The organism is Pleurocapsa sp. PCC 7319 (assembly GCF_000332195.1).
GTDB lineage: Bacteria > Cyanobacteriota > Cyanobacteriia > Cyanobacteriales > Xenococcaceae > Waterburya.
This window is the reverse complement of sequence record NZ_KB235922.1, coordinates 288,357-749,729: the sequence shown is the minus strand read 5'-3', so window position 1 is coordinate 749,729 and position 461,373 is coordinate 288,357. Positions and strand designations below refer to the sequence as shown.

The following is a 461,373-nucleotide window of genomic DNA, read 5'->3' as shown; positions in this document are numbered from 1 at the left end:
GAAGTCTCTGCTTCTATATCTATAGAAGTCTCTGCTTCTGTTTCCTCTTCAGTTATTTGTTTGGCTTCTGTTTCGGCTTGAGCAGCCCATTTCTTCATCTCTGCTTCTTCATCGTACTTATCAATATCTTTAATATCGATTTTCCAACCAGTCAAACGAGCTGCCAGACGTACATTTTGCCCTTCTTTACCAATGGCCAAACTTAGTTGATCTTCTGCCACCAAAACCAATGACTGTTTTTCTTCAGTGTTAGCTAATACTACTTGGTCTACTCTGGCAGGACTTAGAGAATTAGCGATATAAGTTGCTGGGTCGGGAGACCAACGAATAACATCTATTTTTTCCCCTCTTAGTTCATTGACTACGGCTTGAATTCGTGATCCCCTGGCCCCAATACAGGCTCCAACAGGGTCAACATCTCTTTCTAAAGTATCCACTGCAATCTTGGTACGTACCCCGACATAACGAGAAGGAGGATGGGCTTCTCTGGCTACGGCTACAATACGGACAATTTCTTCTTCTATTTCGGGAACTTCATTACTAAATAGTTCAACAACCAATCCGGCCGTAGCTCGTGAAACCATTAGCTGAGGACCTCTATGGGGAGTGTCCCTAACTTTTTTCAAATAAACTTTAAAAGTACTGTTTGAGCGATAAGTATCATTGGGCAACTGTTCTCGCTTCGGTAACTCGGCCTCTACTTCTGGTTGTCCCAAACCACTGCTAACGGCAACAATTGCCGATTGTCGTTCAAAACGCACAACCCTTGCCTGAAGAACAGTATCCTCTAAGTCTTTAAATTCTTCCTGGATTAGTTTTCTTTGTTGATCCCTTAGCTTTTGTAACAGTACCTGTTTAGTTTGAATCGCTGCCATTCGTCCAAAATCTTTTTGCTCAGGCGTAACGTCAACTAAAACCGAATCCCCTACCTGAATTTCTGAGTCGTCTACTTGCTCTTGTACCTCGCTGAGGGCAATTTGATGGTCGTGATCTTCAATTTGCTCTTTGCTAATGTCAACAATTACTTTGGTAGTTAAAATCTGAAATCCTTCTTCTTCTGTGTCTAATTGAACATTAAAATTTTCAAAATATTCTTCGCTAAATTCTTCATGACGAACTTTAGAACGGCGAAATTTTTCATAACCTTTGATTAGAGCTTCCCTAAGAGCTTCTTCAACTGCGCTACCTGGTAAATTGTATCTCTGGCTGATTTCGTCGATTGTTGCCCTCAGACCAGGCAAACTGACTAAGGTCATATGGTACTCCTAATAATACGATTTTGGTTTGGGGAATTGCTGCAATAATATGGGAGAAATTATCGGTATGAATCGCTTTATCGCTTTATCGCTTTTTTCGTTCTCAGCTATCGTCGTCCAGTTGTACTTTAGCAATTAATTCTCGCGGAATGGCGATCGCTTTACCTTTTTGATTAAGATGAACTGCTGTTTGGTCCCGTTGTTGTAATCTACCTGACCATTGTTTTTTGCCTTTATAGGGAGCAAAAGTTTTTACAGTCACAGCAAATCCTTTAAAAGCGACAAATTCGCGCTCGGTGGTTAAATTGCGAGAAATCCCAGGACTAGAGATTTCTAGAACATAAGCTCCCGGAATAATTTCCGCTAAATCTAGCTTTTCCTCTACAATTCGACTCATCTGTTCACAGTTTTCTAGACTAGTTTCTGTTTGCAGATTCCGCACATCTATCCTCAAAATTGGTGGTGTTTTATTAGTTTGAAAAACCACATCAACCAATTCCAGATTAAGGTTGGCGGCTAAAGGAGATGCCAGTTCAATAATTTGAGGGACGACAGGATGAGTCATGTTGGGCGGAAGTTAATATAAGCTAGGTTATGGCTGGATTAGCAAACTTTTGGTTGAGGTTTTCTGTTCATAGACAACAAAAAAAGCGGGCTCCCCCCACTTCCTTTCAGTTTAATATCTTTGAAGGTAGAAAGGTATAGCTTAAACTACTAATCCTTCCTTCAACATAATAATACCAACAAATTATTAATTTCGACAACACAATTAGTTCGTACTAGGGAAATTAAACTAATAACGAGACGCAATTGATCATTACTAGGGTGAGTATCAACTCAACTCCAGTAACGAGCGATCGCGTCTCGCCAACTAACTAAATTTCAACTTCTTTTACATATTCTCAAATTTAGAATAAGCCTAGAGTTAAAGATTTATCGATGGGGAATGTGGCACCAATTCCCAACCAGATAGTTACTAAAGTACCAAACAAGAATACTGTAGTAGCTACGGGACGGCGGAAGGGATTTTGGAACTTGTTAACGCTTTCAATGAAAGGAATCAACATCAAACCCAAAGGTACAGCCGTTTGAGCTGCAATTCCTAGCAGTTTACTAGGAACGACACGTAAGATTTGAAATACTGGATAGAGATACCATTCAGGCAAGATTTCCAGAGGAGTAGCGAAAGGATTAGCAGGTTCACCCATGATCGCAGGATCTAACACCGCTAAACATACTACCAAACCAATAGTTCCCAAGATAACTACAGGGAAAATGTATAACAAATCATTGGGCCAAGCGGGTTCACCATAATAGTTATGACCCATACCTTGAGCCAACTTAGCGCGTAAAGCAGGATCGCTAAGATCTGGCTTTTTTAAAGTGGACATAGTTCTTTCTCCTAAAATTTACAGGGATTCAGCTATTTTAATAAGCTGGATAATTGCTATATGTACTGTCGAAGTTAATCAAATGGTGTGACTCTTACTCCATCATAAAGACTACAGAGTAATTGTTCTATTGAGAAAATTAAACCTTTATTCTTCAACTAAAATGCGTCTTTGTGAGTATTTAGTGCTAACCAGTGAATGACTTATACGCCTGACATTTTAGCTATATTATTCTAGGCAACAATTTATCAGGGCAAATAATACCTGACAAAGTTATGCTGTAGAGTTTACAAGGGACCGGAAATACCTTGCTTGCGAATCATTAAGAAGTGCAACAGCATGAATACTGCAATTAACCATGGTAAGACGAAAGTATGCAAGCTGTAGAAGCGAGTTAAAGTAGCTTGACCCACACTCGCACCACCTCTTAATAGTTCTACCATTTGGTCGCCGACGACAGGGATTGCTGCTGGTACACCAGAAACAATTTTTACCGCCCAATAGCCTACTTGATCCCAGGGAAGAGAGTATCCAGTAACGCCAAAGCTAACGGTGATTACTGCCATGGTTACCCCAGTAATCCAAGTTAACTCACGGGGCTTTTTGAAACCACCAGTGAGATAAACACGGAAAACATGAAGAATCATCATCAAGACCATCATGCTAGCTGACCAGCGATGGATAGAACGAATCAACCAACCGAAGCTGACTTCATTCATGATGTATTCAACAGACGTAAATGCTTCCGCTACACTGGGTTTGTAGTAAAAAGTCATGCAGAATCCAGTAGCAAACTGAATGAGGAAGCAGACGAGAGTGATCCCGCCCAAACAGTAGAAAATATTGACATGGGGGGGTACGTATTTGCTGGTGATGTCATCAGAAATTGCTTGAACTTCTAGACGCTCATCAAACCATTGAAAAACTTTTGAATCAGTTACTTGTTTAGAAAACATGAAGCCTATAGATTAGCTAACAAAAAAATTATGGATAGTTTACCGAACTAACTTGTCAGAGTCCTAACGATAACTAAGAAGTTCAAGATTTTTTAGCCTTAAATTCACTAGATATCTGAGGCTACTGTCAAAGTTTGAGGTAGCAGGTGCGTACTTGGTTCAAGTTTGTCTGCATCGTCACAGACCGCACTAAATGTGTATATTGCTATTTAAGTCCGTAGTAGGGTGAACCCTTAAAAGAGTTTTGCCCTCTTTAAAAAATGTAACATAGCTTTAAGCTATGGTGGCTTTATTTAATGTCGTATTATAAGACATATTTAAGTCAGGGTGGCTATTGTATCGTCAAAAATATATAGGTATTGTTTCTTAATTATCGAAGATGATCGCTGTTTTTGCGTAACAGTTAATTAAGAATCGCTAAATTAGAATAATTAAGTAACGTAGGATATATCCCTAATCATTTTTCTCATGCTCAAAAAAGTTTTCTCAATCGCTTTATTGGTATTTTTCTGGGTTGCGTCTTCCTTTTGGTATTTCATTCCCGAAGCCCAAGCTTTTACCGAAGAACAAAAATTACTTTTGCAATCTTGGCGTATTGTCAATCAGTCTTATTTAGACGAGACTTTTAATCATCAAAATTGGTGGAAGGTTCGAGAACAGTTTATCAAAAACCCATTGCGCGATCGCGAAGAAACTTATGCTGTGATCGAAGAAATGTTGGCAGGGTTGGACGATCCTTTCACGAGGCTCCTGAGACCAGAGCAATATCATAGTTTACAGGTCAACACTTCTGGCGAACTTTCTGGTGTCGGCTTACAGATTAATGTTAATCCAGAAACCAAGCTAATTGAAGTAATCTCTCCTCTTGCTGGTTCTCCAGCAGAGGCAGCAGGAATTGAACCCAAAGATAGCATTTTAGAAATTGATGGAGTCGACACCCAAACCCTGACTTTGGATGAAGCTGCCGCTAGGATGCGTGGCACTGTGGGGACAAAAGTTTCTCTCCGGGTGCAATCTGGTCGAGATGAGAATGCTCAACCCCGTACAGTAAGCTTAATTCGCGATCGCATTTCTCTGAATCCTGTAGTTACCGCTTTAGATACCACTACCAATAATAAAGTTGGTTATATTCGTCTGAATCAGTTTAGTGCCAATGCGGCGGATGAGATTGCCCAAGGAGTTAATCGTCTTGAGCAACAAGGAGCAGAAGCTTATATTTTAGATTTACGCAATAATCCTGGGGGATTGTTACAGGCTGGAGTAGAAATCGCCAGAATGTGGCTTGATAGTAGCACCATTGTCTATACAGTGAATCGTCAGGGAGCTTTGGGTAGTTTTGATTCTACTGACGATATACTGACAGACGATCCCCTAATCGTGTTGGTGAACCAGGGGACTGCCAGTGCTAGCGAAATTTTGGCAGGAGCATTACAAGATAATCATCGTGCTTTATTGGTAGGAGAAAAAACTTTTGGCAAAGGCTTAATTCAGTCTTTGTTTGAATTGCCAGACGGTTCAGGATTAGCGGTGACAGTAGCTAAATACGAAACGCCCAGCCACAAAGATATTAATAAACTTGGTATCATGCCAGATAACGTGGTGGCTCAACAGGCAATTACCTATTCTCAAATTGCTACAGAAGCAGACCAGCAATACCAGACCGCACTGAAACTGTTAACTTCCCAAGAAAACGTGGTGGCAAATGCAGCGTAAAGGGCTTCGCCCTAGCTATCAGCTATCAGCTGTAGAAGTTTTATTACTTCATACTTCCGCGCAGCGGCAATAGTTGCTATATGAGATAATCCTAATTAGATTAAAATTCAGTTTTAAGAAGAAGTTCAAAATGTTCAATTTTACAGGGGAAAGACCGAGCAATTTGGGAGTTAAAGATGGCAAATTAGCGGCTTGCCCTGATAGTCCTAATTGTGTCAATAGTCAAAGCGACGATGCTCAATCTAAGATTGAACCTTTATCTGCTGTATCTATTGCTGAAATCAAGAAAGTGGTAGAGGGCATGGAAAGAACTACGATCATTGAAGAGACAGATAATTATCTCTACGCAGAATTTAAAAGTAAGTTAATGGGTTACGTAGATGATGTCGAATTTTATTTCGACCCACAAGCTAATGTAGTTCACGTACGTTCTGCGTCACGTTTAGGAAAATCAGACTTAGGAGTTAATCGGAAGCGAGTCGAAGAAATCAGATCTAAGCTTAAATAAAGTAAAAATTTTAGTTGTTTTTCTCTTGTGTCAAGCTTCTTAAATTAGCAGCAGTTTGCTCTGGTTTGCCAGAAAGGGGGAAAATTAAAACACTTTTGATAGCATTATCGTCGATGATTTCGGGAAGGCGATGAAATTGTTGGTCTGTAAGCGCAATACCATCATACTGCTTAACATAGTCTAGTTCTGCTTGGAAGTTTTTCTCGTTGTAATTTTGAATAAATATGCGGTCGACGTCCCATTTTTTCCAGTCAGCCGCAAAATACCGTTTTGCCCAATAGGGATTGTGGTGACAGATATCAAAACTAACTTTGGGGTTAGCTTGTTTCATTGCCTCGATCATTTTTTGGACAAACTTAGTTAAACTTTCCGTGCGATCGACATTGCCCGGTAATTCTGCATGATAACCAAGATAATCGTCCCATTGAACAGCATCTATTTCGGGATATTTCTGGACAAACTCGGTGAGGATGTCGCGAAAAAAGTCAGCAACTTCAGGATTTTCTACGTCTAGCAGATAGTGTTCCACTCCACTATAAGTACGATCAATTCCTGGAATAATCCATTTCTGAGCGATCGCTCTATCAAATACAGGACTATTTTGGTCGATTTTAATGCCTTTTTCAAAATAGGCGTGAACTTCTATACCCTGTTGGTGTGCTTCATCAATCAGCCAGTCTAGCCAGCGATCGCGAAATTTATTGGGACAACTTTTATAGCCGAGCTTTTGTTCCATAACCTGACTGTTGTACATTGTACAAGCATTGCCCCAAACTCCATGAATGATAGTATTTATTCCTTGAGCGCGGTAAAACTTTACGCGATCGCGAATCACTTGTTCGCTGGCATTATTAGTAATTTGATAACGGCTTAAATAAATTCCTCTAATGACTTTTTGATCCCAGTTGTTTATGGTTGGGGAAATTTTTGATTCAGGTTTTTGATTCTGTGATTTTACTTGCTCTAGCTGCTGATTAGATTTTTTAGTAGTGTTCTGGGAAGGTTTCGGCTGTGGTGAGTTGACAATTGGTGAAGAAGGAAGATTGGGCGACGAATTGAGCGAGGAATTAGGAATACTGGGAGATGAAACAATTGGTGAAGAGGGTAAAGTCGGGGTTGGCTGAGGGGGGACGGGAGGAGGAACTGGTTCAGAAATAGGGATTGAAATCTCAATTCCAGGAATTTTCGCCAGAAAACTATTGAGCCGATTGAGATCAAAATCTGGCAGACCATTTTTACTAAACCACCAGTACCCCCCTCCTAATAAGAGAAGAATTACCGAAAAAGGGATATTGGCACAGCCACAGCCACAACCCTTGGGCTTATTATCTTGAGAAGACATCAGAATTATAAGTAATTAATAAAATCACACTTAGAGTTCCCTCTTAGTTGAAATTTTAATCAAAGACATTAGGAAAAATGCCTCTAATCGCCAATAGTGAATATTCCCCAACAAAATTGTCATACTTGCCTAATAAAAAGCAAAAAGCCGCGAATACTGCATACAGCTCTACCGCGACTTCAAGATAATTATTGATAATGATTTTAGTTGTTTAATTCAGCGACCAAAATTATACCTTAGCTGTTTCTGCCATTGTAGTCATCAGCTTATCGTAAGTTTCACGCATTTTTAGACCAACTAATACCTGGAATAAACCAGTTCCATTATTAGAACCAGGATAATCTTTATGCTTAAGCAATAGTTCAGTCATTTCACCATAGTGACCTGTACCTGTGTTACTCAAGTGGCTCTCGATATAGATCATTTCTTCGAGATTATCGAACTGACCATCTACTTCTAAGATCGAGACTTCGTTATTATAGAAGGCATCGGGACCGTAGTACATCTTGATACCGGGATAAGCGCAAGTAAGCTTACGTCCGCAGGGACGCCAGTGTATAGTTGAGCCTTCATCAAAGAGGTAAACTGTGTCGAAGTTTTCTACTCCTTCTTTCTGGATCAAGCGAACTCGAAGTAGATCAGTTTCTTTATCGTCTACTAGCTGAGTAGGTAATACTTGGATTACGACATCAGCAAATTCTCTTTGGACTTCGATGTAGGCTTTGAAATCGGGTTCACGAGCTTTAATGGAGGCCAAAATATCCTCGTAAGTATGGCCTCTTTCGGACATATCACGTTGAATTTTCCACTGAATTTTGACTTCGTCACTAATATCGAGGTAAACGCCAAAGTCTACCAGTTCACGAACTCTCTGATCGTAAAGAGGATGCAAACCCTCAATTACAACGACTTTATTTGGTTCAATTCTCTCAGGAGGGTCAAGTTCACCAGTTTCATGATTATAAATTGGCTTATCGATCGCTTTACCTTCCTTAAGAGCCTTAATTTGCTCATACATCAGGTCGAAGTTATTGGCTTTAGGATTTAAAGCTGTAACCCCTGCTGCTTTTCTACCTTTGCGATCAAGACTATGATAGTCATCAAGACAAATTACAGTCATAAATTCTTCGCCAAACAGATCAGTTAAACGACGAAGAAAAGTTGATTTACCACATCCGGAGTCTCCTGCTACTCCGATAAGCACCACTCGGTCTAAATCGGCGGTCATAAAAATCCTCTTCTACAAAACTAATATTTAACCCATAATTATTAAGCTAGCTCAAGGAGCAAAATACAGACAAATATATCTGTAAATTTAGACTCCTTAGGAAAAATCAAGCCGTAAATCTCTGACTTGGCAAAGAACACCAAATCTATAGTTTAAATGAAATTTCTCCCTACATTTTGCCAAAAAAATGGCAAAACTTCTTTGAGAAAGCTTGATTCTTTGCTAGTTAATTAAGTACTAAATGCTAACTACTAACATTGATGAATCTTACCAGAAGCTAACCACCTCTACAAGAGAAAACAGTAGAAAATCACTTGGTTACAACAGAGTTAAGTTAGTCTCATATTTTTAGTCAGACAGTTTCTTAAAAAAATGAAAATGAATTAAAAACTACAGATTCAAATTCACGTAGAAAGGTAGCCTAAGTCTGATGGCTAATTTCTGATGCTACTTCCATCCAAAATTTTCCTAAATCATGAATAAATCATAGTCTCTCAATGATAGTCTATTAATACAATACAAACACTATAAGCTACTGTTCTTATTTTCGTACTCAGCAAATAATGGGTATGAAGAGGAAGTCAGTTATGTAAAGTATTTAATAGTCTAAAATTTAAATTGGGGGAGAAAAGATAGCGAAATGTATAACTCTAGTTCAGCGTTTTCTAGTAGCAATAGTCAGTACAAAAATCGTCTATTTGTTTACGAGGTTGAGGGTCTATCTCAAAATGGCAACAATGGTAGTCTTAAAGCCCCTGTTCGTAACAGCGGTTCTGTGTTGATCACTGTTCCCTACAACCGGATGAATCAAGAGATGCGCCGCATCAACAGTTTGGGTGGAAAAGTAGTTAGTATTAAGCCTGTTGGTCATGACACACCAGTGCCAGTAAGCCAACCTACACCCCAGCAGCAAGTAGCATCTAACAATAAATCTATGTCTCAAGCAAAATCCAAACAAGCTAAGAAAAAAGTTCCAGTTAATATCTATCGCCCTAAAAATCCGTACATTGGTAAATGTACAGAAATCTATGATTTAGTTGGAGAAGGCGGTATTGGAACTTGTCGCCACATGACATTTGACCTTTCTGGTGGAGATTTACACTACGTGGAAGGTCAAAGTATTGGTATTGTTCCTCCTGGTGAAGATGAACAAGGCAAACCGCATAAATTAAGACTATATTCTATCGCTTCTACTCGTCACGGAGATAATTTAGAAGATAAAACTGTTTCATTGTGTGTACGTAAATTAGAATACAAAGATCCCGAAACTGGAGAAGACGTTGAAGGGGTATGCTCTAGCTTCTTGTGTAACCTCAACCCAGGTGATGATGTATCTATTACTGGCCCTGTGGGTAAAGAGATGCTATTGCCAGAAGATGAAGATGCTAACGTTATTATGATTGCCACAGGAACTGGTATTGCCCCATTCCGTGCTTATCTATGGCGTATGTTCTTTGAGGGAGACAAAAACCCAGACTATAACTTTAAAGGTTTAGCTTGGTTATTCTTTGGTATTGCCAAAACTCCTAATATCCTCTATAAGGATCAGCTCGATGAATTGGCCGAGAAATATCCTGATAACTTCCGTTTAGACTATGCCATCAGCCGTGAGCAGAAGAACTCCGAAGGCGGCAAAATGTACATTCAACACCGAATCGCCGAACACGCTGATAAGCTTTGGGAATTGATGCAGAATCCTAAAACCCATACTTATATTTGTGGTCTGAAAGGTATGGAAGGCGGTATTGACGAAGCATTAAGTGCGGCAGCAGATAAGCATGGCGTTAACTGGGATGATTATCGTAAAGCGATGAAAAAAGAACACCGCTGGCACGTTGAAACCTACTAGAATTTCTTAACTCAGCAGCCGATTAATTTAATCCTTAAAGCTCTAAATAACAAGGTTAGATTAAATTGGCAAACAAGATCATGATCGTCATCGCGTCTACTAAGCTAATACTGTAGGCGCGTTTATTTTATATATTTTGTCGCGACAATCTTCAGTTTTTTTGAAAATTAGAACCCACTGCGAAGCGTCAAGAATAGCATGGACTCAATCCAGAATCTCACTAATGCAAGTTGCAAGATTGTCAACTTGCACCGAAAATGAGAATTACGTTAAATTTAGTTAAGCAAGAGGTAATATAAAGAAATAAAACTTGGCAGATAAAGTGTTTTTACGGCTTGAAGTATTTAAGTAAGGTAAACTAAACAGTCAAATGCGATATTGATCTACATATGTCAACATCTGCGGTGACGGGATTTTGTCAAGTAAGTGCCCTAAAGTTCTTAACAGAACCAACCAAAAAATAATCTTAAAATTATTCAATTTAGAACAACACCATATCCTATGAAGAATTTTTCCTGGAGAATCGTATTACTTTGGACATTACCTTTGCTGGTAGTGGGCTTTTTCCTCTGGCAAGGAACTTTTACTACTCCCAACGCTAGCAGTAGTTTAAATGGCAATTCGGCTAGTACCCGTATGACCTATGGTCGCTTCTTAGACTATCTCAACTCAGGACGAGTTTCTTCTGTAGAACTATATGAAAATGGTAGAACTGCCATAGTACAAGCAATTGATCCAGAATTAGACAACCGAATCCAAAAGCTCAGAGTTGACTTACCTGCCAATTCACCTGAATTAATTACTAAATTACGAGATGCTGATGTTAACTTCGATTATCATCCTGCTAGTAATGAAGGTGCAGTTTGGGGACTATTAGGTAATCTCATTTTTCCCATCATCCTCATTGGAGCATTATTCTTCTTGTTCCGTCGTTCCAACAATATGCCTGGTGGTCCAGGACAAGCAATGAGCTTTGGTAAATCTAAAGCCAAGTTCCAAATGGAAGCAAAAACAGGCATCATGTTTGATGATGTTGCCGGTATTGACGAGGCCAAAGAGGAACTCCAAGAAGTTGTTACCTTTTTGAAACAGCCTGAAAGATTCACTGCAGTTGGAGCGAAAATTCCTAAAGGAGTATTATTAGTTGGCCCTCCTGGAACTGGTAAAACTCTTCTCGCCAAAGCGATCGCTGGTGAAGCAGGCGTTCCGTTCTTCAGTATCTCTGGTTCGGAATTTGTGGAAATGTTTGTCGGCGTGGGTGCGTCTCGTGTCCGTGACTTGTTTAAAAAAGCGAAGGAAAACGCCCCCTGTTTGATCTTTATTGATGAGATTGATGCCGTAGGTCGTCAGCGTGGTGCTGGTATCGGTGGTGGTAACGACGAAAGAGAGCAAACTCTTAACCAATTACTAACCGAGATGGATGGTTTTGAGGGCAACACAGGTATCATTATCATTGCTGCTACTAACCGTGCTGATGTTCTAGATTCTGCCTTAATGCGTCCTGGTCGTTTTGACCGTCAGGTAATGGTAGATAACCCCGATATTAAGGGTCGTCTCGAAATCCTTGAAGTTCACGCTCGCAATAAGAAAATTGCTCCTGAAGTTTCTTTGGATGCGATCGCTCGCCGTACTCCTGGCTTCTCTGGTGCAGATTTAGCAAACTTGCTCAATGAGGCAGCAATTTTAACTGCCAGAAGACGTAAAGAAGCTGTCACCATGCTCGAAATCGATGATGCGGTAGATCGGGTTGTAGCTGGGATGGAAGGTACTCCGCTCACAGATGGTAAGAGTAAGCGATTGATCGCCTATCACGAAATTGGTCACGCGATCGTAGGAACTCTGGTTAAAGACCATGACCCAGTACAAAAAGTAACTTTGATTCCTCGGGGACAAGCTCAAGGCTTAACTTGGTTTACACCGAATGAAGACCAAGGTCTAATCAGCCGTTCTCAGTTAATGGCTAGAATTGCTGGAGCAATGGGTGGTCGTGCCGCCGAAGAAGAAATTTTTGGTAACGACGAAGTCACTACTGGAGCTGGTGGTGACTTACAACAGGTAACTGAAATGGCAAGACAGATGGTTACTATCTACGGCATGAGTGATCTTGGTCCCGTTGCTTTAGGTGGACAAGGAGGCGAAGTATTCCTCGGTGCAGGTCTAACCTCCCGTGCTGAATATTCCGAAGAAGTAGCCTCTCGCATTGACGATCAAGTCCGTCAAATCGCAGAACATGGTCACGAATTAGCTCGCAAAATTGTTCGCGAAAACCGTGAAGTAATTGATCGCTTAGTTGACTTGTTAATTGAAAAAGAAACTATTGATGGCGAAGAATTAAAACAAATTGTTTCTGAATATACTGCTGTACCGGATAAAGAAAGATTTGTACCTCAAATCTAATCTTGATTGATCGAATTTAATGTTAATTGGGATAGTCTTTAGGCTATCCTTTTTTTATTGTTGAATCTAGTATTTTTTAGATGGTATCTAAATCCGATCTGATTTTGGTTGCTGGTATTACTGGTGGTGTGGGTCAGCTAGTTGCGGCTAAACTATTAGCCAAAAACTTGAATGTTCGTGGCTTAACCAGAAATAAAGCTCAAGCTGAATCAATGTTTGATCGCCAAGTTGAACTCTTGGAAGGAGATCTTCGTGAGCCAAATACTCTCGTTAGCGCTACCAAGGGAGTAGACTATATAATCTGCTGTACTGGGACAACGGCTTTCCCGTCAGCGCGTTGGGATTTTATTAATTTTGTTCAACCTTCTAATGATCCTCAAGCTGTAGATAGCGAAGGGGTAAAAAACCTGGTTGCTAATGCACCCCATGATTTAAAACGGTTTGTCTTTGTCTCTTCCTGTGGTGTATTGCGTAAAGAGCAGTTTCCTTTTAAGCTTCTCAATCTCTTTGGAGTTCTAGATGCCAAACTTGAGGCGGAAAAAGCAATAATTGCTTCCGGTTTTCCTTACACTATTATTCGTCCTGGGCGTTTGATTGATGGTCCTTATACTTCCTATGATTTAAATACTTTAATTCGAGCCAAAACCGATGGCAAAAAAGCCGTAGTTCTTGAGAACGGAGATCGGTTAAACGGGGAAACTAGTCGTGTTGATGTAGCTAATGTTTGTGTAGAATCACTATTTTATGAGCTGGCAGTTAATCGAGATTTTGCCATAATTAATTCTGGAGAACGTCCTCAGAATACTAATTGGGAACAGCTTTTTTCGCATTTATAAGGAGTTTACGTTTATTATATATGTCTCAAACAAAGACGCTAGAATAACCTAATATTAAGAATTATCTTAGTTTTTTGACTGTTCTGATCGACAAATTCTAGACATTAATTGAAACCCGTGTTAGAAAAATTTTATTATTCTTGATTTTGTTCAAACCCATGCTATCTATATCGATAGATTGAGACAGGAATAGCTTAAACTGTTGGAGAAATAATTTAAGCCAAAAATATTACTGGAGGTAATTAATTACTGTGAATTTTCTGGAAATTATCGAAAAGGGTGGTATCTCGATGTATCCACTGCTTCTGCTTTCAGTATTGTCTATCTCAACAATTTTAGAGCGACTTTGGTTTTGGTCAAGAGTACTTTTCAAAGAGAAAAAAATATTTAACCGCATTATGGAAGCGGCCGAACGTAACTGGGATTTAGTCGGTAAAATTGCCCAGGAACACATTCATCACCCTCTAGGTAATTTTGTTTATTCTCCCTTTCGATTGTCTAATCCTGATCCTGATATCTTTCATATTGCCTTGGAATCGGCAGCCGAAGAACAATTAGCGAGAATGCGCAAAGGAGACAAAATTTTGGAGGCGATTATTGCCCTTTCTCCCCTATTAGGTTTGTTTGGTACAGTCTGGGGGTTAATTCAAGCCTTAAGCTCAATCAAAATCAGTGATTTGGGTACAGCAGATTCCTCTGGAGTAACTTTAGGTATTGGGGAATCTTTAATCTCAACAGCAGTTGGTCTATTGGTAGCGATAATTAGTCTCAGTTTTTATCGTCTGTTTCAGGCTTTTTGGTCAAATCAAGTTAGAGTGTTACGACGTACTGGTAGTCGCTTGGAAGTTATGTATCGCGATCGCTGGATGAAATCAGAAGATGAAGGAGTAGTAGTTGCAGATGAGGATTATTCTTTTGTCAATATTAAACCACCAGGATTTAAGGAATAACAGACAATAAATGATTACATCCGTGATTAATCCCGCAAATTTTAACTGTCAACCCAGAAATCACCTTTTATTTCTTCAATCTTATACTTATTGATATTCCATGACCTCCAAAAAAAAATATCAGCCGCGACCGATCAAGCCAATGAAGCTTTGGCAAGATGAAGGGGAATCAAGTGGAGCAAATATTGAAATTCTGCCCCTGATTGATGTTATTTTTTGTATTTTGACCTTTTTTATCTTGGCAGCGGTTAATTTTTCCCGTCAGCAAGCAATTAGCTTGGACTTGCCCCAAGCAAAAACAGGCGCTCCTCAAATGCAGAATATTTTAATTGTGACTATTGATGATATTGGTCAGCTTTATGTCGATCAAAATTTAGTGAGCCGTAGTGATTTAGCCTGGGAAATCAAAAAATATCGTCAGTCCAATCCTGATGGCTTAATGACCTTGTATGCTGCGAAAAATTCCACTTATAGAGAGGTAGTAGAAGTATTAGATATTCTACGGGAGGTCGGAGGAAATCGCGTGGCATTAGCAACACTTCCCGAAGGCTCCGCACCGCCAACAATCCAACCTACTCCAGGAGTAAATCCAGCTTTGCCAGGATTACCCAATAGCATCGATCCTTTCCCTAATCCACCTGCTCCACCTACTCCTTAGAACTTTTATCCTGGAGGCCACTTCATGGGGCGATCGCCTAAAATATGCAAATGTAGATGATCCACACTTTGTCCGGCATCGACACCATTATTGATCACTACTCGATAACCGTTGTGGAGATTTGCTTGCTCGGCAACTTTCTTAACTGTCATCAATAGATGACCCATAAGCGAACTATCTACTTGACTGGACTCTGACAAACGGGGAATTGGTTTTTTGGGAATAACTAAAATGTGAGTTGGTGCTTGGGGATTAACATCTTTAAACGCCAAGGCTAAATCATCTTCATAGACAATATCGGCAGGAATTTCGCGGCGAATAATCTTGCCAAAAATAGTATCTGTCATAAGTTATTGGATATTATTACAGTCGATTTCTTTAATATCCATATTGTAATAATATATTTACGTTTCTTTTCATAATTCGCGCCATCCAGAATCCGCATTATATCAATTTGGATAATATTTGAGACACGTAATCTTGTGGTAAGGGCGAACTGCGGTTCGCCCCTACAAATAATCTGTCTTACCCAAAAACTGAAATGATATTACTCTAAATATAAAATTAAACTAAAAATAGACAATAGAGGTAACTAGTTAAAGAACTCAATCTATTGTCTATGGAAATAGTTTTATATTATCTTGATAACGGTCAAGCCTTATTGGGCGGTAACTTGATATTTTTTGCTAACCCGAGCCAAGATAAAGTTTGAATCATAATCCAAGTTAAGTCAATTTCCCACCACTTTAAGCCATGGCGAGCAGAGTATTGAAAAGCATGGTGATTATTGTGCCAACCTTCTCCAAACGTCAGCAATGCTACCCACCAACAGTTGAGAGAAGTATCATTAGATTCATAACTTTTATAGCCAAATTTATGAGTCGCGCTATTCACAAACCAAGTGCAATGAAATACGATTACTAGACGAACAAAAATCCCCCAGACAACAAATGGCAGACCTCCCCAATAATAGAGAATTAATGCTAAGACAACCTGAAAAGGTATCATGCCATGTTGACAAACTTGATAAAAGCGATCGCCGGAAATATCTTTGGTATAGCGAGGAATTTTTTCATTGGCAGGATTCTGGCATAACATCCAGCCTAAATGACTCCAGTAAAAACCTTTAAGAGAATTATGAGGATCAAATTCAGTATCAGAATATTGATGATGGATACGATGAAGTCCGATCCAGTCTAGGGGACCTCCTTGACCTGCAAGCGTACCACAAAAAATTAAAAAATATTCGACTATTTTGGGAACCTCATAACTACGATGGGATACGAGACGATGAAATCCCAAGGTAATTCCTACTCCTGCTGTAATAAAGTAAAGTATGAAAGCTACCCCAAGAGCTTGCCAACTAAAATTGCTGGGAAAAAGAGCAAATAGAGCTACAAAGTGGATTACAGCCATGTATATAATCGTCCCCCAGGCTGGAGGGATTTTTTCTGATGTCGCAACTGTCATTTAATAACCTTAATTTCAACTCCATGCAATATTTTTGTATTGTGTATTCAATACATTAATAAAGAAGAAGACAATAGCAAAAATACTAATTTTTCACACCTTGTCATCTCAAAATATTATTCAATGGATTTGTCTGGGATTGGTCTTCAAGACATACCAGTATTGACATGAACAACGAAAAAGTTTTTTGGTAAGTGACCGAAAACAAAACCAAGCTCTCCATCAAAAATATGAAAATCAACAATCTGCTCCTAGAAGCAGAAAATGCACTAATACCGATTTTTTCTGGTATTGACACCCAGGTCAAGGAAAATCTAAAAAAAGTTTTATTCGCTTTTCGCCATCATCGTGTTGGTGTGCAACATTTTGCTAGCGTGAGTGGCTACGGACACGATGATTTAGGACGAGAAACTCTAGACCAAGTGTTTGCCAAAATTATGAATGCCGAGGCTGCTGCGGTGAGAGTACAGTTTGTTTCTGGGACTCATGCGATCGCCAGCGCCTTGTATGGAGTCCTACGCCCAGGGGACGAAATGTTAGCGGTGGCAGGTGCACCCTACGACACCCTAGAGGAAGTAATTGGTTTACGAGGTAAGAATCAGGGTTCACTTAAGGATTTTCAGATTGATTATCGTCAGCTAGAATTGACTGAGGCAGAAACTATTGACTGGGAAGCTCTCAGCACCGCCGTTACCAATAAAACTCGTTTAGTCTTAATCCAACGTTCTTGTGGTTATTCTTGGCGACCTAGCCTATCGATTGAAGATATTGGCAGAATTGTCGAGTTGGTCAAAAAGCAAAATTCCCATACTGTCTGTTTTGTCGATAATTGTTATGGCGAATTTGTTACCGATCGGGAGCCAACAGCAGTAGGAGCAGATCTGATCGCAGGCTCTTTAATTAAAAACCCAGGGGGAACGATTGTTACTGCAGGAGGCTATATAGCGGGGAAAAAGGAATTAGTAGAGGCGGCGGCTTGTCGCTTAACTGCACCAGGTATTGGCAGTAGTGGCGGAGCGACTTTATCTCAAAATCGACTTATGTTCCAGGGATTATTTCTAGCATCGCAAATGGTAGGAGAAGCAATCAAAGGCAGCCATTTAATTGCCTACGTTTTTGAACGCTTGGGATATCCTGTGAATCCAGTGCCTTTAGTTCCCCGTCGAGATATTATTCAAGCAATTCAATTGGGTTCTCCAGAAAAGCTCATTGCCTTTTGTAAAGCGATACAACAGCATTCTCCTGTAGATTCCTTTTTGGAACCCGTTCCTGATGCAATGCCTGGATACGAGAGTAAATTGGTGATGGCTGGAGGAACATTTGTCGATGGTAGTACTTCTGAGTTTTCGGCTGATGGTCCTTTGCGTGAGCCTTATATCGCCTTTTGTCAAGGAGGAACCCACTGGACTCATATTGCGATCGCCCTAGAAGCAGCAATTGAAGCTATTATTTAGACAACTATCTAGACAACAAGAGTATTAACTAATAGCTTTTGTTAAAACTATAAAACAAAAACTCGTCGCGGAAAGAGTGTTCATCGGTGACGTGAAAAATGATACCTCGTTCCATTAAAATCTGACCGAATTCAAGTGCTTCTTCCCTAGTAAAATGTTGTTTCCGTACTAACCAATCAACAGCTTCCGAGCCGATAAAACAAGCTCGATAAAAATTCAGTCGATAACGGCGATCGCGAATATTTAAACCATCACTTGAGCGCATCTGAGCCACTATTTGATGTATCTCCTCATTAGAAAGTCTCTCTTCTAAAGAACCGATTAATTCTTCAGGGTCTACTTGTTTTGCCGAGGGAGACTGAAGCACAATATCTTTTTTAGATAACTTTCCTTGAGGAGGATTAAAACCTTGGGCTATCAACCAAGACCTAAATAGCTCTTCTAAATAAGGCGATTGTAAATGTAAATCTCTTTGAGGAAAGGGGATTTCAATACCATAACGACGTAAATTAGAATCAATCAAGTAATTTAAATCGCTTTTAAGACGAAACTGCTTACGGGGATCTTTGATCCACACCAAAAGCTCAAATTTCAGAGAACTATCGCCAAATTCCTGAAACCAAACTTGAGGACGAGGAGTTCTAAGTACATCAGAGTGTTTTTTAGCTGCATTGAGTAGTGCCGCTTTGACTTTCCTCAGATCAGAACCATAAGCAACCCCCACAGACAAGCGCAAACGTGAAATCGGATCGTTATGGTTCCAATTAACAACTCGATTTTCTAATAACTGAGAATTAGGAACTACAATTGATACTCGATCCAAAGTTACTACTTCCGTACTTCGTGCGCCAATCCTGTGAACTGTACCGACCAAATCCCCAACATCGATCAAGTCCCCAACTTTTATCGGTCTTTCCAAATTAAGAATCAAACCACTAATAAAATTATTAGTTATGTTTTGCAAGCCAAAACCAATCCCCACACTGAGAACACTAGCGATAATTGCCAGAGCACTGATATCGAACCCCCATATTTGCCATAAAACAATTACACCCAGAAAAGTCAAAATATATTGGGTTAAGATCGCTACAACTTCCTGTAATCCTCGATCTGCTATGGTGTAGCTTAAAATATAAGATTTGATTACTTTAGTTAGGTTTTTGACAGCAAACCACAAGCCCAAGGTCAAAGCCAGCAACAATAGTACACCTAAAGCCGAGTAGCTACTATTTCCTAAAGTAATGATGGGAGAAGAGAGGATTGAGAATATTCGGGAACGATATCCGCGAGCTTGGGGGAAAAGATTAGTGACTACAAAAAATACCCCACTCCAGAGCAATAAAGGTAAGGTTATAAATACTAATCGTAAGAACTGAGATATCAATTCTTCCCAACCATCAAGCAGTGAATTATGGTGAAAAACTCGGTCTAGCTGACGCAAACTCAAGGGACGTAGTATTTGTAGACTAACCTGAATTATAATTGCCCCCAAAACTAAACCAACAGCAATGAGGGCAGCTTTCAATAAATTTTGAGGACTACGTTCCGATCTACCTCTTTTTATGGCATTTTCAAGCTTTTCTACCCATATTTTAGCTTGTGATGAATTATTCATCGCTGAAATTACATCAGCTTCGGTTACTGTCAAAATATGACGCTCTGATTGCAATTCTCCATTAGGTAAAGGGTCAGTAGCACTGTTACGAATCGCTACTTGATTTTTGTCTTCAATTACTTCCAAATCGATCACGTCTTTAGTATCAACTAAATCAAGAAGTACACCATTGATTTGGTCGGCTCGTTCTCTGGCAGTGAAAATACCAAAATTTCCTACTTCAAATAAAGTCCGACCATCTAATTCTACTGGTGCTTTATCTGGAGTATTCTTGTTGTCTGTTTGAGCTAAACTCAAACTCGGCAACGCTATCAACCATAAAGTCAAAACACATAACAAGATGACTGCCTTAATCCGCTGCAATCCACACCCCATAAACTTAACTCTTAGTCGTTAACTGATGACCAATACTTCTCGGCTAAAAATTAAGCAGTATTGATAACTATTACTAATCTTATTCTTTTGGAGTCAGTTAAAATTCAATAGTAAAATTTTGCTCAATTTCAATCCCAGAAATCTTGGCTTGGTTGACACTGGCGAGAAAATCCAGGTCAATTACCCCATCATTGACTTGAACAGTAAAGGTTCGATCTAAGGCGATATTTTTGCCTCCTGCTTCGGCAACTAAATCAAAATCATCGAGAATCAGTTGGTCTTCCAAGACGACATCAAATACTCGTTTTCCTGCTTGATTAAAGTAAATTTCGGCAAACTTGAGGGTGATATCGTAGTTGCCATTTTCTACTGCCTGAGTGTAGGAGAAGTTTTGACCAAAATATTCCGATTGATAAAGAGTATCATCTTCCGTATTGGCGATCGCCTGGGAGCTAGTAAAAGTTTTTACCGGACTAAAACCTTCACCCTGGAGCCATTGCTGTCCACTAAGATCGGTATATGAATTTCCTCCCGCGTTAATGTGAGTTACTGGAGAAGCCGGTTGAATTTCAATCCCAGAAATCTTGGCTTGATTGACACTGGCGAGAAAATCCAGGTCAATTACCCCATCGTTGACTTGAACAGTAAAAGTTCGATCCAGAGCCCTATTTTTGCCTCCTGCTTCGGCAACTAAATCGAAATCATCGAGAATCAGTTGGTCTTCCAAGGCGACATCAAATACTCGTTTTCCTTCTTGATTAAAGTAAATTTCGGCAAACTTGAGGGTGACATCATAGTTGCCATTTTCTACTGCCTGAGTGTAGGAGAATTTTTGACCAAAATATTCCGATTGATAAAGAGCATCATCCTCTGTATTGGAGATCGCCTGGGAGCTAGTAAAAGTTTTTACGGAACTAAAGCCCTCTCCCTGGAGCCATTGCCGTCCGTTGCTATCAACAAAATCATGCGCCCCCGCATTAACATATATCTCTGTAGTGTTTTTGAGAGTATTCGGGGGATGATCTACTTCAGTATCTAAAGTAAAGTACTCGCCATCTTTAAAGTTAATACCGGTAAATGTTAAGGTACTGTCCTCAAGCTGACGTCCATGGATAAAAGATATAGCATCGCTAAATGTCTGCTCACTGGCTATCTGTAAAGCGTAATTTTCTATGGGCAACTGTTGTCCTAGTTCAGTCAAGTCAAAAGACACAGAAACTGTTCCTACATCTCCTTGTTTTTCCTGTACTTGCCAAATACGTTTAGATAAATCAATTGCTTCTATCGGCTCAATGCTGGCGCCATTATGAAATGTACCGTGATTACCGTTATTAGTAATATCATTAGCATCGCTTTCTAAAGGTAGGTAGGCAACTAAACCATCACTGTTGGGGTCGACGTAATCTTGACTAGTTTGAATTTCTGCTGCTGTCCGCGCTACACTCCAGATGCGGAAATCTTTGAGATTACCGTTAAAGAATTCGTTGTTACCACCACGAGAACCTAAATATAGGGGAGAGGTGTTGGTAGTTATCCCTGTAGTGGTGTCGGTAGCGGTACTTTCTAACTTTCCATCAATATAAAGTTGGAGTTGATCGCCCGATTTAACAAAGGCAATATGATGAAATTCTCCATCATTAATTTTGGTAGAAGAAGTAAGATGAGGACTGTTTGAACGATCAAAACGAGCAGCGATTATCGTACCATTGCTCTTATAGCGAATGATGAAAGGATAACCGCCACTTTGTCCCCATTTTTCTACAATCGCATCATTAGCTGTCGAACCATCAGTTTTAACTTGTACTTCAATGGTAAAATCCTGGTCTTTACTAAAGTCGATAGCATCGCTATCGGGAATTTTAAGATAATCATTAGTGCCATCTAGTTTTAAGGTATTTTTACTGACAGTTCGATCTTTATTACCCCAAACTAATGCTTCTCCATCTTCCAGACCATTGACTGTATCTTCGGCTTTGATGGTGATGATAGAATTGGCATTGCTACTACGAGATTTAACTTGTGCCAGACCCGAATTATGATCTTTGGCAATACCTGCAACGTCGTTTTTGTATTCGGTCGCCTGAATTGCATCCCACCAAACTAGTCCATCAGAGTTGATGTAATTAGTAGCAACAGTTTGATCGAGAGTTAAGCCATACTTGATACCTAGATAAGAATCTACCGCCAAGCGATCGCTTTTGCCTAAAGCTTGGTTATAAACAATAACTTCAGCTATTTCGCCGTCATATTGACGACCCAGTTGAAACTTACGATTTTTGGTAATGGGATTTTGAGTATTACTATCGGACGCTACCGATAAACCATTGTGGAAAATATTCTGTCCGACATCAGTTTCACTACTAAAATGCCAAGTGCTAAATTCTGTGGCGCCAGAGTTACTGTAGGGAATACTGAGTCGCCCATCGCCGGTACCACCCGCATCAAAATGAATGTTGTTTCCCCAAGGCATATGAGCCAGAAAACGACCCCATCCAGTATTATCGAGGGTAAAGAGAAAATTATTACTATTGGAATTGGATTTAGTAACTACAAACACCGAAGAATTTTGAACAAAATCTTCTGGTAAAGTATCAGCAGTTTCTAGTAAATCATCACCATCAAAACTTAAAACGGGATTGTAGTTTAGTAGCTCAGTGTCTATATTGGGTCTACTTTCTGCTGTATCTTGACCAACATTAAGTTGTACCTGGCTATTATCTTCCCAGCTAACAATTTGACCATTGTTAGAAGTTATTCCGGCATCTCCTTTCAACCATAGCTGGAGACCTTCATGTATTCCTCCTGGATTTTCTGTGAGAAGAGGATCATCATTCAGGATAATTGCTTGTCCTTGTTCATCATCAACAAAAACATATTTGGGTTGGCTTAAGTTCAGGAAGAAAGTTTCATTGTCTTCAGTCAAATTATTATTAATTAAAGGCACACTAACAGTCCCATTAGCTTCTCCCGCTTTAATAAATAATCTGCCGCTAGTTTTGATGTAATCTGCCCCCGCTTTAGCTGTACCGTCTTCGGTATCGTAAGTAACAAAAACACCATGAACACTGGGTTGATCCAAACTGACGGTAAATATTGCTGCTGTACCATCTTCACTGACTTCTAAATCGCTAACAGAAAGCGATCGCGTTTCTTCAATTGTCCCTACCGCTTGGTTATCAGCAATAGTGGCATTGATGGGGTTGGTTAAATTCAGATAAAGATGTTCGTCGTCTTCGCTGATCTCATCTAAAGTCACTCCAACAAATACTTGTTTCTCGGTTTCTCCAGGTTGGAAAGTTAAAGTTTTATCTTTGGCATCGTAATCTGATTCGGCGATCGCTGTACCATCGGCAGTAGCATAATCGACTCTTACAGTCTGATTACTGGGTGCGTCTAAGCTAATCTTAAATAAGAGTCCTGTACTATTTATAATTTTGCCGTCAGCATCTTTGATCGGAATACTAGACAATACTCCAGCATCCCCAACCCTAATACTCGGTAGGGCACCATTATTCGAGATCACCATCTCCCCTGGAGTATTGCCCAAGGTGTCATCAGTCGCATTTTCTAGATTGAGATCAAAACTGCAGCAGAGTTGGCAATGATAATATCGTCGCTGCTAGAATTAATCAGATTTTCAATGACAACATCGATCGCAATGGATGTACCATAGGTGGGAACATAATAGGTAGTGCCGTCGCGATTGTAGGAAGAACCTTGATAACCGTCTTGGGTAGTTTGATATTTACTCTGATTTAAATCAAAACGATAACCAGAATCATCAAATTCCAAGCCAGAAAAGTCAAAGGTATCTATGCCGCCACTATCCCAAATAGTCTGCTTCAAATGTCGAGTTGTATCAATGGCTATTTCTCCATCAATTACATAGTTGTCTACCGTTAGAAACTCATATACTGTATCTTCTGGACGATATTCCGCTGCACCATATCTTTCCTGTAATGACTTAATGTCATAAGCCATAAATGTAGCAGGGCTATTACCTGGATAGGTATAAGACATCACGGTATTGGAGGCATTTTCCTCAGGATCGAAGACAGAGGTACTTTTCCCAAAAGAGTGAGGCATACCGATGGCATGACCTAGTTCATGCATTAACGCTGAATATGCGTAGACCCCTTGACCTGATTCCCAGCCATTGCCTCCTGCATCGGAAGCTGCTGCCCAACCTGCGAGGTGAATATGTCCCCCTGCATAGGCATAATTGGGACCATCGGAGACTACAATCCGAATATCTCCAATAGTGGATTCAGATTCTTCTACCTCTACAAAAGTTCGATCTACAAAGGTATTGAGATGGTCAAATATTTGACGATAGTTTGCTTTAACTATTTCACTGGGTTCTCTGGCATTACTTTCTCTCTTACTCCCGTCATAGCCGCCTTGTCCGAAAACATCTTCATCAAAGAAACTAAAGGTAACAACTTCTTGATTGCGCGATCCACCTCTAATTCCGGCATAGGCTGGCAGGATAGTACCCTCACCCTGGGAATCTTCTAGATTGGCATTAGTTGCATTAGAAAGATTTAGTGCAAAACTTTCGTCTATATCTAAATAGGAAGTTCCAGTAGTATTAACAGTAACGGTTTTATTAATTTCTCCAGGATTAAAAGTAATAGTCCCCTCTACAGGAAGATAATCTTCTCCTGCAACTGCTGTAATATCTGCGGTTGCGTAATCTACAGTGACAATCTCACTACCAACCGCATCTAAAACAATTGCAAAAGTTAATTCTCTACCGACGCTACTATCTGTGGTTTGGATATTATTAATCGAAATATTGGGCAGAACATTTGATTCAGCAGCAACGAAGTTTAAAGGTTCAATTGTTGTCTCAGAATCAACTAAATCAATATTATTAGCCATATTTTCTGAGCGATCATCAACTAACTCTGGTACGATCGCCTCTGGCGGTGGGCAGAGCCCAATCGCCCTATCTTCAGTAGCTGTGCCAATCCCCTGTGGTAGTATACTTTGCTCAACTGTATTTTCTATTAAAGGCTCACCATTAAGTAAATAGTGAGTAAATGCATCGTGGTTACAATATATGCACATATTAATTCAAATTAATTATATTTAAATAAATGTAAGAATTCAGGTACTAAATTGAGGGATTAAAGATTTACAACTATTTAAATCTTGACTTATATTATAAGATTCAAAATATACTTGGTAATCAGTATTCTCACCTTGTTTAATTTACTTTTTTGATAAACTAAGCTCAAAAAATAAGTCTTTATAGGCACGAAAAATAAACAGTAGATATTACTTATTTATCCTGAAAAGTACGTGATTTCGATCACTGTAAGTAATTTATTTTATACTTTTATCTAAAAGACTGTTTACCAAAATAAATCAGGATTTCTCCCAAAACTATTAACAATTAACACAAGCTAAATCAGGGATTACCTTGATGGCGACGGGAGAATAATCTATCAGTTCACCATCTATTACTAAAATGCCTTTGTTTGTTAAAGGCTCAAGGCGAAAAGCTCGAACTTTGTAATATTCCATATGCGGCAACGAAAGATGTTGACCCTTACCACAGCGCATAAGTGCTTTCAGTAGTTCAATTCGAGATGTTCCTCGCCGCATAATTAAGACATCCATCGCTCCATCATTTAACTGAGCGTGAGGCGTTACGTTCATATCATGGGCAGCCCAAGAAGTATTCATCGCCCAGAGAAAAATAAATTCATCTTCGATTATGTGCCATTTTCCTTGTTGTGTAATTCCAAGTTGATGGGCAAGTTGACAATCTGGATGAGGAATAAAAGAAAACCTACCTTTATATGTCCGCAAGAGACAAATCAACATCAAACTATACAGATCGAAACGTAAAGAGCCTAAAAACTTGAGTTTTTCTGACTCGATATCAACATCGCTAATCAAACCCCAGGCTAAAGAAAGAAAACTATAGTATTCACTCCCATTTTGGTTAACAGAAGCAAGATCGAAAGCTTGTTGCTTACCCTTGGCAATTAAAAAAGCGGCATTGAGGGGATCATAAGCTTCTCCCGATAATTCCAGCAAAGTTTTACATAAACCATTTCCCGTACCTCCAGGGATGACACCAATCGGAATTTTAATTGCCGTTTCTCGATCTGGACGACTCATTAAACCAGCGATCGCATCATGGATTGTACCATCCCCCCCGACAACTACTAAACCATTTGTGGTCACAAGATCGAGATGATTAACAAAATTCTTGGTATCTGAAGAGCTAGAAGTTTCTTTAATGGAGTACTCAAGATTACTACGGTCAAACAGAGGGCGAACTTGTTCTAATATTTGAGCTGCTTTTTGTTTACCACTGGCAGGATTAACAATAATCTGTAAATGACGGGGTTTAATAATCTCGTCAATAGGTTGACCTAATAAGGTATTGTTTATTGCTTGTTGCCATTGCGATCGCACTTCCCGATTCGGACAGGTAAAACAGTATTCCTTGAGTACCCTTTGAGACTTTTTGCTTAGATGTAAGTAATTAGTCTCAATTACAGGATAACTATGTACTACTAAACAGGGGATTTGTTCCTCTCCAAGGTTAACCAAAGAAACACCTACCACATCATCCAAAACAAGCTGCTGTTGATTCCCATTAAGCGACCAAGTTAAAGTTTCAGTCGTCAAAAAACCCAGTGTTTCAGGTTTATGGGGAAAGAGAGCTAGCTGCTGTTCAAAAATGACCTGGTTTTCCATTTAAGTTGACTTTAGATAAAAAGGAATTTAATTTCTCATAAACTAAAGATTAACAAAAAAACCTAGATTCCCCTCCCAGAATAAACGTTAGCTATAGCAATACGTCTTTAATTTAGGACATAAAATTTGGATTCAAAGGCAACAGACAACAGAAAATGTCCTAACCTAATTTAGTACGGCTATAAATATAGAAAAAAACTATAGTAACCTTTGAAAAACATCACCATCATAGTTGCACCAGAAAAATTATAATGATCGGACAAGATTTAACGATTCTGGAGAAATTCTTATGGCGCGGATGTATTACGATGAGGATGCCAATCTAGACTTATTGAAAGATAAGACAGTAGCAATTATCGGTTACGGCTCTCAAGGACACGCTCATGCACTTAACCTCAAAGATAGTGGTGTTAACGTGATTGTTGGCTTGTATCCTGGTAGTAGATCAAAAGCCAAGGCAGAAGCAGATGGATTAACAGTTCACCCCGTGGCAGATGCCGCCAAAGCAGCAGATGTAATTATGATTCTGCTACCAGATGAAGTTCAAAAACGAGTATATACTGACCAGATTGCTCCACACTTAACTGATGGTAAAGTATTAGCATTTGCTCACGGATTCAACATTCACTTTGGTCAAATCATTCCTCCTAAGTCGGTAGACGTAATGATGGTGGCACCTAAAGGACCTGGACATTTAGTCAGACGCACCTATACTCAAGGACAGGGCGTACCTTGCTTGTTTGCAGTATTTCAAGATGCCACTGGACAGGCACGCGATCGCGCCATGGCATATGCCAGAGGCATCGGTGGTACGAGAGCAGGTATCTTAGAGACTTCCTTTAGAGAAGAAACTGAAACCGATTTATTTGGTGAACAAGCAGTGCTTTGTGGTGGTCTCACAGCCTTAATTAAAACAGGTTTTGAAACTTTAGTTGAAGCTGGCTATCAACCAGAATTAGCTTATTTTGAATGTTTACACGAAGTAAAACTAATCGTCGATCTCATTGTCGAAGGTGGTTTAGCCAAGATGCGTGATAGCATTTCCACTACTGCCGAATATGGTGACTATACTCGCGGTCCGAGAATAGTTAACGAAAGTACTCGGGCGGAAATGCGTAAAATTCTGCGAGAAATTCAAACAGGAGATTTTGCCAGAGACTTCATCCTCGAAAATCAGTCTGGTAAACCAGGATTTACTGCTATGCGCCGTCTGGAAGCCGAACACCCCATTGAAGAAGTGGGTCAAGATGTTCGCGCTCACTTTAGTTGGCTAAAAAATGAATAGTAATTGTTAGTTTGAGGAGAGAAAACACTTTTTTTATTAATGAAGGGGAGTTTACTCTCCTTTTTTGATTTTTAACCTCTAACATCAATATTTCACGTTTTACTACAGGGTAAAATTATAAATGGCAATCGCGAGGTAGTAAAAATGATTGCGCCACAAATCAAACCTATAAGTTTTGAGGAATTTCTGGACTGGTATCCCGAAGATAGTAAACGTTACGAATTAATTGAAGGTGTAATTGTTGAAATACTACCCACAGGTTCTCATGAAGATATTAGTGGTTTTTTGGTCGCTGAGTTGAACTTGGAAATACGTAAGCAAAATCTAAATTATTCCATTCCTAAAAACTGTTTACTTAAACCTCTTGCTCCTCGCTCTGGATATCTACCTGATGTAGCGGTTATCAATCGAGAATACATTCAAGATGAACCCCTTTGGAACAAGTCATCAGTTATTCAGAATGGTCTGACTGTTCCTCTCGTAAAGCGGCAGAGCCGCAGCTATAAGCTGTAAGCTGTAAGCTGTAAGCCAATTAGAAGAGGCTTTAACCTCTCCTAATTGTAGACCACCAAACTTCGTTTGCTGGGGGCATTAAACCCGATAGCTATAAGCCCTTCGGGTACTCTTCGAGAAGGCTCCGCCAACGACAGTTTCTTTAAGCGGGGTTCCCCCGCCAACGAACTGTCTCACTGTTAGCCGTTTACCAAGCGTAAACTTTAGAGCTTAAAGCTTAAGGCTTAGAGCTTAAAGCTTTTTAAGGTAATTGAAGTTGTTAGTACCAACTGGCGAGATGATTACGGACATAAATTTGTCGAGTACGAAGCAATGGGAATCTCCGAATATTGGATTGTCGAGGGGCTGTCGGGTGAATCGAATTCACCCGCTTGTAAGCCCCGTGATTATCGAGCATTAGGCGCAGTACGCTACATTGGAAAACCTAAGCAGCCTACTATTACTATCTGCAAGTTAATTGAAGGAGAGTATCAAATGGAAAAATTTGTTAAGGGCGATCGCTTGAAATCTGCTGTTTTTCCTGAACTTGAGTTGACTACTGATTTGGTTTTCCAATCAGCAGACTTTTAATTATCTTCAACATTAATAACCACTTCAACACATTGGTATTGGAAATAAGATTGGAGCAATTTTTCGATTCTTTATTTCTCTCCAAAATACCGACTACAATATCATCGATAATCAAAACTGGTTAAGGAGTAGTAAGTGATCGCCAAAAGTTTTCTTTCTAGGTTCTGTCTATCTCTGGGTTTAACCATTGCCATTACCGCTTGTAGCAATCCCACGGGAACATCTGGTAATCAACAGAATAGCAGCACTCTCAAATTACTCTATTGGCAAGCTCCCACAATTCTCAATCCTCATCTCTCCACAGGATTCAAAGATGCAGAAGCTAGTCGCATTACTCTTGAGCCTTTAGCTAGTTTTGATAATGAGGGCAATTTAATTCCTTTTTTAGCAGCGGAAATACCTAGCCCAGAAAATGGTGGTGTAGCTGCCGATGGTAGATCGGTGACTTGGAAACTGAAACAAGATGTTAAATGGTCTGATGGTCAACCCTTCACAGCACAAGACGTAGTTTTTACCTATCAATTTTTGAGTAATCCTCAGGTAGGTTCAACTTCTGCGGGTACTTATGAAGTGGTAGAAAGTGTCGAAGCAATTGACGACTACACTGTAAAAGTTAACTTTAAAGAAGTTAATCCTGCTTGGTCGCTGGTTTTTGTTGGTGGAGAGGGGATGATCTTACCTAAACATATTTATGAAAACTTTAACGGAGCAAATGCTAGAGAAGCACCAGCTAACCTCCAACCCATCGGTACAGGGGCTTATCGGGTAGTACAGTTTCGACCAGGAGATATGGTGGTTTATGAACCTAACCCTGAGTTTCGTCAGGTAAATCAATTGGGTTTTACCAAAGTTGAACTCAAGGGAGGAGGCGATGCAACTTCCGCTGCCAGAGCGGTCTTACAAACGGGAGATGCAGATTTTGCCTATAATCTTCAGGTAGAAGCTCCAGTATTGAAAGAATTAGAAGCCGCAGGACAAGGTTCAGTCGTCTCCAACTACGGTGCGCTGATGGAACGCCTGATCATTAACCACAGCGATCCTAATAAAGTAGCTCCTTCAGGAGAACGTTCTAGTGTCGACTTTCCCCACCCCTTTTTGAGAGATCGCAATGTTCGTCAAGCCTTAGCCATAGCAGTAGACAGAGATACTATTGCCCAGCAACTATATGGCATCACAGGTAAAGCTACGCCTAACTTTTTGGTTGCACCAGCAGAATATGTTTCCCCAAATACGAGCTATGAACACAACCCCGAAAAAGCCAAACAATTATTAGACCAGGCAGGCTGGAAAGATACCAATGGCAATGGCATCCGCGACAAAAACGGTACTGAGATGCAAATGGTATTTCAAACTTCGGTTAATCCCTTACGTCAAAAAACTCAAGCTGTAATTAAACAGGGATTACAATCTGTTGGCATGGGAGTAGAACTCAAAAGTATTGACCCCAGTGTCTATTTTTCTAGCGATTCTAGCAATAATGATACGGTGGAACATTTTTATGCCGATTTGCAGATGTACACCACGGGTAACACTAGCCCCGATCCTGGAGCTTATATGAATTTTCAGACTTGCAACCAAATCCCCCAAAAAGCTAATAATTGGTCTGGAGATAACAATTCTCGCTACTGCAACCCAGAATACGATCGCCTCTGGCAAGAAGCGAGTCAAGAGCTAGATCCTGAGAAACGCAAACAGCTATTTATTACTATGAATGATATGTTAATTGAGGATGCAGTAGTTATCCCTTTGGTTCATCGGGCTGATGTCGCGGCATTTAGCAATAGTCTGACAGGCTATGAATTAACTGCCTGGGATATGCGCACCTGGGACATCATGAACTGGAAGCGCAAAGAACAGTAATCAGTAATCAGTAATCAATGAACCGTTATTTTAAAGTATTGCGTTTATTTTGGTCTACGGCGATCGCTGTAGAATTAGAATATCGTCTCAATTTCTTGATTGCCACGATTACGAGTATTGCCAACCTAGTAGGAAGTCTGTTTGGTCTATTTTTGTTTTATCGCACTGGCTATACTTTTCAGGGGTGGAGTTGGCAAGAAGCAACTATTGTTTTAGGTTTGTTTACACTACTGCAAGGATTCTCAGCAACTTTTTTGGTTCCTAATCTCAATAGTATTGTTAGACAGGTAGAACTGGGAACATTAGATTTTGTCTTGCTCAAACCGATTAGTAGTCAGTTTTGGCTTTCAATGAAGACCATCTCTCCTTGGGGTCTGCCCGATCTATTTTTTGGCATAGTTTTAATAGTCTATGCAGGAACTAATTTAGGTTTAGCTTGGCACAATTATCTAGCTAGTTTAATTCCCCTCTGTTTTGGCATTGTCATTCTCTACAGTCTCTGGTTTATCTTAGGCGCAACCAGTATTTGGTTTGTCAAAGTCTATAACGTCACTGAAGTCTTACGGGGGTTGCTCGAAGCAGGGCGTTATCCGATGGTAGCCTATCCTGCTGTTTATCGTTTCTTTTTTACATTTATTGTTCCTGTAGCTTTCTTGACTACTGTTCCTGCGCAGGCAATGCTGAACCGTAGTGAGTTAACTTGGATTTTTGGAGCAGCTATCTTAGCTGTCATTTTGTTTGGTTTTTCAATATTTTTCTGGCAGTTCGCTCTCCGTTTTTATACCAGTGCTTCCAGTTAAATCAGCTCAAACCGCTTTAAAAAACCCCCTTAATTAGGTAATTTAACTGAGGATTAGGTACTCATATTTATCTATAATCTGAGCAATTTAAGATTATTTAGTTAAGTATGATTAATACGTTCTCTTTTTCTCTGGAACAGGATTTTGCTTTAAGAGTTTTATCCGATCAAATTAAAAAAATTACTGATGTGGTCAAGTTACAAGATGATTTAATTGAGTTGTTTAAGCAAAGCTTGCTCAGGCAGCAGGAGATGAGAGATTATCTGTATTTTCAAGCTATTGGGGTAGTTGAAGTTTCAATAACTCATCAGAAACTTTCTTCAGAATTAGAAGCGCGATTATCTTCGTATATTAGTTTAATTAGATTAAATACAAATATAGAAGATTTACAAGAATTATTGATTCAAGCAAACCAGATGCTGATGATTCATGAGTATTATCTGGAGGTTCTTTGGGAAAATATGTTGGAGTCTCCTTTTTTAGATTAATGAGTATAAATTTGTATTAGCTCTGCTATTTTTTGTAGTAATTCTTGTTCATTATAGGGTTTAGAAAAATAAGCTGATGCGCCAAGATTCATAGCTAACTTTCGGTGTTTCTCATTACTACGGGAAGTCAACATGACGATGGGAAGCTCACGAAATTCAGTTTTATCTCTCAATTCTTCAAGAACCCCATATCCATCAAGCCGAGGCATTTCGATATCACAGACAACTCCTTGTACTGAAAGTCCGTCAATCAGCTTATCTACTGCTTCTTGCCCATCTTTAGCTTGCTGAACTTTGTATCCTGCTTTTTCTAAAGTTACACTTAGATAGCGGCGGACATTAATTGAATCATCAACGACCAGAATAGTTTGGCGATCAGTTGCTAACGCTGATGGTTGACTATCTTGTTCGAGAAGTGTAGTTCCCAGGGACTCTTCTGCGGAACTACGTTTCAAGCAATCTTCTATTAGCAGCGAAGGATCTATTAAGGGAATAACCCGACCATCGCCAAAAACCATCGAACTAACAACTCCAGGGGGAAGAGGTATAGGACTTTCAATAGGTCGGATTGTAGCTTCTTGCTCACCCCAAAATCGACTAATCTCTAGTCCAGCAAATTTTTCCTTGTCCCCAACTAGAATAGCCATGGGGCGATCTATCATGGGATTGTCAGTTAAATTAAAAGTGTTATGGGAGCGTCTCAAAACTAACGCTTTCTCGATTTGAACTAGAGGAACTTGTTCATCTTTCCAGGTAATATGTTTGATATTTTCTGAGGTTGTTACTGCTTCGGGGTTTAATGGTAATAGCTCTTGAATAGTATTTGCCGGAATGGCAAAGATAATGCCAGATTTTTCGACGATCGCCACCCTTAAGATAGATAGTGAAAAAGGGATTTTAAGAGTGAAAGTCGTCCCTAAACCTGGCTTAGTTGCTACACTCACATTGCCTCGAATATCTTGTAGGTTAGTCCTCACTACATCCATACCAACTCCACGACCTGAGAGTTCGGTCACTTGTTTAGCGGTACTAAATCCAGGCTCAAAGATAAAGTCAAGGATTTCAGTTTCCGGCATTTGCTGGATATGTTCCCGGGGAAGACCCATCGCTTGAATGCGATCGCGAATTTTATCCAGAGGAATACCTCCTCCATCATCAGAGAGGGTAATAACTGTCTGAGTCCCCTGGTTATTTGCTTGTAATGTAATTGTTCCTTCAGAAAGTTTTCCCGCAGCAGTTCTAGTAGCTGCATCTTCTATGCCATGGTCAAAAGCATTGCGTAATAAATGCAGTAACGGATCGTTAAGAGATTCTAAAACTGAGCGATCAATCAGAGTATTTTCGCCCTCAATTTTGAGATTAACTTTTTTGCCAAACTGGAGGTTAAGGTCGCGAATTACTCGCGGAAAGCGTTTGACTACTTCGGCAAAAGGTAACATTTGTGTGCGAATTACGTTACTTTGCAAAAACTTGGTAACGTGGTTGAGGTCGCGAACTGCTAGGTTAATGTCTTGTAATCCCAACTCTACATCAGTAGCTACCTCTTGAAGTTGAACAATAGTTTCAATTTGTTCTTGGCAAATGAGATGTACATCCGTGTAACGATCCATCTCCAGAGCATCAAAACCTGCTGTAGTTTTTTTAGCTGAGATGACTGAAGTTGCAACAGCTTGTTCTGTGGTTAAAAACCCTTCAACCGAGGCTCGATCATACCATTGTTTTAAATTGGTATTAGATCGCTCTATTTGTTCTATTCTTCTGCGCATTAATGCAGCAATAGATTGAAGTTGTTTGAAACGGAGGTTAAGATTATTACGCTCTAAAACTAACTGTTCAAAAAGGTTATTAAATTGTCTAAGTTGTGATGCTGGAACTCTAACCATTTTGTCCATAGCAGGAGATTTCTGCTGAGAGGCAGGTTGAGAGTTTGTCACCTCGGCATTATTCTCAGGGATAATTGAACGCTCGCTACTCTCTGATTCAACAGAGACTTCATTCATTGCTACATCAAATGCAGACCTTAATTCGGTGATATTTTCTAATTTCACCGAATCATCGAAAATTACATCAAAAGCTCCATCTGTTTCTGAAGAGTATTCTTCTTCTAAGTTTTCAGCAGTGAATTCTTCTATTTCGGAAGTCAATGAGCGATCGCCCGCGTCTGATTCAATAGATACTTCTGAAATTTCGGTCTCAAATGCCGACTGTAATTCTGAAAGGGCTTCTGATTCTGGAAACTCTTCGATAAATGGATCTAAATCAGCTTCTGCTTCTGCTATTTCGTCAACGGCAAATTCTTCTATTTCGGAAGTCAACAAGCGATCGCTAGTGTCTAAATCAACTGGAACTTCCGGTATTTCCGTCTCAAATGCTGACTGTAATTCATCAAGAGCTTCGGATGCTGCAAAATCTTCGAGGAATGGATCGAAATCTCCTGCTGATAAATCTAGAGCTTCTAATGTTGAAGAAATATCATCTTTGATTTGTGAATCAGGATTTTCTCTAGGGGAAGTAGGACTAATCTGCCGATCTGATACACCCACCATTTCTAACTGAGATGGTAGTTTTTCTAGTCGACCCCTAAGTACCAGAGCATGAGATCTTCTCCAAGTATTTAGAGAGTTTTGGGCTAAGGATTCAATTTGCTCTGGAGATAATTCTTGTGCTTGTTGCTGAATAGACTGACAAAGCTCAATAAAAGGTTCAAGATTTGCCATTTGTCCAAAAGCACTTAGTTCTTTGGCAGTAGTAGATAATTCTTGAGCTAGTTGGGCAAGATTTAAGTTACTTAATTGTTCCTCAAATCGATCCAAAACAGCGTCAACGCCTTCTTCAAAGATGAGAACAGCAGGATCGATATCTTCATCTTGAGCTGTCAATAAGGCATTTTCATCACCCTCTTCCAAATCACCCAAATGCTGATGTAGCTGCTCAAAAATTGGTTGCGATCGCGCTGCTACATCAGACTCCGTCACCGCTACTCCTCGACGACTAAGCTCACAAATGTGGCGTAGACAATCAACACTTTGTAGGAATAGGGTTTCTACTTCCGTCGTAATTTGACTAGAAGCATAGCGAACCCGCAAAATTTTTAAAAAATCTTCTAAACGATGGGCAACTCGACTCAGAACATCATAGTTCATCATTGCTGCTCCACCTTTAATCGAGTGGGCAGACCGTAAGACTAAATCTACTTTTTGAGGATCAATGACGTTATTAGCTAATCCTATAAGACTAGACTCCATACGATCAAAATATTCTTCAGCCTCATCGAGAAAATTAAGGCGGATTTGTTGTTCTATATCCATGTTGATAATTAATAATTAATAACTAGTAATTAATAATTGATTTAATTTGTTACTTTGAACTGAGCTACGGCAGATTCTAACTTTTGAGCTACTTGAGCTGTTTCCACAATTGATTGTGCTACTTCTTTAGATGATTTAGATGTGTTTTCCGACAATTGAGCAATTTTTTGCATCAAGTTGGTCACACTTTGAGAAGTAGTTGCCTGAGATACTGTGGTTTGAGAAATAGAACCCATTAGTTGGTTAATTTCTTGGGATTTTTCTAATACCTGTCCTAAACTTTGCTTGGTGGATTGTACTAGGTGTGTGGTTTTTACTACTTGGGAGTTTCCTGATTCCATAGCTTGGCTTACTTCCTTAGTTTCCGCCTGAATAGTTGCCACAATATTCTCAATTTCTTTGGTTGCTGCTGCCGATTGTTCAGCTAATGCACCCACTTGTTCGGCAATGATCGTAAAACCTTGTCCATATTCTCCAGCACGCTCAGCTTCAGCACTCGTGTTAATAGCTAAAACATTGGTTTTCAGCGCAATTTCTTCGATGAAAGAGACTGCTTGAGCGATTTTCTGCGAAGATTCTCCTAAACGCTTCATTTTTTTAGCAGTTTCACCTACAGCACTTCGCAGTTCCAAAATACTATCGACTGTTAAGTCCATATTGTCAGTACTTTTGAGAACAGTACTGTAAGTATCATCAGCAATCTTTTCGACTTGGTTGGCTTTTTCAGCTACTGCCTGAATTGATTGGGACATTTGCTCAACAGAAGTCAATGTCTTGCGAGTTTCTTGCGCTTCAGAAACAGCTTGCTCTGAGAGGAAACGAATAGCTGCTTCGTTTTGTTTTAAAGAGGAACCCACCTTGCTAGTTGACTGTTTCGCTTCAACGGCAATTTCTTGCAAGTTATCAATAATGGCGTTAAATAAATCGGCAACAGTACTCAGTTCTAAAGAATCTAAATTAGCTCTTACAGTTAAATCCCCCTCTGTTGCATCAGAAACTTCATCGATTAGGGTATAAATTGCTTCTTCTAACTTTTCCTTTTCTTGGCGTTGTTTATCAGCTACACTTGTTTGCTGTTGGAGTAGTTCTTTTACCTGATAAATCAGCTTGTTAAAGTTATCGGCTAAAGTTCTGGTTTCTAAAGTTCCCTCAATATTAGCTGTTACATCAAGATTTCCTTCTGCTACCTGTTGAGTTTTTTGAGATAGATTAGTTAGAGGTCGAGATAATTGCTGCGCGAGAAAAATAATTAAACCTAAAGCAAAAGTACCCAGAATGATACCCGTTAAACCAAATACCGATAGTAAATTTCGTCCTGCACTAGCTACCACATCATAATCGATAACGCCAATTGATACGAGGTTAGTATTGGGAACTGTGGACAAGCCATAAATCTGGTCTTGATATCTTAATGTAGCGACTATGCTAGCTTCAGAGTCGTTGTTGAATTCTTGGCGAAGACTGATATCAGACATGTCAGATATCTGGGCGATTGACTGTTGTGCTTCCTCTACACTCAACGTATTTCCCATAACCTGCATCATAGTTTTAGCTACCTCTAAAATAGGCTGACCCCCAACCACTTCGACACCTTCTGTCTTCATAGCTTTCTGTCCTTTGTTTTCAGCCTCTCCCCGAACATCAGTTTCTGCACCACTGCGATCGCTAGCTGCAACATCAGTAAAATCGATATTACTAAATACAAAACTATTGTTAGGGTCAACAATTTGAAATTGAGCCGAGCGGTTCTGTTTTCCCTGTAGGAAAGTTATCAGGTCGGAAATCGATGTTGTTGCTGGAACACCGGCCTTAATTACCCCGAGAAATTCACCTGTCTGAGGGTCTTTTACCGCTCTAGAAAAAGCAATTACAATCGCGTTTGCTGAATCATCAAACTCTGGTTCATCGATATCTCGTCCTTCTTTTTGGCTATTTTGCCACCAACCTTCGTCCCGTTGCACAAAATCGGAAGTGGGATTACTAAATGCGACATTCAAACCATTGCGTTCGGTAAAAAAGATTTCCGCTACCTGACCAGATATAACTATCTGTTGGAGATAGTTATTCAGGTTCTCATCAGGGGCTAATAATTTGGTGGCAGCAAACTTTTTCTCCAATACATCAATCTGTTGTTGAGCTAATTGTTGTGACTGAGAAATCTTATTACCCTCTTTCATGGCTTGAATCACAATAGGATTAACAGCAACCAAATCGGTAAGTTTTAAGGAGTCTCGAATAAAAGTTGTAATTGTTTTACTTGCCAAAAGAGTATTAGCTTCCAGGTTATCTATCACTTCAGTTTTGGCTCGACGTTCAGTAATTGTATATCCGATCGCACTGGCGATCATCAGGGGCAGTAATACTGCTGGCAAAATTGAAATCAACAAGCGACGACGGAGAGTACCTGTTCCCTTAATGTTTTTGTCAGCTTCAGATTTATTAGAAGAATTGGCTGCTAATGGAAAGTTCTGGGATTCTTTTTCAGTAATCATAGAAATTCGGCAATAATAAGTTGACTTATAAGAATATTTGTCTGATCAAGGCTTTTGCCTCGGAGAAAATAGATGTTGCAATTAGTAGGTTATATGAAATCTATTCCTGAAGCTTGTTAAGATTGGCGCTCAATGCTTACGCAGATTCAGCTACTTTAAACTGAGCTACAGTAGACTCTAGTTTCCGAGCTACTTGAGCAGTTTCGACAATTGACTGCGCTACTTCTGTGGATGATTTGGATGTAGTTTCCGATAAGCGAGCAATTTTTTGCATCAAGTTGGTTACATTTTGGGAAGTATTGGCTTGAGATACAGTAGTTTTGGAAATAGACTCCATCAACTGGTTGATTTGTTGAGATTTTTCTAATACCAACTCCAAACTTTGTTTGGTGGTTTCTACTAGGCGTGTGGTTTCTACTACCTGTGATGTTCCTGTTTCCATTGCCTGGTTTACTTCCTGGGTTTCTGCTTGAATTGCATCCACAATGCTGGCAATTTCTTTGGTCGCGGCTGCGGATTGTTCTGCTAATGCACCTACTTGTTCAGCAACAATGGTGAAACCTTGACCTAATTCTCCTGCACGTCCAGCTTCAACACTGGCATTAATCGCCAGTACATTAGTTTTTAAGGCGATTTCTTGAACATAGGAAACTGCTTGAGCAATTTTTTGCGAAGATTCTCCTAAACGCTTCATTTTTTTAGCAGTCTCACCTACAGTCATCCGCAGATTGAGAATACTATCTACCGTTTTATCCATATCAGTGGTACTGTTCAATACCGTGTTATAAGTATCATCAGCAAACTTTTCTGCCTGGTTAGCGTTTTCGGCTACTGCCTGAATCGATTGGGACATTTGCTCAACGGACTTCAACGTATCGCGAGTTTCTTCAGCCTCTGCGATCGCCTGCTCTGCTAATAAACGAATTGCCTCTTCATTTTGTTTAAGAGAGGAACCTACTTGACTAGTTGATTGTTTGGCTTCAATGGCAATTTCTTGTAAGTTATCAATTATGGCGTTAAATAAATCGGCAACAGTACTCAGTTCTAATGAGTCTAAGTTGGCTCGAACAGTCAAATCTCCTTCTGTGGCATTGGCAACTTCATCGATTAGAGTATAAATTGCTGCTTCTAACTGTTCTTTTTCTTGACGTTGCTGCTCTGCTTTACTTTCATAACTGGCAATCGATTCCTTTAACTGTTTAGCCATCTGGTTAAAAGAATCACCTAAAATACCGATTTCATCTTCTTGCTCCAGTTCAACTGTTTGATCTAAATTGCCCTCTGCTAAGCTGGTGGATGCTGCGGTGATTTTACTAATCGGTTGTGTCAATCGGCTAGCCACTAACCAAGTTACAATGCCGATCGCTAACATAGCAACGCCGGCAATGATAGCTGCTAACTGCTGAAATTCTCGTTCCTCAAGAAAAGCTTCTGACTTCTCTTGTAAGATGAACACTCCCCAACCATTATCAAGACGAGTGCTATGAGAGATCCATGCCATCCCTTCTTGATCTTTAAATTCAAGATAACCTTCTTTATCAGCTAAAAAATTGGCTACGGGGGGATAGGTACTATAATCTACTAGTTCTTCCCCAGAAGTTAGATTTGTATCAGGATGACCTAAGATACGACCTTCTTTATTGACCACAAAACCATAACCAGTTTCACCAAACTGAACCGCACCAACTTCTTCTGTCAGAGTTTCCAGAGTCATGCAAATGTAATTGACACCCTGGATTATTGTCTTGTTTCTAATTGGTGCAGACAAACATAAAGAAGGTTTTAGACTAGTACGACCAATCAAAGTTTGATAGGTAATATCGTTACCCGCTCTTGCCCCTTGAAACCAAGGACGATCGGGATATTTTTTGGGTGCTTTATCGTCACTACGAGTTACATTAACTCCATTAAGATCTGTAGTACTAGCTGTATAGAGATGCTGATAGTTCTTTAATGTCTCCATAAGAACTGGCTTCTGTCGCGCTGGCTCCATGCTGACTATATCGGGCTGGTTGCTCAAGTTTTTTAAGGCGATAACGTTCATTTCTGTCCATCTAGAAATACTGTTATTTAACGCCCTAGCTTTCAGAGCTATATTTTCTTGAGTATCTTGACGAATAATATTACCCGCTCTAGAACTAGCAAAAGCGATCGCAATTATGGTGGTGGGGATAACACCCAATAAAACTAGAAAAGGTAAGCGGAATCGTAAACTTTTAAATAATGGTAGTTTCATTGATTTAATTAGATTAATTGCTATGGTTATGAGTTTTTATCAAGAGATAATGTATTCGCGATCGCATAGCCTACTGAAAGGGTTGTCGTGTAAAGCCAATCGCCAAAATTCAAGACTCCATAGATGAGATAGAGTTGATATCCCGCCTACGATACGTAGCTTAAAGCCTCTGAGATTCGATTGAACTCGAAAACAGGCATCATCTTTTCTTCTTTTAAAACTGCACCACATAAATAAGGAGTTATGTTGTCTGGAAAAGCAGTCAAAGAGGACTGAATTTGAGCTGTTGGTAAACGTACAATCCCTTGAAGACTAGTTACGGCTAAACCAAAATAAATTGATGGTTCAGAAGTGGTTTGCAAAACAATAATTTGATATTGACGAGGAGTAATTAATCCCGAAGGTAACTTTAAAAATCGAGCTAAATCGAAGACGCAGAACACGTGATTACGAGAACTAATAATGCCAATGACAGATTCTGGCATGCTAGGCAAGGGAGTTATTTGCTCAACCTCAACTATTAAAGACTCTTGCACCTGATCCATTGATAACAAAGCTGTCATTTCTGAAGTCAGTTGAAATCGGATATAAGCATCCCCTGGAGCTAAATTTGCCTGAAATAACTCCTTAATATTGGCTCGAACTCTCGCAGCTGCACTAGATGTTGACATTACTACCTATCCCATTACTCCTTGAAGTGCACTGACCAATTCTTCTTTAGTACAAGGTTTGGTTACGTAAGCTTTGACACCTTGTTTAATAGCCCACATCCGATCTACATCACGATTTTTGGCAGTACAAGCAATAATAGGAATTTCTGCTGTTTCAGGATTCTTTTTTAGCTTACGGCAAATATCTATGCCCCCCATTTTGGGCATCATCCAATCCGTTACGATGGCATCAGGTTTATTTTCCAATATTTTGGCGATCGCTTCTTCGCCATTGGTAGCCGTAATTATGGAGTAGCCCGATGTAGTCAAATATTGAGACATCAAGTCTAATTCGGATTTTAGGTCGTCTACGATGAGGATAGTTTTCATAGTTTTACTTGAGTAATGTGAATTTTGAATAATGTCTAGAGTTAAATTTATGAAAGATGTTTTTCAATGATTGCCATTAAACCTGCTTGAGTGAAAGGCTTCGTAAAATAATCTGTTGCCCCAGCTAATTTAGCCCTAGCTTTGTCAATCATGCCCGTATTGCCCGTGACCATAATGATTGGGGTTTGATCGAAAACATTGCTGCTACGTAATAAGCCACAAAGTTTATAGCCGTTAATTCTGGGCATAGTAATATCAAGCAAAATTAAATCAGGTTCCAGCCGAAAAATAATTGATGAAGCTTGAACAGGATCGTCTATTGCCGTGACTTCAAATTGCTCATTATTAAGAAAACGCTTAATTTCTTGCAGAATTGTCGGACTATCATCAATACAAACAACTTTGTGTTTTTTAACTGGTACACTTACTGCGCGATTCTGTTCTGATTTTTCACTTGGTGTTGGTTTGGGGATGGTAGGTAGTTGATCTAAAGGTGGCTGAGGATTGCGCAAATGAATCATTTTATGCTCAATATACGGCGATAAAATTTGCGCTACATGAAGTTCATCTTTATTGAGAAATATCGAAAGCTGACGAAAACTCAATCCTCGCCGCATAATTTGTGCCAATTCGTTCAGTGCCTTTGCCGACAACACTCCTGATTCAGGAGATTTATCAATATCTCTGTAATCCAAAAAGTAGGGACGTTGATATGGAGAATTTAGCTCTGAAGTACAACTATGCCATTGCTTTAATCTATGCTGTAAAAAACCAACTAGATCTAATACATCTAACGATAAAGAATTTCCAATTTGATCGTGAATCCAAGATGGCATTGGTTCTTGATCGTGCCAAACAGTAGTTCCATCTCTTAGCCACAGGCAGGATTGAAGAGAATCTTGAGTAATATCTTCAATCAATTGCATAAACTGAGAACTATCAAGATATTTCTCATTTAGCAACCAAAAAATCGCATATTCGTAATAATTAACAGGCAATGAGTCATTTGCTGTATTCACCTTGGTTTTAAGATAAGATTGCGGCATATCTTTTAATGCGGCGGCTGCATCTTTCCAACCTTGGCGCAGAAGATAATACTTTAACTGGTTGAGTAGTTGTATAGAACAATCAATATACGATAGTTTTCCTTCATGTAGATAAACTCTCCAAGAAACAGAGTTTTTAATAAATTCCCAACATCCTGTGCTGTTTGATTTTGATGATTTAACTAACAACTCAGCAGGATCAAACTTTTGAGTCATATTACATATAATTATTTCAATAAGATTAGGATTCCCGAAAAGAACAAATAAATTACAACTTCTAATATTTGTTAACCTGAAAATTGAGTCAAAATAGCTATATTTTTTGGTTAAATAAATTAACCTCAGTTCGGGTTATGGCAATTTAAGGGTGAGGTAAGCTCTAAGCTCTAAGCTCTAAGCTCTAAGCTTTTAGGGCTTGTTTCCCCGCCAACCTTGTTATGATTTAACAAAAAAAACACAGCGGCTTAGGTCACTGTGTTTTTTTGTTCTCAACTAAATAAAGTTAGCGATTCCAAAGATTTTCCCACCACTCTACTGGTTCAGCCTTGACAAACTTAATGCGATCGCGAATGGATTCAATATTCCAACCTGTAAGCTTAGCTAAGGTTTTTGCCTCACGCTCTTGTCTGTCTCTAACTGATTGTTGATATTCCTTGCCAGCATCACAGGTAATATCTCCCGTGTATGGATGACGTATCACGTATCTGCCCTGAAATAAATCGCGATCGCTGGTCTGTTGAAATTTCAAATCCTCAGGGAATCTATCACGACTATAGCGGACATGGAGACGGGTAATAAAAACATTGCTATTGCCAAAAAAACGAGGATTAGAAGGTGTAGAATCCAACCAAAATACCCCAGCTTCTTTGAGTTCTTCTCGATTTAAAGGTTCTGCCGAACAAGGATCGCAGCTTCCCATATCCCAAGCGTATTCCAAGAAAGCTACTTTTTTGTTTTCCCGAATGTAGGAATTTTGGAACATAGCAGTATAAAAGTCCTTAAACTCCTCTTTGACAAATTCCGGCACTTCGCTATCAGAAGGAACTTTCACCGTGCGGTAGTTGGATAGTTCGACCTGTCCTTTAGGAGATAGGAGATAGACAATCAAATCTTGGTCGCCATTTGCGTTCATCATCCCCAAGCGAATCGGTAACATAAACTTAGGCGACTCATAAGCCATGGAAATTGGTCTCAGCTTTTCAAAACCATTGCTGTCATATTCTTCTAGATTGACTTTCGCTACAAAGAATTTCAAATTTTGGCGAATATAAGGCTGGAGTAATTCTTTGGCACCTTCGGGGATTTGATAATCATTTTGCCTTAACCAAGTTTCTAATCCTCCAGATTCTTTGGCACTGAGAATGACAATGTCATATTCACCGACGCTAAACTGTTCTTCTACCGTTACTCCTAAATCAGCGTCTGCTTTCTTTTGCCTAAGTGATGGGGCAGCTTGGGGTGCAGAGTTAAATGCGATGCCATCTTCATAAGCTCTAATTTCACAAGGATCATCATCAAAATATTCTACTAATCTTGGGGCACTAAAATCGTCTAGCCTTTGCAAAATTTTTGCTTCCCCAACGTGAACCTGTTCCTCTTTGAGAATTACGGGCACAGGAACTACCATGGCAAAATCTTTAACTTCACCCTGATAATCATTAGACATAGTTAAAACGGTTCTATCCTCATCTCTAGCAATAATTACCTGAGAAGCTTGATTGTAAAGACTGGTATCAGCTTTAGCCACATAAAAACCACAGAAAGCCAATGCCGGTTTGACACCAAAGAATAGAATTACTCCTGTTAGCAAACAAGATAGTAAAACTCTGATAATTTTCATAATTGAATACTGATTAATGTCAGTTTGACAAGGCTAAAAACTTCGTAATTCATAATTTTTTAGCTTTTTGAATGCGATACTATTTTGTTGAAACATCAGAATTCCGAACTCCGAATTCCGAATTCCGAACTCAAATTGATAACTGAATTTAGTTCCAAATTTTGCGCCACCAAGGAACAGGTTGAGGTTCGACAAAAGTGATTTTGCTGCGAATATCCTGTATATCCCAGCCAGTCAAACGAGCTAAATTTTGGGCTTCTCGTTCTTGTCTGGCGATAATTGAATCCTGATATTCTGATGCAGTACGACAAGCCATTTCTCCCATGAATGGATGTCGCACTATATATCGTCCTTGAAAATTGCTGCGATCGCTTGTCTGTTGGAACTTTAAATCTTCAGGGAATTTATCTCTGGTGTAACGCACATGGAGGCGAGTGATAAACACATTATTGCCTCCCCAGGGATTTCTAGGATTCTGCTCTAACCAAAATACCCCCGCATCTTTTAATTCTGACTGATTCAATGGTTCTGCTGAACAAGGATCGCAACTTGCCATATCCCAGGCATATTCTAAGAAAGCTACTTGTTTGTTTTCCTGTTCATAAGACTTTTGGAACATTGCCTGATAAAAGTCTTTAAATTCTGTCTGCACAAATTCGGGAATTTCCGTATTGGAAGGAATTTTAACTGTGCGATAGTTAGTCAGTTCTACTTGACCCTTAGGAGATAGCAAATAAACAATTAAATCTTGGTCGCCGTTAGCATTCATCATCCCTAAGCGAATCGGCAACATAAACTTAGGCGATTCATAAGCCATAGAAATTGGTCTTAATTTCTCAAACCCATTACTGTCATATTCTTCCAAGTTGACTTTTGCCACAAAGAACTTCAAGTTTTGTCGAATGTAAGGTTGCAGAAGTTCCTTGGCACCTGAAGGAATTTTATAGTCATTTTGAATCAACCACGTTTCTAAACCATCAGATTCTTTGGCACTCAGGATTACAATATCGTATTCTCCAACGCTAAACTGTTCTTCTACTGTTACACCCAGCTTGGCTTCTCTTTGTAATCCTAATGTATTTTGGCTTTCCAAAATTGGTGCAGATTTAAACAATCGGCGATCGCGTTCTGGCTTTTGACAAGGATTGGGGTCGAAATACTCCACTAACCTGGGCGCACTAAATCCATCAAGCCTGGCTAAAATTTGGGAATCGCCAACATGAACCTGTTCCTCTTTGAGAATTACTGGCACAGGAACTACCATGGCAAAGTCTTTTACTTCACCCTGGTAATCATTAGACATAGTTAAAACAGTTCTTTCACCATCCCTAGCAATAATTACTTGGGAAGCCTGATTATAAAGACTACTATCGGCTTTCGCCACATAAAAACCACAAAAAGCCAATGCTGGTTTAATGCCAAAGATCAAAATTACTCCAGTTAATATGCAGGAAAATATAATTCGTAGTATTTTCATTACTGATTACTAATTACTGATAAGCGTTGCCAATTAAACCTTGGTGCAGACCAAACCATATCTAACAAAACTGTCAGGGGAGAAATAATAAATAATGACCAGAAAATCGCGGTAGACAGATAAAAATAATCTTGCAGAATAAAAGTAGTAATAGCGATCGCCAGACTCCAAACTAAACGACCAGTCTTGGAATTAGGAATAGAGCGCGGATCGGTCAACATAAATAAAGCAAATAGCAGCAAACTACCACTCATAAACTGATGTTGCCAGACATCCCAACTCCATCCGAGCCAAAGGTTACGCACAGCTTCTAAACCACCATAAGCAAACAGAAAAGCGATCGAAGTATCCCACCGACCTACTTGCTTCAAAACCACACCACCTAAACCAAGAAATAGCAGTAAATACCACCAATCTGTACCCCATTGACCAGGAGAAACCCAAGCGTCATTAGTCAAAATTAAAGCCGCGATAATCCCAAAGTTAGCAGGGTTAAAAAAGTGTTTATTGCGATGGCGAAAGAGAAACTTACTCGCGATCGCTAAACAACCGGCGATCGCCATTGTCTCGGGGCTATTACTTCGTAGCAGGAGACATAATCCTAAGGCAGTGATTAAGGCACTCCGAAGAGAAATTAACACTTTAGGACTAATCAGAATACTTAATTCACTGGAGATATTAGCCAGAGAAAATTCACTATTGCGTTTACTATATTCAACCAAAGCTGACAAAAACCACTGAGTAATTAAACAGCTAGTCACCACGACTAAAATCAAATTAGCTTGTAGTGTCCAATCCCTGGTACTGACACCTAAAAGTAAAAATAAAGCGAGAAAAATAATTTGAGTTACACGGGCATCTTTGAATAGCATTGCTCATTAATTTAATCACAATTAATCAACGCCTCTAGTATGTCTGTTGAAACCAGAAAATAGGGCAACGTTACTGTTTTTGTAACATAGTTATCAATTATCAGTTACCAGTAATCAGTAATCATTAAAGGGAACAGGGAACAGGGAACAGCCTTGGTCAACTTTTAAACATAATAGTTTTACGAATCCCATCGAAATTCATTTTGAGAGCATCGATAAATAACAAATAGGCAGCAGGAACAAGATATAGTGCTAACAAAGTTGCACCGATTACACCACCAGCGATCGCTATAGCTAAAGGAGGCCAAAATTCTCCACCACCCAGTAATAAAGGTACAAAACCGATAGCGGTAGTCAAGGTAGTGGCGACTACGTGGCGAGTTGAGTGCATAACTACCTGGCGAATTGCCTGCCGATCGCCCAATTTGGCGACAGGATGTTGTTGAATAGCTGCCATCACCACAATCGAGTCATTGATTGCGACCCCAATTAAACCGATAGTACCGATAATCGGATTAAAGCCAAAAGGATAGTCAAATATCCAGATGGAAAATAAGCCCAAGCCCACGGATGCGATCGCCACAATGCCAATAACCATTGCCAAACGAAAAGAGCCCAAAGACAGAACCAGAGTGGCAACCATCAATACTACTAGAACTCCCACCGTTGAGACTAAGCCGCTAATAGCATCGTCTTTTTCTGCTGCTTCCCCACCAAATTGATAACTATAGCCATTGGGGAGTTGAAAGTTTTCACTATCTAGTTTCTGTTTAAACTCCGTTAAGACCGTATCGGGCAAGACTCCAGCTCGCAAAAAACCTTGAACTGTATTTACTCGTTGCCCATTATAATGGGTGATTTTGGATAGTTCAGGAGCTAAAAATACTTTGCCCAAAGAGGATAAAGGAATAGTCTGGGCTGAATTATTATTTCTTTGACTATTGCCAGAGTTAGATACTAAATCTATGGAAACAAGACTACTGACGCTAGCGCGATCGCTTTGGGCTAATCTAACTCTAACAGGTAATTCTTCTGTAGATTCGAGAATTGTTCCTCCTGTACTTCCATCCAAACTGGCATCTAATTGCTGGGCGATCGCCTGGAGGTCTAAACCGGCTAAACGTACTTTTTCTTCGTCTGGCTCAAATTTAAGCTGAGGTCTGATTTCATTCAAACTAGCACGGGTATGTGTCACCTGTTCTTGTTCTATTAATAAGCTTCTGGCTTTTTCCCCTAGTTGTTGCAGAATGTCGATATCCGTACCAGAAATTCGCATTTCGATCGGCGCATTAAAAGGAGGTCCCTGTTCTAACTGTCTTACTAAAATTCGAGAACTAGGAAAAGTTCGATCTAAGTCTGTTTGTAGCTGCTGGACTAAAGAACTAGAAGCGATCTCCTTAAGTTGGACGATTGCCTGAGCATAATTAGATTCCCGTTCTCTAGCACCAGTTACATTGTAATAAAATCGGGGCGCGCTCCTGCCAATGAACCAATGAACGTCTGTAATAGCAGAATCAGCAATAATGCGATCGCGTATTTGTTGTGCTACAGCAGTAGTTTCGATGATTGAACTTGAAGCGGGTAACTCCACTTGAATATGCAATTGATCCCGATCGGCTGCCGGAAAAAACTGTTGGGCTAAATTCCCTGCCTGGATAAAACCGACCGCAGGCAAGAATAAAGCCAGGCAGATACCCAAAACAGGGCTGGCAGTAGTCCATTTTAAAGTTTTGCCATACCACCGTTTTAGTAGTGGAATCGATATACCAGTTTGCAGCCATGATAGATATTGAGGGGAAGAATTATTAGTTCGTCGTTGAAACTTAGCCGTTATTGTAGGTATTACAGTTAAGGAAAGAAACATAGAAGATCCAACAGCCAAAATAACGCTCAGACCAATCGTTCCCACAAATTCCCCTGTAGAACCTGGTAATAAAGCAATCGGCAAAAAAGCCAGGATAGTGGTAAAAGTAGAACTCAACAAAGGGACAGCTAAACAATTAATACTATTGACAATGGCATCTTTGCCTTTAAAACCACTACGGAGATGGTTATTAACCTCGTTGACCATTACAATTGCGTTATCAATTAAGATTCCCAATGCCACAATCAAGCCTGTAATCGACATTTGGTGCAAGGGAATACCCATCACGTTCATCCAACCAAAGACCATTAAAATTGACAGTGGCAAAGAAGTTCCAATAATTAATGCTGAACGCCATCCCATCATCAAAAGTGTAACTAGAAAAACTAATCCTCCCCCTAAAACTAGATTCAGGAGCAAACCGTTGAGCCGATTAGTAACATAGCTACTTTGATCGAATATCGTCGATAGAGCAATACCATGGGGTAAGTCTGACTCGAATTCTGCCAAAATCTCTTTAGCCTTGTCTGCCCAAAGATCGAGACGGCTTTTTGAATCAATATGTACTGCCACCGCCACTCCAGGGCGACCACTAATCAAAGTCTGTTCATTAGCTGGGAAACGCGCTCCTTTACTTACTTGAGCAATATCTTGCAAACGGATAAACTGACTATTATTACCAAAGTTGAGGGGAATATTTTTAACCCGATTTAGAGTATCTAGTTCTCCTGCTACTTCTAGAGATAAATCATTATTGTCATTACGCAAAGTTCCCGCAGCCTCTTTAGAATCACTCTGCTGAATTTGTCGAGCAATATCCGCGGCAGTCAAGCCATAACTAGCAAATACTTGAGGTTCAATTTCAACTAAAATTTCTTCATCGCGATCGCCATATAGTTCTAGTTCTTCTGTACCTGTAATGTTTTCCAGGCGCTCTTTCAAAACATCTGCCTGACGATTCAAAATAGCATAGTTAGGATTGTCATCCTGTTGCCAAGTTAAAGCAGTAATTAGGGCATATGCCTTAACTTTTCCCTTCTCTAATTCTGGTTCAGTAATTTCTGTGGGCAACTCGGGTCTGACTTCATCTATCTTATTTTGTACCCTTGTCCAGATTCCATCTACCTGTTCCTTAGTCACTGTATCCTGAAGTTCAATTACTATGATTGAACTGCCGGTACTGGAGGTAGAATCATACTCTTTAATTTCTTCGATTTCGATTAGCTCATCTTCAATTTTTTCGGTAATTAAAGCCTCAACTCGTTTGGCATCCGCCCCTTCCCAAAAAGTCCGCACAATAGCGAAACGAGATACTAGCTCAGGATCTTCTAATCTGGGTAAAGCAAAATAAGACGAGATACCCCAAACAAAAATTAAAATAATCGTCAAAACTAGTAAGCGAGCATTGCGATAAAACAAAGTAAACATGATAGTTTCAGCAACAGATCGGCCAGGTTCAATATGTCAATTAAAGAAAAATTTAGTTATCTAATATACAAAAAAGTGATATTCAACTTTTTGTGTATAAATACCATAGCATATTCAACAAATTGAGTAGCTAAATTTCTACTATTTTTAAGTTTGAGGTGAATTTTCAACAACATAAATCGGCTCAAAAGCTATTAACTATTTGCTAACAGCTTTGGATTAATTGTTTAAATTCGTTAAAATATAGATTGAAATTAATAAATATATAAATTTATATTGCGAAAATACTATGGCTTCAGGGCAGGATACGCTTTGGGAGAAGTTTTTACAGCCTATATTTGGTTTTTTGATCGATCAAGATGCTTTAAAAAAAATATCTGATAGTATCGATTGGGAAACAGAATGCGATCGCCTGAGTAATCCCAATTTAATTTATCCTGAATATTAACCGAAAATGTTTGGTGGACAAACCAACTAAGTACAGGAGTAAAATCGGTCAATAATTAAATTAATAATTAGTTTAATATTCTGATAATTAATCATATATGAGTCTAAAAGCAGTTTTTTTGGATTTCAGTGGCTCAATCATTGATGATGAGACAATCAATCAAGCATTAATCGCAGACATAATGCTAGGTGAGAATTTACTGGCAAATGATGCAGACTATGTTGAATACTGTCGAGGTAGAAGCGATCGCGCCTGCTTAAATGACATCTTAGTTAATCGTGGTCGAGTTCTCCCTGATGACTATCTTGATAAGTTAGTTGAGACCAAAGCTAAAGCCTATTTAGCACAGATGGAACAACTACCAAAATTGCCTCTTTCATCCCACATTGAAGAATTTTTAATTCAGCTAAAAGAGCAAAATATAGCTATTGGTTTAGTAACTGGTGCTAGCCGTTCCGTGGTCGAATATATTCTACAAAGAGCAAATCTTCGGGAAAAATTTGACTTAATTGTTACTGGTGAAGATACTATTTCCAGCAAACCCGAACCCGATCCTTATCTCTTAGCTATTCAAAACCTTAGTCTGCAACCCGATGAATGTCTGGCGATCGAAGATAATCCCATTGGTATAGAATCAGCTAAACAAGCCAAAATACAGGTTGTGGGAATTGCTAATATTTATCCCTTACATATGTTGCAAAGGATAGCAAATTGGACAGTCGATAACTTCCTGGAAATTGAGCTAGAGAGAATTGATCGAGTATTGTCTCAGCCTTAATACTATTAGTTCGGAGTTCGGAGTTCGGAGTTCGGAGTTCGGAGTTCGGAGTTCGGAATTCGGAGTTTAGAGTTCGGAGTTGTCACTTTTTCATTAATTTTAGTCTCAGAAAACTAAATCATATTACTAAACCCCGTCCACATTGAAAACTGGAGTTTTGTTGCTTAAATAGAGTTTGAGTTAGAAGAATCAAAAACAACTTGTTACTTGCTACTTGCTACTTGTTACTTTCTCGAACAGTTACATTAAAAATTACAGGTTTCAACAGCGTAGTTGGATATGCTGAACTAAATTCAGCATCCCCCACGCTCAAACTAGATGCGGTTTATTGGACTATAAATGCTTGTTTGCCAAAATCGCAGCTTGAGTGCGATCGCGCAGATTAAGTGAGCGCAAAATACTATTAACATGGTTTTTTACAGTACGCTCGGCTATATGTAGTTCCGCAGCAATTTCTCGATTACTATAGCCGATGGCAATCAATTGTAATACTTCTTTTTCCCTATTAGTCAATCCAGCTAATTCTGGTGGGATACTGGGTGTTTCTTGGGAATTAAAGCGATTCTGCTTCGTATTTTGAGGAGTAATTGCTTTAGAAAATAGTCCAGGACCTAGTTGAGTATAGCCTTGATTAACAGAGCGAATTGCCTGAGCTAATTCTGAGGAGGGAGTATCTTTAAGTAAATATCCGTGGGCACCATGAGCCATTGCTTGAGTAACGTATTGATCGTCATCAAAAGTAGTCAACACTAAAATTTTGATCTCCGGTGCTTGCTCAGCAAGTATCCGAATCGCTGCAATACCATCCATGATGGGCATTCGGATATCCATTAGAATTACGTCTGGTTTGAGGACAAGCGATCGCTCGACTGCTACTTTGCCATTTTCCGCCTCGCCCACAATTTCTAAATCGGCTTGAGTCTGTAATAAACTTGATAATCCTTCTCGGACAATACTCTGGTCGTCTACTAACAATACACGAATCATTTTTTTAAGGAACAATTGATAACAGATTAATGCTTCTATTTAGCAGTGATTTGCCAAAAAATGCTGAAGATCTGGAGGAAAAATTTAAGAAACAATGCTTTGAATGAAGAAATAAATATTTTATGCCGTCCATTCTGATACTAGCTGGAAAAATGCTAGAATTCACCGTATAGCTAGGGGTGCCTAAAGACGAAAGGCTGAGATATACCCTAAGAACCTGATACTGGTTAGCACCAGCGGAGGGAAGCTGTTTATTGAGGGAAAAAAATATGAGAACGGAATGGGTTGCCAAGCGACGAGGTCAAGGCAATGTATCTCAGATGCACTATGCGCGTCAGGGAATCATTACCGAAGAAATGCACTACGTCGCCACACGAGAGCGTTTACCTGTAGACTTAATTCGCGATGAAGTAGCTAGGGGTCGGATGATTATCCCTGCTAATATTAATCACACCAACTTAGAACCAATGTGTATTGGTATTGCTTCTAGCTGTAAAGTAAATGCCAATATTGGTGCTTCTCCTAATTCTTCTGATATCGATGAAGAAGTAGCCAAGCTAGACTTAGCAGTTAAATACGGTGCTGACACCCTAATGGATTTGTCTACTGGAGGCGGTAATTTAGACGAAATCCGTACCGCAATTATCAATGCCTCACCAATCCCCATTGGTACAGTACCCATTTATCAGGCACTAGAAAGTGTTCACGGTGACATGGATAAACTCTGTGCTGATGATTTTCTCCATATCATCGAAAAACACGCTCAACAGGGTGTGGACTACATGACTATTCATGCAGGTATCTTAATTGAACACCTGCCCTTAGTTAAAAACCGTCTGACAGGGATTGTATCTCGTGGAGGCGGAATTATTGCTCGTTGGATGCTACATCATCACAAGCAAAACCCCCTTTACACCCATTTTGATGACATCATTGAAATCTTTAAGCGATATGACGTTTCTTTTAGTTTAGGCGATTCTTTACGTCCTGGCTGTACTCACGATGCTTCCGATGAAGCACAATTAGCCGAACTTAAAACTCTTGGTCAACTGACTCGCCGTGCTTGGGAACACGATGTACAGGTAATGGTAGAAGGTCCTGGTCATGTACCTATGGATCAGATTGAATTTAATGTCAAAAAACAAATGGAAGAGTGCAGCGAAGCACCTTTCTATGTTCTTGGTCCTTTGGTGACAGATATTGCTCCTGGTTACGACCATATAACCTCGGCGATCGGTGCGGCAATGGCAGGTTGGTACGGTACAGCAATGCTATGTTATGTTACCCCCAAAGAACACTTGGGCTTACCCAATGCGGAAGATGTGCGTAACGGCTTAATTGCTTACAAAATAGCAGCTCATGCAGCAGATATCGCTCGTCATCGCCACGGAGCAAGAGATCGAGATGATGAGCTTTCTAGAGCCCGTTATAACTTTGATTGGGAGAAACAGTTTGAATTATCTCTCGATCCAGAAAGGGCTAAAGAATATCATGACGAAACTTTACCAGCAGACATTTATAAAACAGCAGAATTCTGCTCAATGTGTGGTCCTAAATTCTGTCCTATGCAAACCAAAGTTGATGCTGATGCGTTGACTGAATTGGAGAAATTCTTAGCCCAGGAAGAGGAGAAGAAAACTGTTAAGAGTTAATTGATGATGGACAATGAACAACTTTTAATGATCTGACTAGTGAGGAGTAAGAAATAATTAACTTGCTCCCTTTTTTTATTTAGATTATGCTCTTTAATTTATTAATTTTCCGATTGCAACCAGAGTTCTAGAGTATTACGGCTAATTTTCGTACTTCTGATACTAAATCTGATAAATGATCTTCCGTTACAAGTCAATGGATTATAAATTTCAAGTTTTAAAATTGATAATCTTGATAACGTAATTACGCGTCTGCTTACCCTTCGGAACGCCTGAGAAGCAGATGATTAAATTTTTAAAAATATTTCTAGAACCCAAAATAGCTTTGATTGCTCATGGCTTGTAAAATACTGTGATCTTGAGTATTTAATTTCTTAAATCAATAGGCGCTACAATCTAGGATGGAGTATGAGGTAATTATCATCTTCAAACTAGTAAGCGTGGCATAATATAAATTTAAATTGACATAAGAGGACTAATATGAGCGATATACAAGAACAAATACAAAAAGAAAGACAATCTGCTAGAGAGGTCTGTGATCTTGATGCAACTTCTGCAGAATGTGCTGCTGCTTGGGATGCAGTAGAAGAACTTTCCGCAGAAGCTGCACACCAAAAACAAAATGCTCCCCAAAAAAGCTCTTTAGAAAAGTATTGTGACGATAACCCCGATGCTTTAGAGTGTCGTGTTTATGAAGACTAATAGAAAACGCGTCTGAACAAATTTAGTGGACTTAAAGTCGACAGTTAAATAACTATTTAGTTACCTTAGGTGAGAATATGCTATGTTCTCATCTTTTTTTGACTTTACTCAATTATTGGTGCATTTTTGAGAGATAATCTGGAGTTATCTAAAGTCAAACACAACAGATAATATTTAGTCACAATTTCAACAGGACAAAAATGGATATTTGGTTTAGACCTCTAGTATGGATGGACTATCGTTTGGGTGTATTACTAACCCTAATACTGCCTATGGTGCTGTTGGTTTGGGCGTTGTTCCAGAGACAAGAAGCTATGCAAAAATTGCTGATTATTTACTGGCGGGTTGCCAGTCTTGTTATGATCACGCTTTATTTGCTAATCCCTGGTTGGAAGATAGGTTTTATTAGTGCTGTTGCAGCTCCTATCTTAATTGCGATCGCTCTCTGGTTTTGGGTTGATTTAAATGAAGAAATTCGAGATATATCCCAGAGTACTATCAAGCTGGTGTTTACTTCCTGGCGCTGGGCGATGACGGCCTATTGCGTTTTAGGAGCGATCGCTAAATCAATTTTTCTTCCCTGTGGTTTGTCTAATAGCACGGTGCAAACTACTTTTTGTCAGGTTTGGTTAGAAGCTCCCCAAGCATATCGTAATTTATTCCATGATAAACCTGGAAACGAAGGTTTCTTGGGCTTTATGGGAGCAGTAGGATTAATAATTTATCTCATTTATTTGGTATATTTTGTCTTGATTCGCCTCGGTAAACAAGGAAGATCTGCATTGGAACAGTAGTGGCGAAGCTAATCGTCCCTACGATCTAAAAATAATTTATTCGTCACTCACACACCAAGCCAAAAAAACCACAATTAACAAAGCTATTCCCCACCAGCTATAGGAAACCAAGCCACTAACTAAATTAAGGGGAATAAAGACTAAACTCTCTGAGAGTAACCAATTACCAATCAAAAGTACGATTAAAATGACGGTAAGGAACATAATATGCCTTGTATGAATTAGCTTGGTTCGAATTAGACCTATTTTGGAAAAGCTGTTAGCTATGGGCTAACAGCTAGTAGCTTTTTTTAAGATAGTCCTCGTAATTGCGTCGTAACAATATTTAATTTCAAAGTACGATCGCCTCGTAGAACGGTGAACTGGAGGCTTTTATTTAAGCCACTACCATCCACTATGGATTGTAATTGACCAGCATCATTAATTGCTTGACCATCAATCGCCACAATTACATCTCCCAGACGTAAACCTGAATTGGCAGCGGGAGTATCAGGTAATACTCGCACAATCAGTACTCCTTCAGTTTCCGGGATAAAGAAGGGAGAATTAGGATCTTGATTATTTCTTTGCGCTAATTCAGGAGTTAAAGTTCGCATTTGTACGCCGATATAGGGATGAGGAACCTTTTTACCTGTAGCTAGGGTATTAGTAATCGATTTCGCCTTATCAATGGGGATAGCAAAGCCAATACCATTGGCATCAGGTCGAATAGCAGTATTAATGCCAATCACTTCTCCCCGTTCATTTAATAATGGCCCTCCAGAATTACCAGGGTTAATCGCTGCATCTGTTTGTAAAAAGTCAATTCGTTTGTCAGGAATACCTACCTGGGCCGAAGAACGAGTTAGAGTACTGATAATACCTAAAGTAACGGTATTGTTTAAGCCGACAGGATTACCTACTGCGATCGCCCAATCTCCAACCTGCACATTACTAGAGTTACCTAGGGGAGCAATGGGAAGATCCACTCCCCGAGGGTCAATTTTGACTACAGCTAAGTCGGTAACTTCATCTGTCCCTTTCACGACTCCTTCAAATTCTCGTCCATCTTTGAGAGTAACCGTAACCCGATCTGCACCGCTAACTACATGAGCATTAGTTAAGACGATCCCGTTTTTCTGGGTGATAAATCCTGATCCCTGACCTCTCACCTGCCTTTCTCTGGGCATTGGATTACCAAAGCGATCGCCAAAAAATTCCCGAAAGAAAGGATCTTCAAAGATGGGGTCTACCCTACTGGCGATTGTCTTCTCGGTATCTATTCTGACTACTGCCGGTCCAGTTTTAGCGATCGCAGCAGTAACAAAACTAGTAGACGTATTGAGTGGAACTTGGGCTAATGTTTCTTCTTTTAGAACAATAGGATTATTTTTAAGATCAACTCCAGAGTTGTAATTTAATGTGTCCGCTTGGGAGGACGTTACTCTAATACTGCCAAAAGTCAAAATGACTCCTAAAAAAAGTGCTGTAGCGTGGCTAGCCACTTTACCTAGAAATCTGTGCTTTTTCATTCTTGTTTGCAAACTTTAATTATTTAATTAGTCATATCTTTTCATCATAACCTGACTGATTTAACAAATAGCTGACAGCTTTAGGCTGAAAAGCTGATCGGCTTAAATTATCTTTGATTAAATTGATAACTAACCGCCAAGCGGATTTAATATCTGAGGAGACAATCTTTTGCTGCGAATATTTACCAAAAGATACGTTGACACTCCCATCGCTCTCTAGCGAGGGATTCTTGTATCACCCCAAGTTAACTAGATGAGAACAACAATGTTGCAGACACATCCCCGTCAGAGCTTGATCCTCAAGCTTTTCGCTAGCGTTACAGCTAGCCCGTTCCTGGTTGCCCCCCAGTACGGCATCAGAAAATCTGATTTAACTTCGTGGTTTGAATATTTTACCTGCTCAAACACTCGTGAGCAGAACCTTATATATTCACTTTTCGAGGTACTGATTATAGACTTGGTTTTCGTCGACAAAACTATAGTACATCAGTTCAAACTCTTACTACATGAAGATACATGCGGCAAAAGAATGCCTTTGTGTATCAAAAGTGTTTGCCCAGCTTCGTGTTCTGGGTAAACCTCAGCTCTTCGTAAACCTCAGCTCTTCGTTGCCCCTGGAGGGGCTGTGGGCGTAATCGCATTGCGCTGCGGCAGTCGCTTCAAGCGGGACCAAGGGATTAGCCGCAGGTGCCCCGCCAACGCGCTGCCTTCTTTATAAGCCCCGTTTCGATTCATCCCTCACTGAAAGGGAGGGTCTTCTCTCACAGAATGATAAACTAATTTGCAATAAACATATTGATTGTTCACATCTAAACTTTTGGCAATGGTAAGTAATTCCAGTATCGCTACCTCCTATGCAATTGATTTTGGCACTAGTAATACGGCAATTGCTCGCTGGAATACTGCCACCGAAAAAGCGGAACTAGTTAAACTACCTGGTTTGTCCCAACAACTTAGCTCTCTCCCTCCTCTAATTCCCAGCCTAGTCTATATCGAAGATGCTCAGGCTGCTAAAATTATCGCAGGACAGGCAGTACGCGATCGTGGTCTGGATTTTGCCAATAATCCCCGTTATTTTCGTAGTTTTAAGCGGGGAATTGGTACCGAAATCCAAGGTTTTTTACCCGAATTAGATGGCAAAAACCTCTCTTTTGAACAGGTGGGCGAATGGTTTTTGCAGGAGTTAATTAGTAACCTGCGAGGGGAAACAGAGGAAAATCTCCAGTCTTTGGTTTTGACTGTTCCTGTTGATAGTTTTGAATCCTATCGTAACTGGCTAATGGGGGTTTGTCAGTCGCTGAAGGTAGAGCAGATTAGAATCTTAGATGAACCCACCGCAGCGGCTTTAGGCTATGGTGCAGCCGATCAAGAGTTGCTATTGGTGATCGATTTTGGCGGGGGGACAATTGATTTTTCCCTAGTACAGCTGTCACAAAAAACTGCCGAAACCCAAGGCTATATCCTCAAGTGGGGTAAAAAAATGTTGGGAGAAAGCACTACACAAAGGAAAAATCTGGCTCGGGTGATTGCCAAAGCAGGAGATAATTTGGGAGGGGCAGATATTGATAATTGGCTGGTTGATTATTTTCAAAGTACCCAAGAGTTGCCCAAATCTATTCTGACAACTCGTTTAGCCGAAAGATTGAAGATTAAGCTTACTTCCACAACTGAAGCCAATGAAGTTTATTTCAACGACGAAACTTTAGAAACCTATGAATTAGAACTTGATCGAGATCGCTTTGAAAATATCCTGAGACAACAACGGTTTTTTGAACGACTTGATGATTTAATGACTCAAGTTTTACAACAGGCACGACGTAATGGTGTCGAGACTCAGGATATAAACTCAGTCTTGTTAGTTGGTGGCTCGATACAAATACCTGCAGTACAAAACTGGGTCAAACAATATTTTGATGAAGCTAAGATAAAGAATGACCATAATTTTGAGGCGATCGCCACTGGAGCCCTACAAGTTTCTAGAACTGTTGAAGTTAAAGACTTTTTATACCATAGCTATGGTATTCGCTACTGGAATCGTAAAACCAATGCTCACAGTTGGCACCCGATCATTAAAACAGGACAGCCTTATCCAACAGAAAGCCCAGTAGAGCTTGTTTTAGGAGCATCTACTCCCAACCAAAGTAGTATTGAACTCATTATTGGCGAATTGGGTCAAGAAACCGCTACTACGGAAGTTTATTTTGATGGCGATCGCTTAGTGACTCGTTCTGGAACTTCTGTTAATACTAGTGTTCAGGCTTTAAATGATCGTGAAGGAGCGAGGACAATTGCCCAACTCAAACCATTGGGCAATCCAGGGAGCGATCGCCTTAAACTTTTATTCAGCGTTGATTCTAAAAGATATCTACGTATTACGGTAGAAGACTTATTAACCCAAGAAACTTTACAGAATAATTATATAGTAGTTCAACTAAATTAACGAAGCATACTGTAATATATACATAGGTAAAACCTATGAGGAGCAAAGCCCTCAGTTACGCTGTATTTTAACTCATATTGAGCTATTTTAAAAGATGGAAGCATGGTTTGAGAAAGATTAATCTATCTGACATTACCTATGCCTATATTTATCGCGAAGTATCTTATTTATTCAAATCTATAAAACGTTAATATTCTAGTTTTTTAGGTACATTATTCTTTTGCTCACAGTTGCTAAGTAATTATTGCTTAGCAGAGATTACTTGGTTATGTTGCTTGGTTAATAATGATTTAGTAGAAATTGCTTAGTAATTTTACTGATGTAATCATTACCTAGCTGCATTAAATTAAGAATTTAGACGTAGTAGCATCCCCAGCAAAATAGATATCCACCATAAAAAAAGAGATATTGAGAAAGTCGATGAAAGCAAAGCGAGTAAATATACTAGGTATTCAAATTGATAATATTGGTATGTATGAGCTTATAGATAAGCTTAGACTTAATGGTGGAGTGGTATTTACCCCTAATGTGGATCATCTGATAAAACTTCAAAAAAATCGAGAATTTTATCGGGTCTATCAAGAAGCAGATTATCGGGTGTGTGATAGCCAGTTAATCATGTTTGCTTCTCACTTTCTGGGACAACCGATCGGCGAAAAAGTTTCTGGTTCGGATTTATTTCCAGCTTATTACCGTCGCTGCGCTAATGACGAGAGCGTCAAAATCTTCTTGTTAGGTGGTTTAGAAGGAGTTGCTGAACAGGCGCGTATTAATATTAATGCCAAAGTTGGTCGTAATATGGTCGTAGACACCTATTGTCCTCCCTTTGGTTTTGAAAATGATCCTGTCGAGTGCCGCAAAATCACCCGGAGGATCAATAATTCTGGAGCAAATGTCTTGGCAATTGGGGTAGGGGCTCCAAAGCAAGAACAATGGATTAGTAAGTATAGGTCCAGATTAAAAGGAATTGAAATATTCTTGGCGATCGGTGCCACGATCAATTTTGAAGCCGGTAATGTGAAAAGAGCACCAGCATGGATGAGCTCAGCTGGTTTGGAATGGCTCTATCGATTAGCATTAGAACCAAGTAGATTGTGGAGACGATATTTAGTGGAAGATCTAGCATTTTTCGTGCTAGTTTTACGCCAAAAGTTTAATTTAAATCATAAAAGAAATTTTACTTGCGAAAAAAACTTGTTTGAATCTAGATAACTGATGTTACGCAGCTTAATGAGATTTCAGTAGTTTCAGTAATTATTTGAGGACGAAATATTATGGGTTTCAGTCCTAACGTGCGTAACATCAGCTAGATAAATGTTAATTTTCCAAGTTTAGCTAGTATAGCCAAAAAATTATTTAATTATTTACTTCATATATTTTATTCAAGTCTATTATGAAAGACTCTAATATTTTTGCTCTTATAAGATTGACTCTCATTTATGAAGTGTTTTTAAAGATTTTCGTAAAAGATGTAAATTTAAACACATTTGTATAGCTAATTGCTTCCTCATGAGACATACTTATAAGTAGGGAGAGGCTAAAGAGGATTTAATAATAATGCTAGAGAGAATTTTATTGGCGGTAAGCGTTACTTTTTGTATTTATTTGTTTTTAAATTTAGGTGAAAAGTCATCAAGAACACAACCTTTAGATACTAATATAGGTCTAATTCCCGATGTTATTCATCAAGTTGTATTTTTTGGATAGATAGTAAATTGCCGATAGGTGAATTAGCAACATATCTCGTTATTAGTTATATTCATCATTTAGTTAGCTGCTCAATATTAATTTTCAGTTAGAGACTTTGAAATTAATATTGGGCAACTTTTTTTTATTGCCATCCTTGCAATTGGTTAGCATAGGTTTGTAGTCGGTTAGTTAAATGTTCTCGTTGCTTTTCAAAACCAGCTGCTACTATAATTGTGCAGATTCCGGTTAATAGACCAACAATCCATTTCAAGAAGGAATAGGCTAAGACTAGAATTACTAGTTGATAGATAACAGTTATAATAAGCGTGATTGTACCTGCAAATAAGAAAGCTCTAATTTTTAGACCCAAACCAATAAAAATTAAACTAAAGCTAATTACACTAGGAATAACTCCTAAATCTTGATAGAAAAGTGCAGCGACACAAATAATACAGGTACCTACAAGACGTAAATAGTGGCGTTGTTGACGATGAGATTGAAAATGAGGGTCGAATTGAGCAATATATAAAATTGATAAGCCAATCATTCCCGCCAGCCAAATAAATTCAGTGTTGTATTGCCAAACTAGCCTAATAATTCCCCAGTTAATGAACCCTAAGCTAACATAACTCCAACGTAGATTTTTTTGATGATAGGCAATACGGAGATAAAAAATCGCAGTGATCGCTAAGCTGAGATAGGAAATATCCTCTGCTGTTACCAAAGCCATTAGAGCAGGAATAATCAAAGCGACACGTTGCCAAGGAGTAGCTCGCCAGCCTAAATTTTGCCAAGGTATTTGATAGATAATCAGAGCAACAGCGCAGGTAAAAATAACCCGCCAAGGATCGAATAAACTCAGTCTGCTAATAATGAGGCGACTATAAACTAATGTGGCAGCAATTTCGACTAATCCAACGTATACCCACCAGTCATTAGCTGGATTGGATCTGGTATTTTTTGGGTGATCTTTTCCTTGGATTAGAGCATAAGCACCAAGACAGAAACTAGTAGCAATACTAATAGTAGTTAAACGTGGAGTGGCACTTTCGATCGCCATACTGGCAGCAAAAATTTTGAAAATGCTACTAATTGCCCAATGAATATGAGCAATCAGAATAATCTGGACCAAACTAAGTCCAAAAATAGTGCTTTGATGTCTTTGACGATACCACCAAGCACTCAAGCGATAGGAAAAAGCGATCGCTGCTGCCACTAAAGCTAAGATAGTCAAACCGTCGGCAGCACTTCCCCCAGATGACTGTTGCATCTGATAAATAACTAGTTCATAGATACCCAAAGATATTCCAGCAAAGCCAAGATAGTTAGTGACTAGATTGAGCTGGTTATTATGCTGCCTACTGTTAATCAAGATCAAAGCAATCCCCAGGGTCAATAGTCCTGAGTAGGCATCATAGAAAGACAATCGCCACAACATTCCTAAAGTGCCATAGATCAAAGGAACATAAGATAGATTTAATTCTGCCCAAGGTGAAGCACCACGAACGATCCACGGCATAAATACCAAAGATAATAATCCTAAAATAATATTGGTAATTGCTAAAACTTCACTACGACCTCCAACAGCAATAATCAATCCTGCTATCAATAGTTCAATTAACCATACCAACCCATATAAAACTCGATGGTTCGGTTGTTGATAGTAACGCCAAATAATTGCCCCAGTTATCAGAATGATAGTCAGTAGATATTGAGCATATACTTGAAACTCCGTCAGATTGAGATAAATCACACTGAGTAGAGCTATATCAATTGCGATTAGAGCGATCGCCCAATAGTCTGTTGCCTGAATATATTTCTCAATCAATTTAAAGCTTCTTGCTTCTACTCCTACGCCCAAAATTCCGTGAGCATTACGTTGAGAAATATAAGAAAATTTAGGAGTATCTAAAGTCTGTTGTAGGTATTGACGGAAATAATATAAACCTAGAATCATCACCGCACCAACTACTAGCCAATTCCAAGAGCTAATGAAACTTTCAATTAAGCTAGCAACCAAACTCAAGCTAAAACCAAGATGAATTACCGTTACTATTGTGCGACGTAAATGAAAGGCATTCGCTAGCATTATGCCTACTGCGATCGCCAAACCAGTAAATCTGGTTTCGGGTTGTCCCAATACTAATAATTGAACACTAACTAAACCAATACAGCTGAGATAAGTTGCTAATCGACGCTGTTGTATCTTGCGGGTATATCTGGCAATAATAGTCAGCATCCCAGGAATCAAAAACCAGACTAATCCCCAACGAAAAGCACTCGGATTGAAATTTGTTCCAATTTGGGATAGAAAACAAATATAGCTAATTGTCCCCAATAATAAGCCAACATACCAACAGCTATGTTTCAAAATATTCAAAATAGATAAGCGATTGGAGTGCCAATTAACTCGAGGCTGCTTGGCTTGATGGAGATAAATAAACAACTCCACAATCGCCAGGACTGTGAATATACTTCCCCAAACCGCTGTGCTTAAATTGGGCAACATAACATCAATCGCATTAGTGATAGTCACTAACCCTAGTAAATGAGTAATGTAAATTAGATGGATTCTGAGTGGCTGGCGAATCCAGACAACATAACCGAGAGTAAGAGTAGAAAATAGTAAATTTAGCGATCGCCAAGTAGGATTAGAAAAGCTGAGACAAGTTAAGATGATACCCAAGAGTAAAGTAAGGTATTCTGCATATAAAGCCAATTGTAGTTTCTGTCGACGATACAACCAAGTTGCGACGAAAACAAATAAGAGCACATAGGGAAAAAGAGTAACCCCAAATACTGACTCGGGAAAATATTCGGTCTGACTAATTTTTGTCGACAAGTCCAGAGCATCGGTACGTAAATTTGGAGGAATTAATTCTTTGGAGATATATAGAGTTTGTAAGCCAATCAAAAAGATGGCTGTTAAATCTCGCTTGCGCCAATAAAGAGTTAGCCGTTGACCAAATAAATGAATAGTGACAATACTTATCCCCACAGTTTGCCAGAAAAATAAAGCGGATTGAAATGTTCCTGCTATTAGGGATAGTAACCAAGTCCCAGTTAAGATAAGAATGCTAATCGTTTGGCAAATATTACTCAAAAAAGTATTAGTAATAGTTGCTGCTTCAGTTTGTGCCTCTTCAGCAGGAATATTCTTCCCCTTTCTTACCGTAGTCAGCCAAATTGTTCCTAAAAGCCACCCACATAAAGCGATCGCTAAAAGATAATTAGAAATTAGAATTTCGTTGGTTAATAATTCTCGGAATAATAATAAGAGCCAAGCAGCAAACAAAAATAATAACCTGGTGGTCGGATATTTCTGTTGTGGAAGCATGAAAACATAGTGAATTAAACTAATAACAGTAATTCCACCATAGATAGCTATCGTCGGTAGGGCATTTAATTGCCAACCTAAATGCAAGAAACTCAAGAACAAGAAAAATGGCAGAAAATATTGATGTTTACTAGATTTCTGAGAACTAAATTGTAAATAACTAATACTAGATAAAGTAGTTAAGGCGATGGTGATCGTGATCCATTCCCAGATATTATTGCCGAGGCGAAACTGACTAATTGCCCAAAAATTGATCGGTACCAGTAAAGTGGCGATCGCTCGTAGTGTCTGAGAAGTCAACTTTAAGTTATCTTGCTGATTCGACCAAAAACCGACTCCCCAAAAGACCAAAGTATAAATTAAGAGAATAAAATATTGTCCAAATCTGGGAAAATTTTCCCACTGACTTGCTGCTAATACCCCAGAAGAAATAACAACTAAAAATATACCGAGAAATAATAACCAGCGAATACTTAACTCATCTAAAAATCCTTGCCATAGTTGAGTAATGATATTAGGTTTTGGTGTAACTTTGACTATAGTTTTGACTGTTATTTTTGGTCTACTTGGCTCAATATCTGGAACAGATTTTATTTCTTTTGTCTCAGGTAAAGCACAGATTAAATTTTGGCGACATATTTTCTTAACTTGTGCTTCGCTGATTAATTTCAGTTTAAGCCATCGATCCAACCCGTTTAATAATTCAAGCTGATTAGGTTTAACATATATCTCGAGCTTGATCCATGAATTATCCTGAGGAAAGTTCTGGCGATTGGCTTTGTCACCATTCGAGGATGAACCACCGCCCTGAGGGTACTCGCCATTTTGGGACATAAGAAAAATGCAAAATCAACTTAGACTTTATTTATATCCTAATTTATCCGAATTAAGTGGATTTTGGGATTATACCTTTACTTATTTGTAAAACACAAATTATATGAATAGTTGATAATGATTTATTACTTTTGTCTCTAAATATTTTTGTCTGATTCTCATATTAATTAATAAGATATAGACTGTAGCTCATAGCTATGAGAATCTCTTAGTAGCAATTCTAAATCATTTGTGAAATTAACTTCTGCCCTTATACGTTTGCGTTTCGGAGCAAGTCGTTAGACTCAACAAGTCCGTAGGACTCAGCGGTATCCTTCAGGGCTGCCTCCTGACTTCTACTTTTCTTTCTTTTCAATTTTTATGACTTAAATAGGATTGCCATATCACTAAAGATAGGTGTTTAGCTGATTGATTTTAGCTATCTTAAGATCAGAAAATAAGCGAGATAATAATATGAATAATATTTGGTACAAAGTAATTTTATCTGGTTTACTACTAATGCTGATTTTAGCTCCCTTTGCTGGATTAGCCCCTTTATTATTTCTGATCTTAGTTGCTAATGTTTATTGGCTTTTTAGCTCCATTACGAAAATTTTGATTTTTGGCGAGACTGATAAAAGTGATCTTACTCAACCAGAGGAATTACGCGATCACGATACTGCAAACAACTAAACAAATTTTTGGAGGATATATGGCGGTTCTCATTACAATTCTAAACCCTGGTTTTGCTAATGGCTAATAGCTAATTGAGGTGTACCTCATTAATTTGAGAAAGGCTATACATAATGTTTATTGTTGACCACTTACCAATTTGGTTTTCAAACTAAAGCTAATTTCACCATTCCTTTCTAAACAAGCTTTTTCTACGCGGTCAAGTCGATCTATCTGACATTGAAGACGTAGCGTAGATGCTAAATCTTCTCTGGTTATGTGACAAGCTTGCATGGCTTGGTAACACAATTGACCATCTCTAATTAAAATTCGCGATCGCCCTTTTATTTTACTTTCAAATCTGCTGAAATAAAATGCTATTGCCGAGAATAACCAATGCATTACTACTAAAATAAAGCTAGCAAAGATAGTTTCAAAAAAGGCTGAAGTTCCATTAATAGCACGACTCAGAGTAGAGCCAAAAATAATACTAAGAACTACATCAAAAGCAGCATACTTCCCAATAAAACGACGGTCTCCTACCATTCTAATCATGATTAAAGCAGCAATATAAATCGTAGCTGCCCTTAATCCCATTTGCCAAAGATTTAGCTGCGGGGAATCTAATCCAAAAGCCCAGTTTATTACATTTGCTGTTGAGGCAATCATTTAATAACCTGATTTTTTATTAGTTATCTGTCGTTAATATTGATTAAAGTGTATCAACATTCCGGAGACTACGGGCAGCTTAATTGCTGGAACACTCTAGAATTAAATATATTAGGTTTTCTATCAAAAGAATTATCCGAGCCATATATTTAAAACATATTATTATTAGAAATAATTGCTTGTTTACATTCAGTAGGGTTTTCTCTACATAACCGATCAACATAATTGAATATCATACAAAATTCAAAAGATTGTCACGAAAAAGACACATCTTCTAGCTAAATTCATAATATCAGTCGAAAGTAGAGACTAAAAATCAAAGGTATATATACTCTCTGAACTCTGATGATTATGACAAAACAACTATAAATAATACTTACCGATTAATCTAAACTACCAAAATATATATACAGATAAACAAATGAAACATTCTACTCTTTTGAAAAAAGCCACAACCTCCTTATCTCTGGTTCTTTTAGGGGGAGGTTTAGCCTTGGGTGGAAACCATTTAATCAACTCTCCCCAAAGTTTTGCCCAAGACTCGACAGATTCTGATGTGGCAGTGGAAACAGAAACTACGCCGCCACAAGAGACAGCGATCGCTGTTCCCCAAAACTACGTCAGTGCCGTAGTCAATAAAGTCGGAGATTCAGTAGTACGAATTGATGCTTCTCGTACTGTTTCGACTAACGCTCCTGCAATGTTCAAGGATCCTTTTTTTCGTCAATTCTTCGGTTCCCAGATTCCCAATATTCCCGATAAACAAGTTCAAAGAGGATTTGGCTCAGGATTTGTAGTTAGTTCTGATGGATTGATCCTGACCAATGCTCACGTTGTCGATGGTAGCGATCGAGTTACGATAACTCTCAAAGACGGACGTTCTTTTGAAGGAAAAGTAATGGGAACAGATAGCTTGACCGATGTGGCGGTAATAAAAATAGAAGCTGAAGACTTACCAGCAGTTACTTTTGCTGACTCGGAAAAGCTACAACCTGGAGAATGGGCGATCGCCATTGGTAATCCTTTAGGGTTAGATAATACTGTGACTACGGGAATCGTAAGTGCGACTGGTAGAAGTAGCTCTCAGGTAGGTGTAGCAGACAAGCGAGTTAGCTTTATTCAAACCGATGCCGCAATTAATCCTGGTAATTCTGGTGGACCTTTACTGAATGCTAAGGGTGAAGTTATTGGCATCAATACGGCAATTATTCAAAGAGCGCAAGGTCTTGGTTTTGCTATTCCCATCAATACTGCTCAAAATATCGCCGAGGATCTAATCGCTAATGGTAAAGTAGATCACTCCTTTTTGGGTATTCAAATGGCACAAATTACGCCGCAACTAAAAGAACAGCTAAAAAGTCAGACAAATTTCAGCTTAAACGCCGAAAAAGGAGTTTTAATTGTTGATGTTGTCCCTAACTCTCCGGCCGATAAAGCAGGATTAAAACCAGGTGATGTGATTCAAACTATTGCTGCGCAAAAAGTTACTGAAACTGACGAAGTACAACAAACGGTAGCTAAAACTAAAGTAGGCGAAAAACTCAACCTTGGTTTGCAACGTGATGATAAACAAGTAAATGTCGAGGTAAAAGTTGGGATACTGCCCACTTCTAACTAGCCAAGAAGCTAACTTTTTAATTACTTTCAAATTTTAGTATTCCTTACACAACTTAAGCGATAAGTCAGATTTTTCAGGCTTGTCGCAATTTCTTGGAGTTGAATTTTTGTCAATAACGTTTTTGGCAACGTCGAAAAGCAAAAAATTGAGTTGGTATCTGCTAACCTGGGGCAGAATTGGCAGTCTTTTTTAAAAGCAATAGGGAACAGCCTCGGTGAATAATCGTCTGCCTCAGCTAAAGTTATCCGCAGAAATTTTAGAAGTACTGCGTCAGGGAAAAATAGCCGACACTAAATCCAGAGCGATCGCCTAAATCAAAGACGAGCAACAGAGAAATAATTTAATTGATGAATCTGTTACCAAAAATCTTTCTCTGGTTCAAATTAAATATCATCTACGAGTGATTTGGCGATCGTCTCGAACTGATTTACGATTAGAGAGAAATGTCCTTCCTCTGGATAAGTCCTTATTCCACACCCACCCGAAGGGGGCAGTCAAAAGTAACCTCTATGAACAGGATTTAGTATGACTATATATCTTAATCATCGTTGATTAAAGAGCAATCGCCTGATACAGTATTTATTCAATATTTAGTGATTGTGGACTCAAACAAATACTCTTTGGTCAAAAGTAAATTTATAATCGTAGTTTGTATATTACAAAACACAGATATTGACCACAGTTAGAATCAATGAGTAACTTTTTGTCTGGAATCAGCATAACTTTATCTGCCATAGCTTTAGCTGTATCGGGATGGACGGCATATCAACTATCTCAACTTAATCTTTTGATAGACCAGCAGCAAAATACGATTACCGAACAACAAAATACTAATACTCAGCAACAGGATAAAATTACTCAGCTTACTCAGAAAATCGAGCAAAATAAAGCTTTAATATCTAGCGATACAACACAACAATTAAATTCCGTCTCTACAACTTCCAAGGCACAAAATAATGTAATTCAGCCAGGACAATTTGTGCGCCAAGGCTTTGACAACAAAATAAAAATTGAATTGCAATCAGTCAAAAGAATTCAAAATCCTGATAGTGAGGAAAAAAATGTAGTAGTCGTGCAAATGCGAATACGTCGTATTGTCCCTAAAGGAAAAGTAGATGCGATAAGCTTAAACCAATCGCGAGGAAGAAATCCCGAAACCAGCGAGGTTTACCGTACTATTCAGAATAAAAGTACCAGTTTTACTTACATTAATGATTTACCGCAAGATTCTTGGGGCAATGCTTATTTTTGGTTAAAAGTGCCTGAAGGAATAAATGTAATCGATATTGTGATACCCGAAACAGCAATCTTTGAAGCTGTTCCTATTAGTAGTTAGAACTACTATAAGATATTGCTTGAGTAATAGGGTGAACTTTTGAATAGCGATCGCCATATAATACTTTTTTAAACAATCTTAATTTAAATCGTCTACGATGTTGAAGAATTAACTGGTTGATAAATTCTGCCTAAACTGCGATCGCTTTTAATTTCAACTACTAAATCGGCGCTCTTAGTAAGGGGGTCTATAAACAATTCTGGATGAAGAGCTTTCCAGAAATATTCTACAAAGCGATCAATTTGCGCATCGCTCATACCAGTTTTTCCAGTAGCGATCATTTTATGCTCTGCTTCCTTGCGCCACTGTTTACTTAAACGATAATCTTCAGGGTATAAAACAATTAAACGGTCTAATTTATTCCATAGGGGTAGATACGCCTTCAAACGATCGTTATTATCTAAAGCGAATTGTTTATCTTCTGGAGTATGAATGGGATCGGGAGGATGATCAAAGTAATCTGCTGATATTGGTTTTACACCGACAAACCAACCTTCAAATAATAAAATATCTGGTTTGGGTATAGCTTCGGGTTCAGTGCGATCGCCATCGCCATGAAATACTGATTTATCAAAGCGGGGCATTAAAATCTGAGTTGCGGAATTTCCTGACAGACACTGTTCAATTACCTGCAAACCTAAGTCAACATCATGAGTTCCTGGAGGACCACGCCAAATTAAACGTGGATCTTGTTGCTTTAACTTTTGTCGCTCAGAATGAGTGAGATATAAATCATCTATAGAAAGATTAGCAGTAGAAAATCCTAAGTAATTAAGAATCAAATTAAGGATGATGCACAGGGTGCTTTTACCAGTGCCTTGACCTCCCAAAATCCCTTGGATTAAAGTTCTATCTAATGTTCGTCTAGCTTTAGCTAGCTTTAAAGCTACAGGGAGCCATAATCTTGCCAATTTAGTCGTAATAATGTCTTGTTCTTTAAACCCCAAGGTTTGACATTTTTCCTTCACCTGTAACGATAAGTCAGCAAAATACTGTGACTCAGTCCCCTGAGAAACTAATCCTTCCAATCTCTCCAGATAAACTTCCTCATCCTTCATCTTTTATCCCTCATCATTTATAGCTACGAACCCAATTTAAAGGCTTCTAAATACAAACTGTAGGTCAGACCAACTTTAAATAAATTCAACACCTCAAAAATAAGAGGACGTCTGCTGGGGGATGAGTCTAATTGCTGACGGTTACGACGACTATATATAAACCTACTCGTAATTTCGGTCACAGCAAATACAATAGCAGCAGCAGGAACATCCCAAACCGCGTCTTGTCCAACAGTTGTCACAATTGCTGAACCCATAAAAAATCCTAGGAGAATACTAATTACACTCAAAGCAGTGCGTCGCCAAGGATTGCTAAATACTAATTCTAAGCGTGCGCCTGTGAAATTAATCAGAGTGTTTAGGCGAGTACGTTGCACGGTTAATTCCTGATTACTGAATTACTTATCGATTTGACTGTAAATCCACAAAGAGCTGACTATTCCAATAAAATGTCCAGCAATAATATTAATGCAGGCTTGGATAATAAATACATCCAATGAATTCACAAATTCTGTATTAGTTTGACTGTTAAAAATTTTCCCAGGATCGAGAGATAAAGTTTTAGAAAGAACAATTCCCGCAATAGTTTCTGCTCCCAAGAGGGTTATTAAAGCACCTACCAGACTGGTGATAACAGCAATTTGAACTATCCTGATCGTGGTTGATTTCTTGGGAGGTGTAACCCCAGGAGTAGTAAACTTGGTTGCCATTTTGCCATAACGAAAAGAAATGCAAATTCCCATAATCAAACAAATCAGACCGCATACAGCGCAAAACAAGCTAAATCCAACACCAGGACTACTTCTCTCATTTTCATTAACTATTGCCAGAGCTAAGGTAACAGAAGAAACTACTCCTAAAACCACCTGAATCCAAAATCCAGCTAATCCCGCCCATTTGAGGGTTGTTCCTACCTTACGCAAGCGGGCAGATTTAGATGTAGGTGTGGAACGAGAGTCACTAAAATTTTCAGAATAGGGTGTGATGTCTGATTCTTTAGTCATGATTTTACTGATTGGTATTACTTGATTCTAGATAACAATTAAATTAGAGGTTTGAAAACTTCAAGTATATTGATATAGAAGTTAGGAATGAAAGCAAGAGCAAAAATATAAATAAAAATAAACTTATTGGTTAATAGTTAATTGTCGATGGATTTTTTCAATTGGGTTTAAAGCCCAGAGAAAACTAACTAAACCCGCACAATGGGCAGCCATAATACTAATAAAGGCTTGAATTATAAATAGATGATTTTATCTATTCACTGTGAATATGAAAAAGCTTAGAGCTTGAAGCTTAAAGCTACGAACATTATAACTATCACTTTGATCTATTAAATTAGCAGCATTACTTGAGGTTATCTATAAATCAATAATAAACTAGATAAATGAGAGAGTTAGCGAGGTAGTTGCAGATTTGTTCCTAGAGACAAATTTGAGGAAAGTCCGGACTCCCAAAAGACCAGACTTGCTGGATAATTCCCAGTGCGAGCGATCGCGAGGATAGTGCCACAGAAAAATACCGCCAATTCTTGAAGGATGAGAGCAGAAGGATAAGGGCGGAGGAATGAATCAATTCCTTACTCTTTATCCCTCATAACTCATTCCTTATATTGGTAAGGGTGCAAAGGTGCGGTAAGAGCGCACCAGCAGTATCGAGAGGTACTGGCTCGGTAAACCCCGGTAGGGAGCAAGGTCGGAGGGATTATGGTTGGTCTTTTCCCGATCTCGATTTTGGAGAACCGCAAGAGATGTTTGGTAACAAACATCCCAGATAGATAACTACCCTCGACTTGGGTATGTGGAATAAAATACACTGCTACAGTTGAGAACAGAATCCGGCTTACGTTCTAACTCTCTCCATTCATATTGTCCATATCTAAATGTTTGAAGATCCCAGACGAAAAAAACAACTTCAGAAATTTATTCAAAAATTGGGGTTATCTGAAACTGAATCAGTTAATTGGTCGTTGCTCAATTTAGCGTTAACTCATCCCAGTATTTCTAGTACTGATAACTATGAACAGCTAGAGTTTGTCGGTGATTCGGTTATCAGGTTAATATCTGCCGAATTACTCTTAGAAGTCTATCCCCAAGAGCCAGTGGGAGAATTTGCCGCTATTCGTTCCATTCTAGTCAGCGATCGCGTTTTAGCCGAGTTAGCAGAAAGCTATGGAATTGAACCATATTTACTTATTGGTTCTAATGCTACTGGTAATCCCATTGGCAGACAATCTTGGTTAGCAGATGCTTTTGAAGCTGTTTTGGGGGCACTGTACCTCAGTACCCATAATATGGATTTGATTCGTCCTTGGCTAGATTCAGTTTTAAAAACTAAAGCGGCAGAGGTTCGTAGTGATCCTGCTCGCCTCAATTATAAAGACGCTTTACAAGAATGGACACAAAAAAAGTACAAAATCTTGCCAAAATATCGGGTTAGAGAAAATAAGCAATTCAAGTCTTCCGCCCATCCCACTAACATATCAATTCATGAAGATCGATTTTTGGCTGAAGTATGGCTCAAAAATCGTTGCTTAGGCAAAGGTTATGGTCGTTCAAAAAAAGCTTCTGAACAAGCTGCCGCCAAGGAAGCTTTTATAGCGGTACGTGATGTTGGACATTAAACTTGTCCTGACTAAAAGGCGGGTTTTCCGACTTTGCCCTACTTAGATGAAATAGTAGTATGTGAGAACATAAAATAAGATTTTAATCACCTGCTAAGAATCAGATTATAAAAGAGTGACTAAAAGTGATGAAGAAAAATGATGAACTAAGTTTGATAGAAGCTGAACTAAGCAGTCCTCTAGATCAGATTGATTCGGCAGAGTCAGCATCAGAAATACCTCCTCCAGATCCAGATCGTATGCTGGGGTTATTGGAATCAGAAGAAGCTTCAGAAAGAACCATTGCAGCGCGGGCTTTCTGTGAATTAGAAGATAGACGCTCAATTCCACTCTTAATAAAATTACTTAATGATAGTTGTCCACTAGTTCGAGTTAGCACTACTTATGCCTTGGGGCGCAACACTGACCCATCTGCTGTCGAGCCATTAATTGAATTATTGGCTCGAGACTTTAATGGTTATGTACGCAAGGGGATAGTGTGGGCACTGGGCAATAGTAAAGATCGTCGCGCCCTTCAGCCTTTAATTCACGCAGTAAAAACTGATATTTCGGCGGTAAGACTTTGGGCCGCCAGTGGCTTAGCTCAAATCGCTACCTTAGATTATGAAGATATAATTGCAGCTATTCCTCCATTGATTCAGGGCTTAAGAAGAGACTCTACCGCAGCGGTTCGGAGTAACTGTGCCTGGGCAATTGGGCAATTATGTCGTGAACTACCGTCTAATGTAGTCTATGCAACGGCGATCGATGCTTTGATCGAATCTTTGGTAGAGGATGATGATTTTGGCGTTAAGGACGATGCTCGAAGTGCTATCCTCAAAGTCGGCGATCCTCGAGGTCTACAGATGATCGAAGAATTAGAATTTGAAGGATTAATTTGAACTGTCTAAATAAAAATATTACATGACCAAACCCCTAATTATCGGTGTCAGCGGTGCTTCGGGACTGATTTATGCCGTGCGTACTTTGAAATATTTACTGGCTGCTGACTATACTATCGAGCTAGTTGCTTCCCGTGCTAGCTATATGGTTTGGCAAGCTGAGGAAGACATTCGGATGCCAGCTGAACCAGCGCAACAAGAGTTATTTTGGCGAGAAAAAGCCGGGGTTAGCACAGGAGGAAAGCTCAATTGTCATCGTTGGAGTGATGTAGGAGATAACATTGCGAGTGGTTCTTTTCGTACTTTGGGAATGGTAATTATTCCCTGTAGTATGAGTACGGTAGCGAAGATCGCCTCTGGCTTAAGCTCGGATTTGCTGGAAAGGGCAGCAGATGTACAACTTAAGGAAGGTAAGCCTTTAGTAGTTGTTCCTCGAGAAACTCCTTTTAGTTTGATCCATTTACGCAACCTGACTGCTCTAGCCGAAGTCGGTGTTAAAGTTGTACCAGCAATTCCTGCTTGGTACCATCATCCCCAAACTATTGAAGATCTAGTAGATTTTGTAGTAGCTCGAACTCTTGATACTCTGGACATAGATTGTATTCCTTTGGAACGTTGGCAAGGAAATTGAAGTTGCTACAAAAATCATTAGTTATTTGTTGAGCAAAATTATTTGGTTTAATATCTGGAAAATCAAGAATAACAAAAACCGAGAGTGACCAAGTAGAATGGCAACATCATTGATTTTGAACTGAACATTCAAAATCTAAATTTTGATCAATCTACAAGTAACAATTATGAGTCGCTTGAAGTTATTTTTATTCCTGCTGATTATAGCTTTGCTGGGTATTATATTTTTTCAAAATCGAGAGCCTATAGTTCTTAAGCTGCTATGCCCCAATGATGCTCAATCCTGTCTCTATAAAACTCCTCAATTACCTCTTGCCATCTGGATTAGCTTGTCTATTTTAGCAGGAATAATTACTAGCTTATTTTGGCAAGCATTGAGTAGCTATAGTTACTCAAGCTCAGGAACGCAAAAGTATAATCGAGAAAATTCTGAACCTAGTCGAAGAAATTCGATAGATTTTGAGAACGGTGGTGATAGCTCTTCTTTCGCTCCAACCAACATTCAAGATAGTGCTGCTGATGAGCAAATTTACGATTCAACTAGCTATGAAGTACCGCAAGAACCCGAAAATGTTGAACGCTCTGGATCGAACTACTCTTATAAATATCGAACAGCTAGCGAACGTCCTCAAGACAAACGTAAAGCGGAGACTGAAAAGACTTCAATTGAATCTGAACTAAATCTTGATAATCAAGAACGAGATGATGAAGACTGGATTTAAATCAGTTTTAAGTAGCGTTTAAAAAAATATATTGGTTCTTTAATAAATCAACTAATAATACTCAAATTTTCCATAAAACTGCTTGTTCGTGGAGTCATATTAACTATTAGTAGAAGCAGATGCTAGACATCATATATTGACGAACTTCTATTGATGAAATTTACCAATTTCTATTCTACTAGGAGGGCTCTGCACACACTTACATAACAGACGATTACTAGAGTAACTTAATGTAGCTATTTAATTAGATTTAATTAAATAGCTAGGATTACTTTCTGGCAGCAGCAAATAACTCTCTAGATTCCTGTTTTACTAGACCAATCATAGCAGCCTGTTGTAAATTAATAAATGCTTCTAAATCTTCTAATTCATATTTACCACGCAACATCATCCTCAGCTTTTCTTCAGACTTGATAGACAAATATCCTGAATTCAAAGCTTGTTCAGCTATCTCACGAATCATTTTCATAATTTATTATTAACTCCGAATTTGAATATGCATTTAGAAAACAAAGTATTAAATTATTATTCGTAAAATTGATTAGATGTTTAAAAATTGATTGGTAAATATGATAAACAACGTATTTATCCATACTTCTATCTGACTTATATTAAATTCTAATTAAAAACGAGTATTTTTTCTGTGATTTAGATCACTCTACCTAAACCTACTACGTCATTAATGTAATGAATTAGTAAAGTAAGCAATTATTTAAATTAAAATTAAGCTAAATAGGTAAATTCTTATCTACTAGATTTTTTTGGGAGATTAATTGCTCATTAATTTTTGTTTAGCAGCTAATATTAACCTAAAATAACTTACATTAAGATATGTATAACTACTGATAATGACTTGCTAAATTAATCCTTGATCAATAGTTTTACTTATTATTATGCCTTCAATGATATCGAATAGATAAATTGATACCTAAATAACAGTAAAAAATGATCAATTATTGATCTCGTTAAACAAAAACTCCACGTAAACAAAAATGAGCAATTTATTACAGGGTTTAAACATATACTTAGTTGGCATGATGGGTTCGGGGAAAACAACTATTGGCAGACATTTAGCTCAAAAGCTACAGTATCGTTTTGCTGATACGGATCAAACCATCCAGGCGATCGCTAAAAAGTCAATTACAGAAATTTTCCAACAGGAAGGAGAAGTTTATTTTAGAGAATTAGAAACTAAAGTTTTGGCAGAATTATCTGTTTATACAAGATCTGTAATCTCTACTGGTGGAGGGATTATTCAACAACAATTAAACTGGAGTTACTTACGTCACGGTTTAATTGTCTGGTTAGACGTGGATTTAGAGATCTTAAAGAAAAGATTAGCAGGAGATCAAACCAGACCATTGGCTGACAAACTAGAATCACTACTCAAAACTCGTCGTCCGTTATATGCTCAAGCCGATATTTGCCTCTCGATTGAACAAGAACAAACTCCCCAAGCAATAACTAACCGGATTATTGAAACCATTCCCTCAGTGCTAAAATCTCAGGTCTAAAATTATACTGTTGCCTTGTTGCCTAAGGTTAATCATTATTTATAGTAAGTAGGAAGACAGTAAACCACTCAATCCGCAATACTCAAGTTTTATGGTCAACGAAAGCGAATATTTCAAAGAAGCGGCAGCTAACCGTGTCCGGGTACTTAGTGAAGCTCTTCCTTATATTCAGAAATTTACTAATCAAACTATCGTAATTAAATACGGTGGTGCAGCAATGAAAGATAGTAATCTCAAAGATAAAGTGATCAGAGATATCGTTTTTCTTGCCTGTGTTGGGGTGCGTCCTGTGGTAATCCATGGTGGAGGTCCGGAAATTAATACCTGGCTCCAAAAATTGAACATAGAGCCACTATTTAAAGACGGATTGCGAGTTACTGATGAGGTAACTATGGACATAGTGGAAATGGTTTTGGCTGGTAGGGTTAACAAAGGACTAGTTTCCCTAATTAGCCGTGCTGGAGCTTCCGCAGTTGGTCTATGTGGTAAAGATGGTAATTTGATTCAGGCGCGTCCTGTTGGCAAGGAAGGGGTCGGGTTTGTTGGGGAAGTGACTAATATCAATACTGGGGTAATTGAATCATTGGTTGATAGTGGTTATGTCCCGGTAATCTCTAGCGTTGCTGCTGATGAAAATGGGCAGGCATACAATATCAATGCTGACACCGTAGCAGGCGAAATCGCCGCCGCGCTTCAGGCAGAGAAGCTTATTTTGCTCACTGATACCCCTGGCATTTTATCTGACTATCACGATCCTTCAACTTTGATTAATAGATTAGATATCCAAAAAGCCAGAGAATTAATTGATCAAGGAGTTGTCTCAGGAGGAATGATTCCTAAAGTGAATTGTTGCGTGCGATCGCTTGCTCAAGGAGTTCGTGCTGCACATATTTTAGACGGTCGTTTACCTCACTCGCTGTTACTGGAAATTTTGACCGATGAGGGGATTGGCTCCATGATTGTGGCATCAGAACTAATGAATAATTAGATCTTTGATTCTCTCTGATACCAGTCTTTATTGACTGACTACCTTCTTATAACTCGAATATAGCTACTGTTGTGGTTATATCTATCATGGGTTGCTGGGTTGATAATAATTACCCTGGAACCCTTTTTATAACGTCTAGATCGATGAGAATGATGGCGATAACCATCGTAATAGGGCTGATGTCTATCGTAACGGCTAGAGCGTCTGTGATGAATATATTTCCGACGAGCTCTTCGATAAGGATGGTGATGGTATCCCCGATGATGATAGTTGCTTGCAGGAAGAGGAATATGGGTTCCAGGAGGAGGAGTTATATTTAGCGGAGTAGGACCATTGATACGGCTGCGAACTCCTACCTGAGCAAGTTGGAAATCAGCTTGAGAGTCGGTTGTCTGAGATGTTGCCTGGATCTTATTTTCTAATAAGGGGGGAGACTCCTTCGCAGTGATTTGGCTCATTGCTTCTACTGGAGAGCATAGCCCAACTGTTCCTAGTCCCAGAGCGAAAGCACTCAAAATTGGTTGCCAATTAAGTCGCCCATAAAATTTATGTCGATATTCTAAAATCATGATCTTGCATTACCATCTTTAAAGATCTTGAACAGTAATGTTAATTATTTAATAATAAACTATGTAATTACCACAGTATATTTAAAGTGACGGCAGACAACCGCGAAAAGTTTCATCTCAAATACCAAGCAGGAAAGGAAGCTCTAGAAAGAGGGCAATACCGCCTCAGTATCGAAAATTTGACAGCTGCCATAGATTTAATTGCTCCCAACTCTCGCCGGGGTGGAGAAGCCCAAATTTGGCTAGTTACTGCTTATCAAGCCGCTAACAAAATTCCTGAGGCGATCGCTTTATGCCAGGAGTTGACCACTCACCCAGACCCACAAACCCGCGAACAAGCTCAACGTATTTTGTATATCATTAATGCACCCAAACTAGAGCGACCTAGGGAATGGATGAGCGAAATTCCTGATCTGGCAAATAAAGACCCAGGACAATCTCGATATGTTGCTGCCAAAAAACCGACTCAACCTAGTTCTAATAAATTAGAAATTGAAGATATCGATCCATCACAAATTGAGACTAAAGACAATCAATTTATTTGGTTTGCCTTCATCCTAATTTTTTTGATTATGGGGAGTTTAGTCTGGTTTGGTCGTACTTAAAATTCTTAATTTTGAGTTCTAAATTTCAAATCATGCCTTAAGTATTGCCGAAAGAAACTTCTACTTGGTCAATTAACTGCTGCCAAACTCCTTTTGGTTGCCAAATCTGGTTCATAGGATATTGAGCCTGTTCTTCTGGTAATTGCAGCACATATTTTTGCCAAAAATAAATAAAGCAAGAAACTCGCATATTCTTAGCACAGTGAACCCAAACCTTCCGATTCAAAAGCGATCGCATGACATTAAAAAACTGCTCCACATCCTCTAACTTGGGATTTTCCCAAACTACGGGAAGGTGAATATAAATCATCCCTAAACCAGTCACAATAGTTCCTTCATCAACTAGAGTATTAGTTGAAGTAGGCATTGCCAAATTAATTACTGCTTGATATCCCTCATCAGCAATTAACTGAAATTGTTCTAGAGTAGGTTGTCCCGAAGTTGCCAAGCGATTATCTATTCGGTAGTAGTCTAAAATACTATTCATCACGACCATTCAACACGTTAAACCGTTAAATTACGATAAACTTGCAAATATTGATAACTAACTTATTTTAGAAATAAATAGGAGATAGTGGCTTGAATACTCAGTCCTCTAATAGCTGGCAACCCTTGCTGGGTGGTATTATTGCCGCCTTAGTAGTTTTGCTTAGTTTTAATTCATTTGTCATTCTTAATCCAGGTCAGGCTGGAGTTCTGAGCATTTTAGGTAAAGCACAAGATGGTGTTTTACTCGAAGGAATTCATCTCCGTCCACCTTTGGTTTCTAATGTGGATATTTACGATTTAACGGTACAAAAATTTGAAGTACCTGCCGAAAGTTCGACTAAAGATCTTCAAGATCTCAAAGCTAGCTTTGCAATTAACTTTCGCCTCGACCCTATTCAGGTTGTAGAAATTCGCAGAAAGCAGGGGACATTACAAAATATTGTCTCCAAAATTATTGCTCCCCAAACTCAAGAATCATTCAAGATAGCTGCGGCGAGAAGAACAGTTGAAGAAGCAATCACCAAGCGTAATGAATTAAAAGAGGATTTTGACAATGCTCTTAGTTATCGCCTAGATAAATACGGCATTATTGTTTTGGATACTAGTGTGGTCGATCTTAGCTTCTCTCCTGAGTTTGCTAGAGCAGTAGAAGAAAAACAAATCGCCGAGCAAAAATCCCAGAGAGCAGTATATGTTGCCAGAGAAGCTGAACAACAAGCTCAAGCAGATATTAACCGCGCCAAAGGTAAAGCCGAAGCCCAAAGACTACTGGCCGAAACTCTCAGAGCACAGGGTGGTGAACTAGTACTACAAAAAGAAGCGATCGAAGCTTGGCGAGAAGGTGGCGCACAAATGCCTAAAGTTCTAGTCACAAGTGGCGATTCTAAAGGTGGTGTTCCCTTCTTATTTAACTTGGGAGATGCCCAGTAGTTAAGTAAGGAGTAAGAAGTAAGGAGTAACGAGTAAGGAGTAACGAGTAACAAAGGACTTGCACTAAAGCACTCGCTTCGCATCGTCCGCATTTAATGTCAAACCCGAACTCCGAACTCCGAACTCCGAACTCCGAACTCCGAACTCCGAATTCCGAATTCCGAACTCACGTTGTTCCCTACTCCCAACCCAATAAACTTGCTAATAATGCCTGTTGAGCGTGCATTCTGTTTTCTGCCTGATCCCATACTCGCGATCGCTTACTTTCGATCGCCTCGGCAGTAATTTCTTCTCCTCGATGAGCGGGTAAACAGTGCAGAATAATTGCTTCAGGGTCGGCGTGATCGATCAGCTTTTGATTTACCTGATAGGGTTGGAAAATCGGAATTCTTTGATCGGCCGACTCTTCTTGTCCCATGCTTGCCCAAACGTCTGTATAGACTACCTGTGCTCCCTCTGCTGCTGCAACTGGATCTTGGGTGACGACAATTTCCGACTTTCCTGAAGCAATTGCCTCGGCACGTTGAACAATTTTAGGATCTGGTTCATATCCTTTGGGAGCAGCAATTCTTACATTTAAACCCGTTAGCGCACCTCCCAACAATAGAGAATGAGCCATGTTATTTCCATCTCCCAAATAAGTTAAAGTTTTGCCCGGCAACGAGCCAAAGCATTCTTGAACCGTCATTAAATCCGCCAAAATCTGACAAGGATGTTCGAGATCGGTTAAAGCATTAATAATCGGAATTTGGGCATAATTGGCAAATGTTTCGAGATCTGCCTGAGCATAGGTACGAATTGCTAAAATATCTAAGTAACGGTCTAAGACTCGAGCCGTATCTTCAATCGGTTCACCACGACCAACTTGAGTCACATTAGGATTAAGATCTATTACCTGACCTCCCAATCGATACATCGCGACAGTAAAGGATACCCTGGTACGAGTTGAGGCTTTATAAAATAACAATCCCAACACTTTTGAACACTGGATAACTAACTCCTTACTTTTCAGCTGACGGGCTAGTTCTAATAAACTTGTGATTTCTGGAGGGTTTAGGTCAGCAGTGCCCAGTAGATCTCTTCCTTGAAGCTGTTTCATATTACCAATATTTAATGGTGAAGATTTAAGCGGAGATAGAAAAAGTCAATTTTAGAACCAAAGGTAGATCTGAATCAACTAAATCAAGTAGAGAAAATGTTACAACAGTAGTAATTTAATGCTTTATTTGCCAATTTTAGAATGATGCTCTCTTCATTCGTTACCTTATTAAATAACCGACGTGGTATTGAAGCTAGTCGGACATTTCAGTCTCTGGGAAGAAACTCTAAGCCTTTTTGGTCACGTTTTACCGTTGGGGCTTTTCATCTAGTTTGTTGTGTTGGTTTTTTGGGATGCTTGACAAATAAAGTGGTGGGAGCAGAAGATATTATTTTAAACTATGGATTTCTAGAATTTTCCTTATCTGTAGACTCACTAGAAACTTATGCCACTGAAGGCAAAATAGAAGGAGAATTAAAGAGTTATGCAGGGTATCTTTCTCCAGAACAATTAAAGCAGTTTCAGGTCGGCTTGACCACTAGTGCCGATTTTAGTCATCTAGCGATCGCTCAATTTCTTTATTCTTATCAAGGAGAAAAAATTTTAGAGCGCTTTTCTCGGGTTATTGAAACGAAGGCTCGTCAACCAGGTTTTTATGCCATTCGTTCAGCTTTAATTCTGGCAGCAGCAGATCGAGAAAATGGAGGACTAACCCCCCTTAACGTTCTCAAAAAGTTCCCTACTAATGCTCTTAGGGTTGATTCTCGTCAAGGAATAAAAATTATCAAGGATTTAAGTCGGGTTGTTCAAAGAAATAGTCAGGCAATCTCTGCTGTCGAACAAGCAGCACTAAAGGAAAGACAACAGTATGCTGCGGGGACCTATGGGGTAAGAAACCTAGATCTGTTGAGGTCAGGAAAGTATCGCTATCGTAAGCAAGTTTTAACCATGGAGGATCGCAGTCGAAACCGTAACTTTCCGGTTGAACTTTATTTACCTCAAATCAAAAAAAAGCCAACCCTGCCCCTAATCATTATTTCCCATGGTTTGGGTAGCGATTTGACTAGTTTTGCTTACTTTGCCCAACACCTTGCTTCTCATGGTTTTGCCGTTGCTGTGCCAGAACATCCAGGAAGTAGTGCTAGTCAAATTGAAAAACTTTTAAGTGGTTTAGATAGTGATGTAACTCCGCCTGAAGAGTTAATTGATCGTCCTCTAGATATTAAGTTTTTGCTGGATGAATTAGCTAAGAACTATGGCAATAAAATTGATACTAATAATGTGGGGATGATCGGTCAGTCTTTTGGCGCGTATACTACTTTGGCGATCGCTGGGGCTGAATTGAATTTCACCACTTTAGCCCAAAACTGTCTTGACTCTGATGATTCCTGGAACTTATCTCTGCTGATCCAATGTCTAGCTTTACAGATCCCAGAAACAGAAACAGAAGTTAATCTCAAAGACCAGCGTATCACTTCGGCGATCGCCATAAATCCCCTTGTCAGTAGTGTGTTTGGTCAGAAAAGTCTCCGTCAGCTCGATATTCCTGTCATGCTGGTCTCAGGAAGTTCCGATCCCATCACTCCTGCTTTGTCAGAGCAAATAATTCCCTTTACTTGGCTAAAAACTCCAGAAAAATACTTGGTCTTACTCAAAGGTGGTACACATTTTTCGACACTCAACGAATCGGCAGGTAGTATACCTGTTCCTGCTAAGGCGATCGGACCCGATCCTAAAATAGCCCAAGACTACATGAAACAATTGGGCTTGGCTTTTTTTAGCACTTACGTTACCCAACAATCAATTTATGAAAATTATCTCAATTCAGAATATGGCTTGATCATTAGTAAAAGATTAATGCCTTTACGTCTAATAACATCTCTGGAAAGAAAATCTTTGCAGTTAAAATCTAGCAACATCAAATAGATAAATTTGAACCATCATTGCGATTTGAAGTAAAGCGGCAGAGCCGCAGCTATAAGCTGTAAGCTGTAAGCCAATTATAAGAGGCTTTAACCTCTCCTAATTGTAGACCACCAAACTTCGTTTGCTGGGGGCATTAAACCCGATAGCTATAAGCTGTTAGCCGTTTACCAAGCGTAAACTTTAGAGCTTAAAGCTTAAGGCTTAGAGCTTAAAGCTTTTTAAGGTAAAAGCTATTAGCTATTAGCTTCTCGATACAATCATTTTCAAGGTAACGAGAGAGCGTTTAGACCCACAAATTACCTCAGCAACGAGCCGCATTGCTTCTAGCTTTTCTTAAAGCTGATAGCTGATAGCTGATAGTGAGACAGTTCGTTGGCAAGCCAGTCCGTTGCGGAGGTTCCCTCCGTTGTAGGAACTGGCGCGGGGTTCCCCCGCTTAAAGAAACTGTCGAACCCGAAGGGCTGATAACCAACTAATATACGATCATTAAGAACGTAAATACTAGTTACTATTATAGGACTCCTGCATTACCTAAACCGAGAATAATTCCTGCGCCCAAAATATGACCTAAACTAGTAGTTGCCAATAATTCTGGAAGACCAAATTTATCCCATACTTCTGGTTTGGGTACTGGTAGACTAGGTCCTTGTCCCGAATTTTGAATTGCATAGCGACCAATACCAATGCAAAATAAATTTGACATAATCATTACTAATGCGACTGAAGGATTCCAATCTATCGTTGAAGGAGTGTACTGAACTGCCAAAACAAAAGTAGATACCATTATGATTTTTGACTCCCTTGCTCGTTAAATATTATTTTTGGGCTTATTTGTTTATAGGAATTATAAAAATCTCTCTGTACAAAACATCGTTTCTTCTAAATAATTAACAGTAGTTCAAACTTTTACTAAAAAAACACAACATTAATCAGTTCCAGAACAAATGCGAGTTAAAATCTGCGGCATCACTCAAATCAAGCAGGGTTTAGAGATTGCTGCATTAGGGGCAAATAGTTTAGGTTTTATCTGTGTAGAGCGATCGCCTCGCTATATTATCCCAGCCAAAATTAGAGCGATCGTCGAATGTTTACCCAGCCAGATCGATAAGGTGGGAGTATTTGCCGATCATTCTCTAAGAGAAATAGCAGAGGTGGTCAGCACTGCTAAACTAACAGCTGTTCAATTGCATGGCGCCGAATCCCCCGAATTTTGTGTTCAGTTACGCCAAGAAATGCCCAATGGCATTGAAATCATCAAAGCTTTTCGGATTAAAACCCCTGACTCCTTACAAGACACCACAGCTTACATAAATTATGTAAATACTTTATTGCTCGATGCATATCATCCTCAAATGCTTGGCGGTACAGGGCAAACAATTAATTGGCAAGATCTAGTAGAATTTCGACCCAGTTTACCCTGGATGCTAGCTGGAGGATTAACTCCAGATAATGTCGCTAAGGCTTTGTCTCGCTTAAAACCTGACGGGATTGATCTCTCTAGTGGAGTAGAGCGATCGCCTGGAGATAAAGATTTAACTAAAGTAGAACGACTTTTTCAAGCTCTCAAAGCTTAAATGATCAATTGCCAATGAACAACAAGCGATTATTTGGTGAGATAATTACATACTTGCAAAGTAGTTATCTTGTCTATGAAAGTATTAGTAGTTGGCAGCGGAGGCAGAGAACATGCTCTTGCCTGGACGTTATTACAATCTCCCAACGTAGGGTACGTTTTTTGTGCTCCTGGTAATGGTGGCACGGCAACAATGGCAAATTGTCAAAACTTGCCTCTAGCAGTAGAGGATTTTGCCGGAATTGCCAATGCAGTGACAGAAAATCAAGTTGCTTTAGTGGTAGTTGGTCCAGAAGTTCCTTTATCTCTGGGAATTGTAGATTATTTAAGAAAACAAAATATTGCTGTGTTTGGTCCTACCAAAGCGGGAGCACAAATAGAATCTAGTAAGTCTTGGGCCAAAGAGATCATGACCCAGGCGAATGTCCCTACTGCTAAATCAGCAACTTTTACCGATGCTACTGCAGCACAAGAATATATTCGTACGGTTGGTGCCCCCATAGTGATTAAAGCAGATGGTTTAGCAGCGGGAAAAGGGGTAATTGTGGCTACTACGGTCAATGAGGCGATCGCTGCTGTTACCAAGCTACTAGATGGTAACTCAGGAAAATTAGTAATTGAAGAGTTTCTCACTGGGTCAGAAGTCTCTGTATTAGCTGTGACCGACGGTAAAACGATTCGTCCTCTAGCTCCTGCCCAAGATCATAAACGCATAGGAGAAGGGGATACAGGCAATAATACTGGGGGAATGGGGGCATATTCTCCTGTGCCATCGGTAACAGACCAACTAATGACAAAAATTAAACAGGAGATACTTCAGCCTACACTCGAAGCCCTGAAACAGAAAAATATTGATTATCGCGGAGTACTATATGCCGGATTAATGATTACCCCTACCGGCGAACCGAAAGTGATTGAATTCAACTGTCGTTTTGGAGATCCAGAAACGCAGGTGGTTTTGCCTCTACTAGATACTCCACTGGATGAAATTTTACTTGCCTGTGTTGAACAAAGATTAGAGCAACTGCCCCCTATCAAATGGAAAGCCGGTAGCGCAGTATGTGTGGTGGCGGCTTCTGGAGGCTATCCTGATGTCTACGAAAAAGGAAAAGCGATCGCTGGTATTCAAGAAGCTATTGCCCAAGGAGCAATTGTCTTTCATGCCGGAACAAAACTAAGCCAAGAGCAGATCATAACTGATGGTGGTAGAGTACTAGGAATTACTGCGGTTGCTGATGATTTCAACCAGGCGATCGCCTCTGTTTATGATGCAGTAAAGTCAATCCAATTTGAGAAAATGTACTATCGTCGTGATATTGGTCATCGCTATAGCCAATAAAAATAAACATATTTAGCAAAGAATCCGCAGATTTGCACCAAATTTAAGATTGTAGTTGATACACTATAATTCAATCAACTTAACATTTATTATCAAAGTCGATTACATTGCTGACCTTCATTACCAAAATCAAAGAAATTATTGCCCTCTGGTGGTCAGAGTTTACCCTTCAGACAAAATTAATGGCTGCGGCAACCCTAGTGGTTTCCTTAATTATGAGTAGTCTGACTTTTTGGGCAGTAAATACTATTCAACTAGAGTCCAATATTAAAGACACTCGTTTTGGTAGTGATTTGAGCATCTTAATTGCTTCCAACGCTGCTCCTTTAGTTGCTGAAGATGACTTAACAGCCTTAGCTAATTTTTCCAATCGTTTTTACCGTAGTACCTCTAGTATTCGCTATCTGATTTATGCTGATCGCTCGGGCAGCATATTTTTTGGTATCCCCTATTCCCATGCCGAAATACAAAATTCTCTCACAATTAAACGTCGCATCAAATTACCTGACGATTACGCTCAAAACAGTGATTTACCCTTTGTTAGACAACACCAAACTCTCAACGGACAGGTAACAGATGTTTTTGTGCCTTTAAGACATAATGGAGAGTACTTAGGGGTGTTGGCAGTGGGAATAAATCCCAACCCAACTATTGTCGCCTCATCTAATCTAACCAGGGATGTAACCATTGCAGTATTTATAACTATTTGGGCAATGGTGATCTTAGGTAACGTGTTTAATGCCCTAATGATTACCAGACCAATTAAAGAACTCTTGGTAGGTGTCAGAAACATCGCTGCGAAAAATTTTCAGCAACGCATTGACCTGCCATTGAGGGGAGAATTAGGTGAGTTGATTGCTAGTTTTAATCTGATGGCAGAAAAACTAGAAAAATATGAAAAACAAAATATCGAAGAATTAACCTCCGAAAAAGCCAAGCTCGAAACTCTAGTTTCTACTATTGCTGATGGAGCCGTGCTAATCGATCCTGAAATGCAGATTATTTTGGTTAATCCTACGGCTAAAAATATCTTTGGTTGGGGAGAAGATACCATTGGAGACAACGTTCTACACCGCCTTCCTGCGGAGTTAACGGTTAAATTGACCAAACCTCTCTATCAGATGATTGATAGTAAAGTCGAGCTAGAAGGAACAGAAACAGCTAATGAAGAAGAGTCTCAATCATTTCCCTTATTAGACGTTGAGAAACATCATCTTCCTTCTAAAGATGAATTCCGTATTACTCTCCATCAACCAGTATCGAGAACTATCCGGGTGTTACTCAGCCGAGTTGTAGATGGCGGTAACGAGAATATTAAGGGGATTGCAATGACTGTTCAAGATATTACTCGTGAGGTTGAGCTTAATGAGGCCAAAAGCCAATTTATTAGCAATGTATCCCATGAATTACGAACACCTTTATTTAATATTAAATCTTTCATTGAAACTCTATCGGAGTATGGTGAAGACTTAACTGAAGTTCAGCGACGGGAGTTTTTGGATACTGCCAATCACGAAACCGATCGCTTGACTCGTTTAGTCAATGATGTTTTGGATTTATCTCGTTTAGAGTCTTCTCGTACGTATAATCTGAGCGAAGTTGATTTAAATCAACCAATTGAGCAAACTCTAAGAACTTGTCAGCTAAACGCTAAAGACAAAGGAATTGAATTAAACCAGGAATTACAGCCCAAATTACCTTCTGTCATCGGTAATTATGATTTGTTATTACAAGTATTAACTAATCTTGTTGGTAATAGTCTTAAATTTACCAATTCAGGAGGTAAAGTTACGGTTCGAGCCTATGAAACCCAGGCAGAATCTAATACAATAGGTCAGCCTGCTGTGAGAGTAGAAATAATTGATACAGGAATTGGGATCTCATCCGAGGATAAAGAAGCTATCTTTGAGCGCTTTTTTAGGGTGGAAAATCGGGTTCATACTCTTGAGGGTACTGGTTTAGGTCTTTCTATCGTGAGAAATATTATTGAGAAACACAATAGTAGAGTTTATATCGACAGTGAAGTTGGTGTGGGAACTACTTTTTGGTTTGAGTTACCAATTTATCAAGCAAAAGTTGAAGAACCAAATCAAACAATTGGCATTACTGATAGCCAGAATAATTAGAGAATAATTAGAGAATAATTAGATTATTCCCACAAATTCAACCAATAACCTTGGTTTACTATCGAGAACTGAGAACTAGAAAGACACTAAATAAAATCAACAAGGCGATCGCAACTAAACCACGATATCGATAAAACCAATTTTTAATTCCTGTCCAACCCTGTCGACTAGAGGGAGTAGCTATTTCTGGAATCAATGGGATCGAAAGATCGTGAAATAGAGTACAGCTTTGAGCATAGGGACGCTGCGGAAAATTGCAAGTATCATCTTGATGATAAATACAGCGATCGCATAACCAAGTGTTATCTTCTGATTGATATAAAGTTATACCGGGATGACCAAAAGCTTTAAGGGGATTATTACAGTGAGGGCAATTTACTGCTTGGGAATCTACAGGCTGTTTACATTTAGAGCAACTGGGCATTACTGGTTACTGGTTACTGATTACTGATTACTGATTACTGATTACTGATTACTGATTACTGATTACTGATTACTGATTACTGATTACTGATTACTGATTACTGATTACTGATTACTGGTTACTGATTACTGGTTAGAGGGAAACTTGCGGATTTGAAATTCTTTGCTTTCAGTCATTGTATAATTGATGTTCATTTTGCTCATAACTGTCGCAAATTTTTGTTCAATAGTAGTCAAGTCTTTTATGGGGATAGATTTCCACTGTTCACGAGTTTGCCAGCGGATCGTCAAAATTATTTGCTCTGGAGCACTGGGTTCAATCCAAACCTCTTTACCCAAAAAACCAGGATAAGTCGACAGAGAAGTCGTCCAAATTGCTTCATCTTGTTGGATAAACTGTTCTCGTGATTGAGAATCTACGGTAAATTTGAGCCATTCAATAACCATATAATTTAACAAAGAGATCAATAATATTTATGTTGAGCTATTCTACGATTTAATAACATAGTAAATATAATTTGAGGAAACTAGAAATGGATAAGAATGATTGGCTTAAGCAGTTACTAATGGTAGGTATCGGTACGACTTCTCTGGTGGCGGAAAAAATCAAAGAAGTTAGTGATGAGTGGGTTAGGGACGGCAAGATTAATCCTGAACAAGCAAAATCATTTGTTGATGATCTGATGTCCCAGCTAAACACTGAATCAGGAAGCGTTCAAAAACAAGCAGAACGACAAATGAAGAATATGTTACAAGATTTGGGAGTGCCTCGCCAAGCTGAAATGGATGAGTTACGAGGACGTATCGATCGCTTAGAACGTCAAGTAAGAGATTTAGAAAATAGAAATTGGCGTTAGCACTTATTTTCTGTTGATTAGGATCAGAAAATAACAGACACAATCGTTGCTATGGGCTAGTATTGAGATTGTAAATATAATTAATCCTAATGCTTCTCAAATTGCATTACAACAGATCCAAGACATCTTCGTGTCTATCAACCACAAGAATCTGTTTCTCTGGACTTTAGACCGTAAACTCTTCTTAAATGATGAATCTGTGATTACATTAACTCTATTACATCCTCTTCAATCGGTGGCAGTTCAAAGCTGGGCTTTTAATGATGAACCCAGTATTAAGATTGGTCGTGCGACCAATAATCAGGTTGTTCTTTATAGTGCTGTTGTATCTCGTCATCATGTTGAAATTAGAAAATCAGGGGACGAAGATTGGGAAATTGTGAACCTAGGCTCAAATGGTACTTATGTTGACGGGAAGCGTATTGAGCAGACTAAAGCAGTTGACGGGATGATAGTGCGCTTAGCTAGTTCTGGCCCCAAAATTCTCATTAAAATCGAATCTTTATCAGATCAAGAACAATCCCAATCCTCTGGTGAGCAATCCAGGACCAAGCGGCAACCCAAAGGTGCCAAAGACACTCTCATCAGCTAAGTTGTTTTTGTAATTATCTGTTTAATTTGGGTCAGATCTAAGGCAGGTAATTCTGAAGTATTAGTTTCTTTTAACCACAATAAATACTCTACATTACCTGCCGGCCCCGTAATGGGAGAAACAGTTAGCCCTTGATACTGCCACCCCAATGAATTTGCTGTTTGCCACACTTGCCAGATAGCCATCGCTCTAGCTTCAGGATCGCGCACTACACCTTTTTTACCGATATGTTCTTGTCCGACTTCAAACTGAGGTTTAACTAATAAGACTACTTCTCGGGGCAAGGTTAGTAATTTCCACAGAGTTCCTAATACCTTAGTTAACGAAATAAAAGATAAATCCATTACTCCCAGATCGGCTCTTGATTCATCCCCATACAGCTCATCAGCTGTTAAATATCTAATATTAGTTCTTTCTTTTAAGATAACGCGATCGCAGGTACGAATACTCCAGGCTACTTGTCCGTAACCGACATCTACCCCGTAAACTAATTTTGCCCCTGATTGCAATAAACAATCTGTAAATCCTCCTGTAGAAATCCCTCCGTCCAGACAGATTCTATCTTGCACCTCAATCTCAAAAGTCTGAAGAGCCTTAATTAATTTCTTGCCGCCACGAGATACATAAGGAGGTTGCTCTTTAACCTCAATCTCAGCAGTTATCTTGACCTCTGTTCCTGGTTTATCAATAATTTCTTGATTGACCTTAACTTTTCCTGCCCTAATTAAACGCTGTGCTAATGCACGAGAATTGCAGAATTTAAGACTCACTAAGAGTTTATCTAAACGCTGTTTTGCCAATATTTATTCAAAGTCAATAATTCATCTTCAGTTTACCTTACAAAGCAACAAAACTTCGATGCCAAGCATTACAGTTGGGTCGGTTATTTGGTCTAAATAATAAAACCAGGATCTGCATTCTATTCTCACAATGCAAACCCTGGAAATGTTCGAGAAGTATCTATTACTATGTTAAATATCTATGGGACTCTAAACATCAGTCATTTCACGTAACTAATGATTGAAACAAACTAGAAAACTCGGCAATATGACTTAGACTGAATACTGTTAAATTTTTTTGGGTGTATTTAGTGGTATAGAAATTCAACTTCAATGGTGCAATCTATTAATAACTAAAATTGAGAAATTAGATTGTAAATAATAACACCATAGATAATATACAATGCCTCAAAGCTTTAGCATATAAAAGTTGTGTCAAGAAAATGTATCGTATTTATAAACCTGATGGGAATCGAACCTTAATACTTGCTACTGTCTCTCCAGCAAAGGTGGATAAAGGAAGTAATTAGTAGTTAGTACATGCGGCGCTTGTCCTCGAATGGGGAAACCGAATCGCCTTTGTTAGTCGTTAGTCGTTTAAATATAGTCTTGAACTATACCTGAACGGAGACACTGCATGTGACAGTAGAGTCTTATACTCAATTTGTTTTTAGTACTTAATTTAAACTAAAAATTAAAGACTAATGACTAAAAACTTTGATAATTATCGTTGAGGGTGAAAGTTAGATCAGAATTGATCAAAAATAGATTTATGGTATCTCCGTGAAAAATAACCAAAAAAAGCTCACTTGATACCTCTAAAATTATTCAATAACAAAAAAAACTAAAAGCAAAATTATTCTATGTTTGATGCTCTAGCGGATAAGTTGGATGATGCGTGGAAAAAACTGCGTGGTCAGAATAAAATATCCAAAGCCAATATTCAAGATACCCTCAAGGAAGTACGACGAGCTCTTTTGTCGGCAGATGTAAATCTTCAGGTCGTGAAAGCCTTTATTGCCGATGTCGAAGAAAAAGCACTAGGAGAAGGCGTTATCTCAGGAGTCAATCCTGGACAACAATTCATCAAAATTGTTTACGATGAATTAGTCAAGGTAATGGGGGAAAGCAATGTCCCTTTAGCGCAAGCAGAGCAATCTCCCACTGTGATTTTAATGGCTGGGTTACAGGGAACAGGTAAAACTACTGCTACTGCTAAATTAGCCCTGTATTTACGTAAACAAGAGCGTTCTTGCCTGATGGTGGGAACTGATGTCTATCGTCCTGCGGCGATCGATCAGTTGCTGACTCTAGGGAACCAAATTGATGTTCCTGTGTTTGAGATGGGAACAGATGCTGACCCCGTAGAAATTGCTCGTCAAGGAATTGCTAAAGCCAAAGAGCTTGGTGTTGACACAGTAATCGTCGATACTGCTGGGCGACTTCAAATAGATGATGACATGATGGGAGAGCTATCCCACATTAAGAAGACCATCAAACCTGATGATATTCTGCTAGTGGTTGATGCCATGACAGGTCAGGAGGCAGCTAACCTAACCTATGCCTTTCATGAACAAATTGGCATCACAGGAGCAATTCTAACCAAACTAGACGGTGATAGTCGTGGTGGTGCGGCGTTATCGGTAAGACAAGTATCAGGACAACCAATTAAGTTCGTTGGGGTAGGAGAGAAAGTTGAAGCCCTAGAACCTTTTTATCCTGACCGCTTGGCATCCCGTATCCTTAATATGGGTGATGTCTTAACTCTTGTCGAAAAAGCTCAAGAAGAAATTGATTTGGCTGACGTCGAAAAGATGCAGTCCAAAATCATGGAGGCTAAGTTCGATTTCAACGACTTCATTAAGCAAATGCGCCTCCTCAAAAATATGGGTTCTTTGGGAGGAGTTCTCAAGCTAATTCCTGGGATGGGAAAAATTAGTGGTTCAGATTTAGCTAAGGGAGAAACCCAGCTCAAGCGTACTGAGTCCATGATTAACTCCATGACTAAGAACGAAAAAACTAATCCCGAATTATTAGCTCAGTCCCCAAGTCGTCGTCGTCGGGTAGCCAAAGGTTCTGGTTTTGAGGAAAAGGACGTAACTAAACTGGTCAAAGACTTTACTAAAATGCGTTCAATGATGCAGAATATGGGTCGCGGAATGCCTGGTATGGGAATGCCCGGCATGGGAATGGGAATGCCTGGTATGGGCGGTGGAATGCCTGGCATGGGAATGCCTGGTATGGATGGCTATCCCGGACAAGGCCGAAGGAAAAAGAAAAAGAAAAAGAAAAAAGGCTTCGGCTCATTGTAAACTAGTAGGTTGTCAAAGTTAACAGTAGAGAAAAATAGATAGCATAGACTACAATCGTAAAGGATAAATTTTGAATAACTTATGATTAAATTACGTTTGAAACGCTTCGGCAAAAAAAGAGAGGTTAGTTACCGTATTGTAGCTATAGAAAGCAAAACCCGTAGAGACGGACGTCCCATCGAAGAATTGGGTTTTTATAACCCCAGAACAGATGAGACTAGACTTAATGTTCCTGCCATTGTCAAAAGATTAGAACAAGGAGCACAGCCTAGCCAAACCGTCAGAAATATCCTCACTAAAGCTCAAGTTTTCGATCAAGTTCATGCCAAATAAGACCGAATTGTCTGGCGATCAGTTGGCGACTAGTCCAGATTATGAAAAACTAGTACGGTTTCTGATCGAACCATTTTTAGATGATCCCAAGTCCCTCTGTGTTAATTCTGAAGTAAATCAGCAGAAAAAAAAGATTTGGCTGAGAGTTGCTTTTGACAAAAGCGATCGCGGTAAGGTTTTTGGTCGTGGTGGTCGTAATATTCAAGCCATAAGAACTGCGATTAAGACCGCAGCAACAGCTCACAATGAGTCGGTCTTTTTAGATATTTATAGCGATGAACCTGCTAAATCCGATGATTTTGGTCGTGGTGGTAGATCGACTGGAAATTCTGGTAGGAGAAAAAGCCCAGCAAAACCTGCTCCCAAAATTGCGAAGAAATAAGTTAGAGCTAATAATTGCTCATTGTTTATTGTCCATTGTCCATTTATTAAGCCGTCGATTACTAATTTGAATTGCTAATTCAATTGCTGCTTTCATGCTGCTGGCATTAGCTATCCCCAGCCCAGCAATATCAAAAGCTGTACCGTGATCCGGTGAAGTACGAATAAAAGGCAGTCCAATAGTGGTATTGATAGCTTGCTCAAATGCCATTAGTTTAACTGGGATTAATCCCTGATCGTGGTACAAAGCTAGATAAGCGTCGGCAGTGTTGAGATCATCCTCAAAATTGCCGTACCAAGCTTGTCCTGGTTTTACCCACATTGTGTCAGGGGGAATCAGTCCCATTAATTTTGTTTGAGGATAATCAGTCTGAGCTTGTTTAAGCCAGTTTAAGAGCCAATCTTGCTCTTCTCTTCCTAGTTGTCCTGATTCCCCACTATGGGGATTTAATCCAGCGATCGCAATTTGAGGGTGATGAAGACCAAAATCTTGTTTAAGGCATTCAATTAATAAATTTAGTTTCCAAGTCATTAGCTCAGGTGTCAAAACCTGAGGAACATCCGCCAGAGGAATATGGGTAGTTGCCAACAAACTCCGCAGTTCCCAACCGGTATAGGGAGATTTGCCCACAAACATCATGCCAAATTTGTCTACTCCTGCTCTTTGGGCCAGGACTTCCGTTTGACCAGGATATTCATGTCCTGCGGCTTTCCAAAGAGATTTAGCAATGGGAGCGGTGACAATTCCCTGAAATTTACCCTCAAGAGTTAAGGCGATCGCTTTTTCTAGACAGGCAAAGCTAAATCCGCCACTAACAGCATCACCGTATCCTAAATTAACCGTTCCATTGCAGGGAAGATCTAAAACAGATAGAGTCTGGGGATCTACTAAATCCGTTTCGGTTAGCTGGCTCTTTTGTAACAGAAGTTCGTATGTAGTTTGTAATAACTGACGATTACCAATTACCATCAGCGAACACTTTTTTTTCAGGGAATCATCTGCCAGAGCCTTGAGAATAATTTCGGAACCAATCCCAGCGGGATCTCCCATCGTGACAGCTAAGGAAGGAATTGTAGACATTTACACTTTAAAGTAATTGATTATAGGAGATATGACTTAATGATTTACAATACTTTTTATTGATTGTGGCTGAAAATTAGAAATTAAAACTAATATCATCCTCTTAGTAAAGATCTAACAAAAAATAGGAGAAATAAAAATGAGCGCGGAAAGTATGTTGTTCAACGGAGCAATTTTATCTACTGTTTTAATTTTGGTTGGACTTAGTTTGGGCTTTCTAATCCTCAAAATCCAAGGTGGAGAACCAGAATAAGTTGAACTCTACCATTCTCCAGTTAATTATCAATAGACAATAAAGTAAAATTTTTACGATATTATCTCATTATGGCGATCGCTGCTCATTATGGCGATCGCTTTTTCGTCTTCAGAAGATAAAAATTCTGACTTGATAGTTGAATTTCCTAACCACCTAAAAAAAACTAAGACATTCTCCCCCGATCTTAATGAGTTAATGATAATTTGTACCAGAACTCTAGTATGTTGATTATAGAGGAGCAAAATTACCGCATTATTCGTGATACAAATGTCATCTGTTATTCCTTCAATTGAATTTTTTCAAGGTGTTGCTGAAGAATTAAGCGGAGTCAGTTTACGACGCAACAAAAAGACGGGCATTCGCAATGTTCTGATGATCTTTGAATCTTTGCACGCTCTAGAGAAATTTAACAGCTTTACTAGGGGATCAGCCGAAAAATTAAGTTTAATTGATTCAGAAGGAGAAATTTTAGTTACACCCAATTCTCTAAAAATGATTTTTGGGGGAGACGAAGGAGATGAACTCAAAAGAGTAGAATGCACCTTTGAGATTGAAGCAGATAGTCACTGGGAAAGATTCACTCGTTTTATGGATCGCTATGCAGAGGCAAACGGAATGGAATTCGGCAGAAGATAATGATGACATACTCTAGACAATATTAAATCTAGACAATATTAAATACAGAAATATTAACTAAAGAGATATATTATTATTCAACATGAAGATTGCAATTACAGGAGCAACAGGATTAGTCGGTAGTCGTTTGGTAGAAAAATTAAACCAAGAAGGACACCAAATATTAGTTTTTACGCGCAACCCCAATAAAGCCCAAAAAGTATTCCCTGCCTCAGCTTTTTCTAACTTAGAAATAGTTCAATATACACCTAAAGAGTCTGGAGAATGGCAGAAAAGCGTTTCTGGTTGCGATGCGGTAGTCAATCTAGCTGGCGAACCTATTGCCGAACGTTGGAATGACCAACAAAAACAAGCAATTATGGAAAGTCGCCAAATTGGAACTAGAAAACTAGTAGAAGCGATCGCGATGGCAGAGCAAAAGCCTCAGGTCTTAGTTAGTGGCTCGGCGGTCGGCTACTATGGCACGAGTGAAACTACTACTTTTGAAGAGAATAGTCCTTCAGGTAATGATTTTCTGGCTCAAGTCTGCCAAAATTGGGAAGCAGAAGCTCAGAAAGTTACAGAGTCAGGAGTGCGTTTAGTTATCGTCCGCATTGGTATTGTCTTAGCTAATGGTGGCGCATTGGGTAAAATGATTGGTCCGTTCAAAATGTTTGCTGGAGGTCCTATCGGCAGTGGTAAACAATGGTTTTCTTGGATTCACCGCGATGATTTAGTGAATTTAATCTATCAGGCTATAGAGCGTTCAGATATGTCTGGGGCATATAATGCTACTTCACCTAATCCTGTACGCATGGGTCAGCTATGTCAGACTCTGGGAGAAGTGATGAATCGTCCTTCTTGGCTGCCCGTTCCTGATTTCGTCTTAGAAATATTATTAGGAGACGGTGCAGTAGTTGTGTTGGAAGGACAACAGGTATTACCGCAAAAAACTCAAGCTACTGGCTTTAATTACCAGTATGCTGAACTTAAACCAGCATTATCCGAGATTGTTACTTAGAAAATAGTATCTAAAGCATAAGGTTTTCACTCCCTTATGAACTAGGAATAAAAGCTCTTATCTTGGCGCGAGTTAAAGCAGTATAAAGCATCTTCTGTAAGTCAGGACAGTTTTGCATATCTTCCGTATCCAAAAAAACATAATCAATACTCGAACCTTGAGCTTTATGTACGGTTAAACCATAAGCGTAGGTTACATCATCAAACATTCTCGATAAGTCAAAATACCGATTCCACTGCTTTTTGTCCACATAATATTTAGCTTGTTCATTTTTGAGTTGTTCGCTTTCTTCAGTCAAAATAGATAAATCAACTTCAAACCCACTATCAGTATTGACTGGTACTGACCAATATTGATATGCTTCGCGATCAAAAACAAGTTGTTTAATTGATGCTGTATCAATAACCGAGCATTCTTCCGAATTACTGATCAAAACTCCCCACTTATTCTTCCCTTTTTTACCAGGACGAGGACGAAACAGAGGTTTTTTAGCTATCAATCTATCTCCTGGTACATACAACGGAACATCTTTTCCCCACAAACGCGATCGCACAAATTTATTAGCCGCTAAAGCTGTCTTATTTCTCCATACCAACAATCTGACATGATCGGGATTGGATTTATAATTATCAGACTCAAAGTATTGAGTTACAGTTTCTAACCATTGCTTTCTCGGCTGACAAATAATAGTTTGGTCATCACTACTCTTGAAGGGATAAATCCGACGATTATATTGCTTATTACTGCGAATCTTCTCGGCAACAACAGCTATTTCACCTTCATAGCGTACAATTTCATCTAATGTTGCCATGCTGTCAATATATTCTGAAACAGCGACTATCGGCTTCTTTTCTTTAACTGGTGGTAGTTGCGCTTCATCTCCGACAAATACTACTTTAGTATCAATGGTTAAAGAAACTGCTTCAACTATTTCCTCAAAATTCCCTTGAGATATCATCGAAAATTCATCAATGATAACTACTTCGTAATCGTCAAATTTGGCTTCTCTAGTTGAAGTGAATTCTTCTAAACCTGTCTCTTGGTTAATCTCTGGCTGTTGACCCAGTAATTGCGCGATGGTTTTAACATCGATACTGATTCCTGTAGATAGGGCAACCTGTTGTAAGTTCTTTGCTGCTTTATTGGTTGGTGCTGCGGCTACAAACTGGAAATTTTCATCACTCAACCATTCCATTAAGTGACAAATTAAAAAGCTTTTTCCTGTGCCAGCATATCCACTTAGTCGAAATAACCTCTGATCGCTTTGAATAAATAATTTTAATTTAACTAGAGCCTGTTGTTGAGTAGTCGTTAACTTTTGTATAGCTACATTTTGAGGGTAAGATTTTGCCATCGCTTACTCAGCTAGATTCTCTTGCTAGAGATTTGCTTGATTTCCAGAACATTATTAACCCTGCCAAATCGACTTGACAATCATCATGGCAAACATTCGTTTTACGATCCTTTAGCAATTAATATTTTCTTGCGTTTCGCGAATAGAAAGTAACGCTAATGCTCCCAGTTCTAAAAGTAGTGCAGCAATGGCAGTTGATGTGAGTTTGAGTAACCAACCGTCTGCTGTACCAAATAACCCTGCTACTCCACTCAAATAGGCAGAAACAATATCTGTAAAATCAATGGCGATACAACCAACTAAAAGCATTTTCACAGTAGTTTTATCTGCCAATGCAACAAGTAGAGAAATTACAATATCTCGGATAGCCCAAGCACGAATAGCATAAGGCATTTGAGGATTAGAGGATAAAGAAATTCCTATTTCTTCCATAAACCAATTTGGAGCAGCATAGCCAAAAGCACTCAGACCAAAACGAATTAGACACATTAGTCCTATTAAAATAGCAATGTACCAAATTTGCCCTCTCATTTATACTCCTCAAGCAAGTATTCTATATCAACTTAGCTAAACATTAAATCTTATAGTTATTGAAGTAAAGTAGTTACTTTTTTGTAATCTGATAACCTATAAGAAACTCTTAGAAAGTATGACAGAGCTTGAATATAGTCCTCTCGAAAAACTGCTCAACCAAATTTCAGGGCGATGGACAATGTATATTTTGTGGATCTTGGACACGAAGGGAACATTACGTTTTGGAGAACTAAAACGTAATGTTGAGGGAATTTCAACTAAAGTTTTGACAGAAAGATTACGAATGTTGGAGAAGATCGGTATTATTCACCGTGACTATGAACCTACAATTCCGCCAAAAGTTACTTACAAATTGACCGAACGTGGTCGGGAGCTGTCTGAGCCGCTTTATCACCTCTGCGATCTTGCTTCTCGCTGGTATAGTGACGAAACAGTTGTATGAACTATTTGAGCTTTCTACAATGGTTAATGGTTCTATATACCAATAAGCTCATTGATAAGAAATTCCTGCTTGCTTAAAACGTTTGAGTACTTCTCCCAGGCGATCGCAATCGGCAATTAAACTAATTCTGACGTAGCCTTCTCCCGCCTCACCAAAGGCATTTCCAGGAGTAATTACCACCCCTGTTTGCCGCAAAACATCCAGTGCAAACTCTGTTGAACCTTGTCCCACAGGAGTTTCCACCCAGAGATACATAGTTGCTTTGGAAGGAGGTATTTGCCAGCCCAATTCTCCTAAGCCTTTAATCAAAAAATCTCTTCTAGAACTGTAGCGGTGTTGAACTTCTTTGATATATTTATCTGGCAATTGTAAAGCGGTTTCTGCTGCTTTTTGGATGACTGAAAAAATACCATAATCCAAGTTAGTTTTTAGAGTCCGTAAACCTTGAATAATATCGGAATTACCAACAACAAAGCCTATGCGCCAACCAGCCATGTTATAGGTTTTAGAAAGAGTATGAAACTCAACGCCGATTTCTTTTGCCCCAGGAATTTCTAACAATGATGTTGGCTGATAACCATCAAAAGCTAGTTCCGCATAACAAAGATCGTGAACTAATAATATTTGGTAGTGACGGGCAAATTTAACTACTTCCTCAAAAAATTCTCTTGGTGCAGTGGCTGTAGTCGGGTTATTAGGATAATTGAAATAAAGAATTTTGGCCTTTTGAGCTACATCTTCAGGAATAGTACTCAGATCGATTAACCAATTTTGCTCAGCTGAGAGATTTATCTGATGAATTTTTGCTCCTGCAATTAATGGTCCCCGAAAATGAGCTGGATAGGAAGGGCTGGGAACCAGAATAATATCTCCTGAATTGACATACGCCATCGCCAAATGACCTAAACCCTCTTTAGAACCAATTAGGGGCAGGGCTTCGCTATCTGGATTTAATTCAACTCCATAACAGCGTTGATACCAATTGGTAATTGCTTGTCGAAAACTAGCTGTACCTTCAAAAGGTGGATAGCCATGATTGAGTGGATCTTGTAAAGCAGCGATCGCCGCATCTATTACTGGCTTGGGTGCAGCACCATCAGGATTACCCATGCCTAAATCGATTAAGTCTAGTCCCTGTTCTCTGGCACGGGCTTTTAATTCGTCTAAACGAGCAAATACGTAGGGGGGTAAGGCACTTAAACGCTCGGCGCGGCTAATCCAATCTAAACTCATATTTACAGCTAACAGTTAACATAGCTTTTTATTCTCTCATTTCACTTAGCAATTGTGTCAATGATTACTCGTTTTTTGATTTGGGGATTGGGGATTAGAGATTTAACTCAACTATTTTTTCTAGTCGTTGTAAAGTGCGATCATTTTCTTCGGGAGTGCCAATGGTAATGCGTAATCCACTTCCTGTATGACGAATTAAGGTACCGCCTGCTTTGAGGTTTTTGGTTATATCTGCTAAAACATGCTCACGATTATCGGCAGTGGTATTTCTGGGACGCAGATACAAAAAGTTAGCTTGACTTTGCCATACTCGAAGCTGATTGTTTTCGGTCAAAATCGACCATACTCGTTCTCTTTCCTTGATGGTTTTCGCCACTAACGGTAACAGTAATTGGCGTTGTTGCAAAGCTATTTTGGCTGCTGCCTGAGAAAAACTAGGCAGATTATAGGGCAGACGGACTTTTTCTAGTACAGTGATTAAATCAGGATTAGCGATCGCATATCCCACACGATGAGCAGCTAACCGAAAGGCTTTAGAAAAAGTACGCAAAACAATCCAGTTATTTCGTTGGGCTAATTCAGCTACTACAGAAGTCTGACTAAATTCAAAATAGGCTTCGTCGATGACTACAAGAATATTTTCTGGCAAAGATCTTAGCCAATCTAGTTCTTCTGCTTTTAAGGTATTACCTGTAGGAGAATTGGGATGCACGACAAACACAACCCGAATTGGAGGATTATTGGTGTTATCAATAGCTTCCTGAGCAGCTTTGAGGTTTAAAGAAAAATCTGCTTCTTTTCTATCTATAGTGACAACAGGAATTCCTAAAGTTGTGGCTAAAATGCCATACATGGAAAAGGTGGGAACTGCTACTAAGATAGAGCCTTCACCACCCAAGCACGTCGCAATTAGCAGTGAGCGAATTAGTTCATCCGAACCATTGCCCACAGAAATATGATCGGTAGTTAAGTTGTCAGCTAAGCAAGCTGACTCCTGAATATATTCAGCGATCGCTTGTTTTAATTCGTAATGACTACCATTGGGATAACGATTCGCTTCTATTTCCTGTTGATACGTCCAAGTCAGCTTAGATTTGATTTCCACTGGCAAATCAAGGGGACTTTCATTGGTATCAAGGCGATCAACAATTACCTCACTTTCTCCCCCTGGGTGAGGCTTATAAGCAGCTAACTGGGCTAGATCGGAACGGATAAAAGAATTGTGATCGCTCATATCATTTGGGAGAGTCTGTGGCAAAGTAAATTATAAAATATCTTGTCAAAATTCAGTTATCCAGATTGCAATTAACCCAATTCTTACGTTAAAAACACTTTCCCAATTAGTTTATTTGTTTTTTTCTAGTAGTTTACCGACATTTTTTTCTCTTTATTACGAAATAGCTTCTGATAATAGTTCTCCTTAAACAAAGTATGCTTATGAAATTTGATCAACAGGTCTTTAGTCTCCTCATAAGACAAATTTTGAACTTTAGTGACAAATACTTCATGAAGAAATTCTTGTTCTAAAGACAACTGATTGGACTCTAAGTTCATTTTTAAACTCCTGATGGTGTGCGAAGTAACTGTGTGAGTAAGGCAAAAAAAACGGAAAACTAAACTGAAGAGTATTTAAGTAAGTAGAGTATTTAAGTAAGTGCAGATAAAAATAGTAATTGTCTAAAAATCATAGTAAATAGATACTGCTAAAGAGTGGCATATTATGGTAAGCTTTAACCTTTTACTTAAGTGCCTATTAAACCATGATTCCAGAAAACATTGAAGCTAACATTTTGATGTTCACTGCTTAATTCTCAATTTCATGACATTAATGTCCTGTGTATTATTGCAGTAAACTTAAAGATTGCACTCAGATTGACCGCATTTTTATCAGCTCAATATAGTTGATATTAGTAAAAAAATAAGAGAGAGAAATCAAATTTAATCCCCCAAAAAACTATTGTCAGTATTAGGTTTCATCTTGTTTGGTAATTGAATGTGTTTGAGGTGCTGTAAGCAAGATACAATACTGAGTCGGGATAGCTATTTAAATTAATTTAAAATCGACTTATGGAAACTTTAGATCAACAAAATGACAAAGCAATTGTTAAGGATTATTTCAATCAGACGGGATTTGATCGCTGGCGTAGAATCTACGGTGAAACAGAAGATGTTAATAAGGTACAAAAGAAAATCCGTATAGGACACCAGAAAACTATCGATACTGTAGTTGACTGGTTACAAGATGATGGCAACTTAGAAAATATCTCAATTTGTGATGCGGGATGTGGTGTAGGTAGTCTCAGTATTCCTTTGGCTCAAGCAGGTGCGACTGTTTTTGCTAGTGATATTTCCGAAAAAATGGTTGGAGAAGCTCAAGAAAAGGCAAAGTCAATATTAAAAGATACTAGTAAAGTTTCTTTTGCCGTCTCAGATTTAGAAGCTTTAACTGGGAAATACGACACAGTAATCTGTTTGGATGTTTTAATTCACTATCCGACAGAAGATGCAGCCAAGATGATTTCTCATTTGGCATCTTTAGCAGAATCTCGTTTGATTATTAGCTTTGCTCCTAAAACTTGTTTATTGTTTGTTTTAAAAAAAATTGGCGAATTTTTTCCTGGTCCATCTAAAACCACCAGGGCTTACCAACACAAAGAATCAGAAATTGTTGCCATTTTGGAAGATAATGGTTTTTCTATTAAGCGGACAGGAATGACCAGCGTTAGTTTTTATTATTCCCGGATTTTAGAAGCAGTTAGAAATTAATTTACTCCAAACTCCGAATTAACCTATAACCTATAACCTATAACCCCGTTGCATAGCTTCTCGCGGAGCGAGTACTCCGAACTCCGAACTCCGAACTCCGAACTCCGAACTCCGAACTCCAAACTCCGAACTCCGAATTCATTTGCTATGGGCAAATTCATTGAGACAGAAATTTTAGGAAATAAGGGAGAAGAGGGGGAAAAGTTAGTTTGGGATAGTGTTAAAAGAGCTTTTGAATTGTGTAATTGTCTAGGCTATTGGCGTTACCCTGTTTTTTCTCCAATAGGAAAATCTCGTAAAGAGCCAGATATCTTAATTGCTGACCAAAGCTTAGGTTTAACTGTGATTGAAGTTAAATCGATTAGGATTGAGCAGCTAATTAATATTCAAGGTCATCGCTGGGAATATCAGAATTTTTATACTTTATATGGCAATCCCTATCAACAGGCGGAAAATCAATTATTTGCCTTACTAGAGTATTGCGATCGCGAACCGTTATTAAAACACAAAGTTAGTGCTAGAGCGATCGTTGCCCTTCCATACATTACTCAAGCTCAATGGCAAGCTAAAGGTTTTGATAAGTTACCCAATTGTCCTCCAATACTGTTCCAAGATCATCTCGCTTCATCAAGACTAATTAGGGAATTCATTACTCAGACGCCGCCAGTTATTGCGGGAGAAGTAATAACCCCAACTCAATGGGAACTATTACTGGCTGTATTAGGTGGAACACCTTTATATACTCAACCCATCCAACGTATTTCTTGTTCTCCTCAAAGCCGTCGCCATATAATTCAACAAGTGCGATCGCGCTTAAATCAGTTAGATTTACAGCAAGAAAAAATTGCCAAACAAATTCCCACAGGAATGCAAAGAATCAGAGGAATTGCTGGTTCAGGTAAAACGGTTTTACTCTGTCAGAAAGCAGCTTTAATGTCTGTTAAATATCCAGAATGGCAGATTGCCTTGGTATTTTTCTCTCGCAGTTTATATGACCCTATTACTCGGCAAGTAGAGAAGTGGATTGGGCATTTTACCCAAGATCGAGAAAGCTATGATCCTCAAAAATCTAACTTGAAAATTCTCCACGCATGGGGAAGTAAGCAACAGCCAGGTTTTTACAGTACGATTTGCCAATCTACAGGTACTCTACCTCTTGCTGTTCCCTTTACGATTAGCAACAAACCTAATGAAGCTTTAGCAGAAGCCTGTTGTAAGCTATTAGAAACTAAAGCTATTCCCCAGATCTTTGATGCAGTTTTAATTGATGAAGGACAGGACTTAATTGCTAGCGATTGGAAATATCAAGATAAGCAAGCGTTTTATTGGTTAGTTTATCAATCTTTACGACCAGTCAGTTCAATTCATCCTCAACATAGACGGCTGATTTGGGCTTACGATGAACTACAGAGTTTAGATAGTTTGAAGATTCCCGAACCTGGTGAACTATTTGGCGAAGAATTTGCACATCTTGTTACTGGAAAATATGATCGGCAAATCAATAAAACCGAAATCATATCTCGTTGTTACCGCACACCCCATCAAATAATAATTGTTGCTCATGCGATCGCCATGGGTTTATTGAGAAGGCGAGGTATTCTCACGGGTTCCATTCATGCTGCAGAATGGCAAGCACTAGGATATAAAATAATTGGCAATTGGCAACCAGGATCTCAAATTACGCTAAAAAGAGAACAGCATAATTCACCTAATATTGTTAGTGAATTGTGGTCAGAAGATATGATTAGTTTTGACTGCTTTACTTCCCGTCAACAAGAATTAACTGTCTTAGCTGATAAAATCAAACAGAATTTAGCTCACGATCATTTACAGCCAGATCGAGAACTGTTAATTATTGTTTTAGGCTCATCTTTTGCTGCCAAAACTCTAGTTAAACAAACTGCAACCTTTTTAATCAATCAGGGAATTAATATCTATCTCCCTACTCAAAGTACTTACAATTGTTTAGAAACCTCTTCCGAACAACGTAATCCTAATCAGTTTTGGTATCCAGGGGCAATTACTATCTCTACGATTCATCGTGCCAAAGGACAGGAAGCCGACATGGTTTATCTGATTGGCTTAGATCAGATTGCTCAAGATGAGAATAATATATATCTGCGTAATCAATTATTCGTAGCACTCACCCGTACTAGAGCTTGGGTAAATATTAGTGGGATTGGCGACTATTCACTCTATCAAGAATTATCTAGGTTAATTGAGTGTAAAAATCAAATACAATTTACCGTCAAAGGACCTCCTCAAAGAGAATTAAGAATTAGCGATCGCGCCAGTCTACTACAAGGATATGCGCTAGGGAGAACTAATTTCCGTTATGCGAACTTACAAGGTGCTGATTTATCCGATTTAAATTTAAGTAATATTAATTTAATCGAAGCAGATTTATCAAATGCCAATTTACAGAGAACTAACCTAACCAATGCCAAGTTAATTGCGGCTAATTTAAACCAAGCTAATTTAGCTAATGCTAATCTCACCAATGCCAAACTAATTGGAGCTAATCTAACGAACGCTAATCTAGACAATACCAACTTAACCAATACTAACCTGACTAATACTCTCTTAGAGAAGATCTGAAAAGTATTGAATAATTTAACTTTTAGATAACTAATAACTGATAACTGATAGCTAAAAACTGGGAACTATATTTCTAGTTCATAGTTTCTAAAAAAATCATCATGGGGAAGCTGCAAAACATTACCTTAGCAACTGCTATCTCAATTTTAGGTTTAAGTACAATCAACCAAACTAATGCTGATGCTTCAGTTGTTAATCCCAATTCCAAGCTTTTGTCTTGGAAACAAAGTCAAATAATCGCAGCAGAATCCTCCCCAGTCAATCAATTGGAGTTAGCCCAGAAACCCGATACAGCTTCAACTGACGAAAAATCTTCTAAAAATGGAGATGAAATGCTTGATGCTTTACAAAAGAGACAGGAGAAAATTGAGAATCTAAAAGAACTTAAACAGATACAAGACAAAATCAATGCAGATAACTTAAATAGTAAGAAGCTTGATGCCTTGCAAAAGCTAAATCTGAATATTGAAAATCTAGAAGAACTTCAAGAGCTACAGAAAATAGTTAACAATGACAGCTTAGATGGTTATGAAATGCTCGATGCCTTAAAAGAAAAGCAGATAAATATTGAAAGTATCGAAGAGCTAAAAAAGATAAAAAGAATAGTTAACAATGGAAATCCAAATACTTCAGAATCTGTAAAATTATCAAAGCCTTTTGCCTTTAAATTGCTCACAGTTGGTTTGCCAGCTACTATTTTAGTGATACTTGTAGCCACACCTTTTACCAAAGGATTGATCAGTGTAGTTACCAGTAATTTTCAAGAAAGATTTGCAAAACCACCAATTCCTGAAAGATCTCTTTATCTACACAATGATGCATTCAATGAACTCTCAAATATTGGTAGAAAAGCTCAAAAAATTAATGATGATAAATTTACTAGTGAAGAATTTAAACTTCTAATACAAATAAAGGTTGATATAGCCAAAGGAATTGAAGGTTATAAAGAACTTAATTACAGAGTCGAATTGCTAAGAGCAGCACTCATTGCTCAAAAAAGTTTTCTCAAGTTAGAAGCTACTGAATTACGTTACCGTAGCCGTAAACAACAGGAGTTTTACCAATATATTTCTGATAATTTAGAAGATAACATTGACAAAGAAGCTTTTGTCAAAAAAATCAAAAAGAAACAAACAGAAATTTTACCTTTAATTAATACTGAAGAAGGTAGAGAGGCAATTAATTCTTATGCTCAAGAAATGAATATCATTAGTAAGCATGAATTAGGCTTAAAATTATTAGCATTATTTAAACAGTATGATTTAACGGATTTCTCAATTATCAAAGAAATTTCTGATGTAATAGAAAGTTTACAAGGACACGATTTATTAACTCCCAAACGTTTACTTACTTCTGTCAAAGAATACTATGATCTATTTGAAAAGATTGCTCCAATTTTAAGCATCTCCAAAGAAGAGAGTTCTCCTGCTACTTATGCCAGGATTTTACAAGTTGTGGGTTTAATTCATCGACATGGAGAAGCCTATCAACAATTTAAAGAGTTAATCAGACTTCTCCATAAATGGGAAAATCCATATGAAACAGTCACTATGGTACGTGAGCAATATAGCTCGCGGGATCACAAAATTCCTCCAGAATTTACGCAAGAAATACTCGGAATAACTATTTATCAGAAATACGCTAAATATTTACCTGATCTATAATTTGAGAAGTCATACTAAATCCTGTTTCTGAAGCTGTAAACAATGCTAATGGCGGGAACATAATTCTCGGATTTCTGCAAAAGCTAATTGTAGCAGTAGCGTTTCGCGAAATGCCTCGATCTAAATTATTTCCAATCAGTCAAAACACCATAAATTCCCCAAATTGCCATCGCTCTTAAATAGTGACTTGCACGAAAAGTACCCACCGCAGTAATTGCTTCAGGAGTGCGAAACTGTAAGCCATTTTCGTATACTTGCTTGACGACAGTTTCTGCAAGTTTAAAGGCTTCATCTTTCATACCCATTTGCAGCATGAAAGCAGCTAAACCAAAGTTAATTCCTGTCCATACCTCTAAAGGGTGGGTATCATCGGGATTGACAGGACTGCCATCGGGTAAAACGCCATTAGCTGCTCCATATTTACCATTATGAAACTTGAGGAAGCAAGCATCGTATATCTTATTCAAAGTAGATTTGGCATATTGTTCCTCCACTACATCAGGTAAACCTAACAAACGAGCATAAAACTGCCCGCAAAGTTGATCTGCCATCACTGCATTTGAACCACTTTCACTATCGAGGCGATAATATTCCCCATTCCAGAGAGTGTCGTGATAGAGCGATCGCCCTTGATGCAACCAACTTTGATAAGTATTAATAGTGGTTTCTATCCCTAGAGGAAAATCTTTAGGTTGTAGATTAGGATTCATTGGTGGATTGGCAATCAGTATTTTACCAATTTTGATTGCTGCTTCTAAAGCTGCGATCCATAAACCGCCGCAGTAAGCACTGATGCCTCTTAATCTCCAGTCGTCGAAAGTTTGATCTGGTGCGCCAGAGTTTTCAGGTATACCATCGCGATCGCGGTCAAATTTTTTGAGATATGCCAAGGTCAGAACAACACTGTCCCAACATTCCCAGAGAAAATTAGTGTCTTCACCTCCAGTCAATAGATAATCTCGATATACTTGCAAAACAAAATCACTAGACAGATCTTTCCACTGGTTGCAATCTTGATAGGAAGTATAGTTAGTCTCTACCCAAGGGTGTTCATTTGGTGCGCCAAGATCGTGGGGAGTTGCACCACCCTCTTTTCTGATTGCCTTGGAACCATCATAACCGACAATTCGAGGTGTATTATCATGATTGGGAATGGCTCTAGCAAAAGCTTCTAGCACAGATTTATCTAGCCTAGGCCACAGCATCATTAAGCCAAAGGAACCGTATAAACGTACGTCTAGACTTTCATACCAGCGATAGTCCATACATTCCAAGACCCCAAACTGCCCTACAGGGTCATCTTCTGAGGCTGCTGTCCAGAGAGTCCCTCCATCAGCGAGTAAGTATAACTCATTAAACAACGCCATTTTGAACCAGTCTGGGAGATCATCTCTTTGCAGAATTGGTTGCTGCCAAGCTAAGATTTTTTCACGCCACCAGTCACCGTGCTTGAGAGAAGTTCGCACAATACTCCAGGCATTGTTACCATTGCGACCAAAAAAGTCCGTATAGCGACGATAGTAGTTAATTCCCTGTTTAAATTCTGTAACTGGCAAATCCCAAGCTAATGTAAAGGGAATTTGCTTAGTTTTACCTGGTTTAATTGTCAAGCGAATCGCGATCGCACAAGCTATTTGTTCCCCAGGAGCAGCAGGGGTTTCATCCTGTCGATCAGGTAAAGAGCCATCCCCTGAAAAATAATCCCAGACTTCGGAACCATCTCCTTCTGGATTCCAGCGACCAAGGTAAAAAACTTCTACGCTGGGATTATAAACGGTCGCGATCGCAATTTGTCCTTCCCCTTCCTGTACTTCTTCATGGGGTTGCACTCGATTTAATAAGCAACCTACACGATAGTTATCTTGTATCCACTGATTATAGTTGCCAGTACTATCCCGCCACTTGGGTTGATATTCGTATTCAGGACTGCCATCATCCCGCACTTTAACCGTGGGCGATTTGATCGCATTGGTAAACCAACCTACGGTATTTTGCCAGGTCAGCATAATACTTAAAGTTATCGGCTTATCAGTAGGGTTATGTATCGTCCAGTCAAAGTTGACAACGGGATAGCTAGCTTCTTGATAGTTTTCTGCCCAAATTGGTGATAACTGCTCACAGATTATATTTGCCGCAAACACATCCTCATATTGATACCAACTACGAGGATACAACGCACTGTAAGTACCTTTGGCTGAGGGATACCAAGACCAGCGAGATAAAGTATCATCCTCTGGAGCTTCTGTAGACAAAGCGTAAGCCTGAGCAGTTGCCCCTTCCGTTTGCTCAAAAATACTGAACTGACAAGCGGGAAGAGACTTGAAAATATGCTCTCCTCCATCTAGATGCCAGAGGTTGAAATCTCCTTTTGTCGATCTCCCAATACACCCTGCACCCATACCTCCCAATGGCATTCCGTGCCAGGGACCATCATCTAAATTACTCGCATAGCGAACAGTGTAAGGGTGTTCCCATCTTTTTCCCAGGGAACGCTGCCAGGAACAATTCGGAATCTGAGGACTATTGGGGGTCATATACTTAAATTACTAAATTAAGCAAGATTTAGGATAACAGCAAAGTCTTTGATTATCCAGAATATATTTGAGAGATTTCAATGATAACCAATCAATGAATAATCATAACTTTTTGTTGCTAAAACAACCTTAATCTCTACTTTTTCCCGATTACTGCTTAATTTAGTGGCATCAAAAAACAGAGGTCAACGTATTGAATCAACAAAGGGATTTAAGTTTATTTCATCCTCTGGTTCAATCAACATAAAATACTCATGTCACACTCAAAATATAACCATACATCTTCTGATTCTGACGAATCTCTAAATCGAATGAAATTAAGCTTAGGGAGCTGTCAGGGCTACAATTGGGATGCAATAATGCTGCAAGAAGCTCTAGCTACTACAACTCAACCAAGAGAAAAACAAAAATCTCACTCTGATAAAATTATCGGCTTAGGAACAGCCTTAAGTTGGATTTTATTAGGACTTGTTTTACTCGTAGGGTTTAGTACACAAGCCGATATAGTAGATACCTCCACTGATACTCATCATGCCGCTCAGCGCCAAGATCGACTCTAATAACATCGATTTTCCGTTGACCATACTTGTTGCAGCGATTTCTCCCGGACTTATTGCGAAGGTTCGATCTTTTCTATGTTGCACTATTTTACATATATTTAGACTCTACCCCTTTGGGAGTGTACTATTAGCAAAACCATATATCTTCATTTCCCAGTTAGCTCCTGATCAGTTGAGAATAATCAAAGCTCTTATTTACGAACAATTACCTCGAATAATTCACCATTTTTGTTATGTTCATCAACAGTATCAGTTGCCACTTAAACCCAGATCGTGGAAATTTTAGGTATATTTATCTATTTCGACCACAATGAGCGACCCGTTTTCACAGGCAAATATTAATAGCAATCAGATAATTGAGGACTTTATTGCTAAAAGTAAAGAAATAGGCAAGATCGAGCTACCACATTTAATTGCTCAAGAAATCTTAAGCTGGACAGAGGGAAATTCTCTGCTGACCCAACGTCTCTGTCAGTTAATTCTCGATCGCCAAGATCAGGTTCTGGAAGGACAAGAAACGAAATACGTGAAGCGTATTGTCCAATCATTAGTCAAGTACTGGGAAAATGAAAAGGAACGGGGCTATCATCAGCATCTTCAAGCAATTCAAAATAATGTTCTACAACATGAACAAGTAACAACTGTACTGTTAAGACTACATGAAATCTTATTAAAAAAAGAAGTAGTAGCTACGGATAGTTTAGAAGATAAGATTCTCACAACATCGGGATTAGTAATTCGTCAAGAAAATAAGTTAAAAATTGTCAATCGTATTTACGCAGAGATATTTAATAGTGAATGGATCAAACAGCAGCTCGATCAAATTGGTCACAAGCTAATTGTCTCGCAAGCCTCTGCTTCTAAATTTAGCGATGTCGAGCAAAAACCAAGATCTATTAAACATTTAGGTATTCTTATCTTGACTATTTTAGGTAGTTTAGGAGGGATTTTTGGTCTCTATTTAGTTTGGATTAATTTTTCTGCTGCCAAACAATGTCGTCTTATGCCCTCGGATTTAGACTTGGCTGCTAAGGTCTTGACCGCTTGCGATCGCGTCTTAAAGAAGAAACCTAACGACACTGAAGCTTTAATTAATCGCGGTAAGGTTTCTTTCGTACTTTGGGACTCTAATCGTAACCAAGAAAGATTTGATAAAGCGATCGCCGATTTTACCCAGGCTAAAGAAATAGAACCTGATAATCCTCGTGCTTTGTTTTATCTAAGCTATCTTGAAGAATTTCAAGATCTGGTAATTCGTAAACAACCTCAATGTCTACCAGCTAGCGATCGGTACCAAGAAGTTATTCAGATTTATCAGCCCTTTGACAGCATTACAGAACAAGATATACCAATCCTGTTAGAGTTAGGTCATTTTTTAGTTAATCGCGAACAAAATTATCAGGCAGCGATGGCGATCTTTGATAGCATTATCAAATTTGATGAAAATATTTATCAAGCTTGGTCTGGTAAAGCTACGGCGCAATTTCTAGGTAAAGATTATTTTAATGCTCAAGAATCATTTGAGCGAGCTTTAGAGCTTAATCCCGATTCCTACAAGATTAAATATAATCTGGGTTCTTTGTGGGCAAGACTCGATAATTATGAGAAGGCCAGCGAACTTTATTATCAAGTACTGAAAGCAGAGCCGAATTTTACTTTTGCCTTAAGGGATCTAGGTTTATCCCTTTATTTACAGAACCGCTATCAAGAGGCAGCTTTAGCATTTACTCAAATCATCTATCGTCCTAATTCCAAGTCATTTCAAGTCAGTGCCAAAGATCGCGAGTTAATTTCTGATTTCTATCACCGAGTTGAAGATTGTTTAGAAGAAGCAGTCGAAGGCCTAGAAGTTTCTTGTTCTCAAGAAGATCGCGTACCGATGAAAATAAGGTTATACCACAATGGCATTTTTCATAATGTTATTGTTCACGGACAAAGCAGCGATCCCTTCTTTGAAGTAGAACATCATACTTTTTTTCAGTGTTTCAACCAGGGCTCTGAAGGTGGAAGCGATCATCATTTATCAAAAGTTGAGGAATTGAATTAGGAAGTGAATTGATGACACCTCTTAAGAAATTTTTGCGCCGACTGTATCTAAAGAGAGCGATCGCACTTCAGCCTCAACTCCAATATTTGTCCATGCATCAGACATAGATTTAGCTACTTGCTCTCTATTATTAGGGTTAGTTAACGCTAGCAAAGTAGGACCAGCACCACTAATCACCATACCGTAAGCACCTGCATCAATTGCTGCTTGTTTAACTTGGTCGTAACCAGTAATCAGTTTTTGTCGATAGGGTTGATGTAACTTATCTGCCAAAGCAGTTTTAAGCCATTCTCCGTTATTAGTTGCTAAACCTCTCAGCAACAAGCCCATTCGAGAAATGTTAAAAATCGCATCGCTACGGCTATATTCTGTCGGCAAGACCGAGCGCGCTTCTTCTGTAGATAGTTCAAAATGGGGAATAGCCACTACAGGAATAACATCTTGATGCCAGGGTATCGAGCTTATGTGCCATTCTTCTCCGTCTCTAACAGATAGTTGACAATTACCCAGTACAGCCGGCACAACATTATCGGGATGACCTTCGATAGCGATCGCCATATCCATAACTTCTGCTTGGCTAAGAGGATTACCCGCTAGATTATTGGCTCCCAATAAACCACCTACAATTGCTGTCGCTGAGCTACCTAAGCCCCGAGAAAAAGGTACACCTAGCTTGATAATAATTTCTACATTGGGTGGAGTTTGCTTAATTTGCTGATAAAGCTGGAGAAAAGACTGATAGACCAGATTACTATCATCAGTACTTACTTTCTCCGCTTCTTTTCCTTCTACTGTAATTTTGAGTTTTGTCTTGGTATCAACTTTAGTAAATTGAAACTCATTAGTCATAGTCAAGGCTGCACCAAGACAATCAAAACCGACTCCTAAATTAGCTGTAGTGGCAGGAACACTAACCGTAACTTGATTCATGAACTATTGATTAATTACTGATTACTGAATTATTGTTGCAGTAATTCTTGCCGTAAACGATAAATAATTGTATTTGGTTCTATCTGAGATAAAATTTCATTGATTAAAGTCGAAGCTCCCATTTCTCCCCAAGTGCAGCCTTTTTCCAAATATACCTGAGCAACTCGACCAATCACATAGGTTCCATACCCGGCGATCGCCCCTTGTAAACTAGCAGTACCTAGATAAACTGTAAAAGCTCCTGTACTTTCAAACCCACTAGTTAAGATTGCGCCGCTTTTGCCCACTCCTAGCACTAAACTACTGCCAATTTCCCCTAGCAATAAACCTCCAGAACTAGCCAAAATTCGTCGTAATAAATTTCCCGCCTCATAAGTAGTAATCGGCAGTCCATATAACTTTGATAAAGAGCGAATTAAAGCTAAATCTGCTATCAAACCACCTAGTAAATCTAAGACGATAATTGGGTTGATCGCTACAGCGATCGCTTTATAACGAGCATATTTACTAATAATTTGTTGTGCTTCTTCCTGACGTAATTCAATTGTCTTGTGAGCAATATTCGCTTCGGCATCTCTAGCTTGTACCAGAGCATTTAGAGCTAGTAAAGATTTACCCTCTTTTTGCAGAATTTGCTCTAAAGCCTTTTGTAATTCTTCGATTTGGGGTTCTGGAGTTTCCCAACTAGTGTTAACTGTGCCATCTATTGATTCGACTCTCACCAATATTTGTTGAGGTTTGGCAGCTACCATCACAATTTCGTTGGGAGAGATAATATCTTCTAAACTGCCCATACTGTGGGCGGAATTGAGTTGTTGCAATTGTCGATAAATTTTTTGACGGTCTTGCTCAGGATAAAGATCTACTTTGTTAAAGACCAGAATTAAAGGCTTTTGAGTACTTCTTAATTCATACAAAGCTTCGTATTCCGTCTTGGTGATATCCCCTGCCACCACAAATAAAATCAGATCCGACTTTTGCGCAATTTCTCGTGCCATTTCAGCTCTCGCTTCTCCTGCCACCTCATCTAAACCGGGAGTATCGATCAATTCAACGTTAAGCCCTTTATCTGGTAGAGGATTCCAACGCAAAATAGTTAAAGATTGAGTGACACCGTGAAGTGGTCCTGTTGCCACTACCTGTTCTTTCAAAAGAGCATTGATCAATGATGACTTGCCACAGCTAACTAGACCAAAGGTACTAATACGAATGGCATTGCGATCTAATTTATCTAATGCAGCTTGTAGAGACTGGAGATCTTTTCTGACAGAAGTTTGTAAGCGTTCATCTGGAGGAGAACTACCATGACGACGAAAGCCAGAATACCAAGAAATTGCTTGTTGTAAGCTTGCACGAGCTTGATTAAAATGAGCATCCTGTCTCGAAGTTTTCTTGACCACAGTGATATTGAGTTCCAACAGTATCTATTTTATTAAACCGATAACTTAAATCTAATTTCAGTGGTTAATTATTTAATGATTAATAACTTAAATTCTATTTTTTTGAGGGGTTGTTTCTAAAGCTCCTTTAGGATAGGTGATGCGCTTATGGTTAAACTGCTGCCATACTTCGATGAAAACCTCGGCAACAAACGGCAGTTCATCATAACTAAGACCACTATCCATTAATTGACCATCATGCCAACGAGATTTAAAAATCTTTTGCACAGTGGACAAAGCTTGTTTCGGAGTAGCTTCTTTTAGCGATCGCAAGGCAGCTTCACAGCCATCGGCTAACATCAATATCCCTGTTTCTCTGGACTGGGGAATTGGACCAATATAGCGAAAATCTGATTCTAGTACCTTCGTACCTTCTGACTCAGCTTGCTGTTTTGCCTGATAGTAAAAGTAGGCAATCAATAAAGTTCCCTGATGTTCAGGAATGAAATCACGAATTGCTTTTGGTAAACCATACTTACGGGCCATTACCAAACCTTCGCTGACATGTTTCTTGATAATTTCGGCACTAATCCAAGGATCATCTATTTCGTCGTGTTTATTGGGTCCTCCCATTTGATTTTCGATAAATCCTAGGGGATCGTGCATCTTCCCGATATCGTGGTAAAGAGTTCCTGCCCTAATTAACTCTACATTACAATTCAATTTCCTAGCAGCAGCTTCAGCCAAAGAAGAGACAAACATCGTATGTTGAAATGTTCCTGGGGCCTCTGTCGCTAATCGCTTGAGAAGAGGTAAATTTGGGTTAGATAATTCTGCAAGACGAATGGGAGTAATTAAGTCAAAAAATCTTTCTAAGTAAGGAGAGACACCAATAGCGACGATACTCCAGGCAATTCCAAACAGACCACAAATAATGGCATCGGGTAAAATCGCTGACCAAATAGTAGCAGGACTCGCACTACGAATTAAATTGGTAATTAAATAGATTCCAGCTTGGGACAATCCCACCATCAACCCTAATTTTGCCATCCCCTCCCGCGATCGTAACTTACCAGCAAAGATAGCGGCAATTATGCCACCTAAACATCCTGCCAGTAAAAATGGAGAACCAAATGACTGATTGCTAAACATTACCAATCCAGTGACTATGACGACCTCACTAATTGCTAAGCTAGGGGCATAGAAACTACTTACCAAGAGACCAATTGCAGGCAAACTAGTATAGGGAAAATGAAAAACACTTAGTAGAGGAGCGCTCAAACCTAATAAGCACAATAAAAGATAATCTCGATGTCTCAAGGAACCGTAAATTTTTCTTTGAATTAGCAAAAATATAGCTACCATGAAGCTAACAAAAATAGCCGATAACCTTAATCCCCCCCAGTTAATAGTTCTTTGACTAAGTTTAAAACCATCTAAAAGCACAAAATCAGCTTGACTAATTCTTTCTCCTTCCTCAACAATGGTTTCTCCCTGTTCAATCTCAACTACAACTGGGTTAATCGCTCTAGCTGCTTTTTCAGCAATATTTCTTGTAGCGTCTCTATCTTCTTCTAGATTAGGCTGAAGTTTTGCCAATAATAGGTTGCTAGCTAAACGCTCTGTTACTTCAGGTATATCTGGATTGAGTTGCGCAGCAACAGCTTTTTCCAGGAGGTTTGAGGGCATACCGTTAGGTATACCCTGAGTTAATATGCGCTCAGCAGCCAAAGCAATTGTGGTTGTGGTTGCTTTCCAATCTTTTTCAGTCAAATCAAGTAAGACAACCGTTTCCTTATCACTTAAACGCGCAATTTTTGTTTGAGCTAACTTTTTCCAAGCCTGAGAATATCGATAACGAGTTAGAGTAATTTGAGCAATTAAAGTATTAAATTCAGTTTCCGATGTTTCTTGTCGATATTTCTGTAGTTCTAAAGCCACCTTTTGTAATCTAACATTGAAATCCGGTCTAGTTTCTAGAGATAAGTTTTGTTCGGGGTTAACAGATTGTTGACTAAAATTTTCAGATACTGAAGCTAAAACTGCCTTGAATTCTGATTCTGGACAAAAGCGAATATATTGTTGACTCGGTAAAGATAAAATTTTAGTATCAAAAAATGGAAAAGGCTCAGTGAGTTTTCTTAGCTGCTCAACATTTTCTAAGTAGCTTGCGAGGGTATTTTTAATTTCTGTAGTTAAATTTCGATCTTGTTTCAGAATCGGAGTAATTCCTGTCTGGACTTCTTTCCGTCTTTCAAGAGTAGTTTTTGTATCTTCAAATTGTGCTGAATAGGGAGCTTCAATAGTTAAGGGGGAAATTTTACCTACAGTCAACTGTGGCTGATTGTAAAATCGATAGCCGACAACACTGGTTAGGGCAATTAGACCCAAAACTAGCATTAACAAAACATGCCTGAATCTTGTAATTGTCTTTTTCTGGCGGTAGTGGCTTAAGTGTGAACTACGAGAAAATCTACTTCGGTTTTTATTGCTCGTATTATTTTTCCACCAAAGGCTATTGTGGTGTTGATACTTTTGTCGCCATCCCTCAAATTGTTGAATTAACGAATGCCAGCTTTTAATCATAGGTGAAGACTCTTGGAAACTAAGCGCTCAAGTGAGCACTTAGTATAGTTATAATCGATAGACATGATGACTTCCGCCAAGAAAACTTCATTTGCCAAAGATGCTGAAATTTTTGATTAGACATTTTTGATTTCCATCATATTGCTAAACAGAACTTAATTTGCTCTTTGAGAAATTATGTTTAAGGATGCACGAGATTGAATTTGTTTCGGAGGAGCCACAATGTCAAGGGTAAAGTCGTATGAAAACTGCTTGTTCGCAGTTGGATATATTCCTAGCCAAGTTTCTAATAATTTCTGTGCGATTAATTCGTTCTGTCGATAAGTTGGGTTTTGGCTACCAAACTGATGCCACCTTAAGGGAATTCCTGTTAAACCATTATATGCTCCAGATAATACTCCCGTCAGTGCAGTTATAGGTAAAGACATATTGTTACTGAGCTTGGCGGCACGCTTAACTGAAAGCATAAAGTCTTTTGGTGTAGAAGCAAAACAATAAACACCTAAAGCGATCGACGTTTGCCTTAGATCACTTCGATTAGATAACTCTTGTTGCAATTTATTCAAGCTATTACCATGCTCCCAAGCTTGGGCTATGATCTCTAACTTTTCAGTTAAAGAAGTTTTTTTGACCTCTACACCAGCAAATACTTGCTTTACTATACTACTGACATTAGTTTCCTGAAAAGAAAATCTTTTATTTAAGGTTAAAGCTAGTAAATAATTCCAAATTAATACATCCTCTATTATATTATTTGTTCTTGACTTAAAGTTACATTGAGTAACAATTTTTGAAACCAAATCTGGGTTATCTACGTTAAAAATGATTAGTGGTAATAGTATTAATAAAATATAATCAGCCAATTTGCCAACTTCAAAGTTAGTTTGGCTAATGCTTTCTCCGAGAATAATCTGTTCCAATTGATTCGCAATCAAACTTGCTTCTAATCTGGGAGCAGTTATTAAAATTTCTGCCAATTTAGCTCGTGCCAACAGCCATTTCGGAGGTTGATACTGAACAATTTTAGCTCGCTCAGAGCGGCAACTGTGATCATCTAAAGCTGCACCAATTATGCTGCCCAGCCAAGCACCTTGAAAACGATCAAAGATACAGTAATTCATGTTATTGATGAAAATTGAAAAACTGATAAGATATCCATAGTTTAATATCATCAGTTAACAATCACCTCTTATTCCTCTGACATCAATGTTAGTAACCACAACCGATAGTATTCAAAATCAACCGATCCAAACTTACTTGGGAGTTGTCACCGCAGAAGTAGTTTATGGTACTAACGTTTTCAGAGACTTTTTAGCGGGAATCAAAGATACTATTGGTGGTCGTACTGGCAGCTATGAGAGAATTTTTGAAAAAGGGCAACAAAAAGCAATTGAAGAGCTTAAGCAGCGGGCAGGCAAGCTCAATGCCGATGCAGTAATTGGTATTGAAATAGATACAGGTACGATAAACGTAGACAACAAGGGAGTACTACTTTTGATTACCGCTACGGGAACTGCTGTCAAACTGGGCTAAATTAGAATATTTTTCCAGTAATTTTGAATCACCATCATGAAAAATATGTTGACTAAAGATAGTAACTTACATTCGCCTAAGACCTTCTCTATTCTTAGTCTTTATGTTCATCTACTCGATAATTACTTAGATTGGCTTGTAGATAGATTCAACCAAAGAGTCGGAACTCATGTTGTCACTTTAAATGCTGAAATGGCGATCATGGCGGAAGAAAATTTAGCTTTGACCCAAGCAATTCAAGTAGCAGATTTAGTTATTCCCGATGGTGCAGGAATTATTATGTATATGCGGATGCGAGGTCTCAAACACGAACGATGTCCTGGAATTGAATTGGCGGCATCTCTAATCGAAAAAGTTGGACAATCTTTCTCATCAGACTCCATTTGTTTTTTTGGCGGTACTCCTGAAACTGTTTCCCGAGCTGCTCAAGTTTGGCAAAATAAATATCCCAATTTATCGTTTTTAATTCAAAATGGCTATGTTACTGGAGATGAAGAAATTGCTTGGAAACAAACTTTACAGGTAAAACAACCCCAGATTATTTTCGTGGGCATAGGAGTTCCCCGCCAAGAGCTTTGGATTAGAGAAAATCGTGGTCTATGCCCTAATTCCATTTGGATTGGTGTTGGCGGTAGCTTTGATATTTGGGCGGGAACCAAATCTCGTGCCCCAGAATGGTTAAGAAATAATAATTTAGAGTGGTCTTATCGTCTTTATCAAGAACCTTGGCGTTGGCGAAGAATGTTATCTCTGCCCAAGTTTTTCTGGCGTTCTGTGTTAGCAATGGGTCAAAAGAATTTCAACAGTTAGCAGAAACCTCTAATAATTAGCACAGATGAAGGATGATGGGAAAATTGCTTCGGAAACAATATCTAATTATTGCTGTCTGGATTTTAGTTTTTTCAGTTACTTCTCTTGGATGTCAGAATACTGAGATTCACTCAGATGCTGCTAAACTTCAAAAAATCATGGCGATGTATAGCAACTATGCTCAAGAGTTTCCCTTAGTTGAAGGAATTACAGTTGAAGAATTACAACAGCTACAACAACAAGCAAAAAATATTGTTTTAGTCGATGTGCGATCGCTTGAAGAGCGAGCCGTTTCTCTGATTCCGGGTGCTATTACAGTAGATGAATTTGAGAGTAATCTTGAGCAATATAGAGACAACTCCATCGTTATTGCTTACTGTACCATTGGCTATCGCAGCGGTAAATACGCAGAAAAATGGCGACAGCAGGGAATAAAAATACTTAATCTTGAAGGAAGTCTTTTAGCCTGGAGTCATATTAGAGGCAAACTTATCGATGCCGATGGTATCACCAATAAAATTCATGTTTTTGGTCGTCAGTGGCAGCTTACAGCTAGAAATTATCAACCAGTTTGGTAATTGTTACAGTACAAAGCAACTATCTTATATTTCGTCTTATATTCCGTATCTTTTTGCCCTTACCTCGATTGAGTAGAATTTGTGGTTGTCTTTTGATCCTCGGCTCTGAAGGCGAATTAGAAAAAATTTGTGGTCTAGGTTTATTTTCTCTTTGATTTGCTGACTTAGTATAACTTGAACCAAAAATAGCTGACTGAGGTCTAGTTCTAGTTGGGGTTTTCGTCGGTAAAAAAAGCTGGGGAGTATCAGAAGAATCAACTGCTTTACTTGCTGGAATTACTGGTTTTGAGGGAACATTTACCTTGGCTTTTGACTGAGATTTACGATCCCCATCGATCTTTAATGTTGATTGTTGGACATCAAAATTGGTTGCTGGTTGATTGCGATCGCTCGCTTGCTGAGAAGAAGAAGATTCTAAGTTAACCGATTTTTTGGGGTCAGAGATTTGCTCAGTATTTTTAACTGATGGTGACTGAAACGACTGTGGAGGAAATGAAGACGAATCACCAGCGGTCGAGCTATCTTTGTCTGTAGTTTGTTTAGTTTGGAAGTTTGAATTAGAGGTCGAAGATGCAAATAATATTGCAGTTCCTAATCCCAAGATTGTCCCCACCAAAACAGCTATTTTACTGAGATTAGTAGCCCAATTAATTGGTGTTTTTAGTGTTTTTTTTCTGATACCCTGATTCAAACTTTTTGTAGTTATCGGCAGATTTAACAAGGAATTAGTGACTTGGAGTGACGTAGATGTCACAAGCGAGGATATTTCATTAGTATTGGAAGTTAACTTAGCCAGCCATTCAGAAAGGCTGCCAGGGCGACAGTCAGTTTCTAATGCCATGCCCCACATTACCGCCTCACTTACCGTATCGCTCAATTCAGGGCGTATTTTACGCGGAGAATCTAGGGTACAACCGTGAACCCTTGAAATTGCTGAGAGAGGAATCTTACCTGTCAAAAGAGTATAGAGAGTGGCAGCTAAACCATAAATATCAGTAGCAATAGTCCTGGGCGAGTCAACGATATATTGTTCTAGAGGCGCGTAGCCTTCAGAAAGCAAATTGCGTTGATTTTGAGCTTGATTTTGTAATTGTTGGGCAGAAAACTCCCTGGCAATGCCAAAGTCAATCAGTACTACTTGCTGGCTATCTCGAGACAAGATCAAATTCTTCGGCTTGACATCTTGATGTAGCAGGAATTGTTGATGAATTGCACTTAAGGCAGCTCCAGTTTGTTTGATATATTCAACTGCCTTAGCTTCGGGTAATGGATTCTTATTTCTAACTATTAGATCTAGAGTTTGCCCTCGAATGTATTCCATGACGATACAAGGGCGTTCCCCTTCACAAAAGAAATCAAGGACAGGAACTATATTTGGGTGAGAACACTTAGCTAATCTTCTGGCTTCATCTTGAAATTGAGCGACCCAATCATTCAGATTAGAGTCTTGTCTCAAATGGGAATCTAGCATTTTGATCGCCACATCTCTCTCTAAAGCAAGATTAGTAGCTTTATAGGTAATGCCAAAATTTCCTCTACCTAATTCACGTTCAATTAAATATTTACCATTTTGTAAGTTTTGACCAATAAGATTAATCATTACAGACTGAGCCGTTATAAGTTGAAGCTATGATGATCTGCTAATTAGTATTTGTTATAAGTTAACTAATTTGTTGTGAAGAACTTAGATAAGAATTCAGAATTAGATACGTATACTTATTTTAAGTTAAGTAATATACAAAATAATCTTGATTTTTATTTTCTTTGGAATACAGAATAATTAAGTTTCATTGATCACAAAAATCAAAAAAGCGATCGCTAGACAATGCGATCGCTTTTAAATTAGTTATTGTCGATAGTCAAAATTAACTAGCCACGGTAAAAGGAAGAATTTTATAAATTATGGAGTTAATAATACTCAGGGCAAAGGCTCCGATTAAAGCACTCCAAATTCCCCAGCGTAATCTAAATCCATGAACCAACAAGGCTGCGAGACCAAAAATAAATCCGTTAACGATTAGAGAAAATAAACCAAAAGTAAGAAAATTAATTGGTAGGGTCAGAAAAGATAAAATAGGATGTAATAATGCATTGAGAACCCCAAAAACAATGGCTGCTATGAAGCCCTTTTTAATGCTATCTACTTCCACCCCTGTGGGAAGCTTGGAAATAATCAATAAGCTTATGGTAGTAACTATTAAAGAAATAACTATTGCCAGAAAATTCATAATAAGTGAGTCCTAAATATAGTAATTATTAGTAATTTAAACCCAATCACTATATTTTTCTGTTTTCGCAATATAATCTTTATCTTTAGCTATAACCTTGTATTATGATATACGCAGAATTGATCCCCGCTATTTACTAAGACAGTGTAAATGTGATAAATCCACCATATAAATGATTTATCTGTCTTTTTCCCTTTTAACTGAGATCTCTTTGACAGATAAATTAAATATCGGCTTTTCTACTAGTTTTATTTAAGCCCCAGTACGAAATTCAATTACATCACCTTCTTGGACAACATAATCTTTTCCTTCTAGGCGCAGTAGCCCTTTTTCTCGAGCAGAATTTTTGGAACCAGTAGCTACTAAATCTTCATAGCTAATAGTTTCTGCCTTGATAAATTTCTTTTCAAAATCTGTATGAATTACTGCCGCAGCTTGGGGTGCTTTTGTTCCTGCAATAATAGTCCAAGCACGAGTTTCTGTTTCACCTGTGGTTAGATAAGTACGTAAACCTAATAGTTCATAGGTTGCCCTAATGAGCGATTTTAACCCACCCTCTTCTACTCCCAAAGCTGCCAGAAAGTCCTTGGTTTCCTCTGGTGATAATTCAATTAATTCCGACTCCACTTGAGCAGAAACTACTACTACCTTGGCATCTTCATCTGTGGCAAATTTTTGGACTTCTTCTACCCATTTGTTGCCGCTGGCTAAATCATCTTCAGACACATTAGTAGCATAAATTATGGGTTTATTTGATAATAATCCTAACTGTTTAATAATTAATAATTCTTCTTCTGATAAACCCATACTACGAACAGATTTACCATCATTTAAAACTGTACTAATTCTCTCTAGTAGTTCGACTTCTGCTTGTGCTTTTTTATCATTTTTTGCCTGTTTTCGTACTCGGGCAATACGCTTTTCTACCTGAGCCAAATCTGCCAAGATTAACTCCAAGTTGATTACCTCAATATCCCTCACTGGATCAACAGAGCCTGAAACATGAATAATATCATCATCGTCAAAACAACGTACCATGTGCACAATGGCATCAACCTCGCGGATATTAGCTAGAAACTGATTACCCAATCCCTCTCCTTTGCTAGCCCCCTTAACTAATCCTGCAATATCAACAAATTCGATTCGAGTTGGTACAATTTTTTGAGAATTAGACAGCTTAGAAAGAACGTCTAGGCGAGGATCGGGTACCGAGACCACTCCAACATTTGGCTCAATGGTACAAAAAGGAAAATTTGCAGCATCTGCCTTAGCGTTGGCAACCAAGGCATTAAACATAGTAGATTTACCTACATTAGGTAATCCGACAATTCCAGCTCTTAACATGACAGCTCGTATAGACTTTTTGGTTCAGTCTGCCAATTTTACTGTATTAGAACCAGATAACTCAAACATATAACCTCTACCCCAAATGGTTTTGATAAATTCTCCCTCAATATCGCCGATTTTCTTGCGAATACGACCAATATGAATATCTACTTTACGATCATCGCCATCATAATCATCTTTGTTCCATATTGCAGCAATTAGTTCTGACCTATCCCAAACACGATTAGGATTGCTGGCCAAGAAATACAATAAATCAAATTCCAACGCGGTTAGAGGAATACTGCGATTATTTAAAATGACTTCTCGACGATAGAAATTAATTTTGAGATTATCTAAAACTATAGAATTAGTAGTAGATTTAGAGGTACTATTATTACCACCTCTTCTAAATAAAGCTTCAATTCTAGCCTTTAAAATTTGTAAATCAAATGGTTTGGTAACATAATCATCTGCTCCTTTACTAAAGGCTTCTAAGATATAGTTATTATCAGTCATGGAGCTTAACATGACAATCATGACATTAGTCTTTCGTATTTCTTCACAAAGAGTTAATCCCGTATCATCAGGCAGATTAATATCTAAAATAACTAAATCTGGCTGAAAACTACGAAATTTTTGTCTAGCAGTTCTACAGTCTGAAGCAATTTCAGTAACATAGTTATTAAAGTTAAGAAATCGATCTATCAAATGCTGTAATGCAGAATCATCATCTACAATAAGAATTTTTTTTTTATCGCTCTCCATAGGATTATTGTAATAATTATTTATTAAATACACTCGAATATACCTGTTTGTTATTTAATTTATTTTTCCAAACAATATCAGAATAATTACTTACAAGGCGATCATTAAAGTTATCTTTTACTCAATCTTTAAGAAAAAAGCAGCGTGTATAAAGTTAAGATTAATCGTCTTTAAAACAATCGATTGCTTATAAAAAAATGGCTGAGTTACTTAATGGCTAGTATTTTGGTTGCTCACAACTCATTCTTTAATCTTCACCTTGTTATAGTTACTTAGACTTCTATGGTTACTAATTCTTCTGGGGAAAAAGCACCTATATTAAGTGCTCTGCAAAAGTTAGTTCAAAAACCTCATACCGCTTTCTATGCTCCTGGACATAAACAAGGACAAGAAATCAGCGATAGTATTAAATATTTGCTAGGCACAGCCGTTTTTGAAGCTGATTTACCCGAATTACCTGAACTAGATAACTTATTTGCTCCTGAAGGAGTAATTGAAGAAGCGCAACAACTGGCAGCAGCAACTTTTGGTGCAGCAAAAACCTGGTTTTTAGTTAATGGTTCAACCTCTGGGATTATGGCGGCGATTTTAGCTACTTGTAGTGCGGAGGATAAAGTAATTTTACCGAGAAATATTCATCAATCGGCGATCGCTGGTTTGATCCTTTCCGGGGCAAGACCAATCTTTGTTAATCCAGAATATGATGCTGCCGAGGGATTAGCTTATAACGTAACTCCAGAGGCAATACAACGGGCATTAGCAGAAAATCCTCATACTAAGGCGGTAATGATGCTTCACCCAACTTATCAAGGAGTTTGTAGCGATCTCCAGGCGATCGCCGAAATTACTCATCAATATGACATTCCCCTCCTGGTAGACGAGGCTCACGGCGCACATTTTGCTTTTCATCACGACTTCCCCCCCTCAGCGATGAGTGTGGGAGCAGATTTGACCGTACAATCGACTCACAAAGTATTGAGTGCTATGACTCAAGCATCCATGTTGCATATTCAGGGAAATCGAATATGCGATCGCCGAATCAGTAAAGCTCTACAACTAGTCCAATCTACTAGCCCAAGTTATCTGCTTCTTGCCTCTTTAGATGCCGCCAGACAACAAATGGCAACTAGAGGTCAAGAATTAATGAGTCAAACTATAGCACTAGCTACAGAAGCGAGAAATAGACTAGCAGCAATTCCTAACTTATCTGTACTCAACCCCAAAATAAGTCCAGGCTATCAATATCTCGACGCCACAAGATTAACCCTCAACGTATCCAGGTTAGGTATGACTGGCTTTGAAGCCGACGAAATACTCCACAACCAGCTAGGAGTTACCTGCGAACTTCCTCTACTGCAACACCTGACCTTTATTATCTCCCTCGGCAACACCGCAGCAGACATTCAACAACTTATTCAAGGTTGTCAAACTCTTTCTCAAAAATTCAATCCCCTTAGCCCCAATCCCCCTAGCCACTACTACTCCCCTAACTCTATAACTAGCACCCCGACCCTGACTCCTCGGCAAGCCTACTTCGCTGACACCGAAACTGTTCCTATTAGTCAAGCAAGCGATCGCCTTTGTGGCGAGTTAATCTGTCCCTATCCTCCTGGAATTCCCTTATTGATGCCTGGTGAGATAATTACTACAGAAGCAATTGAATACTTACTCCGAGTTTTAGCTGCGGGGGGAACTATTACGGGGTGTAACGATCCCACAATTAAGACGATACAAGTAGTTACATAGCTGAATAATCTTAATAGATTAATTGATTTAATACTCCAAACCCAAACTCCGAAACTAATCATGCTCTGGCCTTATAAAACCCCTGGTATTCCCGATAAACTATTTGAACGCCTACCTGGGATTCCTCTCAGCAAAAGAGAAGTACGTATTTTAATTATTTCCTCATTACGGATGAAACCTAACTCAGTCTTGTGGGATATTGGTGCAGGTACCGGAACAATTCCCGTGGAAATTGGCTTACTTTGCCCTCAAGGACAGATAATTGCCATTGAAAGGGATGATGAAGTTGCGGGGTTAATTAAACGCAATTGCGAGCGCTTTGAGGTTAATAACGTTAAAGTAGTACAAGGAAGTGCGCCAGAATGTCTACAAAATATAGAGCCCCAACCAGATTTAGTCTGTATTGAAGGGGGCAAGCCGATCAAAGATATACTCAAACAAACTTGGAAATATCTTCAGCCTGGAGGTAGTATTGTGGCAACAGTTAACAATTTAGAGAATTTATATATTATTTCTGAAGGTTTAGCAGAGCTTCAAGCTCGTAATATAGAAGTAGTTCAGTCCGCTGTCAATCGTCTAGAAACCAGGGGAATTCATCAGACGTTTGCGGCGGTAAATCCTATGTTTATTCTTAGTGGTGAAAAAATATAAAACGATAGAATCCAAATTTATGATTGCTTCTTACAAATAAATATTAGGACTTAATCCAGTAATTTGTTAACCTTTCATAAGGTCATCTTAAACTAATCTTTTTTCCTTAATCCAGCGTTTGTAGCAGCAACGCATTATGCCCTTGTCTCGTATAGTTAGCGCAGTAATAGCGATCACCTTAGCTTTGGGAATGATTATTCTCGGAGGATGGTATTTTACATTCGGTATTGGTATTTTAATTGTCTTAGCACAATTAGAGTATTTTCGCCTGGTTCGTGCCAAAGGAGTCGAACCAGCGGGAAAAACGACCCTAGTGGTTTCTCAACTTCTTCTAATCAGTTCTATGATTGCTCCTAATGTAACTGATGCCATGTTCTGCTTGGGGGGAACAATTATTTGTTTTTACCTCCTCTTTCAACCCAAAATGGCAACTATTGCCGATATTTCTAGCTCTATTTTAGGCTTATTTTATGCAGGTTATCTGCCTACTTTTTGGGTACGTTTACGAGTTAGTCTGCCCAATTCCAGTAATGCGAGTAATTTGCCACTAGATGGTTATTGGCCTGATTCTTGGCTCAATCCCAGTCAGTTCCCTACTGCCTTAACTTTGACATTTTTAGTAATGGCTTGTATTTGGGCGGCGGATATTGGCGCATATACGATGGGAAAAAGCTTTGGTCGGACTAGGCTTTCAGATATTAGTCCCAAAAAAACTGTGGAAGGAGCAGTTTTTGGTGTGCTTGGTAGTTTAATCGTCGCTGAAATAGGAGCTTGGTATTTTCATCTTCCTGCCTGGCAGATTAGCGGTGTCATGTTAGGCACTCTAATTGGTATTACTAGCTTGCTTGGAGACTTAACCGAATCAATGATGAAGCGAGATGCTGGAGTAAAAGATTCGGGGCAATTAATTCCTGGACATGGAGGTATTTTAGATCGAACCGATAGTTATGTGTTTACTGCTCCTTTAGTCTATTATTTCTTCACTTTATTGTTACCTTTATTTACAGCATAATAATCGCTAGAAATTTAATTTCCCAATTTATAGCAATACGGACTTACATTATATTACTTATTACTTACGAGCAATCAAATAAACTTGTCCCAATACAACTTTGTACGGCTATATATCCCGACTTGTTCTCGATCGCTACATAAATTAGAGAAACAAGTGAATTCAAAGGGATGCGAGAGTAAAGTATTAATGGTTGCATTAAAAGCTGCCGATGAGGGTCATACCAAGATTAAACAAGCTAGAAAATCGATGGGATGGTCGATCAATGATTTTCGGTGGCTAGATTCTGCTAGTGCTGCTTTAGGTGTATCTTGGGAGCAAGAAGGTTATTTAGCCGAAGGTATTTCCAAAGGAACTTGGAAACGTTTTTTATCAGGTAAATATCCCTCTTCTGTCACTATCCGAGATTAAAGAGTAGTAAAAGCGAAGTTTAGCCATCGGATAAATGAAAATAAAATTGATTCATAGTAGATATGAGTTGATGAAAACCCAGCAACAAAGAACGGTTAGGAAAGATGTCTAACCAAGGAATAATAGCCCAAAACAAAATAGCAGGTAGAATAATTAAACGAAAGTTATTCAAAGTGCTTTTCCACCCTTGTTTGTTCGACCATTGCGGATGAACAGTATAATCAGCAATAGAATTTTGAGGTTGAAGATTAGAATTAGATAAAGCTTGAGATGGATTTAAGTTATGGAAGATTTTAGAATGAGAACTGACCATCCAGTAAGCCGAGAAAATAATTTCCCACCATTTATTAATTTCTGGGAAATTGGTAAACCTATAATCAGTCCATCCTAGTTCTTGTTTACATTGTCTGAATCCATATTCTACCCACGTTCTTAATCCATATAAATTGCCTAATGTCTTCTTCATTTTGTGACGAGTAGTTTGAATATTAGTCATTACAAAAGAAGTAGAATTAGGTGGCATAGTTTCAGGGTCAGTAGTTATTTCCCAATAAGTTCTTCGGTTTCTTTTGCCATAAATTATTTCTCTGATATACCTGATTTCGGATTTTTGGTTGCTAAAAGTTCTCTTGAATTTACACCACTTGTTAGCTCTAACCTTTTGTTCAACGGATAGTCAGACACCATGATTATTCCTAATTGCTATATGCGAAGCGGTATCCTTTAGGACCACCCAAGGTAGTTGATATTTATCTAATGTTCTAATAAATGAACTAGCCTCGCCATACAAGCTATCTGCTAACACTAATTCAATTTTAAATCCAAATTCTATCAGTTCTGTAACAATTGATGATGCCAACTCAATTTTGGTTTTGTAAGTATCTGACTCTTTCAATGTTCCTCTTGGTTTGAAAACTTTAAACATTAGAGGAAAGGTTATATTTTGATAGACCCCATAAGCATTTACCGATACTATTCCATTGTCTATTTTACCGATACTACCCAAATATTGTCTGGCTACATAATCTGTTTTCTTCCCTTTCTTTCTATCCCCCGTTTCGTCAACCACTACTATTATTTTTTCTCCTTTTAATGCTTTTTTGGTTAAACTCAATCTTCTCTTTTTGAGTTCTTCTACCGACCAAGGTGAATTAGCTATGAAGTGGTGTAATGACTGAGGTGATGAAATTCCTACTACTTTGGCTATTTCTGGTAATGATTTTCTTTTAATTGGTGAGATGATTCCTTGATGTAAATATTTAAAACATTCATAATTTCTGACATCAAAAAACAAGTCATTATAAGAGTCACAATATCGATCTATTATGGAAACTGTAGGTGCCGGCGAGCGCTTTAAATGTTTAAGAATCTGTAGTTCTACATCCATTGCCCACTCTACCTCACAGCTTCTAAAAATTTCTTCTATTGTAATTCAAATTTCGGATAGTGACAGAAGAAGGGTGTTTTACTGCATATCTTCAGACCCTCAAAATATGACCCAAAGCAATTGGCTCTGCCACTGCGCGGAGCGCAATCGCGTTTCTTACAGATATCTAAACCCAACTGATTTTTACCTAAGTCCGACAATAAATTCACAAATCGGCGTAAACAAACTCAAGGAGTTCCTGTATTTTGGCAAAACTCCTTATAGTCTGGATATAGCCATCTTTCAGTGTTTAATGTTGAACTTTTTCTATCAACCGCAGTTAAGTTGGATTTTAGTCAGGCGATCGCCTGAGTTATTAGTCCGATAAGCAGTTAAGATTACTTCTCCAGAATCAGTAACTTTGATGCCTCTAGCTGGTTGTATTTTGCCTATACTAGTTTCTATGGGTTGGGGGATGGCAGATGTGCGATTAGTTTCACCATTAATTGAGACATTAAGAGAATTTAAGGGTAGTCCTGGTTCTGCTGGAATACCACCTTTACCATTGATGGTAAAACTGTTTTTTGCTGTTGCTTCTCTGTTAGCTTGACAAGCCTGAGCCACAGTTCGTTCTGGTTCGACTACATTGGTTGGTAATTCTGTTACTCCCTGAATCGGATTAATATCGGGTGTAGAGATAGAAATAGTGCCATCTAAACCATTAACCTGCGAACTAGCATTAATATCGTTAGTCAAGCTACTAGGAATACGTTCTTGAATACCAAATAATGACTCAGCATTGATAGTGATATTTCCCCCTTGTCCCTGTTCTGCACTAGCCAATATATCGTTACTACCGTCAGGAAAAGCGATGATAAATTCTGTATTAATATCTATATTACCTCCGCTAGCTTCACCAAAAGCTTCAGCAGAAATTAGACTATCTCTATTTAAAGTTATAGAATCGTCCACTACCAAACGGATATTTCCTCCAACTCCCGAAGTAGTAATAGCGGAAATTGTTCCTTCCTTGTCTAAATCAAGGGAACTAATATCAATATTTATAGTTCCTCCATTTCCTCCTTCTTCGCTACCAACAGAGACTGTAGCATTGTTGCCAATATCTAAACTTCCTTGCCCAAAAATTTGAATATTTCCTCCTCCATCTGTAGAACTCAAGCTGTTAGTCGCAAATAAACCCGTCGATTCTTGCAAATCGATTAATAATTGTTCATCAAGTTCAAAAATATTTTCAGAACGAGGAAGTGCATCCTCTCCGTTTATAGTAATGTCTCCTGTAAAATTGAGATTTACATTACCTGCGTTACCACCACGATTTACGGAAGTTACGACAACCCCTCCTGAAACGATTTCTAAATTATTGCCATTTAAGTTAATGCTGCCAGCGTCTACACCATTTTCAGTGGAAGCATCTAAAATTGCGCCTTCTCTAATTAAAATATTAGTTCCATCAAGATTTAAATTTCCTGCCCTACCAAAAGTATCTATCTGAGCGTTAGCAGAAACAAGAGAAAAATTTCTAATATCGATCATATTACTGGAAATGCTTATTTCTCCAGCATTTCCTGATGACTCATCCCTAACCTGACTTAAAATGAGGCTTGAGTCGACAGATATATTATTACTTGCATTTAAAATAATGCTTCCTCCATTGCCAGTAGCTTGTTCGTCAGTACCCGCCTGAACTGTAGTTCTTCCGATTGCTATGGAATCATCAGCAGTGATAGCAATATTTCCAGCATTTCCTGCTCCTATAGTACTGGATCTAATTCCAGATTCATTTAAGTTAATCTTGTTAGCATTTATAGTGATGTCCTCAACATTAATTGGCACATTAAAATTGACATCTGAGTTTACTTCTGTACCATTAAAGTTAATTTCATTTTCGACATCGATATCTATTTTCCCTGGACTTCCTACACCAAAAATTCTACTTTGAATAAATCCGTCTTGGTCAGAAAAATTACTAGCTTGAATGCTAATTTTTCCCGCATCTCCCTGATTACCTTCTTGAACTTCAGTTTGGATTAGATTTAGCCCACTAAAGTTAATTTGCTCGTTGGCATTAATATTAATGTTGCCAATGTCACTAAAGTTACGATTGCTAGTAATAATATATGAAGCATCTCCGTCAAATTGATTATTAGGAGAACCAATAATCGTTAAATTATTAGTTTCAAAATTAATATTTCCCGTACTTCCAGTTCCAGATAAAACCCGATTTAAAATTGATACTTCTTCTATTATTATGTCATTAGATAGTAAACTTGTATTGCCTGTTGTTCCTCTACCATAGGCTACGTTATATATAGAGCTACGCCCTCTCACTTCTAGCAAGCTTGTCTCGATATTGATTGCTCCACCATTGCCTATTGCAGTACTTTCAGATTTAGGATTTCTACCTAAATCGGGTAGATTCTCTAGACCATCAGGACGCAATCCTACTAAATTCCTAATTCCTGTATCATAATTATTTGTATCAAGGATGACTCCATTGATAAAAGCAGAAGTATCTTCTCCAACACCACCACTGCCAATGATTCTCACCGATTCTGTTGCATTAATATTAATATCACCTGCCTGAGATTCAGGGTTTCCCATATCTTCAGCAATACCTGCGTATAATTCACTTTGCTCTGTAAGTTCCAAATTTCTGGCATTAATATTAATGGAACCACCACCATCAGAAACTACTCGGACTCTTGCTTGCTGGGTTAAATTAACATCTCCTCTTTCTATTCCTTCTGGAAATATTAATCCTCCATCCTCACTAATTAGAAGTTCACCTGCTTCTAGTAATCCTCCAAGTTCTACATTGCCACCTGGCGCAGTTATACTACCAGCATCTTCTAGAAAAACATTCCCCCCTATCAAAGCAATATTTTCATTAGGATTAATTTCCAAACCTACAGCATCAAAGATAGTAAATTCACTACCTTCAAAAACGGGATTGATTTCACCATTGAGGACAGTAGTAGTTAAATTAAAATTAGAGCGATTGACTATATCCCCAGGATTATCCCGAAAACCTAAACCAATTGGAGCATTAACTGTTAATAAAGGAGGGTTTTCTAAATCTGCTGCACTAAATTCCCCATCATCAAACAAAATACTACTAGCAGTAGAACCATAAAACGAGCCACCGAGATCTAGTCTTGCGCCTTCACCAAAAATAATCCCAGCAGGGTTAATCAAAAATAAGCTGGCACTACCATTAGCCCGAATCAAACCATCAATGTTGGAGATCTTCCCACCTGTAACTCGACTAAAAATATTAGAGATACTATCCGCATTATTAAAAAACGCTTCATTTCCTATCTGTACAGAAAAGTCCTGAAAACTATGGAATAAATTACTCCCTCGCGTTCCCCCCCCTGTTATTTCTGCTACATTACCATTTTGATTTACTTGAGTATTAACTGTGCCATCAGACGTAACTTGAGCTAAAGATATGTCACTAGTGACGTAGAGACAGCCAAAGGTATAGAGTGAAAATTGACACCAATGAGAAAGAGCTTTTTGCACGGTAGTATTGTTGTTTACCTCAGAATCAAGATTTCAAAAATACTACCACATTAAATAGTTATTTCATCTTGCTTGTAAACAAATTCTAAGTGAAGCACCGATTCTTCCCTTAATTCAGCAACGCCCACGATTAAACTATAGGATTGTCAACGAGGTCAGCTACTTCAAACTCTAGTTGGTCACGAAAACTGGGTATTTTCCATCGCTTTTAGTGCTGATGGTCAAACTCTTGCTAGCGGTTCACCAGATGGCATGGTAAGACTCTGGGATGTACAAACCGGAAAATGTCTACATATCTGCATCGGACATAGCCATTTAGTTTCTTCAGTTGCATTTAGTCCTAATGGCAGTCATGTTGTCAGTGGTTCGCAAGACCAAACTATTAGATTATGGGATGTCCAAACGGGCGAATGTTTCGCAGTGCTTCAAGCAACCAGACTCTATGAAGGAATAAATATTACTGGAGTAAAAGGTTTAACAACTGCACAAAAATCTACATTAAAAGCTTTTGGTGCTGTGGAAAATGATGAAGGTATAGCATTAAGGACTAAAGTTAGGACATTTTTCTGAAATATCAATCAAAAAATTATTACTCGTTACTCATTACCCATTACTTCCGAACCTGTCACTTTTAATGTCCTAATATAATTATGTACGACTATAGTACCCAGCGAAGCCAGAAACTACAGCTTCATCGAAGCAAGTTGCGGTAGTTCATATCCAGTCATCATCATCATCGTTAGCCAATTTACTTTGCTCCGCTTGATTTTGACTATATACAGAACTACTAGAGGAATCTGTTGTCATTTTGGGATTTTCCTGATTCTCAACTAACTCTTCATCTTCAAAATTATCTTCAAGATCATCGGCAAAATCGTCACTCTCCTGCTGATAATCATCATTAGATACGGAGTTAAAATCGGGTTGGGGTAAAATATCGGCTGGCTTCTTGCCCTCTATTTCAATAACTATTAGATCATCAATATAAGCTAAAAAAATATTTCCTTGAACATCACAAACTGTTGCTGAGCAGGATACATCAGACTTCTCTGGAGAAAATAGTTCACTAATAAAACGAGATGGGTTGGCTTTGTCTCCTTCCCCATTAATGCCTAATAAAATATATGCATTTCCCGTTCTTCTATGTTTAACAATTGTAGTCATCTGTTACTGATTACTGATTACTGATTACTTCATTCTCTAGCCGAGATTTCCTAGATAAAAACTTACTTAACCGTTGCACCATGACTACGAGGGTCAGTATTGGCATTATCGGTAACGGTAACTTTTTTCTCAAACTGAGAAACTTGACCTCTGGTATTGGCATAGGGAATGGGGTTATTGGCTATGAGAGCATCCAAATCTTCCTGGAGAATGGAACGAGGTTGTTCTCCAATTGCCTCAGCTACCGCTTCTCCGGTAGAGTCCATAAACAAAAAATGAGGAATCCCGTCAACCCGATAACGTAACATTTCTGGCAACCATTTAGTATTATCGACATTGAGCATCACAAAGTTGACGCGATCGCCATAATTTTGTTTAATTGCCCCCAGATCAGCTGCCATTGCCTGACAACTGGTACACCAGTCCGCATAGAATTCCGTCAGGGTGGGTTTATTATTAGTTAATGCTACATTCAAGGGAGTGGAGCGTTTAACCTGAGATTCTAAAGATAAAGAACTAGTCTCAGTTTGTAAGCCCAAAAACAGAGCGATACTGAGGACAACTGCCGTAATCGCAATTACAATATTTCTCACAGAATTATTATTAGTATTAGAGTCTAGTTGTGGCTCAGTCATCAGTAAACTTATAGATAAATAATTAAAGTGCCATTTGTATCATTCTATCTATATTAATCGTCCGTCCTCAATTTATTACTCCCCATGAAAAAACGGGTCACAATAACTTTTCCCAAAACTGCGGTTCAAATTCCCATAACCTATCGTTTGGCAAAAGATTTTAATGTTGCAGCTAATATTATTCGGGCGCAGGTAGCTCCCAACCAGATGGGCAAACTAGTGGTCGAGTTGCAGGGAGATATCGATCAAATTGATGCTGCCATTGAATGGATGCGTATGCGAGATATTAATGTCTTCTCGGCTAGTGCTGAAATTGTAATCGATCAAGATAGCTGTGTAGATTGTGGTTTGTGTACGGGAGTCTGTCCGACTCAAGCTCTTATTTTAGATTCAGAGACTTTTAGATTAAACTTTCGGCGATCGCATTGCATAGTTTGTGAGCAATGTATACCCACTTGTCCTGTAGGTGCAATTTCGACTAATCTTTAAATTATCTGTCGATCTAGCTGGCAGTTGATGAGCCGACTCAGTGAATATGGATAATATAGTCGATACCGTGATCGTATCTGCCGAACAAATGCGGCAGATAGAAGAACAGATCTTTGCTGCGGGGATGCCTGTGGCAGCATTGATGGAAAAGGCAGCCAAGTTATGTAGCGATCGCCTTCAGATTTTGTATCCTCGTGAACAGATTACCTCGGTAGGTATTTTAGTCGGACCTGGTCATAATGGCGGAGATGCGCTGGTAATTGCTCGTGAATTGTATCTAGCAGGATATCAAGTTAAAGTTTATCGACCATTTTTTAAACTCAAGTCTTTAACTGCCCAACACGCCAGCTATATCAATAGTCTTGGTATTCCCTTCTTTGATGAAATACAACCTTTACAAGCATGTCAATTAATTATTGATGGTTTGTTTGGCTTTGGTTTAACTCGTGAGTTACCCGAAAATATTATCGAAGTAGTTAATCTGGTTAACAGTTGGTCTCAACCAGTAGTAAGTATCGATCTGCCTTCAGGAATAAATACCGATACAGGTGCCGTATTAGGTACTGCCATCAAAGCTACCCGCACATTATGTTTGGGTTTATGGAAACAGGCTTTTTTCCAAGATGTAGCCTTAGAATATATAGGTATCAGTGAAAGAATTGATTTTGGTCTGCTACGCCATCATATCTGGTCAGTATTACCCAAACCAGTACCAGTAAAAAGAATTTCTCCCGCGATCGCCTTAGAAAACTTACCTCTACCCCGTCCTGTAGTCACATATAAATATCGTCAAGGGCATTTACTACTTATTTGTGGCTCTCATCGTTATGCAGGAGCCGCTATTCTCACGGCTTTGGGTGCCAGAGCTAGTGGAGTAGGAATGTTATCTGTCGCTGTGCCAGAGTCTTTAAAAACTCTTTTAATTAGTCATTTACCAGAAGCTTTAATTATTGACTGTCCTGAGAATAAAGAAGGTGCGATCTCTTCTTTACCTTTTTCTGGGAACGATTTGAGTCGATTTGATGCTGTCGCTTGTGGTCCTGGTTTGACTGTAGATGCTAAATCGGTGGTGCAGAGAGTTTTACAGGCAGAATGCCCTTTAATTTTGGATGCCGATGGTCTCAATATTTTGGCAGAGCATGGAGCAACAGAGGTATTAAGTCAAAGAAATGTTCCCACTGTCCTGACACCTCATCCAGGAGAATTCAAGCGTTTATTCCCTGAAATTACCGAGCCAGAAAGTAATCGCATCGTAGCAGTACAAACTGCTGCGCAACAAAGCAAGGCGATTATTTTACTCAAAGGAGCAAGAACAGCGATCTCTAATGAACGAGGATTCACGTGGTTAATTTCCGCTAGTACTCCAGCCTTAGCAAGAGGAGGTAGCGGAGATGTCTTAACCGGATTAATCGGTGGTTTAGTGGCACAAGGAACAAAAGCGGAAAAAACCAACCTATTTAATACCGTGGCTAGTGCGGCTTGGTGGCACGCTCAAGCAGGAATTTTAGCCGCTAAAGAGCGAACAGAATTAGGAGTAGATGCTGTTACCCTTGCTCAGTATTTAACCAAAGCTGTTAACTATTAACTAGCAATCAACACCTCAACCAAATTCTATTTTTTTCTCTTAAAAGATTAGTTATTTGCTGAGTTTTTCTGTATATTTACTTATTTGAAATAGAAGTGTTTCCTCTCACAGAATTTACGCTTCATCAAAACTATATTTATTTAACTAAAACTTTGCAAAAAAACATCGAAAGTTTATAGTCGTTTTTGAAAAACATGATTATAGTTGAAAAGTAACATCAGTGTTATCACTTTAATCATGGCATCTGAGACAGATATTAAAACCAATAAAATTATTGCTTTACTATATACCTGGTTGGAAACACGGGCTGCGACTGAAAATTTAGCTTGGTTAACAAGAAAGCAAGCAGAAATTACGCAGAATTCTGCTGAAAAAACTCTATTTACTGCCTTTAGTAGTGTAGTTAGATACTTAGGGAAGCAAAAACTAGAATTATCAATTGAGGAATTACAAGCAGCAAATAAACTAGTAACTGGATGGAATCCGATTGATTGGACTTTAGATCAAGTTGGTCGCAGTTTACTGATTTTATCTTTTCCCCACGAAGATGAAGATAAATATGTAGCAACTTTAAATAAGATTTTTGCGGCAGCGGATGTAAGAGAAGCGATCGCTTTATATCAAAGTTTATCATTATTGCCTTATCCAGAAAAATTTCAATTACGTGCTGCTGAAGGAGTTCGTACAAACATGACTTCAGTATTTAATGCAGTAGCGTTAAATAACCCCTACCCAGCAAAATATTTAAATGATTTAGCTTGGAATCAAATGATTCTAAAAGCTTTATTTGTTGGTACTCCACTACATCCTATTTATGGATTAAAAAGCCGTAATAATCAACAGTTATCCCAGATGTTAATTGACTATGCCCGTGAAAGATTGGCAGCCAAAAGAACAGTTAATCCTGAACTATGGGAACTAGTTGCACCTTTTAATTCTCAAGCAGTTGCCGAACTTGAACCGGAATTTGAGGTGATTTGCGCTTAATTCCTACTTAAATTTCTTCAAACTTAATTATTCTAAAAAATCACTTATAAAACAATGCAAAACAACAACATGATGTTCCTCGATCCCCACATTCACATGACTGCCAGAACTACCGACGACTATCAAGCAATGGCTAAAGCTGGCATCGTGGCAATCATTGAACCAGCATTTTGGTTGGGGCAACCTCGTACTAGTGCTGATACCTATAGAGACTATTTAAGTTCTTTGGTTGGTTGGGAGAGATTTCGTGCCAGTCAGTTTGGCATCAAGCATTACTGTACTATTGGTTTAAATTCCAAAGAGGCTAATAATGAAGCCATAGCTGAAGCAGTGATGGAAATGTTACCCCTTTATGCTTGCAAGGAGGGCGTAGTAGCCATTGGCGAAATTGGTTATGATGACATGACTCCTGCGGAAGATAAGTATTTTCGTCTTCAGTTAGAACTAGCCAAAGAATTAGGTTTACCCGTCATGATTCATACACCCCATCGAGATAAAAAATCGGGTACATCTCGTAGTATGGATGTCTGTTTAGAACATGGGCTACAACCATCTCAGGTAATCGTCGACCATAATAACGAAGAAACCGCTAAAGAAGTTTTAGATCGGGGTTTTTGGGCAGGATTTACCATTTATCCCCATACCAAAATGGGTAATGAAAGAATGGTGGAAGTCGTACGTCACTATGGTTGCGATCGCATTATTGTCGATAGTAGTGCCGATTGGGGTGTCAGTGACCCATTAGCAGTTCCCAAAACTGCTCAACTCATGGCACAAAGAGGTATTCCTGAAGAGCATATTAAAGCCGTTTGCTATCAAAATGCCTTAACTGCTTATAGTCAAAGCGGTCAAATTAAAGAAAGTGATTGGCTCAATTCCTCTCCCATCGATCAACGCGAACTATATAGTGGTAATTCAGTATTGAGAGGGCAACAACCTCTAGTTGAATCCACTTCAGAAGCTAAATCTGTGGTCATTGTTTAGTAGGGGCGTTTCGCGAAACGCCCCCTACGGGAGCATCTCATTTCAGCAAATATATTTTTTCGATAGACGATAAATCAAAGGTTAGATTATCCAATACATCATGTTTCTTCCAAAATGGGATGCGCCTGCCCCTACAAACAATTTGTTACTTCTTACATAATTCATCATGTCTTCGATAACTATTAAATCGAACAAATTTCAATCTACCTGGGCTTATTTACAACTCATGCGTCCTGCCAATATTGTCACTGCTTGGGCAGATATTCTTTTAGGATATGCCGTGGCTGGAGCAGTTACCGTTGGCATCAGTAACCTAAATTTTATGACTTTGGGCTGGTTAATTTTAGCTACCACAGGACTTTATGGTGGGGGAGTTGTTTTTAACGATGTCTGTGATGCTCAGTTAGATGCCGTTGAACGTCCAGAACGTCCTATTCCCAGTGGAGAAGCAACTTTATCAGGTGCGATCGCCTTAGGTACGTTGTTGTTAGTTATGGCGATTATTGCCGCAGCCATAGTATCTCAACTGAGTGCGATTTTAGCCATCATTGTTGCCACCTGCGCTCTTACATACGATAAGTGGAGTAAACATCAGACAATTTTAGGACCTTTAAATATGGGTTTGTGTCGCGGTGGTAACTTGTTGTTGGGTGTTAGTGCGATTCCTTCAGCAGTTGGTAATCACTGGTATTTAGCATTAATTCCTATCATCTACATTGCTGCAATTACTGCTATTGCTCAAGGGGAAGTCCAAGGCGGCAAGAAAGTTACTGGCATGATAGCGATCGCTTTAATTGCCATAGTGATAGGTAGCATCCTTAGTTTAGGACTGTTACCAGAATATACCCTCTTAATAACTTTACCTTTTTTGGCTTTATTTACAGCTTTAGTTTTGCCGTCTTTTATTAAAGCTTCTATTAATCCTGAGCCTAAGTTAATTCAAATGGCAGTTAAGGCAGGAATCTTATCATTAATTGTTTTGGATGCAACTATTGCTACTGGCTTTAGCAATTGGATTTATGGCTTGTTATTACTGGCATTGTTGCCCTTATCTCGCTTTTTAGCGCGATTGTTTGCTGTTACTTAAAGGAGCGAAGCTCCTAGCTGCGGCAAAGCCGCTTTATTGGAAAACCGCTATATAGCGTTTCTCAAATAAGTGAGGTACAAATATAAACTTAGTCAAAAACCTTAAAACCCCTATTCCCTATTCCCTATTCCCTATTCCCTGACTCCACCAAGGTGTATCTCATTAATACGAGAAACGCTATATACGAATACTATTATCAATTTCATTCTAAAAATACCAATGCTTCTACAAAAAAATAACATTTCCCAAATCGAATCTTTACGTCAAGACATCGCAGTTAGATTTACTTATGACGTTCACTTTACTAAGGGGCTATTCAATACCAGTAATCCTCTGCTATCTCAAGTAATAGCTACAGAAAACAATAAAGCAAAATCTATCATGGTAGTGGTTGATTCGGGATTATTAGAGCATCATCCCCAGTTAATCAAACAAATTACCAACTACACCAACTATTTCAGCGAAAAAATCAAACTAGCTGCTGAACCAATCATCATTCCCGGAGGGGAAGCAGCCAAAAACGATCCCTCTTTGGTTGACAAAATTCAGCAAACTATTGAGCAAGCAGGAATATGTCGTCACTCCTACGTTCTAGCAATTGGTGGCGGTGCCGTAATCGATATGGTGGGTTATGCTGCTGCTACCGCCCATCGCGGTGTGCGATTAATTCGTATCCCGACAACTGTTCTCGCCCAAAATGATTCGGGGGTAGGAGTCAAAAACAGTATTAATGCTTTCGGCAAAAAAAACTTTTTAGGTACTTTTGCTCCACCTGTTGCAGTACTAAACGATTTCGATTTTCTCTCCACTTTAGAAGATCGAGACTGGCGATCGGGTATTGCTGAAGCAATTAAAGTAGCTTTGATAAAAGATCCAGAGTTCTTCCAACATATTAGCGATCGCGCTAAGAATTTAGCTCTAAGGGATACCGAAGCAATGGAACAGGTAATCTACCGTTGTGCCGAACTACACCTAAATCATATAGCTAATTATGGCGATCCTTTTGAAATGGGTTCTTCTCGCCCCCTAGATTTTGGTCACTGGGCAGCTCATAAACTAGAATACTTGACTAATTATCGCCTACGGCACGGAGAAGCTGTAGCTATTGGTATAGCTCTAGACTGTACCTATTCTTATTTGACAGGACTACTAAATCAAGAGGAATGGCAACAAATTATCAAAACTCTACAGAATCTTGGATTTGAGCTATTTGTTCCTGAGCTAGCTAGTAACTTAGACAATTCTGAAGCAGAAGATTCTATTTTTTGTGGGTTAGTAGAATTCCGCGAGCATCTAGGCGGTAATTTAGCGGTAATGCTATTGCCCAAAATTGGACAAGGACTAGAGGTAAATCAAGTCAATATCCCTATCTATAAACAAGCAATCTTGATGTTGCAAGAAATTGAAGTTACAACTGTTAGTTAGTTCAATTAAGTAAATCGGTGTAATTCATCGGAAACGGTTTATTTAAATCAATATAACCAATAATCACCGTGAAACTAGCAACCAATGACCAATTACATCTTACTTACTGTACCAATATCCATCCCGGAGAAACTTGGTCAGAAGTAGAACATAACGTCAAACAATATATAACTAAATTAAAAACTAGATTATCTCCAGATCAATCCTTTGGTATTGGCTTACGCCTAGCAGATATCGCTGCGAGAGAATTACTAAATGGAGATAATCTTGCCCAATTTCATAGCTGGTTACAAGAACAAGATTTATATGTCTTTACCCTCAATGGTTTTCCCTACGGTGGATTTCATCATCAAGTGGTCAAGGATCGAGTGTATGCTCCTGACTGGTCTAAAGTAGAACGTTTAGATTACACTCTAAAGCTAATTGAGATTTTAACTACTCTATTGCCAGAAAGTCTTGATGGTGGAATCTCTACATTACCCGTGTCCTATAAACCCTGGTGGCATAATTCTGAAGAGAAAAATCACGTTTTTCGGCAAAGTAGTATTCATTTAGCTCAGGCGATCGCAGTAATGGCAGAGGTGCATCAAAATACAGGAAAATTGCTGCATCTCGATCTCGAACCAGAACCCGATGGTCTATTGGAAAACACTACGGAAGTTATTGATTTCTTTCAAGATTGGTTATTGCCTATCGGGGGCAAATGGCTACAACAACAGCTAGGAATTACTCAGTCAGTAGCAGAATCTTGGATTACCGAGCATATAAGGGTATGCTACGATACCTGTCATTTTGCAGTAGAGTACGAAGAACCAGAGCAAATACTGCAATCTTTTCAGAATGCGGGCATTAAAATTGGCAAAATCCAACTCAGTTCGGCAATCAAAATTAATATCCCTTCAGAACCAGAGCAACGCCAGAAAATTAAAAATAAACTATCGCCTTTTGCTGAATCTACTTATCTACATCAAGTTATTGCTCGCCACCACAATCGGGCTGACTTTAAACATCATCGTGACTTATCTACAGCCTTACCCTTGCTTTTAGAAACCGAAGCCGAAGAATGGCGTACTCATTTTCACGTACCGATTTTTATTCGTAATTATCAATTATTTGAATCTACGCAAAAACATCTGGAAAAGCTACTAAAAATACTACCCCACTATGCTGTAGGTCATCATTTAGAGATTGAAACCTATACCTGGGAAGTATTACCTCCCGAAATGAAATTAGATATTTTGACCTCCATTGAACGGGAATACCAATGGGTTTTATCAGTAATCAGTAATCAGTAATCAGTAATCAGTAATCAGTAATCAGTAATCAGTAATCAGTAATCAGTAATCAGTAATCAATAACCAGTAATCAGTAATTAATTATGGATAAAACTGTAGTTCTGAACGTAGTCGGCTTAACTCCAGAATTAATTGGAGAATACACTCCTTTTCTCTCTGCTTGGCAGAAACGAGGTAAGACCACTTCAATTAAACCAGTTCTACCAGCTGTCACCTGCACCGCCCAAGCAACCTATTACACAGGAGTTAATCCCGATGAGCATGGTATTGTCGCTAATGGCTGGTATTTTCGAGATGAATGTGAAGTCAAATTATGGCGACAATCGAACCATCTAGTTCAAGCCCCTAAAATCTGGGATAAAGCGCGAGCGCTCGATCCTGATTTTACCTGTGCTAATCTTTTTGGTTGGTACAATATGTATTCTTCAGTTGACTATGCGGTGACACCACGTCCCATGTATCTCGCAGATGGTCGGAAACTTCCTGATATCTATACTGAACCGATGGAATTACGCCCTTGGTTAACTGACGAATTGGGAGAGTTTCCTTTATTTAATTTTTGGGGACCGAATACTTCTGTCAAATCTAGTCAGTGGATTGCTGATGCTAGTAAACAAGTTGAATTAAAATATAGTCCCACTCTAACTTTGGTATATCTTCCCCATTTGGATTATTGTTTGCAAAAGCTTGGCACAAATCCTCAAACTATTGCCCAGGATTTACAAGAAATAGATCGAGTCTGTCAGGATTTGATTGAATTTTACGAAGCTAGAGGTGCGAAAGTTATTGTTCTCTCTGAATATAGTATTACAGAAGTTTCTCAGCCTATACATCTTAACCGTCTGTTCAGACAGCAGGGTTTAATTACCGTGAGAGAAGAACTAGGCAAAGAAATTTTAATTCCTGGAGCAAGTAAAGCTTTTGCTGTTGCCGATCATCAAATTGCTCATGTTTACGTCAATGACCATGATTGTTTGGCTCAGGTAAGAAATATCTTAGAAAATACGACCGGAATCGATTTAGTCTTAGATGAAGCAGGAAAGCAAAAATATCACCTGAATCATTCTCGTTCAGGTGAACTTGTAGCGATCGCCAGTCCTGATGCTTGGTTTACCTACTACTATTGGTTAGATGACAGTCTCGCTCCCGATTTTGCCCGTACCGTTGATATCCACCGCAAACCTGGTTACGATCCAGTAGAACTTTTTGTCGATCCGCAGCTAAAATTTCCCCCAGGCAAAATAGCATTGACCTTACTTCAAAAGAAACTGGGTTTTCGTTATTTGATGGATGTAATTCCTTTAGATGCTAGTCTGGTCAAAGGTTCTCACGGACATCTGACAACTTCAATAGGGCGATCGCCGTTATTAATTTCTCAACAGCAAGATTTGTTGACGAATGAAATAATTAAAGCCACAGAAGTATTTCAGATCATACTAAATCATCTGAATTGAGCAAAAAATTAATTGGCAATTGGCTCTGCTACCGTATTTATATTTCTCATTAGATCCATAATTTCATCGGCTTGTTGGTGGAAATCTGCTTGACGTTTAATACGGTAATCGCGATCGCTTGGTAAGTCGATCTTAAATTCTTGTTTGACCGTACCAGGCTGCGCTGAGAGGACATAAATTCTTTGAGATAAAAATACTGCCTCTCTTACATCATGGGTAATCATCAGAATTGTGCAACCTGTTTTGCGCCATATTTCCAGCAGGAATTGCTGCATATTTTCTTTAGTTTGAATATCTAAGGCGCCAAAAGGTTCATCCATCAAGAGGATTTTGGGATTAGTAGCTAAAGCACGGGCGATCGCAACCCGTTGCTTCATACCTCCAGATAGTTCTTTAGGTAGAGATTTGGCAAAATTTGCCAAACCCACAATATCTAGATGTGAAGAGGCAATTTCTCGTCGTTTTTGAGCAGAAATCCCCAGTAATTTTAAACCAAACTCCACATTTTTTTGCACGGTCATCCAGGGATAAAGAGTATATTTTTGAAATACCATTCCCCGATCTGCTCCAGGTCCGGTTACTGGTTGATAATCTACTGTAATTTCACCAGAAGTGGGGAAGTCCAGACCAGCAACTAAGCGTAATAAAGTTGATTTTCCCGAGCCAGAAGCACCAACCGTACAGACAAATTCCCCGGTCTCGACATGCATGTTGATATCCTTGAGAGCAATGAGTGTTCCTTTCTTCGAGGGGAATTCTTTATAAAGATGAGATAGTTCTAGGTGCATTGTTCAATTTACCTCTACGCGGAAGTAATCAGTAATCAGTATTTATTGACTTCTTGCATTTTCTCCTTTTTCTCAATTGATTTCTTCAAAATGCCCATTTACAAGTAAATCTAACTAATAAACGAAAAAATAAATCGAGAGCAAAACCGATTAAACCCAAGATAATTAAACAGGCAAAAATTTCTTCTGTTCTAAGAAACTTTTGGGCTAATAAAATTCTTTTGCCTAAACCTTCAGAGGCCGCCAGTAGTTCAGCAACGACTACCAAATTCCAAGAAGCTGCCATATTTACGCGAAAAGTATCGATAATACGGGGAATGATAAAGGGAGTAATTACTTGAGATAATACCTGCCCACGTTTACCACCCAAAGTATAAGTTGTTTCAACTAATTCTTGGGGAACGAATTTTACACTATCCATGATCATTAGGATGTTAAAAAATACCGTACCAATAAATATCAGTGCAATCTTAGGAGCTTCATCAACACCAAGATAGATGATTAAGAGAGGAATAAAAGCGGGGGCGGGCATATAGCGAACAATGCCAATTATAGGTTCAAATAAAGCCCGAATACTAGCAAATGTTCCCATAAGAATTCCTAAGGGAACAGCAACAACTGCCGACAAGATAAATCCTAAACTTACCCTAGTAAAACTAGCTAATGTATCCTGGATTAAAAATCCTTTAGACCATAATTTCTGAAAAGCTTCGATCACATCGCTGGGAGATGGCAAAAAAATTGAGTCTATTTCAGTAGATCTAGTGACAACAAGCCAAATAGACAAAGGAATTATGAGGGATAAACTCATTAATATCCAAGATAAAGACTGAGGGATATCTTCGGTAATACGCCAAAAAGTAGTAGGTTTTAAATTAGATCTTGAAGCTTTCGCTAGATCGCTTTTGAGCATTTTTTATGATTTTTATATTTTTTAGGATTTTTATAGCTGTAAGTTATTAATGGTAAATTTTATAAATAAGCCAAGAAACATTTATTTAAAATCGAAATTTGAAGTACTCGCTAAGCGAGAAACTACCCTAAAGGACTAGCTGTCGCGTCGCGCAACGAAATTTGAAGTTCGACAACAGACAATTTTGCCTCTTCGAGTATCTGAGCAAGATTGACTAAAAAATCAGCTATTTTTTAGCAGTCTTGGCATAAGCTTGTACAAACTGATCATCTAAGACCTTAGTTAAATCTGGTGCTTCAGGAATAAAGCCAACATCTATCATAAACTCAGACATTTTTTGAGCAGCGAAGGGCATATGTTTCATATTGTCACCATCGCTAAACGCTCTCAAATTATCTTCAATAGTGAACATTTTTGTGCCTTCTTTGAATAGTTGTAACTCTTCAACCGTGACATCTGCTCTTTCGGCCATAATTTCATCTGCTTTTTCAGGATTCTGTTCTATAAAATTCATCACATCAAACCAAGTATTAACTAATGCTTGAGCTTTATCGGGCTGTTCATCAATTAGTTTTTGAGTGACTACTAATAAATCAGGAATTGCACCTGGGAATTCTTTAGAAGAAATTAATTCTTTAGAACCTTCCCGTTTGAGAGCAGTTAACCAAAAGGGGGGGAAAGCACCCACTGCGTCCACTTGTCCTGATGCAAAAGCGGCAGCAGCAGCACCAGTTTCGAGAGGCACAATTTTGACATCATCCCGTTTCATCCCTTTTGATTCTAGTGCCAAAGTCAGTAGAAAATCATCTACCACCCCTTCTTCCACGGCAACTTTCTTACCTCTCAAATCTTCAATCGTATTGATATCTTCGGTAACGATAATCTTGTCATTTCCTGCCGAGTTATCATTCACCAAAATCGCTACTTCGCCGTTAACCGCATCAGCAGCAAAAGAAATGGTGTCGTTAAGAGTTTGACAGTTGCCATCAAGCTGACCAGCAGCCAAAGCTTCCATAGACTCAAGGTAGCCATCAAACCATTTCATTTCGACATTCACATTATTTTTAGCGAACATACCTTCTTTCTCAGCGATCGCCCACGGCCACCAACCAGCCCAGTTACTATAGCCGATAACGATGGCTTGATCTTTGGCGGTATTGGAAGTACCTGAGTCCGATGATTGAGGAGTTTGAGAACAGCTAATAGTTAATATTAGACTGAGGCAAAATACACTAAGTAATGATAGTAATTTTCTTCTATTCATCTAAATTAACTGATTACAAAAAAGATAAACATCATTAGAATTACAAAATTCCTACAGCCTGAGATACAAATGAAAACTCGTAATTCAGATAGAAATTACTCTACCGTGATATGTTGTTTTTGGAAATTTTTGTGGTTTTCTTAGAAACATGAGCTTGTATATTTTCGGTGTTTCACTTGAGTAGACAACCAATAGAACCATAGATCTAAACCGACTTCTGTGGTGGCGGATACACTAAATATAGTTACATCAGGGTTGATCTGACGTACATTGCTAACAATACGCTCTAAGTCAATATTCAGATAAGGAACTAAATCTATTTTGGTAATCAATAAGCAATCGGCTTGCTGAAACATTACTGGATATTTCAAAGGTTTATCTTCACCTTCGGTAACACTTAACAAGGCAACTTTGGCGTGTTCCCCTACTTCAAATTCCGCGGGACAAACTAAATTACCGACATTTTCAACTAAAACCAAATCAATATTATTGGGATTATACTTTTGTTGCAAAGTGTGAATTCCCCCAGCCACCATTTTAGAGTCCAAATGACAAGAACGTCCCGTATTGATTGGAATTACAGGGACATTATATTGGCGCAAGCGATTGGCATCCAATTCTGTAGTCATGTCTCCTTCAATTACAGCTATACTTAACTTATCTTGTAAGGTTGCTAAAGTTTTTTCTAATAAAACAGTTTTGCCTGCCCCTGGGCTACTCATTATATTTAGACAAGTAATACCCCACTCATCAAAATGGGCACGATTATGATCTGCTCCTTCTTGGTTAGCGTGGAGCAGGTTTATTTCCATGGCGGCATTATATGTTTGATGCATAATTTTAAGGGATGAGGGATAAGGATTTTCTTCTGGAGGATTTAGCGATCGCTTTGCTAATTGCTAATTGCTAATTGCTACTTGTAACTTGTTCCTGAACAGTTGAATACTCAATATGATCTATCTTTAATTCTCGACCAGATCTGATGTCTTCCATTGGTGATTGACAATCGGGGCAGCTATATTGCAAGCCAATCTTTGGTTTGTATTCTTGCTGGCAACTATGACAAAAAGCGATCAAGGGAATATCTTTAATAATTAGTTCCACTCCTTCAAGAAAAGTGTTTCGTGTTTGAATTTCAAAAGCAAATTTAAGACTGACTGGTTCAACACAGGTGAACTGTCCGACAATTAAATGGACTTTTTCGATTTTCCGTTGTTCAGGCTGAGATACATACCAATCTTTCATGGTTAAGATCAACGCCTTGGTCATATCTGTTTCATGCATTTTTTAGTAATCAGTCCCGTCAAGCGGGATCGAGATAATCAGTAATCAGTAATCAAAATATGTCTTGGGTTAGCTTCAATGCGTTTGAACCAAGCCAAAATAGCATGATACTTAGTTAGGTCAAATCCTCCTTCTTCCGCTACATGGGTATAGGCATATTTGGTGAAACAATTATTCCGAACTCCGAACTCCGAACTCCGAACTCACATTATCGCCAAGGAGAATCTACCTGTTGTGACTCCTCATGGATATAGTCTGGTTTATTTTCTCGGGGTAATTGTCCAGATAAAACTAAATGTGCCATCGTGTCACAAATTACGCGAGTCGCCATCAATGAAGTAATATCGCTGATGTCGTAAGGAGGAGATACCTCGACAATTTCTAGTCCACAAACAGGAGCATTCTGAACAATTTTCTTCAGCAGATATAAAGCTTCTCGGGGCATAAGACCGCCTGGTTCTGGCCAACCTGTACCGGGGACAAAACCAGCATCGATACAGTCAATATCAAAGCTGATATATACGCAGTCTGTTCCGTCTAGAGCTTTTTCTAAAGCGAAATCGGCGGCAGCATCTAAGCCCATTTCAGTAATATCTGTCACGGTCAAGATATTGGTAGCTCTCTCCCGACATACTTTGACTCCTGGACGAGGTACTTGCCAACCACCAATACCTAATTGCACCAGATTTTTTGCAGGAGCATTAGCTATATTGGTGGCATGAAACCAAGGGCAAGTGTGCATCCTTTCGTCTAAGTCTGTTTCTTGAGTATCTACGTGGCGATCAAAGTGAATAATGCCAACTTTCTTGTTACCCAAATGTCTACATACTCCCCGAACTGTAGGAAAACCAATCGAATGATCTCCACCTAAGATTATGGGAAATGCCCCCGAACTAAAGATATGGGCGATACCTTTAGAAATTTGATCGAATGATTTTTCGTTATTGGCAGGAATGGTAAAAATATCTCCCACATCACAGAGGGTAATTTGTTCGCGCAAATCGACTCCTAACTCAAAGTTATAGGGGGTATAAAGTGCTGAAATCCGCCTAATTCCCTGAGGACCAAATCTTGTTCCTGGACGATAAGTTGTACCTGAGTCGTGGGGAACACCAACAATTGCTACGTCATATTGTCCGACATTGTTGACATTTTCCAGGTAGGGAGCTTTGAGAAAGGTGTTAATCCCTGCGTAGTGAGGTAATTCTCCCCGTGAAAAATTAGGAATAGAGCGATCGCGAATACTTTCGGCAGCTTCTAAACCGTATTCTAATCCTTGCTCAACTTCCTGTTGCCAGCCAGTAAGTGGCAGTCTAGTTTCTTTTTCTAATGCTCTTTGAGCTTCGGTGGAATCATTATTAGGGGCAGAAAACGATGGCTCACTCATATTGATTTTCCTCTTCCAGATTAGTCTATACAAAAAACAAAACCCAGGAGTCTCAACAACTAGCTAAAGTTGCCAATATCTCCCGGGCTTTTTTCCCGCCGTGTACTACCAGAGGTCAGGAGTCTTAGAAGACTAACCAAACTTGCTTAGGGTAGTTGGCTTCTCTCGGACCAGTCATTTAAATCTTGTTGCTTAAATCGGAACCCTAGAAGCCTGGTTATTCTGTTGTACGTTAATTAATATAATTAATACTAAGATTAAACATTCTTAAATGCAAGATCGCTTATTTTAAGACTTTTTTAGTATTTTATCACCATAAAATTTACTGTAACTAACAATTTTACTCTCCAATTATTGACATTAATTGATCATTAGACATACTGGAAGCAAATCAAATTATGTAAAACTTTATTGATAATAATTGTGCAGTGCGACATTAGATATAAACCAGCATTCGCAGCTATATTTATCACTCTCGAACCAGGGGATAGTATTACTGCCGAGGCTGGGGCAATGGTAAGCATGGATAGCCAATTAACCATGAAAACGGAATTTTCAGGTGGTTTTTTTTCGGCTTTGATGCGGAAGTTTTTTGGTGGAGAATCTCTATTTGTCAATGTTTTTACTAACCAAACTAGACAAAATTTAAGTCTTGTTTTAACTCAATCTAATCTGGGGGATATTGAATCACTCAATCTTCGGGGAAAGGCGATCTTTTTTCAAAAAGGGGCTTATATTGCCCATACCCCAGGTGTCAAAATGGGAGTGCGTTGGGCAGGTTTTAAGAGTGCTTTCGCCGGAGAAGGTTGGTTCAAACTGAAGCTTTCAGGTAGGGGACAAGTTTTTTTTGGTGGTTATGGAGGTATTACTAAAAAAACAGTTCGAGGAGAATTTATTGTTGATAATTCTCACCTCATTGCTTACGAACCGGTAATTAAGATGGGGATTGGACTTTCTGGGGGGTTGATTGGTTCACTGACTTCTGGGGAAGGTTTTGTAAATCGTTTATCGGGCAATGGCGATATTTATCTACAATCTCGCAGTATGAGTGGATTAATCGGGTTTTTAAGCCCAAAAATACTCAAACTTGGTCATAGAAATCGCCGTATGTCCCAATCCAGTAATTTAGCCGAGAGGTTTCTCCAAGATGGAAGTTGAATTATTACATCAACCGGATAGTGCGATCGCTCGTATCCAACTAGATGCAGGAGAAGAGATTATTGCCGAAGCGGGTTCAATGATCGCCATGAGTGATGCTCTACAAGTAAATACCACCATGCGCCAGGGAAGAAGAGGCGGTGGTATTATGGGTGGCTTAAAAAGAATGATTGCCGGGGAATCTCTATTTCTCAGTCAGTTTCGTTCCTACCAGGATGGTAACGAAATCTGGTTAGCCCCCAAGTTAATTGGTGATTTATTAGTTTATGACATGGAAGGACAGGATTTAATTGTCCAAGCCACGTCCTATTTAGCCTGTAGTTCTAAAGTAGATTTAGATTTGGGCTTTGAGGGCATTAAATCAGTTTTTTCTGGAGAGTCAATTTTCTGGCTCACCCTCTCTGGTTATGGCAAAGCAATTTTGACTTCCTTTGGTGGTATATATGCCATTCCTGTAGATGGAGAATATACCGTTGACACTGGGCATATTGTCGCTTTTGAGCGAACACTTGATTTTAACGTAACCAAAGCTAGTTCCAGTTGGATTGGTTCATTTTTGGGAGGAGAGGGTTTAGTCTGTCGCTTTCGGGGACAGGGGAAAGTATATTGCCAAACTCACAGTGTTAGTGCGTTTGGTTCAATTATTGGTTCTTTACTTCCCGCCAGATAAGAATTAAGAAAGATTAACTAATAACTAATTATGAATGACATTCCTTATCGCATTGAACATGCTCCAGCTTATGCGTCTTTGGTATTGGATATACCAGTAAATCAGACGGTGTTGGTGGAGGCATCAGCGATGGCAGCAATGGATACTTGCTTAAAAATGAAATCTAAAATTCAGGGGGGATTGAGCAAAGGCATTGGCAGAATGCTGGGAGGAGAATCTCTATTTGTCAACGAATTTACTGCCCAAGACAGAAACGGAGAATTATATATTTCTCCTAATATTCCTGGGGATATTCAACATTATTATTTGACTAGTAAATCTAACTTAATGGTTCAAGGCTCGGGTTTTGTTGCCTGTAGTCCTAATATTGAATTGGATAGTAAGTTCCAAGGCTTAAAAGGCTTTTTTAGTGGGGAATCTTTATTTTTGCTACGAGCATCGGGAACTGGTGATTTTTGGTTTAGTTCCTATGGGGGAATTATCGAAATTCCCGTGGCTGGTAATTATGTGGTGGATACCAGTTATATCGTCGCCTTTGAAGATACTCTTAACTATGATGTAGAAGTTATTGGCGGACTTTCATTTAGTAACTTGAGAACAGGAATATTTGGTGGCGAGGGTCTAGTTTGTCGCTTTAGTGGTGAAGGCAGATTATGGATTCAGTCGCGCAATCTCTATCCCTTGCTCAATTTTCTCAATGCTTTTCGTCCTACTAAGAATAATTAGAGTTTGAGCAGAATTATCTAGTTTCAGATCCCACTTTTTTTCTTAACAAGAAAATACAGATGGGAACTACGATTAAATCGATCGCCACATGAAAAATAGAAAACCCATTAGGTTGCAGAAAGAAAAACCGATACACTCCCAACACACCACCTATGGTTGGCAAAATTGCTCCTAACAATAAAGCCAGACGACTATACCGTAACAGCATCAAGCCAATAATAAAATAAGCTACACCAAAGGCAGCAGCCCCCCAAACATGACCCTCCCTAGCATAAACAAGCAACTGGAGATTATGGGTTACTCCAGAAATGATCATTAACATTCCCGCAAGTTTTCGGATACGCATTTCATATTTGTTTTAGCAGAATCAACTTCTAATCTAACCATTGAAATATGAGTCGATCCTTTGGGAGCTGAGGGATTTTTTTCCAAGTATAAATTTACAAACTGGGGAATAGAATTGTCGCGTTTATTTTCAGATACACTTTTGGTAAAAGACATCCAAATTGTTCGTATCCAATCAGCTAATCCCTCTTTTCGAGTCATATCTTGAGGTACCAGCTCTAAACGTTTAATTTCAAAGCCAGATTTTTGCAACCAGATCTGGTAATCTTGAAGTCCATACAAGAATTGAGGGTTATGAAATTTACTAAAATAGACATCACACGACTTAGAGTTAATCAATTCTAAGAAAATTTGTAAAATTCCTAAAGCATCTCCTTTTCCTCCACAGGAAATAATTGAAAGACTGGGACAACGATTATTTTGCTTATTTTTCTTGGCAGAGAAGCTCTTTGTGGAAGAGCTATCTAGATCAGCCACTTTACTTACTGGTAAAGTAGTGACTAAATCAGCAGTAATGTTGTCATCATCAAAACCAACATCTAGAATGAACTCCTCGTCATTTAAATCAAAATCTTCCCTTAATTCTTGTGGCAATATAAATTGAGCAGCTGAACTTTTAGCACAATCTTCTAGATCCCACATAAGACTTTAATTACTGAAATTAGGATTCCTATATAGAAATTGTAAGACTCATGAGATACAGGTGATTTATCTTTTATGTATCAAAATCTTTAAGTTTTCGTATAGTGACCTTTAAGATCGGGTTGACGACTCCACCAGTTAGCTCCCTATCGGTCGCTAGAACAGGTGGATTCTCACTTCCTTAGAATTTGCTCAGTCGTAGATTTTTCACGTCCACTCCCTAGTCTGACAATTCCTCCATGAGCAGTAGCCTTGCGCCCCAAGGCTAATAATCGTAGTGCTTCGTCTCTAATGTTCTGAGCTGCGTTAATGTCTATGTCTATGTGCTTTTCGCCACAGTTGGGACAATCCCAGAATCTAACATCGAGAGGAAGTTTGTCTATGTGATATAGACATTTATTATGTAGCTTGCTGCTGGGAAAAAACCTGTCTACTTGCATGTAGATTTTTCCTGACCATTCAGCCTTGTACTTGAGCATGGTATTGAGCATTCCCCAACCCACATTGCTGATCGCTAATGCTAACTTGGGATTTTTGACCATGCCTTTGACGTTAAGATTTTCCACCGCAATGACTTGGTTCTCGTCAACTATCCTACGTGATAGCTTGTGGAGAAAATCTAACCGACAATTACTTACTTTTTCATATACCTTTGCTGCTAGTTTTTTGGCTTTATATCTTCTATGAGAATCTTGTTGTTTACGAGCTAACTTTTGCTGTTTACGCTTCAGGTTTTGTTGATGCTTCTTGAACCAGCGAGGATTGTTATATTTAGAGCCATCGCTAGTTACACAGATATCAGATATACCCACATCTAGACCCACAACTTTACCTTGGTCACTGGCTTGAGGAATTTCAATTTCATGATCAACCAATATCGAGGCGTAGTATTTACCACTTGGCACTTGAGATATCGTCACCGTTTTGACTATGCCCTCGATTGGTTGAGATATCTTGGCTTCAACTAATTTGAGTTTAGGAAATTTGATGTATCCATCTAGCACTTTTACATTCTGAGGATAGCTGATAGATTGCTTATTCCCTTTGGCTTTGAACCGAGGAAATCTACCTCTGCCCTCAAAAAAATTGATAAAAGCATTAGATAAATTAAGTGCTACTACTTGAAGACACTGAGAATAGGGTTCACTTAGCCATTCAAACTCTTTTTTCAAGCCTGGTAAGAGCGACTGTATGGCACCACGACTCAAACCTTTTCCTGTCTCTTGATATGTTTCTTGAGTAAGAGCAAGACTATAGTTCCAATACCAACGAGCGCAACCAAAGCTTTGTGCTAAGTGCCGTTTCTGTTCGCTATTGGGATATAGTCTCACTTTTACTGCTTTAAGCATTATCAGAAGAAAATGAATCTGATAAAATTGTAACAGCTCACGCAGATGTGTCGCCAACTGTTGAACCCTTTAGGGTGTCCCAAAGGGCTACGTTGTACAGTTCGTTCTCATCCCCCAGTTACTACGTCGAACAGGGGGATTTCTCACTCACACGTTAAATTAGCGATTGGGCTCCGCCCACCAGCGAAGCTGATCGCTTGGCAAAAATATGAGCAACAATCTTTAGTCCTTAATCCCTAAAACCAATATATTCCGTATCACCACTTATCTGATAACCGCTATATAGCGTTTCTCGTATTAATGAAATACATCTTGGTAGAGTCAGGGAATAGGGAATAGGGAATAGGGAATAGGGGTTTTAAGGTTTTTAACTAAGTTTATATTTGTACCTCACTTATTTAAGAAACGCTATATATAGAACAATTAATACTAGTAAAGCTCCTAAGATATACAGAAATTGAGTGGTTCGATTACTTTTAGCCAAAATTTCTGAGTAAGATAGTTCGTGGTTCTGAATTAGCAAAAAGGAATGAGGACTAAATATAAAGGGAAATAAACGACTGAGCTGTAAACGTAGTAAAAAGTTAAGACCCCATAATCTTTTTTGCCAAAGATTTTGACCATATTGCCAAGGATAACTAATTTGTACTAAGCGAATTAGAGCTTTAATATCTGGTTGGCGTAAGTTTTGATAGCGAGGAAGAGCTAGAGCAAGATTATCTTCAACTTCGGCTAAAGTTTCGGAGAAAAGATAGACATCCTCTAATGCCGAATTAACACCTTGTCCAATATCGGGAGGAAAACAATGCGCCGCATCTCCGAATAGAATTATAGCTGTGCCATGATTATCATCAGGTTGTCCCCAGATTTGATATAGTCGCGAACAATATTGAGGCAGGGGAAACGTTCCTCCATTACTGAAGAAAAATCTAGTTATTTCCTCAGAGGAAATGATTTTTTCGAGAGGAAGTTGAGGAAAAGCTTGAGTAAGATAATTACCCAATGCTTCTGGAGTTTTTAGCTGCCAAATATGATGGTCTGGATAGGTAATAATATTCGCAGTTCTCTCTATATCCGGGTCTTTTAAAGGTAGTAAACCCAAAGAAATTGCTTTTTTACGCCCTTTAAAAGTCGATCTAATACCATAAGCCATCGTCGATTCAGCTAGATCTTCTTGGGTCTCTGATAGGGGAAACCGGGGTAGTACAGTCAGAACTTTATATTTCAAACCTGCGCTGGGAGAGGGAAATTGCTGCATTTCAAAGTCATGGGATTTGCCTTGTTCCCAGTTATGCAGAGTTTGGCGCACGATAGAATTTAAACCATCACAACCTACTAACAGGTTGGGTGTAAAAGTTAATTGTTGCTCATCTTGAGACTGAGCAATAATCTCTAGGCGTTTAGCTTGGCTGCTATTGGTTGCGCTAGTTGCCGAAGAGGCAGAATCACTATTTAGATTAATTTCCACACATCGAGTTTGGAATAAAACTTGAATCGAATTTTGCCAATTGCGCTCGATTTCATCATAAAATAAATTGACGAAAGTGGCTCTGGGCAACCAGTAAGCAGTTTTACGATTAGAATCGGCAATGGGTAATTTAGAAGTTTTGCGATTTCCGTCTGGTTTTATGAGCGTAAAATAAAATTCGGTACTAGGAACACTTAAATTAGCTAATTTTGGCGTAAGATTTAATAAATCGGTTAATTTTTGACCTCTGCCGTCAATTTGATAGCTAAATGATTTATCTGGTTCATAATAATCTGCCGATGGTCTTTTTTCTAAAACGGTAATTCCCGTCCAGCCTTTTTTAGCTAGCATCAAGGCAGTCCCTAATCCTGCAGGTCCTCCCCCAATAATGACAACATTGCTTTGTTGAAGATTGTTCATAGTAACACGCTCCGAATTCTCAAGACCTCTTGCTAGTAAGACTCCGGAAGACGCAAAACTTCTAAGTAAAACTTACGTATTTCGGAGTCTCTAACCACTTCTATGTTCTAAATCCTAGACTAGCTCGATATACTCTGAAGGAGTGAATTCTGCTAAAGGAGTTTCCAATGTAGCCAATTCAGTTTCACCCCAATATAGTGTATTGGTATTATTGTCATAGCCTAAAGAATCGACTGATGAGATACCCAATTCCAGAGTTGAAATTTGAATTGTGTCTCCTTCTGAGAAATTGAAGTCAGCAATGGTATCAACCCCCTCAAAACCGAGAACGAAAGTATCAGCACCAACACCACCAGTTAGAATATCTAGACCGTCACCGCCACTGATTAAGTCATTGCCACTACCACCAGTCAGAGTGTCATCCCCTGCTCCACCCAAAGCGGTGATATCGGTGTCAGTGTAGCTAGCGTTTAGGTTGTCATTGCCATCGCCACCATCAAAGACAACTCGTTGAACATCAGTCCCGGTTAAATCTTGAACCGTTAGGATATCATCACCACCCAGACCATTGATTGCAAATTGCTCGACATTATCGGTATCGACGGTAAAGGGAACTAAGTTTAACCTTTCAAATAAAGCACGCTCACCATTGGCACTGAGATCGAATTCATCTCCGTCATCGGGTGCGCCATTGATTTGCGAAACATCGTAACCGTCGTCACCTTCATTGATGTCGCTACCATCGCCATTGTTCCAGATAAAGCGATCATTTCCCAAACCACCAATTTTGAGATCGCTTCCTGTGTCCCCAATGAGAATGTCGTTGCCATTACCACCAATGAGAGTGTCATCACCTTCTCCGCCACGAGCTACCATATTTACAGAAGTCTGGCTAGCGTCCAGATAGTCAATGCCATCGCCACCATTAAAGACAACTCGTTGAATATCAGTACCAGTTAAATCTTGAACCGTTAGAGTATCATCACCACCCAGACCATTGATTTCAAATTGCTCGACATTATCGGTATCGACGGTAAAGGGACCTGGGTTTAACCTTTCAAATAAAGCACGCTCACCGTTGGCACGGAGATCGAGTTCATCTCCGTCATCGGGTGCGCCATTGATTTCCGAAATATCGTAACCGTCGTCACCTTCATTGATGTCGCTACCATCGCCGTTATTCCAGATAAAGCGATCGCTTCCTGCTGCACCAATTTTGAGATCGTCACCTGGATTACCAATGATAGTATCGTCACCCTCAGTGCCATTGAGAGTATCGTTTTCATCTGTTCCGAGAATTAAGTTACTGTTATCTTCGTATGTCTGTGTAGATGTCATAATTAATCTCTTCTAATTCAAATTCTTTTAAATTAATAGTAGAGATTCAACAAAGGAAAAACATCTGACAAACGTCTTGAATCATGCCTCAACGAAAGAGGTAAATCTTCTAAGACTTTCGTTGACAACTAAGTATATTTCTCTATGACTAACGTCTCTAAACTAAATTGATCAACAGTAAGAGACTTCAGTACTAAGCAAAAATTGTTAGAATAACAGTATTATAAAAGTATTGTACTTAAAATATAATACTTGCAAATATTGGCAATAAAATAGGAATAGTACTAATCACAAGCTTTACCGTGGGGAAAAGCTGCTCCCGTTAGGGTTACGCTTGCTAGTTAACTCCATTTATTGTTCATGGAGGAAAAATAATGCGATCGCAATGGCTTTCAGAATTTGCGCTCTCTGAAAAAGACGAGCAACGCTTAGATAATTTTTATCGAGACATTCAGCAAGAATCGGAACTGTTCCTGGGTTATCCTTGCAATGGAATATTTGATTATTCTCCCTTATATCGATTTTTGCAATATCCCCTCAATAATGTAGGAGATCCTTACTTACCGGGTAATTATCATTTAAATACTCACGATTTTGAGCGAGAAGTTCTGGGCATTTTTCAGCAGTTAACTCAAGCACCCGAAGGCAATACTTGGGGATATGTTACCAATGGGGGGACAGAGGGTAATCACTATGGTTTGTTTCTGGCAAGGGAACTGTTACCTAATGGCATAGTTTATTATTCTCAGGACGCGCACTATTCCATTGATAAGATTTTACGCTGTTTAGGTTTAAATAGCATTATGATCCGCAGTTCCTCTGATGGCACTATGGATCTTGATGATCTCCGCGAAACTCTCCGCATTCATAGAGATGTCCCCCCAATTATTTGTGCAACTATCGGCACGACCATGAAAGGAGCAGTGGATGACATTGTGGGTATTAGGGAGATTTTTCATGATTTAGCTCTCAATCACCATTATCTCCATGCCGATGCTGCTTTGGGCGGAATGATTCTTCCTTTTATTGATAATCCGCCTCCCTGGAATTTCTTATCTGGAATCGATAGTATCTCGATTAGCGGTCATAAAATGGTTGGTTCTCCCATTCCTTGTGGGGTGGTATTAGCTAAAAAACGCAATGTAGATCGTATTGCTCAAAGTGTGGAATATATTGGCACATTGGATACAACCTTAAGTGGTTCTCGAAATGCTCTGACTCCCCTATTTCTCTGGTATGCGTTTCACACTGTTGGCATCTCTGGATTTAAAAAGATTATCCCTGATTGTCTGCAAATGTCAGACTATGCGATCAAGCATCTCAACCAATTAGACTGTCATGCCTGGAGACATTCCTACTCTAATACTGTCGTATTTGATCGTCCCTTAGCTTCGGTAACACAACGCTGGCAGTTAGCTTGTCAGGGGGGAATTTCTCACCTCATCACTATGCCCCACGTAACAACTATACAAATAGATCGCTTAGTTGACGATATTAAAGCAGTTAAACCAGTCCCAGTTTCAACTTGTGACTCTTTTACTGCCTGCGAAACTGCCATTGGTGGCAGCGGTCAAGATATCATTCTGGTCGGTAACGAAGATACTAATATACTCACTGATGTTTCAGCAGCATTGGCTTCAGCAGGAATTTCGATTGAGGACTTAACAGCCATTAAAGTAGGAGAAGGAAATGTAGTTAAACTAAAAGTTAGCGATCGCGATCGCTCGTTAAAGATTTTAAATCAGACTTTAGATATCGGTCGTTGTTATGGACAATCTCTTCCTTTTGATACTAATGAAGCTACCCAGATTTTAAGTCGTGTTGATTATCAAGCCGTTAGTGGTGATGCTTTGTTAGTCGAACTGGAAGATAAAGCGGGGACTCTTGCTATGTTGATGAAACAATGCCGAGAACAACAAATATCGATTCGTAGTGTTCGTTTACTATGGCGTGGTAAAGAAAAGGCTGTAGTCGAACTAGCTTCTTCCGAACCGGAAAGACTTAAAGAATTGCTGGCAGATCGGGTTTTAGTTAATTAACGATCATCATCCCGCGTTGGCATTAAATTCAGATGTCAAGGCATTCCTGATAAAATGAGGTAGCCTATGCATACAAACTAAAATAATGATTAGTTTACGTAAATTTTTAGTAGCATTATTTCTAACTAGCTCCCTGCTCTTGACTTCCTGTGCGCAGCAAGCCCCTTCTCGTTTTGATGGAGCGCAACAAGAAAGTACCGGTAAAGGTGCAACCGCAGTAGTAGATGAATCGCAATCTGGGGGTAGTTTTAACCGTTATTTTCCCGATGCTGCTGATGGCTATCAAAGAGTTTATAGTCAAGAAAAGAAAGGTTTTGCTCAAGCTAAGCTCAAACAAAACGGGCAAGAAATTGCCATCCTATCAATTTCTGATGTTTTAAATAATCCGAGTACAGTCGATAAGTTCAATCAAAGTACTAGTAATATCAATGGCTATCCTGTCGTAAGTCAAGGAAGCACGGGAACAGCATTACTAGTTAATAACCGCTATCAAGTAAAAATTCGCTCGAAAGATTCTAGTTTTACTGCCAGCGATCGCGAAAAATGGTTAGGGAGATTTGATCTAAGAGGCTTATCAAAGCTGAATTGAGGTTGCAATCCCCAAATAAATTGAACTATTTAATTCATCAAAAAACCAGATATTAATCAATTTGAGGAGCAAGCAGTGAGCGAATCTATTTTTGAATTGGTAGATAATTTGCCAAGCAATAACATCACCACAATGATGCTGAGATCATTAGACTCCATCGTTCCTGGTGAATGGGAAAATACAGTTGGATTTGTCGAGACAATTCGCAAAGTAACTGGAGAAACTGACGAAGAGCTAATTCAGCAAATTGGCGATCGCGCTGTGTGGCTCTATAATGATAAATCCCAAGGATATCGTCGAGCTATGTGGCTGTATCAAACTGTGGATCGCACCGATAAAGCTTTAGGATCTGCGGCTCTAGCTAATAAAGTGGGTAACAAGATTCCCTTGATCGGCGGTTTGCTAACCAAAGTCACCCCTAATCCCGATAAAGCACAGTCTCTAGATCTATGTATTAAATTAGTAGTAGAACTAGTGGCTTTTTGTCAGATCAACGGCATACCTGGAGATAGCATTGGCGATTTTGTGGGAGCTTTAGGAGACTATAGTGGCGAATCATTGATGCGGATGGCAGCTTTAGTCTGTGTGGATGGATTAATTCCTCTAGGTCCCGATTTTTTACTCAAAGCACAGTCAACAATTGGCGGAATTGGACCCAAAGATTTAGAGTCTAATTCAACTTTTAAGGGTGTTCAAGAATCAATACCTGGAGGTAATACTAGAGGAAAGCTAGATTTTATTGGCGAAAGCTTTGATTCTGTAAAAGGCTGGATGGCTGATTTTGTTGCTAGCAAAAACCTAACTCCCCAGAAAGTAATGACTAATCTTCAAGGGTTTTTGGAGTTTTCTGATGATAAGTTGGATTATGTAGCCGCTTTTATCGATATGTCCACTAACTATTACGAACACACTGGAACACAAACCCTGGCTAGAAGGCTAATCGAACGAGCGTTTGATGAAATTTAGGGCAATCTATAATCTATCTAGAGATAATTTTTGCGCATTATTAAACAGTTACGCTGGTTAGGTAGGTTGAGATATTGCAATTCATCAGTTAATTTCTTGATAAATTGTAATCCTCTGCCTCCTTCTTTTTCCATAGAATTAGCGTCTTGTTCTCCTTTTAGTAATTTAGCTTTAAGATCGAATGGTTTTCCTCGATCCCAAATTCGCATTTCTAAGAAGTTGGGTAGAAAATTTACTTCTAAGTCAATAGGTGTATTTTGAGGTAAATTCTTATGGGCATGACGTACCGCATTGGTAAACGCTTCAACTAATGCCACCTCGCATTGCCAACCCATTTTCTGCGGAACTAAAGGAAAAACAAAACCTTCAAACCACTGTAGTACTTCTTTTAAAGCTTCTAAATCAGTTCTAACCCTCAAATGATATTGTTTTATGTCTTGGCTTGTTTTCATTAATACCGATTGTGAAAATAAGTATGAAACTAAATGATTGGTAGGTAGCTTATTGTTTTTTATATATTGAAAACTATAATCTGTAAGATTGAACTCAAGAGGAGCTTTAGTTGACAATCATGCTAACTTAAGACACTGAAAATTAGTTAAAATATGAAGTATATTTTTTTACATTTTACTTAATAAGAGAAACCTACTGAAAATTTCCCAGTATTTATACTGTAACTAAGCATCAGATAACATTCAATGATTTAAAAAAATTTTTAGATGTAGTAGATAATCAACTAATACTTAGGGTTTCAAGATTTAGTTTGGTTCTTAAGTACGAATAGTTTGACGTGCTGATGGTTATTATTGTCAGTTTTAGTCGATGCCGACAACCGAGAAAGAGTAAAACCATCTTATTCTGAAATTGGTTTAGATGTTGGCTTGAACTACTTCTATAGCGACGAAAAAGAGAATCAGATTGAGAATCCTCGATTTTATCTAAGAGGTCAAAATATAGCCAATTAGGGCAATTCAGCTCAACTCAGCAAAAACCTATTATTTTAACCAGCTAAAATAGGCAAAATGGCTGATGTGTTGATTAACAACAATACTTAATATAAATAAAGATACTTCTCGAACATTTCCAGGGTTTGCATTGTGAGAATAGAGTGTAAATCCTGGTTTTTATTATTTGAACAATGCTAAGCAGAATAAGCTAGACCTAAGAAGGGTAATTTGATTATTTTTTTCTCCTATCGGTTAACTTGTCTATATTAAAAACGAGAATCGGGAAGAAGTAGGGAGCAAAATTATTTATGTCTAATTATGGTCATCCTAAAAAATATTTTTGTATTATTTAAGTTTTATTAGTTTTATTAGTTGTTTGACTTTGAGGCTTTCGGTAATCATAGATGTATCAATTATCCAGTGACTAGTGTCGCTGTGCGCAAGTCAGAAGTCAGAATTTATTGAAAGTAAAAATTAAAAGCATTTGAAATTAGTTTCTAATTTACGCCTCTCTTCACCAGAGCGATCGCTAAATTTCCCAAAGAGCAAAAACGCAAAATCAATAGTTTTACAAATTAGTTTCACAAGTAAGAGGTGAGTGATGATAATTAGTAGAGAAGTATTAATTGAAGTCGAAAATCTTAAAACCGATTTTGATGAACTTAGTTTAGAGGCTGAACAAATACAAAAAACTAAAAAGTTGTTAAAGGAAATGCTTTGTATGCTAGTCTTCCTCGAAGAGACGATCTCCAATGAGCAAGCATTGTTAGAGCAAATGCTTCTGGAAGTTACAGATACAATCCAAGATAATATCTAACCATGCAGATAACATCTCTACATTCCCTACTTTTGTTTTCACTATGTACTCTTAACTGTCTCTGTGCTAATACGACTCAGGCTCAAGTTACTCCCGACAACACCCTTGACACTCAAGTAGATTTCGATGGTAACGTTTCAGAAATTACAGGAGGGGAAACGCGAGGCGGGAATCTCTTTCATAGCTTCCAAGATTTTTCTGTAGGAACAGGTAATGAAGCGTATTTTAATAATGCCAATAATATCTCGAATATATTTAGTCGAGTTACGGGAGGAAATATCTCGGATATAGATGGTTTGATTCGTGCCAACGGTAGTGCAAGTTTATTTTTGATTAACCCTAATGGAATTATCTTTGGAGAGAATGCTCAGTTAGATATTGGAGGTTCATTTTTGGGCAGTACTGCCGATAGTATTTTGTTTGATGATGGAGAGTTTAGCGCCACAGATTTAGATACTCCTCCTTTATTAACAATTAATGCACCGATAGGATTAGGTTTGCCAGATAATCCCGCAGAAATAGTCAATCGTTCAACTGTCCAAGATAGTGAATCAAATCCTCCTGGTTTAAAAGTCTCGTCAGGAAATAATCTGAGTTTGGTTGGGGGCAATATTAAGTTTGAAGGAGGTCACGCTACTGTACCAGGAGGTAATGTTGAATTAGGTGGTTTATCAGCAGCAGGGATAATAGGTATTGCTGAAGATGGTAGTCTGATCTTTCCTAAAGATATAGCCAAAGCAGATATAACATTAAGCAATGGTGCTGTAGTCAATGTGACAGGGACAGGTGGAGGAAATATCACCGTTAACGCTCGCAATCTAGAGCTGATATCCCGCAGTTTCTTGGACGCAGGAATAAATCAAGATTCAACTTCTAATGATGCTCAAGCAGGAGATATTTTCATTAACCTCACTGATAATCTAACCCTTGATGAGAGTCGAATTAGGAATCGGGTTAATGAAGATGGAGTTGGTAATTCAGGTTCTATCAATATTACTACTGGTTCTCTAATAGCAATAAATGGCGGAGATATTGATGCTAGTACTTCAGGTCAAGGGGATGCAGGTTTAGTTGAGATTAACGCCACAGGAGATGTTACTTTTGATGGTACAAGTTCAGAAGGCGATCGCAGTGAAGCTACTAGTCGGGTTGATTCCGATGGAGAGGGAACTGCTGGAGGTGTAACTATCTCTACCAACAATTTGACTCTGACCAATGGGGGAAGGGTTGATGCTAGTACCTCAGGTCAAGGGGATGCAGGTTTAGTTGAGATTAACGCCACAGGAGATGTTACTTTTGATGGTACAAGTTCAGAAGGCGATCGCAGTGGGGCTACTAGTCGGGTTGATTCCGATGGAGAGGGAACTGCTGGAGGTGTAACTATCTCTGCCAACAATTTGACTCTGACCAATGGGGGAAGGGTTGATGCTAGTACCTCAGGTCAAGGGGATGCAGGTTTAGTAGAGATTAACGCCACAGGAGATGTTACTTTTGATGGTACAAGTTCAGAAGGCGATCGCAGTGGGGCTACTAGTCGGGTTGATTCCGATGGAGAGGGAACTGCTGGAGGTGTAACTATCTCTGCCAACAATTTGACTCTGACCAATGGGGGAAGGGTTGATGCTAGTACCTCAGGTCAAGGGGATGCAGGTTTAGTTGAGATTAACGCCACAGGAGATGTTACTTTTGATGGTACAAGTTCAGAAGGCGATCGCAGTGGGGCTACTAGTCAGGTTGATTCCGATGGAGAGGGCAATGCGGGGGGGGTGATTATCTCTACTACCAATCTCAATCTGACTAATGGAGGACGAATTGATTCGAGTACCTCAGGTCAAGGAACTGCAGGTTTAGTAGAGATTACTGCTAGAGATATCATATTTGATGGTGCCACTTCAGAAGGAGATCGCAGCGGTGCTACTAGTCGAGTTAATTCCGAGGGAGTGGGCAACGCTGGAGGTGTGACTATTTCTGCGACTAATCTGACTTTAACTAACGGGGGACGAATTAATGCCAGTACAAAAGGTAAGGGGGATGCAAGTTTAGTCGAGATTTATGCCACAGGAGATATCACATTTGATGGTGCCACTTCAGAAGGAGACCGAAGTGAAGTTACTAGTCGAGTTGATTCCGATGGAGAGGGTAATGCGGGGGGGGTGATTATCTCTACTACTAATCTCAATCTGACTAATGGAGGAAGAATTGATACTAGTACCTCAAGTCAAGGAAATGCAGGTTTTGTCGAACTTACCGCTACAGAAGATATGACTTTTAATGGTACAACCTTAAAAGGAGATCGCAGTGGTGTTACTAGTCGAGTTAACAAGGATGGACAAGGAGATGTTGGTGATATAAATATTTTGACTACCAATCTAAATCTAGCTAATGGAGGACTAATTGACGTTGCCAGTACCAGAGAGACAGGGGATGGAGGAGATATCAATATTACTGCTACAGAAGATATTATCTTGCGAAATAACAGTCCAATCTCAGCTCAATCATCAGGCAACAACGATGGTGGTAACATCAATATTGATGCTAGATTTATTATTGCTTTTCCTAAGAATGAAGATAATTTAGTTGATATAGAACAAGGGCAAGAGACAAACTTTGCTGTTGATTCGATGTCACAGTTTGGTAATGATATTCTAGCTAGCGCAGAACAAGGGCAAGGGGGAAATATTGCCATCAATGCTAAGTCACTATTCGGTATTGAAGAAAGACCCTTGAGTAATTCAACCAACGATATTAATGCTAGTTCGGAATTTGGTTTGTCTGGAACAGTAGAAATTGATATTCTCGAAGTCGATCCCAGCCAAGATTCATTAGACATAACCGTCACACCAGTTGAGACTGAGATTGCTCAAACTTGTGAACCAAACAAGGATGGTAATCAGAGTGAATTTGTAGTTACTGGACGCGGTGGTTTACCCGAATCTCCTGAGGCTAATCTTGATGGTGATTTTGGTCTGGAAGATTGGCGAGTGGAAGAAGTAAATAGTTTGACCTCGACTTCCAGCTCTTATGAAAGCTCATTAAAAGTCGAAAGTGAGAACACTGAACCGATAGTTGAAGCTAATAGTTGGATTATTAACGACCAAGGTAAAATTGTACTCGTGGCTCACAATGCTTCTGATATATCTGGTGAAGTGGCTCAACAATCATCAAATTGTCAAACTAATTAACGATATTTCTGGTTAATAGAATTAAAACCTTTATTCTCATCTTATTCTTTCAAGGGCGAAACTTTGGTAGAGTCACTGGATTTCGCCAAATAAATGCCAACTAAAATTAAAATTACTGCCAGACCACTAGCTAGACTTAAGTTTTCGGTAAAAATCACCCAGGCTAAAAGTGCCGTAATTATCGGTTTTAACAATGCAAATATCCCAACAAAACTAGAAGAAAACTGCTTCAAACTAAAAACTAACAAACCTTGTCCAAAAGTTTGGCAAACAACTGCTAGAGCAATAACAGTTAACCAACCTTCTAGAGAAACAGGCAATAAAGTTGTGTCTGTCAATAAAACTATAGGCAAAACTATTAAAGCACCAAAGCCACATCGCCAAAACAAAACTTTAGAAGTTGCGCAACCGCGATCGCGTAAATAACCGACAATTAAGATATTGGTTCCATGAAGAGCGGCGGAAAGTAAAGCAATACCATCACCGACTAAATGATCTGCGCCCAGTTGCCAATCGTCCCAACCTATTGCTGTACCACCAATTATGGATAACACCATGCCCAGCATAAATTGGCGATTGAATCTTTGTTTGAGGATTAACCAAGCCCCAAAACTAATAAATAAAGGTGTCAGACTACGCAATACAGTTGAGCTAGCAACACTAGTGTGAGTGAAAGAAATCGCCCAAAAAACAGCAGAGGCAGTAGCAGCAATACTAGCAAGGATTAACAAACCCTGTTGCTTATAGTCAGGAGTGTATTTTGGGAATTGAAACTGGGTAAATTCTGGAGGAGTTTTTATTAGTTGCCAGCAACTCATAATAATAGTTGCAATCCATAGTCGATTAAAGATGGTTGCTGTTGGACTAATTTCTATTTCACTGAGTTTAGTAAATATAGGTGAAAAAGCTAGAGCAATTACTGCTAAGGTTAAAATCCCTAAACTTAAACTATCGGCAATTAGTTTTTCCCACGATGAAGATTGTTCGATTGTCTTGACAGTTTCATATGTCTCGCTATCTGAGTTTAATAAACTTTTTTTATTCAATGTTGATGGGATGTTAACTCAATATTGATTAATGCTTGATGTAATGTTAACCATAGCATTTAACAGTGGAGTATAGCCCTTTCCCGAGCATCCTCAATAATAGTTGATCAAAGTTGAATAACAGAAATCAGATCTAATCCATACTGTAGCTTTTTGCCTCGTTTCTATCGATTAGCAATTGTAGGCGTCATGTCTAATATGATGGTGCCTTTAGCTGGACTATGGGACACAGCTTTTTTAGGACATTTGCAAGATCTAAGGTATTTGGCTGGAGTGATTTTAGCAAGTATTTTATTTGACTATTTATATCGTATTCTCAAGTTTTTGCGTAATAGCACTAATGCGATGACTGCTCAAGCAGCAGGTAAAGATGATCCCGTAGGAGTTTGGTTAGCGGGTTTACGCAGCGGATTAATTGCAGGGGAGATCGCTTTATTAATTCTTTGTTTGCAATATCCGATCCAAAAATTAGGATTTGCGATCTTATCTGGCACACAGGATATTGAACTCGCAGGCATAGAGTATTTTAACGCTAGAATTTGGGGCGCTCCCGCAGTATTGCTTAACTTTGTCTTAATCGGTTGGTTTTTGGGACGAGAAAAGAACAACATTGTTTTACTGATTTCGACGATCGCCAATAGTTCTAACGTGTTACTAGATTATCTAATGATTACTCGATGGGGCTGGTCAAGTATGGGAGCTGGTTTGGCTACTGCTCTAAGTCAATATTTAGCTTTATTTGTGGGCTTAATTGCCGTGGCGATAAATATTGACCGACGAGATTTAAGTAAGGCATTGCCATTAGTTTTCAATCGTCAGGCACTTAAGGGTACTGTTAAGCTCAAAGCAAATATATTAATCCGTTGTGGATTAATGATGCATTATTATGAACTATTTTGTTAGTAATTAATTCTTCAAAACCAGATTTATTTCTGGGGGAACTTTCCCCCAGACCCCCTGTTGGGGAAGTGACGGCTTCCCCAAGCCCCTTCGTAACTAAAGTTTAGTCAAAATATCTGTTTTGCTAGCTAATTTTTACATAATTTCTCAATAAAAACTATAGGATTAGGTTTACAGCTATTTACTCATTACCGAGGCTGTTCTCTATTCCCTATTCCCTATTCCCTATTCCCTATTCCCCTTGAATAAGATTACGCTGGGGATCGCCTAAATACCAATCATTTTTTTGAGCGAGATCGACATTATAAGGAATTAGCTGCCATGTCTGTACTAACTCATTGAGTAATTGATCCTGTTGCTGGCGAAAATATTTTACCTGGCGACCATTGTTGATAATCACAAAGTAAACTTTACCGCGATCGCTGGTGGAAATAACACCGGCTAAAGCACTTACATTATCTAAGGTTCCTGTCTTAACCGTTGTGCCAGGAGGCAGACCCCGATCCTGTACTGTTCCGACAAGATCTCTTCCTGCGGTGGGAAATAGATCGACCACGCTTAAAGCGTTATCTTCAAGTAACCGATCGATAGCCATCAGCATTTGACATACAGCACGGGGAGAAATACGGTTTTCTTCACCTAATCCAGAGCCATTGATTAGCTCAATTTCTGTCAGGGCAAAATTAGCTTGTTCGGCTGCATATTGAGCTACATTTGTTGCGCCACCAGCTAAGTCTGCCAAGATTTGCGCCATTTTATTGTTACTGTAGATATTCATCTGTCTCAGGATTTCGGCCAAAGGTAAAGACTGATGATTAACTATTAGTTGAGCTGTAGCTGGTACTTGAGCAATTAATTTGATTCCACCAGCGATCGCTACTTCTGGCTGTGCTGTACCAGGGGGCATTTGGAGATATTGTTGAGTGATTTCAGATTGCCATAATTTTCGATCTAATCCTTGTTTCAATAGCTTTCCTGCCACTTGAGCTTGAGCTTGATAATTCATATAGAATCGATCTGTAACCAAAAGATCACCTTGAACCTGACGGATACCCAATTGATTAAGCTTATTGCCTAAAGCGATCGCCTCCTCCCAGACGAACAAGGGATCGCCACTCCCTTCTACAATTAGATCTCCTCTGACAACACCGTTTTTAATTTCTCCTGTGAGGTAAATATTGGTGATAAATTGATGATTTGCTTCCCATTTGCCCAAGGCAGTTAAAGTAGTGGCAATTTTAGTTAGAGAAGCTGCTGGCAGAGCAGTAGTGCCCTGATTACTGACTACTGATACCCAATCAGATTGTACCCATATCCCTTGTTTCTCAGAATTAATTCCCTGACTTGCTAAATTTTGGAGATAGGTTCTAACAATACTTTCCGTAAGGCGATTAGATTCTAACCATGCCAGGCGATCATCACTGCCAGGAGGGAGAGTGAAGATGGCTGTCTCTTGCCAGGGTAATAATTCTAGAGGCTTAAGGCTATTGCTTGGTTGCCGAAAATTATTGAGCCAGGGAACAATTAGAGCAATTAAATCTAGCATCGAATAATTTCTGTTTCTATTTAAATCAGAACTTGTTGCAGTTGAAAGTTAAAATGACATTATTCAATGTCAACATATTTATAACTCTTCTACTTTAAGAGTAGGAACACTAGGTGAGATTTCCTGACCATCTTCCACAGATAGTAGGGATATTTAACCTCAGACTGTTAAAATTTGTAAGGCTTCTATAAAATTTGCTAAATGGGATTAACTCGCGCAAGAATCGCAGTAGACGCTATGGGGGGGGACTATGCCCCCGAAGAAATTGTTGCTGGAGCAATTATGGCTGCAGCAGAATTGGATTTAGATGTCTTACTGGTGGGAGATAAACAACAAATAGACTCCCTGGTTAAAAAACATGGTGTCAAAGACCTAGCACAGATTGAGGTGATCCACGCTGAAGATGTGATCACCATGAAGGAAGAACCTCTAACGGGTATTCGTCGTAAGCCCAAAGCTTCAATTAACGTGGCAATGGATCTAGTGAAGCGGAAAAAAGCGGATGCAGTAGTTTCTGCAGGGCATTCAGGAGCAGCTATGGCATCTGCTTTATTGCGTTTAGGTCGCTTAAAAGGCATTGAACGCCCTGCAATTGGAGCTGTTTTACCGACCATTGTTCCAGACAAATCAGTAATCGTATTAGATGTAGGGGCAAATGTTGATAGCAAAGCTAAGTATCTAGAAAAGTTTGCTTTGATGGGCACAATATACAGTAGATATGTCTTGGGACACCAAGAACCCAAAGTTGGTTTGCTTAATATTGGTGAAGAATCTTCCAAGGGCAACGAATTGGCTCTACAAACCCATCAGTTATTGACAGATAACCCTCAGATTCCATTTTTGGGTAATGCAGAAGGCAGAGATGTACTATCTGGTGGGTTTGATGTAATTGTCTGTGATGGTTTTGTGGGCAATATTGTGCTCAAATTTGCTGAAGCCATCGGGGAAGTGATGTTGCAAATTATGAAGGAAGAATTACCTAAGGGATGGCGCGGTAAGCTAGGAACAGCTCTATTAAAGCCTAATTTAGGTGATATTAAACGGCGTATTGATCGAGCCGAACACGGTGGAGCCTTATTGTTTGGAGTGGCAGGAATTTGTATTATTAGTCACGGTAGTTCTCGTCGGGGGTCAATGTTTAATGCTATTCGCCTAGCTAAAGAGGCGATCGACAACGAGGTTTTAGAAAAAATCAAAGCTAATAACAATCAACAAATAGAAGAAGCAAAAAATCATACTGAAACGGCTTCAGCTAGTTCAAAGTAATAGACAGGTAGCCCTAATAAGTAACGGAGTAAGACATTGAACAATATGGGTGCGGGTATTGCGATTACTGGATGTGGTTCAGCTGCGCCAGAGGCAATTCTAACTAATTATCATTTAGCTCAGATGGTAGAAACTTCTGATGAGTGGATCAAAACCAGAACCGGAATGAGCAATCGTCATATCGCCTCCCCTACTGAATCTCTAAGTCAGTTATCAGCTGTTGCTGCCAAAAATGCGATCGCTATGGCAGGGATTTCCGCTACCGATATTGATTTAATTATTCTGGCGACTTCAACCCCTGATGATATGTTTGGTAGTGCTTGCAAAGTACAAGGGTTAATTGGAGCAACTAATGCCGTAGCTTTTGATCTAACTGCCGCTTGTTCTGGGTTTCTTTTTGCTTTAATTAATGCTACTCAGTTTATCCGTAATGGAGTATACAGAAATGTCCTAATTATAGGGGCAGATGTACTTTCTCGCTGGGTAGATTGGTCAGATCGTGCTAGTTGTGTTCTGTTTGGAGACGGTGCAGGTGCAGCAGTATGTCAGGGCATTTCTGACGGCGATCGCCTATTAAGTTATGGCATGTATAGTAATGGTAGTCAAAATGACTCTCTCAATTTGAATTATCAAAGTGATTGCCAAGCGTTAGTAGATGGTATTATTGCTCAGCAGGGAACGTATCATCCTATAACGATGAATGGGAAAGAAGTATATCGTTTTGCGGTAGCCAGAGTTCCCGAAGCGATCGAAAAAGCCATGTTTCATGCCAATCTGACTGCTAATGATATTGATTGGTTACTCTTGCATCAGGCAAATCAGCGTATCATGGATGCAGTTGCCAAACGCCTCAAAATTCCTTCAGAAAAGATTTTAAGTAATATCGCCGAATATGGTAACACCTCTGCAGCATCTATTCCCCTCGCCTTGGATGCAGCGGTTAGAGAAGGCAAAGTGAAACCAGGCGATACGATCGCAGCTTCTGGGTTTGGAGCAGGGTTGACTTGGGGGGCAGCTATTTTTCAATGGGGTTAGTTTGAGTAATAAGGTATTTAATTGTAATTGTGGGCTTTGGGCGATCGCGAACCAGACAATTCAGGCAAGCTAACCGCTTATCACAATAACAACTTCATGTGATGTTTAAAACTTCAGAACGATTGAAAGAGTTAACTGACAGTTCGAGGTTGCCAAGGTAAATTATTTTTCATCATAGCATTTAAAACGATTAAAAGCTTGTGAATACAAGCAGTAAGAGCGACTTTTTTGAGTTTACCTTTTTCTAGCAACCGCTCATAGAAGGCTTTAAAAAGGCAAAATATACACCCAAGAGGAAATACAAGTATTTGACCACGATTGGATGAGCATGACACTCATCCCAAATCAATCATATTAACCTTGTCGTAATTTATCTAACACGCTGAGATCTTCCATGGTGGAGATATCGCCTACTAATTCTTCCCCGGCAGCTAAATTACGTAAGAAACGGCGAATAATCTTACCAGAGCGAGTTTTAGGTAACGCATCGGCAAAGCGAATTTCCCCGGGACGGGCGATCGCGCCAATTTCTTTGACTACGTGTTGTTTGAGTTCTGCTTTTAATTCATCACTAGCACTATAAGTACCTTCCAAAGTGACAAAAGCATAAACATCTTCCCCTTTTACTTCGTCGGGACGAGAGACTACCGCAGCTTCAGCCACAGCAGGATGGGATACCAGAGCTGACTCTACTTCCATGGTGCCTAAACGATGTCCAGAGATATTCATCACGTCGTCAACCCGACCCATGACCCAGAAGTAACCATCCTCATCTTTGCGTGCGCCATCTCCTGCAAAATAGAGATATTTGCCATCCTTGGGAGGAATGTGTTCCCAATAGGTGCGACGAAAGCGATCGTCATTTTTATAGACAGTGCGCATCATACTCGGCCAAGGATGCCTGATGACCAAATAACCTCCTTCATTTTCCCCCACAGGATTTCCCTCCATATCCACAACATCAGCAATAATGCCAGGGAAAGGCAAAGTAGCAGAGCCCGGTTTTGTTGGAGTGGCTCCGGGTAGAGGAGTTAGCATAAAGCCTCCAGTTTCCGTTTGCCACCAAGTATCCACAATAGGACAACGTTCACCACCAATTACTTTGTGATACCACATCCAAGCTTCAGGATTAATTGGTTCGCCAACAGTACCTAAAATACGTAGAGAAGAAAGATCACGACGATTAGGATGTTCGTCACCCATTTTGATAAAGGCGCGGATTGCTGTCGGGGCAGTATAAAAGATCGTGACACCATATTTTTGCACTACATCCCAAAAACAACCCGGATTAGAAGGACGAGGTGCACCTTCATACATGACAGTAGTTGCACCATTGGAAAGAGGGCCATAAACAATGTAGCTATGACCTGTAATCCAACCAACATCAGCAGTACACCAATAGACATCATCATCTTTAATATCAAATGTCCATTTAAAAGTCATATGGGTATATAGGTTGTAACCCCCAGTGGTGTGAACTACCCCCTTAGGTTTACCCGTAGTACCACTGGTATAGAGAATAAATAGTAAGTCCTCACTGTCCATATGTTCGGCAGGACAATGATCGGAAGCACTGGCTTTTAGTTCATGCCACCAGTAATCTCGATCGGGCTGCATCTGAATATCTTGTTTTGTGCGCTGCACCACCAGGACGCTTTTGACACTGGGAACATCACTAGCGATCGCTTGATCTACCGCATCTTTTAGGGGCACAATTTTATCCTTACGCCAACCACCGTCGGCAGTAATTACTAATTTGGCTTCGGCATCTTGCAGACGAGCTTTTAAAGCTTCAGCACTAAAGCCCCCAAAAACAACACTGTGGGCGGCTCCAATTCGAGCACAGGCTAACATAGCGATCGCCGCTTCCGGGATCATAGGCATATAAATTCCTACGCGATCGCCTTTTTTTACTCCTAGATGCTTAATTACATTTGCCATCTGACAAACTTCTTGATGCAGTTCGGCATAAGTTAAAGTTCGCGAATCTCCAGGTTCTCCTTCCCAAATAAGGGCTGGTTTATCCTTGCGATGGGTAGTTAAATGTCGGTCTAGACAGTTATAGGCAATGTTAATTTTGCCATTGACAAACCATTTGACAAAAGGAGGTTGCCAATCTAAGGTTGTTCCCCATCTCTCAAACCAATGCAATTCTTTTTCCGCTAATTTTGCCCAAAATCCACTAGGATCTGATTTGGCTAAAGTATAAAGTTTTTTATACTCTTCCATACTCTTAATAGCAGCTTTTTCAGAGAATTCTAGCGATGGAGTGAATACTCTTTTCTCCTGTAAGATTGATTCTATTGTTGCTTCCGACATAGTTACTATTTACCGTATGAATTTACTAAAGTTATTTGTAACGCCGATTTTCCCAAAGTAATTTTAATATTTACGAAGTTGGTAAGAATTCTTTAACTATTGCAGTGCAATCCTTATTTATTACTTAGAGGAAGGTTTGAGTTTAGTTAACTTTAGGGTAAATTTACCACCGCTAGTTTCTCCAAAAGCTCGAACTCGCACAATATATTTACCGGCCTCGTTAATGCGGGAAAAAAGTAGAGAATTGGTTGTACCGTCTGGACCATCATCATTTTCAGCAATAGTTGCCCCATCAGCAGCTATCAATGTCACCATGGAATCAAAATTATCTGAAGTTAGATCGATCGCGACCTGATCTCCTTTCTCTAACTGCACAAAATAATCGCGAGCAAAACCACCTTCTCCTGTGGGTATATCGTTTTCGGTAAGGGTATCTGAGATTACTTGCTCGGAGCTGATTGAAGGTGGATCGTAAATCTTGGATTCGGCTTGGGCAGGTAATGTCTGCAATCCTACTGTACAAAGAGCAATTGAAGCAACTAGGGTGTTAAATCTATGAAAGACAAACCGATTAACCATACCGAATTGAAAAGTTAGATAGTATTAATTGTCTAATTCTTCTATTATATCTAGGGAGTCGGCTAAGAAATAAAATCTTGATTGAGATATAAAGCTAAAGTTTAAATTAGAGAGAGCTATTGTAACTAAAACCCCAAGCTAAAAAGTATTCATTGGGTCGTGAGCAGTCGCACTTAAATCTCCAGAACCAGCGATCATCAAGAAATCAACTATTTCACGAACATGACCAATTTCGCTATCTCAACTTTGCTCTTCCTCAACTTTGCTCTCTACTTGAGAAGTATCTATTTTATTCAGAATGATGTAAACGATCCAACTTATCCAAAATCTTCAAGCCTTCTTCTGGATCTCCTTGAGCAGCTAAAGCCCTAAAACGATTCTCCGCATCAAATTCGGTTAAAGCAATAGTGGAAAATTCTTCCATTAATTTATTTAGACTAATTCCTCTTGATTTAGCCAATGCTTTTAATCTTACGTGTTTACAATTTTTGTAGCCACCTTCATAAGGTAGCACATACGCTATCATTAGCTCAAACCACCTTATCAGGATTTACGCATTAAGCGAATAGCAAATTGAGCAAGTCTCAAAAGCTTGCTGGATAAGGACATGGATCCAGATGGCGTAAAACTATTCAATTATGAAGCAACAATTAATTATCTATGACTTTTATGTTGATTCTTACTCATTCATATTTTTATAGGTTGCTACAGAAGAAGGAGATATACGATTGAGATAACGGAAAATCCAATATTTTAAAACCGTATCTAAAATCACGGGAAATGTAGCAATAAATAAGAAGTTAAACTCCCGATTTTCGGGCAATCCTAGGTGACGAGCAATACCTTCCAAAATGACTTCCCAACCATGGGGGGAATGATAACCAACAAACATATCGGTAAGCAGAATAATCAGAAAAGCCTTCGCACTATCACTAAGACCATAAGCTATCTCATCCAAGAATGATTTGATAATTTGAATTTCGCGCTTACAGAAAAAAACAATACCTGCAAAAGCAAATAAAGAGAAAAAATCAGCAAAAACATTGCCGATCGCATTAATTCCTCGTCCCTGAAATTCAGCGGATAATTCTTCGGCTTTATGTTTTAGTTCTGCTTCTTCTTCTTCTGGAGAAAGATGAGGTATCAAGCCAATCATACTTTTAAAATGAAGCTTTTCTTCATAGCGACGTAGCTCCGAAAAAGCTTCTTCTTCCATATCTTCATTAATAAACAAGACTTGTTCTTGGTGATTGACAAAATATTTTTGCACCAAGGGAGTAATGATTAAACTTTTAGTCACCTGATGAGTTAGTAACGGCACAATAATCAGAATTAGTAAGAAACGAATCGAGATTGCGGTTTTATTACGACTTTTACGAAATTTTTTGACTACTTTTTCTTCCGTATCTTCTGCCTTAGGATCAATTTCTTGTCTAATACGGCTTAGCGTCCGCATGAAAGAACGTGGCAGGACACTGGTTTTATCCGTAATTGTTTCAGTACTAGGGTCTTTACCGTTATCATCTTTGGTTGCTTTGTTTAAAGCCAGCGAGCGATCTTTTTTATTAATTATTAAACGATTATCTTTTTGATTAAGATCTAAAGGACGAGTCGCGCGAATTTCGATTTCTTCAACAACTGGATTTTTGTATTTGGCGGTAATTGCATCAATATAAGCTAGTTTTTCAATTACCGTCAGCTCTCGGCTATCATCAAAGCCGTTAGTATATCTGACAATACTTTGACTGGAATTATTGGGTCTAGTATCAGAAAAAATTAATAAACCCCGACTAATCTTAAATTCGGTCAATCTGGCTTTAATTGTGGTGAGGTAGTTATTGACATCTCCCCGAAAAACTTTAATTACACTTTCGGAGTACCCCACCGAGCTAGCAGATACCATTTGACCATCAAAATGATCGTCCTCGATCGCTTTAATTTTAATTGCTGCACGATAGGCTGCGTCTAGAGCTCTCTCTGGGGTTGCAGCTAACCAACGTCTACCAGCATTAAAAATGTCTTGAAGTTTCATTAATTTTAAACTACACCATCAATAATGGGATTTATAGTTTTGCTTGATATATGAGCAGAATCATAACCTTCATGATACTGAAGTATCAGGGGTCAACGAAAGGAGTAAGAATGAAGAATAAGGATTAAGGACTTATGGGAGATAAGCGGGTATCTCTACTAAATGATTCAGTTCCATATCTTTCAACAGTTTAGCGAGTTTTTCGTCAAGAAGCGGACTCCTAATTTAATAGTTTATGCATTTAGATCAAGATCTTATGAAAAAATGTTGCCTCTTGTGTCTTAGTATTTTGATATTTTTTTTAAGCTGGGAAATTCCTGCTTACAGTGATGTTCTTAGTAACGATAACTGGACTGTATCTATTGGTAACGAGCATTCTTGGACTGGCAGAAACAACACAGGTAATCTTAGTTACTATGGGTGCAACCGTAATTGTAATTGCATTTATTTAACTGGGGGGAAAATCACTTGTCGGACTGGTGTTTGCAAAACTACTTGGCAGAATAAAAATAATACTTATATTTTATCTTCACCGATCACCCAAACTAATGCTCGTGATCAAATTCCCTCAACTTTAACTGTCTCCTCAGATTCCAAGGTTATTTTAAAGACGAAACTGTATCCCAAAGCTTTTGATAACATCAATTACCAACAATAGTTAGGTGATCTGGCGATCGCTTATGAGTAATATCAAGTTCGGTTGAATACTTAAATTAAGAATGAGGTCAAGTAATAAGTAACAAGTAATAAGTTTTTTAGGTCTGCAATAAGCCTGTTTATTTCAATTAATTATCCGTACTTGATATAATATATGGAAATCAAGATTCTCAAATTAAATGAAGCTGCAATCGTTCCCCATTATAGTCATCCTGGGGATGCTGGTTTAGATCTTTTTTCAATTGAAGAACAGGAAATACTACCAGGAGAAACTAAGCTAATCAATACGGGGATCGCGATCGCTCTTCCTCCAGGTACTGAAGCACAAATACGTCCTCGAAGTGGATTGGCATTAAAACATTCAATTACTGTGTTAAATTCTCCTGGCACAATTGATGCTGGATATCGAGGAGAAATTGGCATTATTTTAATTAACCATGGCAAAAAACCATTTCAAGTTGTTATTGGTATGAAAATTGCTCAGATGGTTATTGCGACAATTATTCAAGCCAATGTAACCTTAGTAGATAAACTTGATGTTACTTCTAGAGCTACTGGAGGCTTTGGTTCTACGGGAACAATGAAATAAAAATAACTGTCCAACATCTGCATACTTACCACTCATTGGGAGCAGTAAAATATCGCTCTATTAATACTATTCCTCTGATTGCCAAAACTCGTCTTTGTATCGAGAAGGTGATTATCTAGAATATCTGGCAAAATATTTCATTCCAAGTTATTTAGGAGGCATAATAAGCTTGTCTCCTGTTTTTTTATTGCGACTGCTAAAATTTCTGGAGTAAAGGAAATTAAGATTAAATAGAACATATAGCAATCTGATCAATATAGATGGCCGGGGTAGACAATAGCTTCATTTTTGACATGACAATTGCCTTAGGCTCCTCGGCGTTGGGGGGTTACATTGCTAATCGTCTTCGTCAGCCTGTTCTTTTAGGCTATTTGGCATCAGGTTTAATCATTGGGCAAGTAACTCAAATAGAGCAGATAGAATCTTTAGCCCAAATAGGTGTTGCTTTTCTTCTATTTGCTTTAGGGGTTGAGTTTTCCCTAGCCGAACTAAAACGAGTTAAGGATATCGCCCTCAAAGGCAGTTTATTACAAATTGGTTTCACTATTGCTCTGGTTGCTGTTTTTACAACCTTGTGGGGTTGGGTACAGACTCCCATAGAAGGAATTTTTATGGGGGCAGTTTTATCTCTATCTTCAACCGCAGTAGTACTGAAGACTCTAACCGAAAGAGGAGAAGTAAATACGATTCATGGTCAGGTGATGCTAGCAATTTTAATTGCCCAGGATTTAGCTTTGGGGTTAATGCTGGCGGTATTACCTGCTCTTAATCAACCAGATAATTTAGCTCCTGCCTTGATTGCGGCGGTGATTAAAGCTGTACTGTTTTTTACAAGTGCGATCGCTGCGGGCTATTGGATCATTCCTCGTTTAATGAGCGCTGTGGCAAAAACCGAAAACAGTGAATTATTTTTGCTGACGGTAATTGCATTATGCCTTGGGGTGGCATTAATTACCGCTAGTTTAGGTCTATCGATTGAGATGGGGGCATTTGTTGCGGGGTTAACTATTTCGGAGATTGATTATTCCGATCAAGCTTTAGCTAAAGTCATACCTTTACGAGATACATTTGCCAGTCTCTTTTTTGCTTCGATTGGGATGTTAATTAATCCTAGTATTATCTGGCAAAATTTTGGCATCATTATCGGCTTAGTTACTTTGGTCATGCTGGGAAAAGCAACTATTATTTTTCCCATTATTTGGCAGTTTGGCTATTCTTTTAAAACCGCAGTTATTAGTAGCTTAGGACTAAATCAAATCGGAGAATTTTCTTTTGTTCTAGCAGTTTTGGGAGCTAGATTAGGATTTATCAATCAAGATCAATACGATCTCTTAATCGGTACAACGGCGATAACCCTGGTAATGACTCCTATTGGGATGAAGTTCTCTGCCGAAATTGCCCAAAAGTTGGCAACTATTCCTCTAATTGCCGGCTATTTGGATCGTAGACAGCAGGCTAGAGGCATATCTGTACCCGAAACTATTTGCAACCATATAGTCGTTGCCGGTTACGGTAGAGTAGGACAAGTAATTGTTAAAGTCCTGCGCGATCGCGGTTTTACTGTGTTGGCAATTGAAAATAGCGAAGCTGCCATCAGACGTTTGCGACAAGAATCCATTCCCTACATTTTTGGAGATGCTGATGCGGAACTAGTATTAGAAAAAGCTTATTTAGATCGGGCAAAAGCTTTGGCGATCGCTCTACCCGATCCGTCTAGTACACGTATTTTGGTGAAGCAAGCGATGGAAATTGCCCCAGGTATCGACATAGTTGCCCGTTCTCATAGTGATAGTGAAATTGACCTGTTAACCAAACTAGGTGCAACTGAGGTGGTGCAGCCAGAATTTGAGGCAGCATTGGAAATGGGCAGACAGATTTTAAGTACCCTGGGAGAAGAAGAAAGAGAAGTAGCTTCTTTACTACAGAATATACGTCTAGACCGCTATCTTAGTGTCAGAGATACTAAAAGAAAGAAGGATGAAAAAGCCGATCAACAGAACCACCACCATTAAAGAAAAGAAATTATTAATAGGTAGTGTTAAAGGAGGAGAAAAAGGTTAGGACAATAGCATGAGCAGAACAACTGAAATTGGGACTGTTTACCAAGGATTAGTCGAGTTTAAAGGAATCCCCGAACAAGGAAAGCTATTTTCTCTCACTAAAGAAAACTATTTAGCTCAGTAACATAGGAGCGATCGCATTATCAAGTAGATTGTTAATGTTGATATTATCAGGGATGGATCTTTTCGGAAGTTTTGGCAGTTGACGAAAACCGAATGAAGGTAGAGAGTGAACAATGAGCAAATACAGAAAACAATTGAAGATAAGTCAATTTACGGTACCGAACCTGCGTTTAAGTAGTGGCTTCGCCATTTGCAGTTTTCTCAGTTTGACTTTGATTAATCCAGTTATGGCCTCAGAAAAATTATTACCAACGTTGACAGTAACTGGAAATGGGATTGAAAAGATTGCCACCACCCTTACACAAGTCAGGTTGGGAGTTGAGATTCAGGGAAAAACGGCGACGGAAGTACAACAGGAAGTAGCTTCTCGTACATCAGCTGTGGTGGATTTACTACGCTCAAAAAATGTTGAACAGTTACAAACCACTGGCGTTCGGTTGCAACCAAATTATGACTACAGTAATAAGCAAAGGCGTTTAGTGGGTTACATTGGCACCAATACGGTCAGCTTTCGTCTCCAGACAGAGCTGGTTGGAACTTTGTTAGATGAAACCGTAAAAGCGGGAGCCAGCCGCATCGATGGGGTAAGTTTTACCGCTACCCCTGAAGCAATCTCTACTGCTCAAAAAGATGCACTCCGTAAAGCAACTATTGATGCTCAAGCTATGGCAGATACTGTTTTGGAGACTCTTAATCTTACGTCAAAAGAGATTGTTAGTATTCAAGTAAATCAAGCCAGTGTCCCCCCACCAAAGCCTATTCAAGTTGAGCAATTGTCAAGAGCAGATGCTCAAGTAAATACGCCTATCATCGGTGGAGAACAAACAGTCAGAGCTTCTGTCACTTTGCAAATCAGCTATTAGCCTGGGCATTATTGATTTCTGCCAAAATAAAGTCTTTTTGGTCAAACTATAGCCGTACAAAGTTACGTTAGGACAAGTTTATTTGATTGCTAGTAAGTAATGAGTAACGAGTAACAAGTAATGAGTGTCCTAATAAAAGTTCGTATTGCTATACAACCCACATTTCGCGAGTTGCATTATACTTCTAATGAATTTCATTCAAAACCATTGCCTTGAAATAGTTTTAGTGATTTGAGACAAAATCATGTCATCGCGAAAAATCAAGAATAGTTCAAGATGTGACAATGAAAATTTGGCAAAATTAGCGATTTTTACGATAATCTATTGTGCTTCATTTGTAACGTGCGAAATGTAGGATACAAGCCAGCTAGCACTTTAATTCCCGTTCCCCGATTGGCAAGTGATGAGATGCTATTTGAAATTGATGCGATCGCTGTAATTTTAGCAATACTTAGATTCTCAGGAGAAATAATAGAGCGATCGCTTTTATGCTGTTTTGACAAAGCGAATAATTTCCCTAACATGACTTAAAAATTGACTGTCTTCACTTAGTTGAGAAACAGCGGTTATGGCTTCTCTAGAAATTCGTTCGTGTTCGACTGTATTTTTGGCTTGATACTCTTCTAGTAATGCTTTTTGACGTGCTAGCTGATTTCGATTTTCTTGAGTTGCTTGCTGTTGTTTACTGACCCAAGAATTGGGATTTTTTGAATCTAGTAGGGATTCTATTTTTTTAATTGCTGTTTCTAAAATTTTCACTCTATTACTAAGTTCAATAGCGTCCTCACGGGGATATTTGATCTCTTTTTTAATAGTTAATAATCTGGTCGTTAAATATTGATAGCCACGAATTGTGGGACGCAAAATTGTTAACAATAAAGTTAATCCAGAACTGACATACCCTACATTACTGATACCAGTAGCAGCCAATAAATAAAGAGCTAAAGCTGAAATTAAATGTAAAGTAATCGCGCCAATGATCGACCAGCGAGCTACTTTCTGAACATAGTTTAAGGGCTGTAGCTCGATTTTAAGACCTTTTTTTTGAGATACTTCAGCCTCAGTTAGTGTTTCGCGAGCATCAAAATAGATATTCCAGGGAATAGTAACAATAATCAACAGCCACCAAAAAGAAGCAATTCCAATTAACCAATCAACTAAACTACCTGCGGATATATTTAACCATTGAACAATTCCACCTAGAATTGCTGCTAAAATTCCTAAGCTAATACTAAAGCTTATATATTTGCTAAACATTTTTAAATAAAAAGTTTTTGATTAAATTTAATTGTCTAGAAATAATAGATTGATTTGGTGATTAGCTGTGACAATTTGTTAGGGTTCATAACATAAGAAATTCGTTTTAGCTAAATCTCCCTCTTCTGAGAGCTAACAGCACGAGCTGCGAGCGTATCAACTAAGTTGGGGGAAAACAATTTTAACCAAAGACCTAACTTGCCTTTGAGAGTCATTACCAACTCTCTTTTTCGCTTGCGCATTGCTTTAATAATCAAATCGGCACATAGTTCTGTAGACATAGCCTTCTGCTGCTCGTTATTTAAACTAGCTTTGACAGGTTTTCCATCTGCTCCTAAAACATGCTGACGGATGTCTGTAGCTACGAAACCAGGAGAAACAACTAATACATCTACTCCCGTGCCTCGTAACTCTATCCGCAGAGAATCAAAAAAGCCTTGTACAGCGTGTTTACTGGCTGCATATCCACTGCGAGTGGGAATCCCAGTTTTCCCCGATAGAGAGGAAATAGCCACTAACAAACCGCGAGAATTTTTCAGGTGGGGTAGAGCATAGTTTGTACAGTAGACAGTTCCAAGATAGTTAACCTTCATTATCTTCTCAAACATTGAGATCTCTTTGAGCTGGTCAAACCTCGCCCACATAGATATTCCTGCATTATTCACCAAACAATCTAGCGCGCCAAAAGTAGCTAGACTATCTTCTATAAGTTTTTGACAAGCTTCTGGATTAGTTACGTCAGTAGGGGCGACAATAGCTTGACCTCCAGCTTGGATGCATTCATGAGCAGTTATTTCTAAAGCAGCTTGATTGCGGGCTGCTAAAACCAACTTGGCACCTTGTTGTGCTAGTTTGACTGCTAAAACTTTTCCGATTCCAGCAGAAGCTCCAGTAATAATAATGGTTTTATTAGTAAAATTCATACTTCAAAGAGCAGACGCTTTGAGCAAAATCTCCGAGCAACGAGTATTTAATGCTATCTAAATTTATTATGCCTCCAACTAGCTAAACTGAAATAAGATCTTCAAGCCCTCTCTTTTTGTCATGAGTATCGAAGAATTTGTAGAACTAACTCAGCAACAAATAAAAAGTTATCCCCTTGCCCTAAAAGCATTATGGTTTGACTATCATGATGATTGGCACAAATCACATAAATTGATTGATACCCGAAGCGATCGCGACTGTGCTTGGGTTCATGCTTACTTACACCGTAAAGAGGGAGATTTAAGTAATGCTCGTTATTGGTATCGCCGTAGCGGTAAACCAGAATCAAAACTGAGTTTGACCAAATACCTTGAAGGGCGCAAGCCCCTGGCTTCAGACATGGGGTTAGCCCGAACGAGGTTTAGCGACTGCGCTTTTGATTGGCTATATATTCCTTTATTTTAGCCAGAGGTGCGCCTCCAACAGTAGAAACAAAGTACGAGTTTGTCCATAGCGTCGGGAGACGAGATTTTAACTGAGGAAATTCTTTTCTAAGATACCTAGAGCTAACACCCTTAAACCTCCTTACTGCTTTATGTACTCCAAACTGAGGGTCTAAAGACAACAAAAGATGGACATGGTTCAAGTCTCCTACTTCCATTTCTAATATCTCTACTTGAATTTCAGCAGCTATATTTTTAAGAATTTCTTTGAATCTGGCTTCAATTTCAGTTGTTAATACTGGACGACGATATTTAACGACCCAGACAACGTGATACTTACAGTTGTAAACAATATTGTTATTGCTTTTGTATTGAACCATTGTGTTATATAGCTTCGTTCTGTATAATTATCCTATGGCAAATTATACCGTGAGAAAACTTAAACTTAAATACTTCGAACAGCTAAATGAATTAGCTCATGCTGCGGGAGAATTGTACTCACAAACATTAGTTAGTTTTTGGCGTACTGTTCGGAAAAAGAATGTTTGGTTGTCGGGCTACACAATGGAGAAATGGCTGGTGTCAAATAAGCTTCATGCTCATTCTTCTGATGCAGTCACACAGTCATTTTTTGCCAGTTTAAAGTCTTGGAGAGCAAGACGAAAAACCGATCCAAATTCTAGACCACCAAGACGACGTAGATGGTATTACAAACTAACTTGGAAGTCTTCAGCTATTAAGCTCAAAGATGGAAAGCTTAGGTTGAGTAATGGAAAAGGCAATCAACCATTAATAGTTAATTGGTGTTGGGACAAACCAAAACAAGTAGAACTTGGCTGGAATAAAGGAAATAAGTGTTACGAACTTCGAGCTTGCTACTCTGAACCAAAGGTAAGACTAGTTAAGAATGGGCGCGTATCTGGTTGTGACCTGGGAGAAATTCATCCAATGGTATTTACAGATGGCGTTGATACCGATATTTTAAATGGTCGATTGCTTCGTTCTAAACGCCAGTATCAAAACAAGCTCAAAGCTAAATTATCTAATTTAATTGATACAAAAAAAAGAGGTAGCCAAAGACGCCAAAAAATAATCAAATCAAAACAAAAACAACTTGCCAAGGTTGTAAATCAAATCAAAGATATCGAACATAAGTTAACTAGCAAAGCTGTTTCAATGCTGCAAGAGAGGAGCATTCAAACGTTAGTGATAGGAGATGTTCGTGATATCAGGAAGAATATTAAATACAGCAAGAAAGTTAATCAAAAACTACATCAATGGAACTTCGGTTCGATTAGAGCAAAACTTGAGTATAAATGCGCCAAGGCTGGAATCAATACTGAATTAATTTCAGAAGCATACACTTCTCAAGAATATTTATCGTGTCGAAAAAGAAACAAACCTAGAAACCGCGAATACAAGTGTTTGTGTGGTTTTAGGTGGCACAGGGACGGAGTTGGATGCTCTAATATTCGAGCAAAGTATCTGGGAGAAATCCCAGTAGTCGGGCTTATGGCTAGCCCCTCTGGAGTGAGATTTGAGCCTCATCTTCAGTGTAATCCAAAGCATTAGCTCTGGAGAATCCCCTAGTTTTAAGTTAACGTAGCGAAAGCAAAGTTCACTGTAACTATGGGGAGTAGTCAATAAAAGGCTTTCAAAGTCTATTCTATTAATGAGTAAAGATTTTTAGATAGACAACTTGATAACTTTCATCTTCTGTCTTCTACCCACTTTTTTCTAACCCACACCAGACGTTCAGTGTTTGCTATCAGCTATCAGTCTATATAGAGCTTACAGTTTCTTTAAGCGATAGAATCCGATGTTCCAACTGTTGCCCAAAGCTGAGAGCTGTAAGCTATAGACTGATAGCTTTTTTAGATTGCAAGTTAATAATGATTTCCTACCTTACGGTGATGGACTGCAGTTAAGCCATCGGGGTTAGAAACTCGACCTAAATCAACTTTGCTATAAACAATCCAGTGATCGCTGCATTCCATACGGCTCATGACTTCACATTCTAGATATGCTAAAGCATCGTTTAAAATAGGCGAGCCATTAGTTGCGGTTTGGGTTTTGACTCCGGCAAAACGGTCAGCACCTGGTTTAAATCGCTTGAGGAAGTGTTTCATTAGGTTTTGATACTTACCTTCTTCCAGGATATTTAAGACAAAGCGATCGCCTACCTGCATCAAAGATTCAATCGCCCGATCTTTAGCGACGGCAATAGTTAATCCAGGTGGTTCAAAGCTAGCTTGGGATACCCACGAAGCCAACATGGCACTGCTAACATCGCCTTTAGTTGCGGTAATAATATATAGTCCACCACTTAAGCGACCAATTGCTTTATCGAGGTCGCTATCGAGGGATTTCATGTGCTTGACTAGATCTTTGCGGGTTAAGAGTTGCCCTAAGTCAGTTCCCGATTCTTCACATAACTGATAATCTGCTTCGGTAGGTGTATCCTTAAGCTTAATTGCTGGAAAAGCCGACTTTAAACCCGCTTCACGGAATTTAGTTGACAGAGGATCAATTGGCTCATCATCATCACCATAGGATTCAAACATACCAATAATTTGTTTTTCTTTAGATGCTGCTAAAACTGTTCCTAAATTGGTAGTAATATCCTCTTGGCTGTTGCTACTGAGGGGAGGCATTCCCAATACCAGACCCACGGAACGACCAACGATTTCATGGACTTCAGTACTATCGGCTGAACGCAAATCCACCATTTCTACTTCAATTCCAGTTTTGGTGATTCCTCTGGCAATAGCTTGGGAAAGGCGATCGCTGTAGCCATAGTCGGAGATATAAAAAACCGCTACTGTCTTTTCTCCTTTAGTTTGAGCTTTACTCCAATCGCGATAGCGGTTTAAGAGTTCCTGGAGGTTATGACGCAATAGAGGACCATGTCCATTGGCAATGGTGTTAATTTCTCCTAAATTATCCATCCGTTTCATTGCCGAAAGTACGGAACGAGCATTAGGACCCATTAAACAGTCGTAATAAAAGCGATAGTCTTTTTCGATCGCTTTTAAGTCTTCATCATAGGTAGCATCAGAACAATAGTGCATCCCAAAAGCATCGCAGGTAAACAAGATACCTGTCTTCTGGTCATAACTAAATATGGTGTCGGGCCAATGTAAATTAGGAGCGTTAACAAACTCAATTACGTGACCTTGACCTAAATCAATCGTTTCACCATTCTTGATGATTTGTTTCTCGAAGGGTTGATGAACTAAGTCTTCTAAAAACTTAATTGCCATCTTCGCTGCAACTACTGTCGCTTGGGGTGCTAGTTCCAAAAAGTCTTTAACTAATCCACTATGATCGGGTTCGGTATGACTAATAATGAGGTAGTCAATCTCTTTAGGATCGATTAAGCCAGTTAAAGTATCCAAATATAACTGACGAAATTTAGCGTGAGACGTATCAACTAAGGCAGTCTTATCGCCACGAATTAAATAGGAATTATAAGTTGTACCATTTTGTAAGCCAAATTCTATATCAAAGCGATCGCGATCCCAATCTAGAGAGCGAATTGCTGTGGTGTCGGGAGTTATCGCGGCAGTTTCGATAGTTAATCTTGGCTGGGTTTTGATTGGTGTTGCGACCATAGCCTCTCTCTTAATTTTTATTAAGTTTTTTTATTCTTTCTTTATTGTGCCACGTCTTTTCTTTCAGCAATGAGTAGTTAGTTATGTGATTGTTTGATTTTCTTTATGATTCGTCGAGAAAATGCGGTTACGCTTCTCCTTAGTCTGCGAAGCAAAAATGGGTATATTTAGTCTATGAAATATGATTCTACAAGACATCATAGACGCTCCATCAGGCTTAAAGGATACGATTATTCTCAGGCAGGATTTTATTTTGTCACCATTTGTTGTTATCAAAGACAATGTTTATTTGGTGACATTGTTAATGGTTTGATGCAGTTAAATCAATATGGTGAGATTGTTGCCGAAACCTATCAATCGTTGTCATTTCGTTATTCCTATATAAATCTCGATGAATGGATTATTATGCCCAATCATTTTCACGGGATTATCGTTTTAACCGACAAACCCTGTAGGGGCGTTTCGCGAAACGCCCCTACCCCACCAATCAATTCCAAACCAAAACGTAAACCATTGGGACGTTTAATTGGGGCATTCAAAACCGTTTCCACCAAAAAAATCAATCTAATTCGCAACGCACCAGGTTCATCAGTATGGCAACGTAATTATTACGAACACATTATTCGTAATCAAAAATCATTAAACAATATCCGCCAATATATTATTAACAATCCAATATCTTGGAATGTTGATCAATTGCATCCCAACAATCCGTCAAAATGGTAATGTGGGAAACCGATAAACCCTGTAGGGGACGGGGCTTATAAACGCCTGGGAAACCACAGGCGACAGCCCCTCCGTTTCGCGAACCGCCCCTACCAATTTTGATGAAATGCGATCGCTCTGTTACTCAATTATATTACCAATGCCTAAAGTAGTTCATCCCCTAAAAATGCAAAAATAAATAAATAAACTAATTGCATTACATAAACTACTATGGCTGATCTTCCTCACCTAAGCGGTAGCGACATCCGCGACAAGTTCCTCAAATTCTTTGAAACCCGACAACACAAAATTTTACCCAGTGCCTCTTTAATATCAGAAGACCCAACAGTAATATTGACTATTGCGGGGATGCTACCTTTTAAACCTATATTTTTGGGACAGCGCAAACCACCTCAACCCCGCGCTACTACCTCCCAGAAATGTATTCGTACCAATGATATTGAGAATGTGGGACGTACCGCCAGACATCATACCTTCTTTGAGATGTTGGGGAATTTTAGCTTTGGAGATTATTTTAAAGAACAAGCTATTGAATGGGCGTGGGAACTATCTACACAAGTGTATAAGTTACCTCCAGAACGCATTATCCCTAGCGTATTTCATAGTGATGATGAAGCTTTTGCTATCTGGCGCGACAAGATAGGTATTCCCGAAAATCGTATTCAGCGCATGGGGGAAGATAACTATTGGACAATGGGTGCTACTGGTCCTTGTGGTCCTTCTTCGGAGTTATTTTATGATTTTCATCCCGAATTGGGCGATGAAAACATTGATTTAGAAGATGACAGCAGGTTTATCGAGTTTTATAACTTGGTATTCATGCAATACAACCAAGATGCGGAAGGAAATAGAACCCCTCTACAAAATAAAAACATCGATACAGGTTTGGGTTTGGAAAGGATGGCGCAAATCCTTCAGCAAGTACCCAATAATTATGAAACTGATTTAATTTTCCCGATTATTAAAACTGCTGCTGAGATTGCAGGAATTGATTACAATCAAGCTGACGAGAAGACTAAAACCTCTTTAAAAGTCATTGGCGATCATGTTCGTGCAGTGGTTCATATGATTGCCGATGGCATTACTGCTTCTAATACCGATCGCGGTTATATTTTACGTCGCTTAATACGGCGAGTAATTCGTCATGGCAGATTGATTGGGATTAATGGTAATTTTATTAATCAAGTTGCAGCAACTGCGATCGCTCTCTCGGAATCAGCTTATCCTAATGTTAGGGAAAGGGAAGAGTTTATAAAAAATCAGTTAGTCACTGAAGAATCACAATTTCTGAAGACATTGGATAGAGGGGAAAAACTATTAGCAGAAATTATTGCTAGCACCAATAAGCAGATATCTGGAGTAGATGCCTTTACTCTCTATGACACTTACGGCTTTCCCTTTGAATTGACTCAAGAAATTGCCGAGGAACAAGGTTTAACTGTTGATGAAGCAGGCTTTGAAGCAGAAATGGAACAACAGCGTACTCGGGCTAGAGCAGCACACGAAACCATCGATTTGACAGTTCAGGGAAGTATCGATAAACTGGCAGAACATATTCATCCTACAGAATTTTCCGGCTACGGCGAACTTCAATCCCAGGCAAAAGTTGAAGCGGTATTAATCTCAGGGAAATCTTCAGAAGCTGCTGAAGTAGGAGCAGAAATTCAACTTATTCTCGATCAAACTCCTTTTTATGCTGAATCTGGAGGGCAAATTGGGGATAAAGGATATCTTTCTGGGGATAACCTGCTAATTCGTATCCAAGATGTACAACAAGAATCTGGGTTCTTTGTTCATTACGGAAAAATTGAGCGCGGTAGTGTTACTGTGGGAGATACAGTTAACGCAGCTATTGATCGTGCTTGTCGTCGTCGCGTGCAAGCAAATCACACTGCAACTCACTTACTTCAGGCAGCATTGAAGAAGGTAGTTGATAATTCCGTATCTCAAGCTGGATCGTTAGTCAGTTTTGATCGCCTTCGGTTTGACTTTAATTCTCCCCGCGCTTTAAAACCGAAAGATGTACAACAAGTAGAAGAATTGGTTAATACTTGGATTTCCGAAGCCCATGAAGCTGATGTGAATATTATGCCCTTAGAAGATGCTAAGGCTAAAGGTGCAACGGCTATGTTTGGGGAAAAATATACTGCTGAAGTGAGAGTAATCGATTTTCCGGGAGTTTCTATGGAACTTTGTGGCGGTACTCATGTTAAAAATACGGCTGAAATTGGCGCATTTAAAATTATCTCGGAAACTGGTATTTCTTCTGGGGTAAGAAGGATTGAAGCTGTAGCTGGGGCAGCTATTTTAGATTATTTAGAAGTACGGGATAAAGTCGTTAAAGAATTGAGCGATCGCTTTAAAGTCAAACCCGAAGAAATCGGCGATCGAGTTAATAGTTTACAAGCAGAACTCAAAGCGACTCAAAAAGAATTAGAAGCAGCAAAACAGGAGCTAGCTCTAGCCAAATCTGACAGTTTGTTATCCCAAGCCGAAACAGTCGGTGATTATAAAATTCTGGTAGCCAATATGGGAGAAATGGATGCAAAGTCTTTACAGTCGGCAGCAGAAAGATTGCAACAAAAACTAGGAGAATCAGCCGTAGTAATTGCATCCATACCTTCGGAAGGAAAAATTAGTTTAGTAGCTGCTTTTAGTCAGAAAGTTATCCAAGAAAAGAAACTACAAGCCGGAAAATTTATTGGTGGTATTGCCAAAATCTGCGGCGGTGGCGGTGGTGGCAGACCAAATCTCGCTCAAGCTGGCGGCAGAGATGCCAGTAAGTTAGATAAAGCTTTGGATACTGCAAAACAAAAGTTAATTGAAGGCTTGAGTTAGATTTAATGAGGTAGGTTGATTCCTACCTTCATTAGGCAAACTACATAGACAACAAGAGAATCGTAAATAGAAATGCACCACCAACAAAGGAGCCAAAACAGTTTTCCTTTTCATTAGGTAGTTCTCGATGAAGGACATTGAGAATAATACTTCCTGCAAGAAATGACCAAACGAGGGCGATCGCCGCTTCGTTTAAGTGTGCCAGTCTACCGATTATGGCACCAAAAATGATTGCTCCTACTAATAACCATCGACCTAGTTTGTCATAGAGGTATGATTGATGTTCTCTAAGATTATCGTCAATGATAAATAGATGAAGGGCTACGGAAACGAAAAATAAGATGCAATCTAGTATACTGTGTTCGCTCAAGTCCTGTAGCAGATAACCCAGGATGACGTTTAAAAGGGCAAACCCAGTGATCTGAATCCAAAAAATAGTCCTGCTGTTGTGTTCTGTTGAAAATGTTGATTGCTGAGGAGATGTTGCTCGCAGAGCTAATAAATTTAATCCATAGAATACCATCAAGCCCAACAGTGCCATGATATAAACATGATTTTCCAAGTACTCCATCAAAGGGATTTCAGAATGCTGAAGTTCTTCTTGAGCATGACTTAATTCAGGAAATACTTCCAGGAATACGTAACTGAGGGATACTCCACCAGCGAATGATATCCAGCGAAATCGAGGAATGATAGAAAAAATGGGTAAGCGTGTGGCAAATCCATGAACTAAAGCCAATGCGATCGCCAATATTAAACCTGGATTCACCATTGTACTTTCCTTCTTTCATATCTAATCAAATACAATAATGGGGAATTTTAATAATCATTTATTAATTTTTCATTAGTTTTAAATTAACTGTATTATTTTATACTGCTTTGATTAATTATTTACCCTTAGCAAGATTTGGTTTATTGCCATAACTTGGCTAATTTCAGAGCAATTATTTCATGTCAATTACGAATTTCAACTTTAATAATCAGTTATTAGCAGCTTTGCCCTTATCAGAATATCAACGTCTTCTACCTCAACTACAATTAATTAGACTAGTAGCGGGTCAAATTCTCTATCAGCCTCAGGAAAACATTCGCTACGTTTATTTTCCACAACAAAGTTTAATCTCTCTAGTCACTATTTTGGAAAATGGCACGACCTTAGAAGTTGGAAAAGTTGCCATGATTGGTTTTGCTCCGGCGATCGCCTTACCGAAAATAGCAACTGAAAAAATAGCTGGTAAAATCGGCAAAGTATTAGGTGAATTGAGAGATTTAGATGTATTACAACTTGCTTTGAAAACTAAATATCAGCCAAATTTGCCGTCAGACAAGCAAAAATATTTGTCTAAAGCTACTAAAAAAATTGCCCAAAAACGGAAAAAAGCTTTTAAATACGTCAAATTTACTCTACAGGGAAAAACTAAACTTATCGGCGTTTCAAACAAGGTATAGAAGATTGGTTGAAAAAACCTCAATATACTGCGATCGCTGCCACTAAGATTGAGCTAGTTGTACCTGATTTACTTTTACCCCAAGTGAGTCAGCTATTATTGCACCCAGGTTGGTTTAAGGGAATTGTGGCTAACACTTGTCAAAAGTACTCTTTTTCGCAGACAGTTAGTTCTGTAGGTTGTGAGCAATGTTCTAATTCTATATGTATTCCCTGGGCATTCTCCGCCATTAAATCTTCAATATAGCCACCTTGCAATGATTTAGCTTCTAAATGACTATCAAAAGGACCAAAATAGTAAATACACTTTGGTACTTTAGTACTTATTTTAAGCCAATAAAATATTTCCTCTTTTTCTTTTGCCGATTTTTCTAAACCAAGAAAACTAAATAATTTTGTGGCTAATGACATAACAAAAGGTGATTTTTAAGAATTATAAGTAATATTTTTGTTGTGTGACTAATTAGTATTTTTTAGAAATAAGTCAATTACATTAGTGTCTAAGCACAATCTATACTAAATATACGATTATTTCGTTAGTCAAAACCTTAGTAATTTTCAGGTCTGTAACTAATAAATATTTAAGTATAAATTACTATGATTAAAATATTTAGCTCAATAAGCGATCTAATTCGCAAAATTTCTATCTAATCAATTAACTCTAGCAATTTTATTGTAGAAATTACAGATCACCGTCTGATAATACAGGACTTCTTTTTTTTTAAAGATTTTTTACACTAGTCGCTCAAGTATCCTACTCAAAGTCCGTCAAATAAGAACTTTTTTGAATTTTATTTGCGTTACATACAAAATAACTAAAGATATTGTTTTAAAGTATGTATTTTCGCTACAATTATAGTTTAGAGTTGATAATAATACGTAGAGTTTTCTGTTACTTTTAAGATGTTTTATCGTTAAATCAAGGTGATTTTAGATGGTAAGTTAAACGAATTATTTTGAAGATAAAATATTTTTCTCTTAGTACAACAAAAAATATTTGTCTTATGCTTGCAAAAGTTGTTTATGATTATACATTTTCGTTGGTGATGATGCACTTTCGCATAAACCAGCCTCAAAGTATATTTTCTGGTTAATTAAATGGAGCTACTTAATATCGATCATGTTGACACAATTGTCTTTACTTGAGCAAGCAGGTAGTTTAACAACTAATAAATCAAATTTGCCCAAGCCGTCACAAGTTGTTGAAGCTTTGCTTGAGCTGGAAAAAAAAGCGAGAAAAGAGCAATTACGCTATTCATTTCCTGATTTAATCGGTAGCTGGAACTTACGCTTTATCACTGGAACCAAAAAAACTAGGAAAAAAGCAGGTATTGTATTGGGTGCAGGGCGATATATACCCCCATTAGTTAAGATTAAAATTATTTATGAGAATGGTAAGCAGCCAAATACAGATGCAGGCAGAGTCAAAAATTGTGTAGACTTAGCTTTTCTTCAATTGTCTCTAACTGGTCCAGTTAAGTTTATAACTCCCAAAAATATTTTAGCTTTTGATTTTACTACCATAACAATAGCTGTATTTGGCTTGAAACTTTATGATGGATACATTCGAGGCGGAGCAACTAAAGAAGCTGAGTTTGAGCAGATCCCCCTCAGTCAACAAGCATTTTTTAGTTATTTTTTAATCCAAGAAAATTTGATTGCCGCCAGAGGTAGGGGTGGCGGATTGGCTCTGTGGAGTCGAGACGTGGAAACAAACAAATAATAACAAAGTTACACTAAAGCTACAAACCAATAGCTAATAGCTATTAGTTTATTTAAGCAAAGTGAATTTAAGAACTCATGACTAGAGTTTTAGCATTTAATTGTACTACGGTGCCAACAGTTTCTAGCTTGATTTCACGGCAAGTCCTTTTAATCAAACCGCACAAAGCTTTTCCTGGACCTACTTCGATAATGTTGGTGATTTCTGACTGAGAAAATTGCAACATTATTTCTCGCCAACGCACTGAACCTGTCATCTGCTGCACTAATCTTCGTTTCAACTCTTCTTGGCTGGTAGCTGGAGTTGGTTCAACATTTGATAGTACTGGAACCTGAGCATCATTAAAGTTAACCGAATTTAGTACATCTAGAAATTGTTCTGAAGCTTCTTGCATTAGAGGTGAATGAAAAGCACCAGATACATTTAATGTCATCACCCTTTTAGCTTTAACTTTTCCTAGTATTTCTGCTACAGCTTCTGGAGTACCAGATATGACTACTTGCCCTGCGCTATTATCATTGGCTAGGACTACATCAGAAGTTTCGGTTAATGCTGTCATTAATTGAGAGCGATCAAATTTCATTAGTGCAGCCATTTTTCCGCCAGCAGCACTATCCATTAATTCTGCTCTTTTTTTGACTAATTTGAGTCCTGATTCAAAATCAAAAACTTTTGCCGCATATAAAGCTACATATTCACCTAGGCTATGACCTGCTACCAACTGAGGTAAGCCAATTCTCTCAGTTAATAGGTCTACCAAAATTGATTCAACAACATATAGACATGGTTGAGTGTAGAGTGTACGAGCCAAGGTCTCATCATCTCCCTGGCAAATGTCTAATATTGACCAACCTAGAACTTTTTCGGCAATTTCAAATTTGGATTTTGCCAGGGAAATATCTTGTAAATCTATTCCCATTCCTAATGCTTGAGAACCTTGTCCGGGAAATACCCATGCTGTTTTTGTCATTGATTAAAATTATATTTATTTTCTTGTGTGTTTAAAACTGCTCACTCCCTAAAAACTAGATTCGTGGAACATATTAAGATTTCTTTAATAAACAGTCTTTGAAGGATTATCTCATTCTACTTGTAAGTTTGTCGACAGATTTACTTTGGCGATTGCCCGAAGGGCAGTAGCAAAGACAATCGCGAACAATTACGACCAAGAGAATGTGTATTAAGATACTTCTGCAGTTTTTTGGTTATTAACTTTAAGTATTTGGGATTCTAGTATTCGATTAAGCCATCCTTTGAGATATTTACGGTTAGCCATCTGTTCCTCTGGATCTTCAGTATTCAAGGGATGAGGTGCTAATCCTTGAACTGCAGCAGTGGTAACACAGAACATAGATTTCTGGAAACTTTCACAAATCTGAATTCTGATATCTCCTTCACCTCGAACATTTTGCCGATAAATATCCTGTAGATAATCAGGTAAAAAATGTCGCATGTCTTGCATCAGTAAGGTGGGAGGAATTCCTGCTCCACCAATAGGGAGAGGATCGGCGTATAATGCTCCGTAATTGAACATTCCCAAGTCATAGGAAATTTCGTAAGCTTGAGCATTGTAAGATACTGTTCCTCTAAAGGGAGTTCCTCTAAAGAAAACAGCCTCTACATAAGGGACACCAGTATCCATTAAAAAGGTTAACCCCGCTGATTTGGGAAGGATATCATATTCTTGGTCACGAACTTTTACTGTGTAGGTAATTGGTCGAGCGGCATCTGCTACCAACCCATCTAGAATAAATTTTACTACGTCGGGAATAGATTTGATCTCACCGCGATCATAACTATCGGATAAGTTAATAAAAATATCGCTCATTACTCGCCAAAACTGTCCTAGCCCACTGTAATAAGCCATCTGGCGCATTTGTTCGGGGAGAAAGTCTTTAAATGCTTTGTGCAATCCGATCATCAGAGGGTTGTATTTAAAGTAGGCTTTAATTAGTTCCTCTGTTGCCGCAGCGAACTCTGGGGTATCAACATAGGCATCTAAGCCGCCACCACCATGCCAAAACATTGCTTTCATGCAATATTCTGCATATTCATAGTTAATGCGATCATGCCAAAGAAATTTAAGAAATTTCTTAGTGTTGACATCTCCGTTAAAATATTTAAAGAAGGGAAATAACTTTAAAAATTGTGTGTCAGCAATGTAGCACAAGTTAACGGAATAGGCGTCTAAGACTACTCCATAACTTTTCAAAATACCAACTACTTCCACGAGATTTTGGGGAGTATCGTCCAGAAGAGCATCCCCTTTTTCCAATCTCGCAATGTATTCATCGATGAAATAAGACTTAGAACGTTTAACCTCAGTACTGACCATAATAAAATTATCTTGTGATATCTTACTTCCTACTTTCTGATTTATAAATACATTTTCATGCGTCCTGGTGTACGCAGTTCATGATGGCTACTTTCTATTTTCCACTTAAGCGAAGCGGTGTTAGCCTCCTGTTAAAAGGGCGATCGCTTGTACTTCACTCCAGTGAGTAACCCAATCTGGTTTAAGACCAAAGGCGAAAATTAGCAACAGTAGGACAAAAGCAGGAGCGTGTTCTTTCCACTTGACAGGGGGGATTTTAGGCAACCCAACGGTGAGACGACCAAAAAAGACTTTATTAATAACTAATAAAAAGTAGACTGCCGTTAAACCAGTTCCCACCATACATAAAAGAGTTGGTATCGGGAAAATAGCAATACTTCCTCTAAATACTAAAAATTCGGAAATAAAGCCGACCATACCTGGTAATCCTGAACTAGCCATTACCCCCAGAATCATCATTCCTCCAGTAACAGGTAAGCCTCTTTCTGGATTAAGCAGACCTCTTAAATAATTGACATCTCGCGAGCCAGTTTTTTTGTATACCATTCCCACCAGTAAGAACAAAAATGCTGAGATTAATCCATGGCTGACCATTTGAAACACAGCAGCAGTCATACTGAGACGAGTAGAAGCAGATGCCGCTAGGAGAATATAGGCCATGTGAGCAATTGAGGAGTACGCCACTACTTTTTTCATGTCTGTTTGAGCGATCGCACAGGAAGCTCCATATAAAGCACTAATTGCGGCTAATACTGCTAACCAGGGAGCAAGATAAACCCAAGCTTCGAGAAATAAACCGACTCCAAAACGTAAGAGGGCATAAGTTCCTAGCTTGAGTAGTACTCCGGCGAGCAATACTGATATGGGGGTGGATGCCTCTACGTGAGCATCTGGCAGCCACGTATGGAAGGGAAAAATGGGGATTTTAATAAACACTCCAATTAAGAGTGGGGCTAGTAATAGTAATTGGCTACCAAGAGGTAGAGTGTAATCTCGCAATGTTTGATAATCAAAAGTACTTGCTCCAGTTAACCAAACCAAGCCTAGAAAGGAAGCTAATACCAAAATTCCCGATAGCGCAGTATAAAGTAAAAACTTCATGGCTGCATAACCTCTTCTGGCTCCCCCCCAGATGGCAATCAAGAAATATAGTGGAACAATTTCTAACTCATAAAATAAGAAAAACAGTAGTAAATCCTGAGCTAAAAAGGCTCCTGCTGCACCGCCACTCAATAGTAAGAGCATGGCATAATACAATCTGGGTCTTTGAATCCCCTGGCTAGTACTAATAATGGCAATCAAAGTTAATAAACTATTGAGTAATAATAAGGGAAAAGAAAGACCATCGATTCCCAGATGATAGTTTAAACCGATCCACTCAATCCAAGGAATATCTTGAGCAAACTGGCATCCTGGATGTTGAAAATCAAACTGAAAACCAAGAACTATATTGATACCTAAAGTAGTAACTGCTGTAACAAGAGCAATATTGCGGCAAATTGTTCCTTTTAAGGGAGTTAAACCTACTATCGCCGCAGCCAAAAAAGGAATAAGGATTAAGGCACTGAGCATAATTTGTGATTATCTCTGGGAATTTAACAAAATTGACCGAACAAATATGTTTAAAGATTGAATAATATCGACACGACCATTACATAATTGAGGACCAATAGTTAGTAACTATTGACCACTGACCATGGAGCATCGACCATAACAGCAAGCCTACGCCAATCACAATCGTGGCAAGGTAAAATTGAGATTGTCCAGAAACGTTGTATTTCAAGGCATTACTACTAAAGATTGTGGCTAAACTGACTAAATTCACTGCTCCATCAACTACATAACGGTCAATCCAAGAAGTAAATTTAGAAAAAGCAGAAACCGCAGCAACAACTGTTACTTCATACAATTTATCTACATAAAAATCGTAGGCTAACAAATCCTGAACAAATCGAACTGCAAAATTACTAGATCTTGACCAGGCTTGACGTACTGATATAGTTGAACCAATTACGCACCCTAATGCCCCTGAGGCAATCAACAACGGTACTGCATATTGATTAATTAATTCTGGTTGATCCAGAGGTAAAGGGGTATTCGGACTTAACCAGAGAGGCCATTGTATAGGAGCAGAGGTAGCAATTAAAGTAACGACCATCAGGGCAACCATCGGTACTGCCATAAGCCAAGGAGATTCAGGAGCACGACGGGTTTTAACCTGTGGCTCACCCAGAAAAATAATCCGAAATAATCTTGTCAAGTTAATCGCAGAGAAAGTATTAACAAACATCACCAACAGCAACAGCCACCAGTCTACATCCCAAGAGCCGCTAAACCAGCGTTGATAAGTCCAGAACATACCTAAGGGCGCAAATCCAATTAACCCTGCTGCGCCTACCACAAAAGACATTCCTGTAGCAGGCATCCTTGACCACAAACCACCCATTTCACTGACATTTTGATTATTAGAAGTGAGAATGACTGATCCAGCACTCATAAATAATAAAGCTTTGGCGATCGCATGACTAAATAACAATAGGAAGGCTATATCTACTTGCCTTAGTCCTACGGCAATAAAGACTAAACCTATGTGAGCACTAGTAGAATGGGATAAAGCTCGCTTAATATCAATCTGAGCGATTGCCATCAAAGATGTACCAATAGCCGTAACTGTCCCGATCAAAATCAAGGCATCAGCAGAAATCGGGGATAAAGTTGTCGCCGGCTCTAATTTAATTAGCACATAGGCTCCAGCCGAAACAACGATCGAGTTACGCATAATTCCTGCTGGATTGGGTCCTTCCATCGCTTCGTCTAACCAGAGATTGAGGGGGAATTGAGCACATTTACCGATAGGACCGGCAATTAGAGCTAGACCCAACAAGGCAGCTACGCTCGGGTCTAACTGATGTCCTTTTACCCAAGTATCTAACTCCGAAAAACTTAGTCCTTCTCCGTAGTTTGAAAGAGCCACTATTCCCATAAGTAAGGCAATATCTCCGACCCTTTTAGTCAGAAAGGCATCCCTGGCAGCAGTTACTACTAAAGGCTGAGCATACCAAAAACCGACTAAGAGATATGTGGATAAAGTTAAAGCCTCTAACAAACAATAACTGAGTAACAGAGAATCACTGAGAGCTAAGCCCGCCAAAGCCGCTTCAAAAAATCCCATCAGGGCAAAAAAGCGCGCCAAAGACCAGTCTTTTTCCATGTAACCTAAAGCATAAATCTGCACGAGCAAGCTAATACCCGTTATCAACTCCAAGGCACCGAAACTAACTGGAGATAACTCGATCGATAAAGTTAAATCTAAATCTGCTACCTGTAACCAATGAAAAACATATTGTTGAGTTTCCCTAGTCCAAATTAGGTTAAAAATTATTGACCCATGAATAAAAGCTAACAAGGTCATAAAAATATTGAAATAGGCGGCTGGACGAGGTCCTGTCTGGCGAATAATGCCCAAAGACCAGGGCAAAGTCACAATTGCACCTATTAAGCCATATAAGGGTATGATCCAAGATTTTTCTAATAAAAAGTCAGTCATCAAAACTGTTGGGTAACTTACAACACCAAAATTTATAGTGATCAAATATTAAGTTAGCTAGTCTTCTTAGTCTTAACTAAGCTGTGATTTACTATATTTTCTTAAAACCTTATTCTAACAGCTATTCTGCTCTTAAATATCATTTAAATTTGACTATTTTAAAATTTAAAGATCTGGTCACTAGTTGAGCACAAAAACCCTTTAATCAACTATTATGGTTGCAGATTATCTTCAAGTTTTGATGGATATATTTATTCTTGATCGTTTTACTAGTGCCGCTATACTATAGCTTTTTTGAGTATTTATACCAATTAGTTATCAGTAAATTGGGCTTTTGTTAGATTTGTCAAGTAAAATCTCAGTCCGACTAGAAGTATTTTTGTATTTTGAAACAATATGCTTGAGGTGGCTATTAAATAAAAACCTTAAAAGTTTACAATCCATGCTTAGTTAGGGTTGTAAGAGTCTACGTCTCAAGCAAGTTAAGTCAAAATTATGTTGCAGAAAATTATTTAGGAACTCTACTTAACCAGAAATAGTAATTATTATAAATAAATTATAAAAAGTATATTTAATGCTAGTTATCATGATTTGAGCTGGATAAGAAACTGTTGTTTAGACAACAAGTATTAATTCTTATTAACAATCAAATTAAAAAATATAATCATGTTTTATGTTGTCAAAGGAGTCAAGGTTATTTATGCTTGATCATAGGTGGTAAATTAGCCAATACCAGATTGTTTTGACTAAAGTATTTTGTCAGGGCAAGGTAAGCTGCCACAATTGATAATCTTGGTGAAAATAATAGAACTCATAATATGATGAGTCTGAAAAGATGGGTTGGGTAACCACATCTAGGAGTGGAACAACACAATTAGTAGCTAAGTTGAGGCTTTTTGCCAGACATAGCTGGGCTACTCATAATTATTAATATTCGGTTTGAAGAGGAAAGGATAAAAAATGCCTATCGCAGTAGGAATGATCGAAACTTTGGGTTTTCCCGCAGTAGTAGAGGCAGCAGACTCAATGGTCAAAGCAGCTCGGGTCACTCTTGTAGGATACGAGAAAATCGGTACTGGTCGCGTTACGGTAATTGTGCGTGGTGATGTATCTGAAGTTCAGGCTTCAGTTGCTGCTGGAGTTGATTCTGCTAATCGAGTAAACGGTGGAGAGGTTCTTTCGACTCACATCATTGCTCGCCCCCATGAGAACTTAGAATATGTGCTACCGATTCGCTACACCGAAGAAGTAGAACAGTTTCGCTCCTATTAGTGATTCCTGAGTAAAAAATATAATTTCATTTCAGTCTCAAAATCAAACAACAGTTAATTAATTAAACCTAATTGGCGATCGCTATTTATAAATAAGGAGTAAAAATATGTCAATTGCAGTCGGAATGATTGAAACGCTAGGATTTCCTGCGGTAGTAGAAGCAGCAGATGCCATGGTAAAAGCCGCCCGGGTTACCCTAGTGGGATACGAAAAAATTGGTACAGGTCGTGTAACTGTAATTGTCCGTGGTGACGTATCTGAGGTGCAGGCTTCCGTAGCTGCGGGGACAGAAAACGTGACTAGAGTAAACGGCGGTCAGGTTCTTTCGACTCACATCATTGCTCGTCCCCATGAGAACCTCGAATATGTACTGCCAATTCGCTACACCGAAGAAGTAGAACAGTTTCGTACCTATTAATAAGTAGTATTTAAGCGAGAACTTGAAACTGGTTGAGCTAAAAGTTTAACTAGGGAAGTAACTAAATCAGGCAATATTTCCCACTTAAGATAATTCAGGAGTAAAAATATGTCAATTGCAGTTGGAATGATTGAAACGCTAGGCTTTCCTGCGGTAGTAGAAGCGGCAGATGCCATGGTAAAAGCCGCCCGGGTTACCCTAGTAGGATACGAAAAAATTGGTACAGGACGCGTGACTGTAATTGTCCGTGGTGATGTATCCGAAGTACAAGCTTCTGTTGCTGCGGGCACAGAAAATGTAAGCCGAGTAAATGGAGGACAAGTCCTTTCGACTCACATTATCGCTCGTCCTCATGAAAATCTTGAATACGTCTTACCCATTCGTTATACCGAAGCTGTCGAGCAGTTTCGTGAAAGCGTAAATCCTCGTCCTCTGAGAAGACCATAAGTTAATTTGAGCAGCAAGGCATGCAAATAGCCCAAGTTCGCGGTACAGTTGTTAGCACTCACAAAGTCCCTAGTATGAGAGGGATTAAGTTACTTCTAGTTCAATATATAGATGAACAGGGACAACTTTTATCTAAATATGAAGTAGCAGGAGACTTGATTGGTGCTGGTGTTAATGAGTGGGTCTTGGTTAGTCGAGGTAGTGCGGCTCGTATTGAGGCTGGTCAAGAATCTAAACCTCTAGATGCCACAATCGTGGGCATTATTGATACGGTCAACGTGGACCGCAACGCACTCTACAGTAAAAAAGAGGCAGAACGTTTGTCTTAGGGCTTAATCAGCAAAAGTATCATTGACATTTATCATTAATGGCCAAAAATGTAGCTTAGTTGAATTAATAAACAAGATGGTTGAGTTAATTTAGGAGGAATTGAGACAATGGCAGTCCGCACTAAAGCGGCTCCCCCGACTCCATGGTCGAGTGATTCAGCAACACCACAAGTAGATGAAAGTGCATACGTTCATTCCTTTTCCAGATTGATTGGAGACGTTAGGGTCGGAGCCAACGTTTTTGTGGCTCCAGGCAGTTCCATCAGAGCCGATGAGGGAACACCTTTTTATATTGGCGAAAGTAGCAATATCCAAGATGGTGTTGTTATCCATGGTTTGGAGAAGGGTCGGGTAGTTGGTGACGATGGTAAGGAGTATTCTGTCTGGATTGGCAGTAATACTTGTATTACCCATATGGCACTAATTCATGGTCCAGCCTACATTGGAGATGAATGCTTTATTGGTTTTCGCTCCACGGTATTTAATGCCAAAGTTGGAGATGGTTGCATTGTAATGATGCATGCTCTAATTCAGGATGTGGAAATTCCACCAGGCAAGTATGTTCCTTCGGGGGCAGTAATTGTCAATCAGCAGCAAGCCGAACGCTTACCAAATGTTATTGATAGCGATCGCTCTTTTGCTCACCACGTTGTTGAAATTAACGAGGCTCTTTTGGCTGGTTATCGTTGTGCCGATGATAATGCCTGTGTTAATCCCCAGGCTTACAACGCTCGCGAACGAAATAAAGCAGACGCAAGTCTAATTTCCGATGTCAGAAATGAGAATGATTATAAAAATTCAGTAGGGAATATGAGTTTAAGTTCAGATATTAGGACCCAAGTGCGATCGCTATTGGCGCAAGGCTGTATTATCAGCACTGAACACGCTAATAAACGCCGTTTTAAAACTAAATCCTGGCTCACTGGCGAGCGAATCGAAAGTCGTAATGAAAATCATGTAGTGAGTGAGTTAGAATCTGTGCTTCGAGAGTACCAAGGAGAGTACGTTAGGCTCATTGGGGTAGATCCCAAAGTCAGAAGAAGAGTGGTGGAGATGATTGTCCAACGTCCTGAAGATAGCCCAGGAGAGGGAACAGTCAAAACTATTGCCACCCATAATAGGGGCAGAAATCGCGGTGGTAGAAATCGCTCTGGCTATAGCACGAGTACTAGCGGCAATTTAGGTGGTGATGTTGCACAGCAGATCGATAGCTTAATTAATCAAGGCTGTAGCATTGGTATCGAACGCGCGAGTAAGCGTCGCTTCAAAACCAAATCCTGGTTGACAGTTGGACAAGTTGAGGGCGGTAGCAATAAGGTATTTAGCGCCATTGAGCAAGCTATGGCCGAATATCCTAATGAATATGTTCGCGTTGTTGGTGCTGATAATAATGCCAAAAGAAGAATGGCTGAAATAATTGTTCAGCGTCCGGGACAAGCTCCCGTACAGTCTTCTAGAAGTTATTCAGGTTCTAACTATAGTAATGGTAATGGTGGTAGAGCTAGTTACAGCAGTAACGGTGGTAGCGGTAGTTTAGATTCAGAAGTAGTTCAACAAGTTCGCTCTTTATTGGCTGCTGGTTATCAAATTGGCTCAGAACATGCAGATAAACGACGCTTTAAAACTAAATCTTGGAAAACCTGTTCTCCCATTGATAGTAGCCGAGAATCAGAAGTAGTTGCTGCTTTAGAAGATTGTTTAGCAGAACATAAAGGTGAATATGTTCGGATGTTAGGTATCGATTCTCAAGCTAGACGTAGAGTTGCCGAAACTATTATCCAAAGACCTAATGACAATCCCAAAGCTAATGGTAATGGCAAAGATCGCAGCTACTTTGTAGCCGATTACACTAGTAGCGATAAGCACAATAATCAGCCAGCTCACTATAACGACTTTAGTCAGCGTCAGTTGAGTAATGAATCAGTACAGGAAATTCGTTCTTTGCTGGCTGCTGGCTATAAAATTGGTGTAGAACACGCTGATAAACGGCGTTTTAAAACTAAATCTTGGAAAAGCTGCCCTCCTATTGACAGTCGCCATGAGCTAGACGTGGTTGCTTCTCTAAAGGTTTATTTATCTGAACACTCGGGTGAATATGTTCGTGTATTGGGAATAGACCCCAAAAATAAAAGAAGAGTGGCTGAAACCATTATTCAACGACCATAAATAGCACTTGAAAGGTTGCGTTTCTCTTTTACAGGACAAAGGAGCAGTTGTTTATTTTGTAAGTAGTTGTCAATATTGCTAAAGCAACTGTTCCCGCGTCAATCATTAAAATATTGTCCCCAATGATTTACTTACCACCACCGCAACCTATTTTGAATAATGACATACGGATTAGTGGTGATGTCGAGCTTCATCCTACGGCATCTTTAGCGCCTGGAGTTATCTTACAAGCAGCTCCCAATTGCCGTATTGTTATTTGTGCTGATGTCTGTATTGGTATGGGAGTAATTATTAATGCCTGTCAGGGTTCAGTCGAAATAGATAGTGGAGCTATTTTGGGCTCTGGAGTTCTAATCGTTGGTAACTGCAAGATTGGTAGCAATGCTTGTGTTGGTACTTCAACCACAATTTTTCAAGCTACTGTGACGGCAATGACTGTAATTGAACCAGGTTCAATTATTGGTGATATTTCTCGTCAAGTAAATTTAGATGAAACGCCCAAGACTACTAAGGTTAATGACTACTCAGCTCCCAAGCCAAATAACGCTGACCAAGATCCCCGAAGAACTAGTAACTCTAATAATCGTTCTGCCAAACAACCTCATCAAACTGTGGCATCAGATTCTAATCAAGAACCAAACTCATCTTCAATTCCCCAAGTAGAAAAAGTTGAACCTATGGTTCAAAAAGAAAAAGTCCCAGTGGTTGGACAGGTTTATATCAACGAACTATTGGTTACTTTATTTCCTCACAATAAAGATTTAAATTCCCACCATAAAAAATCATTAGAGTAGACTAAATTAATACTAAAGTTTTGTGTATTTATTTAGATGTAAATACAAAATACATATACAATTTTTGAACGTAATTACTTACTTTTCGATATAGTAATGAGGCTGTATCGGTTTCGTTGTTTTTGTGGTTATTTACTACAATAGATTATTGTTCTCAGTTAATAGCGTTTACTCTCCTCTTTAGTCTAAAATAATGAACTTAATTAAAGATGTTTAAGTAGATGTACTTACGGCAATCCCTAACTTTTAATTAAGCAAATAAAATTTCAAACTAAATGTAATAAAGAGAATATTAATAATTCTTAACCGTTTTTATGACTACGTTAAATAACCATTAGTTTAGTTAATCTATTCTAGAAAATAATCAAATTGAAACCGACTAAAAAATACTTAATAAAGAATTAGCATCCATGTTATGGTATTAACATAAGAAATTGCCGAACAAAGTAGCTAATTGTGCTATTTAAAGCAACGATTTTTTAGGATCGCGAGATATCTTTCTACTGATTTTTTTTTAACGGTAATAGAGTTCTGATAAGTTAAGTGACTCTAAAAGAAAGTAAAAGTTAAGCGTTTTATTTATGGAGGAATGACCGAACATGGCAACTAAGACAGGTGCTGGATTTAAGGCTGGTGTACAAGACTATCGCCTAACTTATTACACTCCAGACTACACCCCCAAGGATACAGACCTTTTGGCTTGTTTCCGCATGACCCCTCAACCTGGTGTTCCTGCTGAAGAGTGTGCAGCTGCGGTAGCTGCGGAATCTTCTACTGGTACTTGGACAACAGTATGGACAGATGGTTTAACTGACCTAGATCGTTATAAAGGTCGTTGTTATGAAGTTGAACCTGTTCCTGGAGAAGACAACCAGTATTTCTGTTTTGTCGCTTACCCAATGGATTTGTTTGAAGAGGGTTCTGTAACCAATATTCTCACTTCTTTGGTAGGTAACGTATTTGGTTTCAAAGCTTTACGTGCATTACGTCTAGAGGATCTCCGTATTCCTGTAGCTTTGATGAAAACTTTCCAAGGACCGCCTCACGGTATCACTGTGGAAAGAGACTTATTAAACAAGTATGGTCGTCCTTTATTAGGTTGCACAATCAAACCTAAATTAGGTCTATCTGCCAAAAACTATGGTCGTGCAGTTTATGAATGTCTACGTGGTGGTCTAGATTTCACCAAAGATGACGAAAACATTAATTCTCAGCCTTTCATGCGCTGGCGCGATCGCTTCTTATTTGTGCAAGAAGCAATTGAAAAATCTCAAGCAGAAACCAATGAAGTTAAAGGTCACTACCTTAACGTAACTGCTGCTACTTGTGAGCAAATGATGGAGCGTGCTAATTTTGCCAAAGAGATTGGCACTCCAATCGTTATGCATGACTTCTTGACTGGTGGTTTTACTGCTAACACTACTTTAGCTAAATGGTGTCGTGCAAATGGTGTATTGTTGCACATTCACCGCGCAATGCACGCTGTAATTGACCGTCAAAGAAATCATGGTATTCACTTCCGGGTTCTAGCTAAGTGTCTTCGTATGTCTGGTGGTGATCATCTACACTCTGGTACTGTTGTGGGTAAATTAGAGGGTGAAAGAGATATCACTCTAGGTTTTGTAGACCAAATGCGTGAAGACTATGTAGAAGAAGATCGCTCTCGTGGTAACTTCTTCACTCAAGATTGGGCTTCTATGCCTGGTACGATGCCTGTCGCTTCTGGTGGTATCCACGTATGGCACATGCCAGCACTAGTTGAAATCTTTGGTGATGATTCTTGTTTACAGTTTGGTGGTGGTACTTTAGGACACCCTTGGGGTAATGCTCCTGGTGCAACTGCTAACCGTGTAGCTTTAGAAGCTTGTATTCAAGCTCGTAATGAAGGTCGTTCATTGGCTCGCGAAGGTAATGATGTTATCCGTGAAGCTTGTCGTTGGAGTCCTGAGCTAGCTGCAGCTTGTGAACTTTGGAAAGAAATCAAATTTGAGTTTGACGCTGTAGATACTCTCTAAACAAGAGAATAGTTATTTGTGAACAGCTAACAGTTAATTCTGAGATCGACAATAAAGATTCAAAATAATCAATAATTAATAATCTCAGATTAACTGTATAAAACTAAATGCAACCAAAAGATATTGCAAAAGATACGGCAAAAGTTGTCCAAAATTATTTAACTTACAAAGCGGTAATGCTAGTTATTGAACAACTAGCAGAGACTAATCCAGGAGAAGCCATTTGGTTAAGGCAATATTCTTCAGGAGGGAAACTGCGAGATGCAGAAGCCTACATCGAAGAAATAATGTCTGAACCAAGGGGAAAAGAGCTGGCACTGCGTATAATGACCGTTCGCGACAATATAGCAGAGCAAACTTTAGAGTTTATCCCTGAGATGGTCACTTCGACCGTAAAGCAAGATAATTTGATTCATCGTCGCCATCTTTTGGAACGTCTTACCCGATCGCCTAACGAAACATCTGAGTCAGATGCATCAGAAGCGACATCGGAAACTGAAGAATCTTCTGAATAAAATCAATATAAGCAAAGATAAACCATGAAAACATTACCCAAAGAGCGTCGTTACGAAACCCTTTCTTATTTACCTCCTTTAACTGACCAGCAAATTGCCAAGCAAATCGATCACATGATCGACCAAGGCTATATTCCTGGTGTGGAGTTTGAGAAAGATCCTACTCCAGATCTTCACCACTGGACTCTATGGAAATTACCTTTATTCGATGCTCGTGGTTCTCAAGATGTGTTGAACGAAGTTCGTGAGTGTCGTTCTGAATATTCTGATTGTTACATTCGTGTTGTTGGTTTCGACAACATCAAGCAATGTCAAACAGTTAGTTTCATTGTTTATAAGCCCAACCAAAATCGTTATTAAGTCTTACTAAGTAATCGTAAGCCATCACTGCCACTAAGGTTTAAAGCGAAGTTTAAACCTTAGTTATTTGGTAACTTTAACTTTTTATTAATATTTTTGAGGATGATGCTAGAAGTAGCAATGGTTTCTAGCATCATCTTTTTTATTTTTTTTTTTACTCATTACTCACGGTTCGCTTAAATAAAATGCATTGAATCAAATAAAGAGGATAGAATCAAGTCACAGCAATTATTTGCTGGATTGGAGTCAATCAGGAACTAGCTGGGGAAGAATGTAAATCGATTCAGGAATCTTCATCAGATTTAAAATCTGTCTTTGAAGAGAATTAAGAGAACTAATTTCAGTAGAGCCATCAGGATAAAGATACAAAGTTAGATCGCCAAAAGCAGCTAGCAATTGTTCAGCAGTGGGACGAAAAGTAGTGCGCTTGGGATTGCCTGAATAAAGTCCAGGAAGTGATTGCTTTGTCACCGCTAGTTGGCGACGAACCACAAATTCCATCAAGGTAAACAGAGTCAGGGCGATCGTTAGTAAAAACATCAGCCCTCGAATCCGTTCTTCATCTTGAAAATAGATGGGTAAAGCGGGAAGACGACCTCGTTTAAAACGATGAAAACCTCTTTCAGGTTGCCATTGCTCCCGATAAGAGTTAACAGCTTGCTCAAGAGAAAGACGCTGTGAATTAGCATTAGTTACATACAATCTCCAACCAGCGATGGATTGTTGATGGGTGATAGCGGTCTCACAACGTTGATAAGTCAAGGAAAGAGTAGTTTGACGAACACGACGAGAGGGACGATTCTTACTTCCTCGACCAGCACCTTGATAAACTTTTTGATAGCCAATTTTCTTCTCAATCGCAGTTAAGATCTGCCCCGTAACTCGATAACGTTTCAGAATAGTCTCCACTTTGGTTTGTAGAGCTACCTCATCTTGTGGTGGTTTTTTAGCGAGTTTTTCTAGGGCAAGTTCCGCTTTACTCAGACGAGCTGACAAGCTTTTAAGTTGACGCTGTTGTAAAGCATAAGAACAAACCACTAACCATCGTTCTGACCAACGATGCCACTTTTGATGTTCTTTTTCATACCAGAGACTGCCCAACGGAACTTCAAAACCCTTACCAATGGGAGATTCTGACTCGGCTTCGGAGTTGAGACAAATTTCTTGCACTGCTGTTGGTGGATTAGCCACCCATTGCGATAACAGTTTGGGACGAGGCTGATGCATCGCTAGCGGAAAACAGTAAATTCCTCCTTGTTGATTAATTTTCCCCCGATTATTCCAAGTAGAGCCTTTAGAATCGGCGAGAAACAAGAAATCTTTGTGACCAATAATCTCCACCAATTGTTGCCATGTTGGTAGATAATGAGATTCATCTGTTCCATTTCCTGATAATGTAGCTCCCAATAGAGGCATTCCCATGGGGTCGAGAGTAGCTAACATTTGACGATATTGAACCAAATCAGGGCGGCGGTCTTTACTATAACCAAAATTCAGCAAGTTAGTTCCTTCTGTTTCTTTTGTGGGCTGATGATAGACACTAAAACTTGTGGTATCGCTTCTGGCTTTGTCCGTTGGTAATTCATAAGCTCGTATTGTGCTTTGTCCCAATTGAATTGCTACTTTCTCTCGCCCTTGATTTTCCGATGAACCGATGACACTTAATAAGTCAGCTAGTCGGTCATCTGTGGCATCTTTGCCCCCAATGTTCCATCCTGTTGCTATTTCTAAGGTTTGCCGATGTTTTTCTACCCATGGTTCTACGGCACATAATCGATGGTCTGATTGGCTCACTACATAACTTAGAAATAGGACTGATAATTGACCGTAGCTTAATCCTTTTCGATTCCCATGAGGAACAGGTAGCTCTCGATCAATTATTGATGCTATTTCCATTTGCTTTAGCCAATGAATAATTAGAGGAAGATCATCTGCTCTTTCTGAGTTAGTTCCTTTCAAGACGGGTTGGTCTCTCTATTCTTTCAACTTCTTTCTCAGCATACAGTTGAGCTGTTTTATTTTTCTAGCCATCTTTGATTTAAGCGAACCGTGAGTCATTACTCAGGACAAAAAGAAGCGATCATATATCGCAGTCCATCATGTGGCTGCATTAAGCATTACTTGCTTCCAGATCGGGAGTTAAGACTACGTTTCTTTTGATTAATCGGATAGCAACTGGGTTTATTGAGAAAAGGCAGAATCAGCATCCAATGTAATTGCTCAACTCGGAGATTTTTTTGATACTCTGATAGCCCAATAGTCATATCTTGCTGGCTTACCAATGCACAAGCACGGTAAGTACCAAATACATAATCCCACCAGGTGAGGTTGAAGCCAAAGTTGCTATTGGTTTCCTGGGGAAGCACAGAATGATGAATTCGGTGCATATCTGGCGTAACTAAAAATAATCGTAAGAGTCGGTCGCATTTTGCTGGCAAGCTGACATTACCATGATTAAACATGGACGTTGCATTTAACAGAATTTCAAATATGAGAACGGCTATGACGGGAGCACCCAACAGCAAAATGGCAGTAATTTTAATTCCCATTGAAAGCAAAATTTCCAGGGGATGAAATCTCAATCCCGTCGTAACATCAAAATCGAGATCTGCATGATGTACTTTATGCAATCGCCATAAAGTAGGTAGAGTATGAAACAAAACGTGTTGCAAATAGATTATTAAATCTAACCCAATTACTGACAATACTACAACTTGCCATTGGGGTAGGGTGATAACGTTAAATAGACCCGAATTTTTCTCTGTTGCGATCGCTGCCATCCCTACCGCCGTTAAAGGAAATACAGCCCTTAATATGACAGCGTTTAGAACTACCAAACCTAAATTACTAAACCAGCGCATTGGCTTGGGAACAGAGAGTGGGCGAAACGGATCGATAATTTCCCACAGCAGCATTAACCCTAAAATGCCGAAGAAAAAAATTAACCGAATAGTGGCTTCTTTGTCCATTTTCGTAGTTTAGAGGAAAAGAAAACTATTCATAAACCTTACTGCGATGAGCAATAAGAATTACGTTAACTACAACTAATTCATCTTCAATAGAATAAACAACTCTGTAATCTCCGACTCTGTAACGATAATAGCCAGAATAAGAACCCTTTAATGGCTTAATATTAGGATGAGAACGAGGGCTATTTTCTAAATTACTAAAACATCTTGCTAGTTTTTTAGCTAGGGCTTTGTTACATTTGGCAAAAACTTTTTCAGCATCCAAAGATAACCGAACTTTATACATCGTTTCTAATTGCTCGCCAATCTTTAGTTTTTCCTTCTTCTACTTGTCGATTGGCTTTTTTAAAGGCAGACTCAAAACCAGCAATGCTTAGTAATTCTTCCGTTGCATCGATATCATCCTCACTGGTTAACTCTTCCCATAATTCGATTGGAACAATTACCGCAATCCGATCGCCTTTTTCATCGGATATGTATTTTAAATCGGGTATATTCATCAAGCTGTTATTTTAATATTTAGTTTGATTTATTTTATCAAATTGCTTTTGGTAGAAATATTGATTCAAATAGTTAGTCAACTTTTTAAACCCTAGTAACATTAAGAAACGCTATATTAATATTGATTTACACCGCGAAAAAAGAGTCAATCTTCTTTTTTATGCTGAATACAAAATTTTGTTTGATTCAAGAGTTTGATAACTTGGAGTTGTTTCGGGCAAAAGCAATTCACTACAATTATGATCGTCACTCTCACCCTGGCTACTCGATTGGTGTTATTGAGTCTGGAGTAGGGGGAAACTACTATCGGGGAAGTACTTATCTAGCTCCTCCCAAAAGTATTGTTTTGATGAATCCAGAGGAAGTCCATACAGGTTATTCTGCTAAAGAATTGCCACTCACTTATCGGATGTTTTACCCAAGTACCGATCTTATTCTTCAAATAGCTAGAGAGGCTCAAATAACTGAGACTCCTTATTTTAAGGATGCTGTTGTACAAAATGAAGTTCTGGCTAAAAAGATTTTTTATCTACACAAAATTTTAGAGCGATCGCAAAACTCTTTAGAAAGACAATCTTTATTGGTCGAAGTGTTTTCAGCAATTCTATACCGCTATTCAGGTATCTCACTTCCCTCTGTTCAACTCAAACAGGAACATCAAGCCGTTCATTTAGTTAAAGAGTACCTTTACGATAATTTCAGTTCTAATATCTCTTTAGAACAACTGGTACAGATTACTAACCTAAACCGTTACTACCTAATTCGCGTTTTTCGTCAAGCCACAGGAATGCCACCTTACGCGTATTTAAACCAAATTCGGATGCGACTTGCTAAGCAATTTCTCCGCCAAGAAATGTCGATTGCCGATACAGCGATCGCCGTGGGAATGTCAGACCAAAGTCATCTTAATCGTCATTTCAAGCGAGTTTTTGGAATTACTCCTGGTTGTTATCGCCAAGGTGCGACGAACTAATATGCTATGCCTTTTTTTAATTGAGGTCAACATCATTCAAGACGGATTAACCTTAATTTTTAGATACTTCAGGTGATGGTTTGAAGGCGAGACTAAAAACTATGACCGAACAAAAAGCCAACGTACTACAACAGCAAAAATATTATCTGGCTCAAATTAATATTGCTTTGATGAAAGCTCCTTTAGACAACCCAATCATGGCTGAGTTTGCCGATGCACTCGACAAGATAAATGAAGTCGCAGAAGCTAGTCCAGGTTTTGTATGGCGACTAAAAACAATTTTAAGATATCTATTTGAATAAATACCATCCTTCAGTATCTCTATCTAAATACTAGGGTAGGAATATCTGACATAAATAATCTATGGCGCGATCGCTCTTAAATCTTCATCATTTTAAAACCCGACTCGCATTAAGAATCGCCAGCAAAGCTACTCCCACGTCGGCAAACACTGCCTCCCAAAGAGTTGCGATTCCAACTGCTCCCAGTAAAATAAATAATCCTTTTACTGCCATTGCCAGGATGATATTCTGCCAGACAATGGTGTGGGTTTTACGAGCTATATCTATTGCCTCTGCTACTTTAGAAGGAGCATCGTTCATAATTACCACGTCGGCGGTTTCAATGGCTGCATCGGAACCCAACGCACCCATTGCCATTCCCACATCGGCTCTGGCTATCACGGGTGCGTCATTAATACCATCGCCAATAAATGCCACCTTGCTATTTCTATCTGATTGACGAAGATACTGCTCGATCGCGTCTACCTTGTCTTCTGGTAGCAATTCAGCTTTGTAGGTATCCAATCCAATTTTATCGGCAACGTTTTGCGCTACAACTTGATTATCTCCCGTTAGCATAACGGTTTCGGTAACTCCCGCTTTTTTTAATCGAGCGATCGCTCTGGCTGCATCTTCCTTAAGTTTGTCGGAAATTAAGATATAGCCAGCATATTTGCTATCTATTGCTAAATGAACCACCGTACCTTTTACGTTACAGGTATCGTGTTCGATCTGTTCTCGATGCAGGAGGCGATCGTTTCCTGCGAAGACTGACATCTCTTTGACTTTGGTACTAATACCGTGTCCTGGTATTTCTTCATAGTCAGTAACATCAGATTCAATAATCGCACCATCGTAAGCTTCCACAATCGAGCGCGCTACGGGGTGATTGGATTGAGATTCGGCGATCGCAGCAATGGATAGTAATTCAGGTTTGCTATAGCCGTTATAAGGAGCTACTTGAGTAACTTGAAATACCCCTTCAGTTAGCGTTCCAGTTTTATCAAAAATCACTGTTTTGACATCAGTTAAGGCATCGAGAAAAGTTGAACCTTTTACTAAAATCCCTCTTTTGGCTGCACCACCAACCCCACCGAAATAACCCAGAGGAATACTAATAACTAATCCGCAGGGACAGGATATAACTAATAAAACTAACGCTCGATAAACCCACTGTTCGCTAGTTGCCCCAGGAATTAATAAGGGCGGTAAGATGGCAACTGCTAGAGAGAGGAAAACTACTACGGGGGTATAGTAACGGGCAAAACGAGTAATAAATTTCTCTGTCGGGGCCTTTTTACTACTGGCGTTTTCTACCAAATCTAAGATTTTAGCGATGGAAGATTCGGCAAATAGTTTGGTAACTCTAACTGTCAGACTTCCCGTTTGGTTAATCGCACCTGCTAAAATTATTTCTCCTTCTCTTACAGTTCGGGGTACGGATTCACCCGTAAGTGCTGAAGTATCTAATTGAGAACTCCCCGATAATATCTCCCCATCTAAAGGAACTTTCTCTCCTGGTTTGATAATAATCGTATCTCCGACTGCTACCTTCTCTGGCGCTACCTCTCTAATTCCCCCGTCAATAACTAAATTTGCCCTATCGGGACGAACTTCTAGTAATGATTTAATCGAACGACGCGATCGCCCGACGGCAAACCCTTGAAACAATTCTCCAATCTGGAAAAATAACATCACTGCCACAGCTTCGGGCAATTCGTGAATCGCGATCGCCCCCAAGGTGGCAATAGTCATTAAAAAGTTTTCATCAAAGATTTTACCCCGCAGAATATTACGTCCCGCACTGGTTAAAACAATCCAACCACTTATCAGGTAAGCGGGAATCAAAACTACATACTCGGCGATCGCTCTCGGGGTATCGTGCAAAGGCTGGTTAAAGATTAACCCGATGAGAAATAGAACTAGAGCGATACTAAGGGGGATTAGCTCTCGACGTAAATCAAATTCACCATGTTCGTGACTTTCATGATGAGAACAGCAACCAGTAGAATGTTTACCTGACATTATTCAAATAATTTAATTGTTAAAAGATTGAACAATTGAATACTTGTTCAGATATTAACCAAAAAAAAGTAATTAAGCAATCAACAGAAATAATGATGATACATCCTAAGCTTCTTCTAAATGCTCGGCTACTTCCTGATAAAGATTAGCTATATGGGCATCTGCCAAACGGTAATAAACATTTCGCCCTTCACGGCGATGCTTGACCAAACGGAGGTTTCTTAGTAACCGTAACTGATGGGATACAGCCGATTCACTCATTTTGACTACTGCTGCTAAGTCGCAGACACAAAGTTCAGCTTGAGCTAGGGCAGAAAGAAGTTTTAATCGATGAGGATCTGCCATTGCGCCGAAAAACTGAGCCATCTGTTGTGCTTTTTCTGTGGTAACAATTTCAGATTGTACTTGACGCACTTGTTCTAGGTGAACTAGGTAAGAGTCACAAGTCGGCGCTTCGGATTTTGAGGAGACCTGTTGTTTTGCTCGGGAAACTTTGCTCATTCTTCATCCTCCAATTCAAATAAATACATTTACTCAAATAACTTTATATTGATGCAGTTTTAAATAGTACTTTTTTGATAATGATACTCATCATAAACCTGAATGCCTATTCAAATGAACAATTATTTGGAATCAAGTGAGATGATTAGAGTTTTTGACTCGATTTGTAACACAAAATGGCTACCGGTTGTGTGCTAGCCTCATAAAATCCACTCAGAATTGAAATAGATGGCATACGCAATTATGTAGGGAAAAATCGCTATTTGCCTCGACCTTTCGTACCAATTATGAACACGAAAACAAATACAGAAAAAATCAATCTCAAACTCACTGGGATGAGTTGTGCTGGTTGTGCCAGTAGCATAGAGGATGCAATTCTGGCTGTACCTGGAGTAGCCGAATGTAGCGTTAATTTCGGTGCCGAACAAGCTATCGTGATATACGAGCCCCGCCAAACAAGTATTGAGGACATCAAAGAGGCAGTAAAAGAAGCAGGATATTCCTCTACTTTGTTTCAGTCACAAGAAATGTTTACGAGCGAGGATGATGCCGAAAAAGCAGTCCGTCAAGCTGAATCCCGCGATTTAATTCGCAAAATAATCGTTGGTGGTGTAATTAGCATCATCCTAGTTATCGGTTCGCTGCCGATGATGACAGGATTAAAACTTTCTTTTATTCCTGCATGGTTGCATAACCCTTGGCTACAAATGATTTTAACTGCCCCAGTACAGTTTTGGTGTGGATACAGATTCTATATTGGTGGGTGGAAAGCTTTTAAACGTCATGCTGCCACGATGGATACATTGATTGCCCTGGGTACTAGTGCAGCCTATTTTTATTCTCTATTTGCTACTATCTTTCCTAACTTTTTTCTTGATCGGGGCTTGATGCCAGAAGTATATTATGAAACCGCTGCCGTAGTTATTACTTTAATTCTTTTAGGACAGTGGTTTGAAAATCGTGCCAAAGGACAAACCTCAGAAGCGATTCGTAAATTGATTGGTCTACAAGCGAGGAATGCCAGAGTTATTCGTAATGAAAAGGAAATTGATATTCCTATAAGTGAAGTCCAAATTGGTGACACTATTTTGGTGCGCCCCGGAGAAAAGATCCCTGTAGATGGAGAAATAATTAGCGGCAGTTCTACCATTGATGAAGCAATGGTAACAGGAGAAAGTAGACCCATAAAAAAACAACCAGGGGATGAAGTAATTGGGGCAACTATCAATAAGACAGGCAGTTTTAAATTTAAAGCTACCAGAGTCGGCTCAGATACAGTTTTGGCGCAGATAGTGAAACTGGTTCAAGATGCCCAGGGTTCCAAAGCACCGATTCAAAGACTAGCCGATCGCGTAACGGGTTGGTTTGTGCCTGTAGTAATTGCGATCGCCATTGCTACTTTTGTCTTGTGGTTTGTCATCATGGGTAATGTGTCTTTGGCTTTGATTACTACTGTTGGGGTACTAATTATTGCTTGTCCCTGTGCTTTAGGTTTAGCGACTCCTACTTCGGTAATGGTAGGGACGGGTAAAGGTGCCGAAAACGGTATTTTGATTAAAGGTGCAGAGAGTTTAGAATTGGCTCACAAAATTCAAACTATTGTTTTAGATAAAACTGGCACGATTACTCAAGGCAAACCTACTGTTACTAATTACGCTACGATAAAAGGTATTACAGACAGTGCCGAACTTAAGTTACTCGGTTTGGTAGCAGCAGTAGAACGTAATTCCGAACATCCTCTTGCAGAAGCAGTTGTTAGATATGCTCAGTCGCAGAATGTTGATTTAATTGACGCTAATGATTTTAAGGCGATCGCCGGAAGTGGAGTACAGGGTGTCGTCTCAGATCACTTGGTACAAATAGGTACTCAACGCTGGATGTCCGAGTTAGGCATTGCATCGACTGCTTTTCAGTCACACAAAGATACTTGGGAAGCCGATGGTCAAACTGTAGTTCTAATTGCTGTAGATAGAGAATTAGACGGAATTATGGGTATTGCCGATGCAATCAAACCCACTTCTCCAGCAGCAGTTAGGGCATTACGTAACTTAAATTTAGAAGTAGTAATGCTGACAGGAGATAATCAAAAAACTGCCGAAGCGATCGCTCGTGAAGTAGGAATAGTTCGCGTAGAGGCTGAGGTTCGTCCCGAGCAAAAAGCAACCAAGGTAAAGGAGTTACAGCAGGAAGGAAAAATAGTTGCAATGGTCGGAGATGGCATAAATGATGCTCCTGCACTAGCGCAAGCAGATGTAGGTATTGCCATTGGTACAGGAACAGACGTGGCGATCGCAGCTAGTGATATTACCTTGATTTCGGGAGAATTACAGGGCATAGTAACAGCAATAGAGTTAAGTAAAGCGACTATCAGTAATATTCGTCAAAATCTCTTTTTTGCTTTTATTTATAATGTTTTGGGTATTCCTATCGCCGCGGGTATTCTCTTTCCTTTCTTTGGTTGGCTGCTCAATCCCATTATTGCTGGAGGGGCAATGGCTTTCAGTTCGGTTTCAGTGGTAACAAACGCTCTCCGTCTGCGTAATTTTTCTGCAAGCTCTAAGCTCTAAGCTATTAGCCATCAGCTCTAAGCTATCAAATGTAAATTATCTGTTTGCGAACGGTATGTTTAATTTAATAAGAATTGTAGGTAGTTTAGTAGGGTTAGGATTTCTAATAGCTCTATCGACTAGTAGTGCATTAGCACAAAAAAAATATGATATTGAAATTCCCGCTTCGGCGGTTGAACAAACTAGCCAGTTTCGTAAGATAGAACAGCCTTTAGGATTAAAGATATTTATTGCTTTAAGCGGTTTGGGCTTAATTGGCGCAGAGCTATGGTGGTTTATGTTTAGCAAAACTCAATCCCAGAAAGCACAGGTTAAACAGGGAATTCAATCAGTGGATATTGTTGTCGACGGTGGCTACACACCAGACAGAATCGAAGTGCGATCGGGAGAACTAGTCAGGCTAAATTTCTTGCGTAAAGACCCAAGTAGTTGCTTAGAACAGGTTTTATTACCTGATTTTAATCGAGCGTTAGATTTGGTCTTAAATCAAACTACTTCCGTCGAAATTATGCCTGAAAAACCAGGGGAATATACTTTTACCTGTGGTATGAATATGTATCGAGGAAAAATCATCGCCAAAGCCTCAGAATAAATAAATTGAATATTAGTGTCGTTAATTGTCACAAGTTTACCAGCTTACAATTTAAACAATAATAACGTTGATCGGTATTACCTTTAGGAAGTAGCAATTTTTGCTGACTTAAGTCTTTCAAATCTCTTTGTAAAGTGCGTCGAGATACTTCGGGAAACATAGCCTCACAGTTTTTGATAGTGATTTCTTGATTGTTGCTAGCATATTTTAGAATGAAGCACTGACGAGGATTTAACTCATAAAGGGAAGCAAGTTTTTTTACTAAATCGTTAGAGTTATTATTAATAGTGCTATCGCCAATATCTGCTTCTAAATAGGCTCTCATTAAAGCTTCTATTTCCCGAATAATTTCTTTATTATGGGATTCATTACTTCTTAAAGCAATTAAAATTAGAGTATTAGTCGAATTAACGCAGACTTCCGCTAATATTTTACTCCTTTTATCTGTTAGAGCAGAATTACGCTTTTTTAATAACTTTGCCATAAATTGAATTGCTTCTTGAGTAAAGCTATCATCGATATTTTTAAAAATTTTCGGAGAGGTAAAAAACTGTGTAAAAACAATCCTAGAAGTGGGTTGCTCAAATAGTTGCTGTATTTGAGTGACAATAGTGTGTATAAAATCAGGAAATGGTAGCTGTACAATTTCAGGTCGCAATAGCTTCTCCCAAATAACATAAACGCGCTCGACGTGTCGTAGCTCCAAAGCATTGAAAATCGCCAATTTATCAGGGAAAAATTGATAAAGCGACCCTACAGAGGTATCTGCACGAGCTGCGATCGCATGGGTAGTAGCAGCTTCAAAACCCACCTCATCAAATACTATGGCTGCTGCATCCAATATTTTTTCAACTCTTTCCTGACTACGTTTTTGTTGAGGTTGACGACGCAAAGGACGACGATCTGGATATGTTTGGTTATCAGATTTCATATTGACAAACACGAATAATATGTCATATATTTAGAGTCAATAAAAGCTTTTTCTAGCTGTAGGCACTAGTAAAACTACAGCAGTTCGTAACTTGCGACAGTTTATATTTTACTTGTCGCGATAGATTTATTTGCTCAAAATTTTTAACTAAGGAAATTAAAGATGTCTATGTTAGAGGGTGCGCCTTGGCTATTGGCGCATAAATCGATGCTACAAACAAATCAGCCGCAAAAAGTTTCACTTTACGGTAATGATTATGTGATTTGGCAAGACAAGACAGGTCAAGTTAACGGTTTGCCAAATATTTGTCCCCATATGGGAGCAATGCTATCTGAGGGTTGGTGCGAAACTGAAGCAGATGGCACAAGTGCGGTAGTTTGTCCGTTTCATGCTCTAGAATTTGATCGCCATGGCTGCACTATCCTACCAGGAACAGATAAAAAGACCTTACCTCAGTTAAAACCTTTAGATTTGATTATTCAGGGTGATTTCATTTGGTCTTATGGTGATTATCAACCCAAGATACCCATTCCCGATATTTTAGAGCAGATCGCTGGGAAGTATGAATTTATTGGCTTTACTGCTAATACTAGTGTTGAGACAGACTTGCGATCGATGCTGTTGATTATGCACGATTACAATCATCAAAATGGGACACATCGAGACTTATTTGAAATTACTGAGGTCAGGTTTGAAAAGTTTATCGACAATGGCTACCATTCCGAAGCTTTTTTTAATACTCCCACTGCACCAAAAACTTTCTGGGAAAAACTCAAACAACCCAATCAATTTTTACTTCCTGAGGTGATTCAAGCTCATTTAGAAAATTATTTTCCTTCTCTGGTTATTTTTTATGGCAATAGTCCTTTTGGCAAAATTGCCCAATGTCATCTTTTTGTTCCCGAATCATTAACTAAAACTCGAACCTATATTTTATTGTTTGGAGAAGCCAGCAATCCATTAGCTAAACTTTTAAAAAATCAATTTCTCGGGCTAAGTAAAATTGTTGTCGAGCAAGATGCAGGTATCTTAAACAAGATTTACTCTGATGCACCACAAAAAATCAAGTTAAATAATGAAATGGGTATGGATTGGGTCAACAGAAATTTTACAACTTGGGAACAACCGAGAATTTAAGATACAAATTGAATGTCTGGTAGTAGGGGATCTTTGACAATGCCAAAACCAGCATAATTCCATCGCTGAAGTAAACTTTTAAGCTGAGTTGGAGAGGCAGTTTCTACTGTCAGGCGATCGCGATATTCTTGACCATGAGCATTAATATAACTTAGGGCATCATAATCATGTTCAAATACTAATAAATACGAGGCTTCCATACCACTTTGTTCTGGTAGACGGGCTACTAAATACTTACCATCTTTTTTGGAACGAATTAAATAATTAACTTGTAATAACATGATTGCCCTCTTGTCTTCGCCTTGCTGTTGCTGATGTTGTTATTCCTGTTATTCCTCTGAAATAAACTACTTCTCCAGTTTATCTTTTTACTGCTCACCAACAAAATCAGTAAGAGTTAATCAGTTAAGTTAATATCCGAACTATTTTAAATCTTCTAACTTAATACGAGGATCGATCGCTTTGAGGAGCAAATCAGCCAGCAAGTTACCAATTATTAGCATCGTTGCACTCATCATGAGACTTGCCATCACTAAATACTTGTCTTGAGCGGTAACGGCTTGCAAGGTCAAACGTCCCAAACCCGGCCAATTAAAAAAGAACTCAGCGATAAATGACCCTGCCAACAAACTAGCGAATTCAAAACCAATCAAGGTAATGAGAGGATTGATTGCATTACGCAGAGCATGGACATAGATAACTTTATTTTCAGGTAAGCCTTTAGCACGGGCTGTCTGAATATAGTCCTGCCGCAGTACATCTAGCATCTGCCCTCTGGTTAAACGTTGTAGTCCTGCAAAACTAGTAATACTGAGAGCAAGAGTCGGTAAAATCATGTGCCAGCCAATATCGAGAATCTTACCGATTAGGGATAATTCCCCATGGTTAATGCTGGTCATGCCACCAACAGGAAATAGAGGAGATAATAACTGGGCAATAAATAAGAAAATTAGGGCTGTAATAAAGCTAGGAAAACCCTGTCCCAAATAACTCAATACCCGTAAGATTTTATCAAGACGACTATTCTGTTTAACCGCGCTGAGGATTCCTAAAGGGATGGCGATCGTCCAAGTAATGATAATTGAAGCTATGGCAAGTAAAAGAGTAGCGGGAATACGTTCAACTAGTAATGAAGAGACAGAACGAAAATAAACAAAGCTTTCACCAAAATCAAACCGAGTGATCACCCGCCAGAGCCAACGAAAATATTGGATTATAGGTGGCTGATCTAAACCAAATTGCTGTGTAAGTTCAGCAATGCGTTCTGGAGAAATTTGGGGATTTTCTCTCAGGGTATCAAGATAGTTTCCTGGTGCTAACTCAACGATGGAAAAGCACAGGGCAGAGGCTAGTAGCAGAGTTAAAACTGCCTGCATGAGCCTCTTAAGAATATATAAAGTAGTCTCACTATATAAGATATTTTGGAGTCGAGATAGTGGTGACTGGGCGACAATATCCTTAGTTTGAGCCATAGATTCCTCGCATTAACCCATCAATAAAACTGGAGGAGTTGAGAATTCGGAATTCGGAGTTCGGAGTTGAGAATTCCGAATTTTGATTCAGGTTTTAGATTTGTGGAACTGATCTTTAAAATAATAGCTTAGAAGTAATTAAGCAAAATAGGCTGCAATCCAGAATAAACTGTCCACTAATATAGTGCTCAAAACTGCTCCAGCGAATGCCCACCAGTGTAGCTCAGTTTTGCTAAGAGACCATAGGCTAACTGCCAGTAAAATGTTAACTAGCACGATTGCCCAACTAATGCCCCAGGCAGTTTGTACTTGAGCTAATGCTGCTTTGAAAATAGGAGAAGCCAAAGCTGGTTCTAAATCTACCGTCATTAGTTTACGCCAGTAGGGTATGACATTAGTTAGATAGAAATATAGATCGGTAATAGCCGTACCCAGGAGAGAGCCAAGATAAAAAAAGTTACCAACTTTTCCCCATCCTCGCCAAATAAACCATAGAGCAAAGGGTAGACCAATAGATTCAACAGGGATATGAATTAATGGTTCAGCTCTTAGCCAACCCCAGTAGATTGAACCTGCTAGCCAACTCCAGCTAAAGCCTAAAATAATATCTCCCCACCAACGACTTTGAGGACGTCGATAAAGTAACCAGCCCAACCCAATCCAGAATAGAGTTAATGCCAAGCTAAACCATGGGAATAGCCTGACAATCGGAGCTTGAAAAAATACTGGTACAGAAACTAAAAAAGAAGCGGAGAAAAATACTCGCCAAGCTTGACGCTCATAATTTTGTTGAAGAGGTAAGCCGAGAACATTGGTTGAGGTTGTTGGAGCGCAGTTAGAGCTAGAAGAAGATGTCACAGTCAAAATATATTATTGGTTGAGTGGGGTGTTCCTAATTTTCGTTACTTATCTTTACCTACATTAAAATACCACAGAATTTCATTTCCTGGCTGAAGCGCAAAGATAAGGCTGACACTAATTTAGTTAGAGATAAAATGCTAATATAATTGTCGAAAATCGAGATCTGCATGGCTAATTTTGATTGATATTTATCGGTCGATCTTGGCTGTTTTTGCTTCTCGATGGGATTGGAATATTAAGAACAGGAAACAAGAGTAATGTCGATTTATGTTGGTAATCTCAACTATGAGGTTACGCAAGAAGACTTACAGGAAGTCTTTGGAGAATATGGAGCTGTCAAGCGGGTTTATTTACCTACAGACCGAGAAACAGGGCGCAAACGTGGTTTTGGCTTTGTAGAAATGGAGAACGACGACCAAGAAGCAGAAGCTATTAATATCTTGGACGGGGCAGAATGGATGGGGCGTACCCTAAGAGTTAATAAAGCTCGACCAAGAGAATCTAGTAGTTCTGATAGCGGCACCCGTAGATTTTCTGATTAAAAACTTTGGCACCCAAGTGTTAGTTATTTTTTGGTGCCCATTGCTGATAAAAGATCCATCAATTGAATTTTTTATCTCACTCAAAACACAATTTCAGCCGCTAATTGCCTTAAGTATCTTTTAATGTTTGCTCTTTTTGTTATTGTTTGAGGAATAGAGCAAAGATTTAAGTACTTCAATTAGTCCCAATGAAATCAACTACCAGACAATTGATTAGCGCGATCGCCATTCGCCGTCATATCGGTACTTTGATGTTGGCGATCGCCATGCTTGTACTTGGTATTTTTTTTATTTTTCGTTTACAAGTAGATTTATTACCGCCGATTACTTATCCTCGCATTGGTGTAACAGTCAATATTCCCGGGGCTTCTCCTGAAGTCGCTCTTGAAGAAGTTACTAAACCCCTAGAACAAGCTTTAAATGCTACCGAGGGATTAGAGCAAATTTTTTCCGAAACCAGAGAAGGTAGGGTTCGCTTCAACCTCTATTTTCGACCAGGAGACGATATCGACCAAGCTTTGGCCAATACTACGGCGATATTTAATCGCAATCGGGGTAGTCTGCCCGATTTGGTCACCAACACTAGTATTTTTAAATTCGATCCTTCTCAACAACCAATTTACGAGTTTGCAATCGAATCGACCAAATTAGATGATTTAGCTTTAAGAATTTTTGCCGAGGAAGAATTAAGCCGCGAATTGAGTATTATTCCTGGTGTAGCATCAGTAGATGTTTCAGGAGGTGTCACTGAAGAGATTACCGTCAATGTGGATTTAAATCGACTCCAAGCTGCGGGTTTGGGGTTCAATGCTATTACTAATAAGTTACAAGAAGGCGATCGCGATTTAGCTGGAGGAAGACTCAGGGGCGAAACTGGAGAACCTTTAGTCAGAACTTTAGGGCAATGGCAAAGCATAGACCAGATTCGCAATTTAACTTTAGACCTACCTAACCAAGACACTGAAGGTCAGATAATTAGTTTACAAGATGTTGCCGACATTAATGATGGTGTAGCGGAACAGACTTTGTTTGTCACTCTCAACGGTGAGCCTGCGGTCAAACTAAGTGTTCAGAAACAACCTGATGCTAATACCATCGCTGTCATAGACGGAGTTAAAGCCAAAATTGCTAGTCTACGTCAGTTAGGGGTGATTCCTGCAGATCTGGAGTTGGTGACTACTAGAGATGAATCGGGATTTATTCGTAATTCAATTACCAATGTTGCCAGTGCCGGAGCAATTGGAACTTTATTAGCGGCGATCGCCGTTTTTTTATTTTTAGGCTCTCTGCGTCAGACTTTTATTATTGTCATTGCTATTCCTCTAGCAACTTTAATGGCAATTATCCTGATGAAATTATTCTCCCTCTCTATAAATATTTTTAGCCTGGGAGGTTTGGCTTTAGGAGTAGGTATTGTAGTGGACAACTCCATTGTGATGCTGGAAAATATTGCTCTTAGTAATCAGGGTAAGGAGAGAGGGAATCAAACATCGGCGATCGATAATGCTATCTCCGCTAGTGCTGAAGTGGAATCAGCGCTAATAGCTTCGACTGCCACTAACTTAGTATCAGTATTACCTTTTTTGTTAATCGGTGGCTTATTTTCCTTATTGTTTCGGGAACTAATTTTAACAATTAGTTTCGCGATCGCCGCTTCTTTGATTATTGCCTTAACAGTAGTCCCCATGTTGGCTTCTCGTCTGTTGAGTATTCCTCAGAGCAGTAAAATCGAGCAATTTGGTCTGCTTGTCTGGTTTAATCGCCAGTTTGTGATGGTAACTAAAAATTATGGGCAGATACTGCGTCAAGTAATTCGCTTTCGTCTGGCGGTAATTATCTTAGTATTTATTATTCTGGGAACTAGTAGCTATCAAATATGGCAAAATTTGCCTCAAGAAATATTGCCTGACCTGAATACAGGACAAGCACAGATTTTTGCTCGTTTTCCCTCGGGAACAAATTTGGCAGATAATCGCCGTGTTATGCAAGCAGTAGATCGAGTTGTCTTAGACCAGCCAGAAACGGAATACGTCTTTACTGCCGCAGGAGGATTTTTATTTGGCAATAATACCATTGATAATCTGTTGCGTAGCTCTAGTACCATTACCTTAGATAGCAATAGTGATATTGAGGCTTATGTTGAACGTGTTAATCAGGAATTCGACACTTTCAATTTAGTAGATACCCGTCTGCGTCTTTCTCCCAGTCGAGTCAGAGGATTAAATCTCAATAATGCTCCTGTTGGTGCCGATCTAGATCTGATTTTGCAAGGAAAAAACCATGTTCTCTTAGAGCAAACAGGTGAAAAGCTCTTAAAAATCCTGGATCAAAAAGCCACTCTTGCCCGTTATCGGGGAGATGCCGACAGTAGACAACCAGAAATACAGATCGAACCAAATTATTATCGTTTATCTGATTTAGGTTATGGTGTATCTGACTTAGGGACAACAGTACAAACTGCAATTAATGGTCAAGTTGCTTCACAACTACAACGAGAACAACGTCTAGTTGACGTCAAAGTACAACTGGATCAAAGTTATCGTCAGTCTATTGACCAATTAAGACAATTACCCCTACTAACCGATAATAATAATTCGATTCAGTTAAGCGATGTAGCCAGTCTACGACTGGGTGAGGCACCAGGAGAAATTCAACGGATTAATCAACGTAATGTTTTTATCATTGTGGGTAATTTAACCGAAGATGCCAATTTTAATGATGCCATGGCGGAATTAGATTCTATTTTAGCTGAAGCCGAAATACCTCAAGGAATAAGTGTTTTACCTAGTTATGCCGTTGCTTCTAATCAAGAGATTCAAAACTCCCTCAGAATTATGGGCAGTTTAGCCGTGTTTCTCGTATTTGTGGTTATGGCAGTTCAGTATAATTCACTGATCGATCCCTTAATAATTCTCTTTACCGTGCCTTTGGCTTTGGCAGGAGGAGTTTACGGCTTACAAATCACTGAAACCCCAATTAGTGCGATCGTCTTGGTGGGAACAGTATTGCTAGTGGGGATTGTGGTTAATAATGCGATTGTAATGGTAGAGTTTGCCAATCAGTTGAGGTTAAGGTCGCAGCTTAATCCCACTTCGGCTATTATCCAAGCCGCAACTGCTAGGCTAAGACCTATTTTAATGACCACCATTACTACAGTCTTGGGTATGTATCCTCTAGCTCTAGGTATTGGTACTGGTTCAGAATTACTACAACCTTTAGGGATAGTTGTCTTTTCTGGTTTAGCTTTAGCTACTTTGTTGACTCTCTTTATTATTCCTTGTTTTTATGTATTGCTACATAGGTCTGATACTAAATCCTGTATATCATCAAAAAATTTCATCAAATAAAACAGTTAAAATTTATGCTTATAAAAAAGCATCTCGTCAGAAATGCTTGGAGAAATTTATTGTTAAAGCTATAGTGTGAGTTATTATTTCTACAAATATAAACTTCAATTTAGTTGTTACTGATTCATAAGTATTTATAGACTTTTTATAGTGAATTAAATTATGTAGTTAAGCTAAGTTTTCTAGACCTATGCTGCTTTTGGTTCTAACATAACCCCTAATTGTTCAATTCCTTTATGCAGATGTCTAGTGACAGTCATAGGGCTGATACCAATGTGCTTGGCAGCTTCTTTACGGGGTAAATCCCAGAGAAATACGCATTCAATTGCTGCCTTAGTTTTTTCTTCCAACTGGCTCATTGCTCTTTGTAACTGTAACTTATCATCTTCTAATCTGCGCTGTTGATAGTAGCGAGGATCGGCAATAGTATCTCCAAAAGTTATGGAAGAGTCCATAGCATTGTTAACTACTGCATCTAAACTAATTGGCAAACGATTTTGTAAAGCCAATTGACATTCGCTCCATTCCTCCAAGGGTACTCCTAAACCCTCAGCTAATTCAGTATCTTTAGGTAAACGTCCTAGCTGTTCGATTAAATCTTTGCGTAGTTTTTTACCTTTTGTATAGAGTTCTTGCCATCTACGAGGAATCCGCATCATACTACCTTTATCTCTCAGGTAATGTAACATTTCGCCACGAATATAAGGAATAGCAAAAGAACTAAATGCAGAACCTTGATGAGGATCAAAACGTTCAATTGCTCTGATTAAACCCAAATAACCAATTTGCTCAAGATCTTCGTAAGGTTCAGCACATTTACGACTAATTTGATGAGCTACTTTTCTTACCAAACCAGTATTTAACTCAACTAATTTATTACGTAATTCTAAAGATGGATTGCGGTAATATACCTGAAGAAATTCCATGGAACGATAACTAAGATTTTGAGTAGTCATAAAAGTAAAGTTTTTAGTATCAACAATCTATATATGGGAATCTAAATTTCATTTTCTGTTGATAAAAAAATCCATACCATAGTTGTTTTACGGAAAAACTTTACTAGTTTTTTTTTGACTACGAGCAAATACGCATAAAAACGATTAATGTTTTCAATTGATTTGTTAAAATAAACTACTTACTTTAAATTATTTAATTGCCAAGTTTTTTAGATATTAATTAGTTATGATTATGATCATTTAGAATATTTTCATCGGCAATAGATATTATCTAATTCAAAATTAGAGCCCAAAAAAACACAGGAATAGTATTAACTATTCCTGTGTTTTTTAGTTTTATGTTTTAAATTAAGTTACAAATCATTAAGTTTATTGAGTTCTTTAGTCAGAGTATCTACTGTAAAGCTAATTTGTTCCTCAGAATGATTGCAGGTAATAAAAAAACGTAACCTTGCACCATGTTGAGGAACGGAAGGATAAATCATAAATGGAACATTAATTCCTTGTTTAAACAGATTTTGCGATAGCTGAATTGATTTAAGGGAATCGCCAACGATAATTGGGACTACAGGGGAATCATTACTCATACCTGTATCCAGATTGTTTTCTTGGGCTAATTTGAGAAAAAGTTTGGCTCTAGCCTGAAGAATGGTTGCTCTTTCTGGCTCGGCTTTGAGAACCTGAATTGCAGCTAAGGTGGCGGCAGCATTTGGCGGTGACATACCAACGCTAAAAACAAAACCAGGAGCTGTATACTTCAGATATTCAATCAGTGCGTGAGAACCAGCAATATATCCTCCACAGCTGGCAAATGATTTACTTAGGGTTCCCATCCAGAGATCGATATCTTGGGGATTAATGTTGAAATACTCACTAATACCACGACCAGACTGACCAATCGTTCCCATTGAATGGGCTTCATCAACCATCAAGAAAGTTTTATATTTTTGCTTGAGTTTGATAAATTGAGGTAGATCCGCAATATCGCCATCGGTACTGTATACACCTTCAATTACAATTAACACCCTTTGATAGCGATGTCGGCGATCGCTTAATATTGCTTCTAAAGCATCGGCATCATTATGGGGAAATGCAACTAAGCTAGCCCCAGAGAGAAAACATCCTTGAAGTATACTGTTATGGCTTAGAGAATCATAAATAACCAAGTCATTTTTGCCAAACAGATGACCAATAGTGGTGACATTGGTGGCATGACCACCTACCATGACAATACTGTCTTCCACGCCAATAAAGTCGGCAAGTTCTCGTTCTAATTTTCTGTGTATCGGTTTTTCTCCGGAAATTAAGCGACTAGCGCAAGCAGAGGTACCATAAAGCTCAATCGCCTTCTGGGCTGCTTGAGTTACGGTCGGGTCGCCACACATGCCAATATAGTTATAAGTAGCAAAGTTAATTAATTCACGACCATCAACAGTGGTGCGATCATTGACTACGGTTTCTTGAGTAACAAAGAATGGATTGCCATTACCCAAGTTAAGCACTTGCTGTTGTTGTGCTAATAACTTTTTATATTCAGGAAATTCTTCAAACTTATAATTTTCTGAAGGTATTTCAGGTTGATGATTCTTGTCAAGATTGCTTGATAAATCAACTATGGTGCTAGAAGAGGATAGATCTAGCTCATTGGCAGAATTTATTTGATTCTGAGGTAAATTACTCGTCGCTAGATATTGGGCCAAGGCTTCAATATTTTGATAATCCCAAAGTAAAGTTGGTGGTAAGCGACAACTAAGATAATCTTCCAAATCCCCTGACAAATTAATTGCCTCTGCCGACTCTAAGCCATATTCTTCAAAATCTTGTTGAACATCAATTTGATTAGGTTCAATTTCTAGTACTTCCGCCAATTTATCAATTAGCCAACCTTGTATTTCTTCTGCTCGAGAAATCACACTGAGGTTGTTTAATTTACCATTTCTACTACTAGAAATGTTTTTGCTTTCTTTGTTGCCATTTAACGTTTCATTGAATAGTGTCATTATTCACTCCTACACCACTTAAATTGAGAATTCACTGTGGGGCACTTGTCCAACCGCAGAGAATGCGAATCTTAAGGATCGCTTGTTTTTTGGTCTAGCCGACACCTTCCAGACCATGATTATCGGACTCGATGGTTATTTTGCCATGAACCCCTGCCAAAATACTAGGGTATCCAGCAGGGGTTTGTGTTAGTTGTTCGGTCTGTAATATTAATATAATGGCGACCTCACTTTCTGTTACAGATCTATAGATTAATAGATCGAATTTATAACAAACTAGTGTAGATCGCCAGTTATTAGGGGAAATATCTTGAAAGTTTTAACTTGCAACGTATTCCCGAACATAACTTCTACGTCTTCTAAGCTGTGCTAAAGCTTGATGCTCTAATTGACGCACTCTCTCTCGGCTTAAACTCATTCTTTGACCGATTTTTGCTAAGGATAATTCCTTACCATCTTCTAAACCAAAACGTAAAGAAATCACTTCTTGTTGTTGAGGAGATAGATCCGCCATCAAACTAAATAAATCTTGACGTAATAGCTGTTGAGTTGCATAACGATCTGGAGAAATGCCATCATCTTCGAGTAATTCTGATAACTCTGTATCTTGATTATCGCCAACCCTCACATCGAGAGAAATTGGTTGACGAGCGATACTGAGATATTCGCGAATTTGGGCCGTTTTTAGATCCAATTCATGAGCTATCTCCTCAGGGTTAGCACTACGCCCTAGCTTTTGAGCTAATTCTCGTTGAGTTTTCTTGATTTTATTGAGCTTCTCGGTAATGTGAATTGGCAAACGGATTGTGCGAGCCTGTTGAGCGATCGCTCTAGTAATGGCTTGACGAATCCACCAGTAGGCATAGGTGGAAAATTTATATCCTTTGGTGGGATCGAATTTTTCTACACCTCTTTCTAAACCTAAACTGCCTTCTTGAATCAAATCGAGGAATTCCATGTTGCGTTTTTGGTATTTTTTAGCGATCGCTACTACCAGACGCAAGTTGGCCTCAATCATTTTTCGTTTGGCTCTTTGACCTTCTTGAATAATCCTGTTAAGTTCTATTTCACTCACTTGGACTTTTTGGGCCCACTCCTTCAGACTGAGCTTAGTTTCTAGCTGACGCTCTAATTCTTCTTTTTCGGTTAACAGGATCATCATTTTCTGTACTTGTTTTCCCAACACAATTTCTTGCTCGTGGGTTAACAAGGGTACCCGTCCAATTTCATGTAGATAGGTTCTAACCATATCTGACGAATAGCTACTTTTGGGGGTTGATTTGTCAATTTTGGCTTTGGGCATCTGTACAGTTATGACTCCTTATAAACTGATTAAAAGTCAGCGATACTTCACTAGTTTGAACTGTCCGACTATACTTTTAGACGTTTGTTCTGAATTAAAGGTTCAACTATTTATGATTAAAAATTGATTTCCTCTTAGCTGATATATTGTCGATTACAGAAACTACCGTGACAGTTAAACTCACTAATAAATATGATCTATCAAAAACAGTTATGCAAAACCTCAAACTTGAGGTGGATTGCCGAACAATTTTGGGTGTAATTTACAATCTTAAATTCTCCAAATTAGCTGAAAGCAAGCTAACTAAATCCTGAGAAATAAATAAGAATTTGGACTGTTTAAGGTTATAGTCAAGCCAAGATGACAAGTGCGATCGCCAGCCACAACACGAAGCAGTAGCGAGTTAGAGTGAGGGCGCGATTAATTTTCTCCTCAGAAATCGTAGACTCTCCATCCCCCACCAGAGGTTTTTCTTGGATAATCCCTCGATAAGTATTTTTCCCTCCTAGCTGCACCCGTAAAATTGCAGCATAAGCAGCTTCGCTCCAACCAGAATTGGGACTAGGATCTTTGATGCCATCTCGACGACAAATAGCCAATACTTGTCGAGGTCTACCTGAAAATAAGCTCAGAGTAAGTACAGTTAAACGACAGGGAATCCACGTTAAACGATCTTCTAACTGCGCGCTAAACCATCCTAGATCAGTGTAAGGTTCACGACGATAGCCGACCATCGAATCTAGGGTGCTAGCAGCTTTATAAGCTAAGGCTAAGGGAACTACTCCCAAATCTGAAATTAGGGAGCCTAGAATAGCGTAGAAAAGAGGGCTAGTAACCCCATCGACTGCATTTTCGGCCACTGTTTCTAGCAGTGCTCGCAATATTTCTGACTCTGCTAAATTATCGGTATCTCGACCCACATATTTACTCAGGCGGGAACGAGCAGTCTCTAAGTCTCGAGCCAAGAATGGTTGCAATACGTCTTGGACTGCATCTCCTAGACTCTTGCCCGCAAAACAACTAGCCAGTAAAACTATTTCCATAACGGAGCCCAAGAATGGATGAATAATTTGAGAACTCTCAATTACGAGCCAGCCTGCTAATCCACTACCAACGATTAATCCTAAGCCAAGAAATACTCCCGCAAGACGTCGTTGCCAACCAGGTTGACAGAATTTAAGAGCTAAATTGGTGTAGTTTTTAATCAGCCAGCCCATGACTTGTACGGGATGAGGCCATTCCCAGGGGTCCCCAATTAAATAGTCTTCAATGGCTGCCAAAAGTAAAATCCAACCTGAATATTGAATTGATAGTGTCGAAAAAAATAGCAAGTTCTAGATAGTTAAGCACGAATTTGATCGATGTTCCTTTCCCAATTTTGACCATCAAAAGGTCTAATTGTAAATTTGTCGATTAAATCTCGATCTAAACAGCGAATATTAACATCAATCATGTCGGGATGAGAACGCGGATAATAAAAAGAATGAATACCACAAATTGAGCAAAAAGTATGTTTAGCTACTTTAGTGTTAAAAGTATAAGAAGTTAAGACATCTTTACCCTGGCACAGGGTGAAATTTTCTTGGGGTACAATCAAGTGTAAAAAGGCTTTTTTGCGGCAAATAGAGCAATTACAATCGTGTACTACATAGCTATCGACTAATACTTGAAATCTTACAGCACCACAATGACAACCGCCTTCATAAACTATGGGTTCTTGGAGTTTAGTCATAAATATTTATGGAGTTAAACAACAAAATTATTCTCTTCTCCTTGTGCAGCTTGCCAGCTACGAGCATCGTAATATAAATCAGCTAATGTGATAGTATAAAGAGCTTCTTTTATTTTTTGATGTAATCTTTGCCACAAACTAAACGTCACCCAATCTTCAGCTAAATTATTATCAGGAGAGTAATTAGCTAAAGGTTCAATAGTTTCTCCCACAGCCTCTAAAATTGTTCCTAAAGAAATCTGCTCTGGTTTATTGGCTAATTGATAACCTCCTTTTGCTCCTCTAATTGATTTCACAATTCCTGCTCGACGCATTTCAATCAATAATTTTTCCAAATAAGGTGCAGGTAAATCCTGTCTTCGGGCGATCATTTTTACTGATGTTGGTTGATATTCTGGCTGCAAACTAAGGTCTAATAATGCTTTTACACTATAATGACCACGAGTAGTTAATTTCATTACTGTTTTAAATCCTTAGTTAAATCTTATGTAGATAACTCGATATTTTTTGACTAAAGTTAACTAGGTTATTTTTAAAAGTGTCAACTATACCTATCAAAGTTAAATTTTAAATTTTAATTTAGTTAATTATGCTCGATAAGTGTAATATAGTTCTATATTGAAGATAGCAAAGCAAAACATTTTACCTTTGTATAACTTTAGCTAAAAGCTAATCTGTAAACCAAATAAATTTTTAGTTGTTTCAAGTTAATGGCAAAAGCAACCCAACCTCAACCTTTAGTAGGTGCAATATTAATCGATAAAGTAAAAGAGCTTGGTAATCTCCCTAAGGAGGAAAAAGCGAAAAGGTGTGGATATTATACAGTCACCAAAAATGGTGTAGAACGAGTCAATATGATGAAGTTCCTTAATGCCCTAATTGATGCTGAAGGAATTGAATTAGACAGCACTTCTAATGGTCAAGGTAGAGGAGGACGTTCTGCTAGTTATCGTATTAGCGTTCAATCTAATGGTAACTTGTTAATTGGCTCTGCTTACACCAAAAAAATGGGTCTAAAACAAGGAGATGAGTTTGAAATAACTTTGGGCAGGAAGCATATTCATTTACGACAAATTGGAGCGGATGAAGAAGAATAAGCTTTAAATAAATATCTGTAAGGTATTCTGCAAAATAGTTATTTGGAAATTTCAAAATATAATTTAATTTTTGGTCAGAGGGTTACGGTTGAGTTTTCAATAGTCAACCGTTTATCCTCAATTTTATATTCGATTATCTAGACGACGGTGATAATTGTCAAATCCTACTATCTATATAGTTGTCATTGTTAAAATTAATTATTATGGTAATTTGGTGACTAGTTTCCAGGTAAGAGATTTAAACTCGTCATCTTTGATTACAGCCTCTTGAGGCAGATTTAAACGCTTTATTATGTCAGGTTTCAACAGTAAGTAAGCTGTCGAATTCTGTTGCCAATACTGCTTGAGCTGAGCAGGGTTCTGAGGAATAATTTGGCGATCGCTATAAAAATTCAGACTAGGTCTAGGTTCTAGCATTGATGTATAGACTATAGTCTGCGGTGGAGTATGCTTTTTAAGCATCTCGGCAATAGGCTTGATGGGTTCAGTTATTTTTTGTTCCCACAGCCAATGGGGAGAAATAACTAAGATCAAAATTGAGATAAAAAGCCCCCAAAAAAGCAAAGGAATAAACTGTTGTTCCTGTTGAGTGAGTACAATGGCCGTGGCAGCAAAAGTAATCGCTAATGAACCACAGATAAACGGCAAGTAAAAATCGACATAGTCTCGTATACCCCAATGTAGTCCGGCAAAAGCTGCTAATACTGCCATCAAAGCGAAACCATAACTCCAAGTACGGGGATAAACAATATAGCTGGGTAAATTGCGAATCAAGTCCAGCTTTTTACCTGCTGCCAATGCCAATGCTGGATATAGAGGTATAAAAGACCAATAATTTTGATTAATTAGCAAAAAACTGAGGACCAGGTAAACTCCCGTCCAAACCGTAAGTAACTTTCCCCAGCTCCATTGAAGATTTCTACTAGCTGATTTTAGACCAGCAAGTATGACTATCAACCAGGGGATGACGTATTGCAAGCCAACTATCAGATAATAGCCAATTGGTTGCAGCTGCTTTAATTCGGATTTCGTCAGAGAAATCTGACCGAAGATCAAGTTGACAAAATCGATAGCGGTTTTCAATTCTGGGTAGTGGAACCACTGACAAACATACCAAGCAACGCCAGGGGCAACCCCTAGTGCCAACCCAGTCCACAAATAAATAGAAGTCAGCAAACGAGGGGTATCCCAAAATAGAAATACCAGAACAATTACCAGTATTTGTAAGCTAACAATTCCTTTTGTCAGGCTCATCAATCCAAAACCAATGCCAGCCACCAATGACCATCTTAAGTCTCGACGTGAGCGTAAAATGCCCCAAACCGCCAGGAGTTCGAAGCATAGTAAGGGACCATCTAACATTGCCAGGCGTCCTAAGCGCACAATTGGCAGGCAAGTTAAATAAACTAAAGCCGAAAATAAAGCAGGAAGGCGAGCGATAAAAATTTCGCGACCGATTTGATAAATCAAGATTACCGAAATAGAAGCCAGCAAAGCTCCGGGTAAACGAGTGGCAAATTCATTAACCCCGGCAATTTTATAGGCGATCGCAATTAGATTATGAACTAAAGGGGGTTGCTCCCAATAGGGTCTTCCCCACAAAGTAGGAAATATAGAGTTGAGCGATGTCCCCATTCCCTGATAAATTTCTTGAGCAACTTGAGCAACGATTCCTTCATTTGGATCCAATAGAGGCAGATTGCCTAAGTTAACCAAAAATAAAATTAAAGCGGCGAAAAACAAACTAGCAATACAAAAGTACTCTAACCAAATTTCACCTTGGCGTAGTTGATCAGGCAAGCGTCTCGATGTAGGTGTAGGATGAGAAGGCATAAGTTGAGACAGTTAAAAAGTGCAAATTCTTGGTTTTTTCAATTAAGGTAGTAAATATCTAGAATATTTATCAATAATTTTCCTGTTTATAACCTTGATTCAATTCTAAATTTAGTTTTTCTCTGGTCAGTAGATAAGCCATCACCAGTCTATCTTTATTCTGCTGCAATGGATAAGAGCTTTTTAAAGTGTTTTAAATTTTTATTCATAACGGAGATGTTAGAATATTTCCAGAAAAAAACAGTTCTGTACTAAGTTGAATTTTGATATCTGTTTTTCCTGAAAATCAATAGTCTTAAATTACAATAAATAAGACCAAATAAAGTAAGTAAATTCTTGATAAAGTTAAGCAATTTTAATAAATTGTTTTCTCTAGTAATCGAACTGATAATCTGTCTCGAACGCTAACCTTTGTAATCAGCTTATGGAAGGATCTTTTGAAATCACTCTACAAATAGCAGTTGCCGTTCTTGCAGGTATTAGTGCGCAAGTGGTAGCAGAGTATTTTCAGGTCCCCAGCATTGTCTTCTTACTATTGTTTGGCATTTTGTTAGGAGCAGATTGTTTCAGCGTACTCCATCCTCATGAGCTGGGTGTAGGGTTAGAAGTATTAGTTGCTCTTTCGGTGGCAATCATCTTATTTGAAGGTGGATTAAACCTAGAACTACGAGACTTAGGCAAAGTTTCTGGTAGCTTAAGAAATCTAGTAACTGTTGGTACTCTAATTACCTTAGTAGGAGGGGGAATGGCAGCTCACTGGCTAGCAGAGTTTCCCTGGTCTATTGCTTTTCTTTACGCCTCTTTAGTAGTAGTAACAGGTCCTACCGTAATCGGTCCTTTACTAAAACAGGTAAGGGTAGACCGTCAAGTAGCAGCTCTTTTGGAAGGAGAAGGAGTTCTAATTGACCCTGTTGGCGCAATCTTAGCAGTAGTAGTCCTCAATACAATTCTCAGTACTAGCGCTGCCCCTCTGGAAATAATGAGCGGTCTAGTACTGCGTTTGGGAGTTGGAGCAATTGTTGGTGGCGTTGGCGGCTGGTTATTGGGATTATTACTTAAAAAAGCGAATAATCTCTCAGAAGAGCTGAAAAATTTAGTAGTTTTAGCTGCAGTTTGGGGACTATTCGTTTTCTCGCAGAGTTTACGTAGCGAGTCGGGGTTAATGGCAACGGTTATAGCTGGTATTATGCTCAAAGCCTCAGCTATTCCCGAAGAAAGACTATTGAAAAGATTTAAAGGTCAGCTTACAGTTCTCTGTGTTTCTGTATTATTTATTTTGTTGGCTGCCGACCTATCCATAGACAGTGTTTTCGCTTTGGGTTGGGGTAGCGTATTGGCGGTTTTTGTTTTGATGGTAGTAGTAAGACCAATTAGTATCGCTGTTTGTACTTGGAATAGCACTCTGAACTGGCGACAAAAAATATTTTTAGCTTGGGTTGCACCCAAAGGTATTGTTTCGGCATCAGTAGCCTCTTTATTCGCTATTTTACTGACTGAGAAAGGGATTAATGGTGGAGATGCCATCAAAGCTTTAGTTTTTTTAACTATTTTGATGACCGTATTTTTCCAAGGTTTGACAGCACGCTGGGTAGCAGGTTGGCTACAAATTACCTCTAGTGATGCCAAGGGAGCAGTAATTATTGGCTGTAATGCTTTAGGCCGTTTTGTGGGACGTCTGTTTCAACAATTGGGTGAGTCGGTAGTAATGATTGATACTGATCCCGAAGCCTGTAAAAAAGCTGAGGCAGAACGATTGCCCGTGTTTCAAAGTAGTGCCTTGGATACGGAGGTATTGGCAGAGGCAGGAATTGAATCTATGGGGACATTTTTGGCTCTTACCAATAATGGTGAAGTTAATTTAGTCTTGGCTCAACGAGCGGTAGAAGAATTTGAGCCTCCTAGAGTACTAGCTGCATTTCCTAGCAATAGTTCGCTAGAAAGTAATGGTAAAACCAAAGTAAATCAAGCATTGATTCCCCAATTACAAATCAAAACCTGGAATAACTATATTGACGATGGACAAATCAAACTAGGTTGGACAGTGCTAAAAGAGCCGGATTTTTCCTTTAAATTAGCTCATCTACGTGCTTTAATTCGTGCGGGAGAAGTATTACCACTTTTAGTCAGACATCGGGGTAGTCTCCAGGTAGCCGTAGCAGCAGAAGACTGGCAAATAGGTGACGAAATTTATTATTTGATCCACGACCCTAGACCGAAGCTATTAAAGCGCTTGTCTGGAGGAAATCAGTCTTCTCGTTTACTATTAGAAAAGCTACCCGAAGTAGAAGAAATTCCTCTGGCGGCACCAATATCACAAGAATCTTCAGAAGTGATCGAAGAAGCTATTTAGTTATTGGTATTGAAAATAACATTGCTGAGAATGATAGATTTATTGCAGAATTACAGTTGATAGAAAGGACTATTATGTATAAGGGAATTTAGTATTAACAGTTAAAAATTATGGATGTCAAGTTAGTTTTGCTTGTTTTGACGGGGATTTTTACGATCGCTTGTTTGTTCTTCGGCACTAAGGGCGGTTATTACGATACTGATAAATATGATGGTAATGGTTCCGCACACTAGATTAATCTACAGTGCTCAAAGTCTGATTGCAGTGTTTATGTACTGAAAACTTCCTTGATTCGCCCTCAAACTTAATCTCTCTTTAGATTAAATTAAACTTTGTCTCGCCGATAACTTAAGATTTATAACAAAGAGACAATTGATGTCTACTGATTTTTTAAGTCTAAGTTTTGGGAGTTTTTGTATGAGTAAAAGTCAGGGACAAGCTTTTTTTAGTTCCCTGCCTTTATCCTGTCAAGTGTATGCGGCAGGTCACGAAGATGAAGGGGTATGCTTGCTTCTGCGTATCGGTAACTACCGTATATTACTAGATTGCGGTTTAGAAGACTTGCAAGTTTTGCTAAATCAGGAACAACCTCCAGCAGATTTAGTTTTTTGTTCTCACGCTCATGAAGATCACTGTCGGGGTTTATTAGATCTACATCAAGCTTTTCCTCAACTGCCAATCTACACTAGCGAAGTTACAGCTAAATTACTACCCTCTCATTGGATTAATGAAGATGTTGTGCCAGACTTGGATTGGTGTCAAACATTATCCTGGCGATCGCCTTTCAATGTTAGTCAAGATATCCAAATAGAGCTAGTTCCTGCGGGGCATTTACCTGGAGCCGCGGCCATTATTATCACTCACCATACTCCAGAGCGTAGCTATAAGGTAATGTATACGGGAGACTTTTCCGTTTCCAATTTTCAGTTAGTGGAAGGACTTTCGATTGAAAATCTGCGAGGACTAGCTCCTGATGTACTGATCTTAGAAGGTAGCTACGGTACGGTGCGCCATCCTCACCGTCGCCTTCAAGAAAAGCAGTTAATGGAACGCATCAACCAAGCCATCGCTGAATCAAAAAATGTATTATTACCTGTTCCAGCCATTGGCTTAGGACAAGAAATACTTAAGCTGCTACGTTCTCATCATCAGTTTACTGGGCGCGATCTGGATATTTGGGTTGATGAATCCGTTGCGGTGACTTGCGATATTTATTTAGAGTTACTGTCTCAGTTTCCTGTATCTGTCCAAAACTTTGCTAAACATCAATCTTTATTTTGGGATGAACGAATTTGTCCCCGTATGAGGAGACTTAGGAATCCTCGCTACTATTTTCTCAGCAAAAATCCTGGAGTAGTTTTAGTAGATTACAAAAGCAATCTGTGGCAATACCTTGCTGCCGAAACAGAAGAATGGTTGATATTGCTGCCTGAACACCCCCAAGAATATTTACATCCAGATTCTCCAAGATTAGAGTTATTGCACAATTTATCCTATGTGACTATTGAGACTTATTTACTAGCAGAACATAGTGATGGACGTAACACTACTCAGCTAATACATAATTTGCGCCCGCAACACGTGATTTTTGTTCATGGCTCATTAAACTATTTGCTAGAGCTAGCGAGCCTTGAAGAATTACGTAACCGCTATCAAATCCATTCTCCAGTCCAAGGAATACTAGTTGAGTTACCTATTGGCGATCGCTTTATGCAACCGAAAGCACCTCAGCCTGTATATTACGAAGGTGAACTCAATGAAGTTGGTTCAATGCTGGCAATCACTTTGCCAGATACTATTAGTAACGATTCTCGCTGGAAAAACATTGCTGATACTGGCATTGTTCAAGTTCGCTGGCAGGGAGAAGAATTGGTAGTTCGGGGATTATCTCAACGAGAACTGCTCAACTCTCATAGTCAAGCTCGTATATCATCAGATCTAGACTGTTGCAATCGTTGTCGCCATTACAGTAACCAACGTTGTTGGAATCGAGTTTCCCCTTTATACGGTTTTAAAGTAATTCCTGAAGGCTATTGCCCAGTTTTTGAAGCAATTCCAGAAACCAAATAACTTAAGAACTTCATATGTATCTGTATGATCAGTCCTGGTTAGGTTCCGGAGATTGGGGATGAATTTGTTCGGCTTCTGGACAATCGTCAGAAACTGCAATTTCAGTACTGGTTTTAGATACTGAAGCAAGTTTTTGAGTGACAGCACCAATACTCTCTAGACGTACCATTTCTTCCCAAGAGCTAATTTCTTCATCTTCCTCTGTTTCATAGCGAATTGTCACAATATCCCCCTCGAAATCAACAATACGACCGCCTTCGATCCAGCGTTGTTGATCCCGCAAGAAAATACAAACTTCACGACCATCTTGACAGAGTTGATAAATCTTGCGGTGTAACATGGGTTTCTCCTACGCGAGTAACTCCTATAACTTTCATTTAGCTTTACTGTATATTATTGCCATTTTGGCTCGAAGATACAAGTAGCAATTTTGCTTTAGATACCTGATGTTAACAAATCCTAGATCATTAATTAAATAATTAATTATTGATGACATGCCCTAACTAGGGTTAGGTAAACTTTCCAGGTAATGAAGAAATTCTAGCAATTGATCGTCAGTCAGATGGAGACGGCTACGTTTACCATAACGGCTTTTAAGAAAGTCACGTCCATTTTCTTTAGTCCAGCCCAATCTTTTGATTTCGATATCAGTTTTTTGCTTAATTTCATTAAAGTCAATTTCGTCAACTTCAATGTTACTCTCCGAATGGATTTCTGGGGAAGAAGTTTCGGCATCAGGATGATTAAAGTCATTTAGAATTAATGTTTCCGAAGTTTCGGACACTAAAACTTCACTAAATAAACTACTAGTATCGGTAGTTGGTTGAATTGTATCCTTGACTTGAGACTCCATGCTAGGCTGAGGTATGGGAGATTCGATCATTGGAGTAGGAGAGCTATTGGTTTGCTCGGAGATACGATGCTGGTTTATCATTTCAGTCTGATGTTCAGCCAAGTCGACCACATTGTTATGAGCGACAAACTTGTTATTGGCAGTATGGTTGCTAGTACTCTCGACTGTTGACTCTGAGGTAAAAGCCGGCTGACTGGATGGAATTGAAGATGGAGAAGATCTAGAAGTCGATCTAGATTTCACTGGCACAGCCGACTTGCTGATAACTGATTGGGGGGAAATAGGTTGCTCACTGTCTAAAATTAAGGCGGCGATCGCTCTTTGTCTGGCCTTATCTTCCGCAGTTTCGACGCAATCTGCGCTTGCCAGAGCAGTCGCCAAAATTAGATCTTGCACTTGGATGGAAACTTTGACTATAAAAAGCCCCCGATCAATTTTCACTAGTTCACTGAGCAGACTTCCTTGGGGATAATGGTGACGAAATTTAGCTAGCATCATATCTTTAAATCTATCAACTTAGAGTTTTAAATTAGTACCAATTTACTACTGATTGCCATTTGAAAAAAGAAATTTGCCAATTAGCATAGAGAATTTAAAATAGATACTGAATTGACTATAAATTAACTCGTCATCTTAGTGATTAAAATCCATAATCAAATTATTTCTTGACTACCATCAGTAGGAAATTGTGAAGCAAACCCAAAAAATTATGGGGCAGTCTATATTTCTCATTATGCTGCTAAAGCAACAAATTTAGATACCCGTTAGCTTCCAACTCATCTTACAGAATCAATCTGGAGTCAAAATCTTAAGAGCAATATTTGGTTATATTATCTCTGTTAGGTTAAAAAGCCACTAATTCCAGGGAAAGCCAAACCGAGAAACAGGTAGTTTCCATCTCAGAATACCCTGGCGGGAGATAGATTAGTACCTAAGAGTGCCAGCATTAAGTAAGAGTTAACTATAGTCTTCTTCGCTTCTGTCGTAATTACTAAACGAATCAATTGGATAAGGATAATTTTTAGATGGAATTTTCAATCGCTACACTTTTAGCCCAGTTCGTCGATGATAAATTAGTCGCGGGCAAAAATCTGGAAAAAAAACTTGGTTGTGAAGACGAAGTTAGTATTCAAAAATTACAGATTACTTTGAATGCTCTGGAAAAAATTGGTGTTCTCGTTAAAGAACGAGGTAAATATCGCCGCGTTTACGAGGATGACGTAGTAGAAGCTAAGCTGCGTTGTTCCAGCAAAGGATTTTGTTTTGCCATCCAAGATGAAGAGAACGCTGATGATATCTATGTCAGAGAAAGTCATCTCAGTAATGCCTGGAACGGTGATCGCGTCTTTGTCAAAATCATTAAAGAGGGTAGTCGTCGTCGCTCTCCCGAAGGAGAGGTGAAGCTCATCTTAGAACGCTCTAATCCCTCATTATTAGCCACCATCACCACTAAGGAAGAAAAATATCGAGCCATACCCTTAGATGACCGCCTTTTATTTGAACTAGACCTCCAAGAAAATGGTCAAGATTTAGAAGCCGCATTAGAGCATCTAGTTCATGTATCGGTATTACGTTATCCCCTGGGGCAACATCCACCCCTTGGTAATGTGACCAAAGTTTTAGGCAGTGATGCTGAAGAAGCTGCCGATGTCGATATTATCAGTTGTAAACACGACCTACCCCAGGATTTTCCCGAAAAAGCACTCGCTGCTACCGCCAAATTGCCTAATGCGCGTATTCCCGCAGCAGAAATTAAACGTCGTCAAGATCTACGAGATAAGTTAACTTTTTCGATTGAAGCAGAATCTAATTTAAGCAATACTCATTGGGTAGAAAATGCTTTTACATTAGAAAAAACTGAGGACGAAAACTGGCAATTAGGTATTCATATTACAGATGTGGCTCACTATATAGAGCAAGATGGAATTCTGGATCGAATAGCCAGAAAGCGTGGCACTGCAGTCAATCTACGCAAACAAGTTTTACCATTATTTCCCGAAAAAGTAAGTAAGCTTTGTTCCTTAATACCCGGAAAGAACCGTTTAACCATTTCTGTTACTATCACCATTGACCCCCAGGGCAATATTATTGAATATACGATTGCACCAACTGTAATTACCGTCGATCATCAGCTCACCTATCAAGAAACTCAAGCACTAATTAGTAAAGATAAAAAACCAAGTAAAAAGCTAGCTCCCCTAGTTGCTATTCTCAAGGAACTATTTTTTACCCTTAGTCCTGTAGTTAAAGCTCAACGTTTACAGAGGGGTGGCTTAGAAGTGAGTACACCAGAAATTAATAGCCTCTATAAAGACGAAGGGCGTTTAGGAACAATCTTAGGGGTTGCTACTTTACCTGTACATTCAATGCTCACAGAATTAACCATACTGGCGGGGAAAGTAGTTGCTGAACATTTGCAGGCTTTAGAACTGCCTGGAATTTACTGTACTCAAGCAGAACCAGATGTTGAAGACTTAGAAGATTTGCTCAAGCTAGGCAGTAATTTAGGTCTAGAACTAGACCTTGATATTGAGGGCAACGTTACTTCTCAAGACTATCAACGGCTCACTGAACAGTTTGCTACCTCTTCTGCGGTAATGGTTTTAAACTACCTGCTGCAAAGCACTTTCAAACCAGTTAAGTATCTTACTGAACCAGGTAAGCATTTTGGTTTAGCTTACGAAGATGGTTATACTCACTACATTTCTCCCGGTCAAAGATACATTGATTTAATTATTCAGCGTATCCTCAAAGCCGTCTTTGAACATGGACGCGATCGCCGTCATAGCAGAGCTAAAAATGGTGTAGATCTTACAAGCAGTAGTTGTCATGGACAAATTAACTGGAAGGTACTTCCCCCTAATCTTCAAGAGCAGCTCGAAACTGATATTCAAACTGAATTGCCCTTTTTAAACGATCGGGAAAAGCAGGCAGAAGATGCCGAAAAAGACCTGGCAGGGTTAAAAAAAGCCGAACAAATGAAGGAACGTACCGGTAAAATCTTTGAAGGTCTGATCACGGGAGTACAGTCTTACGGTTTCTTTGTCGAAATTGAGGATTTACTGGTAGAAGGTTTAGTTCACGTTAGTTCACTTAAAGATGACTGGTATGAATATCGTTCCCGTAATAGCTGTCTAGTAGGAAGAAAAAATCGTACTGCTTACCGTTTAGGCGATCGCGTGGAGGTAGAAGTTAAAAGCGTTGACTATTATCGTCAACAGATTGACCTAGTTACCGTTGGCGGTGGCAGTGAAGCCCGCAATGGCGATTGGGAAGAGGAGTGATTTTTAAAGGATAAAGGATGAAGAATGAGGGATGAGGAACGAAGAGCAAGTAATAAGTCAGTCGTAGTGGCGAACGGCTGTTCGCCCGTACAGAGGCAAAAAGTTTGCTTTACCTAGTCTGCAATCTCTCATCCCCAATCCCAATAACTTATTTTGAGAATAATCTACTGATAACAAAGTAATTTAAAAGGAGCAAGAGATTGAAAGACCGGATAGTCGAGCAGGTAATTGACCGGGCAAATAAACAGGGTATCGAAGCAGAAGTTTATTATGTTGCGAGTCAAGATACGCCCATTGAGTTTGCCAACAATCGTTTAAAATCTTTGGAAACTAAAGCCTCAGAAGGAATTGCTCTGAGGGTAATTGCTGATAATAAACTGGGATTTGCTAGCTCTACAGATTTAACTCGTCTAGAGGATTTAGTCGATGCGGCGATCGCTACTGCGTCAATTGGCGATCCAGTAGAGTTTGATTTTACTCAAGATGTCAATTCAGTTGAGCCAAACAGCGAATATCAACCTCCTAGTACTGAAAAATTAGTCAATGTAGGGGAAGATTTAATCAGCAAGGTTCATCAGTATAATTCCGACATTTTAGTTGATGTTAGCTTTCATAGTCGCTCTAGTCAGGTAAAGTTAGCCACAACGACGAATGTTTATACAGAGCAGAATAACCAAAGCTTGAGCGCGATCTTATCGGGAAATTTAGTAAGGGGAGAAGACTTTTTACAAGCTTATACCTATGAAGTAACCCGCGATCGCCAGCCTGATTATGAAGCAATCTTAAATAAACTAATTCAAAAATATCAGCGTGCCGAGGGAGGAGCAACTATCAGTAGTGGAACCTACCCCGTGTTGTTTACTCCCAGTGCTGTTAGCAGCACTATGGGGAGAATGTTTGGCACGATCTTTTCCGGTCAATCTGTGGTGCAAAAGGCATCTCCCCTAACGGAAAAATTAGGAGAAAAGATTTTTGATCCTAAAATTACTGTCTTTGAAGATCCTAGTTTAGGAGTTTCTGCTTGTCAGTTTGATGATGAAGGAGTACCTACTAGTAAGAAAAATTTAATTGACCAAGGAGTTGTTAAACAATTCTATTGGGATAGACGTTGGGCAGCACGTCAGGGAGTACAATCTAGCGGTAATGGTTTTCGAGGCGGTATATCTCGTCCTAGTCCTAGTTTAGCCAATGTTTGCATCACCCCTGGTACAACCAAAGTAGATGACTTAATTGCAGGAATAGAAGAAGGTATTATCGTCGATCAGGTTCTTGGTGCAGGACAATCTAATATACTGGCAGGAGAATTTTCGGTCAATGTAGATCTTGGTTATAAAGTTGAGCAAGGAAAAATTGTCGGCAGGGTCAAAGATACGATGGTGGCTGGAAATATTTTTGAAGCCTTTAATAATTTAGTTGATTTAAGCGATCAACCTGAATGGGTCGGAAGCAGTGCCTATGTTCCTCATATTCTTTTTGCTCAATTGGGAGTTGCCGCCCGACAGTAACGGGCTTCGCCCTAGCTATAAGCTATAAGCCATAAGCTATAAGCCATTTACTTAAGTCTCGTATCACAAGGGCATAACATCAAGCGAAATAAGCCTACGGCATAACTTCGCTACGAGATAAACTTTAAAGCTAATAGCGATGTAGCGCGGTCTTGTTGGTTTCCAGCAAAGAGCGACTACATCAAGAAGCTAATAGCTTACAGCTCTTAAAGGTAAACCTTGAACAGTAAGCAATTAATCATGAAAAAAAGCAATGTTGTGAGATTTTTGTTGCCCCTGGTTTTATGTTTGACAACTTTGTTGACTGGCTGTGTCGATTATGATGTGGGAGTTAATTTTGCGACTCCTTACAGAGGAGAAATTACTCAGCACATTAAAGTTAATCAACAACTTACCAGTCTTGCCCCATCAGATACCAAGAAGTGGTTGAATAGTTTAGAAGCGCGATCGCGACAGCTAAAAGGCAGGGTAAAAAAGGTTAGTTCTCAAGAATTTTTGCTGACAATTCCCTTTGGTAATGGCGCAGAATTAGCCCAAAAATTTAACCAGCTTTTTCAGACAAGTATCGTTCCTAATGCTACTATTCCCAAAGATAAAGTCGATTTAATTCAATTAAATTCTCAGGTATCTTTGCATCAAAGTAATTTGATCTTTGTCGAACGTAATAGTTTGGAGTTGCTGATCGACTTAAGAGCGTTAGGAATTTTAACCCATCAAGAAAAGATCGTTGTCGATCCTGATTCTTTGGCTAACTTAGAGTTTCAGTTAAATACTCCTTGGATTGCTCACAGCATCTCTGAAGCAGACAATCTCAAACCAATAGATAGTCTGAACAAAAAAAGTCTAGTGTGGCAACTTCATCCAGGAGAAATCAATCATATTAAAGCTGTTTTTTGGCTACCTAGCCCCATTGGTATTGGAACAGGAATTATTATCCTACTGATGATTTGTGGTTTCTTGTTGAAATATCGTCGTTTTCCTGGTATTGCCTAACTTAGTATTGCCTAACTTAATTCTCTAATTGGTTTTTCATTACTTAAGATTTCCGTTCATGAAACCTAACTTGGCTCGACCTTTGATAATATTCGTAACAACTTTAGCAATCACTCCAAGTGCTTTTGCCGAATCTTTAGAAGAATATTGTCTTTCTCAAATAGAACAAAATAAGAAATCCCCAGAACCATTGACGAGTTTATTAGAAGATGAACCTCCACCAAAGATAAATGTATCGAGAAACGGAGCGGTATTTACCATAGCTGTCAATGATGATAATCACAGAGAATTATTCTTGATTAGAGAAGGAGAGACAGAAGCGATTGACCAATTAATTCTCCCTCCAGAGGGAGGAACTATCGCCAACTTGATTCTCGGTCAAGATAACTGGCTTTGGATTGACGGAAATGTGGCTGATTACATGCTGGAGGTCAGCTTTAAAGAAAGAGCTGCCTACTTTAATCCTCCTATGGAATTGCCAGAATTATATTCTCAACCTTGTCATACAATTAAGCGTCTTTTAAATAGATGCGAGGGAAAGAGAAATTCCAATTACAGTGAAACCCTTAGTCGTTCTTTTGTCAGTGGTTATCGCCGCAAATCTTGGGGGAAAAAAAACTATATTCATTTGCAAGTAATTTCGGGAGAGGAACAACCTGTTCCCGAGCTACTGGCACAGACCAGTTTTGTTGCCGATGTTCCTGAGTGGAATGGGGCATTATTTCGACATTCTTCAGGGGAAGCTCTTTTGTATGATGGAGTGACAGTTACCAATCTCTCCGATGATTTTCTCAAGCTTGAAGAAGGTGAAAACTTCCAAGACTGGGATCTTCAGCACACCCTTGGTAAGAGAACTTTTATCGGCAAATTTTCCCAGCGTTCCCCAGATGATCCTTTATTATTAATGGAACTTGAAGCTGAACCTGGTTTTAAACCAATTTATCTACCCAAAGATCTTAAGTACCAATGGTTTGAACTTCTGATGATGCCCGATGATGTTCAATCACCTTTATGGATTATTTCACGGAAGATGATCCTAGCTGAAATTGAACAGAGTTTTAAAACTGTTATTAGACTTCCACCTTCAACTTCGATGGATACATTTATTGACGGAGCTAAATCTATTGAGCAGTTAGCTGATGGCAAGATATTGTTTGAAGTGTATAACTACACTCTCAAATCAACTAAGAATTACCTTCTAAGCCAAGCCTCTTCTAAAGCTAAATGTGAAATGGTACTCGATCTTGAGCAACCATTCTTATTAGATATTGAACGGCAATCTATCAAAGAATAGGTGAAGGTAACATTATTTATTTGGCAAAAAGTAAAACTTCGCTAACTAATTGCTCACTGCTCACTGCTCACCGATAACGTGCCTTCATGGACAGTCTTGACCCACTTAAGACGCTTGGGACGGATCGACATGCGGGCGGTAATACTCAGCATAACAATTTGCCAATGAATCATGTAAATTAAACCCCTCAAGGATTGCCAGGAAATATTTAGCAGTACAGCCAAATTAAGTCTTTTGCCTTCGGAGACACTAATTCGGACTAAACCGCGAAACATTCCCCAAAAGCCCCAAGCAAATAAGAGAGCAGTTAGAGGGCTGAGTAAGGGAAAACGGTGGCGGGCGATCGCCATGATGACATCAGGAACATTAGCTGCGGGCAAAATATACTGAAGAAACATCCAACAGAGCAAATCAATTCTTTTGCCAAAACCCATTGGAGTTTTAAAGATATAACGCCAATAGTCAAGATAGCGTTGATAGCCTCCTTCTGCCCAACGATTACGCTGATGCCATAAGGAACTGGCTTTGGTAACTCCTTCTTCTAATACGGGTGGAGTTAACAAAAAGCCAATTTTCCAGTCATCTAGATGGAGGCGAATTGTTAAGTCTAAATCGTCGGTAATAGTTTCTTCATTCCAACCACCACAGCTATTTAGAGCAGCCCGACTAACAAATTGACCATTGCCTCGCAACTCACCAATACCGCCAACGGCAATTCTTTGTTGCTGGACGTAGCTATCAAGAGCCATTTCTGCTGCTTGTCCTTTAGTCCAGAAGTTGTCGCTATAATTGGCGATCGCTTTTCTCACTTGGACCGCACCCATTTTCTGAGCCGTAAACAGGGGCACTACTCTTGTTAATAAGTCTGGGGTAACTTTGGCATCCGCATCAAATACGCCAATGATATCGCCAAAGGTTTGAGGTAGTACCTGGTTTAATGCTCCTGATTTACCCCCTCCAGCATTTGCAGCACGATGAACTACCCTAAGTTGTGAGTATTCTCGGGCTAATTTATCTAAAATAGCAGGCGTATTATCAGTACTGCGATCGTCAATTGCCCAGACTTCATATTTATCTTCTGGATAGTTGAGACTACAGAGCATTTCTACTAGTTCACTAATGACGGCTTCTTCATTTCTAGCCGCAATCAAAAGCGACACCTTAGGAGCAGAGACAAAATCTTTCGGCTTTAAGGCTGGAGGTGCTACCTCTGCTTTAGTAAAGAGATAACGTAAAATCTGGATCCCAGCAATAATAGTAAAACCCAACACTAACCATTTACCCCAACTGACAAAATGAAGAGAAATTATCACAATCCAAATCACCATTAGCAAGAAAGCCGCTTTTTGCCTACGCCCTGCTAACCCTTGGAAAAAGTCGTTTCTAAATTCCTCTTCTGCTGCTTCTGGATCGGAAAATTCAGATAGGAGAGAGTTAATGGGGTCGAATTCTGATTCTGATTCTTTTTTGCGCCAATAATTCTCTGCCATAGTTATTATTCTGTTCTTTATGCGGTAATTGGAATGTTATAAGCTGATTTAAACAGTCTGTATGATAAATTCGTGTTGGCTCAATTGTATCTGAAGATTGTAAACTTTCTTGGCTAAAATTTAAGATTAAACTTACTAAATTCTACAGTCCCCTGGTTTGTTTGACCTTTTTTTGGTTAGATTAATCAGCAGTTGCAATATTTAAACATTTTTAAATTTAGTTGAACTTATATCAATTTTTTAGCATGACTATAAGCTTAGGAATGGGATTGGCGATCGCTTTGGCTTCAGTTTTATGGGTAGAGCTGGTCAGAGATGTTTACCATACTTTGTCCCACCTCTGGCAGCCTCTATATCGTCTTCATGTGTGGCATCATCGAGTATTTCGGCGTGATTTATCAGTGGTAAGCGATCAGATCTATCGCCAGGCTCATTGGTATAACGATCTTCCTGAATGTCTAGTTATGTTGTTACTGAGCATTCTGCCCTGGGTTATTGTTCATACTGGTAATCTGTCTCCTCAATGGACAGCTTGGACAGGCTCGTTATATACTCTCAGTTTTTTACTCGGTGCGATCGGTCGTGGTTTGGGCATCCCCTTAGTTGATGAGCTAACCGATGTGACTCATCGTCCGGGAGAATTTACTAGTTTGCCTGCCCGTTGGTTTGTTAATCGTCCCTATCATTGGCGACATCATTTTGATAATCAGGATGCTTACTTCTCTGGCACTTTTACTTTGGTAGACAAAATAATGGGTACAGCACTATCTTTAAAAAATAAACGTATCGCTGTGACCGGAGCTTCGGGAACTTTAGGTCAGGCATTATTGACCCAACTATATTTAGCAGGAGCAAAAGTTACTGCACTTACCTCCTCTGGCAACTCGATTGTCTTAAATGTGCCAGGGAAAGAGTTACCGCTCAAAACTTTATCTTGGCAAATTGGACAGGAAGCGCAACTAGTTGCTGAATTAGAACAGATTGATATTTTAGTAATTAATCATGGAGTTAATGTTCACGAACAGCGAGACCTAGCTGCGATTACTAAGTCCTATGAAGTTAATGCTTTTTCTAGCTTGCGACTCATGGAATCTTTCTTTAAAACTATCAAAAGCGATCGCGACATGATCAGAAAAGAAGTGTGGATTAACACCTCCGAAGCAGAAGTTAATCCCGCTTTTAGCCCTCTTTATGAACTGAGCAAAAGGACAATGGGAGACTTGGTAACGATGCGTCGTTTAGATGCCCCTTGTGTAATGCGTAAACTAATTTTAGGACCTTTTAAAAGTAATCTTAATCCAGTGGGTGTAATGTCTGCTAGCTGGGTAGCTAAACAAATTGTTAACCTCGCTCAAAGAGATGTGCGGAACATAATTGTTACCATCAATCCCTTAACTTTTATCCTATTTCCGATTAAAGAGTTTTGCGTTGCTAGTTATTTTAGATTTTTTAGCTCATCAAGCAAGTCATTAATTGATAGTTAATAATTAAGCATCAATATTCACGACTCCTTACAATATGAGGAAATTTTAAATTTCTTAAGTATCATTTGTTTGGTGAAATTCTTTAGCTAGTCTCAGATCATGAAGGCGAGGAACAAGAACTCTCAGCGGATTTATCGCAATGCAATTGCTAAGTTCGATCAAGATCTTATTGAAACCTATTATAAGCGAGGTAAAACTTATCTTAAGTTGAAAGATTACATTGCAGCGATTAAAGATTTTGATACTGTTCTTCAACTCAATCCCCAGGATACTAGGGTTTATTTAATTCGGGGTTATACCTATGGTGAACTAAAAAACTATCAACAAGAGATTGCTGACTATAGCGAGGCAATTCGCCTTGCCCCTCAATTGGCTAAAGCATATCGTAGTCGTGGTTTTGCTTATGGTATTTTGCACAATTATGAACAGGCGATCGCTGATTTTGAGCAAGCCATTAAGCTCAGCCCTAATTATACTCAGGCTTATTACAATCGTGGCTGTATTTACAAGGGTTTATTAGAACTACCAAAAGCGATCGCTGACTTTAGCCGAGTGATTGAACTTAATGCTGATAATGTAGCAGCCTATTATCATCGAGCTTGTATTTACAACCTACAGGAAAAATATCATCAAGCGATCGCCGACTTTTCGGCAGTAATTCGCCTCAATCCTGACCATGCTAAAGCCTATAGTGGTAGGGGAAAAGCAAATTTAAAGCTCAAATATCACCGTAATGCCATTATTGATTTTAGTCAGGCAATTTTGCTTAATCCTCAAGATCTACAGTCAATCTATAATCAGGGGAAAGCCTATCAAAAACTAAAAGATTATCGTAATGCTCTCGATAGTTACAATGAGGTGATTCATCTTCAGCCAAGATTAGCTTCTGTTTATCAAGATCGAGCTCATATTTATGGCAAACTTAAAGATTATCCTCAGGCGATCACTGATTATTCCACAGCTATTGATTTAAACCCCGAGAATGCCGAAGCTTACTATAGTCGAGGCAGTGCTTATAGCTTGCTGCATGAGTATCAACAAGCAATCATCGATTATTCTCGAGTAATTAGTTTGGATCGAGAGCATGGTAACGCCTACTATAATCGAGGTGTTACCTATGCTTATTTGGAACAATATCAACAAGCAATTACCGATTATAATCAGTCAATTGCCATTAATCCCCAATCTGCCCCTAGTTATAACAATCGAGGTAATGCTTTCAAAGAATTAAAGGAATATCGCCAGGCGATTAGCGATTATACTCAGGCCATTTTTTTTGACCCTGATTTCAGCGATGCTTATTACAATCGAGGATTGGTTTACCATAGTCTGCAAAAACCGCAAAAAGCTCTTAAAGATTTAGCTTTAGCTGCCGATCTATTTCATAAACAGGGCAAAGTAAATTTAGCCAAACAAACTCGAAATAAGATCCAAAAGCTGTTTGGAAATCACCAGGTTTTTAGGTAGTAAAGATCATTGCTTATGGATAAATATGAATTAGAATCACCAGATTATCAGAATCAGTTGACAGAATTAAATATGACTTTGAATCAAGATTCTGATAACATAGCCGCCTACTATAGTAGAAGCGAATTTTACTATACTCAGGAAAATTATCCAGCCGGAATAAATGATCTCAATGCTATTTTGCAGCGCAATCCCAATGAGGTGATGGCCTATGTGCTCCGAGGTTACGGTTATGGACAGCTCCAAAACAACCAATTAGCTCTCGCTGACTATACTGCGGCGATTAATCTTTATCCCAATTATGCTAAAGTCTATTACAACCGAGGCACAATTTACAATCAATTAGCCCAATATCCAGAGGCGATCGCTGACTATACTGCGGCAATTTCACTTGACCCCAATTACTTAGAAGCTTATTATAATCGAGGTCTTGCCTACAATCATTTAAATCAATATCAAAAAGCGATCGCTGATTATACCCAGGTTATTCAGCTTAATCCCCAAGATGAAGAAGCCTATTATAATCGCGCCAATACTTACAATAAACTGCAACAATATCAACAGGCGATTCTCGATTACAATCAAGCAATTCTGCTCAATCCTCAAGATATTGAAGCTTACTATAATCGCGCCAATGTTTATCATAAAACTAAGATGTTTCCCGAAGCGATCGCCGACTATACTAAAATAATTAGCTATAATTCTCATCACGCACCAACCTATTACAATAGAGGCACAACCTATCTAACCTCTCAGCAGTATCAACAGGCAATCTCTGACTTTACTCAAGCGATTCATCTCAACTCAGAATATGCTGAGGCTTACTATAATCGAGCTATTGCCTATAGTAAAATTCATCAATATCAGCAGGCAATTTCCGATCATCAGAATGCGATTCGCCTTCGACCTCACTATGCGGAAGCTTATGGTAATTTGGGTTTGGTTTTTCAAGCTTTAGCAGAAAAGCAGCAAGCAGTTAAAAATTTACAAATAGCAGCCGAGTTATTCAAACAACAGAAAAATCAGACTTTATACCAATACGTTCTCCAGAAAATTGAAGAATTAAAGTAATCTCGATCAGAAAACAAATTTTCTCAAAAAAATTGTTTTTTATTTAGCAAAATATCTAAAATAAAATAGCCTTGTTAATCATCAGAGTCATTATCATCCTCTCATGTACGATCGCTATATAGTAAACAGTAAGCCCGTCATTATTAGGCAAATAGTGACTCTGACTTCGATTTTGAGTGCTTTTGGGATGAATATTTTAGCCAATGTCAATCCCCTTAATGGTTTGACTATTGGTGAAATTTCCAATCAGTTTTTTAGTAATATTTTAATCACTCCGGCAAACTATGCCTTTGCAATCTGGGGAGTAATTTATTTAGGATTAATCAGTTTCGCTATTTATCAAGCCTTACCTAGTCAAAGATTAAATCCTGTTCTTAGACAAATTGGTTATAAATTAGCGATCGCTTCTATCGCTCAAATTATCTGGGTCTTTTGTTTTCTTGATCGACTTTATGGTTGGTCATTTTTAGCCATGCTAGCCATATTATTGCCGTTAATTGGTGCCTACTTATGTTTACCTTTTAACACTACTATTTCTAGATGGCAAAAATGGTTAATTCGCACTCCAATAAGTATTTATTTAGCTTGGATTAGTGTAGCAACCATAGTCAATGGAGCAACTGTTTTAGAATCTTGGCAATGGAATTATTGGGGACTCAGTGGGGAGTTCTGGACAATTATTATGTTGTTGCTTGCGGCCTTAATAACTCATTTTGTCAGCATTCCCCGACTGGATTTTGCTTATGCTAGTGTTTTTATGTGGGCGTTAATCGCGATCTCGCTCAGAAATATCGACAACATCATGGTTTCAGGTATAGCGACCGGACTTAGTATTTCCTTGATAATTGTACTTTTATCTTTTAGCCTTTATGCTCCTGCCCACCGAAATATAGAAAATAGTTAATTTACAAGTTTAATATAAATCGAAAATCTAAAGTTTACCCCCTCCCTCATTTAGCAGACAGGGAGTCAAATTAATTTAAATTACATTGTCTTCAATCTAAGCTTCGTTAGAATTAATACTCACCAAGCTACCTCAAGATTTTAAATCTTCAAGGTACATTAGGTTCTGGTAATGCAAAATATACAGATTATTGTAGTCTCAAAATGCTGCTATTTATTCTCTATTACTTGAGTTAAACGCTCAATAGAATTGGTCAATCTTTCCTGTACCAATGTAGCAGGATCGGGAGTCTCTTCTGCCAGAGCTTCTTCACGAATCATGCGTTTTTTAGCTTTTTCAAATGCTTGCACCAAAATATAGATGCAGAAAGCAATCACTAAAAAGTTTAAAATAGCTGCCAAAAATAAACCATACTGAATACCATTAGCAGACAAATCTGCCAATTTATCTACTCCAGCCGCTTTCATTGCTGGATTCAGGATTGCTGGGGTAATTATATCTGCTACGAGAGAATCGACTATTTTGCTAAATGCGGCACCAATAATTACTGCGACAGCTAAATCAACAACGTTACCACGCATAATAAAATCGCGAAAACCTGCTAAAAAGCCACCTGCTGCTTGTGTTCCTCGTCTAACCATAATTATTTCCTTTATATAATCAAAAAATTACTATTTTGCTTATCTTTCACGAAGATTATAAATGCTTTTATTTAGATTGCAAATTTAGATTTGATAAAGAATTTATGTCTAATACGAAACTATTTTTTAGGTTTAACTTAAAGTTTTTAGTTGCTGCCAACAAAGATATAAAGCACGAGGAACATGAAAAAACCCTTTCCATTTGCCACCTTTGAGATTTAATAAAACTTCTCCTTTTCGATCTAAATAGCCAAACCATTCACTATGGTCAGAATCGCTAAAATGCCCCCAGGTATAATCGTGAACTTTTTGAAACCACTCTAGACATTCTGGTCGTCCGGTTAGATCAAATCCCATTAATAAAGCGACCAAGGTTTCTAAATGTACCCACCAAAGTTTTTGATTCCACTCTAGCTGCTGAGGAGGATGACCTTGGACATCCATGAAATAGTAAATACCCTGATATTCGCGATCCCAACCGAAATTAAGAATATTTAATACTACATCTACAGCTTGGTTGATTAAATCTAGATTATTGGTACGTTTAGCAATATCCATGACAAACCACATCGCTTCGATACCATGACCGGGATTGATTAATCTTCCATCAAAACAATCCAAGTGCTTGCCGTTTGGGGTTACATGTTCATACATCAAACCTGTTTCAGCATCTAGGAAATCTGTCATTACTTCTTGAATTGTTTGGCTTAAGATCTCCTCAAGTTGATTGCTAGATAATAACCAATTCATTTCTAACGATAAATTAGCCAAGATCATGGGGACGGCTAGACTCTTGAGCGATCGCGTTCCTGGATAGGCTTTGTTGTATTTACCCTTAGGATTTTCTTGGCGGCGTAAAACATTGTTATAGGCTTGCAGAGCAATTTCCTTTGCACCTTCATCCCCAGAAGCTAAGGCATATTGACTGAAAGCCATGGCAGCAAAACAATCAGAAAAAATGTTATAGGGCTGTACTAAAGGATTTCCTGCTCTATCCAAAGCAAAATACCAATTACCTTCTTCATCCCGACCATACTTAGCCAAAAATTCTGCACCATTTTCAGCAATTTTCAACCAGTCTTCTCGTTGCTCCAAACGATTGTAAAACATCGAATATGTCCAAATCTGACGATTTTGCAACCAGATAAACTTATCTGTATCGTAAATATTGCCCTCTCGATCTAAACAAGTAAAATACCCTCCTTGTTGCCAATCAACAGAATACTGTGACCAAAAGGGAATAATATTCTCAAGTAAGGTGTTTTTGTATAATTCAGCCAAATTCTTCAATTCTTGGTTCATCGAGCTTGATTACGATCAATCCTGGTATTTACTTCAACTATCATATTCTGATGCCCGAATTATTTTGGTGATAATTAATTTATTGATTGTTGGTTTCTTTTGGGGAACTCTACAAATAGAATTACTAAAAAAATTGAGGAAGGTATCGATTCATCATGACATCAAGGTCTATTAATCAAACTTCATCTGGAAAAAGTGAAATGATTATAACTACATTGGAAGGAGTACCAGGGAAAGAAATAATCGAGCATTTTGGCTTAGTGCAGGGTAGTACTATTCGTGCCAAACACGTTGGTAAAGATATTATGGCGGGCTTGAAGAATCTGGTAGGTGGAGAGTTAAAAGGATACACCGAGCTATTACAAGAAGCCAGAAAAGAAGCAGTGGAAAGAATGCTCCAACAAGCTAATTTTGTGGGTGCCAATGCAGTTGTAAATGTCCGTTTTGCTACTTCTTCTGTGGCTCAAGGTGCAGCAGAACTTTTTGCTTATGGAACAGCAGTTAAGGTGCAATAATTATGGCAGATCTAATTATTATCCTCAGCTTGCTCTTTCTTGGTTATTTTGCGGGCAATTTTCTGGAAAAGAAGCATTATAAAAATATCAAAAAAAGAGAACGCCAAACTTTGCATCTACCTGTAGTAAGTTTTGGTGCAAAACAAAAAGTTCCTCCAGCTAATGAAGCTGCTCTCTTTTTGGGTAGTGTAGTAGTCTCTGCTGATTATTTCAAAATGTTTGCTTCTGCTTTACGTAATCTTGTAGGAGGTCGTGTTCTAGTTTATGAAACTTTACTAGATCGCGGACGCAGAGAAGCCATACTGCGCATGAAAGAGCAAGCGATCGCCTGGGGAGCTAATCAAGTTGTTAATGTTCGTTTAGAAACAGCTAGTATCGGCAATCAAAACGGAGGGAAAGGATTAGTTGCTATTGAAGTAATTGCTTACGGGACAGGAATTCGTTAAATATCTCGAAGTATATTGATAGTAATGGTGTATGAACCAAAAGAAATTCCTGATGATATTAATGTTACCCCGGTCCATCCTCTGGTCAATTTTGCTTATTTATTGGCTACAGTAGTAGTATTTAGTGCATTAGTTTATCTGGGTTTAGGAGTTATCGCGACTCAATTGGTAACTCGTATTTCTCCTGAAATGGAAGCCAAAATCGGTCAACAATTGTTATCTACTGTACCTAACACTTCTACAAAATTAGATTCCCAGTACAAGCAATACCTAGAAAGATTATTATCTTCTCTGCAAACAGAAAACTTGAGGAATTCTCTTCCGCTGTCTATCCATATTCAAAAAAACAAACATCCTAACGCTGCCATCATTCCTGGGGGACACATTATAGTTACGACAGCTTTACTTGAAGAAGCCGAATCAGAAAATGAATTGGCTTTTGTTCTAGCTCATGAATTAGGACATCACGAAGCGCGAGATCCTCTTAAAGCATTGGGGCGATCACTAGTTTTTCTGACTGTAGCTAGCGCCTTAGGTATGGGCTCTAGTAATGCAGACGTTGTTGGTCTTACAGGTTCTTTGACTAATTTACACTATAGTCGCCAACAAGAATCAGCAGCTGATGTTTATGCTTTATCAGCGATCGTTCACTTGTATGGTCATGGTGGTGCTAGTCTCGATTTTTTTAAGCGTATTCAAACTGAGAATCAAGATTCCAGGGGTAAATTATCAGCTTATTTTTCTACTCATCCCCTAACTCAGGCAAGAATTGATTACTTATATCAAGTTGCTACAGAAAAAGGATGGTTAATGATGGGAGAAGAAACAGCTCTACCAAAGGACATCTAGAATTATTCTATTTGCCCCAAGACAGAAAGGAAAAATAGGAGATGGTGAAGATATAATTATTGAAACGACTACAGTGATTGCACTCAACTAAGCAATAAATCGATCCATTAATTCTGTCCAGCCTTTATGCCATCATCTAATTTAGAAACCTCTGTCCAAGATCGAGAAAAAGAAGATTACTTAGACCAACTTCCTGACGAAGTAGAAATGTCTCTGTTTGAGCATTTAGAAGAACTGCGTCTACGGATTTTCTATGCTCTAATTGCTGTGGCGATCGCAGCTATTGCTTGTTTCATTTTTGTGAGACCTTTAGTTCGTATCCTGGAAGTTCCCGCCCAGGGAGTTCAATTTCTGCAACTTGCTCCTGGAGAATTTTTCTTTGTTTCCATCAAGGTGGCTGGCTACAGTGGCATGGTTTTAGCCAGTCCTTTTATTCTGTATCAGATTGTTCAGTTTGTCTTACCAGGATTGACCAGACGGGAACGGCGTTTATTAGCCCCGGTGGTCTTTGGCTCTAGTATTCTGTTTTTTGTGGGTTTGTTTTTCGCCTATATTGCCTTGATTCCAGCGGCACTAAATTTCTTTATCAATTATGGTAGTGATGTAGTCGATCAGTCTTGGTCAATTGATAAATATTTCGAATTTGTGCTGCTATTACTTTTTAGTACCGGTTTAGCATTTCAAATTCCAGTTATTCAATTGATTTTAGGTTTTCTGGGTATTGTTTCATCGTCGCAAATGTTTGCTGGTTGGCGATATGTGGTACTTAGTTCCGTAATCCTGGGGGCAATTTTAACTCCTTCAACCGATCCCTTAACTCAGTCTTTGCTAGCTGGAGCTGTATTAGGCTTATATTTTGGTGGTATTGGCGCAGTTAAATTATTAGGCAAATAAATTGGGTCATAAATTGTTGATTTTTAGCTGGGTTAGCTCATCTTTCAAGGTTAAAGGTTGATAACCAAGAGCAAAAGCTTTGTTGCTATCAAGAGAAGTATCAGGCGATCGCGGGGCAGGCAGATCAATATCGGCTTGTTTTCCTGGTTTGATTAATTCTTTGGATAATTGAAAAATATCTGCCAACAATAAGCCAAAATCATATCGAGAGATTCTTTCTCGACCTCCAAGATGTAATATTCCGCCAACCTTCTTTTCAATTGCTAATAGTAGTCCTTGTGCTGCTGAAGTGGCACTGGTAGGAGTACGAAATTCATCGGTGAATAAGTTCAGTTCTATTCCTTTTCTCAAATTACCAATCGTTCCCTGAATCATGCTGGGAGATACAGAAGGTGCCAAGCCAAACATTAAAGGCATACGACACAGAGCGATCGCTGGATATATCTCTAACATTTTTTGTTCTGCCTCTACTTTCTGTTCTCCATAAATAGTCACGGGAGAAACGGGATCGGTTTCTTTATATAATCGACCTTGACCATCAAAAACCAAATCAGTAGAAGTAAAAGCGCAGGGAATATTCCTTTCTCCACAGAGGCGAGCAATATTTAAGGAAGCTGTAACGTTGATTGAATAAGATTCTTTGGGATGAATTTGACAAAAATCTGGTTTAGAAGCGGCAGCTGTATGAATTACAGCATGAGGTTGAACTTCTTGAAATAATTCTTGAAGTGCATTAAAATTCCTTAAATCTACTTTAGCTAAAGTTACTTCAGGAATTTCAACTTTATGGCTATAGTATGTTCCGTAAACCTTCCAGCTTGTTTGAGCATATTGACATAAATTCCAGCCTAAAAAACCACTTGCTCCCGTAACTAATAACTTTTGCATATTCTGAGAACCTATACTGCAATTTTATTACTCATAACTTATTGCCTAATAACCGATACACACAATATATCTATATCTATTTAACTCTTTAAGGACTGTTAAAAATGAGAGTAAAATTGGAAGACAATATTCTGTTGATTGATCGCGAAGATCTACCGGCGTATAAAAAAGGTGGTTCGATAGTTCGGAATAGTTACTTTTGGGCATTACAATCAATTGCCTGTTTTACTTCTAGAGATCGAGACTGGGAATATGATCCGGAAGTTTGGGTGGCTTTGTCAAGAATGTTAATTTCATTTGCTGAGTCTGGATACCTAGGAAATGGAGAGACGTTACTAGAGTTTCCCGAAAATATACCAATTCCTCACGAATTACGCTCAGTTTCCAGTTACTTGTAGCTCAAGAAATCAATTGGATCATAATTACGTCGAGAGATCACATGATTGTCACTATTGAAATCCTAAACTAGAGAAAATCAAGCAAACTTCTCAACTTCTGATCATTTATTCAAGATTTTTTTATGTGGTTATTAGGAACAGGAATATTTCTCGGAACAGCGATAAATTTTCTGCAACCGACTCAGATCAACAGCAATTTTCAGTACTCAGCCGCCAGAAGTCAAGGTCTAACAAAAAATCACCAGCTTTTTTTAGTTGCTCGGTATTCTGAAGCTCAAACCATATCTGCCAAGTATTCTCTTGAAAAGCCAGAAAATATAACCATCTATCAACCTCTTGTAGCTAATTTCTCATCTATCGCACCAATTGTTGTAAAGCGCAACAGTTCTAACTTAGACAAACCGAATCATGATTATACTGATGAGCAACCAATTCCTTTTAAAGCAGGAGGTGCTTCTTGGAATACCGATACCAAAATTGGTTCTCTGACATTTGATGGCAAGTTTGATGCCCAAGCAAATTTAACCAAAGGAAAAGCTTTGTGGAGAAGAAATACTGATATAGGTTCTGTTAATTTAACGATTAATCTAGATAGTCAAATAAAACCTATTAATAGTGTTGCCGCATGGCAGACTGATACTTCTGTTGGTTCCTTGGCTATTCATGGAAACTTTAATCAAGACAACGCTTTCACTGGGGGTAATGCAACCTGGCAAGCGAAAACACCTGTAGGCTCTCTAGCTGTTCATAGTAATTTTGATCGACACACTGCTTTTGCTGGGTTTGATGCTGCTTGGCAAGCTGATACCAATATAGGTTCTCTGGCTGTTCAAGGAAATTTCGATCAACACAGTGCTTTTACCGAGGGTAATATCAGAGTAGCTACTACAGCTTTGGTCGGTTCTCTAGCTGCTGATGTCAAAATCGATGAACAAACCAGATTTGCTGGTGGTGATGCATCTTGGGATACCAATCTAATATTTGGTTCCAGTATTGGAGTTAGTGGTCAATTTGATGAAAATACTTCTTTTTCAGGCGGTAGCATAAAATTAGATACTAAAACTGGTTTGGGTATTCTGGGAATAAAAGCCAATGTCGATCAAGAAACAAGCTTTTCCGGAGGAAGTGCCTTTTGGAAAGCAAAAACTGGAGCAGGCTCAATTGGTTTAAATGCCGATGTGGAAAAAGACGGTAACTTTAAATCTAGTATTGGGCTAGAAATTCCCTTTTAAACCCCGTTCACATTGAAAACTGGAGTTTTGCTAGTTAAATAAAGTTTGAGTTAGAAGAATCAAGAACAACTTTTTACTTGCTACTTGCTACTTGCTACTTGTTACTTGTTACTTTCTCGAACAGTTACATTAAAAACTACAGGTTTCAAACTAGATGCGGTTTAATTCCTGAGACAAGTTTTTGCCGGCTTTTTGATTTTCTTGTTGCTGTTTGTGATTGGCGGTTAACGCTACCTTTTTTGCCATCTTGATAACTTTTTGCACATCTCCTCACATCAAGGGTAATAGGGAATTTAATATTTTGTAGTATTTGATACACAATTTGTATACCACTTACAGATTAATGAGGCTATACTAATTTGGGTAGAGATTTACAAGATAATTATTCTAAATTTTCTACTTTCCATAAAAGCAATATTCTGGATTTTTAGTCTACTGACAAGCTGAATTGATAGTTCCATTTATGGTCATTACTTTTTACTCACTTGCTAGTAGTTGGTTTCACTTTAAGTAGTTATTAATCGAATAAAATTCAACTAGAAAAATTGGCTTATAGAATGATCATAAGCTATCTGTTTGGCAATGTTTTTTCTCTCATAGTATTAATTAAATATAAACGCAACTATAAACGGTATACCCTGCTACTTTGATGGAATCGCCCTTGATTTTCAATGTATCAAGATTCACATAAAGTTCTTAGCTGTCACAGAGATTACAATATATTTGATATTTATTTGCTATAAATAGATGGATAATTTTTTTCTGATACTTAATAATCTCATTTCTTTATATTTACAAAACCTTAACTATATCTTCAAGCAAACTTTACTCGAATTAGGTAATACTGCTCATGTTGAAAAGCAAAAAGATCGTGCAGGATATTAGATGAATAAATAAATAGTTAATCAGCCAATAATTCTATTGTTTTTGAATATAGCCTAAATTTCTTAATCAGAACTCAATACTGTTGGTTTATTTGATATGAGGAGTGCGCTAAGAGCATGAATCCCAAATTTCCAACATATAAAAACAATAGATAAATTAACTAAATTCACCTATAAGCAAATATTTAGAGTCAAATAACCAATCATGAACGTAGTACATCACAAATTTGAAAGCCTGCATCTAAGCGGTTGGATTAATCAAATTCAGCACAGAATATCTTTTCTAACCCGAGGGAGAATCGATCCCCTCTCTCCACTGCGCAAATGGTTAAATAATATCGAAATCAATGACAGTACTGTTGCTCATCGTATTTGTAAATTGATTCCTAGCCAATGCCCTTTTGAGAGAGAGATCAAAGTTTTGGGACGCACTGTTCTAAGGATTCCACCAATGTGTAAACTAAATCCTCTTTACGATGAGGTAATTGCTCTTCGTTTTCGAGCAATTTGCTATCTTGCTGATGTCTGTGGAGAAGATGTGAGCGTCTACTGTTAAGATGCATTAGAATTTAGACATCTTTTTTCTCTGGTTATAGACAATCGTGGCAATAATCGCACTAAAAGCTTGGTATTTAGAGCAATACGAACCAATCAAGAACGTAATCCAAAGGCCTTGTACTCTGCGTTTAAGCAGAAACAGTTTGCTGAAGACGGGTCTAAGAGTAGATTTCTTGAACGATCGCCTTGAGGTTGAAGGTTCAGACTGGTTTCAATTGTATTTAGCAGGTAAAACTATTGAGTTTTATATCCAAGGAAGCGGTAGCTATGTTGTTTCTAATATTGATTTGGTTTCCCAGGAAATTTACTTTACAAAGTGTAATAGTACTTCTGGTCTGGAACCCATAATTTACTTCTGTCCTCAAAATCACTATCAGGCTGCAAATACAGCTATTATTTCAGCTTTAGAAAATATTATTGATAAATTAACACAGCGATCGCGTGTTCCTTTATCTTTGGAGATTACTCCTCGTACATCAGAATCTCCTTTACGCATTAGCAACAGCCAATTTAGAAAAATCAATAAAAGTTTAATATTAATTGCCGATGTTACTCCCATTTCCCATATTGCAGGGGAGAAAAAATCTAAGTTGCTGATCGATCCCAATGTTTGTCTTGAATTGGGATACGGAATTCAACATAAAGACAATGGACAGATATTATTACTCAACATGGAGCGTTCAGATTTAGATGGAGAAATGCCTTTTGATATGGCTGGCTATAAACAACTTAGCTTTAAAAATTCCACACAATTAGCCAACAGTTTACCCAAGCTAGTCGAAACTTTATTGCAGAGGTATAGCTTATTTTAAAAGCGATTGGCTTCGCCAGTGCCAGAGGAGATCGCTTTTGGGCTTGAGGAATTATTGTAACTGACTGTCAGCTAATGGGTTAAACTTTAATTGAGAACTATTCTTAAAAATATCGATTTAAATTAACTTTCTGCAACGACTGAAAGTCATAAAATTAGCTAATTTTCAGTCATATTTTAGAATAAATATGAAACAGTCCGTAATTCTTCAGCTTAAAAATATCACTAAGACTTATACTCATCGACCAGGTTCTGCATTTAAAAAGCATCATCAGACAATAGTATTGGACAATGTTAGCCTCACCTTAAAGCATGGAGAACTCCTTGGTTTACTAGGACCTTCGGGCTGCGGTAAAACTAGTTTATTGAGAATAGTTGCTGGATTTGAACCTATTTCTCAAGGAACAGTAGAAATAGCAGGCAAAGTAGTTTGTACCAATTGTGATTCTCTCGCCCCAGAAAAGCGCAATACAGGAATGGTATTTCAAGACTATGCTCTATTTCCTCATTTAACAGTTAAGGAAAATATTGCCTTTGGCATCCAAAATAAACGTAAAAACCGCTACGGCGAATTGTCTCCCCAAAAACTAGTTTCTAAGAGTTATATTCGACAGAGAGTAGCCGAAGTACTCGAATTAGTTGGACTTACTGGTTTAGAAAGTCGTTATCCCCATCAACTTTCTGGGGGACAACAGCAACGTATTTCCCTTGCCAGAGCTTTAGCTCCCCAGCCTACTATAATTTTGTTAGATGAGCCTCTAAGTAATTTAGATATTCAAGTACGCCATCGTTTAAGATTGGAAATTCGTTCTATCCTCAAAGCAGCAGGTACATCAGCCATTTTTGTCACTCACGATCGCGAAGAAGCTCTAGCTATTTCTGATCGAGTTGCCGTAATGCGACATGGAAATATAGAACAAGTAGGTACGCCAGAGGAAATATATCTCAATCCAGCATCTCGCTTTGTAGCGGAATTTGTCACACAAGCCAATTTTTTACCTGCTACTCGCAAAAATCAATTTTGGATTACAGAAATAGGTGAAGTTGAAATACCAGAAAATGATTGTGCTAAGAATGATGATTACTCAGAAAAGGCACTTTACGATCAAGGGGATTTGATGTTACGTCAAGAAGACATCATATTACTTCCGGATCTATCCTCTGAGATAGTAGTTAGAGAGAGACAATTTTTAGGTAAAGAATATCATTATTGTGTAGAAACACCTTCAGGGAAAAGACTATATGCTCGTAGTAATCTCAATCAGGCTATTTCTGTAGGTACGAATGTAAATTTGTCATTGGCTATTTCTTCACCCAAAATCTTTCCTGTCTCTTCTTCGGCAGCAAAGCAATCTTTAGCCAAAATCTCTTGATCTCAAAACCGTGAAGCTATTAGCTGTTAGCTTTTGATCAATTCTGATTATCTGAATTTGGGCAGTTTGATGATGAATTAATTTTTTGAGTTTTATGTTCATTCAAAATTCGATATTGTCTTATTGGGAGTCAGTAATAAATACAAACAAGGAATTACCAATAAAGCGATCACAGTAGAAGCAACTAAACCAAAACCGATCGCACTGGCTAGAGGAAACCATGTCGGATCGCTTAGTGCTAAGGGAATAACACCAACAATAGTGGTAATACTGGTAGTGAGAATAGGACGTAATCTGTCTGCTGCACCTCTGGCTGCTGCGTCACGAACATTCATCCCATTTGCTCGATGAGAGTTCATAGTTTCAATCATCACGATCGCATCATTAACTACAATTCCTGTCAGGGCAATAATTCCAATCACCGCAGGGAAAGAAATCGGGATTTGAAAAAGAAAAAAGCCGAAAAAAGTACCAATGAAGGCAAAGGGAATTGCCAACATAATAATAAATGGCTGAGTAAAGGAACTAAATTGAATTACTAATACGGCAAAGACGAGGAAGAGAGCAACAATTGCCATTTGTCCTGCCGAAGTAAAAGTTTCTCCTTGAGTTTCCAATTCTCCTGCAAATTTGTAGTCATAACCTTGACCCCATTTTTCTTTCATTTCTGCTAACTTGGGTTCGAGATCGGCAACAATTTCCCCTACCGTACGATCTTTATTTTTTGCCAAGACAGTAACCGTTCGTTGGGCATCTTTATGGGTAATTGATAAAGGTGCATTACCAAATTCTGCTTCTAGTAGCTGACTACCAGATATGGTTTTGCCATTGTCATTAAAAATAGGCAGACTCAACAATTCGTCGCGACGAGTTGGTCCCCCTATTCCTCCATCACGGGAAGCCCATTGGGTACTGAGGCGAATCTCTAAATCTTCTTCTCCTCCACCGATAGGAAAATCACCGATATCATTATCGGTCATTAGGTAACGTCCTTGCAGAGCGAGATCTTCATCGGATAAACCATAAAAATTGATTGCTTCTCGACGGGGACGAAGTTTAATATCTGGTCGCAAAGCCCCTAAATCATCCCTAACATCGATTGCTCCAGAAATTTTTCTTAAAGCTAATTGTACTTCCCCAGAGATACGGCGCAATTCGTCCATATCCGTACCCGATAGCTCTATTTCAATGGGATCGCCACCTTCTCCCGTAGATTGTCCGTTAACTACTAAAGATGCCCCTGGATACTGACGCAGGGAAGTATTTAATTCTGAGCGTAAATCATCTATATATTCAAAAGAAAGTTGCTCTCTTTCTTCTTGAGGGGTAAAAATAGCGGAAAAACCGACTAAGTAATTACCATTATTGGGTTTAATTCCACTTTCTTGGACTAAACCACTCCGTTGACCGACTAATTTAATTACGCTTTCTAGATATTCTTTTCTCTGTAATAATTCTCCCACTTCATCCGCTACTTTTTGAGAACTATCAAGGGTAGTAGTGGGAGGTAATTCGATGTTAACACTTAACTTACGTGTATCCCCCTCAGCAAAGAGACTAGAAGGAACAGTTCCTACTAAAATAGTGGAAGTAATAAATAAAGCGATCGCCGCTAAGGCGAAAATCCTAGCCGTAGTTTTATTGCGGATCGTAGTTGCTAAGCTAAAATTACGGAATTGTTCGGAAACTTTTTTTGTCAGGCGATCTATCCTACTTTTTTGTCCTTGAGCTTTAATATTCCCCAGCAGATATCGAGAAAGGGGAATATCTACCAGCAAGGCAATGATATAACTCAGTAACAGACAAACAATGGCACTGATTGGAATCAGGCGCACAAATTTACCCATTGTCCCGCTAATCGCCATTAAGGGGGCTAAAGCCAAAATAGTAGTTAGCTGACCAGAAAAAGCAGGTACGGCATAAGTTTTAACGGTTTTAAGTGCAGCTTGGTTAAAGCTCAACCCTTCAACAAAGATACCGTCGTGCATTCCTTCCATCATCAGGATAAATACATCTACCAATAACCCCAATGCCAGAATCATACCTACCTGAACCATTTTATTGAGGGTAAAACCAAATAAAAATAGTATCGCTAATGTGCCTAAAAAAGTTAAAGGAATTGATAAACCTGCAATAATCGCTTCTCGCCATGTTAAGGCAAACAAGAGAACGATAAAAACCCCGACAACTCCTTGCCAAGCATTGTTAAAGACATTTAACAAATCTTTGTTGATTTGGTCAGCATCCGTATTAATGATCCGATATTTCATCCCGTAAGGCCAAATACTAGGATTTTGTTGGGCTGCTTCAATGGCGGCTAGGGAATCATCAATCACTTCAATCGTGTCTGAACCTGGAACTTTAACTAGATCGACATTGATTACTGGTTGAAACTCTCCCCGATCCGAACTTAAAAAAGCTCGACTCTTTTCTCTCTCTAAATCTCTTCTAACTTCGGCAAGCTCTTGCAATCTGACAACTCTACCACCTACTTCTCCCTCCAAGCGGGTTACGGGTAAGTTGCGTAAATCTTCTAAACTTCGGAGTCGTCCATAATATCTTAACTGCGTCCCAATTTCGTCACTTTCAATTTGATCCCACGGTAAATCTCGATTTGCTTTCTGAATTGCATCGGCTACTTGAGTTGCGGAGACTCCCATTGTCACCAGACGAGAAGGAATCAGTTGTACTTGGATTACTTCTTCTCGATTACCACTCAAGTCTACTTTGCGGACATTGGGAACAGTTTCTAAAATATCTTCAATATCTTCGGCGGCTTTACTCAGTATCGCTAAATCGATATCCCCGTATAAACCTACCGTTAAAACTGGAGTATCCTGAGTCGAAATTTGTTCTACCTTGGGTTCCTCTGCATCACTAGAAATCTCTGGTTTGGCTTCATCTACTTCCGCTCTAACTAAAGAAATAGATTCCGCTATGGGAGCTTCTGCTTCAAACTCCACCCGAATTAGTGATGAACCATCAAAAGAAGCACTACTTAAATCCTTTAACCCCTTGAGAGATTTTAACTCTTTCTCAATTTTGTCTGTAACTTGATTTTCAATGGTTTCAGGGTCAGCCCCACCCCAATCAGTCTGGATAGTCGCGATCGCAATATTAATATCAGGATCGCCTTCTTTTACCATCGTAGTTGCACCCATTAATCCACCCACGACAAACAGCAAAGCTAACAAAATCGCAAATACTGTCTGAAGAAAGAAAAACTTAGCAAATGGCGATGCGCCCTTTGGATCTGGGACATCGTGTTTTTCCTGGGATTCTTCAGGTGGGGTTATTAGCTGACTCATAGGCTATGTGGCATCAGAGGATGGAAAAGACTTTCAAGTATTTTACATTACTGATCTGAGCCATTTTGATTTGTACTAATTATACTAAATCCTGTTCGTATAGGTTATTTAAGATTGCCCCCTAAATCCCCCAAATCTGGGGGACTTAAAGAAATGAGATCGTGACTTTTATCAATCGGATTTAGTATTATTACTAGATAATGCAGATTTATGTAGCGATAAGCTTAACGGCATAGCTTCGCAACGCAATCCTAAAACTACTTACTTCTCTGAGAAATGTAACTTCCAACTAAAATAGCAATTAAAATCGCAGGATACAATTGCCCAATAATAGCTTCCAAATTAGTTAGCATTTTAGCTAAAGGACTTACAGGAATAATATCCCCATAACCAAGGGTAGTTAACGTGGTAAAACTAAAGTAAACCGCTCTACCATAGGATTCAATTTCAACGATCGGTTGAGAAAAAGCATTGCTATCTAAGCTAGCAGTAATGCCATAAAGTAATGCCCAAACAAAACCAATTAATAAATAAACACAAATACCACCACGAATAGTATCAATTGTTATTTCTTGGGATAATAAAATATCTCGCAAAATTAGATAAATTGCCATTCCTAAATAAAAAATATAAACTACTTGAATTAATAGTAAAAAAGCTAATCTCCAAGAACCATATAATTCCATCCGACCGACAATTTCGAGGAGGAATGTTAGTAAAGCAATACCGCTATATAGCCTAAAAAACTTGGGGTTGAGAGAGAAAGTTTTGACAATAATAATAATGGCATAGAGAGAAATCAAGGAAAGAGCTAACTCGCCACGATTACCTCTTAGGAACGGGGCAAGTACAAAGTTAGCAATTAAAGCAATTAGTAATTGAGTGTACTTATTATTGTTAGATGATACTTTTGACTTTAGAAGAGGCTTCATCACCTTGTTGTCGTTAAGGAATAATTTCTACAGGTGCGCCATTAACTAATCGATTTTTCCCTTCTGTCACTAACTTTTCTCCTGGCTCAACTCCCTCAATGATTTCTCGTTTAGCTAACCCCTCTATACCTTGTTTAATCGCTCTTTGTTCGACAATTTTTTCAGCTTCATTAACCACAAAAACATGAGGTTGGCGATCTCGATATATAAACGCATTAAAAGGTGCAACTATTGCTTGATTTTTTTCTTCTGTAGCTATCCATGCAGATACCTGTTCTCCATCTTGGACATTAGCAAATCCTTCGTTAAGCCGAATAGTGACTCGAACCGATCTCTCTCCAGGAGAAACGGAAGGACTTACAGAAAACACTGTTCCTTGTGCGCTAGCTAATTCCATTAAATCTTGACCAGTGATACGTCCTGAATTTACTCGACTGCGATCGCGATCGAGAATTATAAACGCTCTTTGTCCTGGTTTGATCTGTCCTCCTTGAAAAGCGGGTAACTCGACGTTAACTTCAAACCGATTGGGATCGATGATAATAATGGGTAATCTTTCCACAATTCCTTGATAGTCACCAGTGACATTGACAATTTGAGGTGTCCAATAGTCTCCTTCACGAATATTAAGACGAGCAATAACACCGTCAAAAGGGGCAATTAGTTCTGTGTCTTCGCTATCGACATTACTTTGAGTAAGTTTGGCATTAGCAGAATTAACTCCTGCTTCGGCGGTTTCTACTTGAGTTTGGGCAGCAGCTACTTGAGCTTGAGCCGAGCGTATTCCTGCTTTTGTTGCCTTCACCACGGCTTGAGCATTTTTATACTCTGTTTCTTTAACATCTACTTGCCGCTGTTCTACTGCGCCTTCTGCTGCTAGTTCCTGATACCTTTTTAAATCTGCTTGAGCAAAGGCTTCATCTGTTTGGGCTTTCTCAAGATCTGTTTGTGCTTGTGCTAAAGATTCTTCTGCTTGTTCGAGGCTAGCAATTGCATTAAGCACTTGATTTTTGGCTTCAATTTGTCCTGCTGATGCTACGGTAATATCTGCATCGTATTTACGACGATCTACTCTAGCTAATAATTCCCCCTTCCTGACTCTATCTCCTTCTCTTAAATCTCTTCCATCTATTTTTTTCAGATAATCAATTGTTCCTTCTGCTTGAAAAGTTAGATGTTTTTTTGTAATAGCACTGACAAAACCGTCACCATAACTCCATGCTTGAATTGGTTCTAAATTGGCGGTGACAGTCTTTACCGTTAACCTTGCTTGTTCTATGTCATCCGATACTTCTACGGTTGATTCTTGTGAACTAGAAATTAAACGCCAGGCTACTATTCCACCAATAAAAAGAGCGATCGCACCAATCACTAATTGCCACTTAGGTTTTCGGGGGGTAGTTTTTTTAAGCTTTGAATCAGCAGTATTTTGATTTAACTCTGATGCTTGCTCAATAGCACTCTGTTCCTCAGTGGTCATAGGACAACAATTCGATAAGTAGAAGTATTTTACAATTAATACCAAAGGCTCGGAACAAGCAGAAATGAAAGTTATAGAAAAAGCTATAATATCATTTCAGTTTTTAGCTAAGACAGATTATTTGTAAGGGCGAACGGCCATTCTCCCTTGCGACAATACCAGTATAGTGATTTTGTCCTACACAAAGCGAAAACCATCGCTGTGGTAAAAACAGCAAAAAAAAACGCCCCCCATTGCTGGAGAGCATTTTTTTATTTATTTACTTCAAAATCGAAGTGCGATTGTTAAAACTAAACTACCCATTGATAGAAGGAGCAGTTAGAGCTACAGGAGCTTGCTCGCCACTTGCTAAGTCTAAGGGGAAGTTGTGAGCGTTACGTTCGTGCATTACTTCGAAACCGAGGTTAGCGCGGTTTAAGATGTCTGCCCATGTGTTAACTACACGTCCCTGAGAATCCATGATCGATTGGTTGAAGTTGAATCCGTTGAGGTTGAATGCCATGGTGCTAATACCCATTGCAGTAAACCAGATTCCGATTACGGGCCATGCACCTAAGAAGAAGTGCAAGGAACGAGAGTTGTTGAAAGAAGCATATTGGAAGATAAGACGACCGAAGTAGCCGTGTGCTGCCACAATGTTGTAAGTCTCTTCTTCTTGTCCGAATTTGTAACCGTAGTTTTGTGATTCAGTTTCAGTTGTTTCACGTACTAAGGAAGAAGTTACCAAAGAACCGTGCATTGCGGAAAACAGAGAACCACCGAAGACACCAGCTACACCTAACATGTGGAAGGGGTGCATTAAGATGTTGTGTTCTGCTTGGAAAACCAACATGAAGTTAAATGTTCCACTGATTCCTAAAGGCATTCCATCAGAGAAGGAGCCTTGTCCTAGAGGATAGATTAGGAATACTGCTGTGGCCGCGGATACAGGTGCACTATATGCAACACAGATCCAAGGACGCATTCCGAGACGGAATGATAATTCCCACTGACGACCGAGGTATGCAAATACACCGATCAAGAAGTGGAAGATTACTAGTTGGTAAGGACCACCGTTGTATAACCACTCATCTAAGGAAGCTGCTTCCCAGATGGGGTAGAAGTGAAGACCGATCGCGTTAGAAGAAGGAACAACTGCACCGGAGATGATGTTGTTACCGTAAAGCAATGAACCAGCTACGGGTTCGCGGATTCCGTCGATGTCTACAGGAGGTGCTGCGACAAAGGCGATTAAGAAACAAGTAGTAGCAGCTAGGAGTGTAGGAATCATCAAGACACCAAACCAACCAACATAAATGCGGTTTTGAGTGCTTGTAACCCACTGACAGAAATTCTCCCAAGCGCCACGAGTTTCGCGTTGCTGTAAAGTAGTTGTCATGTGTTTATAATTGCTAAATATTTAATTGTCGAGGTTCGTATTGAACTAACACTAATAAGTATAAAGTATGTTTTTAGTTTTGTAAATGATTTTAATAAAATATTATCTTATACAAACTATAAGTAATATTTATTATTGATATATGACCTCTGTAATCAGCTACAGTCCTGCCTATACAATAGTTCCTACCTATGAATGTTTTAATCGATGTAGTTACTGTAACTTTCGTGTTGATCCAGGAAAAGGTTCTTTTTTATCCCTACAGGATGCCCTTGATAGACTACAAAAGCTTGATAGTAATAGAATTGCTGAGATGTTGGTTTTAAGTGGTGAAGTTCATCCTTCATCTGCTGATAGAGAAAAATGGTTTACAAAAATTCATCAGATATGCGAATTATCTTTATCTCTAGGCTTTTTACCCCATACAAATGTTGGACCATTGAGTTGGGACGAAATGAATCGATTGAAACAAGTTAATGTTTCGATGGGTTTAATGTTGGAACAGTTGAGTCCCAAATTTTTGGAAACAGTGCATAAGCATGCACCTAGTAAGCAGCCAGAGGTACGTTTACGACAATTGGAATGGGCAGGAAAGCTTAAGATTCCATTTACAACTGGAATCTTATTAGGAATTGGAGAAACAAGTAACGATATCGCAGAGTCCTTAAAGGCGATCGCCATAATTCAACAACGATGGGGTCATATTCAAGAAGTAATTTTGCAACCTCATAGCTTAGGAACTCATCAAGAATCAAATTTTCCTAGTTTTAACCCTGAGCATTTACCCGGAATCATTACTCAAGCCAGAAAAATATTGCCAGAGAGTATTTCGATTCAGATTCCGCCAAATTTAGTACCAGAATCAAATTTTCTTTTGGAGTGTTTGGAAGCTGGGGCTACTGATCTGGGAGGAATTAGCCCCAAGGATGAAGTCAATCCAGACTATGCTCATCCTACATATGAATCATTGGATAAAATATTACAACCTGCAGGCTGGAAATTAAAACCACGTTTACCGGTATATTCACAATATTATTCTTGGCTATCTCCATCATTGCAAAAAGCTGTGCTTAAAAAAGAAAAAGCTTTGATCAATTAACATAGTGATCTTTTTTTTAAAGTCGTGGTAAGATGATTACTCGTGCAAGCAAAGGCAAGAAGCTTTTGAATGTGAGGGTCGCTAGCTCAACGGTAGAGTACTCGGCTTTTAACCGATTGGTTCTGGGTTCGAATCCCAGGCGACCCATAAATCTCTTCAGAGTTAATATTTAGCATAATAGCGAATTGCATTCACTGATTAAACTGTTTCATTAACCATGCTCCTACTTCTGTGTGGTTATTTTTCCTACTGCGCTGTAATGCCTCAGTTAGAATCTCGATTTTCAATCCCGCTAGAACTTGAGAAACTGAAATTCTTCTGCTTCCGCCATTTTCGATAGCAAAGGCGATCGCCCTTACATTTTGCACGTCAATCACCCAATATTCAGATACCTGCAAATCTTCGTATAGCAATCTTTTCTCTCCGAGATCATCAGATAGAAAGCTATTGGAAACTTCAATTACTAAATCTGGTACTGGATATTCATCTAAATTAACTATTCCCACTCCCCAGGGAATTACATTAGCTTTATCTCCTACATAGCACGAAAGATCGGGTTGAAATTCTCTCAAGCCAACTTGACGATAACTGCAATTATCTGGGTGAACGAAAAAAGGCGTGGGAATTAAACAATCTTAGTCGCTTTGAGTAAAGAGTAAAGAGTAACGAGTAACGGCACAAAGCTATTCGTTACTTGTTACTTGTTACTTGTTACTTGTTACTTGTTACTTGTTACTTAAACAACGCGAAAATAAAGTTTTGCCACCGTAAATTTCGCTCACCCCAATTATCTTTCCCCGTAAGAGGAATACCTTTGAGAGTAGCGTACAAGTAAATTGCATGATTAATTATAGAATGGTCTTGTGAGTGCTCATTACTGACTGGGGTCATCTCAATTCTGTATTTACCATTGTGATAATATCCTTTAGCTTTTTCACAATTGGGATGTTTAATATTTTCCAGATATTCATTCCAGGTGGCAGTCACCCAAGTTTCTGTTATCAGTTTTTTGGTAGTAGTTACCATTAGCTAATCAATACGATAGTGTTATTTACCAGTAAAATGCTTAAATCTATAATTTTCTATTCATTTTAATAGGGATAATTTATAGATTACCCCTACCGCTAACAAGAATTAAAATTCGCCTTTCAATGCTGCCTCACACCGATCGCAAATTGTCGGATCGTCAGCAAAACTGCCTACAGAAAGAGAATAATTCCAGCATCTTTCGCATTTTTCCCCATCAGCTTTAACTACGGCAATAGTCACCATATCTGATTCACTAATGTATTCAGAATCACCTATAGAATCTACTAACTCTACTTGGGAGGCGAGGAAAAAATAACGCAGTTCATCTACATTTTTTTCGCTGATGGTATCAGAAGAGTTATAAGCAGCCAGTTTTTCTTTGAATTCAACATCGGGGATATGAAGCAATACTTTCGCATCGAGAGAAGAACCGATCGCTTTAGCTGTTCTTGCCTGTTCCATCACTTTGTTAACTTCATCCCGAAGATGACGTATTGTATCCCATTGTGAGGGCTTTTCGCCAAACGCCCCTACGTGCCATTCTTCTTTTGTTTCTACCCAACCAGATTCAAACACAGATTTATAACCAGTATCGTAGGGTAAAGCTTGCCAGATATCTTCTGCCATGTGACACAGTACAGGAGCGATCGCTTTGGCTAAATTTTCAATGGCGATCGCTAATACTGTCTGACAGCTACGACGACGAAAAGAATTAAGACTACTGATATATAATCTGTCTTTAGCGATATCTAAATAGAAGTTAGATAAATCAACGACACAGAAGTTTTGGATCGCCTGAAAGAAGCGAAAGAATTGATAGCTTTCATAAGCGGAGGAAACTTCAGCAAAAACCTCTGTCATGCGATGCAGAATATATTTATCTAACTCTGGCAAGTCTGCATAAGCTATTGCATCTTTACTAGGATCAAAATCATGTAAGTTGCCCAGCAAGAAACGGGCAGTATTACGAACCTTGCGGTAGTTATCGGCAGTTTGCTTAATAATATTTTTACCGATGCGAACATCTGAAGAATAATCTACAGAAGATACCCACAGACGTAGTACATCTGCGCCGTAAGGAGGTTCTTGTTTCTTATTTTTACCACCTTCGATAATTACTTGAGGATCGATGCCATTTCCCTTAGACTTACTCATTTTGAAGCCTTGTTCATCAACTACATAACCATGAGTTAAGACAGTTTTGTAGGGGGCAATCCCGTTAGAGGCAACACTGGTTAGCAAACTAGATTGAAACCAGCCACGATGTTGATCTGATCCTTCGAGATACATATCGACTGGATATTTTAAGTTTCTCCCTTTAACTACGGCTGCCCAAGAGGAACCGGAATCAAACCAGACATCCATCGTATCTGTTCCCTTGCGATAGCTATGTCCATTGTTGCGATAAGACTCAGGCAATAATTCCTCCACCGATAGCTCCCACCAAGCATCAGAACCTTTTTCCGCAATAATTGTCTTCACATGGTTAATCGTCTCTTCCGTTAAAAGTGGCTCGTTAGTTTCTCGATCATAAAATACAGGAATCGGTACGCCCCAACTACGCTGACGAGAGATACACCAGTCAGAGCGATCGCTTACCATTGGTGTAATGCGCTTTTCTCCTTGGGCAGGAATCCAAGTTACACCGGCGATCTCCTTTAATGCTTGATCGCGAAATCCTTCTACTGAAGCAAACCACTGTTCGGTGGCACGGAAAATAGTGGGTTTGTTTGTACGCCAGTCATAGGGATATTTATGGGCATATTCTTCGTGTTTGAGTAAGGCACCAGCTTCCTGTAAAGCATCGATGATTGCCTGATTACCCACACTGACTTTCTCATTACCTTTAGCTACTACTTGTAATCCTGCAAACTGCCCTGCTTCCTCAGTAAATTTCCCACTGTCATCCACAGGAGAAAGAATTGGCAAGCCATACTTCTGTCCTGTGATATAGTCTTCCTGTCCATGTCCAGGGGCAGTATGTACTAATCCCGTACCAGATTCAGTAGTAATATAGTCACCACCCATAACCACTTTACTTTCTCGATCAAATAGAGGATGGCGATATATTGTATTCTCTAAAGCTTTACCTAATACAGTAGTTTTAACGGTTAAATCGGTCGATAGAGTTTCTGCTAATTTCTCGACTAAATCCTTGGCAACAATTAGGTATTTTGAATCATCTGTCTGGGCGATCGCATATTCTAATTCTCCATTAACAGCCACAGCTAAGTTACCTGGGATAGTCCAGGGAGTAGTAGTCCAGATAGCTACGTTCAAATTAGGTAGATATGGTTCTAATTCTGCTGCGCCTTCACCTAATTTGCTGACAGGAAAAGCAACATAAATACTAGGAGAAGTATGTCCTTCAGGATATTCCAATTCTGCTTCAGCCAGTGCCGTACGAGAACTAGGACTCCAGTGAACCGGCTTTAAACCACGATAAATGTGTCCTTTCAAGACCATTTGTCCAAAGACATCGATTTGTGCCGCTTCGTATTCAGGAGTCAGAGTAAGGTAAGGATGTTTCCAATCTCCCCACACGCCATAGCGTTTAAAGTTCTCACATTGTTCCTGTTTAGCATTGAGAGCAAATTCTTGGGCTTTTTTTCTTAACTTCAGGGGAGTTAATTCTTTTCTCTCTTTAGATTTTATTTTCTGTAAAACTTTTAGTTCAATCGGTAGCCCATGACAATCCCAACCGGGAATATATTCAGTTTTGTGCCCTTGTAATAGCTTATATTTATTAATAATATCCTTCAGTACTTTATTCAGGGCATGACCCATGTGCAACGATCCATTAGCGTATGGAGGACCATCGTGAAGAATAAAAGACTCTTTAGTATTATTCTGTGACAGTTGTTCGTAAATTTCGTTTTCTGCCCAAAATTGCTGCAATTCTGGTTCACGTTGCACGGCATTTGCCCGCATGTTAAATTCTGTTTGGGGCAGATTTACGGTTTCTTTGTAGCTTTTTGCTTCTGTCACTTTTCTCAAGATCTGGCTATAAGGTTTGATTGTCCATCTGTATATTATTACTTAAAAAAGCTGTCAGCCTAAAGCTTATAGCTTTCAGCTTTTAATTGACTAGTTCCATAGTAACCAATAGTCGAATCGCTTATTGAGCCTAGGTTTCAAATCTTTTAGGTGTTGATAATCAGATAGTTTAATTACCTGAGATAACAGATCGAGAGAATTAACCAAGTAATATCATTTCAATTTTTAGTTAAACTAAATTTTTGGTACTGGCATTAATTTCTGGGGATAGGCTCCCGCTCTCAATGTCCTTAATAAATGTCCTTAACAATTGTTGACAATACAATTCGTTAAAGCTAGTAGACTATAAAAGCGAAAGATTGTTATGGTGTCATTCCATGATTCAAGTATGAATTATTTAGTAAGCAAAGTCCGTTTTCCTCGAGTCCCCACATCATCATATTTACCAAAATCAGAGAATTTTTTGGTAGATTTTTCATCTTAATCTAGTTTGTTTTTGGAGTGGGAATTTTTTGATATGCAAAACTGTGAAGGAACATTGAACATCTCTCAAAAACCAGTTCTTCTCTTTCCTACTCCATCTAGCCAGAAAAAAACAAACAAAATTTATCCTCTGCCTATTGGCGTGAAAATTAAATCTTTTAAAATTAAGGATGTTGATTCTTCACAATCGCCAGTGGCGAAAGCGATCAACTTGGAGACTAATATTAGGCTACCTAATTTTGTTCGTTCACCAGCATCTCCGCTAAATATGTTGGGTGAGCAAATAGTCGCTAAATCTTCTGATAATTTTTATTTTCGTGGCAACCCAACAGAGGATTGGGTTATCCAACCCATGTCTTACCAGACTGGAGCACAGAGAAGATTTTGGTGGCGTTGGTTGTTATTGATAGGTAGTAGCATACTGATGCTGCCCATTTTGTTTCAAGCATCTACTCCTGCCAGTAACTTATTAGAGAAAGCAAAAATCTATATTGAATTGAATTCCCATCAGGTAATGAGTCTCCCTGATAGTGCCAGAAATCATTTGCATAGTGATCAGGCCTCCTCTTTTAATCGGGCAATTAGAAAAGCCAGAGCAATTGAACCATATTCTCCTCATTACCAGCAGGCACAAGCTGATATTCTTCGTTGGAGTGAGGTAATTTTAGATATTGCTCAAGGAAGAGCTAACCGAGAAGACTTTGCCGGCGCGATCGCTGCTGCTAATCTTATTCCTCAAGATGAACCCTCTACTAAATTTATTGCTCAGAAAGCAGCAGAATCAGTTTTGTATTGGCAACTGAGAGCGAAAAGACAGAATCTTCACCAAAATTACTTAGCAACGGCTAAAAAAATAATTAACCCCAATTATGCTTCATCCTACAATCAAGCAATTAAGATTTTAAGACAAATATCTCCAGGAGTAGCAGAACATCTTGAAGCCCAAAACTTAATTAGACAATGGAGTAAACAAATATATCTGATTGCCAATCATCGTGCTGCTCAAGGAGATTATCAGCAAGCAATTAAAGCAGCAGCACTAGTACCTTTAGATTCTCATTATTATCAACAAGCTCAGAATTCGATGATGAAATGGAAGCAATTTAGAGCAATTAATCATTCTTGGCACTAGTATTACTAGTAAAGCGGCAGAGCCGCAGCTATAAGCTGTAAGCTGTAAGCTGTAAGCCAATTAGAAGAGGCTTTAACCTCTCCTAATTGTAGACCACCAAACTTCGTCTGCTGGGGGCATTAAACCCGATAGCTATAAGCCCTTCGGGTTCGACAGTTTCTTCTTGATGAAGTTGTTCATGGGGGAAACCCCCAAGACCACACTTCATCGCTTTAAGCGGGACAAAGGCCAGGCGTATGGCCGCATCGTACCCCCTAAAGGGTTCAGCAGTGGCTTCAAGCGGGGGAACCCCGCCAACGCCCTGCTTCACCGCCAACGAACTGTCTCACTGTTAGCCGTTTACCAAGCGTAAACTTTAGAGCTTATAGCTTAAGGCTTAGAGCTTAAAGCTTTTTAAGGTAAATTGCTCCATTTGAGGAGCTGTTAATAGTTTCTGGGCATCAGCTACTAGTTTTTTACCCCACAGATTGTTTCTCAGATATTCTAAGTCTGCGAGGTCTTTATCTATACCTAAAGCGGATTCGGCCATTTTGAAGGCACTACTTTTATCTCCTTGAGCATAAAGAGCTGCTGCCATTGCCATTTGCGCTTCTGCTTTCTTATTGTTAATTGCAATGGCAGATTGCCACTGTTGTATAGCTGCTTCTGTTTCTCCCTGTTCGTACTTAACTAAACCGATATTACCAATAGCTGGAGTGGCTTTTTCACCTTTAGTTAATGCTTGTTCGTATTCCGCTAAAGCTAGTTGATAGTTTTTTTGACGATGATAAATAAGACCTCGATAGTAATAAGCCTCCGGGCGATCGGGAATAAGACTAACTGCCTTGTCGGTATCAGCTAAGGCTTGGTCATAGTCTTTTAGCCGAGAGTAAACTAAACTGCGAATTTGATAGGCTTCAAAATTGCTAGGGTTGAGTTCAATTGCCTGGTTAAGATCCTGGAGTGCTTTTTGATATTCTTCTAACTTTAAGTAAACTCGACCACGATTGTTATAGCCGGCAAAGAGATTAGGATTAAGTTCGATTGACTTGTTAGCATCAGCTAAGGCTTGGTCATATTCTTTGAGCTTGCTATAAACAAGACTGCGAGTAAAATAGCCCTTTTGCAGGTTAGGGTTAAGTTCAATTGTCTGGTTAAGATCGGCTAAAGCTTTTTGGTACTCTTGGAGATCGCTGTAAATTAAACTCCGAGTAAAGTAAGGTTCAACTAAATCAGGATCGAGCCGAATTGCTTCATTGATATCAGCTAAAGCTTTTTGATTATCTCTACCTAGGGAGTAGTAGAGCGTACCTCGATTAGAATAAGGAAGAGCAAAATTAGGATCGATCTCAATTGCTTGATTACAATCGTCAAGAGCCTTTTCAAACTTTTGAAACCATCTATGGATTGCACATCGGTTGCTATATGCCAGTGTCAAGTCAGGATTAAGCTTGATTGCCCGATCAAGATTGCTTAAGGCTTGTTGGTAATCTTGCAATTCATAATAAACAACACCTCGATCTGAATAAACTATAGCCTCTAAGTTAGGATCGAGTTCGAGTGCTTGATCGAGATTGGTTAAGGCTTTTTGGTACTCTTTTTGTGCCAAAAAAACTTCACCTAGAATTAAATAGGCATAAGCATCATTGTTGTTCTCGCGTAATATTCTTTCAGCATCTTCTTGAGCTGCTTGATAGTCTTGTAAATAAAAATATGCCTTGCCTCTTTGTAGATAGGCATCGCGATTATTAGCTTCATTTTCTATTGCCTGATTATACTGGTCAATTGCTCCACGGTAATCACCTTCTTTAGCCTTCTTCTTGCCCTGACTGACAAGATCTTCTTGGGGTTTTACGCCACTTGGTGGGGATAAATTCTCTTGTTCGCTAACATACAATTGCAAGGGAATTCCTAAACCAAATGAATTACCTGTACTTACTTCCCAGCTAGCTTTGCCATTGATTCCTACTACACGTCCATTCTCATCTACTAAAGGTCCTCCAGAGGTTCCTGGCGTACCCGATTGAGCATAAAGGAGCGTGTAACCTTGCTCTGCCTCCGATAATTTCCCATTGACTTCGGTACTGAAGAATAAATAAATCCGCTGGGGAACACCGGGAAAAGTATCAGGATAAGCTGCTACGTATATGGTATTTCCCTCAACAATCTCGTCAGAATTGCCTAATTCAGCAACTGTATAGTTTTGATCGCTATTAAATTTGACTATTGCTACATCGATATCTGGAAGATAACGAATTTGATTGTAATCAACTTGATACTTTTCCTTATCGGGAGTAACTATCTCGTATTCACCTGGGGTATCGACCACGTGCCAATTTGTTAATACAGTGTAAGTATTGCCATCCCGTTCGATAATTGCCCCCGAACCTGTTTCTTCTCCATCAATGAGAACTGTATACTGTTTAGCCAAAGCTGATATTTCTGACCGTTCCAAGGCAATAGCTATCTCAGGCTGAACTAAGTTGAAACTTGCAGCTATGCCAATGAAGGAAATTAGCAGAGAAGATTTATTCATGGCAACAGTATGCTTCTTCGTGATGATGAGGATACAAATTATATCATTTCAGTTTTTAATATAAGACAGATTGTTTGTAGGGGCGAACGGCGGTTCGCCCCTACGAAATATTATGTGTCTCTGATATTTTCCAAATTGATATTATTCTAAGTAAAAACCTAAAAAGAAAATATTACAGTTTTTGTATTATGAACAACTCCATGTATTCTAACTATTTGCATCCTTGATTTGCCAACACAACTCATCTTAACTAGATTTAATTGAATTCAATATTCTCAAGATGCCAATAATGGTGCGGCTGATAGCAATTTCTGGGTGTAAGGATGTTGTGCTTGGGTAAATATTTTTTCCGTAGTATCTAGTTCAACAATTTTACCTGCATTCATCACGGCGATGCGATCGCAAAAGAAACGGGCTACCCAAAGATCGTGAGTAATAAATAAATAAGTTAGGTTAAATTCCTCTTTTAAAGCTAACATTAGTTCTAATACCTGAGTTTGCACGGTCGCATCGAGCATACTCACCGGCTCATCACAGATTACTAGTTTGGGCTTAGTAATTAAGGCACGAGCGATCGCCACTCTTTGTTGTTGCCCTCCTGATAATTCTTTGGGATAGCGTTGATAATATTTTTCGACAGGAGTTAAGCCCACTTTATTGAGCATGGTTGCCACTTGCTGTTTTGCTTCTGCGGTAGTAGCCAATTTATGAATCAATAAAGGATCGGCAATACTATCTCCAACCTTCATTAGAGGATTGAGACAAGCGAGAGGATCTTGAAATACCATCTGTAATTGTCGCCGCTGACTACGCATTGCCTGAGGAGACAGAGTAGTCAAATCCTGTCCTAAAAATGCTACTTTCCCCTCTGTAGGTTTTAGCAACTGCAAAATTGTCCGAGACAGAGTACTTTTGCCACAACCAGATTCTCCTACTAAACCTAAGATTTCTCCAGGATATAAATCAAAACTAATATCATCTACTGCTTTAATTACCGTCGCTTTTTCCGCAGAAAATAATTGCTGGATGAAATTTGTCTCTAGAGTAAAATGCTGTTGTAAATTTTTGACCTTCAGAATTGGGGCAGTTTCACTACTACTATCTTCTGGTTTATCTTCTACTGCTTGCAGGAGTAGCGCCGCATTTAACAAAGATTTTGTATATTCATGCTTGGGCTGGTAAAGAATCGATTTAACCTGACCTGTCTCGACCATTTTGCCTTGATACATGACAGCAATGCGATCGCAATATTCGCCGATCATGGCTAAGTCATGGGAAATTAACAACAACGCCATTTCTCTTTCGCTACATAGCCTAGTTAATTCATCGAGAATTTCCGCCGAAACCGTAACATCTAGGCTAGTTGTCGGTTCATCAGCGACAATTATTTTCGGATTGAGTAATAAGGCCAGAGCGATCGCCACTCGTTGACGCATTCCGCCACTAAATTCATGAGGATATTGCCCCCAGCGATTTGCAGGTATTTTAACTGTATCTAAGGTTTCAATCGCTAATTTTTTGGCAGCAGATCTAGATAACTGAGGCTGATGAGCTTTTAAGGTTTCCAAACAGTGATCGCCAATAGTCATTAAGGGATCTAACCGTGTCATCGGATCTTGAAATACCAGTGCCACTACTTCGCCGCGAAATTGACGTAATTCTGTCTGATTTAATTCAAAAACTGATTTATCTTGAAAAACTGTTGTGCCTTCTACCTGACTACCTTCTGGTAAAAGACGCATAATTGCTCGACCGATGGTGGACTTACCGCAACCAGACTCTCCGACTAACCCCATTTTTTCCCCAGGCTTAAGATCAAAGGAGACATTATCCACAGCCCAGATCGTCTCTTGCTGAGATTGGCGGGGATAGGCAACTCTAAGATTGGCGACTGACAAAAGGGCTGAAGTCATAATCTGAGTCATAAAGTTTAGCAGTAAAAATACGTTTAGTTGATCGCATTGTAATCAGCTATTAATCATATTGGCTATCACAGCATTTTAGTGAAAAAAGTTAGTGAAGATAGGTTACTAACTCCGAACTTAAGCGGAGAGACTTTGGCTAGGAAATTAATACTTCCAAAAAGAGCGGTTTATTACTAGCAAAATGATAGGATGAGTAATTAGAATTGAGCGCAATATTTTATCGTAATTACAGTGACTATAAATTAGCAAATTACGTTACTGGAAGGAATTTGGCAATTGCTGTCAACCATTGAATTCATCTAAATAAAGCAGATTGTAATTTTAAAGTTACTTAGGCTGTAGTTCTTTAAAATACAAACAGCATAATATTTTTATGAAGATGTTAATCAAGGAGAGTTTCCAGAGAATCGCTCAGATGTGGCGCACAGAGCATCAATCCCACGGCGATTACTCTTTAGAGACGCTACGTAACCAGTTTTATCGGTGTGTTGCGCGAGATCTTCAGAATCAAGGTAAAAAGTTGGCACTATCACAAATCCCTTCTGGGGTTTTGCTTATTGGTAGTTTGACAGGCTGGAGTTTAGTTAATAGTAGTCCTCTAAAAGCACAAATTACCAGCGATGGCACTGTCGGGACAGAAGTTAATACTGTCGATCATGAAACTGAAATTAGCGGGGGAACAAGAGCAGATAGTAATCTATTTCATAGTTTTCAAGACTTTTCCGTAGAAACTGGTACTACTGCCTTTTTTAATAATTCCTCGGATATTAGCAACATTGTCGGTCGAGTTACGGGAGGTAATATTTCTAATATCGATGGGTTAATTAGAGCTAATGGTCATACTAACTTAATTTTAATTAATCCCGGCGGGATTAATTTTGGAGCTAATGCCAGCCTAGATATTGGTGGCTCGTTTTTAGGTAGTACCGCTGAAAGCGTAATTTTTGAAGATGGTACGGTATTTAGCGCCGCCAATGCGCCAGTAGAACCTGTACTAACCATCAGTGTTCCCGTTGGCTTGCAATTGGGGCAAAATTCGGGAGCGATTCAGGTAACAGGGACAGAAAATATTGGTTCGGATTTTGATGCTCATCCTAGCTTGGCTATAACTCCCGGCAATACCTTAGCTTTAGTGGGAAATGGCATTACTTTTAACAGTGGAGTGGTAACTGCCGAATCAGGAAGAATTGAGCTTGGTAGCGTTGCCGCAGGAGAAGTAAGTATTACTAATATAACTGCGGGTTGGCAATTGGGATATGAAGCAGTCACCCAGCTAGCCGATCTTCATTTATTATCCGAATCTTCTGTAGAAAATCCGAACTCAATTCATAATTCCGATGGGGGCATCCAAGTACAAGGTAAAAATATCACCTTAGAGCGATCGCAGATTACAGCACCTACTTTAGGAGATTCACCAGGAGCAGATATTACCATTAGGGCTTCCGAATCATTATCTCTTCAGGGTGAAAAGGAAGATGGAGTAATCTCAGGCTCTCAGATACTTAATGAAGTTAGCACTGAAGCTAGCGGTCAAGGTGGCGTAATCAATATCGAGACAGATAACTTAAGTATCAGCGATCAGTCTTTCATTTCCAACACAACTTTTGGTGCGGGTGATGGCGGAGAGATCAACATACTGGCATCAAATATCAATATGACTGGTATGGGATTTGAGGAATTTCAACAGAATTTTCAGACTGGTGTTTTAAATGGAACTTTGCAACAAACAAGTGGTACAGGGATTTTTATTGGCACTTTAGCCACTGGTAAATCGGGAAATTTAAACATTGATACGGATTCTTTAAGTCTCAATGAAGGGGCGATTTTTTTTAGTTCACTTTTAACCGCAGGGACAGGAGGAGACATCAATGTCAATGCTACCGATATCGAAATTAGTGCCTCGGCATTACAAGGTGGGGGAGGACCAAACAGTATCGAGACAGCTATATCGGGAGACTTTAATCTAGAAACTCAACGCCTAATAGTCGCAGATGGAGGAACCATAGCAAATGGAACCGCTGGCGATGCTGCTGGTGGAGATATCAAGATCACTGCTGCTGAATTTATAGAACTCAGAGATAGCCCAATTGATAGCATTATTTTAACAGGAATCTATACTAATACCTTTCTTGGTTCGGGAACAGGAGGGGATATCGATATCAATACCAATAACTTAACCATAGATGACGCAGTCATTGTTAGTGATACGGGGGGCTTACTTGCTGATGGTACTACTATTACTGAAGGAGGTTTGGGAGGCAATATCAATATCCAAGCTGCTCGAGGTATTGAAGCTAGAGGACTTCCTGCCAATCCTGCGTTGATTAGCGGTATTAGCACAACTACTTTTAGCTCATCTGACGCAGGAAATCTATCCATCCTGACGGGAAAATTAATTATTCGTGATGGCGCCGAATTTGGCTCAGCAACTTTAGGAGGTGGAAATGGGGGACAATTATCAATCAAGGCTACTGATTCAATAGAATTAATTGGCGTTGGCGTAGGTACCGATAGAGGTATTAATCGAGGTGGTTTACTAGCCAGCTCTGGCAGAATTGAATATCCCAATTTGGTGTCGATTGGTTCTTCAGGGAATATTAGCATTGAAACCCCAGAATTAAATGTCACCAATGGTGCTAACATTGATGTACAAAGCCTTAGCTTGGGCAATGCGGGACATATAGAAATTAATACTGATTCAATATCTTTGGATCGTCAGAGTTCTATTTCCGCAGCAACTCAGTTGGATGTAGGGGGAGATATTAGTTTATCAGCAGAGAATGTTTTTTTGCGCCGAAACAGTACTATTACTGCTACAGCTGCAGGAAGAGAAGGTGGTGGCAATATAACTATTGATGCCGATAATCTAGTTATATTAGAAGGTAGCGAAGTTATTGCTGATTCCTTTATGGGAATCGGAGGCAATATTCAGATTAATACCCAAGGACTATTCGTTTGTCGAGAATGTCAAATTAGTGCTAGTTCCAGACTAGGAATAGATGGAGGAGTAAATATTGAAAACCTAGAGCCAGATCCTCAGTTACAAGAAGTAGGCGATCTCCCTCAGCAACCAACCCAAGCACAAGAAACAATAGCGATCGCCTGTCCCCTAGAGAGAAAAACTGATAGTAGCATTCTTACCATTACGGGTAGGGGTGGATTACCACCCCGCCCCCAAGAGTCATTAAGCGGAGAATCTTTAGTTAGATTTAATAATGGTGTCTCTCCGGCAGAAAGTATAAATACAACACCCCCAAAACACTCTACATTACCATCTCCAGCCCGTGGTTGGTATCTTAATCCTCAAGGTACAGTAGTTCTCTCCGCTCAAATCTCTGGAGTTAAAACCAATAATCAAACCTTAACTAATCTTGATTGTCATATAAATTAAACCTAAATAATCAAGAGAAATCTTAGGGGAAAAGTCGATATTGCCAATCTTTAGAACGCAAAATCAAGACGATGTTGACAACTAATCGGCAATGCTCAAACAATAGTTTGAATTCTAAGCCTTATAATCAATGAATCAAAGATTCAAATATTAAGCATAATGACCGTAGTTGTCTTTGGCAGTATCAATCTAGATTTAGTGGTAGAAGTCCCTCGTTTGCCCATAAAAGGAGAAACCGTAATTGGTCATCGTTTTTTTGCAGCAGCAGGGGGAAAAGCAGCGAATCAGGCAGTAGCCATAGCTAAATTAGGTATCCCTGTCAGCTTAGTTGGTCAAATTGGCGAAGATAGCTTTGGCAAAACCTTAATAGAAAGTTTAGAAACTGCAGGGGTAAATACTAGCGGTATTACAGTAAACTCGAGTACTTATTCTGGAATCGCTTCAATTGTAGTCGACGAAACAGGAGCAAATACGATCGCCTGTGCTGCGGGAGCCAATAATTTAGTCCGAGAACGAGAAATAGAACAATTGAAAAATTTGCTTCCTCAAGCAGAAATTGTGTTGCTTGAGTTGGGAGTTCCAATTGCTACGGTTTTAACCGCAGCTAGAGAAGCAAAAGCCCATGATTGCTTTTTAATACTCGACCCCGCCCCTGTAAACTCCAATTTACCTGAAGAACTCTTTAGTCTAGTAGATGTCATCACGCCTAATGAAGTAGAAGCTAGTCAATTAGTTGGTTTTACTGTAGATGGTGTCACTACGGCAAGACAAGCAGCATCTGTTCTGCACCAGATGGGAGTCAAAAACGTCATTATTACTTTAGGCGATCGGGGGTCATTCTACAGTACCGAAGAAGACAGTTATTGGATAAAACCTATTCCCGTATCTGTGGTAGATACAGTAGCCGCAGGAGACGCTTTTAATGGTGCATTAGCAGTTGCTTTGGCATCAGGCAAATCTTTAAGAGAGGCTGTACAGTGGGGTACAGTTGGCGGAGCTTTAGCTGTTACTAAAAATGGCGCTCAGTCTTCTCTGCCCAGCAAAGCTAATTTTCAAGAATTACTCAATCAACAAGTAATCTGGGACGAATGATTTTTAATGTAGATACTTAAAAATCATATTGAGCAGTTGAGTGCGGTTGAATGGTTTAGCTAAGCTGTCGGTTGCCCCAGCTATTCTAAATCTGGTTGAATTTACTAATCCTTGTGCCTCATCTAACATAATGATTGGAGTTGTTTTAAAATTATGATGATTTCTCAGTAATGAACACAATTCATAGCCATTGAGATTAGGCATATCAACATCTAGCAAAATTAGATCTGGTTTAAATTCAATTAACTCAGAAAAAGCATTGAGAGAATCTTGAATCCTCAGAATAGAAAATAAGTTTCGATCAAGGTTTTGTTCCAAATTATCTTGAATTAATTTACTGTCATCAACACAAGCGATATTCCAGTTATTCTCTAATACATGCACAGTTTGCTTACTATTAGAATTGACTTGAAAACCACTATCATCACTACGCCAGGTGGATTCTAATGTCAGATTAAGGTCTTTTTTTGGAGGTAATTTGGGCAGTTGATTAAAGGGAGGCTTAGGATCTCGCACCACGATAGTATTATCAAGCATAGAGGGGTACAAGATTTTAGCTACTACTAGTTCATCAAGATCTAAAATCGCGCTGATTTGACGAAAATTTAAACCTTTCAATAATTGGCAAATATTTTGGTTTTGTTCGGCTGTTAAATCGCCAATGGCTCTAGTTTTTTCCGTAACCAAGTATGGACGCTGATAAGAAGACCATATTTTTTCAGAAAAAGCCTGCCATGCCTCTAACCTTTTCTCACACTGTGTAATATAAGCTTGGATGTCAAATTGACATAATTCTGTAATCTGTTGTGATCTGGGTAAAAAACGATACTGACAATTGTCTGGTAGACATAGTAATGATTCAAATACTTCTCTAGTAATTCTTCTCAATAGGGTTATAGCTTCTTGAGAATCAAGATAACCTTGTTCTGCGAGCCAGATAATTCCCTGATAATCAGAAGGAAATTGAGTATATGTTTGCAAATCGTTTCTAAATCTTAACCGCGGTTGCTTAATAACTTCATTGCTTAACTTCGAGTTCTGATTGCTTAGACGACGTAAATGACGTTCTAATCTCTCAAAAGGAGCAAGAGAATTAGTCGCATAAATAAGCTTTCCTCTATTGAAATGGACAAAGAAATTAGTGGGATTATAAATAATCTGTAAACAACTATTCTCTTTTAAAGAAAATAGTTGCTCCAAAAGATCATCTAAGTTAGCAGTAAAAAATTGCTGTTTGTCTTTTTCTATATTGATGGGATGCGGTTGATTCATGCGCTCTCAAGGCTACTAAAGCAGTAACACTTTTAGAGTACCCATTTGCAACTTCTAAATAACATCAGCAAATAAATAAAAAAGCCTGATTGTCTTGAACTACATCAAGTATGTTGAGCTACGAATAAGTTAATTGCCTAAGTCAATTACAATTTCAATATTTAGGTGCTAATCTTGATTGTTTTGCAGAAATATCTTGAAAATAGACTAGGATTGCTAATCTGCCATCTTGCCAAAACATTCTATTCATGCTCCAATAAGTCAAATACTCACAGATTAGCTAAAATGAACTATATATTTATATAGTGGTAATCATGATGAAATTATTTTGAAATAGAGGTAGAGCAGTTAGATTTAGGAAAAATACTAGATACCCAGTGTGAATCAGCTTACTTATGATTATTTCTGATAAAGCTTACACAGTTGGTATGAACCTCTGAAGTCAGTTTTTACTTTTTATAATTCACATTTTAGACTTACTATATAAGCAACAAGTGCAAGCAATAGCTTACATTAATCAAACAATAAAATGACAACTGAAAACATACATCTACGTTCTGAATTTATCAATACTCAAGTGATTGCTCGTAACAGTGGTAAAAGGTTAGGAGTGGTTAAAGAGGTCTTGGTAGATATAGATCGCAGAGAAATTGTAGCTTTGGGACTAAGAGATAACTTACTTTCGGTTTCTGGTATCCCCAAGTATATGTATTTAGATAGCATTCGTCAGACTGGAGACGTAATTTTAGTAGATGATGAGAATGTTATCGAAGATATTGACATAGAAGCCTACAGCAAACTAGTTAATTGTGAGGTGATTACCGAAGCAGGAGAACCTCTGGGCAAAGTCAGAGATTTTCAGTTTGATGCGGAAAATGGAGCCATAAATTCTATTATTATTGCTTCTCTGGGAATTCCCCAAATACCAGAGCAGTTTATTAGTACCTATGAACTGTCTATTGAAGAAGTAGTTAGCAGCGGTCCTAATCGGTTAATTGTTTTTGAGGGTTCAGAAGAACGTATTGAGCAAATTTCTGTAGGTCTTTTAGAGCGTCTGGGTATTGGTCGTCCTCCTTGGGAAAGCGATCAAGAAGAGTATTATCCCCAAACTATTAAAGCTGAAAATCAACTGGGAACAGGAACTCCTATTCGTCCGCCAATTTCAACTCCAGTTGACACTAGAGAGCCTGTAATGGAAGAACGTTGGGATGATGATGAATGGCAAGAAGCTCGTGTTGCACCACCTCCTATTAAACAGCAGGCGGAGGCAATTCCTTATGAAGAAGATTACGAACAAAACAATTGGGAAGATGCTGAGCCTGAGGTTTATGATGCACCAGTATATGAAGCCCAGCCACCGGTCAAGGAGTATCAATACGACGAAACGATAACAGAGGATGTTTGGGATGACGACATCAAACCAGAGCCATATAATCCTCCTCCAGTAAATATTCCAGAAAAACAAAAGGCTCCTGAATATGAAGAAGAGCCAGGTTAATTTGGTAATCAGAGTAAGAGAGTAGACCAAACAGAAGAATGCTCATGCTCTCTTACTTATTTTTGCCTGGTGTTTCAAACCTTTACAGGTAACAGTTAGCCGTAAGGGCGAACCGCCGTTCGCCCCTACGATAATTATCTGTCTAACAAAATCTCTCATCATAGGTCAACTAATTGGAATGGCTAGATCACGAAAAACGGTTTCAATTGGATTTGCCAGCGCACTATTAATCACAACTTATACTTCAGGATGATTGTGAGGGGCAATACAGCCATCAGGAAGAAGAGCAATAGAAAGAGTTATGGAATAGTGCTGTATTTGAACTCGCCGAGCCTTAGTATGGTCTAGATTAATAACATCGTGAATTTTGACAGGCATCACTCCGTGAGGTGGAAATGCCCACCAACTACCATTTTGATAAAAAGGGTTAGTATAGCTATTTTTTTGACACCATCTTTGGCATACTGCTGCCGCTGCTGCCTCCAGATTGGGATAGATAACAGTTGATTGGGTATTGTTGTCCATCATAATTTTGGCTAAAGATTTAAATCTTTCAATCAAGCGATCGAAATCATTTCTTAAGCTTGCTATTTAAGTAATAATTTTGAAATATAAATACGGAAAAGCACAGAAATCAATATTTTTTAGTTGTTAATTAGCCCCAATATTTAGCATTTAGTGATTTATTATGTTATTACTTAAACTACTACCAAATCTATTATCTGAAACAACATATAATCCTCAATTATATAAAGCAAGAAAAAGACATAGTAATTTACCCAAAACTCAACACGATAAATTTTGTTGTTTAGCCGATCAAAATTACCAGCAAGCCCGCACTATTGCTCAACAAAGATATAGTGAATTGGCGCAGATGCTGCGAGCAGTTGTTAAAGAACACTATACATTAGCTGAACAAAATAAAATTAATAGTATTATTATCCAAATCATAGATATTCTGGCCAGTCAAGCTAATATCTTTCCTGATATGGATTACAAAAATGTTTGGTATATCGATCATTACGATCTCATTGAATTAGCTCGAAATATGGGTGTAGGAGATGAGACTTTGCCTCATTGGCAGGAAGAATTAAATAAGTATAATCGTTATCTTGAAATTTCTGCCTCAGATTTAGTAAAGATATTGTTAGATCTTGCCGAAGAAGCTCTGCTGGATGGCTATCAGTCGGGAACGAATGTAGATCAATGGTTTAGATATATTGCTAGAGAAACTTTAAAATCCCGCCAAAGATTATTTCGCTATCATCAAAAACGATCTGAAGCTTTTTACATCTCTCATCACAATCTCGGTATTGAAGACTAAGGTAACTAAACCTCATGACTAATCTCAGCGTCAATTTAAATAAAGTAGCTTTACTTAGAAATACTCGTAATATTGGTATTCCCAGTATTACTAGGATGGCACAGATATGTATTGATGCAGGTGCTAAGGGGATTACAGTTCACCCTCGACCGGATCAAAGACATATTAGACCTGGTGACGTTTACGACTTGGAAGAAGTAGTAACTGCGGTGGAATTTAATATTGAGGGTAATCCTTTAGAAGCTTCTTTTATGAAGATCGTGCGCCAAGTCAAACCAACTCAATGTACCTTGGTGCCAGATACACCAGATACCTTTACCTCCGATAGTGGTTGGGATTTGACGAAAGATCAAGAACGTTTAAAACCAATTATTCAAGAATTACAGAGTCTTGGTAGCCGAGTTAGTTTGTTTATGGATGCTGATATTGAGCAAATTAGCCTTGTTCCTGCTACTGGTGCAGAGCGGATCGAACTCTATACCGAGCCTTATGCAACTGCTTTTCGTGAAAAGCAGAATTTAGAATTTATTTGGCAACAATTTGCCAATGCAGCCCAAAAAGCTCAAGAATTAGGTCTGGGAGTTAATGCTGGACACGATCTCAATCTTGATAATCTCGCTAAATTTTGCACTATTCCTAATATCTTAGAAGTTTCTATCGGTCATGCACTGACAGCAGAAGCTTTAGAAATGGGTTTTTCTCATACTGTCCAGGAATATATCAAGATCTTAAGTAAATCAGCTTGATAAAGTATTAGCGTTGAGGTTAGAAGTTCGAATTGCGGCTTGGAATAAGAAATATTTAAGATCTCAGAAATTAGTTGTCAGTCCCAACCAAAAAAGTTCAGACTGAAATAAATATATTGAGGGTCTTGTTTGAGTGAGGTATTATCCATCATATGGTATTTCAAGAGGGGCAAGTTTTACACTCTAGATATCAACTGCAAAGACAATTAGGGCGTACTGCCGCAGGACATCAAACTTGGTTGGCAATAGATCGGACTAATACACAATCAGTGGCGATTAAGTTGTTGGCATTTAATCCGCAAATGCGTTGGGAAGAGTTGAAGCTTTTTGAAAGGGAGGCTCAAACTTTAAAAGCTCTCGATCATCCCCGTATTCCTAAATATTATGATTATTTTGACCTTGATCGAGAATTGGGGCAGGGTGTACCTTGGTTTGCTTTGGTACAACAGTATATTCCTGGTTTGTCTTTACAAGAATCATTAGAACAAAACCATCATTTTACCGAAGATGAAATACTTAATATTGCCAAACAAACTCTGGATATTTTAATTTACTTACATCAACTCAAACCATCAGTATTACATCGAGATATCAAACCTAGTAATTTAATTCTGGGACAGAATGATTGCATATATTTAATTGATTTTGGAGCAGTTCAGGCTCAGGCTGCCGTAACAGGAGTAACGTTTACCGTAGTCGGGACGGTAGGTTATGCCCCCTTGGAACAGTTTTGGGGAAGAGCGGTTGAAGCTTCAGATTTATATGCCCTTGGGGCTACTTTAATTCATTTATTAACGGGAAAATCTCCTGCGGATTTACCTCAAAAAGACTCTCGAATTCAATTTCGCGATCGCATTAATCTAAAATCAAATTTTATTGATTGGCTCGAAAAAATAACGGAATTAACGGTAGAAAAACGCTTTCAAAAAGCCTCAGAGGCTAAAAAAGCCCTAGTATCAGGAAAATTTGAGTATCATCCCCAAACCTCATCGTTTACTTCAGAAAGAAAAACTGTCTTGGGAACAACAATTCAACAGCCTATACCTTTTACATTAATTGAGTTAAAAAAGGGGCAAAGACAATTAGAAATAAGAATCCCCGCCGGTGGATTTAATAGAATTGATGAGATTTTTAATAATGGCTGTGCTGGGTTACTTAGCTATTTTGTGTTATTTAGTTTCTCTCTTGGATTTTCTGTAGCTATTCCTGGGTTATCTTCAATATTTTTCTTAATAATATTAGGTCAACTGGGACTTCTAATGGGTTCAAAAACTGAAATTTATCTTGATACAAATGCAACTAAAATATTCAGTAAAATTTTCGGTTTACAATATAGTAGGACAGTTTGCTCGAGCCAAAAAATAGAGGATGTTTTTGTACAGCGTACTGGCTCGATTTTTCAGGTAGCATTACGCGGGCAAGAGCGCATTTACAATTTAGGAGGTGCATTGAAACAAGATGAAGCAGCTTGGTTGGTGCAAGAAATCAAAGCTTGCTTAAATCTAAGATGATGATGGATGGGCATAAACTTTCCCAATTACTAATGATTACTTAATTAAAAATTGATAATTGGTAGATCTACCTTAAACTCAAGCTATCTTAAATAACAGATAAATTTACCTAAAAATAATTTTGAATTATGTTCGGCAAGTCTCCTCGTGAACCACAAAAGCCCAAAGCATCTGATCTTCAAGACATCAAACTCTCACCACCAGCTAATTCACCACCAGCTAATAATGTCAATTCAACTTCTCCTCAAGATACGCTCCTACAGACTGAGACCGTTAACATCGAAGAGGAAGAAAATGAACTGGTTAGCACCGTAGAAAAAATTAGCCGAATAGCCTCTCCCTACTTTGTAGTCGTAGTTGGTTTGGTCTTATATGAAAACAACTTTCTGATTGGCACAATTTTAATTTTGGTAGGTTTACTTTCTTTGCTGAAAGTTTCTACCAAGGATGTGGGTAATTTCTTAGATTGGCTCAAAAATTTCTTGGGGTTAGGAAACCAATAATAGCAATAATAAAGTACTGGGGTATTAACCCCAGAATAAAATATTTTCTTTTATTAAATAAGTTTAAATTTGTTATCAATTAAATTTGCCAAGCTTTTTGTAATCGAGTCCAAACCGTCGCTACTGTTTGTTTGACTTCGTTTTGGAAACTCCATCTTTGAAAGGCTCTTTCGTATGCTTCTCCATGGGACTGATAAGCTTTCCAGCCGCTTAAAGCTAATCCTAATCCCCAAAATAAGAGTATGTATAAAGACCAAGAAAGAGTACCAGCAGCGATTAAATTTAAGGAGATTAAAAAGATATTGACGATCGCGAATTTAGTAGCTTTCTGCTTGAAGTTTTGACGACGATAGATATCAAAAGCACGACGTTGATGCTCGTCAGCCTTCCCTACTAACCAATCTTTTTCAGCAGCTTGGATTGTGGAATTGCTAATGTCTAGCTCACCAGCAATTTCCCACAATTGTTGTCGTGTCAACTCCTCATCGGTATTATGGCGGGCGATCGCAATCTGGAGAATCTGCTGAATATCTTCTTGACTATAGGATTCAGGGTATTGTGGAGTAATGTCTGACATAGTAATTAGAAGTCTCTCTATTATTTATTATGCCTAAGATGCCTCAAATTGTTACCGTAACTTTTGGGACGGTTTTTACTATACAACAGATAGATCAATTCTAGTTTACGGTTCGTTACAATTTTAATAATTCAATTAGCAAGCGAAAATAAATAAAACCTCTCATTAAATATGAGAAATAATATTTCACAATTTAGACAGGAGCATGCCATGAACGGCAACATTCGGATCGGTAATTTATTTGGTATCCCATTTTTTATTAACCCCTCGTGGTTTTTTGTGTTGGGTTTAGTTACTTGGAGCTATGGCTCTAGTTTAACTAGTTTCCCCGAATTAACAGGTATTATGCCCTGGTTTTTGGGTTTAGTTGCTGCTCTGTTGTTATTTTCTTCGGTATTAGCTCATGAACTAGGTCATAGTTTTGTCGCGATCGCCCAAGGAATTCCTGTCAAATCGATTACTCTATTTATCTTTGGTGGTTTGGCGACTCTAGAAAAAGAATCAGAAACCCCCTTACAGGCATTTTTAGTGGCGATCGCTGGACCTGTAGTTAGTCTGTTACTTTTTATTGCTTTTAGTTTGATAGCGGGAAATCTGCCCCTTAGTTTGCCCTTAAAGGCGATCGTTTCTTTGGTGGCATATCTTAATCTCATCTTGGCAGTTTTCAATATGATTCCTGGATTACCTCTAGATGGTGGAAACGTCCTCAAATCTATTGTTTGGAAAATTACGGGCAACCCTAACAAAGGAATAATTTTTGCCGGAAGAGTTGGTCAGGTAATCGGTTGGTTGGCAATTTCTCTGGGTCTTCTATCCGTATTAGGTATTAGTCAAATAGGTAGTATTTGGACTTTACTAATTGGTGTGTTTTTATTACGCAATGCTGGTTTTGCGGCTCAATCCGCTACAGTACAGGATAAATTGAGTCAATATACTGCTCAAGATGCAGTGATCCCTGATAGTCCTATTGTTAATGATAATCTCACCGTCAGAGAATTTGTGAATGAATATGTCATTGGTAAAGAGCGTTGGAAAAAGTTTTTAGTTGTGGATCAAAATCAACTATTAAAGGGTGAGATCGCAACCGAAGATTTTAAAAAAATTCCTACTTCTCAGTGGAATGAAACCTATATTAGCGAAATAGTTAAACCGATCCCTGAAGTTGATACTATCCCCGCCAATACCTCTTTATTGGAAGTTGCCAAATTAATTGAAACCAAAAACACTCGTGAACTAGTGGTAATCGGAGAAGCAGGAGAAGCGATCGGGTTATTAGAGAAGGCTTCAATTATCAACCTGATGCTGAAGGAACAGTTAGGACAAAATCCAAATCAAGTTGAAACAGAGACAAAAGAGCCAGAAGAAATATTATTAGAAGGCAAAAGTTAGATTGATCGCTCTACCAAACTCATTTGGTAGAGCTAAATTAATTAGTCTGTAGTGCCAGTTTGCAAAGATTTCTCTGCAACTTTAGTCCACTCAGTATGAGAAAACTCCCCTCTGGGACGATCTACTCGCTCATAAGTATGGGCCCCAAAGTAATCCCTTTGTGCCTGAGTTAGATTTTGCGGTAAGCTTTCACGACGATAGCTATCAAAATAGTCTAGAGAAGAACTGAAAGCAGGAACAGCGATCCCCATGCTATTAGCAGTAGTCAGAACTTCACGCCAAGCAGACTGACGATCTAAAATTGATTGTTTAAATTCAGGTGCTAGAAGAAGATTGGGTAAATCAGGATTTTCATTAAACGCTTTTTTAATCTTGTCTAAGAAACCAGCCTGAATAATACAGCCTCCCTTCCAGATCCGGGCTATTTCCGGCAAATTAAGATTAAAGCTAAATTCACTTGAAGCCTTGCTCAATAATGCCATTCCTTGAGCATAGGAACACATCTTAGAACAGTAAAGAGCATCTCTGACTTTGTTGATGAATTCTTGCTTGTCGCCTTCATATTTGGCGGTCGGCGCCGTAATTTGTTTTGATGCAGCCACCCTTTCATCTTTATAGGCAGACATTACACGAGCATTGACTGCCGCATAAATAGTGGGAATTGGTACGCCTAACTCTAGAGAACTTACTACAGTCCAGCGTCCTGTTCCTTTTTGCCCTGCTGCATCGAGAATTGAATCTACCAGAGGTTTATGAGTCTTAGGATCGTTATTACTGAAAATATCGGCAGTGATCTCAATTAAGAAGGAATTTAGTTCATCAGTGTGATTCCACTGGCTAAATACTTCTTGTAACTCTTGACCAGATAAGTCGAGGATATTTCTCATTAGGTCATAGGCTTCAGCAATGAGCTGCATATCGCCATACTCAATGCCATTGTGAACCATTTTGACGTAGTGACCTGCACCACCAGGGCCAATATAAGTAACACAAGGACCATCATCTACCTGTGCCGCAATTTTAGTTAAGATTGGCTCTAAATCTCGATAACCTGCTTCTGTGCCACCAGGCATCAAACTAGGGCCATTAAGTGCGCCTTCTTCGCCGCCACTGACCCCCATACCGACAAAACCTAGCCCAGTAGATTCTAAATCTTTGGTTCGTCTTTCAGTATCTTCATACAGAGAGTTACCACCGTCAATAATGGTATCCCCTTTGTCTAACATGGGTCTTAATTGATCGATAACTGCATCTACTGGTTTTCCTGCTTTGACCATCACTAGAATATTGCGAGGACGTTCTAAAGTCTGAACAAATTCTTCTAAGGAATAAGCAGCTTTGATATCTTTGCCTTGCGCTCTTTCTGCCATAAATTTTTCGGTTTTGGCAGCAGTACGGTTATAGACAGCAATAGGAAAACCGCGACTTTCTACGTTTAGGGCGAGATTTTCCCCCATCACGGCTAAACCAATTACACCAAAAGTTCTTTTTGCCATAGTTATATATCTTGCCCCAAGGGTTTCTTTACTTATTTAACGGTCGAAAAAATAAAAATCTAGAAAATGACTAGCTCTCAAGTCTTTCTAGAAAAAGGCTAACGCAATTTCCCTGCTAGAGTTTCGTTTTTTAATTAACTCTTTGATTTTCTATAGAGATCGCATCTTCTGATTCGCCGGTAGATGATTTGAATTTGGCAGCTATCTGTTCCCTTTGGTTGATCAGGTAGATACTGATGATAGTTAAGAATACACCGCAAGATTGGAGAGAAGTTAAAACTTCTGACAGAATGATTGTGCCAAATAATAAGGCAAAAATTGGTGTGAGAAAGGTTAAAGCACTAAGGCTAGTAAGATTGCCTTTAGATGCCAAATAAAAGAAGATTCCATAGGCGATCGCGCTACCAAATACTGTCGCATAACCCAACGCTAACCAGCCTTCCACGGTAATATTAAGCCACTGCTGGGATTCTTGTAGCCAAGATAAACCAAATAAAGGTAAGCCTCCCAAGATCATATGCCAACCTGTTGCTACTACGGGATCGCTATAACGGCTCACAAAGGGGATCATTACCGTACCTACTGCCATTGATAAAGAAGCTAATAACATTAGCCATTCCCCATTATCAAATAAGCCCAACCAACTTAGTTCAATTACTTCTAGATTGCCCTGGAAGATCCCATATATCCAGTGATCGGGAATACCAATCAAACTGATGCCTAAAATTCCAATACTTAGACCTAACCAACCCCAAAAGCCGATAATTTCGCCAAATAAGAAACTAGATAGCAAGGCAACCGCCAAGGGTTGAGAATCAATCATCACAGAACCTAGTCCTGCTCCAGTTTTGACAATTCCCTGGGCTAAAAATCCTTGAAACATCGCTCCGTCAACTAGGGCAAAAACAATAATCCATAACCAAGCTTGCCAAGTTTTTGGCTGAGGTAGTTTTAAGATAACTGCAACTAATAAAACTAAAATTCCTGCCGGTACTAATCGTACCCCCGCCATGAAAAAAGGTGTTGTGAAGGGAATAACTCCTTTCATAGCTACCATAGCTGTTCCCCAGAGGAAAAAGGGCGCAATTAACAGCAAAGCTTTAGGAATTGAAGAATTTGGGTTGGAACTTAGTTGCATTAAACTTGAAATAACAAATTACTTGTATTATGAGTTTACTTAATTCTCAGGAAGTTTGTATTTTTGTTAAGTATACTTAGGTATCGGCGATTACGCGTCCGCGCGATGGCGAAGCCGAGTCCTTTAGGGTACCCTTCGGATCGCCTAACCTACCCAGATAGGTTAAGATTCGTGTGCTCAACTAAAATTTAGCTCAATACAAAAATATTTAATTAGTTATTAACAGCAATGCTTTCGTTAAGTGATGTGAGCACTATTTTCGCCAGAGAAAATTTGTCCAAAATAGCTTTGTGGGGTGGGCAGATATCAAACTACTATTTAATATGTAACAGAATCAATTTTACCAAGTTACTCATGTTAGCCAACTCAAATATCATTCAAATGAAGTATCTTTATTGCAAGTGATTAGCTCGAAAAAAGATATACTGTTTCAACCATAAACCAGAGCTTGTATTTGATGAAAAATTATTAGTAAATAATTAAGTAATATTACCCCCTTAAAGTTACTATGAATAACAATAAAATATCTAATAAAAATCTGAAGCAAGGTTTAGGATTTTTTACAGCAGCAGTCGATGCGGTCTTAATATATAATTTTAGTCAGGATTTATCGGATATAAAACTATTTATACTTAGATTACTCTTAACTATTTTCATTAGTGCAGGTATTTGGTTGGTAATTTGTTACGTCATAGATAAACTTGAAACTACCAATGAATAGTAATAATCAATTATTACTTGGACTATAAAATTAATTAGAAATTGTATTCTTATTCTTTGTCCCATAGCTCAATTTAAAGCCGATAAGATTTGTTTGGCTAAAAATATTTATTTTTATCAGCTTTACCTGTAAGGTTTTATTTAACATTTATTTTCTGTTGACTGTTAAATATGAAAACCTTATTTAAAAGCTCATTTAGAGATGCTAAACAATCTTTATTCCAAAGGCAACAAATCAAAATACCTTCAGTGAAAAGATTCGTCTGGTTTGTAATAGTATGTTTATTAATTTATATAGTTGCTGCCATAATTTTTGTTCCTAATGGGGATCGCGATTTTTACTTTAGTAAAGAAGAAGGAGCAATTACTGCCTTATCAGCGATAATGTTAGCAATAACTAGTGGTTTAGCATGGGTAGCATTTTTCTTGTCCAATACAAAAGAAAACAAGCTCTCTTATTTTTGGCTATTAGTAACTATGGGTTTTGGTTTTTTCGCTTTAGATGAGTTACTCGGATTTCATGAGAAACTAGGTAATTTAATTACAATTTCTTCAATTGGACCAGCAGAAGTATTTCGCAATTGGAATGATTTAATTGTGATTGTATATGGTGTTATTGCTTTATTAGTTGCCATTTACTTTTTACCTGAAATTTTACGCTATCCTCTTTTTGCAGAAATGTTATCCACAGCATTTTTGTGCTACTGTCTTCATACTCTGATAGATTCAACTCAAGAAAAAAGCAATATCGGGCGAATTTTGGAAGAATCAGCTAAAGTGTTCAGCTCCACTTTTTTTGCGATCGCTATGTTTGTTGGGTTATTAGGAGTACTAAGCGTTAACTTTTCCAAGCAGAAACTAGAAATTGAGAGGAGCAAGAGTTACTAAAACTGACTAATAGTAAAAAATTCAGGATCGAGCTATTTTTATCTCGAATTATTCAAAATAAGATTTAGTAAAGCGATCGCTCTATTTATTTGTATTGATAAGAAAGGCGATCGCTCATTATTTAACCGTAATGATATTTGCAAGTCAAAATGATTATCTCGTCATTGGTCACTTTGTAAACTAGGCGATGTTCGCGATTAATTCTTCTCGACCAATAACCACTAAGATCGTGCTTGAGTGCTTCTGGTTTTCCTAAGCCTTGAAAGGGATGGCGATCTATATCTTTGATAAGTTCGATAATTTTGCGATGTATTTTCTGATCTAGCTTTACCCAGTCATTAAAATCTGCAAATGCAGATGATTCAAAGACTATTTTTCTACTCATCCTAAGTCTTCTAAATCGATTTCGACTAAATTAGTCTTATTGTCTATATTAGTTTTTGCTTGCATCAATCTTTCTCTATTGGCTTCAGACTTAAGTAGGTATTCAGTCTCATCTACTTCGTAAACGATGATCTCTATGTCTTTATCTTTATAAGTTTCTTTCAATCCCGCGATGAATTGCTCGTCTAATTCATTAGCTTTCAATCTATAGGTACTCTGCATTATGGCTATCACCCTATCACTATCTATATCTATAGTTTTTATCATAAGCAGAAAACTGAGTCGGGATATCGTATGATGCGAGCCAAAGGCTGAGCGAAATGTAATCGCTTGTTTAGTGTTGGACAGGGCGATGCCTGAGCCTTCGGCTTGCTCCGCAAACGGTTAGCTACGCGATCGCAATTTAAGTCAAGAAATTATTTAGAACCTAGTACTTCTAGCAAACCAACCTACTACCCCTGCAATAATAATGAATGCTATTTGTCTCCAGTTTTTAAGTTCTCCAAACTTCTCTGAAATATCAGGTAATTTACTCTCTACAGTACCCAATCGTTTTTCTGTTGAATCAACTTTAGTTTCTACTGCTACAAGTCTTTTATCGATTGAGTCTACTTTTTCTGTTAGCTTTTCAACTTTGCCATCGAGTCGATCAAAGCGATCGCTAATGAGATTTTTGAGTTCTTTTAATTCTGTACTTTGTTTGGTTGCCATTGGTATACTGGGGATAAGTTTAAACTTAGGGAAGCTTCTAGATGTCCAGTCGGGAGGCTTCCTTTTTAATTGTATTGTCTCATCGCATTTCTTATGGATACGGCGATCTGTGATTTGCGATTACAAAGTTAGCCGTTTGCGGAGCAAGCCGAAGGCTCAGGCATCGCTTTTGTGATGTATAGAAATAGAAAAGGCGATCGCGGTATGAAGTAATAAATTTATTTGGGATGAACTGGTGCCAAGTCACAGAGAAGACTAAAGAGTTATTAAACTATAAATATCCAGTAACTATAAATATCCAGTAACTATAAATAAAATAGCTAAATATAAGTCTAATGGAAGAACTTATACAGTTACGAGAAAGCATTGAGAAAAAAGATTTAGTAACTGCTTTGCAAATTGTTGATGAACTAGAAGAAATGTCTGTAGAAGATAAGCTCAACAAAATCTTTAGCTACATGATTATTTTACTTCTACACTTAATTAAAGAAGATGCTGAAAAACGACTAACTAAATCTTGGAAGCTTTCTATCAATAATTCAGTTAAACAGATAAATAGAACTAATAAGCGACGCAAATCTGGAGGGTATTACGCCAAGAAAGCCGACTTAATTGAGATAATGAATGATGCTTTTGAACTTGCTCTTGAAGGTGCGGCAATTGAAGCATTTGGTGGTGCTTATGATGAACCAGAATTATTGAATTTAATTGATGTAGAGCGAATTAAGGATAAAGCTATTTCTTTACTAGATTATTCAAAATAATGCGATCTCCATATTGTGTAGAGATGTAAAGGCGATTACGCTCCGCGTAGCCTTCGGATCGCCTTAATTTCAATTTTATACGGCAATTTCAAAGACTTGAGCGTTGTTGTCTAGTTCCAAATCGGCTTCATCCACAGACAAACATCCTTCTACTGCTTCATAAATATTTTGTAGCAACTCTTCAAAAGTATCTCCTTGAGTAGCACAACCCGAAATTACGGGGACTTCTGCCCAAAATCCCCCTTCTTCTGCGGAGTGGATAACAACTTTTAGTGTCATAGTTGGATTAAATTTACATAGCTATTTATACATTATATGTTTGGTGTAACGTCAGAATGCTTAGATGCGATCGCTTGTTTGATGTAGAGAAGTGCGAGCGCAAAATTGCAAAGAGACAACAGTTTATAAAAGTTTCAAAAAACTATCTAAATCTATTTTTGCTTGCTTGAGAATTTTAGCTAATGTAGAGCGTTTTACTGGCTTGTGTGCGGGAACTGTTATTTTTAGAGTTTCATCGAGTAGCTTTTTTTCTAGTCTAATATGACTGCCCCGTTGACGAACGACTATCCAACCATCTCTTTGTAAAGCAGCAAGAATTTTTTTATAAGAAAGACTGGGAACTTTGCTCATATAACCAATTCCCGAACAATTACATCTTGGTTTTCTGTGATGTCTGTTTCTACAGGTTCGAGGTATAGTTCTATTGCTTCCTGAATGTTTTCCATGGCTTCATCAACATCATTTCCTTCGCTGATACAGCCAGGTAAAGCTGGAACATAGACTGTGTATCCACCTTCTTCACTAGGTTCTAAGATGATTTGTAATTTCATAGCTAGTTTTTAAGATTTTTTGACACAATAATTATGTCAATTGTAAACAGATATCGCTTGTTTGATGTAGAGAAGTGCGAGCGCATTTTTGAGCAAGAGAGTTATTTTATTTTTATCTCGTGCAGAGGCGCAAAGAAAAATCGCTAAGAGTTTATAAGTTATTAACGATACGAGTAGAGTAACAAATTCATTATCAGTCTTTGAAAAAATTTATCATTAAAAAAAAGTTGGCTTTCTAATTGCAGGTTCTATATGCTTGAGAGTAAGTCATCCCTTTATCTTGACTTACCATCATACATAAATCTACAAGTTCTTGAACTGAATCAATAGTTTCTCCTACTGATGAACGTTCTTTTACAGAATTAATATATTCCGAACTTTTATAATAATCTGAGCTATTATAGCCTGTCTGTTGTGTAACTACTTCATTTTGTTGACAACTAAAGAAAATTATTCCAATACCAACTATCAAAACTACTAATGGATGATCTTCTTTTTTCTTTTTGGATACCTTTTTGCTAGAAATATTTGATTTTTTCACAAGCTTTCCATCGATTAACTCATGAGTATCTTTCATTGATTCTGGAATTTTTATGATTCTGGATGGCATTTTATCCTATCTCCTATAATCAAATAGACTTTATTAACTTGTTGCTTTAGTAATCAATACAATATAAGCGAAACATTTTTGTTTTACAGTGATATCAATCATAAGAAAATGAATAAAAAAAGAGCGAACTATGTTCGCCCATAAAATTTAAATATTCTAGTTCAGTTGTATTAATTTTAAGCAGCAACTAATTCTTTCTCAGTCTTAGATAACTCATTCAACAACGCACTAACATTAGCTTTCGCATCGCCAAATAACATTTGGTTATTATCCATATAGAATAAAGGATTATCTACCCCTGCATAACCAATACCTAGACTACGCTTCATTACGACAACATTTTGAGCTTTCCAAACTTCCATTACAGGCATACCTGCAATAGGGCTAGTTGGATCATCTAGTGCGCTAGGGTTAACCGTGTCATTTGCACCAATTACCAAAACTACATCAGTATCAGCGAGATCATCGTTGATTTCTTCCATTTCCAATACGATGTCGTAGGGTACATTAGCTTCTGCTAACAAGACGTTCATATGTCCTGGCATTCTTCCCGCTACTGGGTGGATGCCGAAGCGAACTTCTTTACCCTGCTTACGGAGGATTTTTGTAATGTCAGATACGGAGTGCTGCGCTTGAGCTACTGCCATTCCGTAACCAGGTACAATGACCACGCTTTTGGCATCGTTAAGTAATTCAGCGACTTCTTCTACGTTAGTAGCTGTCGCCTCACCCATGGGCTTAACTTCCCCGGCAGGAGCAGCATCACCTGAACCTTCACCGAATCCACCAAGGATAACGCTGATAAAGGAACGGTTCATCGCTTCGCACATGATGTAGCTGAGGATAGCCCCACTACTGCCAACTAAGGCTCCAGTTACGATTAATACGTCGTTAGAGAGCATGAAACCAGCAGCAGCAGCAGCCCAACCAGAGTAGCTATTAAGCATGGAGATTACCACAGGCATATCTGCGCCACCAATACCCATGACTAAGAGAAAACCAAGAATACCGGCTAACCCAGTCATGATTAGCAATGGTTGCAAGCCGTTTTCTGTTCCCATAAACTGCACGCCGAGATATACTGAACCAACTAATAAAGCGATGTTGATTAGATGACGAGCGGGTAATGCTAAGGGTTTACTGCCAAGGGAACCATTTAATTTACCAAAGGCGACTACCGAACCGGTAAAGGTAACAGCACCAATAAAGATCCCGATAAAGATTTCTAGTTCGTGTATGGTGGCTTCCACACCCACTAGAGATGCATCTGGGTTTAAATAAGTAGCAAAACCTACTAAAACCGCAGCCAAACCTACGAAACTGTGCAAAATAGCTACCAATTCGGGCATAGCAGTCATGGCTACTCTCGCAGCGAGAATTGAGCCGATAATCGCCCCAGGAACGATCGCCACAATTAAAGTTCCATAGCCGTTAACTTGCGCACTAAGAGCAGTAGCGATAAACGCGATCGCCATACCGATAATGCCGAATAAATTACCCTGACGGGCAGTTTCCTGGTTCGATAATCCTCCCAGACTGAGGATAAACAAGGCACTGGCAGCTATATAAGCCACCGCCACAAGATTATTTGTCATATTTGTAAAAATGAAGGTCAATTATGAAAACGTATTGGTAGAGGCGAACAGCCCTAAAGAGTGCAGTAGTCGCTCTTTACTGGAAACCAACAAGACCGCGCTACCTTACTGTTCGCCCTTATATGGGATATGCATATTGATTATTTCTGGAACATTTTGAGCATCCTTTGGGTAACGAGAAAACCACCAGAGATGTTGATTGTTCCCACCAGAATGGCGATCGCACCTAGAATTACTGAAGGTGAGGTAATTTCTCCTGATATCTGCAACATACCACCCAAAATAATAATGCCGCTAATAGCATTGGTGACACTCATTAGAGGAGTATGCAAAGCAGGGGTTACGTTCCAAATTACCTGATAGCCAATAAAGCAAGCTAGCACAAAGACAGTAAAGTGAGACAAGAAAGAAGTTGGCGCACCGATACCAATTCCCAGTAAGGCCAAACCAGCCAAAATTACCCAGAGAATTCCACTGGATTTTTTCTTTTCTTGAGTCTCAACCTCTTTGATAGTTGCTTTGGGTTTTGGAGCAGGTGTAGGAGAAGGATTAGCAATTTTTGGCGGAGGCCAAGTTACTTTTCCTTCATGAACAATTAGCGCACCCCGAACTACTTGATCTTCATAATCAACTTGATAATCTTCAGCTCCACCCATGTCTTTGAGCAAGTGCCACAGGTTGGTGCCATAAAGCTGACTTGACTGGGCAGCCATACGACTGGGTAAATCGGTTAAACCGATAATGGTTACGCCGTCATATCTATAAACTTCGTTGGGTCTAGTGACTTCACAGTTACCACCCTGTTCAGCAGCTAAATCTACTATCACCGAACCTTCCTTCATCATTTCTACCATGTCAGTAAGAATGAGTTTGGGGGCTGGTCTGCCTGGTATAAGAGCAGTAGTAATAATAATATCGATCTCTTTAGCTTGCTCTCTAAAGAGTGCCATTTCTGCATCGATAAATTCTTTACTCATGGTTTTGGCATAGCCACCAGTACCAGTACCATCTTCTTCAAATTCTAATTCTAAAAATTCTGCACCCAGACTTTCTACTTGTTCTTTAACCGCAGGACGAGTATCGAAAGCTCGTACCACTGCGCCCAGACTTCTAGCTGCACCGATCGCCGCCAGACCTGCAACCCCGGCACCAATGACCATTACTTTCGCAGGAGGCACTTTCCCTGCAGCAGTGATTTGTCCAGTAAAAAATCGACCAAAGTTATTTGCCGCCTCGATTACTGCCCGATATCCAGCAATGTTAGCCATCGAAGATAGAGCATCCATCTTTTGAGCTCGACTGATCCTGGGGATCGCGTCCATTGCCAAAACTGTAGCGTTGCGGGATGCTAACTTATTTAGTAGCTCTTCATTTTGAGCTGGTCCAATAAAACTAACAATTGTTTTTCCTTCAGGCATTACCGATATTTCCGAATCTTCAGGAGCACGTACCTTGAGAATAATATCGGCCTCTGACCATAGAGAAGCTGCATCTGGAACAATTTTGCAATCTGCTTCTTGATAAGCTTGGTCAGTAAAGTTAGCTGCTGAGCCAGCATTACTCTCGACCAGAATCTCAAAGCCTAATTTTTGTAATTTTTTAACCGTGTTGGGAGTGGCAGAGACACGACACTCATTGGGATATATTTCTTTAGGAATACCAATTTTGCGAGGACTTTCTTTACGCCCTTCGATTTGTTGGCTATCCTGTTCTTGTCTATCGACGGTTGCAGTCATAGATTCTCCTGATTTTGTTGATATGCGAACAATATAGAGAGTAAAAAAAATACTCCAGCAATAGTAAATGCTGATGGGCAGAATTTTTTAGCAATATTAGCAGTATTTTTGTAGAGATAGAAGACTGAGATCTACATAATATAGATTTTACTGAAACTTGAATTTGTATTTTGACTAATCGGCTCTAGGCGATTACCTTTTATATTCTAATGTGTTCTAATTAAGAAATCTTATAGGTAAAATTACCTCCTTTCAGTAAGATACGAAACTTGATTTTAAAATGATCCCCGTTACGGCTTAGCAATCTTTAACTTATCTTCGGGATTACATTTAACCATAACTTGTGTTTCTGATGATTTTTGCTCGACTCTACCTAATAAAATATTCCTAGATAGTTTTCCATCATAATCAGAAAACTAGAAATAATGGAAAAAAATTGCAGATGAAAATTGGTATTGTTGGCTTGGGTTTAATTGGCGGTTCTTTAGGATTAGATTTGCGATCGCAAGGACATCAAATCATCGGTATATCACGGCAAGATGTTACCTGTCAAACTGCGCTTAAGCAAGGTATTGCTGATCGAGCTAGTACCAAATTTACTTTACTTCAAGATGTGGAAATAGTAATAGTCTGCACTCCCATTGCCGCGATCGCCTCTACAGTTAAGCAAATCATTCCTCATCTCCATCCCGATACGATCATTACTGATGTTGGTTCTGTGAAATATCCAATTGTCGAAACCTGTAGCCAGCTATGGTCAAACTTTATTGGAGGACATCCCATGGCAGGTACAGCCCAAAGTGGTATTGATGCTGCCCAGGCTAATTTATTTGAGGGTGCGGCTTATGTTTTTACCCCTACTGAGAAAACTAAATTTGAGGATTTGGAAAGGCTAAAGGCGATCGCTCTAGATTTAAATGCCATTCCTTACATCTGTGATGCTCAAATTCATGATCGAGCAGTTAGCTGGATTTCTCATTTGCCCGTGATGGTCAGTGCCAGCTTAATTAAAGCCTGTCTCCAGGAAACACCAGAGACATTAGAGTTAGCCCAAAATCTTGCTAGTTCTGGATTTCGTGATACCAGTCGTGTAGGAGGCGGAAATCCAGAGTTAGGGGTGATGATGGCAAAGTACAATCGAGCAGAATTATTGCGATCGCTGGCACAATACCGTGATAATTTAGATCAAGTTATAAATTTAATTGAAGGCGAAAAATGGCAAGATTTAGAACAAGTGCTAGATATTAATGGAGAAGCTAGACCAAAGTTTTTAAATTAAATGATTATAATATTTTTCTATTGCTAGAGTTTGAGCAATCTAAATTAAATTTCTGCTGCAAAAGATGGAGGACTCGTTTTTCTTATCTTCAACTAATAGTTAATAACCAATTTAGACTTACCAAACGACGATCCATAGTAGCTAAAGTCAAATCTAATTCCACTGCTGTAGCAGCAATAAATCGATCCGCAGGATCTTGATGGGATAGTTCTAATTGTCGCGATCGCATAGAAATTTCGTAGGTTAAACGCGCTTCTTTAAAGTCCAAACTACGTAAATACTTTTTTACCCAAACTATAGGTTCAGAATCCAGCTCAATTCTTCCCTTTTCCGCTAAGATCAAAGTTTCCCATACACTAATAGGAGAAAGCCACAACTCCGTGTCTGACGCTGACATTAGCTCCTGTAAGTTTTCTGACAAGCGATTATTTCCTTGTAGATACCATAGCCAAATATGAGTATCAAGGAGTAACTTCAACTCAATACCTCCCATTCAGATAAGCCTAAAGCTGGCTCGACTATATCTCCTTGAATTTTAATTTTTCCTTTGGCAATTCCAAATCCTTTTCTAGGTTTCTGGTTTTCCACAGGATTGATGATTACCAATGGTTTTCCGTGACGAGTTACCGTTAATCTTTCCTTAGTTCTACTCACCTCATCTAATAAACTCAGGCATTCAGCTTTGAAAGTCGATATCTGAACTGTTTTCATTTAGATTAACTATAACTATAGTAATTGACTATAGTTATAATAATAGTACCAATTACAAAAATTAGAGCGATCACACGGGAAGTTTGATGTTTCATTTACTAGTGATAGTTAGCACAAATAAATCTTAGCTAGCTCTGGATTTCGAGATACTAGTCGTGTCGGAGGGGGGAATCCAGAGTTAGAGGTGATGATGGCAAAGTATAATCGAGCAAAATTATTGCGATCGCTCAAACAATATCGTGATAATCTAGACCAAATTATTGATCAGAAAGTACGGGCAGCCCACAAGCCCATGTCAATTAATTGAGCAGGAAAACTGGCATAATTTAGAGCAAATATTGCAGACTAATGGTATATCTAGACCGAAATTTTTAAATGAATAGGTAACTAACTTGATATCAATCAAATCACCAGGTCTATTGAATCTATCGTGCAACAAGAACAGTTAGCGTTAAAGGAAAAGTTGGACCCCAAACAATTACCGCTACAAGCTAAAATAGCCTTTTACTTGGAAGATACAGAAACTACATGGGGTTTTTGGTCTAATATTTGCATTTTAAGCTTGATTTTTTTGTCTTCGACAATTTTTGTGGCTGAAACATATTCAATTAATCCACAATTGCAAACTGGTTTAGAAATTATCAATTTGGTAATTTTAATTATTTTTAGCTTTGAATATATTCTGCGTTTATGGTCGGCAGAAAATCCCCGCAAGTTCTTTTTTAGTTTCTTTTCTTTGATTGATTTGGTTGCCATCTTGCCCTTGCTTTTAGGCTGGATGGATATTCGCTTTATCAGGGTATTTCGTTGGTTTAGGATTTTGCGAATTGTCAGGTTTTGGCGGGTTGAGAAGCAATTATTAGGAATTAAGACTGAAGATACCATTGTTATTATTCGTATTTTCTTGACTTTATTTACTTTGATTTTTGTTTACGCTGGGTTAATCTATCAGGTAGAACATCAAGTAAACAGCGATCGCCTAAATAACTTTTTTGATGCTTTTTATTTCGTCGTTGTCACCATGACTACAGTCGGCTATGGTGATGTAACTCCCCTATCTCAACCTGGTAGAGTCATGACTGTACTAATGATTTTTACAGGTGTGATGTTTATTCCCTGGCAACTAAGTGAGTTAATTGGACAGGTAGTAAAAACATCTAGTTTAGTAGAACAAAAATGTACTAATTGCGGTCTATATCGGCACGATCCAGATGCCCTATTTTGCAAACATTGCGGAGTCAAATTAGAAGCAAAAAATCGAGAAAAAGTTCCTAATTCTGTCTCTTAGAATTTAGCTGATGAGAATATTTGGTTAAAGTCCCCTATCAGGTGATAATAAGAGATAATTAATTAAGTACTTTTTCCTGCTGTATGGTACAAGCCGACAAAAAACTAACAGAGCCAGAAACATCTACCATATTTGACTTAAATAATTATCTCAAACAACAGAAAGCTCTAGTTGAAAGGGCTTTAGACCAGTCAATTGCGATCGCGAGACCAGAAAAAATCTACGAAGCGATGCGCTATTCTTTACTGGCTGGTGGCAAACGCCTGCGTCCTATTCTTTGTTTGGCAACCAGTGACTTGACTGGTGGTACTTTAGAAATGGCAATGCCCACTGCCTGTGCCTTGGAAATGATTCATACCATGTCGTTAATTCATGACGACTTACCTGCCATGGATAATGATGATTTTCGTCGTGGTAAACCAACGAACCATAAGGTTTATGGTGATGATATTGCGATTTTAGCCGGGGATGGACTATTGGCTTATGCTTTTGAATACGTTGCTACTCAAACTAAAAATGTCAACCCCGAAAATATCATTCGGGTCGTAGCTCGCTTAGGACGTACTGTTGGTGCTGCTGGTTTAGTGGGAGGACAAGTACTGGACTTGGAATCGGAAGGAAAATCTGAGATTACTGCCGAGACGCTGAGCTTTATTCATACTCATAAAACAGGGGCATTGTTAGAAGCTTCAGTAGTGTCCGGGGCAATTTTAGCTAACGCCTCAGAGGAACATATCACTAGACTTTCTAACTATGCGCAGAATATTGGTCTAGCTTTTCAGATAATTGATGATATTTTAGATATTACAGCTACAGACGAGCAGTTGGGTAAAACTGCTGGCAAAGATCTACAGGCACAAAAGGCTACCTATCCTAGTTTGTGGGGATTAGAAAAATCTCAAGCAAAAGCTCAAGAGTTGGTTGACAGTGCGATCGCGCAATTATCAATCTATGGTGCAAAAGCTGAACCGTTAAGAGCCGTTGCTAAATACATAGTGACTCGCGATCGCTAATATAAAATTCTATTGTTTAATGAAGTTTTTTGGGGCAAAGAAGATAAACCATGCAAGAAGTTGCTGATATCTTACACAATCAGATACTAATGGTCGCACTCTTAGCCTGTATAACAGCTCAGGGATTGAAGTTAGTCATTGACCTAATTAGAAGCCGAAAACTCAATATTACCTATTTACTATCTACTGGAGGAATGCCTAGCGCGCACTCAGCTTTAGTTGGGGCATTGGCTACTAGTGTTGGCTTAACCAAAGGTTGGTCTTCTGCCGAATTTGCGATCGCTTGTCTATTTGCGGTTATTGTAATGTACGACGCTGCAGGAGTAAGACAGGCAGCAGGTAAACAAGCTAAAATTCTCAATCAGTTAGTAGATGAGTTATTTCAGGAAGAACATAATTTTAATGAGGAAAGGTTAAAGGAACTATTGGGACACACTCCATTTCAGGTCTTAGTCGGTTTAGGTTTGGGAATTAGTATCGCTATGGTCTTTTCTAAGTATGTTTGGGTCGTTAGTTAGCTAGCTATTTCTGAGTTTATTTTGATACCAGAGCCGAGAATATTAGGTCAATTTATTTGAGCGCAACTATAGTCATTCCAATCAGTTGACTTATGGCTAGAGAGGGAGTCAGCATAGTTAATTTTCATAGGAGCGAATAGCTAATCGCTCTTGGCAATCAGATAGTTTGATGGGGAATGACTATACTGGTTCACAGCAAAAAATTAACAGTAGAAAATGTTGGGCAGATTAAATAACAGTTTCTTCAATCGGGTCAACTGGTCTAAATTCCTGAGATATTTGTCTTTATTTTTTCTTATATTAGGAATTCTGGTTCGCATAATCCAATACTTAAGTAATCGTTCGCTTTGGTTTGATGAGGCTAATTTAGCACTTAATATTGTTCATCGCTCTTACGGGGAATTAGTTCAGACTCTCGATCACAATCAAGCAGCTCCATTAGGGTTTCTTTGGCTCGAAAAGCTAGCAATTCAGGTATTCGGCAACAATGAATATGCTCTCAGATTATTGCCAACAGTAGCAGGTATCGTAGCTCTAGTAATCTTTTATTTTCTTGCAAACCGTTATTGCTCGAAATTCGCTACTCCTATAGCGATCGCACTATTTGCTTGTAGCCGATATACTCTTTATTTTGCGACGGAACTTAAACCCTATTCTAGCGATGTGGCGATCGCCTTACTTCTGTTCTGGATTTTAACTAGAATTCGTCATCAAATTCTTAAAATAAGAGCAATTTTTGGTCTTGCCTTGCTGGGTGCTTTATCTATTTGGCTTTCTTATCCAGTAATTTTTATTTTGGGGGGACTAGAAGCATATTATCTTCTGACTGCCTCTAAAAAATATCTACGTCGAATTTTAGCCAACCGTATAGTTATTTATCTGGTCTGGGTCGGTAGTTTCGCTTCACTTTATTTTCTGACCATTGCTAACACCTTAAATAATGAAGAATTAAGCTCATCTTGGGAGTCTAGATACCCGAATTCTTTTGGAGATATCATCTGGTTGCTTGATGCGTTGGGTAGATTTTTTTACCATCCAATGGGTTTTTTGGGAATCACCGATGGTATCGGAATCGTCGCTTTTATATTTGGTTGTATCGCCTGGTATCGTCATAACCGAACTATTTTTGGAGCTTTAGTTGCTCCTTTTGTCGCTACGATAATCGCTGCTTATTTACAACAATATCCATTTCGCGATCGATTAGTTCTCTTTCTAGCTCCCTTAGGAATGTTAATTGTGGCAGAAGGAATTAGATTTTTGCTGCTCAAACTTGGCGAATTCCATTGGTCAAGAAATAGTGAAAAGATAAATCGCCCGAAACTAACATTTCTGATGGGGTTGTTGGGAATTATTTGTCTTTGGGGTTTGCTCGTGCCGGCGATCGCCAGAGCCAGTAACTTTGTCATTCATCCAGAATTAAAACATGAGGTCAAACCAGTCCTAGAATACGTTGTATCTCAAGAACAACCAGGAGATAAGATCTACGTTTATAGTCGTGGATACACAGCATTTCTTTATTACACTGAGCAAAAAGACTATTCAGGCTTAGACTATATTCGGGGAACAATTAATTTTTCAGATAAAGTGTCTAATAAGACCAGAAGCTTGTCGGATAAATGGCAAGAATTTGCTATGGAGCTTAAGCCGTTAATAGGTGAATCAAGAGTTTGGTTTATCCTTCGAGAAGATCAATCATTTGAGGCAGAGGTACTGCAATATCTCAATCAAGTGGGTCAGCAGTTGGATTCTTTTCAAAAAACGGGAGCATCAGCTTATTTATATGAACTGGCAACTAAACTTCGTCCAATTTGAGCAAAGTTAAGGATTTAGCAAATTTGTTTACAAGCTATTATTAAAATTGTTTTTGATATAGAGCCAAGATATCTTTATAAGAAGCCAAATCTGCTTTAGAGTCAATGTATTCTGTTTCGTAATCTGATAAATTTCTTTCTTTTTTTTGCAAAGATAAAGCAGTGTTATGAATTTGTCTAATACCCATCAAAGTATTTTGCTCTTCTGCATTTACTTCCAGATGGTTAAAAAGATTATTTATCCGTAATTTATCAACAAAAAAATCTTCATATTTTACAAAATAAACTTCGTAAAATCGTGCTAAGTTTCTAATTTCTTGCAGTCCTTCATTCCAGTCTTCTACTGCCTGAGAGAAATCTCTATTCCTAGACCAAGATCGATCAATTCCCTGAGCAGCATCGCTTGCTCTAATGTTATAAGAACAAGCGACATCATAAATATTTCGGAAAATGTAAATAATTTTGGCTTGAGGTAAATTTAAAAAAGTATTTTTCCAACTTTTAATAAATCTTGGTCTTTTATCTCCAACATATTTAACTGTATCAAATTTGTCATTAATTTTTTTATAAAAATGAGGACGAACTAAATATCCCTCACTCTTAGGATTGAAAAAAAAATCTCTTTCAAAAGACAAAGCAGAAACATCGTCATTGAGAGAATATCTTTCAATACCCAAACAAATTTCTGGACTAAAATTGAGTAATCTTGCTAAAGCAGTTGTTCCCGATCTTGCATTGCCGATGACAAATAAATATTTTTTATTTTTAGACAAATTATCAATCATAAGCTGACGACTAATATGAATTGATTTTATTTTGTCAAGTAACTTATTATTTGTTTCTTGATTATAAATCTTGTCTCTAGAGAGGTTACTTAATTTTACGGAGCGAAATTCTATTTTTTTATAAGTAATTTCTTGATTATTATCTAGCGTTACTACTACATCAAAACTTTGTTTTTTTTTATGAGTAAGATTGATACAACATTTCCAGCGAGAATTAGAGCTTGTTTGAATATGTGCGAATCTTTGTCCTAGTCTGGCAGATGACAGTCCTATTTTCGCGAGAAAACAATGATTTTTTCCTACAACTTCAATTTTTTTTATTGGATTTTTTTGACTGAGAGCAAGTCCACTAAGAGTAATTGATGGCTTGTGATTTAAAAACAACTGATTGTAATCTAAGAACAACTGATTGTTTAGATGAGAGTCTAGAGATAATATATGAAAGTGTTGTTGCCAATCTTCTTTCTCTGATGAACATAATTTTATCTGATAAGCTATTTCTAAACTATCGATATCTTTTATTATCTCTTCGCGATCACTGTTCATATTGACTTCAAATTAATCTTGAACCAGTTTAAATAGCGGTCATTGTAACTACAATTTTTCCAATCGACCACAAAATTAACGCCTGATGAGGAAGAATTAACCAGGAGACTAATTATTCAGGTTATTCAGGTTATTCAGGTTATTCAGGTTATTTGGTTAATTTAAACTCATCAAATTTAACAACTTCTGAATTTGGTTGACGAGTATCATAACGATAGCTACTAACTGTTCCTGTTTGGGTATCAAAAATACTAAAGACGGTGATGTCGTTACTTGCTATATAAGGTAATGATTGTCCAGACTCATCGATTAGAGGAGCAATATTAGGCACAATTGGTTCTAAGCCATTGGGATTACCAGTAGCAGCATAATTTTGCGGACTATAGAAAGGGATTGGGCGTTTATTGTCTCCTAAATGAGCTCCATAACTATTACCAACATTGGAGGATTCTAAAAAGTGCATTCCTGAAGTACTTTGAAAACGATTCCATAAATGGGAGTGACCATAATAAACTAGTTGCACTCCTGCTGATTCTAGTAATGGAATTAAATCGCGAATAATATAGTCTTCTTCAATAGGATAGTCATAATATCGTGATTGCACTTTTCCATCTTCGGTGTAATCTAGTTTCGCTCGTGGCTCTGTAAAGGGCGGAACAATATTACCTCCTAGAGTATGGGGAGGATGATGTAGCATCACTATTTTATACTTTGCCTGTTGATAAGCTTCACTCTGTAGTTCTTGTGTTAACCATTTATATTGAGGACTTCCTTGGGCAATTGGTTCAAAAATATGTTGTCCATAACCCCAAGCTTCAGGATTTTCTAGATTTTCAGTACTTTCTTTATATCGACCTTGATCGTCAGCTTCTAGACTAGGACTGCGCCAAATATTAGTCACATATAAAGAAATTAATCTAATATCACCAAAAGTCGTCGCATAATAGAGCTTGCCGCCAGTTGCGCTTTGAGGTAGGCTAAAAATCTCTTCATAAGTATCAGTACTAAAAGAATTATTTTTGATCCAGTTAACTTTTACTTGAGGATCTTCAGTGGGGTTGATTTGTGATGCCTTCTGCTGATACAGTTTTGCGCCAACCTTACGGGGAATAGAGTTGCTATACGCTTGTTTGAGCTTGATTTCAGGGGAAGATCGACCCATAACCTCATGATTACCCACCGCAGTAAATAGAGGGGCATGTTGAATTATTTCTCCTCCTTTATAGATGGTTTTCAGCCCATTACTTTCTAATTCATAATTAGCTCGACCCTGCAAACTAGGAAAAAAAGCCCCACCACGACGGTCATCAAACCATTCCGAGGCGCGGTCTGGAATATCAACTAAATCTCCTGGAAAGAACACCGCATCGACTTGACCAACAGTTTCGACAACTTTGGCTAAATTAGCAGTAGTCATCGGCTTCAACTGATGATCGGATGTCAGTAAAATTTTGAGTGATGTTTCGGTCGTTGGGTTACTAGCAAGGGTAAATACATTGCTAGGGATTGTTTGCCGATCCTCAATGCTTACGACCTGATAGGGCAGACGTTGATTAGGGATTAGACCTCCCACTGTAGCTTCGTGCCGCCAAATATCTCTGGAAATAGATTGAGCGGGAGGACTGTCTAATTGGGAATCTTCATCTTCTCTAACTTGGCTTAACTTAGTAGTAGTGGCGGTTACTTGTTTTTCTAGTTCTGCGCCGTATTTGATTAGATGGCGATCGCCTTGGAACTCAGTAAACCAAACGATATTTACAGTATTTTTTGTCGGTAATTGCAGGAAAGGATCGCTTAGTAATGAGTAGTTCTGGCGATCAATCAACGGTTTTTCTGTAGCAAAAGTCATGGGTAAATAATTAATAGCGATCAGCATCAAGATTATCAGGACCATCAACATCAATTTACTGATTTTCATGAATCTGATTAACTGTTACAACCTGTTAGTGAACAAAAATTTATTACGGCACAGTATGACTATTCAACTATTTATAGTTGATGTATCTAATTTTAACGGGAGAATTAACTAATGCTTCATTAATTAGCTTAAACACCAAGCAACACAGCATAATAAGTAGGTGTGTAAAATTAAATGTAAAACGATTTTGACCGGGGTTAGGGGTTAGGGGATGGGTGATAGGGAAAAGATTAATTACCTGGGTTTTATAAATTATTATGCCTACCTACTTATCAATTATTTTTGAACTCTAATTTAGAATTTTAAATGTAAAGTATCTTTATAAAGTTAAGACAATTATATCAACTAGATAAATTACGGTTAAATAATATTACAACTATCGAACTTTGGCGTTTTTGAACTTCGTCCTATATCTTTGAAAGTTATTGAAAATCATACTTTAGAAGGTATAACAGGAACGGCTTTATGCAATATTAACTATTTTTTTCATTGTTTACTAGTCAACTCTGATTTGAAAAAAAATTCCAATTATTCTTGGATTAATTAGTCTGCCACAGATTTACGTTACTTTTTTAATGATTTGATGAAGAGCGAACTAGCAGTAGATATTTTCTACTAAACATGTTTATAATAGTAGTCAATAAACAAAGTAATTTAAGTAAAATTACTTGATAAAAGTTTTTGACAAAGCTATTAAAATGCTGGCTAATAAAAAGTAGTTTTAGCTTTTTTTTTCTATTGTCTAAATTATAAGTTTCGTGTGTTTTGTGGTATCCTTCTTCTTAATATCCCACTCTTAATAAATAAGCAGTGGGATTTTTTATATTGATTTTTAAATTCTTGCCCAAAAAACTTCTCATTTCAGCAAAAAGATAAATTTTAGATAAGATTTATCGGTTTACCCCCATTCGAGGGCAAGCAATTTCGATACATAATCTTCAATACTTACCTTTAAATACTTCAGTGGCGGGTCCAGTCATATAAACCCTGTTATCGTCTTCAGACCAGTTAATCTGTAAGCATCCTCCAGGTAATTCTACTGTGCACAAGCGATCGCATTTCTCATTTAAGACCCCCGCTACTACTGAAGCGCAAGCCCCGGTCCCACAGGCAAGTGTAATACCTGCACCCCTTTCCCAGACACGCATCTTGATATAGTTTGATTTAACTACTTGAATAAACTCGGTATTGGTACGTTGAGGAAACGCCGAATGATGTTCAAACAAAGGTCCAATTTTTTCGAGAGCGATCGCCGAGCTATCTTCGACGAAAGTAATACAGTGAGGATTGCCCATACTGACTGCGGTAACTGACCAAGAGCGATTGTCAACTGTTAAGGGTTGGGCAACAACTTTGCCGTTACTGGAATTAAGGGTAGTCGGAATTTCTGCTGCTGCTAATTGCGGTTTGCCCATATCTACAGTCACTTCACCGTTACTTTCTAGCTTGGGAATAATGATCCCCGCTAACGTATCAATTCTGTAAGATTTATTAACTTCTGAGTTTCCCTCAAGATCGGCGATAAACTTAGCAAGACAGCGTATCCCATTGCCACACATCTCTGGTTCTGAACCGTCAGAATTATAAATTCTCATGGTGTATTCTGCGCTTTCTGTTCCTGGCAAAGCGAAAATTACACCATCCGCACCAATGCCGAAATGGCGATCGCACATTTTAATAGCTTGTTCAGGAGTGATTATGGGGTCGGCAGATTGACGATTATCAATCAAAATAAAATCATTGCCTAATCCTTGATATTTGCTAAACTCGATTACCATCTTAGATTTTCCTTTATCAACAAGAACTGAGAATATGACTGAATTTGATACTGCTTTACCTGGTGTAAGACAAGTCCAAACTTACATCAAAGATAAGCAGGAAGTAGAACTAAAACTAGTTACCGACGATCTGGTCGTCGGTAAAATTATTTGGCAGGATGCTGACTCTCTTTGTTTAATGGATCATTACAACCATCCCACGATTATTTGGCGACAAGCTCTAGTTTATCTCAAACCAAAAGCTTGAAAATTTATCTATAAAAGGGTTTGAATCTTCAAGCCCTTTTTTATTAAGCATTAAGCAAGTTTACTTCTAACCAATGCTTGAATTTTTTTACCATCAGCTTTCCCTTTGAGCTGCTTTATCGCGGGACCCATTACTTTACCTATGTCCTTGACTGACTCTGCACCAGAATTAACAATAATTTCATCAATGATGGCTTCCAATTCGCGATCGCTTACTTGTTCTGGCAGATAGGTTTCGATAATGGCTAGTTCTTGAGCTTCTTTCTCAGCTAAATCGTCTCTTCCTGCATTCTGAAACTGCTCAATAGAATCACGACGTTGTTTTGCTTGTTGGGATAGTAATTCGATTTCTTGCTCTTCAGTGAGACTATCCTGACCTTGGGGACGTACCTCTACTTCTTTTTCTAAGATTACTTTTTTGATACTGCGTACTGTTTGTAAACGAATTTTGTCTTTGGCTTTCATTGCCAGTTTGATGTCTTCTCCAATTCTTTCTTTAAGACTCATCTTTTGTTTTCCCTAGCACAAGTCAACTATTATAAAATGTTTTCTAAGTAATACAGGAGAAATAATCCTGATTCTCAATTATTACAGTTAAAGACGAGAGAAAGAAAGCCAACAGGCTTTTAGCCATTGGAGTGTCAAAAGTTCATTTGATTAATTCTGAAATCCTAGTTTTAAAAGTATTTTGTTATTCCCCTGCATAAGTTAAATCTTTGGAACATATTAGATAAATAACCAAACGAATTAAGTTAATCAAGATCAGTGAGGACAGAAAAATGACAAAAATCAACCGTAAATTCAACCAAGGATTATTAATCGCTTTAACCGCAACTCTAGCTACCGTAGCTCAACCACAACCAGCATCAGCGCAACTATTAGACATAGCTGCTGGAGCATTTAATGCTTTTGTTAAAAGTAAAAAACCTCAACCTCAAGTTATTCAGCAACGAGTTCCTGTACCTGTTCCTACTCCTTCCCAACCTCGGGGACCAGAATTCAACGTTGGTACAAACAACGCTAACGGCAATAACTTTAACCTCTGTATTTCTAATTGTTTACCTTCAGGTCATGGTACTGTCCCTGCACGTTACCCACAACAAGTAGTCCCTGCACAAGTTCCTATGCGTTATCCTCAACAAGTAGTACCCACAAGAGTTCCCACACGTTATCCACAACAAGTCGCACCCACAAGAGTTCCTGCACCTATTGCTCAACAGCAAGGTAGTGTTTCTTCTAGCACTATGATTAATCAAAATTCGGCAGTAGCTAATAATGGCGCAACTTCTACTCGAACAACTCAATCTGCATATAGTTCGACATCGAACTGAGCAGTAAACGGTTATCCTGTAAATCCAGCAGTTAACTTACCACGCTAATCAATATCTATAATTCTGACCAAAACTATATTGAAAATAATTATTGATCAGATATACAAAAATATTGAATCTAGCACCCAACATATAATCAGCAAATATTATCTAAATATATCTAGAAAATTGAAGTTTATGAGTAATAATAGCTAAATTTGTGAGAGCGTGCGATAATGTTCGCCACAAATACATTTACCAAAGAGGCTAAAAGCTAAAAGCTAAGAACTAAAAGCCGTTTAATCTGAACGCATTAAATTCTCATTAAGCATAAAACAATTATCTTAAGGAAATTTGACTAATACTCAAAACTATCAAAATTATTATTTTTTAATCATCGCGAAATCACTATTTAGGTTAACTATCAATTTTAAGCAATATAGCTAATCGAAGCTAAACTAGGAGTTGCCCTCAACAGCATCTGTCCATGTCTAACCTCAAAGAATTACCGAAGCCCAATTCAGACATTACGGATTATGAATGGGGAGTTACCCCCCGTACAGTCAAAGCAATTATTGAAAGGCTTCAGCAACTCCTCCTACAGAAGCAGCAAAATTTAGAGAATTTACAAACTGAGAACAAGTGGTTAAGACACCAGCTTGACTTAAAATTAGACAAACCAAATCGAGCTTACGTACCACCTCTACCCGAAGTATTGCTTTGGGCTGCTATGGGCTTGATACTTACTATTGGTGGAACCTTTGTCCAAGCTTATACGATCATTTCACCCTGGTCTTGGTGGGAAACTGGATTTCAAGTTCAGACTTTAGGAGTAAGTTATCAAATTGGAGCGGTATTATTGACTGCTTGTTTAGGAGGCAGAAATGCCGCCTTAATATCCCAAATTGCTTACATACTATTGGGTTTAGCTGGACTGCCAATTTTTGATCGTGGAGGTGGTTTAAGCTATCTACAACAACCAAATTTTGGTTATCTTTTGGGCTTTATCTGCGGTTCTTGGCTCTGCGGTTGGCTCGCTTTTCAAAGTTTAGTACGATTCTCGGCTTTAATAGCTAGTTGTCTTGTGGGTTTAATTACCATTCATTTGATTGGTATTGTTTACCTCAGTATCGTATATTACACAACTAGTTTTGGAACAGAAATTAATTCTTTGTTTCAAGGAATAGCTATTTATTCGGTTCACCCTCTACCAGGACAATTAGCTGTAATTTGTGTAGTTAGCTTGCTAGCTTTTGTGATGCGAAAGTTAATGTTTTCTTGAAAAACCCCAAAAAACAATAATCCCTCTCAGCGTGAATATAAAAAAAGACGTTCGATTTGAACGTCTGGGAATTTTTAGTATCGATTCATAATTTTATCTAGAAAACTATCTACTCTAATTCTTTAAACTTATCGAGACCACCTAAGAACTTCTCACTTAATAAATTAAATACAGTTCGATTTTCGTTAATTCTGATATTAGCTTGAACTTCCATTCCTGGCTGAATGAATTTCTTTTGACCTCTAATATTAAAATAGTCTTTTTCTAACTTAACTTTGGCAACATAACGGAAAAAATCATAAGGAGGCTCTGGTTCTAAAGCACTTTTACTGATAAAGTCGACTTTTCCTTTGATATCACCATGCTCACTGTAGTTAAAGGTACTAACTCGGACATCGGTTGTCATTCCCTTCTCTACAAAACCAATATCTTGAGGGGTGATGAACACTTCAGCAATCAAGTCTTCTGTCGGTACTATTTGAAGCACATGACGGGCTGCTTGACCCGAAGGCGGAACATAACCAGGATAGGCTCTCAAGTCAAAGATATCTCCTGTAACGGGAGCAACTATAGTCTGATATTTAAGGTTTTGTTCAGCACTGCTAATTTGACTATTGGTTTCGGCAATCCGTTTATCATTTTCGACAATAGTTTTGTTGAGTTGACTGTCAATTTCTGATAGTCGCTTGCGGTTGTCAGCAATTTGATCGAGAATCTCCTTTCTAGATAAGGTTGTCGTGTTGCTTAACTGTTCTCTGGCTTGTGAAATATCTAGGGTTAATCTTTGTTCTTCCTGTAATAGGCGTTGAATTTCTGCTTGCAGAGATGTCACCTCTTGTTGCTGGCGATCGCGCTCTAGGTTGCCCTCTTTCATCAAATCAACCATAGAGGCATTGCGATCGTTAATTCTTTGTCTTTGCTGATCTACTTGAACCTTGGCAATTCCTCCCTCTTCGTACACGGGTAAAATTGCCTTGAGAGTTTCCTGTTCAATTTCCAGGCTGTCTTTTGCCTGTTGCATTGCTTCTTGATTCCGTTGTTTGATTTCTGCTAGGTTTTGTTTGGAGGTAGCTAGCTGCGCTCGATTATCCTCAAGTTGAATTTTATTTTGCTCTAATTGTTTTTCTAGTTGTTCCACTTCTAGTCTGGCTGATGCAGTTCTTTCTCTTAAATCAGCTTGAGATGCTTCCAATCGAGACTGTTGTTCTGGGTTTAAATTGCCCCCTGAGCTTCCCAAAAGAGCATTAAACATTTCGTTTTCGTCCTTAAGTTCTGCTCGGTTACGGGTGAGATAAGCAATTTCACGGGGAATTTCTAAAGCAGTGATCGTCTCATCAATGTTATTGGAATTAATCTTCCCTGCCATTAATGCCCGATAAAATTTATTTTCTTGGGTTAAAGACTTACGAACTTGGCTGAGGGAATCAACCTGTGCTTGAGAAGTTGTAGAGTCTAAAACCAGCAATACATCGCCTTTTTCTACTCGCTGTCCTTCTTCAACCTTTACCTCTTGAACTACCCCATTTGTAGGAACTTGAATTTCTTGGAGCTTTCCAGTTGGCTGTATGAGTCCTTGGGCCGGAATTACCTGCTCAATCTTGGCTACTATCGACCAACCAATTGCAAAAATAGTTACCCCCATGATTCCTCCCATGGTCAATCGAGACCATTTAGGAGAGCGACGAAGCATTACTGACTGCTCAAATTTACGAGGATTAAGGCTAGCAGCGTTACGTTTAGCAAGAGCAGAGCCATCTTTATTAGAGTCGGTAGTCACTAACTCTCCCTTAGGATAAGAACGCTCAGGAAGCGTCTCTACTTCTGATTTACGAGTTGCTAGAGGAGATGTTATCGGCAGCTTTTCAGCTTCTGGCTGTTGAGGTAAAGTTAAATTACGATAAACTCCCGGTCCAATTTGAGCATAACCACGATGAATCGATCTAATGGCATCAGTAAGTTCTTTAGCTGGAGTGCCTTTTAGCAAGTAGCCCATTGCTCCAGAGCTAAGAGAACGAGCAACATATTCTTGAGTATCAAATGTGCTGAGGACTAAAACCTTAACACTAGGAAACTTTTGGCAAATAATCTTGGTCGCCTCCATCCCATCCATACCTGGCATTTCCATATCCATGAGGATAATGTCAGGCCGAAGAACTTCTGCTTGTTTGATTGCGTGTTTCCCATTTTCGGCAATACCGATTATTTCAATATCATTTTCTGTTTTAATTAGGGCTTTTAATCCTTCCCTAATCATTTTTTGATCGTCTACAATCAAGACACGAATTTTATTGGTCGGAGAATTAGCGTCATTAACATCGGCTAAGCTTGTTTGACTATTGCCCGCCGGTTTATCTCCACTACCATTCCTAGATGAGTTCATCATGAGATTATTAGTAACTTATTCAAATCTTGGGTTAAGAGCTAGCTTCTAAAAAGAAATAATATTTAGTTAATAATTGAGTAACACTTAATTATCTATGAGCAACACTACTTTAACTCGATGGTGCTACCAACAACCGTTATTGGTAAAACAGCAGCATAATTGTTAGATACTATTCACAGAAATCTTAGTGTAATCTGCAACTAAATTTATCAAGATAACTAAGACATTTAACATAACTCATCCTTTATAACTAATTTTTGATCTATTCGACACAGAAAAATATCTGATTTGTGGTGCCATAAATTTTCAGATAATATCTCAGTTTATCGTTTTGACTAGCATTGCATGATGTGAGAGAATTTGGCAGCAGTTAATTTGGCTTACAATACAAACAACAAAAATAAGTAAAAATTTGTTAATCCTAAATTAGTTCAATTATTTAATGTTATGACCACGACAGAATCAGTATCTCAAGGTAAAAGTCCAGATAAAATTTTAGAGTCGATGAAAAAATTTGCTGAACAGTATGCCAAACGTACTGATACTTATTTTTGTAGTGACTTGTCAGTAACTGCAGCCGTTATCAAAGGATTAGCTAAACATAAACAAGAATTGGGTTGTCCTTTGTGTCCTTGCCGCCATTACGAAGATAAACAGGCGGAAGTAAAAAAAGCTTACTGGAATTGCCCTTGCGTACCTATGCGAGAAGAAAAAAAATGCCATTGCATGTTATTTCTGACCCCTGACAATGCCTTTGCAGGGGATACACAACAGATTTCCACAGAACAGATTAATCAATTCTGTCAGGGAATGCAGTAGTATTATGGTCGCACCGCCAGAATTTCAACAAGGAATTGCTGAATTCAATCAGCAGCAGTTTTACGCTTGTCACGATACTTTAGAAGCTATTTGGGTGGAAGCTCCAGAAGCAGATAAAAGATTTTATCAAGGAATTCTCCAGGTTGCTGTGGGCTGCTATCACTTAAGCAATGATAATCTGCGGGGGGCTATTATTCTCTTGGGGGAAGCTATCAGACGCTTATGTGATTATCAACCATCCTATGAAGGGATTAATGTAGAACTATTATTAGAGCAATCTAGTCGGTTGCTTCAGGCATTACAGCAACTTCAGCCAGAACAAACAAAAAGTTTTTTTGCTCAGCTACAACAACAGCAATCCGAAGGACAAGTTGAGTTATCAGTAGAAGATGATAATTCTGCTAGCCAGTTAGTAGTTAATTGTAGACTCCCATATATAGCTAAAGTGTGAAGGTAGAAAAATATCACTGAGCATTGTTTCTAAAATGCAACTTCTCTGTAATTAGAAGCGTCTGAGAAATTGTTAATATCAAAAATTAATTACCATTACTCAAGCTCAGTTAATTTCCCTATCTATGTCCTCTGTTTTATTATTACGTGCTCGATCGCTGGGGTTAATGGCGGCTAGTCTAGTTGGAGCGATCGCTGGTTTAGGTTTTCCTCCGGCTTTACTGGCACAATCTCCTGATCAATCAGGATCAATTACTCTCCAATCCGACATTCAAGAATCTAATTCTGAGACGGGAGTCATCACCGCCAGGGGGAACGTCAAAATTAATTATCCCGCCCGACAAATTCAGGCTACTGCTGCACAAGCTCAATATTTTAGCCGTGAGCGTCGCCTAATTCTCACAGGTAATGTTTATGTGATTCAGCAGGGCAATAGTATGCGCGCTGAAACTATGACTTATCTCGTGGATGAGGGGCGTTTTATTGCTACTCCCCAAAGCGATCGCCAAGTAGAGTCTACTTATATTATTACCAATCCTCAATAGTTAATTATCTACTATCTAAATTGTGGCTCTAGTTTTAGAAAACATTCACAAATTCTATAGTAAAAGGGCTGTAGTCCATCGTGTAAATCTTCAGGTTTTGCCAGGAGAAATTGTTGGCTTACTTGGTCCCAATGGTGCTGGTAAAACCACCACATTTTATATTGCTACCGGTTTGATTAAGCCTAATCAGGGACGAGTTAAGTTAAACGAGCGCGACATTACCACCTTAGCTCTTCATAAAAGGGCTCGTTTGGGAATGGGTTATTTAACCCAACAAGCTAGCATTTTTCGCAATCTCAGTGTTCAAGAGAATATTTTACTGGTATTAGAACAAACAGGAATTCCCCGTCCTGCTCGACCGATACGCCTACAACAGTTATTGCGGGAGTTTCGCCTCGAACAAGTCGCAGATACTTTAGGTTCTCTAGTTTCAGGGGGAGAGAGAAGACGCACTGAGTTGGCTAGAGCTTTAGCCGCAGGGTTAGATGGTCCTAAGTATCTATTGTTAGATGAACCATTTGCTGGTGTCGATCCAATTGCGGTGGCGGAAATCCAAGCAATTATTGCTCAATTGCGCGATCGCCAAATGGGTATTTTGATTACCGACCACAATTTTCGCGAAACTTTAGCGATTACTGATCGAGCTTATGTAATGCGAGATGGTCAAATTTTGGCTTCTGGTACAGCCGAAGAATTATATAACAATCCTTTAGTTAAGCAATATTATCTGGGAGACAATTTTCAGAAATAGTACTTTTCGTAATCCCTATAAATAAATTTCGCTGATGGCTGATAGCTGATAGCTGATAGCTTTTTGCTTAAGGTTTACCGAAGCCTAATCTTTACCGATTAAAAACTACTGTAATATGTGAATTAGGTATTTAGTGCGTTCTCATCATTTTTCTCCGAGGCTTGCACTCTAATGGTTACAATCACTTTTCTTTGACAATGGATATGACTGATAAAAAAATGGATACCAAAGCTTTTAAACGTACTTTGCAGCAGTCTGAAAACTATCATCGTCGAGGATTTGGGCATGATGCTGAAGTTTCAGGAGCAATGAACACGGAGTATCAAAGTGATTTAATTCAAACTATTCGCGATCGCAATTATCGTTTACAACGGGGAGATGTCACTATCCTATTAGCAGAGTCCTTTGGCTTTTGTTGGGGCGTGGAAAGAGCTGTAGCCATGGCTTATGAAACTCGTCAACATTTCCCCAGTGAAAAAATTTGGATTACCAATGAAATTATCCATAACCCCTCGGTAAATCAGCGTTTACGGGAAATGAATGTTGGTTTTATCCAGGTTGTCGATGGCGACAAAGACTTTTCAGTTGTTGGTCAGGGTGATGTGGTGATCTTGCCAGCTTTTGGTGCCAGTATCAATGAAATGCAACTACTCAATGATAAAGGCTGTAAAATCGTCGATACTACCTGTCCTTGGGTATCTAAAGTCTGGAACTCCGTTGAAAAGCATAAAAAACGTGACTACACTTCCATTATTCACGGAAAATATGCCCACGAAGAAACTGTTGCCACTAGTTCTTTTGCCGATCGCTATTTAGTGGTGCTCAATTTGGAACAGGCAGAATATGTCACCAACTATATTCTTCATGGCGGCGATCGCCAAGAATTTCTCACCAAGTTCCAAAACGCCTACTCTGAGGGATTCGATCCCGACCGAGATTTAGAGAGAGTAGGTATTGCTAATCAAACTACAATGCTCAAGAGTGAAACCGAGCACATCGGTAAGTTACTGGAGCAAACAATGCTCAAAAAGTATGGTCCAACTGAGCTAAACAACCATTTTATGAGCTTCAATACCATCTGCGATGCGACTCAAGAAAGACAGGATGCTATGTTCGACTTGGTTAAAGAAGATTTGTCTTTAATGATCGTCATTGGTGGTTTTAATTCTTCCAATACAACCCATTTACAAGAAATTGCGGTCGAGAATAATATTCCCTCCTATCATATTGACAGTGTTGAGCGAATTTTAAGTCGCGATCGCCTAGAACATAAACCCTTAAATCAGGAAATTACTATTGCCGAAAACTGGCTTCCAAAGGGAGCTATTAACGTCGGTGTGACCTCTGGGGCTTCTACTCCTGATAAAGTGGTGGCTGATGTAATTGAAAAAATATTTGACTTAAAGGCTGTGGCGATCGTCTAGCTATTAAATATTTATATTAAATATTTAATTATTAGATAAATATCTCATCAGGGGTATTGTCCAAAATAGAGGAATTGTTGTTAGTAAAAGAAGAACCCTCAAGATTAAAAACACCTCCTCCATTTCCAATCACAGCCTCATTACCAATGATTGAACTTCTAGTTACTGTAGTTTGACCAGCATTATAGATCCCACCACCATTCACCTGGGCTATATTATTAGCAATGCGCCTATCTTCTACTATTGAGATGCTGTCAGTATTACTAAATATCCCACCACCAACAACGCTTTTATAATCTGATGCTACATTTTTAATAATCTGAGTATTTCTTGCGTTAACAGTATTGCCGTCAATACTGGTTATACTAGGTTCTGGTTGAGTAATGTCAATTCCACTAAATTGCTTACCACTGAAAAAGTTATTTTCTATCAATGCTTGGCTATTATTGCCTATTATGTCGATCCCGCTTTCAAGTTGATTGTTAAAAGTTGTGTCTTTAATTTCTACGATGTTGTCACTTCCAAGTAATAAACCATCGTTAGCATTGTCGCTATCACTACTTGTTCTTAAATCTATTTGATTATTATCCGCAAAATCGATACCTTCATTTTCGTGATTATTAAAGGTGCTGTCGAAATTAATATCTGTAGCGGAAATAGAACTACCTACTGCAAGTTCACTTGATACGTTGGTCGAAGTATCATCTGCAGTTTCAGAGTTATTCAAGGCATCGAGTTGCTCAACCAAAAATTCATAGTTCTCTCTTTGGATCGGGGTCAGATTGTCAACATTCCCTTGCAGTAACTCACTTTCACTTTGTTCGTCAAATCTTTCTCCGGATGAATCTAAAGTGTAAAATTCCTCTCGACCATCTTCATCAAAACGAATTAGCTTATATTCTTGATTGCGAATTGTCTGACCGTAATTAGAACGACTACCACCAAAGGTGTTATCGTTTGACTCATCAAAGAATTCGCTATAAGCCCACTCTCGTTCGTTGGGATGAGATTGGTTTGTTAAATATGGTACCAAGCTAACAGAGTCTGAAGGTACGTCATAATCAGCTCCTGCCAGTTCTAAAACAGTGGCAAATAAATCTGTGGTGTTGACTAAACTATCTTCTGTGCCATCACCCTGAATAACTCCATGTCCAGAAATAATCATGGGGATCTCAATCCCCCCTTCGTATAAAGTCGATTTGGCTCGGTCTGGATCGTCAGCAACTTCAGTTGGAGAGCCATTATCGCCAATAAACATGACTAGAGTGTCCTCTAATTCTCCCTTATTTTCAAGATCTCCAAGTAAGCGACCAATTTCAGTATCTAGAGCTTGAATTGCTGCTTCATAATAAGGTTCTGGATTAGCCTCAATATCTTCGGGAGTATTAGGCAAATCTATATATTCTTGGTCGACAAGCAATTCCTCAGGGGGTTTATGATAGGGTGTGTGAGGAGCATTAACAGCTAGCTGTAAAAACCAAGGATCGTCTAAATTAGGAGTATGTGCCCGTTTATCGCCGTTCAACCATTCTGTGGCATCATCTACATTTACTTTAGTAACATATTCACTAACATTTATCTCAATAGGAGCTGATAATAAATCGCTATCTATTGCTTTCGTCCATGAATAGTAATCTCGCAAACCCCCTGATTCATTACCAGCATAATAATCATAACCTTGACTATTAGCATTGCTACTATCAGAACCTAAATGCCATTTGCCGATAACTGCCTCAGAGTAACCTAGTTCGGGATTGGCATCCAAAGCTTCGGCAATAGTAACTTCGTTTTCTAAAAGCCCGGGATCATTACCAGTAATAACATTGCCCACTCCTGTGCGGAACCCATAACGCCCAGTTGCGATAGTGGCTCGCGTTGGAGAACATTGAGGAGTAGCCCATGCATTTTCAAACACAATCCCATTGTCAGCTAACTCATCAATATTGGGAGTATTTACCGATTCTAGAGAAGAAGGACTTAAGTCATCGGCAATAATTAGCAGAATGTTTGGTGATTCATTGTTCATTTTTGCTATCTCCTGGATTAAATTAAGTAAGGAGTAGCACCAGAGCAAAAACCGCTCAAGATATCGTTAATTTTACGTTCCCAAAAATATGTTAGATGGTTCTGTAGAGCAAAAGGAGAATATGTCTCTACCTGGTGCTTCTGTAATAATGTCTGGAACTGTATTGTCAACTAATCCTTTAAGTTCAGTAGATTAAAGTCTCTGATGATGTTACTTTTCTGTACTGTCGTGTATGTAATCGTGTTTGAAAATTCTCAAACGGACATTTCGTAGTTCAAGTTATAAATTACGATCTTTTGGAAACGTTTATGTGGAAAAGCTTTCGGATAAAACATTTTAAATTGAATATTTCACAATTTGGCATTGGTGAATAGAAAATGCTAGTCAAGAAATCAAATTATTGAAACATTGATTTTTTCGTGGACAGTTGCATCAAAAGCATTACGCACTTACCAACGCCCACAATTTATTTGAGGTCTTGAGCAGTCAAATAAATAATCAGCAATTTGAAGAGCTAAATATATCTACGAAAAATACTTTAAACTTTTCTAATCTCTAATCAGTTAACTATTACGTCAATTCCATAGTTATTAGAGCACCCCGTCTATAGCCATATGGCTATTAACATAATAGATTGATTACTGACAGCAATGTTGGAAGAAATATCTCTACAAATTTGATATTGACTTACTAAAGACTTACTTTCAGATTTTTCGAAGAACGAGTAAAAATCAAGTCTAGATTAAGAAACCTTGCTAAAAGTTAAAACGATCAAACAATTATATATCTGCCTTTTTTAACCCTTCGAATTCATTCCTTACCTGGGAGTATAAAACATTTTCATAAATGTGCAAAATTCCTTGTTAAGAAATATTAATTTTTCTTGACGCAATACTTTTGAGATATTTTGTATTGCAGTTGAGTATGTCAAGTAAATGTAAATAGGTCTACCATGATGTTCTTAAGGTTTCGCCATTTTGTCTTTATAGTAAACATTGAAATCACTAATCTGAGAAACGTAAGTTACCTCCTCCAAAAAAAACTTTCCTTAAGAAGTTTCTGTATCAAGATACTCAACCAAACTTAAATCCGATTGAGCTAATAAGAGGGTTTTAGGGGAGGACGCAGCACAAAAAACCTTTAAATAAATTAATATTCAGTCTTGGTTTCTATTAACTTGAGAATCATATACTGACCTAAAAGCCTCGTTGAACCTTGTAGCAGTCAAATTAATATTAATATCAATTAAAGTAATTCTGGGGTAATTTAACTGTCGAATAATCCTTGCAAAGAAGTATATATTCAAAGAAACTTGGAATTGTTATCAAAATTACTTTATTTTTTGAATTCTTTATGCTATCTTCATCGTAAGAGCTAGATAACAAACAATATTATTAAGTAGAAAATACAGTCTAGTAGTTAGTTAGTTAGCTATGGCGCGTTGTTACACGCTTGTCAAATATGGCTTTCAAAACTTATTCCCAAGATTAGTAAAAAACTTACTGAGTAAGTAGCTGAAGATTAGATTAAGGAGCGATTGTTCAAGAGCAAAAATCAAAAAAGCCAGTCAGTCAAATTTATCTTTTGTATCGTTGTAACGTTATAGCATCAAGCATATGGTTGACTTGCATCTCCGCTTTTTTATTAAACCAGACATACTAGCCTTAGTTAATAATCTGCTAAAGAAAGGAACCTTAAACTGTTATCTCTTTAAGCCGAGCTAAGAAAGACTTTTTCAATCTAGACTTAGTGCTCCCAACACCAAGCCTAGATCATGACTTCTGAATAAACCATTCTTATCCAGAGACGTATCCCATTATGACACATTACAAAAGCTTTCTAATTCCACATCTAAACTACTATATCTTCGCTTCGCCGATTCCTAGGCGAGTGTCTGATCGAAACATTTTTGATTATCATCGCAAGTTTAGGAATTTGGATTAGTAGTTTTAGCTGCAATTACAATGCAAGCATATAATACTAAACAGAGAGAGTTATCTCCATAGCAAAATTAAAGCTCTTTTGTAAATGGCATTTGTTAATAAGAGTTGATTGCATTACTATCTGGCGAACAAGCTATTTTGTACTTGTTTCTGAAATTAATTGTTGCCAATTAATTTGTGCTTAGAGATAAACACTTAATTAGTTGGGCTTGTAAAGTCAAATCAATAATGATAATTGACTTTAATCAAGTTGATTATTTGAATGCAATAAACAACTTCATAGTTTCCCCAGATGTCTTGGGCTAATATTGCAACTGCAGTTTTCTTAAACAAGCAGAAGTAATTCATGTTGGTTGTACATTTTAATTTGATTTTGCAACTCTAGAAATAGTTGTAAAAATAGATTGCATAGAATTTTTTTTAGCTTGAAAATATACAGGTTCTAAGGACATTTTCGTTCGAAATTTATTGTGTTGAGACTAAGAATTTGACCTGTATAAAAATTAGTGTATTAGCGAATAAATTGGTTTTCGGAGTAACCACATTTCTCGCAAACATGGTGCTCGTAATCGTTAAAAGCTTTAGATAGTGAAGGTTTTTAACATATAGCAATCCTAAATCATTTGTGAAGATTAGTAGTAGAAAAGAATTGAGAAATTGATTCAGGAGAAGGTTAATGACTGACTGTCTTGGAAACACACTCAAAACCAAGCACAAATTTTCGACTTTAGTAGAGTTACTAAGCTATAGAGCGCAAAATCAGCCTGACTATACAACTTATACTTTTCTCCAGCATGGTGAAGAAGTAAATAGGCTAACTTATTTTGCACTAGATCGACAGGCAAGAGCGATCGCAGCATCTCTCCAGTCGATGGAAGCTACTAGTAAACGAGCCTTGTTGCTTTATCCGCCAGGTCTAGAATTTATTGCTGCCTTTTTTGGTTGTTTATATGCTGGGGTAGTAGCTGTTCCCGCTTACCCACCGCGACGCAATCAAAACTTATCGCGGTTACTGTCAATTATGGAAGATTCTCAAGCTAATTTTGCTCTGACTACTAAGTCCCTAATGGATAAGATGGAAGAGCGCTTGAGCCTTAGCCCAGAATTAGCAGCAATAAGCTGGCTAACTACCGACGATCTAGACAGTGACTACGCAAGCATTTGGCAACAACCTAAAGTAGACATTGATACTCTTGCTTTTCTTCAATATACCTCTGGCTCTACAGGTAAGCCAAAAGGAGTGATGTTGAGTCATGGTAATTTGCTATATAACGAGGAAATGGTCAAGGTCGCTTACCAGCATACCGAGAAAACAATCTTTGTTGGTTGGTTGCCCTTATTCCACGACATGGGATTAATTGGGAATGTTCTACAACCAATGTACTTGGGAATTCCCTCCTTTTTAATGTCCCCAGTAGATTTTCTTCAGAGACCTTTTCGTTGGCTACAGGCGATTTCTCGCTATCGAGCAACTACTAGTGGAGGTCCTAACTTTGCTTACGATCTGTGCGTTCGCAAAATTACTCCCGAACAGATTGAAAGCCTCGATCTCAGTAGCTGGGAGATTGCTTTTAACGGAGCTGAAACTGTTCATGCCCATACTTTGGAGCAATTTAGTGCTACTTTTGAACCTTGTGGCTTTCGTCGGGAGGCATTTTATCCTTGTTATGGTATGGCAGAAACAGCTTTATTTATCTCTGGAGGAGTAAAAACAGCATTGCCTGTCATACAGAAAGTGGAAAAGTCTGCTTTAGAGAAAAATCGGGTAGTTACAGCTACTAATGAGAATGATGAACAGGTTCAGACAATTGTGGGTTGCGGTCAGACATGGTTGAACCAAAAAATCTCGATTGTCAATCCTGAAACTTTAACTCTCTGTCCAACAGGAAACATAGGAGAGATTTGGGTATCAGGTTCAAATGTAGCTAAGGGTTATTGGAATCGCCCAGCTGAAACTGAACAGACTTTTAATGCATACATAGCAAATACGGGTGAGGGACCGTTTCTGCGCACAGGAGACTTAGGATTTTTGCAGGATGGGGAGTTATTTGTTACCGGACGAATCAAAGATGTGATTATCGTTCGAGGACAAAACCATTATCCTCAAGATATCGAACTGACTGTACAGAATAGTCATCCAGCACTGCGACCTAGTTGTGGAGCAGCTTTTACAGTAGATGTCAATAGTGCAGCGCGATTAGTAATAGTACAGGAGATCGAGCGAAGCTACCTACGTAAGCTGAAGGTGAATGCAGTAGTAGAGAGTATCCGTCAGGCGGTGACAGCAGAACATGGCTTACAAGTCTATGCGATAGTTTTGGTAAAAACCGGAAGCATTCCTAAAACTTCAAGTGGCAAGATTCAACGTCATGCTTGTCGGGCTGGATTTCTCAGTGGCAGTTTGAATGTTGTTGAGGATTGGAGTATAAACCCTCAGGGGAAAGTAAAATTTTTGCATCTCCAGACTGAAGTGGAGTCGGTTTTACAGAAACTGCAAAAACTTTGAAACTTCCGACTATTTTGGAGCATCGGATTGATTGCTCAGATTGATGATGTCTGAGTCTCGGATTACTAGTACTTAATAAAAATTACATTGAACTATATTTGACGTCTAAAGAATGGAAATTAAGAGTTTTCAAGTTGAGTCGAAAGGGAAAACATCATTACAGAAGCTGCCAACTAAATCGGAGATTCAAGCCTGGATAATCTCCTATTTAGCTCGACTTTTGCAAGTGGATTCTAGTCAAATTGATGATGTTACTCCCTTTGATCGCTATGGTCTGGATTCTTCGGCAGCAATCGACCTGACAGGGGACCTGGAAATTTGGCTCGGACAGGATATTGACCCTACTCTACTTTACGATTATCCGACAATTGAAGCTTTGGTTACTCACTTAGCTGAGGAATTGGAATGTAATCATCCTTAGGAGATGGGAAAAATCACAAGGAGAACATCATGGTAGATATTACCTCCGCATTAGAAAACCATAAACAGACAGGCAAGAAACATTTCAAACTTATTGAAACCACTTATCGCAGTAACACCAGTTCTGACTATACCGAAAAAATGGAGGAGCTGGCGAAAAACTTTGACTATCATTCTAATAGCGATCGCTATTGGAGCGTGCCAGAGCAATCACTGCTTTATGGCACTCCACTCTACGATGCTGCTTCTTCTACTCAAAGAATGGCTCTCAATCACCTGCATTGGTTTGCCAACTACAATTATGTTGCTGATACCGAAACCGAAACTCTAATTAATAATCAGTCTACGGCAAGCATTTTTGCCTCCCTTGGTGGTTACGAAACCATTGCCCAAGAACTAGAGTTAGAGACTCAGCAGGAATATGCCCACATTCATACCTTTCGGAAGATCGGTTTAACTACTGCCAAGACTCTGATGGGGAGGGATACACTAAAAGCGATGCTCAAATGGCACTCCTACCAATTGACTTTGGGGCAAAATTCTTGGGCAACTTTTCAATATTATGCCCTGCGTAAATTGAGCCAGACGATGAATAAAAGTAAAAAGCAATTTTATTCTCGGCACTTACAGGAAGTCGAAGCAAAGGAAGGATTCATTGGTCAAAAGCGGACGACTGGTGTGATGGGGCGAAATGTACCATCCTCTCTACAACGTTTCTTTCTTTTTAACTGGGGGGGAGGTTCTCCGTTCTTGGCTTGCGAGTACTATGTCTTACGGATGATGTCCAATCTGACTCTGAAGAACATGGAGCATCCGATCTTCAAATATTACAAGAAGCAGCAGAAAAAAGGAGAATCAATCCCTGAGCCAACAGCAGTATCTCATTATCATTTTTTAGACGAGTCTTTTCACACGACAATATCTCAGACACTTTCTCGGGATATGTATAAGGACTTTTCGCCACCAACGGCTTATGAGAAGTTCGTCGTTAATCTAGCAGTCTATTTTATTCAAAGCGGAACTCTGGCACATCTTTCCGGGGCATTTCCTCATCGCTATTTTCAAGACGATATTTCTTTGATGGAACTAATATATAGATTGCTCCAAGCTCCTATATTCGGTATGTCTGAGCGAGAAGCACTCCATTGGCTGGAGCAGTGTTTATGTCACGAACAGGAAAGTTTTCACTTAGCAGCGAAAAATCACCAAAGTCTTTTAGAAGAGCAACGTCGGTTTGTAGGTAATCTTGACTATTTGTGGCCTATTAATCGTGAAATGCGTGCCATGGCTTCGGGTGGTTCAATTCACAAAGCGATTCAAAACAATATCAGAACCTTTAAGCGATTTTCCAGATTTTGTAGTCAGGACTAAAACCAAATCCCGATAGGAATAACTAGAAATAACTCAGCGCAATTATCAATGGAACCTATTGCAATTATCGGCATTGGCTGTCGTTTTCCCCAAGCTAATAATCCTGAAGCCTTCTGGCATCTTTTGCGAGAGGGGGGTGATGCCATTACCGAAGTACCACCAGAAAGATGGGATGTCGATGCTTTATACGACCCAGAACCAGGAACATCGGGAAAGATGAATACTCGCTGGGGCGGCTTTCTTGAAGATGTAGAGCAATTCGATCCAGGATTTTTTGGCATTTCTCCCCGCGAAGCGGAGCGAATGGATCCTCAGCAGAGGCTATTCATGGAAGTAGGGTGGGAAGCACTGGAAAATGCTGGCATAGCTCCAAATAAGTTATCTGGCAGCCAGACAGGGGTGTTTGTGTCGATCGCCTCGATTAGCTACGATCGCTTTCTGTTTAAGGGGGTTAATGATCTCTCGCTTTTAAGTGCCTATGATGGCACTGGTACTACTTTCAGCCTTGCCGCCAATCGCCTATCGTACTTACTGAATCTGCGAGGACCCAGTCTGGCGATCGAGACTGCTTGTTCTTCTTCTCTGGTTAGCGTTCATTTGGCCTGCCAGAGTTTAAGGAGTAAAGAGTCTAATCTGTGCTTGGTCGGTGGAGTCAATTTAGTTTTATCGCCAGAGCTAAACGTAATTTTCTCTCAAGCTCGAATGATGGCCGCTGATGGACGATGCAAGACTTTTGATGCCAAGGCTGACGGTTATGTTCGAGGAGAGGGATGCGGAATAGTGGTGCTCAAGCGTCTCTCAGATGCCCAGAGGGATGGCGATCGGATTCAGGCAATTATTCGAGGCACAGCAGTAAATCAGGATGGTCAGAGTAATGGTATTACCGCTCCTAACGGACCTTCTCAACAGACAGTAATTCGCCAAGCTTTGAAAAACGCCGAGGTGGAGCCAGCGCAAATTAGTTATGTTGAAGCTCATGGTACAGGAACTGCTTTAGGCGATCCCATTGAGGTTAAATCTCTCAAAACAGTGTTAATGAAATACCGAGAACCAGATCAGCCCTGCTATTTAGGTTCGGTCAAGACCAATATAGGTCATTTAGAAGCTGCTGCTGGGGTTGCTGGTCTAATTAAGGTGGTACTCTCGCTGCAACATCAGGAAATTCCCCCCAACTTGCACTTTCAGCAGCTCAATCCTTACATTTCTTTGAAAAAAACCACTTTTTCTATTCCTACTGAGCGCCAGTCATGGAATTACTCTGGAAGTCGTTTGGCTGGGGTCAGTGCGTTTGGGTTTGGTGGTACTAATTGTCATGTCATTGTCGAAGAAGCACCTATACCAAATGCGTTACCTAATAATACTGAACGACCTTTACATCTTCTTACCTTGTCGGCAAAAAGTGAGCTAGCTTTAAAAGCGCTAGCTGGTAGGTATCAAACTTATCTTCAGTCCCATTCTGAAAACTCCCTAGCAGATATTTGCTTCACTGCTAATACAGGGCGATCGCATTTTGAATATCGTTTAGCTATCGTGTCTGAATCTAGGGAGCAGTTAGGCGAACAGTTAGATATTTTTGCCAGTGGCAGGAAAGCTGTCGGATTAGCGAGCGGTCAAATAAAAGGCAAGAAGAGGGAGCAAATAGCCTTTTTATTTACAGGTCAGGGTTCCCAGTATGTAGGCATGGGACAACAACTTTATGAAACTGAACCCATTTTCCGCGCTGAAATTGATCGATGTAATCAGATTCTCGCACCATATTTAAATACCCCCTTAATAGAAGTTTTATATCCCCATTCTGCTGAAGCCAGAGAAACTGAAAAAAGTAATGGCAAATCGCAAGTACTTAACTCCGATTCAAACAGTTTTACATTAGTAGACAATCTTCAAATTACACCCTCAAAACTTGACACTCTAGACGATACTGCCTATACCCAACCTGCCTTATTTGCTCTTGAATATGCTTTAGCTACTTTATGGCAGTCATGGGGAGTCGAACCTACTGCCGTCATGGGTCATAGCGTCGGGGAATATGTCGCAGCCTGCGTAGCAGGGGTATTTAGTTTAGAGGATGGCTTGAAGCTGATTGCTGCCCGAGCACGTCTAATGCAGGAATTACCTCAAGAGGGGGAAATGGTGGCAGTGTTTGCTGAGGAGAGCAAGGTGCGAGCCATGATCCAGCCCTATCATCCTCATGTTGCGATCGCCGCCATTAATGGACCCGAACTTACAGTCATTTCTGGTCACCGGAACTTGGTACAGGCAGTGATTTCAGACTTAGAAATCAAAGAGGTCAAGACGAAAAAGTTGCAGGTTTCCCATGCTTTCCACTCTCCCATGATGGAGCCAATGCTGTCTGCCTTTAGGCGGGTAGCTGAGGAAGTAACTTATTCTCCACCTCAATTAAGCTTGATTTCCAATGTTACAGGAAAGCAAGTTACTACTGAAGTTGCTACTTCCGAGTATTGGTGCAGTCATATACTACAGCCTGTCAGATTCTATGCCAGCATGGATAACTTGGTTGAGCAGGGTTATGAAGTATTTCTAGAAATCGGACCAAAACCGACCCTCCTGGGCATGGGTCGTTATTGTCTATTAAATAAGCTAGAGACAAAAAACTTAGCTTTGTTACCCAGTCTGCATCCAGAACAAGAAGATTGGGAACAGATGCTCCAGAGTTTAACCACTTTATACTTACGGGGACTCTCAGTAAACTGGTCGGGCTTTGATCGGGCTTATTGCCGTCAACGCCTATCTCTGCCAACTTATCCTTGGCAAAGACAGCGATATTGGATTGAGGGGACTGATTTCGCAGCTTCCAATATAGCTAAATGGTCGAGAAAGAAAGTTTCCATCCAGAATAATTTTCACCCCCTCCTTGGTCAAAGGCTTCATTCTGCGCTCAAAGAAATTCAGTTTGAATCTCAGATTAGTCAGGAATCTCCAGCTTATTTATCAGATCATCACATTTGCCAAACTGTAATTTTCCCCGCATCAGGTTACTTAGAGATGGCTTTAGCTGCTGGAAAGACTATTTGCCCAGCGGACAATTTCTCAGTTGAGGAAGTCACATTCCAGGAAGAGCTAATTTTATCAGAAGCTGAAAGTAAAACCCTTCAATCGATTTTGTTACCTGAATCACCTGAATTATTTTCCTGGCAAATTTTTAGCCTTACATCCGAGTCAGAAACTACCGAGCCAACTTGGACAATTCATGCCTCTGGAAAAATTAGGCTGAAAACATCAACTCCCCAATCTGCTGAAGTTGACCTAGCTGTTCTGCAAGCACAATATATCGAGGAGATATCTGGTGAAACCCACTACCAAAATTGTCTTCAACGACAAATAAAATATGGTTCTAGTTTCCAAGCTGTGGAAAAGATTTGGATGCAGAAAGGACAAGCTGTAGCTCAGATTCGGTTGCCCGAAACCTTAGTTACAGACGTCGCCAACTATCAATTACATCCAGTGTTAATGGATACCTGCTTTCAAATTTTAGGTAGCTTCTTACCTCAAGCAGGTCAGGAAGATGTTTATTTACCAGTTGGATTAAAATCGCTACAAGTGTATCAAAGTCCTAGCAGCTCCCTGTGGATTAAGGCTCAAATACTTCCTCAAGGTTTAAATCAACAGTTCCAGACAGTCAATTTACGCCTGTTCGATGAGCATGGTACTACGGTTGCTCAGTTAGAAGAATTATCGGTCAGACAAGTCAACCGCCAAACATTACAACAGATTTATCAACAAGACTTGTATCAACTCTTGACTGCCGAACCTAGAGAACGTCGCAGTTTGTTAGTGTCATATTTAAGTCAATTATTAACCAAAGTTTCGGGAATACCTACACCAAAACTGAACTGGGAACAACCTTTGTCAACGCTGGGAATTGACTCCCTGATGGCTGCCGATTTAAGAAGAAGAATTGAGGTCAACTTAGGGATAGTCGTGCCAATCGAGTATTTTGCTGGTCTGAGTATCGATCAGTTTGTCACCCAAGTTCTCTTGCTACTTGAGGGTCAAACTCTGACCAAACAAATTCCACAGCTCAATGCTGCTGATTCTCTTGTAGGCTCTAGATCCCAAGCTAATCGTTGGGTTAACCCTCTAGAATCAAATTCTCAAACTTGCTTCCGTCTATTCTGTTTCCCTTATGCTGGTGCGGGTGCGTCTATTTTCCATTCTTGGTCGGAAGCTCTCCCCCCAGAGATCGAAGTTTGTCCGATTCAGTTACCAGGAAGAGAAAATCGCTTAGGAGAGACTCCCCTGGAACGGTTGAAGCCTCTAATTGAAACCTTAACACCACTATTATGTCCCCACCTAGACATTCCCTTTGCCTTTTTTGGTCATAGTGTGGGGGCAATTTTGAGCTTTGAACTTGTTCGCGAACTCCGCCGGCGACAATTGCCCTGTCCAGTTTGCCTATTTGTTTCTGGTAGCCAAGCACCCCAAGTTCCAGATTTAGAGCCGCCGATTCATCGACTGCCTGACTCTAAGTTCAAAGAGAAATTGAAACAACTCAAGGGGACGCCAGATGAAGTTTTGCAAGATGCCGAATTGATGGAGCTGTATCTCCCCGCTTTAAAAGCTGATTTTGCGCTTTTGGAGACCTACTTCTATGCTAATGAGTCTCCCCTCAACGTTCCCATCTCTGTCTTTGGCGGTCAACAAGATAGCAAAGTTAGTCCTGAAGCTTTGGCAGCCTGGCGCGAACAAACTAATCAAGATTTCACACTGAAAATGTTTCCTGGAGATCATTTCTTTCTGCATGTTGAAGGTCAGAACCTCTTGCAAACTATAGCTCAGGAGCTGCAGCAGCTTCTAATTCTTAAATAAACCGAAGAGAAGAGAAATAACTATGGCTTTTATTGTTGCTACATCGATTGGCTTTCCGACCCATTATTATCCTCAGGAAGTACTAGCAAACGCTCTAAGAAAGTACTTTTTGGCGATGGATCTGGATTTCGATCTTGAGATTATTGATCGCTTCTTTACTAATGTGGCGATTGATGGTCGCTACTTTATGTTGCCCCTTGATTCTTTTTTTGACCCCCCAGGAATGGAAGTAAGTGTTAGTAAGGCGATCGAGGCTACTGTGAATTTAATTGGCGAAACTATCAGCAAATTACTTGACAAGGTAGCTCTCGAACCAAAAGATATTTCTCAGCTTACATCAGTTAGCCTTGCTCCAGCGGTTCCTGCCATCGATACTCGCTTGATGAATCTACTCCCCTTTTCTTCCAGTCTCAAGCGAATGCCTCTTGGTGGCGTTGGTTGTTTAGGGGGAGCCTTTGGTATCTCTAGGGTTGCGGAATACCTGCGGGGACATCCCACTGAAGCAGCAATTCTGGTAGCAGCAGAACCTTCCTCCGCACTTTGGCAAGGTTCTTTGCAACGAGATTTGAATTCAATGATTAAGAAACTACCTACAGATCCGTCTCAGTACAGTGACATCATTATGACAATTGTTACGGCGGCTTTGTTTGGCGACGGTGCGGGAGCAGTGTTAATGGTTGGTGACGATCATCCTCTTGCTTGTCCTGGACAACCACAGGTAATTGACAGCAGATCCATTATGCTTCCCGATACCATCAATTTGATGGGGATGGATGTGGTTGACACTGGCACGAGAAATATCCTCAGACCTAAAGTAGCCGATCATGTCAAAGTCGGTCTAAGACAGGCGATCGACCCTCTGCTAGCCAAGCACGATCTAGCAGTAGATAAAATCTCTCGCTGGCTCGTACATCCTGGTGGTCCCAAGATTATCAATGCAGTAGAAGATGAGTTTGCCCTGGACGACCAAGCTTTACAACTAAGTCGTGATGCTTTAGCAAAAATTGGCAATATTTCATCGCCTACAGTGCTTTACATCCTTGATCGCACCTTGGCGGGAGAACAACCGCCTCCTGGTTCCTATGGTTTGGCGATCGCCATGGGTCCTGGCTTTTCTCAAGAAGTCATTCTTTTGCAGTGGTAGATAGGGAATTAAGAAAATGAAACAACTAAAAGGTCCAAGAACGCCCGGTTTTGTCCAAAAAATTCAGTGGAGTAGCGATCCGATCGGCTATATGGATGCGGCTGCTCAAAAGTTTCCCGATATTTTTGAGGCCAAAATTACTCCCGTTGGTAATACTCAAGTATTAGTAAGTCACCCCCAAGCCATCCAGCAAATCATGACCCAAGATGTCAAGAGTGAATATGCTGCTCCAGATGGTAATTTGATGCGTCCTGTCTTTGGTGACGAATCACTACTTTTCCAAGATCCAAAGCATCATTTGCGCCAAAGAAAGTTGCTGATGCCTTCTTTTCATGGCGAAAGAATGACTGCTTATGGCAGAGCCATCTGTAATCTTGCCCAGCAAGTCAGCGAGGAATTATCTTCTGGCGAGATTTTTTCGGCAAGGGCAATCATGGAAGATATTTCCTTAGAAGTGATTCTAGAAGTGATCTTTGGCTTGTCCGAAGGAGAGCGATATCAAATACTAAAAGAATTGTTGGTCTATTATTCGGGGGTTTTTCAATCTAAGATATTTAACCTTCTGCTATTGTCTCCTTCACTCCAAAAAAAATTAGGTTTTTTAAACTCTTGGCAAAACTTTTTACACAAACGTCAACAGATTGACCAACTGCTCTATGCTGAAATCAAAGAGCGCCGAGCCAAACCAGACCCAGAGCGGACAGATATCCTATCGATGTTACTGCTCGCAAGGGATGAGGACGGAGAACGAATGTCCGATGTAGAAATTCGAGATCAGTTAATCACTCTGCTGTTGACTGGACATGAAACTACGGCTACGTCAATGGCTTGGGCGTTGTACTGGATTCATTATCATCCCGAAATTAGAGCTAAATTGCTTAAGGAAATTGATCGTCTAGGAGACTCTCCAGACCCAATGGATATTTTCCGTCTCCCCTATCTAACTGCTGTATGTAATGAAACTCTGCGCATTTATCCAGTGGTGCCAATCAGCGGACCCAGGATGGTAAAAGAATCATTTGAACTAATGGGTTACGAGATACAACCGGGTACTGCATTGCACTGTTGTATATATTTGACTCACCATCGTGAAGATTTATATCCAAATTCTAAACAATTTCAGCCAGAGCGATTTATTGAGCATCAATTTTCCCCATATGAATTTATTCCTTTTGGTGGCGGCAGCCGTCGTTGTTTAGGAGCAGCATTGGCAATGTTTGAAATGAAGCTAGTTATAGCAACAATCCTCTCTCGTTATCGACTGTTGCTGGCAGATAACAAACCAGTGAAACCAATTCGTCAAGCTATTACTTTAATACCTGCTGGTGGGGTGAGGATGATCTTACAAGGTCAACGTCTACGTCAACAAATGTCTCAACCTGTCGCCAATCCAGTTTAAGGTAATCGGCCTATTCATATCTTTTATTAAATAACTCGTTCTCAAAAGTTACGAGACAAAACTATCAATTAAGGAAAATCTGACCATGAAACGTAATAAGTTTTTATTTCGCCTCAAAATTGCTCTCAGTTATCTTCTGGTCAAACTCAAATTTCTCCAGGGTTTATTTCCTCAAAGAATGAGAGATCGTTTACCAATAGGGTGGAACGATCAAATGTTTTTGACGGCATTTAAGTCCGGAGGACAAAAAATTTACTATGACTATTATTGTCAGCAGCGGGAACCAAATGCTTATCAACCAAAAGTCTTGGTGGATGAAAAATACCGTCTCTCTGAAGAGGATATTCGATTTTTTTATGAGCATGGTTATCTCGGTCCTTTTACCATAATGTCTCCGGAAGAGGCAAAATCGGTGAAAGATCTTTTCATCGAGCAGATAGAAAACACAGAATCTCCAATTTATCCCTACTCTCAAGGGGCCTATGAAATTCTAACCAAAGATAAATCGCAACCCGCTGATGAACGAATGAGTAATGAGAAGATTGCGATGAGGGGGATGAACTTCCGCGATCGCTATCTGGATAATCCCATCTTGCTGAATTTGTTTAAGCATCCAGCCCTAACCGAGCGGTGTGCTCAACTGTTAGGTCCCGATCTTTTGCTCTGGCGTACTCAATTTTTTCCCAAGGCACCTAAGAGTCCTGGAACTCCATTTCACCAAGCAAGTACCTACCTGCTTGATAATCGAGTAGAATCGGTTGTCAATCCTCCCGATGTTGAAGACCTGTTTCAGTTAACCTGTTGGTTTGCTCTTACCGATGCCACCAAAGAAAATGGATGCATGACAGTCGTTTCTGGCTCCAGCCAAAAAATCTATCCGATTAAGTTTGAAATATTTGACCCCAGTAAAGCTGGTAATGGAAAAGGTCGATTTGGCAATCTCCAAATCGAAATTGATTATCCGATCCATTCCGACAATATTAAGGCCATTGAAATGAAGGCAGGACAATTTTATATCTTTAGCGAGCGGGCCATCCATGGCTCGTTAGATAATCAAACTAACCAGTGGCGATGGGGCGTAAATGGTCGGGTCGTTCCCACAAGTACGCGCCTATATAGCCAAAAAATGTTGTCAGAAGGCCACAGTTATTCAATCGCAGGTGTGAGCAAAATTAAGTTAGACAACTGGAGAGCAGCTTTAATTCGTGGTGAAGATCGTTTTGGATACAACAGGCTACTTGAAGAATCAACCAAGTCACAAGGAGAAATAGTTGGTGTTAAGTAAATCGATCTTCATGGGAATTATTGCTGCTATTATCTTGCAGAGACTTTTGGAGCTGCGCCATAGCAAGCAAAATGCTGCATATATCCTGGCTCAAGGAGGACGAGAGTATAATGACAACCTTTTAGGTGCCGTAAAAGTGCTGCAAGTGAGTTGGTGGATGGCGATGATTGTAGAAGTCTGGTGGCTTGAGCGTCCTTTTATCCCAGTTTTAGCTGCTGCTGCGCTATTAGCAACGCTAGCGGGTCAGGTTTTGCGCTATTTGTCTATGCGATCGCTAGGACAGCGTTGGACTCTTCCGATTATGACTCTGCCTCATCAGCCAGTGGTTGACTCTGGTATTTATAGTTATCTGCGACACCCCAATTGGCTGGGGGTAATCCTCGAAATTGCGGCTTTACCTCTAATCCATTCAGCCTATCTCACCGCGATCTTTTTTAGCATCGCCAACGCCTGGTTAATGAGTAAGCGAATAAAAGCTGAAGAACGAGCTTTGAGTGAAGACACTAACTATGCTTATGTTTTTGGCTACAAGCCTCGTTTCATCCCCGGCATCAGATTTTTTAAAGCCGCAAAAACCACTTAGCGATCGCCATGGTTGGGATGTAGTTTTGGTAATTTCAGTTTAGGTAAGAAGTTATGGAAAAAAAGAAAGTTGCCATCATCGGAGCTGGACTTGCTGGTTTAGTAACGATTAAGTCTTGTCTTGAGGAAGGAATGGAGGTTATAGCCTTTGAGAAGAACGAGCGGCTGGGGGGAAACTGGCATTTCCAAGAGGGAGGTGTAAGCGTCTTTCGGCATACCGAATTAACTTCCTCAAAGTATCTAACTGCCTTTTCTGACTTTCCTATGCCAGAGAATTTCCCACATTTTTTAAAGCACGAACAGTATCTTGATTATTTGCTAGATTATGCTCGCCATTTCGATTTGCAACGGCACATTAAATTTGAAGCAACAGTGACTCGCATGCAACGACAAGAGGGAAAATGGCTGCTTAATGTTTCTCATGGTGGTACGGTTAGTAGGTGTGAATTCGATGCAGTAGCAGTTTGTACGGGTTTAAATGAAAAGCGTAATCTCCCAGCGATTCCCAATCAAGAGAATTTTCAGGGAAAAATTGTTCATTCATCTGCCTATAAAGACAATATCCCATACCGAGAGCAAAATGTTGTCATTGTCGGTGGTGGTGAAAGTGGAGGAGATATTCTGAATGAAATATCTCAAGTTGCCAAAGAGGTAACACTGAGTTTGAGGAGGGGTGTATTTGTCATGCCTAAACTTGACAAGACAATGACACTACCGGGAGATTATTTCCATCACCGCTCTACTTACCACTTCCCTCCAGCAATTTACGATCGCATAGAAACTCTATTCCAAAATCTTTTCAACTTTATCAACCGCCGACAAAAAGCTTGGCAGATTCGGCAAAAGTTGATTGAGCTATCTGGAGGAAGTTACCACCAACAATTTATTACCAAGTCAGACGTTTTCTTAACAGCCCTTGCCCAACCACATGTATTCCTCAAGCCAGCAATTCAAAGGTTTGACACTGATGGTGTGGTGTTTGCCGATGGTAGCAAAGTCAAAGCAGAGGCTGTAATCTTCTCCAGTGGCTTCAAGGTTTTCTTCCCATTTCTCCCCATCGAGAGTCGAGGATGGGATTGGCGCAAACTATATAAAAATATCTTCCATCCTGAACTAACCAATCTCGGTTTTATCGGCTTTGCACGTCCTAATATTGGTGCTATCCCTCCCGTTACCGAGCTTCAGTCGCGCTATTTTGCCGGTGTAGCTAGTGGCAGATTATCGCTGCCATCTCTTGCTGAGATGGAGTCAGTTATCAAACGAGATGCTCGGGAAACTGCCAAACTGAAACCACTAGTTTGCGAACGAGTTACTTCAATCGTCTCATTTGTTCCTTACATGTACGAACTAGCGGGGCTAATTGGCTGTCGCCCAATTTTGAAACAGCTTTTGAACAGGCCGTTAGTGCTGTGGAGTGTTTTGTTTGGTACCGTAGCACCACCTCATTTTCGTCTTTGTGGGCCTCATGCCGATCCCAAAGCCTTTGAGATTATCGCACAGGAAGGCTTACACCTACAAAAGTTAAAAACGCCTCAGGAAAAATTTTTGTTTTTTGCTTTTCAAATAATTTGGGGCGTTGGTGGGATACTCAGCTATCCCCTCTTTAAAGCGGTTTATCGCTTACCAGGCTGTAAATTGCTCGAACCCCAGTTAGATTTTTAAATTAATTAATTGACAAGATTTTTATTAGTCTAGGTAAAAAGTTATGGATAAGAAAAAAGTTGCCGTTATCGGGGCTGGACTTGCTGGTTTAGTAACAATTAAGTCCTGCCTAGAAGAAGGGATGGAGGTTGTGGCCTTCGAGTCCTCTCCTCATATCGGTGGAAACTGGAAGTTCCGCAAGCAAGGGGTCAGCGTATTTCGCAATACCGAACTGAGTTCCTCAAAGTATATAACTGCATTCTCTGACTTTCCCATGCCCGATCGCTATCCTCACTTCTTAAAGCACGAACAGTACCTTGAATATCTCTTGGCTTATACTCGTCACTTCGATCTTGAAAAGCACATAATCTATAATGCTTCGGTCAAATCTGTATCGCGTAAAGGAGACAAGTGGATCGTTTGCGTGGTCAAACCTGATGCCGTAGATGAATACGAAGTTGACTCTGTGGCAGTTTGTACGGGACTAAATGAAGAAAAGGAGTTGCCTGCCATTGAGAATATGTCAGAATTCCAGGGAAAAATTGTTCACTCATCGACCTACAAAGACAATAGCCCTTATCACGGTAAGCATGTGGTAGTAGTTGGCGGTGGAGAAAGCGGTGGCGATCTCGTGAATGAACTTTCTCAGGTGGCGACAAAGGTGACACTTAGTTTGAGAAGAGGAGTGTTTATTATGCCCAAACTCGACAAGCGTATGACTCTTCCCGGAGATTACTTTCATCACCGAACCACATATCAATTGCCACCTGTACTTTACGACCGTATCGAAACTGCGATTCAACACTTGTTAACTTTTATCAACCGTAAATATAAATCCTGGCAGATCAGACAAAAACTGATCGATTTATCTGGAGGTAGCTATCACAAACAATTCATAACTAAATCGGATGTATTCATGCAGGCCCTTACAAAACCTAATGTTGCTCTCAAATCTGGAATTCACCAATTCAATCCAGACGGGATCGTCTTTAGCGATGGGAGCAAAGTAAAGGCGGATACAGTTATCTTTTGTAGTGGTTTCAAAGTTAAATTCCCCTTTTTACCAATAGAGAATGAGGGGTGGGATTGGCGCCAGCTCTATAAAAAAATCTTTCATCTAGACCTCCCCAATATTGGTTTTATAGGCTTTGCCCGTCCCAACATAGGTGCGATGCCTCCTATTATCGAACTACAAGCTCGTTATTTTGCTGGAATTGCCAGTGGTAGATTATCTCTTCCTTCAACCGCACAGATGAAGGCAACAATTGAAAAAGATGCCAAGAAATCTGCTGAGTTAAAGCCTCTTGTCAGCGATCGCATTACGGGAATTGTCTCCTACGTGCCATTTATGTATGAGTTGGCCGAGTTAATTGGTTGTCGTCCTGTTCTATGGAAATTAATCAAACGACCGCTCGTGCTCTGGAGTGTTTTGTTTGGAAGTGTTGCAGCCCCCCACTTCCGCATCTGTGGACCCCATGCTAATCCATTAGCATTAGATGTCATTGAACGTGAAGGTCTGCACATTTGGAAACTCAAGACCCCCCATGAAATATTTTTGTTCTTGTTTTTACAAGTAGTTTGGGGTGGAAGCGCCCTGATTGGGTATCCCATTTTGAAAGTTATCTCCTCTTTAAGAGGCTTAAACTTTCTAAATCCCGAATTAAGTCTTTGACTGCACTCCTTCTATAAACCTCTGTCTTGAAAATAGAAGCTATGACAACGTAAATTCGCTAAACATTTTATTTTCCCGAGACTTCTATCAATAGTCAGATCTCTGTCAATTTTATGAGTGTATTGAAATTTAAATTTAAGAAGCTAGATCTTCTGGTTCCCTTGTTCGTTTGGTCATTTTGGCTGCTGTTAATGGTTGCCAGAAACCAATGGCATTTGTTTGTCGATAATTGGTTTATGTCTGTCACCATGGCTGTCGGCTCTTTTATCGCTGGTTCAACTAGCGAAGGGGGTGGTGCGGTGGCATTTCCGGTCATGACTTTGATGTTTGATATTGAGCCAGCGGTAGCTAGAGATTTCTCTTTGATGATTCAGTCGGTGGGGATGACTTCCGCTACGATCGCGATTTTTGTTAATCGCATTGCTATCGAACCCCGTGCTTTGCTGTTTTCCAGCCTAGGGGGAGCCTTAGGAATCATGTTCAGCCTCGAATATATCGCTCCGCTTCTGCCCCCTGTGGTAACTAAGCTATTTTTTGTGACCCTATGGTTAAGCTTTGGTGTAGCACTGCTTTCGATGAACCGCGATCGCCAACGGGTTCTTAACAAGCGAATTTCCGGCTTTCAAAGACAGGATATGCTGGTGCTGATTGCTGTCGGTTTAGTGGGAGGAATGGTAAGTGGCATCACTGGTAGCGGACTGGATATCTTGACCTTTTCGCTGCTAGTACTAGCATTCCGCCTTGATGAGAAAATTGCTACTCCAACCTCAGTTGTACTAATGGCAGTTAATGCCTTAGTTGGTTTTGGTTGGCGTGTCTTCTTCAGCTCAACGCCCGTTTTGCCTGAGACTTGGAGCTATTGGTGGGTATCTGTGCCTGTAGTGGTTATCGGCGCCCCCCTAGGTGCGAAATTTATCGCTAATCGCTCAAATCTTTTTGTTATCTATCTTTTACTAACTACCATCATTCTCCAATTTGGCGCTGCTTTGCTGATCTTGCCCCTAACTCATAACTTAATGCTCTTTAGTGCAGCAACATTTTTAGTTGGTTTTTGCTTTTTTTCAGTAATGAATTACTCGGGCTATCAGCGATTGCTATCCAACAGACAAAATGTCAAAGACATAATCATTCGAGAAACAGCCGTATCCGAATCTCACAAATGAAAGTTGCAATGTTGAGAATTTTAAAACTAAAAAATGCTGAAAGTTTACTTTTCGATTTTGAAGTCTTGCTGGAAAAATTTTGGAGTGAAAACAACTTTTTTACAATGGTTATTTCTGTTTCCGCTTTTTCTTGCTTTCACACACCTAACCCTTTTTTTAGATAGGATATTCTTTCCTCAATATCGCCAAGTCCAAGTCAAGGAACCAATTTTCATTATTGGAAATCCCCGCAGTGGAACTAGCTTTTTACATTGCTTATTAACTCAGACCAAGGAGTTTGCAGCTTTCGAGACGTGGCAGCTTCTGTTTCCAGCACTTACAGCACGCACTTTATTAAAACCACTAATTGATTACTTAATCAAAAAAGACCTGGGAATCCTCGTTCCGGCTCAAGTAGGTCATGAACTTGCTCTCGATCAAGTAGAACACGATGAATTCTTATTCTTTCATCAACTTGATACTCAATTCGTTACTGCCTTATCTCCCTTAGGTTTTGATACTCGTGAATATCCAGAGCTGCGCTTTCACGACAAACAACCAGAATCTCGTCGTTGCTTCTCGATTAGATTTCTCAAAAGCTGTCTTCAGCGCCAAATATATTACACTCAAAATGAACAGGTAATCGCTCATTTACATTTTTCGATTCACCGTCTTAAGACTCTGCGAGAGACTTTTCCCGATGCTAAGTTTATTTATTTAGTGCGATCGCCTTATGCTACGATTTCTTCCCACCTTTCTCTCAATTACAATACCCTCAAACATCGAAAGATAACTCAAAAGATTTCCCCAAATAAATTGAAGCTGTACCTAGACAGAAGATATCGCTATGACATCGAGCTTTATCGCTACTTCTCCAAGCTGCGGCAAGAGAGAGTAATTCCCGAAGATAGGCTCTTAATCTTGAAATACGATGAATTGCGCTCATCCCTACCCAATGCGTTTGCCAAAATCCTAGCTTTTACTGGAATTAAACCCAGCGATCAGTTGCGACAGGTAGTCGAAAACCAAGCTCAAATTCAGAAAAACTATAAACGCCAACATAAGGTTATGTCTCTTGAGGAGTTTGACTTAACCCAGGAGCAAATTGCCAATGACCTGTCATTTGTTTTTGAAGAATACGGTTTCGATAAAAACCAAGTGCCAAAAGCAGCTGTGTAAAGTGATAAAGAAAATTTAACAGCCTACATGATATCTGAAGAACAACTAGATTTTCTGTTAGAAATTTTTAAACCCAGCTTTGCTAGTCCAGCTCAGGACTCGGTCATTGGATCGCCTATCAACATTTTAAATTAATGATAAAAATTTCCATATTGGTTACAAAATGGCTGCCATACATTACTGGTTTTTTTGGTTTGCTTTCGCTCAACAGAGCCTTGTTAACCATGTTGATCTATCGTTACGATCCGGGAATACCGAATTCTAGTCATCTGCCATTTTTGGTATCATCGCTCATCGTAGGCATAGCCATGTTTGTCAGTCGTATTATCGGTGCCTTAACTCAACCAGCGATCGGATATTGCTCAGATCGGTTTCAGAGCCGTTGGGGAAAGCGGCGACCCTTCTTGGCTATCGCAGTCTTGCCTTTAACTCTCAGCTTTATCTTACTATTTATTCCTCCCCTTGGCTCTAACAGCATTGGCAATGTAGTTTATCTAGGAATATTGCTGTGTATATTTTATTTAGCACTAGCAGCTTATCAAATTCCCTATTTAGCTTTGCTACCTGTACTAGCCCCAACGGTCAAACAAAGGATTAATCTTTCTTCTTTAATGGCGGCTTTTGGTCTATTGGGAAGTGCCTTCGGAGGAATCGCAGCCCCTTTGTTAACCCAGCAGTATGGCTTTCCAAGGATGGCAATTATGATTGGAAGCGCCAGTTTTGTGACCATGCTGATGCCTTTAATTGTGCACGAGGATGTCACTGTATCTAAGCCAGAGTACCTTCCCTTCTGGAAGTCTTTTAAATCTGGATGGCAAAATGATTGCTTCCGCATTTATCTGACAGGGATTGCCTCAGCTTGGATTACGATTAGTATATTGTCGGTAAGTTCTACTTTTTTGGCGGTAGCACTCTTAAATAAAGATATTAGTTTTGGCTCAGTTGTCAATGGTTTGGTTCTGGGCGGGACAATGAGCGGATTTGCTCTGGTAATTCCTTTGGCTCGACGTTGGGGTAAAAGTTATACTTTCCAGCTTTCGATGGTGTGGTTAGGTGGTGGACTTTTAGCTGTAGCAATTTGGCCATTTTTGGTGGGCTCAGCACTTCTACCTTGGTTAGCACTGCTGGCAATTAGCAATTTAGGGGCTGCAAGTTTTTTTATTTTACCTAATGCCATGTTACCCGATGTCATTGATCGCGATACCAAACAATTTGGAATGCGCCGGGAAGCTATTTATTTTGGTGCCCGAGGTTTATTGGTAGAGATAAGTGTGGGAATCGGTTCTCTGCTGGCAGGCGCCTTATTAATGTTGGGCAAAACTCCCGCACAGCCTTGGGGAGTACAAATAGCCTTTCCGGTGGCAGGACTATTTGCCTTGGGGGCAGCAGTAGCATTTGCTTTTTATCCCATCAAAAAATAAGCAGGTTTGAATTACTATGACATCTAATTCTACTCAAGCAACTATAGAAAAGAATACCCGACCTCAGTGGACAAATTGGCTTGATTGGGGAGGGACTAAATTAAGACAAATCGGAGTACCTCTCGCAGATCTCAGTGAAACTTCACTGTTGTCTACTGCTCAAAACCAATCTCAGTTAAGTGACTGGGGTAATGAAGATTTTCGGGTAGCATTGCAAATTCTCCTAAAATCTCTAGAAAGAGAGGCTAATCTCAACTTTATGGGACGGTTGATACTGCGAAAATACTTTCTGCAACTGCTGGTAAATCGGCTAAAAATTCAAGATACTTTCAAGCATCATCCTGAAATTCTACAAGTTCCAATACGGAAACCGCTATTTATTACCGGATTGCCGCGAACAGGAACGACCTTCTTACATCGGCTTTTAGCTCAAGATCCAAATTGTCGTTGGTTGCATCTTTGGGAGTTGTATAATCCCTGTCCGCCTCCAGAGAAGTATAATGCTGAAACCGATGCTCGCATAGAGATAGCTCGTAAATTTATTCAACGCCAGCAAAACTTAGCCCCTGCCTTAGCAATAGCCCATGCTTTGGATGCCCAAGCTCCAGAAGAGGGCAACCAGTTATTTGAGCATTCGTTTGCGTCAATGCTGTTTGAGTTTCGATTTTGTGTTCCATCTTACGGAGCCTGGCTCAAAACTCAAGATATGGTGGCACAGTATCAGTATTTTCGACAGCAATTGCAACTTTTGGGCTGGCATTGGAGCGGACGCTGGGTTCTTAAGGAACCCGTTCATTTGTTCCATCTTGATGCGCTACTAGAAGTATTTCCAGACGCTTGTATAGTACAGACACATCGAGCTCCTTTTGAAGTAATGCCTTCAATGTGTAGTTTGGTGGCGATCGTGCGAAATGTCTTCACCAATGAAACCGATCTAGAAGAGTTAGGAGAATACTGGTTGAATCGCCTAGTAAATGGTATCGAGCGAGCTATGGAAGTTCGTCAGCAAATGAACTCGAAATGCTTTTATGATGTCAGTTATCGAAGCTTGATTCACGATCCGGTTGGTACTGCTCGTCAGATTTATAATTTCTTTGACTACGATTGGAATATTCAAGTAGAGACAAATATGAAGCAATGGTTATCTAGGAATCCTCAGCATAAACATGGAGTTCATCGTTATTCTTCAGAGCAGTTTGGTCTCGATGCTGGGCTAGTAAACCAAAGATTTACTAATTACTATGAGCAATTTCAAAGTCCATTAGGAATCTAGAAAACAAGTAGATAGATAGACAAATCTCTTCTATTTTCTGACAGAGTTCGCAGCACTGTGCTGCGAACTTTAGCTTAATGAAGAAAGAATAAATTCTCTACCTCACTATTAATCCATAATCGTTAAAGTTTAGCCTATTAAGTCTAAATCTGTTGCTGAGAGTTGAGCCAACCAAGCATCGATAGACCCTGCATTAGATGCACCGAGAGAACCTTCTGTATATCCGCTCAGGAATATATCGTTATTATGACCAGTGGCAATATCTAGAGCACGCTCATCCTCGGCTGTTCCAAATTGTACAACTTCCAGCAGATTGCCATTACTGTCAAGCTTAGCCGACCAAGCATCTTCTCCTCCAGCATTATCTCCTGGGAAATAGCCATCCGTAACCCCTCCGATGAAAATCTCATCATTGTCATTAATATCAATACTAAAAGGGGTATCAGACCCAGCACTACCAAACTGTTCAATCCACAATTGGTTGCCATTGGTGTCGTACTTTGCTACCCAAGTGTCATATAACCCTTCATTAGTACCCTCTAGGTCCCCTAGAGTAAATCCGGTAGTATAGAAATTTCCCTCACTGTCAATGGCAGCACCCCTAGCAAAATCAAAGTCGCTGGTACCAAATTGGGTAGTCCAGAGTTGATTCCCATCCTCATCGTACTTGGCTATCCAAGTGTCATATAAGCCGGCATTGGTTCCTCCTAGGTCTCCAATAGTCCAACCAGTCAGGAAAATATTGTCTTCACTGTCAGTGGCAACGCCGAATAATTCGTCAAATTCAGGTGTTCCAAATTGCCTTCTCCACAATTCGTTTCCATCATTGTCAAACTTGATTACCCAGGGATCGGGACCCTCGCCTGCATTAGATCCTGCCAAGTCACCCAGAGTATATCCTCCCTGAATAACATTGTCTGAAGTGTCGACTGCTAGACTACTTCCAAAGGAATTATCACGGTCGCTAGTGCCAAACTGCTCAATCCATTGCTGTTCACCATTTTCGTTAAACTTGGCTACCCAAGCATCATTTCCTCCAGCAGCTGTTCCTCCCAAATCACCAGTAGTGACTCCCGAAGCAAAAAAATTGTCGTTGCTATCGACCGCAACACTAAAAGCAGTTTCAGCAGAGGAAGTTCCAAACTGGTTGATGAACATTTGGTCGCCATCCTCGTCAAACTTAGATATCCAAACATCATTTCCTCCAGCATTAGGTGCGGCTAAGTCACGAGAGGTTCCTCCTACCTGATAGAGATCGCCGCTACTGTCGATAGCAATATCACCACCATTACTAGTCGCTATGCCAAAGGAAAAGTCAATACCTGGAGTGCCAAACTGTTCGATCTGGGGTAGCACTGGATCTGACGATGGAGGAGTATCTACAAATTCAAAATAGCTTTCTGCAAGATTGAGATTTAAATCTCCAGCAACGATGCCGATGATATCCAATGCAGGATCATCAAGAGATGTTGAGGTTTCATCAATCTCATCTTGATTATTGCTTCGGATTAGAGCCGTTACAGTTGTGATTCCCATTTCTTGAACTACGGCTTCCATCTCTTCGACCATAGTTTCTAGAACAGAAAACTCGGAAAACTCATCAAATAGAGAGTTGACATTAATTACTCTCAAGAAGTAATCATCAGCTGAGCCATTTAGCTGAATAGTATCCTCTGCGGGGTCGAAATCCGTAATAAATGCGAAATCTTCTGCACCTAAACCCTGGTAATAAACTTTATTTGCGTCCCCAAGACGAAATGTATCCTCATCAGGGTTGACACTAGTTCCAACCCCGTCAGTTTGTTCATCAGTTTCTTCGAAACCACCGACAAATAAATCTAATTCTCCTTGACCTGGATTGTCGGCAGCAGGATCAACAGCAAGAAAAACATCATTACCAGTACGACCAACCATTAAGTCTCCCAATATTGGGTTTTCAGGATCGCTATTTAAAACGCTGACAGGCGATCCTATAACGAAGTCATTTCCGGGGCTAGCAAACCTTAGGTTAAAAAAATCAATAAGTATTTCCAGTTGTTCGTCAGATATCATTTGCATTTGTTCATCAGAAGTCATTTGCGTTTATCCTCCAGATATCATTGAGACAAGTAGACAGAGCAAAATAAATCTAACTAAGTTATTAAACATCGAGCTAGAGAGAGTATTACCTCAATAACTAATGATTTTAACTAGTTAAACTTGTATATTTCGCATTAATAAATAAGTATAAAACTATAATTTTTAAATGTATTTAAAGATTCAAAATAGATATTTCCAAGTTTTCTAAAGTTTCAGAAAAGTATTTGACGTTTCTTCAAAAAATTTGTAAGCATTTTATTTATTTTCACTAATTATAGAAGAGTATTTTATGTCAATTCTGATACAGAATTTTTAATTGAAAAATGTTGTCTATTTTACGAATAGCTTAAAAACTATTATTGTTGGCACCAGTCAGTTATCAAGTAGTTAATCCGAGTAATGTTAAGTTTTTTTTAACAGGCTAAAAACTAGATGATGCTCGATCATTATACATTTATCAATGTCTTAATAATCACTTTTGAGAACGTCTTAAAAGTATTTTTTACCTTAATTATAGTAAAATTTGCCGAATAAACCCGATACAACAACAATTTTATTTTCTACGTATTCAATCCAATTATCAGGTAATAAAATTTACTTTATATACAACTTTTACAGTATAAACTTAGTTAATAAAAATATTAACTAAGTTTATACTGTATTGATAATCTCTTGGCAACAGATAAGGAGCTAAAGAAGTTATAAACTAATCTGATAGGTAAATGTAAAATTAATTAAAGTAAATCGAAAAAAAATTAATTGCAAATAGCTAAATGACTTTATACAATTCTATTGGTCAAGGATACAATTGCACCCGCCAGGCAGATCCGAGAATAGTTGAGCAATTAGTTAACTTGTTAGATTTACCCCCTGAAAAAGTGATTGCTGATGTTGGTGCAGGAACGGGAAATTATACAGGTGCGATCGCTAATCTTGGATATCAAGTTATAGCGATCGAACCATCAGAAATGATGCAAACTCAAGCAAAGCCTCATCCTCAAGTTACTTGGATCACTGCTGTAGCGGAGAAAATTCCCTTAGCCGATAATGCTGTTGATGGAGCAATAGTTATGTTGGCTCTACACCATTTTAGTGACCTAACTGCAGGAATTAGAGAAATTAATCGCATTGTGGCAAACGGCAAGATTGTCATTTTTGCCTTTGAACAAAGTAAAATTGCCGATTTTTGGTTAACTGATTATTTTCCCTACTTTATTCGTGATACTTTGGAGACTTTTCCTGACACCAAAGCGATTGGCGAAGCCACCTCCCTTCAGAAGATCGCCAAAAATATTCATCGAATTACTCAAAAAAAGGTGAAAGTGCTTCCTTTTTTACTCCCTGCTGATTTGAAGGATTTATTTGCTGCTGCGGGATGGTGCAAACCAGAAATTTATTTAAATCCAGATGTCCGTAACGGAATTTCTACTTTCTCTAAAATGCCACTAGACGAACTTGAGTTGGGGATCAAGAAACTTACTGCCGACCTCGATAATGGAGTTTGGGAACTTAGATATGGTCAAGTGACCTCCTCCCAGACTGATTGCTTCGCAATACAGTCTGGGCTTCCCTAGACTCACGACTAGGTTTTCCTGGTTGTTTTCTCTTTCAAGATCTTGCACCACTTATCTAGATATGAAAAAAATCACACCCCCGACAGATCGATTGCCCAGGCAGTTTCCGTTCCGCATAGTCCGTGCGTACAGTTTTTAGAATGTCTCCTTCTTACAAAAATTGCTCATGGGGGAAACCCCCAAGACCGCATTTTTCGCTTATTACGGCAAACATTTTACACAGCTACCGAGTCTCCAATCGAGACTATTTCTTAGCTGTAACCCTATATGTTTGATTTTCAAGGTGCTGCCAATTTTAGTTTTTTGTTTTACTACCGATGTTCGGATATTGGCATCCCATTCATACGCTCTAGAACTATCTTACAACAACTGAAACCCTTGCTATATAAAGATTACATGAATATCAACTTAACCAGTTATAAACAAAATGCCAGCCCACGATTCATGCGGCAAAGCGTTGGCGGGGGAACCCCGCTTAAAGCTATTGCCATCCCGATACCAAACCCTGCATCCTTGGGGCTATGGTGTGGGGCTTCTCGCGGGGGATGCTAAAACAGCAATCAGAGTATGATGCTGTTTATCGAACCATAGTTGTTGAAGCTGAAGACGACTAGGTGAGGATTTTAAGCCCGATAGTATCATGTTCTAGAAAGACTACAATGAAACTTTGTATTCTGTTTTATAGAATCGATAATTTACGTCTACTAAACTTAAAAAGTATTTTTGTGTAAATAATATCAATACCTTAAATGAACGGTAAATTATTTAGTAGTAACTACCGTATTCTAAAAACCCTTGGTCAAGATAAGTTTAGCGAAACTTTTTTAGCGCAAGATCACAGATTGCTGTCTCATCGTCGCTATGTAATTAAAAAATTTAGACCAATTTTAGGTAATCTTCAAGGACAAGCTACTAAACTAGGTTTTTACCAAGAGGCTAGTGTTCTCAAGCGTTTAAGTGGAGATAGTTGCCAAATTCCTCGACTTTATGAGTATTTTATGGATGGAGAAGATTTTTACTTAGTTCGAGAATGGATTCCAGGCATTACGTTAGAACAAAAAATACGGCAACAAGGCAGATTAGCAGAAACTGAAGTCAAAAATGTTTTGAGCAGTATTTTATCTGTTTTGAAATATATTCATAGCTATGGTATTGTTTATCGCGATCTTAAGCCGAGTAGTATTGTTTTACGCCAGGTTGATTGGCTGGGAAAGCTTAGAGGGAGAAATTTAGTTCCCGTACCAATCTATTTTAGTGGTGTTAAAGAATTGGCAAAAGAAAAAATAAGTGTAATTCAGAATAGCTTTTATGTCTTAGCAAAACAAAAGGAGTACATTCCTCCAGAACAAGAACGAGGCAAATCTGTCTATGCAAGCGATCTTTACAGTTTGGGATTAACTGCAATTTTCATGTTGACAGCAAAAACTCCCTCAGAATTAGAATTTGACTACTCCATTAATCGAATGATGTGGCAAGGTGAGGCTTCTGAGTTAAAAACTAACCTTGTAAGAATAATTGATCGGGCGATTTGCCCCAGTCCTCAAGCTCGCTTTGCTAGTGCAGAAGAAATGCTGCAAGCCTTACATTCCCAGTTGGTACTAATTCCCAGATCTGTTGAAAATCAACCAACCAAAAAATTCTGGTCTAACTCTGCAATTTTTAACTCAGAAATCAAAGTTACCTTAATCTTATTTTTATTGGCGTTAGGAATAATCGGAATCTTCTTTAGCTTTTTAAATTTCGATTTTACTCAATTAATTGAAAATTACAATTGGGAATTGGAGTCGCAAGAAGTAGATCGAAAAAATTAAAACTCGCTTTGTTCGACAGCATAATGCTAAATCAGGAAAAACCGATTGGTCAAAATATTGACATAAAAAGCGCGACTCAAAAAAATTAATGAGCCGCGTTTTTTCGATAAAAATTTTCAACCTAGTAGAAATTAACTATATTGTTCTTCTGTATCCAAATCAAACAACATTTGTAAAGAACGTAAACAATGACGACGAGCCTCGATATCTTGTTGAGCTCTTAACTGCACCATCGGTTCGTGAAGAATTTTGTTGACAATTCCTCTGGTCAAGGCCTCAATTACTTCTTGATGCTTTTCGGCAAACTCAGAACCAAGACGGGATAGAGCTTTTTCCATTTCTTGCTCGCGAATATTTTCTACTTTGCTTCGCAAACAGCTAATAGTGGGAACAGTTTCCAGCGATCGCCACCATAAAATATAGTTAGCAACTTCCTCTTCAATAATCCCTTCAGCTTCTTGTGCCATTCGGCGACGACTTTCATGATTTGCTGCCACCACTGCTTTAAGATCGTCAACATTGAAAGCATTAACACAGCCAATATCATTGACATCCGCCGCAATATTACGGGGTACAGAAATATCCACTAGCATGAGGGGTTTATCTAAGACAAGATGAGCTTCTAATTTTTCCCGATGTAATATCGGTTCAGTTGCCCCTGTACTAGTAAAGACAAGATCAGATGTAGCGATCGCTTCCATCATCTCGCTAATGGGATAAATTTTTAGATTTGCTTTGGCAAACTTATCACAGAGTTTTTGCGCCCGTCTATGAGAACGATTGACAATGGAAATATTGGTTACGCCCTTAGAAAGCATATGCTTGACTAGTAGGCAAGCCATCTTACCAGCGCCAATGATCGTAATGCTATAGGAAGGAAGATTTTCAACCTTGGTGTAAACTAACTCCACGGCAGCAGAACTAATCGAAACTGCTCCTGTCCCAATACTGGTTTCACTACGAACTCTTTTTCCCGTAGAAATAGCCTGTTTAAACAAACGGTCTAATAATCGTCCTAAACCTTTATATTTTTGTCCTAGTTTATGAGTGTTTTTAACCTGAGCTAAGATTTGTCCTTCCCCTAAGACTAAACTTTCTAGCCCAGCAGAAACCCGCATCAAATGACGCAGAGCATCTTCCCTAAGAAGAGTAAACAGATTAGGACGAAGTTGCCTCAGAAGCATCTGAGCTTTATCAGCCAAGAACTGACTAATTTCTTTAACCCCTTGCTCAATATTTGTAGCAACACCATAAATCTCTAGACGATTACAGGTACTAATAATGGCTATTTCTTGGATATGGGGATAGCTACGCAGCGTGGCGATCGCCTCCTCGATTTGAGCTTCTGGGATACTCAATTTTTCCCTTACTTCCACAGAAGCAGTTTTGTGACTTAAACCAACAACAACAATATTCATTTTTTTTGGCAAATTTTGCTTCAACTAAATTGCTTAAAATATGAATCAAAGCAAAAGGTTCTCTATACTCTAAAATTACCTATCAACAAAGCTTTCTATTCAAAAATTGTCAAGAAAAAGGCAAAAGCAAAAGTTTTTCCTTTTACTTCATGCCTTTGACTTGAGAAAATCATATATTCTGACAGTACTAATCTCACAGGGCAAAATTGCCTAGTTTCTCAATCTAGTCTCTAGATCCTAAATCGGAGTTGTTGACAATTAATTCCCTGCACTTATTTACATTAATACTTAAAGTTTAGTTTAATTGTAAAGACTTAGGTTGGTCAAACATATGCACTGTATCAACAAAGCGTGCAGTCATAGACTGTGAGGAAATTACCAGACTTTGAGTTCTGGCACCGCCTTTAAAGAAACGAACACCATTCATTAAAGTTCCTGGAGTAATACCACAAGCAGCAAATAAAACCGTTTCGCCAGCAGCCAATTCTTCCGCGTTGTATACTTTGTCTGGATCGTTGATACCCATTTCGGCTAATCTTGCCAGATTGCTTTCTTTACTTTCACCAATTAGACCAGTCTTAACCACGGCAGGGTCGTAGATCAATTGTCCTTGGAAATGTCCCCCCAAACAACGCATTGCAGCAGCGGAAATTACTCCTTCAGGTGCAGCCCCGATACCCATCAAGGCGTGAATGTTTGTACCAGAGAAAGCACAAGAAATAGCAGCAGATACATCACCGTCGCTGATTAATCTAACTCGCGCGCCAGCGTCACGAATTTCTTTAATCAGATCATTGTGACGAGAACGATCCATGACTACTACTACCAGTTCTTCAACAGAGCGGTTGAGACAGTCAGCCAGAATTCTTAGGTTTTCGGTAGCAGATTTATTGATGTCTACATGACCTCTAGCGGCTGGTGGTGCTGCTAATTTCTTCATGTAAAAGTCTGGTGCTGCAAACAATCCGCCTTTTTCAGAGATCGCCAACACTGCCATAGAACCATTTTGTCCATAGGCAACCAAATTAGTTCCCTCACACGGATCGACAGCAATATCAATCTCAATCAGCTCGTCTGGGTTACAATAGCTCTTAGCATCAGGACGAGTACAAATACCTACTTCTTCACCGATATAGAGCATGGGAGCATCATCTCGTTCTCCTTCCCCGATTACGATCCGACCACGCATATTAATCTTATTCATGCGCTCGCGCATCGCTTCTACTGCTACCTCATCAGCAGTATCCTTTTCGCCTTTACCCATCCACTTAGCAGAGGCTACGGCAGCTTGTTCTACTACCTCAATGATTTCTAAACCGAGGGTATTTTCCAGCAAGGTCTTCCTCCCTAATTGCTTATTTTTTTTATAAATTTTTTTCAAAAGCTTGATGCCCACTCAAGTCACAGATTACCAGAGATAGGTATCCATCTGATATTTATTAAGATTTAATAACTCTTGATCCATGGCATAGTGATTTGTTTAGATATCTTAAGTTACCTTGTCAATTAAGTTATTAAGATATACGAATCAACTTTGAAAAAATAATGAGCTTTTCGCTATCAAGTAGGTATTTTATTATATTTTGGAGCTAAAAAAGCTATATTTATTGCCTCTAGCAAAGTTTGCTGTCAGATTTACCACTCCATCTTCTTGAGTCTTGAAAGTTATGACTGTAGAGACTGAGCTTTAACAGTAATCCCCAAAGTACAAACCTGAAATATATCAGATTAAACTCAGGTTACGGCATCAACTGCGGAGAGGATACTAATATTGTTAATAAAATATTTAGTTCAATTAGTAAAGAGTAGATTTAAAGTTAATCTGAACAGGTATAAACGTTTAAGATTCTAAACTTACTAAAACTGAACCCAAGCAAATGACACCTAATGAATTATTGACTCTAGTTATTCTACTTAGCCCTGGAATGGCTTTATCGGTTTTAATTATGCTGACTTTTTCTAAGGGGGGCTAGATAATAAATATTTTTCAATCAAATCCATCGGTCAATAGCCTAAGAGCTTGACTTGAATTACCTGACACACATTCTTATTCAGGAGACTATTTAAGATTTAGATAGCAGTTATTTTAGATAGCAATTAGCATAAAAAACGTAGCAGTAGTGATTTCTGTTCTAACTTGATTATGATTCGGGTAATTCGTCTGTAAGAGAATGATTAGAAGTAGAGGATGAATCAGTTAGGCTTTCTTCTAAATCCATTCTCTTTTCCATCTGACATAAAAAATAGCCGGTCATCATAGCCGAAGCCAGAAGATGAGCTAGATTTTCTCGGTCAGTAGTTACTTTAACGTTAAAATCTCCAGTTGGTAGCATTCCCACCAACCCTTGTACGTTTTGAGAAATTATCTGTTTGACATCTGGACTAGCAGATTGGGCAATCTGTGCCAGCACCTCGGGGTGTTGCTGACGCAAGTACTGCATCAGCGTGTTGTAGTTTTGCTCTTGTTGTTCAGAATTTAAAAAATCAAAGTTAAATATCATTCGTTACCCAAATATGGATGTACGCTGCTTCTACTTTGACACAATTATGGTGAAAACCGCTAGAGAAAAGTAGAAGTTAAAATAGCTAGGATATAGCCATATTACTGATTTCAAAGTATTGATGGAATTTATTAGTCACCTCTAACCAATAGGAGCGACCATCAACCTGTTCCCGTTTGCGAATAAAGCCTAATTTTACTAATTCAGCAACCTGTTGATAAGCACTGCTACCGCGTAGGTCAATCAGTTCCGTCTGTAATATGGGGTTTTTTAAAGCTACTGCTGCCAAAGTCCTTAGTGCTCCTTTACCTAGTTCTGCCGGTATTAGTTCTTGAAGAAAATGTTCATACTCATTTTTTAGTTGTAAGCTATAACCTGCTGCTGTTTCCAGTATTTCTAAGGCACTTTCTCGATGGGCATAGTCATTCATCAATTCGATCAAAGCATCCTCTATCAATTCACGATAGTCTTCACTAAGTTTTGGTGAAGGTTTGCCTTCTGATATTTTCCCCGGTCCTGTAGATTGGTGATTGAGACAGGTAATGATTTCTTCGATAGAAAGTGGTCTTCCTTTGATGTATAAAATTGCTTCAATTTCTGTGGCTAATCTCAATGATTTAATCCTAAATAAACATATAAAAAAATATCAAAGTTTTTATGCTTGAGAATTTAAGGTTAATAAAGGGAAAAAATGACCTATTGGACCATTCCCGGCACCAATATCTAAAGAATGTTCTAAAGCATTAGTAACGTATTTTTTGGCAGCGACTACTGCCGACCATAAGTCTTTACCTAAAGCTAAATTGGCACAGATTGCTGCTGAAAGGGTACATCCTGTACCGTGAGTATTTTTAGTTTTAATAACTTTTTCTGATAACGTTCTGATTTCTGTACCGTCGTACCAAACGTCTCTGCCTCGATCATTACCTGATAGTCCTCCACCTTTTGCCAGAACCACAGTACTTCCGAAACTTTCCTGAATTATGACCGCAGCTTGTTTTAAGTCTTCAATAGTATTTATAGTCAAACCACTTAAAATTTGAGACTCATAAAGATTAGGAGTGATAATTAACGCCTGAGGGAGCAGCAGGTTTTGTATACTGGCGATCGCATCATCATCAATTAACTGCACTCCTGTACGAGAAACCATAACTGGATCGACAACTAATTGCTTAAAAGCAAACTTCTGTATTTGTTGGGCAACAACTTCAATAATGTCACGGTTTAATAACATTCCTGTCTTCAAGGAGTTGATTTTAAAATCTGTCCCAACTGCCTCGATTTGTGATCTAACCACCGCAGCATCCATTGCTTGAACTTGAGTTACACCGACAGTATTTTGAGCCGTAACACAAGTGATTGCACTGGCTCCATGAATACAATGAAGGGCAAAAGTTCGCAAATCTGCTTGAACTCCTGCCCCTCCGCCACTATCAGAACCAGCAATAGTTAGAGCTATTTGAGTCATAAATCTACGCTGTAAATTTAATTCTTAGGAAAACGTCGACGTTGTAAAAAATCAGGAATTTCAATCCGACTGCGATCGCTTTCTCTGGTTCTACTTCTGTCTGGCTGTGACATGGCATTCATAGAGGGAAAAACACTTCTAGGTTCTGCTTGAGGTTCTTCTAGCTCAAAATCTTCTGTTCCTTCGGCATCGAAACCAGTAGCAATGACCGTAATTCGCACTTCTCCATCCATGCTCTCATCAATCACGGCTCCAAAAATAATATTGGCATCCTCATCAACCACTTCATAGATACTATCTGCTGCTGCATTTACTTCATGCAGAGTAAGATCGTAACCCCCCGTAATATTTATTACTACGCCTTTGGCACCATGGATCGATGCCTCAAGTAAGGGAGAAGAGACCGCAGCTATAGCTGCTTCTCTGGCACGAGATTTTCCGGACCCCATGCCAATTCCCATTAATGCTGAACCAGCATCTGCCATAATTGCTCTAACATCGGCAAAGTCAACGTTGATTAAACCAGGAATAGTAATAATATCCGATATTCCTTGCACACCCTGACGCAGGACATCATCAGCAACACCAAAAGCCTCCTGTACGGGAGTTTCCGGGGAAATAACCGACAACAACTGATTATTAGGGATTACAATTAAGGTATCAACCCGACTGCGAAAGGCATCTATTCCTTTTTCAGCCTGTTTAGTACGTCTTCTACCTTCAAAAGTAAAAGGACGAGTTACAACTCCCACGGTCAAACAGCCCATCTCTTTGGCTACTTCTGCCGCGATCGGAGCAGCTCCTGTACCCGTACCACCTCCCATCCCAGCGGTAATAAATACTAAATCAGTATTTTCTAAGGCATGGGCTAGTTCATCTCGTGACTCTTCAGCCGCTTTTTGACCAATAGCTGGATTACCTCCCGCACCCAAGCCCCTAGTAATTTTTTGTCCAATTTGCAACTTTTGGGGAGCTTGAGCGTTGTTTAAAGCTTGAGCATCAGTATTTATCGCCCAAAATTCAATTCCTGATACTTGACTTTCAATCATACGGTTAACTGCATTGCAGCCACCGCCGCCCACTCCCATTACTTTGATTTTGGCGACATTACTAGGCACTATTTTATTACTCCTAATTTCTTCTTTGGGAATCTGAGAACTATTGTTACCTCTAAAAGGCATTCCCATTCCACCTCCTAATGAATTAGTTCCTAAAGCCAAGGATAAATCAGAATTATAGTTAATTTCATTGTTAAAGGTATGAACGAGTTTTTTCTCTAAAGACATGGGGATATATCAAAGTTTCCGCTTAGGTTTTCTTATATATAATTTAGCTTGGCAGTTTGGCTCCACTAATTATCATCCAAGTAATTTAATCCGTATAAAATATTAAAGTTTTTGTAATTATTAAACATATAAATTTAACTATCCTCCAAAGAATTACTGATTAAGAAGTCCAAGGGACAAGAAAACTCAGGGCAAACACTTATATTAAGCAATATTTTGCTGTAGTTACTCTCAAAATTCACTGTTATTAGTACTTTTGAATTAGATTGATCTCAGGATTACTTAAGTCTATATAAGCAATTTTGCTGCGTTCAAGATAAGTTGGTAAATTTCGCAATTTAAGCATGATTTTAAATTGCTGTTTTAATCTTGATAAATCTGAGCCTAAAAATACCATTCCCAGTTTGGTATGCAGAAATAAACTACCTGACTGATTCCACCGCACTTCATCAATTTCTAGTTCTGGGTAGAGGGATATTAGTTGATAAATACTACTCCATGACTTTTGATACTGTGGCTGATAATTGATTACCTTAAGTTTGGGTAGAGCAAAATCAGTATTTACATGAGCATAAAATTCCTGAGCAATCCATTCACCCTGACTATCCAAAAAACCGACATTTCCTTGAGATGAAGCTAAGGCAATAGGCACTCTTTCTTGAAGAGAAATTATTAAAGCTGGTGGAAGGAGTTGTTTATTTAGCTTGGCAGTGGCAATTGAAGGAACAGACTCAATCTTTTGGGTTAAATTCAATTCGTTTAAGGACCAAATAGATTTCGGATAAGATAAATCCAAAGCGGTAAAAACAGTATTTTCACTAACTAACTTGTCGCCAGTAATGTGAATTTGAGATTCATGTTTAATTTGCCAATATGGAGAAATAACTATCAAACAGAGGCTAATGGCACAGCCAATGACTAAACAGGAACGCCACACAGCAATTCGATGTAGTTGATTGTCTTGTCTAGCAACTATATCGAGCTTATGCTCAAGTTGAGATCGAGGAAACGTACTCATAACAGCAATTTTAAATTTGAAATCAATACATTTACAGTTATTGTTTATCTTTTTACCGCTAACTAATAATCTAGATGATTTCTATCTGGATTTTGCTCCCCAGGCTAAACAACCAAAGAATTAGAGTTTGCTGGGGAAACTAATACTAACTGTTTTATTAGTTCAATTGCCATTAAAATGTAATTAATATTCTATTAAAGGAGGAGGTTGTTCCTGACCTTTAATTAAGACAGACCAAACTTGGCTTGTTAAAGACATCATCAAAAATCCAGAATGCTTTTGAGATTTGATGATTTTTATAATTTTTTTAAGAAGAATCCAACTGTCAATTGTGAAGTTCTCACATCCCTAACATAATTAGCTAAACAAGTCACATATGGTAGATTAAACTTTGACTATGGGGGCTAGTGGAATTTTACTCACCAAACGGTAACTATTGTAATTATTATATTTTTGGGCTTATGTTAACTACGAAACGAAGACTAATCTTAGGCACAACTGCTGTAGCTTTATCAACAGTTGCAGTTACTGGAGCGGGAATTCACTTATCTCAGAGTCAAGCTTTAATTCAAAGTGGTCCTAAAGAGACTGTTGATGAAGTTTGGCAAATTATTAATCATCAATATGTCGATACAACATTTAACGATACTGATTGGCTCAAAATACGTCAAGAATATGTTAATGATGCATCTTACAATAGCAATGAGGATGCCTATAAAGCAATTCGCAAGATGTTGGGTGAATTAGAAGATCCTTACACACGCTTTATGGACCCTGAAGAATTTCAAAATATGCGGATTGATACTTCTGGTGAATTGACTGGAGTGGGAATTCAAATTGCTAAGGATGAAGAATCAGATCGACTTTTGGTCATTGCTCCAATTGAAGATACACCAGCCTTCGAAGCGGGGATCTTAGCTCAGGACTTAATTGTTAAGATTGACGGCACTGATACCAAAGGGATGGAAGTTAACGATGCAGTAAAGCTAATTAGAGGAGAACGGGGCAGCAAAGTTACTCTCACGATTGATCGTAATGGCAAAGAGAGCGACTATGATATTATTCGCGAAAAAATTGAAATTCATCCTGTAAGAGCTCATATCCGAGATACTTCTGTTGGCAAAGTTGGTTATATTCGTCTGACTACCTTTAATGAATATGCTGCCAAAGATATGCAGAAAGCGATCAAACAACAGGAAAAAGAAGGTGTAGTAGGGTACGTCCTAGATTTACGCTCTAACCCAGGAGGTTTACTTTACTCCAGTATCAGTATCGCTCGTATGTGGCTAGAGGAAGGAACTATTGTTTCGACTGTAAATCGGAAAGGCGTTAGCGATCGCGAATCTGCTAAAAATAAAGCTTTAACTGATAAACCTTTGGTAGTTTTGGTTAATGAAGGCTCCGCCAGTGCTAGCGAAATTCTTTCAGGTGCTCTGCAAGATAACAAGCGAGCAACTTTGTTAGGAACCAAAACTTTTGGCAAAGGTCTAGTGCAGTCAGTTCGTCCTTTGGGGGATGGTTCAGGGCTGGCGGTAACTATTGCTAAATACCTTACTCCTAGTGGTCGAGATATTAATAAAGAGGGAATTCCCCCTGATGTGATTCTGGAGTTAAGTGAAGAACAGTTAGAGGAACTGTACGGTGGCGATCGCTCTGACCTGGGTACAGAGAAAGACCCTCAATTTGCTAAAGCGATCGATCTTTTGTCAGAAAACATTAAGGCTCAGCAACAGTCTGAACCCCAAGCTGCAAAGTAATTGGGTTGAAAAATTTAAAATTTAAATTATAAATTACTGAGGTTTACACTTTCCTGCTCGAATTAAACCTATTTTCTTGGCTATTGCTTCTTGTTCAGTTTCGTAAGCTCCCCACTGCTCTGATGTTTTTGGCTGATGAGTATCAAAATCGGCTATTTGGCAAGTTCCATCTTGCTGCTTAATTACATACCAAAATTTATCATTAGATTTCACTGTCGTGAGACTAAAATCGGTAATCATTAATTAAATAAAGAAGGGGCGAAGATTAACGCCCCATTTTTTGTTTGTATCAAGTGAACTAAAACAAAATTACTCCAAATCTTTGCGACCAGGATTACGAGAAGGATCGCTAGAGAGAAAGCCGAAAATAAATAGTCCGATAAAGAAAAACACGGTAATATAAACAACAATTTTGAGAGTAGCCATGTTATTTTTCTCCTAATAAATCTAAAAAAATGTTGACAAATAAATTGACTAACAGTGACAGTAGGCTCTAACGTCTCATTTATCCTCGAAAGGGAACGGTAGAGAAAGCTGTGACCAAATTATTAATTTGCGTTTTCGTTTCAGCATTAAACTTAGTAACTAAGAATGCAATTGCAAAGCGAAGACAGAGTTTAATCTCTGGAAACAAATAATTACGCGATTATTAAATCATACCCGAATACATTACCATAATTCGATTTCTCTCTTGGGACATCGATCTAAATAAACTCAGAAAAATTTCATGGCTAACTCCCAATCATCCGACTTATTACGCACTCCTTTATTCGATCTAGCTCAGGAACAACAGGCGAGATTTACCGCTTTCTCTGGCTGGGAAATGCCTGTGCAGTATTCAGGATTAAAACTAGAACACCAAGCAGTACGCTCTGGAGTAGGAATGTTTGATATTTCTCACATGGGTAAGTTTACCTTTGTAGGAGAAGATTTAATTGATACTTGGCAAGCTTTAGTGCCCTCGGATTTAAGCCGTTTAGAACCTGGTCAAGCTCAATATACTGTCTTACTTAATCCTCAAGGAGGGATCATCGACGATATTATTTTTTATTATCAAGGTGAACAAGCAACTACACAACAAGCTTTTGTGATCGTTAATGCAGGTACAACAGATAAAGATAAAGATTGGATTATAAGCCATCTGCAAAACAATTCCATAACAATGGCAGATATTTCTCGGCAGCAGGCTTTAATCGCTCTACAAGGTCCTAAGTCCACTGAAGTATTACAAGCCTTGATTAAAGAAGATTTGACAACAATGGCAGCTTTTACTCATAAGTCTGTGAATATCAATGGTCAATCTGCATTTATTGCTCGTACAGGCTATACGGGAGAAGATGGGTTTGAAATTATGAGCGAACCTGATGCAGCGCGGCAGTTATGGCAAAATTTTCTGGAAGTTGGAGTTACTCCTTGTGGTTTAGGAGCCAGAGATACTCTTCGTTTAGAGGCTGCTATGAGCCTTTATGGACAAGAAATCGATGAAACTACTACCCCTCTAGAAGCAGGTCTAGGTTGGTTGGTGCATCTTAACACCAAAGGTGACTTTATCGGACGCTCCGTATTAGAACAGCAGAAGACAGAGGGAATCAAGCGTCGTTTAGTGGGGTTAGAAATGTCAGGGAGATATATAGCCCGTCATGGCTATCGGGTGATGTTTGAGGGGCAACCAGTAGGAGAAGTGACTAGCGGTACATTAGCTCCTACAGTTGGCAAAGCGATCGCTCTGGCATATGTTCCTAAGCATCTAAGTAAACTAGGACAATCTTTAGAAATAGAAATTCGCGACAAAACCTATCCTGCCACAGTAGTAAAAAAACCTTTTTATCGTTCACCCCACAAGTAGATAATTATATTTTTTATCTGCTAAGAATGAATTAGTATTTGACGGAGAGGGAGGGATTCGAACCCTCGAACGAGTTACCCCGTTACAGCATTTCCAGTGCTGCGCCTTCGACCACTCGGCCACCTCTCCAGGCGACTACGGATACTAATTATACATGGTTAGCTGTTCTTGTCCAAGTTTTTAGTAATTCTTTTTTGCTGTAGACTGAAAATTGAATAATATAAACAGAATTTAACCAATATCTTTAATTAATTAATGAGCATAACTCACGTCGTTAAGGTTCGCGATCGCACGACTGGCAAGGTACACATCGTAGAAGTTCCTGAAGACCAATACATATTGCAAACTGCCGAACAACAAGATGCCCAATTACCTTTTTTATGTCGTAATGGTGCTTGCACTAGCTGTGCGGTAAAAGTTATTTCGGGAAAACTATATCAGCCTGAGGCAATGGGATTATCTCCCAAGCTCAAAGAACAGGGTTACGCTTTACTTTGTGTTAGCTATCCTCGCTCAGATTTAGAAGTGGAAACTCAAGAAGAAGACGAAGTATATCAAATGCAGTTTGGTCGTTATTTTGGCAGAGGAAAAGTTCGCTTTGGCTTACCTCTAGATGAGGATTAATACTAAATCCGTTTCCTATAGGTCACTTAAAAAATTGAGTAATAAGTAACGAGTAACGAGTAACGAGTAACAAGTATTGGTATTCTGATTTCAGGGTAAGACTTTTATGAAGAAATTAAACACTACCTTTGTTAATCGGATTTAGTATAAACTTCTGACAAAATTTAAAATCAGATTTGAGGATACCAATTTAAGAAATCTCTACAATTAACCACTGACAATTGATAACTAACCATTTATCTTGTTGATATTCTTCTCTTGAGTTCTAGAATGAACAAGATTAAGTTAATTATTTTTGGCTATTGCTTAACATTTTTATTGAGCTGTACTTCTGACTCTGGCAAGATAAATTTGCTTTCTGCTACCGTGACTAGGGTAGTTAGTGGTCAGACTATAGAGGTTGAATTGGCAGGAACATCAGAAGTTACTAAAGTGCGAATCATGGGGATTGATGCTCCAGATTTACGCCAGTCTCCTTGGGGAGAAGCAGCTCAACAGAGATTAGCTCATTTAATTATGCGATCGTCAATTAAGTTAGAAACAGATTTCTCAGAAATTGACCAACGGTCAGAGCAGGCTCCGTCGTCTTACGGCGGAGTAATCTCTGACCCCTATAATCGACTTCAAGCTCATGTGTGGCTCGAAGGAAATTTGATCAGTCAGCGATTAGTTAAAGAAGGATATGTATTGGCTAACACAAGATATCCTCACTTATATAGTAAGCTGCTTATAGACGCTCAAGAATATGCTCGATTAATGGGTTACGGTATCTGGAATCCCCAGCAAGCTATGCGCTATACTCCCAATCAATTTCGTTCAAATACTAAATAATGACTCAAACTGCTGTTGAACAACTACAAATATTTTTAGATGTGGCTACCGAATCAGTCCTGGCTGCGGGAGCTGTGTTAAAAGAACGTTGGGGTAAATTAAATAATATTCAAGAAAAAGGTCGTCCAGGTGACTTAGTAACTGAAGCCGATAAATTAGCAGAAGCAGAAGTTTTAAAAGTATTAAATCGCCATTTACCAGACCATCAAATTTTAGCCGAAGAATCAGGGGCTTTGGGCAATTCTAAGAGCGAATATCTGTGGGCAATCGATCCTTTAGATGGCACAACTAACTATGCTCATGGCTTTCCAGTTGCAGCAACTTCTGTAGGATTGTTGATTGATGGGATTCCCACTGTCGGCGCAGTATATAATCCTTTTAGCAATGAACTATTCCGTGCCGCAAAAGGTCTGGGAGCCACTTGTAATCGTCGCCCAATTCAAGTATCTCGGACAGCAGAATTAAGTAAAAGTCTTCTCATTACTGGCTTTGCTTACGATCGGCGAGAAACCACAGATAATAACTATGCTGAATTCTGCCACCTAACTCATTTAACTCAAGGAGTTCGTCGTCTTGGGTGTGCTTCGATGGATCTAGCAGGAGTAGCTTGTGGAAGATTGGATGGCTACTGGGAAAGAGGACTTCAACCTTGGGATATCACAGCAGGAATCGTGATTTTGGAGGAAGCAGGGGGCAAAGTTACTGCCTATGATGGTAGCCCTTTAGATATTAATTCGGGTCGTATTCTGGCTACTAATGGTTTAATTCATGACAGTTTAAGTCAAGCTCTATTAACAACTCCTGCCTTATCAGAGTGGAAATCATAGTTCAATAAGAACGCTGTAAATCTGCTTAATCTGCCACAGTAATTTTGCCAATCATACCTGCTGTGGCATGACCTTTGATTGAGCAGTGCAGTTCGTATTGTCCAGGTTTCATAGGAGTTAAAACCCATTCTGCTGTTGCTCCTGGTTTTAATTCTAATTCGTGAATTGCACCTTTAACTTCCACTTTTCCCGCTTGTACTTTTCTCGTCCAACTGACATCAGCAAAATCTTTAGCAGTAAAGTAATGCTTGACTGGGCTGGGATTATCCAGGAGGATTTTGTATTGTTTTCCTGCTTGGAACTCAAGCTCACTGGGAAAGAATTTTAATTCACCAGCATTATTTCCCAAACTAACTTGGGTTTCAATATTGCTTTGACTTGCTAAGGCTTTTGGCATTCCCAATAGACTTAAACAAAGTAAACTAAGAATTAGCAGCAGCCAAAACTGTCGTATAAATCTCTTGAAAGCTGAATCGAATGAGTTCATCATGGTTCGACCTCAAAAAAACGCTTCAACCCTAATCATAATCTTGCTCGATCACCCTGAGATATAATTTTTATTGCTTCGATATGTTTTAATGCAGACAGATTTTTTGTTGGGGCGAACAGCCGTTCGCCCTCAGGAAATATTTGTGTGTCTTAAATATTTTCCACGCTGTCTTCCCTTATCTTAATCTCATTAAAGTCCTCTGGTTTTTTGTGACCAAACCCTGGTGGGTAAACCCCAAATATAAATGAAGCCTTCAGCGGCTTTATGGTCAAACTCGTCTTCTGCACCGTAGGTAGCCAGATCGGGAGTATAAATTGAATTGTCTGACTGACGACCAACAATTACAGCATTGCCTTTGAAAAGTTTAATCCGCACTTCCCCAGTAACTCTGGACTGAGTCTTTTGGATAAAGCCATCTAAGGCTTCTTTTAGAGGGCTGTACCACAAGCCCCGGTAAATTAATTCACCGTAAGTTTGTTCGATACCGCGTTTGTATTGAGTGATATCTGCCGTGAGAGTTAAGCTTTCTAAATCACGATGAGCATGAATTAAAACTAGCAAGGCTGGCGCTTCGTAAATTTCCCGCGATTTAATGCCCACAACGCGGTTTTCTAGCATATCAATACGTCCAATGCCATGTTTACCAGCAAGGTCATTTAATTGAGAGATTAAAGCGACTGGAGCCAGTTTTTCATCATTGAGGCTCACGGGGATACCCTCTTCAAAACCAATGGTGATATATTCTGGTTGATCGGGAGTATCAGCGATCGCTTTAGTCATGACAAAAATCTCTTCAGGAGGCTCAGTCATTGGATCTTCCAAGGGACCAGCTTCGATACTGCGACCAAGTAAATTGCGGTCAATACTAAATGGAGAAGATTTTTTCACGGGAAATTCTAAGCCAAACTTCTCACCGTAAGAAATTGCTTCTTCTCGGCTCATACCCCACTCCCGAGCAGGAGCTAATACTTTTAAATTAGGGTTTAATGCCATAATGCCCACATCAAAGCGCACTTGGTCGTTACCTTTACCCGTACAACCATGAGCAACTGCATCTGCACCGTATTTTTCGGCAGCTTCCACTAATAATTTGGCAATTAAAGGGCGTGCTAAGGCTGTGGACAAGGGATAACGATCTTCATATAAAGTATTGGCTTGGATTGCAGGAAAAGCATAATCTCGCACGAAACTTTCAGTCGCATCTTCAACTAAAGATTCAACGGCACCACATTTTAATGCCTTTTGCTGAATTGGTCCTAATTCATCTCCCTGTCCCAAATCTGCAGCAAGGGTGATTACTTCTTTGACTCCCCATTCCTCCTTTAAATAAGGAATACAGACGGTGGTATCTACTCCACCAGAATAAGCTAAGACTACTTTTTCAGCGCGTCCCATAATTTATTTATCCCTAAGTACAATTAATCTACAACTAATCGGGTATTGTATCTGAAAGTCAATATTCAAGAATAAAAAGCTGATCAATAATGGGGACAAAATGAGAGGCTCACCTTTGGGGTTCTGTCCGTGTTTCGATCCCAAAAGCAAGCCTCTGATAAGTTCACTCCTCACACAATTAGTATTTTTGCCTATTTGCTGAGAAAACACCATTAAAGGTGTAACAGTTTAATGATTGTCACCTCGTTTAACAAAGCTATTAGCTATTAGCTGAACGGGTCTAAGTCCCCTCTTCTGTCTCTAAGAGACGAAGAGTCTTCAATCACAAAGGCGTGTAGTTCGCCCTTCGGGTTCGGCACTACATGCGGACAAGTCCTTTGTTACGAAAGTTGCTCATGGGGGAAACCCCCGCCCTTATGCGAAGCGGTATCCTTTAGGGCGACAGTTCCTTCAAGCGGGGGAACCCCGCCAACGGACTGTCTCGCAAGACCGCACTTTCGCGCTTTGCTCAAGCCTGGGAACCAGTCCAACGCAAGTGCTTCACCGCATGCAGTAGTTTAAATCTACTTTTGATTGAGCTAAAAGCTAAAAGCTAACGGCTAATAGCTAATAGCTAATAGCTAACCGCTTCGCGGTTTAACTTTAAATTAATCAATTTTTCGCTATTTTACTAATGGTAGCTTCCAGTATTTTAGTAGCCTCATCTACTTCAGCTTCAGAGACTATTAAAGGTGGAACGAAGCGAAGAACCTTTGGTCCTGCTGGGGCGAGTAATAACCCCTCTTCCATTGCCGCTTTAACTAGATCAATTGAGGTTAAATCTATATCAGGACTTAATTCAATACCGTTAATTAAACCCCAGCCTCGAACTTCGCTAAATAAAGAAGGATATTGTTTGGCGATCGCTCTTAATCGAACTCTTAGTTGTTCTCCTCTAGTTTGAACATTGTGTAAAATATTTTCCTGCTCTAAAGTTTGTAAGACTGCTAATGCTGCTGCACAAGCAAAAGGATTACCACCGAAAGTACTAGCATGGTTGCCTGGCTCAAATGCTGCACAAGAGTCTTTGCAAAGCATTGCTCCAATAGGGATGCCTCCTGCTAAACCTTTGGCACTTGTCAAGATATCTGGTTCAACACCAAGGTTCTCGTAACCCCAGAGTTTGCCACTTCTGCCGATCCCCACCTGTACTTCGTCAAACACCAGCAGGATCTGATTTTCGTCGCAAATTTTACGCAGTCTCAAAAAATATTCTAAATCTCCTGGACGTACTCCTCCCTCTCCTTGGAGTGGTTCAATCATGATCCCTACCACTCGGCGTAAAGTCCCCTCATCCAGATCGGCGATCGCATTTTCTACGGTAGTAATATCGTTATAGGGAACATAGGCAAATCCCTCAGGCAGAGGAGCAAAACCTTGTTGATATTTTTCTTGCCCTGTGGCGGTAATAGTCGCCAAGGTTCGCCCGTGAAAACTAGCTTTGGCAGTAAGAATTATCGGTTGCTCTACCTTGTCGAGGTGAGTATAAGCATATTTTCTAACTAGTTTAATTGCTGCTTCATTGGCTTCCGCGCCAGAATTACAGAAAAACACTTTATCAGCGCAGGAATGATTTACTAGCCACTCTGCTAGCTCTCCCTGTTCAGGAATGTAATAGAGGTTGGAAACGTGGTGTAATTTTTTAATTTGTTCCGTTACAGCAGCAATTAGAGCAGGATGTGCATGACCCAGAGTACAAGTAGCAATCCCGGCAACAAAATCAAGATATTCTTTTCCGTTTGTATCCCAAAGACGACAGCCCTCTCCCCGGTCGATGGCAATGGGAAAACGACCATAGGTTTGCATCACACTCCCATCAAAGCGATCGCGATCAAATTCCGGTGTCTTCGAGGTAGTTAAAGAATCATCTAATAAAGGGGATTGAATCACAAGCTACTCCTGGATAAAGTTTAGGTTTATTTTTGGCGAAAAATACCTTTAAAATGGCAGTTGTTATTTGATATTACTGGGATTACTTTGTTTAGACCAGACTTAAATTTTAGGCAAAACTGTTATCAAAATCAGCAGCCAATTTTACATGTATAATTATACCTTTGAGGAAAAATATGGTCGTTTAAGGAAAGAGTTAGTACGAGGTGGTGTCGTATTAGCTGGTATTGTCCTAATTGGTACTCTCTGGTATTGGCAGGTAGAGAAGTGGTCTTTTTCAGAATCAGCATATATGACTGTGATTACCTTGTCCACAGTCGGGTTTTCCGAGGTGCGTCCGCTGGAAGAAAGAGGTCGGCTATTTACTGTTGCCTTGATTTTGATGGGCTTATTGACCATTGGTTATATTGTCAATCGTTTTACAGAAGCCTTAATTCAGGGGTATTTTCAAGAAGGAATCAAACTAAGACAGGAGAGAAGTTTGATTGAATCTTTAGAACAACATTACATCGTATGTGGTTTTGGGCGAACTGGTCGTCATGTTGCCCGAGAGTTTTTTGCTGAAGGTATTCCCTTCATTATTATTGATGATAATCTCGAAGAAGTAGAAGAAATTAAGCAGCTGGGTTACACAGTAATTTTAGGTGATGCTACTCTCGATGAATCTTTAGTACGAGCCAAAATTGATCGGGCTATCTGTTTGGTAACGGCATTACCTTCAGATGCCCAAAATCTCTATACAGTATTATCGGCCAAGACCCTTAATCCCCGGATTAGGGCGATCGCCCGTGCCAGCAACGAAGAAGCAGTACAAAAACTACAGCGAGCGGGGGCAGATGCGGTAGTCTCTCCCTATATTACAGGAGGTAAAAGATTAGCGGCGGCGGCGTTAAGACCTCAGGTGATGGACTTTGTAGATGGTATCATTACAGGATCTAATCGTTCTTACTATCTCGAAGAATTTTTGATTGATACTCAAGCTTGTCCCTTTGTGGGCAAGAGTCTTCGGGAAGCTAAACTGCGATCACAGTCGGGAGCCTTGGTATTGGCGATTCGTCGTTTTGACGGCAACTTAATTGCCGGTCCCACTGGAGACACTCTAATTTTGGATCGAGACGCTTTAATATGTATGGGAACAGCCGAACAATTGCGAGATTTAAACAAGATTCTGGGTCCAATTAATTCGACAAAGTCACTCAGACCTCCCAAAAATAAACTTTGAGTTTGAAAAAATATGGAGTTATGAAATCACATATTTTAGTGGTAGAAGATGAAGCCAAGCTGGCTCAGTTTATCAAGATGGAATTGGAGTTTGAAAATTATGAAGTAACAGTTGCTCCTGACGGTTTTGCTGGTTTATCTACCGCTAGAGAAATTCAGCCCGATCTGATTCTGTTGGATTGGATGTTACCAGGAATATCCGGACCAGAAATATGTCGTCGTCTCCGTCAAACGGGGGATCAAGTACCAATTATTTTACTAACCGCCAAAGATGAGGTCGGCGATCGCGTTGCTGGTTTAGATGCTGGTGCTGATGATTATGTGATTAAGCCCTTTAGTATCGAAGAATTACTCGCCAGGATTAGAGCTAATTTACGTCGAGAGCAGGTTGAAGATACAGAACTACTGCAATTTACTGATTTGACTCTCAATCGCTCTACTCGTGAAGTGTTTAGAGGGAAACGTTCCATTGAATTGACCGCCAAAGAATTTGATTTATTGGACTATTTAATGGCTCATCCTCGTCAAGTTTTAACTCGCGACCAAATTTTAGAGCGGGTTTGGGGTTACGACTTTATGGGAGATTCCAACATCATTGAAGTTTATATTCGCTATCTTCGTCTCAAGCTAGAAGACCAAAAGGAACAACGCTTAATTCAAACTGTACGTGGAGTGGGATATGTGCTTAGAGAGTAATCAATAACTATTAGCTTTTAGCCGTTAGCTTCTAGCTTCAATAAAAAAACAGCTCTAGGATGAAGCGATATTACTGCATCATCAGAGCTGTTGTACTAAATAAGGTATTAATTTTAGTTGGCAGAAGTAGACTCAGAAGATGTATTTTCCTCTGTTGTCTCCTGTTTTTTATCATTACTATAGTTTTTTCTGCCACGATTTCCGTAACGACTAGTTTGCTTACGGAATTTACGAGCATTAATTTTATTTCGAGCTGCTTTTTCTTTTTTTGCGTTACGACGTTTAGCCATTTATATAGAATTCCTCATTACACAATAAAACGCTTCTGAGAGATATTACTAGAATAGTCTAGTTACTCTCTAGAAGCGCAATTCGATTTAACCCTGGAGTTTAAAAGCGGTCGTTACGACGACCACCTCCAAAGGAATTTCTGTTTTCACGGGGTCGTGCTTTGTTAACTTTTAACTCACGACCCATCCATTCAGCTCCATCCAGAGTCTCAATGGCTTTATCTTCTTCCGCTTCTGTTTCCATTTCCACAAAGCCGAAACCACGTTTGCGCCCTGTTTCGCGGTCAGTAGGAAGATGAACTCGCTTGACATTTCCGTATTCTGAAAATACCTCGTTTAAATCCTCTTGGTTAACCTCATAGTTAAGGTTACCGACGTAAATTGACATAAATTGAATGTCTCCTCAATGCATTTAGATGTAGAGAGCTAAAATTTCGGAAAAAAGCCAATCAATACTTTATGGAAAAACCTATCAATACTGAATACAAACTGGATTGCCGATCTTTATCTCAATATGAATCCTAACACTTTCTGTTAGAAAAAAAAGTATAATGGGCATTAAAATGGCAATTTATATATTTAAACTTAATAATCTCTGGACTTTGTAATCCACTTCTGTGACGCGGCGACCTGTTCCAGACAAAATTGAGTTCGTTTTTGGTCAGCAACTGTAGCCATCGTGGAAGGATAAACCTTATTCCCCCATAGGGGATGAGTTAGTAGAGAACAATTCTGATAACTGACTACAGGATAATCTAGCAGAGCTTGAACTACGGCATTATCATTTAAGGTTAGCTTTCCCTGGGGAGCTAAAAGAGCCTGACCTGTGCGAGGATCGAAAAGATCGCTCTTGTATCCTTGGGCTCGTAAACCAAATATTACAGTACATCCAAAACGAATAAACTCTGCTCTTAAGTTATCTTTCTCCTGAGCAACTTCAAAATTAGATTCCTTAAGGGAAATTGAAGACTGTTGCAAAACTACAATAAGATGAGCAACGGATTGATTCCAGTCTGGTAGTAGCTGTTGCTGATGATTGAAAACAAATTGATGGGGAGGAGCTATACATACTTGAACTTCTCTACCTGTTGGGGTTTGAAAAATTTTAAGATAAAATGGCGATCGCATTAATTCAAGTAGGAATAATTCTAGATAGATAAGGTACTGCTGTGACTGAGGGTTTGTAGTTGAGATAATTTATCCGCGACTATACCTTTAGCTAACATTTCTTCTGCCTTGCCAAAGCCAGTCTCTAAAGTAGGAGTGATTCCAAAACGCCAGAGATAAAAACCACCATTTAAAATGGCACTGGGAAAGAGTTGACTATTGTTACCTTGAATTACTTCTTGAATTAAAGCGATCGCCTGAGCTTTTGATTCTAAAGTGATATCAGACCCATTTAAACTATAGTCAGCAGGGTTGAGTAGAAGACGTTCAAAACTCTCCCCTGAATTACTCATAGCAATAATTCCTGTCCGATTACGGGAAAGATCGCAACTACCTTCTAAACCTTTGACTAGAGTAAAGTTTTTAGTTCCTCTAATTTTGAATGTTGACCGAAACCGTTCTTCAGTTGGAGGATGGACAAATCCCGCAACTAGGTGAACTTCTCCCTCTACGGGACACCAGACTAACTCCGCAGTAGCAAAGGGAGGGCGTTTACCAATTTGTTCTCGCAAAGGCACAAAATTGTGGGCTGAGTCAAAATGCTGGGGAAGATAGATGAAACTAATCTGGGTTTGATTATATATATCCTGGGCTTGAGCTAAATTAAATCCTGAAAAGTCTACTCCTAACTGTTGCCAAATATCGATTAGGGGAATGCCGTATTTCGTTGGCATACAGCCGCCACCATGCATCACTACAGGTACGTCTACCGCAGCTAAAATCAATGCCGTAATCACTGTTACTGGTACAGTTCGAGATCGCCCATCATAAGGATTACCTAAAACTACTGGTTGATGGTCATGATGGGGATTGATTTTGAGTTTTAATCCTAGTTGATCGTATGCATCAAGTATTCCCGCCAATTCTTCTGGAGTCGGCCGTTTAATGCGATGAGCGATCATAAACGCACCAATTTGAGCAGGGGTTGCTTCTTGCAATAACATCATTCTGGATGCCATTGCTGCCTCGTCACGGGATAGGTTTTTACTAGTGTGAGTCCCGCTACCGACTCTTTTTAATAGTTCTCGAAACTCATCGCTCATAATTGGGGAAGATAGGCGAGATTAAATTTTACAATTACGACATATTTTTGCTCTAGATCATACAGAATACTCTATTGACCAATTAATTGTGTAGTTAATAAATCTGAAGATGTCGCCATATTTTTGACCAATTTATAGAAATGGGCGATAGGGGGAATCATCAAGCGATCGCTGGTGGTCACCATTACAACCTGACGAGTTAAAACATTGTCTAATTCTCCTTGTTTGATCGTGTTTATTTCTATTTCAGAGTGGGAAATGGGACGGATCGCCAAAGTAGGATCGTTGTAGGAGTCAATCAAAGCTTTATGGGGCAACAGAGCAATCATTTCTCCTTGCCGAATTACTCCGCGAAAAGCATCAAGAGTATTTAACTCCATAGCAGTCTTAATCTGGACATTTTGATTTCTAAACCATTCCTGCACCAACCTTTGCATCCCGTAACCATCCTTAAATACTATTTGCGGATATTTAACTAACTCTAAAGGTGGAATTTTCTCTAGATGACTAAGAGGATGATTAGCTGCCATCAATACATCAACTTGTTCTTCATAGAGTACTGTCAGCTCTATTTCGGCTGAGGCAGTCAAAAAACGATTATTCATCACGATCGCCACATCAATTAAACCATCTCGTAAAACTTTTAACGCGCGATCGCTGCCTAAGGCGGTAACTCTTAATTGAACTTCAGGATAATCTAGACAAAACTGTTGTAGAATTGGCGGCAAATAATGAGCACAGACCGAGTGAATCGCTGCAATACAAAGCTCCGGTTGCTTTCCTGCAATTAAGTCAGCACATTCTTTGCTGGCTTTATTCCATTCCAGACAAATTCTCTGAGCACGAGGCAGTAGCTTTTCGCCACCCAAGGTTAGCTTAGCTTGGGTGCTACGATGAAATAGTGGTAAGCCTAAGTCTTGTTCTAAAGACTGTATTTGGCGACTAATTGTTGACTGAGTAACTCCACATTTTTTAGCTGCTTGTCCAAAATTCCCCGTCTCTGTGATTGCTATAAACGCTTGCAGTTGCTCAATTCGCATACTATCTTTAAATTCAGAAAGCTCCAAGATTTTGGTCGCTTGTCATCTGTTGAAGATAGCTGATTTATGTAGACAATTTTGGTATAAACTGCAACATAAATTATTTTTATAATAAAATATCTCTTTGGAAAAACTATGATACAAAGAAATAACTATAGGGGCGAATAGCAAATCGCCCCTATCATATCTATCATGATTAACAACTAAACTAAACTAAACTAAACTTGATTTTGGCAACAAGTATATTTAACTATGTAATTTACTAGCCTTGACGTGGAAATGTGGGTAAATCAATAGCAGCTAAAGACTGAGGTTTTTTGCTACTGCTAGATTTGCTACCAGTCTTAGTTCTGTCTTTTTCTTTAGTAGTTGATGCCGACCAGGAAGAAATTTCTGCGGTAGTTTTTACAGTTTCTGTGGCTTTGGCAACAACACGAGTAATTTTGTTTGATTGAGGTTTAGTTTGAGGTAGGGAAATTTTGGTTTCCGAAGTAGAAGTCGACCAAGGCTTGATTGAACGGCTACTGATGGAATTTCGATAACTGTTAGTTACTTTTTCTATTTTAGGTGAGGTTGCTTTTTCTCGATAATGTTGCAATTCTGCCTTATACTGCATCGCGTAACGTTGTTGTTGGCTGAGTCGAGTTTGCAATTCTTTGGTTTCTCTTTCTTTGGCAACTAATTCATGAGCTTTACTGTCGTAATTTTCTTGCAGTAAGGCGCATTCTCTTTCTAGTTGAGCAGTTTGTTTTTGAGATAATTCTAGTTGTTGAGATATATTACTAATTGCTGTTTCTTGGGTCTGTACTTGTTGCTGAGAATTAGCAATTTGTTGATTAAGCAAGGCAATTTTTTCTTGAGAGTTTCTAATTTCCTCTGCTTGTTGAGCTACTAGCAAATCACTATTTTGTGATTTCTCGACGTGCTTGTTAAATCGATTATCAATTTCCGCCAGCTCTTGTTCGAGACGAAATACTTTTTTAAGTAGTTTACGATTATATTCACGTAGTTTATGGGCTACTTTTTGCCAGTTCATATTGTGAACTGAAGTATCATTATCATCCAGATTTTGCTCAGTTTCGGTTGATAATTGAGAAGATTTACGGAAATTATCAGATGTTAAATAGGAATTTTCTTGATTAGTTTTAGCAGCTATATCTTTTACTTCATCTTGATGTTTAACATCATTTTTATCAGTTGTGGGAGAAAAATTAAAACTAGATTGGGAATCTACAGAATTAGCATTGTTGTTGGCTTCACTCATAATTATTTTTCTGGGCTGATCAGAATATTGCGTCAACAAAATCCAAAGCTTTTAAGTAATTTCCCTTACAAGGAAATATCTAACCTACGGGCTATTAAAGCATTATTATTTGCTAATTATAAGATAAGTATAAAGATAAATCGAAATGGAAATTATATTTTTATACTTAGCTTTAGATTTGGCTAGATATAGCTTATACCTTGCTTGGAAAAATGCCAAGGTTTATGAACTTTTAATCATTATTTTGCTTAATAGTTGTTGATGATCTAATGCTTGCTCAATTAAAGACTTAATTTGACTCTGAGCTAAAACTTTTCCGTGATTGTAATGATCTTGCCACGCAAAGCTAATCTCTCGGAAGTCTTGAGGGATATTTGCTAACTCATATCCAGGTAAATCTAATTCAGTCATCAATTGAGTAACTTTCGGATCGTAACTAAGGGCAAAACAGCTACAGCCCTCTGCTGCTGCCATAATTAGGCTGTGAAGACGCATGCCGATCGCCATTTTTACTGCTTTAAATACTCCTTTAAGCTGTTTAGGATCTGGGAAGGTCATAATAGTATGATGCTGTTGTAATTGTGCCGCAATTTCTTTGGCGATCGCCATATCCTGAGCAGGTTGAAAGGGAATCAACAAAATAAAGCTATTAGTATGTGCTTGAAAGTCTTGAAGAGCTTGGATTAATGTTGTCAGGCGATCGCTGGTAAGCAGAGGATGCGATCGCAAAATAACCGCCACTTTAGGACTAGGTAAATCTTCTAACTCAGGAACCGTATCACTTTGTAAAGCCCACACAGGATCGGGAGCAATCAGGGGTTCAATCTGCCAGGTATTTAACAGTGCTGCTGACGCAAGATCTCTAACACTAATAGCATTGCAATTTAATAATACTTGTTGAGTTAGCCAACGAGTAAAAGTCTTATTTAAAGGACCGATACCCTGCGCCCAGGCGATAGTTTTTAAACCTTGTTGCTGAGCCAAAGCCATTAAACCAGCATAATAAATGGGACTAGCAATACTAGTAGAGTCTTGCATCAGACTTCCCCCTCCCCAAATGAACACCTCAGATTGTTTTAAAGCTTTGAGAATGGCAAAGGTTGATTTGCGATGACAACTAACAACTCCATACTGTTTTTGGGTAGTTTGGGGGTCTCCAGATAAGACAATCGGTTCAACCGATTCTGGCAGCATTTGTAACAGTGATACCAGTAAAGCTTCGTCTCCAACATTACCCATGCCATAATAACCGCACAATACTGCTCTGGTATGGCTCATTATTTTTTAACTGATGTTACTGTTTTAGGTATAGCTAATTTTAAAGTATCGATTTGAAAATAGTTAATGTTTCTACTTTAAACCTTAAGTTATTTTGATCAGAATAGGTATAAATTCCTGGTTATTTATTAATTACTTATTACTTTTTCCTAGCTTATCGGAGTACTAATTATGGATAATTCTATTGTTGATCGAGCATTAGTTCAATATCAATCAGATTTAAATAACCTCTTAAATCAATTACAAAGTTTTGCCGTTGAAATTAATAATCAGCAATTACAAGTAACTATTAGTAATTTACGCAACAATATCAATGAGCCATTTTTGTTTGTGGTGGTAGGAGAAGTTAAAGCAGGTAAAAGTAGTTTTGTTAATGCTTTGCTCCAGGCAGATATTTGTAAAACTGCTGCCGACCCCTGTACTGATGTCATTCAACAAATTGTCTATGGTGAAGAGAAATTTGAGCAACCGATCAATCAATATTTACGCAAAATCGGTTTGCCCAACGAGATCTTAAAAACTTTATCAATTGTGGATACCCCTGGAACCAATACCATAGTTGATAATCATCAAGAAATCACAAAAGAATTTATTCCCAATAGTGACCTCATCTTTTTTGTCTTCTTTGCCAAAAATCCCTATACTCGTAGTGCTTGGGAATTGTTAGATTATGTCAATACTGAATGGCGTAAAAAAGTAGTCTTTATTCTCCAACAGTCAGATCTTACTAAACCCGAAGAATTAGCCAAAAATAAAGAGAAGCTAGCAGAATTAGCTCAACAAAAGGGTCTCCAATCTCCCGTAATCTTCGCTACTTCTGTGGAGTTAGAAGTAAATGGGGAACCTGAGCATAGTGGCTTTACAGACGTTAGAAACTATATTCAGCAGACTTTAAAAGATGGTGGTACTAAAAAATTAAAGCTTCAAGGGGTAGCTAAAACTAGCGAACAAATTGTAGTTTTAATTAAAAAAGACTTACTTTCGCTCCAGAAGCAGTTAGCTAAAGATCAAGAAATAGTAAGTAAAATTAAAGCTAAATTACAACAAAACAAGCGACAATCTAGCTTTGAACTAGAATCCCTGATTAATCGACTACTGAGTAAGTACGATAAAATCACTGCTAGGGTAAAACAGGATTTTCGCCAAGAATTATCTATATTTACCCTAATTAAGGGTTCGTTTGCAGTTTTATTTCGCACGAAAAAGTCAGCCCCCTCCTGGATGGATGAATTAAAGCAAAGTTGCGAAGCTGAGTTAAAAGATTCTCTAGGAGAAATATCTCAGGATGGTATTAAGCATTTTGTTGGCGGTATTAGAGGACTATTACAGAGCCTAGTCGATGATTTACAGGGGATAAAAGTCAATCAAATTAGTAATAGTATTATTACCGTAAACACTATCGAAAGTCGTCAAGAAATTGTTGAGGATGTTCAGCAAAAAGTATCTAGTTTACTTGACGATAAATCTTTTATGCATTCGATTGAGTCAGTAAATGCCAGTGTCGCCCCCAGATTTCTTGGTGGTGGTGCTGCTACCGTTGCGGGGACAGCGATCGCTGCTTTAACGGAGATTGTATTATTAGATATTATTGGAACAGCTTTTGCTGGAGTAGGTATTATATTTGCTGGAGGCACATTAATTCTGAAAAAGCGCAAGATTATTAATCAGTTTGAAACGAAACTAGATCAAGAAAAAGCTCGTTTTGAAAGTGAACTATCTGATAAGTTGAATTCTAAACTAGACATTATCTACGAAGAAATAGAGCGCAATTTTGTGAATATCTATGATTACGTCGAAGGAGAAGAAAGGAAAGTATTACCCTTACTGGCAAGTTTTCAGAAAATTGAACAAGATGCCCAAGAAATTCTAGGCAAGGTGAGCATCTAGTTAAAGTTATTTCCACTTCTCTTCAGCTCTTTGAAGCACATAGGCAGAAACGTCTGCTATTTCTTCGTCGCTGAGTTTATCGCCATATGCCGACATATTATTTTTGCCATTTTTGACCAGTAGAGCGATCGCCTCTTCCGTGTCTACTTTGTTTTTATGTAAAGCTCTTAACTTGAGGTTTTTACCTCGACGAACAATATTACCGCCCTTAGCGTGGCATCCAGCACAATTAGCTTTAAATACCGCTGCGCCGCGATCGAGATTTATGGCTGTTTCAGCGAGAGCATCAGAATTAATATTAATGGTGCTGAAAAAAATAACCAAGGTGAGAGCAACTATAGTAATTATTTTTTGCATAGTAATAGCTTTCTTAAATTAATCTTTACCCTAAAAAGCTGTCAGCTCTCAGCTATTAGCTATCAGCATCCTTTAAACTTAGGCAAAATAATTGATTTGTATGGACTAATAAGGTTAGATACTATAGGTTTAATTAATTGCAGTATCTTACTCGTACCGCAGTTAGTTAAAGCTAAGAGCTGAAAGCTGATGGCTGATAGCCTTTATTCAAAACTCGCTAATCTCGGGTTTTCCGTCGACAATTTTTCCAACTAAGACAATATCAGCTACACCAACAAATAAACCATTTTCTAAGACCCCTGGGAAATTATTGATCGTTTTTTCCATTTCAGCAGGATTTTTAATGTGCTCAAATTTTACGTCAATTACTAAATTTCCTTGGTCTGTGACCACGGGACCAGCTTTTTTAACTCCCATTCGTAGTTTGGGAGTTCCACCTAGTTGTTTTAAACTCCGCATTACTGGAGCGACTGCCATGGGAATCACTTCTACTGGCAACAGAAAAGTTGAGCCTAATTTGTCAACTAACTTGCCACCATCTACCACCACGACAAATTCTTTAGCTAGAGAGTCTACTACTTTTTCTCGTGTGTGGGCTGCACCACCGCCTTTAATTAAGTTTTTTTGTGGATCGACTTCATCCGCACCATCGATCGCAATATCAATATGGTCAATCACATCGAGAGTAGCAAGAGGTATCTTATATTCTTTTGCCAATACTTCTGCTTGAAAAGAAGTAGGAACTCCCACTACATTCTTAATTTCGCCTTTAGCTAGGCGATCGCCAATATACTCAATGGCATAAGCAGCAGTTGAACCCGATCCTAGTCCGACAATAGAGTCTGATTTGACACGGGCAGCGGCAGCCTTACCCACTTCTTGCTTCATGGTTTTGACAGGATCAGTCATTAATTTAATCTCCGTATATCGTCTTACATTGAATCTAGAATTTAATCTGGGACTTATTTTCTCAGATCTTGCCAAAAAAACCTAAAAAACTACGGTGTCCAATCACCCTAAGATTCACTTTTAGGTATTGTCACCGTTGCTAGATTTGCTGACAGCTAGAACAGTATTAACTGCCAAGAACAAACCGAATCGTTTGTAACTAATGATTAATTGTTCGCAGAAGCCAGCATTTCTTTGAGTTTTGCTAACTCATCTGCCCAACGAGGATCGGGTTGAATACTACCCTGTTGTTTTTGACCGCTACTCCCTTGCTTCTTATTACGTTTGTTGTTGCCACCTTTACGTTTAGGAGCGTCTCCTCCTTCAGCAGATGACCCACCTTCATCTCCTTTAGAACGAGGTAAAGCCTTCTCAATTTTAAGAGGATTGTCCATAAAGGATTGACCGTTGTATTTCTCAATGAATTGATCAGCAACTTCATCAGTGGGAACAGTAACAAAAGCAAAACCGCGACATTTTCCTGTTTTACGGTCTTTAATTACTTTAGTGGATATCTGTTGCCCCTCTTCAGTAAACATTTTTGCCAAGGCTTCACGATCAATTTCTTCTTTAGGTAAGTTACCAACGTATAGACGAATAGACATAAAACTATATCTCCCAAGCTAGATTAATTCCAAAATAGTGTGCAGAGCGAACGCTTTTCTGATGGCAACTACGCCACAATAAAACAAATTATCCAAAAGCTTTTTTCTAGATGGATCTTCTGGTAAACCACTTTTTTTCTTTATACAACTATCGACCACGCCAAAACACAACCCTACCAAAACTTTACCAGTTGAGTGAGAATAGGTTTGCCTCTTGAAATGTCTAAGTTATTCAATCTGACCTTAATCTTAAAAATTATTGCCACAGTAGTTTTGCCAAACATCTGTTAACGAAAAATGCCAATCAACTAAATTTAAAAAATTTTGACTTTATTTTAAATTCTGCACTATTCCTAATTATTACAGAATGTTTACACTATTTACCAATTTATTCTATTTATTTATTATTTTTTTGATTCACAATTGCCTTAGACTATGGGAGTGAATGCAGGGGAATAGTTTGAGCGAAGCATGAGCCGAAACTATTAGCTATTATTAGGAGAATAACTAGAGGCAAGATTGTCAAGTGATCGTAACATTGAGTTACATTGATCGCAATAACAGTTATTATTTCGTTAATCTAAAGCTAGGAGTGTGTATTTATGTCCCATTCAACAGAGCTTTCCCTGGAACAGCAGTTCAATATTCGCTCTTTCGAAACTCAAGTTAAAAGTATGAGCCATGAGCAGGCTCAGGAATTTCTGGTCAAACTATATGAACAGATGTTGCTCAGAGACAATATGTATAAGGACTTTATTCGTCATCAATGGGGTATAGATACCCCTCCCAGAATATAAGTTCGCTGAAATTCGTTCATTTGACCTCCTTCTCTTGCGGGTTTCCCATGAAAAAAGCTGGGGATGTTGGGGTTTTTGTTCAGATAAAAGCTAAGAAATTCAATATTATAGCGACTATCAAACCTTTTTTTTGCTAGTGTAAAAGAACAGATATGACCTGATGCTTGTATGTTCCAAAGCTGCTTAATTTGCACAGATTTCACTGATGGTTTAAACCGCTTCATCGATTGTGTTCCCGACCTAGCTCAATCTGGTTTAAACAAAATTATCTTCTTTCATAGTGTTCCTCTATGGGAAGAGGGTGAAGTACCCAGAATTGATCAAGAGAGAGTAGAACAAGCAGAGCAACGTCTCCAGAAAGCTTTAGAACAAGCTCCATCTGAAGTAGATGTTCGAGTAGAAGTTCTTTCAGGGAAGCCTCTAGATACAATTCCCAGAGTCTTAAAAAAGTATCCCGTAGATGTGATCATGACCGGGACTCCGATTAAAAGCTTACTTCAGGAGAAGTTTTTTGGTAGCACCAGTACTGGACTGGCAAAAATTACTAGTCAACCCCTCAATATTATTCGTCCTGAACTAATTACCACCTATACTCGTGAAGAATTGGCTCTTCGCTGTCAACATCTTTGGCGTTATTTACTAATTCCCTACAACGATAGTAAAACTGCTCAGTATTTGATTGAAGAAATAAAGAAATACGCCCAGGATCGTCCCGATAATTCTCTTAAGCAATGTATGTTAATGTCGGTGGTAGATGACTGTGGCAGGAAGTCAATGTTAGCTGAGGAGCGAGTTAAAGAGGCTGAAGAAAAGCTGAAATCAGTTAAGGTAGAATTAGAAGCTCTTAATATTGAAGTCAACACTTTAGTTAAAACAGGTAATCCTTTGCAAGAAATAGCCACCGCAGCTTTAGATTTCGATATTAGTGCGATCGCTATTGCCACAGATTATCGCAATAGTCTACTACAGTGGACAGTTCGTAGCTTTGCCAATGATTTAATGCGTACCAGCTGGTTTCCTGTTTTGTTGTTTTCTCCTAAAAAGTAGTTTAGCTAATTCCATTATTCTTCGTCTTTATTCCATTGTGTAGATTCTTCCGCTGCTTTAAATTGTCTTTTTTTGATTTTAGGTTTGGGAGTTGTGATCAGTTTTAGCTGTCTAGGTTGATTGGAGTCAGAATTACCTCGACGACGTTCAGAAGTTCTTTCTTCGCTAGTGTTTTCGGTAACAATTTCGTAAAGAATGGCTTGTTTATTGCTCGTATTGCCTTTTCTCAATACTCTGCCTAGTCTTTGAATGTATTCCCTAGTCGAACCGGTGCCTGAGAGGATTATGGCAATTCGGGCATCAGGGACATCCACTCCTTCATTAAGCACATGAGAAGCTACTAGGGTTTTGTATTCTCCAGCTTTAAATTTAGTTAGGATATCATGACGTTCTTTCACTGCGGTTTGATAGGTAATAGCTGGAATGAGAAACTGTTGAGAAATACGATAAACAGTGGCATTGTCGTTGGTAAAAATTAGAATACGTTCCGCTTGATGTTTGCTGATTAAATCAATTAAGATTCGTAACTTAGCATCTGTACCCAAAGCGATCTCTTTGGCTTCTCTATGGGCTAACATAGCTTTTCTACCTTGAGGCGATCGCGCGCTAGATTGCACAAATAGCTGCCAGCCTTGAAGACTACCTAGAGAGATATTCGATTGACGGAGGAACTTATTCCGAATAGCGATCGCCTCATCGTATTTTGTTTGTTCTTGTGCTGATAATTTAACCCGCATTTGCACGATTTTATGATCGGCAAGGGCAGCCCCTGATAATTCTTCAGGAGTTTTACGATAGATAATTTTCCCAATTAGGGTATCTAAATGTCTATGGGTACCATCACTACGTTCAGGGGTAGCCGTTAACCCCAAACGATAAGGAGCGATCGCATATTCGGCAATCACTTTAAAAAAGTCTGTGGGCAAATGATGGCACTCATCAAAGATTTGGAGAGCATAACGATTTCCCAGAGTTTCAGCATGAATCGCAGCACTGTTGTAAGTAGCAATCAAAATAGGAGTGCGATCGCGAGAACCACCACCTAATAAACCCACTTCAGCACTGGGAAAAGCTGCTTCAATTTGAGCATACCACTGGTGCATTAAATCCAAAGTCGGTACCACAATTAAAGTCGTGCGAGGAGTAGCCTCCATAGCTAGCTGTGCTAGATAAGTCTTGCCTGCTGCGGTAGGTAAGACCACCACTCCCTGTCTACCTGATTGTTTCCAGGCTTGAAGAGCCTCTGCTTGGTGGACGTATGGCTCTAATTGGGATGTAGACTTAAGTTCGAGGTTATAAAATTCTCTTGCTTCATCGATAATGTCTTTGTCGTCTGCTTTGAGAGCTTCCACCAGAGGACGATAATAAATAGCCGGAATCCGAAACTTTTCCACGCGATCGTCCCAAGTAGCATAGTCTAACCAAGCCTTACCCTTTGGTGGTGGATGTAAGAGTAGTGTTCCGCGATCAAATTTTAATTTTGGCGATCGTGGCATATCTGAATCAAAGATGAATAGTTTAACCAGAAAAAGAAAATTAAAGATTAAACAAAGTGCAAATTTGTATTAATCAAATTACTTGACAATTACTTAAATTGAACAAGAGTTTCAATAATATTGAAGATACCAACTATCGAACTTTAATTTCAAATTTAGAAATTATAGGTCTGTCCTCAAAAATAGGTAGTACATTAGAACAACTAAGTTAAATTAGCTCTACTACTTACTGCAAAAAGTTATTAAAAAGCTACTAAAGATGAATTTACTGCCAAAATAATTCAAATAATATTTTTGGAGAAATTAATCGCTAAGATTTAATTTTTACTTATAATTAATTTGAGTCCCTCGAATAAGTAAAAATTACTAGACCCATGGCAAAGATTTTAGTGACTGGCGGTGCTGGTTACATTGGTTCTCATACAGTTAAAAAGCTAGGAGAGGCAGGTTATGAGATTGTTACCTACGATAACCTGTCTACAGGTTCAGCTGAAGCAATATTGTATGGAAAATTGGTCACAGGAGAACTTAACGATACCGAACACTTAGCACAGATTTTTGCTCAACATCAATTTGATGCAGTGTTGCATTTTGCAGCTAGTATTTCTGTTCCTGAATCCTTAGAAAAGCCTTTAGCTTATTACTACAACAATACCTGCAACGTAGTTAATTTATTAAATTGTTGTCAGGAATTTGGCGTTAACCAGTTTGTTTTTTCTAGTACTGCTGCCGTATACGGGGAAATTAAAGAATCTCCTGTCCCAGAGTCATCTCCAACCTTGCCGATTAATCCCTACGGTCAATCAAAATTAATGAGCGAGAAGATTATTCGAGATTATGCTCAAGCTTCAGATCTGAAGTATGTTATATTGCGTTATTTTAATGTGGCTGGAGCAGATAGTTCGGGAAAAATTGGTCAAATGGGCAAAAAAGCAGCTCATTTAATCAAGGTAGGGTGTGATGCAGCTTTAGGTATACGACCCTCAGCCAGTATTTTTGGGACAGACTACCCTACCCCCGACGGTACGGGAATTCGCGACTATATTCACGTAGAAGACTTGGCCTCTGCTCACGTCGATGCTTTAGCTTATCTTGAGCAGAAAGAAACGAGCCAAATTCTCAATTGTGGCTATGGTACTGGTTACAGTGTAAGAGAAGTTTTATCTAAAATCAGAGAAATTTCTGGGGTAAACTTTCAGATTAATGAAACTCCTCGTCGACCAGGAGATCCTGCCTGTGTGGTAGCCTCAGGAGATAAAGTTCGCGAACTTCTTGGGTGGCACCCTCAGCATAATTCTTTGGATGAGATTGTTAGTTCTGCCCTAGCTTGGGAGAAGAAAAAATTAAGCCAACCATATTTGGTTTAATTTTTTATTTCCTTCAGTGGTCTTAATAGCTGAAACCGTCGTAATTACAGTACAATTAAGAAGATTCTAAATCCACTTCTGCACAAAAGATGTCCTAAAATTTGTTGGCACAAGAGGAAGAAACTATGTTTTTAATAGCATCGAGGCTTATAACTCTTCTAGCAGTCTCTTATCTATTTGGTTTGCTGGTAGCTTGGCTGTTTTCGTTGTTTAATGCTTCTGAAGGTGGTGATGATTTTAATCGTGATGATCCCGATACTCCCAGCCCTCCCAATCCTGAAAAAATCCCCAATCAAAAAATAGCAAAGAAACGGTTGGTGGAAATTGATGAGTCTTATTATCTTGAGGAATTTGATTTAAGCAACAAGGAGTAAGTTTATATTCTTATAAATGATCCCCTAAAGAGATCGCGCGACACAATAATGCGGGAAGCTAATCCCTCTACTTATTTATCAACATCAGATTATTTTTTGTTTAAACAACAAAAAAAAACGCCTCTAGAAAAAAGATATAGAACTAATCTACTTGATTCCTAGAAGCATTGATTTTTTAATTTAACTAGAGAAACTTAGAAGCGGTTGTTTCGACGACCACCACTATTTCTATTATCTTCACGAGGTCTAGCTTTATTAACTTTTAGATCTCGATCCATCCATTTGGCTCCATCTAGAGCTTCAATAGCTTTATCTTCGTTAGCTTCAGATTCCATTTCCACAAAAGCAAACCCCCGTGGACGACCTGTTTCGCGATCGCTGGGAATATGAACCCGTTTAACGGTTCCATACTCGGCAAAGACTTCATTTAAGTCTTCTTGATTGACTTCGTACGATAAATTGCCTACGTAAATTGACATACTTTGGTTGTCTTCTCAATGAGTGTTGTGTTTAGAGAGACAGAATTATTGTCCAAGAAATAGCTCAATACTTTACGGAAAAAACCTTAGATACTGGATACAAACTCAATCATTAATCTGTTGATTCTCAGCCTGAATCATAACACTTTTATTGAGATGAGAATACAATCTTTCAATTTATCATTGGCGATCGCCCGAAGGGAGGTGGCTTCGCCAATCACTTTTTTCTGAAGTTTTCTACCTAGCGAAGAAAGCCAGAATTTTAGTCCTAAACCTCAATACGTATCTTTTACTTATTCAATAATCTTTAACTCCTCAAGATTCCAAAAAGCACCGCCCAGGGCAGAATATTCAACTCCTTCTATCTTGTTACGCACTGCCCCTAGGGCTTTGGGATTTACTAAGTAGATAAAAGGTACATTATCTGACACCAACTGTTGAATTTCCGCATAGATGGCTTTGCGCTTGTCTTCGTCTAGTTCTCTGGCACCTTTAATAAATAATCGATCTATTTTTTCTTCCCAGTCAGAGATTGTTCTTCCTTCTATGGGGTTTTGTCCTGGTGCAGGTTTTTGATTAAACATATGCAAGTTGCCATCAGTAAACCAAACGTTTGCTCCATTATTTGGTTCATTCCCCCCTGTTAATCCTAGGAGAATACATTCCCAGTCTAAAGAGCCGCTTGTTTTACCAATCAGAACATTGAAATTGATCGTTCTAAAATTAACATCCATCCCAATTGCTTCTAAATCTTCTTCGACTTGATTACCCATCGTTTCTCGAATTTTGTTACCAGCATTGGTATTTAATGTAAAGCTAACCCGATTACCTTCGGAATCTAGCAATTGATTTTTTTGATTGTATTTAAACCCTGCTTCTTTTAATAACTGTTTGGCTTTTTCAGGATTATAATCATAGCCTTGCAAACTAGCATCAGCAAAAGGAGACTGAACTGAAATAAAAGAGTGTTGGGGTTGTCCTAAACCACGATAAATATTTTTTACCATTCTGGGACGGTTAATGGCATAAGCTACAGCTTGTCGAAATTTTACATTATTAAACCAACGAGATTTTCTGGGAGCAACTAAGGGTTTACCATTTCTCTTACCTGTATTTAAGTTAAAGACTATGTAATTGGTGCCATAATCAGGACCGCCGTTGTAAATTTCAAAATTTCCTTTATCCTGCTCTTTTTTTAATAGGGAAAAATATTCAGGAGAAACACTAATGGAATCTAAACTACCCGAGCGAAACTGTAGTAGTGATGTATCGGTAGACTCAACAATTTCCCAGACTACCCGCTCAATATAGGGTATATCTTTGCTAACTACTTCTTTTTTCCAGTAATAGGGATTCTCTTCAAATACTAATCGTTGATTAGTAGCGTAACTCTTTAGTTTGTAGGCACTACTGGCAACGATTTCTTCTGGAGAAGTATCTACTGTCCAGGTGGATAAGAATTTTAATTTGCCATCTCGATCTTTTTGTTCAATAGTTTTTCGCAAAATATGAGCAGGCAAAATTGTTGCTCCTGTAATACCCAGAAATGGTGCAAAAGGTTCAGAAAGAGCAAACTCAACCTGTAAATCATTAAGTTTACGAACTTGGGGTAAGGATTTACTTTCGCCAATTTTGAGTATATCTCTCATCCCCGAGGGAATATTGGGATTGAGATAGAGTTGATTGTAAGTAAAGACAACATCCTCTGCCGTTAAGGGATGACCGTCAGACCACTTGAGATTTGGTCTTAGAGTATGAATGATTTTCAAATTATCCTCGGAAATTGACCACGATTCGGCTAAAGCAGGTTCAATTTCTCCTGTAAGGGGATTTTCAGTAATTAAACCATCAAAAATCATCCTTCCTACACTACTGCTAGTAGCATCCGCGGCTATCACTGGGTTAAAGGTCTTGGGATCGCTCAGAATTGCCTGAACTAATTGGGGTGGTTGATTGGGGTTGGCAGTGAGAGCTGCTGGATTACAGGCTGATAGCGGAATTAACAAGATCACAACCAAAACACAAGTCAGCCATTTTGTTACCAGAATTCGGAGAGAGTTTAGTAAACCCAAAACTAATTATTTCCCTTACTCAGTTCTACGCCACATTATACTTTTTCAAAATTGTAAAGTAATTTCGAATTAGTGATTTGGTGTTTTATATTTTTAGATAGTGTTACTTTTGAGCGAGAAAGGACTTTTTATATGACATCTACACCTCATCAGGTTGGCGTAGCCGTAGTTGGTACAGGATTTGGACAAAAAATACACATTCCCGGTTTTCAACATCATCCCCGTACCGAAGTTGTAGCTGTCTATAATCGGGATCTTAATAAAGCCAAAGAAATTGCTGACTCTAATAAAATTTATTATGCCTACAACGACCTGGATAAAATTCTGGCTCTATCTGAAGTAGATGCTGTGAGTATTTCGACTCCACCGTTTTTACACTACGAGATGGCCAAAAAAGTACTGGAAGCCAAAAAACATCTTCTTCTGGAAAAACCGATGGCCATGAATGCAAATCAGGTTAGAGAGCTATATCATTTAGCTGAGGCTCAAGGAGTTGTAGCGATCGCTGATTTTGAATTTCGTTATGTTCCTGCTTGGCAATTGTTGGCTGAACATCTTAAAGATGATTACGTAGGTCAAAAAAGATTAATTAAAATTGATTGGTTGGTTACAAGTCGCGCTAATCCCAAACGAGACTGGAATTGGTACTCGCGACAAGATGCAGGTGGTGGTGCCTTGGGTGCAGTGGCATCTCATGCCTTTGACTATATCAGTTGGTTATTTGGTTCGGTTTCCCGGCTTTGTGGTTATCTTAATTGCGCTATTCCTGAACGTCCCGATCATAATGATGGCGGCAAAATGAAGCCTGTAAATGCTGATGATACTTGTTTGATTATGCTGGAATTAGACGATGGCACACCGGTGCAATTATCAATTAGTTCTGTTACCTATGGTGGTAGAGGACATTGGGTAGAAGTGTATGGTGAAAAAGGAACATTAGTTCTGGGCAGTAGCAATTTGAAAGATTATGTCCATGGATTTGAACTATTTGCCGCCCCAGCAGGAAAATCTTTAAAGAAAGTATCTGTTCCTAAGAAATATGACTTTACTCAGGTATTTACTGACGGTAGATTAGCCCCTTTTATTCGAGTAGTAGATCGCCTCGTTACCTCAATTGATTCGGAAAAATCTCTAGTTCCTTCCTTAAAAGAAGGGGTTTATTCTCAATTATTAATGGATTTAACCCATAAATCTCATCAACAAAATAGCTGGGTAACAGTACCCGATTTAGAGAAATTCATAAAATATTGAGCAACTTTTTTAAGTATTCATTTATCAAATTCTTAATATTAAGTAATAGGTAAGCGCTATCTAAAGGCATATTATTAACTTACACAGACAAATAAAGCTTAATAACTACTTAATTCTATTCCAATAGGATCTATTATTTGGCGGAGCATTAATTATGATAGCTGCAACATCAACCAAACGTTATTCTATAGGTGCAATCAAAGAAGAAGCTTATAATTTATTGGAAAACGGTGTTATCACTCTCGATCAGCCTTTACGGATTTTGTGTGAATATTTACCCACGCAACAGTGGAACAAAATTGAGTGTGAGCTGGAAAGACACGACTATTTATTAAGAGATCACGTAATTGATCTGATTGGCCAACTAGAGTGGGAAAGTGATTAGACTTCTCTTACTGAAATATGGAGGTTGGAGTTAGTTATTTTTGGACTTCCGTAATTTCTCCAACTCCAGTTTGAGAGCAATAATTTCTGCGGTTAATTCCTGTAATTTTAAATTGCTATTGGCACCTGTTCTAGTCTTACCTGAGCCAGTTGAACTGGGATACTGACCTCCTTGCCAACCCCTCTGATTCATCAGGTTTTCAATCAGAGCTTTAACCTCTGCTTCTGTCACTTCTCCTTTAGCTGACCACTCTTGAATTTTTTGATTTAATTCAGTTTGTAGAACAGCGATCGCCTCAGCTCTTTTTTGAGGATCTTGTAGCGTTTCAGCACAAGAAGCGATCGCCCCTATAGCGATTCGTCTCCCTTGCTGTATTAATTGGAACAAATTATTTTCCATTAAATGGTTGTGATCTATCTAATTTTGCTCTAAAAATGTATTTAAATCTTCAATTAATTGAGTTAGTTCAGCTTCGCTAGTTAAACGAATGCGTTCATCTCGCAGAGTAAGCAAGATTTTGGCAGCAAAGGGACTAGGATAAATATTAGGATTACAGAAAATTTCTAAAAAAACATCTCCAGTATATTGGTATTCCATAGATTTTTGCGGAGTAGGTCTGGCTCCTCCACCTGGAGTACGATTAGCAACTGATTTGAGACTTTGCATTAAGGTTGATATTTCTGATTGTAATTGCTTAGCTGCTTCTGGAGTAAAATTAAAAATTACTGCGCCTTGAACTAAATTGAGAGTTAGTTGAGCCATACTGAGAATTTAATTTAAATTAATAATTAAGTTTTAATGCAAGAAGATATTATTAATTCTTCTAATTTTAATCTATCAAACAGTCGCTACTTTCTGCTTTATTTATCAGAATAAATCTCAATAAGTTACTTTTTTTTTAATAACTAAACATAGCTATAAGCATTAATTAGTAAGGACTATAGCTGTTTTTCAGACTATGATTGAAGAACAAGTAACTAGTGGATTTTTTATTCCAATAATGCAAGGTATTCGCTCCCAAGAAGTACGTAAAGTTCTTTGGCTTACTTTACTCTTAAATTTATTTGTCATGGCACTAAAGTTTGCTTTAGGTATAGCCACTGGTTCTCTGAGCCTACAAGCAGATGCCTTACATAGTGTTACTGATAGTGCCAACAATGTTTTGGGTTTAGTTACCAATCGTTTTTCTTCTCCCAAACCAGATCGGGAACATCCTTATGGACATCAAAAATTTGAGGCAGTAGGGGCATTAGGGATTGCTGCTTTTTTAGGTATTGCTTGCTTTGAAATTCTTCAAGGAGCAGTAGAGAAGATTTTTTTTAATTCCGATCAGATTGCAATCCAAGTATCTGGAGCTGAATTATGGCTACTATTGGTTGTTCTGGGAGTTAATATTTTTGTTGCTTTTTATGAGCGTAGGGTTGGCAGAAAAGTTAATAGTCCCATCTTAATTGCTGATGCCAAACATACCATGAGTGATATTTGGGTCACAATTATTGTGATTGCTGGTTTATTGGGAGTATGGCAGGCGGAAAATCTCAATATTCCCCAATTGCAATGGCTAGATGTAGTTTTAGCTTTTCCTGTGGCATTACTAGTGTTTTATAGTGGTTGGCAAGTAATCAGTGAGAACTTACCCTGGCTAGTCGATGAAATGGCGATCGCCCCAGAAGCGATTCACGATTTAGTAATGGAGGTTCCGGGGGTAATTAACTGTCATGATATTGCCTCTCGGGGGATGTTAGGCAGACAAGTATTTATTGAAATGCATTTAATAGTTGACACTGACGATATTATTACTGCTCATCAAATTACAGAAAAAATTGAAGATCATTTAGAAAGAAACTTTGGTACGGTGAGAGTTTTAATTCACGTTGAACCATTAGAATATGAATCTGATGATATTAGTTTTGGTAGCACTGAACCTACAGACAACAACTACATCGTTGAGAACTAAATCTGGGGTCAACTTCAGTTACGATCACCTCGATTGTCTAGCCTTGAGTAATTTCCCAACACTGGGGAACGTACTTGCTCGTATGCCTCAATTCTGTCTCTCAGACAAAAATTGTAGAAAGCACGCAGCATATTTAGCCAGTCATTCATCTTTTGAGATTGACTGTTACTGGGCTTGAGCTTGTATACGTGAGCTAGTATCATGATTACATGATACAGCTTAGTCAAATCATGCATATACGAAGCGGTATCCTTGTATCTTGAAATTAAACTATCAAATCCTGGTAGTTTAGAGAAAGTAGTAGACCGTGGTATCCTCGGTTGCTCAAAACCGCCCTAAAGCTGGGTCACTGCTAATTCTCTCTCCTCAGATAAACTCAAACAATCGCCAGGTATAAATAAAAACCGTATTTTTGCAAGGAAGAGTCAGATGAGCGAGAGTCACAACCATAAAAAATATCACGAAAGAGAAGAAAACTCATGAGTGAAAAACAGTGGGTAGGAATAGATGTTTGTCAAAAAAGTTTGGATGTTTATATCCGTCCATCAGAAAAGCTGTTCCAAGTAACTAACAATGAAATAGGTATAAAGAAACTAGTGCAGCTAGGCGGAAATAGCCCACCAGGTTAAAAAGGAAGCTCTCATCAGATAAAATGAAACTTACTCTATTAAGCAAAAGAGTGAAGCCAAGGAATCGATGCCCATTAACAAAGCAAAACTAATCAACCTCTCCAGCAGACAAGAAACACTACTACAACAGATAGTTAGAGGGACTACCAACCCTGATCGTTTGGTGAGAAGAGCCAAGCTGATTTTAGCCGCAGCATCTGGAGAGAGCAATAGTTCTATTAGTCGAAGATTAGAACTAGAAAGAGGGCAAGTACGCTTGTGGCGAGAACGATGGAGACAGGACAAAGAGAAACTAGCAGCAGCAGAAGAACAACAAGTAACTGACAAAAAGTTAATGGTCTTGATTAAACAAGTTTTAGAAGATCGCCCACGTTCAGGCACGAGCAGGTTCTTTAGCGTAGAACAAGTCGTTCAAATAGTGGCACTAGCCTGTGAATCTCCCGAAGAATCAGAAAGACCAGTAAGTCATTGGACAGCCAGAGAGTTAGCAGCAGAAGCAGTTAAAAGAGGAATAGTGTCAAAGATTTCCCCTCGAAGTGCGGGACGTTTTTTAACAAGAAGCCACACTAAAACCAGATCTCCATCGTTACTGGTTAAATCCCAAAATTGATGACCCCCTAAAATTTAAAAAGCAAGTCAAATATATCTGTCAACTGCATCAAAATGCCTTAAAGTTATTAGAACAAGGTATTCATTTGGTTAGTACCGATGAAATGACAGGTATTCAAGCTCTTGAAAGATTATTTCCAGCCAAACCAGGCAAGCCTAAACAAGTAGAGAAAATCGAATTTGAGTATGAACGCCACGGAACCTTAAGCTTAATTGCTAACTGGGATGTAGCCAGAGGAAAAGTACTTACTCCCTCTATCGGTGCAACTCGAACTGAACAAGATTTTTATGAACATATCCAGAAAACAATTCAGACTGATGAAAAAGGGTCATGGATTTTTATCGTGGATCAACTCAATACTCATAAATCAGAAAGTTTAGTTAATTTAGTAGCATCAAACTGTGGAATTACTACGGATTTAGGAGTTAAAGGGAAAGAAGGAATTTTAAAATCCATGACCAGCCGTGAGGCTTTTTTATCAGATGAATCACATCGGATTCGCTTTGTATATATTCCGAAACATACATTAGGGCTGAACCAAATTGAGTGTTGGTTTTCTATTTTAGTCAGGCGTTTGCTCAAAAGAAGTAGTTTCTGTTCGACTGAAGACCTGGAGCAAAAGATTCTGAATTTTATTGATTACTTTAATTGGCATTTTGCCAAGCCGTTTGTGTGGAAGTTTGAGGGTTTTAAAGATCATGATTAACTGGTGGATTATTTCCGCCTAGCTGCACTAGCAAAGGCAACAATGGTAGGGTCGATGCTAGTTTTACTAAGTGTCCGTTTCACGAAACGACGTAGAAACTTCGCGAGCGAGCGACCAACAAAGAAAATGATGATGACAACGACGATCTTTAATCCCAGTGATAATCCTATGTCTTGCAACTGTGCAAACAGACCGCTAAACTGCTCCAATGAGTCTTCCATGATTAATTTCTTCTGCTATTACAGTCAACTTCAGACTGGATATCATATCATACTACTGGTCTGTCAAAGGACTGTGGGGTGTGGGGGCAGGGAAACCAGGGCAAACGCATCTTAAAATGAGCTTTTTTGCAGAGCTGAGTGATCTCATTATCAGTATCTTGGACTTGATAGATAGTGTTTGGAGAAGGACGCATTGGTTGATAAATCGAACAATGAGCGTGGCTCAACTAGATACAATACCTGCCCCAAGCTTATTAATAAACTGTAAGATCACGACTTGGCAAAATTGAGATTGAAATAAAGATGAAAACTATTTTAAGCAGGCATGAGTAACTCCAAAATGTTTTGACAAGATTGACCTTGAGTAAATAAGTTTTCAGATAATGAAAGTAAATTAGCCAAAGCCTCACGATTCAAGGAATAAACACACTACACTTTATTGGATGATTAGTTCTCATTCCAAAGTCTTGAGTGAGTTGAACCAAGATCGAGCTTTATCTGATTCTCATATTTCAAACCAAGAGTCGATTGCCAATTTTGCCCTTCATCAACAATGGTCTAACAAAGAAGGATGGAAAAGCGCACCGCCCGTGGCGAGGAAACCTCGCCAATAAGGACGGAGCAAGCAGTACTTTAAATAACTTCCGTTTAATTATTCAACCAACAGTTCTTTTCTGGATGATTGTTCCTTGGTTAGAAGTCTTTCCCAACCGTTCTTTATTACTTGGTTTTCATCAATTGATTGCTGTAATGAATCAATTTTATTTCTCTTTTCCTGATGGGTAAATTCTGTTTCTGCTACTCTTTGATTTCGAAGAGTGACATAAGAGGGATATGTAGATCAACCCAAACTAGACCAGTCAATTTCACTACCATTCTCCGTAATTTTGCCATCTTTAATCTTTAATTGTCTACCAAGGAAAGTGGTCAGACTAAAGCTAGGTCGAACTTGATTAGGATAGATTTCGTAGGAGAGAGATTGTTCTAATAATACGCTGATCGCAATTTTTTCTCCCATAACTAAACTATCAATATAGTCACTGTAGAAGTGAACCCCAGCCATATCACGACCAATAGAAATATTAGCGGCGATTTTATTTAGCTCATCACCGACTGATAGGGGAGGATTGGTAGTATTTTCATAGGCATTTTCTAATTCCATGCCTTCATCTTTAGGGATAAAAGCAACAGGAGAAAACTGCTCTTTGTTTTCATCATATTGTTGACGACTAACAATTTTCACTTCTTTCTTGTTAGTGTCTGCGTTGGGTTCAAGAACAAAAACAGCATCAGTATCAAAAAACGCTTTTAACATAGTGACACAAGCTCCGGCTACCGTAGCATGACCTGCACCATAGGCTGGATGCATAGGTGAACCTTCAGGGAAAGCCATGGGTAGCAAAGCTGTCTGAGTTCCTGAGTTATCCCGTCGATCCTCTTGTATATAAGAACGCAGTTGATTTAGCGGTTCAACATTTTGCTCTCCATTGTGTTTTCTTACTTTCGCTAATAAATTGATTCCTCCTTGGTCAGTGTTAAGTTCTTCATAAGTCTGGCTTAATGCTGGAATCATTTGAATGGCAGAAATACCGGCATTGATAGCTTCCATCCAACCACCAAGAGCTTCAGGACGAAAACGACAGTGGACATTGAACTTTTGATAGCGAACTGCTTTTAATGCACGGGTAGAAACTTCTGTAACTAAGTTGAGGATGTGAGGACCACCAAACAGAGCAAATCCATCGACTCTACCTAATCCACTAGGACTTAATTCTCTAGCTCGTTCAGAAAATAAATTGTTTAGTTGAGTAATTCCTAAATCTACTGGTGCATTAAACCCAAGCAGAATTAGACAGGCATTAAGATAAGCTTCGTAGAGGGCATCAAAATGGACATAGGTGGCTAAATCTCTGGGGTAGGTAATAAATCGCTTCTGAATAAACTCAACTAAATCTGGTTCTTCTTTAAATACATCTGTACCTCTAACATTGGCTGCATCTTGCACATCTAGAAAAACATCCCAAGTGGTCATATGATCTAAACCCAATTTTGCCGGAACCAGTTTTTGCTCGATTTTTAAAGCTCCATAACCTATTAAGCCATCAGTAACATTTTTGGGATTACCTTCATGTCCAGGAGTACCAATTAATAAAAACTGAGATAAATAAGGACCAATTAAATCTCCATCTGTGGCACCGCGAAAAATATTTTGGGCATCGAATTGGTTGCTGGGGTTTAATCTCCGTTTGCGCCGTCCTTCTCCTTTAGAGGGTAGAGCATTAAGATGAGCGAGCGCTTGTTGTATAATTTCGTCCGTACTTCCTGATTGAAACTCTTTAAAATGAGTATCACGCAACAGTGCCAGCCAGTAAACTTCTGCCATCTCCAAGGTCAATTCATCAGAACCTAATTCTGGGGCAGGAGGCATAGTAACACTGTGGCTATCAGGACCATGCATCTCAAAGGTAAGACCTGATGATGGACTTTCCCATCCCCTGATCGGCATATCAGAATTTGGTTGTACTGCTCTCCATCCCAGAGTGCTATCTCTGCCCAAATCTGGTTGCAGATTGTTAAAAAAATCTCCTATATGGGTTGCCACCCGAAAACGTTTAAACTGTTCTGAATCGATAATTCTTCCAGTATCATCATGGGGTATGCCTTTGGTAAAAGAGCCAACAAAAGCTTGATTTTGAAATTTAGCTTCGTCACCGTTGGGTATATGTTCGACAGGATTATTAGTTAATCTAGTAGCAAGCGATCGCAAGATAGCTATGCGCCATTTACGTAGCTTCCTAAAACCGAAAAAGTTACCAAACAAGATTTGACTTTCTAAAAATAGTCTTTCTAGTTGTTCCCGAGCCAAGAAATTATTGAGATTAATCATAATTTGATCTCCTATTAAACGCCTAATATGCTAGAAAATATCTACGTAAATATGCTGAATAATATGCGTTTTGTAATATTTGTTTGTATTCTGAACTAGAAGGGATCAAGGTGGATTTATCAAGATAATGGGGTAATCATCTTAATTTCTGATACTTATTGTTTTGCAATTTGTCATCAAATTTGCTAAGTAAAGTTACTGTTTCGCAATCTAACTAAAGAGGCTAAGAAGGTAGAGTCATTGCTGAAATTTGCAATTTTTATCTATGCGATCGCGAAATAGTTTTTGCCAATTTTTGTTACTTTGGTGTTTATTAATTCCTAGCCTGACTGTAGATTTTGGTTTCGATATTCGAGAAGTACAAGCTCAACCAATAAATCAAAATAAACAACAAGCCGATCGCGATTATGAGGCGGCAAGACAACAACTCTATCAGGGTAGTTTGTTGACTGCTAAAACTAAATTTGAAAATGCTCTTAGAATTTATCAAGCAGCTAACGATCAAGTTGGGAAATATAACAGTTTAATCGGACTGGCGAAGGTTGACTATAAACAAGCAAAATACCAATCAGCTAAAAGCAAACTTATTCAGATTTCACGCTATGGTATGCGAGATGGTCAAGCAACCACTTTAGAAGGTTTGATTGCTCTCGAATTAGGAAACTACAATCAAGCTCTGAGCAAATTGAGAGTAGGAGTCCATCAGCTACAAATTAATCAATCAAGCGATCGCCTAGCACGACAAGAATTAAACGAGGCTCGCATTGCTTTGGGAGAAGTATATAGTTATCAGGGGTTATATAAACAAGCAGAGAATAATTTATATCAAGCGTTGAACGTTGCTCATAATCCTCATGCTCGAAGAAGAGCATTTAATGCTGTAGGCTCAATTCAGTTAGAAATCGGACAATACGATCAGGCTTTAGAGACATTTAAACAGGCTTTTTCTGTACCGAACATACCAGGAGATCGCATTGGTAAGGCAAAGACTTTAGAAAATTTGGGTCGAGCCTATCAAGCTACTGGCGATCGCAACCAGGCATTAAAACAATATCAATTGGCTTTGGGAGAACTACGCAGTATTGGAGCTTGGAGTAGACAAGTATATGTCCTTAATAATTTGGGATTACTAGCCACAGATTTAGGCTTGAATAATCGAGCTTTGGAATATTTTCAATTAGCCGAAGGTACATTATCTAATTCTGGCGGAGTCGGACGAGTCATCACCTATATTAATTTAGGTTACTACTATAGCCAGAGACAAGATTATGAATTAGCAAGAGATTATTTGGAACGAGCCTTAAGTTGGGCACAGAGTAATGGCGATCGCATTGGTGAAGCTAAAGCCTTGAGTGGCTTAGGAGCAATTCAACTGCGATCGCAAGATCTTCGAGGTGCAACCAAGACCTTAGCAGCAAGTATCAAAGTATTTGAATCTCTGCGCCCAGGTTTACGGGATGAACAAAAAATATCCTTATTTGAAACCCAAAAACAGACCTACGATTTATTGCAGCAAGCATATGTAGCTCAGGATCAATCATCCGAAGCTTTAACTATAGCTGAGCGGGGCAGAGCCAGAGCCTTTATTGAGTTATTGGCGCAACGAATGTCTACTGAGTCAGAAATCGATGTTGATATTACCCCACCCAGCCTCAAAGAAATCAAAACTGTTGCCCAAAACCGACAAGCCACGATCGTGAACTATGCGATCATTGAAGACCACAATGGTACAGAATCAAAACTATATATTTGGGTAATCAATCCTCAAGGAGAGATCAACTTTCGTCAGTTAGACCTCGCTATTATCCAAAAACAATTTAAAACTTCTATTGCCAGTGTATCAAGTGATTCCCGAGAGGCAGTAGCAGGGGGGCTAGATCTCAGAAAACCCCGTCTTCAAGACTACGTAATTTCTTTTCGGGGAGGTGTTCGAGCTAATTCAGCTCCAGAACGACGCAAGCTGAGTTTTGCTCGCGATGCCTATAAATTACTTATCGAACCAATTAAAGATTTACTACCTCAAGATCCAGAGCAATTAGTAGTATTGATCCCCCAAGGTTCCTTGTTTCTGGTTCCTTTTCCTGCCTTACAAAATAGTGAAGGTGAATATTTAATCGAACAGTATACTTTACAACTTGCTCCCTCGATTCAAACTTTAGCCATCAGACAACCAGAGCAATCAACTATTACTGACGCTAAATCTCAAGCACTGATTGTTGGTAATCCTGAACCCATGCCAGAATACCTGTCTCAACTGACTGGAGCAGAAACAGAAGCCAAAGCGATCGCTGATATTTTGCAGACAACTCCCATCATTGGAGAGGCTGCAACAGAAACTAATGTCATCGGCAAAATGAAAAGTGCTAAATTAATCCACCTGGCTACACATGGTTTGTTTGATGAACATCAAGGATTACAAAGTTCTTTGGCATTTTCTACTAGCGATAATAGCGATGGTTTTTTAACTGCCGAGGAAATTCTCGCTCTAAATTTACAGGCAGAGTTAGTAGTACTTAGTGCCTGCAACACAGGCAGAGGAAAAATTACAGGAGATGGAGTAATAGGTTTATCTCGTTCATTCCTCTTAGCAGGAGCGGAAAACACTATGGTTTCTCTTTGGTATGTTCCTGATTTTCCCACATCGGCTTTGATGACGGATTTTTATCGCCAGCTTCAAGAAAATCAGCATAAACCTCAAGCTTTACGTCAGGCGATGTTAAGCACTATGGAAGAATATCCTTCTCCTCGTGATTGGGCGGCGTTCATTTTGGTCGGACAGTAAAGTAGCTGCGCTCCTAGCCAATAGCTATCAGCTACTACAAAAATAGTTAATTTTAATTATTCAAAAGATTATGATCGTCAACTAACCTTAACTATTCTTTAGCAAATATTTCTATTCCCACCAAAATTACACTAAAACTTACTGTCTTAATTAATACTTTCTCTCTTAGTTCAGATAATGCTGCGGGATTAGCAAATGCTGGTAATTCCGCTAATATGGTAACTGCCAGAATCACGGCACATAGCATAGCAGATCTCTGTGTTGTCTGTTTCATAATGGCATTATCAGTTTTATTTTGGAATTAATTCCTATACACAAATACATGTAAAGAACACATTATCGCCAAGCAAAAAATAGTTTAATTTAGTGAGATCACAGCACTAATTTAAAAAACAAAATCCATATAATGCAATTTTACTATTCAATTAAAGTGCTATTTACTGATTTATTATAGCGTTCTAATTCGTCGCTATCCCTGCCATAGACTCCAGAGATTTGCTGTTGGCAACAGGCGATCGCAAATTCATTAAATTCTGTTGCTTCAACACCATACATATCCTCAAAGCTATCTGGCTGTACCCGACAAAAACGAGGTCTGTCTTGGTAAATATGGCATTTTCTGGTGTAATGGTCGTAATTTATACACCAGCCGTCTTCTCCCACCATACTCATGTATAGCTCTAATTCCTCACTTGACAGGTACTTAGCTAAATCTGGTCGATCTTCAGGAGTAAGATTACAACAAGCACCACAGTTATTTATGCATTGCCATTTACTGATTTTTGAATATTGAACATTTAACTTTGAATTTTTCACTATTACCCAATCTCTAGAAAAGAAAATCTAAATCTAATGTCATTGTATTTTGATTAAAAGATTTATACTTTTGTCATTTGCCAATGACTTCTGTAATACTAATTTGAGATATGTGCAATAGCTTATTAAAAGCAATTCCAAGCAACTGTTTAGATTTTCTAGTCTTGTTTTTTTTGGAGGGATATTAGGGATTGATTATAGGTTTTTTTACCTTTATTTACTTCAAATATCAGGTCGCTCTTAAATATTATTTTTGAATTTATGAGTACTTATGTTAAGTTAATTGAAGTGGGGGTGATCTTAACCCTGATTGACATAGCACACACCGTTTTCTCGGAATTAATAATGACAAAGACTACCTTGGCAGTTAAGGCTTTTATCTCTACCTATGACTGTGAGCCTCTGGCTTATCAAAATTTAGACAATGCCGTAGAAGCTATTTGTTGTAGTGAACAGTTTAGAAGCCTCTTACTCTCTTTAATTAGTAGTCCAGCCTTTTCAGAGGAACTGGGCAAAGAGTTTGCTACGGTTGGAGCAGTGGAAAGTTTATCAGCTTGTCGTAAGCTTCGGAGTTGTCTCAATCTTTCCCTCAGTAATTTTTTTGGTTTGCTTGCTGAACTTTGCTCTTCTTTTGATGAAGCAGCTGGAACTGATTTTACTTTATTTGCCAATAGAATACATCAGTCTGAGATTAGTAACTGTAAACTGTTAGATCGTCTTTTACGCAGTAGAGAAAAAGAGTTCTATCAGAATTTAGCAGAGCGTCTAGTAGCGGAAAATCCTCATGCAGTGTACCCCACATCCAACTATCGTGAAAGTCGTGGATTTGTGGAAAGTACTGCTGATGACCAAGTTATTGAAGCAGTAATGAGGTCTAGTACATTTACCTCCATTAGGGTTATTGATAACTCTCTTGACCCAGAAAAATTGGTTTTGAGAGATATGTATATTGTTCACGGACGCTGCATTTGTATAGTAGATAAAAATGTCGAGCGTTACTATGGTGAGCAAATTGAGCATTACTTCGACTATCACGGTATTCGGCTAGAAAAGCTCGTATATCGTGCCATGGAAGTAGATAAAGGTATTTATACCGTTGAGAAGATGCTTGGGGATCTTAAGGGTCTCGGTGTGTCACGTAATGAACCTGTATTGATTGTAGGTGGCGGCGTACTGGCAGATACTGCTGGACTTGCCTGCGCTCTATATCATCGCAATACTCCCTATGTGATGCTTTCTACTTCAATTGTGGCAGGCATTGATGCGGGTCCTTCTCCCCGAACTTGCTGCGATGGTTTTGGCTACAAAAATCTCTTTGGTGCTTATCATCCCCCCATTCTCTCAATTACGGATCGCTTTTTCTTCAAGACTCTTAGAGAAGGATGGCTACGCCACGGCATTATTGAAATTGTGAAGATGGCAGTAACTAAAGATGCAGAATTGTTTAGCTATCTAGAGCAAGCTGGGCCGGAACTCATTACCACTCGCTTTGGCACTCTTGAGTGTGAACCTGAGGAGCAAATTAATACATTATCTCAGAAAATTCTGGGAGCAGCTCTAAGAAGCTATGTAGCAGCAGAATACGATAATCTTTATGAAACTCACCAGTGTCGTCCTCATGCCTATGGTCATACTTGGTCTCCTGGTTTTGAAATTGAAGCCGGCTTATTGCATGGACACGCTGTCTCTATTGGTATGGGTTTCGGAGCTTACTTGAGCTATCGTTTGAACTGGATTAGTGCGGAACAATTCCACAGAATTATGCGCCTAATTAGTTCCTTTGGTTTGAGTTTATGGCACGATATCATGCTCAAAAAAGAGACACTTTGGTCTTCCCAGGTAAAAATTGTCCAGAAACGCGGTGGGAATCTGGCAGCACCATTGCCTAAAGCAGAAATTGGTCAATGCGGTTATCTAAACTCCCTAAGCCAAGCGGAACTTTATCAGGCGATCGATGAGTATCAGCAAATTTGTACCGACTATCCCAGACAAGGCTTAGGTATCGATCCTCTCTGTAGTGATGTGGGCTTAGAAGACCCATCAACAGTTGCCCATGCGCTTATCGACGATGAGCCAACTACGGAACCAACTTTATCAGCCGTTTAAATCAGCAATTTTTTTAAGCTTATGCCACAAAAAATATTTGATTTTGTGATCCCTCTGTATCAAATTCGCTGGAATACGCGAGCTGTTTTAGAGGGTATTACTACCCATTATCAACCACGGACAATCCATGTTATTGCTCCTGCAACTGAAGCGCGATCGCTTAGAGAAATAGCTCAGGAGTGGCAAACTGCTCCTTTGTATACTTATGAAGAAGAAACTTTTTTTCATAAATGCGGTCTGACCAAAGAAAAAATCTGCGCTGAACTCGATCTAGGACAGTCTCTATATACACCAGGCTGGTTCTATCAGCAGCTATTAAAACTTGGTGCGTTTGAAGGAATTGATAATCTGAGCGAATGGTATGTAGTCTGGGATAGCGATCTACTGCCTGTAGATACCTGGGAACTAATTCGTGAACAAGAGGGGCAAATTAAACATACTTTCGCCCTAATTCAGCACAATGGCTGGGGAAATGCCAATATTGTGTCTAAATGGAACAAGTGGATTCATTATGTCCTAGGAGTCAAGGCTTTGACAGATCATGAAGGAACTTTTGTTCCCCACCATATGTGGTTCAGACAAAAGCACCTCAAGTCATTTTCACACCAGGTAAACAAATACTACGAATCAATAGAACATTGGCTGTTACTGATGATGCGCTCTGCTAATGAATTCGGCACATTTAGTGAATATTGGTCTTATGTCTCTTGGGTAGCTAGTCAAGCAACAGAAGATTTATCTTTCTTCCCCTATGAACAGTATGGGACAACATCAGAAAGATTTTTTGATGACGGTACGGGATTGTTTTCGGCTGCCTTAAGACGATATCAATCTTCAGAGACTAAGAAAAAGAGCGATTATGCATCCACATCTTCTGGGGAGTACTTTGCTCCTTCTTATGCAGAGATAGCAACTTTTATAGAAGCAGAATATGGTGCTGATGCTTTGCCTTCTTCTTTATCTTTTGAAAGTAGTCCTCGACATCTCAAAAAAGACGAACAAAATATGCATATCGAGGAATTGCGTTCACGCTGGAATCCACGAAACACTATAGTACCTGATACTAGTCAAGAATCTGAGTGGAATGTAGCTTAGTTTAACGAAAGTTCGAAGTTCGCAATTCGGAGTTAGAAGTTATTTTTTTCTTAACGAAACAATCAGGACTTTTGAGGTCTAAAAAGTAGAAAGTTGGGAAATATTTAAGCTTTTTCCACCTCGTCGAACTCACGTAGGCTAGGTTATGACTTACACCCTCTTATAAACCAAAAGCTAGTAGTTGTTAGCCATCAGCTATTAGCTTTCAGCTCTTAGTTTGTAGTTTTACTCAGCTAAAACCTCACCAATGGCAAAATCAGGAGCAGCTAGAACAAAAATAGTAGAAGGCAAATCTGCTACTCTAGCTTGTAATTTTTCATAGTACTGAATGAAATTATCCGATGGCTGAGCCATACCCAGGAATATTAAATCTGAATTGGAAGAAGATTGTTGTAGTATTTCATCAAAAGAACGACCTTCAGCAACTATTACTTTAGGAATTACGTCGATCCGCAGATCTTTACTTAGGTTACTCAAGTTGTCTTTCGCTGCCGCTGCTGCCGCTTGGTCGGGAACAACTAATTTCAGGTAAATCCGGGCATTACGCCAATTGATATCAGTACGTAGTAAGTAAGCTAGCAATAACATTAAACTTCCATTAGCTTGCATTCCCCCCCACCAAACATCAATACTACGTCGAAAACCAAATCCTTGCTCTTGATTTTCGCGAAATATAACCACGTTTCTTTGGCTAGAATGAATTTCGGCGATCGCATTACAAAAGCTTGCTCTCCGCTCAGGCTGTTCACTGTCTCCCATAACTATGGTGTTCGGGACTAAGGGACCTAAACCATAGGTTTCTACTAAACGTACGGCCCCTTCGAAAGGATCGTCAGCGGTTACGACTCGAACCAGAGCTTGTACTCCTCGTTTCTGAAGATAGTCGCGGATTGTTTTTTCGAGATTTAATTGTTGTTTAAGATCGCGAGAACCACTAGGTAAAACGCTAGAAACGGTCATTAAACTACGGTTGTGACTAAAACCATCTGCTAATTCAATCAAAGACCAACGTCTTTGGGGTGCGCCAGACAAAACCAAGATATGAGGTCGCCAGTTTTTAGTATCGTCTTGTTCCTCTACCTGAAAAATACCTTGGCTGATCAGTGCCATCCACATCCCTCGACGAACATCCCCCCAAGTGGTTTCTAATTCTCTACGCTGTAGCCAAAGATAGATACCTAAGACAATTACCGCAGCACAAACTGTAGCCAAGGCATTGATTAGAAACATTACCCCCAGACAGCCTACTGCCCCCAAGAGAGATAAAGACCAATGCACACGGAAGCTAGGACGGTAAGAAGGACTTTGTAAAAAACCTTCAATGGCTGCCGAAACGTTCAACACTAAATAAGTAGTTAAAAAGAACATCGACAGCACAGGAGCGATTAAGTTTAAGTCTCCGACACAGACAGCGGCGATCGCGATTCCCAGGCTAACTAGAGTTCCATTTCGGGGTTCGTCATCTTTACCGTGTCCTTTCCCCAAAAAATTAAATAGTGGTGGTAATACTCCATCTCTCGCTAATGCTTGTAATACGCGAGGCGCACCCAGAATACTGCCAATAGCACTACTTAAGGTTGCACCCCAAACCCCTAACAGCATAGTAAAACCGAAACCCTTCAATGCAGTTTCCTGCATTACAAAGACATTTTCATCGATTAGGTTGGCAGAATCAGCCCGCATAGCCATAAAAATAGGCAAAATCATGTAAATAACGTATCCTGTTCCCACTGCTGCCAAAGTCCCCAGGGGTAAAGATTTTACGGGGTCTTTTAGATCGCCAGACATATTGACCCCTGCCATAATCCCCGTCACTGCCGGAAAAAATACGGCAAATACTGACCAGAAAGGAAGAGCGGTCTCTGGTGGACCAGATAACATCTGTGGTTCGACATTCGGTAATGGACTGCCCAAAGCAAACATCAGCAGAGATATGGCGATCGCAGCCATAATAAAGTACTGAGCTTTAATGGCTAATTCCGCCGAAGTAATTGCTAAGATACCTACTAAAATCGTGATGATTAGGGCAACATAAGTTTGATTAAGCCCAAAATCGCCAAAATTGATACTGAAGCCCAAAATATTAATTTTGGCATTGACCACACTTTCGGCAAAACCAATGGTGTAAAGGGCAACTGATACGGCTTGAGCAACGTAGAGAGAAATACCTACTGCTCCTCCTGTCTCGATCCCCAGAGAGCGACTAATCATGTAGTAGGCTCCACCCACCCGCACCACTTTATCAGTAGCGATCGCACAAACTGATAAAGCTGTGAGAAAAGTAATAGAAGTAGAAATAGTCACGATAATCAGCGTACCGATTAATCCAGCATTGCCTACTACCCAACCAAAGCGCAGGTACATTATTACCCCTAAGATGGTCAAAATTGAGGGGGTAAAAACGCCACCAAATGTTCCCAAACCAGAAGCCTGAGTCACTGAATTAGAACCATTAGAAGAATTAGTATCAGGAGATGATTTCACTTTTGGTTAAATGCTTGCTAAATTTAGAGCTTGCTTATTATTACAGATCAAAAAGTGTCATGGTGTACAGTACTCTACTTGAAAAGCGGTCAGACCTCGCACTTACTTCGTGATTATACCGTTAGTTTTCATGAGAATGAAAGATTTAAAAAATCGATGGTACTATAATAGTTTGCAGTTTAAATATATCTAGACAATCTCAACTTAATCAACATGACTTTGACTCAACAGCGCAAACAAGAATTAATGGCAGAATACCAGATTCATGAAACCGATACTGGTTCAGCCGATTTACAAATTGCTGTTCTTACCGAAAGGATCAATCAGCTAACGGCTCATCTCAAAGCCAACAAAAAAGATCATTCTTCTCGCCGTGGTTTGCTCAAAATGATTGGTCGTCGCAAAGGTCTTCTCGCCTATATTCAAAAAGAAGATTATGAACGCTATCAAAAACTAATTGCTCGCCTCGGCATTCGTCGTTAATCATTGGGTAAATCCATGCCATCAGATCCTCAACGGGGTCGTTTACCTTTTGAACCCCGTAAAAATAATAAAAAAAATAACAAAAAGCAGGCTGAGAAAACAGCTCCCATTGAGTCTACAAGCAAGAAAAAACCAAAATCCACTTCCAGAAGTTCTCGTCAAAATTCCAATTTATCAGCAATTCCTGATGTAGTTAGTAAACGGATGGGGAAACGAATGGCTGTATTTTGCGGTATCCCCTCTGTCTTGGGTATGTCATCCCTATTTATTTTCTACTGGCTCAAAATCAAAGAAGTTGTAGAGCTGCCGCCATATTTAGCATTGGCAGTATCTTTCGGTTTTTTAGGTTTGGGAGTTTTAGGTTTGAGCTACGGTCTATTTTCAGCTTGTTGGGACGAAGATCGTTCAGGTACTCTTATGGGGTTTGATGAGTTTAAGCTTAACTTGGGAAGAACTAAAGACGCTTGGAAAGCATCTAAAAAAGCAAACGCTGATTAATTGTTTGGGTTTTTGCTGAATGAATAAAAAATGTTTGTCATTACTTGTTCAGCTTCCCAAATATTGAGGATTAAGTGTATTTTCTAAGACTGTTCCATTCTTCTTTTCTAGGTAATAAGCTTTGGCTTCAGGACGAGAGGACACAATATTTGTTAAGCCTTCATCAACAAAATGTAGAGCTACTCCATCGTCAGCAGCATAACCTTCACTAATTAAGTTTTGAGACAAAAGTTGCTGATAAGCAGGTCTTCTGCCAACTTCACCATCGTAATGAGGACAATTACTACCAGGGAGAAAGCCAAGACATTGCAAAGTTGTCAATTTTCCTGGTATAGAATCTGTCACTCCCTCCTCAAACCAGCAAATTGAACCTGCACTTAAGCCACACAAGATTATGCCTTCTTCCCAAGCTTGTCGCAGAATATTATCAAGCCGCCATTCTTTCCACAAAGCAATCAAATTTTTGGTGTTTCCACCACCCACATAAATAATATCTTGGTTGAGAATCAAGGTTTTTAAATCTGAAGTGGAAGGTTTAAACAAAGATAAATGAGACAAATGGGCAGGTTTAGGGACAAAATGTTGGTAAAATCTCTCGATGTAGTCTTCTGAGTCTCCACTAGCAGTAGGAATGAAACAGATTTTAGGCTCTTTTTTGCCTGACAAATTGTAAACGTAAAAATCTAACAGAGGATTATCAGGTTCCATTCCCCATCCTCCACCACCCATAGCAACTATTTGTTTTTGAGGCAGTTTGTCTGACATTTGGGTATCAATAATATCGTTCTTTACCTAATATTTTTAAATATTTAGCATAATACGTCTGATGTGAATTAAACTCGTCATTTTAAGTATGAATTAGCTGGCAAAGCAGATTCTTTTGACTAAACTTTAGTTACGAAGGGGTTTCCTAAAGGATACCGCTCCGCATATAACGGAACCAGTGCCCTTTTTTTCTCCTTTCATTTTAATACTCGGAGAGTGATAAAAAAGGGATAAGATCTACCTTAAAATCCTAGGTCTGCTTTAGCAATTTCGGCTGCAGCATAAACTTCTTCATTGGGCATTTCTTCCCAGTCTGTAACCCCAATCTCACGATAGAATTGAGCGTCGTAAGCGCGGGTACGAACTACAACAGGCATTGGCACAGCATGACCTAAGACTAATGCCTGTTGTTTAGAATCTAGTTTAGCCAATACTGATTTCAAGCTATTGCCTCCAGAAACTCCAGTAAAGATCGCCTCAATATCTTTTTCATCATTGAGTAGACAGGTAACACGAGTACCAATTTGAGACATTACTTCGTTATCAATTCCTGAAGGACGTTGATCTACAACCAATAGAGTGACAAAATACTTCCGCATTTCACGGGCGATCGTACCAAAGATTGTTTGGTGTACCACGCTAGAATCAAGAAAACGGTGTGCTTCTTCGATTGTAATTACCAATTGACGCGGCTTATCAAGAGGATTTTTAGTTTGCAGAAATTTGTCAGCTTTTTTAACATAGCTGGCATGGATACGACGGGTAATCATATTGGTTGCCAACATATAAGAAAGCATATTGGACTGGGAACCAAATTCAATAATGATATTTTTTCCCGCATCTAAAGCTTGAATTAACTGATTGATGTAGTTATGTGGACAAGCTGAACGAATATACTTGAGACTATCAAAGCGCATCAGTTTTCGCTGTAGAGAAGAAATTGAACCCTGATGTCCTTGCTTGGCTTCACAAAACATCTTGATATCTTCGTTGGTCATATTTACCAATCGCATGATCCAAGACCGACCATATTCGTTATACAAAATGTTGGCATTATCTAAAGCTGCTTCTGAAAGACCCAGTTCTGATGCCACTAACTTTAAATCTTCAATTTCTATTTGATCGTAACTAAGAAAAAGTTCCTGGGCATCCCTAACTCCTCTACGTTTAGTGGATTCTGGATCGAGAGTATATATTTCTACCTGTCCTGGAAAAAGTTGACGCAAGCCTTTGACGGTACTTATTTGCTTGCCTTCTTTCATCGCCTCCCAACCATACTCGGAGTGCATATCAAACATTAAATTGACTGCGGCACCTTTACGAATCACACCCGATAATAAGAGACGAGTCAAAAACGATTTACCTGTACCAGATTTACCAAAAATACCATTACTACGTTCAACAAAACGATCTAGGTCGATACAGACAGGTACGTCCATATCTAAAGGTTGACCAATAGAAAAATTGCGGCGATAAGGGTCATCCTCCCAGCCAAAAACGCTCCGAAAGTCGTTTTCAGAAGCTTCGTAAACTTGGCTAAAGTGAGCAGGAATTGTTTTGACAGGTAGCAATTGCATCTCTGTACTGGTTTGTGCCTCCAGAGAAGCTAGACTAGTATCTTTAGGGGGATCTATTGGCAAACTCGATAAGTCGCTGGTAGTTGCTGTGGGGGTAAACATCAACATGGGGGAAATATCGACCGTGCCATAAGTCCCACTTCCTGCTAACACATCCCGTAAAAAAGTATCTTCAATGGGGGGAGGATTAGCAATAATGCGATCGCTCGAAGTTCCCAGAGACACATCAGTCAATAAGCAAAAGAAACGAGATCTAACCCCCTGTACTACCAAAAATTTGCCAACTCGCATATCCTCCACAGACACATCAGGATGCAATCTCACTTCTAAACCTTTGGTTAAAGAACCTTGAATAACCGAACCTAAGGGGATTTCAGAATTCATATTATGCGTTTGGTGATGGTTTTGCTGGGATACGAAGTCGATAGATTTTCAACAGTCTCAAAATAAAGCTCTAATTTATTGTCAATATTTGATGTTTTTTTGGTTAACTAGGCTTATTCCGCTAATTTTAGCCGATTCATTTTTTAATATCCTATCAAAATAAACTAAAGAGCAATTATGTCAACTACCGAAAAACTGATTTTACCCCAAATGGGTTGTGGCACCTGGGCTTGGGGAAACCGTCTTCTCTGGGGGTACAACGAAAGTATGGATAATCAGCTACAGGAAGTTTTTAATTTTTGCGTTGGTAATGGCGTTACTCTATTTGATACTGGCGATTCTTACGGTACTGGTAAATTAAATGGTCAAAGTGAAAAGCTACTGGGAAAGTTTGAGCAAGAGTATAGAGGAGTTAATAAAAATCAGATTTGTTTGGCGACCAAACTAGCTGCCTATCCCTGGAGACTTACTAGAAAATCTATGGTATCTGCGGGAAAAGCCTCGGCGCAACGGATGGGAAGGGTCGATCTGGCTCAAATGCATTGGTCTACAGCAAATTATTTCCCCTGGCAAGAATGGCAACTTTTGGATGGTTTAGGAGATTTATACGAACAGGGATTGGTTAAAGCTGTAGGACTATCTAACTATGGCACGAAAAGATTGAAAAAAATACACCAGAAATTCAGCGATCGCGGTATTCCCATCGCTACCCTACAGGTACAGTATTCCCTGCTCTCTACTTATCCTGTTACGGATTTAGGTATCAAAGAAACTTGTGATGAATTGGGTATTAAGCTAATTGCCTATAGCCCTCTTTGCTTAGGGATCTTAACGGGGAAATATACTAATCCCAGTACATATCCCAAAGGTTTGCGGGGTTTACTCTTTAAAAGATTAGTTCCTGAAGCTAAACCACTATTAAATTGCATCAAGGCGATCGCTCAGTATCGCAATAAAACTATGGCTCAAGTAGCTATCAATTGGTGTATTACCAAAGGCGCAATTCCAATTCCTGGAGCTAAAAATATTCAGCAAGCCCAAGAGAACATTGCCGCTAAAGATTGGCAAATGAATGCAGGAGAGATAACAGAATTAGATCGTGCAGCAGCAGGTATCGACAAGCCAATGGTACAAAATGTTTTTCAAACTAGGTAAGTATCATTTCTTCTTTTTGAAATCAGATATCCATCTTAAAAAGCTGTCAGCTTATAGCTATCAGCTTTCAGCCTTAAAGTTGACTCAAGTAAAAAGCTAGGAGTTTCACTCCTTTACTTTAAGCAAATGTCAGAATTAAATGACATAATAACGAGGTTTTTTGTCAAGTTTTTGCAGCAAAAATTTGTATTGATTACAATGATTGCAAGGTTTCTTCATTAAAAATCGCCATTTCAGGCATTATGTAAAATAATTGCAATAAATATTTATATTAGTTAAGATGTGATCAACAAAACTTAATGAGGTCTAGACAAATGGAAAACCAAGAAAACAAATTCGGCTTTACTCAATTTGCGGAAAACTGGAACGGTCGTTTAGCCATGCTCGGTTTTATCATTGCAGTTGCTACTGAATACTTTACTGGTCAAGGAATTCTCGGTCAGTTAGGAATTATGTAATCCTAAAGAACTGTCTCTTGAATTTACAAGACCATTAACTGCACTAATAGATTGAAAATATTCTTAACAAAAAAAGAGTTTGGTTACTTCAAGCAATTGTTGACCAAGCTCTTTTTTTTAGTTCAATTTAATTCGATGTGTTCAAGTTATACTACTTTGCGCCATAATAGGTAGAACTGTTGCCACAATTAGAAAAGTAATAATTCCTAAGACTAAATTGCGATAAATTCTCTTTTCAGGCTTGCATCTTCTATATTTCATTTTGTTATATATTTTGTAAATATAGTTTTTTTCTTTTATAACAAATAGAATATTTTGTGTGATGTTTATAAGATCTATTGAGAAAAAGTTTAGTAAAGCGGCAGAGCCGCAGCTATAAGCTGTAAGCTGTAAGCTGTAAGCCAATTAGAAGAGGCTTTAACCTCTCCTAATTGTAGACCACCAAACTTCGTTTGCTGGGGGCATTAAACCCGATAGCTATAAGCTGTTAGCCGTTTACAAAGCGTAAACTTTAGAGCTTAAAGCTTAAGGCTTAGAGCTTAAAGCTTTTTAAGGTAATAAAAAACTGCGACTAACAACTAGATTAATCGCAGATGTAATTGGTAAATTTTCAGCATCTTCACTGAAAGTAGATAGATTAAGTTAAGTATAGAAACCTCAGTTCAATTTGATTTTATTTCAACTCAGGGGGTGGAACAACAAATCTGGATAAAAACGATTAAATTCGATCAAAATCCCTGCTGTAACAAACAACAGAGCCATAATCAATACTGGTGCAGTGGAAAGAAATTTTCCCATAATATTCTCCTGTTTAACAGTAAAAAATGTAATCTAGCGGGGAGAAACGGTAATTTCCGATTCTTTAGCAAACATTTTGCCACTAGTAAATTCACCAAAGGCTAGTAAAGGCCAAGTAGCAGCAGCTAGCATTTTGCTTACAGCTAAAGGAACGTTAATCACAACTTCTTGCATTTCTGCGTTTTTCTCGTCTCTAATTGCAATTAGATAGGAGCGACCAGCCCAACCGATCCATCCAGCAATGTATAAGAACAGCACGCTGGGAATAAAGAAATCACCCATATGTGACCAGCGACCATCTACGATTAAATGAGGATATCCTTCAGGACCACAAAGAGCTTGAGCATAACGCTCCGCTCTAATTTGACCAGAATTGGGATCGTCAGTAGTGTTGCGGAAATTTTTAGCTTTTTCTACGTAGGCAGGGTTTTCGCCACAAGGAGTTAATCCTGCAACACCATCAGCAGTTGCCGTGGGTGCAAAACCAAACCAAAGCGTAAATACTAGTATTAAAGCAAACAACCTTCTCATGAATATGTTTCCTTTTGTGACAGATAATAATTGTGTTTGAACATCAAGCGTCTAGATATTTGTTAGACGCTAACTAATAGATAAACTTATCAAAGGATGGCAACAATTTTAGCGATCGAAACAAGTTGTGACGAAACTGCGGTGGCAATCGTTAAGAATCGTCAAGTTTTAAGTAGTATTGTTTCTTCTCAGATTGAACTTCATCGAATTTATGGTGGCGTTGTACCGGAATTAGCCTCGAGGCAACACTTAGAAATTATCAATCCCTGTATCGCCCAGGCAATATCTGAGGCGCAAATCGATTGGCAACAGATTGATGCGATCGCAGCTACCTGTACTCCTGGTTTGGTGGGAGCTTTACTGGTAGGGGTGGCAGCAGCCAAAACTCTAGCGATGATTCACAATAAGCCATTTTTGGGAGTGCATCATTTAGAAGGGCATATTTATGCCTCTTATCTGGCTCAACCTGAATTACAACCACCTTTTTTGTGTCTTTTGGTTTCTGGCGGTCATACCAGCAGTATTTATGTTAAAGACTATGGAGAATATAAACTGTTGGGGGCAACTAGAGATGATGCAGCAGGGGAAGCATTTGATAAGGTAGCCCGATTATTAAATCTAGGATATCCAGGGGGTCCTATAATTGATCGCCTGGCGGAACAAGGCAACCCTAGAGCCTATCAATTACCAGAAGGTAGAATTTCATTACCTGAGGGGGGTTATCATCCCTACGACTTCAGCTTTAGCGGAATGAAAACGGCAGTATTAAGATTAGTCGAGAAACTAGAATCCCAAGGAGAAATCCCTGTTGCCGATATTGCAGCGAGTTTTCAAGATACCGTAGCCAGAGTTTTGACTCGACGTAGCATAAAGTGCGCCCTAGATCATAATTTGAACACAATTGCCATTGGTGGTGGCGTAGCAGCCAACAGTGGTTTAAGAAAATATCTGCAACAAGCAGCCGAAAAACATGACTTACAGGTATGTTTTCCACCGATGAAGTTTTGTACTGATAATGCTGCCATGATTGGTTGTGCCGCAGCAGAACATTTTAATTTGGGACATACTTCATCTTTGAATTTGAATGTGCAGTCACGAATGGCAATTGAAAAGGTAATGCAATTATATCAATACGCTTAATGTGGATTAACAATGCTTAGTTCTGAACTATTGATTAGGTAATTTATTCTTTAAGACTATATTTTTCTCTGGGGGAACTTTCCCCCAGACCCCCAGTTGGGGAAATGACGGCTTCCCCAAGCCCCTTCGTAACTAAAGTTCAGTTAAGATATCTACTTTGCTAGCTAATTTTACTTAAAATAACGAATTTGATTGACATTAATTTGATTGACATTAGACGTTCAATAGAATTGTTACCCCAGATTTCAGTTTATTGTGGTCAAGTTTTATAGTTGGAGGTTGTTTTGTACGGCGCAAATCCAAATGATAAACATCCAATGTCAGGATTTCCCCAAATTTGTTTTATCAAAAACACTGTCAATAACCCCAAGATAATTATTGGTGACTATACATATTATGATGACCCAGAAGATTCAGAAAATTTTGAACGCAATGTTCTCTATCATTATCCATTTAGCAAAGACAAATTAATCATTGGTAAGTTTTGCGCTTTGGCTAGAGGCATAAAATTTATTATGAATGGGGCAAATCATCAAATATCTGGATTTTCTACCTATCCTTTTTATATCTTTGGTAAAGGTTGGGAAAAGGCAACACCACAGGAAAATGAGTTACCTTTTAAGGGTGACACTATTGTAGGTAACGATGTCTGGCTTGGTTACGAATCGATTATTATGCCAGGAGTCACTATAGGCGATGGGGCGATCGTTGCTGCTAAATCAGTTGTAGTTAATGATGTACCTCCATACACCATTGTTGGCGGTAATCCTGCCAATATTATTAAGCAAAGATTTACCGATGAGATTATCAAAATATTACTAGAAGTTGCTTGGTGGAATTGGGATATTAAAAAAATATCAGCCAATCTGGAAAAGATTGTTGCTGCCGATATTAATGCTCTTTTATTAGCGAACAGCAAGGATTAATTAGCTTTCTTATGTTCCTTTTTAATTTCAATCGCTGGCTAAATTTTGTTAGTAAGTGTGGTGTTATCCTTAGTTTTCTGGTTCTAACTACTGCTTGTAATGCTAATTCTCAGACTCAATTACAGGATGTCGATGCAGAAGCTCAAACTCAAGTTCAGCGACCTAAACAAGTAGTCGCCTTAGGTAAATTAATTCCGAGAGGGGAAGTAATTAAACTCTCGGTGACTAACGCTGAAGATAGTCGAGTTAATCAAATCCTAGTTGAAGAGGGCGATCGCGTGGAGAAAAATCAAGTAATTGCTATTCTTCAGGGTTTTGAAAATCGTGAAAGAGATTTAGAAGAAGCAGAAAAAAATGTTGAACTAGCTAAAGCTAAATTAGAACAAACTCGGGCAGGGGAGACCAAACAGGCAGAATTAGCTGCACAGAAAGCCAATATTTCTCGTCTAGAATCACAATTGCGGAACGAAACTCAAGAAAAACAAGCGGCGATCGCTTCAGCAACAGCACAACTCAGACAGGCTCAGATAACCTTTGAGCGTAACCAAACTTTAAGGGATCAGGGAGCAGTGAGCCAGCAAACTCTAGATCAAGTTAGAGAGCAGTTAGAGACGGCTCAAGCAAATTTAAATGAAAGAAAAGCACAATTAAATAATACTGAGCAAACCTTAAAGGAAGAAATAAATCAAGAAAGAGAAAATTTAGCCAAATTAGAAGAAATTAGACCAGTCGATGTCAGAGTGGCAGAGATAGAGTTAGAAAGAGCCATTATTGCCGTCAAACAGCGTAGGGCAGATCTGGAAGATACTAAGGTCAAAGTACCTATTGCTGGTCAAATATTACGAATCAATACTCGGGTTGGGGAACAGGTCAACACCCAGCGGGGAATTGTCGAATTAGGTCGAACCCATGAAATGTATGCGATCGCCGAAGTATATGAAACTGATATTAGTAAAGTACGTATTGGACAACCAGCCACCATAAGTAGTGAGTATGGTGGATTTGCAGGAAACCTCAAGGGAACTGTAGAACACTTGGGTTTACAGGTGGGAGCCAAACAATTATCGGAAGCTTCTGAAGATCCTACTCAAGACGAAAATTCTCGAATTGTCGAAGTAAAAATTCGCATCAATCCTGAAGATAGCAAAAAAGTTACTAATCTTACCAATATGAGAGTAAGAGTTGAAATTGATAATTGATTACTGATTACTGATTACTGATTACTGGCAGTGAAACCAATATATCTACTGTTTCTGAAAATCAACTCTTACCTCCGCCGAACTCCTCTGGCTTGGTTACAGCTATCCCATCAAAAAATCCGTTTGACGGTGGCAATTTTGGGGGTAGCATTTTCGATTATTCTAATTTTTACTCAGTTGGGCATTAGGGCAATGTTATTCGACGGAGTAACTTTATTACCTCAAAATCTCAACGGCGATCTTTATCTTCTTTCTTCTTATTCAGAAAATATTAGAAATAGTTCTTTTCCCAGTATTTATCTTTATCAAGCAGATGCTATTGAAGGGGTTGCTGATGCTCGCCCTCTTTATGTAGAGACGGGCAAATGGGTCGATCCCAAATTGCTAAAGTCTTCAGATGAAATAAGTGATAGTGCTGCTCAACCACCGCAGTCTTCACGGATACAAATGCTGGCATTTAATCCGACCAAACCAGTATTCAAAATTCCTGAAATTAATCAGCACCTTGATTTATTAGCTGTACCTGGGGGAATTTTGTACGATCGCCTAGCGAAAGAGAAATTAGGTAATATTCCACAAGTCTTTGCCAGCGAAGGTCATGCGTCTAGCATTATGAGTAATCGCAAAGTTACTGTAGTGGGATTATTTAGTCTTGGCAGTACCTTTTACGATGAGGGAAGGGCAGTAATGAGCGACTGGAATTTTGGACAGATGCAGGGATTAGAAAGATTGGAAGATGTTAACTTAGGAGTGCTTTCTCTTCAGCCAGGAGCTAATCCCCAAGCTGTAATTCAACGAATTCAAAAAAATCTTAGTAAAGATATTAAAGTTTTAACCCCAGCAGAATTGTCCCAAGGAGAACAGGATTATGTTGCTCAATGGCCTGAGGGTAAAGTACTTAATTTTGGTGCGGCGATCGGCTTTATTGTCGGAATTGTTGTTGTGTATCAGGTGATTTATACCGATGTTAGTGAACACCTGCCTGAATATGCCACCCTCAAAGCAATGGGGTACAAAGATCGTGACTTGTCCTTAGTAGTGCTGCAAGAGTCTCTAATTTTAGCAATGATGGGTTTTATTCCTGGATATTTGGCTTCTCACGGTATTTACTATCTTTTAGCCGAATTTGTGGAACTTCCTGTCAGCATGGAGTTGGGTATTACCTTACAGGTTTTTACTCTAAATGTAGTCATGTGTATGATCTCTGGGGCGATCGCTATGAAAAAGCTTCGTACTGCCGATCCTGCTGATATTTTTTATTAAAGAAGCTATTAGCCATTAGCCATTAGCCATTAGCCGTTAGCCATTAGCCATTAGCCATTAGCCATTAGCCATTAGCCATTAGCCATTAGCCGTTAGCCATTAGCTATTAGTCATTGAAGCCTGTTTATAATTAATTCATGAATGACAATCACGATCATGCAAGTTTCAACTAAAACCTATTACACTCCTGAAGAATATTTTGAACTAGAAACTCAGGCTGAATACAAAAGCGAATATTTTGCTGGACAAATTATACCTATGGCAGGTGGCAAACCCAATCATAACAAAATCGCCTTAAATTTGAGTAGCGCACTTAATTTTGCTTTAAGAGGTACTTCTTTTGATATTTTTATGAGCGACTTACGCTTATGGATACCTAATTGTCGTTTATATACCTATCCAGATGTGATGGTAGTTAATACACCTTTGGTATTTGCTGAAAATCGTCAGGATACCATTGTTAATCCTTTAATGATTACAGAGGTTTTATCTGACTCCACTGAAAAATATGACCGTGGTGATAAGTTCAGAATGTATCGTACTATTCCTAGTTTTAGGGAATATCTTGTGATTAGTCAGACGGCAATGCAAGTAGAGAAATTTGCCAAAAATGACTCTAATCAATGGGTATTGTCAGAATATGCTGGGAGTGAAGCCAAGATTGTCTTTGATTCGTTTGAGTTTGAAATAAGTTTAGATGAACTTTATAATCGCATTGAGTTCGAGTAAAAAGTGATTTGATCGGTTTGGCGATCGCACAATACCAAGACAAAGTAGAAAAATATAACTTAATCAAAATATTACCTTCTCTTTAGAACTGAAAAAGGAACTCCTTGTCCTAAAAGTTAAAAAATTGTTGTTAAACAGATACATTAATACGATTTACCAATAGAATTTGTCTTATGATTAAAATCATGCAATTTCAGTGGTTATTTGAAATAAATAGCATTGCATATTTAATATCGGTAAATTCATATCAATTTTAAACACTTTAAATAAGTATTTTTGTAAGTGGAATGATTTGGATTTCAAACACCTATTTGAGATGATATATTTGGCTATGAAACATAAGATCAATTCGGTTTCCCTGACTATTGCAAGCTGCTTGGCTGCGATCGCTCTACCTAGCCTAGCTCAGTTACCTAATCAAACTCAGATACCAGCAAATCAGACTCCTGTTGTTCAGTCTGGTTTTCGTTGCGATACCAGCGGAGATAACCCTACAACTATATATCAAAATAGTCAAGGAACTCCCGAACCCTGGATTCAATGGGTAAGCGATCATTTTTCTGGTTCTGGATGGAGTCCTAATGCACGTTGCCAAGAGGTTAGCTCTCGTTTAGAAACTTATCGCAAAAATAAGAAACTAAAATATGTGACTTTGGGTACGGTTAACAATCAATCCGTTATTTGTGTCGCCAGTCAAGATCAAGGTCCTTGCGAAGGAATTATTTATACTCTCAAACCAGGACAAGATGGACTAAAAGCATTAAATAATCTCTTTGCTTGGCGCAAAGGAGATGAAGGCTTGCAGTCGAATTATGAATCAGTCACCGCAATTCCTTATATTGATGTGGGTTCCAGACTAGAGGAAACGACAACCCAATCTACAACTCAACCCAATGCCGAGCAACCTTCCCGTCCTCAGCCTACGACACCACAGCCTACGGCACCACAACCTTCCGGTTCCCAACCAAATATTCCTGAGACCCACAGAGAATTATAAGCAAGTATTCTGACCAAACAGATTGAAAATTGAGCGAAAACAATTGAAACAGAAGATTTTACAAAATGCAGTCTGGTCTTTGCTTAAAAACTATCGTTGGGGATTAAAGGTATTACTGATAGCTTTATTACTTGGGATCAGTTTAGGGTCAACCCAATCTGGTCAAACCGAAGCCGTACCTAGTTATGTTCTACCTGACGAGACTTATAGTCAAGATATATACGATCTGGCCCAGTCTACCACTGTCAGAATTGTCCAAGATAATGCTGCTGGCACTGGGGTCATTATTAATCAACAAGGGCAGACCTATACTATTTTGACTAATTGGCACGTAGTTGCCACTAGTAATAGCATTCAGGTACTAGCTGCAGATGGTCAGATATATCCATTGCTACAACCGCCACAACAAGTAGGTAATTTGGATTTGGCGATTGTTCAATTTCAAAGTCCTAATAATTATCAGGTAGCTACTTTGGCTACTAGCAATCCAGAAGTAGGAGAAAAAATCTATGCAGCAGGATTTCCTCTGTATAAACAGGACGGTTCAACCGATACGATCGCTTTAGGAGTTGAGGCATTTCGCTTAACTCAAGGTGAAGTATCTTTGATTCCCCCTAAATCTTTACCCGAAGGTTATCACTTGGGCTATACCAACGATACTGAAATAGGGATGAGTGGAGGACCGATTTTTAACGCCAAAGGTTTTGTAATTGGGGTTCATGGTCGAGGGAAATATCGTGATCCTGATTTTGGCGTATACACTTTTGAAGATGGGAGCGAACCTAGTCCTGAAATGTTGGAAACCATGATTAATTCTAGTTGGGGAATTCCTATTACCAGCTATTTGCAACTGACCTCTCAAGCAGCACAAAATTAGTTTGAAATGAATCGTTTATTTTTTAATTCTGGTCTAATAACAAGTGTTATTGCAGGGACAACTGTAGCTGCAACTTTGGTATTAACTCCAGCAAAGGTCATAGCCAAAAGCGCCACGGAAATTGCGGCGATCGCCATCGAAACTACAGTTAAAATTGATAATACTTTGGGCATTCCCGGTGGTTCGGGGGTCCTGATTGCTAATCAGGGTAATAGCTATACTGTGCTTACTGCCAATCACGTTGTTGTCAATCCTAATGTAGGCTACATCATCAAAATTGGAACAGAGCAATATTCTGTTAGTACTGTAAAAAGCCTTAAGGAAGAGACAGGATTGGATTTGGCAGTTGTCACCTTTGAAGCGAATGATGCCTATCCCTTAGTAACTTTTGGTGATTCACAATATGCTACTGCGGGAGCAAATGTCTATGTTTCTGGCTTTCCTCTAGCGATAGACGTTGAAGCTAACCGCGAACACGAATTTACCACTGGCATGGTTACTAGTATTCGCGAAAGTGCTCCTGAAGGTTATGCGATGCGTTATCAAGCTTTAACTCGCCGAGGGATGAGCGGGGGACCGGTATTTGATACCAGTGGTCATTTAATTGGTATTCATGGACAAGGAGATGTGATTGGCAGTGTCAAAAATGAGTCTTCTAGTATTCCAGAACCTCTGAAAACAGGCTTCAATGCAGCTATTCCCATCGATACCTTTCTCACATCTTTAGCTATTGCCGGTTTAAATAAGGCAGACTTAATTGTGGATGGTGGTAAGCCCGAACCAGAACCAGCAGAAGAAGGAGGAGAAGTCAGCGTTGAAGCAACCAAAAAAGTTGAAGCAACGAAAAAATACGTCGAAGGAATTGAGTTGCTTCAAAGTGGAGATACTTCCAGGGCAAATGATTACCTGATTGAGGCATCAAAAGCAAATCCGAACAATGCCTTAGCAGTATATTATCAAGGCTTGATTGACTATACCCAAAGAGATATTAATTCAGCGATCGCTAATTACGACCGTGCCCTGGAAGTTAATCCTAATTTTGCTTTAGCTTATTTTAGTCGTGGCTTGGCTAACTATAGACTAGGAAATAAACAAGAGGCACTTAGCGATTATAATGATGCCTTGCGGATTAATCCTGTCGATCCTTGGTCTTATCTTAATCGTGGTATTGTGCGTGAAGATTTAGATGATATTGCTGGTGCTTTATCCGATTATGATCGGGCAATTAAAATCGATCCTGATTACGGCAAGTCCTATCATAATCGCGGTGCCATTCGCTACTATCAAAAAGACTTTGAAGGGGCAGTAACAGATTTTAAAAAGGCCGCGGAACTGTTTTTTCAACAGGGAGATAACGAAAGCTACAACGTGGCTAATGATAGTTTGAATAAAGTCCAGAAAGTCTTGAGAAATCAAGCCAATCAGCAACCTGCAAATCAATTTCAATCCCCTACCCCAGAACCTACTTCTAATACTCCCTCTGCACCACTACCGAATGCTCCGATAGAGAACAGTAGCCCGACTAATAACACTCCCATCAATAGCCCCACCCCGACCAATAACAACCTCAGAGATTTGTAAACTGCTCACAGCGTTTGCGCTGAGAGTATTCCCAGCCATTGTTATATAGCAATACGGATTTACATTAGGACACTCATTACTCATTACTCATTACTTACGAGCAATCAAACAAACTTGTCCTAATACAACTTTGTACGACTATAAATCCCTCAGGGGTGCATTGTTGCTGGGAGCCGAGTAAGTATCACTACCTAGATCTCTTAATTGCTCTGGAGGAGTTGAGGTTACGGGAGGTTTGGGTTCTGGTTTGGGGACAATAACTTTAGGTGCTGGACTTACGGGAGTAACCACTTTAGGTGGGGGCGCTGGCGCGATCGCTTTAACTGGTTCAGACTGCTCGGCTGGAGAAGTCGCTGCAATTCCTTCTTCTGCCTGACTAATAATTGCTTTGGCTTGTTTTTGCCAATACATTGCTGGGGAATCTTTGACCTTAGTTGCTTGTTGCTTGGCATATTGCCAATTTTCTTCACTCAGTGCTTTTTCAGCAGTGTGGATAATTGCCTCATTTTTTTCGGACTCAGCTTTCCAACTATCTTGAGCATCAATGACTTGTGGTCTGACAGCACTGTCTTGAGGAATTTGTTGAACGATCTCGATCGCCTCAGCAAGTTTTCCTTCTTGTTCGTAAAGTTTGGTAGCCTGTTTTAGTAACTGTTGTGACCAAGACTCTATTTGTTGTTGAATTTCGGCATTGACAGAAGTGTTTTGCGGTAGGGTTTTGGCGATCGCTAATGCGGCACTGTAGTTAAGATTATTTGCCTCTTCCTTTGCTTGGCCTAAACCACACTGAGCTTCAAATTCCTGTTGTTGCTCTTTAGGCATACTCTTAGCTTCAGTTAGCGACTCTTGAGCATTCAGATTAACCACTTCTTCATAGCAGCCTTGATAATCTTGCTTTTCAACCATGGAGGTCAAACGCTCTACTTGTTCTTCGATACTAGCCTGAGTAGTTTGCTCGGTTCGCTGATTAAGAAAATACATTCCCCCAGAAGCGATCGCGCCTACTGCTAAAGCTATTCCTAGAGTGGTCAGAGTTTTACCAGTTTTTTGAGTCTTGGACATGGAATTAGATTCGTTTTCAGGTAGATTGGATTTAGCAGATTCTGAGGAAGGAGAATTGTCGGTAGAGAGTTTCGATAGTTCAGGTGGTTTTGCTGAAAAACTAGTTGCGTTTTCAGGAGAAGTTATAACCACGCGATCGCCAATTACAGCTGAAGGTTCTACAGAGGTGGCTGGATGATTTTCACCCATATTCGCCAATTGAGAAGTACTCAGATGCATTGTTGGGGTATATTGAACTGCCTCGGTTGGGGAAACTTCAATCTCTAAACCATTTAAACCAGCTAAAGCTGCGAGAATTTCTTGAGTCGATTGATACCGTTCTTTAAAATGATATCGCGTCATTTTTGAGACAATTTCAGCCAGTTGTCGACTGCATTGAGCCTGATACTGCCAAACTATCTCTCCATGATCGTTTTCCTCAAGCTTGATGGGATGCATACCAGTCAAAGCTTGAATTGCAATGACTCCTAAGGCATAGATGTCGCTAGTGATGCGTGGTATGCCTCTTGCTTGCTCTGTAGGCATATAGCCTCTTGTTCCCACCGCCACAGTCGCAGGAACTAATTGGGTTTGCTCATCAATGACCTCTTTGACCGTTCCAAAATCCACCAGTACCAACTTATTATCTGATTGACGACGAATCAGATTATCGGGTTTAACATCCCGATGGATAACTCCTTTAGTATGAATAAAATTAAGAATACCTAAACAATCTTTAAGTAGTTCAATAACTTTCGCTTCTGACCAAGGTTCGCCTGAAAGTTCTTTAGTTAAAGTATGACCTTCAATGTATTGCTGTACTAAATAAAATTTCTCATCTTCCTCAAAATACGCCAGAAGCCGAGGTATTTGGTTGTGAATACCCAAAGAGTTAAGAGTTTCTGCCTCTTTTTTAAATAAGCGTCTAGCTACCTTAATAAAATTAGGATCGTCGACGCTGGGGTAAAGTTGTTTGACAACGCAGCGATCTTTCCCTGGTAATTGAGTATCTTCTGCTAGATAGGTTTTGCCAAATCCACCTTTAGCAATATATTCAAGTACCAGATAACGCGAGCCTAAGATTTTTCCCTGCATGAGCTTGCCAAATTATTTAATTGGTATGTAATTATAAGAATACAAAAATTTTCTAATCTCAAAAAAGAATGTTCTTTTATCTCAATATTTCCGTAATTTTTGAAAATTAAACCAATTTTTCTAGCTGTTCTCTGACTTTGCCGAATAGCTCTTTCGCTCTAAGTACTCGAATAAATACCCGAACTTTTCTCCTTGTATCTTAAAAGAGATAGTAGGGAGTGTGGTAGGCGATCGCAGATATATGCAGTAAATGCTAGATTTTGCTGCCGTTAAGCAGATTAAACCGCAGATCGAAACCATGTCTTTGAGCCAGGTAAACGAGACGATGGATCAGGTTTTGACGGGTAAGGCACGTTATCGCATTGTTTTGGTCTCAAAAAATTAATAGCTTTTGAATTGCCATGATTTTCAAATTGATTTTACTTGCACCACATCTTATTCGATTGAGAATCACGATATCACTTTGATCATAGAGAAGTATACCTAATAGATAAGCAAAAGTTAGAGACTGTTTACTTCTTTCGTTGATAAACAATACGAGACGTTTTTCAGATGTTTTACTTAACTGTTTGATTTAGGATTCAGTTATGAAAAGTTGGAGTTGAAACTAATAAATTATTGAAAAATCACAAAGAAAACAAATGAAGAAATAATCATTTTTTTCTATCGCTTTTGAACCTTATGCTTTTAGTTTAGCCATAAAAGAAATAGCAAAAAAAATAGATAAAGGTTAGCTAATACTTGCACATTAAACTATATAGTAGTAGATATATCATGGATAATATTCTGATTTTTGGCATCTGGATTTTAATTTCATTTTTAGATAGTAACGTAGCAAAACGAAAAGGTAGAAGCCGTCTTTTTTGGTTTTTTACCGTTTTGATAACTAGCCTAAATAGAACCGATAAAAGAAACAAAAAAACAAAACTCCTAAAAACCTACAAACGCTTAACTGTTTTAGAAAAATTTATCCCTCTTATTTTTTTTATTCTATACCTTTGTCTGATTTTATACTCCTTGATTGGTTTTTAAAAATAAGTTATATTGTTTTACTTTTTAGTTAATATAGATGACTACGATCAACTTTTATGTTAGGTATTTAAAAACTGATAGCTAATAGCTAAAAAGGATAAATGATGTGTCTTAGCTGAAAACTTAAATCATATTACCCGCTCACGAAGCTATATAAGTAAGCGAAACAATTGAATCAGTGGAAGTGAGGAATGTGTCACAAGTTTTGAAACATCCAGGTCTATTCAAAGTTTTGTTTTGGATAATTACATTTGCTTGAGTTTTTCAAATTCCGATAATTCTGTGATCAAGCTTTTCTGTTGCGCCGTATATTTATCTAAATTGTTCTGAATTTGAATTTGTTTTTTTTCAATTTCTACCAGGCGATCGCTATAGGCTTCGCTGACAATTTCTAGTCCATCAGCAATTTGTTTATCTTCTAATTCAAGGTTTAAGGTGATATCTTGAACTACCTTATCTAGTAGATTTTTGGTAAAAGATTGATAGTAACTAGATAAGTCTTTTTTCAGTTTGACTTCTGCTTCATCCAATTTTAGATCGTTCTCGCTGTTGTAGCTGTTGATCAAAAGAAAGATAATTCCACAGACAAATATCCCAAACAGCCAAGGTTGCTGCTTAAATGTCCCTGAAAGGTTTTGCATCATTTGACTTTTACTAGATTTAATACCGACAAAGCCCAGCACCAGAGTCAGCATCATCATTATCTGCATCATCTGACTTCTAAGTTGCTTCATAATGTATGCACCAAGAGACTTCTGCTTGTGGATAGTTTCACAATTAGTCCCGGCAAAAGAAATCAGAAAATTATTTTGCACATTAATATCATTGGGAGTAGAAAAGGGAGATTCGGATAATACTTGGGGAATGATTTTAGTTTTTTTCTCTAATCTGTCTAATAAACCGTATAAACCCCCATTACAGTAAACATGACTAACTTTATGCCATTCCTCTGTTGCCCATTTTTCCAATGAATCGGTACAAAAACTAATGAGGCTCGTATTGATATCATCTGAATTAGAAGAATCATCATTTAGCCGAATGATCTTCTGTCCATTTTTTTTAGCAATTACGGGAGTCAAGCTATCGACAAAATCTTGGATTTGATAGACGACGCTTTTCTTACTGTAACCATCAAGTAAGGCTGCTTTAGATTGGGCAATATCTAATTTTATTTGCTTAAAAAACTTATCTTTATTTTGTGTTGCTTCAGCGATCGCCTTTTTACTAACTTCTTTAAAGTTAACCTGGGATAAGCTGGCTAGTTCTTGTTGTTCCTGTGCCAGTTTTTCACTTAATTCCTGCTGTTGCTCTTCCAGCAAGGGTTCGATGGGTTCAGCTGCACGAACAACTTTGACGGTAATGCGTTTTGCCAGGATATTCTCTGGTTGCCGTTTGACGACGTTGCCTAAAATCTTAGCAAAGCGTTCCTGTTTTTTTTGCTGTCTGGGGTCAATTTCCCCTAAGTCTTCGGTATACCAAGGCTTGAGAAAGAGGGGGACTACTTCCCATTTTGATTTTGGTAGGCTTTTGAGCCAAGTATCGATGGTTTTAAGGTTAGTATCGGCAATCTTAGCTGCCTCTGGCTCTTGCTTGCTATCGGGAGTATCTACCAGTAAATAGAGTTGGGAAATATAAGTTAGATCTAGCTTTTGAATAAACTCCTTAACCTCTGGAGTCAATCCCTGCTGGCTGTCTACCGTCACCATCAACAGGTCGCAATCGACAATATCCCAATATTCCTTGTTTTCCTCGCGATCGCTATTGTCTACTCTGATAGAAAATAGAAATTCCGCCACATTTATCCCCGCTCGGGGACAGGCGAGAGTAATAACATCTCCAGAACTGAGGGCTTGACTGTCTTGTACCCGCTCTCCATTCACAAAAGTCCCGTTGGTACTCTGGCAGTCGTCAATATGCCACTGAGTCTTACCTGCTGCTACCAAAGAGCGCACAGCTGCGTGTTGCCAAGATACTCCCTGATATAGTTGGGGATTAATCGCAATATCCGCCTTGGGAGATCTGCCAATAAGATATTTACGGTGGGGACTAAGTTCGACATACTGCTGCAAACCAGTAGCATTATTCAGGTTTTGTCTCAGCTTGAGGCTAACAGATTCTTGGGGGGCATTTGGTTCGGGAATGTCGGGAAGCTCGTCAAATTTAAGCTGAAAAAACCGCTTCAGTTCTCTTTGATTGTTAATTAGATCGAAAACCGCCTGAGCCAGTTGTAACTTATCGCTGACAATCTGGAGGGTTAGTTTTTTATGACTTAAAGTTTTATTTAATTGCGCCAGTTGGCGGGAAATATCGGCAAGATCTTCCCGTTCTTGGGCTTTTCTGGTGACAAACAACTGGAGACTTTCTATAGTTTGACTTAACTTATCCGCTTTCGGTGGCATTTGCTAAACAAGGATAGAGCGAGCGAGAAATAGGTTCACCGAGGCTGTTGCCTCAGAGGGAACAGGGAAGAGGCAATCGGCAACGGAGAAGATAACACCTCCATTGCCCGTTCCCCGTTCCCTATTGCCTTTAAATTAAAAAGAATATTAATAAAACGAGTCTAAGATTTACCCAAAATTGATTGGATATCGTCGAGAATGCCGAATACCGCACTAACACCAACGTTGGTTAGTTCCACACCATCAACGAGGGTGTCTTTGGCAGTATCCGCAGTATCGCTGGTCTTATCTACCAAATCGGCAATACGAGTCAGTGCGTCTTTGAGTTCGTTGGCTTTATCTACCAAATCGCCAAAGATGTCGTCGTGTTTATCGGTAAAGTCTTTGAGGGTATTTTCCGCAGAATTTTCAGTGTCCTCGGCTTTCTCTTTAGCTTTAGTGGTAAGTTCAGTTTGCACCTCTTCTAAATGAGTGGTGAGATGTTCCAACAAGTCCGCCAATTTAGTGCTGGCATCGTCGGCGATCGCATTTTGTGTATCCGAGGATTTATCGTCAATTTCCGATTCGCAATCGGCGATCGCATCGCTAACTTCGTTTTCTAAGTTATCTTCCGACTCGGAAAGGTTTTCGGTCAGATTTTCCTCTACTTCTTTGACCTTATCTTGCAGGTTGGTAATGGTATCCCGCACTGTCTCAAACAGGTTTTCTAATTCCGAACTATCCTCTTTGGCTTCGTCACCCAGTTCTTTAAGCTCTTTGGTAGTCTCTTCTAGTTCTTGGCTGGCGGAAGCCTGTAAAGATTCAATGCTGCTACCCATGTCTGCAAAACCTTGAGATACAGCCTCGGACTCGGCATTTAGTTCGGCTCTAGCATCGGAAATACGCTCCAATAAAGCTTCTGCCCTGGCTGCTAGGGTACTCCAATTATCATCAAAATCCGTCGAGACATTGGCTAGTTTGGCTCTGGCATCGGAAAGATCTTCACTAGCACTATCTGCTCGGTCTAATAATTCTTGTAACTTCGTCACCGTCTCGGCTGCGGTGTTTTCAAAATCTACTGCCATTAGTAATGCTCCTCTAGACTATTTAGTTCAACAATTTCAGTTAATTTATACGTAATCGTCAAAATCGATACAGGCTTTATCGGCAGCAGAGCGCACGCTATCGACTTGACCTGTTAGGGGTCCAATTAAGACTTGAATCTTCTCGAACAGAGGTTCTAATAACTTTCTTTGAGTAGAAGATTCCTCTTCAGAGTCGGAGATTTTCTTCGCCATGTCGTCGATGGAGTCTGTAACGCTTTCTACCGCATCATCGATTAAATCTTTAATCTTAGATTCGATAGTTTCTTGGGTTTTATCCATCAAACCATCTACTCCTCCCGATAACATTTCGGAAGTATCGTTGAGACTGCTACTAAAATTTTTAGCAATATCGGCAAATTCCACAGCCATAGTAGCCACGTCATTTTTAACGTTAGTTTGTCCCTGGTTAACCCGTTTGGTGAAGCTGTCGACTTCTTTTTCCATCGCTTCGCTGGCAGACTCTAATTTTTTCCGCAAGGAATCGATTTTATCAATCGTATTTCCCATTGCATCAGCCAGCTTTTCCTTCCCTTCCTCGATCGCATCGCAGGCTTCGGTGAGTTCTTTATCGCTTTCTTGCTGTTGCTCTTGGGTTTGCTCCCGGTCTTCGTCGAGTTTTGCTTTAAAATTCTCTAGTTTTTCTTGAGTTTCTGCTACTTCTGCATCAAGTTTTTTAGTAGCTTCGTCAAAGAACTCGGTTAATTCTTTGACATCCGTTTCAAACTTTTCTACCTCAGATTCGGTTTGGGATTGGTGTTCGGCTACCTCTTCGCGCATCTCATTGAGAGCCTGTTGTACCTGTGCCAGAATGTCTGCTACCTGCTGTTGCTTTTCTGCCACATTTTCGGTCAGTTGGTTGGCTTCCGCCTCCACTTCCTGGGATTGGGTGATGATGCCATCGAGTCGCCCAGGAAACTCCGTAACCAACTGGGACATCAAATCTAAAGAATTGGCTAAATCGCTCATGGAAACTTGCTCCTAGAAAAAATCAACAAATGAAAAGTAATGGGAAATTAGAATATACTGACGATCGCAGCTAATGCACCCGTAACTGCCTTGGCTGCTGCCAACATGGGTAACAAGGGAGATAAGGCGGTGGTGACGCTCGTACCAAAGGTCATCATGGTTACGTTCTCGGCAACCTCTTGGATCATGGCTTCGACAGCATCTTTGATTGCCTCTTCAAAGCTCTCGACGATTTTTTCCTTCATTTGCGTCCCTGCATATTCTTGGGAGTTTTCTAAGACTTCGTGCAGATTTTCTTTAAGTTTGTCCCCCAGCTCATCGGTATCCGAACCAAAGGAAGTCAACATCTCTTCAAAGTTGCCAGTTAACTCTTCAAATCCTGAACTAATTTCTTCGAGTTGTTCGTCGGTCAAATGACTGCTAAATTCATCGAGCAAAGAGTCGAGGTCAGATTTTAAGGTTTCGCCAATATTACTAACCGTATCCTCAAAATCATCTTCTGTTTCTTTTTGGGCAGATTCAAGATCGGACTGTAACTCTTTAACACTGTCATTAAAGTTATTAAAATAGCTTTCAGAATTGTCGCTGCCTTCTCCAACGTTGTTTTCCATCTCGACAATGGTTTCTGCCAGTTCGTTAAAGGCAGCAATAACTTCTTCTAAGTTATTCTCCAATTCCTCTTGACGACTATCGTTAGCCTCACCAAATTCATTTTCGGCATTATCTACAGTTTCGTTTCCGTCATCAAGTTTGGTCTCCAATTCTGCCAAAGCAGTTTGCAACTCTGACATAACTCGCAACATATCGTCGCGAGAGTCGCTAAATTCTTGGTTGGTATCTTCAAATTCTTTAGTGGTAGTTTCTAAGCTTTCGATAATACTTTCTTTAGTTTCTTCCAGACTTGTATTAGTCGATTCCAACTGTCCTGACAAATCGGTCATTTGGTTAGAAGCCAATTCGATCGCATCGATAATTTGTTGCAGTTTCTCGCTAGATTCTTCGAGATTTTGTTCCAAGATATCTGCTGCTGGCATGACTGTATCGCTCCTATACTAATTTATGAGTGTGATGGCTATAGCCGTACAAAGTTATGCTAGGACAAGCAAAGTTACTGGTTCGTAAGTAGCAAGTAACAAGTAACAAGTAACAAGTAGCAAGTATCAGTTTTAAAAAGTGTCCTAACTTAAATACGTAATGCTCTAAGATTTATCCTAGTAAGACTTTGGCGGTTTCAAGGACTGGCTCTACTTGCTCGATCAGGTCGGTAACTTCCGAGACTTTATCGACGATTTGACCGACTTCACCTTCCAAAAGATTGGTCATTTCGCCCCCAGCACTATCGAGGATGCCAAAGGCTTCGGTTAATCCTGCCGACGAACCAGTTAACTCTTCCATAATCTCTTCGGCAAACTTAGTTGCGATCGCAGCGGTAACGTTTTCGGTAAGGGAATCTAGGTTACTTTCTGAGTCTTGTTTGAAATTGTCGGATTTTTCTTCTACTTGAGAAAAGTTTTCTCCTAAAGTTTCCATGTTTTCGCCCAATTCAGTAGCTAATGCCTCAAACTGCTCGATCAGGTCTTCTTTTTTCGCGGCAAAGCTTGCCTGGGCAGCTTCCACTGCGTTATCGTGTTCCTCAATCTTGCCTTTGGCAGTTTCCTCATGGTCTCCCAGTGCTTCTGAGAGGTTATTAATATTTTCGACGAAGGTATTGAGGCTATTAGTATTATTCTCCTTTTCCTCTGCCAGTTGTTCTGCCATCTCTGTCTTACGGCTTTGCACCTCTGAAAAGCGAGTCGTAAACCTGTCCATTGCTTCATTGACTCCCTCGCCAACTTCGGTAATTTTTTCTTGAAAGGAGGTGAGCTTTTCCTTGGTAGTTTCCATCTCTGCTTCCAAAGCTTCTTCTGCTTCTTCTAATTCCGAGATAATTGCTGACCAGCTTTCCTGCGCTTCCTGGTTGGCAGTAGTAAGTTCTTCTGCCAAGTTCAGGGCAAACTCAACAATTTGGTCTACTTCATCGAATGCTCGTTCTGCATCGGTAATCAGAACTTGGGATTTGCGATCGCATTCTTCGATCAATGCATTAATTTCTTCAGCCATTTTTTTTAATAATCAAATTTTAGTAATCAAAAATTTAGGATTAAAGCCAAAGTATTTTTTAGCTTTGTTAATTGATTTCAACTCGAACATCACAAAATCAATACGCTTGCCCCACCCAAAAATATGCAGTTATTTATCATCATGTATAAACAATTACAAAATAGTTTAGAGCTATCCTATCGGCTAGGTATTCCTAAATATGCTGTGCTTAGATATGATGAAGACCAACAAAATTGATAATAATTATGTGTGTTATTGGTCTTTAGTTTTGTCCAAAAACGGTTAATCCTACTCTATTACTTCATAGAAGTATATGATGTTTGATATTGCAGGAAACTTTAAATTTTTCTTTTATTTAATCGTTTTGATTTGCATTATAAAACTTAATTTTTTGGCTGTATTGTTGTGAATATAATATTTAATTTCCGCCAAAAGCATAGTTAGGAAATTTTGCAGAGCAGACAAAACATATGACCAAAGACGAACGAGCAAGCTGGGCTACTCTTAGTTGGAAGACCACCTCAGTCGATAATGCGAAAGCCCAAAAATATACCTTATCAACGACAAAAAAGACAATTATTGGTCGCTCTCCTGAATGCCAGATTTCTCTAGATCCGCACGAATATATTACCGTGTCTCGTCGTCACGCTGAGATCAAGCTGTTGGATGCTAACTGGCAAATAAACGATTTGGGCACTACTAACGGTACTTTGGTTAACGATCGCCCTATTAAAAATCCTCAACAATTAGAATCAGGCGATCGCATTACTTTAGGCTCAAAAGGTCCTGAATTTACTTTTGAATGCCTGACTCTTAATACCACGGTAGTGGTAAAGCCAATGAAAATGGAAGTAGCTTCCCCTCCACCAGTCAAACCAGAGGCTTCACCAAAATTAGAAAACAAACCTGTTCCTACTGCCGATGTCGTAGCTGAAGCGAAAAAAACTATTCCCGCATCAAGAGAGGCTCAACCAGCAGCCGAATTATCTCAACCACCCATAGTCCAACCCATCCCTGAACCAGCTCCGAAACCAGAAATTACACCAGTAGCAGAACTCATACCCGAACCAGCCGCCAGACAAGAAGTAGAAACTAAGCAAAAATCTAGCCTCGAACCAAAAGAAGAGACTCGCCCCAAAGCTGCGGTCAATACAAACATATCTAAAGCAAAAGCTACACCACCAGTCATCGAAAACACTCAAAGTCCTGCACCTGCTAATGTGCAACCCGTTAATTCTGGTAAAACATTGTGGAGTTTAGTATCGATAAGCCAACTATGTCAGATGTCAGGACACTCTGAGTCAGTATTATCACTAGCATTTAGCCCCGACGGACAAATACTCGCCAGTACTGCCAAGGATAAAACAATTAAGCTCTGGAGTGTTGCCGAAGGAACAGAAATTGCTACCCTAACTGGACATAAATTAGCCCCAAATGCCGTAGTGTTTAGTCTTGATGGTCAAACTCTCGCCAGTGGGGGGGCAGATAAGACAATTAAGCTGTGGAATGTTGCCAGTCAGTCAGAAACAGCTTCTTTTGTCGCACACAAACTAGCTATTAATGCTCTAGCATTTAGTCCCGACGGACAAATACTCGCCAGTGGGGGAGCAGATAAAACAATTAAGCTGTGGAATGTTACTAGTCAGTCAGAAACAGCTTCTTTTGCAGCACACAAACTAGCCATTAATGCCTTAGCATTTAGTCCCGACGGGCAAATACTAGCTAGTGGCAGTAGAGATAAAACAATTAAGCTGTGGAATGTTGCTAGTAAAGAAGAGACAGCAACAATGGTCGGACATAAACAAGGAATTAGTGCCATTGGTTTTAGTCCCGATGGACAGACAATTGCCAGTGCTGGGGCAGACCAAACTATCAAGCTCTGGAACAAAGAAGCTCAGTCAGAAATAGTAGCGATCGCCACTCCCAGCTGGCAAACTGGTGCGATCGCAATTTCTGCTGATGGTCAAACTTTTGCAGGTAGCAACGAACAAGGCGCAATTGAATTGTGGCAAATTTAATATGAAATACAAAAATCAACGCTACATATATTTTCTCCGTGTCTCTCTACCTCCGCGTCTGCGCGTCAATTATCCGTAGCCAATTTAAACATATTTCATATAAGGTCGCCAATAGAAAATTTAGGCGCTGGTGAATGCGTAATGCTTTAGAAAAAAATAAAGGCAATCTCAAGTCTCTTTCAATAAATTATGATGCTTACGTCAGTAACCTAATTTAACTCTGCGTACTCCATGTAAATTCTCTCCTTTGTTTGTGTTTGAATAACAAAACCTTTCCGCTTATATAAGTTAATTGCTGGATTGACTGCTAAGACTCTAAGTCGCAGGGGTATTTGTAATGTTTTAGCTTCATTAATTAACTGTTTGATTAAAAATGAACCAATTCCACGATGCTGAAAATGAGGAAGTATATAAAATTTCGTTAATTGTATGTGGCTTGGAGATCTCTCGACTGCCAAACATCCAATATCTTGACTGTTAAGCTGAATAATCTGATGGGTTAACAAATTAATTGAATTGTAAGTTCTTGTCCACTGTTCTTCATCAATCCAACTTCCCCAGGTCTGCTCAACATAAGTTTGCATGGTTACTTTTGTCACTTCATAAATAAACTTGAAGTCAGCTTCTGATATGGGACGAAGAGCAATATGCATCTATTCTTATCAACCTCATTACGAAAAATATTAGGCGTTAGTAAATGTCTAATTTTCTTGTTTTGAGAAGAGTTGCATTTGGGACAGTACATTAGCATAACATTTAGTCTTGATCATCCCATTTTAAGCTTTTTGGTATTACCCATTAACCAACGCCAAAATTTAATCAATTAATTGAATTCATTTGCTCCGTCTCACCAAACCATTTTTGGTAAATTTCATCGTAAACGCCACTTTCAACTATTGATAGTATGACCTGGTTAATTTCTTCTCTATAAGGACTATCCGTCTTTAAGGCAATACCATAACTTTGTCGTTCAAAAACTGTGCCAACAACTTTAGCTTTACCTGCACCATCTCGAACAGTATAATTTTGTAGAACAGGAGAATCGTAAACAACTGCGTCTACTTGTGATTTTTCCAGAGATTGAAAAGCTTCTTCTACCAGTTCGTATTCAATCTTTTTTATCGGACGATTAGCTAAATATTCCGCTGCTGTACTACCTTTGACAGTGGCGACTGTTTTTCCTGTAAGATCTTCTAGTCCTTGGATAGTGGTTTCTAGCTGCTGTACTGTCAAAGCAGAACTAACAGAAGCAGTGAAATATGATACTAATAATACTCCCGTAAACATCCAGACGGTTGCAATGATTCGCCCCGCAATACCGATAGGTGCTTTATCTCCATAACCTACGGTGACTACTGTTACTACAGACCACCAGCAAGCTTCCCATATTCCCTTCAAGTATTCTTGAGGAAACATCTCAGGATTATGTTTTCGTTCAAAAAACCATAGTAAATGAGCCGAAATAACAATTACGATTAATAACACAACGATGGTTTTTAAGAGAATTGGCGAAAAAATTAGCCAAATAAAAGTACTAATAGGAGAAGCTGCAGAATTTATCGGTACTAATATCTGCAATCCCGATTCAAAAAAGGAGTGAGAGAAATCTAAGTTTTTTTCTCTTTCGGAGGTAATGGTAATACCAGCGATCGCCACATCCGTATTTCCTGACTCTACTGAACTCAAAAGATCTGTAACAGTTTTTTCGCCATATAATTCATAATCTAATTCTAGTTCTTTAGCTATTTCCTGCCATAAATCGATACTAAAACCAATGTATTCACCATCTTGAACAAACGCAAAAGGAGCAAAAGGTTTTGTGCCAACTCTTAAAGTTTTTGATAAACCTGGCGTTTGGATCATCCCAATCAAAAACGAAGATATTAATCCAGATAAACCCCAGTGAATAACTTTTTCTTTTAACAATTTATCGAACATTAAATTAATCATAAAGGGCTTCGCCCTAGCTATTAGCTATTAGCTATTAGCTATTAGCTTCAATCAAATAGGGTTTTAGACCCTACCTGATTGTAGACATCGCATAGGCGATGGGATTTTAAACCCAATAGCTTTAAGCTGTTAGCCGTTTACAAAGCGTAATCTTTAGAGCTAAGAGCTAAAAGCTAAGGGCTAAAAGCTAAGAGCTAAAAGCTTTTTGATAAGAATAAAGGATGAATTACGGCTAAAGAATACAAGAGTGTTGGGACTATAAGCAGGAATTATAATTTTTCTAAAATATAAAACTGGATTGATTTGATGAGTCTGTTAAATAACTTACAACTAATGAGCCGATATAACCAATGGATGAATCAGAAAGTTTATCAAACAGCTCAAAAGTTAGACCATGAGAAAATCAAACAAGATCAAGGAGCATTTTTTGGCTCAATTTTGGGAACTCTCAATCACATTTTTGTAGCAGATGTAATTTGGTTAAGGAGATTTTCACAATATCCTCAACAATATAAAAGTCTCAATCATTTACCAGAGTTAACTAGTTACACAGCCTTAGACCAGATCGTAGCCGATGATCTTGAGGCTTGGTATCAATCTAGACATGAACTCGATTTAGTTATTATCAACTGGTGTCAAGAAATTAGCTCAGTCGATTTAGATCACGGTCTGCAATACACCGATACTAAAGGACAGCAGTATCAGAAAAACTTTGGACAACTGATACAGCATTTTTTTAATCATCAAACCCATCACCGAGGTCAAGTTTCTACTCTAATTAATCAACAGGGAGTTGATTTGGGAGTTACTGACCTACTGATGATTATTCCTGAGCAATTAGATCCCCATGAAAGTTAAACCACCAATTAATCAAAATGCTTGTCCGATAAGTATTGGGAGTCACAGATTTCTTGGGAAAAATGTAAATGTTTATTGTGCGATTAGATAAATAAGATTACTATTTATGAAGGTTTATAAATAGTAATCAGAGGAAATAAAAATTCATGCCTTATACAGAGGAAGAAGGGGGAAGACTAAATAATTTTGCTAGAGAACCCCAAATGTATACAGCAGAAGAGCCAAACGCAACTGAAAAACGTAACTATGTGATTTTTGGTGTATTAGCATTTTTGCTCGTTGGCGGAATTATGGCTGTTGCAGTATTTGCATCAAGTGCTAGCTAAATTTTTAACTATTAAATATTCCAATCAGTAAAAAATTGTTTGAATTTTACCCTGTGTTTTAATATTTGTAGCGCAGGGTATTTCTTTGTGGTTTAGAGTCTTGCTGCATCATGAGACAATAGCAAAAGAAATAATAACATCAGAAACAAATTAATAGAGGTAATAGAATAAAAATGTTCAAGTCGTTTTTCGCTGGATTGTTAATTGTCCTATGCTTAATAATATCAAGTTGTTCAGCGGGAGTAAGCGGATTACAGAGCTATGTCAACACCAATAAAGGATATGAATTTTTATATCCTAATGGTTGGATTCCTGTTAATTTAGGCTCATCTGCTAGAGGGAGCGTGGATGTTGTATTTCGAGATTTAGTAGAAAGAACAGAAAATCTCAGCGTGATTATCAACGAAGTTCCTGATGGTAAAACATTAGAAGATTTAGGAACTCCTTCTGAGGTAGGATATCGTCTATTAAAAGTAATTAATAGTACTCCCAAAGCCGACAGAGAAGCCGAATTTATTAGAGCCGAATCTCGTGAGGGTACAGATAAAACTTACTATTTATTAGAATACGAAGAAAATTTACCCGATCAGGGAGAAAGACACAATATAGCCAGTGTTGCAGTAAGTCGAGGCAAAATTTTTACATTTAGCTTGTCTACTCCTCAGAGACGTTGGGATCAAGTTAAAGATAGTTTTGAAATCGCCGCTAAATCTTTCTCTGTACGTTAACCGTTCAAAATGATGTGGATAAGGGATGAGGGATAAAATAACTCAATAGCTCTTAGCCGTTAGCTTTTAGCTTTTAGCTTTAAGTTAAAGGTTAGACATAATATCTACTCTCTCAATTCCTTGTCTAGTCTGTTCTCAATTATATGAATGTCAATTCTTCATCTCCACCTTTTGTTTTAGCTTCTGCTTCTCCTGCTCGTCTAAAACTTCTACGAATGGTAGGACTAGAACCTCTAGTCTGCATTAGTGATTTTGATGAAGATCAGATTCAAATCGAAGATGCGACAGAATTAGTTCAAACCTTAGCTAAATGCAAAGCCGAAACTGTTGCACCACAGTTTGACGATGCTTTAGTTCTGGGTTGTGATTCGGTTTTAACAGTTAACGATCGCATTTATGGTAAGCCTGAATCTCCTCAGATTGCGATCGCCCGCTGGCGAGGAATGCGGGGAAGGATGGGGAAAATTTATACAGGTCACGCTTTATTAGACCTCAAACAACAAAGACAAATAATTCGTTGCGGTATCACTAACGTTTATTTTGCCGATATCAGCGATCGCACTATTGAAGCTTATATTGCTACTGGCGAACCTCTCAAATGTGCTGGTAGCTTTGCCTTAGAAGGAAAAGGCGGTATGTTTGTCGAGAAAATTGAAGGTTGCCATAGTAATGTCATTGGTTTAAGTCTTCCTCTGCTACACCAAATGCTGGAAAACTTGGGCTACAATGTCACCAACTTTTGGCGTTGACACTCACCTACCTGAAGGAAGGTGATTCTTGATTCATCCCGACGTATCTAGATGAGAACAACAATGTTGCCAACACATCCCCGAAATTGGTCGATCCACAAGCTTTTCGTCACTGTTACAAGTGACCCGTTCCTGGTTGCCCCCCAGTACGGTGAAATTTATCGCGAGAGAGACTCTGATCTTAAGAGCATCTCTAATCGCGGTGTCGATTTCTTAACTTCGTGGCTTGAATATTTTACCCAGTCAAGCTGTTCTGACTGGAACCCTATTATATTCAGTTGTCGAGGTACTAATCAAGAACTTGGTTTTCGTTCTTGAGACAATTATACAACGACTGAAACTCTTGGTAAGCTTAGGCAAGGAAGAGGTCTTCTCTCTTACATTAAGGATAAAGTTTATAACCTATAACCTATAACTCCGAATTCTGAACTCCGAACTCCGAACTCATATCAAATGACTTTAAATAAAGAAGTTAAAGCTAAAATTCAGGCAGGGAAAATATTTGAGGCATTAACCATCGCCATAAGTGAAGCTATGGAGCTAGAAGTCACTACCATCTATACCAGTGAGGATCTAGACCAAATTAATTCATCTTCATCAGAAAGCCGTTTATATACACGTTTCAACCTCCTTGATGGCACAGTAAATCATGAAATTGATCTTAAATTAATTGACAATCCAGTCTATGACGAACTACAACGATTGCATATAGAGCAAGTAGAGCAAAGACAAGCATCGTTAATTGAAAAGCTAACCAGCTTGACAAAGATGCGTAATATTTTTACAAACTCGAATCTCTCATCCGAAAAATGATCGAGAATAGCTCGTTGCTCAATCAACTAAAGTTCTAATTGATATCCGACTATCTAACATTCGAGATTAAAACCGATGACATCTAGCGAAGATTTTAAACAGGCAATCAGAACAGGAAACATTAGTGAAGCATTTCTTGTTGCTATGAGTAATGCGCCAAAGTTAGATATTACAACTAAAATAATTTCTAATTCAGGAAAAACTAGACAGATAAATGCTAATCAATCCCCAGTAGATAATTATTTACGCACTCATATCAACTTGATTGAAGGAAAAATCGAGAATGAAATTGGCGAACAATTCGCGGGCGATCGCTACTCGGAAATTAAACAGTTTCACATTGAACAGGTAACTCAAGGACATCAGACAATTCAGCATAATTTAGTTAGCCTCCAAAAAATGTTTCATTTAATGTCGGCTTTTCAGCAACAGCAAGAAAATGCTGGACAATCTAGTTGGGTAGACATAGCCGCAGATGTTACCAGGGAATCTTTACCCGCTAAACCTGAGACAAATCAGCTATCTGGCAATAAATCCCCCGAAGCCCTTGTGGCGGGAAAAGCAGTCAAAAATACTGCTCGGGTTTCATCAGAGGATAATTTAGATGTCGACACGGATCAATTAGAACCGAAGTTACCTTCTTTTGTACCGGAGGATGAAGATGATAGCGTTGTTGACGATTTACTTTCTTTAGCTGATATTGATGATGATGATGATGATGATGCCGAAGATGAAAAACATCCTCAAGCAGAGCAAGGTGACTGGGGAGATTGGTTAGAAGATGAACCCGAAGGTAAGCAAGAGGTTTTTGATCTAAAGTCTCTTAATATTCGCAACGCTGCTCAAAATTGGCAAAATTGGGAATCTCAGCATCATGGAAATTCCCAACCATCTACGGAGCAAGCAGAATAGGAAATATTCACCAGACTATTGAATTGTCATCCATGCTGCCCTCTGACTTCAAAGGCGAAGCCCCAGTCATGTCTTATAGTCATTCCAATTAATTTCCTTATGGTAGATATGTATTAGCAGCAGCCTAAAATATTACTTGCTATTTGCTATTTGCTACTTTTTCCGAAAATCGTCTGGTTGCTATTTGGAATGACTATAATATCAATTTGGACAATACCTGAGACACATAATATTGTCGTAAGGGCGAACCGCCGTTCGCCCCTACAAATAATCTGAATGTTGCACTCTAAATCCCCCAAGCTTGGGGGACTTTATAACTTTATTCCTCCCAGAAATGAAACATAATCTGCTGGAAAATATTACTGCCGTAGAAATAAGCACCGTCATCGTCGAAGAAATTGTTGATGAAGTATTTATTCCTTGGGAAGTTTATCAAGCTATCTACTATCTTTCTCGTTCTTATTTAAAGCAGTCGGGAATTAATTTAACTCTTGGCGATCGCTATTTACAATTACGCCGTCAATTAGAATTAGCCTATTGTTTATTATTGATCGATCCTAGTTCACAGCTTTACAATCGCACTTTGGTATCGGAAATCAAACGGGATTTGCCAGTTTTAACTCAAAGAGACTGTGAATGGGAAACTATTTCTACGAGACTTCCCGCCCCCATTCCTAATAAACGTTACGAAACTATGTCTGCGGTCTATAAGCTATTGCAAGATCGTCAATTTGTTAATGTTTTACGTCAGTTAGACAAAAGAAAAATCGCCTTAGATCGTCGCGATCGCATTTTACGCAGTTCCTCATCGACCAGCAATATTACTGACACTACTTATGCTCAAACTTCTCTACAATTAGATGGCAAAATTATTAACCGCTATTCTCAGGCAATTTTAGGGCGTAGCGATCGCGATCTTTTATTACAACTTCACGAACAGTCAACCACCGCAGGAGAACAACAGTGGCGAGGCTTGGTCAAATTTATGCTTTCTTTGATTGCTAGACAGTGAATAATCAAGCAGTAACGACCAACACAACCAATAATATTAACAATATCTTGAATTCTTGTATCAAGGTGGAAGAATCAAGAATTAGTCGTAGAGTTACTATTCCCCGCCAAGTTCACTTTCAACTTACTCCAGAAATTATTAGTAGCATTGAACAAGTAATACTAAACAAGCAGAAATTATCTCTTTCATCAGCTAAATTAGCTGATTTACGCTATTATGCTTTGCTAAATTCTCCAATAGCAAAAATATTAAATTCAGTTTACCCTAAAAACTTTATCAATCAGTTACCCTTTGAGCAATCTTACTTAATTTTTTCCACTAATTACTTATCAGTCACCAATCAAAAACCAACAACAGTAGTTCGTAGTGTTATCGATTTAGAAGGAAAAATATCTCAGCAAATTCAGCAAAATTTTTGGCAAAACTCTCAATTATTACCTAGAGTTTTAGATGCTCATTATTGGCTAATTTTACAAATATTATCTCAGTTGCCTCTTAAGACTAGGTATCGGATTGCTTGGCTATTTTGGGGCTTGTTTTTACCCATAGCAATCATGATAAATATTTTAGCTTGGTATCTATTACCTCTAAATTATCTACTTAAAATAGTGATTATTTGTAGTATAGTTTGTATATTAAAAATATCTCTTCAATATTTGATTGAAAAACATTTAAAGCCTTGGATTATACATCATTTAATTTATGATTTCCTAGATAAAAAAGTTTATAAGCGTCAATTTGGCTTGAATCTTTTGTGCTTGATACTTTAATTAGGTAAATAAAAAATAGTACTTACCGAAATATTTGGATGAGGTTATCCACACTGAAGTTTAAACCTTGAGCTGTCATAATAAATGTAGTTAATCGAGGACACAAAGACCAAGATGAATTTTTCCCTTTCTTCCCTGTACGACTGGTATCGTAACGCAATTCGCCACCCTCAATATCGTTGGTGGGTAATGCTTGGGACTGTAATATATCTTATTAGTCCGATTGATATTGCACCCGATTTTATCCCAATTTTGGGTCAAATTGATGATGTAGTGGTAGCAGGTTTACTATTTACAGAATTATCGCAAATGCTTATTGCCAAATTACAAGCTAGACAAGAAAATAATAATGTAAATGTAGAAAATGCAAGTAGCGAAACAGTTGATGTCGATGCAGAAACAGTAGCTTCTAATTAGATTCAAACAAAATTCTAAATTTAATTTCAGAAAATAGACTTATTTAGTGCGGTCTGCTTTGAACTAAAAGCGATCGCTCTTTTTGATCAAAAAGCTATAAGCTCTGAGCTCTAAAGCTAAGAGGGTTTAAGACCCCTACTAAACAATACTTGTTTAGTAGTCTACAGTTAGGAGAGGTTTAAAACTTCTTCTAACTAGCTTATAGCTTATAGCTTATGGCTTATAGCTGGGTCGAAGCCCTTTATCGTCAGTTTTTCTAACAATCTAGGATGATAATATGTTAAAATTTTTTAGCTGATTTGGGTCATTAGCTCAATTGGATAGAGCAACGCCCTTCTAAGGCGTAGGTTTCAGGTTCGAGTCCTGAATGGCCTGTGACAAGTTAGCGATCGCTAACTTAAGAAGAAATTCTGCTCAATGGGGAAACTCTCCAATACCAAAAAAATTCTTGGTTATCTTAGCCCTGAGATATGTTATGCTAGTTTGTGATTCGGACTCATGCGGTATTAACGCCCAAACCTTGTCAGGGCCGGAAGGCAGCAGCAATACGGGATGCTTAGCACAGGCGTGATATCCGAATCATCTTTTTAGATATTTTTTCAATTCCAATGTCTTGCGGTTGTGGCTACTGCTTCCCAAAAAACTCATTCACCGGTAGTCTATCCTGTTACCATTGTTAAAGACAGCAAAAATCCTCAAGTTGCCCAACAAATACTGCAATTTCTCTTTTCTCCTGAAGCCCAGGAGATTTTTAAACAGTATGGCTTTTCACCAATAGCTGATCAACCTCGTGTTTCTGTAACTTTTGATTAAGATAGCGGTTCTCAAACTCATGGGTTACAAGTATGAATTTAGTGAAGATTTTAAATTCCCGCTTAAGAAAGAGGTAGATTTACAGGCGATCGCTTGAAATCTGATACGCTGCGATCGCATATTAATAATTCTTCCAAGCTACAATTATTAGATGAAATTTGAATCAATAATGAAGCTCAACAACCTTAAACTACCAATGGAGCAAATCAAAAGTTTTTGCGATCGCTGGCAAGTGTCAGAATTTGCATTGTTTGGTTCTGTATTGAGAGATGATTTTCATTCTGATAGTGACGTTGACATATTAGTACAATTTCATCCTGATTCTCATCCAACTTTATTTGACTTAGTGCAAATGGAAGATGAATTAAAGGATATTTTTAATCGGGACATCGACTTAATTACTCGTAAAGGTATTGCAGCTAGTAAAAATTATTTGCGTCGAGACGCTATCCTAAATTCTGCCCAGATTATATATGAATCGAGATCGCTAGTTTCTTCTTGATATGTTGTTGTCTGCAAAAATTGTTGTTGGCTATGTTGAAGAGAGATCGAGAACAGATTTAGAAAGTGATTTACAGCTTCAAGATGCTGTTGTCCGTAGACTTTTAATTATTGGAGAAGCATCTAATCGAGTATCTAAAATAACTCAGAATAACTTACAAAAAATTCCTTGGAGATTTATTAATGGAATGCGTAATCGTCTTGTTCATGAAGATGATGATATCGATTTTGATATCGTTTGGGATACTTTGCAAAAGAGCTTACCAGCTTTGATTATTGAACTAGAAAAAATTATTTCATAATAATAAATAATATTCACAGGCGATCCCTCTAACTCTGAAAATATGTGATCGCATATTAACAATTCTTCCAAGCTAAGATTATAAAATCCTACTGTCTTATCAACTCAGATTACAAATTGATGATTATTCGAGCAGTTATTGAATGGGATGAAGAAGCACAAGCTTATTCTGCCACTTGTCCAGAACTTAATTTTGTTTCCTCTTTTGGCGAGACCAAGCAAAAAGCGATCGCTAATTTAGAAGATGCTATTAAACTAATGCTTGAACCGATTCCAGATAATTTATATTCTAGTGATTCAACTACCGAACAAATAGAATTGGTCTTGTAAAGATAATTATTTAATGTCCCCTCGTACTCCTCGGCTAACTGCAAAAGAAATTATCAAACAACTCAAAAATGCTGGATTTGATGAAATAGGTCAAACTGGTTCGCATCTCAAGTTATTTAATCAAGAGACTCGACGCACCGCAATTGTTCCAATTCACAGTAGCAAAATAATTCCCATTGGGACTCTTAAAGCTATTGAAAAACAATCTGGTATCAAGTTTTTATAGCTTTTGTTATTAATAGCGATTGGCTCTACCAGTGCGCTTCACGCGCGCTCTCTCTCTCGGAAAGTAGGCGATCGCATATTAACAATTCTTCCAAGCTACAATTATTAGATGAAATTTGAATCAATAATGAAGCTAAGTAACCTTAAACTACCAATGGAGCAAATCAGGAATGGAGGGACTGCAAAAATTCTCGATATCATAAAAACTGTTTTATAGTTTTATATTTTTATGTTGGGATGATAGCAACCAAATTTCGGTAATCCCAACCTGCTTGCTACTGCGAGACTGATAAATAAAGCGTTAGGGTAAATAGATATAAAAATAATCTCTAAGCATCTATTTACATGACAGACGCAACTATTACCAAAAATCCACTATTAATTGGCAAGGGATTACCACCCTTTAACGAAATTAAGGCGGAACAAGTAGTTCCTGCAATGACTCAACTATTAAAAGAGTTAGAAGAAGAGATTAGTAAACTGGAAGAGAATGTAACCCCTACATGGTCTGGTTTAGTTGAACCCCTAACAGCGATTGAAGAGCGTTTGGGCTGGAGTTGGGGAATTGTCGGACACTTGATGAGTGTTAAGAATAGTCCTGAGTTGCGCGAAGCTTATGAGACTGTGCAGCCAGAGATAGTCAAGTTTTACAATCAGCTTAGTCAAAGCAAACCTTTATATGAAGCTTTTAAAGGAATTAAAGAGGGTGCAGACTGGTCTAATTTAGAACCAGCACAACAGAGAATTGTAGAGTCTTCAATCCGTGATTTTGAATTGTCTGGTGTGGGTTTAGAAGGGGAAACCAGAGAGAAATTTAACCAGATTCAGTTAGAGCTAGCAGAATTATCGACTAAGTTTTCTAATAATGTCTTGGATGCAACCAAGGCTTTTAAATTAAAGCTGACTGATAAAAAGGATGTTGAAGGTTTACCCCCTAGTGCTTTGGGGTTAATGGCGCAAACTGCTAAAGCTGAAGGAGAAGAAGAAGCAACTCCTGAGAATGGTCCTTGGGTAGTTACTTTGGATTATCCTAGCTATATTCCCTTTATGAAATACGCTACCAATCGGGAATTGCGGGAGAAACTTTATAAGGCGTTTTTATCTCGTGCGTCAAGTGGAGAACTAGATAATCGCGCTAATATCGATCGCATTCTGGAATTAAGAAAGGAAAAAGCCAATATTCTTGGTTTCGATAACTTTGCTGCCTTAAGTCTGGCAAGCAAAATGGCTCCCGATGAAGCAGCAGTGCAAAAGCTACAAGATGACTTGCGGGTTGCTAGTTATGATGCAGCAGTTCAAGAATTTGAGGAATTAAAAGTCTTTTCTGGTCAAGACGAACTTAAAAATTGGGATGTTAGTTATTGGTCTGAAAAGCAGCGTGAAGCTAAATTTGACTTCAATGAGGAAGAATTACGTCCTTATTTCTCCTTACCCAAAGTTTTAGACGGATTATTTGATTTGGCTAACCGTATCTTTGGCGTAACAATTACAGCTGCCGATGGACAAGCTCCTATCTGGCATGAAGATGTCAGATACTTTCAAATTGCGGATGAGACAGGTGAGGCGATCGCCTTTTTCTATTTAGATCCTTATTCTCGTCCCGCCGAAAAACGTGGTGGAGCCTGGATGAACGACTGCATTGGTCGGGCAAAAATGACTGTCGAAGGTAAAACCGAAACCCGCCTACCTGTCGCTTACCTTACCTGTAACCAAACTCCACCTGTAGAAGATAAACCCAGCTTAATGACCTTTGGCGAAGTAACGACCCTATTCCATGAATTTGGTCACGGCTTACAACATATGTTGACTACTATCGACTACGTAGGTGCTTCGGGAATCAATAATGTTGAATGGGACGCAGTAGAGTTACCCAGTCAATTTATGGAAAACTGGTGTTACGATCGCCCTACTCTTTTTGGGATGGCAAAACATTATCAAACTGGCGAGACTTTACCCGAAGAATATTATCAAAAACTAGTCGCTGCCAAAAACTATATGAGTGGTTCGGCTATGCTGCGCCAATTACACTTCGGTATGTTAGATATGGAACTCCATTCCAATTATCAACCAGGTGGAGAGGAAACTCCCAACGATGTTCGCGATCGCCTGGCAAAAACCACTAGTGTTTTGCAACCTATCCCTGAAGATAACTTTCTCTGTGCTTTTGGGCATATCTTTGCTGGGGGATACGCTGCGGGTTATTACAGTTATAAATGGGCAGAAGTTTTAAGTGCAGATGCTTTTGCTGCTTTTGAAGAGGCTGACTTATCAGATGAAGATGCTGTCAAATCTGTTGGGAAACATTTTCGTGATACCGTCCTTTCTTTAGGCGGTAGTCTACATCCGATGGAAGTATTTCAGTCATTCCGAGGAAGAGAACCCCAAACTGAACCCTTGCTAAGGCATAGCGGTCTATTAGCTTCTGCTTAAGTTAACTAACGAATTGAGAAGTTAAATCTAAAAAAAAAGGTGAGTAGTATTAATCTGGCAAATACATTATCTCCTATGTAACTAAGCCCCGTATATACCTGTATATAGAAGATAACAACCTGGAGCTAATACTACTCAGCTCAATTGATGACCGTAATATCTAGAGGAAAATCTGATAATGGTCCAATAGTTACTTCTTGCTTCACATTGAATTTTATGCGGATCGCTGATTTTTGTAATATTTCTTTACATCAATACCGAAAAAAAGTAACTAAAAATACCAAGCGACCACTCAGTAAGAGCGATCGCTTAATTAATTGAAATTAAATGCGGATGAAAGGACTTGAACCTTCACGTCCGAAAACACTAGAACCTAAATCTAGCGCGTCTACCAATTCCGCCACATCCGCAGAATTTTCACTATCGATCATAATAGCAGATACAGGAAATAATTTAAATATTTACTGTAAATTACAGAATTTACGTTGTCGATCGGCATCTGGCTCTTGCCAAGCATAACTAAAATGACTCACAGAATTTATTTGGGGAGTCGCTTTACGCAAAGCTTCCATCTGAGCTTCTAAAGTAGGATGTTGTCGATAAACTTGACCCCAAGCTCCAGCTAAAGCAGGAATTACTTTAGTTTGTGCGGAAGCTTTTTTGAGAACGGTTTCTACTTCATCGACAATACAATCGGTATTCACATTACAAATGGCATAAGACATAGGATGCCACTCTAAATCCGCCGAAAATTTGTCCCAAGGCTGAAGACGAGAATCAAAGCCACTTCTACCTACTAAACGATTAGCATCGGGGAAAAATACCGCTCCTGCAGGAATCCCTTGATCTTGGGCTGGTCTAGCTGCAAATGAGAGAAAATCAATAATTCCTTGAGCAGCGTGGGCGACAGAAAAAAACCATAGGTCTGATTGTAAATTTCGATGGCGAGATTGAATCGAAGCTTTAGATTTAGAATAATTACGTCGACCTTGCCACTTCGCCTGAGTTTCTTGAGGGTATTGCTGATCGATATTTTTAATATCTTTAATGGTCAAATTACCAGTTTCAATATAATTTTTAATCATCGCCAATCCTTTTTTATTACCGGCGCGATTATAGAGAGCGTTTAGGGATGACTTGCCATGTATCCACAGATCTTGAACGCTATTAACTGAAGACTGACCTCCAGTTCCTTGAGGATAGCGAACATAGTCAAATAAAATACCGTCTGGCTGACGTTTCAAGACTGCTTGTACTAATGTATAGTAGTCTGTTTGCGCTTGACGAGAATAGGGATCGATAAAAGCTTGAGCGCGATCGTGAACAACAGTCAAACTGTCTTGACCCGTTCCATTACGAGCAAGGGCTTCTTGGCGATCGGGACGTTGGGCATAGTTATAACCAAAATTCATGGTAAATAGCCAGGCATAGACTTTTAATCCTCTTTGATGGGCTTTATCGATTGTTTGTTGCAGTAAATCGATATTTTCTCCTCCAGGCGATCGCACTACTGAGGTCCAGGGTGTTGGATTATCCCCGGGAGGTAAGAGGACTTGACTATCATAAAAAACTTCTAGATGGACTTTGTTATAGCCCAAATTAACAATACGATCTAAAACATTGTCAATTGAACCAGGACTAACATCACAAGGATATAGACGGAGCCAAGTAGCTTGTTCTTGAGGCCAAGTTTGACTACGGCATAAATGTAGCATCTGAGAATGTTTTTGGACAATAGCATTGTATTCATTAACAGCAATTGGGTCTTTGTCTAAAGAAGCTTGGAATAGCTTTTCTTTGGCGTCTATTTCTTCGGGAGAAAATTGACAATAAGGACCTACTGCTGCCTGCGCTGATTTGCTTCCCCAAGGACTGAATAATCCCAATGCTGTAATTAGTGACGCAGCAATCAACTGTGATGGTACATACTTAGCAATAGCTCCTAGAAGAGTAGATTGGGCGGTTGCATGACCTCGATTGAGCGAGTTATTGCTAGCAGACCAACGAACTGATTTTTGATGAGATTTATTATTATCTTTAGGTTCTAAACTGCTCCATAATAAATACTGTTCTGTAATTTTACAAGTTTTAAATACCATCTTTAATTTCTCCCGACTACTGAGCAAAAGAATAGTTGCCAAACCTTTCTAAACAGTTGGTCAGTTTGGTTATATTAATTAATTTTTAGTTGTCGACTAAATATATATTTGTTTAACAACTTTTATATTATTGAAACAATATTTTAACAGGATTACTCAGAGGATTGGGAAAGTTACCAAGGTAAAAAAGCTAAATTCACTACTAATTAAAATATGGATATTTTTATTCCTGGTCGTCTTTGTTTATTTGGGGAACACAGTGATTGGGCTGCTGAATATCGTCAAGCAAACCCTAATATTGAACCAGGCTACGCTATTGTCGTGGGCACGAATCAAGGTATCTACGCCAAAGTAAAAATACATCCAAATTTAGTATTTCAAACTGCTAATTATTCTCAAGTGCTGGAACTGGCAATGGAGGAGAAACAGTTATTAAGTATGGCAAAGACTGAGAATTTTTATAGTTACGTGGCAGGAGTTGCTTATCAGGCTCTAATTCGCTATCAAGTAGGTGGCTTGGCTATCGATAACTATCTAACCGATTTACCAATTAAAAAAGGTTTATCATCTAGTGCAGCCATATGTGTTTTAGTCGCTAGAGCTTTTAATCATCTCTATGATTTGGGTTTGACTATTCAAGAAGAGATGGAGTTGGCTTACAGAGGGGAGAGAACTACTCCTAGTCAATGTGGCAGACTCGATCAAGCTTGCGCTTATGGTAGTCAGCCAATTTTGATGACTTTTGACGGTGCTCAATACAAGATAAAGCTTATAACTGTAGCCCAGGAGCTTTATCTGATTATTGTTGATTTAGCTGGCTCTAAAGATACTCAGACCATACTCACCCAACTCAATCAATGTTATCCTACTGCCCAAAATTCTATTCAGACTCAAGTTCAAAATTATCTGGGTAAAATGAACTCCCATCTAATTCAACAAGCTGTTAACGCTTTACAACAAGGAGATAAGGCAACAATTGGTGATTTAATGAATCAAGCACAAACTGAATTTGATCGCTGTTTAATTCCTGCCTGTCCCGATCAGCTCAGCGCACCTATATTACATCAATTACTGGCTCATCCAGCTCTACAACCTCACATTTATGGAGGTAAAGGAGTTGGTTCACAAGGAGATGGTACAGCACAGCTAATAGCTCGCGATCGCGATAGTCAAGCCCAGGCGATCGCAATTATCCATCGAGATTTCCCGCAAATGCATTGTTTCCCATTAAATATTCCTCAAACTAACTAATTAATGTTTTGTATGTCTTTTTCAGATCTGGCAATAGCAACTGTAACAGAAGCTGAGAGCGCCAACCCTATTGTGGACTTTAATCACTTAGCAGAAGGTATATTATTACCGACAGCAATACTTTTGAAAATAGTTATTGAAAGTATTGCCCTATTGATCCTAGCTTTAGCAATTATTAAAGCTGTTCAGAAGTTACTTTTTCATAACGGTAGAAAAAATCGAGAAAAAAAACTTAATCAAGTCAGATTAGATTTAGGTACAGCCTTAGCATTGTCCTTGGAATTTTTACTAGCTGCTGATATTGCGGCAACGGCAGTATCGCCAAGTTGGGATGCAGTGGGTAAATTAGCTGCTATTACAGCCATCCGAACATTTCTCAATTTCTTTTTGGAAAAAGAAGTCAAACAATTAGCACAAAAAAAATTGAAAAATGCGCAAGACAGAACCACAGAAACATAGGAGAAATTTAAAAAACATAAAAAAAGAGACGCTCTAAAATTCAGAACGTCTCTTTCTAAGAGTTTGAATTCTTGCTTAGTAAAGCTCTTCCTCTTGGTGGGTAGTAATAGTGCAATCAGAGCTAGGATAAGCAACACAAGTAAGAACATATCCCGCTTCGATTTGATCGTCATCAAGAAAAGACTGATCGGATTGATCTATAGTGCCAGATTCAATTTTGCCAGCGCAAGTAGAGCAAGCACCTGCACGACAAGAATAAGGTAGGTCTAGACCTTGTTCTTCAGCAACGTCAAGAATGTACTCATCATCGGGTACTTCAATAGTTTGCTCGCCGTCAGGCATTTTAAGAGTAACGTTATAAGTAGCCATGTCTGTTTTCCTCTTCTACAGGTTGATATGTCAATTGCCGTTTAGTCGGAAAATTCAATTTATTCCTTTAAGTTGAACAAGTCTATTTCCCTAATAAACAAGCATTATGTTTGATACTAAGGGAAAAATACAAATTATTGATCGTGCATTAGTAATGAGATTTGTAATTTATCGTAAAATAAGTTTTACTTATGTATTAACTTGAGGTAAAGAACTTGAGTAGTCAAAACCAGGTTGCCAGCTCAAACGTCCAAATAGCAAGATTTTTTTGGTAACAGAACTATTTAAAAAGATTCTCATTTTTCTTGAAAAATAACTATTAATTATAGTTATATCTATGATTGATGATTTGTTCTTAGAGTAGAAAATAACGCATCTACTTTGTAATTGGTCTAGTAACAGCAATATGTCTATCAAAGCAGTTTCCCCGCTTAAAGTTGGAATAGTTGGTACGGGGTATGCCGCAACCAAAAGAGCAGAAGCTCTCAAATCTGATGCACGTACCGAGTTATTGGTTGTTACCGGAAATACCCCTGAGAAAATGCAGCAATTCTGTCAAACTTTTGCAGTGGCGGCAGTAGATTCTTGGAGCAGACTGGTTAATTTACCGGAATTAGATTTAGTATTTGTCTGTACCATTAATCGCGACTGTGGTGCGATCGCCAAGGCTGCTATTTTAGCGGGAAAACACGTTGTCGTGGAATATCCTTTGGCTCTTGATTTAAAAGTTGCTACAGAAATAATCGAGTTGGCAGCAGCACAGCAAAAATTACTTCATGTAGAACATATGGAAATTATTGGTGGTTTGCATCAAGCTATTAAGCATTATTTACCAAAAATAGGCAAAGTATTTTATGCACGTTACGCTACTATCAGTTCTCAGCATCCCGTAAAATGCAGTTGGAAATACCATCGAGCTATGTTTGGTTTTCCTCTAGCAGCCGCTTTATCTCGTATCCATCGCCTAACAGATTTATTTGGCACTGTGGATACAGTTACCTGTCAAAATCGTTATTGGCATGGAGCTGATTCAGATTACTTTACCGCTTGTCTTTGTAACGCGCAATTGAACTTCAGTAACGATATTGTGGCAGAAGTTACCTATGGCAAAGGAGATATTTTTTGGCAAAGTCATCGTACCTTGGAAGTTTATGGAGAAAAAGGAAAAATTTTATTTATTGGCGAAAAAGGAACTTTGATTACAGAGCAAAATCAAATAGAAATCCCTGTTACTCCACGTCGCGGCTTGTTTGCTAAAGACACAGCCATGGTTTTAGATTATTTGTTTGATGAGCAACCACTTTAT

At 39.0% G+C, this 461,373-nt stretch carries 406 protein-coding genes, 4 tRNA genes, 2 other RNA genes, 6 pseudogenes and 2 riboswitches (2 of these 420 running past the window's edge); of the genes and pseudogenes, 226 read left to right on the top strand and 192 right to left on the bottom strand.

Annotated elements, in window-relative coordinates; translation table 11 throughout:
• From nusA to petB, 4 genes are all read right to left on the bottom strand, one after another.
• On the bottom strand, nt 1–1,256 hold the 5' portion of the coding sequence (nusA, locus tag PLEUR7319_RS0107525) for a transcription termination factor NusA (RefSeq protein WP_019504602.1). The gene continues 148 nt to the left of window position 1, outside the view; the window shows 1,256 of its 1,404 coding nt (coding positions 1–1,256); its start codon is at nt 1,254–1,256; the stop codon falls past the left edge of the window.
• Between the two features lie 103 nt (nt 1,257–1,359).
• On the bottom strand, nt 1,360–1,821 hold the full coding sequence (rimP, locus tag PLEUR7319_RS0107520; RefSeq protein WP_019504601.1) for a ribosome maturation factor RimP: 462 nt from the start codon (nt 1,819–1,821) through the stop codon (nt 1,360–1,362).
• 343 nt (nt 1,822–2,164) lie between these two features.
• Complete coding sequence (gene petD, locus PLEUR7319_RS0107515) at nt 2,165–2,647, bottom strand: cytochrome b6-f complex subunit IV (RefSeq protein ID WP_019504600.1); 483 nt, start codon at nt 2,645–2,647, stop codon at nt 2,165–2,167.
• 287 nt (nt 2,648–2,934) lie between these two features.
• A complete protein-coding gene (gene petB / locus PLEUR7319_RS0107510; protein ID WP_019504599.1) occupies nt 2,935–3,603 on the bottom strand; it encodes a cytochrome b6 in 669 nt (222 codons plus the stop codon).
• A 468-nt stretch (nt 3,604–4,071) separates the two neighbouring features.
• On the opposite strand from petB, the gene ctpA reads away from it, so the two are divergent.
• Together ctpA and PLEUR7319_RS0107500 are read left to right on the top strand one after the other, a co-directional pair.
• A complete protein-coding gene (gene ctpA, locus PLEUR7319_RS0107505) occupies nt 4,072–5,316 on the top strand; it encodes a carboxyl-terminal processing protease CtpA (protein WP_019504598.1) in 1,245 nt (414 codons plus the stop codon).
• A gap of 130 nt (nt 5,317–5,446) precedes the next feature.
• Nucleotides 5,447–5,824: a DUF1499 domain-containing protein gene (locus PLEUR7319_RS0107500; protein ID WP_019504597.1), complete on the top strand. Its 378-nt coding sequence runs from the start codon at nt 5,447–5,449 to the stop codon at nt 5,822–5,824.
• A 10-nt stretch (nt 5,825–5,834) separates the two neighbouring features.
• Here the strand turns inward: PLEUR7319_RS0107500 and PLEUR7319_RS0107495 are convergent, their stop codons facing one another.
• Entirely contained in the window at nt 5,835–7,166 is a 1,332-nt protein-coding gene (locus tag PLEUR7319_RS0107495) for a family 10 glycosylhydrolase (RefSeq protein WP_019504596.1), read from the bottom strand.
• A gap of 229 nt (nt 7,167–7,395) precedes the next feature.
• A complete protein-coding gene (locus tag PLEUR7319_RS0107490) occupies nt 7,396–8,394 on the bottom strand; it encodes a phosphoribulokinase (RefSeq protein ID WP_019504595.1) in 999 nt (332 codons plus the stop codon).
• A 640-nt stretch (nt 8,395–9,034) separates the two neighbouring features.
• Here PLEUR7319_RS0107490 and petH point away from each other — a divergent pair.
• The 5 genes from petH (at nt 9,035) to PLEUR7319_RS0107465 (ending at nt 15,084) form a co-directional block, all read left to right on the top strand.
• Nucleotides 9,035–10,243 (top strand): ferredoxin--NADP reductase, encoded by a 1,209-nt coding sequence (petH, locus tag PLEUR7319_RS0107485; RefSeq protein WP_019504594.1) that lies wholly within the window; start codon nt 9,035–9,037, stop codon nt 10,241–10,243.
• Nucleotides 10,244–10,744: 501 nt separating this feature from the next.
• Nucleotides 10,745–12,640: an ATP-dependent zinc metalloprotease FtsH2 gene (gene ftsH2, locus PLEUR7319_RS0107480; RefSeq protein WP_019504593.1), complete on the top strand. Its 1,896-nt coding sequence runs from the start codon at nt 10,745–10,747 to the stop codon at nt 12,638–12,640.
• A gap of 80 nt (nt 12,641–12,720) precedes the next feature.
• Nucleotides 12,721–13,476 (top strand): SDR family oxidoreductase, encoded by a 756-nt coding sequence (locus PLEUR7319_RS0107475; RefSeq protein ID WP_019504592.1) that lies wholly within the window; start codon nt 12,721–12,723, stop codon nt 13,474–13,476.
• 251 nt (nt 13,477–13,727) lie between these two features.
• Complete coding sequence (locus tag PLEUR7319_RS0107470; protein WP_019504591.1) at nt 13,728–14,426, top strand: MotA/TolQ/ExbB proton channel family protein; 699 nt, start codon at nt 13,728–13,730, stop codon at nt 14,424–14,426.
• 100 nt (nt 14,427–14,526) lie between these two features.
• Entirely contained in the window at nt 14,527–15,084 is a 558-nt protein-coding gene (locus tag PLEUR7319_RS0107465) for a biopolymer transporter ExbD (RefSeq protein ID WP_026102373.1), read from the top strand.
• Between the two features lie 5 nt (nt 15,085–15,089).
• Here the strand turns inward: PLEUR7319_RS0107465 and PLEUR7319_RS0107460 are convergent, their stop codons facing one another.
• Both PLEUR7319_RS0107460 and PLEUR7319_RS0107455 read right to left on the bottom strand, forming a co-directional pair.
• On the bottom strand, nt 15,090–15,431 hold the full coding sequence (locus PLEUR7319_RS0107460) for a histidine triad nucleotide-binding protein (RefSeq protein ID WP_019504589.1): 342 nt from the start codon (nt 15,429–15,431) through the stop codon (nt 15,090–15,092).
• A 304-nt stretch (nt 15,432–15,735) separates the two neighbouring features.
• A complete protein-coding gene (locus tag PLEUR7319_RS0107455) occupies nt 15,736–16,554 on the bottom strand; it encodes a fatty acid desaturase (protein ID WP_019504588.1) in 819 nt (272 codons plus the stop codon).
• 230 nt (nt 16,555–16,784) lie between these two features.
• Between PLEUR7319_RS0107455 and PLEUR7319_RS0107450 the strand changes: the two genes are divergently transcribed.
• Entirely contained in the window at nt 16,785–18,008 is a 1,224-nt protein-coding gene (locus tag PLEUR7319_RS0107450; RefSeq protein WP_019504587.1) for a methionine gamma-lyase family protein, read from the top strand.
• 28 nt (nt 18,009–18,036) lie between these two features.
• Here the strand turns inward: PLEUR7319_RS0107450 and PLEUR7319_RS0107445 are convergent, their stop codons facing one another.
• The 4 genes from PLEUR7319_RS0107445 to PLEUR7319_RS0107430 form a co-directional block, all read right to left on the bottom strand.
• Entirely contained in the window at nt 18,037–19,998 is a 1,962-nt protein-coding gene (locus PLEUR7319_RS0107445; protein ID WP_019504586.1) for a mechanosensitive ion channel domain-containing protein, read from the bottom strand.
• Between the two features lie 97 nt (nt 19,999–20,095).
• The gene (locus PLEUR7319_RS0107440; protein ID WP_144054265.1) at nt 20,096–23,545 is read right to left on the bottom strand and encodes a malectin domain-containing carbohydrate-binding protein; all 3,450 of its coding nucleotides are present in this window, start codon (nt 23,543–23,545) and stop codon (nt 20,096–20,098) included.
• Between the two features lie 20 nt (nt 23,546–23,565).
• Nucleotides 23,566–25,071, bottom strand: coding sequence for a Calx-beta domain-containing protein (locus tag PLEUR7319_RS0107435; RefSeq protein ID WP_019504584.1), 1,506 nt, complete (start codon nt 25,069–25,071; stop codon nt 23,566–23,568).
• A gap of 321 nt (nt 25,072–25,392) precedes the next feature.
• Nucleotides 25,393–26,718: a diacylglycerol kinase family protein gene (locus tag PLEUR7319_RS0107430; RefSeq protein WP_019504583.1), complete on the bottom strand. Its 1,326-nt coding sequence runs from the start codon at nt 26,716–26,718 to the stop codon at nt 25,393–25,395.
• A gap of 289 nt (nt 26,719–27,007) precedes the next feature.
• Here PLEUR7319_RS0107430 and ilvC point away from each other — a divergent pair, with 289 nt between their 5' ends.
• From ilvC to PLEUR7319_RS0107405, 6 genes and pseudogenes are all read left to right on the top strand, one after another.
• Entirely contained in the window at nt 27,008–28,003 is a 996-nt protein-coding gene (gene ilvC, locus PLEUR7319_RS0107425; RefSeq protein ID WP_026102371.1) for a ketol-acid reductoisomerase, read from the top strand.
• A gap of 144 nt (nt 28,004–28,147) precedes the next feature.
• A pseudogene (locus PLEUR7319_RS34545) lies at nt 28,148–28,486 on the top strand (Uma2 family endonuclease); the annotation flags it as partial.
• Nucleotides 28,487–28,765: 279 nt separating this feature from the next.
• Nucleotides 28,766–29,086, top strand: coding sequence for a Uma2 family endonuclease (locus PLEUR7319_RS34540; protein WP_202804281.1), 321 nt, complete (start codon nt 28,766–28,768; stop codon nt 29,084–29,086).
• A gap of 135 nt (nt 29,087–29,221) precedes the next feature.
• Nucleotides 29,222–30,946 (top strand): peptide ABC transporter substrate-binding protein, encoded by a 1,725-nt coding sequence (locus PLEUR7319_RS0107415; protein ID WP_019504579.1) that lies wholly within the window; start codon nt 29,222–29,224, stop codon nt 30,944–30,946.
• Nucleotides 30,947–30,963: 17 nt separating this feature from the next.
• Nucleotides 30,964–31,746: an ABC transporter permease gene (locus tag PLEUR7319_RS0107410; RefSeq protein WP_019504578.1), complete on the top strand. Its 783-nt coding sequence runs from the start codon at nt 30,964–30,966 to the stop codon at nt 31,744–31,746.
• 107 nt (nt 31,747–31,853) lie between these two features.
• A complete protein-coding gene (locus PLEUR7319_RS0107405) occupies nt 31,854–32,234 on the top strand; it encodes a hypothetical protein (protein WP_019504577.1) in 381 nt (126 codons plus the stop codon).
• Here PLEUR7319_RS0107405 and PLEUR7319_RS0107400 read toward each other — a convergent pair.
• From PLEUR7319_RS0107400 to PLEUR7319_RS0107355, 10 genes are all read right to left on the bottom strand, one after another.
• A complete protein-coding gene (locus tag PLEUR7319_RS0107400; protein WP_019504576.1) occupies nt 32,231–35,542 on the bottom strand; it encodes a hybrid sensor histidine kinase/response regulator in 3,312 nt (1,103 codons plus the stop codon). The two genes, PLEUR7319_RS0107405 and PLEUR7319_RS0107400, sit on opposite strands and share 4 nt — an antisense overlap.
• 41 nt (nt 35,543–35,583) lie before the next feature.
• Nucleotides 35,584–38,034 carry a methyl-accepting chemotaxis protein gene (locus PLEUR7319_RS0107395; RefSeq protein ID WP_019504575.1) on the bottom strand — a complete coding sequence of 817 codons (2,451 nt, stop codon included), beginning with the start codon at nt 38,032–38,034 and terminating at the stop codon, nt 35,584–35,586.
• Between the two features lie 136 nt (nt 38,035–38,170).
• Nucleotides 38,171–40,270, bottom strand: a complete 2,100-nt coding sequence (locus PLEUR7319_RS39960) for a methyl-accepting chemotaxis protein (RefSeq protein ID WP_019504574.1) — start codon at nt 40,268–40,270, stop codon at nt 38,171–38,173.
• Between the two features lie 146 nt (nt 40,271–40,416).
• Complete coding sequence (locus tag PLEUR7319_RS0107385) at nt 40,417–40,941, bottom strand: chemotaxis protein CheW (RefSeq protein ID WP_019504573.1); 525 nt, start codon at nt 40,939–40,941, stop codon at nt 40,417–40,419.
• Nucleotides 40,942–40,947: 6 nt separating this feature from the next.
• Nucleotides 40,948–41,310, bottom strand: a complete 363-nt coding sequence (locus tag PLEUR7319_RS0107380; protein ID WP_019504572.1) for a PleD family two-component system response regulator — start codon at nt 41,308–41,310, stop codon at nt 40,948–40,950.
• 47 nt (nt 41,311–41,357) lie between these two features.
• Nucleotides 41,358–42,572: a response regulator gene (locus PLEUR7319_RS0107375; protein WP_019504571.1), complete on the bottom strand. Its 1,215-nt coding sequence runs from the start codon at nt 42,570–42,572 to the stop codon at nt 41,358–41,360.
• Nucleotides 42,573–42,858: 286 nt separating this feature from the next.
• Nucleotides 42,859–44,196 carry a DUF2330 domain-containing protein gene (locus PLEUR7319_RS0107370; RefSeq protein ID WP_019504570.1) on the bottom strand — a complete coding sequence of 446 codons (1,338 nt, stop codon included), beginning with the start codon at nt 44,194–44,196 and terminating at the stop codon, nt 42,859–42,861.
• Between the two features lie 148 nt (nt 44,197–44,344).
• Complete coding sequence (locus tag PLEUR7319_RS0107365) at nt 44,345–45,673, bottom strand: DUF2330 domain-containing protein (protein ID WP_019504569.1); 1,329 nt, start codon at nt 45,671–45,673, stop codon at nt 44,345–44,347.
• The gene (locus PLEUR7319_RS0107360) at nt 45,673–46,545 is read right to left on the bottom strand and encodes an RnfABCDGE type electron transport complex subunit D (RefSeq protein ID WP_019504568.1); all 873 of its coding nucleotides are present in this window, start codon (nt 46,543–46,545) and stop codon (nt 45,673–45,675) included. Before PLEUR7319_RS0107360 ends, PLEUR7319_RS0107365 begins: the two co-directional genes overlap by 1 nt.
• Nucleotides 46,546–46,702: 157 nt before the next feature.
• Nucleotides 46,703–49,837 (bottom strand): efflux RND transporter permease subunit, encoded by a 3,135-nt coding sequence (locus PLEUR7319_RS0107355; RefSeq protein ID WP_019504567.1) that lies wholly within the window; start codon nt 49,835–49,837, stop codon nt 46,703–46,705.
• Between the two features lie 289 nt (nt 49,838–50,126).
• On the opposite strand from PLEUR7319_RS0107355, the gene PLEUR7319_RS41205 reads away from it, so the two are divergent.
• Both PLEUR7319_RS41205 and PLEUR7319_RS0107345 read left to right on the top strand, forming a co-directional pair.
• On the top strand, nt 50,127–50,285 hold the full coding sequence (locus PLEUR7319_RS41205; protein WP_019504566.1) for a hypothetical protein: 159 nt from the start codon (nt 50,127–50,129) through the stop codon (nt 50,283–50,285).
• A gap of 97 nt (nt 50,286–50,382) precedes the next feature.
• Nucleotides 50,383–51,063: an HAD family phosphatase gene (locus PLEUR7319_RS0107345; protein WP_019504565.1), complete on the top strand. Its 681-nt coding sequence runs from the start codon at nt 50,383–50,385 to the stop codon at nt 51,061–51,063.
• 333 nt (nt 51,064–51,396) lie between these two features.
• On the opposite strand, the gene PLEUR7319_RS0107340 is transcribed toward PLEUR7319_RS0107345, so the two are convergent.
• Nucleotides 51,397–52,050: a response regulator transcription factor gene (locus tag PLEUR7319_RS0107340; RefSeq protein ID WP_019504564.1), complete on the bottom strand. Its 654-nt coding sequence runs from the start codon at nt 52,048–52,050 to the stop codon at nt 51,397–51,399.
• 165 nt (nt 52,051–52,215) lie between these two features.
• Nucleotides 52,216–52,312: riboswitch (TPP riboswitch) on the top strand.
• A 7-nt stretch (nt 52,313–52,319) separates the two neighbouring features.
• Between PLEUR7319_RS0107340 and thiC the strand changes: the two genes are divergently transcribed.
• The 3 genes from thiC to PLEUR7319_RS0107325 all read left to right on the top strand — a co-directional run bounded on the left by thiC (nt 52,320) and on the right by PLEUR7319_RS0107325 (nt 55,198).
• Nucleotides 52,320–53,702, top strand: coding sequence for a phosphomethylpyrimidine synthase (thiC, locus tag PLEUR7319_RS0107335; RefSeq protein ID WP_019504563.1), 1,383 nt, complete (start codon nt 52,320–52,322; stop codon nt 53,700–53,702).
• Between the two features lie 480 nt (nt 53,703–54,182).
• The gene (locus PLEUR7319_RS0107330) at nt 54,183–54,404 is read left to right on the top strand and encodes a Calvin cycle protein CP12 (protein WP_019504562.1); all 222 of its coding nucleotides are present in this window, start codon (nt 54,183–54,185) and stop codon (nt 54,402–54,404) included.
• Nucleotides 54,405–54,604: 200 nt separating this feature from the next.
• Complete coding sequence (locus PLEUR7319_RS0107325) at nt 54,605–55,198, top strand: DUF3177 family protein (RefSeq protein WP_019504561.1); 594 nt, start codon at nt 54,605–54,607, stop codon at nt 55,196–55,198.
• Between the two features lie 36 nt (nt 55,199–55,234).
• On the opposite strand, the gene PLEUR7319_RS41200 is transcribed toward PLEUR7319_RS0107325, so the two are convergent.
• Both PLEUR7319_RS41200 and PLEUR7319_RS0107315 read right to left on the bottom strand, forming a co-directional pair.
• Nucleotides 55,235–55,402, bottom strand: coding sequence for a hypothetical protein (locus PLEUR7319_RS41200; RefSeq protein WP_019504560.1), 168 nt, complete (start codon nt 55,400–55,402; stop codon nt 55,235–55,237).
• An 86-nt stretch (nt 55,403–55,488) separates the two neighbouring features.
• Nucleotides 55,489–56,709 (bottom strand): HhoA/HhoB/HtrA family serine endopeptidase, encoded by a 1,221-nt coding sequence (locus PLEUR7319_RS0107315; RefSeq protein WP_019504559.1) that lies wholly within the window; start codon nt 56,707–56,709, stop codon nt 55,489–55,491.
• An 823-nt stretch (nt 56,710–57,532) separates the two neighbouring features.
• On the opposite strand from PLEUR7319_RS0107315, the gene PLEUR7319_RS0107310 reads away from it, so the two are divergent.
• Nucleotides 57,533–59,149 (top strand): Hsp70 family protein, encoded by a 1,617-nt coding sequence (locus tag PLEUR7319_RS0107310; protein ID WP_019504558.1) that lies wholly within the window; start codon nt 57,533–57,535, stop codon nt 59,147–59,149.
• 420 nt (nt 59,150–59,569) lie between these two features.
• Nucleotides 59,570–60,361, top strand: a complete 792-nt coding sequence (locus PLEUR7319_RS0107305; RefSeq protein ID WP_019504557.1) for a WecB/TagA/CpsF family glycosyltransferase — start codon at nt 59,570–59,572, stop codon at nt 60,359–60,361.
• 619 nt (nt 60,362–60,980) lie between these two features.
• On the opposite strand, the gene PLEUR7319_RS0107295 is transcribed toward PLEUR7319_RS0107305, so the two are convergent.
• A complete protein-coding gene (locus PLEUR7319_RS0107295) occupies nt 60,981–65,009 on the bottom strand; it encodes a hypothetical protein (protein WP_019504555.1) in 4,029 nt (1,342 codons plus the stop codon).
• 453 nt (nt 65,010–65,462) lie between these two features.
• On the opposite strand from PLEUR7319_RS0107295, the gene PLEUR7319_RS34535 reads away from it, so the two are divergent.
• On the top strand, nt 65,463–65,681 hold the full coding sequence (locus PLEUR7319_RS34535; protein WP_019504554.1) for a hypothetical protein: 219 nt from the start codon (nt 65,463–65,465) through the stop codon (nt 65,679–65,681).
• A gap of 117 nt (nt 65,682–65,798) precedes the next feature.
• Here the strand turns inward: PLEUR7319_RS34535 and PLEUR7319_RS0107285 are convergent, their stop codons facing one another.
• Nucleotides 65,799–66,329: a DUF421 domain-containing protein gene (locus PLEUR7319_RS0107285; RefSeq protein ID WP_019504553.1), complete on the bottom strand. Its 531-nt coding sequence runs from the start codon at nt 66,327–66,329 to the stop codon at nt 65,799–65,801.
• Between the two features lie 421 nt (nt 66,330–66,750).
• On the opposite strand from PLEUR7319_RS0107285, the gene PLEUR7319_RS0107280 reads away from it, so the two are divergent.
• Both PLEUR7319_RS0107280 and PLEUR7319_RS37890 read left to right on the top strand, forming a co-directional pair.
• Nucleotides 66,751–67,947, top strand: a complete 1,197-nt coding sequence (locus PLEUR7319_RS0107280) for an HhoA/HhoB/HtrA family serine endopeptidase (RefSeq protein ID WP_019504552.1) — start codon at nt 66,751–66,753, stop codon at nt 67,945–67,947.
• A 691-nt stretch (nt 67,948–68,638) separates the two neighbouring features.
• A complete protein-coding gene (locus PLEUR7319_RS37890; protein WP_019504550.1) occupies nt 68,639–69,283 on the top strand; it encodes a hypothetical protein in 645 nt (214 codons plus the stop codon).
• Between the two features lie 92 nt (nt 69,284–69,375).
• Here PLEUR7319_RS37890 and PLEUR7319_RS0107270 read toward each other — a convergent pair whose 3' ends face one another.
• The 3 genes from PLEUR7319_RS0107270 to PLEUR7319_RS0107260 are packed head-to-tail and all read right to left on the bottom strand — an operon-like array spanning nt 69,376 to nt 71,345.
• On the bottom strand, nt 69,376–70,341 hold the full coding sequence (locus tag PLEUR7319_RS0107270; RefSeq protein ID WP_019504549.1) for a hypothetical protein: 966 nt from the start codon (nt 70,339–70,341) through the stop codon (nt 69,376–69,378).
• A gap of 23 nt (nt 70,342–70,364) precedes the next feature.
• Nucleotides 70,365–70,718, bottom strand: a complete 354-nt coding sequence (locus PLEUR7319_RS0107265; protein ID WP_019504548.1) for a DUF565 domain-containing protein — start codon at nt 70,716–70,718, stop codon at nt 70,365–70,367.
• 21 nt (nt 70,719–70,739) lie between these two features.
• Nucleotides 70,740–71,345 carry a DUF3611 family protein gene (locus tag PLEUR7319_RS0107260; RefSeq protein ID WP_019504547.1) on the bottom strand — a complete coding sequence of 202 codons (606 nt, stop codon included), beginning with the start codon at nt 71,343–71,345 and terminating at the stop codon, nt 70,740–70,742.
• Between the two features lie 388 nt (nt 71,346–71,733).
• Between PLEUR7319_RS0107260 and rnpB the strand changes: the two genes are divergently transcribed.
• The 5 genes from rnpB (at nt 71,734) to PLEUR7319_RS0107240 (ending at nt 75,197) form a co-directional block, all read left to right on the top strand.
• Nucleotides 71,734–72,202, top strand: an RNA gene (gene rnpB / locus PLEUR7319_RS38760) — RNase P RNA component class A.
• A gap of 21 nt (nt 72,203–72,223) precedes the next feature.
• On the top strand, nt 72,224–72,964 hold the full coding sequence (gene rnc, locus PLEUR7319_RS0107255; protein WP_019504545.1) for a ribonuclease III: 741 nt from the start codon (nt 72,224–72,226) through the stop codon (nt 72,962–72,964).
• Nucleotides 72,965–73,092: 128 nt separating this feature from the next.
• Complete coding sequence (locus PLEUR7319_RS0107250) at nt 73,093–73,845, top strand: HEAT repeat domain-containing protein (protein ID WP_019504544.1); 753 nt, start codon at nt 73,093–73,095, stop codon at nt 73,843–73,845.
• A gap of 22 nt (nt 73,846–73,867) precedes the next feature.
• Nucleotides 73,868–74,476: a flavin prenyltransferase UbiX gene (locus PLEUR7319_RS0107245; RefSeq protein ID WP_019504543.1), complete on the top strand. Its 609-nt coding sequence runs from the start codon at nt 73,868–73,870 to the stop codon at nt 74,474–74,476.
• A gap of 166 nt (nt 74,477–74,642) precedes the next feature.
• A complete protein-coding gene (locus PLEUR7319_RS0107240) occupies nt 74,643–75,197 on the top strand; it encodes a hypothetical protein (protein ID WP_019504542.1) in 555 nt (184 codons plus the stop codon).
• 268 nt (nt 75,198–75,465) lie between these two features.
• On the opposite strand, the gene PLEUR7319_RS0107235 is transcribed toward PLEUR7319_RS0107240, so the two are convergent.
• Complete coding sequence (locus PLEUR7319_RS0107235) at nt 75,466–75,666, bottom strand: hypothetical protein (protein WP_019504541.1); 201 nt, start codon at nt 75,664–75,666, stop codon at nt 75,466–75,468.
• 523 nt (nt 75,667–76,189) lie between these two features.
• On the opposite strand from PLEUR7319_RS0107235, the gene PLEUR7319_RS0107230 reads away from it, so the two are divergent.
• A complete protein-coding gene (locus PLEUR7319_RS0107230; RefSeq protein WP_026102369.1) occupies nt 76,190–76,711 on the top strand; it encodes a shikimate kinase in 522 nt (173 codons plus the stop codon).
• Nucleotides 76,712–76,802: 91 nt separating this feature from the next.
• Nucleotides 76,803–77,699, top strand: a complete 897-nt coding sequence (gene argB / locus PLEUR7319_RS0107225) for an acetylglutamate kinase (RefSeq protein ID WP_019504539.1) — start codon at nt 76,803–76,805, stop codon at nt 77,697–77,699.
• A gap of 38 nt (nt 77,700–77,737) precedes the next feature.
• Here argB and PLEUR7319_RS0107220 read toward each other — a convergent pair whose 3' ends face one another.
• Nucleotides 77,738–78,268 carry a hypothetical protein gene (locus PLEUR7319_RS0107220; RefSeq protein ID WP_019504538.1) on the bottom strand — a complete coding sequence of 177 codons (531 nt, stop codon included), beginning with the start codon at nt 78,266–78,268 and terminating at the stop codon, nt 77,738–77,740.
• Nucleotides 78,269–78,354: 86 nt separating this feature from the next.
• Here PLEUR7319_RS0107220 and PLEUR7319_RS0107215 point away from each other — a divergent pair, with 86 nt between their 5' ends.
• A complete protein-coding gene (locus tag PLEUR7319_RS0107215) occupies nt 78,355–78,873 on the top strand; it encodes a hypothetical protein (protein ID WP_019504537.1) in 519 nt (172 codons plus the stop codon).
• Between the two features lie 37 nt (nt 78,874–78,910).
• Here the strand turns inward: PLEUR7319_RS0107215 and PLEUR7319_RS0107210 are convergent, their stop codons facing one another.
• Entirely contained in the window at nt 78,911–79,360 is a 450-nt protein-coding gene (locus PLEUR7319_RS0107210; protein WP_019504536.1) for a protein tyrosine phosphatase family protein, read from the bottom strand.
• Nucleotides 79,361–79,452: 92 nt separating this feature from the next.
• On the opposite strand from PLEUR7319_RS0107210, the gene PLEUR7319_RS0107205 reads away from it, so the two are divergent.
• Nucleotides 79,453–80,292 (top strand): prohibitin family protein, encoded by an 840-nt coding sequence (locus PLEUR7319_RS0107205; protein ID WP_019504535.1) that lies wholly within the window; start codon nt 79,453–79,455, stop codon nt 80,290–80,292.
• Between the two features lie 178 nt (nt 80,293–80,470).
• Here PLEUR7319_RS0107205 and argF read toward each other — a convergent pair whose 3' ends face one another.
• Nucleotides 80,471–81,391 carry an ornithine carbamoyltransferase gene (gene argF, locus PLEUR7319_RS0107200; RefSeq protein ID WP_019504534.1) on the bottom strand — a complete coding sequence of 307 codons (921 nt, stop codon included), beginning with the start codon at nt 81,389–81,391 and terminating at the stop codon, nt 80,471–80,473.
• Between the two features lie 141 nt (nt 81,392–81,532).
• Here argF and PLEUR7319_RS0107195 point away from each other — a divergent pair, with 141 nt between their 5' ends.
• Nucleotides 81,533–83,257 carry an alpha/beta hydrolase gene (locus tag PLEUR7319_RS0107195; protein ID WP_237743533.1) on the top strand — a complete coding sequence of 575 codons (1,725 nt, stop codon included), beginning with the start codon at nt 81,533–81,535 and terminating at the stop codon, nt 83,255–83,257.
• Nucleotides 83,258–83,768: 511 nt separating this feature from the next.
• Here the strand turns inward: PLEUR7319_RS0107195 and psaK are convergent.
• A complete protein-coding gene (gene psaK / locus PLEUR7319_RS0107190; RefSeq protein ID WP_019504532.1) occupies nt 83,769–84,041 on the bottom strand; it encodes a photosystem I reaction center subunit PsaK in 273 nt (90 codons plus the stop codon).
• Between the two features lie 160 nt (nt 84,042–84,201).
• Here psaK and PLEUR7319_RS0107185 point away from each other — a divergent pair, with 160 nt between their 5' ends.
• From PLEUR7319_RS0107185 to nblS, 3 genes are all read left to right on the top strand, one after another.
• A complete protein-coding gene (locus tag PLEUR7319_RS0107185; RefSeq protein ID WP_019504531.1) occupies nt 84,202–84,831 on the top strand; it encodes a phosphoribosylanthranilate isomerase in 630 nt (209 codons plus the stop codon).
• A 75-nt stretch (nt 84,832–84,906) separates the two neighbouring features.
• Nucleotides 84,907–86,169: a phosphoribosylamine--glycine ligase gene (purD, locus tag PLEUR7319_RS0107180; RefSeq protein WP_019504530.1), complete on the top strand. Its 1,263-nt coding sequence runs from the start codon at nt 84,907–84,909 to the stop codon at nt 86,167–86,169.
• Between the two features lie 107 nt (nt 86,170–86,276).
• Nucleotides 86,277–88,295, top strand: a complete 2,019-nt coding sequence (gene nblS / locus PLEUR7319_RS0107175) for a two-component system sensor histidine kinase NblS (protein ID WP_019504529.1) — start codon at nt 86,277–86,279, stop codon at nt 88,293–88,295.
• 58 nt (nt 88,296–88,353) lie between these two features.
• On the opposite strand, the gene PLEUR7319_RS0107170 is transcribed toward nblS, so the two are convergent.
• Both PLEUR7319_RS0107170 and PLEUR7319_RS0107165 read right to left on the bottom strand, forming a co-directional pair.
• Nucleotides 88,354–88,719 (bottom strand): hypothetical protein, encoded by a 366-nt coding sequence (locus tag PLEUR7319_RS0107170; protein WP_019504528.1) that lies wholly within the window; start codon nt 88,717–88,719, stop codon nt 88,354–88,356.
• 125 nt (nt 88,720–88,844) lie between these two features.
• The gene (locus PLEUR7319_RS0107165; RefSeq protein WP_019504527.1) at nt 88,845–89,165 is read right to left on the bottom strand and encodes a TIGR03792 family protein; all 321 of its coding nucleotides are present in this window, start codon (nt 89,163–89,165) and stop codon (nt 88,845–88,847) included.
• 86 nt (nt 89,166–89,251) lie between these two features.
• On the opposite strand from PLEUR7319_RS0107165, the gene PLEUR7319_RS0107160 reads away from it, so the two are divergent.
• Both PLEUR7319_RS0107160 and PLEUR7319_RS0107155 read left to right on the top strand, forming a co-directional pair.
• Nucleotides 89,252–89,575, top strand: coding sequence for a phasin family protein (locus PLEUR7319_RS0107160; protein ID WP_019504526.1), 324 nt, complete (start codon nt 89,252–89,254; stop codon nt 89,573–89,575).
• 199 nt (nt 89,576–89,774) lie between these two features.
• The gene (locus PLEUR7319_RS0107155) at nt 89,775–90,167 is read left to right on the top strand and encodes an FHA domain-containing protein (protein WP_026102367.1); all 393 of its coding nucleotides are present in this window, start codon (nt 89,775–89,777) and stop codon (nt 90,165–90,167) included.
• On the opposite strand, the gene PLEUR7319_RS0107150 is transcribed toward PLEUR7319_RS0107155, so the two are convergent.
• Nucleotides 90,164–90,967 carry a TlyA family RNA methyltransferase gene (locus PLEUR7319_RS0107150; protein WP_019504524.1) on the bottom strand — a complete coding sequence of 268 codons (804 nt, stop codon included), beginning with the start codon at nt 90,965–90,967 and terminating at the stop codon, nt 90,164–90,166. The two genes, PLEUR7319_RS0107155 and PLEUR7319_RS0107150, sit on opposite strands and share 4 nt — an antisense overlap.
• An 842-nt stretch (nt 90,968–91,809) precedes the next feature.
• On the opposite strand from PLEUR7319_RS0107150, the gene ffh reads away from it, so the two are divergent.
• The 3 genes from ffh (at nt 91,810) to PLEUR7319_RS0107135 (ending at nt 93,973) form a co-directional block, all read left to right on the top strand.
• A complete protein-coding gene (gene ffh, locus PLEUR7319_RS0107145; RefSeq protein WP_019504523.1) occupies nt 91,810–93,258 on the top strand; it encodes a signal recognition particle protein in 1,449 nt (482 codons plus the stop codon).
• An 81-nt stretch (nt 93,259–93,339) separates the two neighbouring features.
• Nucleotides 93,340–93,591 carry a 30S ribosomal protein S16 gene (gene rpsP / locus PLEUR7319_RS0107140; protein ID WP_019504522.1) on the top strand — a complete coding sequence of 84 codons (252 nt, stop codon included), beginning with the start codon at nt 93,340–93,342 and terminating at the stop codon, nt 93,589–93,591.
• Complete coding sequence (locus tag PLEUR7319_RS0107135; RefSeq protein WP_019504521.1) at nt 93,581–93,973, top strand: KH domain-containing protein; 393 nt, start codon at nt 93,581–93,583, stop codon at nt 93,971–93,973. Before rpsP ends, PLEUR7319_RS0107135 begins: the two co-directional genes overlap by 11 nt.
• 18 nt (nt 93,974–93,991) lie before the next feature.
• Here the strand turns inward: PLEUR7319_RS0107135 and pdxA are convergent, their stop codons facing one another.
• A complete protein-coding gene (gene pdxA, locus PLEUR7319_RS0107130; protein ID WP_019504520.1) occupies nt 93,992–95,053 on the bottom strand; it encodes a 4-hydroxythreonine-4-phosphate dehydrogenase PdxA in 1,062 nt (353 codons plus the stop codon).
• A 139-nt stretch (nt 95,054–95,192) separates the two neighbouring features.
• On the opposite strand from pdxA, the gene PLEUR7319_RS0107125 reads away from it, so the two are divergent.
• The 3 genes from PLEUR7319_RS0107125 (at nt 95,193) to PLEUR7319_RS0107115 (ending at nt 96,945) form a co-directional block, all read left to right on the top strand.
• Nucleotides 95,193–95,306, top strand: coding sequence for a PetM family cytochrome b6-f complex subunit 7 (locus PLEUR7319_RS0107125; RefSeq protein WP_019504519.1), 114 nt, complete (start codon nt 95,193–95,195; stop codon nt 95,304–95,306).
• A gap of 270 nt (nt 95,307–95,576) precedes the next feature.
• The gene (psb28, locus tag PLEUR7319_RS0107120; RefSeq protein WP_019504518.1) at nt 95,577–95,945 is read left to right on the top strand and encodes a photosystem II reaction center protein Psb28; all 369 of its coding nucleotides are present in this window, start codon (nt 95,577–95,579) and stop codon (nt 95,943–95,945) included.
• Between the two features lie 82 nt (nt 95,946–96,027).
• Nucleotides 96,028–96,945, top strand: coding sequence for a TIGR01777 family oxidoreductase (locus PLEUR7319_RS0107115; protein ID WP_019504517.1), 918 nt, complete (start codon nt 96,028–96,030; stop codon nt 96,943–96,945).
• Between the two features lie 34 nt (nt 96,946–96,979).
• On the opposite strand, the gene PLEUR7319_RS0107110 is transcribed toward PLEUR7319_RS0107115, so the two are convergent.
• Both PLEUR7319_RS0107110 and PLEUR7319_RS0107105 read right to left on the bottom strand, forming a co-directional pair.
• Nucleotides 96,980–98,299 carry an ATP-dependent RecD-like DNA helicase gene (locus PLEUR7319_RS0107110; protein ID WP_019504516.1) on the bottom strand — a complete coding sequence of 440 codons (1,320 nt, stop codon included), beginning with the start codon at nt 98,297–98,299 and terminating at the stop codon, nt 96,980–96,982.
• A gap of 111 nt (nt 98,300–98,410) precedes the next feature.
• Nucleotides 98,411–98,830, bottom strand: a complete 420-nt coding sequence (locus PLEUR7319_RS0107105) for a hypothetical protein (protein ID WP_019504515.1) — start codon at nt 98,828–98,830, stop codon at nt 98,411–98,413.
• Nucleotides 98,831–98,948: 118 nt separating this feature from the next.
• Between PLEUR7319_RS0107105 and PLEUR7319_RS0107100 the strand changes: the two genes are divergently transcribed.
• On the top strand, nt 98,949–99,275 hold the full coding sequence (locus PLEUR7319_RS0107100; RefSeq protein WP_019504514.1) for a helix-turn-helix domain-containing protein: 327 nt from the start codon (nt 98,949–98,951) through the stop codon (nt 99,273–99,275).
• 48 nt (nt 99,276–99,323) lie between these two features.
• Here PLEUR7319_RS0107100 and PLEUR7319_RS0107095 read toward each other — a convergent pair whose 3' ends face one another.
• From PLEUR7319_RS0107095 to PLEUR7319_RS0107085, 3 genes are all read right to left on the bottom strand, one after another.
• Nucleotides 99,324–100,508, bottom strand: coding sequence for an aspartate aminotransferase (locus PLEUR7319_RS0107095; RefSeq protein WP_019504513.1), 1,185 nt, complete (start codon nt 100,506–100,508; stop codon nt 99,324–99,326).
• 94 nt (nt 100,509–100,602) lie between these two features.
• Nucleotides 100,603–101,742, bottom strand: coding sequence for a histidinol-phosphate transaminase (locus tag PLEUR7319_RS0107090; RefSeq protein ID WP_019504512.1), 1,140 nt, complete (start codon nt 101,740–101,742; stop codon nt 100,603–100,605).
• A 125-nt stretch (nt 101,743–101,867) separates the two neighbouring features.
• Entirely contained in the window at nt 101,868–102,062 is a 195-nt protein-coding gene (locus PLEUR7319_RS0107085) for an NblA/ycf18 family protein (protein WP_019504511.1), read from the bottom strand.
• A gap of 513 nt (nt 102,063–102,575) precedes the next feature.
• On the opposite strand from PLEUR7319_RS0107085, the gene bchM reads away from it, so the two are divergent.
• From bchM to PLEUR7319_RS37885, 3 genes are all read left to right on the top strand, one after another.
• Nucleotides 102,576–103,274 (top strand): magnesium protoporphyrin IX methyltransferase, encoded by a 699-nt coding sequence (bchM, locus tag PLEUR7319_RS0107080; RefSeq protein WP_019504510.1) that lies wholly within the window; start codon nt 102,576–102,578, stop codon nt 103,272–103,274.
• Nucleotides 103,275–103,421: 147 nt separating this feature from the next.
• On the top strand, nt 103,422–105,872 hold the full coding sequence (locus PLEUR7319_RS0107075; RefSeq protein WP_019504509.1) for a pentapeptide repeat-containing protein: 2,451 nt from the start codon (nt 103,422–103,424) through the stop codon (nt 105,870–105,872).
• 212 nt (nt 105,873–106,084) lie between these two features.
• Complete coding sequence (locus tag PLEUR7319_RS37885; protein WP_144054263.1) at nt 106,085–107,536, top strand: hypothetical protein; 1,452 nt, start codon at nt 106,085–106,087, stop codon at nt 107,534–107,536.
• A gap of 125 nt (nt 107,537–107,661) precedes the next feature.
• Here the strand turns inward: PLEUR7319_RS37885 and PLEUR7319_RS0107065 are convergent, their stop codons facing one another.
• On the bottom strand, nt 107,662–110,070 hold the full coding sequence (locus tag PLEUR7319_RS0107065; RefSeq protein WP_019504507.1) for a GH116 family glycosyl hydrolase: 2,409 nt from the start codon (nt 110,068–110,070) through the stop codon (nt 107,662–107,664).
• Between the two features lie 254 nt (nt 110,071–110,324).
• Between PLEUR7319_RS0107065 and PLEUR7319_RS0107060 the strand changes: the two genes are divergently transcribed.
• On the top strand, nt 110,325–110,630 hold the full coding sequence (locus PLEUR7319_RS0107060) for a hypothetical protein (RefSeq protein WP_019504506.1): 306 nt from the start codon (nt 110,325–110,327) through the stop codon (nt 110,628–110,630).
• A gap of 310 nt (nt 110,631–110,940) precedes the next feature.
• Nucleotides 110,941–112,677 (top strand): tetratricopeptide repeat protein, encoded by a 1,737-nt coding sequence (locus tag PLEUR7319_RS0107055; protein ID WP_019504505.1) that lies wholly within the window; start codon nt 110,941–110,943, stop codon nt 112,675–112,677.
• Nucleotides 112,678–112,698: 21 nt separating this feature from the next.
• Here PLEUR7319_RS0107055 and thrB read toward each other — a convergent pair whose 3' ends face one another.
• The 4 genes from thrB to PLEUR7319_RS0107035 form a co-directional block, all read right to left on the bottom strand.
• Entirely contained in the window at nt 112,699–113,607 is a 909-nt protein-coding gene (gene thrB / locus PLEUR7319_RS0107050; RefSeq protein ID WP_019504504.1) for a homoserine kinase, read from the bottom strand.
• Nucleotides 113,608–113,636: 29 nt separating this feature from the next.
• The gene (locus PLEUR7319_RS0107045; RefSeq protein ID WP_019504503.1) at nt 113,637–115,007 is read right to left on the bottom strand and encodes a GTP-binding protein; all 1,371 of its coding nucleotides are present in this window, start codon (nt 115,005–115,007) and stop codon (nt 113,637–113,639) included.
• Between the two features lie 87 nt (nt 115,008–115,094).
• A complete protein-coding gene (locus tag PLEUR7319_RS0107040) occupies nt 115,095–117,572 on the bottom strand; it encodes an HD family phosphohydrolase (protein WP_063822247.1) in 2,478 nt (825 codons plus the stop codon).
• A gap of 155 nt (nt 117,573–117,727) precedes the next feature.
• Complete coding sequence (locus PLEUR7319_RS0107035; protein WP_019504501.1) at nt 117,728–118,693, bottom strand: ADP-ribosylglycohydrolase family protein; 966 nt, start codon at nt 118,691–118,693, stop codon at nt 117,728–117,730.
• 85 nt (nt 118,694–118,778) lie between these two features.
• On the opposite strand from PLEUR7319_RS0107035, the gene PLEUR7319_RS0107030 reads away from it, so the two are divergent.
• Genes PLEUR7319_RS0107030 through PLEUR7319_RS34520 form a run of 3 tightly spaced genes read left to right on the top strand, consistent with a single transcriptional unit; the run spans nt 118,779 to nt 120,493 of the window.
• Nucleotides 118,779–119,105, top strand: a complete 327-nt coding sequence (locus PLEUR7319_RS0107030; RefSeq protein WP_019504500.1) for a YbjQ family protein — start codon at nt 118,779–118,781, stop codon at nt 119,103–119,105.
• A gap of 45 nt (nt 119,106–119,150) precedes the next feature.
• Nucleotides 119,151–119,915 carry a WecB/TagA/CpsF family glycosyltransferase gene (locus PLEUR7319_RS0107025; RefSeq protein ID WP_019504499.1) on the top strand — a complete coding sequence of 255 codons (765 nt, stop codon included), beginning with the start codon at nt 119,151–119,153 and terminating at the stop codon, nt 119,913–119,915.
• Nucleotides 119,916–119,947: 32 nt separating this feature from the next.
• A complete protein-coding gene (locus PLEUR7319_RS34520; RefSeq protein WP_051044410.1) occupies nt 119,948–120,493 on the top strand; it encodes a rhodanese-like domain-containing protein in 546 nt (181 codons plus the stop codon).
• A 19-nt stretch (nt 120,494–120,512) separates the two neighbouring features.
• On the opposite strand, the gene PLEUR7319_RS0107015 is transcribed toward PLEUR7319_RS34520, so the two are convergent.
• The 4 genes from PLEUR7319_RS0107015 to PLEUR7319_RS0107000 form a co-directional block, all read right to left on the bottom strand.
• Nucleotides 120,513–122,093 (bottom strand): protein kinase, encoded by a 1,581-nt coding sequence (locus PLEUR7319_RS0107015; protein WP_019504497.1) that lies wholly within the window; start codon nt 122,091–122,093, stop codon nt 120,513–120,515.
• A gap of 265 nt (nt 122,094–122,358) precedes the next feature.
• Nucleotides 122,359–122,721 (bottom strand): phage holin family protein, encoded by a 363-nt coding sequence (locus PLEUR7319_RS0107010; protein WP_019504496.1) that lies wholly within the window; start codon nt 122,719–122,721, stop codon nt 122,359–122,361.
• Between the two features lie 252 nt (nt 122,722–122,973).
• The gene (ychF, locus tag PLEUR7319_RS0107005; protein WP_019504495.1) at nt 122,974–124,065 is read right to left on the bottom strand and encodes a redox-regulated ATPase YchF; all 1,092 of its coding nucleotides are present in this window, start codon (nt 124,063–124,065) and stop codon (nt 122,974–122,976) included.
• Between the two features lie 24 nt (nt 124,066–124,089).
• Nucleotides 124,090–124,812, bottom strand: a complete 723-nt coding sequence (locus tag PLEUR7319_RS0107000; protein WP_019504494.1) for a response regulator transcription factor — start codon at nt 124,810–124,812, stop codon at nt 124,090–124,092.
• A gap of 282 nt (nt 124,813–125,094) precedes the next feature.
• Between PLEUR7319_RS0107000 and PLEUR7319_RS0106995 the strand changes: the two genes are divergently transcribed.
• The 4 genes from PLEUR7319_RS0106995 (at nt 125,095) to PLEUR7319_RS0106980 (ending at nt 128,632) form a co-directional block, all read left to right on the top strand.
• Nucleotides 125,095–126,558 (top strand): aminotransferase class I/II-fold pyridoxal phosphate-dependent enzyme, encoded by a 1,464-nt coding sequence (locus tag PLEUR7319_RS0106995; RefSeq protein ID WP_019504493.1) that lies wholly within the window; start codon nt 125,095–125,097, stop codon nt 126,556–126,558.
• A 60-nt stretch (nt 126,559–126,618) separates the two neighbouring features.
• Nucleotides 126,619–127,209 carry a precorrin-6Y C5,15-methyltransferase subunit CbiT gene (cbiT, locus tag PLEUR7319_RS0106990; RefSeq protein ID WP_019504492.1) on the top strand — a complete coding sequence of 197 codons (591 nt, stop codon included), beginning with the start codon at nt 126,619–126,621 and terminating at the stop codon, nt 127,207–127,209.
• Nucleotides 127,210–127,345: 136 nt separating this feature from the next.
• Complete coding sequence (locus PLEUR7319_RS0106985; protein WP_019504491.1) at nt 127,346–128,221, top strand: phosphatidate cytidylyltransferase; 876 nt, start codon at nt 127,346–127,348, stop codon at nt 128,219–128,221.
• 189 nt (nt 128,222–128,410) lie between these two features.
• On the top strand, nt 128,411–128,632 hold the full coding sequence (locus PLEUR7319_RS0106980; RefSeq protein WP_019504490.1) for a hypothetical protein: 222 nt from the start codon (nt 128,411–128,413) through the stop codon (nt 128,630–128,632).
• A gap of 19 nt (nt 128,633–128,651) precedes the next feature.
• Here PLEUR7319_RS0106980 and PLEUR7319_RS39955 read toward each other — a convergent pair.
• Nucleotides 128,652–130,019: pseudogene (locus PLEUR7319_RS39955) on the bottom strand (IS701 family transposase).
• A 309-nt stretch (nt 130,020–130,328) separates the two neighbouring features.
• The gene (locus PLEUR7319_RS0106965) at nt 130,329–133,544 is read right to left on the bottom strand and encodes a filamentous hemagglutinin N-terminal domain-containing protein (protein ID WP_019504487.1); all 3,216 of its coding nucleotides are present in this window, start codon (nt 133,542–133,544) and stop codon (nt 130,329–130,331) included.
• Nucleotides 133,545–133,706: 162 nt separating this feature from the next.
• Between PLEUR7319_RS0106965 and PLEUR7319_RS0106960 the strand changes: the two are divergent.
• Nucleotides 133,707–134,114, top strand: a pseudogene (locus tag PLEUR7319_RS0106960) (WD40 repeat domain-containing protein); the annotation flags it as partial.
• A gap of 144 nt (nt 134,115–134,258) precedes the next feature.
• On the opposite strand, the gene PLEUR7319_RS37875 reads toward PLEUR7319_RS0106960, so the two are convergent.
• Together PLEUR7319_RS37875 and PLEUR7319_RS0106950 are read right to left on the bottom strand one after the other, a co-directional pair.
• Nucleotides 134,259–134,708, bottom strand: coding sequence for a hypothetical protein (locus PLEUR7319_RS37875; protein ID WP_019504485.1), 450 nt, complete (start codon nt 134,706–134,708; stop codon nt 134,259–134,261).
• A gap of 62 nt (nt 134,709–134,770) precedes the next feature.
• The gene (locus PLEUR7319_RS0106950; RefSeq protein WP_019504484.1) at nt 134,771–135,343 is read right to left on the bottom strand and encodes a thioredoxin family protein; all 573 of its coding nucleotides are present in this window, start codon (nt 135,341–135,343) and stop codon (nt 134,771–134,773) included.
• 84 nt (nt 135,344–135,427) lie between these two features.
• Here PLEUR7319_RS0106950 and PLEUR7319_RS0106945 point away from each other — a divergent pair, with 84 nt between their 5' ends.
• The 8 genes from PLEUR7319_RS0106945 (at nt 135,428) to PLEUR7319_RS0106910 (ending at nt 144,649) form a co-directional block, all read left to right on the top strand.
• A complete protein-coding gene (locus tag PLEUR7319_RS0106945) occupies nt 135,428–135,832 on the top strand; it encodes an NIL domain-containing protein (protein WP_019504483.1) in 405 nt (134 codons plus the stop codon).
• A 46-nt stretch (nt 135,833–135,878) separates the two neighbouring features.
• Nucleotides 135,879–137,417, top strand: coding sequence for a bifunctional ADP-dependent NAD(P)H-hydrate dehydratase/NAD(P)H-hydrate epimerase (locus PLEUR7319_RS0106940; protein ID WP_019504482.1), 1,539 nt, complete (start codon nt 135,879–135,881; stop codon nt 137,415–137,417).
• 237 nt (nt 137,418–137,654) lie between these two features.
• Entirely contained in the window at nt 137,655–138,404 is a 750-nt protein-coding gene (locus PLEUR7319_RS0106935; protein WP_019504481.1) for an EboA family metabolite traffic protein, read from the top strand.
• Between the two features lie 69 nt (nt 138,405–138,473).
• Nucleotides 138,474–139,388, top strand: coding sequence for a TatD family hydrolase (locus PLEUR7319_RS0106930; protein WP_371265395.1), 915 nt, complete (start codon nt 138,474–138,476; stop codon nt 139,386–139,388).
• Between the two features lie 166 nt (nt 139,389–139,554).
• Nucleotides 139,555–140,475 carry a UbiA-like protein EboC gene (gene eboC, locus PLEUR7319_RS0106925; protein WP_019504479.1) on the top strand — a complete coding sequence of 307 codons (921 nt, stop codon included), beginning with the start codon at nt 139,555–139,557 and terminating at the stop codon, nt 140,473–140,475.
• 219 nt (nt 140,476–140,694) lie between these two features.
• Complete coding sequence (locus PLEUR7319_RS0106920; RefSeq protein ID WP_019504478.1) at nt 140,695–141,900, top strand: 3-dehydroquinate synthase; 1,206 nt, start codon at nt 140,695–140,697, stop codon at nt 141,898–141,900.
• A 68-nt stretch (nt 141,901–141,968) separates the two neighbouring features.
• Nucleotides 141,969–143,195 carry a metabolite traffic protein EboE gene (eboE, locus tag PLEUR7319_RS0106915; protein ID WP_019504477.1) on the top strand — a complete coding sequence of 409 codons (1,227 nt, stop codon included), beginning with the start codon at nt 141,969–141,971 and terminating at the stop codon, nt 143,193–143,195.
• 83 nt (nt 143,196–143,278) lie between these two features.
• A complete protein-coding gene (locus tag PLEUR7319_RS0106910; RefSeq protein WP_019504476.1) occupies nt 143,279–144,649 on the top strand; it encodes an alkaline phosphatase family protein in 1,371 nt (456 codons plus the stop codon).
• An 8-nt stretch (nt 144,650–144,657) separates the two neighbouring features.
• On the opposite strand, the gene PLEUR7319_RS0106905 is transcribed toward PLEUR7319_RS0106910, so the two are convergent.
• The 6 genes from PLEUR7319_RS0106905 to speB form a co-directional block, all read right to left on the bottom strand.
• The gene (locus PLEUR7319_RS0106905) at nt 144,658–145,437 is read right to left on the bottom strand and encodes an ABC transporter ATP-binding protein (protein WP_026102362.1); all 780 of its coding nucleotides are present in this window, start codon (nt 145,435–145,437) and stop codon (nt 144,658–144,660) included.
• 85 nt (nt 145,438–145,522) lie between these two features.
• Nucleotides 145,523–146,350, bottom strand: coding sequence for an ABC transporter permease (locus PLEUR7319_RS0106900; RefSeq protein ID WP_019504474.1), 828 nt, complete (start codon nt 146,348–146,350; stop codon nt 145,523–145,525).
• 226 nt (nt 146,351–146,576) lie between these two features.
• Nucleotides 146,577–147,614, bottom strand: a complete 1,038-nt coding sequence (locus PLEUR7319_RS0106895; RefSeq protein ID WP_019504473.1) for an ABC transporter substrate-binding protein — start codon at nt 147,612–147,614, stop codon at nt 146,577–146,579.
• Nucleotides 147,615–147,754: 140 nt separating this feature from the next.
• Nucleotides 147,755–148,450 (bottom strand): hydrogenase nickel incorporation protein HypB, encoded by a 696-nt coding sequence (hypB, locus tag PLEUR7319_RS0106890; protein WP_051044407.1) that lies wholly within the window; start codon nt 148,448–148,450, stop codon nt 147,755–147,757.
• A 70-nt stretch (nt 148,451–148,520) separates the two neighbouring features.
• The gene (gene hypA / locus PLEUR7319_RS0106885) at nt 148,521–148,898 is read right to left on the bottom strand and encodes a hydrogenase maturation nickel metallochaperone HypA (RefSeq protein ID WP_026102361.1); all 378 of its coding nucleotides are present in this window, start codon (nt 148,896–148,898) and stop codon (nt 148,521–148,523) included.
• 208 nt (nt 148,899–149,106) lie between these two features.
• On the bottom strand, nt 149,107–150,285 hold the full coding sequence (gene speB, locus PLEUR7319_RS0106880; protein WP_019504470.1) for an agmatinase: 1,179 nt from the start codon (nt 150,283–150,285) through the stop codon (nt 149,107–149,109).
• A gap of 77 nt (nt 150,286–150,362) precedes the next feature.
• Nucleotides 150,363–150,505: riboswitch (guanidine-I (ykkC/yxkD leader) on the bottom strand.
• 203 nt (nt 150,506–150,708) lie between these two features.
• Between speB and PLEUR7319_RS0106875 the strand changes: the two genes are divergently transcribed.
• From PLEUR7319_RS0106875 to PLEUR7319_RS0106865, 3 genes are read left to right on the top strand one after another with little or no spacing between them, the layout of a single operon-like run.
• Entirely contained in the window at nt 150,709–151,443 is a 735-nt protein-coding gene (locus PLEUR7319_RS0106875) for a TIGR00266 family protein (RefSeq protein WP_019504469.1), read from the top strand.
• A complete protein-coding gene (locus PLEUR7319_RS0106870; RefSeq protein ID WP_019504468.1) occupies nt 151,433–152,113 on the top strand; it encodes a TIGR00266 family protein in 681 nt (226 codons plus the stop codon). Before PLEUR7319_RS0106875 ends, PLEUR7319_RS0106870 begins: the two co-directional genes overlap by 11 nt.
• 30 nt (nt 152,114–152,143) lie before the next feature.
• Complete coding sequence (locus PLEUR7319_RS0106865; protein WP_019504467.1) at nt 152,144–152,839, top strand: TIGR00266 family protein; 696 nt, start codon at nt 152,144–152,146, stop codon at nt 152,837–152,839.
• 13 nt (nt 152,840–152,852) lie between these two features.
• Here the strand turns inward: PLEUR7319_RS0106865 and PLEUR7319_RS0106860 are convergent, their stop codons facing one another.
• The 5 genes from PLEUR7319_RS0106860 to PLEUR7319_RS0106840 form a co-directional block, all read right to left on the bottom strand.
• Entirely contained in the window at nt 152,853–153,185 is a 333-nt protein-coding gene (locus PLEUR7319_RS0106860) for a hypothetical protein (RefSeq protein ID WP_144054262.1), read from the bottom strand.
• A complete protein-coding gene (locus PLEUR7319_RS0106855) occupies nt 153,155–153,826 on the bottom strand; it encodes a hypothetical protein (RefSeq protein WP_019504465.1) in 672 nt (223 codons plus the stop codon). Before PLEUR7319_RS0106855 ends, PLEUR7319_RS0106860 begins: the two co-directional genes overlap by 31 nt.
• A gap of 173 nt (nt 153,827–153,999) precedes the next feature.
• Nucleotides 154,000–155,175 (bottom strand): RNA-guided endonuclease TnpB family protein, encoded by a 1,176-nt coding sequence (locus PLEUR7319_RS0106850; RefSeq protein ID WP_019504464.1) that lies wholly within the window; start codon nt 155,173–155,175, stop codon nt 154,000–154,002.
• Between the two features lie 394 nt (nt 155,176–155,569).
• Nucleotides 155,570–157,063 (bottom strand): NAD(P)/FAD-dependent oxidoreductase, encoded by a 1,494-nt coding sequence (locus tag PLEUR7319_RS0106845; protein ID WP_019504463.1) that lies wholly within the window; start codon nt 157,061–157,063, stop codon nt 155,570–155,572.
• A gap of 114 nt (nt 157,064–157,177) precedes the next feature.
• Nucleotides 157,178–158,401, bottom strand: coding sequence for a calcium-binding protein (locus PLEUR7319_RS0106840; RefSeq protein ID WP_019504462.1), 1,224 nt, complete (start codon nt 158,399–158,401; stop codon nt 157,178–157,180).
• A 374-nt stretch (nt 158,402–158,775) separates the two neighbouring features.
• Between PLEUR7319_RS0106840 and PLEUR7319_RS0106835 the strand changes: the two genes are divergently transcribed.
• From PLEUR7319_RS0106835 to PLEUR7319_RS0106825, 3 genes are all read left to right on the top strand, one after another.
• Nucleotides 158,776–160,440 (top strand): histidine decarboxylase, encoded by a 1,665-nt coding sequence (locus tag PLEUR7319_RS0106835; RefSeq protein ID WP_019504461.1) that lies wholly within the window; start codon nt 158,776–158,778, stop codon nt 160,438–160,440.
• 85 nt (nt 160,441–160,525) lie between these two features.
• Entirely contained in the window at nt 160,526–161,029 is a 504-nt protein-coding gene (locus PLEUR7319_RS0106830; protein ID WP_019504460.1) for a hypothetical protein, read from the top strand.
• A gap of 75 nt (nt 161,030–161,104) precedes the next feature.
• A complete protein-coding gene (locus PLEUR7319_RS0106825) occupies nt 161,105–161,995 on the top strand; it encodes a hypothetical protein (RefSeq protein WP_019504459.1) in 891 nt (296 codons plus the stop codon).
• Nucleotides 161,996–162,012: 17 nt separating this feature from the next.
• Here PLEUR7319_RS0106825 and PLEUR7319_RS0106820 read toward each other — a convergent pair whose 3' ends face one another.
• Complete coding sequence (locus PLEUR7319_RS0106820; protein ID WP_026102358.1) at nt 162,013–162,447, bottom strand: ATP-binding protein; 435 nt, start codon at nt 162,445–162,447, stop codon at nt 162,013–162,015.
• Nucleotides 162,448–162,801: 354 nt separating this feature from the next.
• Here PLEUR7319_RS0106820 and PLEUR7319_RS40535 point away from each other — a divergent pair, with 354 nt between their 5' ends.
• From PLEUR7319_RS40535 to PLEUR7319_RS0106805, 3 genes are all read left to right on the top strand, one after another.
• Nucleotides 162,802–162,960: a hypothetical protein gene (locus PLEUR7319_RS40535; RefSeq protein ID WP_019504457.1), complete on the top strand. Its 159-nt coding sequence runs from the start codon at nt 162,802–162,804 to the stop codon at nt 162,958–162,960.
• 583 nt (nt 162,961–163,543) lie between these two features.
• The gene (locus PLEUR7319_RS0106810) at nt 163,544–163,759 is read left to right on the top strand and encodes a hypothetical protein (RefSeq protein WP_019504456.1); all 216 of its coding nucleotides are present in this window, start codon (nt 163,544–163,546) and stop codon (nt 163,757–163,759) included.
• Between the two features lie 2 nt (nt 163,760–163,761).
• The gene (locus PLEUR7319_RS0106805) at nt 163,762–166,941 is read left to right on the top strand and encodes a filamentous hemagglutinin N-terminal domain-containing protein (protein WP_019504455.1); all 3,180 of its coding nucleotides are present in this window, start codon (nt 163,762–163,764) and stop codon (nt 166,939–166,941) included.
• 41 nt (nt 166,942–166,982) lie between these two features.
• On the opposite strand, the gene PLEUR7319_RS0106800 is transcribed toward PLEUR7319_RS0106805, so the two are convergent.
• The gene (locus PLEUR7319_RS0106800) at nt 166,983–167,987 is read right to left on the bottom strand and encodes a DMT family transporter (RefSeq protein WP_019504454.1); all 1,005 of its coding nucleotides are present in this window, start codon (nt 167,985–167,987) and stop codon (nt 166,983–166,985) included.
• A gap of 117 nt (nt 167,988–168,104) precedes the next feature.
• Here PLEUR7319_RS0106800 and PLEUR7319_RS34510 point away from each other — a divergent pair.
• Nucleotides 168,105–168,884: pseudogene (locus tag PLEUR7319_RS34510) on the top strand (MATE family efflux transporter); the annotation flags it as partial.
• 235 nt (nt 168,885–169,119) lie between these two features.
• Here PLEUR7319_RS34510 and PLEUR7319_RS0106790 read toward each other — a convergent pair.
• Nucleotides 169,120–170,433 (bottom strand): D-alanyl-D-alanine carboxypeptidase, encoded by a 1,314-nt coding sequence (locus PLEUR7319_RS0106790; protein WP_019504452.1) that lies wholly within the window; start codon nt 170,431–170,433, stop codon nt 169,120–169,122.
• Between the two features lie 201 nt (nt 170,434–170,634).
• Between PLEUR7319_RS0106790 and plsX the strand changes: the two genes are divergently transcribed.
• On the top strand, nt 170,635–171,699 hold the full coding sequence (gene plsX / locus PLEUR7319_RS0106785; protein WP_019504451.1) for a phosphate acyltransferase PlsX: 1,065 nt from the start codon (nt 170,635–170,637) through the stop codon (nt 171,697–171,699).
• A 36-nt stretch (nt 171,700–171,735) separates the two neighbouring features.
• Nucleotides 171,736–172,734: a beta-ketoacyl-ACP synthase III gene (locus tag PLEUR7319_RS0106780; RefSeq protein WP_026102357.1), complete on the top strand. Its 999-nt coding sequence runs from the start codon at nt 171,736–171,738 to the stop codon at nt 172,732–172,734.
• A 131-nt stretch (nt 172,735–172,865) separates the two neighbouring features.
• Here the strand turns inward: PLEUR7319_RS0106780 and PLEUR7319_RS42540 are convergent.
• The 5 genes and pseudogenes from PLEUR7319_RS42540 to PLEUR7319_RS0106760 form a co-directional block, all read right to left on the bottom strand.
• Nucleotides 172,866–173,009, bottom strand: a pseudogene (locus PLEUR7319_RS42540) (IS110 family transposase); the annotation flags it as partial.
• A gap of 79 nt (nt 173,010–173,088) precedes the next feature.
• Nucleotides 173,089–175,053, bottom strand: a complete 1,965-nt coding sequence (acs, locus tag PLEUR7319_RS0106775; protein ID WP_019504449.1) for an acetate--CoA ligase — start codon at nt 175,051–175,053, stop codon at nt 173,089–173,091.
• 120 nt (nt 175,054–175,173) lie between these two features.
• On the bottom strand, nt 175,174–175,632 hold the full coding sequence (locus PLEUR7319_RS0106770) for a PPC domain-containing protein (protein ID WP_019504448.1): 459 nt from the start codon (nt 175,630–175,632) through the stop codon (nt 175,174–175,176).
• Nucleotides 175,633–175,921: 289 nt separating this feature from the next.
• On the bottom strand, nt 175,922–176,158 hold the full coding sequence (locus PLEUR7319_RS43425) for a hypothetical protein (protein WP_051044404.1): 237 nt from the start codon (nt 176,156–176,158) through the stop codon (nt 175,922–175,924).
• Between the two features lie 153 nt (nt 176,159–176,311).
• Nucleotides 176,312–177,664: a proton extrusion protein PcxA gene (locus tag PLEUR7319_RS0106760; RefSeq protein WP_019504446.1), complete on the bottom strand. Its 1,353-nt coding sequence runs from the start codon at nt 177,662–177,664 to the stop codon at nt 176,312–176,314.
• Nucleotides 177,665–177,920: 256 nt separating this feature from the next.
• Here PLEUR7319_RS0106760 and PLEUR7319_RS34505 point away from each other — a divergent pair, with 256 nt between their 5' ends.
• The 4 genes from PLEUR7319_RS34505 (at nt 177,921) to PLEUR7319_RS0106735 (ending at nt 181,956) form a co-directional block, all read left to right on the top strand.
• Nucleotides 177,921–178,322, top strand: a complete 402-nt coding sequence (locus tag PLEUR7319_RS34505; RefSeq protein ID WP_144054261.1) for a hypothetical protein — start codon at nt 177,921–177,923, stop codon at nt 178,320–178,322.
• A 153-nt stretch (nt 178,323–178,475) separates the two neighbouring features.
• Complete coding sequence (dut, locus tag PLEUR7319_RS0106750) at nt 178,476–178,910, top strand: dUTP diphosphatase (RefSeq protein ID WP_019504444.1); 435 nt, start codon at nt 178,476–178,478, stop codon at nt 178,908–178,910.
• 260 nt (nt 178,911–179,170) lie between these two features.
• Nucleotides 179,171–180,922 (top strand): cation:proton antiporter, encoded by a 1,752-nt coding sequence (locus PLEUR7319_RS0106745; protein WP_019504443.1) that lies wholly within the window; start codon nt 179,171–179,173, stop codon nt 180,920–180,922.
• A gap of 284 nt (nt 180,923–181,206) precedes the next feature.
• Nucleotides 181,207–181,956 carry an SIMPL domain-containing protein gene (locus PLEUR7319_RS0106735; protein ID WP_019504441.1) on the top strand — a complete coding sequence of 250 codons (750 nt, stop codon included), beginning with the start codon at nt 181,207–181,209 and terminating at the stop codon, nt 181,954–181,956.
• A 311-nt stretch (nt 181,957–182,267) separates the two neighbouring features.
• Here PLEUR7319_RS0106735 and PLEUR7319_RS41195 read toward each other — a convergent pair whose 3' ends face one another.
• The 3 genes from PLEUR7319_RS41195 to PLEUR7319_RS0106725 all read right to left on the bottom strand — a co-directional run bounded on the left by PLEUR7319_RS41195 (nt 182,268) and on the right by PLEUR7319_RS0106725 (nt 184,136).
• Nucleotides 182,268–182,459: a hypothetical protein gene (locus PLEUR7319_RS41195; RefSeq protein ID WP_158441819.1), complete on the bottom strand. Its 192-nt coding sequence runs from the start codon at nt 182,457–182,459 to the stop codon at nt 182,268–182,270.
• Entirely contained in the window at nt 182,443–183,213 is a 771-nt protein-coding gene (locus tag PLEUR7319_RS0106730; RefSeq protein ID WP_019504440.1) for a hypothetical protein, read from the bottom strand. Before PLEUR7319_RS0106730 ends, PLEUR7319_RS41195 begins: the two co-directional genes overlap by 17 nt.
• Nucleotides 183,214–183,323: 110 nt before the next feature.
• The gene (locus tag PLEUR7319_RS0106725; protein ID WP_019504439.1) at nt 183,324–184,136 is read right to left on the bottom strand and encodes an SDR family oxidoreductase; all 813 of its coding nucleotides are present in this window, start codon (nt 184,134–184,136) and stop codon (nt 183,324–183,326) included.
• Nucleotides 184,137–184,257: 121 nt separating this feature from the next.
• Between PLEUR7319_RS0106725 and PLEUR7319_RS0106720 the strand changes: the two genes are divergently transcribed.
• Nucleotides 184,258–184,602, top strand: a complete 345-nt coding sequence (locus PLEUR7319_RS0106720; RefSeq protein ID WP_019504438.1) for a hypothetical protein — start codon at nt 184,258–184,260, stop codon at nt 184,600–184,602.
• Here the strand turns inward: PLEUR7319_RS0106720 and tnpA are convergent.
• The gene (gene tnpA / locus PLEUR7319_RS0106715) at nt 184,559–184,960 is read right to left on the bottom strand and encodes an IS200/IS605 family transposase (RefSeq protein ID WP_019504437.1); all 402 of its coding nucleotides are present in this window, start codon (nt 184,958–184,960) and stop codon (nt 184,559–184,561) included. The genes PLEUR7319_RS0106720 and tnpA overlap by 44 nt on opposite strands.
• Nucleotides 184,961–184,994: 34 nt before the next feature.
• Between tnpA and PLEUR7319_RS0106710 the strand changes: the two genes are divergently transcribed.
• Nucleotides 184,995–186,152, top strand: a complete 1,158-nt coding sequence (locus tag PLEUR7319_RS0106710) for an RNA-guided endonuclease TnpB family protein (RefSeq protein ID WP_026102356.1) — start codon at nt 184,995–184,997, stop codon at nt 186,150–186,152.
• A gap of 314 nt (nt 186,153–186,466) precedes the next feature.
• On the opposite strand, the gene PLEUR7319_RS0106705 is transcribed toward PLEUR7319_RS0106710, so the two are convergent.
• The gene (locus PLEUR7319_RS0106705; RefSeq protein ID WP_019504435.1) at nt 186,467–188,194 is read right to left on the bottom strand and encodes a diflavin flavoprotein; all 1,728 of its coding nucleotides are present in this window, start codon (nt 188,192–188,194) and stop codon (nt 186,467–186,469) included.
• Between the two features lie 174 nt (nt 188,195–188,368).
• Here PLEUR7319_RS0106705 and PLEUR7319_RS0106700 point away from each other — a divergent pair, with 174 nt between their 5' ends.
• Both PLEUR7319_RS0106700 and alaS read left to right on the top strand, forming a co-directional pair.
• Complete coding sequence (locus tag PLEUR7319_RS0106700; protein WP_019504434.1) at nt 188,369–188,920, top strand: transposase; 552 nt, start codon at nt 188,369–188,371, stop codon at nt 188,918–188,920.
• Nucleotides 188,921–189,130: 210 nt separating this feature from the next.
• Complete coding sequence (gene alaS, locus PLEUR7319_RS0106695) at nt 189,131–191,758, top strand: alanine--tRNA ligase (RefSeq protein ID WP_019504433.1); 2,628 nt, start codon at nt 189,131–189,133, stop codon at nt 191,756–191,758.
• 40 nt (nt 191,759–191,798) lie between these two features.
• On the opposite strand, the gene PLEUR7319_RS0106690 is transcribed toward alaS, so the two are convergent.
• The gene (locus tag PLEUR7319_RS0106690; protein WP_019504432.1) at nt 191,799–192,530 is read right to left on the bottom strand and encodes a hypothetical protein; all 732 of its coding nucleotides are present in this window, start codon (nt 192,528–192,530) and stop codon (nt 191,799–191,801) included.
• Between the two features lie 179 nt (nt 192,531–192,709).
• Between PLEUR7319_RS0106690 and PLEUR7319_RS37870 the strand changes: the two genes are divergently transcribed.
• Nucleotides 192,710–193,207, top strand: a complete 498-nt coding sequence (locus PLEUR7319_RS37870; protein ID WP_026102355.1) for a CHAD domain-containing protein — start codon at nt 192,710–192,712, stop codon at nt 193,205–193,207.
• Between the two features lie 139 nt (nt 193,208–193,346).
• Here PLEUR7319_RS37870 and PLEUR7319_RS0106680 read toward each other — a convergent pair whose 3' ends face one another.
• Nucleotides 193,347–193,616, bottom strand: a complete 270-nt coding sequence (locus PLEUR7319_RS0106680) for a DUF1816 domain-containing protein (protein ID WP_019504431.1) — start codon at nt 193,614–193,616, stop codon at nt 193,347–193,349.
• Nucleotides 193,617–194,325: 709 nt separating this feature from the next.
• Between PLEUR7319_RS0106680 and PLEUR7319_RS0106675 the strand changes: the two genes are divergently transcribed.
• Nucleotides 194,326–194,928, top strand: a complete 603-nt coding sequence (locus PLEUR7319_RS0106675; protein ID WP_019504430.1) for a hypothetical protein — start codon at nt 194,326–194,328, stop codon at nt 194,926–194,928.
• A gap of 67 nt (nt 194,929–194,995) precedes the next feature.
• Here the strand turns inward: PLEUR7319_RS0106675 and fabD are convergent, their stop codons facing one another.
• The 4 genes from fabD to PLEUR7319_RS0106655 form a co-directional block, all read right to left on the bottom strand.
• Nucleotides 194,996–195,898, bottom strand: coding sequence for an ACP S-malonyltransferase (gene fabD / locus PLEUR7319_RS0106670; RefSeq protein WP_019504429.1), 903 nt, complete (start codon nt 195,896–195,898; stop codon nt 194,996–194,998).
• Between the two features lie 210 nt (nt 195,899–196,108).
• A complete protein-coding gene (locus PLEUR7319_RS0106665) occupies nt 196,109–197,263 on the bottom strand; it encodes a CO2 hydration protein (RefSeq protein ID WP_019504428.1) in 1,155 nt (384 codons plus the stop codon).
• A 120-nt stretch (nt 197,264–197,383) separates the two neighbouring features.
• Nucleotides 197,384–198,835 (bottom strand): NADH-quinone oxidoreductase subunit M, encoded by a 1,452-nt coding sequence (locus tag PLEUR7319_RS0106660; RefSeq protein ID WP_019504427.1) that lies wholly within the window; start codon nt 198,833–198,835, stop codon nt 197,384–197,386.
• A 79-nt stretch (nt 198,836–198,914) separates the two neighbouring features.
• Nucleotides 198,915–200,810 carry an NAD(P)H-quinone oxidoreductase subunit F gene (locus PLEUR7319_RS0106655; protein WP_019504426.1) on the bottom strand — a complete coding sequence of 632 codons (1,896 nt, stop codon included), beginning with the start codon at nt 200,808–200,810 and terminating at the stop codon, nt 198,915–198,917.
• A gap of 960 nt (nt 200,811–201,770) precedes the next feature.
• Between PLEUR7319_RS0106655 and PLEUR7319_RS0106650 the strand changes: the two genes are divergently transcribed.
• The 9 genes from PLEUR7319_RS0106650 (at nt 201,771) to PLEUR7319_RS0106610 (ending at nt 209,126) form a co-directional block, all read left to right on the top strand.
• Nucleotides 201,771–202,082: a carbon dioxide-concentrating mechanism protein CcmK gene (locus tag PLEUR7319_RS0106650; protein ID WP_019504425.1), complete on the top strand. Its 312-nt coding sequence runs from the start codon at nt 201,771–201,773 to the stop codon at nt 202,080–202,082.
• A 106-nt stretch (nt 202,083–202,188) separates the two neighbouring features.
• Nucleotides 202,189–202,500 carry a carbon dioxide-concentrating mechanism protein CcmK gene (locus PLEUR7319_RS0106645; protein ID WP_019504424.1) on the top strand — a complete coding sequence of 104 codons (312 nt, stop codon included), beginning with the start codon at nt 202,189–202,191 and terminating at the stop codon, nt 202,498–202,500.
• A gap of 108 nt (nt 202,501–202,608) precedes the next feature.
• Nucleotides 202,609–202,947, top strand: a complete 339-nt coding sequence (locus PLEUR7319_RS0106640; RefSeq protein ID WP_019504423.1) for a carbon dioxide-concentrating mechanism protein CcmK — start codon at nt 202,609–202,611, stop codon at nt 202,945–202,947.
• 20 nt (nt 202,948–202,967) lie between these two features.
• Complete coding sequence (locus PLEUR7319_RS0106635; RefSeq protein WP_019504422.1) at nt 202,968–203,276, top strand: EutN/CcmL family microcompartment protein; 309 nt, start codon at nt 202,968–202,970, stop codon at nt 203,274–203,276.
• Between the two features lie 108 nt (nt 203,277–203,384).
• Nucleotides 203,385–205,442: a ribulose bisphosphate carboxylase small subunit gene (locus PLEUR7319_RS0106630; protein WP_019504421.1), complete on the top strand. Its 2,058-nt coding sequence runs from the start codon at nt 203,385–203,387 to the stop codon at nt 205,440–205,442.
• A gap of 122 nt (nt 205,443–205,564) precedes the next feature.
• Entirely contained in the window at nt 205,565–206,236 is a 672-nt protein-coding gene (locus tag PLEUR7319_RS0106625) for a hypothetical protein (protein ID WP_019504420.1), read from the top strand.
• A gap of 599 nt (nt 206,237–206,835) precedes the next feature.
• The gene (locus PLEUR7319_RS0106620) at nt 206,836–208,251 is read left to right on the top strand and encodes a form I ribulose bisphosphate carboxylase large subunit (protein WP_019504419.1); all 1,416 of its coding nucleotides are present in this window, start codon (nt 206,836–206,838) and stop codon (nt 208,249–208,251) included.
• A gap of 107 nt (nt 208,252–208,358) precedes the next feature.
• Nucleotides 208,359–208,766 carry a chaperonin family protein RbcX gene (locus PLEUR7319_RS0106615; protein WP_019504418.1) on the top strand — a complete coding sequence of 136 codons (408 nt, stop codon included), beginning with the start codon at nt 208,359–208,361 and terminating at the stop codon, nt 208,764–208,766.
• Nucleotides 208,767–208,790: 24 nt separating this feature from the next.
• Nucleotides 208,791–209,126 (top strand): ribulose bisphosphate carboxylase small subunit, encoded by a 336-nt coding sequence (locus PLEUR7319_RS0106610; RefSeq protein WP_019504417.1) that lies wholly within the window; start codon nt 208,791–208,793, stop codon nt 209,124–209,126.
• 246 nt (nt 209,127–209,372) lie between these two features.
• On the opposite strand, the gene PLEUR7319_RS0106605 is transcribed toward PLEUR7319_RS0106610, so the two are convergent.
• The 4 genes from PLEUR7319_RS0106605 to PLEUR7319_RS0106590 form a co-directional block, all read right to left on the bottom strand.
• Entirely contained in the window at nt 209,373–211,085 is a 1,713-nt protein-coding gene (locus tag PLEUR7319_RS0106605; RefSeq protein WP_019503630.1) for an IS1634 family transposase, read from the bottom strand.
• Between the two features lie 158 nt (nt 211,086–211,243).
• The gene (locus tag PLEUR7319_RS0106600) at nt 211,244–212,095 is read right to left on the bottom strand and encodes a sterol desaturase family protein (protein ID WP_019504416.1); all 852 of its coding nucleotides are present in this window, start codon (nt 212,093–212,095) and stop codon (nt 211,244–211,246) included.
• A 25-nt stretch (nt 212,096–212,120) separates the two neighbouring features.
• Nucleotides 212,121–212,381: a type II toxin-antitoxin system RelE/ParE family toxin gene (locus tag PLEUR7319_RS0106595; RefSeq protein WP_019504415.1), complete on the bottom strand. Its 261-nt coding sequence runs from the start codon at nt 212,379–212,381 to the stop codon at nt 212,121–212,123.
• On the bottom strand, nt 212,374–212,595 hold the full coding sequence (locus tag PLEUR7319_RS0106590) for a hypothetical protein (RefSeq protein WP_019504414.1): 222 nt from the start codon (nt 212,593–212,595) through the stop codon (nt 212,374–212,376). The genes PLEUR7319_RS0106595 and PLEUR7319_RS0106590 overlap by 8 nt, the downstream gene beginning before the upstream one ends.
• Before the next feature lie 161 nt (nt 212,596–212,756).
• Between PLEUR7319_RS0106590 and PLEUR7319_RS0106585 the strand changes: the two genes are divergently transcribed.
• Together PLEUR7319_RS0106585 and PLEUR7319_RS0106580 are read left to right on the top strand one after the other, a co-directional pair.
• Nucleotides 212,757–213,569: an AraC family transcriptional regulator gene (locus PLEUR7319_RS0106585; protein ID WP_019504413.1), complete on the top strand. Its 813-nt coding sequence runs from the start codon at nt 212,757–212,759 to the stop codon at nt 213,567–213,569.
• Between the two features lie 101 nt (nt 213,570–213,670).
• Nucleotides 213,671–213,871 (top strand): DUF3291 domain-containing protein, encoded by a 201-nt coding sequence (locus PLEUR7319_RS0106580; protein ID WP_019504412.1) that lies wholly within the window; start codon nt 213,671–213,673, stop codon nt 213,869–213,871.
• An 87-nt stretch (nt 213,872–213,958) separates the two neighbouring features.
• Here the strand turns inward: PLEUR7319_RS0106580 and PLEUR7319_RS0106575 are convergent, their stop codons facing one another.
• Entirely contained in the window at nt 213,959–215,875 is a 1,917-nt protein-coding gene (locus PLEUR7319_RS0106575; protein ID WP_019504411.1) for a heavy metal translocating P-type ATPase, read from the bottom strand.
• Nucleotides 215,876–215,980: 105 nt separating this feature from the next.
• Complete coding sequence (locus PLEUR7319_RS0106570) at nt 215,981–216,376, bottom strand: helix-turn-helix transcriptional regulator (RefSeq protein ID WP_019504410.1); 396 nt, start codon at nt 216,374–216,376, stop codon at nt 215,981–215,983.
• Nucleotides 216,377–216,663: 287 nt separating this feature from the next.
• Between PLEUR7319_RS0106570 and PLEUR7319_RS0106565 the strand changes: the two genes are divergently transcribed.
• Complete coding sequence (locus PLEUR7319_RS0106565; protein ID WP_019504409.1) at nt 216,664–218,943, top strand: heavy metal translocating P-type ATPase; 2,280 nt, start codon at nt 216,664–216,666, stop codon at nt 218,941–218,943.
• 55 nt (nt 218,944–218,998) lie between these two features.
• A complete protein-coding gene (locus PLEUR7319_RS0106560) occupies nt 218,999–219,535 on the top strand; it encodes a cupredoxin domain-containing protein (RefSeq protein ID WP_019504408.1) in 537 nt (178 codons plus the stop codon).
• A 28-nt stretch (nt 219,536–219,563) separates the two neighbouring features.
• Here the strand turns inward: PLEUR7319_RS0106560 and PLEUR7319_RS0106555 are convergent, their stop codons facing one another.
• Nucleotides 219,564–220,466 carry a TetR/AcrR family transcriptional regulator gene (locus tag PLEUR7319_RS0106555; protein ID WP_019504407.1) on the bottom strand — a complete coding sequence of 301 codons (903 nt, stop codon included), beginning with the start codon at nt 220,464–220,466 and terminating at the stop codon, nt 219,564–219,566.
• Nucleotides 220,467–220,628: 162 nt separating this feature from the next.
• On the opposite strand from PLEUR7319_RS0106555, the gene PLEUR7319_RS0106550 reads away from it, so the two are divergent.
• A complete protein-coding gene (locus PLEUR7319_RS0106550; RefSeq protein WP_036798755.1) occupies nt 220,629–221,603 on the top strand; it encodes a Rieske 2Fe-2S domain-containing protein in 975 nt (324 codons plus the stop codon).
• Here the strand turns inward: PLEUR7319_RS0106550 and PLEUR7319_RS0106545 are convergent.
• The 3 genes from PLEUR7319_RS0106545 to PLEUR7319_RS0106535 form a co-directional block, all read right to left on the bottom strand.
• A complete protein-coding gene (locus PLEUR7319_RS0106545; RefSeq protein WP_019504405.1) occupies nt 221,600–221,884 on the bottom strand; it encodes a hypothetical protein in 285 nt (94 codons plus the stop codon). The two genes, PLEUR7319_RS0106550 and PLEUR7319_RS0106545, sit on opposite strands and share 4 nt — an antisense overlap.
• Nucleotides 221,885–222,025: 141 nt before the next feature.
• Nucleotides 222,026–223,075 carry an ABC transporter permease gene (locus PLEUR7319_RS0106540; RefSeq protein WP_019504404.1) on the bottom strand — a complete coding sequence of 350 codons (1,050 nt, stop codon included), beginning with the start codon at nt 223,073–223,075 and terminating at the stop codon, nt 222,026–222,028.
• A 138-nt stretch (nt 223,076–223,213) separates the two neighbouring features.
• On the bottom strand, nt 223,214–223,933 hold the full coding sequence (locus tag PLEUR7319_RS0106535) for a DUF3120 domain-containing protein (protein WP_019504403.1): 720 nt from the start codon (nt 223,931–223,933) through the stop codon (nt 223,214–223,216).
• Nucleotides 223,934–224,193: 260 nt separating this feature from the next.
• Here PLEUR7319_RS0106535 and PLEUR7319_RS0106530 point away from each other — a divergent pair, with 260 nt between their 5' ends.
• Entirely contained in the window at nt 224,194–224,478 is a 285-nt protein-coding gene (locus tag PLEUR7319_RS0106530; protein ID WP_019504402.1) for an RNA-binding protein, read from the top strand.
• Nucleotides 224,479–224,666: 188 nt separating this feature from the next.
• A complete protein-coding gene (locus PLEUR7319_RS0106525; RefSeq protein ID WP_019504401.1) occupies nt 224,667–227,825 on the top strand; it encodes an efflux RND transporter permease subunit in 3,159 nt (1,052 codons plus the stop codon).
• A gap of 188 nt (nt 227,826–228,013) precedes the next feature.
• On the opposite strand, the gene PLEUR7319_RS0106520 is transcribed toward PLEUR7319_RS0106525, so the two are convergent.
• From PLEUR7319_RS0106520 to PLEUR7319_RS0106495, 6 genes are all read right to left on the bottom strand, one after another.
• Nucleotides 228,014–228,781, bottom strand: coding sequence for an RNA polymerase sigma factor SigF (locus PLEUR7319_RS0106520; protein ID WP_019504400.1), 768 nt, complete (start codon nt 228,779–228,781; stop codon nt 228,014–228,016).
• Nucleotides 228,782–229,134: 353 nt separating this feature from the next.
• The gene (locus PLEUR7319_RS0106515) at nt 229,135–230,781 is read right to left on the bottom strand and encodes an aminotransferase class I/II-fold pyridoxal phosphate-dependent enzyme (protein WP_019504399.1); all 1,647 of its coding nucleotides are present in this window, start codon (nt 230,779–230,781) and stop codon (nt 229,135–229,137) included.
• A 319-nt stretch (nt 230,782–231,100) separates the two neighbouring features.
• The gene (locus PLEUR7319_RS0106510; protein ID WP_019504398.1) at nt 231,101–232,084 is read right to left on the bottom strand and encodes an RNA polymerase sigma factor, RpoD/SigA family; all 984 of its coding nucleotides are present in this window, start codon (nt 232,082–232,084) and stop codon (nt 231,101–231,103) included.
• Between the two features lie 350 nt (nt 232,085–232,434).
• A complete protein-coding gene (cbiB, locus tag PLEUR7319_RS0106505) occupies nt 232,435–233,373 on the bottom strand; it encodes an adenosylcobinamide-phosphate synthase CbiB (RefSeq protein WP_371265394.1) in 939 nt (312 codons plus the stop codon).
• Nucleotides 233,374–233,426: 53 nt separating this feature from the next.
• The gene (locus PLEUR7319_RS0106500; protein ID WP_019504396.1) at nt 233,427–233,816 is read right to left on the bottom strand and encodes a GFA family protein; all 390 of its coding nucleotides are present in this window, start codon (nt 233,814–233,816) and stop codon (nt 233,427–233,429) included.
• 14 nt (nt 233,817–233,830) lie between these two features.
• Nucleotides 233,831–234,274, bottom strand: a complete 444-nt coding sequence (locus PLEUR7319_RS0106495) for an RrF2 family transcriptional regulator (RefSeq protein ID WP_019504395.1) — start codon at nt 234,272–234,274, stop codon at nt 233,831–233,833.
• Between the two features lie 252 nt (nt 234,275–234,526).
• On the opposite strand from PLEUR7319_RS0106495, the gene PLEUR7319_RS0106490 reads away from it, so the two are divergent.
• A complete protein-coding gene (locus tag PLEUR7319_RS0106490) occupies nt 234,527–234,913 on the top strand; it encodes an AbrB family transcriptional regulator (RefSeq protein WP_019504394.1) in 387 nt (128 codons plus the stop codon).
• Between the two features lie 201 nt (nt 234,914–235,114).
• Here PLEUR7319_RS0106490 and PLEUR7319_RS0106485 read toward each other — a convergent pair whose 3' ends face one another.
• Nucleotides 235,115–236,746 (bottom strand): glycosyltransferase family 39 protein, encoded by a 1,632-nt coding sequence (locus PLEUR7319_RS0106485; protein WP_019504393.1) that lies wholly within the window; start codon nt 236,744–236,746, stop codon nt 235,115–235,117.
• 424 nt (nt 236,747–237,170) lie between these two features.
• Here PLEUR7319_RS0106485 and PLEUR7319_RS0106480 point away from each other — a divergent pair, with 424 nt between their 5' ends.
• The 3 genes from PLEUR7319_RS0106480 (at nt 237,171) to PLEUR7319_RS0106475 (ending at nt 241,166) form a co-directional block, all read left to right on the top strand.
• Entirely contained in the window at nt 237,171–239,096 is a 1,926-nt protein-coding gene (locus PLEUR7319_RS0106480; protein WP_019504392.1) for a sodium:proton antiporter, read from the top strand.
• Nucleotides 239,097–239,206: 110 nt separating this feature from the next.
• Nucleotides 239,207–239,329 carry a hypothetical protein gene (locus PLEUR7319_RS43075; protein ID WP_036798753.1) on the top strand — a complete coding sequence of 41 codons (123 nt, stop codon included), beginning with the start codon at nt 239,207–239,209 and terminating at the stop codon, nt 239,327–239,329.
• 184 nt (nt 239,330–239,513) lie between these two features.
• Nucleotides 239,514–241,166, top strand: coding sequence for an MBL fold metallo-hydrolase (locus PLEUR7319_RS0106475; protein ID WP_026102349.1), 1,653 nt, complete (start codon nt 239,514–239,516; stop codon nt 241,164–241,166).
• Between the two features lie 28 nt (nt 241,167–241,194).
• Here PLEUR7319_RS0106475 and PLEUR7319_RS0106470 read toward each other — a convergent pair whose 3' ends face one another.
• Nucleotides 241,195–241,506 carry a DUF6679 family protein gene (locus tag PLEUR7319_RS0106470; protein WP_019504390.1) on the bottom strand — a complete coding sequence of 104 codons (312 nt, stop codon included), beginning with the start codon at nt 241,504–241,506 and terminating at the stop codon, nt 241,195–241,197.
• Between the two features lie 159 nt (nt 241,507–241,665).
• On the bottom strand, nt 241,666–242,517 hold the full coding sequence (locus PLEUR7319_RS0106465) for a hypothetical protein (protein WP_144054260.1): 852 nt from the start codon (nt 242,515–242,517) through the stop codon (nt 241,666–241,668).
• Nucleotides 242,518–243,044: 527 nt separating this feature from the next.
• On the opposite strand from PLEUR7319_RS0106465, the gene PLEUR7319_RS0106460 reads away from it, so the two are divergent.
• From PLEUR7319_RS0106460 to PLEUR7319_RS0106445, 4 genes are all read left to right on the top strand, one after another.
• On the top strand, nt 243,045–245,303 hold the full coding sequence (locus tag PLEUR7319_RS0106460; RefSeq protein ID WP_019504388.1) for a ribonuclease R family protein: 2,259 nt from the start codon (nt 243,045–243,047) through the stop codon (nt 245,301–245,303).
• Nucleotides 245,304–245,503: 200 nt separating this feature from the next.
• Complete coding sequence (locus PLEUR7319_RS0106455) at nt 245,504–246,808, top strand: TldD/PmbA family protein (protein ID WP_019504387.1); 1,305 nt, start codon at nt 245,504–245,506, stop codon at nt 246,806–246,808.
• 240 nt (nt 246,809–247,048) lie between these two features.
• Nucleotides 247,049–247,801: a DUF3153 domain-containing protein gene (locus PLEUR7319_RS0106450; RefSeq protein WP_019504386.1), complete on the top strand. Its 753-nt coding sequence runs from the start codon at nt 247,049–247,051 to the stop codon at nt 247,799–247,801.
• A gap of 58 nt (nt 247,802–247,859) precedes the next feature.
• Nucleotides 247,860–249,095, top strand: a complete 1,236-nt coding sequence (locus tag PLEUR7319_RS0106445; protein ID WP_019504385.1) for a hypothetical protein — start codon at nt 247,860–247,862, stop codon at nt 249,093–249,095.
• A gap of 53 nt (nt 249,096–249,148) precedes the next feature.
• On the opposite strand, the gene PLEUR7319_RS0106440 is transcribed toward PLEUR7319_RS0106445, so the two are convergent.
• Nucleotides 249,149–250,585 carry a glycosyltransferase family 2 protein gene (locus tag PLEUR7319_RS0106440; RefSeq protein WP_019504384.1) on the bottom strand — a complete coding sequence of 479 codons (1,437 nt, stop codon included), beginning with the start codon at nt 250,583–250,585 and terminating at the stop codon, nt 249,149–249,151.
• 245 nt (nt 250,586–250,830) lie between these two features.
• Here PLEUR7319_RS0106440 and PLEUR7319_RS0106435 point away from each other — a divergent pair, with 245 nt between their 5' ends.
• The 4 genes from PLEUR7319_RS0106435 to PLEUR7319_RS0106420 all read left to right on the top strand — a co-directional run bounded on the left by PLEUR7319_RS0106435 (nt 250,831) and on the right by PLEUR7319_RS0106420 (nt 255,511).
• The gene (locus PLEUR7319_RS0106435) at nt 250,831–252,069 is read left to right on the top strand and encodes a bifunctional sterol desaturase/short chain dehydrogenase (protein WP_019504383.1); all 1,239 of its coding nucleotides are present in this window, start codon (nt 250,831–250,833) and stop codon (nt 252,067–252,069) included.
• A 99-nt stretch (nt 252,070–252,168) separates the two neighbouring features.
• The gene (locus tag PLEUR7319_RS0106430) at nt 252,169–253,536 is read left to right on the top strand and encodes a tetratricopeptide repeat protein (protein WP_019504382.1); all 1,368 of its coding nucleotides are present in this window, start codon (nt 252,169–252,171) and stop codon (nt 253,534–253,536) included.
• 15 nt (nt 253,537–253,551) lie between these two features.
• Nucleotides 253,552–254,607, top strand: a complete 1,056-nt coding sequence (locus PLEUR7319_RS0106425) for a tetratricopeptide repeat protein (RefSeq protein ID WP_019504381.1) — start codon at nt 253,552–253,554, stop codon at nt 254,605–254,607.
• Nucleotides 254,608–254,710: 103 nt separating this feature from the next.
• Nucleotides 254,711–255,511 (top strand): hypothetical protein, encoded by an 801-nt coding sequence (locus PLEUR7319_RS0106420; RefSeq protein WP_019504380.1) that lies wholly within the window; start codon nt 254,711–254,713, stop codon nt 255,509–255,511.
• Between the two features lie 209 nt (nt 255,512–255,720).
• Here PLEUR7319_RS0106420 and mscL read toward each other — a convergent pair whose 3' ends face one another.
• Both mscL and PLEUR7319_RS0106410 read right to left on the bottom strand, forming a co-directional pair.
• Nucleotides 255,721–256,152 carry a large conductance mechanosensitive channel protein MscL gene (gene mscL / locus PLEUR7319_RS0106415; protein ID WP_019504379.1) on the bottom strand — a complete coding sequence of 144 codons (432 nt, stop codon included), beginning with the start codon at nt 256,150–256,152 and terminating at the stop codon, nt 255,721–255,723.
• A gap of 132 nt (nt 256,153–256,284) precedes the next feature.
• Nucleotides 256,285–257,454, bottom strand: coding sequence for an AGE family epimerase/isomerase (locus PLEUR7319_RS0106410; RefSeq protein WP_019504378.1), 1,170 nt, complete (start codon nt 257,452–257,454; stop codon nt 256,285–256,287).
• A gap of 200 nt (nt 257,455–257,654) precedes the next feature.
• Between PLEUR7319_RS0106410 and PLEUR7319_RS0106405 the strand changes: the two genes are divergently transcribed.
• From PLEUR7319_RS0106405 to tatC, 4 genes are all read left to right on the top strand, one after another.
• Nucleotides 257,655–257,969 (top strand): YbjQ family protein, encoded by a 315-nt coding sequence (locus PLEUR7319_RS0106405; protein WP_036798750.1) that lies wholly within the window; start codon nt 257,655–257,657, stop codon nt 257,967–257,969.
• Nucleotides 257,970–257,971: 2 nt separating this feature from the next.
• Nucleotides 257,972–258,415, top strand: coding sequence for a YbjQ family protein (locus PLEUR7319_RS0106400; RefSeq protein ID WP_019504376.1), 444 nt, complete (start codon nt 257,972–257,974; stop codon nt 258,413–258,415).
• 24 nt (nt 258,416–258,439) lie between these two features.
• Entirely contained in the window at nt 258,440–259,264 is an 825-nt protein-coding gene (locus PLEUR7319_RS0106395; protein ID WP_019504375.1) for a M48 family metallopeptidase, read from the top strand.
• Nucleotides 259,265–259,390: 126 nt separating this feature from the next.
• Nucleotides 259,391–260,158 (top strand): twin-arginine translocase subunit TatC, encoded by a 768-nt coding sequence (gene tatC / locus PLEUR7319_RS0106390; protein WP_019504374.1) that lies wholly within the window; start codon nt 259,391–259,393, stop codon nt 260,156–260,158.
• A 6-nt stretch (nt 260,159–260,164) separates the two neighbouring features.
• Here tatC and PLEUR7319_RS0106385 read toward each other — a convergent pair whose 3' ends face one another.
• The gene (locus PLEUR7319_RS0106385; protein ID WP_019504373.1) at nt 260,165–261,046 is read right to left on the bottom strand and encodes an NAD(P)-dependent oxidoreductase; all 882 of its coding nucleotides are present in this window, start codon (nt 261,044–261,046) and stop codon (nt 260,165–260,167) included.
• Between the two features lie 104 nt (nt 261,047–261,150).
• Here PLEUR7319_RS0106385 and PLEUR7319_RS0106380 point away from each other — a divergent pair, with 104 nt between their 5' ends.
• From PLEUR7319_RS0106380 to PLEUR7319_RS0106350, 6 genes are all read left to right on the top strand, one after another.
• On the top strand, nt 261,151–261,444 hold the full coding sequence (locus tag PLEUR7319_RS0106380; RefSeq protein WP_019504372.1) for a hypothetical protein: 294 nt from the start codon (nt 261,151–261,153) through the stop codon (nt 261,442–261,444).
• A 122-nt stretch (nt 261,445–261,566) separates the two neighbouring features.
• Entirely contained in the window at nt 261,567–262,676 is a 1,110-nt protein-coding gene (locus PLEUR7319_RS0106375; protein WP_019504371.1) for a hypothetical protein, read from the top strand.
• 747 nt (nt 262,677–263,423) lie between these two features.
• Nucleotides 263,424–263,561, top strand: a complete 138-nt coding sequence (locus PLEUR7319_RS42535; RefSeq protein WP_019504369.1) for a hypothetical protein — start codon at nt 263,424–263,426, stop codon at nt 263,559–263,561.
• A gap of 204 nt (nt 263,562–263,765) precedes the next feature.
• Nucleotides 263,766–264,116, top strand: a complete 351-nt coding sequence (locus PLEUR7319_RS0106360; protein WP_019504368.1) for a Mo-dependent nitrogenase C-terminal domain-containing protein — start codon at nt 263,766–263,768, stop codon at nt 264,114–264,116.
• Nucleotides 264,117–264,162: 46 nt separating this feature from the next.
• Nucleotides 264,163–264,930, top strand: a complete 768-nt coding sequence (locus tag PLEUR7319_RS0106355) for a hypothetical protein (RefSeq protein WP_019504367.1) — start codon at nt 264,163–264,165, stop codon at nt 264,928–264,930.
• A 187-nt stretch (nt 264,931–265,117) separates the two neighbouring features.
• Entirely contained in the window at nt 265,118–266,302 is a 1,185-nt protein-coding gene (locus PLEUR7319_RS0106350) for an ABC transporter ATP-binding protein (RefSeq protein WP_019504366.1), read from the top strand.
• Nucleotides 266,303–266,400: 98 nt separating this feature from the next.
• Here PLEUR7319_RS0106350 and PLEUR7319_RS0106345 read toward each other — a convergent pair whose 3' ends face one another.
• The 4 genes from PLEUR7319_RS0106345 to psbA form a co-directional block, all read right to left on the bottom strand.
• Nucleotides 266,401–269,610, bottom strand: coding sequence for an efflux RND transporter permease subunit (locus tag PLEUR7319_RS0106345; RefSeq protein WP_019504365.1), 3,210 nt, complete (start codon nt 269,608–269,610; stop codon nt 266,401–266,403).
• A 257-nt stretch (nt 269,611–269,867) separates the two neighbouring features.
• A complete protein-coding gene (locus PLEUR7319_RS0106340) occupies nt 269,868–270,542 on the bottom strand; it encodes a potassium channel family protein (RefSeq protein WP_019504364.1) in 675 nt (224 codons plus the stop codon).
• Nucleotides 270,543–270,555: 13 nt separating this feature from the next.
• Nucleotides 270,556–272,022 carry an efflux RND transporter periplasmic adaptor subunit gene (locus PLEUR7319_RS0106335; RefSeq protein ID WP_019504363.1) on the bottom strand — a complete coding sequence of 489 codons (1,467 nt, stop codon included), beginning with the start codon at nt 272,020–272,022 and terminating at the stop codon, nt 270,556–270,558.
• Nucleotides 272,023–272,317: 295 nt separating this feature from the next.
• A complete protein-coding gene (gene psbA / locus PLEUR7319_RS0106330; RefSeq protein ID WP_019504362.1) occupies nt 272,318–273,400 on the bottom strand; it encodes a photosystem II q(b) protein in 1,083 nt (360 codons plus the stop codon).
• A gap of 142 nt (nt 273,401–273,542) precedes the next feature.
• Here psbA and cofG point away from each other — a divergent pair, with 142 nt between their 5' ends.
• Both cofG and PLEUR7319_RS0106320 read left to right on the top strand, forming a co-directional pair.
• Nucleotides 273,543–274,499 (top strand): 7,8-didemethyl-8-hydroxy-5-deazariboflavin synthase subunit CofG, encoded by a 957-nt coding sequence (gene cofG / locus PLEUR7319_RS0106325; protein ID WP_019504361.1) that lies wholly within the window; start codon nt 273,543–273,545, stop codon nt 274,497–274,499.
• A 75-nt stretch (nt 274,500–274,574) separates the two neighbouring features.
• Nucleotides 274,575–274,646, top strand: a tRNA-Lys gene (locus tag PLEUR7319_RS0106320).
• A 44-nt stretch (nt 274,647–274,690) separates the two neighbouring features.
• Here the strand turns inward: PLEUR7319_RS0106320 and PLEUR7319_RS34485 are convergent.
• From PLEUR7319_RS34485 to ileS, 3 genes are all read right to left on the bottom strand, one after another.
• Nucleotides 274,691–275,071 (bottom strand): Uma2 family endonuclease, encoded by a 381-nt coding sequence (locus PLEUR7319_RS34485; RefSeq protein ID WP_051044402.1) that lies wholly within the window; start codon nt 275,069–275,071, stop codon nt 274,691–274,693.
• A gap of 160 nt (nt 275,072–275,231) precedes the next feature.
• The gene (locus PLEUR7319_RS34480; RefSeq protein WP_051044400.1) at nt 275,232–275,525 is read right to left on the bottom strand and encodes a hypothetical protein; all 294 of its coding nucleotides are present in this window, start codon (nt 275,523–275,525) and stop codon (nt 275,232–275,234) included.
• A 108-nt stretch (nt 275,526–275,633) separates the two neighbouring features.
• Nucleotides 275,634–278,516 carry an isoleucine--tRNA ligase gene (gene ileS / locus PLEUR7319_RS0106310; protein WP_019504360.1) on the bottom strand — a complete coding sequence of 961 codons (2,883 nt, stop codon included), beginning with the start codon at nt 278,514–278,516 and terminating at the stop codon, nt 275,634–275,636.
• A 526-nt stretch (nt 278,517–279,042) separates the two neighbouring features.
• On the opposite strand from ileS, the gene PLEUR7319_RS37865 reads away from it, so the two are divergent.
• The gene (locus PLEUR7319_RS37865; protein ID WP_019504359.1) at nt 279,043–280,140 is read left to right on the top strand and encodes a hypothetical protein; all 1,098 of its coding nucleotides are present in this window, start codon (nt 279,043–279,045) and stop codon (nt 280,138–280,140) included.
• An 82-nt stretch (nt 280,141–280,222) separates the two neighbouring features.
• On the opposite strand, the gene PLEUR7319_RS43070 is transcribed toward PLEUR7319_RS37865, so the two are convergent.
• The 3 genes from PLEUR7319_RS43070 to PLEUR7319_RS0106290 all read right to left on the bottom strand — a co-directional run bounded on the left by PLEUR7319_RS43070 (nt 280,223) and on the right by PLEUR7319_RS0106290 (nt 284,568).
• Nucleotides 280,223–280,348, bottom strand: coding sequence for a hypothetical protein (locus PLEUR7319_RS43070; RefSeq protein ID WP_256380626.1), 126 nt, complete (start codon nt 280,346–280,348; stop codon nt 280,223–280,225).
• Between the two features lie 168 nt (nt 280,349–280,516).
• Nucleotides 280,517–282,655, bottom strand: coding sequence for a serine protease (locus PLEUR7319_RS37860; RefSeq protein WP_019504357.1), 2,139 nt, complete (start codon nt 282,653–282,655; stop codon nt 280,517–280,519).
• Between the two features lie 275 nt (nt 282,656–282,930).
• Nucleotides 282,931–284,568 (bottom strand): ABC transporter ATP-binding protein, encoded by a 1,638-nt coding sequence (locus tag PLEUR7319_RS0106290; protein ID WP_026102346.1) that lies wholly within the window; start codon nt 284,566–284,568, stop codon nt 282,931–282,933.
• Nucleotides 284,569–284,953: 385 nt separating this feature from the next.
• On the opposite strand from PLEUR7319_RS0106290, the gene PLEUR7319_RS34465 reads away from it, so the two are divergent.
• Together PLEUR7319_RS34465 and rbsK are read left to right on the top strand one after the other, a co-directional pair.
• Entirely contained in the window at nt 284,954–287,971 is a 3,018-nt protein-coding gene (locus PLEUR7319_RS34465) for a filamentous hemagglutinin N-terminal domain-containing protein (RefSeq protein ID WP_083892455.1), read from the top strand.
• Nucleotides 287,972–288,130: 159 nt separating this feature from the next.
• The gene (gene rbsK / locus PLEUR7319_RS0106280) at nt 288,131–289,063 is read left to right on the top strand and encodes a ribokinase (protein WP_019504354.1); all 933 of its coding nucleotides are present in this window, start codon (nt 288,131–288,133) and stop codon (nt 289,061–289,063) included.
• Between the two features lie 3 nt (nt 289,064–289,066).
• Here rbsK and PLEUR7319_RS0106275 read toward each other — a convergent pair whose 3' ends face one another.
• A complete protein-coding gene (locus PLEUR7319_RS0106275) occupies nt 289,067–290,335 on the bottom strand; it encodes a response regulator (RefSeq protein WP_019504353.1) in 1,269 nt (422 codons plus the stop codon).
• Nucleotides 290,336–290,864: 529 nt separating this feature from the next.
• On the opposite strand from PLEUR7319_RS0106275, the gene PLEUR7319_RS0106265 reads away from it, so the two are divergent.
• Nucleotides 290,865–291,833 carry a PRC-barrel domain-containing protein gene (locus PLEUR7319_RS0106265; protein WP_019504352.1) on the top strand — a complete coding sequence of 323 codons (969 nt, stop codon included), beginning with the start codon at nt 290,865–290,867 and terminating at the stop codon, nt 291,831–291,833.
• A gap of 237 nt (nt 291,834–292,070) precedes the next feature.
• Here PLEUR7319_RS0106265 and PLEUR7319_RS34460 read toward each other — a convergent pair whose 3' ends face one another.
• A complete protein-coding gene (locus PLEUR7319_RS34460) occupies nt 292,071–292,361 on the bottom strand; it encodes a hypothetical protein (protein ID WP_144054259.1) in 291 nt (96 codons plus the stop codon).
• A gap of 160 nt (nt 292,362–292,521) precedes the next feature.
• On the opposite strand from PLEUR7319_RS34460, the gene PLEUR7319_RS34455 reads away from it, so the two are divergent.
• The 4 genes from PLEUR7319_RS34455 to PLEUR7319_RS0106240 all read left to right on the top strand — a co-directional run bounded on the left by PLEUR7319_RS34455 (nt 292,522) and on the right by PLEUR7319_RS0106240 (nt 295,917).
• Entirely contained in the window at nt 292,522–293,157 is a 636-nt protein-coding gene (locus PLEUR7319_RS34455) for a hypothetical protein (RefSeq protein ID WP_019504350.1), read from the top strand.
• Between the two features lie 14 nt (nt 293,158–293,171).
• The gene (locus PLEUR7319_RS0106250) at nt 293,172–293,903 is read left to right on the top strand and encodes a pyridoxine 5'-phosphate synthase (RefSeq protein ID WP_019504349.1); all 732 of its coding nucleotides are present in this window, start codon (nt 293,172–293,174) and stop codon (nt 293,901–293,903) included.
• 152 nt (nt 293,904–294,055) lie between these two features.
• Nucleotides 294,056–295,414 (top strand): serine/threonine-protein kinase, encoded by a 1,359-nt coding sequence (locus PLEUR7319_RS0106245; RefSeq protein WP_019504348.1) that lies wholly within the window; start codon nt 294,056–294,058, stop codon nt 295,412–295,414.
• A gap of 128 nt (nt 295,415–295,542) precedes the next feature.
• Nucleotides 295,543–295,917, top strand: coding sequence for a hypothetical protein (locus PLEUR7319_RS0106240; RefSeq protein ID WP_019504347.1), 375 nt, complete (start codon nt 295,543–295,545; stop codon nt 295,915–295,917).
• A 79-nt stretch (nt 295,918–295,996) separates the two neighbouring features.
• Here the strand turns inward: PLEUR7319_RS0106240 and PLEUR7319_RS0106235 are convergent, their stop codons facing one another.
• Nucleotides 295,997–296,494, bottom strand: a complete 498-nt coding sequence (locus PLEUR7319_RS0106235; protein ID WP_019504346.1) for a 2TM domain-containing protein — start codon at nt 296,492–296,494, stop codon at nt 295,997–295,999.
• 210 nt (nt 296,495–296,704) lie between these two features.
• On the opposite strand from PLEUR7319_RS0106235, the gene PLEUR7319_RS0106230 reads away from it, so the two are divergent.
• A complete protein-coding gene (locus tag PLEUR7319_RS0106230; protein WP_036798745.1) occupies nt 296,705–297,883 on the top strand; it encodes a site-2 protease family protein in 1,179 nt (392 codons plus the stop codon).
• A 41-nt stretch (nt 297,884–297,924) separates the two neighbouring features.
• On the opposite strand, the gene gnd is transcribed toward PLEUR7319_RS0106230, so the two are convergent.
• Both gnd and PLEUR7319_RS34450 read right to left on the bottom strand, forming a co-directional pair.
• The gene (gene gnd, locus PLEUR7319_RS0106225) at nt 297,925–299,379 is read right to left on the bottom strand and encodes a decarboxylating NADP(+)-dependent phosphogluconate dehydrogenase (RefSeq protein ID WP_019504344.1); all 1,455 of its coding nucleotides are present in this window, start codon (nt 299,377–299,379) and stop codon (nt 297,925–297,927) included.
• Between the two features lie 130 nt (nt 299,380–299,509).
• The gene (locus PLEUR7319_RS34450; RefSeq protein WP_019504343.1) at nt 299,510–300,517 is read right to left on the bottom strand and encodes a DMT family transporter; all 1,008 of its coding nucleotides are present in this window, start codon (nt 300,515–300,517) and stop codon (nt 299,510–299,512) included.
• An 891-nt stretch (nt 300,518–301,408) separates the two neighbouring features.
• On the opposite strand from PLEUR7319_RS34450, the gene PLEUR7319_RS0106210 reads away from it, so the two are divergent.
• Entirely contained in the window at nt 301,409–302,125 is a 717-nt protein-coding gene (locus tag PLEUR7319_RS0106210; protein ID WP_019504341.1) for a hypothetical protein, read from the top strand.
• 121 nt (nt 302,126–302,246) lie between these two features.
• Here the strand turns inward: PLEUR7319_RS0106210 and PLEUR7319_RS0106205 are convergent, their stop codons facing one another.
• The 3 genes from PLEUR7319_RS0106205 to PLEUR7319_RS0106195 all read right to left on the bottom strand — a co-directional run bounded on the left by PLEUR7319_RS0106205 (nt 302,247) and on the right by PLEUR7319_RS0106195 (nt 303,220).
• A complete protein-coding gene (locus PLEUR7319_RS0106205) occupies nt 302,247–302,510 on the bottom strand; it encodes a Txe/YoeB family addiction module toxin (protein WP_019504340.1) in 264 nt (87 codons plus the stop codon).
• On the bottom strand, nt 302,507–302,731 hold the full coding sequence (locus tag PLEUR7319_RS0106200) for a hypothetical protein (protein ID WP_026102344.1): 225 nt from the start codon (nt 302,729–302,731) through the stop codon (nt 302,507–302,509). Before PLEUR7319_RS0106200 ends, PLEUR7319_RS0106205 begins: the two co-directional genes overlap by 4 nt.
• A gap of 198 nt (nt 302,732–302,929) precedes the next feature.
• Nucleotides 302,930–303,220, bottom strand: a complete 291-nt coding sequence (locus tag PLEUR7319_RS0106195) for a hypothetical protein (protein ID WP_019504338.1) — start codon at nt 303,218–303,220, stop codon at nt 302,930–302,932.
• Nucleotides 303,221–303,555: 335 nt separating this feature from the next.
• Between PLEUR7319_RS0106195 and PLEUR7319_RS0106190 the strand changes: the two genes are divergently transcribed.
• Nucleotides 303,556–303,984, top strand: coding sequence for a DUF29 family protein (locus PLEUR7319_RS0106190; protein WP_019504337.1), 429 nt, complete (start codon nt 303,556–303,558; stop codon nt 303,982–303,984).
• A gap of 75 nt (nt 303,985–304,059) precedes the next feature.
• On the opposite strand, the gene PLEUR7319_RS0106185 is transcribed toward PLEUR7319_RS0106190, so the two are convergent.
• The 6 genes from PLEUR7319_RS0106185 to pntA all read right to left on the bottom strand — a co-directional run bounded on the left by PLEUR7319_RS0106185 (nt 304,060) and on the right by pntA (nt 308,755).
• Entirely contained in the window at nt 304,060–304,263 is a 204-nt protein-coding gene (locus PLEUR7319_RS0106185) for a type II toxin-antitoxin system HicB family antitoxin (RefSeq protein ID WP_019504336.1), read from the bottom strand.
• Nucleotides 304,264–304,386: 123 nt separating this feature from the next.
• On the bottom strand, nt 304,387–304,614 hold the full coding sequence (locus PLEUR7319_RS0106180) for a type II toxin-antitoxin system HicA family toxin (RefSeq protein ID WP_019504335.1): 228 nt from the start codon (nt 304,612–304,614) through the stop codon (nt 304,387–304,389).
• On the bottom strand, nt 304,611–304,814 hold the full coding sequence (locus tag PLEUR7319_RS0106175; protein WP_019504334.1) for a type II toxin-antitoxin system HicB family antitoxin: 204 nt from the start codon (nt 304,812–304,814) through the stop codon (nt 304,611–304,613). The genes PLEUR7319_RS0106180 and PLEUR7319_RS0106175 overlap by 4 nt, the downstream gene beginning before the upstream one ends.
• Before the next feature lie 235 nt (nt 304,815–305,049).
• Nucleotides 305,050–305,424 carry a hypothetical protein gene (locus PLEUR7319_RS0106170; RefSeq protein ID WP_019504333.1) on the bottom strand — a complete coding sequence of 125 codons (375 nt, stop codon included), beginning with the start codon at nt 305,422–305,424 and terminating at the stop codon, nt 305,050–305,052.
• A 176-nt stretch (nt 305,425–305,600) separates the two neighbouring features.
• A complete protein-coding gene (gene pntB / locus PLEUR7319_RS0106165) occupies nt 305,601–307,019 on the bottom strand; it encodes a Re/Si-specific NAD(P)(+) transhydrogenase subunit beta (protein ID WP_019504332.1) in 1,419 nt (472 codons plus the stop codon).
• A 140-nt stretch (nt 307,020–307,159) separates the two neighbouring features.
• Nucleotides 307,160–308,755 (bottom strand): Re/Si-specific NAD(P)(+) transhydrogenase subunit alpha, encoded by a 1,596-nt coding sequence (pntA, locus tag PLEUR7319_RS0106160; RefSeq protein WP_019504331.1) that lies wholly within the window; start codon nt 308,753–308,755, stop codon nt 307,160–307,162.
• Between the two features lie 442 nt (nt 308,756–309,197).
• Here pntA and PLEUR7319_RS0106155 point away from each other — a divergent pair, with 442 nt between their 5' ends.
• Nucleotides 309,198–310,034, top strand: coding sequence for a prephenate/arogenate dehydrogenase (locus PLEUR7319_RS0106155; RefSeq protein WP_019504330.1), 837 nt, complete (start codon nt 309,198–309,200; stop codon nt 310,032–310,034).
• A gap of 88 nt (nt 310,035–310,122) precedes the next feature.
• Here PLEUR7319_RS0106155 and PLEUR7319_RS0106150 read toward each other — a convergent pair whose 3' ends face one another.
• Nucleotides 310,123–310,512, bottom strand: a complete 390-nt coding sequence (locus PLEUR7319_RS0106150) for a type II toxin-antitoxin system VapC family toxin (RefSeq protein WP_026102343.1) — start codon at nt 310,510–310,512, stop codon at nt 310,123–310,125.
• Nucleotides 310,509–310,745 carry a type II toxin-antitoxin system Phd/YefM family antitoxin gene (locus PLEUR7319_RS0106145; RefSeq protein ID WP_019504328.1) on the bottom strand — a complete coding sequence of 79 codons (237 nt, stop codon included), beginning with the start codon at nt 310,743–310,745 and terminating at the stop codon, nt 310,509–310,511. Before PLEUR7319_RS0106145 ends, PLEUR7319_RS0106150 begins: the two co-directional genes overlap by 4 nt.
• Nucleotides 310,746–310,869: 124 nt before the next feature.
• Between PLEUR7319_RS0106145 and PLEUR7319_RS43420 the strand changes: the two are divergent.
• The 5 genes and pseudogenes from PLEUR7319_RS43420 to PLEUR7319_RS0106125 form a co-directional block, all read left to right on the top strand.
• Nucleotides 310,870–311,128 (top strand): annotated as a pseudogene (locus PLEUR7319_RS43420) (prephenate dehydrogenase dimerization domain-containing protein); the annotation flags it as partial.
• 47 nt (nt 311,129–311,175) lie between these two features.
• Nucleotides 311,176–312,033 carry an ion transporter gene (locus PLEUR7319_RS0106140; RefSeq protein ID WP_019504327.1) on the top strand — a complete coding sequence of 286 codons (858 nt, stop codon included), beginning with the start codon at nt 311,176–311,178 and terminating at the stop codon, nt 312,031–312,033.
• An 83-nt stretch (nt 312,034–312,116) separates the two neighbouring features.
• Entirely contained in the window at nt 312,117–313,046 is a 930-nt protein-coding gene (gene crtE / locus PLEUR7319_RS0106135; protein WP_019504326.1) for a geranylgeranyl diphosphate synthase CrtE, read from the top strand.
• A gap of 50 nt (nt 313,047–313,096) precedes the next feature.
• Nucleotides 313,097–313,564, top strand: coding sequence for a divergent PAP2 family protein (locus tag PLEUR7319_RS0106130; protein WP_019504325.1), 468 nt, complete (start codon nt 313,097–313,099; stop codon nt 313,562–313,564).
• 216 nt (nt 313,565–313,780) lie between these two features.
• Entirely contained in the window at nt 313,781–315,376 is a 1,596-nt protein-coding gene (locus PLEUR7319_RS0106125; protein WP_019504324.1) for a glycosyltransferase family 39 protein, read from the top strand.
• Between the two features lie 40 nt (nt 315,377–315,416).
• Here PLEUR7319_RS0106125 and PLEUR7319_RS0106120 read toward each other — a convergent pair whose 3' ends face one another.
• The 3 genes from PLEUR7319_RS0106120 to dapF all read right to left on the bottom strand — a co-directional run bounded on the left by PLEUR7319_RS0106120 (nt 315,417) and on the right by dapF (nt 320,402).
• Nucleotides 315,417–316,706 carry a sulfotransferase gene (locus PLEUR7319_RS0106120; protein WP_019504323.1) on the bottom strand — a complete coding sequence of 430 codons (1,290 nt, stop codon included), beginning with the start codon at nt 316,704–316,706 and terminating at the stop codon, nt 315,417–315,419.
• A 148-nt stretch (nt 316,707–316,854) separates the two neighbouring features.
• Nucleotides 316,855–318,624 (bottom strand): metallophosphoesterase, encoded by a 1,770-nt coding sequence (locus PLEUR7319_RS0106115; RefSeq protein ID WP_019504322.1) that lies wholly within the window; start codon nt 318,622–318,624, stop codon nt 316,855–316,857.
• A gap of 938 nt (nt 318,625–319,562) precedes the next feature.
• The gene (gene dapF / locus PLEUR7319_RS0106110; RefSeq protein WP_019504321.1) at nt 319,563–320,402 is read right to left on the bottom strand and encodes a diaminopimelate epimerase; all 840 of its coding nucleotides are present in this window, start codon (nt 320,400–320,402) and stop codon (nt 319,563–319,565) included.
• A gap of 34 nt (nt 320,403–320,436) precedes the next feature.
• Here dapF and PLEUR7319_RS0106105 point away from each other — a divergent pair, with 34 nt between their 5' ends.
• On the top strand, nt 320,437–320,649 hold the full coding sequence (locus tag PLEUR7319_RS0106105; protein ID WP_019504320.1) for a hypothetical protein: 213 nt from the start codon (nt 320,437–320,439) through the stop codon (nt 320,647–320,649).
• Nucleotides 320,650–320,699: 50 nt separating this feature from the next.
• Here the strand turns inward: PLEUR7319_RS0106105 and PLEUR7319_RS0106100 are convergent, their stop codons facing one another.
• On the bottom strand, nt 320,700–321,155 hold the full coding sequence (locus PLEUR7319_RS0106100; protein WP_019504319.1) for a GatB/YqeY domain-containing protein: 456 nt from the start codon (nt 321,153–321,155) through the stop codon (nt 320,700–320,702).
• A gap of 272 nt (nt 321,156–321,427) precedes the next feature.
• Here PLEUR7319_RS0106100 and PLEUR7319_RS0106095 point away from each other — a divergent pair, with 272 nt between their 5' ends.
• Both PLEUR7319_RS0106095 and PLEUR7319_RS0106090 read left to right on the top strand, forming a co-directional pair.
• Nucleotides 321,428–321,979, top strand: a complete 552-nt coding sequence (locus tag PLEUR7319_RS0106095; protein WP_019504318.1) for a hypothetical protein — start codon at nt 321,428–321,430, stop codon at nt 321,977–321,979.
• Between the two features lie 466 nt (nt 321,980–322,445).
• Nucleotides 322,446–323,240, top strand: a complete 795-nt coding sequence (locus PLEUR7319_RS0106090; protein WP_019504317.1) for a biotin transporter BioY — start codon at nt 322,446–322,448, stop codon at nt 323,238–323,240.
• Between the two features lie 109 nt (nt 323,241–323,349).
• Here the strand turns inward: PLEUR7319_RS0106090 and PLEUR7319_RS34445 are convergent, their stop codons facing one another.
• Nucleotides 323,350–325,623: a response regulator gene (locus tag PLEUR7319_RS34445; protein ID WP_237743528.1), complete on the bottom strand. Its 2,274-nt coding sequence runs from the start codon at nt 325,621–325,623 to the stop codon at nt 323,350–323,352.
• 447 nt (nt 325,624–326,070) lie between these two features.
• Here PLEUR7319_RS34445 and PLEUR7319_RS0106080 point away from each other — a divergent pair, with 447 nt between their 5' ends.
• The 5 genes from PLEUR7319_RS0106080 to PLEUR7319_RS0106060 all read left to right on the top strand — a co-directional run bounded on the left by PLEUR7319_RS0106080 (nt 326,071) and on the right by PLEUR7319_RS0106060 (nt 329,612).
• Nucleotides 326,071–326,442: a ferredoxin-thioredoxin reductase catalytic domain-containing protein gene (locus PLEUR7319_RS0106080; RefSeq protein ID WP_019504315.1), complete on the top strand. Its 372-nt coding sequence runs from the start codon at nt 326,071–326,073 to the stop codon at nt 326,440–326,442.
• Nucleotides 326,443–326,446: 4 nt separating this feature from the next.
• Nucleotides 326,447–326,893: a DUF309 domain-containing protein gene (locus tag PLEUR7319_RS0106075; protein WP_019504314.1), complete on the top strand. Its 447-nt coding sequence runs from the start codon at nt 326,447–326,449 to the stop codon at nt 326,891–326,893.
• A 124-nt stretch (nt 326,894–327,017) separates the two neighbouring features.
• Nucleotides 327,018–327,437 carry an LptA/OstA family protein gene (locus tag PLEUR7319_RS0106070; protein WP_019504313.1) on the top strand — a complete coding sequence of 140 codons (420 nt, stop codon included), beginning with the start codon at nt 327,018–327,020 and terminating at the stop codon, nt 327,435–327,437.
• A gap of 22 nt (nt 327,438–327,459) precedes the next feature.
• Nucleotides 327,460–328,188 (top strand): LPS export ABC transporter ATP-binding protein, encoded by a 729-nt coding sequence (gene lptB / locus PLEUR7319_RS0106065; RefSeq protein ID WP_019504312.1) that lies wholly within the window; start codon nt 327,460–327,462, stop codon nt 328,186–328,188.
• 218 nt (nt 328,189–328,406) lie between these two features.
• A complete protein-coding gene (locus tag PLEUR7319_RS0106060) occupies nt 328,407–329,612 on the top strand; it encodes a 4-hydroxy-3-methylbut-2-enyl diphosphate reductase (protein WP_026102341.1) in 1,206 nt (401 codons plus the stop codon).
• 31 nt (nt 329,613–329,643) lie between these two features.
• On the opposite strand, the gene PLEUR7319_RS37855 is transcribed toward PLEUR7319_RS0106060, so the two are convergent.
• Nucleotides 329,644–331,638, bottom strand: coding sequence for a sulfatase-like hydrolase/transferase (locus PLEUR7319_RS37855; protein ID WP_019504310.1), 1,995 nt, complete (start codon nt 331,636–331,638; stop codon nt 329,644–329,646).
• 2,619 nt (nt 331,639–334,257) lie between these two features.
• Here PLEUR7319_RS37855 and PLEUR7319_RS0106050 point away from each other — a divergent pair.
• From PLEUR7319_RS0106050 to PLEUR7319_RS0105980, 14 genes are all read left to right on the top strand, one after another.
• Nucleotides 334,258–336,087: a fatty acyl-AMP ligase gene (locus PLEUR7319_RS0106050; protein ID WP_019504308.1), complete on the top strand. Its 1,830-nt coding sequence runs from the start codon at nt 334,258–334,260 to the stop codon at nt 336,085–336,087.
• 112 nt (nt 336,088–336,199) lie between these two features.
• Nucleotides 336,200–336,508 carry an acyl carrier protein gene (locus PLEUR7319_RS0106045; RefSeq protein WP_019504307.1) on the top strand — a complete coding sequence of 103 codons (309 nt, stop codon included), beginning with the start codon at nt 336,200–336,202 and terminating at the stop codon, nt 336,506–336,508.
• 29 nt (nt 336,509–336,537) lie between these two features.
• Nucleotides 336,538–337,878, top strand: coding sequence for a hypothetical protein (locus PLEUR7319_RS0106040; protein WP_019504306.1), 1,341 nt, complete (start codon nt 336,538–336,540; stop codon nt 337,876–337,878).
• A 48-nt stretch (nt 337,879–337,926) separates the two neighbouring features.
• On the top strand, nt 337,927–342,708 hold the full coding sequence (locus PLEUR7319_RS34435; protein ID WP_019504305.1) for a type I polyketide synthase: 4,782 nt from the start codon (nt 337,927–337,929) through the stop codon (nt 342,706–342,708).
• Between the two features lie 22 nt (nt 342,709–342,730).
• Entirely contained in the window at nt 342,731–343,852 is a 1,122-nt protein-coding gene (locus PLEUR7319_RS0106030) for a type III polyketide synthase (protein WP_019504304.1), read from the top strand.
• A gap of 16 nt (nt 343,853–343,868) precedes the next feature.
• Entirely contained in the window at nt 343,869–345,251 is a 1,383-nt protein-coding gene (locus PLEUR7319_RS0106025; protein ID WP_019504303.1) for a cytochrome P450, read from the top strand.
• 85 nt (nt 345,252–345,336) lie between these two features.
• A complete protein-coding gene (locus PLEUR7319_RS0106020; protein ID WP_019504302.1) occupies nt 345,337–346,536 on the top strand; it encodes a phytanoyl-CoA dioxygenase family protein in 1,200 nt (399 codons plus the stop codon).
• A complete protein-coding gene (locus tag PLEUR7319_RS0106015; RefSeq protein ID WP_051044399.1) occupies nt 346,526–347,119 on the top strand; it encodes an isoprenylcysteine carboxyl methyltransferase family protein in 594 nt (197 codons plus the stop codon). Before PLEUR7319_RS0106020 ends, PLEUR7319_RS0106015 begins: the two co-directional genes overlap by 11 nt.
• A 53-nt stretch (nt 347,120–347,172) precedes the next feature.
• Nucleotides 347,173–348,780: an NAD(P)-binding domain-containing protein gene (locus PLEUR7319_RS0106010; protein ID WP_019504300.1), complete on the top strand. Its 1,608-nt coding sequence runs from the start codon at nt 347,173–347,175 to the stop codon at nt 348,778–348,780.
• A 43-nt stretch (nt 348,781–348,823) separates the two neighbouring features.
• The gene (locus tag PLEUR7319_RS0106005; protein ID WP_019504299.1) at nt 348,824–350,431 is read left to right on the top strand and encodes an NAD(P)-binding domain-containing protein; all 1,608 of its coding nucleotides are present in this window, start codon (nt 348,824–348,826) and stop codon (nt 350,429–350,431) included.
• 113 nt (nt 350,432–350,544) lie between these two features.
• A complete protein-coding gene (locus PLEUR7319_RS0106000; protein ID WP_019504298.1) occupies nt 350,545–351,594 on the top strand; it encodes a sulfite exporter TauE/SafE family protein in 1,050 nt (349 codons plus the stop codon).
• Between the two features lie 84 nt (nt 351,595–351,678).
• Nucleotides 351,679–352,752: a sulfotransferase gene (locus PLEUR7319_RS0105995; RefSeq protein WP_202804221.1), complete on the top strand. Its 1,074-nt coding sequence runs from the start codon at nt 351,679–351,681 to the stop codon at nt 352,750–352,752.
• 134 nt (nt 352,753–352,886) lie between these two features.
• Nucleotides 352,887–354,173, top strand: coding sequence for an MFS transporter (locus PLEUR7319_RS0105985; protein WP_019504295.1), 1,287 nt, complete (start codon nt 352,887–352,889; stop codon nt 354,171–354,173).
• 16 nt (nt 354,174–354,189) lie between these two features.
• Nucleotides 354,190–355,446, top strand: a complete 1,257-nt coding sequence (locus tag PLEUR7319_RS0105980) for a sulfotransferase (protein WP_019504294.1) — start codon at nt 354,190–354,192, stop codon at nt 355,444–355,446.
• A gap of 129 nt (nt 355,447–355,575) precedes the next feature.
• Here PLEUR7319_RS0105980 and PLEUR7319_RS37850 read toward each other — a convergent pair whose 3' ends face one another.
• Complete coding sequence (locus PLEUR7319_RS37850; RefSeq protein ID WP_019504293.1) at nt 355,576–357,522, bottom strand: SBBP repeat-containing protein; 1,947 nt, start codon at nt 357,520–357,522, stop codon at nt 355,576–355,578.
• A gap of 776 nt (nt 357,523–358,298) precedes the next feature.
• On the opposite strand from PLEUR7319_RS37850, the gene PLEUR7319_RS34425 reads away from it, so the two are divergent.
• From PLEUR7319_RS34425 to PLEUR7319_RS34420, 3 genes are all read left to right on the top strand, one after another.
• Complete coding sequence (locus tag PLEUR7319_RS34425) at nt 358,299–359,099, top strand: class I SAM-dependent methyltransferase (protein ID WP_019504292.1); 801 nt, start codon at nt 358,299–358,301, stop codon at nt 359,097–359,099.
• A 427-nt stretch (nt 359,100–359,526) separates the two neighbouring features.
• A complete protein-coding gene (locus PLEUR7319_RS42530; RefSeq protein ID WP_237743526.1) occupies nt 359,527–359,670 on the top strand; it encodes a hypothetical protein in 144 nt (47 codons plus the stop codon).
• A gap of 178 nt (nt 359,671–359,848) precedes the next feature.
• Nucleotides 359,849–360,910: a serine/threonine-protein kinase gene (locus PLEUR7319_RS34420; protein WP_019504291.1), complete on the top strand. Its 1,062-nt coding sequence runs from the start codon at nt 359,849–359,851 to the stop codon at nt 360,908–360,910.
• A gap of 131 nt (nt 360,911–361,041) precedes the next feature.
• Here the strand turns inward: PLEUR7319_RS34420 and PLEUR7319_RS0105960 are convergent, their stop codons facing one another.
• The 7 genes from PLEUR7319_RS0105960 to PLEUR7319_RS0105930 form a co-directional block, all read right to left on the bottom strand.
• A complete protein-coding gene (locus PLEUR7319_RS0105960) occupies nt 361,042–362,328 on the bottom strand; it encodes a glutamyl-tRNA reductase (RefSeq protein ID WP_019504290.1) in 1,287 nt (428 codons plus the stop codon).
• Between the two features lie 295 nt (nt 362,329–362,623).
• Nucleotides 362,624–363,661 carry a class II fructose-bisphosphatase gene (gene glpX, locus PLEUR7319_RS0105955; RefSeq protein ID WP_026102339.1) on the bottom strand — a complete coding sequence of 346 codons (1,038 nt, stop codon included), beginning with the start codon at nt 363,659–363,661 and terminating at the stop codon, nt 362,624–362,626.
• Between the two features lie 808 nt (nt 363,662–364,469).
• Nucleotides 364,470–364,829 carry a DUF760 domain-containing protein gene (locus PLEUR7319_RS0105950; protein ID WP_019504288.1) on the bottom strand — a complete coding sequence of 120 codons (360 nt, stop codon included), beginning with the start codon at nt 364,827–364,829 and terminating at the stop codon, nt 364,470–364,472.
• Between the two features lie 85 nt (nt 364,830–364,914).
• Nucleotides 364,915–365,442, bottom strand: coding sequence for an SMC-Scp complex subunit ScpB (scpB, locus tag PLEUR7319_RS0105945; protein ID WP_019504287.1), 528 nt, complete (start codon nt 365,440–365,442; stop codon nt 364,915–364,917).
• A gap of 42 nt (nt 365,443–365,484) precedes the next feature.
• Nucleotides 365,485–366,297 (bottom strand): bifunctional hydroxymethylpyrimidine kinase/phosphomethylpyrimidine kinase, encoded by an 813-nt coding sequence (thiD, locus tag PLEUR7319_RS0105940; protein WP_019504286.1) that lies wholly within the window; start codon nt 366,295–366,297, stop codon nt 365,485–365,487.
• Nucleotides 366,298–366,314: 17 nt separating this feature from the next.
• Nucleotides 366,315–367,484, bottom strand: a complete 1,170-nt coding sequence (gene ftsZ, locus PLEUR7319_RS0105935; RefSeq protein ID WP_371265393.1) for a cell division protein FtsZ — start codon at nt 367,482–367,484, stop codon at nt 366,315–366,317.
• Nucleotides 367,485–367,830: 346 nt separating this feature from the next.
• The gene (locus tag PLEUR7319_RS0105930) at nt 367,831–368,601 is read right to left on the bottom strand and encodes a cell division protein FtsQ/DivIB (protein ID WP_019504284.1); all 771 of its coding nucleotides are present in this window, start codon (nt 368,599–368,601) and stop codon (nt 367,831–367,833) included.
• A 461-nt stretch (nt 368,602–369,062) separates the two neighbouring features.
• On the opposite strand from PLEUR7319_RS0105930, the gene ctpC reads away from it, so the two are divergent.
• Entirely contained in the window at nt 369,063–370,358 is a 1,296-nt protein-coding gene (gene ctpC, locus PLEUR7319_RS0105925) for a carboxyl-terminal processing protease CtpC (RefSeq protein WP_019504283.1), read from the top strand.
• Nucleotides 370,359–370,391: 33 nt separating this feature from the next.
• Here the strand turns inward: ctpC and PLEUR7319_RS0105920 are convergent, their stop codons facing one another.
• Nucleotides 370,392–370,598: a hypothetical protein gene (locus PLEUR7319_RS0105920; RefSeq protein ID WP_019504282.1), complete on the bottom strand. Its 207-nt coding sequence runs from the start codon at nt 370,596–370,598 to the stop codon at nt 370,392–370,394.
• 69 nt (nt 370,599–370,667) lie between these two features.
• Nucleotides 370,668–370,784, bottom strand: coding sequence for a photosystem II reaction center protein I (locus PLEUR7319_RS0105915; protein ID WP_019504281.1), 117 nt, complete (start codon nt 370,782–370,784; stop codon nt 370,668–370,670).
• 301 nt (nt 370,785–371,085) lie between these two features.
• Between PLEUR7319_RS0105915 and gcvT the strand changes: the two genes are divergently transcribed.
• Nucleotides 371,086–372,204 carry a glycine cleavage system aminomethyltransferase GcvT gene (gene gcvT, locus PLEUR7319_RS0105910; RefSeq protein WP_019504280.1) on the top strand — a complete coding sequence of 373 codons (1,119 nt, stop codon included), beginning with the start codon at nt 371,086–371,088 and terminating at the stop codon, nt 372,202–372,204.
• A gap of 42 nt (nt 372,205–372,246) precedes the next feature.
• Here gcvT and PLEUR7319_RS0105905 read toward each other — a convergent pair.
• A tRNA-Ser gene (locus PLEUR7319_RS0105905) sits at nt 372,247–372,333 on the bottom strand.
• Between the two features lie 126 nt (nt 372,334–372,459).
• On the opposite strand from PLEUR7319_RS0105905, the gene PLEUR7319_RS0105900 reads away from it, so the two are divergent.
• From PLEUR7319_RS0105900 to PLEUR7319_RS0105890, 3 genes are all read left to right on the top strand, one after another.
• Nucleotides 372,460–372,828 carry a 2Fe-2S iron-sulfur cluster-binding protein gene (locus PLEUR7319_RS0105900; protein WP_019504279.1) on the top strand — a complete coding sequence of 123 codons (369 nt, stop codon included), beginning with the start codon at nt 372,460–372,462 and terminating at the stop codon, nt 372,826–372,828.
• A 270-nt stretch (nt 372,829–373,098) separates the two neighbouring features.
• Nucleotides 373,099–373,659 (top strand): thermonuclease family protein, encoded by a 561-nt coding sequence (locus PLEUR7319_RS34415; protein ID WP_019504278.1) that lies wholly within the window; start codon nt 373,099–373,101, stop codon nt 373,657–373,659.
• A complete protein-coding gene (locus PLEUR7319_RS0105890) occupies nt 373,659–374,486 on the top strand; it encodes an inositol monophosphatase family protein (RefSeq protein WP_019504277.1) in 828 nt (275 codons plus the stop codon). The genes PLEUR7319_RS34415 and PLEUR7319_RS0105890 overlap by 1 nt, the downstream gene beginning before the upstream one ends.
• 25 nt (nt 374,487–374,511) lie before the next feature.
• On the opposite strand, the gene PLEUR7319_RS0105885 is transcribed toward PLEUR7319_RS0105890, so the two are convergent.
• From PLEUR7319_RS0105885 to PLEUR7319_RS0105875, 3 genes are all read right to left on the bottom strand, one after another.
• On the bottom strand, nt 374,512–374,973 hold the full coding sequence (locus tag PLEUR7319_RS0105885) for a cupredoxin domain-containing protein (protein WP_019504276.1): 462 nt from the start codon (nt 374,971–374,973) through the stop codon (nt 374,512–374,514).
• Between the two features lie 192 nt (nt 374,974–375,165).
• Complete coding sequence (locus tag PLEUR7319_RS0105880; protein WP_019504275.1) at nt 375,166–376,371, bottom strand: argininosuccinate synthase; 1,206 nt, start codon at nt 376,369–376,371, stop codon at nt 375,166–375,168.
• Between the two features lie 651 nt (nt 376,372–377,022).
• Nucleotides 377,023–378,300, bottom strand: a complete 1,278-nt coding sequence (locus tag PLEUR7319_RS0105875; RefSeq protein WP_019504274.1) for an aspartate aminotransferase family protein — start codon at nt 378,298–378,300, stop codon at nt 377,023–377,025.
• A 148-nt stretch (nt 378,301–378,448) separates the two neighbouring features.
• Between PLEUR7319_RS0105875 and PLEUR7319_RS0105870 the strand changes: the two genes are divergently transcribed.
• Both PLEUR7319_RS0105870 and PLEUR7319_RS0105865 read left to right on the top strand, forming a co-directional pair.
• On the top strand, nt 378,449–379,522 hold the full coding sequence (locus tag PLEUR7319_RS0105870; protein WP_019504273.1) for a TrkA family potassium uptake protein: 1,074 nt from the start codon (nt 378,449–378,451) through the stop codon (nt 379,520–379,522).
• A 20-nt stretch (nt 379,523–379,542) separates the two neighbouring features.
• Nucleotides 379,543–380,217, top strand: a complete 675-nt coding sequence (locus PLEUR7319_RS0105865) for a response regulator transcription factor (RefSeq protein ID WP_019504272.1) — start codon at nt 379,543–379,545, stop codon at nt 380,215–380,217.
• Between the two features lie 113 nt (nt 380,218–380,330).
• Here the strand turns inward: PLEUR7319_RS0105865 and PLEUR7319_RS41570 are convergent, their stop codons facing one another.
• From PLEUR7319_RS41570 to csaB, 7 genes are all read right to left on the bottom strand, one after another.
• On the bottom strand, nt 380,331–380,507 hold the full coding sequence (locus PLEUR7319_RS41570; RefSeq protein ID WP_019504271.1) for a hypothetical protein: 177 nt from the start codon (nt 380,505–380,507) through the stop codon (nt 380,331–380,333).
• Nucleotides 380,508–380,607: 100 nt separating this feature from the next.
• Nucleotides 380,608–380,895: an RNA-binding protein gene (locus PLEUR7319_RS0105855; protein ID WP_019504270.1), complete on the bottom strand. Its 288-nt coding sequence runs from the start codon at nt 380,893–380,895 to the stop codon at nt 380,608–380,610.
• A 197-nt stretch (nt 380,896–381,092) separates the two neighbouring features.
• On the bottom strand, nt 381,093–381,635 hold the full coding sequence (locus tag PLEUR7319_RS0105850) for a methylmalonic aciduria and homocystinuria type D protein (RefSeq protein ID WP_019504269.1): 543 nt from the start codon (nt 381,633–381,635) through the stop codon (nt 381,093–381,095).
• A gap of 20 nt (nt 381,636–381,655) precedes the next feature.
• Nucleotides 381,656–382,717, bottom strand: a complete 1,062-nt coding sequence (locus tag PLEUR7319_RS0105845) for an anthranilate phosphoribosyltransferase family protein (RefSeq protein WP_019504268.1) — start codon at nt 382,715–382,717, stop codon at nt 381,656–381,658.
• A 71-nt stretch (nt 382,718–382,788) separates the two neighbouring features.
• The gene (locus PLEUR7319_RS0105840; RefSeq protein WP_019504267.1) at nt 382,789–383,757 is read right to left on the bottom strand and encodes a LysR family transcriptional regulator; all 969 of its coding nucleotides are present in this window, start codon (nt 383,755–383,757) and stop codon (nt 382,789–382,791) included.
• A 262-nt stretch (nt 383,758–384,019) separates the two neighbouring features.
• Nucleotides 384,020–385,021 carry a hypothetical protein gene (locus PLEUR7319_RS0105835; protein ID WP_019504266.1) on the bottom strand — a complete coding sequence of 334 codons (1,002 nt, stop codon included), beginning with the start codon at nt 385,019–385,021 and terminating at the stop codon, nt 384,020–384,022.
• Between the two features lie 222 nt (nt 385,022–385,243).
• The gene (gene csaB / locus PLEUR7319_RS0105830) at nt 385,244–386,299 is read right to left on the bottom strand and encodes a polysaccharide pyruvyl transferase CsaB (protein ID WP_036798735.1); all 1,056 of its coding nucleotides are present in this window, start codon (nt 386,297–386,299) and stop codon (nt 385,244–385,246) included.
• Between the two features lie 171 nt (nt 386,300–386,470).
• Here csaB and PLEUR7319_RS0105825 point away from each other — a divergent pair, with 171 nt between their 5' ends.
• Nucleotides 386,471–388,186 carry a dynamin family protein gene (locus PLEUR7319_RS0105825; RefSeq protein ID WP_019504264.1) on the top strand — a complete coding sequence of 572 codons (1,716 nt, stop codon included), beginning with the start codon at nt 386,471–386,473 and terminating at the stop codon, nt 388,184–388,186.
• 6 nt (nt 388,187–388,192) lie between these two features.
• On the opposite strand, the gene PLEUR7319_RS0105820 is transcribed toward PLEUR7319_RS0105825, so the two are convergent.
• From PLEUR7319_RS0105820 to PLEUR7319_RS0105810, 3 genes are all read right to left on the bottom strand, one after another.
• Nucleotides 388,193–388,543: a c-type cytochrome gene (locus PLEUR7319_RS0105820; protein ID WP_019504263.1), complete on the bottom strand. Its 351-nt coding sequence runs from the start codon at nt 388,541–388,543 to the stop codon at nt 388,193–388,195.
• A gap of 207 nt (nt 388,544–388,750) precedes the next feature.
• Complete coding sequence (gene rpiA / locus PLEUR7319_RS0105815) at nt 388,751–389,452, bottom strand: ribose-5-phosphate isomerase RpiA (RefSeq protein ID WP_019504262.1); 702 nt, start codon at nt 389,450–389,452, stop codon at nt 388,751–388,753.
• A gap of 206 nt (nt 389,453–389,658) precedes the next feature.
• Nucleotides 389,659–390,096, bottom strand: a complete 438-nt coding sequence (locus tag PLEUR7319_RS0105810) for an RNA-binding protein (protein WP_019504261.1) — start codon at nt 390,094–390,096, stop codon at nt 389,659–389,661.
• 602 nt (nt 390,097–390,698) lie between these two features.
• On the opposite strand from PLEUR7319_RS0105810, the gene PLEUR7319_RS0105805 reads away from it, so the two are divergent.
• Nucleotides 390,699–390,893, top strand: a complete 195-nt coding sequence (locus PLEUR7319_RS0105805; protein ID WP_019504260.1) for an NblA/ycf18 family protein — start codon at nt 390,699–390,701, stop codon at nt 390,891–390,893.
• Nucleotides 390,894–391,061: 168 nt separating this feature from the next.
• The gene (locus tag PLEUR7319_RS0105800) at nt 391,062–391,940 is read left to right on the top strand and encodes a universal stress protein (protein WP_019504259.1); all 879 of its coding nucleotides are present in this window, start codon (nt 391,062–391,064) and stop codon (nt 391,938–391,940) included.
• Nucleotides 391,941–391,954: 14 nt separating this feature from the next.
• Here PLEUR7319_RS0105800 and PLEUR7319_RS0105795 read toward each other — a convergent pair whose 3' ends face one another.
• Nucleotides 391,955–393,436, bottom strand: coding sequence for a DEAD/DEAH box helicase family protein (locus tag PLEUR7319_RS0105795; RefSeq protein WP_019504258.1), 1,482 nt, complete (start codon nt 393,434–393,436; stop codon nt 391,955–391,957).
• A 374-nt stretch (nt 393,437–393,810) separates the two neighbouring features.
• On the opposite strand from PLEUR7319_RS0105795, the gene galE reads away from it, so the two are divergent.
• Nucleotides 393,811–394,803, top strand: a complete 993-nt coding sequence (gene galE, locus PLEUR7319_RS0105790) for a UDP-glucose 4-epimerase GalE (RefSeq protein WP_019504257.1) — start codon at nt 393,811–393,813, stop codon at nt 394,801–394,803.
• Between the two features lie 125 nt (nt 394,804–394,928).
• Nucleotides 394,929–395,177: a LapA family protein gene (locus PLEUR7319_RS0105785; RefSeq protein ID WP_019504256.1), complete on the top strand. Its 249-nt coding sequence runs from the start codon at nt 394,929–394,931 to the stop codon at nt 395,175–395,177.
• 194 nt (nt 395,178–395,371) lie between these two features.
• Here PLEUR7319_RS0105785 and PLEUR7319_RS0105780 read toward each other — a convergent pair whose 3' ends face one another.
• A complete protein-coding gene (locus PLEUR7319_RS0105780) occupies nt 395,372–395,656 on the bottom strand; it encodes an RNA-binding protein (protein ID WP_019504255.1) in 285 nt (94 codons plus the stop codon).
• A 293-nt stretch (nt 395,657–395,949) separates the two neighbouring features.
• Complete coding sequence (locus PLEUR7319_RS0105775) at nt 395,950–397,728, bottom strand: ABC transporter substrate-binding protein (RefSeq protein ID WP_019504254.1); 1,779 nt, start codon at nt 397,726–397,728, stop codon at nt 395,950–395,952.
• Nucleotides 397,729–397,860: 132 nt separating this feature from the next.
• Here PLEUR7319_RS0105775 and PLEUR7319_RS0105770 point away from each other — a divergent pair, with 132 nt between their 5' ends.
• Complete coding sequence (locus tag PLEUR7319_RS0105770) at nt 397,861–398,979, top strand: Gfo/Idh/MocA family protein (protein ID WP_019504253.1); 1,119 nt, start codon at nt 397,861–397,863, stop codon at nt 398,977–398,979.
• A 154-nt stretch (nt 398,980–399,133) separates the two neighbouring features.
• Complete coding sequence (locus tag PLEUR7319_RS0105765; protein WP_019504252.1) at nt 399,134–399,364, top strand: DUF4327 family protein; 231 nt, start codon at nt 399,134–399,136, stop codon at nt 399,362–399,364.
• Nucleotides 399,365–399,394: 30 nt separating this feature from the next.
• Here PLEUR7319_RS0105765 and PLEUR7319_RS0105760 read toward each other — a convergent pair whose 3' ends face one another.
• Both PLEUR7319_RS0105760 and PLEUR7319_RS0105755 read right to left on the bottom strand, forming a co-directional pair.
• The gene (locus PLEUR7319_RS0105760) at nt 399,395–399,763 is read right to left on the bottom strand and encodes a hypothetical protein (RefSeq protein WP_019504251.1); all 369 of its coding nucleotides are present in this window, start codon (nt 399,761–399,763) and stop codon (nt 399,395–399,397) included.
• 18 nt (nt 399,764–399,781) lie between these two features.
• Nucleotides 399,782–400,126 carry a hypothetical protein gene (locus PLEUR7319_RS0105755; protein ID WP_019504250.1) on the bottom strand — a complete coding sequence of 115 codons (345 nt, stop codon included), beginning with the start codon at nt 400,124–400,126 and terminating at the stop codon, nt 399,782–399,784.
• Nucleotides 400,127–400,364: 238 nt separating this feature from the next.
• On the opposite strand from PLEUR7319_RS0105755, the gene PLEUR7319_RS0105750 reads away from it, so the two are divergent.
• A complete protein-coding gene (locus tag PLEUR7319_RS0105750; protein ID WP_026102333.1) occupies nt 400,365–401,321 on the top strand; it encodes a cation diffusion facilitator family transporter in 957 nt (318 codons plus the stop codon).
• Between the two features lie 14 nt (nt 401,322–401,335).
• Here PLEUR7319_RS0105750 and PLEUR7319_RS39185 read toward each other — a convergent pair whose 3' ends face one another.
• Nucleotides 401,336–401,524: a helix-turn-helix domain-containing protein gene (locus tag PLEUR7319_RS39185; protein ID WP_202804220.1), complete on the bottom strand. Its 189-nt coding sequence runs from the start codon at nt 401,522–401,524 to the stop codon at nt 401,336–401,338.
• A 276-nt stretch (nt 401,525–401,800) separates the two neighbouring features.
• Between PLEUR7319_RS39185 and PLEUR7319_RS40520 the strand changes: the two genes are divergently transcribed.
• The 3 genes from PLEUR7319_RS40520 to PLEUR7319_RS0105735 all read left to right on the top strand — a co-directional run bounded on the left by PLEUR7319_RS40520 (nt 401,801) and on the right by PLEUR7319_RS0105735 (nt 403,266).
• Nucleotides 401,801–401,950 carry a hypothetical protein gene (locus PLEUR7319_RS40520; protein ID WP_019504248.1) on the top strand — a complete coding sequence of 50 codons (150 nt, stop codon included), beginning with the start codon at nt 401,801–401,803 and terminating at the stop codon, nt 401,948–401,950.
• A 67-nt stretch (nt 401,951–402,017) separates the two neighbouring features.
• Nucleotides 402,018–402,560, top strand: coding sequence for a helix-turn-helix domain-containing protein (locus PLEUR7319_RS0105740; RefSeq protein ID WP_019503787.1), 543 nt, complete (start codon nt 402,018–402,020; stop codon nt 402,558–402,560).
• A gap of 103 nt (nt 402,561–402,663) precedes the next feature.
• Nucleotides 402,664–403,266, top strand: a complete 603-nt coding sequence (locus PLEUR7319_RS0105735; RefSeq protein ID WP_019504247.1) for a transposase — start codon at nt 402,664–402,666, stop codon at nt 403,264–403,266.
• Nucleotides 403,267–403,274: 8 nt separating this feature from the next.
• On the opposite strand, the gene PLEUR7319_RS0105730 is transcribed toward PLEUR7319_RS0105735, so the two are convergent.
• Nucleotides 403,275–403,487: a hypothetical protein gene (locus PLEUR7319_RS0105730; RefSeq protein WP_019504246.1), complete on the bottom strand. Its 213-nt coding sequence runs from the start codon at nt 403,485–403,487 to the stop codon at nt 403,275–403,277.
• A 528-nt stretch (nt 403,488–404,015) separates the two neighbouring features.
• Here PLEUR7319_RS0105730 and PLEUR7319_RS40515 point away from each other — a divergent pair.
• Nucleotides 404,016–404,273: a hypothetical protein gene (locus tag PLEUR7319_RS40515; RefSeq protein ID WP_144054258.1), complete on the top strand. Its 258-nt coding sequence runs from the start codon at nt 404,016–404,018 to the stop codon at nt 404,271–404,273.
• A 55-nt stretch (nt 404,274–404,328) separates the two neighbouring features.
• Here the strand turns inward: PLEUR7319_RS40515 and PLEUR7319_RS34410 are convergent, their stop codons facing one another.
• The gene (locus PLEUR7319_RS34410) at nt 404,329–406,374 is read right to left on the bottom strand and encodes a vanadium-dependent haloperoxidase (RefSeq protein WP_019504243.1); all 2,046 of its coding nucleotides are present in this window, start codon (nt 406,372–406,374) and stop codon (nt 404,329–404,331) included.
• A 250-nt stretch (nt 406,375–406,624) separates the two neighbouring features.
• Here PLEUR7319_RS34410 and PLEUR7319_RS34405 point away from each other — a divergent pair, with 250 nt between their 5' ends.
• A complete protein-coding gene (locus PLEUR7319_RS34405) occupies nt 406,625–409,156 on the top strand; it encodes a CHAT domain-containing protein (protein ID WP_144054257.1) in 2,532 nt (843 codons plus the stop codon).
• A 91-nt stretch (nt 409,157–409,247) separates the two neighbouring features.
• On the opposite strand, the gene PLEUR7319_RS0105705 is transcribed toward PLEUR7319_RS34405, so the two are convergent.
• Both PLEUR7319_RS0105705 and PLEUR7319_RS0105700 read right to left on the bottom strand, forming a co-directional pair.
• Nucleotides 409,248–409,430 carry a hypothetical protein gene (locus tag PLEUR7319_RS0105705; RefSeq protein ID WP_019504241.1) on the bottom strand — a complete coding sequence of 61 codons (183 nt, stop codon included), beginning with the start codon at nt 409,428–409,430 and terminating at the stop codon, nt 409,248–409,250.
• A gap of 143 nt (nt 409,431–409,573) precedes the next feature.
• On the bottom strand, nt 409,574–409,936 hold the full coding sequence (locus PLEUR7319_RS0105700; protein WP_026102331.1) for a YkgJ family cysteine cluster protein: 363 nt from the start codon (nt 409,934–409,936) through the stop codon (nt 409,574–409,576).
• Nucleotides 409,937–410,317: 381 nt separating this feature from the next.
• On the opposite strand from PLEUR7319_RS0105700, the gene PLEUR7319_RS0105695 reads away from it, so the two are divergent.
• Both PLEUR7319_RS0105695 and PLEUR7319_RS0105690 read left to right on the top strand, forming a co-directional pair.
• Nucleotides 410,318–412,078, top strand: a complete 1,761-nt coding sequence (locus PLEUR7319_RS0105695; RefSeq protein WP_036798727.1) for a sedoheptulose 7-phosphate cyclase — start codon at nt 410,318–410,320, stop codon at nt 412,076–412,078.
• A gap of 21 nt (nt 412,079–412,099) precedes the next feature.
• Entirely contained in the window at nt 412,100–413,173 is a 1,074-nt protein-coding gene (locus tag PLEUR7319_RS0105690) for a DUF6492 family protein (RefSeq protein WP_019504238.1), read from the top strand.
• Nucleotides 413,174–413,398: 225 nt separating this feature from the next.
• On the opposite strand, the gene PLEUR7319_RS0105685 is transcribed toward PLEUR7319_RS0105690, so the two are convergent.
• A complete protein-coding gene (locus tag PLEUR7319_RS0105685; protein WP_019504237.1) occupies nt 413,399–415,657 on the bottom strand; it encodes an amino acid permease in 2,259 nt (752 codons plus the stop codon).
• 213 nt (nt 415,658–415,870) lie between these two features.
• Here PLEUR7319_RS0105685 and rpsO point away from each other — a divergent pair, with 213 nt between their 5' ends.
• Both rpsO and PLEUR7319_RS0105675 read left to right on the top strand, forming a co-directional pair.
• Nucleotides 415,871–416,140, top strand: a complete 270-nt coding sequence (rpsO, locus tag PLEUR7319_RS0105680) for a 30S ribosomal protein S15 (protein WP_019504236.1) — start codon at nt 415,871–415,873, stop codon at nt 416,138–416,140.
• Nucleotides 416,141–416,155: 15 nt separating this feature from the next.
• Nucleotides 416,156–416,638: a PAM68 family protein gene (locus PLEUR7319_RS0105675; protein ID WP_019504235.1), complete on the top strand. Its 483-nt coding sequence runs from the start codon at nt 416,156–416,158 to the stop codon at nt 416,636–416,638.
• Nucleotides 416,639–416,686: 48 nt separating this feature from the next.
• On the opposite strand, the gene PLEUR7319_RS0105670 is transcribed toward PLEUR7319_RS0105675, so the two are convergent.
• Nucleotides 416,687–417,403 (bottom strand): peptidase E, encoded by a 717-nt coding sequence (locus PLEUR7319_RS0105670; RefSeq protein ID WP_019504234.1) that lies wholly within the window; start codon nt 417,401–417,403, stop codon nt 416,687–416,689.
• Between the two features lie 242 nt (nt 417,404–417,645).
• On the bottom strand, nt 417,646–419,364 hold the full coding sequence (locus PLEUR7319_RS0105665; RefSeq protein ID WP_019504233.1) for an ATP-binding protein: 1,719 nt from the start codon (nt 419,362–419,364) through the stop codon (nt 417,646–417,648).
• A 177-nt stretch (nt 419,365–419,541) separates the two neighbouring features.
• Between PLEUR7319_RS0105665 and PLEUR7319_RS0105660 the strand changes: the two genes are divergently transcribed.
• Both PLEUR7319_RS0105660 and PLEUR7319_RS0105655 read left to right on the top strand, forming a co-directional pair.
• Entirely contained in the window at nt 419,542–420,519 is a 978-nt protein-coding gene (locus PLEUR7319_RS0105660) for an aldo/keto reductase (RefSeq protein ID WP_019504232.1), read from the top strand.
• 314 nt (nt 420,520–420,833) lie between these two features.
• Nucleotides 420,834–420,977: a chlorophyll a/b-binding protein gene (locus PLEUR7319_RS0105655; protein WP_019504231.1), complete on the top strand. Its 144-nt coding sequence runs from the start codon at nt 420,834–420,836 to the stop codon at nt 420,975–420,977.
• Nucleotides 420,978–421,655: 678 nt separating this feature from the next.
• On the opposite strand, the gene psaJ is transcribed toward PLEUR7319_RS0105655, so the two are convergent.
• Entirely contained in the window at nt 421,656–421,775 is a 120-nt protein-coding gene (psaJ, locus tag PLEUR7319_RS39180; protein ID WP_026102330.1) for a photosystem I reaction center subunit IX, read from the bottom strand.
• Between the two features lie 33 nt (nt 421,776–421,808).
• Entirely contained in the window at nt 421,809–422,306 is a 498-nt protein-coding gene (locus tag PLEUR7319_RS0105645; RefSeq protein WP_019504230.1) for a photosystem I reaction center subunit III, read from the bottom strand.
• 96 nt (nt 422,307–422,402) lie between these two features.
• Between PLEUR7319_RS0105645 and tsaD the strand changes: the two genes are divergently transcribed.
• The 8 genes from tsaD to PLEUR7319_RS37845 all read left to right on the top strand — a co-directional run bounded on the left by tsaD (nt 422,403) and on the right by PLEUR7319_RS37845 (nt 431,018).
• Nucleotides 422,403–423,446, top strand: a complete 1,044-nt coding sequence (tsaD, locus tag PLEUR7319_RS0105640; protein WP_019504229.1) for a tRNA (adenosine(37)-N6)-threonylcarbamoyltransferase complex transferase subunit TsaD — start codon at nt 422,403–422,405, stop codon at nt 423,444–423,446.
• 284 nt (nt 423,447–423,730) lie between these two features.
• On the top strand, nt 423,731–424,372 hold the full coding sequence (locus PLEUR7319_RS0105635) for a Vat family streptogramin A O-acetyltransferase (protein WP_026102329.1): 642 nt from the start codon (nt 423,731–423,733) through the stop codon (nt 424,370–424,372).
• A gap of 11 nt (nt 424,373–424,383) precedes the next feature.
• Nucleotides 424,384–425,571, top strand: a complete 1,188-nt coding sequence (locus PLEUR7319_RS0105630) for an efflux RND transporter periplasmic adaptor subunit (protein WP_019504227.1) — start codon at nt 424,384–424,386, stop codon at nt 425,569–425,571.
• Nucleotides 425,572–425,601: 30 nt separating this feature from the next.
• Complete coding sequence (devC, locus tag PLEUR7319_RS0105625; RefSeq protein WP_202804219.1) at nt 425,602–426,834, top strand: ABC transporter permease DevC; 1,233 nt, start codon at nt 425,602–425,604, stop codon at nt 426,832–426,834.
• Between the two features lie 156 nt (nt 426,835–426,990).
• Nucleotides 426,991–427,563: a Uma2 family endonuclease gene (locus PLEUR7319_RS0105620; protein ID WP_019504225.1), complete on the top strand. Its 573-nt coding sequence runs from the start codon at nt 426,991–426,993 to the stop codon at nt 427,561–427,563.
• Between the two features lie 331 nt (nt 427,564–427,894).
• Nucleotides 427,895–428,560 carry a COP23 domain-containing protein gene (locus PLEUR7319_RS34400; RefSeq protein WP_063822262.1) on the top strand — a complete coding sequence of 222 codons (666 nt, stop codon included), beginning with the start codon at nt 427,895–427,897 and terminating at the stop codon, nt 428,558–428,560.
• A 43-nt stretch (nt 428,561–428,603) separates the two neighbouring features.
• Complete coding sequence (locus PLEUR7319_RS0105610; protein WP_202804218.1) at nt 428,604–429,437, top strand: serine protease; 834 nt, start codon at nt 428,604–428,606, stop codon at nt 429,435–429,437.
• A gap of 6 nt (nt 429,438–429,443) precedes the next feature.
• Entirely contained in the window at nt 429,444–431,018 is a 1,575-nt protein-coding gene (locus PLEUR7319_RS37845) for a tetratricopeptide repeat-containing serine protease family protein (RefSeq protein ID WP_019504222.1), read from the top strand.
• 138 nt (nt 431,019–431,156) lie between these two features.
• Here the strand turns inward: PLEUR7319_RS37845 and PLEUR7319_RS37840 are convergent, their stop codons facing one another.
• From PLEUR7319_RS37840 to PLEUR7319_RS0105560, 6 genes are all read right to left on the bottom strand, one after another.
• Nucleotides 431,157–433,154, bottom strand: a complete 1,998-nt coding sequence (locus PLEUR7319_RS37840) for a serine/threonine-protein kinase (RefSeq protein ID WP_019504221.1) — start codon at nt 433,152–433,154, stop codon at nt 431,157–431,159.
• Nucleotides 433,155–434,431: 1,277 nt separating this feature from the next.
• Nucleotides 434,432–436,585, bottom strand: coding sequence for an FHA domain-containing protein (locus PLEUR7319_RS0105580; protein ID WP_019504217.1), 2,154 nt, complete (start codon nt 436,583–436,585; stop codon nt 434,432–434,434).
• 161 nt (nt 436,586–436,746) lie between these two features.
• Complete coding sequence (locus tag PLEUR7319_RS0105575) at nt 436,747–437,649, bottom strand: hypothetical protein (protein ID WP_019504216.1); 903 nt, start codon at nt 437,647–437,649, stop codon at nt 436,747–436,749.
• Between the two features lie 45 nt (nt 437,650–437,694).
• A complete protein-coding gene (locus PLEUR7319_RS0105570; protein WP_019504215.1) occupies nt 437,695–438,636 on the bottom strand; it encodes a hypothetical protein in 942 nt (313 codons plus the stop codon).
• Between the two features lie 47 nt (nt 438,637–438,683).
• Nucleotides 438,684–439,670 (bottom strand): hypothetical protein, encoded by a 987-nt coding sequence (locus PLEUR7319_RS0105565; RefSeq protein WP_019504214.1) that lies wholly within the window; start codon nt 439,668–439,670, stop codon nt 438,684–438,686.
• Between the two features lie 172 nt (nt 439,671–439,842).
• Nucleotides 439,843–440,736, bottom strand: coding sequence for a hypothetical protein (locus PLEUR7319_RS0105560; RefSeq protein ID WP_019504213.1), 894 nt, complete (start codon nt 440,734–440,736; stop codon nt 439,843–439,845).
• A gap of 470 nt (nt 440,737–441,206) precedes the next feature.
• Here PLEUR7319_RS0105560 and PLEUR7319_RS37835 point away from each other — a divergent pair, with 470 nt between their 5' ends.
• Complete coding sequence (locus PLEUR7319_RS37835; RefSeq protein ID WP_019504211.1) at nt 441,207–442,754, top strand: FHA domain-containing protein; 1,548 nt, start codon at nt 441,207–441,209, stop codon at nt 442,752–442,754.
• Between the two features lie 209 nt (nt 442,755–442,963).
• Here PLEUR7319_RS37835 and PLEUR7319_RS34380 read toward each other — a convergent pair whose 3' ends face one another.
• The gene (locus PLEUR7319_RS34380) at nt 442,964–443,407 is read right to left on the bottom strand and encodes a GNAT family N-acetyltransferase (protein ID WP_019504210.1); all 444 of its coding nucleotides are present in this window, start codon (nt 443,405–443,407) and stop codon (nt 442,964–442,966) included.
• Nucleotides 443,408–443,573: 166 nt separating this feature from the next.
• Nucleotides 443,574–444,692, bottom strand: coding sequence for a transporter substrate-binding domain-containing protein (locus PLEUR7319_RS0105545; protein ID WP_144054256.1), 1,119 nt, complete (start codon nt 444,690–444,692; stop codon nt 443,574–443,576).
• 318 nt (nt 444,693–445,010) lie between these two features.
• Here PLEUR7319_RS0105545 and PLEUR7319_RS0105540 point away from each other — a divergent pair, with 318 nt between their 5' ends.
• The 17 genes from PLEUR7319_RS0105540 to PLEUR7319_RS0105455 all read left to right on the top strand — a co-directional run bounded on the left by PLEUR7319_RS0105540 (nt 445,011) and on the right by PLEUR7319_RS0105455 (nt 455,889).
• Nucleotides 445,011–445,562, top strand: a complete 552-nt coding sequence (locus PLEUR7319_RS0105540; RefSeq protein ID WP_036798719.1) for a DinB family protein — start codon at nt 445,011–445,013, stop codon at nt 445,560–445,562.
• 146 nt (nt 445,563–445,708) lie between these two features.
• Nucleotides 445,709–445,888: a photosystem II assembly protein Psb34 gene (gene psb34 / locus PLEUR7319_RS0105535; protein ID WP_019504207.1), complete on the top strand. Its 180-nt coding sequence runs from the start codon at nt 445,709–445,711 to the stop codon at nt 445,886–445,888.
• A 173-nt stretch (nt 445,889–446,061) separates the two neighbouring features.
• Nucleotides 446,062–446,616: a photosystem II reaction center PsbP gene (psbP, locus tag PLEUR7319_RS0105530; RefSeq protein WP_019504206.1), complete on the top strand. Its 555-nt coding sequence runs from the start codon at nt 446,062–446,064 to the stop codon at nt 446,614–446,616.
• Nucleotides 446,617–446,759: 143 nt separating this feature from the next.
• Complete coding sequence (locus PLEUR7319_RS0105525) at nt 446,760–447,365, top strand: nucleoside triphosphate pyrophosphatase (RefSeq protein ID WP_019504205.1); 606 nt, start codon at nt 446,760–446,762, stop codon at nt 447,363–447,365.
• 453 nt (nt 447,366–447,818) lie between these two features.
• Nucleotides 447,819–448,178: a hypothetical protein gene (locus PLEUR7319_RS34375; RefSeq protein ID WP_019504204.1), complete on the top strand. Its 360-nt coding sequence runs from the start codon at nt 447,819–447,821 to the stop codon at nt 448,176–448,178.
• A gap of 75 nt (nt 448,179–448,253) precedes the next feature.
• Complete coding sequence (locus tag PLEUR7319_RS37830; protein ID WP_019504203.1) at nt 448,254–449,090, top strand: hypothetical protein; 837 nt, start codon at nt 448,254–448,256, stop codon at nt 449,088–449,090.
• 334 nt (nt 449,091–449,424) lie between these two features.
• Nucleotides 449,425–450,102 (top strand): hypothetical protein, encoded by a 678-nt coding sequence (locus PLEUR7319_RS34365; RefSeq protein ID WP_019504202.1) that lies wholly within the window; start codon nt 449,425–449,427, stop codon nt 450,100–450,102.
• Nucleotides 450,099–450,872, top strand: coding sequence for a hypothetical protein (locus PLEUR7319_RS0105505; RefSeq protein WP_019504201.1), 774 nt, complete (start codon nt 450,099–450,101; stop codon nt 450,870–450,872). The genes PLEUR7319_RS34365 and PLEUR7319_RS0105505 overlap by 4 nt, the downstream gene beginning before the upstream one ends.
• A gap of 114 nt (nt 450,873–450,986) precedes the next feature.
• The gene (locus PLEUR7319_RS0105500) at nt 450,987–451,289 is read left to right on the top strand and encodes a YkvA family protein (RefSeq protein WP_019504200.1); all 303 of its coding nucleotides are present in this window, start codon (nt 450,987–450,989) and stop codon (nt 451,287–451,289) included.
• 301 nt (nt 451,290–451,590) lie between these two features.
• Nucleotides 451,591–451,664: transfer RNA gene (locus PLEUR7319_RS0105495), tRNA-Arg, on the top strand.
• Between the two features lie 112 nt (nt 451,665–451,776).
• Nucleotides 451,777–451,873: signal recognition particle sRNA small type (gene ffs / locus PLEUR7319_RS38840), an RNA gene on the top strand.
• Between the two features lie 37 nt (nt 451,874–451,910).
• Complete coding sequence (locus PLEUR7319_RS0105490) at nt 451,911–452,102, top strand: extracellular solute-binding protein (protein ID WP_019504199.1); 192 nt, start codon at nt 451,911–451,913, stop codon at nt 452,100–452,102.
• Nucleotides 452,103–452,271: 169 nt separating this feature from the next.
• Nucleotides 452,272–452,604 (top strand): nucleotidyltransferase family protein, encoded by a 333-nt coding sequence (locus PLEUR7319_RS0105480; RefSeq protein ID WP_026102327.1) that lies wholly within the window; start codon nt 452,272–452,274, stop codon nt 452,602–452,604.
• Nucleotide 452,605: 1 nt separating this feature from the next.
• Nucleotides 452,606–452,905: a DUF86 domain-containing protein gene (locus PLEUR7319_RS0105475; protein WP_019504196.1), complete on the top strand. Its 300-nt coding sequence runs from the start codon at nt 452,606–452,608 to the stop codon at nt 452,903–452,905.
• 119 nt (nt 452,906–453,024) lie between these two features.
• The gene (locus tag PLEUR7319_RS0105470; protein ID WP_019504195.1) at nt 453,025–453,234 is read left to right on the top strand and encodes a type II toxin-antitoxin system HicB family antitoxin; all 210 of its coding nucleotides are present in this window, start codon (nt 453,025–453,027) and stop codon (nt 453,232–453,234) included.
• A gap of 13 nt (nt 453,235–453,247) precedes the next feature.
• The gene (locus tag PLEUR7319_RS0105465) at nt 453,248–453,460 is read left to right on the top strand and encodes a type II toxin-antitoxin system HicA family toxin (protein ID WP_019504194.1); all 213 of its coding nucleotides are present in this window, start codon (nt 453,248–453,250) and stop codon (nt 453,458–453,460) included.
• A 344-nt stretch (nt 453,461–453,804) separates the two neighbouring features.
• Nucleotides 453,805–455,889, top strand: coding sequence for a M3 family metallopeptidase (locus PLEUR7319_RS0105455; protein WP_019504192.1), 2,085 nt, complete (start codon nt 453,805–453,807; stop codon nt 455,887–455,889).
• Nucleotides 455,890–456,217: 328 nt separating this feature from the next.
• Here PLEUR7319_RS0105455 and PLEUR7319_RS0105450 read toward each other — a convergent pair.
• Together PLEUR7319_RS0105450 and PLEUR7319_RS0105445 are read right to left on the bottom strand one after the other, a co-directional pair.
• Nucleotides 456,218–456,299: transfer RNA gene (locus tag PLEUR7319_RS0105450), tRNA-Leu, on the bottom strand.
• A gap of 51 nt (nt 456,300–456,350) precedes the next feature.
• A complete protein-coding gene (locus PLEUR7319_RS0105445; RefSeq protein ID WP_019504191.1) occupies nt 456,351–457,988 on the bottom strand; it encodes a family 10 glycosylhydrolase in 1,638 nt (545 codons plus the stop codon).
• A 213-nt stretch (nt 457,989–458,201) separates the two neighbouring features.
• On the opposite strand from PLEUR7319_RS0105445, the gene PLEUR7319_RS0105440 reads away from it, so the two are divergent.
• Nucleotides 458,202–459,239: a mevalonate kinase gene (locus PLEUR7319_RS0105440; protein WP_019504190.1), complete on the top strand. Its 1,038-nt coding sequence runs from the start codon at nt 458,202–458,204 to the stop codon at nt 459,237–459,239.
• Between the two features lie 12 nt (nt 459,240–459,251).
• Nucleotides 459,252–459,698 (top strand): DUF1622 domain-containing protein, encoded by a 447-nt coding sequence (locus PLEUR7319_RS0105435; RefSeq protein ID WP_019504189.1) that lies wholly within the window; start codon nt 459,252–459,254, stop codon nt 459,696–459,698.
• Between the two features lie 75 nt (nt 459,699–459,773).
• Here PLEUR7319_RS0105435 and PLEUR7319_RS0105430 read toward each other — a convergent pair whose 3' ends face one another.
• Nucleotides 459,774–460,067, bottom strand: coding sequence for a ferredoxin (locus PLEUR7319_RS0105430; RefSeq protein ID WP_019504188.1), 294 nt, complete (start codon nt 460,065–460,067; stop codon nt 459,774–459,776).
• A 406-nt stretch (nt 460,068–460,473) separates the two neighbouring features.
• Here PLEUR7319_RS0105430 and PLEUR7319_RS0105420 point away from each other — a divergent pair, with 406 nt between their 5' ends.
• Nucleotides 460,474–461,373, top strand: partial view of a Gfo/Idh/MocA family protein gene (locus PLEUR7319_RS0105420; protein ID WP_019504186.1) — the 5' portion only. It continues 90 nt past the right edge of the window; only the first 900 of its 990 coding nucleotides appear in the window; the start codon lies at nt 460,474–460,476; its stop codon lies beyond the right edge, outside the window.

What these genes read in the sequence shown, in the direction of transcription:
- rimP (WP_019504601.1), bottom strand. Translation starts at nt 1,821, where the DNA reads ATGACTCATCCTGTCGTCCCTCAAATTATTGAACTGGCATCTCCTTTA.
- petD (WP_019504600.1), bottom strand. Translation starts at nt 2,647, where the DNA reads ATGTCCACTTTAAAAAAGCCAGATCTTAGCGATCCTGCTTTACGCGCT.
- petB (WP_019504599.1), bottom strand. Translation starts at nt 3,603, where the DNA reads ATGTTTTCTAAACAAGTAACTGATTCAAAAGTTTTTCAATGGTTTGAT.
- ctpA (WP_019504598.1), top strand. Translation starts at nt 4,072, where the DNA reads ATGCTCAAAAAAGTTTTCTCAATCGCTTTATTGGTATTTTTCTGGGTT.
- PLEUR7319_RS0107500 (WP_019504597.1), top strand. Translation starts at nt 5,447, where the DNA reads ATGTTCAATTTTACAGGGGAAAGACCGAGCAATTTGGGAGTTAAAGAT.
- PLEUR7319_RS0107495 (WP_019504596.1), bottom strand. Translation starts at nt 7,166, where the DNA reads ATGTCTTCTCAAGATAATAAGCCCAAGGGTTGTGGCTGTGGCTGTGCC.
- PLEUR7319_RS0107490 (WP_019504595.1), bottom strand. Translation starts at nt 8,394, where the DNA reads ATGACCGCCGATTTAGACCGAGTGGTGCTTATCGGAGTAGCAGGAGAC.
- petH (WP_019504594.1), top strand. Translation starts at nt 9,035, where the DNA reads ATGTATAACTCTAGTTCAGCGTTTTCTAGTAGCAATAGTCAGTACAAA.
- ftsH2 (WP_019504593.1), top strand. Translation starts at nt 10,745, where the DNA reads ATGAAGAATTTTTCCTGGAGAATCGTATTACTTTGGACATTACCTTTG.
- PLEUR7319_RS0107475 (WP_019504592.1), top strand. Translation starts at nt 12,721, where the DNA reads ATGGTATCTAAATCCGATCTGATTTTGGTTGCTGGTATTACTGGTGGT.
- PLEUR7319_RS0107465 (WP_026102373.1), top strand. Translation starts at nt 14,527, where the DNA reads ATGACCTCCAAAAAAAAATATCAGCCGCGACCGATCAAGCCAATGAAG.
- PLEUR7319_RS0107460 (WP_019504589.1), bottom strand. Translation starts at nt 15,431, where the DNA reads ATGACAGATACTATTTTTGGCAAGATTATTCGCCGCGAAATTCCTGCC.
- PLEUR7319_RS0107455 (WP_019504588.1), bottom strand. Translation starts at nt 16,554, where the DNA reads ATGACAGTTGCGACATCAGAAAAAATCCCTCCAGCCTGGGGGACGATT.
- PLEUR7319_RS0107450 (WP_019504587.1), top strand. Translation starts at nt 16,785, where the DNA reads ATGAAAATCAACAATCTGCTCCTAGAAGCAGAAAATGCACTAATACCG.
- PLEUR7319_RS0107445 (WP_019504586.1), bottom strand. Translation starts at nt 19,998, where the DNA reads ATGGGGTGTGGATTGCAGCGGATTAAGGCAGTCATCTTGTTATGTGTT.
- PLEUR7319_RS0107435 (WP_019504584.1), bottom strand. Translation starts at nt 25,071, where the DNA reads ATGTGCATATATTGTAACCACGATGCATTTACTCACTATTTACTTAAT.
- PLEUR7319_RS0107430 (WP_019504583.1), bottom strand. Translation starts at nt 26,718, where the DNA reads ATGGAAAACCAGGTCATTTTTGAACAGCAGCTAGCTCTCTTTCCCCAT.
- ilvC (WP_026102371.1), top strand. Translation starts at nt 27,008, where the DNA reads ATGGCGCGGATGTATTACGATGAGGATGCCAATCTAGACTTATTGAAA.
- PLEUR7319_RS0107410 (WP_019504578.1), top strand. Translation starts at nt 30,964, where the DNA reads ATGAACCGTTATTTTAAAGTATTGCGTTTATTTTGGTCTACGGCGATC.
- PLEUR7319_RS0107405 (WP_019504577.1), top strand. Translation starts at nt 31,854, where the DNA reads ATGATTAATACGTTCTCTTTTTCTCTGGAACAGGATTTTGCTTTAAGA.
- PLEUR7319_RS0107400 (WP_019504576.1), bottom strand. Translation starts at nt 35,542, where the DNA reads ATGGATATAGAACAACAAATCCGCCTTAATTTTCTCGATGAGGCTGAA.
- PLEUR7319_RS0107395 (WP_019504575.1), bottom strand. Translation starts at nt 38,034, where the DNA reads ATGATTACTGAAAAAGAATCCCAGAACTTTCCATTAGCAGCCAATTCT.
- PLEUR7319_RS39960 (WP_019504574.1), bottom strand. Translation starts at nt 40,270, where the DNA reads ATGAAACTACCATTATTTAAAAGTTTACGATTCCGCTTACCTTTTCTA.
- PLEUR7319_RS0107385 (WP_019504573.1), bottom strand. Translation starts at nt 40,941, where the DNA reads ATGTCAACATCTAGTGCAGCTGCGAGAGTTCGAGCCAATATTAAGGAG.
- PLEUR7319_RS0107380 (WP_019504572.1), bottom strand. Translation starts at nt 41,310, where the DNA reads ATGAAAACTATCCTCATCGTAGACGACCTAAAATCCGAATTAGACTTG.
- PLEUR7319_RS0107375 (WP_019504571.1), bottom strand. Translation starts at nt 42,572, where the DNA reads ATGACTCAAAAGTTTGATCCTGCTGAGTTGTTAGTTAAATCATCAAAA.
- PLEUR7319_RS0107370 (WP_019504570.1), bottom strand. Translation starts at nt 44,196, where the DNA reads ATGAAAATTATCAGAGTTTTACTATCTTGTTTGCTAACAGGAGTAATT.
- PLEUR7319_RS0107365 (WP_019504569.1), bottom strand. Translation starts at nt 45,673, where the DNA reads ATGAAAATACTACGAATTATATTTTCCTGCATATTAACTGGAGTAATT.
- PLEUR7319_RS0107360 (WP_019504568.1), bottom strand. Translation starts at nt 46,545, where the DNA reads ATGCTATTCAAAGATGCCCGTGTAACTCAAATTATTTTTCTCGCTTTA.
- PLEUR7319_RS0107355 (WP_019504567.1), bottom strand. Translation starts at nt 49,837, where the DNA reads ATGTTTACTTTGTTTTATCGCAATGCTCGCTTACTAGTTTTGACGATT.
- PLEUR7319_RS41205 (WP_019504566.1), top strand. Translation starts at nt 50,127, where the DNA reads ATGGCTTCAGGGCAGGATACGCTTTGGGAGAAGTTTTTACAGCCTATA.
- PLEUR7319_RS0107345 (WP_019504565.1), top strand. Translation starts at nt 50,383, where the DNA reads ATGAGTCTAAAAGCAGTTTTTTTGGATTTCAGTGGCTCAATCATTGAT.
- PLEUR7319_RS0107340 (WP_019504564.1), bottom strand. Translation starts at nt 52,050, where the DNA reads ATGATTCGTGTATTGTTAGTAGACGACCAGAGTATTGTCCGAGAAGGA.
- thiC (WP_019504563.1), top strand. Translation starts at nt 52,320, where the DNA reads ATGAGAACGGAATGGGTTGCCAAGCGACGAGGTCAAGGCAATGTATCT.
- PLEUR7319_RS0107330 (WP_019504562.1), top strand. Translation starts at nt 54,183, where the DNA reads ATGAGCGATATACAAGAACAAATACAAAAAGAAAGACAATCTGCTAGA.
- PLEUR7319_RS0107325 (WP_019504561.1), top strand. Translation starts at nt 54,605, where the DNA reads ATGGATATTTGGTTTAGACCTCTAGTATGGATGGACTATCGTTTGGGT.
- PLEUR7319_RS41200 (WP_019504560.1), bottom strand. Translation starts at nt 55,402, where the DNA reads ATGTTCCTTACCGTCATTTTAATCGTACTTTTGATTGGTAATTGGTTA.
- PLEUR7319_RS0107315 (WP_019504559.1), bottom strand. Translation starts at nt 56,709, where the DNA reads ATGAAAAAGCACAGATTTCTAGGTAAAGTGGCTAGCCACGCTACAGCA.
- PLEUR7319_RS0107310 (WP_019504558.1), top strand. Translation starts at nt 57,533, where the DNA reads ATGGTAAGTAATTCCAGTATCGCTACCTCCTATGCAATTGATTTTGGC.
- PLEUR7319_RS0107305 (WP_019504557.1), top strand. Translation starts at nt 59,570, where the DNA reads ATGAAAGCAAAGCGAGTAAATATACTAGGTATTCAAATTGATAATATT.
- PLEUR7319_RS0107295 (WP_019504555.1), bottom strand. Translation starts at nt 65,009, where the DNA reads ATGTCCCAAAATGGCGAGTACCCTCAGGGCGGTGGTTCATCCTCGAAT.
- PLEUR7319_RS34535 (WP_019504554.1), top strand. Translation starts at nt 65,463, where the DNA reads ATGAATAATATTTGGTACAAAGTAATTTTATCTGGTTTACTACTAATG.
- PLEUR7319_RS0107285 (WP_019504553.1), bottom strand. Translation starts at nt 66,329, where the DNA reads ATGATTGCCTCAACAGCAAATGTAATAAACTGGGCTTTTGGATTAGAT.
- PLEUR7319_RS0107280 (WP_019504552.1), top strand. Translation starts at nt 66,751, where the DNA reads ATGAAACATTCTACTCTTTTGAAAAAAGCCACAACCTCCTTATCTCTG.
- PLEUR7319_RS37890 (WP_019504550.1), top strand. Translation starts at nt 68,639, where the DNA reads ATGAGTAACTTTTTGTCTGGAATCAGCATAACTTTATCTGCCATAGCT.
- PLEUR7319_RS0107270 (WP_019504549.1), bottom strand. Translation starts at nt 70,341, where the DNA reads ATGAAGGATGAGGAAGTTTATCTGGAGAGATTGGAAGGATTAGTTTCT.
- PLEUR7319_RS0107260 (WP_019504547.1), bottom strand. Translation starts at nt 71,345, where the DNA reads ATGACTAAAGAATCAGACATCACACCCTATTCTGAAAATTTTAGTGAC.
- rnc (WP_019504545.1), top strand. Translation starts at nt 72,224, where the DNA reads ATGTTTGAAGATCCCAGACGAAAAAAACAACTTCAGAAATTTATTCAA.
- PLEUR7319_RS0107250 (WP_019504544.1), top strand. Translation starts at nt 73,093, where the DNA reads ATGAAGAAAAATGATGAACTAAGTTTGATAGAAGCTGAACTAAGCAGT.
- PLEUR7319_RS0107245 (WP_019504543.1), top strand. Translation starts at nt 73,868, where the DNA reads ATGACCAAACCCCTAATTATCGGTGTCAGCGGTGCTTCGGGACTGATT.
- PLEUR7319_RS0107240 (WP_019504542.1), top strand. Translation starts at nt 74,643, where the DNA reads ATGAGTCGCTTGAAGTTATTTTTATTCCTGCTGATTATAGCTTTGCTG.
- PLEUR7319_RS0107235 (WP_019504541.1), bottom strand. Translation starts at nt 75,666, where the DNA reads ATGAAAATGATTCGTGAGATAGCTGAACAAGCTTTGAATTCAGGATAT.
- PLEUR7319_RS0107230 (WP_026102369.1), top strand. Translation starts at nt 76,190, where the DNA reads ATGAGCAATTTATTACAGGGTTTAAACATATACTTAGTTGGCATGATG.
- argB (WP_019504539.1), top strand. Translation starts at nt 76,803, where the DNA reads ATGGTCAACGAAAGCGAATATTTCAAAGAAGCGGCAGCTAACCGTGTC.
- PLEUR7319_RS0107220 (WP_019504538.1), bottom strand. Translation starts at nt 78,268, where the DNA reads ATGATTTTAGAATATCGACATAAATTTTATGGGCGACTTAATTGGCAA.
- PLEUR7319_RS0107210 (WP_019504536.1), bottom strand. Translation starts at nt 79,360, where the DNA reads ATGAATAGTATTTTAGACTACTACCGAATAGATAATCGCTTGGCAACT.
- argF (WP_019504534.1), bottom strand. Translation starts at nt 81,391, where the DNA reads ATGAAACAGCTTCAAGGAAGAGATCTACTGGGCACTGCTGACCTAAAC.
- PLEUR7319_RS0107195 (WP_237743533.1), top strand. Translation starts at nt 81,533, where the DNA reads ATGATGCTCTCTTCATTCGTTACCTTATTAAATAACCGACGTGGTATT.
- psaK (WP_019504532.1), bottom strand. Translation starts at nt 84,041, where the DNA reads ATGGTATCTACTTTTGTTTTGGCAGTTCAGTACACTCCTTCAACGATA.
- PLEUR7319_RS0107185 (WP_019504531.1), top strand. Translation starts at nt 84,202, where the DNA reads ATGCGAGTTAAAATCTGCGGCATCACTCAAATCAAGCAGGGTTTAGAG.
- purD (WP_019504530.1), top strand. Translation starts at nt 84,907, where the DNA reads ATGAAAGTATTAGTAGTTGGCAGCGGAGGCAGAGAACATGCTCTTGCC.
- PLEUR7319_RS0107170 (WP_019504528.1), bottom strand. Translation starts at nt 88,719, where the DNA reads ATGCCCAGTTGCTCTAAATGTAAACAGCCTGTAGATTCCCAAGCAGTA.
- PLEUR7319_RS0107165 (WP_019504527.1), bottom strand. Translation starts at nt 89,165, where the DNA reads ATGGTTATTGAATGGCTCAAATTTACCGTAGATTCTCAATCACGAGAA.
- PLEUR7319_RS0107160 (WP_019504526.1), top strand. Translation starts at nt 89,252, where the DNA reads ATGGATAAGAATGATTGGCTTAAGCAGTTACTAATGGTAGGTATCGGT.
- ffh (WP_019504523.1), top strand. Translation starts at nt 91,810, where the DNA reads ATGTTTGATGCTCTAGCGGATAAGTTGGATGATGCGTGGAAAAAACTG.
- rpsP (WP_019504522.1), top strand. Translation starts at nt 93,340, where the DNA reads ATGATTAAATTACGTTTGAAACGCTTCGGCAAAAAAAGAGAGGTTAGT.
- PLEUR7319_RS0107135 (WP_019504521.1), top strand. Translation starts at nt 93,581, where the DNA reads ATGCCAAATAAGACCGAATTGTCTGGCGATCAGTTGGCGACTAGTCCA.
- pdxA (WP_019504520.1), bottom strand. Translation starts at nt 95,053, where the DNA reads ATGTCTACAATTCCTTCCTTAGCTGTCACGATGGGAGATCCCGCTGGG.
- PLEUR7319_RS0107125 (WP_019504519.1), top strand. Translation starts at nt 95,193, where the DNA reads ATGAGCGCGGAAAGTATGTTGTTCAACGGAGCAATTTTATCTACTGTT.
- psb28 (WP_019504518.1), top strand. Translation starts at nt 95,577, where the DNA reads ATGTCATCTGTTATTCCTTCAATTGAATTTTTTCAAGGTGTTGCTGAA.
- PLEUR7319_RS0107115 (WP_019504517.1), top strand. Translation starts at nt 96,028, where the DNA reads ATGAAGATTGCAATTACAGGAGCAACAGGATTAGTCGGTAGTCGTTTG.
- PLEUR7319_RS0107110 (WP_019504516.1), bottom strand. Translation starts at nt 98,299, where the DNA reads ATGGCAAAATCTTACCCTCAAAATGTAGCTATACAAAAGTTAACGACT.
- PLEUR7319_RS0107105 (WP_019504515.1), bottom strand. Translation starts at nt 98,830, where the DNA reads ATGAGAGGGCAAATTTGGTACATTGCTATTTTAATAGGACTAATGTGT.
- PLEUR7319_RS0107100 (WP_019504514.1), top strand. Translation starts at nt 98,949, where the DNA reads ATGACAGAGCTTGAATATAGTCCTCTCGAAAAACTGCTCAACCAAATT.
- PLEUR7319_RS0107095 (WP_019504513.1), bottom strand. Translation starts at nt 100,508, where the DNA reads ATGAGTTTAGATTGGATTAGCCGCGCCGAGCGTTTAAGTGCCTTACCC.
- PLEUR7319_RS0107090 (WP_019504512.1), bottom strand. Translation starts at nt 101,742, where the DNA reads ATGAGCGATCACAATTCTTTTATCCGTTCCGATCTAGCCCAGTTAGCT.
- PLEUR7319_RS0107085 (WP_019504511.1), bottom strand. Translation starts at nt 102,062, where the DNA reads ATGAACTTAGAGTCCAATCAGTTGTCTTTAGAACAAGAATTTCTTCAT.
- bchM (WP_019504510.1), top strand. Translation starts at nt 102,576, where the DNA reads ATGGAAACTTTAGATCAACAAAATGACAAAGCAATTGTTAAGGATTAT.
- PLEUR7319_RS0107075 (WP_019504509.1), top strand. Translation starts at nt 103,422, where the DNA reads ATGGGCAAATTCATTGAGACAGAAATTTTAGGAAATAAGGGAGAAGAG.
- PLEUR7319_RS0107065 (WP_019504507.1), bottom strand. Translation starts at nt 110,070, where the DNA reads ATGACCCCCAATAGTCCTCAGATTCCGAATTGTTCCTGGCAGCGTTCC.
- PLEUR7319_RS0107060 (WP_019504506.1), top strand. Translation starts at nt 110,325, where the DNA reads ATGTCACACTCAAAATATAACCATACATCTTCTGATTCTGACGAATCT.
- PLEUR7319_RS0107055 (WP_019504505.1), top strand. Translation starts at nt 110,941, where the DNA reads ATGAGCGACCCGTTTTCACAGGCAAATATTAATAGCAATCAGATAATT.
- thrB (WP_019504504.1), bottom strand. Translation starts at nt 113,607, where the DNA reads ATGAATCAAGTTACGGTTAGTGTTCCTGCCACTACAGCTAATTTAGGA.
- PLEUR7319_RS0107040 (WP_063822247.1), bottom strand. Translation starts at nt 117,572, where the DNA reads ATGATTAAAAGCTGGCATTCGTTAATTCAACAATTTGAGGGATGGCGA.
- PLEUR7319_RS0107035 (WP_019504501.1), bottom strand. Translation starts at nt 118,693, where the DNA reads ATGAATTACTGTATCTTTGATCGTTTTCAAGGTGCTTGGCTGGGCAGC.
- PLEUR7319_RS0107030 (WP_019504500.1), top strand. Translation starts at nt 118,779, where the DNA reads ATGTTAGTAACCACAACCGATAGTATTCAAAATCAACCGATCCAAACT.
- PLEUR7319_RS0107025 (WP_019504499.1), top strand. Translation starts at nt 119,151, where the DNA reads ATGTTGACTAAAGATAGTAACTTACATTCGCCTAAGACCTTCTCTATT.
- PLEUR7319_RS34520 (WP_051044410.1), top strand. Translation starts at nt 119,948, where the DNA reads ATGATGGGAAAATTGCTTCGGAAACAATATCTAATTATTGCTGTCTGG.
- PLEUR7319_RS0107015 (WP_019504497.1), bottom strand. Translation starts at nt 122,093, where the DNA reads ATGATTAATCTTATTGGTCAAAACTTACAAAATGGTAAATATTTAATT.
- PLEUR7319_RS0107010 (WP_019504496.1), bottom strand. Translation starts at nt 122,721, where the DNA reads ATGAATTTTCTGGCAATAGTTATTTCTTTAATAGTTACTACCATAAGC.
- ychF (WP_019504495.1), bottom strand. Translation starts at nt 124,065, where the DNA reads ATGTTAAGAGCTGGAATTGTCGGATTACCTAATGTAGGTAAATCTACT.
- PLEUR7319_RS0107000 (WP_019504494.1), bottom strand. Translation starts at nt 124,812, where the DNA reads ATGGAGAGCGATAAAAAAAAAATTCTTATTGTAGATGATGATTCTGCA.
- PLEUR7319_RS0106995 (WP_019504493.1), top strand. Translation starts at nt 125,095, where the DNA reads ATGGTTACTAATTCTTCTGGGGAAAAAGCACCTATATTAAGTGCTCTG.
- cbiT (WP_019504492.1), top strand. Translation starts at nt 126,619, where the DNA reads ATGCTCTGGCCTTATAAAACCCCTGGTATTCCCGATAAACTATTTGAA.
- PLEUR7319_RS0106985 (WP_019504491.1), top strand. Translation starts at nt 127,346, where the DNA reads ATGCCCTTGTCTCGTATAGTTAGCGCAGTAATAGCGATCACCTTAGCT.
- PLEUR7319_RS0106980 (WP_019504490.1), top strand. Translation starts at nt 128,411, where the DNA reads ATGGTTGCATTAAAAGCTGCCGATGAGGGTCATACCAAGATTAAACAA.
- PLEUR7319_RS37875 (WP_019504485.1), bottom strand. Translation starts at nt 134,708, where the DNA reads ATGACTACAATTGTTAAACATAGAAGAACGGGAAATGCATATATTTTA.
- PLEUR7319_RS0106950 (WP_019504484.1), bottom strand. Translation starts at nt 135,343, where the DNA reads ATGACTGAGCCACAACTAGACTCTAATACTAATAATAATTCTGTGAGA.
- PLEUR7319_RS0106945 (WP_019504483.1), top strand. Translation starts at nt 135,428, where the DNA reads ATGAAAAAACGGGTCACAATAACTTTTCCCAAAACTGCGGTTCAAATT.
- PLEUR7319_RS0106940 (WP_019504482.1), top strand. Translation starts at nt 135,879, where the DNA reads ATGGATAATATAGTCGATACCGTGATCGTATCTGCCGAACAAATGCGG.
- PLEUR7319_RS0106935 (WP_019504481.1), top strand. Translation starts at nt 137,655, where the DNA reads ATGGCATCTGAGACAGATATTAAAACCAATAAAATTATTGCTTTACTA.
- PLEUR7319_RS0106930 (WP_371265395.1), top strand. Translation starts at nt 138,474, where the DNA reads ATGATGTTCCTCGATCCCCACATTCACATGACTGCCAGAACTACCGAC.
- eboC (WP_019504479.1), top strand. Translation starts at nt 139,555, where the DNA reads ATGTCTTCGATAACTATTAAATCGAACAAATTTCAATCTACCTGGGCT.
- PLEUR7319_RS0106920 (WP_019504478.1), top strand. Translation starts at nt 140,695, where the DNA reads ATGCTTCTACAAAAAAATAACATTTCCCAAATCGAATCTTTACGTCAA.
- PLEUR7319_RS0106910 (WP_019504476.1), top strand. Translation starts at nt 143,279, where the DNA reads ATGGATAAAACTGTAGTTCTGAACGTAGTCGGCTTAACTCCAGAATTA.
- PLEUR7319_RS0106905 (WP_026102362.1), bottom strand. Translation starts at nt 145,437, where the DNA reads ATGCACCTAGAACTATCTCATCTTTATAAAGAATTCCCCTCGAAGAAA.
- PLEUR7319_RS0106900 (WP_019504474.1), bottom strand. Translation starts at nt 146,350, where the DNA reads ATGCTCAAAAGCGATCTAGCGAAAGCTTCAAGATCTAATTTAAAACCT.
- PLEUR7319_RS0106895 (WP_019504473.1), bottom strand. Translation starts at nt 147,614, where the DNA reads ATGAATAGAAGAAAATTACTATCATTACTTAGTGTATTTTGCCTCAGT.
- hypB (WP_051044407.1), bottom strand. Translation starts at nt 148,450, where the DNA reads ATGCATCAAACATATAATGCCGCCATGGAAATAAACCTGCTCCACGCT.
- hypA (WP_026102361.1), bottom strand. Translation starts at nt 148,898, where the DNA reads ATGCATGAAACAGATATGACCAAGGCGTTGATCTTAACCATGAAAGAT.
- speB (WP_019504470.1), bottom strand. Translation starts at nt 150,285, where the DNA reads ATGAGTGAGCCATCGTTTTCTGCCCCTAATAATGATTCCACCGAAGCT.
- PLEUR7319_RS0106870 (WP_019504468.1), top strand. Translation starts at nt 151,433, where the DNA reads ATGGAAGTTGAATTATTACATCAACCGGATAGTGCGATCGCTCGTATC.
- PLEUR7319_RS0106865 (WP_019504467.1), top strand. Translation starts at nt 152,144, where the DNA reads ATGAATGACATTCCTTATCGCATTGAACATGCTCCAGCTTATGCGTCT.
- PLEUR7319_RS0106860 (WP_144054262.1), bottom strand. Translation starts at nt 153,185, where the DNA reads ATGCGTATCCGAAAACTTGCGGGAATGTTAATGATCATTTCTGGAGTA.
- PLEUR7319_RS0106855 (WP_019504465.1), bottom strand. Translation starts at nt 153,826, where the DNA reads ATGTGGGATCTAGAAGATTGTGCTAAAAGTTCAGCTGCTCAATTTATA.
- PLEUR7319_RS0106850 (WP_019504464.1), bottom strand. Translation starts at nt 155,175, where the DNA reads ATGCTTAAAGCAGTAAAAGTGAGACTATATCCCAATAGCGAACAGAAA.
- PLEUR7319_RS0106845 (WP_019504463.1), bottom strand. Translation starts at nt 157,063, where the DNA reads ATGAACAATCTTCAACAAAGCAATGTTGTCATTATTGGGGGAGGACCT.
- PLEUR7319_RS0106840 (WP_019504462.1), bottom strand. Translation starts at nt 158,401, where the DNA reads ATGACATCTACACAGACATACGAAGATAACAGTAACTTAATTCTCGGA.
- PLEUR7319_RS0106835 (WP_019504461.1), top strand. Translation starts at nt 158,776, where the DNA reads ATGCGATCGCAATGGCTTTCAGAATTTGCGCTCTCTGAAAAAGACGAG.
- PLEUR7319_RS0106830 (WP_019504460.1), top strand. Translation starts at nt 160,526, where the DNA reads ATGATTAGTTTACGTAAATTTTTAGTAGCATTATTTCTAACTAGCTCC.
- PLEUR7319_RS0106820 (WP_026102358.1), bottom strand. Translation starts at nt 162,447, where the DNA reads ATGAAAACAAGCCAAGACATAAAACAATATCATTTGAGGGTTAGAACT.
- PLEUR7319_RS0106810 (WP_019504456.1), top strand. Translation starts at nt 163,544, where the DNA reads ATGATAATTAGTAGAGAAGTATTAATTGAAGTCGAAAATCTTAAAACC.
- PLEUR7319_RS0106805 (WP_019504455.1), top strand. Translation starts at nt 163,762, where the DNA reads ATGCAGATAACATCTCTACATTCCCTACTTTTGTTTTCACTATGTACT.
- PLEUR7319_RS0106790 (WP_019504452.1), bottom strand. Translation starts at nt 170,433, where the DNA reads ATGCTAGATTTAATTGCTCTAATTGTTCCCTGGCTCAATAATTTTCGG.
- plsX (WP_019504451.1), top strand. Translation starts at nt 170,635, where the DNA reads ATGGGATTAACTCGCGCAAGAATCGCAGTAGACGCTATGGGGGGGGAC.
- acs (WP_019504449.1), bottom strand. Translation starts at nt 175,053, where the DNA reads ATGTCGGAAGCAACAATAGAATCAATCTTACAGGAGAAAAGAGTATTC.
- PLEUR7319_RS0106770 (WP_019504448.1), bottom strand. Translation starts at nt 175,632, where the DNA reads ATGGTTAATCGGTTTGTCTTTCATAGATTTAACACCCTAGTTGCTTCA.
- PLEUR7319_RS43425 (WP_051044404.1), bottom strand. Translation starts at nt 176,158, where the DNA reads ATGATAGCGTATGTGCTACCTTATGAAGGTGGCTACAAAAATTGTAAA.
- PLEUR7319_RS0106760 (WP_019504446.1), bottom strand. Translation starts at nt 177,664, where the DNA reads ATGAAACTTCAAGACATTTTTAATGCTGGTAGACGTTGGTTAGCTGCA.
- PLEUR7319_RS34505 (WP_144054261.1), top strand. Translation starts at nt 177,921, where the DNA reads ATGAAAAAATGTTGCCTCTTGTGTCTTAGTATTTTGATATTTTTTTTA.
- dut (WP_019504444.1), top strand. Translation starts at nt 178,476, where the DNA reads ATGGAAATCAAGATTCTCAAATTAAATGAAGCTGCAATCGTTCCCCAT.
- PLEUR7319_RS0106745 (WP_019504443.1), top strand. Translation starts at nt 179,171, where the DNA reads ATGGCCGGGGTAGACAATAGCTTCATTTTTGACATGACAATTGCCTTA.
- PLEUR7319_RS0106735 (WP_019504441.1), top strand. Translation starts at nt 181,207, where the DNA reads ATGAGCAAATACAGAAAACAATTGAAGATAAGTCAATTTACGGTACCG.
- PLEUR7319_RS0106730 (WP_019504440.1), bottom strand. Translation starts at nt 183,213, where the DNA reads ATGTTTAGCAAATATATAAGCTTTAGTATTAGCTTAGGAATTTTAGCA.
- PLEUR7319_RS0106725 (WP_019504439.1), bottom strand. Translation starts at nt 184,136, where the DNA reads ATGAATTTTACTAATAAAACCATTATTATTACTGGAGCTTCTGCTGGA.
- PLEUR7319_RS0106720 (WP_019504438.1), top strand. Translation starts at nt 184,258, where the DNA reads ATGAGTATCGAAGAATTTGTAGAACTAACTCAGCAACAAATAAAAAGT.
- tnpA (WP_019504437.1), bottom strand. Translation starts at nt 184,960, where the DNA reads ATGGTTCAATACAAAAGCAATAACAATATTGTTTACAACTGTAAGTAT.
- PLEUR7319_RS0106710 (WP_026102356.1), top strand. Translation starts at nt 184,995, where the DNA reads ATGGCAAATTATACCGTGAGAAAACTTAAACTTAAATACTTCGAACAG.
- PLEUR7319_RS0106705 (WP_019504435.1), bottom strand. Translation starts at nt 188,194, where the DNA reads ATGGTCGCAACACCAATCAAAACCCAGCCAAGATTAACTATCGAAACT.
- PLEUR7319_RS0106700 (WP_019504434.1), top strand. Translation starts at nt 188,369, where the DNA reads ATGAAATATGATTCTACAAGACATCATAGACGCTCCATCAGGCTTAAA.
- alaS (WP_019504433.1), top strand. Translation starts at nt 189,131, where the DNA reads ATGGCTGATCTTCCTCACCTAAGCGGTAGCGACATCCGCGACAAGTTC.
- PLEUR7319_RS0106690 (WP_019504432.1), bottom strand. Translation starts at nt 192,530, where the DNA reads ATGGTGAATCCAGGTTTAATATTGGCGATCGCATTGGCTTTAGTTCAT.
- PLEUR7319_RS37870 (WP_026102355.1), top strand. Translation starts at nt 192,710, where the DNA reads ATGTCAATTACGAATTTCAACTTTAATAATCAGTTATTAGCAGCTTTG.
- PLEUR7319_RS0106680 (WP_019504431.1), bottom strand. Translation starts at nt 193,616, where the DNA reads ATGTCATTAGCCACAAAATTATTTAGTTTTCTTGGTTTAGAAAAATCG.
- PLEUR7319_RS0106675 (WP_019504430.1), top strand. Translation starts at nt 194,326, where the DNA reads ATGTTGACACAATTGTCTTTACTTGAGCAAGCAGGTAGTTTAACAACT.
- fabD (WP_019504429.1), bottom strand. Translation starts at nt 195,898, where the DNA reads ATGACAAAAACAGCATGGGTATTTCCCGGACAAGGTTCTCAAGCATTA.
- PLEUR7319_RS0106665 (WP_019504428.1), bottom strand. Translation starts at nt 197,263, where the DNA reads ATGGTCAGTACTGAGGTTAAACGTTCTAAGTCTTATTTCATCGATGAA.
- PLEUR7319_RS0106660 (WP_019504427.1), bottom strand. Translation starts at nt 198,835, where the DNA reads ATGCTCAGTGCCTTAATCCTTATTCCTTTTTTGGCTGCGGCGATAGTA.
- PLEUR7319_RS0106655 (WP_019504426.1), bottom strand. Translation starts at nt 200,810, where the DNA reads ATGACTGACTTTTTATTAGAAAAATCTTGGATCATACCCTTATATGGC.
- PLEUR7319_RS0106650 (WP_019504425.1), top strand. Translation starts at nt 201,771, where the DNA reads ATGCCTATCGCAGTAGGAATGATCGAAACTTTGGGTTTTCCCGCAGTA.
- PLEUR7319_RS0106645 (WP_019504424.1), top strand. Translation starts at nt 202,189, where the DNA reads ATGTCAATTGCAGTCGGAATGATTGAAACGCTAGGATTTCCTGCGGTA.
- PLEUR7319_RS0106640 (WP_019504423.1), top strand. Translation starts at nt 202,609, where the DNA reads ATGTCAATTGCAGTTGGAATGATTGAAACGCTAGGCTTTCCTGCGGTA.
- PLEUR7319_RS0106635 (WP_019504422.1), top strand. Translation starts at nt 202,968, where the DNA reads ATGCAAATAGCCCAAGTTCGCGGTACAGTTGTTAGCACTCACAAAGTC.
- PLEUR7319_RS0106630 (WP_019504421.1), top strand. Translation starts at nt 203,385, where the DNA reads ATGGCAGTCCGCACTAAAGCGGCTCCCCCGACTCCATGGTCGAGTGAT.
- PLEUR7319_RS0106625 (WP_019504420.1), top strand. Translation starts at nt 205,565, where the DNA reads ATGATTTACTTACCACCACCGCAACCTATTTTGAATAATGACATACGG.
- PLEUR7319_RS0106620 (WP_019504419.1), top strand. Translation starts at nt 206,836, where the DNA reads ATGGCAACTAAGACAGGTGCTGGATTTAAGGCTGGTGTACAAGACTAT.
- PLEUR7319_RS0106615 (WP_019504418.1), top strand. Translation starts at nt 208,359, where the DNA reads ATGCAACCAAAAGATATTGCAAAAGATACGGCAAAAGTTGTCCAAAAT.
- PLEUR7319_RS0106610 (WP_019504417.1), top strand. Translation starts at nt 208,791, where the DNA reads ATGAAAACATTACCCAAAGAGCGTCGTTACGAAACCCTTTCTTATTTA.
- PLEUR7319_RS0106600 (WP_019504416.1), bottom strand. Translation starts at nt 212,095, where the DNA reads ATGGACAAAGAAGCCACTATTCGGTTAATTTTTTTCTTCGGCATTTTA.
- PLEUR7319_RS0106595 (WP_019504415.1), bottom strand. Translation starts at nt 212,381, where the DNA reads ATGTATAAAGTTCGGTTATCTTTGGATGCTGAAAAAGTTTTTGCCAAA.
- PLEUR7319_RS0106590 (WP_019504414.1), bottom strand. Translation starts at nt 212,595, where the DNA reads ATGAATATACCCGATTTAAAATACATATCCGATGAAAAAGGCGATCGG.
- PLEUR7319_RS0106585 (WP_019504413.1), top strand. Translation starts at nt 212,757, where the DNA reads ATGCTGAATACAAAATTTTGTTTGATTCAAGAGTTTGATAACTTGGAG.
- PLEUR7319_RS0106580 (WP_019504412.1), top strand. Translation starts at nt 213,671, where the DNA reads ATGACCGAACAAAAAGCCAACGTACTACAACAGCAAAAATATTATCTG.
- PLEUR7319_RS0106575 (WP_019504411.1), bottom strand. Translation starts at nt 215,875, where the DNA reads ATGTCAGGTAAACATTCTACTGGTTGCTGTTCTCATCATGAAAGTCAC.
- PLEUR7319_RS0106570 (WP_019504410.1), bottom strand. Translation starts at nt 216,376, where the DNA reads ATGAGCAAAGTTTCCCGAGCAAAACAACAGGTCTCCTCAAAATCCGAA.
- PLEUR7319_RS0106565 (WP_019504409.1), top strand. Translation starts at nt 216,664, where the DNA reads ATGAACACGAAAACAAATACAGAAAAAATCAATCTCAAACTCACTGGG.
- PLEUR7319_RS0106560 (WP_019504408.1), top strand. Translation starts at nt 218,999, where the DNA reads ATGTTTAATTTAATAAGAATTGTAGGTAGTTTAGTAGGGTTAGGATTT.
- PLEUR7319_RS0106555 (WP_019504407.1), bottom strand. Translation starts at nt 220,466, where the DNA reads ATGAAATCTGATAACCAAACATATCCAGATCGTCGTCCTTTGCGTCGT.
- PLEUR7319_RS0106550 (WP_036798755.1), top strand. Translation starts at nt 220,629, where the DNA reads ATGTCTATGTTAGAGGGTGCGCCTTGGCTATTGGCGCATAAATCGATG.
- PLEUR7319_RS0106545 (WP_019504405.1), bottom strand. Translation starts at nt 221,884, where the DNA reads ATGTTATTACAAGTTAATTATTTAATTCGTTCCAAAAAAGATGGTAAG.
- PLEUR7319_RS0106540 (WP_019504404.1), bottom strand. Translation starts at nt 223,075, where the DNA reads ATGGCTCAAACTAAGGATATTGTCGCCCAGTCACCACTATCTCGACTC.
- PLEUR7319_RS0106530 (WP_019504402.1), top strand. Translation starts at nt 224,194, where the DNA reads ATGTCGATTTATGTTGGTAATCTCAACTATGAGGTTACGCAAGAAGAC.
- PLEUR7319_RS0106525 (WP_019504401.1), top strand. Translation starts at nt 224,667, where the DNA reads ATGAAATCAACTACCAGACAATTGATTAGCGCGATCGCCATTCGCCGT.
- PLEUR7319_RS0106520 (WP_019504400.1), bottom strand. Translation starts at nt 228,781, where the DNA reads ATGACTACTCAAAATCTTAGTTATCGTTCCATGGAATTTCTTCAGGTA.
- PLEUR7319_RS0106515 (WP_019504399.1), bottom strand. Translation starts at nt 230,781, where the DNA reads ATGACACTATTCAATGAAACGTTAAATGGCAACAAAGAAAGCAAAAAC.
- PLEUR7319_RS0106510 (WP_019504398.1), bottom strand. Translation starts at nt 232,084, where the DNA reads ATGCCCAAAGCCAAAATTGACAAATCAACCCCCAAAAGTAGCTATTCG.
- PLEUR7319_RS0106500 (WP_019504396.1), bottom strand. Translation starts at nt 233,816, where the DNA reads ATGACTAAACTCCAAGAACCCATAGTTTATGAAGGCGGTTGTCATTGT.
- PLEUR7319_RS0106495 (WP_019504395.1), bottom strand. Translation starts at nt 234,274, where the DNA reads ATGAAATTAACTACTCGTGGTCATTATAGTGTAAAAGCATTATTAGAC.
- PLEUR7319_RS0106490 (WP_019504394.1), top strand. Translation starts at nt 234,527, where the DNA reads ATGGCAAAAGCAACCCAACCTCAACCTTTAGTAGGTGCAATATTAATC.
- PLEUR7319_RS0106485 (WP_019504393.1), bottom strand. Translation starts at nt 236,746, where the DNA reads ATGCCTTCTCATCCTACACCTACATCGAGACGCTTGCCTGATCAACTA.
- PLEUR7319_RS0106480 (WP_019504392.1), top strand. Translation starts at nt 237,171, where the DNA reads ATGGAAGGATCTTTTGAAATCACTCTACAAATAGCAGTTGCCGTTCTT.
- PLEUR7319_RS43075 (WP_036798753.1), top strand. Translation starts at nt 239,207, where the DNA reads ATGGATGTCAAGTTAGTTTTGCTTGTTTTGACGGGGATTTTTACGATC.
- PLEUR7319_RS0106475 (WP_026102349.1), top strand. Translation starts at nt 239,514, where the DNA reads ATGAGTAAAAGTCAGGGACAAGCTTTTTTTAGTTCCCTGCCTTTATCC.
- PLEUR7319_RS0106470 (WP_019504390.1), bottom strand. Translation starts at nt 241,506, where the DNA reads ATGTTACACCGCAAGATTTATCAACTCTGTCAAGATGGTCGTGAAGTT.
- PLEUR7319_RS0106465 (WP_144054260.1), bottom strand. Translation starts at nt 242,517, where the DNA reads ATGATGCTAGCTAAATTTCGTCACCATTATCCCCAAGGAAGTCTGCTC.
- PLEUR7319_RS0106460 (WP_019504388.1), top strand. Translation starts at nt 243,045, where the DNA reads ATGGAATTTTCAATCGCTACACTTTTAGCCCAGTTCGTCGATGATAAA.
- PLEUR7319_RS0106450 (WP_019504386.1), top strand. Translation starts at nt 247,049, where the DNA reads ATGAAAAAAAGCAATGTTGTGAGATTTTTGTTGCCCCTGGTTTTATGT.
- PLEUR7319_RS0106445 (WP_019504385.1), top strand. Translation starts at nt 247,860, where the DNA reads ATGAAACCTAACTTGGCTCGACCTTTGATAATATTCGTAACAACTTTA.
- PLEUR7319_RS0106440 (WP_019504384.1), bottom strand. Translation starts at nt 250,585, where the DNA reads ATGGCAGAGAATTATTGGCGCAAAAAAGAATCAGAATCAGAATTCGAC.
- PLEUR7319_RS0106435 (WP_019504383.1), top strand. Translation starts at nt 250,831, where the DNA reads ATGACTATAAGCTTAGGAATGGGATTGGCGATCGCTTTGGCTTCAGTT.
- PLEUR7319_RS0106430 (WP_019504382.1), top strand. Translation starts at nt 252,169, where the DNA reads ATGAAGGCGAGGAACAAGAACTCTCAGCGGATTTATCGCAATGCAATT.
- PLEUR7319_RS0106425 (WP_019504381.1), top strand. Translation starts at nt 253,552, where the DNA reads ATGGATAAATATGAATTAGAATCACCAGATTATCAGAATCAGTTGACA.
- PLEUR7319_RS0106420 (WP_019504380.1), top strand. Translation starts at nt 254,711, where the DNA reads ATGTACGATCGCTATATAGTAAACAGTAAGCCCGTCATTATTAGGCAA.
- mscL (WP_019504379.1), bottom strand. Translation starts at nt 256,152, where the DNA reads ATGGTTAGACGAGGAACACAAGCAGCAGGTGGCTTTTTAGCAGGTTTT.
- PLEUR7319_RS0106410 (WP_019504378.1), bottom strand. Translation starts at nt 257,454, where the DNA reads ATGAACCAAGAATTGAAGAATTTGGCTGAATTATACAAAAACACCTTA.
- PLEUR7319_RS0106405 (WP_036798750.1), top strand. Translation starts at nt 257,655, where the DNA reads ATGATTATAACTACATTGGAAGGAGTACCAGGGAAAGAAATAATCGAG.
- PLEUR7319_RS0106400 (WP_019504376.1), top strand. Translation starts at nt 257,972, where the DNA reads ATGGCAGATCTAATTATTATCCTCAGCTTGCTCTTTCTTGGTTATTTT.
- PLEUR7319_RS0106395 (WP_019504375.1), top strand. Translation starts at nt 258,440, where the DNA reads ATGGTGTATGAACCAAAAGAAATTCCTGATGATATTAATGTTACCCCG.
- tatC (WP_019504374.1), top strand. Translation starts at nt 259,391, where the DNA reads ATGCCATCATCTAATTTAGAAACCTCTGTCCAAGATCGAGAAAAAGAA.
- PLEUR7319_RS0106385 (WP_019504373.1), bottom strand. Translation starts at nt 261,046, where the DNA reads ATGCAAAAGTTATTAGTTACGGGAGCAAGTGGTTTTTTAGGCTGGAAT.
- PLEUR7319_RS0106380 (WP_019504372.1), top strand. Translation starts at nt 261,151, where the DNA reads ATGAGAGTAAAATTGGAAGACAATATTCTGTTGATTGATCGCGAAGAT.
- PLEUR7319_RS0106375 (WP_019504371.1), top strand. Translation starts at nt 261,567, where the DNA reads ATGTGGTTATTAGGAACAGGAATATTTCTCGGAACAGCGATAAATTTT.
- PLEUR7319_RS42535 (WP_019504369.1), top strand. Translation starts at nt 263,424, where the DNA reads ATGGATAATTTTTTTCTGATACTTAATAATCTCATTTCTTTATATTTA.
- PLEUR7319_RS0106360 (WP_019504368.1), top strand. Translation starts at nt 263,766, where the DNA reads ATGAACGTAGTACATCACAAATTTGAAAGCCTGCATCTAAGCGGTTGG.
- PLEUR7319_RS0106350 (WP_019504366.1), top strand. Translation starts at nt 265,118, where the DNA reads ATGAAACAGTCCGTAATTCTTCAGCTTAAAAATATCACTAAGACTTAT.
- PLEUR7319_RS0106345 (WP_019504365.1), bottom strand. Translation starts at nt 269,610, where the DNA reads ATGAGTCAGCTAATAACCCCACCTGAAGAATCCCAGGAAAAACACGAT.
- PLEUR7319_RS0106340 (WP_019504364.1), bottom strand. Translation starts at nt 270,542, where the DNA reads ATGAAGCCTCTTCTAAAGTCAAAAGTATCATCTAACAATAATAAGTAC.
- PLEUR7319_RS0106335 (WP_019504363.1), bottom strand. Translation starts at nt 272,022, where the DNA reads ATGACCACTGAGGAACAGAGTGCTATTGAGCAAGCATCAGAGTTAAAT.
- psbA (WP_019504362.1), bottom strand. Translation starts at nt 273,400, where the DNA reads ATGACAACTACTTTACAGCAACGCGAAACTCGTGGCGCTTGGGAGAAT.
- cofG (WP_019504361.1), top strand. Translation starts at nt 273,543, where the DNA reads ATGACCTCTGTAATCAGCTACAGTCCTGCCTATACAATAGTTCCTACC.
- PLEUR7319_RS34480 (WP_051044400.1), bottom strand. Translation starts at nt 275,525, where the DNA reads ATGGTAACTACTACCAAAAAACTGATAACAGAAACTTGGGTGACTGCC.
- PLEUR7319_RS37865 (WP_019504359.1), top strand. Translation starts at nt 279,043, where the DNA reads ATGCAAAACTGTGAAGGAACATTGAACATCTCTCAAAAACCAGTTCTT.
- PLEUR7319_RS43070 (WP_256380626.1), bottom strand. Translation starts at nt 280,348, where the DNA reads ATGAAGTGTGGTCTTGGGGGTTTCCCCCATGAACAACTTCATCAAGAA.
- PLEUR7319_RS37860 (WP_019504357.1), bottom strand. Translation starts at nt 282,655, where the DNA reads ATGAATAAATCTTCTCTGCTAATTTCCTTCATTGGCATAGCTGCAAGT.
- PLEUR7319_RS0106290 (WP_026102346.1), bottom strand. Translation starts at nt 284,568, where the DNA reads ATGACTTCAGCCCTTTTGTCAGTCGCCAATCTTAGAGTTGCCTATCCC.
- PLEUR7319_RS34465 (WP_083892455.1), top strand. Translation starts at nt 284,954, where the DNA reads ATGAAGATGTTAATCAAGGAGAGTTTCCAGAGAATCGCTCAGATGTGG.
- rbsK (WP_019504354.1), top strand. Translation starts at nt 288,131, where the DNA reads ATGACCGTAGTTGTCTTTGGCAGTATCAATCTAGATTTAGTGGTAGAA.
- PLEUR7319_RS0106275 (WP_019504353.1), bottom strand. Translation starts at nt 290,335, where the DNA reads ATGAATCAACCGCATCCCATCAATATAGAAAAAGACAAACAGCAATTT.
- PLEUR7319_RS0106265 (WP_019504352.1), top strand. Translation starts at nt 290,865, where the DNA reads ATGACAACTGAAAACATACATCTACGTTCTGAATTTATCAATACTCAA.
- PLEUR7319_RS34460 (WP_144054259.1), bottom strand. Translation starts at nt 292,361, where the DNA reads ATGATGGACAACAATACCCAATCAACTGTTATCTATCCCAATCTGGAG.
- PLEUR7319_RS34455 (WP_019504350.1), top strand. Translation starts at nt 292,522, where the DNA reads ATGTTATTACTTAAACTACTACCAAATCTATTATCTGAAACAACATAT.
- PLEUR7319_RS0106250 (WP_019504349.1), top strand. Translation starts at nt 293,172, where the DNA reads ATGACTAATCTCAGCGTCAATTTAAATAAAGTAGCTTTACTTAGAAAT.
- PLEUR7319_RS0106245 (WP_019504348.1), top strand. Translation starts at nt 294,056, where the DNA reads ATGGTATTTCAAGAGGGGCAAGTTTTACACTCTAGATATCAACTGCAA.
- PLEUR7319_RS0106240 (WP_019504347.1), top strand. Translation starts at nt 295,543, where the DNA reads ATGTTCGGCAAGTCTCCTCGTGAACCACAAAAGCCCAAAGCATCTGAT.
- PLEUR7319_RS0106235 (WP_019504346.1), bottom strand. Translation starts at nt 296,494, where the DNA reads ATGTCAGACATTACTCCACAATACCCTGAATCCTATAGTCAAGAAGAT.
- PLEUR7319_RS0106230 (WP_036798745.1), top strand. Translation starts at nt 296,705, where the DNA reads ATGAACGGCAACATTCGGATCGGTAATTTATTTGGTATCCCATTTTTT.
- gnd (WP_019504344.1), bottom strand. Translation starts at nt 299,379, where the DNA reads ATGGCAAAAAGAACTTTTGGTGTAATTGGTTTAGCCGTGATGGGGGAA.
- PLEUR7319_RS34450 (WP_019504343.1), bottom strand. Translation starts at nt 300,517, where the DNA reads ATGCAACTAAGTTCCAACCCAAATTCTTCAATTCCTAAAGCTTTGCTG.
- PLEUR7319_RS0106210 (WP_019504341.1), top strand. Translation starts at nt 301,409, where the DNA reads ATGAAAACCTTATTTAAAAGCTCATTTAGAGATGCTAAACAATCTTTA.
- PLEUR7319_RS0106205 (WP_019504340.1), bottom strand. Translation starts at nt 302,510, where the DNA reads ATGAGTAGAAAAATAGTCTTTGAATCATCTGCATTTGCAGATTTTAAT.
- PLEUR7319_RS0106200 (WP_026102344.1), bottom strand. Translation starts at nt 302,731, where the DNA reads ATGCAGAGTACCTATAGATTGAAAGCTAATGAATTAGACGAGCAATTC.
- PLEUR7319_RS0106195 (WP_019504338.1), bottom strand. Translation starts at nt 303,220, where the DNA reads ATGGCAACCAAACAAAGTACAGAATTAAAAGAACTCAAAAATCTCATT.
- PLEUR7319_RS0106190 (WP_019504337.1), top strand. Translation starts at nt 303,556, where the DNA reads ATGGAAGAACTTATACAGTTACGAGAAAGCATTGAGAAAAAAGATTTA.
- PLEUR7319_RS0106185 (WP_019504336.1), bottom strand. Translation starts at nt 304,263, where the DNA reads ATGACACTAAAAGTTGTTATCCACTCCGCAGAAGAAGGGGGATTTTGG.
- PLEUR7319_RS0106180 (WP_019504335.1), bottom strand. Translation starts at nt 304,614, where the DNA reads ATGAGCAAAGTTCCCAGTCTTTCTTATAAAAAAATTCTTGCTGCTTTA.
- PLEUR7319_RS0106175 (WP_019504334.1), bottom strand. Translation starts at nt 304,814, where the DNA reads ATGAAATTACAAATCATCTTAGAACCTAGTGAAGAAGGTGGATACACA.
- PLEUR7319_RS0106170 (WP_019504333.1), bottom strand. Translation starts at nt 305,424, where the DNA reads ATGCCATCCAGAATCATAAAAATTCCAGAATCAATGAAAGATACTCAT.
- pntB (WP_019504332.1), bottom strand. Translation starts at nt 307,019, where the DNA reads ATGACAAATAATCTTGTGGCGGTGGCTTATATAGCTGCCAGTGCCTTG.
- pntA (WP_019504331.1), bottom strand. Translation starts at nt 308,755, where the DNA reads ATGACTGCAACCGTCGATAGACAAGAACAGGATAGCCAACAAATCGAA.
- PLEUR7319_RS0106155 (WP_019504330.1), top strand. Translation starts at nt 309,198, where the DNA reads ATGAAAATTGGTATTGTTGGCTTGGGTTTAATTGGCGGTTCTTTAGGA.
- PLEUR7319_RS0106145 (WP_019504328.1), bottom strand. Translation starts at nt 310,745, where the DNA reads ATGAAAACAGTTCAGATATCGACTTTCAAAGCTGAATGCCTGAGTTTA.
- crtE (WP_019504326.1), top strand. Translation starts at nt 312,117, where the DNA reads ATGGTACAAGCCGACAAAAAACTAACAGAGCCAGAAACATCTACCATA.
- PLEUR7319_RS0106130 (WP_019504325.1), top strand. Translation starts at nt 313,097, where the DNA reads ATGCAAGAAGTTGCTGATATCTTACACAATCAGATACTAATGGTCGCA.
- PLEUR7319_RS0106125 (WP_019504324.1), top strand. Translation starts at nt 313,781, where the DNA reads ATGTTGGGCAGATTAAATAACAGTTTCTTCAATCGGGTCAACTGGTCT.
- PLEUR7319_RS0106120 (WP_019504323.1), bottom strand. Translation starts at nt 316,706, where the DNA reads ATGAACAGTGATCGCGAAGAGATAATAAAAGATATCGATAGTTTAGAA.
- PLEUR7319_RS0106115 (WP_019504322.1), bottom strand. Translation starts at nt 318,624, where the DNA reads ATGAAAATCAGTAAATTGATGTTGATGGTCCTGATAATCTTGATGCTG.
- dapF (WP_019504321.1), bottom strand. Translation starts at nt 320,402, where the DNA reads ATGGTAATCGAGTTTAGCAAATATCAAGGATTAGGCAATGATTTTATT.
- PLEUR7319_RS0106105 (WP_019504320.1), top strand. Translation starts at nt 320,437, where the DNA reads ATGACTGAATTTGATACTGCTTTACCTGGTGTAAGACAAGTCCAAACT.
- PLEUR7319_RS0106100 (WP_019504319.1), bottom strand. Translation starts at nt 321,155, where the DNA reads ATGAGTCTTAAAGAAAGAATTGGAGAAGACATCAAACTGGCAATGAAA.
- PLEUR7319_RS0106095 (WP_019504318.1), top strand. Translation starts at nt 321,428, where the DNA reads ATGACAAAAATCAACCGTAAATTCAACCAAGGATTATTAATCGCTTTA.
- PLEUR7319_RS0106090 (WP_019504317.1), top strand. Translation starts at nt 322,446, where the DNA reads ATGTCTAACCTCAAAGAATTACCGAAGCCCAATTCAGACATTACGGAT.
- PLEUR7319_RS34445 (WP_237743528.1), bottom strand. Translation starts at nt 325,623, where the DNA reads ATGATGAACTCATCTAGGAATGGTAGTGGAGATAAACCGGCGGGCAAT.
- PLEUR7319_RS0106080 (WP_019504315.1), top strand. Translation starts at nt 326,071, where the DNA reads ATGACCACGACAGAATCAGTATCTCAAGGTAAAAGTCCAGATAAAATT.
- PLEUR7319_RS0106075 (WP_019504314.1), top strand. Translation starts at nt 326,447, where the DNA reads ATGGTCGCACCGCCAGAATTTCAACAAGGAATTGCTGAATTCAATCAG.
- PLEUR7319_RS0106070 (WP_019504313.1), top strand. Translation starts at nt 327,018, where the DNA reads ATGTCCTCTGTTTTATTATTACGTGCTCGATCGCTGGGGTTAATGGCG.
- PLEUR7319_RS0106060 (WP_026102341.1), top strand. Translation starts at nt 328,407, where the DNA reads ATGGATACCAAAGCTTTTAAACGTACTTTGCAGCAGTCTGAAAACTAT.
- PLEUR7319_RS37855 (WP_019504310.1), bottom strand. Translation starts at nt 331,638, where the DNA reads ATGAACAATGAATCACCAAACATTCTGCTAATTATTGCCGATGACTTA.
- PLEUR7319_RS0106050 (WP_019504308.1), top strand. Translation starts at nt 334,258, where the DNA reads ATGACTGACTGTCTTGGAAACACACTCAAAACCAAGCACAAATTTTCG.
- PLEUR7319_RS0106045 (WP_019504307.1), top strand. Translation starts at nt 336,200, where the DNA reads ATGGAAATTAAGAGTTTTCAAGTTGAGTCGAAAGGGAAAACATCATTA.
- PLEUR7319_RS0106040 (WP_019504306.1), top strand. Translation starts at nt 336,538, where the DNA reads ATGGTAGATATTACCTCCGCATTAGAAAACCATAAACAGACAGGCAAG.
- PLEUR7319_RS34435 (WP_019504305.1), top strand. Translation starts at nt 337,927, where the DNA reads ATGGAACCTATTGCAATTATCGGCATTGGCTGTCGTTTTCCCCAAGCT.
- PLEUR7319_RS0106030 (WP_019504304.1), top strand. Translation starts at nt 342,731, where the DNA reads ATGGCTTTTATTGTTGCTACATCGATTGGCTTTCCGACCCATTATTAT.
- PLEUR7319_RS0106025 (WP_019504303.1), top strand. Translation starts at nt 343,869, where the DNA reads ATGAAACAACTAAAAGGTCCAAGAACGCCCGGTTTTGTCCAAAAAATT.
- PLEUR7319_RS0106020 (WP_019504302.1), top strand. Translation starts at nt 345,337, where the DNA reads ATGAAACGTAATAAGTTTTTATTTCGCCTCAAAATTGCTCTCAGTTAT.
- PLEUR7319_RS0106010 (WP_019504300.1), top strand. Translation starts at nt 347,173, where the DNA reads ATGGAAAAAAAGAAAGTTGCCATCATCGGAGCTGGACTTGCTGGTTTA.
- PLEUR7319_RS0106005 (WP_019504299.1), top strand. Translation starts at nt 348,824, where the DNA reads ATGGATAAGAAAAAAGTTGCCGTTATCGGGGCTGGACTTGCTGGTTTA.
- PLEUR7319_RS0106000 (WP_019504298.1), top strand. Translation starts at nt 350,545, where the DNA reads ATGAGTGTATTGAAATTTAAATTTAAGAAGCTAGATCTTCTGGTTCCC.
- PLEUR7319_RS0105985 (WP_019504295.1), top strand. Translation starts at nt 352,887, where the DNA reads ATGATAAAAATTTCCATATTGGTTACAAAATGGCTGCCATACATTACT.
- PLEUR7319_RS0105980 (WP_019504294.1), top strand. Translation starts at nt 354,190, where the DNA reads ATGACATCTAATTCTACTCAAGCAACTATAGAAAAGAATACCCGACCT.
- PLEUR7319_RS37850 (WP_019504293.1), bottom strand. Translation starts at nt 357,522, where the DNA reads ATGACTTCTGATGAACAAATGCAAATGATATCTGACGAACAACTGGAA.
- PLEUR7319_RS34425 (WP_019504292.1), top strand. Translation starts at nt 358,299, where the DNA reads ATGACTTTATACAATTCTATTGGTCAAGGATACAATTGCACCCGCCAG.
- PLEUR7319_RS42530 (WP_237743526.1), top strand. Translation starts at nt 359,527, where the DNA reads ATGCCAGCCCACGATTCATGCGGCAAAGCGTTGGCGGGGGAACCCCGC.
- PLEUR7319_RS34420 (WP_019504291.1), top strand. Translation starts at nt 359,849, where the DNA reads ATGAACGGTAAATTATTTAGTAGTAACTACCGTATTCTAAAAACCCTT.
- PLEUR7319_RS0105960 (WP_019504290.1), bottom strand. Translation starts at nt 362,328, where the DNA reads ATGAATATTGTTGTTGTTGGTTTAAGTCACAAAACTGCTTCTGTGGAA.
- PLEUR7319_RS0105950 (WP_019504288.1), bottom strand. Translation starts at nt 364,829, where the DNA reads ATGATATTTAACTTTGATTTTTTAAATTCTGAACAACAAGAGCAAAAC.
- thiD (WP_019504286.1), bottom strand. Translation starts at nt 366,297, where the DNA reads ATGACTCAAATAGCTCTAACTATTGCTGGTTCTGATAGTGGCGGAGGG.
- ftsZ (WP_371265393.1), bottom strand. Translation starts at nt 367,484, where the DNA reads ATGGGAATGCCTTTTAGAGGTAACAATAGTTCTCAGATTCCCAAAGAA.
- PLEUR7319_RS0105930 (WP_019504284.1), bottom strand. Translation starts at nt 368,601, where the DNA reads ATGAGTACGTTTCCTCGATCTCAACTTGAGCATAAGCTCGATATAGTT.
- ctpC (WP_019504283.1), top strand. Translation starts at nt 369,063, where the DNA reads ATGTTAACTACGAAACGAAGACTAATCTTAGGCACAACTGCTGTAGCT.
- PLEUR7319_RS0105920 (WP_019504282.1), bottom strand. Translation starts at nt 370,598, where the DNA reads ATGATTACCGATTTTAGTCTCACGACAGTGAAATCTAATGATAAATTT.
- PLEUR7319_RS0105915 (WP_019504281.1), bottom strand. Translation starts at nt 370,784, where the DNA reads ATGGCTACTCTCAAAATTGTTGTTTATATTACCGTGTTTTTCTTTATC.
- gcvT (WP_019504280.1), top strand. Translation starts at nt 371,086, where the DNA reads ATGGCTAACTCCCAATCATCCGACTTATTACGCACTCCTTTATTCGAT.
- PLEUR7319_RS0105900 (WP_019504279.1), top strand. Translation starts at nt 372,460, where the DNA reads ATGAGCATAACTCACGTCGTTAAGGTTCGCGATCGCACGACTGGCAAG.
- PLEUR7319_RS34415 (WP_019504278.1), top strand. Translation starts at nt 373,099, where the DNA reads ATGAACAAGATTAAGTTAATTATTTTTGGCTATTGCTTAACATTTTTA.
- PLEUR7319_RS0105890 (WP_019504277.1), top strand. Translation starts at nt 373,659, where the DNA reads ATGACTCAAACTGCTGTTGAACAACTACAAATATTTTTAGATGTGGCT.
- PLEUR7319_RS0105885 (WP_019504276.1), bottom strand. Translation starts at nt 374,973, where the DNA reads ATGAACTCATTCGATTCAGCTTTCAAGAGATTTATACGACAGTTTTGG.
- PLEUR7319_RS0105880 (WP_019504275.1), bottom strand. Translation starts at nt 376,371, where the DNA reads ATGGGACGCGCTGAAAAAGTAGTCTTAGCTTATTCTGGTGGAGTAGAT.
- PLEUR7319_RS0105870 (WP_019504273.1), top strand. Translation starts at nt 378,449, where the DNA reads ATGTATAATTATACCTTTGAGGAAAAATATGGTCGTTTAAGGAAAGAG.
- PLEUR7319_RS0105865 (WP_019504272.1), top strand. Translation starts at nt 379,543, where the DNA reads ATGAAATCACATATTTTAGTGGTAGAAGATGAAGCCAAGCTGGCTCAG.
- PLEUR7319_RS41570 (WP_019504271.1), bottom strand. Translation starts at nt 380,507, where the DNA reads ATGGCTAAACGTCGTAACGCAAAAAAAGAAAAAGCAGCTCGAAATAAA.
- PLEUR7319_RS0105855 (WP_019504270.1), bottom strand. Translation starts at nt 380,895, where the DNA reads ATGTCAATTTACGTCGGTAACCTTAACTATGAGGTTAACCAAGAGGAT.
- PLEUR7319_RS0105850 (WP_019504269.1), bottom strand. Translation starts at nt 381,635, where the DNA reads ATGCGATCGCCATTTTATCTTAAAATTTTTCAAACCCCAACAGGTAGA.
- PLEUR7319_RS0105845 (WP_019504268.1), bottom strand. Translation starts at nt 382,717, where the DNA reads ATGAGCGATGAGTTTCGAGAACTATTAAAAAGAGTCGGTAGCGGGACT.
- PLEUR7319_RS0105840 (WP_019504267.1), bottom strand. Translation starts at nt 383,757, where the DNA reads ATGCGAATTGAGCAACTGCAAGCGTTTATAGCAATCACAGAGACGGGG.
- PLEUR7319_RS0105835 (WP_019504266.1), bottom strand. Translation starts at nt 385,021, where the DNA reads ATGAGTGAAGCCAACAACAATGCTAATTCTGTAGATTCCCAATCTAGT.
- csaB (WP_036798735.1), bottom strand. Translation starts at nt 386,299, where the DNA reads ATGAGCCATACCAGAGCAGTATTGTGCGGTTATTATGGCATGGGTAAT.
- PLEUR7319_RS0105825 (WP_019504264.1), top strand. Translation starts at nt 386,471, where the DNA reads ATGGATAATTCTATTGTTGATCGAGCATTAGTTCAATATCAATCAGAT.
- PLEUR7319_RS0105820 (WP_019504263.1), bottom strand. Translation starts at nt 388,543, where the DNA reads ATGCAAAAAATAATTACTATAGTTGCTCTCACCTTGGTTATTTTTTTC.
- rpiA (WP_019504262.1), bottom strand. Translation starts at nt 389,452, where the DNA reads ATGACTGATCCTGTCAAAACCATGAAGCAAGAAGTGGGTAAGGCTGCC.
- PLEUR7319_RS0105810 (WP_019504261.1), bottom strand. Translation starts at nt 390,096, where the DNA reads ATGTCTATTCGTCTATACGTTGGTAACTTACCTAAAGAAGAAATTGAT.
- PLEUR7319_RS0105805 (WP_019504260.1), top strand. Translation starts at nt 390,699, where the DNA reads ATGTCCCATTCAACAGAGCTTTCCCTGGAACAGCAGTTCAATATTCGC.
- PLEUR7319_RS0105800 (WP_019504259.1), top strand. Translation starts at nt 391,062, where the DNA reads ATGTTCCAAAGCTGCTTAATTTGCACAGATTTCACTGATGGTTTAAAC.
- PLEUR7319_RS0105795 (WP_019504258.1), bottom strand. Translation starts at nt 393,436, where the DNA reads ATGCCACGATCGCCAAAATTAAAATTTGATCGCGGAACACTACTCTTA.
- galE (WP_019504257.1), top strand. Translation starts at nt 393,811, where the DNA reads ATGGCAAAGATTTTAGTGACTGGCGGTGCTGGTTACATTGGTTCTCAT.
- PLEUR7319_RS0105785 (WP_019504256.1), top strand. Translation starts at nt 394,929, where the DNA reads ATGTTTTTAATAGCATCGAGGCTTATAACTCTTCTAGCAGTCTCTTAT.
- PLEUR7319_RS0105780 (WP_019504255.1), bottom strand. Translation starts at nt 395,656, where the DNA reads ATGTCAATTTACGTAGGCAATTTATCGTACGAAGTCAATCAAGAAGAC.
- PLEUR7319_RS0105770 (WP_019504253.1), top strand. Translation starts at nt 397,861, where the DNA reads ATGACATCTACACCTCATCAGGTTGGCGTAGCCGTAGTTGGTACAGGA.
- PLEUR7319_RS0105765 (WP_019504252.1), top strand. Translation starts at nt 399,134, where the DNA reads ATGATAGCTGCAACATCAACCAAACGTTATTCTATAGGTGCAATCAAA.
- PLEUR7319_RS0105760 (WP_019504251.1), bottom strand. Translation starts at nt 399,763, where the DNA reads ATGGAAAATAATTTGTTCCAATTAATACAGCAAGGGAGACGAATCGCT.
- PLEUR7319_RS0105755 (WP_019504250.1), bottom strand. Translation starts at nt 400,126, where the DNA reads ATGGCTCAACTAACTCTCAATTTAGTTCAAGGCGCAGTAATTTTTAAT.
- PLEUR7319_RS0105750 (WP_026102333.1), top strand. Translation starts at nt 400,365, where the DNA reads ATGCAAGGTATTCGCTCCCAAGAAGTACGTAAAGTTCTTTGGCTTACT.
- PLEUR7319_RS39185 (WP_202804220.1), bottom strand. Translation starts at nt 401,524, where the DNA reads ATGATACTAGCTCACGTATACAAGCTCAAGCCCAGTAACAGTCAATCT.
- PLEUR7319_RS40520 (WP_019504248.1), top strand. Translation starts at nt 401,801, where the DNA reads ATGAGTGAAAAACAGTGGGTAGGAATAGATGTTTGTCAAAAAAGTTTG.
- PLEUR7319_RS0105740 (WP_019503787.1), top strand. Translation starts at nt 402,018, where the DNA reads ATGCCCATTAACAAAGCAAAACTAATCAACCTCTCCAGCAGACAAGAA.
- PLEUR7319_RS0105735 (WP_019504247.1), top strand. Translation starts at nt 402,664, where the DNA reads ATGACAGGTATTCAAGCTCTTGAAAGATTATTTCCAGCCAAACCAGGC.
- PLEUR7319_RS0105730 (WP_019504246.1), bottom strand. Translation starts at nt 403,487, where the DNA reads ATGGAAGACTCATTGGAGCAGTTTAGCGGTCTGTTTGCACAGTTGCAA.
- PLEUR7319_RS34410 (WP_019504243.1), bottom strand. Translation starts at nt 406,374, where the DNA reads ATGATTAATCTCAATAATTTCTTGGCTCGGGAACAACTAGAAAGACTA.
- PLEUR7319_RS0105705 (WP_019504241.1), bottom strand. Translation starts at nt 409,430, where the DNA reads ATGAAACAGACAACACAGAGATCTGCTATGCTATGTGCCGTGATTCTG.
- PLEUR7319_RS0105695 (WP_036798727.1), top strand. Translation starts at nt 410,318, where the DNA reads ATGACAAAGACTACCTTGGCAGTTAAGGCTTTTATCTCTACCTATGAC.
- PLEUR7319_RS0105690 (WP_019504238.1), top strand. Translation starts at nt 412,100, where the DNA reads ATGCCACAAAAAATATTTGATTTTGTGATCCCTCTGTATCAAATTCGC.
- rpsO (WP_019504236.1), top strand. Translation starts at nt 415,871, where the DNA reads ATGACTTTGACTCAACAGCGCAAACAAGAATTAATGGCAGAATACCAG.
- PLEUR7319_RS0105675 (WP_019504235.1), top strand. Translation starts at nt 416,156, where the DNA reads ATGCCATCAGATCCTCAACGGGGTCGTTTACCTTTTGAACCCCGTAAA.
- PLEUR7319_RS0105670 (WP_019504234.1), bottom strand. Translation starts at nt 417,403, where the DNA reads ATGTCAGACAAACTGCCTCAAAAACAAATAGTTGCTATGGGTGGTGGA.
- PLEUR7319_RS0105665 (WP_019504233.1), bottom strand. Translation starts at nt 419,364, where the DNA reads ATGAATTCTGAAATCCCCTTAGGTTCGGTTATTCAAGGTTCTTTAACC.
- PLEUR7319_RS0105660 (WP_019504232.1), top strand. Translation starts at nt 419,542, where the DNA reads ATGTCAACTACCGAAAAACTGATTTTACCCCAAATGGGTTGTGGCACC.
- PLEUR7319_RS0105655 (WP_019504231.1), top strand. Translation starts at nt 420,834, where the DNA reads ATGGAAAACCAAGAAAACAAATTCGGCTTTACTCAATTTGCGGAAAAC.
- psaJ (WP_026102330.1), bottom strand. Translation starts at nt 421,775, where the DNA reads ATGGGAAAATTTCTTTCCACTGCACCAGTATTGATTATGGCTCTGTTG.
- PLEUR7319_RS0105645 (WP_019504230.1), bottom strand. Translation starts at nt 422,306, where the DNA reads ATGAGAAGGTTGTTTGCTTTAATACTAGTATTTACGCTTTGGTTTGGT.
- tsaD (WP_019504229.1), top strand. Translation starts at nt 422,403, where the DNA reads ATGGCAACAATTTTAGCGATCGAAACAAGTTGTGACGAAACTGCGGTG.
- PLEUR7319_RS0105630 (WP_019504227.1), top strand. Translation starts at nt 424,384, where the DNA reads ATGTTCCTTTTTAATTTCAATCGCTGGCTAAATTTTGTTAGTAAGTGT.
- PLEUR7319_RS0105620 (WP_019504225.1), top strand. Translation starts at nt 426,991, where the DNA reads ATGCAAGTTTCAACTAAAACCTATTACACTCCTGAAGAATATTTTGAA.
- PLEUR7319_RS34400 (WP_063822262.1), top strand. Translation starts at nt 427,895, where the DNA reads ATGAAACATAAGATCAATTCGGTTTCCCTGACTATTGCAAGCTGCTTG.
- PLEUR7319_RS37845 (WP_019504222.1), top strand. Translation starts at nt 429,444, where the DNA reads ATGAATCGTTTATTTTTTAATTCTGGTCTAATAACAAGTGTTATTGCA.
- PLEUR7319_RS37840 (WP_019504221.1), bottom strand. Translation starts at nt 433,154, where the DNA reads ATGCAGGGAAAAATCTTAGGCTCGCGTTATCTGGTACTTGAATATATT.
- PLEUR7319_RS0105580 (WP_019504217.1), bottom strand. Translation starts at nt 436,585, where the DNA reads ATGCCACCGAAAGCGGATAAGTTAAGTCAAACTATAGAAAGTCTCCAG.
- PLEUR7319_RS0105575 (WP_019504216.1), bottom strand. Translation starts at nt 437,649, where the DNA reads ATGGCAGTAGATTTTGAAAACACCGCAGCCGAGACGGTGACGAAGTTA.
- PLEUR7319_RS0105570 (WP_019504215.1), bottom strand. Translation starts at nt 438,636, where the DNA reads ATGAGCGATTTAGCCAATTCTTTAGATTTGATGTCCCAGTTGGTTACG.
- PLEUR7319_RS0105565 (WP_019504214.1), bottom strand. Translation starts at nt 439,670, where the DNA reads ATGCCAGCAGCAGATATCTTGGAACAAAATCTCGAAGAATCTAGCGAG.
- PLEUR7319_RS0105560 (WP_019504213.1), bottom strand. Translation starts at nt 440,736, where the DNA reads ATGGCTGAAGAAATTAATGCATTGATCGAAGAATGCGATCGCAAATCC.
- PLEUR7319_RS37835 (WP_019504211.1), top strand. Translation starts at nt 441,207, where the DNA reads ATGACCAAAGACGAACGAGCAAGCTGGGCTACTCTTAGTTGGAAGACC.
- PLEUR7319_RS34380 (WP_019504210.1), bottom strand. Translation starts at nt 443,407, where the DNA reads ATGCATATTGCTCTTCGTCCCATATCAGAAGCTGACTTCAAGTTTATT.
- PLEUR7319_RS0105545 (WP_144054256.1), bottom strand. Translation starts at nt 444,692, where the DNA reads ATGTTCGATAAATTGTTAAAAGAAAAAGTTATTCACTGGGGTTTATCT.
- PLEUR7319_RS0105540 (WP_036798719.1), top strand. Translation starts at nt 445,011, where the DNA reads ATGAGTCTGTTAAATAACTTACAACTAATGAGCCGATATAACCAATGG.
- psb34 (WP_019504207.1), top strand. Translation starts at nt 445,709, where the DNA reads ATGCCTTATACAGAGGAAGAAGGGGGAAGACTAAATAATTTTGCTAGA.
- psbP (WP_019504206.1), top strand. Translation starts at nt 446,062, where the DNA reads ATGTTCAAGTCGTTTTTCGCTGGATTGTTAATTGTCCTATGCTTAATA.
- PLEUR7319_RS0105525 (WP_019504205.1), top strand. Translation starts at nt 446,760, where the DNA reads ATGAATGTCAATTCTTCATCTCCACCTTTTGTTTTAGCTTCTGCTTCT.
- PLEUR7319_RS34375 (WP_019504204.1), top strand. Translation starts at nt 447,819, where the DNA reads ATGACTTTAAATAAAGAAGTTAAAGCTAAAATTCAGGCAGGGAAAATA.
- PLEUR7319_RS37830 (WP_019504203.1), top strand. Translation starts at nt 448,254, where the DNA reads ATGACATCTAGCGAAGATTTTAAACAGGCAATCAGAACAGGAAACATT.
- PLEUR7319_RS34365 (WP_019504202.1), top strand. Translation starts at nt 449,425, where the DNA reads ATGAAACATAATCTGCTGGAAAATATTACTGCCGTAGAAATAAGCACC.
- PLEUR7319_RS0105500 (WP_019504200.1), top strand. Translation starts at nt 450,987, where the DNA reads ATGAATTTTTCCCTTTCTTCCCTGTACGACTGGTATCGTAACGCAATT.
- PLEUR7319_RS0105480 (WP_026102327.1), top strand. Translation starts at nt 452,272, where the DNA reads ATGAAGCTCAACAACCTTAAACTACCAATGGAGCAAATCAAAAGTTTT.
- PLEUR7319_RS0105475 (WP_019504196.1), top strand. Translation starts at nt 452,606, where the DNA reads ATGTTGTTGTCTGCAAAAATTGTTGTTGGCTATGTTGAAGAGAGATCG.
- PLEUR7319_RS0105470 (WP_019504195.1), top strand. Translation starts at nt 453,025, where the DNA reads ATGATTATTCGAGCAGTTATTGAATGGGATGAAGAAGCACAAGCTTAT.
- PLEUR7319_RS0105465 (WP_019504194.1), top strand. Translation starts at nt 453,248, where the DNA reads ATGTCCCCTCGTACTCCTCGGCTAACTGCAAAAGAAATTATCAAACAA.
- PLEUR7319_RS0105455 (WP_019504192.1), top strand. Translation starts at nt 453,805, where the DNA reads ATGACAGACGCAACTATTACCAAAAATCCACTATTAATTGGCAAGGGA.
- PLEUR7319_RS0105445 (WP_019504191.1), bottom strand. Translation starts at nt 457,988, where the DNA reads ATGGTATTTAAAACTTGTAAAATTACAGAACAGTATTTATTATGGAGC.
- PLEUR7319_RS0105440 (WP_019504190.1), top strand. Translation starts at nt 458,202, where the DNA reads ATGGATATTTTTATTCCTGGTCGTCTTTGTTTATTTGGGGAACACAGT.
- PLEUR7319_RS0105435 (WP_019504189.1), top strand. Translation starts at nt 459,252, where the DNA reads ATGTCTTTTTCAGATCTGGCAATAGCAACTGTAACAGAAGCTGAGAGC.
- PLEUR7319_RS0105430 (WP_019504188.1), bottom strand. Translation starts at nt 460,067, where the DNA reads ATGGCTACTTATAACGTTACTCTTAAAATGCCTGACGGCGAGCAAACT.